The organism is Bifidobacterium longum subsp. infantis ATCC 15697 = JCM 1222 = DSM 20088 (assembly GCF_000269965.1).
GTDB classification, from domain to species: Bacteria; Actinomycetota; Actinomycetes; order Actinomycetales; family Bifidobacteriaceae; genus Bifidobacterium; species Bifidobacterium infantis.
Map to the genome: position 1 here is coordinate 1,095,106 of NC_017219.1, position 449,388 is coordinate 1,544,493.

Annotated in this window: 457 protein-coding genes, 31 tRNA genes, 2 other RNA genes and 13 pseudogenes (2 of these 503 cut by a window edge); 332 read left to right on the plus strand and 171 right to left on the minus strand. The window is 61.7% G+C overall.

The features are described from left to right. The 8 genes from BLIJ_RS04700 to BLIJ_RS04735 form a co-directional block, all read left to right on the plus strand. Positions 1-384, plus strand: partial view of a DUF3710 domain-containing protein gene (locus BLIJ_RS04700; RefSeq protein ID WP_012577293.1) — the end only. The gene continues 462 nt to the left of window position 1, outside the view; the window shows 384 of its 846 coding nt (coding positions 463-846); the start codon falls outside the window, past its left edge; it ends in the stop codon at positions 382-384. A 15-nt stretch (positions 385-399) separates the two neighbouring features. Next, on the plus strand, positions 400-1,179 hold the full coding sequence (locus BLIJ_RS04705) for a DUF3159 domain-containing protein (RefSeq protein ID WP_012577294.1): 780 nt from the start codon (positions 400-402) through the stop codon (positions 1,177-1,179). Next, positions 1,169-2,437, plus strand: coding sequence for a class I SAM-dependent RNA methyltransferase (locus BLIJ_RS04710; protein ID WP_012577295.1), 1,269 nt, complete (start codon positions 1,169-1,171; stop codon positions 2,435-2,437). The genes BLIJ_RS04705 and BLIJ_RS04710 overlap by 11 nt, the downstream gene beginning before the upstream one ends. Before the next feature lie 11 nt (positions 2,438-2,448). Then, a complete protein-coding gene (locus BLIJ_RS04715) occupies positions 2,449-3,144 on the plus strand; it encodes a type 1 periplasmic-binding domain-containing protein (RefSeq protein ID WP_012577296.1) in 696 nt (231 codons plus the stop codon). 90 nt (positions 3,145-3,234) lie between these two features. After that, entirely contained in the window at positions 3,235-5,784 is a 2,550-nt protein-coding gene (locus BLIJ_RS04720) for an HAD-IC family P-type ATPase (protein ID WP_012577297.1), read from the plus strand. A gap of 120 nt (positions 5,785-5,904) precedes the next feature. Continuing rightward, on the plus strand, positions 5,905-8,604 hold the full coding sequence (gene acnA, locus BLIJ_RS04725; RefSeq protein WP_012577298.1) for an aconitate hydratase AcnA: 2,700 nt from the start codon (positions 5,905-5,907) through the stop codon (positions 8,602-8,604). A 145-nt stretch (positions 8,605-8,749) separates the two neighbouring features. After that, complete coding sequence (locus BLIJ_RS04730; protein WP_012577299.1) at positions 8,750-9,112, plus strand: type II toxin-antitoxin system RelB/DinJ family antitoxin; 363 nt, start codon at positions 8,750-8,752, stop codon at positions 9,110-9,112. Continuing rightward, entirely contained in the window at positions 9,112-9,603 is a 492-nt protein-coding gene (locus BLIJ_RS04735; RefSeq protein ID WP_014484735.1) for a PIN domain-containing protein, read from the plus strand. The genes BLIJ_RS04730 and BLIJ_RS04735 overlap by 1 nt, the downstream gene beginning before the upstream one ends. 59 nt (positions 9,604-9,662) lie before the next feature. Here the strand turns inward: BLIJ_RS04735 and BLIJ_RS04740 are convergent, their stop codons facing one another. The 3 genes and pseudogenes from BLIJ_RS04740 to BLIJ_RS13505 form a co-directional block, all read right to left on the minus strand. After that, complete coding sequence (locus BLIJ_RS04740) at positions 9,663-11,768, minus strand: GmrSD restriction endonuclease domain-containing protein (RefSeq protein WP_012577301.1); 2,106 nt, start codon at positions 11,766-11,768, stop codon at positions 9,663-9,665. Between the two features lie 88 nt (positions 11,769-11,856). Then, positions 11,857-12,498 (minus strand): GNAT family N-acetyltransferase, encoded by a 642-nt coding sequence (locus BLIJ_RS04745; RefSeq protein ID WP_013140893.1) that lies wholly within the window; start codon positions 12,496-12,498, stop codon positions 11,857-11,859. A gap of 40 nt (positions 12,499-12,538) precedes the next feature. Further along, positions 12,539-12,679, minus strand: a pseudogene (locus BLIJ_RS13505) (LuxR C-terminal-related transcriptional regulator); the annotation flags it as partial. On the opposite strand from BLIJ_RS13505, the gene BLIJ_RS14235 reads away from it, so the two are divergent. From BLIJ_RS14235 to BLIJ_RS04760, 3 genes are all read left to right on the plus strand, one after another. Continuing rightward, positions 12,633-12,851 carry a hypothetical protein gene (locus BLIJ_RS14235; RefSeq protein WP_014484736.1) on the plus strand — a complete coding sequence of 73 codons (219 nt, stop codon included), beginning with the start codon at positions 12,633-12,635 and terminating at the stop codon, positions 12,849-12,851. The pseudogene BLIJ_RS13505 and the gene BLIJ_RS14235 sit on opposite strands and share 47 nt — an antisense overlap. Continuing rightward, positions 12,848-13,750, plus strand: a complete 903-nt coding sequence (locus BLIJ_RS04755) for a Bax inhibitor-1/YccA family protein (RefSeq protein WP_014484737.1) — start codon at positions 12,848-12,850, stop codon at positions 13,748-13,750. The genes BLIJ_RS14235 and BLIJ_RS04755 overlap by 4 nt, the downstream gene beginning before the upstream one ends. Before the next feature lie 139 nt (positions 13,751-13,889). Continuing rightward, positions 13,890-14,906 carry a DMT family transporter gene (locus tag BLIJ_RS04760; protein ID WP_012577304.1) on the plus strand — a complete coding sequence of 339 codons (1,017 nt, stop codon included), beginning with the start codon at positions 13,890-13,892 and terminating at the stop codon, positions 14,904-14,906. A gap of 32 nt (positions 14,907-14,938) precedes the next feature. Here BLIJ_RS04760 and BLIJ_RS04765 read toward each other — a convergent pair whose 3' ends face one another. Further along, positions 14,939-15,670, minus strand: coding sequence for a GTP pyrophosphokinase (locus BLIJ_RS04765; RefSeq protein WP_012577305.1), 732 nt, complete (start codon positions 15,668-15,670; stop codon positions 14,939-14,941). Between the two features lie 140 nt (positions 15,671-15,810). On the opposite strand from BLIJ_RS04765, the gene miaB reads away from it, so the two are divergent. Together miaB and miaA are read left to right on the plus strand one after the other, a co-directional pair. Next, complete coding sequence (gene miaB / locus BLIJ_RS04770) at positions 15,811-17,265, plus strand: tRNA (N6-isopentenyl adenosine(37)-C2)-methylthiotransferase MiaB (protein ID WP_012577306.1); 1,455 nt, start codon at positions 15,811-15,813, stop codon at positions 17,263-17,265. 10 nt (positions 17,266-17,275) lie between these two features. After that, on the plus strand, positions 17,276-18,262 hold the full coding sequence (miaA, locus tag BLIJ_RS04775) for a tRNA (adenosine(37)-N6)-dimethylallyltransferase MiaA (RefSeq protein ID WP_012577307.1): 987 nt from the start codon (positions 17,276-17,278) through the stop codon (positions 18,260-18,262). Between the two features lie 33 nt (positions 18,263-18,295). Here miaA and BLIJ_RS04780 read toward each other — a convergent pair whose 3' ends face one another. Beyond that, a complete protein-coding gene (locus tag BLIJ_RS04780) occupies positions 18,296-19,045 on the minus strand; it encodes a Fic/DOC family protein (RefSeq protein ID WP_014484740.1) in 750 nt (249 codons plus the stop codon). Positions 19,046-19,257: 212 nt separating this feature from the next. Here BLIJ_RS04780 and BLIJ_RS04785 point away from each other — a divergent pair, with 212 nt between their 5' ends. From BLIJ_RS04785 to BLIJ_RS04815, 7 genes are all read left to right on the plus strand, one after another. Beyond that, a complete protein-coding gene (locus BLIJ_RS04785; RefSeq protein ID WP_014484741.1) occupies positions 19,258-22,167 on the plus strand; it encodes an FtsK/SpoIIIE family DNA translocase in 2,910 nt (969 codons plus the stop codon). A 164-nt stretch (positions 22,168-22,331) separates the two neighbouring features. Beyond that, positions 22,332-22,982: a CDP-diacylglycerol--glycerol-3-phosphate 3-phosphatidyltransferase gene (gene pgsA, locus BLIJ_RS04790; RefSeq protein ID WP_012577310.1), complete on the plus strand. Its 651-nt coding sequence runs from the start codon at positions 22,332-22,334 to the stop codon at positions 22,980-22,982. Positions 22,983-22,993: 11 nt separating this feature from the next. Next, positions 22,994-23,527 (plus strand): CinA family protein, encoded by a 534-nt coding sequence (locus BLIJ_RS04795; protein ID WP_012577311.1) that lies wholly within the window; start codon positions 22,994-22,996, stop codon positions 23,525-23,527. Between the two features lie 58 nt (positions 23,528-23,585). Next, positions 23,586-24,101 carry a helix-turn-helix domain-containing protein gene (locus BLIJ_RS04800; protein ID WP_077323764.1) on the plus strand — a complete coding sequence of 172 codons (516 nt, stop codon included), beginning with the start codon at positions 23,586-23,588 and terminating at the stop codon, positions 24,099-24,101. A 110-nt stretch (positions 24,102-24,211) separates the two neighbouring features. Then, entirely contained in the window at positions 24,212-24,445 is a 234-nt protein-coding gene (locus tag BLIJ_RS04805) for a DUF3046 domain-containing protein (RefSeq protein WP_007052642.1), read from the plus strand. Between the two features lie 300 nt (positions 24,446-24,745). Next, positions 24,746-25,939, plus strand: coding sequence for a recombinase RecA (gene recA, locus BLIJ_RS04810; protein ID WP_041981820.1), 1,194 nt, complete (start codon positions 24,746-24,748; stop codon positions 25,937-25,939). Between the two features lie 2 nt (positions 25,940-25,941). Further along, entirely contained in the window at positions 25,942-26,535 is a 594-nt protein-coding gene (locus BLIJ_RS04815; RefSeq protein ID WP_012577315.1) for a regulatory protein RecX, read from the plus strand. Positions 26,536-26,545: 10 nt separating this feature from the next. On the opposite strand, the gene rnpB is transcribed toward BLIJ_RS04815, so the two are convergent. Further along, positions 26,546-26,920: RNase P RNA component class A (gene rnpB, locus BLIJ_RS13100), an RNA gene on the minus strand. 473 nt (positions 26,921-27,393) lie between these two features. Here rnpB and hpf point away from each other — a divergent pair. Next, positions 27,394-28,056: a ribosome hibernation-promoting factor, HPF/YfiA family gene (gene hpf, locus BLIJ_RS04820; protein WP_012577316.1), complete on the plus strand. Its 663-nt coding sequence runs from the start codon at positions 27,394-27,396 to the stop codon at positions 28,054-28,056. Positions 28,057-28,217: 161 nt separating this feature from the next. Continuing rightward, positions 28,218-31,112, plus strand: a complete 2,895-nt coding sequence (secA, locus tag BLIJ_RS04825; RefSeq protein WP_012577317.1) for a preprotein translocase subunit SecA — start codon at positions 28,218-28,220, stop codon at positions 31,110-31,112. Between the two features lie 126 nt (positions 31,113-31,238). On the opposite strand, the gene BLIJ_RS04830 is transcribed toward secA, so the two are convergent. Continuing rightward, the gene (locus tag BLIJ_RS04830; RefSeq protein ID WP_012577318.1) at positions 31,239-31,871 is read right to left on the minus strand and encodes a GDSL-type esterase/lipase family protein; all 633 of its coding nucleotides are present in this window, start codon (positions 31,869-31,871) and stop codon (positions 31,239-31,241) included. Between the two features lie 223 nt (positions 31,872-32,094). On the opposite strand from BLIJ_RS04830, the gene trpD reads away from it, so the two are divergent. Next, positions 32,095-33,141 (plus strand): anthranilate phosphoribosyltransferase, encoded by a 1,047-nt coding sequence (gene trpD / locus BLIJ_RS04835; RefSeq protein ID WP_012577319.1) that lies wholly within the window; start codon positions 32,095-32,097, stop codon positions 33,139-33,141. On the opposite strand, the gene BLIJ_RS04840 is transcribed toward trpD, so the two are convergent. Next, a complete protein-coding gene (locus BLIJ_RS04840; RefSeq protein WP_012577320.1) occupies positions 33,138-33,794 on the minus strand; it encodes a hypothetical protein in 657 nt (218 codons plus the stop codon). The two genes, trpD and BLIJ_RS04840, sit on opposite strands and share 4 nt — an antisense overlap. A 60-nt stretch (positions 33,795-33,854) precedes the next feature. Between BLIJ_RS04840 and BLIJ_RS04845 the strand changes: the two genes are divergently transcribed. Further along, positions 33,855-34,556: a lysophospholipid acyltransferase family protein gene (locus BLIJ_RS04845; protein WP_012577321.1), complete on the plus strand. Its 702-nt coding sequence runs from the start codon at positions 33,855-33,857 to the stop codon at positions 34,554-34,556. Positions 34,557-34,599: 43 nt separating this feature from the next. On the opposite strand, the gene BLIJ_RS04850 is transcribed toward BLIJ_RS04845, so the two are convergent. Together BLIJ_RS04850 and BLIJ_RS04855 are read right to left on the minus strand one after the other, a co-directional pair. Further along, entirely contained in the window at positions 34,600-36,870 is a 2,271-nt protein-coding gene (locus BLIJ_RS04850; protein ID WP_012577322.1) for a protein kinase domain-containing protein, read from the minus strand. Positions 36,871-37,013: 143 nt separating this feature from the next. Beyond that, positions 37,014-38,096, minus strand: a complete 1,083-nt coding sequence (locus tag BLIJ_RS04855; RefSeq protein ID WP_012577323.1) for a polyprenyl synthetase family protein — start codon at positions 38,094-38,096, stop codon at positions 37,014-37,016. 206 nt (positions 38,097-38,302) lie between these two features. Here BLIJ_RS04855 and BLIJ_RS04860 point away from each other — a divergent pair, with 206 nt between their 5' ends. From BLIJ_RS04860 to BLIJ_RS04885, 6 genes are all read left to right on the plus strand, one after another. Further along, positions 38,303-38,965 carry a DUF4192 family protein gene (locus BLIJ_RS04860; RefSeq protein ID WP_007052659.1) on the plus strand — a complete coding sequence of 221 codons (663 nt, stop codon included), beginning with the start codon at positions 38,303-38,305 and terminating at the stop codon, positions 38,963-38,965. A gap of 202 nt (positions 38,966-39,167) precedes the next feature. Further along, complete coding sequence (locus tag BLIJ_RS04865; RefSeq protein ID WP_012577324.1) at positions 39,168-40,562, plus strand: RNA polymerase sigma factor; 1,395 nt, start codon at positions 39,168-39,170, stop codon at positions 40,560-40,562. A 57-nt stretch (positions 40,563-40,619) separates the two neighbouring features. Then, a complete protein-coding gene (locus BLIJ_RS04870) occupies positions 40,620-42,938 on the plus strand; it encodes a DNA gyrase/topoisomerase IV subunit B (RefSeq protein WP_012577325.1) in 2,319 nt (772 codons plus the stop codon). Between the two features lie 166 nt (positions 42,939-43,104). Next, positions 43,105-44,331 carry an MFS transporter gene (locus tag BLIJ_RS04875; RefSeq protein ID WP_012577326.1) on the plus strand — a complete coding sequence of 409 codons (1,227 nt, stop codon included), beginning with the start codon at positions 43,105-43,107 and terminating at the stop codon, positions 44,329-44,331. 43 nt (positions 44,332-44,374) lie between these two features. Beyond that, positions 44,375-45,367 (plus strand): ribokinase, encoded by a 993-nt coding sequence (locus tag BLIJ_RS04880; RefSeq protein ID WP_014484746.1) that lies wholly within the window; start codon positions 44,375-44,377, stop codon positions 45,365-45,367. Between the two features lie 15 nt (positions 45,368-45,382). Further along, entirely contained in the window at positions 45,383-50,116 is a 4,734-nt protein-coding gene (locus tag BLIJ_RS04885; protein ID WP_012577328.1) for a DEAD/DEAH box helicase, read from the plus strand. Positions 50,117-50,126: 10 nt separating this feature from the next. Here BLIJ_RS04885 and BLIJ_RS04890 read toward each other — a convergent pair whose 3' ends face one another. Together BLIJ_RS04890 and BLIJ_RS04895 are read right to left on the minus strand one after the other, a co-directional pair. After that, the gene (locus BLIJ_RS04890) at positions 50,127-50,915 is read right to left on the minus strand and encodes a response regulator transcription factor (RefSeq protein WP_012577329.1); all 789 of its coding nucleotides are present in this window, start codon (positions 50,913-50,915) and stop codon (positions 50,127-50,129) included. A gap of 145 nt (positions 50,916-51,060) precedes the next feature. After that, entirely contained in the window at positions 51,061-53,790 is a 2,730-nt protein-coding gene (locus BLIJ_RS04895; RefSeq protein WP_012577330.1) for a DNA gyrase/topoisomerase IV subunit A, read from the minus strand. Between the two features lie 250 nt (positions 53,791-54,040). Here BLIJ_RS04895 and BLIJ_RS04900 point away from each other — a divergent pair, with 250 nt between their 5' ends. After that, a complete protein-coding gene (locus BLIJ_RS04900; RefSeq protein ID WP_041981812.1) occupies positions 54,041-55,309 on the plus strand; it encodes an alkaline phosphatase family protein in 1,269 nt (422 codons plus the stop codon). Positions 55,310-55,318: 9 nt separating this feature from the next. Here the strand turns inward: BLIJ_RS04900 and sepH are convergent, their stop codons facing one another. Further along, positions 55,319-56,410, minus strand: a complete 1,092-nt coding sequence (gene sepH / locus BLIJ_RS04905; protein ID WP_012577332.1) for a septation protein SepH — start codon at positions 56,408-56,410, stop codon at positions 55,319-55,321. A gap of 158 nt (positions 56,411-56,568) precedes the next feature. Between sepH and BLIJ_RS04910 the strand changes: the two genes are divergently transcribed. The 3 genes from BLIJ_RS04910 (at position 56,569) to BLIJ_RS04920 (ending at position 59,796) form a co-directional block, all read left to right on the plus strand. Next, the gene (locus tag BLIJ_RS04910) at positions 56,569-56,862 is read left to right on the plus strand and encodes a DUF4193 domain-containing protein (protein WP_012577333.1); all 294 of its coding nucleotides are present in this window, start codon (positions 56,569-56,571) and stop codon (positions 56,860-56,862) included. Then, positions 56,862-57,338, plus strand: coding sequence for a dUTP diphosphatase (dut, locus tag BLIJ_RS04915; protein ID WP_012577334.1), 477 nt, complete (start codon positions 56,862-56,864; stop codon positions 57,336-57,338). Before BLIJ_RS04910 ends, dut begins: the two co-directional genes overlap by 1 nt. Before the next feature lie 133 nt (positions 57,339-57,471). Continuing rightward, on the plus strand, positions 57,472-59,796 hold the full coding sequence (locus BLIJ_RS04920) for a RelA/SpoT family protein (protein WP_012577335.1): 2,325 nt from the start codon (positions 57,472-57,474) through the stop codon (positions 59,794-59,796). 92 nt (positions 59,797-59,888) lie between these two features. Here BLIJ_RS04920 and BLIJ_RS04925 read toward each other — a convergent pair whose 3' ends face one another. Beyond that, the gene (locus tag BLIJ_RS04925; RefSeq protein WP_012577336.1) at positions 59,889-60,428 is read right to left on the minus strand and encodes a peptidylprolyl isomerase; all 540 of its coding nucleotides are present in this window, start codon (positions 60,426-60,428) and stop codon (positions 59,889-59,891) included. A 115-nt stretch (positions 60,429-60,543) separates the two neighbouring features. Then, positions 60,544-60,948, minus strand: coding sequence for a hypothetical protein (locus tag BLIJ_RS04930; protein WP_012577337.1), 405 nt, complete (start codon positions 60,946-60,948; stop codon positions 60,544-60,546). Between the two features lie 335 nt (positions 60,949-61,283). On the opposite strand from BLIJ_RS04930, the gene BLIJ_RS04935 reads away from it, so the two are divergent. Continuing rightward, the gene (locus BLIJ_RS04935; RefSeq protein ID WP_012577338.1) at positions 61,284-62,597 is read left to right on the plus strand and encodes a HipA domain-containing protein; all 1,314 of its coding nucleotides are present in this window, start codon (positions 61,284-61,286) and stop codon (positions 62,595-62,597) included. A 60-nt stretch (positions 62,598-62,657) separates the two neighbouring features. Beyond that, on the plus strand, positions 62,658-63,500 hold the full coding sequence (locus BLIJ_RS04940; RefSeq protein WP_012577339.1) for a Fic family protein: 843 nt from the start codon (positions 62,658-62,660) through the stop codon (positions 63,498-63,500). Positions 63,501-63,847: 347 nt separating this feature from the next. On the opposite strand, the gene BLIJ_RS14565 is transcribed toward BLIJ_RS04940, so the two are convergent. Beyond that, entirely contained in the window at positions 63,848-64,000 is a 153-nt protein-coding gene (locus BLIJ_RS14565; protein ID WP_154535899.1) for a hypothetical protein, read from the minus strand. 1,289 nt (positions 64,001-65,289) lie between these two features. Here BLIJ_RS14565 and BLIJ_RS14850 point away from each other — a divergent pair. Together BLIJ_RS14850 and BLIJ_RS04960 are read left to right on the plus strand one after the other, a co-directional pair. Beyond that, entirely contained in the window at positions 65,290-65,937 is a 648-nt protein-coding gene (locus BLIJ_RS14850) for an IS3 family transposase (RefSeq protein ID WP_012577340.1), read from the plus strand. Positions 65,938-66,119: 182 nt separating this feature from the next. Next, positions 66,120-67,427, plus strand: a complete 1,308-nt coding sequence (locus BLIJ_RS04960; RefSeq protein ID WP_012577341.1) for an MFS transporter — start codon at positions 66,120-66,122, stop codon at positions 67,425-67,427. Between the two features lie 712 nt (positions 67,428-68,139). Here BLIJ_RS04960 and BLIJ_RS04965 read toward each other — a convergent pair. Beyond that, positions 68,140-68,364: a hypothetical protein gene (locus BLIJ_RS04965; RefSeq protein ID WP_014484749.1), complete on the minus strand. Its 225-nt coding sequence runs from the start codon at positions 68,362-68,364 to the stop codon at positions 68,140-68,142. A 503-nt stretch (positions 68,365-68,867) separates the two neighbouring features. Between BLIJ_RS04965 and BLIJ_RS04975 the strand changes: the two genes are divergently transcribed. Further along, positions 68,868-70,055 carry an IS256 family transposase gene (locus tag BLIJ_RS04975; RefSeq protein ID WP_012577342.1) on the plus strand — a complete coding sequence of 396 codons (1,188 nt, stop codon included), beginning with the start codon at positions 68,868-68,870 and terminating at the stop codon, positions 70,053-70,055. Between the two features lie 265 nt (positions 70,056-70,320). Then, positions 70,321-70,467, plus strand: coding sequence for a hypothetical protein (locus BLIJ_RS14570; protein ID WP_014484750.1), 147 nt, complete (start codon positions 70,321-70,323; stop codon positions 70,465-70,467). Between the two features lie 28 nt (positions 70,468-70,495). Here BLIJ_RS14570 and BLIJ_RS04980 read toward each other — a convergent pair whose 3' ends face one another. Together BLIJ_RS04980 and BLIJ_RS13515 are read right to left on the minus strand one after the other, a co-directional pair. Further along, complete coding sequence (locus tag BLIJ_RS04980) at positions 70,496-71,332, minus strand: hypothetical protein (RefSeq protein ID WP_231837863.1); 837 nt, start codon at positions 71,330-71,332, stop codon at positions 70,496-70,498. A gap of 151 nt (positions 71,333-71,483) precedes the next feature. Continuing rightward, positions 71,484-71,711, minus strand: coding sequence for a hypothetical protein (locus tag BLIJ_RS13515; RefSeq protein WP_014484752.1), 228 nt, complete (start codon positions 71,709-71,711; stop codon positions 71,484-71,486). Between the two features lie 117 nt (positions 71,712-71,828). On the opposite strand from BLIJ_RS13515, the gene BLIJ_RS04985 reads away from it, so the two are divergent. Beyond that, positions 71,829-72,020 carry an antitoxin VbhA family protein gene (locus BLIJ_RS04985; protein ID WP_004222561.1) on the plus strand — a complete coding sequence of 64 codons (192 nt, stop codon included), beginning with the start codon at positions 71,829-71,831 and terminating at the stop codon, positions 72,018-72,020. A gap of 2 nt (positions 72,021-72,022) precedes the next feature. Next, positions 72,023-72,790 carry a Fic/DOC family protein gene (locus BLIJ_RS04990; protein ID WP_012577344.1) on the plus strand — a complete coding sequence of 256 codons (768 nt, stop codon included), beginning with the start codon at positions 72,023-72,025 and terminating at the stop codon, positions 72,788-72,790. 147 nt (positions 72,791-72,937) lie between these two features. On the opposite strand, the gene BLIJ_RS04995 is transcribed toward BLIJ_RS04990, so the two are convergent. Together BLIJ_RS04995 and BLIJ_RS14245 are read right to left on the minus strand one after the other, a co-directional pair. After that, positions 72,938-74,281 (minus strand): tyrosine-type recombinase/integrase, encoded by a 1,344-nt coding sequence (locus BLIJ_RS04995; protein ID WP_012577345.1) that lies wholly within the window; start codon positions 74,279-74,281, stop codon positions 72,938-72,940. Between the two features lie 595 nt (positions 74,282-74,876). Further along, positions 74,877-75,395, minus strand: a complete 519-nt coding sequence (locus BLIJ_RS14245) for a hypothetical protein (protein ID WP_012577346.1) — start codon at positions 75,393-75,395, stop codon at positions 74,877-74,879. 827 nt (positions 75,396-76,222) lie between these two features. Here BLIJ_RS14245 and BLIJ_RS05000 point away from each other — a divergent pair. From BLIJ_RS05000 to BLIJ_RS05005, 3 genes are all read left to right on the plus strand, one after another. Continuing rightward, a complete protein-coding gene (locus BLIJ_RS05000; RefSeq protein ID WP_231837864.1) occupies positions 76,223-77,149 on the plus strand; it encodes an Abi family protein in 927 nt (308 codons plus the stop codon). Between the two features lie 1,215 nt (positions 77,150-78,364). Then, positions 78,365-78,436: transfer RNA gene (locus BLIJ_RS14250), tRNA-Asn, on the plus strand. Positions 78,437-78,516: 80 nt separating this feature from the next. Then, a complete protein-coding gene (locus BLIJ_RS05005) occupies positions 78,517-78,765 on the plus strand; it encodes a hypothetical protein (RefSeq protein ID WP_007056056.1) in 249 nt (82 codons plus the stop codon). A 112-nt stretch (positions 78,766-78,877) separates the two neighbouring features. On the opposite strand, the gene BLIJ_RS05010 is transcribed toward BLIJ_RS05005, so the two are convergent. Beyond that, on the minus strand, positions 78,878-80,071 hold the full coding sequence (locus tag BLIJ_RS05010; RefSeq protein ID WP_231837865.1) for an MFS transporter: 1,194 nt from the start codon (positions 80,069-80,071) through the stop codon (positions 78,878-78,880). Between the two features lie 237 nt (positions 80,072-80,308). Further along, positions 80,309-80,746 (minus strand): transposase, encoded by a 438-nt coding sequence (locus tag BLIJ_RS14975; RefSeq protein ID WP_014484755.1) that lies wholly within the window; start codon positions 80,744-80,746, stop codon positions 80,309-80,311. Between BLIJ_RS14975 and BLIJ_RS15370 the strand changes: the two genes are divergently transcribed. Next, complete coding sequence (locus BLIJ_RS15370; RefSeq protein WP_012577350.1) at positions 80,659-81,039, plus strand: DUF961 family protein; 381 nt, start codon at positions 80,659-80,661, stop codon at positions 81,037-81,039. The genes BLIJ_RS14975 and BLIJ_RS15370 overlap by 88 nt on opposite strands. A gap of 1,276 nt (positions 81,040-82,315) precedes the next feature. After that, on the plus strand, positions 82,316-82,558 hold the full coding sequence (locus BLIJ_RS05025; protein WP_012577353.1) for a hypothetical protein: 243 nt from the start codon (positions 82,316-82,318) through the stop codon (positions 82,556-82,558). A 38-nt stretch (positions 82,559-82,596) separates the two neighbouring features. On the opposite strand, the gene BLIJ_RS05030 is transcribed toward BLIJ_RS05025, so the two are convergent. From BLIJ_RS05030 to BLIJ_RS05040, 3 genes are all read right to left on the minus strand, one after another. Further along, a complete protein-coding gene (locus BLIJ_RS05030) occupies positions 82,597-83,865 on the minus strand; it encodes an IS30 family transposase (RefSeq protein WP_014484759.1) in 1,269 nt (422 codons plus the stop codon). A 584-nt stretch (positions 83,866-84,449) separates the two neighbouring features. After that, entirely contained in the window at positions 84,450-85,100 is a 651-nt protein-coding gene (locus BLIJ_RS05035; RefSeq protein ID WP_012577355.1) for an ATP-binding cassette domain-containing protein, read from the minus strand. 2 nt (positions 85,101-85,102) lie between these two features. Beyond that, entirely contained in the window at positions 85,103-87,058 is a 1,956-nt protein-coding gene (locus BLIJ_RS05040) for a hypothetical protein (protein ID WP_012577356.1), read from the minus strand. Between the two features lie 560 nt (positions 87,059-87,618). Here BLIJ_RS05040 and BLIJ_RS13550 point away from each other — a divergent pair. The 8 genes from BLIJ_RS13550 to BLIJ_RS05080 all read left to right on the plus strand — a co-directional run bounded on the left by BLIJ_RS13550 (position 87,619) and on the right by BLIJ_RS05080 (position 94,503). Beyond that, a complete protein-coding gene (locus tag BLIJ_RS13550) occupies positions 87,619-87,870 on the plus strand; it encodes a hypothetical protein (protein ID WP_231837866.1) in 252 nt (83 codons plus the stop codon). 466 nt (positions 87,871-88,336) lie between these two features. After that, the gene (locus tag BLIJ_RS05050) at positions 88,337-89,473 is read left to right on the plus strand and encodes an IS256-like element ISBlo17 family transposase (protein WP_012577358.1); all 1,137 of its coding nucleotides are present in this window, start codon (positions 88,337-88,339) and stop codon (positions 89,471-89,473) included. A 31-nt stretch (positions 89,474-89,504) separates the two neighbouring features. Further along, complete coding sequence (locus BLIJ_RS05055) at positions 89,505-90,149, plus strand: lantibiotic protection ABC transporter ATP-binding protein (RefSeq protein ID WP_012577359.1); 645 nt, start codon at positions 89,505-89,507, stop codon at positions 90,147-90,149. A gap of 1 nt (position 90,150) precedes the next feature. Beyond that, complete coding sequence (locus BLIJ_RS05060) at positions 90,151-90,894, plus strand: lantibiotic immunity ABC transporter MutE/EpiE family permease subunit (RefSeq protein ID WP_012577360.1); 744 nt, start codon at positions 90,151-90,153, stop codon at positions 90,892-90,894. Continuing rightward, positions 90,894-91,637 carry a lantibiotic immunity ABC transporter MutG family permease subunit gene (locus BLIJ_RS05065; RefSeq protein ID WP_012577361.1) on the plus strand — a complete coding sequence of 248 codons (744 nt, stop codon included), beginning with the start codon at positions 90,894-90,896 and terminating at the stop codon, positions 91,635-91,637. Before BLIJ_RS05060 ends, BLIJ_RS05065 begins: the two co-directional genes overlap by 1 nt. After that, on the plus strand, positions 91,630-92,436 hold the full coding sequence (locus tag BLIJ_RS05070; RefSeq protein ID WP_012577362.1) for a NisI/SpaI family lantibiotic immunity lipoprotein: 807 nt from the start codon (positions 91,630-91,632) through the stop codon (positions 92,434-92,436). The genes BLIJ_RS05065 and BLIJ_RS05070 overlap by 8 nt, the downstream gene beginning before the upstream one ends. Continuing rightward, complete coding sequence (locus tag BLIJ_RS05075) at positions 92,417-93,154, plus strand: response regulator transcription factor (protein WP_014484764.1); 738 nt, start codon at positions 92,417-92,419, stop codon at positions 93,152-93,154. The genes BLIJ_RS05070 and BLIJ_RS05075 overlap by 20 nt, the downstream gene beginning before the upstream one ends. Positions 93,155-93,213: 59 nt before the next feature. Then, positions 93,214-94,503 (plus strand): HAMP domain-containing sensor histidine kinase, encoded by a 1,290-nt coding sequence (locus BLIJ_RS05080; protein WP_158309819.1) that lies wholly within the window; start codon positions 93,214-93,216, stop codon positions 94,501-94,503. Between the two features lie 115 nt (positions 94,504-94,618). Here the strand turns inward: BLIJ_RS05080 and BLIJ_RS05085 are convergent, their stop codons facing one another. Both BLIJ_RS05085 and BLIJ_RS05090 read right to left on the minus strand, forming a co-directional pair. After that, complete coding sequence (locus tag BLIJ_RS05085) at positions 94,619-95,590, minus strand: hypothetical protein (protein WP_012577365.1); 972 nt, start codon at positions 95,588-95,590, stop codon at positions 94,619-94,621. Positions 95,591-95,750: 160 nt separating this feature from the next. Further along, positions 95,751-96,686 carry a DMT family transporter gene (locus tag BLIJ_RS05090; protein ID WP_012577366.1) on the minus strand — a complete coding sequence of 312 codons (936 nt, stop codon included), beginning with the start codon at positions 96,684-96,686 and terminating at the stop codon, positions 95,751-95,753. Positions 96,687-96,939: 253 nt separating this feature from the next. Between BLIJ_RS05090 and BLIJ_RS05095 the strand changes: the two genes are divergently transcribed. After that, positions 96,940-97,344: a pyridoxamine 5'-phosphate oxidase family protein gene (locus BLIJ_RS05095; protein WP_012577367.1), complete on the plus strand. Its 405-nt coding sequence runs from the start codon at positions 96,940-96,942 to the stop codon at positions 97,342-97,344. Between the two features lie 27 nt (positions 97,345-97,371). Here BLIJ_RS05095 and BLIJ_RS05100 read toward each other — a convergent pair whose 3' ends face one another. Further along, positions 97,372-98,673, minus strand: coding sequence for a THUMP-like domain-containing protein (locus BLIJ_RS05100; RefSeq protein WP_012577368.1), 1,302 nt, complete (start codon positions 98,671-98,673; stop codon positions 97,372-97,374). Between the two features lie 68 nt (positions 98,674-98,741). Between BLIJ_RS05100 and BLIJ_RS05105 the strand changes: the two genes are divergently transcribed. From BLIJ_RS05105 to tsaD, 11 genes are all read left to right on the plus strand, one after another. Further along, entirely contained in the window at positions 98,742-99,587 is an 846-nt protein-coding gene (locus BLIJ_RS05105) for a histidine phosphatase family protein (protein ID WP_012577369.1), read from the plus strand. Positions 99,588-99,701: 114 nt separating this feature from the next. Then, positions 99,702-100,652 carry a magnesium transporter CorA family protein gene (locus BLIJ_RS05110; RefSeq protein WP_007052681.1) on the plus strand — a complete coding sequence of 317 codons (951 nt, stop codon included), beginning with the start codon at positions 99,702-99,704 and terminating at the stop codon, positions 100,650-100,652. 14 nt (positions 100,653-100,666) lie between these two features. Then, on the plus strand, positions 100,667-101,593 hold the full coding sequence (locus BLIJ_RS05115; RefSeq protein WP_012577370.1) for a glutamate ABC transporter substrate-binding protein: 927 nt from the start codon (positions 100,667-100,669) through the stop codon (positions 101,591-101,593). A 42-nt stretch (positions 101,594-101,635) separates the two neighbouring features. Next, on the plus strand, positions 101,636-104,599 hold the full coding sequence (gene leuS, locus BLIJ_RS05120) for a leucine--tRNA ligase (protein ID WP_012577371.1): 2,964 nt from the start codon (positions 101,636-101,638) through the stop codon (positions 104,597-104,599). A 161-nt stretch (positions 104,600-104,760) separates the two neighbouring features. Further along, a complete protein-coding gene (locus BLIJ_RS15375; RefSeq protein ID WP_012577372.1) occupies positions 104,761-105,540 on the plus strand; it encodes a ComEA family DNA-binding protein in 780 nt (259 codons plus the stop codon). Further along, complete coding sequence (locus BLIJ_RS05130) at positions 105,537-107,291, plus strand: ComEC/Rec2 family competence protein (RefSeq protein ID WP_012577373.1); 1,755 nt, start codon at positions 105,537-105,539, stop codon at positions 107,289-107,291. The genes BLIJ_RS15375 and BLIJ_RS05130 overlap by 4 nt, the downstream gene beginning before the upstream one ends. 120 nt (positions 107,292-107,411) lie before the next feature. After that, complete coding sequence (holA, locus tag BLIJ_RS05135) at positions 107,412-108,383, plus strand: DNA polymerase III subunit delta (RefSeq protein ID WP_012577374.1); 972 nt, start codon at positions 107,412-107,414, stop codon at positions 108,381-108,383. Positions 108,384-108,403: 20 nt separating this feature from the next. Further along, positions 108,404-108,970, plus strand: coding sequence for a tRNA (adenosine(37)-N6)-threonylcarbamoyltransferase complex ATPase subunit type 1 TsaE (gene tsaE, locus BLIJ_RS14260; protein WP_012577375.1), 567 nt, complete (start codon positions 108,404-108,406; stop codon positions 108,968-108,970). Between the two features lie 61 nt (positions 108,971-109,031). After that, positions 109,032-109,850, plus strand: coding sequence for a tRNA (adenosine(37)-N6)-threonylcarbamoyltransferase complex dimerization subunit type 1 TsaB (gene tsaB, locus BLIJ_RS14265; protein ID WP_012577376.1), 819 nt, complete (start codon positions 109,032-109,034; stop codon positions 109,848-109,850). A 16-nt stretch (positions 109,851-109,866) separates the two neighbouring features. Further along, a complete protein-coding gene (gene rimI / locus BLIJ_RS05150; protein ID WP_012577377.1) occupies positions 109,867-110,421 on the plus strand; it encodes a ribosomal protein S18-alanine N-acetyltransferase in 555 nt (184 codons plus the stop codon). Next, complete coding sequence (gene tsaD, locus BLIJ_RS05155) at positions 110,418-111,461, plus strand: tRNA (adenosine(37)-N6)-threonylcarbamoyltransferase complex transferase subunit TsaD (RefSeq protein ID WP_012577378.1); 1,044 nt, start codon at positions 110,418-110,420, stop codon at positions 111,459-111,461. The genes rimI and tsaD overlap by 4 nt, the downstream gene beginning before the upstream one ends. 190 nt (positions 111,462-111,651) lie before the next feature. On the opposite strand, the gene BLIJ_RS05160 is transcribed toward tsaD, so the two are convergent. Beyond that, positions 111,652-111,727 (minus strand) — tRNA-Asn (locus BLIJ_RS05160). A 171-nt stretch (positions 111,728-111,898) separates the two neighbouring features. On the opposite strand from BLIJ_RS05160, the pseudogene BLIJ_RS13565 reads away from it, so the two are divergent. Together BLIJ_RS13565 and BLIJ_RS05170 are read left to right on the plus strand one after the other, a co-directional pair. Further along, positions 111,899-112,317: pseudogene (locus tag BLIJ_RS13565) on the plus strand (tyrosine-type recombinase/integrase); the annotation flags it as partial. A gap of 29 nt (positions 112,318-112,346) precedes the next feature. Continuing rightward, positions 112,347-113,414: a hypothetical protein gene (locus BLIJ_RS05170; protein WP_012577380.1), complete on the plus strand. Its 1,068-nt coding sequence runs from the start codon at positions 112,347-112,349 to the stop codon at positions 113,412-113,414. A 222-nt stretch (positions 113,415-113,636) separates the two neighbouring features. On the opposite strand, the gene BLIJ_RS05175 is transcribed toward BLIJ_RS05170, so the two are convergent. Both BLIJ_RS05175 and BLIJ_RS05180 read right to left on the minus strand, forming a co-directional pair. Next, on the minus strand, positions 113,637-114,038 hold the full coding sequence (locus BLIJ_RS05175; RefSeq protein ID WP_126386299.1) for a hypothetical protein: 402 nt from the start codon (positions 114,036-114,038) through the stop codon (positions 113,637-113,639). Continuing rightward, on the minus strand, positions 114,031-115,050 hold the full coding sequence (locus tag BLIJ_RS05180) for an amidase domain-containing protein (protein WP_231837879.1): 1,020 nt from the start codon (positions 115,048-115,050) through the stop codon (positions 114,031-114,033). Before BLIJ_RS05180 ends, BLIJ_RS05175 begins: the two co-directional genes overlap by 8 nt. A 297-nt stretch (positions 115,051-115,347) precedes the next feature. Between BLIJ_RS05180 and BLIJ_RS05185 the strand changes: the two are divergent. The 7 genes and pseudogenes from BLIJ_RS05185 to BLIJ_RS13570 all read left to right on the plus strand — a co-directional run. Then, positions 115,348-116,175 (plus strand): annotated as a pseudogene (locus BLIJ_RS05185) (IS30 family transposase); the annotation flags it as partial. Between the two features lie 54 nt (positions 116,176-116,229). Further along, entirely contained in the window at positions 116,230-117,495 is a 1,266-nt protein-coding gene (locus BLIJ_RS05190; RefSeq protein ID WP_012577384.1) for an IS110 family transposase, read from the plus strand. 109 nt (positions 117,496-117,604) lie between these two features. Further along, a complete protein-coding gene (locus BLIJ_RS15290) occupies positions 117,605-117,988 on the plus strand; it encodes an SdpI family protein (RefSeq protein ID WP_014484775.1) in 384 nt (127 codons plus the stop codon). Between the two features lie 22 nt (positions 117,989-118,010). Continuing rightward, positions 118,011-118,730 (plus strand): hypothetical protein, encoded by a 720-nt coding sequence (locus tag BLIJ_RS05200; RefSeq protein WP_012577386.1) that lies wholly within the window; start codon positions 118,011-118,013, stop codon positions 118,728-118,730. 303 nt (positions 118,731-119,033) lie between these two features. Further along, positions 119,034-119,843 (plus strand): hypothetical protein, encoded by an 810-nt coding sequence (locus tag BLIJ_RS14270; RefSeq protein ID WP_126386305.1) that lies wholly within the window; start codon positions 119,034-119,036, stop codon positions 119,841-119,843. A gap of 9 nt (positions 119,844-119,852) precedes the next feature. After that, complete coding sequence (locus BLIJ_RS05205; protein ID WP_012577388.1) at positions 119,853-120,989, plus strand: methyltransferase; 1,137 nt, start codon at positions 119,853-119,855, stop codon at positions 120,987-120,989. 94 nt (positions 120,990-121,083) lie between these two features. Beyond that, positions 121,084-122,883, plus strand: a complete 1,800-nt coding sequence (locus tag BLIJ_RS13570) for an ABC transporter ATP-binding protein (protein ID WP_012577389.1) — start codon at positions 121,084-121,086, stop codon at positions 122,881-122,883. An 86-nt stretch (positions 122,884-122,969) separates the two neighbouring features. Here BLIJ_RS13570 and BLIJ_RS05210 read toward each other — a convergent pair whose 3' ends face one another. After that, positions 122,970-123,575 (minus strand): type IV secretory system conjugative DNA transfer family protein, encoded by a 606-nt coding sequence (locus tag BLIJ_RS05210; protein WP_113738608.1) that lies wholly within the window; start codon positions 123,573-123,575, stop codon positions 122,970-122,972. Between the two features lie 17 nt (positions 123,576-123,592). On the opposite strand from BLIJ_RS05210, the pseudogene BLIJ_RS05215 reads away from it, so the two are divergent. Then, a pseudogene (locus tag BLIJ_RS05215) lies at positions 123,593-123,799 on the plus strand (tyrosine-type recombinase/integrase); the annotation flags it as partial. 60 nt (positions 123,800-123,859) lie between these two features. Here the strand turns inward: BLIJ_RS05215 and BLIJ_RS05220 are convergent. The 4 genes and pseudogenes from BLIJ_RS05220 to BLIJ_RS05230 all read right to left on the minus strand — a co-directional run. Beyond that, complete coding sequence (locus BLIJ_RS05220) at positions 123,860-124,168, minus strand: hypothetical protein (RefSeq protein WP_012577390.1); 309 nt, start codon at positions 124,166-124,168, stop codon at positions 123,860-123,862. Positions 124,169-124,306: 138 nt separating this feature from the next. After that, positions 124,307-124,633, minus strand: a complete 327-nt coding sequence (locus tag BLIJ_RS05225) for a hypothetical protein (protein WP_014484779.1) — start codon at positions 124,631-124,633, stop codon at positions 124,307-124,309. Positions 124,634-124,836: 203 nt separating this feature from the next. Further along, complete coding sequence (locus BLIJ_RS15155) at positions 124,837-124,965, minus strand: hypothetical protein (protein WP_256755817.1); 129 nt, start codon at positions 124,963-124,965, stop codon at positions 124,837-124,839. A gap of 86 nt (positions 124,966-125,051) precedes the next feature. Then, positions 125,052-125,390: pseudogene (locus BLIJ_RS05230) on the minus strand (Fic family protein); the annotation flags it as partial. Between the two features lie 171 nt (positions 125,391-125,561). On the opposite strand from BLIJ_RS05230, the gene BLIJ_RS05235 reads away from it, so the two are divergent. Next, positions 125,562-125,846, plus strand: a complete 285-nt coding sequence (locus BLIJ_RS05235; protein WP_012577394.1) for a hypothetical protein — start codon at positions 125,562-125,564, stop codon at positions 125,844-125,846. Positions 125,847-126,091: 245 nt separating this feature from the next. On the opposite strand, the gene BLIJ_RS05240 is transcribed toward BLIJ_RS05235, so the two are convergent. Both BLIJ_RS05240 and BLIJ_RS05245 read right to left on the minus strand, forming a co-directional pair. Then, complete coding sequence (locus tag BLIJ_RS05240; protein WP_012577395.1) at positions 126,092-126,631, minus strand: hypothetical protein; 540 nt, start codon at positions 126,629-126,631, stop codon at positions 126,092-126,094. Positions 126,632-126,705: 74 nt separating this feature from the next. Beyond that, positions 126,706-127,821: an IS30 family transposase gene (locus tag BLIJ_RS05245; protein WP_012577396.1), complete on the minus strand. Its 1,116-nt coding sequence runs from the start codon at positions 127,819-127,821 to the stop codon at positions 126,706-126,708. Positions 127,822-127,959: 138 nt separating this feature from the next. Between BLIJ_RS05245 and BLIJ_RS14680 the strand changes: the two are divergent. The 8 genes and pseudogenes from BLIJ_RS14680 (at position 127,960) to BLIJ_RS05285 (ending at position 134,898) form a co-directional block, all read left to right on the plus strand. Next, positions 127,960-128,965: pseudogene (locus tag BLIJ_RS14680) on the plus strand (relaxase). A gap of 157 nt (positions 128,966-129,122) precedes the next feature. After that, positions 129,123-130,217, plus strand: coding sequence for an ABC transporter ATP-binding protein (locus BLIJ_RS05255; RefSeq protein ID WP_003829512.1), 1,095 nt, complete (start codon positions 129,123-129,125; stop codon positions 130,215-130,217). Further along, a complete protein-coding gene (locus tag BLIJ_RS05260; RefSeq protein WP_003829514.1) occupies positions 130,214-131,053 on the plus strand; it encodes an ABC transporter permease in 840 nt (279 codons plus the stop codon). The genes BLIJ_RS05255 and BLIJ_RS05260 overlap by 4 nt, the downstream gene beginning before the upstream one ends. Beyond that, positions 131,050-131,901 carry an ABC-2 family transporter permease gene (locus tag BLIJ_RS05265; protein ID WP_012577397.1) on the plus strand — a complete coding sequence of 284 codons (852 nt, stop codon included), beginning with the start codon at positions 131,050-131,052 and terminating at the stop codon, positions 131,899-131,901. The genes BLIJ_RS05260 and BLIJ_RS05265 overlap by 4 nt, the downstream gene beginning before the upstream one ends. A 66-nt stretch (positions 131,902-131,967) precedes the next feature. Continuing rightward, a complete protein-coding gene (locus tag BLIJ_RS05270; RefSeq protein WP_012577398.1) occupies positions 131,968-132,456 on the plus strand; it encodes a hypothetical protein in 489 nt (162 codons plus the stop codon). A 2-nt stretch (positions 132,457-132,458) separates the two neighbouring features. Then, positions 132,459-132,809: a hypothetical protein gene (locus BLIJ_RS05275; protein ID WP_012577399.1), complete on the plus strand. Its 351-nt coding sequence runs from the start codon at positions 132,459-132,461 to the stop codon at positions 132,807-132,809. Positions 132,810-132,932: 123 nt separating this feature from the next. Further along, on the plus strand, positions 132,933-134,222 hold the full coding sequence (locus BLIJ_RS05280; protein WP_014484785.1) for a sensor histidine kinase: 1,290 nt from the start codon (positions 132,933-132,935) through the stop codon (positions 134,220-134,222). Continuing rightward, positions 134,215-134,898: a response regulator transcription factor gene (locus BLIJ_RS05285; protein WP_012577401.1), complete on the plus strand. Its 684-nt coding sequence runs from the start codon at positions 134,215-134,217 to the stop codon at positions 134,896-134,898. The genes BLIJ_RS05280 and BLIJ_RS05285 overlap by 8 nt, the downstream gene beginning before the upstream one ends. Before the next feature lie 205 nt (positions 134,899-135,103). Here BLIJ_RS05285 and BLIJ_RS05290 read toward each other — a convergent pair. Together BLIJ_RS05290 and BLIJ_RS05295 are read right to left on the minus strand one after the other, a co-directional pair. Next, a tRNA-Asn gene (locus tag BLIJ_RS05290) sits at positions 135,104-135,176 on the minus strand. 43 nt (positions 135,177-135,219) lie between these two features. Continuing rightward, a tRNA-Asn gene (locus BLIJ_RS05295) sits at positions 135,220-135,292 on the minus strand. A gap of 311 nt (positions 135,293-135,603) precedes the next feature. On the opposite strand from BLIJ_RS05295, the gene BLIJ_RS05300 reads away from it, so the two are divergent. Then, positions 135,604-136,293, plus strand: coding sequence for a M23 family metallopeptidase (locus BLIJ_RS05300; protein WP_012577402.1), 690 nt, complete (start codon positions 135,604-135,606; stop codon positions 136,291-136,293). A gap of 77 nt (positions 136,294-136,370) precedes the next feature. Here BLIJ_RS05300 and BLIJ_RS05305 read toward each other — a convergent pair whose 3' ends face one another. Together BLIJ_RS05305 and BLIJ_RS05310 are read right to left on the minus strand one after the other, a co-directional pair. Continuing rightward, on the minus strand, positions 136,371-138,002 hold the full coding sequence (locus tag BLIJ_RS05305) for a substrate-binding domain-containing protein (RefSeq protein WP_012577403.1): 1,632 nt from the start codon (positions 138,000-138,002) through the stop codon (positions 136,371-136,373). 248 nt (positions 138,003-138,250) lie between these two features. Beyond that, positions 138,251-139,471: an NADP-dependent isocitrate dehydrogenase gene (locus tag BLIJ_RS05310; RefSeq protein WP_012577404.1), complete on the minus strand. Its 1,221-nt coding sequence runs from the start codon at positions 139,469-139,471 to the stop codon at positions 138,251-138,253. A gap of 127 nt (positions 139,472-139,598) precedes the next feature. Here BLIJ_RS05310 and BLIJ_RS05315 point away from each other — a divergent pair, with 127 nt between their 5' ends. The 10 genes from BLIJ_RS05315 (at position 139,599) to rlmN (ending at position 150,138) form a co-directional block, all read left to right on the plus strand. Further along, positions 139,599-140,723 (plus strand): GuaB3 family IMP dehydrogenase-related protein, encoded by a 1,125-nt coding sequence (locus tag BLIJ_RS05315; RefSeq protein ID WP_012577405.1) that lies wholly within the window; start codon positions 139,599-139,601, stop codon positions 140,721-140,723. Between the two features lie 313 nt (positions 140,724-141,036). Then, positions 141,037-141,375 carry a hypothetical protein gene (locus tag BLIJ_RS05320; RefSeq protein ID WP_007056038.1) on the plus strand — a complete coding sequence of 113 codons (339 nt, stop codon included), beginning with the start codon at positions 141,037-141,039 and terminating at the stop codon, positions 141,373-141,375. 90 nt (positions 141,376-141,465) lie between these two features. After that, positions 141,466-143,562 (plus strand): AMP-dependent synthetase/ligase, encoded by a 2,097-nt coding sequence (locus BLIJ_RS05325; protein WP_012577407.1) that lies wholly within the window; start codon positions 141,466-141,468, stop codon positions 143,560-143,562. 5 nt (positions 143,563-143,567) lie between these two features. Next, positions 143,568-144,056: a peptide deformylase gene (gene def / locus BLIJ_RS05330; protein WP_007052751.1), complete on the plus strand. Its 489-nt coding sequence runs from the start codon at positions 143,568-143,570 to the stop codon at positions 144,054-144,056. 350 nt (positions 144,057-144,406) lie between these two features. Then, positions 144,407-145,252, plus strand: a complete 846-nt coding sequence (gene rpsB, locus BLIJ_RS05335; RefSeq protein ID WP_012577408.1) for a 30S ribosomal protein S2 — start codon at positions 144,407-144,409, stop codon at positions 145,250-145,252. A gap of 78 nt (positions 145,253-145,330) precedes the next feature. After that, positions 145,331-146,182 (plus strand): translation elongation factor Ts, encoded by an 852-nt coding sequence (gene tsf / locus BLIJ_RS05340; RefSeq protein ID WP_012577409.1) that lies wholly within the window; start codon positions 145,331-145,333, stop codon positions 146,180-146,182. Between the two features lie 202 nt (positions 146,183-146,384). Then, entirely contained in the window at positions 146,385-147,125 is a 741-nt protein-coding gene (gene pyrH / locus BLIJ_RS05345; protein WP_012577410.1) for a UMP kinase, read from the plus strand. 70 nt (positions 147,126-147,195) lie between these two features. Further along, the gene (gene frr, locus BLIJ_RS05350; RefSeq protein WP_012577411.1) at positions 147,196-147,747 is read left to right on the plus strand and encodes a ribosome recycling factor; all 552 of its coding nucleotides are present in this window, start codon (positions 147,196-147,198) and stop codon (positions 147,745-147,747) included. Positions 147,748-147,769: 22 nt separating this feature from the next. Then, positions 147,770-148,756 carry a phosphatidate cytidylyltransferase gene (locus tag BLIJ_RS05355; protein ID WP_012577412.1) on the plus strand — a complete coding sequence of 329 codons (987 nt, stop codon included), beginning with the start codon at positions 147,770-147,772 and terminating at the stop codon, positions 148,754-148,756. 212 nt (positions 148,757-148,968) lie between these two features. Next, positions 148,969-150,138 (plus strand): dual-specificity RNA methyltransferase RlmN, encoded by a 1,170-nt coding sequence (gene rlmN, locus BLIJ_RS05360; protein WP_012577413.1) that lies wholly within the window; start codon positions 148,969-148,971, stop codon positions 150,136-150,138. A gap of 33 nt (positions 150,139-150,171) precedes the next feature. Here the strand turns inward: rlmN and BLIJ_RS05365 are convergent. Then, positions 150,172-150,666: pseudogene (locus BLIJ_RS05365) on the minus strand (DJ-1/PfpI family protein); the annotation flags it as partial. A gap of 87 nt (positions 150,667-150,753) precedes the next feature. Between BLIJ_RS05365 and hisF the strand changes: the two are divergent. From hisF to trpE, 3 genes are all read left to right on the plus strand, one after another. After that, positions 150,754-151,524, plus strand: coding sequence for an imidazole glycerol phosphate synthase subunit HisF (gene hisF, locus BLIJ_RS05370; protein ID WP_007052761.1), 771 nt, complete (start codon positions 150,754-150,756; stop codon positions 151,522-151,524). Positions 151,525-151,658: 134 nt separating this feature from the next. Then, positions 151,659-152,069 carry a phosphoribosyl-AMP cyclohydrolase gene (hisI, locus tag BLIJ_RS05375; protein ID WP_012577415.1) on the plus strand — a complete coding sequence of 137 codons (411 nt, stop codon included), beginning with the start codon at positions 151,659-151,661 and terminating at the stop codon, positions 152,067-152,069. A gap of 66 nt (positions 152,070-152,135) precedes the next feature. Beyond that, on the plus strand, positions 152,136-153,692 hold the full coding sequence (gene trpE, locus BLIJ_RS05380) for an anthranilate synthase component I (protein WP_012577416.1): 1,557 nt from the start codon (positions 152,136-152,138) through the stop codon (positions 153,690-153,692). Positions 153,693-153,756: 64 nt separating this feature from the next. Here trpE and pcp read toward each other — a convergent pair whose 3' ends face one another. From pcp to BLIJ_RS05395, 3 genes are read right to left on the minus strand one after another with little or no spacing between them, the layout of a single operon-like run. Beyond that, positions 153,757-154,404, minus strand: a complete 648-nt coding sequence (gene pcp / locus BLIJ_RS05385; RefSeq protein WP_012577417.1) for a pyroglutamyl-peptidase I — start codon at positions 154,402-154,404, stop codon at positions 153,757-153,759. Positions 154,405-154,451: 47 nt separating this feature from the next. Then, complete coding sequence (locus tag BLIJ_RS05390) at positions 154,452-155,405, minus strand: DUF979 domain-containing protein (protein WP_012577418.1); 954 nt, start codon at positions 155,403-155,405, stop codon at positions 154,452-154,454. A 1-nt stretch (position 155,406) separates the two neighbouring features. Continuing rightward, complete coding sequence (locus BLIJ_RS05395) at positions 155,407-156,135, minus strand: DUF969 domain-containing protein (protein ID WP_012577419.1); 729 nt, start codon at positions 156,133-156,135, stop codon at positions 155,407-155,409. Positions 156,136-156,368: 233 nt separating this feature from the next. Here BLIJ_RS05395 and BLIJ_RS05400 point away from each other — a divergent pair, with 233 nt between their 5' ends. The 4 genes and pseudogenes from BLIJ_RS05400 (at position 156,369) to BLIJ_RS05415 (ending at position 160,400) form a co-directional block, all read left to right on the plus strand. Further along, positions 156,369-157,970 (plus strand): ABC-F family ATP-binding cassette domain-containing protein, encoded by a 1,602-nt coding sequence (locus tag BLIJ_RS05400; RefSeq protein WP_012577420.1) that lies wholly within the window; start codon positions 156,369-156,371, stop codon positions 157,968-157,970. 135 nt (positions 157,971-158,105) lie between these two features. Beyond that, a complete protein-coding gene (locus tag BLIJ_RS05405; protein ID WP_012577421.1) occupies positions 158,106-158,813 on the plus strand; it encodes an SDR family NAD(P)-dependent oxidoreductase in 708 nt (235 codons plus the stop codon). A gap of 124 nt (positions 158,814-158,937) precedes the next feature. Beyond that, entirely contained in the window at positions 158,938-159,789 is an 852-nt protein-coding gene (locus BLIJ_RS05410; protein WP_012577422.1) for a putative endonuclease domain-containing protein, read from the plus strand. A 241-nt stretch (positions 159,790-160,030) separates the two neighbouring features. Next, positions 160,031-160,400: pseudogene (locus BLIJ_RS05415) on the plus strand (metallopeptidase family protein). A 53-nt stretch (positions 160,401-160,453) separates the two neighbouring features. On the opposite strand, the pseudogene BLIJ_RS05420 reads toward BLIJ_RS05415, so the two are convergent. Continuing rightward, positions 160,454-160,872 (minus strand): annotated as a pseudogene (locus BLIJ_RS05420) (hypothetical protein); the annotation flags it as partial. 469 nt (positions 160,873-161,341) lie between these two features. Beyond that, positions 161,342-161,602: pseudogene (locus BLIJ_RS05430) on the minus strand (MptD family putative ECF transporter S component); the annotation flags it as partial. Between BLIJ_RS05430 and BLIJ_RS05435 the strand changes: the two are divergent. From BLIJ_RS05435 to BLIJ_RS05525, 18 genes are all read left to right on the plus strand, one after another. Beyond that, positions 161,568-161,963, plus strand: coding sequence for a hypothetical protein (locus BLIJ_RS05435; RefSeq protein WP_014484794.1), 396 nt, complete (start codon positions 161,568-161,570; stop codon positions 161,961-161,963). The pseudogene BLIJ_RS05430 and the gene BLIJ_RS05435 overlap by 35 nt on opposite strands. Next, complete coding sequence (locus tag BLIJ_RS05440) at positions 161,964-162,209, plus strand: permuted SH3 domain-containing protein (RefSeq protein WP_012577426.1); 246 nt, start codon at positions 161,964-161,966, stop codon at positions 162,207-162,209. Positions 162,210-162,426: 217 nt separating this feature from the next. Continuing rightward, a complete protein-coding gene (locus BLIJ_RS05450; RefSeq protein WP_014484796.1) occupies positions 162,427-163,080 on the plus strand; it encodes an ABC transporter ATP-binding protein in 654 nt (217 codons plus the stop codon). A 155-nt stretch (positions 163,081-163,235) separates the two neighbouring features. Further along, complete coding sequence (locus BLIJ_RS05455) at positions 163,236-164,861, plus strand: DUF3375 domain-containing protein (RefSeq protein ID WP_012577428.1); 1,626 nt, start codon at positions 163,236-163,238, stop codon at positions 164,859-164,861. After that, entirely contained in the window at positions 164,858-165,520 is a 663-nt protein-coding gene (locus BLIJ_RS05460) for a DUF4194 domain-containing protein (protein ID WP_012577429.1), read from the plus strand. The genes BLIJ_RS05455 and BLIJ_RS05460 overlap by 4 nt, the downstream gene beginning before the upstream one ends. Continuing rightward, positions 165,517-169,071: an ATP-binding protein gene (locus BLIJ_RS05465; RefSeq protein ID WP_012577430.1), complete on the plus strand. Its 3,555-nt coding sequence runs from the start codon at positions 165,517-165,519 to the stop codon at positions 169,069-169,071. Before BLIJ_RS05460 ends, BLIJ_RS05465 begins: the two co-directional genes overlap by 4 nt. Positions 169,072-169,266: 195 nt before the next feature. Then, on the plus strand, positions 169,267-172,302 hold the full coding sequence (gene uvrA, locus BLIJ_RS05470) for an excinuclease ABC subunit UvrA (protein ID WP_014484797.1): 3,036 nt from the start codon (positions 169,267-169,269) through the stop codon (positions 172,300-172,302). 150 nt (positions 172,303-172,452) lie between these two features. Further along, positions 172,453-174,819 (plus strand): excinuclease ABC subunit UvrC, encoded by a 2,367-nt coding sequence (gene uvrC, locus BLIJ_RS05475; protein ID WP_012577432.1) that lies wholly within the window; start codon positions 172,453-172,455, stop codon positions 174,817-174,819. 108 nt (positions 174,820-174,927) lie between these two features. Then, complete coding sequence (locus BLIJ_RS05480) at positions 174,928-175,899, plus strand: shikimate dehydrogenase family protein (protein ID WP_012577433.1); 972 nt, start codon at positions 174,928-174,930, stop codon at positions 175,897-175,899. Next, positions 175,899-176,885 (plus strand): RNase adapter RapZ, encoded by a 987-nt coding sequence (rapZ, locus tag BLIJ_RS05485; protein ID WP_012577434.1) that lies wholly within the window; start codon positions 175,899-175,901, stop codon positions 176,883-176,885. The genes BLIJ_RS05480 and rapZ overlap by 1 nt, the downstream gene beginning before the upstream one ends. Before the next feature lie 198 nt (positions 176,886-177,083). After that, positions 177,084-178,034 carry a DNA-binding protein WhiA gene (gene whiA / locus BLIJ_RS05490; RefSeq protein WP_012577435.1) on the plus strand — a complete coding sequence of 317 codons (951 nt, stop codon included), beginning with the start codon at positions 177,084-177,086 and terminating at the stop codon, positions 178,032-178,034. A 168-nt stretch (positions 178,035-178,202) separates the two neighbouring features. Then, positions 178,203-179,408, plus strand: a complete 1,206-nt coding sequence (locus BLIJ_RS05495) for a phosphoglycerate kinase (protein WP_012577436.1) — start codon at positions 178,203-178,205, stop codon at positions 179,406-179,408. 57 nt (positions 179,409-179,465) lie between these two features. After that, positions 179,466-180,269: a triose-phosphate isomerase gene (gene tpiA, locus BLIJ_RS05500; RefSeq protein ID WP_012577437.1), complete on the plus strand. Its 804-nt coding sequence runs from the start codon at positions 179,466-179,468 to the stop codon at positions 180,267-180,269. A gap of 63 nt (positions 180,270-180,332) precedes the next feature. Beyond that, positions 180,333-180,581 carry a preprotein translocase subunit SecG gene (secG, locus tag BLIJ_RS05505; RefSeq protein WP_003829342.1) on the plus strand — a complete coding sequence of 83 codons (249 nt, stop codon included), beginning with the start codon at positions 180,333-180,335 and terminating at the stop codon, positions 180,579-180,581. Between the two features lie 101 nt (positions 180,582-180,682). Next, positions 180,683-181,633 carry an L-lactate dehydrogenase gene (locus tag BLIJ_RS05510; RefSeq protein ID WP_014484799.1) on the plus strand — a complete coding sequence of 317 codons (951 nt, stop codon included), beginning with the start codon at positions 180,683-180,685 and terminating at the stop codon, positions 181,631-181,633. Beyond that, positions 181,630-182,481 (plus strand): HAD family hydrolase, encoded by an 852-nt coding sequence (locus tag BLIJ_RS05515; RefSeq protein ID WP_012577439.1) that lies wholly within the window; start codon positions 181,630-181,632, stop codon positions 182,479-182,481. The genes BLIJ_RS05510 and BLIJ_RS05515 overlap by 4 nt, the downstream gene beginning before the upstream one ends. A gap of 110 nt (positions 182,482-182,591) precedes the next feature. After that, positions 182,592-184,106 (plus strand): aminotransferase class I/II-fold pyridoxal phosphate-dependent enzyme, encoded by a 1,515-nt coding sequence (locus tag BLIJ_RS05520; protein ID WP_161786183.1) that lies wholly within the window; start codon positions 182,592-182,594, stop codon positions 184,104-184,106. A 3-nt stretch (positions 184,107-184,109) separates the two neighbouring features. Next, entirely contained in the window at positions 184,110-185,468 is a 1,359-nt protein-coding gene (locus BLIJ_RS05525) for an MATE family efflux transporter (protein WP_012577441.1), read from the plus strand. Here the strand turns inward: BLIJ_RS05525 and brnQ are convergent. From brnQ to tkt, 3 genes are all read right to left on the minus strand, one after another. Next, positions 185,465-186,823, minus strand: a complete 1,359-nt coding sequence (gene brnQ / locus BLIJ_RS05530; protein ID WP_012577442.1) for a branched-chain amino acid transport system II carrier protein — start codon at positions 186,821-186,823, stop codon at positions 185,465-185,467. The two genes, BLIJ_RS05525 and brnQ, sit on opposite strands and share 4 nt — an antisense overlap. A 184-nt stretch (positions 186,824-187,007) precedes the next feature. Beyond that, on the minus strand, positions 187,008-188,111 hold the full coding sequence (gene tal / locus BLIJ_RS05535; protein WP_012577443.1) for a transaldolase: 1,104 nt from the start codon (positions 188,109-188,111) through the stop codon (positions 187,008-187,010). Positions 188,112-188,302: 191 nt separating this feature from the next. Then, positions 188,303-190,411 (minus strand): transketolase, encoded by a 2,109-nt coding sequence (gene tkt, locus BLIJ_RS05540; RefSeq protein ID WP_012577444.1) that lies wholly within the window; start codon positions 190,409-190,411, stop codon positions 188,303-188,305. A 374-nt stretch (positions 190,412-190,785) separates the two neighbouring features. On the opposite strand from tkt, the gene hrcA reads away from it, so the two are divergent. Both hrcA and dnaJ read left to right on the plus strand, forming a co-directional pair. Beyond that, on the plus strand, positions 190,786-191,904 hold the full coding sequence (gene hrcA / locus BLIJ_RS05545; RefSeq protein ID WP_012577445.1) for a heat-inducible transcriptional repressor HrcA: 1,119 nt from the start codon (positions 190,786-190,788) through the stop codon (positions 191,902-191,904). Between the two features lie 55 nt (positions 191,905-191,959). Further along, entirely contained in the window at positions 191,960-193,105 is a 1,146-nt protein-coding gene (gene dnaJ, locus BLIJ_RS05550; protein WP_012577446.1) for a molecular chaperone DnaJ, read from the plus strand. Positions 193,106-193,337: 232 nt separating this feature from the next. Here dnaJ and BLIJ_RS05555 read toward each other — a convergent pair whose 3' ends face one another. The 47 genes from BLIJ_RS05555 to BLIJ_RS05770 all read right to left on the minus strand — a co-directional run bounded on the left by BLIJ_RS05555 (position 193,338) and on the right by BLIJ_RS05770 (position 228,912). Beyond that, entirely contained in the window at positions 193,338-193,598 is a 261-nt protein-coding gene (locus tag BLIJ_RS05555) for a phage holin (protein ID WP_012577447.1), read from the minus strand. 69 nt (positions 193,599-193,667) lie between these two features. Next, positions 193,668-194,795, minus strand: a complete 1,128-nt coding sequence (locus tag BLIJ_RS05560; protein ID WP_014484802.1) for a GH25 family lysozyme — start codon at positions 194,793-194,795, stop codon at positions 193,668-193,670. Between the two features lie 116 nt (positions 194,796-194,911). Then, positions 194,912-195,292 (minus strand): hypothetical protein, encoded by a 381-nt coding sequence (locus BLIJ_RS05565; protein WP_012577449.1) that lies wholly within the window; start codon positions 195,290-195,292, stop codon positions 194,912-194,914. Further along, on the minus strand, positions 195,292-195,585 hold the full coding sequence (locus BLIJ_RS05570; RefSeq protein ID WP_012577450.1) for a hypothetical protein: 294 nt from the start codon (positions 195,583-195,585) through the stop codon (positions 195,292-195,294). Before BLIJ_RS05570 ends, BLIJ_RS05565 begins: the two co-directional genes overlap by 1 nt. 31 nt (positions 195,586-195,616) lie before the next feature. Continuing rightward, positions 195,617-200,068, minus strand: a complete 4,452-nt coding sequence (locus tag BLIJ_RS05575; RefSeq protein WP_231837868.1) for a hypothetical protein — start codon at positions 200,066-200,068, stop codon at positions 195,617-195,619. Between the two features lie 36 nt (positions 200,069-200,104). Further along, positions 200,105-201,325, minus strand: a complete 1,221-nt coding sequence (locus BLIJ_RS05580) for a hypothetical protein (RefSeq protein ID WP_012577452.1) — start codon at positions 201,323-201,325, stop codon at positions 200,105-200,107. After that, positions 201,322-202,221 (minus strand): hypothetical protein, encoded by a 900-nt coding sequence (locus tag BLIJ_RS05585; protein ID WP_012577453.1) that lies wholly within the window; start codon positions 202,219-202,221, stop codon positions 201,322-201,324. The genes BLIJ_RS05580 and BLIJ_RS05585 overlap by 4 nt, the downstream gene beginning before the upstream one ends. A gap of 13 nt (positions 202,222-202,234) precedes the next feature. Continuing rightward, positions 202,235-203,134, minus strand: a complete 900-nt coding sequence (locus tag BLIJ_RS05590) for a hypothetical protein (RefSeq protein ID WP_012577454.1) — start codon at positions 203,132-203,134, stop codon at positions 202,235-202,237. Next, positions 203,131-206,484, minus strand: coding sequence for a phage tail tape measure protein (locus tag BLIJ_RS05595; RefSeq protein WP_012577455.1), 3,354 nt, complete (start codon positions 206,482-206,484; stop codon positions 203,131-203,133). The genes BLIJ_RS05590 and BLIJ_RS05595 overlap by 4 nt, the downstream gene beginning before the upstream one ends. A 16-nt stretch (positions 206,485-206,500) precedes the next feature. Beyond that, positions 206,501-206,797, minus strand: coding sequence for a hypothetical protein (locus BLIJ_RS05600; protein ID WP_012577456.1), 297 nt, complete (start codon positions 206,795-206,797; stop codon positions 206,501-206,503). 71 nt (positions 206,798-206,868) lie between these two features. After that, complete coding sequence (locus BLIJ_RS05605; protein ID WP_012577457.1) at positions 206,869-207,363, minus strand: hypothetical protein; 495 nt, start codon at positions 207,361-207,363, stop codon at positions 206,869-206,871. Between the two features lie 101 nt (positions 207,364-207,464). Then, positions 207,465-207,707, minus strand: coding sequence for a hypothetical protein (locus BLIJ_RS05610; protein WP_012577458.1), 243 nt, complete (start codon positions 207,705-207,707; stop codon positions 207,465-207,467). A gap of 11 nt (positions 207,708-207,718) precedes the next feature. Then, positions 207,719-208,255 carry a phage tail tube protein gene (locus tag BLIJ_RS05615; RefSeq protein WP_012577459.1) on the minus strand — a complete coding sequence of 179 codons (537 nt, stop codon included), beginning with the start codon at positions 208,253-208,255 and terminating at the stop codon, positions 207,719-207,721. A 72-nt stretch (positions 208,256-208,327) separates the two neighbouring features. Continuing rightward, complete coding sequence (locus BLIJ_RS05620) at positions 208,328-208,744, minus strand: hypothetical protein (RefSeq protein ID WP_014484803.1); 417 nt, start codon at positions 208,742-208,744, stop codon at positions 208,328-208,330. After that, a complete protein-coding gene (locus tag BLIJ_RS05625; RefSeq protein ID WP_012577461.1) occupies positions 208,741-209,130 on the minus strand; it encodes a hypothetical protein in 390 nt (129 codons plus the stop codon). The genes BLIJ_RS05620 and BLIJ_RS05625 overlap by 4 nt, the downstream gene beginning before the upstream one ends. 1 nt (position 209,131) lies before the next feature. Beyond that, positions 209,132-209,557, minus strand: a complete 426-nt coding sequence (locus tag BLIJ_RS05630; protein WP_220709996.1) for a DUF6093 family protein — start codon at positions 209,555-209,557, stop codon at positions 209,132-209,134. Beyond that, positions 209,523-209,942 carry a Gp19/Gp15/Gp42 family protein gene (locus BLIJ_RS05635; RefSeq protein WP_012577463.1) on the minus strand — a complete coding sequence of 140 codons (420 nt, stop codon included), beginning with the start codon at positions 209,940-209,942 and terminating at the stop codon, positions 209,523-209,525. Before BLIJ_RS05635 ends, BLIJ_RS05630 begins: the two co-directional genes overlap by 35 nt. Before the next feature lie 145 nt (positions 209,943-210,087). Beyond that, complete coding sequence (locus BLIJ_RS05640; protein WP_012577464.1) at positions 210,088-210,975, minus strand: phage major capsid protein; 888 nt, start codon at positions 210,973-210,975, stop codon at positions 210,088-210,090. Between the two features lie 28 nt (positions 210,976-211,003). Further along, on the minus strand, positions 211,004-211,672 hold the full coding sequence (locus tag BLIJ_RS05645) for a hypothetical protein (protein WP_012577465.1): 669 nt from the start codon (positions 211,670-211,672) through the stop codon (positions 211,004-211,006). A gap of 72 nt (positions 211,673-211,744) precedes the next feature. After that, entirely contained in the window at positions 211,745-212,764 is a 1,020-nt protein-coding gene (locus BLIJ_RS05650) for a hypothetical protein (RefSeq protein WP_231837869.1), read from the minus strand. After that, positions 212,685-214,118: a phage portal protein gene (locus BLIJ_RS05655; protein WP_012577467.1), complete on the minus strand. Its 1,434-nt coding sequence runs from the start codon at positions 214,116-214,118 to the stop codon at positions 212,685-212,687. The genes BLIJ_RS05650 and BLIJ_RS05655 overlap by 80 nt, the downstream gene beginning before the upstream one ends. Positions 214,119-214,135: 17 nt before the next feature. Further along, positions 214,136-215,755, minus strand: coding sequence for a terminase large subunit domain-containing protein (locus tag BLIJ_RS05660; protein WP_012577468.1), 1,620 nt, complete (start codon positions 215,753-215,755; stop codon positions 214,136-214,138). Positions 215,756-215,767: 12 nt separating this feature from the next. Continuing rightward, a complete protein-coding gene (locus BLIJ_RS05665; RefSeq protein ID WP_012577469.1) occupies positions 215,768-216,304 on the minus strand; it encodes a hypothetical protein in 537 nt (178 codons plus the stop codon). 368 nt (positions 216,305-216,672) lie between these two features. Further along, a complete protein-coding gene (locus BLIJ_RS15420) occupies positions 216,673-217,017 on the minus strand; it encodes a DUF8602 domain-containing protein (RefSeq protein WP_491893055.1) in 345 nt (114 codons plus the stop codon). 30 nt (positions 217,018-217,047) lie between these two features. Next, a tRNA-Ser gene (locus BLIJ_RS14280) sits at positions 217,048-217,148 on the minus strand. Between the two features lie 126 nt (positions 217,149-217,274). After that, a complete protein-coding gene (locus BLIJ_RS05675; RefSeq protein WP_012577471.1) occupies positions 217,275-218,051 on the minus strand; it encodes a hypothetical protein in 777 nt (258 codons plus the stop codon). Positions 218,052-218,075: 24 nt separating this feature from the next. Beyond that, positions 218,076-218,588, minus strand: a complete 513-nt coding sequence (locus BLIJ_RS05680) for a hypothetical protein (RefSeq protein ID WP_012577472.1) — start codon at positions 218,586-218,588, stop codon at positions 218,076-218,078. After that, positions 218,585-218,851 (minus strand): hypothetical protein, encoded by a 267-nt coding sequence (locus BLIJ_RS05685; RefSeq protein ID WP_014484805.1) that lies wholly within the window; start codon positions 218,849-218,851, stop codon positions 218,585-218,587. The genes BLIJ_RS05680 and BLIJ_RS05685 overlap by 4 nt, the downstream gene beginning before the upstream one ends. Beyond that, positions 218,838-219,023, minus strand: coding sequence for a hypothetical protein (locus BLIJ_RS05690; RefSeq protein WP_012577474.1), 186 nt, complete (start codon positions 219,021-219,023; stop codon positions 218,838-218,840). Before BLIJ_RS05690 ends, BLIJ_RS05685 begins: the two co-directional genes overlap by 14 nt. A 171-nt stretch (positions 219,024-219,194) precedes the next feature. Then, on the minus strand, positions 219,195-219,389 hold the full coding sequence (locus BLIJ_RS05695; protein ID WP_014484806.1) for a hypothetical protein: 195 nt from the start codon (positions 219,387-219,389) through the stop codon (positions 219,195-219,197). Next, on the minus strand, positions 219,386-219,760 hold the full coding sequence (locus BLIJ_RS05700; protein WP_012577475.1) for a hypothetical protein: 375 nt from the start codon (positions 219,758-219,760) through the stop codon (positions 219,386-219,388). The genes BLIJ_RS05695 and BLIJ_RS05700 overlap by 4 nt, the downstream gene beginning before the upstream one ends. A 194-nt stretch (positions 219,761-219,954) precedes the next feature. Further along, positions 219,955-222,237: a bifunctional DNA primase/polymerase gene (locus BLIJ_RS05705; protein WP_012577476.1), complete on the minus strand. Its 2,283-nt coding sequence runs from the start codon at positions 222,235-222,237 to the stop codon at positions 219,955-219,957. A 101-nt stretch (positions 222,238-222,338) separates the two neighbouring features. Then, positions 222,339-222,515, minus strand: a complete 177-nt coding sequence (locus BLIJ_RS14770; RefSeq protein WP_012577477.1) for a hypothetical protein — start codon at positions 222,513-222,515, stop codon at positions 222,339-222,341. Then, positions 222,515-223,444 carry a hypothetical protein gene (locus BLIJ_RS05710; protein ID WP_014484807.1) on the minus strand — a complete coding sequence of 310 codons (930 nt, stop codon included), beginning with the start codon at positions 223,442-223,444 and terminating at the stop codon, positions 222,515-222,517. Before BLIJ_RS05710 ends, BLIJ_RS14770 begins: the two co-directional genes overlap by 1 nt. A 14-nt stretch (positions 223,445-223,458) precedes the next feature. Continuing rightward, a complete protein-coding gene (locus tag BLIJ_RS05715) occupies positions 223,459-224,469 on the minus strand; it encodes a hypothetical protein (RefSeq protein ID WP_014484808.1) in 1,011 nt (336 codons plus the stop codon). Then, positions 224,456-224,854 carry a hypothetical protein gene (locus BLIJ_RS05720; protein ID WP_012577480.1) on the minus strand — a complete coding sequence of 133 codons (399 nt, stop codon included), beginning with the start codon at positions 224,852-224,854 and terminating at the stop codon, positions 224,456-224,458. Before BLIJ_RS05720 ends, BLIJ_RS05715 begins: the two co-directional genes overlap by 14 nt. Next, positions 224,851-225,234, minus strand: coding sequence for a hypothetical protein (locus BLIJ_RS05725; protein WP_012577481.1), 384 nt, complete (start codon positions 225,232-225,234; stop codon positions 224,851-224,853). The genes BLIJ_RS05720 and BLIJ_RS05725 overlap by 4 nt, the downstream gene beginning before the upstream one ends. Beyond that, complete coding sequence (locus BLIJ_RS13590; RefSeq protein WP_014484809.1) at positions 225,215-225,382, minus strand: hypothetical protein; 168 nt, start codon at positions 225,380-225,382, stop codon at positions 225,215-225,217. Before BLIJ_RS13590 ends, BLIJ_RS05725 begins: the two co-directional genes overlap by 20 nt. Before the next feature lie 13 nt (positions 225,383-225,395). Next, the gene (locus tag BLIJ_RS05730) at positions 225,396-225,725 is read right to left on the minus strand and encodes a hypothetical protein (RefSeq protein ID WP_012577482.1); all 330 of its coding nucleotides are present in this window, start codon (positions 225,723-225,725) and stop codon (positions 225,396-225,398) included. Then, positions 225,722-226,195: a RusA family crossover junction endodeoxyribonuclease gene (locus BLIJ_RS05735; RefSeq protein ID WP_041981867.1), complete on the minus strand. Its 474-nt coding sequence runs from the start codon at positions 226,193-226,195 to the stop codon at positions 225,722-225,724. Before BLIJ_RS05735 ends, BLIJ_RS05730 begins: the two co-directional genes overlap by 4 nt. Continuing rightward, a complete protein-coding gene (locus BLIJ_RS05740) occupies positions 226,179-226,409 on the minus strand; it encodes a hypothetical protein (RefSeq protein ID WP_014484811.1) in 231 nt (76 codons plus the stop codon). The genes BLIJ_RS05735 and BLIJ_RS05740 overlap by 17 nt, the downstream gene beginning before the upstream one ends. A 29-nt stretch (positions 226,410-226,438) precedes the next feature. Beyond that, a complete protein-coding gene (locus BLIJ_RS05745; RefSeq protein WP_012577485.1) occupies positions 226,439-226,780 on the minus strand; it encodes a hypothetical protein in 342 nt (113 codons plus the stop codon). Positions 226,781-226,891: 111 nt separating this feature from the next. Further along, positions 226,892-227,125: a helix-turn-helix transcriptional regulator gene (locus tag BLIJ_RS05750; RefSeq protein WP_012577486.1), complete on the minus strand. Its 234-nt coding sequence runs from the start codon at positions 227,123-227,125 to the stop codon at positions 226,892-226,894. Between the two features lie 109 nt (positions 227,126-227,234). Next, positions 227,235-227,429: a hypothetical protein gene (locus BLIJ_RS14985; protein ID WP_014484812.1), complete on the minus strand. Its 195-nt coding sequence runs from the start codon at positions 227,427-227,429 to the stop codon at positions 227,235-227,237. Positions 227,430-227,512: 83 nt separating this feature from the next. Beyond that, positions 227,513-228,322 (minus strand): phage antirepressor Ant, encoded by an 810-nt coding sequence (locus BLIJ_RS05760; RefSeq protein WP_012577488.1) that lies wholly within the window; start codon positions 228,320-228,322, stop codon positions 227,513-227,515. After that, a complete protein-coding gene (locus BLIJ_RS05765; RefSeq protein WP_012577489.1) occupies positions 228,319-228,621 on the minus strand; it encodes a hypothetical protein in 303 nt (100 codons plus the stop codon). The genes BLIJ_RS05760 and BLIJ_RS05765 overlap by 4 nt, the downstream gene beginning before the upstream one ends. A gap of 12 nt (positions 228,622-228,633) precedes the next feature. Next, the gene (locus BLIJ_RS05770; RefSeq protein ID WP_012577490.1) at positions 228,634-228,912 is read right to left on the minus strand and encodes a hypothetical protein; all 279 of its coding nucleotides are present in this window, start codon (positions 228,910-228,912) and stop codon (positions 228,634-228,636) included. Positions 228,913-229,025: 113 nt separating this feature from the next. Between BLIJ_RS05770 and BLIJ_RS05775 the strand changes: the two genes are divergently transcribed. From BLIJ_RS05775 to BLIJ_RS05800, 6 genes are read left to right on the plus strand one after another with little or no spacing between them, the layout of a single operon-like run. Then, complete coding sequence (locus BLIJ_RS05775) at positions 229,026-229,421, plus strand: hypothetical protein (RefSeq protein ID WP_012577491.1); 396 nt, start codon at positions 229,026-229,028, stop codon at positions 229,419-229,421. Further along, positions 229,418-229,741 (plus strand): ImmA/IrrE family metallo-endopeptidase, encoded by a 324-nt coding sequence (locus tag BLIJ_RS05780; RefSeq protein WP_012577492.1) that lies wholly within the window; start codon positions 229,418-229,420, stop codon positions 229,739-229,741. The genes BLIJ_RS05775 and BLIJ_RS05780 overlap by 4 nt, the downstream gene beginning before the upstream one ends. Next, positions 229,738-230,802 carry a DNA cytosine methyltransferase gene (locus BLIJ_RS05785; protein WP_012577493.1) on the plus strand — a complete coding sequence of 355 codons (1,065 nt, stop codon included), beginning with the start codon at positions 229,738-229,740 and terminating at the stop codon, positions 230,800-230,802. Before BLIJ_RS05780 ends, BLIJ_RS05785 begins: the two co-directional genes overlap by 4 nt. Further along, complete coding sequence (locus tag BLIJ_RS05790) at positions 230,795-232,849, plus strand: BbrUII/HgiDII family restriction enzyme (RefSeq protein ID WP_012577494.1); 2,055 nt, start codon at positions 230,795-230,797, stop codon at positions 232,847-232,849. The genes BLIJ_RS05785 and BLIJ_RS05790 overlap by 8 nt, the downstream gene beginning before the upstream one ends. 25 nt (positions 232,850-232,874) lie before the next feature. Next, complete coding sequence (locus BLIJ_RS05795; protein WP_230320845.1) at positions 232,875-233,312, plus strand: ImmA/IrrE family metallo-endopeptidase; 438 nt, start codon at positions 232,875-232,877, stop codon at positions 233,310-233,312. Positions 233,313-233,334: 22 nt separating this feature from the next. Continuing rightward, positions 233,335-233,802 carry a hypothetical protein gene (locus BLIJ_RS05800; RefSeq protein ID WP_014484816.1) on the plus strand — a complete coding sequence of 156 codons (468 nt, stop codon included), beginning with the start codon at positions 233,335-233,337 and terminating at the stop codon, positions 233,800-233,802. Between the two features lie 118 nt (positions 233,803-233,920). Here BLIJ_RS05800 and BLIJ_RS13130 read toward each other — a convergent pair whose 3' ends face one another. After that, on the minus strand, positions 233,921-234,457 hold the full coding sequence (locus BLIJ_RS13130) for a DUF2335 domain-containing protein (RefSeq protein ID WP_032685228.1): 537 nt from the start codon (positions 234,455-234,457) through the stop codon (positions 233,921-233,923). Between the two features lie 77 nt (positions 234,458-234,534). Between BLIJ_RS13130 and BLIJ_RS05810 the strand changes: the two genes are divergently transcribed. Next, on the plus strand, positions 234,535-235,710 hold the full coding sequence (locus tag BLIJ_RS05810; RefSeq protein ID WP_012577497.1) for a tyrosine-type recombinase/integrase: 1,176 nt from the start codon (positions 234,535-234,537) through the stop codon (positions 235,708-235,710). 123 nt (positions 235,711-235,833) lie between these two features. Here the strand turns inward: BLIJ_RS05810 and BLIJ_RS05815 are convergent, their stop codons facing one another. Beyond that, positions 235,834-236,625: a fructosamine kinase family protein gene (locus tag BLIJ_RS05815; RefSeq protein WP_012577498.1), complete on the minus strand. Its 792-nt coding sequence runs from the start codon at positions 236,623-236,625 to the stop codon at positions 235,834-235,836. A 144-nt stretch (positions 236,626-236,769) separates the two neighbouring features. Between BLIJ_RS05815 and BLIJ_RS05820 the strand changes: the two genes are divergently transcribed. Beyond that, a complete protein-coding gene (locus tag BLIJ_RS05820) occupies positions 236,770-237,654 on the plus strand; it encodes an undecaprenyl-diphosphate phosphatase (protein WP_012577499.1) in 885 nt (294 codons plus the stop codon). Between the two features lie 216 nt (positions 237,655-237,870). Here the strand turns inward: BLIJ_RS05820 and BLIJ_RS05825 are convergent, their stop codons facing one another. Next, a complete protein-coding gene (locus tag BLIJ_RS05825; protein ID WP_012577500.1) occupies positions 237,871-238,728 on the minus strand; it encodes a PAC2 family protein in 858 nt (285 codons plus the stop codon). A 135-nt stretch (positions 238,729-238,863) separates the two neighbouring features. Between BLIJ_RS05825 and BLIJ_RS05830 the strand changes: the two genes are divergently transcribed. The 18 genes from BLIJ_RS05830 to BLIJ_RS13595 all read left to right on the plus strand — a co-directional run bounded on the left by BLIJ_RS05830 (position 238,864) and on the right by BLIJ_RS13595 (position 252,171). Further along, positions 238,864-238,936 (plus strand) — tRNA-Gly (locus tag BLIJ_RS05830). A gap of 27 nt (positions 238,937-238,963) precedes the next feature. Further along, positions 238,964-239,034, plus strand: a tRNA-Cys gene (locus BLIJ_RS05835). A 41-nt stretch (positions 239,035-239,075) separates the two neighbouring features. Then, positions 239,076-239,147 (plus strand) — tRNA-Val (locus tag BLIJ_RS05840). 48 nt (positions 239,148-239,195) lie between these two features. After that, positions 239,196-239,268: transfer RNA gene (locus tag BLIJ_RS05845), tRNA-Val, on the plus strand. A 31-nt stretch (positions 239,269-239,299) separates the two neighbouring features. Further along, positions 239,300-239,375, plus strand: a tRNA-Gly gene (locus tag BLIJ_RS05850). A gap of 148 nt (positions 239,376-239,523) precedes the next feature. Then, positions 239,524-241,557 (plus strand): threonine--tRNA ligase, encoded by a 2,034-nt coding sequence (gene thrS / locus BLIJ_RS05855; protein ID WP_012577501.1) that lies wholly within the window; start codon positions 239,524-239,526, stop codon positions 241,555-241,557. Between the two features lie 11 nt (positions 241,558-241,568). Further along, on the plus strand, positions 241,569-242,153 hold the full coding sequence (locus BLIJ_RS05860; RefSeq protein WP_014483743.1) for an HIT family protein: 585 nt from the start codon (positions 241,569-241,571) through the stop codon (positions 242,151-242,153). Between the two features lie 139 nt (positions 242,154-242,292). Further along, positions 242,293-243,048 carry a YebC/PmpR family DNA-binding transcriptional regulator gene (locus BLIJ_RS05865; protein WP_003829358.1) on the plus strand — a complete coding sequence of 252 codons (756 nt, stop codon included), beginning with the start codon at positions 242,293-242,295 and terminating at the stop codon, positions 243,046-243,048. Between the two features lie 5 nt (positions 243,049-243,053). Further along, complete coding sequence (ruvC, locus tag BLIJ_RS05870) at positions 243,054-243,638, plus strand: crossover junction endodeoxyribonuclease RuvC (RefSeq protein ID WP_012577503.1); 585 nt, start codon at positions 243,054-243,056, stop codon at positions 243,636-243,638. 57 nt (positions 243,639-243,695) lie between these two features. Continuing rightward, on the plus strand, positions 243,696-244,322 hold the full coding sequence (ruvA, locus tag BLIJ_RS05875; protein ID WP_012577504.1) for a Holliday junction branch migration protein RuvA: 627 nt from the start codon (positions 243,696-243,698) through the stop codon (positions 244,320-244,322). Further along, entirely contained in the window at positions 244,322-245,386 is a 1,065-nt protein-coding gene (gene ruvB / locus BLIJ_RS05880) for a Holliday junction branch migration DNA helicase RuvB (protein WP_012577505.1), read from the plus strand. Before ruvA ends, ruvB begins: the two co-directional genes overlap by 1 nt. Before the next feature lie 77 nt (positions 245,387-245,463). Beyond that, entirely contained in the window at positions 245,464-245,895 is a 432-nt protein-coding gene (locus BLIJ_RS05885) for a preprotein translocase subunit YajC (protein ID WP_041981886.1), read from the plus strand. A gap of 51 nt (positions 245,896-245,946) precedes the next feature. Continuing rightward, positions 245,947-246,528: an adenine phosphoribosyltransferase gene (locus BLIJ_RS05890; RefSeq protein WP_012577507.1), complete on the plus strand. Its 582-nt coding sequence runs from the start codon at positions 245,947-245,949 to the stop codon at positions 246,526-246,528. Between the two features lie 96 nt (positions 246,529-246,624). Further along, the gene (gene sucC / locus BLIJ_RS05895; protein WP_012577508.1) at positions 246,625-247,827 is read left to right on the plus strand and encodes an ADP-forming succinate--CoA ligase subunit beta; all 1,203 of its coding nucleotides are present in this window, start codon (positions 246,625-246,627) and stop codon (positions 247,825-247,827) included. Then, positions 247,827-248,738, plus strand: a complete 912-nt coding sequence (sucD, locus tag BLIJ_RS05900; RefSeq protein WP_012577509.1) for a succinate--CoA ligase subunit alpha — start codon at positions 247,827-247,829, stop codon at positions 248,736-248,738. The genes sucC and sucD overlap by 1 nt, the downstream gene beginning before the upstream one ends. A gap of 115 nt (positions 248,739-248,853) precedes the next feature. Continuing rightward, positions 248,854-250,137 carry a cell division protein PerM gene (locus BLIJ_RS05905; protein WP_434799782.1) on the plus strand — a complete coding sequence of 428 codons (1,284 nt, stop codon included), beginning with the start codon at positions 248,854-248,856 and terminating at the stop codon, positions 250,135-250,137. Continuing rightward, complete coding sequence (purH, locus tag BLIJ_RS05910; RefSeq protein WP_041981873.1) at positions 250,085-251,722, plus strand: bifunctional phosphoribosylaminoimidazolecarboxamide formyltransferase/IMP cyclohydrolase; 1,638 nt, start codon at positions 250,085-250,087, stop codon at positions 251,720-251,722. The genes BLIJ_RS05905 and purH overlap by 53 nt, the downstream gene beginning before the upstream one ends. A 146-nt stretch (positions 251,723-251,868) precedes the next feature. Then, positions 251,869-252,171 carry a DUF3017 domain-containing protein gene (locus BLIJ_RS13595; RefSeq protein WP_077323737.1) on the plus strand — a complete coding sequence of 101 codons (303 nt, stop codon included), beginning with the start codon at positions 251,869-251,871 and terminating at the stop codon, positions 252,169-252,171. Here the strand turns inward: BLIJ_RS13595 and BLIJ_RS05915 are convergent. Next, on the minus strand, positions 252,070-253,038 hold the full coding sequence (locus BLIJ_RS05915) for an MIP/aquaporin family protein (protein WP_012577512.1): 969 nt from the start codon (positions 253,036-253,038) through the stop codon (positions 252,070-252,072). The genes BLIJ_RS13595 and BLIJ_RS05915 overlap by 102 nt on opposite strands. 195 nt (positions 253,039-253,233) lie before the next feature. Between BLIJ_RS05915 and BLIJ_RS05920 the strand changes: the two genes are divergently transcribed. The 3 genes from BLIJ_RS05920 to BLIJ_RS05930 all read left to right on the plus strand — a co-directional run bounded on the left by BLIJ_RS05920 (position 253,234) and on the right by BLIJ_RS05930 (position 256,268). After that, positions 253,234-254,004: a pseudouridine synthase gene (locus BLIJ_RS05920; RefSeq protein WP_012577513.1), complete on the plus strand. Its 771-nt coding sequence runs from the start codon at positions 253,234-253,236 to the stop codon at positions 254,002-254,004. Then, positions 254,001-256,130: a bifunctional cytidylate kinase/GTPase Der gene (gene der, locus BLIJ_RS05925; RefSeq protein ID WP_012577514.1), complete on the plus strand. Its 2,130-nt coding sequence runs from the start codon at positions 254,001-254,003 to the stop codon at positions 256,128-256,130. The genes BLIJ_RS05920 and der overlap by 4 nt, the downstream gene beginning before the upstream one ends. A gap of 64 nt (positions 256,131-256,194) precedes the next feature. Beyond that, positions 256,195-256,268, plus strand: a tRNA-Pro gene (locus BLIJ_RS05930). 243 nt (positions 256,269-256,511) lie between these two features. On the opposite strand, the gene BLIJ_RS05935 is transcribed toward BLIJ_RS05930, so the two are convergent. Continuing rightward, positions 256,512-257,672, minus strand: a complete 1,161-nt coding sequence (locus tag BLIJ_RS05935; protein ID WP_077323734.1) for an IS256-like element ISBlo16 family transposase — start codon at positions 257,670-257,672, stop codon at positions 256,512-256,514. Positions 257,673-257,850: 178 nt separating this feature from the next. Here BLIJ_RS05935 and BLIJ_RS05940 point away from each other — a divergent pair, with 178 nt between their 5' ends. The 6 genes from BLIJ_RS05940 to BLIJ_RS05965 all read left to right on the plus strand — a co-directional run bounded on the left by BLIJ_RS05940 (position 257,851) and on the right by BLIJ_RS05965 (position 265,677). Continuing rightward, positions 257,851-259,380: a UTP--glucose-1-phosphate uridylyltransferase gene (locus BLIJ_RS05940; protein ID WP_012577516.1), complete on the plus strand. Its 1,530-nt coding sequence runs from the start codon at positions 257,851-257,853 to the stop codon at positions 259,378-259,380. A gap of 139 nt (positions 259,381-259,519) precedes the next feature. Continuing rightward, the gene (locus BLIJ_RS05945) at positions 259,520-261,433 is read left to right on the plus strand and encodes a helix-turn-helix transcriptional regulator (protein WP_007054276.1); all 1,914 of its coding nucleotides are present in this window, start codon (positions 259,520-259,522) and stop codon (positions 261,431-261,433) included. 10 nt (positions 261,434-261,443) lie between these two features. Next, positions 261,444-261,761, plus strand: a complete 318-nt coding sequence (locus tag BLIJ_RS05950; RefSeq protein WP_012577517.1) for a hypothetical protein — start codon at positions 261,444-261,446, stop codon at positions 261,759-261,761. A gap of 12 nt (positions 261,762-261,773) precedes the next feature. Next, entirely contained in the window at positions 261,774-264,365 is a 2,592-nt protein-coding gene (locus tag BLIJ_RS05955) for a DEAD/DEAH box helicase (protein ID WP_012577518.1), read from the plus strand. Between the two features lie 113 nt (positions 264,366-264,478). Further along, positions 264,479-264,826 carry an RNA polymerase-binding protein RbpA gene (locus BLIJ_RS05960; RefSeq protein WP_007052872.1) on the plus strand — a complete coding sequence of 116 codons (348 nt, stop codon included), beginning with the start codon at positions 264,479-264,481 and terminating at the stop codon, positions 264,824-264,826. Between the two features lie 131 nt (positions 264,827-264,957). Continuing rightward, positions 264,958-265,677, plus strand: a complete 720-nt coding sequence (locus BLIJ_RS05965; protein WP_012577519.1) for an HAD hydrolase-like protein — start codon at positions 264,958-264,960, stop codon at positions 265,675-265,677. Between the two features lie 240 nt (positions 265,678-265,917). Here the strand turns inward: BLIJ_RS05965 and BLIJ_RS05970 are convergent, their stop codons facing one another. Both BLIJ_RS05970 and BLIJ_RS05975 read right to left on the minus strand, forming a co-directional pair. Continuing rightward, complete coding sequence (locus tag BLIJ_RS05970; RefSeq protein ID WP_014484819.1) at positions 265,918-266,112, minus strand: helix-turn-helix domain-containing protein; 195 nt, start codon at positions 266,110-266,112, stop codon at positions 265,918-265,920. A 102-nt stretch (positions 266,113-266,214) separates the two neighbouring features. Then, complete coding sequence (locus BLIJ_RS05975) at positions 266,215-266,463, minus strand: hypothetical protein (protein WP_012577521.1); 249 nt, start codon at positions 266,461-266,463, stop codon at positions 266,215-266,217. Between the two features lie 73 nt (positions 266,464-266,536). Here BLIJ_RS05975 and BLIJ_RS05980 point away from each other — a divergent pair, with 73 nt between their 5' ends. After that, a complete protein-coding gene (locus BLIJ_RS05980; protein WP_012577522.1) occupies positions 266,537-267,931 on the plus strand; it encodes an SNF2-related protein in 1,395 nt (464 codons plus the stop codon). Here BLIJ_RS05980 and BLIJ_RS05985 read toward each other — a convergent pair. Continuing rightward, positions 267,921-268,274, minus strand: coding sequence for a hypothetical protein (locus BLIJ_RS05985; protein ID WP_014484821.1), 354 nt, complete (start codon positions 268,272-268,274; stop codon positions 267,921-267,923). The two genes, BLIJ_RS05980 and BLIJ_RS05985, sit on opposite strands and share 11 nt — an antisense overlap. A gap of 101 nt (positions 268,275-268,375) precedes the next feature. Between BLIJ_RS05985 and BLIJ_RS05990 the strand changes: the two genes are divergently transcribed. Then, on the plus strand, positions 268,376-269,818 hold the full coding sequence (locus tag BLIJ_RS05990) for an RNA-guided endonuclease InsQ/TnpB family protein (RefSeq protein ID WP_014484822.1): 1,443 nt from the start codon (positions 268,376-268,378) through the stop codon (positions 269,816-269,818). Between the two features lie 101 nt (positions 269,819-269,919). Here the strand turns inward: BLIJ_RS05990 and BLIJ_RS05995 are convergent, their stop codons facing one another. Both BLIJ_RS05995 and BLIJ_RS06000 read right to left on the minus strand, forming a co-directional pair. Next, on the minus strand, positions 269,920-270,498 hold the full coding sequence (locus tag BLIJ_RS05995; RefSeq protein WP_012577525.1) for a hypothetical protein: 579 nt from the start codon (positions 270,496-270,498) through the stop codon (positions 269,920-269,922). Between the two features lie 32 nt (positions 270,499-270,530). Continuing rightward, positions 270,531-271,562, minus strand: a complete 1,032-nt coding sequence (locus BLIJ_RS06000; RefSeq protein ID WP_014484824.1) for a hypothetical protein — start codon at positions 271,560-271,562, stop codon at positions 270,531-270,533. A gap of 110 nt (positions 271,563-271,672) precedes the next feature. Between BLIJ_RS06000 and BLIJ_RS06005 the strand changes: the two genes are divergently transcribed. Both BLIJ_RS06005 and BLIJ_RS06010 read left to right on the plus strand, forming a co-directional pair. Next, the gene (locus BLIJ_RS06005) at positions 271,673-272,659 is read left to right on the plus strand and encodes a hypothetical protein (protein WP_014484825.1); all 987 of its coding nucleotides are present in this window, start codon (positions 271,673-271,675) and stop codon (positions 272,657-272,659) included. Positions 272,660-272,695: 36 nt separating this feature from the next. Further along, a complete protein-coding gene (locus BLIJ_RS06010) occupies positions 272,696-272,977 on the plus strand; it encodes a hypothetical protein (RefSeq protein ID WP_012577528.1) in 282 nt (93 codons plus the stop codon). A 90-nt stretch (positions 272,978-273,067) separates the two neighbouring features. Here the strand turns inward: BLIJ_RS06010 and BLIJ_RS06015 are convergent, their stop codons facing one another. Next, on the minus strand, positions 273,068-275,479 hold the full coding sequence (locus BLIJ_RS06015; protein ID WP_012577529.1) for a fimbrial protein: 2,412 nt from the start codon (positions 275,477-275,479) through the stop codon (positions 273,068-273,070). A gap of 95 nt (positions 275,480-275,574) precedes the next feature. On the opposite strand from BLIJ_RS06015, the gene BLIJ_RS06020 reads away from it, so the two are divergent. Both BLIJ_RS06020 and BLIJ_RS06025 read left to right on the plus strand, forming a co-directional pair. Continuing rightward, the gene (locus BLIJ_RS06020) at positions 275,575-275,994 is read left to right on the plus strand and encodes a hypothetical protein (RefSeq protein ID WP_012577530.1); all 420 of its coding nucleotides are present in this window, start codon (positions 275,575-275,577) and stop codon (positions 275,992-275,994) included. Next, positions 275,982-276,272, plus strand: a complete 291-nt coding sequence (locus BLIJ_RS06025) for a VRR-NUC domain-containing protein (RefSeq protein ID WP_012577531.1) — start codon at positions 275,982-275,984, stop codon at positions 276,270-276,272. Before BLIJ_RS06020 ends, BLIJ_RS06025 begins: the two co-directional genes overlap by 13 nt. An 83-nt stretch (positions 276,273-276,355) precedes the next feature. Here BLIJ_RS06025 and BLIJ_RS06030 read toward each other — a convergent pair whose 3' ends face one another. From BLIJ_RS06030 to BLIJ_RS06045, 3 genes are all read right to left on the minus strand, one after another. After that, positions 276,356-276,814, minus strand: a complete 459-nt coding sequence (locus BLIJ_RS06030; RefSeq protein WP_012577532.1) for a hypothetical protein — start codon at positions 276,812-276,814, stop codon at positions 276,356-276,358. 19 nt (positions 276,815-276,833) lie between these two features. Next, positions 276,834-277,046, minus strand: coding sequence for a hypothetical protein (locus BLIJ_RS06035; protein WP_012577533.1), 213 nt, complete (start codon positions 277,044-277,046; stop codon positions 276,834-276,836). An 876-nt stretch (positions 277,047-277,922) separates the two neighbouring features. Further along, entirely contained in the window at positions 277,923-278,750 is an 828-nt protein-coding gene (locus tag BLIJ_RS06045) for a hypothetical protein (protein WP_012577534.1), read from the minus strand. Positions 278,751-279,150: 400 nt separating this feature from the next. Here BLIJ_RS06045 and BLIJ_RS06050 point away from each other — a divergent pair, with 400 nt between their 5' ends. The 3 genes from BLIJ_RS06050 to BLIJ_RS06060 are packed head-to-tail and all read left to right on the plus strand — an operon-like array spanning position 279,151 to position 280,735. Further along, complete coding sequence (locus BLIJ_RS06050; RefSeq protein ID WP_014484827.1) at positions 279,151-279,471, plus strand: hypothetical protein; 321 nt, start codon at positions 279,151-279,153, stop codon at positions 279,469-279,471. Beyond that, on the plus strand, positions 279,468-280,247 hold the full coding sequence (locus BLIJ_RS06055; protein WP_014484828.1) for a nucleotidyltransferase domain-containing protein: 780 nt from the start codon (positions 279,468-279,470) through the stop codon (positions 280,245-280,247). Before BLIJ_RS06050 ends, BLIJ_RS06055 begins: the two co-directional genes overlap by 4 nt. After that, positions 280,244-280,735 (plus strand): Fic family protein, encoded by a 492-nt coding sequence (locus tag BLIJ_RS06060; protein WP_256756154.1) that lies wholly within the window; start codon positions 280,244-280,246, stop codon positions 280,733-280,735. Before BLIJ_RS06055 ends, BLIJ_RS06060 begins: the two co-directional genes overlap by 4 nt. Here the strand turns inward: BLIJ_RS06060 and BLIJ_RS06065 are convergent. From BLIJ_RS06065 to BLIJ_RS06075, 3 genes are all read right to left on the minus strand, one after another. After that, positions 280,719-282,599, minus strand: coding sequence for a hypothetical protein (locus tag BLIJ_RS06065; RefSeq protein ID WP_012577538.1), 1,881 nt, complete (start codon positions 282,597-282,599; stop codon positions 280,719-280,721). The two genes, BLIJ_RS06060 and BLIJ_RS06065, sit on opposite strands and share 17 nt — an antisense overlap. A gap of 53 nt (positions 282,600-282,652) precedes the next feature. After that, a complete protein-coding gene (locus BLIJ_RS06070; protein WP_012577539.1) occupies positions 282,653-283,966 on the minus strand; it encodes a hypothetical protein in 1,314 nt (437 codons plus the stop codon). Positions 283,967-284,079: 113 nt separating this feature from the next. After that, entirely contained in the window at positions 284,080-285,537 is a 1,458-nt protein-coding gene (locus BLIJ_RS06075) for an RNA-guided endonuclease InsQ/TnpB family protein (RefSeq protein WP_012577540.1), read from the minus strand. A 231-nt stretch (positions 285,538-285,768) separates the two neighbouring features. Here BLIJ_RS06075 and BLIJ_RS06080 point away from each other — a divergent pair, with 231 nt between their 5' ends. Further along, on the plus strand, positions 285,769-286,731 hold the full coding sequence (locus BLIJ_RS06080; protein WP_014484829.1) for an adenine-specific methyltransferase EcoRI family protein: 963 nt from the start codon (positions 285,769-285,771) through the stop codon (positions 286,729-286,731). A 380-nt stretch (positions 286,732-287,111) separates the two neighbouring features. On the opposite strand, the gene BLIJ_RS06085 is transcribed toward BLIJ_RS06080, so the two are convergent. The 4 genes from BLIJ_RS06085 to BLIJ_RS06100 all read right to left on the minus strand — a co-directional run bounded on the left by BLIJ_RS06085 (position 287,112) and on the right by BLIJ_RS06100 (position 290,199). Then, on the minus strand, positions 287,112-287,795 hold the full coding sequence (locus BLIJ_RS06085; RefSeq protein ID WP_231837870.1) for a hypothetical protein: 684 nt from the start codon (positions 287,793-287,795) through the stop codon (positions 287,112-287,114). A 344-nt stretch (positions 287,796-288,139) separates the two neighbouring features. Continuing rightward, positions 288,140-289,078 (minus strand): hypothetical protein, encoded by a 939-nt coding sequence (locus BLIJ_RS06090; RefSeq protein WP_080746264.1) that lies wholly within the window; start codon positions 289,076-289,078, stop codon positions 288,140-288,142. Positions 289,079-289,087: 9 nt separating this feature from the next. Then, complete coding sequence (locus BLIJ_RS06095; protein ID WP_012577543.1) at positions 289,088-289,429, minus strand: hypothetical protein; 342 nt, start codon at positions 289,427-289,429, stop codon at positions 289,088-289,090. Continuing rightward, positions 289,426-290,199 (minus strand): N-formylglutamate amidohydrolase, encoded by a 774-nt coding sequence (locus tag BLIJ_RS06100; protein ID WP_014484833.1) that lies wholly within the window; start codon positions 290,197-290,199, stop codon positions 289,426-289,428. The genes BLIJ_RS06095 and BLIJ_RS06100 overlap by 4 nt, the downstream gene beginning before the upstream one ends. A gap of 49 nt (positions 290,200-290,248) precedes the next feature. Between BLIJ_RS06100 and BLIJ_RS06105 the strand changes: the two genes are divergently transcribed. From BLIJ_RS06105 to BLIJ_RS06120, 4 genes are read left to right on the plus strand one after another with little or no spacing between them, the layout of a single operon-like run. Next, on the plus strand, positions 290,249-290,545 hold the full coding sequence (locus BLIJ_RS06105) for a hypothetical protein (protein ID WP_014484834.1): 297 nt from the start codon (positions 290,249-290,251) through the stop codon (positions 290,543-290,545). A gap of 2 nt (positions 290,546-290,547) precedes the next feature. Next, positions 290,548-291,477: an HNH endonuclease family protein gene (locus BLIJ_RS06110; protein WP_012577545.1), complete on the plus strand. Its 930-nt coding sequence runs from the start codon at positions 290,548-290,550 to the stop codon at positions 291,475-291,477. A gap of 16 nt (positions 291,478-291,493) precedes the next feature. Continuing rightward, positions 291,494-292,363: a hypothetical protein gene (locus tag BLIJ_RS06115; RefSeq protein WP_012577546.1), complete on the plus strand. Its 870-nt coding sequence runs from the start codon at positions 291,494-291,496 to the stop codon at positions 292,361-292,363. 20 nt (positions 292,364-292,383) lie between these two features. Further along, positions 292,384-292,563, plus strand: coding sequence for a hypothetical protein (locus tag BLIJ_RS06120; RefSeq protein WP_012577547.1), 180 nt, complete (start codon positions 292,384-292,386; stop codon positions 292,561-292,563). Positions 292,564-292,838: 275 nt separating this feature from the next. Here the strand turns inward: BLIJ_RS06120 and BLIJ_RS06125 are convergent, their stop codons facing one another. Both BLIJ_RS06125 and BLIJ_RS06130 read right to left on the minus strand, forming a co-directional pair. Further along, on the minus strand, positions 292,839-293,558 hold the full coding sequence (locus tag BLIJ_RS06125) for a CHAP domain-containing protein (RefSeq protein WP_012577548.1): 720 nt from the start codon (positions 293,556-293,558) through the stop codon (positions 292,839-292,841). Positions 293,559-293,596: 38 nt separating this feature from the next. Next, positions 293,597-294,610 (minus strand): hypothetical protein, encoded by a 1,014-nt coding sequence (locus BLIJ_RS06130; protein WP_012577549.1) that lies wholly within the window; start codon positions 294,608-294,610, stop codon positions 293,597-293,599. Positions 294,611-294,664: 54 nt separating this feature from the next. Here BLIJ_RS06130 and BLIJ_RS06135 point away from each other — a divergent pair, with 54 nt between their 5' ends. The 8 genes from BLIJ_RS06135 (at position 294,665) to BLIJ_RS06170 (ending at position 301,459) form a co-directional block, all read left to right on the plus strand. After that, positions 294,665-295,027: a hypothetical protein gene (locus tag BLIJ_RS06135; protein WP_014484836.1), complete on the plus strand. Its 363-nt coding sequence runs from the start codon at positions 294,665-294,667 to the stop codon at positions 295,025-295,027. Positions 295,028-295,031: 4 nt separating this feature from the next. Next, positions 295,032-295,427 carry a hypothetical protein gene (locus BLIJ_RS06140; RefSeq protein ID WP_012577551.1) on the plus strand — a complete coding sequence of 132 codons (396 nt, stop codon included), beginning with the start codon at positions 295,032-295,034 and terminating at the stop codon, positions 295,425-295,427. 19 nt (positions 295,428-295,446) lie between these two features. After that, a complete protein-coding gene (locus tag BLIJ_RS06145; RefSeq protein WP_012577552.1) occupies positions 295,447-298,389 on the plus strand; it encodes a hypothetical protein in 2,943 nt (980 codons plus the stop codon). Continuing rightward, on the plus strand, positions 298,386-299,147 hold the full coding sequence (locus BLIJ_RS06150; RefSeq protein WP_012577553.1) for a hypothetical protein: 762 nt from the start codon (positions 298,386-298,388) through the stop codon (positions 299,145-299,147). The genes BLIJ_RS06145 and BLIJ_RS06150 overlap by 4 nt, the downstream gene beginning before the upstream one ends. Beyond that, positions 299,144-299,845, plus strand: coding sequence for an HNH endonuclease (locus BLIJ_RS06155; protein ID WP_012577554.1), 702 nt, complete (start codon positions 299,144-299,146; stop codon positions 299,843-299,845). Before BLIJ_RS06150 ends, BLIJ_RS06155 begins: the two co-directional genes overlap by 4 nt. Beyond that, on the plus strand, positions 299,842-300,228 hold the full coding sequence (locus BLIJ_RS06160; RefSeq protein ID WP_012577555.1) for a hypothetical protein: 387 nt from the start codon (positions 299,842-299,844) through the stop codon (positions 300,226-300,228). Before BLIJ_RS06155 ends, BLIJ_RS06160 begins: the two co-directional genes overlap by 4 nt. A 76-nt stretch (positions 300,229-300,304) precedes the next feature. Continuing rightward, positions 300,305-300,973 (plus strand): ssDNA-binding protein, encoded by a 669-nt coding sequence (locus tag BLIJ_RS06165; protein ID WP_012577556.1) that lies wholly within the window; start codon positions 300,305-300,307, stop codon positions 300,971-300,973. A gap of 27 nt (positions 300,974-301,000) precedes the next feature. Continuing rightward, entirely contained in the window at positions 301,001-301,459 is a 459-nt protein-coding gene (locus tag BLIJ_RS06170) for a hypothetical protein (protein ID WP_012577557.1), read from the plus strand. A gap of 50 nt (positions 301,460-301,509) precedes the next feature. Here BLIJ_RS06170 and BLIJ_RS06175 read toward each other — a convergent pair whose 3' ends face one another. Next, positions 301,510-302,061 carry a helix-turn-helix domain-containing protein gene (locus BLIJ_RS06175; RefSeq protein ID WP_012577558.1) on the minus strand — a complete coding sequence of 184 codons (552 nt, stop codon included), beginning with the start codon at positions 302,059-302,061 and terminating at the stop codon, positions 301,510-301,512. Positions 302,062-302,481: 420 nt separating this feature from the next. Between BLIJ_RS06175 and BLIJ_RS06180 the strand changes: the two genes are divergently transcribed. Together BLIJ_RS06180 and BLIJ_RS06185 are read left to right on the plus strand one after the other, a co-directional pair. After that, positions 302,482-303,708 carry a DNA methyltransferase gene (locus tag BLIJ_RS06180; RefSeq protein ID WP_014484838.1) on the plus strand — a complete coding sequence of 409 codons (1,227 nt, stop codon included), beginning with the start codon at positions 302,482-302,484 and terminating at the stop codon, positions 303,706-303,708. Positions 303,709-303,765: 57 nt separating this feature from the next. Next, positions 303,766-304,290, plus strand: a complete 525-nt coding sequence (locus BLIJ_RS06185) for a hypothetical protein (protein WP_012577560.1) — start codon at positions 303,766-303,768, stop codon at positions 304,288-304,290. On the opposite strand, the gene BLIJ_RS06190 is transcribed toward BLIJ_RS06185, so the two are convergent. Together BLIJ_RS06190 and BLIJ_RS06195 are read right to left on the minus strand one after the other, a co-directional pair. Beyond that, positions 304,263-305,528: a hypothetical protein gene (locus BLIJ_RS06190; RefSeq protein WP_231837871.1), complete on the minus strand. Its 1,266-nt coding sequence runs from the start codon at positions 305,526-305,528 to the stop codon at positions 304,263-304,265. The two genes, BLIJ_RS06185 and BLIJ_RS06190, sit on opposite strands and share 28 nt — an antisense overlap. After that, positions 305,420-305,971 carry a hypothetical protein gene (locus BLIJ_RS06195; RefSeq protein WP_231837872.1) on the minus strand — a complete coding sequence of 184 codons (552 nt, stop codon included), beginning with the start codon at positions 305,969-305,971 and terminating at the stop codon, positions 305,420-305,422. Before BLIJ_RS06195 ends, BLIJ_RS06190 begins: the two co-directional genes overlap by 109 nt. A gap of 251 nt (positions 305,972-306,222) precedes the next feature. Between BLIJ_RS06195 and BLIJ_RS06200 the strand changes: the two genes are divergently transcribed. The 4 genes from BLIJ_RS06200 (at position 306,223) to BLIJ_RS06215 (ending at position 311,311) form a co-directional block, all read left to right on the plus strand. Further along, entirely contained in the window at positions 306,223-306,648 is a 426-nt protein-coding gene (locus BLIJ_RS06200) for a hypothetical protein (RefSeq protein ID WP_014484840.1), read from the plus strand. Between the two features lie 26 nt (positions 306,649-306,674). Further along, the gene (locus BLIJ_RS06205; protein WP_014484841.1) at positions 306,675-307,730 is read left to right on the plus strand and encodes an LAGLIDADG family homing endonuclease; all 1,056 of its coding nucleotides are present in this window, start codon (positions 306,675-306,677) and stop codon (positions 307,728-307,730) included. A 24-nt stretch (positions 307,731-307,754) separates the two neighbouring features. Then, on the plus strand, positions 307,755-310,397 hold the full coding sequence (locus BLIJ_RS06210; RefSeq protein WP_012577565.1) for a DNA cytosine methyltransferase: 2,643 nt from the start codon (positions 307,755-307,757) through the stop codon (positions 310,395-310,397). 101 nt (positions 310,398-310,498) lie between these two features. After that, positions 310,499-311,311, plus strand: a complete 813-nt coding sequence (locus tag BLIJ_RS06215) for a hypothetical protein (RefSeq protein ID WP_231837873.1) — start codon at positions 310,499-310,501, stop codon at positions 311,309-311,311. Positions 311,312-311,462: 151 nt separating this feature from the next. On the opposite strand, the gene BLIJ_RS06220 is transcribed toward BLIJ_RS06215, so the two are convergent. Beyond that, complete coding sequence (locus BLIJ_RS06220) at positions 311,463-312,158, minus strand: hypothetical protein (RefSeq protein WP_012577567.1); 696 nt, start codon at positions 312,156-312,158, stop codon at positions 311,463-311,465. Positions 312,159-312,216: 58 nt separating this feature from the next. On the opposite strand from BLIJ_RS06220, the gene BLIJ_RS06225 reads away from it, so the two are divergent. From BLIJ_RS06225 to BLIJ_RS06255, 8 genes and pseudogenes are all read left to right on the plus strand, one after another. Then, positions 312,217-312,591 (plus strand): hypothetical protein, encoded by a 375-nt coding sequence (locus BLIJ_RS06225; protein ID WP_012577568.1) that lies wholly within the window; start codon positions 312,217-312,219, stop codon positions 312,589-312,591. A gap of 44 nt (positions 312,592-312,635) precedes the next feature. Continuing rightward, positions 312,636-312,803, plus strand: a complete 168-nt coding sequence (locus BLIJ_RS14580) for a hypothetical protein (protein WP_014484843.1) — start codon at positions 312,636-312,638, stop codon at positions 312,801-312,803. A gap of 209 nt (positions 312,804-313,012) precedes the next feature. Beyond that, positions 313,013-313,441: pseudogene (locus BLIJ_RS06230) on the plus strand (IS607 family transposase); the annotation flags it as partial. Next, positions 313,428-314,750, plus strand: coding sequence for an IS607 family element RNA-guided endonuclease TnpB (tnpB, locus tag BLIJ_RS06235; RefSeq protein WP_012577570.1), 1,323 nt, complete (start codon positions 313,428-313,430; stop codon positions 314,748-314,750). The pseudogene BLIJ_RS06230 and the gene tnpB, both read left to right, overlap by 14 nt. A 154-nt stretch (positions 314,751-314,904) precedes the next feature. Further along, positions 314,905-317,850, plus strand: a complete 2,946-nt coding sequence (locus BLIJ_RS06240) for a VPLPA-CTERM sorting domain-containing protein (RefSeq protein WP_012577571.1) — start codon at positions 314,905-314,907, stop codon at positions 317,848-317,850. A 115-nt stretch (positions 317,851-317,965) separates the two neighbouring features. Continuing rightward, positions 317,966-318,292: pseudogene (locus tag BLIJ_RS06245) on the plus strand (tyrosine-type recombinase/integrase); the annotation flags it as partial. A 97-nt stretch (positions 318,293-318,389) separates the two neighbouring features. Next, positions 318,390-319,421: a DNA-processing protein DprA gene (locus BLIJ_RS06250; protein ID WP_014484847.1), complete on the plus strand. Its 1,032-nt coding sequence runs from the start codon at positions 318,390-318,392 to the stop codon at positions 319,419-319,421. Beyond that, positions 319,411-320,214, plus strand: coding sequence for a hypothetical protein (locus BLIJ_RS06255; protein WP_041981877.1), 804 nt, complete (start codon positions 319,411-319,413; stop codon positions 320,212-320,214). Before BLIJ_RS06250 ends, BLIJ_RS06255 begins: the two co-directional genes overlap by 11 nt. A gap of 45 nt (positions 320,215-320,259) precedes the next feature. On the opposite strand, the gene BLIJ_RS06260 is transcribed toward BLIJ_RS06255, so the two are convergent. Further along, positions 320,260-320,562: a hypothetical protein gene (locus BLIJ_RS06260; protein WP_049792181.1), complete on the minus strand. Its 303-nt coding sequence runs from the start codon at positions 320,560-320,562 to the stop codon at positions 320,260-320,262. Between the two features lie 157 nt (positions 320,563-320,719). On the opposite strand from BLIJ_RS06260, the gene BLIJ_RS06265 reads away from it, so the two are divergent. Both BLIJ_RS06265 and BLIJ_RS06270 read left to right on the plus strand, forming a co-directional pair. After that, positions 320,720-321,712 carry a hypothetical protein gene (locus tag BLIJ_RS06265; RefSeq protein ID WP_012577575.1) on the plus strand — a complete coding sequence of 331 codons (993 nt, stop codon included), beginning with the start codon at positions 320,720-320,722 and terminating at the stop codon, positions 321,710-321,712. Positions 321,713-321,825: 113 nt separating this feature from the next. Next, the gene (locus BLIJ_RS06270; RefSeq protein WP_012577576.1) at positions 321,826-322,797 is read left to right on the plus strand and encodes a hypothetical protein; all 972 of its coding nucleotides are present in this window, start codon (positions 321,826-321,828) and stop codon (positions 322,795-322,797) included. 412 nt (positions 322,798-323,209) lie between these two features. On the opposite strand, the gene BLIJ_RS06280 is transcribed toward BLIJ_RS06270, so the two are convergent. The 5 genes from BLIJ_RS06280 to BLIJ_RS06300 are packed head-to-tail and all read right to left on the minus strand — an operon-like array spanning position 323,210 to position 325,771. Next, positions 323,210-323,938: a hypothetical protein gene (locus tag BLIJ_RS06280; protein WP_231837805.1), complete on the minus strand. Its 729-nt coding sequence runs from the start codon at positions 323,936-323,938 to the stop codon at positions 323,210-323,212. Then, complete coding sequence (locus tag BLIJ_RS06285; protein WP_012577578.1) at positions 323,917-324,318, minus strand: hypothetical protein; 402 nt, start codon at positions 324,316-324,318, stop codon at positions 323,917-323,919. The genes BLIJ_RS06280 and BLIJ_RS06285 overlap by 22 nt, the downstream gene beginning before the upstream one ends. Then, entirely contained in the window at positions 324,315-324,638 is a 324-nt protein-coding gene (locus BLIJ_RS06290) for a hypothetical protein (RefSeq protein WP_012577579.1), read from the minus strand. The genes BLIJ_RS06285 and BLIJ_RS06290 overlap by 4 nt, the downstream gene beginning before the upstream one ends. Beyond that, positions 324,623-325,180: an oligoribonuclease gene (locus BLIJ_RS06295; protein ID WP_012577580.1), complete on the minus strand. Its 558-nt coding sequence runs from the start codon at positions 325,178-325,180 to the stop codon at positions 324,623-324,625. Before BLIJ_RS06295 ends, BLIJ_RS06290 begins: the two co-directional genes overlap by 16 nt. Positions 325,181-325,195: 15 nt before the next feature. Beyond that, positions 325,196-325,771: a helix-turn-helix domain-containing protein gene (locus tag BLIJ_RS06300; protein ID WP_012577581.1), complete on the minus strand. Its 576-nt coding sequence runs from the start codon at positions 325,769-325,771 to the stop codon at positions 325,196-325,198. A gap of 755 nt (positions 325,772-326,526) precedes the next feature. On the opposite strand from BLIJ_RS06300, the gene BLIJ_RS06305 reads away from it, so the two are divergent. Continuing rightward, the gene (locus BLIJ_RS06305) at positions 326,527-327,882 is read left to right on the plus strand and encodes an ATP-dependent DNA helicase (protein WP_014484852.1); all 1,356 of its coding nucleotides are present in this window, start codon (positions 326,527-326,529) and stop codon (positions 327,880-327,882) included. 24 nt (positions 327,883-327,906) lie between these two features. Next, positions 327,907-328,068, plus strand: a complete 162-nt coding sequence (locus BLIJ_RS14585) for a hypothetical protein (protein ID WP_014484853.1) — start codon at positions 327,907-327,909, stop codon at positions 328,066-328,068. A 4-nt stretch (positions 328,069-328,072) separates the two neighbouring features. On the opposite strand, the gene BLIJ_RS06310 is transcribed toward BLIJ_RS14585, so the two are convergent. After that, positions 328,073-328,468 (minus strand): Spy0128 family protein, encoded by a 396-nt coding sequence (locus BLIJ_RS06310; protein WP_012577583.1) that lies wholly within the window; start codon positions 328,466-328,468, stop codon positions 328,073-328,075. Positions 328,469-328,718: 250 nt separating this feature from the next. Between BLIJ_RS06310 and BLIJ_RS06315 the strand changes: the two genes are divergently transcribed. Beyond that, entirely contained in the window at positions 328,719-329,921 is a 1,203-nt protein-coding gene (locus BLIJ_RS06315; protein WP_012577884.1) for an IS110 family RNA-guided transposase, read from the plus strand. 283 nt (positions 329,922-330,204) lie between these two features. After that, positions 330,205-334,353, plus strand: coding sequence for a hypothetical protein (locus BLIJ_RS06320; RefSeq protein WP_012577585.1), 4,149 nt, complete (start codon positions 330,205-330,207; stop codon positions 334,351-334,353). Here BLIJ_RS06320 and BLIJ_RS06325 read toward each other — a convergent pair. Then, the gene (locus BLIJ_RS06325; protein WP_012577586.1) at positions 334,350-334,610 is read right to left on the minus strand and encodes a hypothetical protein; all 261 of its coding nucleotides are present in this window, start codon (positions 334,608-334,610) and stop codon (positions 334,350-334,352) included. The genes BLIJ_RS06320 and BLIJ_RS06325 overlap by 4 nt on opposite strands. 15 nt (positions 334,611-334,625) lie before the next feature. Then, positions 334,626-335,942 carry a hypothetical protein gene (locus BLIJ_RS06330; protein WP_012577587.1) on the minus strand — a complete coding sequence of 439 codons (1,317 nt, stop codon included), beginning with the start codon at positions 335,940-335,942 and terminating at the stop codon, positions 334,626-334,628. A gap of 32 nt (positions 335,943-335,974) precedes the next feature. Between BLIJ_RS06330 and BLIJ_RS06335 the strand changes: the two genes are divergently transcribed. Next, positions 335,975-336,898, plus strand: coding sequence for a hypothetical protein (locus tag BLIJ_RS06335; protein WP_014484855.1), 924 nt, complete (start codon positions 335,975-335,977; stop codon positions 336,896-336,898). Here the strand turns inward: BLIJ_RS06335 and BLIJ_RS06340 are convergent. After that, complete coding sequence (locus BLIJ_RS06340; RefSeq protein ID WP_012577589.1) at positions 336,895-338,166, minus strand: phage tail tip lysozyme; 1,272 nt, start codon at positions 338,164-338,166, stop codon at positions 336,895-336,897. The genes BLIJ_RS06335 and BLIJ_RS06340 overlap by 4 nt on opposite strands. Before the next feature lie 71 nt (positions 338,167-338,237). Here BLIJ_RS06340 and BLIJ_RS06345 point away from each other — a divergent pair, with 71 nt between their 5' ends. After that, entirely contained in the window at positions 338,238-338,513 is a 276-nt protein-coding gene (locus tag BLIJ_RS06345; RefSeq protein ID WP_012577590.1) for a hypothetical protein, read from the plus strand. Positions 338,514-338,533: 20 nt separating this feature from the next. Continuing rightward, the gene (locus BLIJ_RS06350) at positions 338,534-339,196 is read left to right on the plus strand and encodes a DUF2637 domain-containing protein (protein WP_012577591.1); all 663 of its coding nucleotides are present in this window, start codon (positions 338,534-338,536) and stop codon (positions 339,194-339,196) included. A 78-nt stretch (positions 339,197-339,274) separates the two neighbouring features. On the opposite strand, the gene BLIJ_RS06355 is transcribed toward BLIJ_RS06350, so the two are convergent. Then, positions 339,275-340,351: a beta clamp domain-containing protein gene (locus BLIJ_RS06355; RefSeq protein ID WP_231837806.1), complete on the minus strand. Its 1,077-nt coding sequence runs from the start codon at positions 340,349-340,351 to the stop codon at positions 339,275-339,277. Between the two features lie 43 nt (positions 340,352-340,394). Next, complete coding sequence (locus tag BLIJ_RS06360; protein ID WP_012577593.1) at positions 340,395-342,764, minus strand: hypothetical protein; 2,370 nt, start codon at positions 342,762-342,764, stop codon at positions 340,395-340,397. 123 nt (positions 342,765-342,887) lie between these two features. Between BLIJ_RS06360 and BLIJ_RS06365 the strand changes: the two genes are divergently transcribed. After that, positions 342,888-343,763, plus strand: coding sequence for a hypothetical protein (locus BLIJ_RS06365; protein WP_014484857.1), 876 nt, complete (start codon positions 342,888-342,890; stop codon positions 343,761-343,763). Here BLIJ_RS06365 and BLIJ_RS06370 read toward each other — a convergent pair. Both BLIJ_RS06370 and BLIJ_RS06375 read right to left on the minus strand, forming a co-directional pair. Beyond that, entirely contained in the window at positions 343,760-344,194 is a 435-nt protein-coding gene (locus BLIJ_RS06370) for a hypothetical protein (protein ID WP_041981901.1), read from the minus strand. The genes BLIJ_RS06365 and BLIJ_RS06370 overlap by 4 nt on opposite strands. Next, positions 344,167-344,958, minus strand: coding sequence for a nucleotide-binding protein (locus tag BLIJ_RS06375; RefSeq protein WP_012577596.1), 792 nt, complete (start codon positions 344,956-344,958; stop codon positions 344,167-344,169). The genes BLIJ_RS06370 and BLIJ_RS06375 overlap by 28 nt, the downstream gene beginning before the upstream one ends. Positions 344,959-345,329: 371 nt before the next feature. Here BLIJ_RS06375 and BLIJ_RS06380 point away from each other — a divergent pair, with 371 nt between their 5' ends. From BLIJ_RS06380 to BLIJ_RS06395, 4 genes are all read left to right on the plus strand, one after another. Beyond that, positions 345,330-345,920: a hypothetical protein gene (locus BLIJ_RS06380; RefSeq protein ID WP_012577597.1), complete on the plus strand. Its 591-nt coding sequence runs from the start codon at positions 345,330-345,332 to the stop codon at positions 345,918-345,920. A gap of 74 nt (positions 345,921-345,994) precedes the next feature. Then, the gene (locus BLIJ_RS06385; protein WP_126386315.1) at positions 345,995-346,237 is read left to right on the plus strand and encodes a hypothetical protein; all 243 of its coding nucleotides are present in this window, start codon (positions 345,995-345,997) and stop codon (positions 346,235-346,237) included. 99 nt (positions 346,238-346,336) lie between these two features. After that, on the plus strand, positions 346,337-347,983 hold the full coding sequence (locus tag BLIJ_RS06390; protein WP_231837807.1) for a RecB family exonuclease: 1,647 nt from the start codon (positions 346,337-346,339) through the stop codon (positions 347,981-347,983). A gap of 44 nt (positions 347,984-348,027) precedes the next feature. Next, the gene (locus tag BLIJ_RS06395; RefSeq protein ID WP_012577599.1) at positions 348,028-348,321 is read left to right on the plus strand and encodes a hypothetical protein; all 294 of its coding nucleotides are present in this window, start codon (positions 348,028-348,030) and stop codon (positions 348,319-348,321) included. Between the two features lie 94 nt (positions 348,322-348,415). Here the strand turns inward: BLIJ_RS06395 and BLIJ_RS06400 are convergent, their stop codons facing one another. Next, positions 348,416-349,690, minus strand: a complete 1,275-nt coding sequence (locus BLIJ_RS06400; protein WP_012577600.1) for a hypothetical protein — start codon at positions 349,688-349,690, stop codon at positions 348,416-348,418. 62 nt (positions 349,691-349,752) lie between these two features. Between BLIJ_RS06400 and BLIJ_RS06405 the strand changes: the two genes are divergently transcribed. Both BLIJ_RS06405 and BLIJ_RS06410 read left to right on the plus strand, forming a co-directional pair. Further along, complete coding sequence (locus BLIJ_RS06405) at positions 349,753-353,049, plus strand: FtsK/SpoIIIE domain-containing protein (protein ID WP_012577601.1); 3,297 nt, start codon at positions 349,753-349,755, stop codon at positions 353,047-353,049. Positions 353,050-353,423: 374 nt separating this feature from the next. After that, positions 353,424-356,345, plus strand: a complete 2,922-nt coding sequence (locus BLIJ_RS06410) for a CAP domain-containing protein (RefSeq protein ID WP_012577602.1) — start codon at positions 353,424-353,426, stop codon at positions 356,343-356,345. Between the two features lie 281 nt (positions 356,346-356,626). Here the strand turns inward: BLIJ_RS06410 and BLIJ_RS06415 are convergent, their stop codons facing one another. The 5 genes from BLIJ_RS06415 to BLIJ_RS06430 form a co-directional block, all read right to left on the minus strand. Next, positions 356,627-356,866, minus strand: coding sequence for a hypothetical protein (locus BLIJ_RS06415; RefSeq protein ID WP_231837808.1), 240 nt, complete (start codon positions 356,864-356,866; stop codon positions 356,627-356,629). Between the two features lie 91 nt (positions 356,867-356,957). Further along, a complete protein-coding gene (locus BLIJ_RS06420) occupies positions 356,958-363,542 on the minus strand; it encodes a Spy0128 family protein (protein WP_012577604.1) in 6,585 nt (2,194 codons plus the stop codon). A 102-nt stretch (positions 363,543-363,644) separates the two neighbouring features. Continuing rightward, complete coding sequence (locus tag BLIJ_RS15160; protein WP_256756183.1) at positions 363,645-363,767, minus strand: hypothetical protein; 123 nt, start codon at positions 363,765-363,767, stop codon at positions 363,645-363,647. 46 nt (positions 363,768-363,813) lie between these two features. Further along, positions 363,814-364,497: a hypothetical protein gene (locus tag BLIJ_RS06425; RefSeq protein WP_012577605.1), complete on the minus strand. Its 684-nt coding sequence runs from the start codon at positions 364,495-364,497 to the stop codon at positions 363,814-363,816. After that, the gene (locus tag BLIJ_RS06430) at positions 364,494-367,007 is read right to left on the minus strand and encodes a bifunctional DNA primase/polymerase (protein WP_012577606.1); all 2,514 of its coding nucleotides are present in this window, start codon (positions 367,005-367,007) and stop codon (positions 364,494-364,496) included. Before BLIJ_RS06430 ends, BLIJ_RS06425 begins: the two co-directional genes overlap by 4 nt. Positions 367,008-367,630: 623 nt before the next feature. Between BLIJ_RS06430 and ssrA the strand changes: the two genes are divergently transcribed. The 81 genes from ssrA (at position 367,631) to BLIJ_RS06830 (ending at position 402,203) form a co-directional block, all read left to right on the plus strand. Next, positions 367,631-368,006, plus strand: a transfer-messenger RNA (tmRNA) gene (ssrA, locus tag BLIJ_RS13135). Between the two features lie 102 nt (positions 368,007-368,108). After that, positions 368,109-368,190, plus strand: a tRNA-Tyr gene (locus BLIJ_RS06440). Positions 368,191-368,512: 322 nt separating this feature from the next. Further along, positions 368,513-368,583: transfer RNA gene (locus tag BLIJ_RS06445), tRNA-Trp, on the plus strand. Positions 368,584-368,751: 168 nt separating this feature from the next. Beyond that, positions 368,752-368,824 (plus strand) — tRNA-Thr (locus BLIJ_RS06450). A 179-nt stretch (positions 368,825-369,003) separates the two neighbouring features. Continuing rightward, positions 369,004-369,076, plus strand: a tRNA-Arg gene (locus BLIJ_RS06455). 4 nt (positions 369,077-369,080) lie between these two features. Beyond that, positions 369,081-369,152, plus strand: a tRNA-Ala gene (locus tag BLIJ_RS06460). A 157-nt stretch (positions 369,153-369,309) separates the two neighbouring features. Then, positions 369,310-369,381: transfer RNA gene (locus BLIJ_RS06465), tRNA-Gly, on the plus strand. A gap of 142 nt (positions 369,382-369,523) precedes the next feature. After that, positions 369,524-369,599, plus strand: a tRNA-Lys gene (locus BLIJ_RS06470). Positions 369,600-369,763: 164 nt separating this feature from the next. Then, positions 369,764-369,835, plus strand: a tRNA-Phe gene (locus BLIJ_RS06475). Positions 369,836-370,163: 328 nt separating this feature from the next. Further along, positions 370,164-370,239 (plus strand) — tRNA-Arg (locus BLIJ_RS06480). Positions 370,240-370,290: 51 nt separating this feature from the next. Then, a tRNA-Trp gene (locus tag BLIJ_RS06485) sits at positions 370,291-370,365 on the plus strand. A gap of 124 nt (positions 370,366-370,489) precedes the next feature. Next, a tRNA-Leu gene (locus BLIJ_RS06490) sits at positions 370,490-370,571 on the plus strand. A gap of 252 nt (positions 370,572-370,823) precedes the next feature. Beyond that, positions 370,824-370,901: transfer RNA gene (locus tag BLIJ_RS06495), tRNA-Arg, on the plus strand. Between the two features lie 46 nt (positions 370,902-370,947). Then, positions 370,948-371,032: transfer RNA gene (locus BLIJ_RS06500), tRNA-Ser, on the plus strand. Positions 371,033-371,109: 77 nt separating this feature from the next. Further along, positions 371,110-371,195, plus strand: a tRNA-Ser gene (locus tag BLIJ_RS14290). A 122-nt stretch (positions 371,196-371,317) separates the two neighbouring features. After that, positions 371,318-371,388 (plus strand) — tRNA-Gln (locus tag BLIJ_RS06505). A 109-nt stretch (positions 371,389-371,497) separates the two neighbouring features. Then, a tRNA-Arg gene (locus BLIJ_RS06510) sits at positions 371,498-371,570 on the plus strand. A gap of 96 nt (positions 371,571-371,666) precedes the next feature. Continuing rightward, positions 371,667-371,739: transfer RNA gene (locus tag BLIJ_RS06515), tRNA-Arg, on the plus strand. 258 nt (positions 371,740-371,997) lie between these two features. Further along, a tRNA-Gly gene (locus BLIJ_RS06520) sits at positions 371,998-372,069 on the plus strand. Positions 372,070-372,488: 419 nt separating this feature from the next. After that, a tRNA-Leu gene (locus BLIJ_RS06525) sits at positions 372,489-372,565 on the plus strand. A 467-nt stretch (positions 372,566-373,032) separates the two neighbouring features. Then, positions 373,033-373,100 (plus strand) — tRNA-OTHER (locus BLIJ_RS14295). Between the two features lie 195 nt (positions 373,101-373,295). Continuing rightward, entirely contained in the window at positions 373,296-373,508 is a 213-nt protein-coding gene (gene secE / locus BLIJ_RS06530) for a preprotein translocase subunit SecE (RefSeq protein WP_012577608.1), read from the plus strand. Further along, on the plus strand, positions 373,505-373,714 hold the full coding sequence (locus BLIJ_RS06535; protein WP_041981905.1) for a hypothetical protein: 210 nt from the start codon (positions 373,505-373,507) through the stop codon (positions 373,712-373,714). The genes secE and BLIJ_RS06535 overlap by 4 nt, the downstream gene beginning before the upstream one ends. After that, complete coding sequence (secG, locus tag BLIJ_RS06540; protein ID WP_012577609.1) at positions 373,690-373,932, plus strand: preprotein translocase subunit SecG; 243 nt, start codon at positions 373,690-373,692, stop codon at positions 373,930-373,932. Before BLIJ_RS06535 ends, secG (BLIJ_RS06540) begins: the two co-directional genes overlap by 25 nt. 70 nt (positions 373,933-374,002) lie before the next feature. Beyond that, a complete protein-coding gene (locus BLIJ_RS06545; protein ID WP_014484863.1) occupies positions 374,003-374,185 on the plus strand; it encodes a hypothetical protein in 183 nt (60 codons plus the stop codon). A gap of 368 nt (positions 374,186-374,553) precedes the next feature. Beyond that, positions 374,554-374,745 (plus strand): hypothetical protein, encoded by a 192-nt coding sequence (locus BLIJ_RS06550; protein WP_014484865.1) that lies wholly within the window; start codon positions 374,554-374,556, stop codon positions 374,743-374,745. After that, positions 374,742-375,200, plus strand: coding sequence for a hypothetical protein (locus tag BLIJ_RS06555; RefSeq protein WP_014484866.1), 459 nt, complete (start codon positions 374,742-374,744; stop codon positions 375,198-375,200). The genes BLIJ_RS06550 and BLIJ_RS06555 overlap by 4 nt, the downstream gene beginning before the upstream one ends. Beyond that, positions 375,197-375,382, plus strand: a complete 186-nt coding sequence (locus tag BLIJ_RS06560; RefSeq protein WP_014484867.1) for a hypothetical protein — start codon at positions 375,197-375,199, stop codon at positions 375,380-375,382. The genes BLIJ_RS06555 and BLIJ_RS06560 overlap by 4 nt, the downstream gene beginning before the upstream one ends. A 14-nt stretch (positions 375,383-375,396) precedes the next feature. Next, a complete protein-coding gene (locus tag BLIJ_RS06565) occupies positions 375,397-375,681 on the plus strand; it encodes a WhiB family transcriptional regulator (protein ID WP_012577612.1) in 285 nt (94 codons plus the stop codon). A gap of 149 nt (positions 375,682-375,830) precedes the next feature. Beyond that, the gene (locus tag BLIJ_RS06570; protein WP_012577613.1) at positions 375,831-376,124 is read left to right on the plus strand and encodes a hypothetical protein; all 294 of its coding nucleotides are present in this window, start codon (positions 375,831-375,833) and stop codon (positions 376,122-376,124) included. Then, on the plus strand, positions 376,124-376,450 hold the full coding sequence (locus BLIJ_RS06575) for a hypothetical protein (protein ID WP_012577614.1): 327 nt from the start codon (positions 376,124-376,126) through the stop codon (positions 376,448-376,450). Before BLIJ_RS06570 ends, BLIJ_RS06575 begins: the two co-directional genes overlap by 1 nt. Positions 376,451-376,678: 228 nt before the next feature. Next, complete coding sequence (locus tag BLIJ_RS06580; RefSeq protein WP_014484868.1) at positions 376,679-377,041, plus strand: hypothetical protein; 363 nt, start codon at positions 376,679-376,681, stop codon at positions 377,039-377,041. Then, a complete protein-coding gene (locus tag BLIJ_RS06585) occupies positions 377,041-377,571 on the plus strand; it encodes a hypothetical protein (protein WP_012577616.1) in 531 nt (176 codons plus the stop codon). Before BLIJ_RS06580 ends, BLIJ_RS06585 begins: the two co-directional genes overlap by 1 nt. A 3-nt stretch (positions 377,572-377,574) precedes the next feature. Continuing rightward, on the plus strand, positions 377,575-377,841 hold the full coding sequence (locus BLIJ_RS06590; protein ID WP_012577617.1) for a hypothetical protein: 267 nt from the start codon (positions 377,575-377,577) through the stop codon (positions 377,839-377,841). After that, on the plus strand, positions 377,838-378,128 hold the full coding sequence (locus BLIJ_RS06595; RefSeq protein WP_012577618.1) for a hypothetical protein: 291 nt from the start codon (positions 377,838-377,840) through the stop codon (positions 378,126-378,128). Before BLIJ_RS06590 ends, BLIJ_RS06595 begins: the two co-directional genes overlap by 4 nt. A gap of 330 nt (positions 378,129-378,458) precedes the next feature. Further along, on the plus strand, positions 378,459-378,725 hold the full coding sequence (locus BLIJ_RS06600) for a hypothetical protein (protein WP_014484869.1): 267 nt from the start codon (positions 378,459-378,461) through the stop codon (positions 378,723-378,725). After that, positions 378,722-379,138 (plus strand): hypothetical protein, encoded by a 417-nt coding sequence (locus BLIJ_RS06605; protein ID WP_231837809.1) that lies wholly within the window; start codon positions 378,722-378,724, stop codon positions 379,136-379,138. The genes BLIJ_RS06600 and BLIJ_RS06605 overlap by 4 nt, the downstream gene beginning before the upstream one ends. 136 nt (positions 379,139-379,274) lie before the next feature. Next, a complete protein-coding gene (locus BLIJ_RS06610; protein WP_014484871.1) occupies positions 379,275-379,499 on the plus strand; it encodes a hypothetical protein in 225 nt (74 codons plus the stop codon). Then, positions 379,496-379,873 (plus strand): hypothetical protein, encoded by a 378-nt coding sequence (locus tag BLIJ_RS06615; RefSeq protein ID WP_014484872.1) that lies wholly within the window; start codon positions 379,496-379,498, stop codon positions 379,871-379,873. The genes BLIJ_RS06610 and BLIJ_RS06615 overlap by 4 nt, the downstream gene beginning before the upstream one ends. 9 nt (positions 379,874-379,882) lie before the next feature. Continuing rightward, positions 379,883-380,449, plus strand: a complete 567-nt coding sequence (locus tag BLIJ_RS06620; RefSeq protein WP_012577621.1) for a hypothetical protein — start codon at positions 379,883-379,885, stop codon at positions 380,447-380,449. 406 nt (positions 380,450-380,855) lie between these two features. Next, positions 380,856-381,200 (plus strand): hypothetical protein, encoded by a 345-nt coding sequence (locus BLIJ_RS06625; RefSeq protein WP_014484873.1) that lies wholly within the window; start codon positions 380,856-380,858, stop codon positions 381,198-381,200. After that, positions 381,197-382,252, plus strand: a complete 1,056-nt coding sequence (locus BLIJ_RS06630; RefSeq protein WP_012577623.1) for a sortase domain-containing protein — start codon at positions 381,197-381,199, stop codon at positions 382,250-382,252. The genes BLIJ_RS06625 and BLIJ_RS06630 overlap by 4 nt, the downstream gene beginning before the upstream one ends. A gap of 9 nt (positions 382,253-382,261) precedes the next feature. Then, positions 382,262-382,549 carry a hypothetical protein gene (locus tag BLIJ_RS06635; RefSeq protein ID WP_041981908.1) on the plus strand — a complete coding sequence of 96 codons (288 nt, stop codon included), beginning with the start codon at positions 382,262-382,264 and terminating at the stop codon, positions 382,547-382,549. Between the two features lie 64 nt (positions 382,550-382,613). Continuing rightward, positions 382,614-382,787, plus strand: a complete 174-nt coding sequence (locus BLIJ_RS14590) for a hypothetical protein (protein ID WP_155392797.1) — start codon at positions 382,614-382,616, stop codon at positions 382,785-382,787. Positions 382,788-382,801: 14 nt separating this feature from the next. Then, on the plus strand, positions 382,802-383,341 hold the full coding sequence (locus BLIJ_RS06645; protein ID WP_012577624.1) for a hypothetical protein: 540 nt from the start codon (positions 382,802-382,804) through the stop codon (positions 383,339-383,341). Further along, the gene (locus BLIJ_RS06650) at positions 383,323-383,640 is read left to right on the plus strand and encodes a hypothetical protein (protein ID WP_014484876.1); all 318 of its coding nucleotides are present in this window, start codon (positions 383,323-383,325) and stop codon (positions 383,638-383,640) included. The genes BLIJ_RS06645 and BLIJ_RS06650 overlap by 19 nt, the downstream gene beginning before the upstream one ends. A 74-nt stretch (positions 383,641-383,714) precedes the next feature. Beyond that, positions 383,715-384,077, plus strand: a complete 363-nt coding sequence (locus BLIJ_RS06655) for a hypothetical protein (RefSeq protein WP_012577626.1) — start codon at positions 383,715-383,717, stop codon at positions 384,075-384,077. Continuing rightward, positions 384,065-384,319 (plus strand): hypothetical protein, encoded by a 255-nt coding sequence (locus BLIJ_RS06660; RefSeq protein ID WP_012577627.1) that lies wholly within the window; start codon positions 384,065-384,067, stop codon positions 384,317-384,319. The genes BLIJ_RS06655 and BLIJ_RS06660 overlap by 13 nt, the downstream gene beginning before the upstream one ends. 269 nt (positions 384,320-384,588) lie before the next feature. Next, entirely contained in the window at positions 384,589-385,095 is a 507-nt protein-coding gene (locus BLIJ_RS06665) for a hypothetical protein (protein ID WP_012577628.1), read from the plus strand. Positions 385,096-385,137: 42 nt separating this feature from the next. Next, positions 385,138-385,362 (plus strand): hypothetical protein, encoded by a 225-nt coding sequence (locus tag BLIJ_RS06670; RefSeq protein WP_012577629.1) that lies wholly within the window; start codon positions 385,138-385,140, stop codon positions 385,360-385,362. After that, on the plus strand, positions 385,359-385,955 hold the full coding sequence (locus BLIJ_RS06675; protein WP_012577630.1) for a hypothetical protein: 597 nt from the start codon (positions 385,359-385,361) through the stop codon (positions 385,953-385,955). Before BLIJ_RS06670 ends, BLIJ_RS06675 begins: the two co-directional genes overlap by 4 nt. Further along, positions 385,952-386,689 (plus strand): metallophosphoesterase family protein, encoded by a 738-nt coding sequence (locus tag BLIJ_RS06680; protein WP_012577631.1) that lies wholly within the window; start codon positions 385,952-385,954, stop codon positions 386,687-386,689. The genes BLIJ_RS06675 and BLIJ_RS06680 overlap by 4 nt, the downstream gene beginning before the upstream one ends. A gap of 99 nt (positions 386,690-386,788) precedes the next feature. Then, a complete protein-coding gene (locus tag BLIJ_RS06685; RefSeq protein ID WP_014484878.1) occupies positions 386,789-387,118 on the plus strand; it encodes a hypothetical protein in 330 nt (109 codons plus the stop codon). Next, a complete protein-coding gene (locus BLIJ_RS06690; protein ID WP_012577633.1) occupies positions 387,108-387,626 on the plus strand; it encodes a hypothetical protein in 519 nt (172 codons plus the stop codon). Before BLIJ_RS06685 ends, BLIJ_RS06690 begins: the two co-directional genes overlap by 11 nt. Next, complete coding sequence (locus tag BLIJ_RS06695; protein ID WP_041981910.1) at positions 387,611-388,036, plus strand: hypothetical protein; 426 nt, start codon at positions 387,611-387,613, stop codon at positions 388,034-388,036. Before BLIJ_RS06690 ends, BLIJ_RS06695 begins: the two co-directional genes overlap by 16 nt. 18 nt (positions 388,037-388,054) lie before the next feature. Continuing rightward, entirely contained in the window at positions 388,055-388,591 is a 537-nt protein-coding gene (locus BLIJ_RS06700) for a hypothetical protein (RefSeq protein WP_012577635.1), read from the plus strand. A gap of 114 nt (positions 388,592-388,705) precedes the next feature. Further along, a complete protein-coding gene (locus tag BLIJ_RS06705) occupies positions 388,706-389,101 on the plus strand; it encodes a hypothetical protein (RefSeq protein WP_014484879.1) in 396 nt (131 codons plus the stop codon). 64 nt (positions 389,102-389,165) lie between these two features. Beyond that, positions 389,166-389,288, plus strand: coding sequence for a hypothetical protein (locus tag BLIJ_RS15165; RefSeq protein ID WP_256756202.1), 123 nt, complete (start codon positions 389,166-389,168; stop codon positions 389,286-389,288). Next, the gene (locus tag BLIJ_RS06710; RefSeq protein ID WP_012577637.1) at positions 389,285-389,584 is read left to right on the plus strand and encodes a hypothetical protein; all 300 of its coding nucleotides are present in this window, start codon (positions 389,285-389,287) and stop codon (positions 389,582-389,584) included. Before BLIJ_RS15165 ends, BLIJ_RS06710 begins: the two co-directional genes overlap by 4 nt. Further along, complete coding sequence (locus BLIJ_RS06715) at positions 389,581-390,003, plus strand: hypothetical protein (RefSeq protein ID WP_012577638.1); 423 nt, start codon at positions 389,581-389,583, stop codon at positions 390,001-390,003. Before BLIJ_RS06710 ends, BLIJ_RS06715 begins: the two co-directional genes overlap by 4 nt. A gap of 512 nt (positions 390,004-390,515) precedes the next feature. After that, positions 390,516-390,716: a hypothetical protein gene (locus BLIJ_RS06725; RefSeq protein WP_014484881.1), complete on the plus strand. Its 201-nt coding sequence runs from the start codon at positions 390,516-390,518 to the stop codon at positions 390,714-390,716. A 272-nt stretch (positions 390,717-390,988) separates the two neighbouring features. Continuing rightward, positions 390,989-391,852 carry a hypothetical protein gene (locus BLIJ_RS06730; RefSeq protein WP_012577641.1) on the plus strand — a complete coding sequence of 288 codons (864 nt, stop codon included), beginning with the start codon at positions 390,989-390,991 and terminating at the stop codon, positions 391,850-391,852. After that, on the plus strand, positions 391,822-392,025 hold the full coding sequence (locus tag BLIJ_RS14990) for a hypothetical protein (RefSeq protein ID WP_041981912.1): 204 nt from the start codon (positions 391,822-391,824) through the stop codon (positions 392,023-392,025). The genes BLIJ_RS06730 and BLIJ_RS14990 overlap by 31 nt, the downstream gene beginning before the upstream one ends. A 2-nt stretch (positions 392,026-392,027) precedes the next feature. Then, the gene (locus BLIJ_RS13605) at positions 392,028-392,165 is read left to right on the plus strand and encodes a hypothetical protein (protein ID WP_231837810.1); all 138 of its coding nucleotides are present in this window, start codon (positions 392,028-392,030) and stop codon (positions 392,163-392,165) included. Positions 392,166-392,176: 11 nt separating this feature from the next. After that, on the plus strand, positions 392,177-392,992 hold the full coding sequence (locus BLIJ_RS06740) for a hypothetical protein (protein ID WP_012577643.1): 816 nt from the start codon (positions 392,177-392,179) through the stop codon (positions 392,990-392,992). Continuing rightward, a complete protein-coding gene (locus tag BLIJ_RS06745; RefSeq protein WP_012577644.1) occupies positions 392,989-393,540 on the plus strand; it encodes a 5' nucleotidase, NT5C type in 552 nt (183 codons plus the stop codon). The genes BLIJ_RS06740 and BLIJ_RS06745 overlap by 4 nt, the downstream gene beginning before the upstream one ends. Beyond that, positions 393,537-393,779 carry a hypothetical protein gene (locus tag BLIJ_RS06750; protein ID WP_012577645.1) on the plus strand — a complete coding sequence of 81 codons (243 nt, stop codon included), beginning with the start codon at positions 393,537-393,539 and terminating at the stop codon, positions 393,777-393,779. The genes BLIJ_RS06745 and BLIJ_RS06750 overlap by 4 nt, the downstream gene beginning before the upstream one ends. Positions 393,780-393,899: 120 nt before the next feature. Then, the gene (locus tag BLIJ_RS06755) at positions 393,900-395,171 is read left to right on the plus strand and encodes a peptidoglycan bridge formation glycyltransferase FemA/FemB family protein (protein ID WP_012577646.1); all 1,272 of its coding nucleotides are present in this window, start codon (positions 393,900-393,902) and stop codon (positions 395,169-395,171) included. Further along, positions 395,168-395,440, plus strand: a complete 273-nt coding sequence (locus BLIJ_RS06760; protein WP_012577647.1) for a hypothetical protein — start codon at positions 395,168-395,170, stop codon at positions 395,438-395,440. Before BLIJ_RS06755 ends, BLIJ_RS06760 begins: the two co-directional genes overlap by 4 nt. A 196-nt stretch (positions 395,441-395,636) precedes the next feature. Next, positions 395,637-395,864, plus strand: coding sequence for a hypothetical protein (locus BLIJ_RS14995; protein ID WP_231837811.1), 228 nt, complete (start codon positions 395,637-395,639; stop codon positions 395,862-395,864). Between the two features lie 132 nt (positions 395,865-395,996). After that, the gene (locus tag BLIJ_RS14775; protein WP_012577648.1) at positions 395,997-396,173 is read left to right on the plus strand and encodes a hypothetical protein; all 177 of its coding nucleotides are present in this window, start codon (positions 395,997-395,999) and stop codon (positions 396,171-396,173) included. A gap of 1 nt (position 396,174) precedes the next feature. Beyond that, on the plus strand, positions 396,175-396,432 hold the full coding sequence (locus tag BLIJ_RS06770) for a hypothetical protein (protein WP_012577649.1): 258 nt from the start codon (positions 396,175-396,177) through the stop codon (positions 396,430-396,432). Positions 396,433-396,560: 128 nt separating this feature from the next. Continuing rightward, a complete protein-coding gene (gene tnpA, locus BLIJ_RS06775; RefSeq protein WP_012577650.1) occupies positions 396,561-396,959 on the plus strand; it encodes an IS200/IS605 family transposase in 399 nt (132 codons plus the stop codon). Then, positions 396,956-398,101: an RNA-guided endonuclease InsQ/TnpB family protein gene (locus BLIJ_RS06780; RefSeq protein ID WP_012577651.1), complete on the plus strand. Its 1,146-nt coding sequence runs from the start codon at positions 396,956-396,958 to the stop codon at positions 398,099-398,101. Before tnpA ends, BLIJ_RS06780 begins: the two co-directional genes overlap by 4 nt. 264 nt (positions 398,102-398,365) lie before the next feature. After that, positions 398,366-398,596: a hypothetical protein gene (locus BLIJ_RS14305; protein ID WP_126386321.1), complete on the plus strand. Its 231-nt coding sequence runs from the start codon at positions 398,366-398,368 to the stop codon at positions 398,594-398,596. Next, on the plus strand, positions 398,551-398,868 hold the full coding sequence (locus tag BLIJ_RS06790; RefSeq protein WP_014484884.1) for a hypothetical protein: 318 nt from the start codon (positions 398,551-398,553) through the stop codon (positions 398,866-398,868). Before BLIJ_RS14305 ends, BLIJ_RS06790 begins: the two co-directional genes overlap by 46 nt. Continuing rightward, positions 398,855-399,715: a hypothetical protein gene (locus BLIJ_RS06795; RefSeq protein WP_014484885.1), complete on the plus strand. Its 861-nt coding sequence runs from the start codon at positions 398,855-398,857 to the stop codon at positions 399,713-399,715. The genes BLIJ_RS06790 and BLIJ_RS06795 overlap by 14 nt, the downstream gene beginning before the upstream one ends. Positions 399,716-400,193: 478 nt before the next feature. Then, on the plus strand, positions 400,194-400,409 hold the full coding sequence (locus tag BLIJ_RS06810) for a hypothetical protein (protein ID WP_014484888.1): 216 nt from the start codon (positions 400,194-400,196) through the stop codon (positions 400,407-400,409). Beyond that, complete coding sequence (locus tag BLIJ_RS06815) at positions 400,406-401,086, plus strand: hypothetical protein (protein ID WP_012577656.1); 681 nt, start codon at positions 400,406-400,408, stop codon at positions 401,084-401,086. The genes BLIJ_RS06810 and BLIJ_RS06815 overlap by 4 nt, the downstream gene beginning before the upstream one ends. Before the next feature lie 449 nt (positions 401,087-401,535). Then, positions 401,536-401,979: a hypothetical protein gene (locus BLIJ_RS06825; protein ID WP_012577657.1), complete on the plus strand. Its 444-nt coding sequence runs from the start codon at positions 401,536-401,538 to the stop codon at positions 401,977-401,979. Then, entirely contained in the window at positions 401,976-402,203 is a 228-nt protein-coding gene (locus BLIJ_RS06830) for a hypothetical protein (RefSeq protein ID WP_014484890.1), read from the plus strand. Before BLIJ_RS06825 ends, BLIJ_RS06830 begins: the two co-directional genes overlap by 4 nt. Before the next feature lie 87 nt (positions 402,204-402,290). On the opposite strand, the gene BLIJ_RS06835 is transcribed toward BLIJ_RS06830, so the two are convergent. Then, complete coding sequence (locus BLIJ_RS06835; protein WP_012577658.1) at positions 402,291-403,520, minus strand: RNA-guided endonuclease InsQ/TnpB family protein; 1,230 nt, start codon at positions 403,518-403,520, stop codon at positions 402,291-402,293. 89 nt (positions 403,521-403,609) lie between these two features. Between BLIJ_RS06835 and BLIJ_RS06840 the strand changes: the two genes are divergently transcribed. The 23 genes from BLIJ_RS06840 (at position 403,610) to BLIJ_RS06945 (ending at position 417,726) form a co-directional block, all read left to right on the plus strand. Next, the gene (locus tag BLIJ_RS06840; protein WP_012577659.1) at positions 403,610-404,935 is read left to right on the plus strand and encodes a hypothetical protein; all 1,326 of its coding nucleotides are present in this window, start codon (positions 403,610-403,612) and stop codon (positions 404,933-404,935) included. After that, entirely contained in the window at positions 404,935-405,189 is a 255-nt protein-coding gene (locus BLIJ_RS06845) for a Lar family restriction alleviation protein (protein ID WP_012577660.1), read from the plus strand. Before BLIJ_RS06840 ends, BLIJ_RS06845 begins: the two co-directional genes overlap by 1 nt. Beyond that, positions 405,189-405,521, plus strand: coding sequence for a hypothetical protein (locus BLIJ_RS06850; RefSeq protein ID WP_012577661.1), 333 nt, complete (start codon positions 405,189-405,191; stop codon positions 405,519-405,521). Before BLIJ_RS06845 ends, BLIJ_RS06850 begins: the two co-directional genes overlap by 1 nt. After that, entirely contained in the window at positions 405,518-406,942 is a 1,425-nt protein-coding gene (locus BLIJ_RS06855) for a hypothetical protein (RefSeq protein ID WP_014484891.1), read from the plus strand. Before BLIJ_RS06850 ends, BLIJ_RS06855 begins: the two co-directional genes overlap by 4 nt. Next, complete coding sequence (locus BLIJ_RS06860) at positions 406,939-407,988, plus strand: ATP-grasp domain-containing protein (RefSeq protein WP_012577663.1); 1,050 nt, start codon at positions 406,939-406,941, stop codon at positions 407,986-407,988. The genes BLIJ_RS06855 and BLIJ_RS06860 overlap by 4 nt, the downstream gene beginning before the upstream one ends. After that, entirely contained in the window at positions 407,988-408,296 is a 309-nt protein-coding gene (locus tag BLIJ_RS06865) for a hypothetical protein (protein WP_012577664.1), read from the plus strand. Before BLIJ_RS06860 ends, BLIJ_RS06865 begins: the two co-directional genes overlap by 1 nt. Before the next feature lie 14 nt (positions 408,297-408,310). Next, a complete protein-coding gene (locus BLIJ_RS06870; RefSeq protein WP_012577665.1) occupies positions 408,311-408,514 on the plus strand; it encodes a hypothetical protein in 204 nt (67 codons plus the stop codon). A gap of 106 nt (positions 408,515-408,620) precedes the next feature. Then, complete coding sequence (locus BLIJ_RS06875; protein ID WP_014484892.1) at positions 408,621-409,244, plus strand: DUF3841 domain-containing protein; 624 nt, start codon at positions 408,621-408,623, stop codon at positions 409,242-409,244. After that, positions 409,237-412,035, plus strand: a complete 2,799-nt coding sequence (locus BLIJ_RS06880; RefSeq protein ID WP_012577667.1) for a class I SAM-dependent DNA methyltransferase — start codon at positions 409,237-409,239, stop codon at positions 412,033-412,035. Before BLIJ_RS06875 ends, BLIJ_RS06880 begins: the two co-directional genes overlap by 8 nt. 26 nt (positions 412,036-412,061) lie before the next feature. Further along, positions 412,062-412,454: a hypothetical protein gene (locus tag BLIJ_RS06885; protein ID WP_012577668.1), complete on the plus strand. Its 393-nt coding sequence runs from the start codon at positions 412,062-412,064 to the stop codon at positions 412,452-412,454. Beyond that, positions 412,430-412,918, plus strand: coding sequence for a hypothetical protein (locus BLIJ_RS06890; protein ID WP_014484893.1), 489 nt, complete (start codon positions 412,430-412,432; stop codon positions 412,916-412,918). The genes BLIJ_RS06885 and BLIJ_RS06890 overlap by 25 nt, the downstream gene beginning before the upstream one ends. A gap of 43 nt (positions 412,919-412,961) precedes the next feature. Next, positions 412,962-413,345 carry a hypothetical protein gene (locus BLIJ_RS06895; RefSeq protein ID WP_012577670.1) on the plus strand — a complete coding sequence of 128 codons (384 nt, stop codon included), beginning with the start codon at positions 412,962-412,964 and terminating at the stop codon, positions 413,343-413,345. A gap of 34 nt (positions 413,346-413,379) precedes the next feature. After that, positions 413,380-413,727 carry a hypothetical protein gene (locus BLIJ_RS06900; protein WP_012577671.1) on the plus strand — a complete coding sequence of 116 codons (348 nt, stop codon included), beginning with the start codon at positions 413,380-413,382 and terminating at the stop codon, positions 413,725-413,727. 4 nt (positions 413,728-413,731) lie between these two features. After that, positions 413,732-414,271: a hypothetical protein gene (locus BLIJ_RS06905; RefSeq protein WP_012577672.1), complete on the plus strand. Its 540-nt coding sequence runs from the start codon at positions 413,732-413,734 to the stop codon at positions 414,269-414,271. Between the two features lie 314 nt (positions 414,272-414,585). After that, positions 414,586-414,951, plus strand: coding sequence for a hypothetical protein (locus tag BLIJ_RS15000; RefSeq protein WP_012577673.1), 366 nt, complete (start codon positions 414,586-414,588; stop codon positions 414,949-414,951). 57 nt (positions 414,952-415,008) lie between these two features. Then, complete coding sequence (locus BLIJ_RS06915; RefSeq protein WP_013582586.1) at positions 415,009-415,212, plus strand: hypothetical protein; 204 nt, start codon at positions 415,009-415,011, stop codon at positions 415,210-415,212. A gap of 17 nt (positions 415,213-415,229) precedes the next feature. Continuing rightward, on the plus strand, positions 415,230-415,352 hold the full coding sequence (locus tag BLIJ_RS15170; protein ID WP_256756174.1) for a hypothetical protein: 123 nt from the start codon (positions 415,230-415,232) through the stop codon (positions 415,350-415,352). Positions 415,353-415,355: 3 nt separating this feature from the next. Continuing rightward, entirely contained in the window at positions 415,356-415,667 is a 312-nt protein-coding gene (locus BLIJ_RS06920) for a hypothetical protein (RefSeq protein WP_012577675.1), read from the plus strand. Between the two features lie 6 nt (positions 415,668-415,673). Further along, entirely contained in the window at positions 415,674-416,147 is a 474-nt protein-coding gene (locus tag BLIJ_RS06925; RefSeq protein ID WP_012577676.1) for a hypothetical protein, read from the plus strand. Then, positions 416,137-416,778, plus strand: coding sequence for a hypothetical protein (locus tag BLIJ_RS06930; protein ID WP_012577677.1), 642 nt, complete (start codon positions 416,137-416,139; stop codon positions 416,776-416,778). The genes BLIJ_RS06925 and BLIJ_RS06930 overlap by 11 nt, the downstream gene beginning before the upstream one ends. Continuing rightward, positions 416,778-416,975 carry a hypothetical protein gene (locus BLIJ_RS06935; RefSeq protein ID WP_012577678.1) on the plus strand — a complete coding sequence of 66 codons (198 nt, stop codon included), beginning with the start codon at positions 416,778-416,780 and terminating at the stop codon, positions 416,973-416,975. Before BLIJ_RS06930 ends, BLIJ_RS06935 begins: the two co-directional genes overlap by 1 nt. Beyond that, positions 416,975-417,442 carry a hypothetical protein gene (locus BLIJ_RS06940; RefSeq protein WP_012577679.1) on the plus strand — a complete coding sequence of 156 codons (468 nt, stop codon included), beginning with the start codon at positions 416,975-416,977 and terminating at the stop codon, positions 417,440-417,442. Before BLIJ_RS06935 ends, BLIJ_RS06940 begins: the two co-directional genes overlap by 1 nt. After that, a complete protein-coding gene (locus tag BLIJ_RS06945) occupies positions 417,439-417,726 on the plus strand; it encodes a hypothetical protein (RefSeq protein WP_012577680.1) in 288 nt (95 codons plus the stop codon). The genes BLIJ_RS06940 and BLIJ_RS06945 overlap by 4 nt, the downstream gene beginning before the upstream one ends. Positions 417,727-417,740: 14 nt before the next feature. Here the strand turns inward: BLIJ_RS06945 and BLIJ_RS06950 are convergent, their stop codons facing one another. Both BLIJ_RS06950 and BLIJ_RS06955 read right to left on the minus strand, forming a co-directional pair. Beyond that, positions 417,741-418,049 (minus strand): helix-turn-helix domain-containing protein, encoded by a 309-nt coding sequence (locus tag BLIJ_RS06950; protein ID WP_012577681.1) that lies wholly within the window; start codon positions 418,047-418,049, stop codon positions 417,741-417,743. Positions 418,050-418,060: 11 nt separating this feature from the next. After that, positions 418,061-418,393 carry a type II toxin-antitoxin system RelE/ParE family toxin gene (locus BLIJ_RS06955; RefSeq protein WP_014484894.1) on the minus strand — a complete coding sequence of 111 codons (333 nt, stop codon included), beginning with the start codon at positions 418,391-418,393 and terminating at the stop codon, positions 418,061-418,063. 63 nt (positions 418,394-418,456) lie between these two features. Here BLIJ_RS06955 and BLIJ_RS06960 point away from each other — a divergent pair, with 63 nt between their 5' ends. The 9 genes from BLIJ_RS06960 (at position 418,457) to BLIJ_RS07000 (ending at position 422,784) form a co-directional block, all read left to right on the plus strand. Further along, the gene (locus BLIJ_RS06960; protein WP_041981920.1) at positions 418,457-418,645 is read left to right on the plus strand and encodes a hypothetical protein; all 189 of its coding nucleotides are present in this window, start codon (positions 418,457-418,459) and stop codon (positions 418,643-418,645) included. Further along, on the plus strand, positions 418,596-419,027 hold the full coding sequence (locus BLIJ_RS06965) for a hypothetical protein (protein WP_012577683.1): 432 nt from the start codon (positions 418,596-418,598) through the stop codon (positions 419,025-419,027). Before BLIJ_RS06960 ends, BLIJ_RS06965 begins: the two co-directional genes overlap by 50 nt. Beyond that, positions 419,024-419,308 (plus strand): hypothetical protein, encoded by a 285-nt coding sequence (locus BLIJ_RS06970; RefSeq protein WP_012577684.1) that lies wholly within the window; start codon positions 419,024-419,026, stop codon positions 419,306-419,308. The genes BLIJ_RS06965 and BLIJ_RS06970 overlap by 4 nt, the downstream gene beginning before the upstream one ends. Beyond that, positions 419,305-419,844 carry a hypothetical protein gene (locus BLIJ_RS06975; protein WP_014484895.1) on the plus strand — a complete coding sequence of 180 codons (540 nt, stop codon included), beginning with the start codon at positions 419,305-419,307 and terminating at the stop codon, positions 419,842-419,844. The genes BLIJ_RS06970 and BLIJ_RS06975 overlap by 4 nt, the downstream gene beginning before the upstream one ends. Next, complete coding sequence (locus BLIJ_RS06980) at positions 419,841-420,203, plus strand: hypothetical protein (RefSeq protein ID WP_012577686.1); 363 nt, start codon at positions 419,841-419,843, stop codon at positions 420,201-420,203. Before BLIJ_RS06975 ends, BLIJ_RS06980 begins: the two co-directional genes overlap by 4 nt. A 47-nt stretch (positions 420,204-420,250) precedes the next feature. Next, positions 420,251-420,832: a hypothetical protein gene (locus BLIJ_RS06985; protein ID WP_012577687.1), complete on the plus strand. Its 582-nt coding sequence runs from the start codon at positions 420,251-420,253 to the stop codon at positions 420,830-420,832. Between the two features lie 180 nt (positions 420,833-421,012). Next, positions 421,013-421,258, plus strand: a complete 246-nt coding sequence (locus BLIJ_RS06990; protein ID WP_231837812.1) for a hypothetical protein — start codon at positions 421,013-421,015, stop codon at positions 421,256-421,258. Next, complete coding sequence (locus BLIJ_RS06995; protein WP_012577689.1) at positions 421,255-422,373, plus strand: DNA-methyltransferase; 1,119 nt, start codon at positions 421,255-421,257, stop codon at positions 422,371-422,373. The genes BLIJ_RS06990 and BLIJ_RS06995 overlap by 4 nt, the downstream gene beginning before the upstream one ends. A gap of 63 nt (positions 422,374-422,436) precedes the next feature. After that, positions 422,437-422,784, plus strand: coding sequence for a hypothetical protein (locus BLIJ_RS07000; RefSeq protein ID WP_014484898.1), 348 nt, complete (start codon positions 422,437-422,439; stop codon positions 422,782-422,784). A gap of 217 nt (positions 422,785-423,001) precedes the next feature. On the opposite strand, the gene BLIJ_RS07005 is transcribed toward BLIJ_RS07000, so the two are convergent. Beyond that, positions 423,002-424,207: a site-specific integrase gene (locus BLIJ_RS07005; RefSeq protein WP_014484899.1), complete on the minus strand. Its 1,206-nt coding sequence runs from the start codon at positions 424,205-424,207 to the stop codon at positions 423,002-423,004. Positions 424,208-424,886: 679 nt separating this feature from the next. Between BLIJ_RS07005 and BLIJ_RS14315 the strand changes: the two are divergent. Next, positions 424,887-425,666, plus strand: a pseudogene (locus BLIJ_RS14315) (tyrosine-type recombinase/integrase); the annotation flags it as partial. Here BLIJ_RS14315 and BLIJ_RS15005 read toward each other — a convergent pair. Next, positions 425,568-426,746 carry a DNA methyltransferase gene (locus BLIJ_RS15005; protein WP_014484901.1) on the minus strand — a complete coding sequence of 393 codons (1,179 nt, stop codon included), beginning with the start codon at positions 426,744-426,746 and terminating at the stop codon, positions 425,568-425,570. The pseudogene BLIJ_RS14315 and the gene BLIJ_RS15005 overlap by 99 nt on opposite strands. A 119-nt stretch (positions 426,747-426,865) precedes the next feature. On the opposite strand from BLIJ_RS15005, the gene BLIJ_RS07025 reads away from it, so the two are divergent. Continuing rightward, positions 426,866-428,326, plus strand: coding sequence for an RNA-guided endonuclease InsQ/TnpB family protein (locus BLIJ_RS07025; protein WP_012577693.1), 1,461 nt, complete (start codon positions 426,866-426,868; stop codon positions 428,324-428,326). 58 nt (positions 428,327-428,384) lie between these two features. Here the strand turns inward: BLIJ_RS07025 and BLIJ_RS07030 are convergent, their stop codons facing one another. The 6 genes from BLIJ_RS07030 to BLIJ_RS07055 all read right to left on the minus strand — a co-directional run bounded on the left by BLIJ_RS07030 (position 428,385) and on the right by BLIJ_RS07055 (position 432,017). Then, the gene (locus BLIJ_RS07030; protein WP_012577694.1) at positions 428,385-428,693 is read right to left on the minus strand and encodes a hypothetical protein; all 309 of its coding nucleotides are present in this window, start codon (positions 428,691-428,693) and stop codon (positions 428,385-428,387) included. Then, the gene (locus tag BLIJ_RS07035; RefSeq protein WP_012577695.1) at positions 428,690-428,896 is read right to left on the minus strand and encodes a hypothetical protein; all 207 of its coding nucleotides are present in this window, start codon (positions 428,894-428,896) and stop codon (positions 428,690-428,692) included. The genes BLIJ_RS07030 and BLIJ_RS07035 overlap by 4 nt, the downstream gene beginning before the upstream one ends. 37 nt (positions 428,897-428,933) lie before the next feature. Further along, the gene (locus BLIJ_RS07040; protein WP_231837813.1) at positions 428,934-430,277 is read right to left on the minus strand and encodes a type II toxin-antitoxin system HipA family toxin; all 1,344 of its coding nucleotides are present in this window, start codon (positions 430,275-430,277) and stop codon (positions 428,934-428,936) included. Then, positions 430,274-430,576, minus strand: coding sequence for a hypothetical protein (locus BLIJ_RS07045; RefSeq protein WP_012577697.1), 303 nt, complete (start codon positions 430,574-430,576; stop codon positions 430,274-430,276). Before BLIJ_RS07045 ends, BLIJ_RS07040 begins: the two co-directional genes overlap by 4 nt. Positions 430,577-430,667: 91 nt before the next feature. Next, entirely contained in the window at positions 430,668-430,790 is a 123-nt protein-coding gene (locus BLIJ_RS15175; RefSeq protein WP_012577698.1) for a hypothetical protein, read from the minus strand. A gap of 153 nt (positions 430,791-430,943) precedes the next feature. Beyond that, positions 430,944-432,017 (minus strand): IS30 family transposase, encoded by a 1,074-nt coding sequence (locus BLIJ_RS07055; protein WP_012577699.1) that lies wholly within the window; start codon positions 432,015-432,017, stop codon positions 430,944-430,946. A gap of 204 nt (positions 432,018-432,221) precedes the next feature. On the opposite strand from BLIJ_RS07055, the gene BLIJ_RS07060 reads away from it, so the two are divergent. The 3 genes from BLIJ_RS07060 (at position 432,222) to BLIJ_RS07070 (ending at position 434,635) form a co-directional block, all read left to right on the plus strand. Further along, positions 432,222-432,755, plus strand: a complete 534-nt coding sequence (locus BLIJ_RS07060) for a hypothetical protein (protein ID WP_041981939.1) — start codon at positions 432,222-432,224, stop codon at positions 432,753-432,755. Between the two features lie 18 nt (positions 432,756-432,773). Then, positions 432,774-433,442, plus strand: a complete 669-nt coding sequence (locus BLIJ_RS07065) for an ABC transporter ATP-binding protein (protein WP_041981941.1) — start codon at positions 432,774-432,776, stop codon at positions 433,440-433,442. A 71-nt stretch (positions 433,443-433,513) separates the two neighbouring features. Beyond that, complete coding sequence (locus tag BLIJ_RS07070; protein WP_014484903.1) at positions 433,514-434,635, plus strand: ABC transporter permease; 1,122 nt, start codon at positions 433,514-433,516, stop codon at positions 434,633-434,635. Positions 434,636-434,791: 156 nt separating this feature from the next. Here BLIJ_RS07070 and BLIJ_RS07075 read toward each other — a convergent pair whose 3' ends face one another. The 13 genes from BLIJ_RS07075 to BLIJ_RS07135 form a co-directional block, all read right to left on the minus strand. Next, a complete protein-coding gene (locus BLIJ_RS07075) occupies positions 434,792-435,256 on the minus strand; it encodes a hypothetical protein (RefSeq protein ID WP_014484904.1) in 465 nt (154 codons plus the stop codon). Positions 435,257-435,387: 131 nt separating this feature from the next. After that, on the minus strand, positions 435,388-436,020 hold the full coding sequence (locus BLIJ_RS07080; RefSeq protein WP_007052293.1) for a MerR family transcriptional regulator: 633 nt from the start codon (positions 436,018-436,020) through the stop codon (positions 435,388-435,390). Positions 436,021-436,121: 101 nt separating this feature from the next. Then, positions 436,122-436,565, minus strand: coding sequence for an FHA domain-containing protein (locus BLIJ_RS07085; RefSeq protein ID WP_007052292.1), 444 nt, complete (start codon positions 436,563-436,565; stop codon positions 436,122-436,124). Between the two features lie 6 nt (positions 436,566-436,571). Then, entirely contained in the window at positions 436,572-437,393 is an 822-nt protein-coding gene (locus BLIJ_RS07090) for a DUF881 domain-containing protein (RefSeq protein ID WP_012577703.1), read from the minus strand. A 15-nt stretch (positions 437,394-437,408) separates the two neighbouring features. Beyond that, complete coding sequence (locus BLIJ_RS07095) at positions 437,409-437,741, minus strand: small basic family protein (RefSeq protein WP_007052290.1); 333 nt, start codon at positions 437,739-437,741, stop codon at positions 437,409-437,411. Then, the gene (locus tag BLIJ_RS07100) at positions 437,741-438,718 is read right to left on the minus strand and encodes a DUF881 domain-containing protein (RefSeq protein ID WP_014484905.1); all 978 of its coding nucleotides are present in this window, start codon (positions 438,716-438,718) and stop codon (positions 437,741-437,743) included. Before BLIJ_RS07100 ends, BLIJ_RS07095 begins: the two co-directional genes overlap by 1 nt. After that, positions 438,708-439,325: a CDP-alcohol phosphatidyltransferase family protein gene (locus BLIJ_RS07105; RefSeq protein ID WP_007054263.1), complete on the minus strand. Its 618-nt coding sequence runs from the start codon at positions 439,323-439,325 to the stop codon at positions 438,708-438,710. The genes BLIJ_RS07100 and BLIJ_RS07105 overlap by 11 nt, the downstream gene beginning before the upstream one ends. A 13-nt stretch (positions 439,326-439,338) precedes the next feature. Beyond that, entirely contained in the window at positions 439,339-440,190 is an 852-nt protein-coding gene (gene hisG / locus BLIJ_RS07110) for an ATP phosphoribosyltransferase (RefSeq protein ID WP_012577706.1), read from the minus strand. A gap of 11 nt (positions 440,191-440,201) precedes the next feature. After that, positions 440,202-440,465, minus strand: coding sequence for a phosphoribosyl-ATP diphosphatase (locus BLIJ_RS07115; RefSeq protein WP_007054261.1), 264 nt, complete (start codon positions 440,463-440,465; stop codon positions 440,202-440,204). Positions 440,466-440,527: 62 nt separating this feature from the next. After that, on the minus strand, positions 440,528-441,196 hold the full coding sequence (gene rpe / locus BLIJ_RS07120) for a ribulose-phosphate 3-epimerase (protein ID WP_012577707.1): 669 nt from the start codon (positions 441,194-441,196) through the stop codon (positions 440,528-440,530). Positions 441,197-441,271: 75 nt separating this feature from the next. Then, entirely contained in the window at positions 441,272-442,219 is a 948-nt protein-coding gene (lgt, locus tag BLIJ_RS07125) for a prolipoprotein diacylglyceryl transferase (RefSeq protein ID WP_012577708.1), read from the minus strand. Between the two features lie 110 nt (positions 442,220-442,329). Next, positions 442,330-443,199, minus strand: coding sequence for a tryptophan synthase subunit alpha (gene trpA / locus BLIJ_RS07130; protein WP_012577709.1), 870 nt, complete (start codon positions 443,197-443,199; stop codon positions 442,330-442,332). Between the two features lie 23 nt (positions 443,200-443,222). Next, positions 443,223-445,310 (minus strand): bifunctional indole-3-glycerol phosphate synthase/tryptophan synthase subunit beta, encoded by a 2,088-nt coding sequence (locus BLIJ_RS07135; RefSeq protein WP_012577710.1) that lies wholly within the window; start codon positions 445,308-445,310, stop codon positions 443,223-443,225. 200 nt (positions 445,311-445,510) lie between these two features. Between BLIJ_RS07135 and BLIJ_RS07140 the strand changes: the two genes are divergently transcribed. Then, a complete protein-coding gene (locus BLIJ_RS07140) occupies positions 445,511-446,203 on the plus strand; it encodes an SOS response-associated peptidase (RefSeq protein ID WP_012577711.1) in 693 nt (230 codons plus the stop codon). A 129-nt stretch (positions 446,204-446,332) separates the two neighbouring features. Here the strand turns inward: BLIJ_RS07140 and BLIJ_RS07145 are convergent, their stop codons facing one another. Next, positions 446,333-447,187, minus strand: a complete 855-nt coding sequence (locus BLIJ_RS07145; RefSeq protein WP_012577712.1) for a deoxyribonuclease IV — start codon at positions 447,185-447,187, stop codon at positions 446,333-446,335. A 123-nt stretch (positions 447,188-447,310) separates the two neighbouring features. Between BLIJ_RS07145 and BLIJ_RS07150 the strand changes: the two genes are divergently transcribed. Together BLIJ_RS07150 and BLIJ_RS07155 are read left to right on the plus strand one after the other, a co-directional pair. Then, positions 447,311-448,711, plus strand: coding sequence for an amino acid permease (locus BLIJ_RS07150; RefSeq protein ID WP_012577713.1), 1,401 nt, complete (start codon positions 447,311-447,313; stop codon positions 448,709-448,711). 422 nt (positions 448,712-449,133) lie between these two features. Next, on the plus strand, positions 449,134-449,388 hold the beginning of the coding sequence (locus BLIJ_RS07155) for an MFS transporter (protein ID WP_014484906.1). It continues 294 nt past the right edge of the window; only the first 255 of its 549 coding nucleotides appear in the window; it begins with the start codon at positions 449,134-449,136; the stop codon falls past the right edge of the window.

A 449,388-nucleotide genomic window follows, 5' to 3' on the forward strand; every position in this document is an offset into this window, starting at 1 on the left:
CTGCCGGTCAATGTCAAGGGCGGCAAGACCGTGAACACGCGCATCGTTGGTGTGGACGGCCCGCGCTGGATGCTGCGTGGCATCTTCTCCGGCAAGGCTGCTATCGATCCGGACAGCCCGGAGACCGAGGCGCTGAACAAGTTCTTCGCCGGCATCGTCGTCGAGCGTGGCGAGGAGCCTTTGGCGCCGCGCGATCTGATCCCGATGCATCCGCCGGTCGCCCCCGTCGAGCGCAAGGCCGCGGCCGAAGCCGGCGAGCAGAACGGCAAGGAACACTTCAAGGACATTCCGGACAACAAGCCGAAGGGTCCGCTGAGCCAGGACCAGCAGACCGAAGTGAAGACCACGCTGTCTCGCGGCCCGATGTTCTCCGAAGTTCGCTGATCTATAGGAAGAGACTTGGCAAACAACAAACGCACCGGTTTGTCCGCGCTGGCCGACGCCGGCAATGACGGCGGGGACTTCTCCGTCATTGATGCCATCGGCGGCCCTCGCGGCGTCATCGAATCCATGCTGCCTGGCGTGGTGTTCGTCGTACTGTTCGTGGCCACGAGCAATCTGAATCTCACCATTGCGGTTTCGGCCGTGTTGGCGGTATTGCAGGTTATTGTGCGACTGATTCAGCGCCAGTCGGTAATGGGCGCGGTCTCTGGTCTGGTGGCGGTAGGCATCTGCCTGATTTGGGCATGGCAGACTCATGAGGCCCGCAATTACTACATCTTCGGATTCATTACCAATGCCGGCTATGCCGCGTTGCTTGCCGTGTCGCTGATTGCGCGCGTGCCCGGACTGGGTTTGGTCGTCGAATTCATCCGTAGCCTGCCCACCGAGCATTTCAAGGCATGGTTCCATGACTGGATGGACGACAAGGCCCTGAAACGCGCCTATATGATTGTCACCGGCCTGTGGGTCGGTCTGTTCCTGCTGCGGCTGGTGGTGCAGGTGCCGCTGTATCTGACCAACCATGTGGCTGCACTCGGCGTGACCCGCCTGCTCATGGGCATTCCGTTCTGGGCATTGGCGATTTGGGTGAGTTACCTCATTATTGCCACGCCGATGCACCGGCATAAGGTCGCGGCTAAGAAGATACAGACTGAAGTCGCTGTTGATGCCGAATCCGAGGCAAACAATGCCGAACTCGAACCGAGCGCAACCGGAAAGGACGATGATGCAAGCTGAAGTTCGTATCGAACGATACGCCGACCAAGGCCGCTGCGTGGCCCATATCGACGGTCGTGTGGTGTTCGTCCGCTTCGCCTTGCCCGACGAACTCGTACGAGTCGAGCTTGACGAGCCCCACGACCGGGACGACCGGTTCTGGACCGGCGAAGTCGTCGAGGTTCTCGAGCCGTCTGAAGACCGAGTCACCCCGGCATGGCCACTTGCCGGTCCCTTGGCGATGGGCGGGGGAGTGGGCGGCGCGGATCTCGTGCACGTCTCTTTGCCCGGCCAGCTCAAGTGGAAGGCCATCACCGTCTCCGAACAGATGAGCCGACTCGGCCATATCGACGTGGCCGTTCCCATCGAGCGCATGCCCGGCGACAAGGAAGCCGGCGGCCTCAATTGGCGTACCCGCATCGAAATGATTGCCGACGACAACGGCATGCCATCCATGCGCCGGCGCGGCACACACAACCGCGTGGCCATCGACACCATGCCGCTTGCCACGCGCACGCTGCTGGACGTCGCCAAGCGCGAACACGTGTGGGAGGGCGGCTTTGAACCCGGCTCCCAGATTCGTCTTTCCGTGCCCGAACCGCGCGGCGAGATCGTCGATACCGCGGCAGCAGACGACAATTACGCCGTACTTGTGGACGGCGAACTGCGCGCCGGCTCCCAGCTGCTCACCGAACAGGTGACTATCAACGGCACGACCTTCGACTATCAGGTTGACGTCAACGGTTTCTGGCAAGTGCATCGCCAAGCGCCGATCGCCCTCGGTACGCACGTGATCAACCTGGTCAACGGGCAGCTGCAGTCAGCGGCGGACGCCGTAATCTGGGATCTGTATTCCGGTTCCGGCCTGTTCACCCTGCCGCTGGCCACAATGACCGGTGAACGCACCCGCATGCTCAGCGTTGAAGGCGCGCGTGTGGCCGTCAAGAACGCTCAGCGCAACCTGCGCGCCATGAACCTGAACGATGTGGACGCCCGCGCGGGTGACGTTTCGCGCACGCTGGACCATGTGCCGGCGCATCTGGCCAAACCGAATGTCGTAGTGCTTGATCCGCCGCGTGCCGGTGCTCGTGCCAAGGTCTGCCGCCAGATTGCCGCGGCCGGCGCATCCAGCGTGGTCTACATCGCCTGCGATCCCACCAGCCTCGCACGCGACACCGCGATACTCATCGGCGAAGGCTACGAACTCAAAGACATCCGTGCCTTTGACATCTACCCGATGACCCACCACGTCGAGACGGTGGCACTGTTTACCCGCTGACAGGTGAGCATATGACACGACGAATTCTCGGATTGCTGGCCTGCATGGCGGCTGTGTTGTCCCTAGCTGCCTGCACGCCGGCCGGTAGGGCGGTCGGCGATACCCAAGACAGCATGCCGGAAGTCGCCCACGATTCCACACATCCCACGGATGTCACAGTCGGCTTTGTGGGCTCGACTGATACCGCCGCAGACAAGTCCGCCATCAATGCGCTGTCTGATGACAAACTCAATGTCTACTATGCCTCGCTCGAAACATCCGCGAGCTCGGCAAACGCAACTGATGGCGTATCCGGTGAAACCGAATCTTCTGACGCCGGCAATACCAACGAAGACGGTGCCGATAGTACGGATGCTCATACTGGCGTCGACAAGAATGCGGCCACCGCACAGCAGGGTGTTGCCGATTTCGTGGCTCGCGCGGTCAAAATCGTGATTATCAGCGGCATCGACGTTACCGACGCCAACCGGGAGAGCTGGAACCAGACGTTGACCAATGCGCGTGAAGCCGGTATTCCAGTCGCTTTCATTGATCCAAAGCATGCGCCCGAAGATGGACTGCTGTACGCCGTCATCCTTCACCTCAACACCGGCAGTGCCGATTCTGGCGACACTGCCGATACCAAGCCAATGGCTATTACTGACGCCGTGCTCACCATCACGCGCGACGAACCCCACGAACGCGAGATCAAAGTCACCGTCTCCTGAGCCGAATCAGCCCCTTGAAGCTGAGAAAGCACCCTGAATCATCCCTGAGCCTTAGTGGATTGCGAAACAAGACGCGGTAAGCTGGGGAATATGAGTGCAACAACAGCCGTGGAAATGCCTGAGATCGGAGCGACCGGTCTTACCCCCAAAGAAGTGGCGCAACGAATCGAAAGCGGCCAGTCGAACGCGGTGAAAACCTCCACGTCCCGCTCGGTGCGGGACATCGTACGGGCCAACGTGTTCACGTTGTTCAACGGCATCATCTGCGCCGCCATGGCGCTGGTGCTCGTCACCGGTTCCTGGAGGGACGCGGTGTTCGGTTTCGTCATCATCATCAACACGGGCATCGGCATCGTCACCGAACTCAGGGCCAAGCGCACGTTGGATAAGCTTTCCATCCTTGTGGCCTCCGAATTCCTCGTGCATCGTGATGGCAAGGATGTCGAGGTATCTCATAACGAAATCGTGCTTGACGACTTGTTATGGATTCGTGCCGGCGAACAGGTGCCGGCCGACGGGCAGATCATCCAGACCTGGGGACTGGAACTCGACGAATCCATGCTCACCGGCGAATCTCGTACCGTGCGCCACCAGGCGGGGGAGCAGGTGTATTCCGGTGCCACCGCGGTCTCCGGCATGGCATTGGTCAAGGTCAATGCGGTCGGCAGCCATTCCTACGCCGCCACGCTCACCGCGCAGGCCAAGGTGTACAAGAAGACCGTGTCCGACCTGAACAAGGGCATCAACACGATTCTGAAATTCATGACGTTCCTGGTGGTACCGCTGTGCATTCTGCTGATTCTTTCGCAGATTCATACGGTCGGCGGTTGGGGCACGGCACTCTCCACCGGCGAATGGCGGCAAGCCGTGGTTTCCGCGGTCGCCGGCGTAGTAGGCATGATTCCCGAAGGCTTGGTGCTGCTGACTTCGCTGAACTTCGCGGTGGCCGCCATGCGTCTCGCCCGTCACAATACGCTGGTGCAGGAGCTTGAATCCGTGGAGACACTGGCTCGCGTGGACGCGCTGAACCTCGACAAGACGGGCACGATCACCGATGGCGGTATCGCCTTCAACCGGCTCGTGATGCTCGATTCCGCCAATGCGGCTGCGGAACAGGCAGCCACGCAGGCCCTCTACGACTGCTGCAACGAGGAACAACCCAACGGCACCGGGCAGGCCGTGCTCGCCGGGCTCAAGGCCCAAGGCCATGGCCCCGGACAGGTCGCATCCCGTGTGCCGTTCTCCTCATCGCGTAAATGGAGCGCGGTGCGCCGCCCGGACGCCGGATCGTCGGCGGCCACGGGCCGTGAGGGGAACGAGACATGGTACATGGGGGCGCCCGAAGTCATCGTCGCCGCGCTCGACGGCGATTACTCCGATGTGCTGCGGCAGGTCAACGACTACGCCGACGACGGGAACCGCGTATTGCTGATCGCCCGATACGACGGTCCCGACGATCCGCTTCACACCGGCCGTTCCCCGCAGACGGCCTCGTCCGCCAAGCCCGGTGAATCCGACGGGCCTCGGCTGGAGGCGCAGGCCAGGCCGGTGGCGCTTGTGCTGTGCTCGGAAAGGATCCGCCCGGATGCCGCGCGGACGCTGGCCTGGTTCCGCGAACAGGGAGTGCGTTGCCGTGTGATCTCCGGCGACAATCCGGTGACGGTCGGCGCCATCGCCCGCAAGGTCAGGCTCACCGGCGACCGCGAGCCTGTGGCGATGGACGCCCGCACGTTGCCCGAGGACGTGGACGAGTTGGCTCGCGTGCTTGAGAACGTCGATGTGCTGGGACGTGTGCTGCCCGCCCAGAAGCGGGCCATCGTGCAGGCGTTGCACACGCAGAACCACGTGGTGGCCATGACCGGCGACGGCGTCAACGACGCGCTCGCCATCAAGGAGGCTGACCTCGGCATCGCCATGGGCAACGCGGCACCCGCCACCAAGGCTGTGGCCCAGGTGGTGCTGGTGGATTCGAAGTTCTCGCACCTGCCGGACGTCGTGGCGCGGGGCCGTCAGGTCATGGCCAATATGGAGCGCGTGGCCAGCCTGTTCCTCGTCAAGACCGTATACTCCGCCCTGATTTCGCTCGGCGTAGTGCTGACGCAAATCCCATACCCATACCTGCCGCGCCATATCACGTATATCGGCGCCCTCACCATCGGCATGCCTGCGTTCATTCTGGCGCTCGCGCCGAACACGCGCCGCTATATTCCGGGATTCCTCAAGCGCGTGGTCACGTTCGCGCTGCCGGGCGGCATCGCCACTGCGCTGTCGGTGCTGCTGGCCGCTTGGGTGCTGCCGCCGGTCATGGGCTGGAACGTGACCGGCGATGCCGCGGACCTGTCCGCCCTGCGCGCCACCAGCGCCATCATCCTGTTCGCGATGGGCGTGTTCGTGCTGGCCCGCGTGGCCAGACCACTCAACGGTTGGCGTGGCGTGCTGGTGGCGGTGTTCGCGGCGGCGGGCGTGATCGGCGCGTTCGTCCCGTTCGTGGCGAACTTCTTCGCTCTGATTCTGCCGACCGGCGCCACGATGGTGGCCACGCTGATCGCGTTGGCCGGTTCCGCGCTGATCTTCGCGCTGTGCCTGTGGCTGGCGCCGCTCGTGCGCGGACTGACGGGCAAGCTCTCGCGTCGGCATTGAGACGGCGGCGCGATTGTCTCATACTTCAAGCCGACACGCCAGAGCCTCGGTAACGTGCCCGTACCATGTGTAGCGGATAATCAGCGGCATCATAAGCCGATTCATGATTTCGGAGGAAGCATGTCCTTACGCGACGACCAGCTGGCTACCCTCAAGGCAGCCGGCAAGGACTTCGATTACTACAACATCGCCAATCTCGACGGCATCGATCATCTGCCATACTCGCTGAAGGTACTGGTCGAGAATCTGGTGCGCAACATCGACGGTGCCAACATCACCGACGAGCACGTCAAGACCCTGCTCGACTGGGATCCGAACGCCGAACCCAGCCACGAAATCCAGTTCACGCCGTCCCGCGTGATCATGCAGGACTTCACCGGCGTGCCCTGCATCGTGGACCTCGCCACCATGCGTGACGCGGTCAAGGACCTCGGCGGCGACCCGGAGGTCATCAACCCGCAGGTCCAGTCCGATATGGTCATCGACCACTCCGTGCAGATCGACAAGTACGGCATCGCCGACGCGGTCCAGCAAAACATGGACATCGAGTACCAGCGCAACGGCGAACGCTACCAGTTCCTGCGCTGGGGTCAGCAGGCATTCAAGAACTTCCGCGTGGTGCCGCCGGGAACCGGCATTATCCACCAGGTCAACATCGAATACTTGGCCAAGGTGGTCATGAGCAAGGCCGAGGCCAACGGCAACACGCTCGCCTACCTCGACTCCTGCGTGGGCACCGACTCGCACACCACCACCGAAAATGGTCTGGGCGTGCTCGGCTGGGGCGTCGGCGGCATTGAAGCCGAGGCCGCCATGCTCGGCCAGCCGATCTCCATGCTCGTGCCGTGCGTGGTCGGCTTCAAGCTCACCGGCTCCATCCCGGAGGGCGTTACCGCCACCGATGTGGTCCTGACCATCACCGACATGCTCCGCAAGCACGGCGTGGTCGGTAAGTTCGTGGAATTCTACGGCGAAGGCATCGCCTCCGTGCCGCTGGCCAACCGCGCCACCATCGGCAACATGGGCCCCGAGTTCGGCTCCACCTGCGGCATCTTCCCGATTGACAATGTCACGCTCGACTACCTGCGCCTGACCGGCCGCTCCGAAGAGCAGGTCGCCCTGGTCGAAGCCTACGCCAAGGCCAACAAGCTGTGGGGCGACGCTTCCGACCCGGATTACGTGGAACCGCAGTACTCCGAATACGAGGAACTCGACCTCGGTACCGTGGTGCCGTCCATCGCTGGCCCGAAGCGCCCGCAGGACCGCATTCTGCTGTCCGAAGCCAAGAGCATGTTCGAGAAGACCGCCCCCGCCTACGAGACCGAGAAGACCGTCAAGGATCCGGTGGCCGTGTCCACCGACTTCCGTGGCGATTTCGACATCGAAAACGGCGACGTGGCCATCGCCTCGATCACCTCATGCACCAACACCTCCAACCCGTCCGTGATGATCGCCGCCGGCCTGATCGCCCGCAACGCACATGCCAAGGGCCTTAAGCCCAAGCCCTGGGTCAAGACCTCGCTGGCTCCCGGCTCGCAGGTCGTGGCCGACTACCTGAAGGCCGCGGGGCTGCAGGACGACCTCGATGCACTCGGCTACCAGCTCGTCGGCTTCGGCTGCGCCACCTGCATCGGCAACTCCGGCCCGCTGCTGCCCGAGATTTCCGAGGCGATCAACGCCAACGACCTGACCGTCACCGCCGTGCTTTCCGGCAACCGCAACTTCGAAGGCCGCATCAGCCCGGACGTCAAGATGAACTACCTGGCCTCCCCGCCGCTGGTCATCGCCTACGCGCTCGCCGGCACGATGGACTTCGACTTCGAGACCCAGCCGCTCGGCACCGACGCGGACGGCAACGACGTGTACTTGAAGGACATCTGGCCCACCAACTCCGAGGTGGCCGCCGTGGTCGACGGCAGCGTGAGCCGCGAGATGTTCCTCAAGGACTACGCCTCCGTGTTCGACGGCGACCACCGCTGGAAGGGCCTCGACGTGCCGGAAGGCGAGCTGTTCGCGTGGAACGACAAGTCCACCTATGTGCGCAAGCAGACCTTCTTCGACGGCATGAAGGCCACGCCGGACCCGGTCGCCGATATCCACGGCGCCCGTGTGCTGGCCCTCCTGGGCGACTCGGTCACCACCGACCACATCTCCCCGGCAGGCGCGTTCAAGGCCTCCAGCCCGGCCGGCAAGTACCTGACCGAGCGCGGCGTGGAGCCGAAGAACTTCAACTCTTACGGTTCTCGCCGAGGCAACCACGAGATCATGGTGCGCGGCACGTTCGGCAACATCCGTCTGCGCAACCAGCTGCTCGCCTCCGTGGGCGAGGAGGTGACGCCTGGCGGCTTCACCTACGACTTCCTCGCCAAGAAGCCGACCACGATCTTCGAAGCCTCCCGCGACTACATCGACAACAAGGTGCCGCTCGTGGTGCTCGCCGGCAAGGAATACGGCACCGGCTCCTCGCGCGACTGGGCCGCCAAGGGCACGGTGATGCTCGGCGTCAAGGCCGTGATCACCGAAAGCTTCGAGCGCATCCACCGCTCCAACCTGATCGGCATGGGCGTGCTGCCGCTGCAGTTCCCGGCAGGCGAATCCTATGAGTCCCTGGGCCTCAACGGCACCGAGACCTACGATATCGCCGGCGTCGAGAAGCTCAACGAGGGCGTGACCCCCAAGACGGTCCACGTCACCGCCACCCACGAGGACGGCTCCAAGACCGAGTTCGACGCGGTGGTCCGCATCGACACGCCCGGTGAGGCCGACTACTACCGTAACGGCGGCATCCTCCAGTACGTGCTGCGCAACCTCATGAAGTAACCACCTTCTTGGCTCCCCTCTCTTGAGGGGAGCTGTCAGCGAAGCTGACTGAGGGGAGCAAGGCCGGTATCCGCCAACGGATACCGGCCTTTTCCATGCATGCCAAAATGCTATACTGTATAGCATCTTCGAGATGGAGGTTGCCATGACCATGGTCCAAATGAACGTTCGCATTGATGCGAAACTGAAGAACGAGGTCGAAGAAGTCCTCAAGGGCAAAGGCGTATCGGTGAGTGACGTAATCCGGTCGCTGTGGTTATACATCGCCGACCGCAAGGAAGTGCCGGCATTGGAAACGACCGCCGAAGAGCAAGCCCGCGAGGAGGAAAAGCAGCGCAAGCTGAAACTGATTCGAGAAGGCACCGGATACGTGCACAAGGAACTGGTCAAGGCCGGACTGATCTCAGAAGACACCGACCTCATGGAAGGCCTTACCTACAAGCAGTTCCGCGACAAAATGTACGACGAGCAACTTGATACGTATTACAACATGAAGAGGGCCGATTGATGACCGACGTTTCCATGCAGCGTATTTTGCTTGATACCAATGTACTGTTGGACTATTTGCTCCATCGCGATGATCACGCCAAGATGGCGGAAGCGGTTATGGAACTTGGCGCGAAGAACAACGTTACGTTGTTGTGCGCGTCATTGTCGCTGAAGGATATCGCATACCTATTATCATCGGCGATTCGTAGGGAATTCAAACCGAATGAATCGGAAGTGGAGAATTTCACTCGCAACTTTCTGTCGTCACGGGTGCCATGGCGTTGTATCGAGCAGGTGAAGGAGATGTGTGACATTGTCGCTGTCGATGAGTCGACATGTGATAAGGCTTTTTCCCTGCAAAAACGGCATCGGGATTTTGAAGATGATCTGATCATCGTTGCCGCGCAACAATCCGGTGCCAACTGTGTGGTCACATCGGATGCCGAATTAATCAGTCATTTTCCCGAATATTGCAAAACACCGGCTGAAATCGTGGCGGCGCTGGAATAAATGAGCGTGTGGCTCCCCTCATGGAGGGGAGCCACCAATGATGTGCCGGCTACCGTAGCCTACTGCGCCTGTAGACGGAACTGCTTCCAGATGTCGCTGAGCTTCTGACCGTTGCGCGTGCGCTTCCACACGTCCAGACCTCCGCCGCGACGTCCTCCGGCGGCGGCACGGGCCGCGGCGGTCGGAGTTGGATATTCGGAGCCGTCATCCAGACGGAGACGACCGTTTTCGGTGACCGTGGCAAACCAGCGCTCGCCCTTGCGCGGCCGCTCCCACACCAGACGCTCGCCCGGCACCAGCAGACCAGCGTCAATCACCTGCCGGATCGTGACGCGCCGCGAACTATGAGACGGCCGTGGAGAGGTCTTCGACAACTCATCGACATTCTGCTTGGTCAGATCACGGGCGTCCTTGTCATACCGGATGCCCCAGTATTCCACGATGAGTCGGACCGACTCTTCCTGCCGCGCCTCCAGCAGGGCAGGTGTGCAGTCAGCGAAATCCTTCAACTGATTGGTCAGCGGGAAACGACGTGAATCCGCGCGCAACAGCATGCGGTCGCGACGTGCCGGATATTCACTCAACCTGTCCAACTGATCCTCAGGGCCCTGCACCAGCGCCATATTGCCGAGTCGGTACATCCAGAAATCATGTTGATCCTGCGACCAGTCCGCAAACGATTTCGACCGTTCGATATCTAACGGCATAATCGGCAGCGCACTGAACCGGCGTGGTCGATCCAACTGCATGCCGGCCTTCTGCTCGTTGGCGCGAATCAGCAGCAGACGGACCAAATCGCCGTCACCCTGCATCTCGCCATGCAAACGGACCAATGCGCCTTCACGGTCGCCGTCCGAGACATGCAACCCGTTCACGCGCTGGACCAAATAGCCCTTGTCAAGATCACGGATGGCGGCGTTCGCATAACCGCGCCGCTCCAACGCTCCAGTGCGATTCAGCGTACGGATGCCCGTCACCTGTTCCAATGCGGTCAGAATTTCCAACAGCCGACGCTCGTCATGGGCACCCAACGATTCCAGCGTGGCCGTGGTTCTGTCGGTACGCGAGGCACGAACCACGAACGGCGACAAATCGGCGTCGCCCAGCCCGCGATACGAATTGACCAACGCCCACATGGCCACGGGCTTCCACTCGTGGCTGCGGTAATCGTCCAATCCCTCAAGCCGGCTACGCACCTCGGCGGGCAGTATGGTGTCGCTGGGGCGCGCGATGATCCGCCATGCCATCGCATAGGGTGCCAGTACTTGGTTGATGAACGTGGGCACTGTGCCTTTGTCGATGTACGGTTGCAGCACGTCGGCCAGGAAATCCTCGATGAGCTTGTCGGTGGCCGGCTTGTGCGTGAGCACGAGATGCAGATAGGCGAAGAATTCCTCACAGTCATGCGGATCGTCGCCGATCGGGTCAATGATGTCATCCCAACGGGCTGCGTACACGTCAAGTTCGGCGGTCGACAGGCTGGCCGTGGCGCGCGCCTTGAACACGTCGGACGGGGTGAGCGGCAGGCCGCGCATGTTCATCACGTCGAAGATGCGATGCGCGCCGTCGAGATCGTCGGTGGTCACGATGACGAGCGTCACCTCGTTGACCAGATACTGCGCGAATTGCTGGCGTTCGGATGCCGACCAATTGGAGATCTCGTCGTACGTCTTGCGGATGTTGGCGACGATGTTGCGTTGCGCAGCGGTCGCCAGATCGTCGTCGTTCATGTCGAACACGGATTCGAGGTTGTCCTCCTGCACGTGTTCGCGGAAGAACGCCGCGTCGCGCTCGCGCAACGTGAGGCGAGGCTCGGTGACGATGCCGCGCAGCTTGTCGCCGGGCTCCACCAGCAGCGCGTCGAGTTGGCGCATGAGGTCCGGGTCTCGCTCCAGATCGCGCAGCACGGCGATGATGATCGACAGGGATACCAGCCGCTGCTGCCCGTCGATCACGTCATAACGGTTGTCGCCCTCGCGCACCAGAATCAGCGAGCCGAGGAAGTACGGGGTACCGGGTGACTTGCAGGCGTCGTCCAAGTCGCTTACCAGTTGCAGGATGTTCTCGGCCTTCCATATGTAGGCCCGCTGGAATGAGGGGATTGTGAACCGGAAATCCGGGGTGAACACTTTCCCGAGTGGTAGTTCCTTCGCGCTGATTGCCATGTCAATCCCTTCGTCGCCGGCCTTTGGACGGTATGCCGACGTGCCGACTGTGCTCAAGCCTACCAGTGTTCGCCCGGCGGCGGGCGCATCACGCCGGCTCGGGCACCGACCCCTCGTACAAGTAGAACGAAGACGGGTTTTCTCCCGGCACGGATGCGGGCAGTGACTGCTCGCACACCTGCGTCAGGCCGCGATGTACATAGAATCCGACATCGCACGTGGTATCCGTGAATAGGAAGTACTGACGTATGCCGGCTGCGCGGAATGCGCTCATCATCGTCTCGAACATGCGCCGGCCCAGACCGTGACCGCGCGCCGCCGGATCAAGTACGAACAGCACCACTTCAGCCGAATACTCATGGCCAATGTTCGCCGCCTGCTTACGCAGTTGCCTATCGACATGAAGAGTCCCGAGAATCTCGCTCGCAGCTGCCATGCCGTCGTGGGCAAACGCCAGTTGCAATAGCTTGCGCAACGAATGACGCCGGTGCATGTTCAGCGGGCTGCGATGGTCGAGCTCGTCGATACGCCCCACAATCAATGCGACGGGTTTATCTTCCAGCTCCGCGACAAAGGCCGTGGTCACACGTGCCAGACAGTTCTCCCAATCGGCCTCGGCTGCCAGCAAGCCGGTCCGCTCATCATATTCGGCGTACCAAGTGCGGCGCACCAGGTCGATCAGCGCCGGATAATCGTCTTTACGTAACGTTCGAATAATCGCTTCACTCATGTTCTCCATTATGACTGATATGGCTCGATAACCGGACGTGTTACAGTCGCGCCGGCAAATCGGCCCGCTCCACCAGCCTCGCCATCTGTACGCGGCCCATATTGAGCTTGTCCGCCGCGGAGGAGAGATGCGCCTTGGCCGTACGCTCCGAGATAAACATACGGGAGGCGATTCCGGCGTTGGGCTATGTGCTGCAAGACGATTCGCCGATTACGGTGCATGCCACGCGGATGGTGGAAACGCCCGTTACGCTTTGCGATGAGCAGAACGAGCCGATCGATCCTATTCATGGAATGTTCAGCTTTGTTCCTCTAAGATTGGTACTGGAACAAACGCTAAAGGAGCGATTATGACATTCGGTCAGCAGCCCCAGAACAACGGGCAATACAACCCGCAATACAACACGCCTGATTACAACGCCGCCCAACAGTCTGGATATGGCCAGCAATACGCACAGTCCGGTTACGGCCAGAACTACTATGCCCAGCCGCAGGGTGCCCCCACCTACCAGTACGCGCCGCAGGATGCGGCCGGTGCCGGCGCGGGTGCCGCCACCATCAACACGACGATGATCTACAACTACGAGGAGGCCCGCCGCGTCTCCGTAGCCAAGGTGTACGGCGAGATGACCATTGGCATCCTCGTCACCGCCGTGGTCGCCGTGCTCGGCCAGATCACCGGAGCCTACTACAGCTTCCTCATGGCCACCGGCATGGTGGGCCTCATCGGCCTGTGCGTGGTGCAGATTGCCCTGGCCGTGGTGCTCGGCATGCGCGTCACCAAGATGAAGTCGGCCACTGCGCGCGTCATGTTATATATGTACGCCGCATTGATGGGCTTCACCTTGAGCTCGATCTTCATGGTCTACGACCTCGGCTCGATCGGCGTGGCGCTCGGTGTCACCGCCGCGTTCTTCTTCGCTCTGACCATGTTCGGCATGACTACCAAGTTCGACATGCTCAAGGCCGGCCCGATCCTGATGATCGGCCTGATCGTGCTCATCATCTCGCAGATCGTGCTCGCCTTCGTGCAGGTCGACGGCATGACCAAGATCGTCTGCGCCATCGGCCTGATCCTGTTCGCCGGCATGGCCATCTACGACGCGCAGTCCACGCGCGCGCTGCTGACCGAGTACGAGGCCCAGGGCCCGGAAATGGTCAAGAAGATCTCCATCCTGTGTGCCCTGAACCTGTACCTCGACTTCGTGAACATGTTCCTGTACATCCTGCAGCTGCTCGGCAACAGGGACTAGCCTCGCCAGCCGATTGGTGGGCGGCATGTAGCCTGCTCGTCAAACGTCACAGCCCGACCACATTGTGGCCGGGCTTTTTCATGTCTGTCACATTCGCACGTTAGGCTGTCTCCCCGTGAAAAGACGAGAACTCGTAGGCATGCTGAGCCTGTTGTTGACCGCGCTGATCTGGGGTTTTGCGTTCGTGGCGCAGGTCCAGGGCATGGATTTGATGTCGCCGATGTTCTTCAACGCCACGCGCTTCACGCTGGGAGCACTGTCTTTGGTGCCGATTCTGCTGTGGCAGCGTGGCCGGGGGAGCGCGGATAAGGGCGATACAGCCGGGGTCGATGTCGTTGGGACCGAGGCATCCAGGGCCGTCTCCACAGATGCCGCATCGAACGGTGCATCCGACGTCGTTACCATCACCGGTGCCAAGCTGAATGCGAACAAGCCCGATTCGGCCGTGGCGCGATTGCTCGCCAACCCGGTGGTCATTTCCGTGATCTGCGGCATCGTGCTGTTCACCGCCAGCACCCTGCAGCAGTATGGCATTCTGTACGGCAAATCGGCCGGCCGTGCGGGATTCCTGACCGCCATGTACATCGTGATGGTGCCGTTGCTGGCCTACGTGTTCCTGCGCCGGCGCATCGGCATGCTGGTGTTCGTGGCCGTGGCGCTGTCCATCGCCGGCTTCTATCTGCTGTGCATCACCGATGGTTTCGGTTCGATCGGCCTGGCGGATATCCTGCTCGTGTTCACGGCCGTGCTGTTCGCCGTGCATATTCTGGTGATCGATACTTTGGGCGGCACCATGGACGCCATCAAGCTTTCATTCGGCCAGTTCTGCACCACCGCCGTGCTGAGCTGGGCGGGTTCGCTGATCGAAGGCTCGGTCGACTGGGCCGGCGCTGCCCATTCCTGGATTCCGATTCTGTACGCCGGCATCGGCTCGGTGGGCATCGCGTACACCTTGCAGGTGGTCGGCCAGCAATGGGTGCCACCGACGCGAGCCAGCCTGCTGATGAGCCTCGAATCGTTCTTCTCGGCGGTAGGCGGTGCGTTGCTTCTCGGTGAAGTGATGACCCCGCGCGGCAACCTCGGCTGCGCCCTCATCTTCCTCGGCACCCTGCTGGCCCAAGCGCCGGCCAGGCTGCCGAAGTGGCTGCAACGGTGAATGAATCGGCCGCAGGCCGATTCCATAGCACCTCAGTCCGAGGTCTTAGGCGCTTCACCCACTTGCGGCGCGCCGTTGATGTCGCGGTGGATGTTCTGCATTTGCACTTCGACGTTCTGCAGCGAACGGGCGCAGTCGAGCAGTGTCTGTGAATGCTCGCTGAGCTTGTTGTCCGGCAAATCGGTCTTGTAGCGCAGCGCATGCTCCAGCGACGCCCAATAATCCATGGCGATGGTACGGAACTGCACCTCCACCGGCGTGTAATGCGCGCCCGAGGAGAGAAACACGGGCACCGCGTAGATTACGTGCAATGAACGATACCCGTTCTGTTTCGGGTTCTTGATGTAGTCCTTGACGCGCAGCACCTGAATATCGGACTGCGACGACAGATAGTTGGACACGGAATACACGTCGTCGCGGTAATTACAGATCACGCGGATGCCGGCCACATCGAACAGATTGTCCTTAATCGAATTGACACTGATTGGCAGATCCTTGCGCTCCAGCTTGCCAATGATCGAACTCACCGACTTCAAACGGCGTTCCATATGATGTATAGGGTCATGGCTGAACCGCACCTGGAACTCGTCGTCGAGAATCTCCAGCTTGGTGCTGATCTCGTACATCGCGCCTTCATACACCTGCATGAGGTCAACGAATTTAACGACCTGTTCGGGAGTAAAGGTGCCTCCCGGAAGGTCCAACGCTTTGAGACGGGCTTGCAGATCGGAGGTTTTGAGTCGGCTATGTCGGTCAAGTATCACGTCCACCAATATACTCGGTGGATTCCAGCCAATCTGGATGTTAGCGGGGAATCTTTCCAAGAACCCATAATTTGACATCGTGACAACCAATGGCATACGTGACCGGAGCATGACGAACCCCGCCGATAGAATCGGTCGTTATGAATGAAGACATGATGACCGAGGCGGAGCGTGCCTCGATTGCAGCCGATGGAACCGATAGCTTGCTGGGGGAGCGTGGAAAGGGCGTATTCCATATCCACACGCTCGGCTGCCAGATGAACGTGCACGATTCCGAGCGCATCGCCGGCGTGCTGGAGGCCAATGGCTACGTGCCTGCAACCGAGGACCAGATCAATGACAATGACCTCGATCTGCTGGTGCTCAATACCTGTGCGGTACGCGAGAACGCAGCCGAACGCATGTATGGCACCATTGGCCGATTCAATCGCGTCAAACTGGTTCGGCCGAACCTGCAGATCGCCGTTGGCGGCTGCATGGCCCAGCTTGACCGCAAGAAGATCGCGGATACTGCGCCATGGGTTTCCGCGGTGTTCGGTACCAAGAACATCGAAGATCTGCCCAAGCTATTGGATCAGAATCGTGCGACCGGCAAGGCGCAGGTCCAGGTCACTGAACAATTGCGGCAGTTCCCGAGCCAGCTTCCCGCCGCCCGCGCCTCCCGCATCAGCTCGTGGGTGGCGATTTCCGTGGGCTGCAATAACACCTGCACGTTCTGCATCGTGCCCACCACGCGAGGCAAGGAAAAGGACCGCCGCCCCGGTGACATTCTTGATGAGATCCGCCAATGCGTGGCCGGCGGCGCCAAGGAGGTCACGCTTCTCGGCCAGAACGTGAACTCGTTTGGTTATGGCATCGGCGATCGATACGCTTTCAGCAAGCTGTTGCGTGCCTGCGGAACCATCGACGGTCTCGAACGTGTGCGCTTCACTTCGCCGCACCCGGCCGCCTTCACCGATGATGTGATTGCAGCCATGGCCGAAACGCCGAATATCATGCATCAACTGCACTTCCCGCTGCAGTCCGGTTCCGACCGCATCCTGCGCGCGATGCGCCGCTCCTACAGGTCCGCCAAGTTCCTCGATATCTTGGGCCGCATCCGCGAGGCCATGCCCGACGCACAGATTTCCACCGATATCATCGTCGGATTCCCCGGCGAAACCGAGGAGGACTTCCAGCAGACCATGGACGTGGTGCGCCAGGCGCGCTTCTCCTCGGCGTTCACGTTCATCTACTCGCCACGCCCCGGCACGCCGGCCGCCGCAATGGAACAGATTCCGCGCGACGTGGTGCAGGACCGGTTCGACCGACTGGTGGCGTTGCAGGAGCAGATCACCGAAGAGAACCTCGCCACATTCGAGGGCCGCGACGTCGAAGTGATGATCACCGGCAAACTCGGCAAGAAGGACACCGACACCCACCGTGTCACCGGCCGCGAGAAAACTGGCGTGCTGGTGCACATCGGCGTGCCTGAAGGCGAACCGGTACCTGAAATCGGCGATTTCGTCACGGTCACCGTCACACACGCTGGCCGCCATAATCTGCTTGCCGACCCCGATGTGGCCGCTGGACAGACCTATTCCGTGCGGCACTGAGGGGGCGTATATGACGCAACGAGTCGTCTCCATCGTCGGTCCCACCGCGTCAGGCAAGACGGGGTTGGGCATCGCCATCGCCCGGCGTCTGGCCGAAGCGGGGGAGCGGGCCGAAATCGTGAACGCGGACGCCTACCAGATGTACCGTGGCATGGATATCGGCACCGCCAAACCCACCGCCGAAGAACAGGCGGTCGTGTCGCACCATCTCATCGACATCATCGACCCCGAAGACACGATGAGCGTGGCCCGATTCCAGCAGCTTGCGCGCGAGACCATCGCCGACCTGCAATCACGTGGCATCCGGCCGATTCTCGTCGGCGGCTCCGGCTTGTACGCCAGAGCGGCCATCGATGACATCACCTTCCCCGGCACCGATCCCGACGTGCGCACACGTCTTGAGGAACGCGAGAAAACCGAGGGTGCCGGTGCTTTGTTCGACGAGCTGCGGGCCAAAGACCCCGAGGCCGCCGCGCGCATGGACCCGCGCAATCCACGCCGCACCATCCGTGCGCTGGAAGTCATCGAGCTTACCGGCAAACCGTATTCGGCCAGTCTGCCGCGCTACCGGTACGTGATTCCGTCCGTGCAGATCGGACTCGACCTGGATCGCCCGGATTTGGACCATCGCATCGATTTGCGCACCAAGCAGATGTATGACGATGGGTTCATCGAAGAAGTCGAACGGCTGCGCCCGCATCTGGGTGCCACCGCCGTACGCGCGCTCGGCTATCAGCAGATCATCGACCTGCTGGACGGCATCTGGGATGTGAACGACGCCTTCGCGGACATCGCACAGAAAACCAAGCGACTCGCCCGCAAACAGATGGGATGGTTCGGCCGTGACCCGCGCATCCACTGGCTGCAGGCCCTGAACCCGAAACTGGTCGACAACGCGATGGCCATTATCGCGCACGCCGACGCCGGCGACTACGACTCGATCGACGCCCGAGCCGACGAATACACCCAGCATCATCTGGGGGATATCACGGCGTAGGAATCAGCCAAAGGCCGATGCAATCACCCGCAATCAGTGTGCAGGCCCCTGATTCCAGCCGGCGATCAAGAACACGCGCGTCGGATTCGCCGGGCGTAGTATCGCGTCGAACATCGTCTCCAGTGCAGACGTGTCGCCCCGATATGCCGAGTGCTTGGCGGAGCGATACTCTTCGCGCGTCACTGAGCCCCAGTCGAGATCCCAGCCGGCGTCATGTGCCAAGCGTGAACCGAATATACGCAGCACCATCGCATTGCCGCCACGGAACGGATGCAGATAACCGAGCTCATCATAAATAGAAGCAAACGCGTGAACGAACACGTCGCGATCCAACGCATGCAGGTTGCGCTTGTCCGCCAACTCCATCGCGATGTTGTGCGCGCCGGTCTCAATGAGCCCAGCCGGGAAGAACGCCTCAGGATTCGCGGCCCGAGCCCGGTCGTTCGTCACCTCGCGTGTGGTGTTTGAGGTACGCAACTTGCCCGCATCCTCAAACACGCCTTCGAACAGCCCCTTATGAATGGCGGTCAACTCATCCAAGTCGCCAGACGGATTCCATCGACGTTCCGCCAACAATACGGTACGTGCGAACACCGCATCCGCGCGATCCGTGGCATGATCATCCAGACTGCCGGCAGCCAGACGATCCTTTCCGGCAGGGTCGGCGGCGGCGCGCAGACGCATGGCGGTCTGCTCGTCCGCCACGTCGATGAGATGGGTCACGGGCTCCAAGCCACGTTCGTAGGCAACCGCGGCGCGCATCGTTGCCTCGCCCGGCGTCATCGCTTCCAGTGCGCAGTTCTTGAGTGCAAATGCGACTGCGCTCGCACGCTCTGCGGGTGTCATGCAACCCATGATAAGGCATATTCGCGCTCCAGCGGGGAATCGACTCGGACGAACCGCGGCGAATCGGCTGTCGGGATTCGTCAATCGACCATATCGTCACGGTGTCGTCACCAACCATGCACCCCCGTACTAGTAGAATCAGACCCGATATGGCACGAACAGCATCCTCCAACAGCACCAAACCCCGTAAATCCAAAGACAATGGGTCTACCCATGATGGCGAAACCAAGGTCCAGCCCGAGCTTGACCTCGAACCTGAGCCGTTGTGGAAGAAGATCCTGCTCGCGATTCCGCGCGCGTTCGGCTCCGGCGTACGCGCCGTCACCGGCGTCGGCGAATACGACCCAGCCTACCGTCGTGACGGTTTGTGCTTCCTGCTGCTCGTGCTCGCCGTACTGTTCTGCGCGTCCGAATGGTTCCGTGTCAGCGGTCCATTCGGCCAGCTGCTTCACGCCATCGCGGCCGGTGTGCTTGGTCTGATGAGCGTCGTGCTGCCGGTGTTGCTCGCCGCCGTGGCCTTCCGACTCATGCGCAATTCCGGTAAAGGGTCCAATAACCCGCGTGTGGTCACCGGTTGGGTGCTGCTCATGTGGTCGATCTGTTCGATCATCGACGTGGCGATCGCCGCCGACCACACCGGATTCGACATCACGATTCTGCAATCCGCCGGCGGCCTGTTCGGCTTCTTCCTCGGCTCACCGCTCGCCTGGGGCCTTTCCAACGTGTTCGCCATCATCATTTTCGTGGTCGTCGGCCTGTTCTCCTTGCTGATGATTACCGGCACCCACGTCACCGATTTGCCGGAGGATGCGCGCAAAATCGCCGCTAAGATCCAGCGCAAACCGTATGTGCCGATGGGCCAGGAGACGGATGGGAGCGCCAGCCAGTTCCCCAACGAGGTCCGTGTGGGAGATACCACACTCGCCTTTGCCGACGGTGTTCCCTCGCATGACGGCGACGACGACGGCAACGACAACGATCAGGCCGGCGATGCACGGCCCAGCCTGTTCGCACGACTGTTCGGCCGCAAATCCAAGACCGAAGACGACAAAACCCTTGACAAGTATGCTGCCGACGATCCGTTCGACCGTGCCGCCAGCCAGCATGGTGCCACCGACGAAACCCCGGTGGTCGATCCGATGACCGGCGAGATTACCGGTGCGCGAACCATTGCATCGTCTTCGTACGACGGTCGTCCGCACCTATCCAGCCCTGCGCCTGCTGCCGATGCGGATGATGGCGACGCTTCCCGAACCCGCGTCATCACCAGTGGCCAGCCCGTCGCCATGCCCGGTGGGGGAGCGGTAGACGATCCGTGGGCACCCAGTGCCGCCCAGGCCGGTACTGTCGCGCTCGCGGGGGCAGCCGGGGCGATGGGAGCAGTCGGAGCCGCCGGTGCCGCGGCCGCGGCAGCCGCGACCGGAGCCTACGCAGGCGCCGATGCGGATGGCAGCGGAGTCGGCCAGGGCGTGCCCAATACGGACGGACAGCCGAATGCCGATGCCGGCAGCGACATCGACGACGATGCCAATAGGCCGTATCAGTTGCCCGACCTGAACCTGCTGACCAAAGGTCAGCCCCATGCGATGCGTACCCCGGCCAACGATCGCGTGATTCGGGCATTGACTTCCACCTTCGAACAGTTCAACGTGGACGCCAAAGTCGTCGGCTTCCTGCGTGGCCCTTCGGTCACCCAATATGAGGTCGAGCTTGGCCCCGGCGTCAAGGTGGAGAAAGTCACCAACCTGCAGCGCAACATCGCCTACGCGGTGGCCAGTTCGGATGTGCGCATCCTTTCACCGATTCCAGGCAAGTCCGCCATCGGCATCGAAATCCCGAACGAGGATCGCGAAATCGTGCACTTGGGCGACGTATTGCGCTCCGACAAGGCCGTGGGCGACCCGAACCCGATGCTCTCCGGCATCGGCAAGGACGTCGAAGGCCACTTCGTGACCGCCGACCTGACCAAGATGCCGCACCTGCTGGTGGCAGGTGCCACCGGTTCCGGTAAGTCGAGTTTTATCAACTCGATGCTCACTTCGATCATCATGCGTGCCACGCCCGAACAGGTGCGTCTGATCATGGTGGACCCCAAGCGCGTGGAACTGTCCGCCTACGCAGGCATCCCGCACCTGCTGACCCCGATCATCACCGATCCGAAGAAAGCCGCACAGGCCCTCGAATGGGTGGTCAAGGAGATGGATGCACGCTACTCCGACCTCGAATTCTTCGGATTCCGCCACGTCAAGGACTTCAACGAGGCCGTGCGCGCCGGCAAGGTACATGCGCCCGCCGGCTCCCAGCGCAAGGTGGCCCCCTATCCGTACATCCTCGTGGTGGTCGACGAGATGGCCGACCTTATGATGGTGGCCAAGAACGATGTGGAAAGCTCCATCCAGCGCATCACCCAGCTGGCACGAGCCGCCGGTGTGCATCTGGTGCTCGCCACCCAGCGTCCGTCGGTGGACGTGGTCACCGGTCTGATCAAGGCCAACATTCCATCCCGACTGGCGTTCGCCACCTCGTCCGCCACCGATTCGCGAGTTATTCTCGACACGGTCGGTGCCGAGACCCTGATTGGCCAGGGCGATGCGTTGTTCCTGCCGATGGGTTCCGCCAAGCCGATTCGTGTGCAGGGCTCGTGGGTGTCCGAATCCGAGATTCGCAAGGCCGTGGAGTTCGTGCGCACCCAGCGCAAGCCGAAGTATCGTGAGGACATCGAGCAGATGGCCAAGGAAGCCGAAAAGAAAGACAGCATGGAGCCGGACGAGCAGATCGGCGACGACATGGACGTGCTGCTGCAGGCCGCCGAACTCGTGGTCACCAGCCAATTCGGCTCCACCTCGATGCTGCAGCGCAAGCTCAGGGTCGGCTTCGCCAAGGCCGGCCGACTCATGGACCTGCTCGAATCGCGTGGCGTGGTCGGGCCGTCCGAAGGCTCGAAGGCCCGCGAAGTGCTCGTCCAGCCGCAGGACCTGCCGCAGGTGCTCGCCTTCATCCGAGGCGAAACCAGCTCGCTTGAAGCCACCGCCCCGCAACAGCCCGAACTCGGCGAGTAATTCACCCATCGACCTTCCTCTGATGAGGGAGGTGTCCCCGAAGGGGCGGAGGGAGAGAAGCGCCGCCACGCGGCCATCAGCACGCAACCTGATTCCCGAATAATAGCAGTCAATATCCAGCCACCACTCACTCAAGGTAGGAGTATGGGGGTAACGTGAACACTATGGATGAGAACACAATGGACAAGCAGTCATCGCCCAAATCATCGCTGTTCGACGGATGGAACGCGCCGCCGAACCTGGTCACCTACTCGCGCATCGTACTCGTGGTGATTTTCCTGACACTCGACATTCTCGCCGGCGCCTGGGGTGAGAGCAACCTGACCATGCGCTGGGTCGCCGCGGTACTGTTCATCATCGCCGCGTCCACCGATAAGATCGACGGTTGGATGGCCCGCAAATACAATCAGGTCACCGAAATGGGCAAGCTCATGGATCCGATCGCGGACAAGCTGCTCACTTGCGGCGCAATGATTGTATGCTCCGCGTTCGGCGAGCTCGGCTGGTGGGTGACCATCCTGTTCCTGATTCGCGAAATCGGTATCACCGTTATGCGCTTCTTCGTCATGGAGCGTCCGGGCGGCAAGGTCATCGCCGCCGCATGGCCCGGCAAGCTCAAGACCGTATTCCAGTGCGTGGGTCTGTCCATGCTGCTGCTGCCGTTCTGGTCATTGGGTAACGGACAGGCCACGCCGTTCTGGATGACCGCTTACTACTTCCTGACCTACGCCATCATCTACGTGGCATTGGTCCTGTGCCTCTACTCGGGTGCCGTGTACCTGTACAACACGTTCGTCGCCCCGAAGCGGAAGTGACGGATATTCCAATGCAGGAATTGTGCGACAGTCTCGCGGCCGGCATCCTCAAGATCTGCGAGGCGAACAATACGAAAATCTCCTGCGCTGAATCCCTGACCGGTGGCCTGCTCGCCGATGCGTTCGTGCGTATTCCCGGTGCCTCCAACGTGTTGCTGGGCTCCGCTGTCACCTACGACATCAATGCCAAGGCCTCGATCCTGCACGTGGACAAGGCCCTATTGGATCGAGAAGGTGCCGTACGCCCCGAAGTCGCCCGGCAGATGGCCATCGGTACCGCTCGTCTATACAGCCAGCCGGAATACGGCGACCGAATCATCGGCCTTTCCACCACCGGCGTGGCCGGCCCCGGTCCGGACGGTGACAAGCCGGCTGGACTGGTGTATGTGGGCCTGCGTATCCCCGCAAGCCTCACCGCGGACCATGTCGAAGTGCTCAAAGCCGTCGAACTCCATCTTGACGGCATGCGCGAAGAGGTTCGTCGCCTCACCGTATTCCACGTTCTGCAAAACTTGAGTCTATTCACAGCAAGTTTTAAGGAATAAAACCGCGGGACCGTCGTGTTGTACATAGTGGAAACACTGAACCGACCTTGGAAGGGCGATGGCGATGGAAACGATGACCCGAGTGAACGAACAGATGGATGTGGCCGCCAAGAAGCCGATGGCTGTGCAGCCGGGTGTCGCCCGTATGCGTGAACTGACTCCGGCCCAGCGCCGTGCGGTGATGTTCGCCCAGCAGCAGGTGCTCAAGGCGCAGGCCGCCAAGAAGGCCAAGGATCAGCGTCAAGCCGTTCGTGAACGTATGTGGGATGAGGATTCGCCGTCGTACAAGCCGACTGCCGCCGCCGAGCCCGTGGTGGTTGAGGAGGAGCCTCGCGAGGTTTCGCTGCGTGGTGCTATCGGTCATGTGCTGCGCGAACTGCGCACGCGCGATCGCCGTACGTTGCGTGAGGTCTCCGAGAAGGCGGGCGTTTCGCTGGGCTACCTTTCCGAAGTCGAACGTGGGCAGAAGGAAGCCAGCTCCGAACTGCTGAGCTCCATCGCCGATGCGCTCGGAGTCTCCACTTCGCGCATGCTGCGCATGGTGGCTGATTATCTCGACTCGGTCGAGGGCTGATCGGTTGGCGGTGTGAAGCCGCGTACAGTAGTCTATGTCTAGCTGTGAACCCGTATCGCTTGTGGCGATGCGGGTTTTGCTGTCCTGCGGGTGGTGGCACACTGGCGTGTATGCGTGAACGGGAATTCTGGGAATTACTTGAAGAGGTGTTCGGTCGGACCTACGGTCGTTCGCTGTCGCGTGATCAACGGATGCCCAAACTGGCGAATATGACTGTGGTCGAGGCGTTGGACGCGGGGGAGGAGCCACGCGTGGTCTGGAATGTGCTCTGCGACCAGATGGAGGTTCCGGACTCCAAGCGTTGGGGCCACGATCATAACGCGCCGCCCATGCCCGCCGTCTGACACTGCGGGATTACGGAGTCGCTGAATCGTGAAATTGGCGATTTCGGCGTGTTGCACGCCAAATTCGAACAGATGTTCGTGTGTGTGGTTATAGTTATCCACAGTGACAAGAAGCCGCATACGTGTGCACAGGGTGCTTGCCATCCGCCATAAGCCTTATCGCAGTAGGGCTTAAGGAGGCCAGGCGGCCGAGCTTGGGCAAGCTGGAACCACAATGGTTGGTCTGGATTGCCTCGCATGGCATGTCCGTCATACGGTGGAGGCATCCGATTCGCACACGACTTCGACAAGGAGAAGATCATGGCACTTGAGACCAAGCCGGCCAAGGACCCGGCAGCCGAGGACAAGCACGAGCTCGATCCCAAGCGCAAGGCGGCGCTGGACACCGCGCTGGCGCAGGTCGAGAAGAGCTTTGGCAAAGGTTCCGCAATGCGACTGGGCGACCAGCCCGAGCAGAACGTCGAGGTGATTCCCACCGGTTCGTTGGCCCTCGATATGGCGCTCGGCATCGGCGGCCTGCCCAAGGGCCGCATCGTGGAGATCTACGGCCCCGAATCATCCGGTAAGACCACGCTCGCATTGCATGTGGTGGCCAATGCCCAGAAGAAGGGCGGCGTGGCGGCCTACATCGATGCCGAACACGCACTCGACCCGGCCTACGCCCGCAAGCTCGGCGTGGACACCGACTCGCTCATCGTCTCCCAGCCGGATAACGGCGAGCAGGCCCTCGAAATCGCCGACATGCTGATTCGCTCCGGTGCACTTGACGTCATTGTCATCGACTCGGTCGCCGCCCTAGTGCCGAAGGCCGAAATCGAAGGCGAAATGGGAGACAGCCATGTTGGTTTGCAGGCCCGACTCATGAGTCAGGCGCTGCGCAAGATGACCGGCGCGTTGGCTCAGGCCGGCACCACCGCCATCTTCATCAACCAGCTGCGTGAGAAGATCGGCGTGTTCTTCGGCAACCCTGAAACCACCACCGGTGGTAAAGCTCTGAAGTTCTACGCCTCCGTGCGTCTCGACATCCGCCGCATCCAGACCTTGAAGAACGGCGACGAAGCGGTGGGCAACCGCACGCGCGTCAAGGTGGTCAAGAACAAGATGGCCCCGCCTTTCAAGTCCGCCGAATTCGACATGCTCTACGGTGAAGGCATTTCCCGTGAGGGCTCGGTGATCGACATGGCCCAGCAGGTTGGCGTGGTCAAGAAGTCCGGTTCGTGGTTCACCTATGAGGGTGATCAGCTCGGTCAGGGACGAGAGAAGGTCCGTCAGTTCCTTAAGGACAACCCGGCCATCACCGAGGAGATTGAGAACAAGGTCAAGGCCGAGTTCGGTCTGATCGGTTCCGCCGATCAGTTCGCGGAAGATGGCGAAGCCGCAGCAGCGGCCGCCGTCAGCGAGGCCGCTGCGGCCGACGTGGCCAAGGACAGCAAGGCCGCAGCGGCGTCTGCTGCCAAAACGACCCGTGCCAAGGCCGGCACGGCGAAGGCCTGAACATGATTAGTGCCGAAGCGTTCTTGCGGCGCAATCCTGTTGCGTCGCAAGACATGCCCATTGCCGAGCAGCGTGTTCAGTCGAAACCGTCGGGACGTTTTTCTCGACGGGGGAGAGGCGCTGCCGTTGTCGAAGATCCCAATGATTTGGACGCTTGCCGCGAGGCTGCCTTGCGTTTGCTGGACGCGGCCCCGCGTGCATCCGGCGCGTTACGCGAACGATTGCTTGCCAAAGGGTACGGCGAGGCGATCGTGGACGAGGTCATCGAACGGCTGATTCGCGTGCAACTGATTGACGACCGCGCTTATGCCGAATCGGCCGTACGCTATTGTGCCGGTCGCATGATGGGCCGTCGTGGTGCGGTCCTGGAACTTGCTCGCAAAGGCGTGGACCGCAAACTGGCTGAACAGGTGTGTGGCGAAGCTGAGCAAAATGGCATCTTTGAAGATGCCGCATGGGAATTGGGCCGCCAGATAGCCCGCAAAACCCATGGCCTCGATCATCAGGTCCGTCAGCGTCGGTTTTGGTCCGCAGGCGGCCGCAAAGGACACAGCCCCGAAACCCTCCGCCGAGTCGCCGCCGAATTGTTGGCGTAGCCAAGAAAAAAAAATGAGACCTCTCATACCCCGGGTTCTGTCGTGCCGTGCGCGAACGCGCAGCACGGATGGCCATCCATCTCGACCTGACGTTACCGCCAGGCTCTAGCAGCCTACCCGATGACACGGGCGAGCAGCCCTTACCGCCATCTGCTTGGCCTTGCTCCCGATGAGGCTTGCCATGCGACCTACTGTTACCAGAGGCCCGGTGGTCTCTTACACCGCCGTTTCACCCTTACCCGTCGAGGACGGGCGGTCTGTTCTCTGTTGCGCTATCTCTCAGGTCACCCTGGGCGGACGTTATCCGCCATCGTGCTCTATGGAGCCCGGAAGTTCCTCAGCCGATCCCAATGAAGATCACGGCCGCGGCCATCAAGAGGTCTCAAGCTTGCAATTATACATAAGGTGCGGAAAAGGCGGCATCCCGCCCTGCGGTGAGGCCATGACGTTGCCCGGTTATCCTGTTTTCTCCATAGTTGGGCGATTCGTGAACGACGCGCCGAATATCGGATGGGGCGTGTCGGGCGTGTCGTATGGAGACGAATCAAATCTGTAAGAGCTTGGTATGTGCGAGAAAGAGCAAGAAAACGCTGCCTATCCATTGCAGTATTTACCATGACGAACAAACAAGCCAGCCTGATAAACCGGTATCAAATCTTCTTATAGGAGACTGCTGCCAAAAGCCCAGTATATACATCGTTTCATTGCAGAGAAAAGCCCGGAGACAAACATATATTCTCTGGGCGAGTTTCCGGCCGTTCACCCATTGTTCGTCTACAATGAAACATACCCGGTCGGTGATGATGCCGTTCGGAACACATATAGCGGGTTACACCGCTTGAGTTAGAGGAGGTCAACATGGAAATCGTCGTTACCGGACGCCACACGCAGGTCAAGCAAAGGTTCCGTGATGTGGTCGAGACCAAGATGAATCGTGTGACCGCTATCGCCCCGGATGCTCAGCGCGCGCAGATTGTGCTGACCCATGAGGGCAACCCGCGTCAGGCCGATACCGCCAAGCGCGTGGAAATCACCGTTATCGCCGGACGTACCGTGGTGCGTGCGGAGGCTTCCAGCACCGATGAATTCAGCGCGCTGGACATGGCGCTGGATAAGTTGACGCTGCGTCTGCGTCGTACTCGTGACCGTCGCAAGGATCACCGTCGTGGTTACGCGAACCCGGTCCCGGTGGATCTGGGTGTTATCGCCCCGGAGACCGAGCCGGAGGAGTCGGAGGAAGAGCCGAACAACAGCCCGCAGGCTGCGGTCGCCTCCGATCTTGGCCCTGGCGAATCCGTGGAGGTCCAGGTTGGGGATACGCCGATTGTCATCCGTCGCAAGCTGCACATCGCCGAGCCTATGAGCATCGACGAGGCGCTGTACGAGATGGAACTGATCGGACACGACTTCTTCCTGTTCGTGAACAAGGAGACCGGACGCCCGTCCGTCGTCTACCACCGTCACGGTTGGAGCTACGGCGTGTTCGAAATCGATACTCCGGAGAATGTCAAGAAGGCCTGAAGGTAAGGCCTGCTGACACGATCAGCTGATACCGCATGGACCGCTTCCAATATGGAGGCGGTCCATTTTTTCGTAAGAAGGTCGAAAAAATCGACTGCTGACGGTGCGAGGCGCTATTCTGGTACGCGGACACCACCACTTATCAGTCAAGGGAGAACCCAGTGGTCGATATTGTTGACAAAGCCCTGCGAATGGGTGAAGGCCACCAGCTCAAGAAGCTGGAGAACGTGGCCAAGGCCGTGAACGCTCTGGAGGATGAGATCTCCGCCCTCTCTGACGAGGATCTGAAGGCCCAAACCCCGAAGTTCAAGCAGGAGATCGAAAACGGCAAGAGCCTGGACGAGATCATGCCCGAGGCGTTCGCCACCGTGCGCGAGGTTTCCAAGCGCACCCTTGGCCAGCGTCACTTCGACGTGCAGCTCATGGGCGGTGCCGCCCTACACTGGGGCAACATCGCCGAAATGAAGACCGGTGAAGGCAAGACCCTGGTCGCCACCCTGCCCACCTATCTGAACGCCCTCGAAGGCAAGGGCGTGCACGTGGTCACCGTCAACGACTACCTTGCCAGCTACCAGAGCGAGCTGATGGGCCGTATCTACCGTTTCCTCGGCATGAACGTCGGCTGCATCATCACCGAGCAGAAGCCGCCGGAGCGCCGCAAGCAGTACAACGCCGACATCACCTATGGCACCAACAACGAGTTCGGCTTCGACTACCTGCGTGACAACATGGCCTGGGAGAAGGCCGACCTCGTGCAACGCGGCCACCACTACGCCATCGTCGATGAGGTCGATTCCATCCTCATCGACGAGGCCCGTACCCCGCTTATCATCTCCGGCCCGGCCGAAGGCGACGTGACCCGCTGGTACCGTCAGTTCGCCAAGCTGGTGCTGAAGCTCACCCGCGACGAGGACTACGACGTCGACGAGAAGAAGAAGGTCGTCGGCATCCTGGACCCGGGCATCACCAAGGTCGAGGACTTCCTCGGCATCGACAACCTGTATGAGCCGGCCAACACCGCCCTGATCGGCTACCTCAACAACGCCATCAAGGCCAAGGAACTGTTCCTGCGTGACAAGGACTACGTCGTCACCCAAGGCGAGGTGCTCATCGTCGACGAGCACACCGGCCGTATCCTGCCGGGCCGCCGCTACAACGAGGGCCTGCACCAGGCCATCGAAGCCAAGGAAGGCGTGGAGGTCAAGGCCGAGAACCAGACCTTCGCCACCATCACCCTGCAGAACTACTTCCGTATGTACGACAAGCTCGCGGGCATGACCGGTACGGCCGAAACCGAGGCCGCCGAGTTCATGAACACCTACAAGCTGGGCGTGCTGCCGATCAAGACCAACAAGCCGATGATCCGCAAGGACCAGGACGACCTCATCTACCGCACCAAGAAGGAGAAGCTGGCCGCCATCGTCAAGGACGTGGCCAAGCGTCACGCCGAGGGCCAGCCGGTGCTGCTCGGCACCGCCTCCGTGGAAAGCTCCGAAGTGGTCTCCGCCCTGCTCGACGTGGCGAAGATCCCGCACCAGGTCCTGAACGCCAAGCAGCACGAGAAGGAAGCCGCCGTGGTCGCCGTCGCCGGCCGCAAGGGCGCCGTCACCGTGGCCACCAACATGGCCGGCCGTGGTACCGACATCATGCTCGGCGGCAACGTCGAGTTCCTTGCCGACGCCAAACTGAAGTCCGAGGGCTACTCTCCGGAGGACACCCCGGAGGAGTATGAGAAGCGTTGGCCGGGCACCCTGAACGAGATCAAGGCCCAGGTCAAGGACGAGCATGAGGAGGTCAAGGAACTGGGCGGCCTGTATGTGCTCGGCACCGAACGCCACGAGTCCCGTCGAATCGACAACCAGTTGCGCGGTCGTTCCGGCCGCCAGGGCGACCCGGGTGAATCCCGCTTCTACCTGTCGCTGGAAGATGACCTGATGCGTCTGTTCAACACCCAGCTGGTGGCCCAGGTCATGGCCAGGGGCATGGAGGAAGGCCAACCGATCGAGGCCAAGTCCGTCACCAAGGGCGTGCGCACCGCGCAGAAGGCCGTCGAATCCCGTAACTATGAGATTCGCAAGAACGTGTTGAAGTATGACGACGTGATGAACAAGCAGCGCACGGTCATCTACTCCGAGCGCCAGGCCGTGCTCAAGGGCGAAGACATCCACAAGGACATCCTGCGTTTCATTTCCGACACCGTCGAGTCCTACATCAAGGGTGCCAACAAGGGATCCGAGAAACCGAAGGACTGGGATTGGGAGGGCCTGTTCAAGGCGCTCAACACCGTGATTCCCACCAAGGTCGACGAAGACGAGGTCAGGAAGATCGTCGGCGGCCTCAAGGGTGCGAAGGCCGTCGAGGCCGTGCGCGACCTGATCGTCGAGGACGCCAGGCAGCAGTACGGCGAAATGGAGGAGACCATCGGCGAGACCGGCTTGCGCGATCTCGAACGTCGCGTGGTGCTCGCCGTGCTCGACCGCAAGTGGCGCGAGCACCTTTACGAGATGGATTACCTCAAGGACGGCATCGGCCTGCGTGGCATGGGCCAGCGCGACCCGCTGGTCGAATACCAGCGCGAAGGCTACCAGATGTACAACTCCATGATCGAGGCCATCAAGGAGGAGACCGTCCAGCTGCTGTTCCACATCGACATCAAGCAGGTCGCCACCACCGACGATGCCGTTGACGAGGTCGAGGAGACCGCCGAAAGCGCCGACACCATCGCCGTGGCCTCCGGCCCCGACGAGAACGGCGAATCCGTGGTCGAGGCCGCCGAGGGCGAAGTCGAAGAAGAGGACGAGGATACGGACGCCAAGCAGGCGATTGCCGAATCCGCAGCCGCCTCCGAGGCCGGCGAGTCCACGCTGCCTGTTGCCGGCCCGGCTCCGGTCAGCCACGCCGAAGGCAAGGTTCCGGTTTCCAAGCGTCCGAAGAGCGAAGAGCTCAAGACGCCATGGGCCGACGGCCGCACCTTCCCTGGCACCGGCAAGAACGCCCCGTGCCCGTGCGGTTCCGGCCGCAAGTACAAGATGTGCCACGGCCAGAACGAAGCGTGACGGTGACGATGAATCGGCATTGACCATCCGATGGTTCGACGACCGAACGGATATACGCCGGGGCCGGCGCCCAATGATATGGGTGCCGGCCCCGGCGTTATTCACGATCGGTATGATGGTCCTGCATTATCTGGCGGCGTCCGCCAACAGTATCCCGGCGATTGCATCGGCGAGTCTCGCGTGGCCTTCCGGATTCATGTGCAGTTTATCGAGATCGCTGGGTTCGGCGACCGTCGCGGCGTCGAGGAACAGCCACCCATTACGTTCGGCGGCCTTGCGGTACCAGCGAGACAGTTCGTGCGAGCGTTCGACGGCGCTCTGCGCGAAACTGGCATAGGGAACTCCGGGTTTGATGTGGATGGGGGAGACGAGAAGGATTCTCGGCGCCGGCCCGCAACCCGCATAGTCGTAATCGCGAATCGTGCGTGCGACCATTTCGGCGCCTGCCGCGACGATGCGCGATGATGCATTGAACATCTCTTTGAGGTCATTGGTACCCAGCATCACAATCGCGTAATCGAGCGGACAGTGCGATTGCAATACGATCGGAAGTGCCTCCATACCGGAACGATGCGGCTCCAAAGGGTTGTCGAACACGGAGGTGCGACCGCTCATACCCTCTTCGATGACATGCCATCCATCCCCCAACAGCGAGGCCAGACGCCCCGGCCATCGCACGTCGAGAGGGTGCCTGGTTCCGGGATCCGCGGGATCGGTGCCGAAGGTGTTGGAGTCGCCGAAACATAATACGTTCTTCATAGATGAATCCTTCTTGAAGACGGGCAGCAACGCACACATCATACATCGATCGGCGCCAAGCGTTCCCGACGTTTGCCGTAGCCCGCCCGGGCGCACACGGTGCGAGGTGCCGGCCGATGGATGTTCGTGATACGGACGGGAACACATGAGGGAGCGCCGAGCCGTTACAATTGGCGGCACAATGACAATGACACGGGCGCCCGGAAGCGTCGAGGAGGGCATCATGGCCGATATCACATGGAAGTCGATTCTCACCAAGCTGGTCGGGGGAGACCATCTCACAGCCGGGGAATCGGAGTGGTTTGTGGACGATCTGATGCAGGGCAACGCGGACCCCGCCGCCGTCGGTGCTGCGCTCGCCATGCAGGAGCAGCTGGGTCTGACCGCCGAGGAGGTTCGCGGTGCCGCCAAAGCCATGGTTCGCCATGCCGTGCCGCTGCACGTGTCCGGTGAGAGCACCGACATCGTGGGCACCGGCGGAGACGGATTCGCCACCGTGAACCTGTCCACCATGGGTTCCGTGGCCGCTGCAGCCGCCGGCGTGACAATCGTCAAGCACGGCAACCGCGCGGCGTCTTCGAAGTGCGGTGCCGCCGACGTGCTCGAGGACCTCGGACTGCCGTTGGATCTGAAGCCCGAGGCGGTCGCGGAAGTCGGCGACGAGGTGGGTATCACCTTCGCATTCGCCCGCACCTTCCACCCGGCCATGCGTTTCGTGGGCCCGATCCGCTCCGCGTTGGGCATCCCGTGCGTGTTCAACGTTTTGGGGCCGCTGACCAATCCGGCCAATCCCGCACATGTGGCCGTCGGATGCGCCGACCGGTCGATGAGTCCGATCATGGCCGCCGTGTATGCCAGCCGCGGCCAGTCAGGTCTGGTCTACACCTCGCATGAGGGTATGGATGAGCTCGCTCCCACCGGCCCGGTGAGCGTATGGGAGATTCGTGACGGCAGGGTCGACGAATCCGAGTTCGACCCCACCGTGGATCTGGGTTTGGAAGCCATCACCGTCGGGCAACTCAAAGGTGGGACGCCGGATACGAACGCCAACGCATTCAGGGAATTCCTGGCCGCCAAGGACGTTCCTTCCCGCACCACCGCGCTGCTGAACGCTGCCTCCGCCATCGTGGCTGACGGCAATCTGGTCGGCAACGGCACACTGGCCGAGCGCTTCGCCGAGGCCTACAAACTGGCCGAGGATGCTGTCGACTCCGGCAAGGCTGAAGCCCTGTTCAACAAGTGGATCGAAACCGCCCAGTCCAAGCGTTAGACCCGTGCGCCGTCGTCGTAGTATCCGCCCCGGTTCCCTGGGTGGTCTTTGCGGTTGAGGATTCCCGCCACCAGACCACCCAAGCCGAGAAGGACGCCCAATCCGAAGAGGATGTTGAGCAACGGGCCCAATAGCGGAATCGAATTCAAACCGGGAACGAGCACCATCACCATCTCGCCCACGAGACCGACGACGAGCAGCGTCACCAGCAGCATCGTGGACGTCCTGACCGGCCCGAGGTCGGGGTTCGGGGGAGTGAAGCCGCCATCGTCATGCGCGTCCATGCCGTTGTCGACGTCCAGCCAGCTGGAACCGGTGAAATCGCGCGGGCCAGAACGTCTGCCACCGCGGCCGGGACGGACGTCATCGGTGAACGATCCGATGTCCAGATCGTTCACGGAAAGCAGGGCCTCCTTCTCGCGTTTTTTGGCCTGCTTCTCGAACTTTCTGGCCTGGCGCGAGGAAGCCACGTCGTGCAGGTCGGCCTGATGTTCGGCTTCGAATGCGGCCCACGCCGAATCCAGATCGTTCGTGCCATGCGACCCGTCGTCGCCGTCTCCGGGCGTCCGGGGCGAAATGCCGTAATCCTGTCCGTTGCCCGGCGTGGGGGTTGGCCGCTTTCCGTCGGCATTGCTATTCTGGTTCTCAGTCATAACTGTCACTCTAATCAGGCGACCGGCCAATGGCTAGTTCGTCTGCGGGAGGAATGCCAAGTGCTCTACTGGTTCTTCGTCAAAGGTCTCGGCCCTATTGCTCGTCATCGTTTGAGCCCTGCTGTCAGCGGACTGAATAACGTGCCTCGAGAGGGTGGCGCGATTATCGCAGCCAACCATCTGGCGGTGATTGATGATGCTTTGATTCCGATTACCTGCCCGCGCATGGTGCACTTCATGGGCAAAGCCGAATACTTCGAGGGCAAGGGATTGAAGGGCAAGTTCAAGAAGTGGTGGTTCACGTCCGTGGGCGTGTTCCCGGTTGATCGTTCCGGTGGCAGCAAGTCGCTTGGCGCACTCGAGCACGCACGCGAGATTATCGAGGATGGGCACCTGTTCGGTATCCACATTGAAGGCACGCGCAGCCCGGACGGTCGACTGTACAAGGGACACACCGGTGCCGCACGACTTGCGCTCGAGACCGGTTGCCCGATTGTGCCGACCGCCATCATCGGCTCGGACAAGCTGCAGCCGATTGGCACGTCGATTCCCAAGAAGGGCAAGACCAAGGTGCTGTATGGTAAGCCGATTGAGGTTGCGAAGAAGCCGGTCGATGAGATTACACATGATGATTTGCGCTCGCTGACCGATCGTGTTTCCGCCGCAATCCAGAAAATGAGCGGTCAGGAATTCGTGAACGAATACGCCCAGAAGGTCAAGGCCGAGCTCAAGGCCCAGCAGGCCGCCGAAGAAGCCGAATAATGTGTGTTGGCTCCCCTCAGCGAGGGGAGCCAGTCGATTACTCTCACACGATGGTGAGGGTGATGACGGTGGGGTTGCCGTTGGCGTCGCGCAAGCGAGTCTTGCCGCCGTTGGAGAGGTCCGTATCGCCGCTTTTCACGGTACGTACCGTGCCGAACAGGCCACCGAGCACCTTGTCGGCTTTCACCTTGAACCCGAGACTCTCAAGCGTCTTGGTCACGGCGCTTTCCTGTTTGCCGACAAGGCCGGACGGTATCGTCGCCATCTCCGGACCCTTGGAAATCACCACGTCCACGCTATCTCCCCACTTCAGCTGGGCTCCGGCTTCCTGAGACGCGGAAATGACTTGACCAGCCTCGACCTTGTCATCGTACTGTTCGGTGACATTGGCCGTGAGCTTCAACTCGCCGAGCGCGGCTTGCATCTCATACTGGGTCTTACCGACGATGTCAGGCATGGTCACCGGCATCGGTCCCTTGCTCAAAGTAATCGTCACCTCATCGTTGTGCTTGGCCGTGGTACCGGGATCAGGGGAAATCGTCAACGCCACACCCTGCGGCGTGTCCATCGAATACTCATCCTTCGACTCGTCATGCTTGACATTATCGAAGCCAGCTTTCTTGAGCGCGTTCAACGGATTCTTGCCATTGGCCGAATTCGCGTCGAGAATATCCTTCGGGATGGTGGCCATCCGTACGCCCTTGGACACCACCACCGTAAGCTCCTGATTGGCTCGCTTGCTTATGTGGCTGTTCACAACGGCCTTGGTCTTGTTCACGGAAGAAGAGATGATCTTGCCTTCCGCCACGTCGTCGCTGTATTCCTCGTGCGTCTTGTAGGGGATGCCGAAAGCCTTCAACGTGCTTTCATACGTGGCCCAATCCGCGCCGGTCAGCGAACATTCGGTGCCTGCATTCGCATCGCAGGTCACGTCATCCGGCTTGGGCACACTCCAATAGCTGCCCGGTCCGGCAAACCACCACCAGCCGGCGGTTCCGCCGATTGCAGCCAGTACCAGCACGATCACCAGTACGATGAAGCGGTTTTTGCTGCGCTGCTTCTTTGGCCCGGTGCCATTGGAAGCGACGTCCGGCTCATCGGAAAGGGCAGGCGCTCGGGTGAAGGCATCGCCGGCCTGAGGCAGCACTTGTGTCTCGCTGCCGGACTGTGCCATGATTTGCGTCTTATGGGGAGCCGAAGCATCGGCTGGCGTCGACGAATCAAGTGCCGTGGTGGGGGCGACCGGAGGAGCCGGAGGATTGACGTCTGCGGCGCCACCGGTATCGGCGGTATTGCTTGCGACATCATCGGCCAAAAACGCCGGTACGGACGGCTCGAACGTTGCTGCACCGGCAGGTACGCCGGTCAGCGGGGCCTGCTCGGCGATATTGCCTACCAGCGCTGCAGCGGTGGCATCGGTATGATCACCTCCAATGGGTTCGGCATGCAAACGGTATTGCCACGCCTCCAGCGGCAATTTGGCGGCCAACTGGCTCAATTCCTCAGCTGCTGCCGCGCCATCGGTGGGGCGGACATCCACCTGACGCGCGGTCAGATGGGCGATGAACGCCGCCACGGACGGATCAATGCCCTGACAGACCGTGGCCACGGACGGCACGTCCTCATGAACATGCTTGAAGACAAGCGTCACCGGATTATCCGAATCGAACGGCACTTTGCCGGTCAGCATCTCCCATGCCATGATGCCCACGGAATACAGGTCGCCTTGCGCGGTGGCCTGATTGTTCTCGATCATTTCGGGAGCCAGATAAGCGGCGGTGCCCAATAGCATGCCGGTGGAGCTCAATGTGGCTTGGCTGGCGGCCTTGGCCAGACCGAAATCAGTGATCTGCACATGGCCGCGATCATTGATCAAAATGTTCTCGGGCTTGATGTCACGGTGGACCACGCCGGCGCGATGCGCGGAAGCCAGACCATCCAGCGTTTCCGCGACCACGCGCAGTGTCTCACGCACGGAGAATGTGCCTTGGGCGTTCATCTCATGCCGCAGATTGACGCCATGCACATATTCCATGACCAGAAAATCAAGTCCATTGAACTCGCCGGTGTCATACACCTGAACGATGTGCGGGTTGGCGATGGACGCGGCCGAATTGGCTTCGCGGCGGAACCGTTCGACGAACTGCTCCCGATGCGGGCCTTTGGCGAGTTGTGTGTGCATGACCTTAATCGCCACGGTGCGCCCCAGACGCTCATCGATGGCCTCATACACGGTGGCCATACCACCCTCGGCGATATTGCGCACGATGCGGTAGCGTCCCTCAATCATCTGTGCGGGCTCGTTCTCACTCATGTTGTATCGTACGGTTCCTTTAATCACGACTGAACATGTTCAGTGTACATGGCCCCGGTTACGCGGCCGGAGCATCAGCGCATAGCTTTCACGGGTTTTCACCGGTGTTTATGGTCTCATGGTCCGGCGGCTCGCATTGTGGACTATCGCAAGGATTCGGGGACGAATCGCGCACAAGCCTCGGTCAGACGGCGTTGCGCTTCGGAATTCAGCTCAAGACCGGCAATCGCCTTACGGGACTCACCCCATAGGGCAGCGATGCGCTCGCGGGATCGATCAAGAGCACCGGTCGACGTGAACAGTTCAATGGTGCGGGCCACCTGGTTGTCATTGCGACAATCTTCTTCGAAGATGGCAATCAGATCGGCCTTATCCGCCGTATCTGCCGCAGACAGAGCATCAGCCAACAGCACTGTGCGTTTGCCTTCTCGGATGTCTCCGCCAACTGGTTTTCCGGTATTGCGGCTTGATCCGACGACATCCAACAGGTCATCCGCCAGTTGGAACGCCAGTCCGAGCGGCCGGCCGACGGCCAACGCGCAATGCCTGGCCTGATCCGGGCTCTCTCCTGCGGCCAGCAGTGCAAGCAGCAGTGGAGCGATGGTGGTGTAACTGGCTGTCTTCCAGCGGAATACGTTCAATGAGGCGTTCGCCAGAGCTTCGGGATTAGACAGTGGGGTCATCTCGACGGCCAAGTCCAGTACCTGGCCGATTTCCACCTCACGCTGCATGGTAAGAAACGCCTCGTTCAGGGCATCGGTGTTGGGAAGACGGCTGGCGGACCGGCGTGTGATTTCAATGCAGGCAGTGGCCAGAATGTCGCCGAGCATCAGGCCCAAGCCACGGCCTATGGCACCGCTGTGTACGGCCTGTTCCAAGGCACGATGTGCGGAAGGCCTGCCCCGGCGCAGATCGGATTCGTCAATGATGTCGTCATGCACCAGTGCGGCCGTCTGAAACACTTCAATGGCGCAGGCCAGGTCGATCATGGCGTCACGCCGATCAGGCGTCACGTCGCCGGCAAGAATATCGAAGGCGTCCAATGCGAGCAGCGCACGCAGTCGTTTGCCGCCTTCGCTGGAGGAGGCGGCTTGGTCCACAACCTGTTCCATCACCGGTTTCAGGGCGTCGGTAACCTCGTCGGTGGCGGGGGCGGCAGTCAGTTCCCGCACCAACTGAATGATGCGTGGCTCGATGATTTCGCGGTTGTTAGCAGTTGTGCACATGCCTAATAACTTATCCACAGGGTTTGAAGAACACAAGAACGTTGGGAATCAAGGGTTTTGAAGCTAGAACCACAATGGTCGTTTTTTCCTGCGTCATACGGCGTTTTCAGCCATAGTGGGCACACACCCCCTCGGCGCATGAGCTATCTGGCTCGGCGCGCACCACAACACCAATAGATTGCACACCGTTAGTCAAGGAGGACATGATGAACAACAACACGCCGCACAAGCCGCGTAAGAGCCGACACGCCAAACGGCACGCCGCCGAGCAGACGGAGCCCTTTGGCTTTGACGAGTTGGAGACGAGATCACAGGAATTTCGCAATGATCGCCGACTTCGAGGCGCGCAACAGGCTAATGCCGACTGGGTGGCCGAACCATTGGACGAATGGCTGTCTTGTCTCGATGCCGGGAACACCGACCTAGGCCGAGAGACGATGGCCGCGTTTGCGGTGGGCATGCGCGAGACCTTATCGATTCGTGATGCGCTGATTCTCTCGTTGGTTATTGATGAAAGCCGTTGCCCCAAGTCATGGCTCATGGAATTCGCGGCGCGACCGCATCTGGCACGTACGAGAACACGAATGGGCGAGCTGCTGACCTGCGCATTCGAGGATGAAGGCATGATGCCGGATAAGGAGCGTTGCCATGCCGGCATCGGTATGTTGCTCGATATCGCGGAAGCCTCACCGGTGCCGTACTGCATACAGCCATTGGCCGTGATCGCTTACACCTTATGGTGGCTGGGCGATCCACGAGCAATGGTGTTCGCCTTGCGATGCCTGCTGCTCGATGAGGATTGTTCGCTGGCGGCGATGATATTCTCAGCCGCCGATCGAGGCGTGGCGCCGGCATGGTGCTCGGGCTGAGTGAACAGAAACGGCGGATCTCCGAGGTTTTACGCGCGATGCGCGGAAGGAAAGCGTGTGGTGATCGGCAACACGTCGGGCAACGATGTGGGAATAATCGTCCGTGGAGGGTGGTTTACTCACATAGTTGACGATTTGCCCTTGCTAGAAGTGGGCCCATGTGGTATATGCGCTTCACGGCGAGAGATCAGAAGGAGCAGTTTTGGCCACGAAGGAAACGACGGCAACCAAGCAGACAGCCGAGTCCAGCGAGGAGACCGAGAAGAAGGCCAGCTCTACGACCACCGCACGCAAGACTTCCGTCAAGAAGTCCAAGTCCGCAGAGCCCTCGGAAAAGACCACGCGCAAGTCCGCCGCGAAGAAAACCGCGAAGAAGGCCAAGGACGATGAACTCGTCAAAGACGAGGACACTCAGGTCGATGACGGGCTTGATGACGATGCCGAGGTCAACGACGACGATTTGGACGTCGACGATCTCGACGAGGATCTGGACGACGTTGACGAAGACGATGCCGACGACGACGATGTGGAAGAGGATGAGGACGAGGACGAGGAAGAAGCCAAGTCCACGGCACCCGAGCAGCCCAAGGAAAAGGGTGCCTACGTGGTCTCCGACACGGATGATGAGGAAGAAAACATCATCCCTTCGGGCAATCCGAAGCGTCGTGTGATTGCGGCCGGCGCAACCGCCGACCCGGTCAAGGACTACCTGAAGCAGATCGGCCGCGTGAGCCTGCTGAACGCCGAGCAGGAAGTCGACCTGTCCGAGCGCATCGAGGCCGGCCTGTACGCCCAGCACCTGCTCGACACCGAAAGCGAAGGCATGGAGTTCAAGCGCAAGCGTGAACTCAAGTGGGCCGCCGCCGACGGCAAGAAGGCTAAGGACCATCTGCTGGAAGCCAACCTACGACTTGTGGTCTCGCTCGCCAAGCGCTACACGGGTCGCGGCATGCTCTTCCTTGATTTGATCCAGGAAGGCAACCTTGGTCTGATTCGTGCCGTCGAGAAGTTCGACTGGAAGAAGGGCTTCAAGTTCTCCACCTACGCCACGTGGTGGATTCGTCAGGCCATCACCCGTGCCATGGCCGATCAAGCCCGCACCATTCGCGTGCCTGTGCACATGGTTGAAGTGATCAACAAGCTGTCCCGTGTACAGCGCCAGATGCTGCAGGATCTGGGGCGTGAACCTACGCCGGACGAGCTGGCCCGCGAGCTGGATATGCCGGTTGAGAAGGTGCAGGAAGTGCAGAAGTACGGGCGCGAGCCGATTTCCCTGCACACCCCGCTTGGCGAGGATGGCGATTCCGAGTTCGGTGACCTCATTGAGGATACCGACGCCATCGCTCCGTCCGACGCCGTGGCCTTCTCCCTGCTGCAGGAACAGTTCAAGCAGGTGCTGGAAACCCTGTCTCCGCGTGAGGCCGGCGTCATCAAGATGCGCTATGGCCTGGAAGACGGCCAGCCGAAGACGCTGGACGACATCGGCCGTGTGTATGGCGTGACCCGTGAACGAATCCGTCAGATCGAGTCCAAGACCATGTCCAAGCTGCGCCACCCGTCCCGTTCACAGACCCTGCGCGACTTCCTGGATCAATGATCATCTGGCTCCCCTCTGTGAGGGGAGCCAAGCATTTGAAGAGAAAAATAGGACTGTATGCCCAAAGAAGAATACGGCGCCAAGGACCTAGCTGTTCTTGAGGGCTTGGATGCGGTACGCAAGCGTCCGGGCATGTACATCGGCACCACCGACTCGCAGGGGCTTATGCACTGCTTGTGGGAGATCATCGACAACTCCGTGGATGAGGCCTTGGCCGGCTTCTGCAACGATATCGTAGTCACCTTGCACACCGACGGTTCCGTGGAAGTTGCGGACAATGGCCGAGGCATTCCGGTGGATAAGGAACCGAAAACCGGCCTGTCCGGCGTGGAGGTCGTACTGACCAAACTGCACGCCGGTGCCAAGTTCGGCAATTCGTCTTATAACGCCGTCGGTGGCCTGCACGGCGTGGGCTCCTCCGTGGTCAATGCCCTGAGCTCCCGACTGGACGTCGAAGTGGATCGTGACGGCAAGACGCACCACATGACCTTCCACCAAGGTCACCCTGGCGTATACACGGATGCCGACCCGGCCAATCCGTCTCCCGATTCCCCGTTCAAGCGCACTCGCAAGAACCGACCCACCGAGCTGGAAATCATCGGCAAGGTATCTCCCAAAACCACTGGTACCCGTATTCGCTACTGGTATGATCCGGAGATCTTCAACAAAACCGCCGAGTTCTCATACGAACAGCTCATCGACCGCGTGCGTCAGACCAGCTTCCTGGTGCCCGGCCTCAAAATCACCATCATCGACGAAAACGTACCCGAAACGGCGGCGACTGACACCGTCGAGGCCGCTGATACCGCCACAGTCGAACCCGTGCAAGAGCAGGTGCCGGCTTTGGACGTCTCGTCCAACGATGCCGAACTCTTCGGCGACTCCACCGAAACCCAAGTCGACAGTACCGGGAGCCTGACCGAGGAGAATTTCTCACTGACGGCCAGCGACCAGGTCGTCGACGGCGCGTTCGGCGAACAGCCCGCGCACCCGCGCGTCGTGGAATTCCTGCACACCGGCGGCGTCAAGGACTTCGTCGACTTCCTGTCCAAAGGCGAGCCGATCTCCGACATCTGGCGCATCCAAGGCGAGGGCACCTATAAGGAGGAGACCCAGGCCGTGGGTGAGGGCGGCGAACTGCACGCCCAGGAAATCGAACGCACCTGCGGCTTGGACATCGCCCTGCGATGGGTCAACGGCTATGACACCACAATCATGAGCTTCGTGAACATCGTGGAGACGCCCGGCGGCGGTACTCACGTGGACGGTTTCATGAACGCCATCACCAAGCAGATTCGCAAGGCGGTGGAAGACAACGCCCGCAAGCTCAAGGTGAACATGAAGGACTCCGCCATGAAGGTGGAGCGCGACGATATCCAAGCCGGACTCGTGGCCGTGGTCACCGCACGCGTGGCCGAACCTCAGTTCCAAGGCCAGACCAAGGATGTACTCGGCACCGCGCAGGTCAAGCCGATCGTCACCCGGCTCACCGACAAGCAATTCGGTGAGATGATCACCGGCTCCAAGCGCGGGTACAAGGAACAATCCGGCCGCGTGCTGGAGAAAATCGTCGGCGAAATGCACGCACGCATCCAGTCGCGCAAGGCCAAGGAGGTCACGCGCCGCAAGAACGCGCTCGAATCCGCCTCGATGCCGGCCAAACTCTCCGACTGCCAGCCGGGCAATGACGACGTGGCCGAACTGTTCATCGTCGAGGGTGATTCCGCACTCGGTACCGCCAAAGCCGCACGCAACGCCGGTTTCCAGGCACTGCTGCCGATTCGAGGCAAGATCCTGAACGTGCAGAAGGCGTCGATCACGCAGATGCTCTCCAACAAGGAGTGCGCAGCCATCATCCAGGTGGTGGGCGCCGGCTCCGGCCAGAGCTTTGACATCGAACAGTCGCGCTACCACAAGATCATCATGATGACCGATGCCGATGTGGATGGTGCTCATATCCGTATCCTGTTGCTGACGCTGTTCTACCGATACATGCGTCCGCTCATCGAACACGGCTACGTGTATGCCGCAGTGCCGCCGCTGCACCGCATCGCGTTGACCGGCTCGCACAAGGGCGAATACATCTACACGTATTCCGATGACGAGCTGGCCGGCAAACTGGCCGACCTCGACAAGAAGCACATCGGATACAACGACGACATCCAGCGATACAAGGGTCTGGGCGAGATGGACGCCGACCAGCTGGCGGACACCACCATGGACCCGCGCACGCGCATGCTGCGCCGCATCCGTATGGAGGACGCCGCCCAGGCATCCGAGATTTTCAGCCTGCTGATGGGCGACGACGTGCCGCCGCGCAAGCAGTTCATCGTCGACAACGCCGACGATTTCGATCGCTCCAAGATCGATACCTGATCGAAGACGTCGCTGATAATGACATCGTGCTTACCGAGAATTTCCGTAATTGGCGTTTGAGGTGAGCACGTTGTCATATGTTTTATTCGTGTTGCCCATGAGTTATTCGATAGACTGATGACATCGTTATCACAACCGATGCCGTACTGTGAATGGGAGATGGAACATGGCCATTCTGTTGCTTGCCGTCATCTATGTGGCGTTTATCAGTCTGGGGTTGCCGGATTCGCTACTCGGGTCCGCGTGGCCCACCATGAGCCAGAATCTGAACGTGCCGGTGGCGTGGGCTGGCGGCATCTCCGCAGTGATTTCCATGTTCACGATTGTTTCGGCGCTGCTTTCGGACCGAATGACATTGAAATTCGGGGCCGGTAAGGTCACCGCCGTTTCGGTGGCGTTGACTGCGGCGGCCTTGGCCGGTTTCTCCATTGCCCCGAATTACTGGGTGCTGTTGGCCATCGCCATACCGTACGGCCTTGGCGCGGGCGGCGTGGATGCGGCGCTCAATAACTACGTAGCCATTCACTACGAAAGCCGGCATATGAGCTGGCTGCACTGCATGTGGGGCGTCGGCGCATCGGTCGGCCCCTATATCATGGGCTATGCGCTCTCTCAAGGCCAAGGCTGGCCGTGGGGCTATCGGTACATCGCGATTCTGCAGGTGATGCTGACCGTCATTCTGGTGCTGAGCCTGCCGCTGTGGAAGAAACGTGGCACGACTGGGGGTGGCGAATCGACCGATGGCGCCGCATCATCTGACGGCAATGCCGAGGGATGTGGTAATGCTGAAGGGGCGTCTGTTGCTGAACGCAAACCGCTCGGCGTGGCCGGCGTGCTCGCCATTCGCGGTGCCAAGGAAATCCTCGTGATGTTCTTCTGCTACTGCGCCATCGAATCCACGGCGGGCCTGTGGGCCTCCAGCTACATGGTGATGCACAGCGGCATCGACAAGATCACCGCCGCCAGCTGGGCCGGTCTATTCTACGTAGGCATCACCGTGGGGCGTGCGCTTTCCGGCTTTCTGAGCATGCGATTCAAGGACCCGGTCATGATTCGCCTCGGCCAAGTGCTGGTGCTCGCCGGCATCCTCACCATGTTCGTGCCATTGCCTCACCACCTTGGCGTGGTCGTTGGGCTGGTGGTCATCGGCTTCGGGTGCGCGCCGATTTATCCGTGCGTCATCCACTCGACGCCGGCCTACTTCGGCGAAGACAAATCGCAGGCCGTCGTCGGCGTGCAGATGGCCTGTGCCTATGTGGGCTCACTGCTCATGCCGCCACTGTTCGGCATCATCGCGCAATATGTGACAATCAGTCTCTACCCGTGGTATTTGCTGGTGCTCTTGGTGCTGATGGTGGCCATGCACGAGCGTCTTCGTAAGTTGCGCGGCTGATCATGCGCGCATTTGGGCCCGCCGCCTACTATGCTTGGAGCCCATGGTGATAAGTGAAGAAGAACATAAACAGATGCCCGAGCCCGTACGGGAACGATTGGAAGCGCTGAAGGATGCGCCGGGCTCGGTAATCGTGGTCGGCTCGATGAACGCCGATTACACCGTGACCACCAAACGACTGCCCAAGCCAGGCGAAACCGTCAATGGTGGTGCCATGAAAGTGCTGCCGGGCGGCAAAGGCGCGAATCAGGCGTCTGCCGCTGCTCGCCTCGGTGTCAATGTCCAGTTGCTGGGCGCGGTGGGCGAGGACTCCAACGCGGACTTCCTATTAGGCAAGCTGGATGAGGCCGGCGTCGACACCGCCGATATCCTGCACGTTGAAGGCCCCAGCGGCACCACGGTAATCACCGTGAGCGCTGAGGGCGAGAACACCATCGTCTATTCGCCGGGTTCCAATGCCAAGGCAAGTGCCAGCTATGTGCAATCACATCGCACGACCATCGCCGAATGCGCGGTATTGGGACTGTGTTTGGAGAGCCCGATTTCCACCGTTATCGCCGCCGCGCAGACCGCGCATGACGCTGGCGTGACCGTGCTGCTCAACGACTCGCCATTTATGGACGAGCTTCCTCACGAACTGGTGGAAGCCACGGATATTCTTCTGGTCAACCAGCATGAAGCGGCTCAACTGCTGGGTCTACCGGACGGCGATGTGGAATCACTCGACTGGTATGAGGTCGCCGAACGATTCACCGATTACGGATTCGACCGGGCGATAGTGACGCTTGGTGCGTCGGGGGCGGTGGTGATCGAGAACGGACGTTGGCATCGCGTATCCGCCGCGCAAGTCAATGCGGTGGACACCACCGGTTGCGGCGACTCGTTCATGGGAACTGTGCTGGCTGGCTTGGCCGCTGGCCATACGCTGCTGCAATCCGCGCAAATCGGCTCCTATGTCTCCGCCTATGCGGCCACCAAGCTTGGTGCCCAAAGCGCCTACGGCACCGCCGAAGAAGTCATCGCCTACTTCAGCTGACCTATAATCGTACATATGTACGAAACCCTGAGCCTGTTTTCCGAACCCACCAAGGTGTGGTTCGAGCATGCCTTCGGTCAGCCGACCGAGGCACAGGCTCAGGCATGGCCGGCAATCCATTCCGGTCGTAATGTCTTGGTCATCGCACCTACCGGCTCCGGCAAAACATTGGCCGCGTTTCTCTCGGCCATTGACCGGCTGATGACCGTGCCACGTACGCGGCGTGCCGGTGTGCGTGTGCTGTATATCTCGCCGTTAAAGGCGCTCGCGGTCGATGTGGCCAAGAACCTAGAACAGCCTTTGGAGGGCATTGCCGCACAATGCGAGGCGCAAGGGCTGCCCGTGCCGAAGATCGCGGTCGCCACTCGTTCAGGCGACACCACCGCACAGGAGCGGCGGCGCATAGCCTCCCATCCACCGGATATCCTCGTTACCACGCCAGAATCGTTGTACTTGTTGCTCACTTCGAAAGCAGGGCGGATTCTCGGCACTGTCGATACGGTGATCGTCGATGAGATTCATGCAGTAGCGGGCACCAAGCGCGGCGCACATTTGGCGGTAAGCCTTGAACGGCTGGAGAACCTTGTCGCAGAATCGCGCAAGCGAGATGCGATCGTTGCAGATGCTGATGAGGGCGGTGATGCCGCCGTTGATGCTGGCCGCGGCGATCGTCATATGCAGCGCATTGGTCTATCCGCTACGGTGAATCCGCCTGAAGAGGCGGCGCGATTCCTGGGCGGCGGGCAACCGGTTACCATCGTGAATCCCGGTGGGCGGCCTGCAATGGATCTGCGCATGATTGAGCCGTTGGAAAACATGCGTGATTTGCAGTCCGTGAATGCCAAGCAGCGTGTCGGTGGCGTGGAGGCTGAACGGTCCGCTCCGCATATCAGCGGTGTCACGCCGGCCATGCAGCGACTTGCCGAACGCAGGGGCATTGTGCCGGTGGATGATAGAGATGTTTCTTCCACTTCTGGGGACGATTCTGATGCGAGTGATGCGTTCGATTCCTCCGCGTTGGTTGGAGCGGCGGGCGACCGTACCTCCGGTTCCATTTGGCCCGTGGTGGAACGCAGCATTTTGGATGAGATTCTCGCGCACCGCACTACATTGGTCTTCGTCAATTCGCGTGGTGTGGCCGAAAAGCTCACCGCGCGCCTCAATGATCTCTATGCGCAGACCCGGCATGGCACCAATCCCGACACTGTGCGTGATCCGGGCTCTCCGGAAGGCCGCGAAGGGTTCTCCACACATTACGATGCTGTGGTCGGCTCCACCACCATGCTTGTCGGCTCACATGAGGGCGACGATGTCATCGCCATGGCTCATCATGGGTCGGTCTCCAAAGATCGCCGCAAAATGATTGAGGAACGGCTTAAGCGTGGTGAATTGCGCTGCGTGGTGGCCACCTCCAGTTTGGAGCTTGGCATTGATATGGGTTCGGTCGACTTGGTGATTCAAGTCGATACGCCATTGTCGGTCTCCTCCGGATTGCAGCGTGTAGGCCGTGCCGATCATCAGGTCGGTGGCGTCTCTCACGCATTGTTCTACCCGCTCACCCGTCAGCAGATTGTCACTGGGGCCGCAAGTCTGGAAGCCATGATTGCCGGCGATATAGAACCATTGGCCGTGCCGCGCAATCCGCTCGATATTCTTGCCCAGCAGACCGTGGCCGCTGCCGCGATGCACGATTTGAACGCTGATGACTGGTATGCCACGGTGCGCCGTGCTGCGCCGTTTGCCGAACTGCCACGTGACATGTTCGATGCGGCAATCGGCATGATGTCCGGCGAATACAACAGCGAGGAATTCTCGGCCTTCCGGCCGCGACTGGTATGGAATCAGGATAATGGCCTGATTTCCGCCCGTCCCGGTTCGCAGAAAGTGGCCATTACCTCTGGCGGTACGATTCCCGATCGAGGGCTGTACACCGTGGTCCTGCCTGAGGCGGACGCCGGCAAAGGCCAGCGTCGCGTCGGCGAGTTGGATGAGGAGATGGTCTACGAATCGCGCGTGGGCGATGTCATTACGCTCGGCACCTCCACATGGCAGATTCAGGAGATCACCCGTGATCGTGTGGTCGTGACTCCGGCTCCGGGCCGCACCGCCCGTCTGCCGTTCTGGCACGGTGAAGGCGCTGGCCGTGACTACGGTTTCAGCCGTACCATAGCCCGCTTCACCCGAGAAATCGCCGCCGGATTAGACGTGAAGCGGACTGAGGGGAGGTCTGCCGCAGAAGGTCCAGCTGTCCCAACCTTCATCCCAACAATTCTCACTCGCCTCCACCGAGATGGCCTAGACCCCAATGCCATCACCAACCTGGCCCGCCTGCTCTCCGAGCAACAAGCCATCACCGGCACAGTTCCCAGCGACCAAACCCTCATCGTGGAACGGACCCGCGATGAAGACGGCGGATGGCGCATCGTGCTGTTATGCCCCTTTGGCCGCCGCGTTCACGAACCGTGGTCCATGGCCATCAGCCGCAGACTGCGCCAACGCTACGGTTTCGATGGGCAGGTATATGCCGCCGATGACGGTATCGTCATTCAGCTACCGGACGGTGACGGACATATTCCTGTTCAAGACCTGGTCCTTTTCGACCCAGAAGACCTCAAAGCAGATGTAGAACGTCAAGTGGGCGAGTCCGTGCTATTCGCCGCACGATTCCGCGAATGCGCCACCCGATCACTGTTCATGCCGCGATCCGACCCGGGCCGTCGCGTGCCCCTATGGCAGCAGCGACTGCGCGCCGCACAGCTCCTGCAATCCGCACGCATGGCCAAGAACTTCCCGCTGCTGCTGGAAACCGCGCGCGAATGTCTGCAAGACGTATACGACATGCCTGCCCTGAACGAGGTGATGACCGGATTGCAATCCGGCATCATTACCGTGAAGGACGTGGAGACCGAATCGCCATCGCCTTTCGCCGAGAACATTCTCTTTGGCTTCGTCGGCGTGGTGATGTACCAGTATGACCAACCTCAGGCCGAGCGCAGCGCGCGACTGTTGTCTCTCGATCCGCACGTGCTCGAACGCTTGCTCGGCACCACCGACATGGCACAAGTGCTGAATCCGGACGTGATTCGCGAAGTCGAACAGGAACTGGGGGAGCGCACTTTCTGGAATGAACTTGCCGACGATGATGTGACTGGTCGCGTGACCCGTTACGCCAAAACCCATGGTCCTTTCACCGCCGATCAGCTCATAACCGACCTACACCTCGATGCTACGGATGCCGTGCACACTCTGGATGTGCTGGCTGCCAAAGGCGAGTTGCTGCAAGGCCACTTTGTAGATGATGACGAGCAAGGCCAACAGTGGCTCCATAAGGACGTATTCCGTCGCATTCGGTCTCGCTCATTGGCCAAGGCGCGTAAAGCAGTCCAGCCAGTAGAACCAGAGGCGTTCCAGATGTTTCTTATCGACCGACAAGGTATCGGGCCGGTCGGCGGCGAACGATATGAAGGTGCTGACGGGCTCATGCGCGTTATCGAGCAGCTGGAGGGCATATCACTGCCCACTGCACTCTGGGAGTCGGCGGTATTCCCCGCACGAGTACGAGACTACCAACCTGCATTGCTGGATGAGTTGCTGACCAGCGGCGATGTGGTCTGGGTCGGCTCAAAAACCGGGGGAACCAGTGCGATGGACCCCGGTGAGGTTGCTTTCTATCCGGCGGATTCAATATTGCTCAGCGATGTGGAACATGGTACGACATCGAACGCCTCAGACGCCACCATGCCGGAAGCGATTCTGGCCGCACTGGACTCAGGGGGAGCGTTCCATGCCCGTCAACTGATGGATGCCGCCAAACGTGTGTGGAATGAGGCCGCGGAGCCGGACATCAATCCAAACACCGGCGAAATCATTCCGCAAGAGTGGAGCGAACAGCAGTTCAAGGATGCCTTGTGGAGCTTGGTCTGGCAAGGTAAGGTCACCAATTCCAGCTTCGCGCCGGTGCGTGCATTAACCGCAGGCGCAGCAAGCCCGCGTAAATCCACTACATCACGTCGTCGTGGGCGTGTCGCTCCGATTCGCCGAGCCACGACGGATATGACGTTAGGAGGTTTGTGGTCTGCCGTGATCGGGCAAGCTGAAGGCGAAGACACTGACCAGACCGAACGGGCACTCGCACTGGTCGAGACGTTGCTGGACAGGTATGGCGTCATCGCGCAGCCGGTGATTGACAAGGATAATATTCCGGGTGGCTACTCAGCGTTGTATCCGGTATTGAAGCGCATGGAGGAGCATGGTCGACTGGTACGAGGCATGTTCGTCCGTGGTTTCGGTGCGGCCCAATTTGCCGAGCACGACACCGTGGATGCGTTGCGTCATCCGTCAGAGCATCGCGGCCAGTCCGTGGTGGCATTGAGTGTGCTCGACCCCGCAAATCTCAGTGGCTCCGCCATCGCGTGGCCGGACGCGCCTGCCGGTGCGGGTAAACCGGCACGCCGTATCGGAGCCATGGTCGTGCTCAATGCGCAAGGCACGCTACTATACGCGGCTGCCAAAGCCAAGCACCTGACGGCGTTCGATCAATCGGTCGACCATGAACCCGCTGCCAACGATTCCGACGAACAGATGCGCAAGGCCGCCACAGAACTGGCCTACGCCCTCAAACGCAATGGCACCGGTTCCGTGACGTTCAGCGACATCAATGGCGAACCCCTCAACGCGCGTCACCCCTTCGCCCGCATCCTCCACCAGTCCGGCTTCACCCCCGTTCCCCGAGGCATGCGGCTGTACTGATTGAGCCCAACTATCGAATGCGGTAGTTGGAGCCGCGTTGGGTCATGATGAGGCCGGCGCGGGTGAGCTTCTTATCCAGTGTGTAGAGGGCGTTCTTGAGGAGCCCTTGTTGCTCGAAGAATGGGCCACCGACGAGCTTGACCAATTCGCTGGTGTTGACGAACTGACCATCAGCCTTGACCAGTGCTTCAAGCAAACTGTATTCCAGACGGGACAGTGAGATTGCGCTGCGCGTGGATGCGTAGTAGGCCTTGTGATTCGTGGTGTCCAACGTGAGATTGCCACGAATGATCATGGCGGGGGAGTCGGTGGCAAGCGAGCCGACGTATGAGAGCAGTTCGCCATCGGAGAATGGTTTGCTCAGCGCGGCATCCGGGCGTCGTACGTTAGCTTGTGCGCTAGCGGCGGCATTGTCCGAGCGTTGTTCGGCTTCGGCATCTGAGTTGTTTGCGCGTGAATCCGCGCTGAAGGAGCTGTAGGGCGTCTCTTCGATAGGGGCGTACTCGTCAGGCAGCGCTCGCCAGCGGCTGCCTTCGCCAATGGTTTTGCTGAGTGGCGTCGAAGTCAGCAGCAGAATCTTGACGGAGGCACGGGCATTGCGTAGGGATTCGATGAGCTGCTTGGTGGAACTGCCGAGCAGGGATTCATCAAGAATCACTGCGTCAAATGACTCCTTGGCGACAGCGGCGAGCGCGATACTACCGGTGCTTGCCAAAGACACTTCATGACGACCGGCAAGTAGGGCACCACGAATGGCGCGGGCCAACGGTTCATTGGATACGGCAACCAGTAGTCTCATCGCCACCTCCTTGATGCTTAGTGTAGGTCGGGTTTAGGGTCTCTTCTCTATTGTTTGGCTCACTGTCGTTCGTTCCTCGCCTACAAACACCCCACTGGGGGTGTTTGCTTTACGGCTCGGCCCATCAGAGGGAGCTTAATTGAGGTTACGCAATGAAGGCGATGGGGGAGGCGAGGTCCACTCCGGAACCGTCTCGGCGCATATCGGGCTTGGGAAGCTCGACCGGGGAGCCTGCGGATGTGGAAGCGTGCAACGGGTAGAGGCCCACCCAGGCAAGAATCAGCGTGTTCTGGCCCTTGAGGAAGCGCTGGGAACGCACGCCGCCGGTAGCACGACCCTTGGTGGGGTACATTTCCAGCGGAGTGACCTTCGCCGCGCCGTTTTCGGTGCCGGGCAGTGCATCGGAATCGCCGGCCACGGTGAGCACCACTGCACCGGATCCGGAAGTCAAGCCGTTCTCGCCCTCTTCATAGGTCCATGCCACCTTGCCGGCGGGAACCACGTTGAAGGCCGCCACACGGGCACCCTCGGCCAGCTTGATGCCGGCCATACCGCCCGCGGTACGACCCTGCGGGCGCACGTTCTTCGCCTCAAAGGTCAGTAGCGAGGAATCGGAGGAGATGAACACCAGACGGTCGTCATCCTCGGCCACGGCGGCGAATACCACTTCATCGCCATCTTTCAGATCAATGACGGGCCAGGAATCCATGGTGGTGGGTGCCTCACGATTCCAACGCTTGATGACACCGTTACGGGTACCGATAGCCAGCGACGGCAACGGCTTGGCCTCGGCGGCCCCGCCATCCTCGCTCTCATCCTTGGCACTGGCCTTGCCGGACGTCGGCTGCTCCATGGCAATCGCCGTAATCACACGCTCACCGCGAATCGGATCGGTGGATTCGGTCATGCCGATCAGTTCGTCGGCCTGAACTCCGCCCTTCAGCGACAATGTGGCGGCAGCGGGCAAGGCAGGCAAATCAACCACATGCGCGAGCACCAGGCGGCCGGCCGACGTGACCAGCCCGTACGTGGCGCGCGTGGAAGTCTCGAAGATTGTGGTGATCTGATCGTCTCGCAGACGTTCATCGGATGCGGACCGTGCATTGAACACGTCCATCGCGCTTGGCGTGGTACGGGCAATCAAACCGGTGGCGCTCATCATCACCACGCACGGCTCGTCCTCGATCTTCAAGGCTCCGGTCAGCGCGGACTGTTCGCCGGTCTTCTTGGCTGCTGCTGCGGCTGCGGCCACATCGGCTTCGGCGGAGGAAATCGTGGTGGCGGCCTTCACTGCTTCGAGTGCGGACTTGGACACACCCGAAGCCCCGGCGCCCTGCGCCACGACCGGCGTCAGCGTGCCATCCGGGTCGGCGTCCAGCAGCACGGTGCGACGCGGCGAGCCCCACTTGGCGACCGCCTCGTCCATCTCGTCGGTGACCACCTGGTCGAGCGCTTCGGCGGAGGCCAGAATGCGGGTGAGCTCCTCGATGCGCTTCTTCAGGTCATCGCGTTCGGCCTCAAGTTCGATGCGGTTCATCTTGGTCAGTCGGCGCAGACGCAGGTCGAGGATGTACTGAGCCTGGACCTCGTCCAAATCGAAAACGACCATCAAACGGCTCTTCGCGGCATCCGCATCATCCGAGGTGCGGATTACCTGAATCACCTCGTCGATGTCCAGCATGGCCAGCAGCAGGCCCTCGACCAGGTGCAGGCGTTCCAGCGCCTTCTTCTTGCGATATTCACTGCGGCGGCGAATCACCACACGGCGGTGGTCCACCCACACCTGAAGCATCTCCTTCAGACCCATCGTGTGCGGGCGGCCCTCCACCAACGCCACGTTGTTCATGGCGAAGTTGTCTTGCAACGGTGTGTGCTTGAACAACTGCACCAGAACCGCATGCGGGTCGAAACCAGTCTTGATTTCGATGACGATACGCGTGCCGTTATGACGATCGGTCAGATCGAACGCGCCGGAAATCCCCTCCAGCTTGCGGTTCTTCACACCGTCGGAAATACGTTCGATTACCTTCTCTGGGCCCACCATGTACGGCAGCTCGGTGACCACGATGGCCTGCTTGCGGGCCGTGACATGCTCGATATGCGTGGCGGCGCGCGTGGTGAACGTACCACGGCCGGTGGCGTAGGCCTCACGGATGCCGTCGCGGCCGATGATCGTGCCGCCGGTGGGCCAGTCGGGGCCGGGCACGTAACGCATCAGTTGTTCCAGGGTGGCGTCCGAATGCGCCATGAGGAACTTGGCGGCGTTCACCACCTCGCCCAGATTGTGGGTGGCCAGGTTCGTGGCCATGCCCACGGCGATGCCCGAGCCGCCGTTGACCAGCAGATTTGGGATGGCGGCCGGCAGCACGGTCGGTTCCTTGAGCTTGTTGTCATAGTTCGGCGTGAAGTCGACGGTGTCCTCATCGATATCCGCGTTCATGCCGAGAGCCGCCGGGCCAAGCCTGGCCTCGGTGTAACGGGAGGCCGCGGGGCCGTCATCCAGCGAGCCGAAATTGCCGTGGCCGTCTACCAGCGGCAGACGCATCGCGAACGGCTGTGCCAAACGCACCATGGCCTCGTAGATCGCGGAATCACCGTGCGGGTGGAGCTTGCCCATCACCTCGCCCACCACGCGGGCGGACTTCATATACGGGTGGTCGGGAGTCAGGTTCATCTCGCCCATCTGGTAGACGATGCGGCGCTGCACCGGCTTCAAGCCATCGCGCGCATCGGGCAGTGCGCGTGCGTAAATCACCGAATACGCATACTCGAGGAAGGACTTGCTCATCTCCTCGTTCAGCGGCGTCTCGACGATATGCTCCTTGACCGTGCGCGGATCGTAGGTTTGCGCGGACGGTTTGCGGTGTGATGCCATGAAACTCCCTTTCGAACGCCCCCATATTAGCGGGAGGGCGCGAAACAGTGCGCAGAGAACGGTTCTCGATAACAACTGTGCGCTGGTTTCGATGCGCCAATCGCACATGTCTGCCGATAGAACGGCGTGATTCCAGTGTTTCAGTCGATGTGCGTTTGTTTGATTATGTGCGTTGGAGCGCACGGTTGTTATCGAGAACCGTTCTCTGCGCACTGAGCCAAGGGGAGGGGTGCTACTTGAATGGGCAACTATGAGTGTTGAGACGCCGGATATGGACGAGTTGCTGCGGCTGGTGCCCACTGTGGGCTATGGGGATGACGTCCCGGCCGATCGGCGTGGGGGAGCGCTGCACCTGTCCGCCGTGCTGCCCGCCTTGTCCGCCGCCATCGGACATCCGACTCCCACCAAGGTCCACGCCGATCCCAAGGCCTGCCAGCGCGCGTTGGGACTGCCCGACGCCGAATCGGCCATCGTGGTGCTCGTGGACGGCCTCGGCTTCTGGAACCTCGCCATGCGCCTCGGCCACGCGCCCTATCTGCGTTCGCTGATGAACGAAAGCGCCAATCAGCGTCCCGTCGCCACCTGCGCTCCAAGCACCACTGTGGCGGCCATGGCCGCATTCGGTACCGGAACCTGCCCGGGACTGACCGCAATGGCGGGCTATACGCAGCTCGAACCCGCCAGCCATAAGCTCATCCAACTCATCCAGTTCAAAGACGCGCTGGCAACCAGACCAGCCAATCCGCACATTCCTGTGCCGCCCATGGTCGATCCGTTCGACCTGCAGCGCGAGGAGACGGTGTTCGAGAAACTTGCGGCTCAAGAGGTGCGTGTCACGAGCTCGGGGTTGCCCAAGTTCTCCAGATCACCATTGACCGAAGCCGCATTGCGAGGCACCGACTATCAAGGCAACGTCACCCCACGTGATCGTGTGCTGGCCGCCTCACGCGCCTCACGCACCCCCGGCCTGACCTACCTGTACATCCGTGACGCCGACAAAGTCGGCCACAATTACGGGTGGGATTCCGAACACTGGGTGGCCGCATTCGAACATATCGACGCCCAGCTCGCGCTCCTGAAACGCAGCGCACCCAAAGGCACGCTGATCGTCATCGTGGCCGACCACGGCATGGTGCAAACCGACATGGACCAGCGGATTGACATCGCCGTTGAACCGCAGCTCACCCGAGGCGTGTCACTGGTCGGGGGAGAGCCGCGCTCGCTGATGCTGTATGCCGAGCCGGATGAACGACCTGAGGATATAGCTTGCCGGTGGCGCGATTACCTGCAAGACCGAGCCTTGGTGCGAACCAGGGATGAGGCCATCGCGGACGGATTGTTTGGACCGGTCTGCGAGCGAGTCCGGCCGATGCTTGGCGATGTGGTCGTGCAGGCAGCGGGAGCCGTGACCCTCGTCGATTCGCGTACGCAAGGAGACAAAGCCACTCACCTGCCGAGCGTGCATGGCTCCCAAACGGCATTGGAAATGGATATTCCCTGCCTGATCGATATGGCCTGATTCGGAAATTCAGTCTCCGAACAGAATCTCGTCCCAGCTTGGTACGGCCGAACGCCCTGATTTACGCTTGGCCGGTTTGGCTGGTGCCTCGTGTTTGGTGGCGGCGGATTCGGCCGCCCGCTCCTGCTCGGTGGCTACCAGCTGTGCATCGGGGCCACGCCGTATGGTCTTGTCCGAAATATTGTCAGAACCCTGCTCTGGTGCCGTGGCAGGCGATTGCTGCAATCCTGCGGCAGATGACGAAACAGAGCTGGCGGTCTGCGAAGAGACCGGGCTTGGGGCCGTAGCGTCATGAGCCTGGTTCGTGGCCGGTGAGATGGACGTGGATAGGTCCACCGGGGGCATGGAACCTGTGGAAGTGACGGAGGGCCGGATTGCGGCAGGCCGTGCGGCCGGAATCGAAGGCGTAGGTGCAGCCCAAGCAGACACGGCGCGCTCGATACGCGCGGAACGTACGGAGTCGCCGGGCAGTTCAGGAATCGTCGGCTTGAGTTTGGAATCCGTGGCTGATTCCGGATTCTGTTCGCCGAGCAGTTTTCGAGCGGCATTGTTCAGGCTCATTACGGAATTGTCGTGCATATTCCACGTCCATTCGGCATGGATCTCACGGCCCGCGGAAGTGAATATCGCCACGATGCGCCAAGGCTCAAGTCCGCGTCGGGTGGATTTCCAGGTCACTGATTCCATGCCGATTCCCGCAGAGGCCAGCGTGCGTTCCACCAGTTCGCTGATGGTGCGCACCCTGCTGTCTTTGGGTGCCGCCACGGCAAGGAACTGTTCGATGGCATACTGTTTCTCGGTCTCCACGGCCATGGAGAAACGACGTACCAGCGTTTCGCTCAGATGATATTTCTCCGCGACGCGGGCCGGATCGGCACCGGCGCGAATCAGCGACTGTATCTGGGAAATCGGCAAAGTGGACTGCTGATGCGGCTGGGGAGCCTGTCGCATCTCGCTTCTGACCTGCTTGGCCTCAAGAATCGCCCGTTCGAGCGTGTCGTCCACGCTCACAGCCATTTCCCCGCCGCCAATGGAGAATACGAGGTCCCCCGTCTTGCTCACGCGTACGAAACGGGCTTTTTCAAGCCGATCATCTGGCATATTCGCACCACTTTCCGTCGCAAAGACATTACTTCTTTTAAGTATGCCCCACGTGTCGAACTTTACGAGTATTTCAAATCGTGTATCCTATGGGCGAGTACGGCGCTGACCGTGCTATATATATCGACTTACGAACCAAAGACGACGAAAGGACCATGATGGCTCAGGATTATGATTCCCCCCGCAATAAGGATGAGGACGAGGAATCGCTGCAGGCGCTGGGGAAGTCCTCGCAGAACGCCTCGGGCGACATCGACGACGATGAGAACGCCATCGCCGAAGACTACGAACTGCCGGGCGCCGATTTGAGCAACGAGGATTCCTCGGTGACCGTCATCCCCATGCAGGGTGACGAGTTCGTCTGCTCGCAGTGCTTCCTGGTCAAGCATCGTAGCCAGCTCGCCTACACGGACGAGGATGGCCAGCCGGTGTGTGAGGAGTGCGCCGCCTGATGGCGTTCGACGAGACCTACAACGAGCCCGAATCCACCGAGGTCCTGGTCAAAAGCCTCGACCCCGAACACCCGGCCCTGCTCCGGTACGCGCATGCGGGCGATGCCGGCGCCGATCTCATCACCACCGTCGACGTGACCCTCAAGCCCTTCGAGCGGGCATTGGTGCCCACCGGCGTGGCCATCGCCCTGCCTGCGGGTTACGTGGCGTTGGTGCACCCGCGTTCCGGGCTGGCGGCCAAGCAGGGCGTCACCGTGCTCAACGCGCCTGGCACCGTTGATGCAGGCTACCGTGGCGAAATCAAGGTGCCGCTGATCAACCTCGATCCGAAGCACACCGCCGTCTTCCATCCGGGCGATCGCATCGCTCAATTGGTGATTCAGCGGTATGTTGAGGCTCGGTTCATCCCGGCCGAGACACTGCCCGGATCCGATCGCGCCGAACGCGGGTTCGGTTCGACGGGAGTGGCGTCCTGACCGGATTAGGCCGGTTGAATGACCAAGGTGATGACGGCAACAACGGTTGCGGAACCAATGATGGCGGACGGGTGCGTGCGCATGGCACTGGTTCGCGGTTACAATGAACTTCATGACGAGGGAGGTGACTGGCATGGCAGAGATTGATGGCGAGCAGTACGCCGCCCGTAAACTGGGTTGCGAGATCAGCGCTGATCCGCTCAATCCGCTGGAACCAATCAAGAAAGTGTGCAAGTCCCACCATCCCGGTGAGGATTTGTCCATCCTCGACCGCGCGTACCGGCGCGCCGTCATCCAGCATTGCACGCAACGGCGCAAGTCGGGCGAACCATACATCGTCCATCCGTTGGCCGTTTCCCAGATTCTCGCGGATCTGGGCATGGGGCCGATTGTGGTGGCGGCCGGTCTGCTGCATGACACGGTGGAGGACACCGACTACACGTTGGATCAATGCCGTGCCGAGTTCGGCGACACCGTGGCCGGTCTGGTCGATGGCGTCACCAAGCTCAGCCAGCTTGAAGTGGGCGACTCCGCCCAGGCCGAAACGATTCGCAAGCTGGTGGTGGCCATGAGCCGTGATGTGCGCACCCTGGTGGTCAAGCTGGCCGACCGTGTGCACAACGCCCGCACCTGGCGCTATGTGAAGACCACGTCGGCGCAGAGGAAGGCGCGCGAAACCCTCGACGTATACGCCCCTTTGGCCAATCGTCTCGGTATGAACGCCATCAAGACGGAGCTTGAGGAACTGAGCTTCAAAGTGCTCTATCCGAAGATCTATAACGAGATCGTTGTGCTGGTGGCCCGCCGGGCCGGTCAGCGCGACGTGTATCTGGCGCAGATTCTGGCGGAGATCAACGAGGATCTCGATGAGCAGAGCATCAAGGCATACGTCACCGGCCGCCCGAAGGACTACTTCTCGATTTATCAGAAGATGATCGTGCGCGGGCATGATTTCGCGAACATCTACGATCTGGTCGGCGTGCGCATCATCGTCGACACGATTCAGGATTGCTATGCGGCGCTCGGTGCCGTGCATGCGCGGTGGAACCCGGTTCCCGGCCGGTTCAAGGACTACATCGCCATGCCGAAGCTCAACATGTACCAGTCGCTGCATACCACGGTGGTGGGTCCGGGCGGCAAACCGGTGGAAATCCAGATTCGCACCTGGGACATGCACCGCCGCGCCGAGTTCGGCATCGCCGCGCATTGGAAATACAAGGAAAACGGTCAGGCCGGGCGTGCCTTGAGCTCGCCGGACAAGTCCGACCGCAGGCGTGACGAGAAGAACCAGGAGCTTTCCGAAGCCGACAATCTCAAATGGATTCAGCAGCTTGCCGATTGGACCAGCGAAACCCCCGACTCCAATGAGTTTCTGGGGTCGCTCAAGGAGGATCTCGGCTCGTCCGAAGTCTACGTGTTCACGCCGAAAGGCAAGATCGTATCCCTGCCCGCTCATGCCACGCCCGTCGACTTCGCGTATGCCGTGCACACCGAAGTGGGTCATCGCACGATGGGCGCACGTGTCAACGGACGTCTGGTGCCGCTTGACACCACGCTCGACAATGGGGACACCGTCGAGATTCTGACGTCCAAGTCCGATACGGCCGGGCCTTCGCGCGACTGGCTGAGTTTCGTCAAGAGTCCGAAGGCGCGCAATAAGATTCGTCAATGGTTCTCCAAGGAACGCCGCACTGAGGCCATCGAGGAGGGTCGCGACGAGCTGACTCGGGCGATGCGCAAACGCAACCTGCCGGTCAACACGCTGTTGACCCCGGAAGCGTTGGTGGGTGTGGCCGACGATCTCAACTTCCCGAACGCGGACGCCGTGTTCGCGGCCATCGGGGACGGTCAGGTCTCCACGCAGAACGTCATTTCGCATTTGGTCAAGGACGCGGGTGCCGACGAGGTCGATGAAGAGGTCGAGCAGGAGGTTCTGCCGCTCAAGCCCGTGGAGCGCAAGACTTCCAGCAGCTCCACCGGGGTATCCGTCAAGGGCGTGGGCGATGTGTGGATCAAACTCGCCCGTTGTTGCATGCCGGTGCCCGGTGATGACATCATCGGATTCATCACCCGCAACCAGGGTGTGTCCGTGCATCGCACCGATTGTCAGAATATGATCGACTTGAAGAGCAAGCAGCCCGAGCGTGTGGTCGAGGTCGAATGGACCAGCACCAAGGGTCTGTTCATGGTCAAGATTCAAGTCGAGGCATTGGATCGCCGCAACCTGCTGTCGGATGTGACGCGCGTGCTTTCCGATCATGGCGTGAATATCATCTCGGGTACGATCGCCACGGGTTCCGATCGAGTGGCCACCAGCCAGTTCAGCTTCGAGATGGCGGATCCGCAGCATCTCAACTCGCTGTTGGCTGCCGTGCGCAAGATTGACGGTGTGTTCGACGTATACCGCATCACCGGTGCCAAGGAATCCGCCGAACCCCGTCTGCGCAAGATGAAGTAGGGATGTGGGTGGCATACGGCGGGGCCCCGGTCCGAATCGTCGGATCGGGGCCCCGCCTTGTGGCACTTATGGCATGAAGGTATGGGCGGTTTTTACCGCTTCACTTCGATGGAGAGGATTCCTGCGGGCTCGGTCGGACGGTCGGACGAATCGGTGCCCAGTGCTTCGAGCTTGTCGACGACCTTCTTGGAGGCGTCGTCGGCGACTTCGCCGAAGATGGTGTGATGGCCGTTGAGCCAAGGGGTCGGTACGGTGGTGATGAAGAACTGCGAGCCGTTGGTCCCGTGGATTTTGCCGTCCATGCCACGGCGGAGCCCGGCATTGGCCATGGCCAACAGGTACGGCTTGTCGAATTGCAGGCCGGGGTCGATCTCATCGTCGAATTCGTAGCCGGGTCCGCCGGTGCCGGTGCCCAGCGGGCAGCCGCCCTGGATCATGAAATCCTTGATGATGCGGTGGAAGGTCAGACCGTTGTAGAAGGGTTCATGGGAAGGCTGGCCGGTGTACGGGTCGGCCCATTCCTTCTCGCCGGTGGCGAGGCCCAGGAAGTTGGCCACGGTGTTCGGTGCCTTGTCGTCGAACAGGTTGATGGTGATGTCGCCCTCGGAGGTGCGCATGATAATGGTAGTCATGGCTCCAAGTGTCTCATGGGCTTGAGACCGGACAGTGGGTGCATGAGCTATGCTCCTTGTGGGACCTGCCCTGTTGTGAGGACTACTCTCGGGAGAGACATGATGTTCGGAGCGGTTATTTCCAGTTGAATGTGTAGCTTTGGTCCGGCTGTTCCTCGCCATGGGTGGTGACGGTCGGGATGTTGCCGTGCCAGGTGACGGTGAAGTTGCCCGAGTCTAATGATTTGCCGTCGTTGTGCAGATCCGTTTTGATTTCCGTGACGTTCTCGGAACCGATAACACCGGGATCGGTGTCCCAAGAGACTTTGACCGTGATGCTGCTTGGGCCGAAGAATATGGGCGAGCCGAGTTCGCTGATGGTCACTTCGCAGGTGCCGTCAGCGGATTTCGCGTTTACGATGCGATGCGACATATCCGTTTGCATCCATATGAGAGTGCAGCCTCCAGCCCAGATCAGCGCGATTGCGAGAATGATATGCTCAACGATGTGTGCCGCTTTATGCGAGTATCCTTCGGTCATAAATGTCCCCACGCTCGTGTCATCATGCCATAGCCTTCAACCGGAGCCTTTTCATCGGTCGTTGAAAAGATGGTTGGCGATATCGCCCCGACCGCCGAAGCCGGACGGCACGTCACCCAAAGAGTTCTTAGCGAAGTCGAACAATCCCATGGTCATGCCTCTTTACCTTTGGGAAACCAATATGACTACCGTATCAGTTGTCGGCGTCATCGCCGAGGCTTGCGATTTGCGGAAGTGGCCCATATCCATGCATCGCGTCATGAAACGGGACGCCGTCTCGCGCGTAATTCGTGCCTGTAGAATCTTTAAAGACCAAGTTTGGAGGGAGCGGGATCATGCCACGCAAGCTGATCATGTGCGGGGACCATCCGGTCCTTGCGTTCGAATACGATCCCGAGTCCGGTCGCGCGTGCTCCTCTGGCGAGGTCCTTGACCATGATCGTCTGCCCCTGGAATTCACCACGCACGGCAAGAGCGCGCTGTATGCCAAGAGGATCGACGAATGGTGGAGGTCCCGCGCCATCCCCTCCACCCGCGACGGCATCCGCCGCGTGCTCGAATCGCTTGGCGCGGCATCGACCGACGAACTGCTCGACAGGACCTACGGGCTGAGCCTGTCGGACCAGTACTGGGTCAGACACGAGGACGACCCGGCCGAATGGAAGGACGTCAACTTCTTCGACAATTCCTTCGACGAGGCGCTGGGCGAGATCCTGCTCACCTCGTACTCGTCGTCCCATGACATCAGCCTCAACGTCCCCGACGTGTCCACTGGCGGCGATCTTCCCAAACGCTGGACGATCGACAGGGCCACCGGCAGGAGACTGCTCGTCAAGTCGGGGCGTACTGGCCAGGAGCCGATGAACGAGGTCATCGCCTCGAGGCTCTGCATGCGATTGGGCGTTCCGGCCGTCCGGTATTCCCTGGCACGCAACGGCAACCGTCTGGTCTGCCCGTGCGAGGACATGCTCACCAGCCATGAGGAGATGGTCTCCGCCTGGCAGGTGCTCCAATCCGCCAGAACCGTCAATGGACTCAACTCGCATGACCAGTGGATCCATGCCGCCGTCGGCTTCGGAGCTGACGAGCGCGCCGTGCGCGACGCCGCGGACGACTGGCTCGTGGTCGATTATCTCATGCGCAACACCGACCGGCACTATAACAACTTCGGTCTGATCCGCGACATCGAGACCCTTGAGATCCGTCCGGCGCCGATCTACGACACCGGCGCGAGTCTGTGGAGCGGCGAGCTCGATGTGGACGGCCGCGACTGGTTCGCCAAGCCGTTCTACACCGCGACCGGCAAGCCCTCGGCTTTGCGGCAGCTCAGACTGGTGGAGGATTGGAGCCGGTTCGACCTGGATGCTCTGTCGGACTGGCCCGACGAGGCGGCGCACGAGTTGTCGCGCATGCGCATGTTCGCGCCCGAACGCCTCGACGCCATCCGGGTACAGTTGGTAAAGCGTATCGGGATGCTCCGCAGAATCAGCGAAGGTGAGGTCCTTCGTGTTTCTGACCCGATTCGCAATAAAACGGATTTGATGGACAGATTCGGCGAGACGTTGCGGAAGAACCTTGGACAACGGGACGGGGATGCCAGAAGCGTCGGAACCGGACCGGATGCGTTGAGCCGTCATCTGAACCGCTAGCGCAACGAATCACTACTGGAATAATGGACTTTGCAACCGGAACACGAAAAGAGGAGCATGATGGCCAATCCCGAGCTGTCACGGCACATCCAGGCCCTTCCCGACGAGCTGAACGCCCTTGAAGGGGGACGGGAGATTTCCGAACACCTGCGGAGGGTCGACGCGCTGAAGGACCGGGCCCGCTCGCTGGAGCCGTTGGACGGTGTCGAGGACATGGCGTTGGCGGATTACGACCGCGACTGGCTGGTGCGCTACACCTACAACTCGAACGCCATTGAGGGATCCACGCTGACCCTGGAGGACACGTCGCTGGTGTTGGAGGGCGAGTTCGTCCCATCGGACTCGCCGGCCAGATACGTGTTCGCAGCGCGAGGGGTCGCTGACGGCATGGCCTACGTGCGCGAATATGCCAAGGAGGGGCGGAAGCTGAACGAGGAGCTGATCCGTCGTCTACACGAGGTGACCGCATTGGATCTCCAGCCGTTCGCCCGCGGCACGTTCCGTCCTTATGGCTATTTGGCGCGGATCACCGCCACCCGAGTCAAGACCGCGGACCCGCTGGAGATCCGCGACGACCTGCGATCCTTGATCGACGGGTTGGATGGCTGCGCAGCGCATCCGCTGCTCAGGGCCGCCGGTTTCCACGCGATGTTCGAGAACATCCATCCATTCATGGACGGCAACGGGCGGACCGGCCGCCAGCTGCTCAACTTCGTGCTGCTGCGGAACGGATACCGTCCCGTGGCCATCAAATACGATGCGGGTCGGTCATATGCGCGAGGCCTGGAGGCATGGCAGGTGGACGGCAAGCCGGATTCGTTCTGCTCCATTTTCCTAGACTGCGTGGAACAGGAGGAACAGACGCTCGTCGATCTGATCGAGCGGCTTCGCCATCTGAGATAGGTCGCAGGAACACTCGCATGCTTCTTTCGTGTGCGTCGGTAAGCCGCTGATATGCACAGAAGAATGAGATTATTCTTGGGTGCCTGTAGGTGCCTCGTGGAAAACGAGCGTAACCGGCAGGTTTCCCAAAAATCGAAAACCTTGGAATAAAGCAAAAAACAGTTGGCTACTATTATCATGCGAGGTGCGCATGATGATGGTAGTCATGGTTCCAAGTGTCTCATGGGCTTGAGACCGGGGAAGAGACGTGATTGCGGGAATGGCGCGGAGAGCCGTGGACTGGCTGCGGCCGATAGCCGGGAAGCCGAGCCGCAGCGTGAAGCGTCATGCGAGTTGGCTCGCGATGATCAACGCGCCGGCAACGACCATGAGCGCCGAGAAGACACGCAGAAGAGTCCTTTTGCGTTCTCTTCCCGGTTTTTGGATCCAATCACGACGTATATCAGGACTAATCCGACGGCCAGCGGCACCAAGGCCAGTAGAAGCAGTGGCTTTTCCATGGCGCCTCCTTTCTGAACGCTGTGATTCAGAGATATCTTTAGCTAATCATGGGATATGGGCGGCTTGGCGCCGATTGGTGATGGGGCTCGATCCTGATGTTCGTCGGTGCCGGAATATGGTGCATTCCGTCAAATAGAGGTGGGCACTTGGATACGGTGTCGCTTTATTGGATTTCTTTGTTTCTATGGTTTGATTATGCCACGAGTCCAACAAAACGTTACCGGCCCCCAGCGAGGTGGTGACGTTTTCTTGGACTTCCTGGCCGGGAAGGAGAACCCCCTTATGGCGAAGTACAGCAAGGAGCAGCGTGACAGGGCCGTGGATCTGTACGTCAGATACGAGCGCTGCGCCGCGGACGTGATCCGCGAGCTCGGCTATCCCAGCAGTGGGATGCTGCCGGTGTGGTACCGGGAACGCCTCGAGGAGGAACGCGCCGGAAGACAGTCCACTCGCGGGAAACGGTACCGGCGGTACACGGACGAGCAGAAACAGGCCGCGGTGGACCATTACCTCGGACACGGCAGGCGTCTGAGACGCGCTATGCGCGCGCTCGGCTATCCGAAAAGCCATGAGCTGCTCACCGCGTGGATCGACGAGCTGGTGCCCGGCCGACGCAGGCTGAGGCACGGCCCGGTTCCCGAGGAATTGAAGCGGAAGGCGGTGGTCGCGGTCGCGTCCGGACGGCTGAAATCACGTGAGGCGGCCGCCGAGCTGGGCGTGGAGGCGTCCGTCGTCGGGAAACTGGAAACGGCAGATGCTCGCCGGATCCAAGGAGACGCACGTGACGAAGACACCTGGAGAGAAGCCCCCGACGGCCGGGGAGGGGAAAACCGGCGTGGAGCCCTCTACGCCGGCGGTCCGCGGGACGCGGCCGGCCTGGCGGACGCGGTGGCGGCGCTGGAGAAGAGGCTGGCGGAGACGCGGGCCCGTCTGGACGAGCTGGACGCCGATGTCGAACGGCAACGACGGGAGAAGAGGGAACTGGACATCGAGATCGCGATCCGGAAGGGCGCGTTGGAGCTGTTGGGAAAAGAGCCGGGCGCAGACCCGGAAAACCTGACCAACCGAGAGAAGACACTCCTCGTCAAGACCGTTAGCGAGACGCTGGGCGTGACGGCCAGGAGCCTCTTGCCCGTGGTCGGCATCGCGCGCAGCACGTACCATTACCAGCTCAAGTCCATGAAACGTCCCGACAAGGACTCCGGTCTACTGGAGCTCGTGCGCGAGGCGCTCCGGGAACAGCAAGCGCAGGTACGGGTACAAGCGGATCCACCTGGAGCTGAAAGGCATGGGCGTCAGGGTATCGGCCAAACGGATCATGCGGCTGATGACCTCACATGGCCTGGTGCCCCTGTTCAAGAGCGCGAAGCGGTACAGCTCGTACAAGGGCGAGCTCACCAAGGCGCCGAAGAACCTGGTGAACCGCGATTTCCACGCCGAGCGGCCGAACATGCTGTGGGTCACGGACCTCACGGAATTCTCGATCCCCGCGGGCAAGGCCTACCTGTCGCCGGTCATCGACTGCTACGACGGGCTTCCCGTCGCGTGGACGATCGGCACGAGCCCGAACGCGGCGTTGGCCAACGGCATGCTGCTGGACGCGTGCTCCACGCTCAAGGACGGAGAGAAGCCGATCATCCACAGTGACCGCGGCTGCCACTACCGGTGGCCGGAATGGATCCGCATCTGCAAGGACAACAACCTGACGCGTTCGACGGGCGCGAAAGGCTGTTCTCCGGACAACGCGGCCGCGGAGGGGTTCTTCGGCCGTCCCAGGCAGGAGTTCTTCCACAAGCGCAGCTTCGCGGGCGTCTCGATGGACGGGTTCATCAACATGCTCAACGACTACATGGTCTGGTACCGGGACAGGCGGATCAAGACGGAGTTCGGCATGAGCATCATGGATCGTCGACGCGGGCTCGGTCTTGTGGCATGATTGGTGGTGATGGAATCAACGACGAGTCCAACAAAACGGCACCAGCCCCTGCTCATTATGGAGAAAAGGGTTACTTCGATATATATGATTATGCTTGGCATACTGAGCAAGTTTGTAAAGAACCAGTGCCGCCTAATCTTCTGTAGGATTCCAGTACTGGTAGGGTAAGGATAAATTATTAGATGAGTAATTCGTTAAAGCTCGTTTCTGCTCCTGTGCGCGAAAGCAGGTTGTGGGATATCCCAGGTTACGTGCCATGGTTCACGGCGGACAGCGCGACGGCCATCGGCGTGGCCCTGCGGTATCTGGCGGTCTCTCTGATCGGATACAAGCTCACCGGATCGACCACAGCAGCGGGTTGGTTGGGCTCGCTGGCCGCGATCGCACAGCAGGCGGCCGCCGTGTTCGGCGGGACATTCGCCGACCGTCACGATCGCAAGACACTGATCATCGTGAACGCGACAGCGGGCGTCATCTGTTGGGGGTCAGTCGCTGCGCTGCTCATGGCCGGCAAGCTGGTCTTCCCCGTGCTGCTTGCCATCGCGGTGTTCGAGTCTGCGGTCAACGGGTTTCTCGGCCCCGCCTCGGATGCGATGCTCAAATCCATCGTCGATATTCGCTCATATCCGAAAGCGCGCAGTCTCAACGAAGGCCGTGACGCGACCATCAACATGGCCGGCAGCCCAGTCGGCGGCCTGCTGTACGGCATCGCCCCGTGGTTGCCGTTCCTGTCGGCTGCGGTCATGTACCTGCTGGCAGGCGTGGCTGCGACACGTATCCGAGTCGGCGGAAATCCGCGGAACGGCAGCGATAGCGGCAACGGCGATAGCGACGATGACGGTGGGAAAGCGGGCGGCGCGTCATTTTTCCGTGATTTCGCCGAAGGATGGTCGTGGTCGCTGCACCGCAGGATGCTGGTGTTGACGATGGTGTCGTCCGCGCTGGCGAATTTCGGGGTCAATGGCTTCCAGTATGCGATTCAGCTGCATCTGATGCGCACCGGCGTGAACGCGACGCTCATCGGATTCGTGAATACGGGCGTATTCCTCGCGATGCTGGCGGGTGCGTTCATCGCCGGACGGATCAGCGATACCGCACCGGTCGGGCCGGTGACATGCTGCGGATTCGTGTTCATCTGCATCGCTTCGCTGCCGATGCTGCTGACCGACAACTACTGGGTGCTGCTTATCGCCAACGCCGTGATGTGCCTGCCGTTCCCGATCATCAACGCGTTGCAGCTCGGGTTCATTTTCGGTAAGACGCCCGACACGATGCAGGGGCGTATCACCGTGACGCTTACCGTACCGGCCCAGGCACTGTCCGCGTTCTGCTCAGCGACGGCCGGAAGTCTGCTGCCCGCTTTCGGATTCAGCGGGACTATGCTGGTGTTCTGGGCGGTGATGCTCGTCAGTATGCTGCTAATCGTCAGTTCGCGCAGCCTGCGCACCATTCCACGCGCCGACCAGTGGGATCGCACACCGCTGGAGTAGCCGCGGACGGCCACCAACCATGGGGACTATGCACCGCTGCGCGCTGCTCTCCGCACACGTCTTCCATTCCGCAAACCGGCTGCGCTGACAGGACGATGAGTGCGGTCAGTTTGCGGCAGTCAGTTTGGGAAGAACTCAAAATCTCGATTCAGCAGGCTCAAATCACGAGTTTTCAGATTGTGGTCTGGAAAACTCGGTGGAAGAGGCTGATCCCGGGAGAAATTGAGAAATCCGGATGTCCGTTTGCGCGACCGATTCTATGAAAACTTCCGGATGCGCGCGGGAGTTTAGCGCGAAACATGAATCCGGCGAAGTTCTCCCGGGAACGGCTTCAAGGTCGATTTTTGAGAATCGCGGAATTCCAACGTTTTTGTTGAGAGATTATGCATGAGAGTACCGGATTCTCGTAAACTCCCGCGTCCGGCACGGGAGTTCAGCGGCGAATTCCCGAAGTCAGCGTAAACTCCCGCAGAATCTGGGAGATTATGGCCCGACGAGGTCTACCAGAACGAACTCCCAGATTGACCGCCGTTCAGCCAGACGAAAACGACCCAGCACCGGCGGAATCGAACAAACAAGCGCCACAACCACCATCAAGCAGTCGGCAACGTCATTATGAGCTGATAGGAACCAACCTTCTTGTCCGTCATCCCAGTAAACGTTGCGTTAGTTGACATGTCAGGGTATTATTCTCGAACAGTGTGTAAACACACTATTCACGTATACCTCTGGCGTGTCCGGCGATGGGATGCCCGCGGCGGATATCGGACACGATCTTCCCGATCCAGCACTGTTCCCGGACCACGCAGTCCGCGACCATGCACGCCAGGGGAACCGGATCGCCGTACGCCTGCCACTGCTCGAGCCGTCCGGCGTAGGTGCTGCCGGCATCATGCCTGATGGCGATGGGCTCGTACCCCGCCTGCATGAGCATCATGTTGAGGATCTGGCGTCCGGTACGCCCGTTGTCGTCGGCGAACGGGTGGATGTTTTCGAGTGCCTCCGCGGAGGCGCGCTCCGACGGGGGGTACCATCATCGGAAAGTCCGCCGGAAACGGCGGACTTTTCCATATCCGCCTCCGCATCGTCCGAAACGCCCATTCTCCTCATCAGAGAATCATCAAGAAGTTGTTCCGTGCTTACTTTCAAGAATCTTGATGCATTAACCAGGTCGTATACAGACCAGCCTGTTTTCCCCGACATCTTTAGGGACATGGCCGAACGGCCAATTCCCATCGCTTCGGCCAAGCTGGACTGCGAATAACCATAAGCCGTCAATAGCATTTTGACATTGAAGGTGATTGTCGACTCCAGCTGCTTTTGATAACGCCCGGTTTGTTGCGCACTTTGGTTGAGGTCTGAATGAAGGGACATGGTCCGTCGCCGGGGTACGATTTCAGTCGCCAAACATAAAACCGCTATGGAAAGAGGCGACGAACCATGTCGAACCAGATTCTACAGGTCGACGAGAACATGCTCGAGACGAAGCTGGACCGTCTCGTGTCCCGGAAGGGCGAGGAGCTGTTGAACGCGATGCTGGACGCGGAGGCCGACGAGATCACCGGGGCCGCGAGATACGAGCGTGCGTCCGGTCGGAGGGCCTACCGTGCGGGCCACTACGAGCGGAACCTGACCGTGAAGGCCGGGACGATGACGCTCAGGGTGCCGAAGCTGAAGGGCGCGGTCTTCGAGTCGGCGGTCATCGAACGCTACCGGCGTCGCGAGCAGAGCGTCGAGGAGGCGCTGATCGACATGTACCTGGCCGGCGTCAGCACGCGTCAGGTCGACGACATCAGCCGCCTGCTGTGGGGCGAGCGGATGCCCTCCCAGACGCTCTCCGACAAGCTCAAGCGCGTGTACGAGGACATCGATCAATGGCGGAACCGTCCCCTGGCGGCCCATTCGTACCCGTACCTGTTCGTGGACGGCGTGTGGCACAAGCGCACGTGGGGCGGGTCGGTCGAGAACGTGAGCGTGCTGGTCGCCATCGGCGTGGACGACACCGGCCACCGTGAGGTCGTCGGCGTCGCGGAGGGCATGAAGGAGGACAAGGCCAGCTGGGAGCAGTTCGTCAGGAGCATGATCGAACGCGGTCTCAGGGGCGTGCGGCTCGTGGTCGGCGACCGGTGCGCCGGGCTCGTCTCCACCGTGAACTCGATGCTGCCGGACGCGCGCTACCAGCGGTGCATGGTCCACTTCATGCGCAACGTCCTGTCCAAGGTCAGCCACAAGCACGCGGCATGGGCCGCGTCCGCCCTGAAGGCCGTGTTCGCCATGGAAAGCCGGCAGGCCGCGTTGGAGAAGGCCGAACAGGTCGCCACCGAAATGGAGTCCAAGGGGCTGAAGGCCGCCGCCTCCTGCCTCAGGGAAGGCATCAGCGAGACCACGACCTACCTGCTCGACGACTATCCCGTCGAGCATCGGCGGCGGATCCGCACGAACAACATGATCGAACGGCTCAACCGCGAGATCCGCCGGCGCACCAGAGTGGTCGGCAGCTTCCCGGACGGCAGGAGCGCGCTCATGCTCGTCTGCGCCAGGATCCGCTACGTCACCGCCAACCAATGGAGCGCACGCCGCTACCTGGACATGTCCCGGCTCGACGGCATCATGCAATCAACCGACTGAAGTTGTCCTCCCGGCAACGGGCCGAACCGCTTTTGCGCAAGAATTCGGGCGTTATCCATTGCCGTTCTGGGACAGGCTGTAACGGATCGCCACCTAGGTCACGCTCTCATCGTCCGCGTCGGTCATGCCATTCGCTGTAGGAAATCCCTAACGATTGAATCCCACTGCGCGTCGGTCAGAATACTTTCGCCCGCGCGTCATATGAGCCATTAGGCCGATATACTCTGAGTATACCAATTCCATGAAGTAGCGAGGAGAACAGGTCATGCCGACTTTGGAATGGATGGGAAAGAACAAGGTGGTCGCCTACCACCGTCAGGTGCCGTACCGTGTTCTTGACCGCGTTCCTGAAAAAAGCGTCCTGGATTCACGTGGATCCGATTGCGGTATATTGTTTTTTGGTATTTACTGATTTCAGTATTTCCGTATTCCGGTATTGCTTATTTGTCTACATTTTTTTGGTAAACGTAGACTTCGTCATTAACTGGAATGTATCCCTTCAGGATTTTATCCTTACGAATTTCCTTCCCGATTATCTTGGACGAATAGGCCAGTAGATAATCAAGAGTCGCCTGATACGGTTCGAGTATGAAGATGCATCGGCTCAGCGACTCCAGGTAATGAAGCTGCTTTCTGCATTCCCTCTTATTGAACCAATGGCGCCATCTTATCGAGAACTTCTTTTGCTCACTCTGCGAAGAGTCATAGATAAGCGGAAATGGTAATGGTTTCAAACCTGGTTCAGCCATTCCGTTGCGAAAATACTTATGCCACTTGCGCGACAATGAGGGGAATCTGATTTTAATCCATGCTCTTTGTGCCCAGGTTGGGGATACGCGTGCTGCCGGAAGCGTTATAAAACATTCATCGTAGAATATGGAATTCTTATATATGGCTTCCCATATCGGCATACGTCCTTCAGCGTCTTTCATGGTCTGATTAACTCGGTCGGCCCATTTGCGGAATTTCTCATATACAGAAGAGGCCAACCCGAGGAAGAAACCAAACAGTGCGCTGAAGAAATTCTGGAAAACCGGATTCGAACCATCTGGAATCAAGAAAATGGCAATCAGGCAAATGGCACTCAGCCCGACGGCAATCGCGGCCGTCCTAATGCGGCGGATCCGTCGTCTATAGAAATCCGGATTCATATTCAGCAACTTGCCCAAGTCGTTAATCAAACATCCCGAAGCGGACTCAGGATACACCTTTATATCGCTGGCTGAATCCGCGGTTTGGTTTCCTCCATCGGTGTCATGTCTATCGAAACCGTCCATGCCGAATACTGTCTTGTATGAGATGGGATTCTCCTTACCGAGATAAATAAGCGAAACCATCATACATAACTTTCTGATTGACGCTCATTCCGTCCAAAACGATATAAGCAGTCTCAAAGCGCGATCACCATCGGTTCGCGGGTCTTCTCGTTCATCGGTTTCTCCTTGTCTCGGTTTTCCAGTGTTTCCATATCCCGGTTTTTCGGTATGTAGTTCTTTCGGTATTTCGGTTTTTAGGTAAAACGGTTTCCCGGTTTTCACCGGTTCCGGTATCCCGCTCCAGCAGGATCTTCCTGAGCCTTTCCACCTCGTCCCGGAGCTTGCCGATCTGATGCTCCTTCTGGGCGATGACGGTGCGGTGGCGTGCCTGACGTGTCATGCGTGGCATCTGGCGAAAGGATTGCGACTGGAATGAAGGACTTTAGGAGCGGAATCAGGCGCGGCTCCGTCTAAGGGCCGTCGGTTTTGCTAGAATCTAAAGAGAAAAGGAGGTGCAATGTTCGGAACGATATCTGAATCCGAGATGCGCCGCCGCACGGAGAACGTCGGACTGTCGGTGCAGTCCGTGCGGCTGGAAGGCGGCGACGTGACGAGGGCCTTCATACGCGATGCCGGAGAATATGCGCGGGGGAGCATCGGCAGCGCCGAGCTTCTTTCCCGCACCCGTCGCCGTTACGGATTGGAGTGACGATGGCGCGTGTCTTCGATCCCTACCTGATTCCGGGAACGAACGTGCTGCGGAACCTTGTGGGCGCCACGGACAAGGATGCGCTGGCGGCTGCGGAGAACGATCTCTGCTCCGCCCGCGCCGCCATTCTGAGAGAGAATCTCCCACCTGCGGAGGGGACGCTGGAACAGCTTCGCCGCATACACCGGTTCCTCTTCCAGGACGTGTACGACTGGGCGGGGGAGATACGAACCATCGACATGGGCAAGGGCGAGGGGCTTCCCTTCCAACCGTTGGAGCTGTTTAGCATAGGGGTGCACTACTCCGAGGGGGTGCTTCGCGGTGACGATCTTCTCAAAGGCCTCGGTCATGAAGAATTCGTGAAGCGTCTGAGCGTCAGCTACAACAACTTCAACATCCTTCACCCGTTCCGTGAGGGCAACGGACGGACGCAACGCATTTTCTGGGAGATCATCGCGCGCGAGGCCGGCTGGCATTTCGACTGGGGACTCATCGACAAAAGGACGAACGATCAAGCCTCGATCGCGGGGATGCAGCGAAACGATCTGCGTCCTCTCGAGGATATGTTCGGGAGAATCGTCAAGCCGGTGTCCGAACCGTTGACCATGTCGAATGACCTGGCCCATCTTGGTGAGTATGCGCAACCGGCGAACAAGGCATACGACATGTCTCCCGCACAGAGACAACATGTGTGCGAGCATTACTCCTATCAGCGTGCCATCGTTCCTCCAGGGCAGGAAAAGCCGAAACTCAGGCACAGGTCGAGATGATTTTCGGATAACGCCTCACGTATCTAAGTGTTGCGACGGCAGATGCCGCAACGCTTAGATGCGTGGGCCTGTTCCGTTTGATGCCGGTCTCCACCGGTTTTGGTTTTTCATTATTTCGGTTTTTCGGTTTTTCGGTTTTGGGTATGCTTATCCGGACTGGCTCCGCCCGTCTCCGTCGTCTTCGAGCTCTTCCAGTCTTCTTCGGAGTCCGGCGACGGTCTGTCGCAGCTGGTCGATTTCCTCTTCCTTCTGGGCTATCTGCGCCTTGATGCCGGCCGGATCCCCGGCGGGGAGATATTCGAGCGCCAGTCGTTCGGCGACGTCGCGCCTGTGTCTCGGCACCACGCGTTGGTAGCATCGGACGGCCACGTCGACGTCCACATGGCCGAGCTCGTCCATGGTCTCGCGCAGTGTGCCGCCCTGGATCATGAACATCGTCGCGTGTGTCGCGCGCAGGGAGTGGAACGTCACGTCCTCGCGGTTGATTCTTTTCCTCGCGGTGCGGAACTGCCGTTGGATCGTCGTCGGGTTCAGGACCCGTTCCGGGTGCCTGATCGCGTGGAAGAGCATCGTGTCGGGATCCCTGTCGGGACAGAACCTGTCGATATGTTCCCTGATGAGACGGCAGACCGGTGCGGGGATGGGTACGACTCGGTGGCTTTCCGGGGTCTTCGTCTCGTCGAGCCGGTATTCGCCCAGATCGTCCGGACCTTGCGTCACGGAATGCCGCACGTACAGCAGTCTGTGGTCGAGGTCGATGTCCCTGAGTTGCAGTCCGCAGACCTCTCCGATGCGCAGCCCGCCCACCAGCAGCGCGAGATGGATCGACAGGCGGTAGTATTCCGGGAAGCCCTCGACCAGCGTGTCGATCTCCTGCCTGGTCATCGGCGCCTGCTCGCGTCTTTTGGACGGTCTCTTCCTCGTGACGAGATTGCATGGATTCGAGAACAATAGCGGCGGACCTCCGTCCGGCTGCCGCTCGGTCGCGGCCCTCATCAGGCGCTTGAGCAGCCAGACCGCGTGCTCGAGCGCGGAGGGACGCACCTCGTCGCATGCCTTCGCGTACCATTCGTTGACGAATTCCTCGGTGATGTCGCACATGGGCGTCTCGCCGAACCAGGGGAGCAGTTTGTCCAACGCCGCCTTCTGGATCCGCTTGCTTCTGCCGCTCAGCTCCGACCCGTCCTTCTTCCGCAGGTTGGCGACGAAACGCGTCGCGTATGAGGAGAACAGGACCCTGCCGTGCATCGTCCTTGCAGACGGGTGCGTCCACCTGCGGATTCCCTTTTTATGGTCGATGACGAGCGCGTGCTCCTCGTCGAGCCAGCGGTACGCCTCGGTCTGGAATTCCAATCCGAATCGGCGGTAGATTCTTTGCCTGGGATTGACGGGACTCTGGTATCGGGCCTGCCAGGAGACGATCCTTCCGTCCGCGTCCTTGCAGGCGACGACGCATCCCCATTTCCGTCTTTTCCTGTCTCCATTGGACATCGGTTGTTTTGTCTTTCTCTACTTCTTGAAAAACCATTAGAAGAAAGAGTAATTGCCTACGCCGGTGATTTTGAATAAGGTGCTATCCTTCGACCGTGGGGATTCTATCTTTCGGGAAAATCGGGATTGTTCAGGGCTCTTGGAGTGGTTTTGACTGGAATTTCAACAATCTTCAGTGATCTGTTTCCTGATGTCACATCCCAAAGAAGAAGCATCATGCGCATGTCACCTTCGGAGGTGCGCATGATAACTGTAGTCATGGTCCCCAGTGTCTCATGGGCTTGAGACCGGGTGGGAATGCTGTGGCTCTTGCTTATCGTGCGTATGAGCCGCAAGCGCTATGCCAACACTTGCGGCTCACATTATAGATAAAACTGGTCTGGCTTTACCGGACAGATTTGGTTGTCTAATTATTGTTATTACTCTTTATGGGAGGATAGCCGTAATATACGGAATCGTAATGCGGTGAAGAAGTATTGTACTTTAACAATGTATATGATTCTGCCTCACCAACTTTTGTAATACTTTTTGCTAGACTGGCTGGTGTATTCATGGCTCCAGCGTCAACTTTACTGCTGTCACTAGCAATTGAATTTCAAATTTTTGAAGCGAAAGTAGAACAGTTGTTAAGATAGCCCCATTTATCGTTATTTTTAATATTAGAATTCACTGTATCTAAATCAATTTGCCTTAAGGGTAATTGAATGGAAACATTCTGAAGATTAATACCATTGGAATTAAGCTTCGAATCAAGATTGAGCCACAGACCCTTATATTCTCTACTGACATCTACGGATTCATCCCAAGTGCTTGCTGTTATAGATTTACCATCAGCAACGTTAATCCCAGCAATGTCTGCCGTAGAACCAGACAGGTTTGTGATCATAAGCCAAGAATGACCGAGATTCGTGAAACTAGATGACGAGCCGGATCCTGTAGTAGAATAAATCTGCAGTAAAGCTACAGCCTCTGCAGCGCACGTTTTGTAATTAGCGCCCCGAGAAGGAGATGAGATAATTCTCAGATCTTCGTTATCTGAGGTTTTCTCAAAATCTTCCAGAGAAGCATTAGACGGAAAGCTAGATAGGGTAGGACTCCTATAGGGAGTTTCCATAGATTCTGCTGCCGACGCATTTACTGTTACAGTTCCAGCCAATATTACAGATACTAGAGCAGTGACAATTTGTTTGAGTTTCTTTATTTATTTCTCCTTTTTATCAGGAATAAAATAGTTTCGACAGCACCAGCAGCGACAAGGAAGGGGGCTGCTCGTAAAAAATAAAGATATGAAGGAAAGCTAGACACGTATTCTGGATGCAGGTAGTCAAAAATAAAGCCGCTTACTGTGCGTAGGAGTCCGGCACACACTAGGAGACCTGCAAGAATGTGGCAAATTCGGCGCATATTGACTCGATTCTCGAACTGCGGAGGAATGAGTCCTATTGTAGTAGGGCTTGTCGGAGAGGCCAGGCCCAGTTCAAGGAGCGGAAGGCTTGCGTCGCTCCTGCGGCATCGACGAGAAAGTGTTCCAGCCTCCTGGTGAAGAGCCACGAGCACCCTGCTTGGGGACCCGACATCATCGATGTACGACATACGGCATCTACGACTTCGCCCGGTTCGTGCAGACGCTTGAAAGAGCGAGGGTCATACAGGCCTCGTGGAGGCACGCGTCTTCTCCTTTGTAGGCGTTTGGGTTTTTCTGGTGGTGGTCTTGATGGACCGGCGTGTGCCTCTGGAATGATGATATGGAGGTTTCATTATATCGTCCGCCGTCTGGCTGGGTTGCATTCGCGGGGGATTGGCGCTATTCTGTAACAGCGAAATAAGCTGGACTTCGTTCGGTTCGCTGAGGCCATTCCGTGGACGCGGGGTGGCCTCAGTGCTTTCATCGCTGGATTGGGGGAGGTCGGACCCATGTCGTTGCGCAAACCCTACAGGAGTGTGAACGAACAGCTGCGCATTCTGCGCTCCCGTGGCATGGCCGTCGATGCCGGTGCGGGTCATGTGCTCAGGCGCGAGGGCTATTATCCGATCGTCAATGGCTATAAGGATTTGTTCCTCGACCGAAAGGCATGCCTGACCGCTGGTGATGACCGGTACGGAACGGGCGCGCGTTTCGATGATCTGTACGCCCTGTTCCTGTTCGACCGTGAGTTGCGTGAACTGTTGTTTTCCTCCATCACACGGGCGGAGGCCGCGCTCAAGGCAGTGTGCGCGCATGAGTTCACCGGGCTGCACCCCGACGAGGTCAACCCGTATCTCAATCCCGACTATTATGATTCCAGGTGCCGTCCGAGCGCCATGGCATTGATCGACAAGGTCTTCAAGCGGATACTTGAGTTGGACGGCAACCCGCGCAACAGGGGCGACTATGGCGGCAAGGCGTATATCCGCCATTGCATGGAAGACCACAACGGCCAGGTCCCGTTGTGGGTGCTGGCCAACGATCTTTCCTTCGGCCAGACGGTATGGTTCTTCCAAGTCCAGTCCCCGGCCGTCCGATTGGCGGTCGCCGAAAGTTTCACCGGTTTGTATGCGGACACGCACGACAGGCCACGGCGCATCACCATCAAGCGGCTGGACAGCATCTTCAACAGACTGGTGTTCTACCGCAACCTGTGCGCGCATGACGAGCGCTGCTATTGTGCCCGGTACGATGGGCGCGCTAACGAGAACGTGTATCAGGCCATCGGGGATCTTGGTTATTTGCTTGACAAGGACGATTACTTGGAATTGTTCGGTCGCTTCTCCGCATTGGTCGCACGGGTGACCTCCACCATGCCATCGCGGAGCCAAGCGATCCTGTCTGCCATGGGTGTGCGCGAACGGGAACTGGCCGACAGGGCGGAAATCATACTGCGCAGCTGACCGTTCCTGCTATTGGGACGGTGGCGTCGCAGGCGGCTTTGGACCATGAGCCAGCTGATCTGGGCTGTCTGCAATGGGCCTGTGGGATTCGGGATGGATTTGGATGCCATTGGCGGCTGGGACGGTTGCACGGGCTGCGTATCGTTCTGTCTATTGTCCGCCATGGAGACATGCTGCCGGGTGAATGCTTCTGGGCACCACCCATGCGGAACATCATGAAACCACAGGGGGTATTGCACTTTTCCGTGCCGGTCGGCGAAGACGCTGAGCGCCGGCAGGGTGGTGGAACGTTCCCGGATTATTCTTGGGTGCCTGTAGGTGCCTCGTGGAAAACGAGCGTAACCGGCAGGTTTCCCAAAAATCGAAAACCTTGGAATAAAGCAAAAAACAGTTGGCTACTATTATCATGCGAGGTGCGCATGATGATGGTAGTCATGGTTCCAAGTGTCTCATGGGCTTGAGACCGGGGAAGAGACGTGATTGCGGGAATGGCGCGGAGAGCCGTGGACTGGCTGCGGCCGATAGCCGGGAAGCCGAGCCGCAGCGTGAAGCGTCATGCGAGTTGGCTCGCGATGATCAACGCGCCGGCAACGACCATGAGCGCCGAGAAGACACGCAGAAGAGTCCTTTTGCGTTCTCTTCCCGGTTTTTGGATCCAATCACGACGTATATCAGGACTAATCCGACGGCCAGCGGCACCAAGGCCAGTAGAAGCAGTGGCTTTTCCATGGCATCTCATCTCGAACGCTGTGGTTCAGATGTTTCGATGTTCGGTTTTTCTGCGCTTGCTGACAAGAGCCATGGAGCAGCATGCCGATACGCACAGATTCACTATGCAGGTCGCCGCCGGCAGTAGCCGTATGAACGGCTGACTGTAGAAATCGAGGACATCCGGATCCATGAATCCTGAGTACATTTCAAAAACCGGATATGATGCGAGAGCCGGCGCCGAACTCACGAGGAACAGTATCCAAATGACGGGTAATCTCAGGATGGATACTGTTCGGCCTTTCCGATGGACTTCTTTCGAGAACATGAAAAGAGCCCAAGAGGCCACTGCGATTAATGCACCCGCGCAATACAACAGACAGGGAACTCGCTACGCATGATTCCGTCCTCACTTCAGTCGCAGGTAATTTGGCTTATCGATCTTCTGGCAGGTTCGAGATTATACGGTGTTTTGAGATTACCATACCTGACATGGCAGTCGAATTGCCCGTTGTCTATTGGCAGAGCATCCGACTGTTAATCGGACGGTCGCTGGTTCAAGCCCAGCCGCAGGAGCCAGACAAAAACCCGGAACTTCGGTTCCGGGTTTTTGTTACCCGCCCCCCGAAACTCCTTTATCAAGGAATCATCCATAAGGGATGCCGCAGCAGACGGTCTCCAAGGCGTACTGCACCGTGCTCATCCCCATGGACGACGGCAACTGGCACGTCACCGTGTACTGTCCCGCTTCGCTGGACGGCCCACTGCTCGACAAGGATTCCAACGAATTCGACACGGACGACGTGAAACCCGGCGACAAGTCGTACACCGTTGCCAATCCATTCCACCTGGATCACGCACCCGGAACAGACGGTTTCATCTTCGGCCCTGACACCCTCCGACGATAGCGATGGACTAACCATTCAACCGCACGCGTAGGAGGAGCGCATTCCAACCATGAATGAATGACATATAGACGTCAAGGGCTTGCGGACATCGTGTCCGCAAGCCCTTGACGTCTCAATCCAACGAAATATCGACTTTTACCCGTTTGTCGGATTCAGGCTTTCGCGCAAGTCCGGCGATGAGGAGGGCCACCAGCAGGGGGATCGTCGTCAGTGTACCCCAGGAAATCGAGAACGTGTCGGCGATGTAGCCGCACAGCGGGGTGACGACCGCGGTGAAGGCCATCAATACGAGCGATCCCACGGAGAACGCGGTCGCGCGGATCGAATCGTCAATGCTCTCGTGCAAGCTGCTGGAGATCGTGTTCGCCACGTACATCTGCGCGCAGGAGAACACGAAGAACGCCAGGATCCTCACCGCCGGCATCGGCGTGGCCGCAAGCACCACCGCCGACACGATGAGCACGAGGATCGCAATGTCGCCGGAACGTGGATGCAGCCGCAGCATACCCAGACGACTGCCGACGATCTGCGCGATATTAGTGAACACTAGGCCGGCGAACTGCCACCAGACCCCGGTCTGGTGGCCCATCAGCAGCAACTGCCAGAACGTCAGCACCGACAACGTACCCAGATTGAACACCACCATATTCCATATCTCCGGCTTCCGCAGCAGCACGGCCGCGGCCGCCACGGTCTGCCTGACATGATCCAACACCGTCAGCGAGGTCCCGGACTCGCCCGGCTCGGCGGATCCATCGGATTCGACGGACGCCTCGGCCTGCCGTTCCGTCGTCCCGCTCCCATCCGTCGCTGCGGCCTTGGTGCGCGACCCGGCCCTCATCAGACCGAGAAGCGGGATGATCGCCAATACGTAGAACACCGTCGCGCCCAGCCAGATCAGCTGGGAGTCAAGCAGGAACAGCACGGCACCGACCGCACCGCCGCATATCGTGCACACACCGATCATCGCCGACAGTCTTGACACCAAGGTCTTCATACCCAGCGAGGGATCGTACTTGCGGGCGTATTCGATGTACAGCGAGGACGCCGCGCCGCTTTCGACCGCGGCCCCGATGCCGGCCAGCACGTTGGCCAGGCACAGCACGGCGAAGTTCGCGGACCAGAACAGCATCAATATGAATCCCGCGACGCGGCACAACACGCCGATGATCAGCGTCCGTTCCCGGGACCACCGGTCGAACAGCACGGACGTGGGCAGCTCGCTGGCCGATTCGCTGACGTCGAACACCACATTGACGATGGAGATCAGCAGCACCGACAGGCCCACATCATGATAGGCCACCATATAGTAGACCGAAAAACATCCGGCACCAAGATAAATAAGCGCATTATACAAACAGGCAAACCGAACCATCAATCATTCCCTTACATAAACAAAGAACCGGTATACGTCGATCTATGTATATTAAATCCCATAGCCTTAGCAAAATCCTCCAGACGATTGGAGTTTGTAAAATACGTCGAATCACAAGGTGCGATATTCGTCGCTATACATTTGAGAGCCTTCTGCTGTTTTCGTGGGTTAGAGGATGGGTGTTGGTAGGTGGATGGGTAGGCCGCTGCATCGGAGTTTGATCATGGCGATGAGATTGTCGACGTGGCGGAAGCCGTAGGCCATGTGGATGGTGACCTTGATCTTGTCGTTGAATGCCTCGGGCCTGGCGTTGGAGTGGCCGAGTCCGATGGCCCCGAGGATGTCGTCCTCGCGTCCGTGGGTCTTCCCGCATGGTTCGACGATCTCGGGGATGCGGCTGTGTGAGGCCCGGAAGATCCATCGTTCCAGCCCGGCCCCGGCTTGGTCGATGGGCCGTCGCCGTTCGCCGCCCCCGTCGTCGTACTCAGGGCACTTGCGCCCGCAGTGCGAACACCCGGGTGCCGCCTTCTGGCACCGCACCCGGACCACCGGCGCGGGAGCGGGACACAACGGCGAATCGTCCGCCGGCACGTCCTCGACGACCATTTGGGATTCAACGGCTCACCGACGAACCACCACCCACGAAAACAACACAAGAGCCTGATTTAAACTGTAGTCTGCATGGTGGAATTATTCCCGTGTCTGTACCGCCAGAAGTACCGTTAAGGGAATTTCCGTATAATGCAGTTGTGGAGCTTGTCAATCCCGGAGCCGATACGGTATCAAGAAAGACCTATACGGGTGCAGATGCGGATTGGTATGTAAAAGTAGAGGACATTGTATTGAAGAACGCAGGCAATCCATGGAACCATACACCGCAGGGACAACCGAAAAAATAAATTTGGTGGGTAAATTTTTTATTGTAGCAGATATATGGAACTGTTATAATATGGATATGAAGGAAGCAACGCATTTGAAGTTGCAGAAGGAGTGAATCTGAAATGTGTATGGAATGTTATGTTGACGAGAATAGAATAACACCACTTTTAAATCCATTAGATTGTTTAGAAAATCATACACAATACATTTGTGGGACTTGCGGGAGGTGTATCTGCATTGAGCATGATCCCAAACGTGGATTACAACGGTGGAATTTCCCTTTTAGATCGTTAGAGATAGCGAAATTATATTTGCGTACTGCTGATTATAGTACTAAAAAGTCATGTGGTATTTACGAACTGAAAAGTGAGAATGGCAGACTTTCATACAAAATCTTTGCGGACGGTGAGGACTTGCTGTTATATCTAAAGAAGAACAAAGGAAAAACTTGCAAAGATATGAAACCGGTTTTCATGATTGAAGAATACAGAGAATATGCAAATACGCAAATAAGAAAATTGACCTCTGATGAAATACAGAGATATATGTCAGAGCGATAACTTCCAGTTTTGCAATTTCATATCTATGCATACATAGCAGTTAGTCTTAGGATTGACTGCTTTTTTTGTACTCAGAAAGGAGTGATTGATTTATGCAAAAGATTTGGAACAAAAGACACCGTATCAGTGCCGGCGACGAACACCTTGTCTATCCTTTTTCCATAGGGACGTTTCTGTTTTTGTTCGTGGCGGTTCTTCTGCTACTGAATATAAAACAGCTCGTGCGTACTGATTGGGAACGTCTCAGCTTGTTAGAGAACGGCTTGACGCTTTCCACATACAACTTTATAACCATACTTGGTGTGCCGACACTCCCGATTATATGATGCATTTCAACGGATTCAGGTTCATGGGCCCATACGGGTGCTGACCAGGATGGGAGCAAAGACATGTCAATGACCATGTCTCCTGATTGCTGAATCAGTATCTCCGACGAAGCCTTCGCAATAGACGATGAGGAAATGGAAGATGAACCCGTTCAAGATGAAGACTGACGCAGAACCTCAGGAAGCTTCGTCTTCCGAGTAAGCTCTGTGCTCCTCATGCAGACACGTGATACCGGAGCCCCTGCCTTCGCCAAGAAATACGGTCCCACGGTCGTCAGCAAGGTGGGCCACTTGGTCGTCAATGTGGTGAAGAAAAGATTCTAGCTGCATATCTGTCCGAGTCGGACACGATTTACGGCGTGTGTCCTGCGAGGGGCTGGTGATGTTTTGTCGTGCTCATCGTTGATTCCATGGCCTCCATCACCGGTGAAAGCGCGATATTGGAAAAACACCGTGAGGCCATCGAGCGTGATGGTCCCAGGATGGTGACGCAGGCCGTCGGGAAGAATACGTTCTACGGCGGATCCGTGAAACCGGATCGTGATGATAAGCAGTCCTCCAGTCCGAACAGCTACTTCCAGACCGGATACAAGAGCCTGATGGATTTGGCGATAAGGCGGATTCTAGTGGTGGTTGCAACACCTGAGGTTTGAGCGGCCTTCCATGGTCACGTTGTCGGTTGTTGAGGTTATCACGCGGCGTCGAGCAGTTCGATGATCTTCTCGCTTGGTTTCATGAACCCGAGGGTTTTGCGTGGCCGGTCGTTGAGTTCCTCGGCGACCGCGTCGAGGTGGTCCTCCGGGTAGACGGATGGGTCGGTGCCTTTGGGGAAGTACTGGCGCAGGAGCCCGTTGGTGTTCTCGTTGGTGCCGCGCTGCCACGGGGAGTGCGGGTCGCAGAAGTGGACGGCCTCCAGCGAGGCGCCGATCCGTTTGTGCAGGGCGAGTTCCGCTCCCTGGTCCCAGGTCAGGCTGTTGCGCAGGAGTTTGGGCAGGTGCTGCATCTTGTCGATGATGGCCTGCCGGGCGTGTTCGGCGTCGTGCCCGTCGGGCAGGTGCGGCAGGATCGTGAACCTGGTGGTGCGCTCGACGAGCGTGCCGATGGCGCTTTTGTTGCGGCTGCCGGTGATGAGATCGCCCTCCCAGTGGCCCGGGACCGCCCGGTCCTCGATCTCCGGGGGCCGCTCCGAGATCATGACCATGGGTTCGCGGAAACGGGGTTTGCGGCCTTGGCCGCCTCGGGGTCTGCGGGCGGTTCGCCCCTGCCTCATGGCGCGTTTCGGCTCCTGCCTGAGTTCGCCCCTGGCCTGCAGGTAGATGGGCTGGCAGATCGTCTCGACGCTCGCGTGCATATCCCCATTATCCGGGAGGTCCGGCCTCGGCCGGTTGGCTATCTGCTCCGGGCTCCAATGCCTGCGCAACCCGGCGGCGATCTCGTCCCACAGTCGCGTGTCCTCGGCCGCCTTGCGCGGTTTGGGGCGTTTGAGCCGGTCCGCGGCCTTCTGCCGGGCGCGGCAGGGCTCGTAACCGCCGGACTCGGGATTCCCGTCGCGCTCGACCTCGCGGCCGACCGTGCCGGGGTCGCGGCCCAGCAGGCGGGCGATGGCGCGGATCGAATCGCCCAGACACAGACGGTCCGCGATCTGGATGCGCTCCTCCTGGCTCAGGTAGCGCGGATGGAGGGTCCTGGGTTTGTCCATGGTGGAACGATACCGGTCCACCAGGGGTTTCTCGTTCCTTCCCGTGGCGCGCGTCCTGCCGTTGCGCCACGCCTTGCCGGTGCGTTTCGAGACGCCGACCGCGTGCGCGGCCTGGGTGAAGTTCATGCCTTCCTCGTCCAGCAGGCGCACGTACTCGGCGCGTCTCGCCTCGCACATCAGCTTCCTCGTCGGATATTCGACGCCGTTGAACGCCCAACGGTGTTCCCCGCCACGGTCTTCGTTTCGGTGGCTTGTGGTCACCTGACCCTCCTTGCGGTAGGTCAGGTGTTGCAACGATCACTAGAACCCGCCGGGCCGGTAGTATTCGGGGGCAATGGCACGAGTCGATCTATCTTGTCCTTGGTGAGCGGCGTCTGGTTGCGCCGGGCGCTCGGCTTGCGCAGGGTGATGGGCGCCACGGGCAAGGCCGTGGGACGCATCTATTGAATCGGAGTCGCGGAGCAGTCCAGGCCGGCAAGGCAACGTGTGACCGCAAGGCGGCGGGGGCCTCTTATGCTGGGAACGCACCTCGATGATCCTCCGATCGGCGTTTGGAATGGGCCCATGCCGTTCTTCAGGAGGAGTCGAAGATGGATGGAAGCGCAGGCGACTAGCGGTGAATGTTTGTAGTTTTCAAAGGACAGGAGTGTTGGGAAAATCTACTGTAAGCAAAATCCGATACAGGGAATCTGATTATCTACATAAATACAGTATCTAAAGACTGTTTATTGCTTGGATGATAAGTGGTTCACCATGAATGTATCGTGATTGAATATGGGTCTTGATATGACGAGATGCAAAGGGAGATTGCACGCATGTAAGACCGTGTATCTCCCTTTGACAAACTATCTGAAGTTCTCTACATTTATAACTCTGGAAAAACAATCGAGCAAATTCATGTTGTGAGTGACCATGATTATAGTAATGCCATCTTCATTTAATTCTTTCAGAAGCTTCATCACTATCGATTCATTCTCTTTATCAAGTCCGGAAGTTGGCTCATCGGCTAATATGATCCGACTTCCTTGCAAAATCAACTTGATAATTGCAATTCGCTGTTGCTCTCCGCCGCTTAACTGGTATACTTTCTTGTCAAGCATATCAGTTAGCTCAAATTGCTTTAGATACTTATCGATTAGTTTGAGTTTTTCTTTCTTTTTTATTTTCTTATATTCAAGAGCCAATTTTAAATTCCATAACACGCTTTCATCTTCTATAAGTCCATAATTCTGAAACAGATAACCTATTGTGTATCTTCTCAAGATCATAGCATTTTTACTGTTTATGGACACATTTTGATGACCGTCAATAGTGATTGTTCCCGCAGATATATCAGTAATCAATCCTATTATATTTAGAAGTGTCGTTTTACCCGCACCGCTTTTCCCCACAAGCCCCACAAATTCGCCTTTTTCTATTTCCAAAGACAGATTTTCAAATAGAACCTGATTTTTTCCATATTGTTTCTTGATGTTCTTCAATGTAATCAATGACATAATTATGCTCCCTTTTCAATCTCATATAAAGTGTTTGAGATATAAGTTCTATAAAGCAATTCGCAAAATATGTAGTCAATAAATATGATCACGAAAATGAAAGCAAAATAATGATTTATAGCAGTCAATATGACTGATATAATGAGTCCAATTCCCCAAAGAATATAACGATTCTTTAGAGTTCTAGAATGAGAGAATCCCAAAATCTCTTTTGCCGCATATTTCTTTCGATTTACAAAGATGTCCACATAATTTGAAATATACAAAATAAATAGTAAAGACACTATAAATACAATCATGAACATGGTGAGTGTTTTAAGAACGAAAGTCACATTTTCGAGCTGCATTAAATAAGGTGTGAGCAATGTTCCAGCTGTAACTAATTGCTCTAAACCATATTCTGACAACAAGGAAGAAAAGTCTTCTCTTGATTCCATCTGGAAAAATAGACACCTTGTATTTAAGGAATCCAGATAGTAAAGTCCAGCAAAATCGCCTGTATCAACAATGATAATAGGATCGGCTATATCAGAAAAACCATTTTCTGTATTAGCTTTTATTGTGGAAGCATCGTCGATATAAACAATATTAAACTTGTCAATGGTTCTTTCTTCTCCTGGTATTCCATAGAATTGATTGTAATTCATCAATCGGAAATATTCTTGCTTGATATATTCTTTAATAGATTGTTCATCATTCTTGTATTTATGCGGAACCAATACGGTTGGTTCATTGAATTTATCTTCTTCCAATGGTTTTCCGTTGAGCTTAATATTTGAAAAATCATTCAGATAGTTCCTGTTTGCGATAGCAAGCTGTTGTTCATAATAGGGGCGTGATGTCTGCAAACCATCGTCTGTCTTAAAATCACACAGTAGTGAATGGTTATGATTGTACATCTCCGATGCTTGCTTGGAATAGTTTTCTAATATGTTTGTGTTTGCTAACGCATAGTCATACTTCGAGGAATTAAAACCATTGGCGGTATAATATCCATCCAGATACTTATAGTCTAAAACAGCTTGTTGGCTTTGTCTAAATGAGTTTCCTTGATTTAGTAATGAAATAATGGTAATAACGATTATTGCTGAAAAAGCTATCTTTATAACCTGAACTACAGCGTTTGTGCCGTTATTTAGAGTCTTATTTTTTATCATTGCTTCTAAAGAAACAAACTTAATTAGAATACTTGTCATTAAAACACAAAGTATATTTATAGCTAAAACTCCAATAAAGAATAGCACGCTTGTTATTAAATAAGAAGAAGCATACCTGTTTGTTAATGCGTAATAGGTATTTAACAACAACAGTAATACTAGGCATACTACAGAATAATATTTTATTATATTTGTAATTTGTTCCTTTAAAATATGTATAGTAGAAAAGCCCATGCTTTTTTTAATACCTATTTTTTTCAAACTATAGGAGGTATAAATACAGTATATGATTTGAATTACAATAAATAAAATTATGAAATTCACAAGATTTAGTTCCAATACCATACTGTACGGAATGGAGTCGCTTTCAAAGTTGTTTATCGCGACGGACAGTCGAGATGCTATCTCTTTGATTGCATCGGCTGGTAAATCTGTATAGAATACACCAACACTATCTAGAAAATCTTCCTTCTGCAATTCATGATATTGAAATAAGATAGAAGAAGATATAGGCTGTTTTTGTGTAAAAGAATTTAACGGAAAGCAATACAGATCATAAACAGATTTATCTGTGGAAGTGAGCGTATTGTTGATAAGCTCTAATTTATTATGAGAATACTCTTTTGTAAATAACGTATAAAACCTATCGAGAACTTCTGGCGATGTTTCCTCTAAGACGTACCCTTTTAGATTCTTGGCAGCAATGTTATTCTTTTCATAAATGTTGTAAATGGAAGTATTAAAAATATAGGCAAAGAGTATGACTTCAAGGAAAATAAAAATCTTTAAAAACTTTTTCATAGCATACGCCTCTTCTTTGAAGGGATCTATAAACTAGAGCGGGACAAATAGCCCCGCCCTAAATACTCGAACTACTTTGCTCAATATGGATAATAATCATAATAAGATGTTTCATCCGCCCACCAAACTCTCCTTGCGTCTTTGTAAGCGTAGTTTGATTTGAGGCCGCTGGTATGCGTATCTCCGCCAATTTTCACGGCCTACTTTACCATGTAGTTACGACCAATACCTGCTTTGCGTCCAATTTCGGAACATACAACGATAGTCGTGGCCTTAATGTCTCATGGGCTTGAGGCCGGGTGTCGGACGCACGATTCCCATGCGTATGCCTTGGTGTGGCCTGTCCGGTTGTGGGGATCTGAGAGAGGTGGTGTTCGGGGTGGCTCTTTCCAGTCGAACGTGTAGCTTTGGCCCGACTGTTCCTCGCCGTCGAGATGCTGCCATACCAAGTGATGGTGAAGTTGTCCGAGTTCAATGATTTGCCTTCGTCGTGCAGTTATGTCTTGATTTCTGTGACGTTCTCAGAGTCGATAACATTGGTATCGGTGCCCCAGGAGACTTTGACCGTGATGTTGCTTGGGCCGATGATCATGGTCGGCAAACTGCCGCCCGGATGGTGGTTGTGCACATCCATCGACAATGCGTTCGGGCTTGGTGCCGTGACCAGAGTGGATTACGGGGCATGGACGTCGTCGATTGGTCTGGTGGCGTTGTTCGACGTTGCATTCATCTGCCTTGGTCTGGCTTTGGGGCGCATTCGCCGTACGCGCCCGTCCCCATCTTCTCACGCCGCCACGCAGTCGGCCGGATGATCACGAACGTTTCGTTCCATTGACCGGTTCTCGATGGAACGAAACGTTCGTGATGACCCGGTGGACGGGCCCTTCCCTGATCCGTGGCCACGGTTTGCGTATATCGCAAGTTGAACGCTGCGGATGGATGGGTGCACGGTATCTTGAAATCTTCAAAAAGTCTTCAATTTTGCTGTTTATTCTCTACCCTGAAAACAAGGAAAGGGTATTGGCAAACATGGAAGCAATTCTACAGACGAATAACCTATGTAAGGATTTCAAGAAGCAAAGGGCTGTGAATAAGGGTTATAGGCCAAAATGTGTGTCCGTTTTGGCTTGTGTTCCTTTGTGGCGGTGGGCGTTCCTCCTGTTCGAGTTGTATGGGCGGGGAACTCGAGGTCGGCCAGAATGTGTGTCCGGAATGGCCGGTCAGGCCTTGCGGCACAACGGTTGAGTGACTTTCGAGTTGGCGTGGCAGATTGGGTGGATGAACACACCTTGTTGCGCCGTGTGCGGCGAGCCGATGAAGCGGAACGGAAGGACGAGCTCGGGACGGATCAGGTGGCGGTGCCGGAACGCCGGCTGTGGGAGCTCACGCACCCAGTCGCGCGACAACAGCGCCCGTGATCTGCGGTGCGGTCTGGATTGGCTGTTCTCGAAGCAGTCGCAGGCCGAGCACCGGCTGCCGGCACGCACGCTGCGCCGCAGGTGCGAGCTCATGTGGGGCCTGTGGCCGCCCGTGCCGCTGGTGGACGAGGTGCATCATGTGGTGCATGTGGACGGCATCCACCTGCACCGCGACGCGGTGGTCCTGATCGCGGTGGCCGGCGGGCACGTGATCGGCTGGCACGTCGCCAAAAGCGAGAAAGCGGCGGCATGGCAGTGCCTGATGGCGCGCATCGCGCCGCCCGACGTGCTCGTGTGCGACGGCGGGGGCGGCGTCCTCAAGGCCGCGAAGGCCATGTGGCCGGATACGAGGATCCAGCGGTGCCTGTTCCACGTGCAGGCCAACATCCTCGAGCTGACCGGCAGGCGGCCCCGTCTGGAGGCGGGCGGACGGCTGCGCCGGGTGGCCCTGTCCCTGCCCCGCGTCGGGGACGCGGGCGGCGCGGCCGAATGGCTGGTCTCCTACAACCAGTGGGAGCAGGACTTCCATTCGTTCCTCGACGAGAAGAGCGAATACGCCGACGGCGGCGTGAACGACATGCACCAAAGGCTCGTCAAGGCACGGCGCATGATCCGCAGACGCATCCGCGAGGGCCACCTGTTCACGTTCCTCGACGAGGGGCTCGCGTCCGTCGGCCCGGTGCCGTCCACCAACAACCTCGTCGAATCATGGAACGCGCGCCTGCGCGACATGCTGCGCCGCCACCGCGGACTGCGGCTGGTCAGACGGCTGAAGGCGATCTGCTGGTGGTGCCACCAGCACACGGCGCATCCCGAGACCGACGCGTGGCTCGCGGCCAACGCGATGACCGACGAACGACTCGAGCGCCTCTACCGGCAGGCATGGGAGAGAAGCCCGCAAGGCCAGTACGAGACGTTCGGCATCCCCGCAAGATACGGCACCGGCATCGACTGGAACGAGTTCCACACCAGGGTCGAATGGCAGTCGAACGACTAGACCACCAGACACACATTTTGGCCTATAACCCGTGAATAACGTATCTATAACCGTTCGGAGAGGTTCGATATACGGGCTGCTTGGCCCAAATGGCGCCGGTAAATCCACCACTCTGAAAATGATCACGGGCATGCTCCGTCCTACCAGTGGCAAGATTCTGTTTGATGGACATGAGTGGAGCAGAAGAGATCTGGAACAGATCGGAGCTTTGATTGAAACTCCTCCACTGTATGAGAATCTTTCCGCAACGGAGAATTTGGAAGTCCGTGTGAAGTTGCTGGATATTCCTAAAACCCGGATAGGTGAAGTTCTAAGAATAGTGGATCTGCAAGATACGGGACGGAAAAGAGCCGGACAATTCTCAATGGGTATGAAACAACGTTTGGGAATAGCCATCGCTCTGTTGAATAGTCCCGAATTGTTGATCCTGGATGAGCCGACAAACGGATTAGACCCTATCGGCATACAAGAACTACGTTCTCTTATCCGTTCCTTCTCATCTAAAGGGATCACTGTTATTCTATCCAGTCATATTCTATCGGAAGTTCAGCTTATTGCTGACGATATTGGTATCATCTCAAATGGTGTTTTGGGATATGAAGGACCAATGAATAAGGATCAGAACTTGGAAGAACTATTTGTCGAGGTTGTAAGGAAATCACAGGAAGAACGATAGTATGATCAATTATATAGCCTCTGAATACCTGAAACATAAAGGTACTTTCGTTAGGAAAATAGCATGGATAGCCCCTATGCTAACGGTATGTCTTAATGTGCTTGCTCCTATGTGGTATCAGCAGAATTCATATAACTGGTGGTATGTGTTCTTGTATCCCGGTTGCGTGACGCTATTATCAATCCTGATAATTCAAAGAGATGGCGGCAAATTACAGTTTAGGGCCATATTGTCGTTACCTGTCGACCTAGAGCGGGTATGGTATGCAAAGATAATCACCTGCATACTTTATGCGGCACTCGCCAATGCAATTCTGATGTTGTGCAATATTGCAGGTGGTTTCATTATTCAACGCATCTTCGGCATACCCATGACGATCAGACCGATGCAGGCATTGTTCGGAACGCTCTGCATCATTTTGGCAAGTGCATGGAATATACCGCTATGCTTATGGCTGACCAAGAAGGTGGGTGTATTCGCCACTCTCATATTGAATGTCGGAATGAGCCTGACGCTGGGGATATTGGGGGCGGACACAGGCCTTTGGTTCCTGTTCCCCTATAGTTGGGTTGATCGCCTTATGGTTCCCGCATTGGGAATATTGCCGAATGGGGCATCAGTACAAGGAAGTACCCTGTCGACTCCCTTACTGTTGGTCATCGCGGTACTGTGCCTGTCGGTGTTTCTACTATATGGCCTTGCGAAGTCAACGGCAAGATCCTTTATCAATCAGGAGGTTCTTTGATGTCGGGTATTATCAGATGTCTTCAAGCGGAATGGCTTAAAAGCAGGCATACGCCATTACTTCTGATCCATGTTCTCTTCCCTGTGATCGGGGCCTGTGTTTTTGCTGGATATTTCCGTATATCAGGTTGGGGATGGATGACGGCTGTGACGACTTTTTTAGAAGTTGTGGCAATTGTTTTTCCACTTGTTATCTCTCTCGTCGTAGGTATGACGGTCGAACTTGAAAATGAAGCAGGTCATTTTCAATCAATCCTTGGCGTGGTTCCTTCGCGCATGTCAGTATATATCGGAAAATTGGCATATCTTATCATTCTGGCAGCTTCCGCAACGGCGCTTTGTGTCTTCTTATTTGCTCTGCTTTATTCAAGCGTTCCATTCTCGTTCTATATACGACCACTTACCATGTTGATATTGTCTGCAATACCACTGTATCTTATTTCCATACTTGCTGGTTTCACTCTAGGTAAAAGTGTAGTTATGGGTATAGGTATTGCAGGAAGCCTATTATCGGCATTGCTGGCTACGGGACTTGGAGACTGTATCTGGAAGTTCATTCCGTGGGGCTGGGGAGTGCGGTTTATGGATTATTGTGTCTTGAGATATGTTAATGAGGAACAGTTTTATTCTGGATTATATGAACTCCAACTAGGATTCATGATCATGCTTGTCTCTTCAATGGTGCTATTCATCGTAAGCCTGATGTGGTTCCACAGATGGGAAGGAGCAAAGGGATATGAATAAGATGCTGCCGATGCTTTGTGCTGGTATCGCATGTCTATCTCTTACGGGCTGTTCGTTGCAAGAGGGGAACAGCGAATATCCCGGAGAGCAATGTTATTTGAACAAGGATAACGTGACGAAGTTCTCCTGTATGGGAAATGACTACACCATTCTAGAGGATACGGTCTCCAACAACGGTCTCGGGGCATGGGTCGGGTATGTCCGACAACTTGTTGCTGTGGACGAGACGGGAAAGGTAATACTTCAAGAGGATCTTAAGAATGGTACCTTGCAGACTCTGGCGAAGATATCGGATCTGGTGGATAAAGCCCCTGGTAAGTCCCATGTTCTTCCATTCGTAAATGTGTATGCAGCTTCTGATGCCGGCGACTATCTGATTGTGGATATAAATGGCGAGTATCACAAAGCTGTCATAGACGAAGATGTCAGAGACGTGGATAGGGTGTTTGATTTTAAGGACATGCGACAATCCACGAGTTGCGGATTCTCGGTCAATCCCCGAGATGCGACCCAGATTCTTTGTGATGGCGTAGTCTATCAAGTAACTTCTGATACTGTGTCAGATGGTGAACTAGGAAGTCGCATTGATCTTCTTGCTAAAAATGTCGTATTTGATGCAGAGACGAAGATTCCTTTGTCAGAGGAGGAATTGAGGGAGATTGACTGGTATGGGGAAACCTTCGGACGGCATCGGGAACAATGGGTGTACAAGGACGTTTATGAGATCAACCGTACAGAGAGGACTGAAGCCGTTGCGGTGCGGATAAATGGCGTCTTCTATGTTGCAAAGCGCCAATGACCGTTTTATTGCATGCGTGAATTATGGAATAGAAGAGGCAGGCAGGTGTATCATGGCGACAATCCTGATGATTGATGATGATCGACCCATCTTGGAACTTGTGAAGAACGGACTGGAAAAAGATGGACATTCAGTGACGATCCATACGTCCGCCGCCCATGTGCCCCTTGAAGGGCTGAACGGGTATGATCTGATTATATTGGACATCATGATGCCTGATATGGACGGATTCACCTACTGCGGCAAGATACGTTCGTTGGTGGACTGTCCCATTCTCTTTCTGACCGCTAAGACAATGGAGAGAGACATTACATCCGGTCTTGGACTAGGAGCGGATGACTATCTGACAAAACCATTTCGTATTGCGGAATTACGTGCGAGAGTACATGCGCATCTACGCCGTGAACAGAGAGAACGACATGTGTCGCTTACGTTTGATCGGATAAAGATTGATCTATCCGCAAAAGAACTGCTGGTGGATAATATACCTGTACCTTTGACGAAAAGCGAATATCTGATCTGCGAATATCTTGCCGGCAACAGAGGGCAAGTTTTTTCAAAGAAACAAATATACGAAGCCGTTTTTCCCTTCTATGGGTATGGCGATGGTTCTACAATTTCGACGCATATAAAAAACATAAGGTCGAAGTTCGAGGAGGCCGGTGTTCAACCAATCGTAACGGTCTGGGGGATAGGCTATAAATGGGAACAAAGATGAAGACGACGCTTACAAGAACTTTTTATAGATTTCTTGTATGTCTGCTTTGCGGACTGTGTATGTCCGTAGTCATCCCCTTTGCCTGCATGATGTTCGCCTCCAGCATGGGGCTTGTAACGTTTGCGGATAATGCCGAACGGCAAGCGAAAAATCTGGTGCCGATACTCACCGCAACGCCAGATGTATCAGACGTGTATCTGCCCATTGGGATTAAATACCTTCGGTTGGATAGAAACTATGGATCCATAGATACGAATATGAACGAAGAAGAGAAAGAGAAGGCTCTGGCGTTTGCCGAGACGGGTCTCATAGATGCAGGCGGTAGAACACAGTTCATCTTCATCACTCGAGATGATGGGTACATTGTTCTGCAGTACGTCATAGGTTCTCAGTATCTCAATGCACAGTGCAACAAGTACCTACCGTCTCCGGAGATACTGCTGATTGCTTTGATCATCGCTAACAGCTTAGGCTTATGCGTCTACTTGACGGTTCATTTCGCCAGAGAGCTGAGAAAAGAATTGACGCCTATATTAGAAGCCACTAAAGAGATTGAAAATCACAACTTAGATTTTGCTATCAGGCATTCTCGAATACTTGAATTTGAAAACGTGGTTTCATCTTTTGATAGTATGCGAAACAGTTTGAAAGAGTCATTGGAACAGCAGTGGCGAAGTGAACAAGCGCAGAGAGAGCAGATCGCATCCTTGGCCCATGATCTGAAGACTCCATTGACTGTTATGCAGGGGAACATCGACCTGTTGGATGAGACGACGCTTGACGAAGAACAAAAGCTCTATCTGTCGTATGCGATGAGAAGCTCTGAGCAGATGAGACGGTACATAAAGATGATGATTGATATATCCCGAACATCCTGCGGATATCAATTGCAGATGGAAGACATATGCTTCCCGGAGTTCTGGAGACATGTCATATCTCAAGCTGAAATCATCTGTAGAGATAAAGGTATTGTGATTCAGCAGACGCAGCACGCTCTTCCGAAACATATAACTGGGGATGGAGTATTGTTGGAGCGGGCATTGATGAATGTGGTTTCAAATGCCGTAGAGCACTCGCCCGTAGACTCTCCGCTATATATGGATGCGGATGGCCAGGGTGATCACTTGAATGTCTGCATTACGGACTGTGGCTGTGGTTTTTCGCAAGAGGCATTGAAGCACGCGAAAGAGCGTTTCTATATGGCAGACCAGAGCAGAGGCTCCGAACTGCATTATGGGATGGGCCTATATATCGTTGACGTCATCATAAAACAGCATAGAGGAGAACTGCTCCTCAGTAATTCCGCAGAAACCAAAGGCGCCAGGGTCACGATACGGCTACCACGATAAGGGAACGACTCATGCGTCGTTCCCTTATCATATCTCCAAGCGATATTCGGCATGGTGGTCCCGGATTCAACTTAGCCGTCGACTGACGTCGCGGCCGTTGGGCTTTCCGCATGCGCTATTTGCCCGTGCTGCCGGCTCCGGTGCTTTGGCCGGTGGCCGGCGATCCGCTGGTGCCGTTGGTGTCGGTACTGGTTGAAGTCGATCCCGATGGATCTTTTTGCGTCGAGCCGGTGCCGGTGCCGTTCGAACCGGTCTGGCTGCCGCCGGTGCCTTGGCTGGTCAGGTCCTCGGTGGTCGGATTCTTTGAGGTGCCGGTGCCGTTCGAACCGTTGGCGGTGCCGTCGGTTTTCGAATCCGAGGCGCCGGCGCCGGTCGAACCCGAGGTGCCGTTGGCGTCGAGGTCGGTGGAGGGGGCGTCGGTTTTCGAATCCTTGCTGGTTCCCTTCGAATCATCGCCGGTGCCCGTCTGGGGCAGAGTGTTGTTCTGATCGGGTGTGCCCGTTCGCGTGCCGGTGTCGTTGCGCGCGGGCGTGGTCGTGGTGGGGGATACGAGATTGTCCGTGCCGCGTCCCTGCGTGGCCAGCATCACGACGCCGGCCGTCACCGCCACGGCGAGCAGGCCGGACACCAAGGTGACGATCATGGCGGTGTGCTTCGAAGCGCGGAAGCGGGACTTGCGCAGCTCATCGACCGAGTACGTCCTGCCGTTCGCCCGGCTGAACACGATTTCACGCGGTCTGCGTGTGGAGGAAGCATCATCGGCGGTCACGCCCGTCGCCGTATCGGGCTCGTCCCGAACGTCGGTCCGGCTGCCGGCCGTTCGGGGGGTACCGCCATCGGCATCGCCGTTCTCGGCGTCCTTCGTGATCCCGTTGCCGGAGGACGAGGCCGATTGGAGTTTTTCGCCGGAGGCGGTGAGCACGTTCTGGTAGATCTTGGTGGCCACGGCGGAGACGACGTAACTGGCCGCCGCTCCGATCACCGAACCGCCGATGCCGATCTTCGATGCGAGCAGGAACGAGGTGACGGCGGCAAGGGTGCCCGCCACGATGGATGAGAGGGAGATTCCTTCAAAAAACTTCTTCACAATGCACGACCGTAGGGTGTCGGGCTGACAGGTTGCCTGAGACTCGATGGAAGCGGGGCGAGGCCTACACGAGACCTTCAAAATCGGCCTTCGTACAGGTCGGACACGCCCTGCGGCGCACACACGTGCGTTTCGCGTCGCCGCAGGGCGCGGGACATCGTCAATTACGATGCAGCGACTGCCCGGTCGGTCTGATCACCGACATCAGTACGGCGGCGAAAATCAAAGCGAAACCCACCAGTGAACTCCACATGATCCTCTCGCCCCAGAACAAAGCGGAAAACGTGATGGCGAACAGACTCTCCGTGCACATGATGATCGAGGCCTGCGAGGCGGGCACGTGGGCCAGACCGATGTTCTGCATGATCTGGGCGCTCATCGTGGCGCCGAGGAACAGGTAGAGCACGCTGGCCACCACCGAGGGCGCCAGCCAACCGGCGTTCGGCGCGGGTTCGGTGAACGCCGCTCCTGCGATGAACAATACGCCGGCGACGCCGAACTGCACGAAGGTGACGGCGATCGGGTCGAACCGTTTGGTATAGATGCCCAGGAAAGTCAGGTTGAACGAGAAGATGACCGCGGTGGCGATGGTCAGCCAGTCGCCGGCGCCCAGCGACAACGAACCGCCCGGCTTCAACGAGACGAAGCCGACGCCGACCAGACAGATCACGCCGGCGACCAGGTTGATGGCCTTCGGCCGGGTCTTCGAGACGATCCATGTGGCGAACGGGGTGAGGACGCAATAGGCCGCCGTCAGAAACGCGCTGCGCCCGGGGTCGATGGTCCGCAACCCGACGGTCTGGGTGACCATCGTACCCCAATAGGTCAGGCCCGCCACCAGTGCCGGCACGATGATCTTCGGCGTCAGATACGGCACGATATGCCTATGGAACAACGCCAGCATGCACAGACAGGCACCGGTCATGCGCAGCCCCATCAGCCATTGGGGTGAAATCGCCTCCATGGCGATTTTGGCGAGCAGATAGCTGCCTCCCCACAACGCGGCGCAGCACAGCAGCATGAGTCTGGCGAGATTCGGGGGAAAGCTGCGTGACCAGCGGCTGCGCAACTTGTTGCAACGATCGACCAAACCCATGGTGCACCTCTGGACGGTTGGAAAAAACTTGTGGCTCTCTTGGCTCACAGATTACGGGGACTACCGGCCAAAACCGACCGGTCGGCGGGTATCGGGCGCGTATCGTCCCGTATTGCCGCCGGCGGGCGGAAGCGAGATGAAAACCATGTGAAGGTGAGGATACTCACAGTGAGCGCCCGGGCCGGTCGCGTGCGAAACCGGTATTCTGGAAAGGAACAGACATGGTTCCGCAACAATCTTGAAAGGATTCGACATGGCAGTCATCACACCGCAGATCAAGGAATTCATCGAGAACAACCTCGGCTGGATCACCACCGTCTCCAAGGACGGCGAACTGGACCTCGGCCCGAAGATGTCTCTGTTCGTTCTGGACGACACGCACATCGCCTACCATGAGCGCACCGCCGGCCAGCACTACGAGAACCTCAAGAACGGCTCTCCGTTGGTCATCGCCTTCGCCAACCTCGAGAAGAAGCAGGGCTACCGCTTCCGCGGCAACGTGGTGCTGCACGTTGACGACGACATCTACAACGAGCAGGTCAAGGTCGCCGAGGAAAAGGGCACCAAGAAGCCGGCCGTGATTCCGGTTCTCGAAGTCACCGAGATCCAGAACCTTGCCTCCGGCCCGACCGCCGGCAAGACCATCGCCAAGGACTGATTAGCTGACGTATTGGTGGCTTCCTCGTCAGAGGGAGCCACTTTTTCGCTTTTTAGTGCGCAGTACTAGGTGACGGCCTTGGGCGTCGGTGGTGGCGAAGAGGTAGGTGCTGCCGCCGTCCTTGAGTTTGAGTTTTTTGCGTAGCTGGGCCACGGTTAGGGGGAAATTGCGTACGGAGATGTTGGCGTGCGTGAGACCGGCCAATAGCTGCTTCAGTTCTCTCTTGTTCATGGTGGCGATGGATTCGATGACGAATGCTCTGCCTGGAAAATCGGAAATAGGTTCGGCCGCCACGAACAGGTGGCTATTCGGGCTGATGTGATGCACGGCGAAGCGCTGTTCGAGAACATCAAAGCACCCGGCCTTCATGATTGAGGCGTTGGGTTCGTAAAGGCACTTCCAATGCGAGGAATCGAAGCCGTTCGCGCTTTCCTCAGCCGGGAGATCCTCGGTATTACAGGTATTGCATGCAACTAAGGCAGAATCGCTGATAGGGGTTTGATTGTCGCTGTTATCGCCGGCCTTGTACGACAGCACCTGCCCGTCATTGACGCATACCACGAGCGGCGAGGCGCAACGGCCGCGCCCCAACACCAGCAACAATTCCTTGCATTCATTACCGGTGGAGACGATATGCACCTCGTGCACCGCGCCGGCGAAATCCGTAATGGTCTTATGCCAGTCGAGCATGGGGGAGAGCTTGACCATGACCGTCGGTGCCTTGGCCAGCAGCGTATCCTTCAGGGTCAGCACATCCGGCGTGCAATCGGCAATCGCGTAGGTACGCGAGCCATGATCGTCACGGCGGGCCGGATCGAGGAAGATCATGGAGGCTCGGCCAAGCGTATCAAGCACTGCTGTTGAATCATCATTGATGATTTCGGCGTGGCCAAGGCCGAGTATTGGGAAATTATGGCGAGCGATATCACATAAAGTGGATTGTTGTTCCACATATATGGCACGATTGAACACTCGGGACATGTAAGAAAAGTCGACGCCGAAACCGCCGGTCAGATCGACTAGGGATGTCGGGGAATCGTCGGCGTCGTCGACTGCTTCCCCGTCCAACAATCGCTGTGCTAACCGGGCTTTGTATTGAGCCGTGAACTGGCTGGAACATTGTTCCATTGGGACTTGCGGCGGGAAAATCAGCCCATCATGGGACGCCCAGTCAGGTAGCTTGAGTGAAGCACGCTGCCAGCCGGCAATCTGCTCCAGCGCGAACGGCACATCCACGTCGCCATCATGTTTGGCGTGCAAGGCCACATCACGCACATCTTCACGGCGGTGTTTGGCGATGAACGCCCAGGTCGACTCAGAAATCTCCATGCCGCCATTCTAGGGGTTGTGCTGAGATGAGTATGGCAAATCGCAAGAGAACGAGGTGGCGAAAACCGATGATCGATGAAGTGATGATGCTGCGTCATGGCCGTACGCGATACAATCTCGAACACCGTCTGCAGGGCCAGATCGATGTGCCGCTCGACATCGTGGGCCAATGGCAGGTCGATCAGACCGGATTCGCGCTCGCTTCACGGTATTACTGGGCCAAGGTGAACCGACTTGCCGAGCATCCCGAAGCCATCGCCCAGCCCGGTCCTGACGCCGCTGAACGCACTGATACGCGACAGTTCGAGGAGGCTCCCGCCGCCGGCCGGCGCATGGTGGTGATGACCTCCGACCTGTTCCGTGCCCAACAGACCGCACACGCCTTCGCCGATATTTTGGGATTGCCGGTCACCTGTGACCAACGACTGCGTGAACGCAGCTTCGGCGAGTGGGAAGGCATGACCCGCGCCGAAATCAAAGCCGTTGCAGCCGACGACTACGCCTCTTGGAAACAGCACACTGGGGGCGAAACCAAGCATGGTGTGGAAAGCCGTGCCGCCGTGGGCCAGCGAGGTGCCGATGCCGTGCGCGCACTGGTCATCGACTCCGCCTATTCAGACAGCATGCCCACCACGCTGATGCTCGTCACCCATGGCTCATGGATTACCGCCACCATCTCCAACCTGCTCGAACTCGACCCGGACGGCATGAACGCACTCGGCGGCATGCGCAACGCCTGTTGGTGCCGGCTCAAAGTGCGCCACAGCGTCAACGGCATCCCCGCCGAACAGCCCCTGTGGGAGTTGGAGGAATACAACAAGGCTCCCGCCATCGCCGACAGCGCCGACTGGGAGAACGGGCCGACCGATCTGCGCGGACCGCACATGCCAAGTTGGCAGCCAATCGTCTGGTGACGGTCGCTATGCGAAACCCCGCTCGCAAATTCGAACGGTGGGTCTAGACTGATTGCGGTTTGGAACCGTACAGCGATAGAACAGTAGGAAAGCGCGGAAGGCGGGTGAGGCGACATGCTGAGAATCTTCAGCTCAATCAATGGCCAGGTGGAGCAGATCGAGAAACCGGAAAACGGCTCCTGGTTATGTTTGAGCGAACCCACTGATGTGGAGCTCGCCACCGTCGCCTCGCAGACCGGCATCGACCTGGCCGACCTGCGCGCGCCCCTGGATGACGAGGAACGTTCACGTGTGGACGTCGAAGATGATTACACGATGATCATCGTCGACATCCCCACCGTGGAAGAGCGTGGCGGACGCGACTGGTACGAGACCATCCCGCTGTCGATCATCGTCACCGAAAACCTCATCATCACCGTCTGCATGCAGGACACGCCCGTGCTCCACCCATTCATGGAAGGCACGATCCGAGGCTTCAACACCTTCATGCGTTCGCGCTTCATCCTGCAGATCCTGTACCGCAACGCCACGATGTACCTGCGTTACCTGCGCATCATCGACCGCGAAAGCGACAAGCTCGAACTGAAGCTGCGCCACTCCATGCAGAACCGCGAAATCGTGATGCTCATGGAGCTGAGCAAGACCTTGGTGTACTTCACCACATCGCTGAAATCGAACGAAATCGTGATGGAGAAACTCACCACCCTGCAACGCATCAAGCAATACCCGGACGACGAGGACCTGCTCGACGACGTCATCACCGAAAACAAGCAGGCCATCGAGATGGCCAACATCTACAGCGGCGTTCTTGCGAACATGACCGACGCCTTCGCCTCGATCGTGTCCAACAACCTGAACAACGTGATGCGCATCTTCACCATCATCTCCATCACCCTGTCCATCCCGACGCTGATTTTCTCGATGTACGGCATGAACTTCGACGGCGGCATGATGGGCATGCCGTTCACCGACAAGCCTTGGGGCTTCCTGCTCATCATCGTGATCTCCATGGTGCTTTCCGGTGTGGTTGCCTGGTTCCTCACACGTTCGCGCATGTTCAAGTAAGGCGTTTGACGGTTATGCACCATTGGTCATCGTTCGCCAACCGTAGCATGCTCCGCGCTCGCCGCCCGATGCGGCGCGGATTTCGCTCTCGGCTGATGGCAGGATTCGCCGCGGCCTTTGGCATGATATTGCCATTATCTGGTCTGGCCGGTTGCGGCCAAATTCAAGTCACCACCGTCTCCGGAGCGCCGGAGGGACCCACCATCGCCATTGGGGTCGCAGCCGACGAACCATCGGTGGGAGCATGGCATGACGGCACATACCAGGGCTTCGACATCACCATCGCCAAATACGTGGCCGCCAAACTCGGCTATGCGAACAAGCAGATCGTCTTCAAGCAGGTTCGCCCCGAAAACCGGCGCTCCATGCTGGACAATGGACAGGTCGACATGGTCGTCGCCTCTTGGCCTATCACCGATGGGTCCAGCGCGATCGTTGATTTTGCCGGACCATACCTCACGACCAGCGTCGGTTTGCTGGTCAGGTCGGATGAGCGTGGCCGATTCACCAATGACGCAGGTTCGGTGGGCGATGTAGGCGACGGCACGGTGTGCGCAGTGAAAGGTGACGAGACAGTCGGCATCTTCCGCGGCAACCACCCGCAGGCTCGGATTCAGGAGCGTAGCAGTTATGCGCAGTGCGTCACGGCCGTGCAAGTAGGGTCGGCGGATGCCATAGCCTCCGATATGGCGGTGCTTTCCGGTCTTCAAGCGGCCAACGGGCCCCAGTATATGGACGTGATTGCGGACAAGGGCGAGGTCAGTTATGGCATCGCCGTGAGTCAAGGCATCAGCCAATTGGCGCAGAAAATCGCGGAAGCATTGGAAGACATGGTTGAGGATGGCAGCTGGACGGCCGCCAAGGATACGTTCACAAGCCAAACAAAGCTCACGGTTTCGCTGAACGGTGACCCCAAAGCCATCGTCTCGGATGCTGAATAACGATTGACGACGTGTCCAGTTGCGAGGCTACCTTGCTGATTTATGAGTGACAACGAGAAGAGCACGCAAACCGAAGAGCCCAACTTCCGCTACAACGCCGCACTGGCGCAGGACATCGAAAACAAGTGGCAGAAGATCTGGGATGAGCAAGGCACCTTCTGGGCGGCCAACGTCAACGGCGATTTGAAGGACGGCAAGGGCCGCAACGCCGAGGGGCGCACCGCCTACTTCGCCATGGACATGTTCCCGTACCCCTCCGGCAAGGGTCTGCATGTGGGCCACCCGCTGGGTTATCTGGCCTCCGATGTGACGAGCCGCTACCACCGCATGAAGGGCGAGAACGTCCTGCACGCCATGGGCTATGACGCCTTCGGCCTGCCCGCGGAACAGTACGCGGTCCAGACCGGTCAGCATCCTCGCGTGACCACCGAGGCGAACATCGCCAACATGAGCCGCCAGCTGCACCGCATGGGCCTTGGCTTCGACAACCGCCGCACGTTCGCCACCATCGACCCCGGCTACATGCGTTGGACCCAGTGGATCTTCTCGCGCATCTACGATTCCTGGTACGACGAGGAGGCCACCAACCCGTCCGGCTCCAAGGGATCCGCGCGCCCCATCGCCGAGCTCGTCGCCAAATTCGAGTCCGGCGAGAAGGCCATTCCCGGGCATGAGTCCGACGGCGTGGCGTGGACCGATCTGACGAACGCCCAACAGCAGGATATCTTGAACGACTTCCGCCTGGCGTACATCTCCAAGTCCCCGGTCAATTGGTGCCCGGGCCTGGGCACCGTGCTGGCCAACGAAGAGGTCACCGCCGAAGGCAAGTCCGAACGCGGCAACTTCCCGGTCTTCCAGCGCGAGCTCCGTCAGTGGTCCATGCGCATCACCAAGTACGGCCACCGTCTGATCGCCGACCTCGACGGCATCGATTGGCCTGAGAAGGTCAAGCTCATGCAGCGCAACTGGATCGGTGAATCCCATGGTGCCTCCGTGCACTTCACCGTGGCCACTGCCGACGGTGACAAGGACATGGAAATCTACACCACCCGTCCCGACACGCTGTTCGGCACCACGTTCGCCGTTGTTTCCCCGGAACATCACCTGCTGGAGAACGTGCCCGCCGAATGGCCGGCCGATGTACCCGAAGACTGGAAGGGCGGCTATGTCAACCCGGTCGAGGCGGTGAAGGCCTACAGGCTCGCCGCCGAAGCCAAGACCGCCAAGGACCGCGTGGACGAGGGCGGTGAGAAGACAGGTCTGTTCACCGGCCTGTACGCCACCAACCCGATCACCGGCGCGAAGCTCCCGCTGTTCACCGCCGACTACGTGCTGATGGACTACGGCACCGGTGCCATTATGGCCGTGCCTGGTGGCGACCAGCGCGATTACGACTTTGCCGTGAAGTTCGGTCTGCCGGTCATCTACACCGTCAAGCCTCTGCCGGATTCCGGCGACGACTTGGCCAACTACGAGGGCAAGGCGCCGTTCGTTTCCCATGACGGCATCGTGATCAACTCCCACGTCGAATCCACGTACGCCAAGGGCGATGCGCTGTCGCTCGACGGCCTGCGCGTAGATGATGCCATCGCCAAGGTCAACGCCTGGCTGGAGGACGCCGGCGTCGGCAAGGGCACCGTGAGCTACCGTCTGCGCGACTGGCTGTTCTCCCGCCAGCGCTACTGGGGCGAACCCTTCCCGATCGTGTACGGCGAAGACGGCACCCCGCACCTGCTGCCGGATTCCGCCCTGCCGATCAGCCTGCCCGACGTGCCCGACTACGAGCCGCGCACCTTCGACCCGATGGACGCCGAATCCAATCCCGAGGCGCCGCTGAGCCGCAACGAGGACTGGGTCAAGGTCGAGCTCGACTTGGGCGACGGCAAGAAGACCTACTACCGCGACACCAACACCATGCCGAACTGGGCCGGATCCTGCTGGTACTACATGCGGTACATCGACCCGACCGACACCAAGCACATGGTGGAGAAGGACGAGTTCGACTACTGGATGGGCCCGAACCACAACAAGTACTCGGGTGATGAAGGCGGTGTGGACCTGTACATCGGCGGCGTCGAACACGCTGTGCTCCACCTGCTCTACTCCCGTTTCTGGCACAAGGTGCTCTTCGACCTCGGCTACGTGGATTCGGCCGAACCGTTCCACAAGCTGTTCAACCAGGGCATGATTCAGGCCTACGCCTACACCGACGACCGCGGCCAGTACGTGCCGGCGGACGAGGTCGTGGAAGGGCCGGCCGACGCCTCCGGCGAGCCGACGTTCACCTGGAACGGCGAACACGCCAACCGTGAGTTCGGCAAGATGGGCAAGTCCCTCAAGAACATCGTGACCCCGGACTACATGTACGAGAACTACGGTGCCGACACCTTCCGCCTGTACGAAATGAGCATGGGCCCGCTGGACGAGTCTCGCCCGTGGAACACCCGCAACGTGGTCGGTGGCATGCGCTTCCTGCAGCGTCTGTGGCGCAACGTGGTGGACGAGACCACCGGCCAGGCCCATGTGACCGAGGACGCGCCCGATGAGAAGACCCTGAAACTGCTCAACAACACGATTGCCGAAGTGACCGCGGAGATGGAGGGCATGCGTCCGAACACCGCCATCGCCAAGCTCATCGTGCTCAACAACCACCTGACCGGTCTGAAGGCCGTGCCGCGTGCCGCAGTGGAGCCGTTGGTCCTGATGCTCGCCCCGATCGCCCCGCACATCTGCGAGGAGATGTGGAGCAAGCTGGGCCACCCCGAGTCCCTGTCCGCCGAGCCGTGGCCGGTGGCCGACGAGCGTTACGTGGGCCACGATACCGTGACCGCCGTGGTGCAGATCAAGGGCAAGGTGCGTGCCAAGCTCGAAGTGCCGGTCGACATCGATCCGGCCGATCTCAAGAAGCAGGCGCTGGCCGCCGTCGCCGACCGTCTCGGCGGCAAAGAGCCGCGCAAGGTGATCGTCAAGGCCCCGAAGATCGTCTCCATCGTTCCCACGGAGTGACTTGTTGCGGGTTAGGCTCCCCTCTTTGAGGGGAGCCGCTCGCGTGGCGAGACTGAGGGGAGCGTCAACCGCCCCACCTCAATTGTGGATAACTTCATAAGCTAGAACCACATACCCCGTTTCAGCTGGACAAACGCCCATGAATCCATCAGCGTGGATGCATGGGCGTTTCTCATAACCATCGCGCAGACCATGCCGCCAACCGTTTGCGCGCATTCAGCAGGCAGAGCGAAGCCATGCCCCAACCGCGAGTGGAACGGCCCACGACGCCTCCGCCGCCTCCCGGCCATGCACGGATTCGTCCGGCCGGCCACCCACCCCAAAGGGCGCAGAGCGGCCTGCGGCAGGCGACCCGTGACAAACGTGCGTTATCGGATCTGATTGGCGTACGTTCCGCCGATGCCGTCGGAGAATCAGCCAGACTCACCCGGGATCAGCCGCGATTGTCGTTCACCATTGGGCATGCCTTGGCCGTGATATTGCTGCTGATCGTCGCCCTTGGCATCAGCTTGGCATTGCTGGTCCAGCAGTCGATGAATATGGCCATGCTGTCTCAACCGACCGCCATGCAGACCACGGGCGGCTCCGCTGGAGATCAGACGATGCCATCGCAGAACACCACGGACGAGAAACGCACGGATCCGCAGCAGTCGGAGCATTCCGATGCCACAGCGAACCCCGAATCGGATACCACGCAATCTCCGCACATGCAGACGGACGGCAGCGATGCCGGCGCTTCCACGCATGGTCTCATCAACCTCAACACGGCCACCGCTGAGGAATTGCAATCCATCAAAGGTATTGGGCCGGTTACCGCTCAACGGATCATTGATCATCGCACGGCGATTGGCGGGTATGCATCAGTCGATCAGCTGCTGGATGTCAAAGGCATCGGCTCCAAGACGTTGGAGACCATGCGAGGGCAGGTGACGGTCGGATGAGCAGGGATCGGATACTGCGCGAGCAGGGGAGCCGCGATTGGAGGATGCTGCCGATCGCCATAGTGATGTGGGCGGCGAGTCTGGGAGCGCACGCATTATTCGCATGGAGGATGTCTGATGGACTCGGCACCGGTCAGGCAAAGGCCGATGCCGGAGCTGGCATTGACGCCACCATAATCGGCATGGAATGGCCTGTCACACGAATATTACCTATAACAGTGGCGTCATGTGCTGCCGTGGCGGCGACGATCGTGGTGTCTTTCCGCCTGCGGATCAGGTGGACGGGAACATTGACCGTATGCGTCGCGGTGGCGTGCATCGGCAGTATGACGGCAATCGCGTCGGACACCATTGCCTGGCATGATCCTGCCTCCGCACAAGCTCGCCAATCCAGTTCATACCACGAAGTCATGGCCACGGTGACGACGCCCGTGATCGCTTCGGACCAACGCACATACGATTGTCAGACGGACATACGGCTGAGCGGCATCACTGTGGATGGCGCGGACGTACGTTCCACGGTCGCCGTGCGCGTATACGCCGATGAATCGTATTGTGGGCAGTTGCGTCGAGGCGCGGTCTATCTGTTGACGGGCGTATTGCAGCAAGCGCGATATGGACGCATACCGCTATGGCTGCTCTTGGAAGGAAAACAGCCGGTAGCGCAGGTGCGGGCTCCGCCGTGGCATCTCGCCGCGATTGCGCAGGTGCAGGAGGCGTTTTTCACCGTGACCGGACAATTGTCCGATCAGGGGCGTGTGTTGGTGCCGGGACTGACGATGGGTGTGCTTGGCCAGGATTATATCGGCGGCGATGCCGGTCCGATGCCGGTCAACAGCACGTATGCGCAAACGTTGGAAAATCAGTTCCGCCGGTCCGGCATCATGCACCTCATGGCCGTATCCGGCGGCCACTTCGTACTGGTGGCAGGACTGGTGCGTCGGTTATGCATGTGGATGCTGCTTGATCGGCGGCTGACGGCGTTGCTGGTCTCTGGAGTATATGCGCTGCTGGCATTGGCGATGTTCCCCAGTGATTCGGTCACCCGCGCGTTCATCATGGGATTGATAGGTGCGTTGGCGTATGCGATGGGACGGCGTACGCAAGCGTTGAGCGCCCTGTGCTGGACGATAATCGGTGTATTGGCGGTGAACCCGGATATGTCGGCCAGCTACGGATTCGCCTTGTCTTCGGCCGCCGTACTGGGTATCGTGCTGTTTGCGGGGCGGCTGGCCGGTGTCTTTGAGCGAGCGATGCCGCACAGCATCGCCGAAATGATGGCGATGACCGTGGCCGCGCAATTGTTCACCCTGCCGATTCAGGTGTTGATGGAACCGGAATTGCCGTTGCTGTCCGTGCCGGCGAACCTGCTGGTGTCACCGTTCGTGGGATTGGCCACGATGGTGGGATTGATGGCACTGGCCTGCGCATGGTGCACGCCATGGCTGGCCGGCGTATTCGCGTGGATATCGTCATGGGGCACGCTGGTGATGGAACGGGTGGCGTTGTGGCTGGGCGGCAGCACGATGGCCGTCATCCCATGGAAAGACGGCGTTACGGGTGCCGTGCTGATTGTGACGGCGGAAATCGGTATCGGCATGCTACTGGTGTTCGTCAGCCGTTGCCTCCAGCATGTCCGTCGTTATGAGGCCGGAATGTCTGGCGTGCGCTTCGGTTCCGCTTGGCGCGTCCGCCTCAGTCTCTGGTGTGAGGAGACGAGACGCCTCTTTACGTGGCGGCAAGCCGAATAGCCAATGCGGTATTCGGTGCAGCAACCATCGCAATCCCAGCCGAATACCACTATCTTGACGGCAGCGGCAAAATCGTGATGCCGGCAGGTCATTGTCCAACCTGTGTGGCGAGATGGGGGCATGGCGAAAACAGCAGCGAATGCACCGGTAACCGTGGTGCCCGGAGGCGACTCGTATTTGAACGACGCGCGCACCAAGGCACTGTGCGCGCAGGCGTTGAAGGCGCGGCCCGACGCCGACCTCATCGAACTCGACGCCACATCGGCCGACCAGTATGCCTTCGATGAAGCCGTCAGCCCATCGTTGCTTTCCGACGTTGCCGTGGTCAAACTCGTCAACCTGCAGAATGCCGACGACAAGCTCGCCGAAGCTCTGGTGGCGTACACCAAGCAGGCCGCCAAGGATCCGAACGGCTCCAGCGTGGTGATCTGCCAGCACGAGGGCGGCGTCAAAGGGCGCAAAATCATCGACCAACTGGTGAAAGCCGGCGCTCGCAAAGAGGACGTGCCGGATTTGAAGAAACCGGATGCACAGCTCAATTTCGTGCTCGGAGAATTCGAGAAACGTGGTCGTAGAGCCGAACCGATGGCCGCACAGCAGCTGGTATCCGTACTCGGCGGCAAAACCGGCGAACTCGCCGCCATGTGCGAGCAACTGTGTTTCGACTTTGACGATAATCCGATGGGCCTCGACCGTGTCAACCAGTATTTGACCGCCAATCCGCAGGTCACCGGTTTTGCCGTGGCAGACAAGGCCGTGGAAGGCAAAACCGCAGAAGCCATCGTCATGATGCGTGCAGCTGTGGAACAAGGGACCGATCCCATCGCGCTGATCGGCGCGTTGGCCATGAAGCTCCGTACCATTGCCAAAGCCTCGGCGGTACGGGCCGGCACGATTTCCCAGGCCGAAGCGAAAACCAATCCGTGGGTGCTGAAGAATGCGATGCGCCAACTTGGCGGCTGGACTTCGGCAGGACTCGCGCATTGCATCCGTATGCTCGCCTGGGCGGATGAGCAAAGCAAAACAAACGGTGGCGACCCGGTATATGCGCTGGAACGCTGCATTGAAGACATCAGTCATAAAGGTCGGTAAAAGTCGATAAAGGAGTATTTATGAGCGAACACACTATTGCGGCTCCCACCAGCGAGGCCATGCAGGAGCTCGGCCGTCGTGTGGCCGGAATGGTACACGGCGGCGATGTATTGCTGCTCTCAGGCCCTCTTGGTGCCGGCAAAACCACATTCGCCCAGGGCTTCGGGGCGGGGCTGGGCATTACCGAACCCATCGTGTCTCCTACATTCACCATTGCCCGCGAACTCGACGGGCATTTCGCCGACGGCACTCCGTCTCATCTGGTGCATGTGGATGCCTACCGTCTGGGCGGCTCAGCCTATGCGCCGGGGCAGGACGCCATCGGGCGTTTGTTGGACGAGCTGGAATCGCTGGGATTGGACGAAGAACTTGAAGACCCCGGCGAGAACACGGTGGTGCTTATGGAGTGGGGCGAACAAATGGCCACCGCCTTGGCGCCAGAACGACTTGAAATCCATATCGATCGACCTCTCGATTCCTCCGATGCCGCATCCGCTGGATCAGACGGCGAACTCACCAGCAACGGCACTCGTACCGTCGCATTCGTCCCAGTCGGCAAGCGATGGGCCGCGTTCGATCTGCAGTAAGCCATGCGCCTATAGACTCCTCGATGTACACTCTCTAGAGGCTTTACGACTAGGAGGATTCATGGGTTGCACGTTGGTGATTGACACCTCATTCGGCTCGACGGTCGGCATTGTGGGGCGCGAGCCCATTGTAGAGACCGATTCGCGCACCCATGTGGAGAAGCTGCAGGTCAATATCGCGCGTGCGGTCGAAGAAGCCGGGTTCCCAGCATCTGACATTGCAACAGTCATTGTGGGTACCGGTCCAGCCCCCTTTACTGGTCTGCGTGCCGGTATCGTTACGGCCAAGGCACTGGCTTTCGCAACGGGAGCGACGCTTATCGGCCATAATGTTCTTGAGTCTCAGGTGCAATGGAATCTCATTCGCCGTGGCAAAGCCGGCACTCTCGACGATACTCATAAATGCCATGTGCTCACTCTTGCCGTAAACGACGCACGCCGCAAGCAACTCTATTTTGCGTTGTACTCGGACCCGCTCGTTGGCGATCCCAATGGCGAAACCGTGGCGACGGCTCTGATTGACATGGACATCGATTACCCTGCATCCATCGCGCAGCGCGTGAATGATGCCGTTCATACGTACCGCGACGGACTTATGCCAGAAGACAGCAATGTGGATGTGGTCGTGGATGTTGTGGGTCATGGGGCCCGCAAATATGCGGATGCGCTGGGTGCAATCGAGCAGCTTGGCGACATCACCGATGAATCCGTATTGGACCAAGGGGAGCAAGGTCTCGCTATCTTTGCCACTGATGCGGAACTGGTTGCCAACCGTAATCCCGATACGCCGGTCGAACCGTTGTACCTGCGCCGTCCGGACGCCGAAGTGCCGAATCCGCTGAAGCACGTGCTCGGCCATGCCGGTGCCGATAAGGCGTGAAGTGGGTTGTGGTCCGATGATTGTTGACATCACTGCCGTAAGTCGTGATCTTGCGGTTTGCTCCATCGCACAGTTGGAAGGCGAACTGTTCGGCCTCGGCGCATGGAATGCGAACATGGTGCGAGAGGAACTGGACGCACCGGCCCGCACGTATCTGCTGGATGTGCTGGGAGAGGTGGAACAGGCGGTTGTCCGCGGCTACGCCGGCTTCTGGTATGACGGCGAGGACGCCGAGCTCATGACCATCGGCGTGGGCAAGGCATACCAGCGGCAAGGCATCGCCGCTGCGTTGCTTCAGGCACTGGTCGACGAGGCGAAGCGTCAGGGCGCCTCGCGCATGCTGCTCGAAGTGCGTGTGGATAACGACCCTGCGTTGGCCCTGTATCAGCGGTTCGGATTCGAACGCATGGGATTGCGCAAACGCTACTACCAGCCCGAAGGCATCGACGCATACACCATGAGCTTGGACCTGAAACCTAGGGTCGTGGGCTTTGCCGCCCCGCAGACGGCATCGGCGGACACTGAAGACATCACCAGCAAGCAAACGGAGAAGAACGGAGAAGCACGATGAGCGAACCGGTTGTACTGGGCATTGAATCCACCTGCGACGAAACCGCAGCCGCCATCGTACGCGGCCGCGAACTGCTCTCCAACGTCGTGGCCTCATCCATGGAGGAACACGCGCGATACGGCGGCGTGATCCCCGAAATCGCCTCCCGTGCGCACGCTGAGGCCTTCGTGCCATGCGTGTCCAAGGCGCTCGCCGACGCGAACATGACGTTGGCGGATGTGGACGCCATCGCCGTGTCCGCCGGTCCCGGACTGGCCGGTTGCCTGGCCGTGGGCGTGTCCGGCGCCAAGGCGCTGGCCTGGGCTGCGAACAAGCCGATTTACGGCATCAACCATGTGATCGGGCACATCGCCGTCACTCAGCTGCAGTTCGGCCCGTTCCCCAAGGACACGCTGGCTCTGATTGTCTCCGGCGGCCACACCTCGCTGCTGCATGTGGAGGACATGCCGCGCAAGATCGATGTGGTGGGCACCACGCTGGATGACGCGGCGGGGGAGTGCTTCGACAAAGTCGCCCGTCTGCTCGGCTTCCCGTATCCGGGCGGCCCGCGCATCGACCGCCACGGACAAAACGGCGACCCGCACGCCATCAAGGTGCCGATGGGTCTGACCCAAGGCAAGGCCGGTGCCGCGCACCCGTATGATTTCAGTTTCTCCGGTGTCAAGACCGCCGTGGCCCGTTGGGTGGGAAGCGAGCAGGCCGCCGGCCATGAGATTCCGGTGGACGACGTGTGCGCATCCCTGGCCGACTCCGTGGCCACCGTGCTAGCCCGTAAGTCCATGCGCGGCTGCCGGCAGTACGATTCCAACACGCTGATCGTGGGCGGCGGCTTCTCCGCCAACTCGCAGCTGCGCGCCAAACTGCTCGAATTCGGCGAGAGCTACGGCGTCGACGTCCGTATCCCGCAAATCAAGCTCTGCACCGACAACGGTGCCATGGTCGCCATGCTCGGCGTGAACCTGGTCGAAGCCGGCGTGGCCCCCAGCGCCCCCGACTTCCCGATCGACTCCGCCATGCCCCTGACCAAGGTCTCGATGTAAGATTTGCACGGTATTCCCAAACTGATACTGGGAATACCGTGCCTCTCATCGGTGAATTGACAGTGACCTGTCTGCCTGATGTGAGTAGTGGTGAGGTCTTCGCCATGGATTTCCCGGTTGATGATGGGGTGTCGTGTCTGGTCACCAATGCGATGAAAATAAAAAAGCCTCGGAGAACCGAGGCTTTCGATGGCTCCTGCGACTGGGCTTGAACCAGTGACCGTCCGATTAACAGTCGGATGCTCTGCCAACTGAGCTACGCAGGAATATTCAATTTTCATCCCGTCCGGAGTTACCCGTTCAGGTGAGCTCCTGCGACTGGGCTTGAACCAGTGACCGTCCGATATACGGTTCTGGCTTGCAGCCGTAGGGCTTCTTGCAACAGGTGTAGAGAATACACCTGCTTTGCTTGTCCTTCAAATCGGCGTGTCTCGACAATTCTTCTCGATGCACCCGGTTTTCCGAAGAGCTTCAGCCGTACGGAAGAGACCTTGAGAACCCGATGGTATCAAATCGTCCGTTTCTCCAAAATCGTGAACAAGAGCATCACGGACGTGACCGAAGACGACCTCATATTTTATCTTGCCGGCATGGGAACCGAAGGCAGACGCGGAGTGCGCAGCTGCGTCAAGGTCTTCTACCAATGGGGCATGAAACGAGGACTCGCTCGCTGCAACCCGACGGACGAAGTGCCCACCGTCCCCGTCACCCTTCCTTCCGGCCGCATCTGCCCGGAGGAGAACATCGAACAAGGGCTCGCATCACCCAGGGACGCTGCGGCGTCGATTACGTGGCGAGGAGGATCAAGACGGCAACCGGATACCCGTCGCACAGCCTGCGCATGCCATTGCAGACCCTGAAACCGCTGGGACGCCACCGGAACCGTTGGTAGACAGGAAACCCAAACATCGGCTGCTGCCCATCACACCCATCATCGACGATGAGCCGCCTCGTGATGCGCGGAACAATGACACTCCCGTCTCCGAGTCTGACAAGCAGACGGGATCAACGATAGACACACCGATGGGGATCGGAGAACATGCCGAGGATGATGCGTCCTTGGCGGAATTATCTGCCGACGAAGCGGATGAGGTAGCCGTTCATTGGCATATCCCTTTTATCCGCATCGCCGGCATCATGCTCATTCTGGCCATCGTAACGGGATCAGCCGCAGGCCTTGTCATGGCGAAGAAGAACTATGACCATCAGGAGGCGCTCACGTCATGCAATCAAGCAATCAAACAAACCGGCATAGTGCGGATTGCATGGAACAAAGCGTTGAAACAGGCGGAACCATATGCGAAGCTCCAGGATAAAGACGTGCAGGATCCCAAGTCTTTGGGACTGCTCAGCAAAATCATGCAATATCAGCCATCGGCCTCAACGGAGAATCGCGATCCGAGTCTGACGGCCGACCGTCTCGATCGCAATCGTGCAGAAATAGGGAGAGAGAATAACCAGCTCAGAACCCAGATCAGGAACCTGCATGACACAGTTGGCACGATCAAGGCGTCACAGGAACAACAACGGATCGACAACGCACAGAACGTACTGAGACAAACCATTGAAGACGCCGATAGGCTCTACAAAGAATCTGAGAACAAGGTCAGAGACGGCAACACCCGCGTACGGCTCAACGAGCAGATCGCCCATGCACGACTCATGATGCACGACCGTCAGAATCTTGATGCCTATAACGGAACCATTCAAGATCTCAACGAGGTCATGCAAATCGTTCGGGATTCCATGACGACTGTAGAGGATGAAGATGAAGATGTATCCGATACAGACTGTTCGGATGATTCCACACAGCCGGGCTCGGATCCTCAATCATCGAACCGACGACCCGCACCATCATCGGAAGGTTTATCCCAGCCAGTTACGCAAGGCAATCCCACCTGGGATGTGCCCGGGCAATCGGCAATCCCTTCATTCCCCGACCGGCTAGGATAATGTCACCTGCAGGAATGATCAGGAGATGGTGCGGCGGTATTCGTCGAGCTTTCGGGCCGGTCAATCTCGACGACGCCGAACGTATCAGGGAGTATGCGGTTGAACTCGACCAATCTGCCGTTGGCAGTCACGGCCGGGCTGACAGACCTGACCAGATTAAAGCGATTCTAAAGAACAAGAAGATAGGTGCTATCCCACGGAATATATGGGATAGCACCTATCTCATATATTGCGGTGATTGTATTTATTAAGAACGCTGTTCGCGTATTCAAGATGAGATTCAGCCTGTTGCTTCATGAGCTTATCGCTCGCTATGATATCGTTCTTCTCCTTTAGTAATTCCCACGGAAAAAAACTGTATTTATGAGACGGTTCGGTATATTCCGGAAGTTCAGGTCTTTCAAATTCAGTCAATCCGAATTCTCGTGAATTTGCCTTTTCGGTCTCCGCTGAGACCAAAGTCGCTAAATTCCAGACAACTTGATCTGCTTCCCACTGAGAATATGCAGCAGATACCTGGAACATCAGTATGCCTGTCATGCAGACATATATCAAGGCAATGACTGATATAGCCTGAACCCATCTGTTACTCTTCATGCCATTCAGGCTCATTTTCTCAGTCATAACGATATTGAAGCCCATACCAGGTCATATTATTTTTTCCTTGTTCATGGGCATGCTGCAGCGACTCCGTCAACGTGATTTGATGACGATTCTCTGTCTTCTGATCTATGACCGGATTGGCTTTGCCGTCCTTTACGACAACACCCACGACGAACATAGCGTGATCGATTTCATTATTTGAGGTCCAATCTACATACAATATGCTGCCTTGCCATGCTTTCCAAACATTATCCAAACTGTCATAACTATGCGAATAATGCTTCATGTACGAATAATTGCTATCCGCATTCATCCAAGCACGTGTCGTCAGCTTGTCCGGCAATACAGTAGAGTAATTCCACAGTCTGGTCAGAGTCATTCCACCTTCATGAAGAGCCTGCGAGACAAAGTTTGCACAGTTAGAGCCAAAAGACGGATACGCGGAATTCATTTTATGCTCATATCCAGGACTCGTCCATTTATTGGCATAATTCATAGCCTTAATATAATTTACTCCGACGGAGTTGTCCCCGAAGGCATATGTCTGAGCCTTGTTGAGTGCTTCACTTTCCAATGCGCCATTTTCATCCAAAGAAGCAGGTGTTTTGTCTTCGGTCGGCAATTTATCCGATGCGTCGGCATATTCCGGTGGATCTTGTTCATCAATCACTTTGTCGCTAATAATTGAATACCCTCGCTGCCTTCCCACATGGGCAAACTCCATGATATGCGTAGAAGTCCAACTCTGGTCAAGATGGTCCGTGCGCTTACCATTAACATAAATAACAGTATCCGAGTCTGCGTCCAGACTCACGTTCACGGTCATATCTGTATCAATCAGATACTCTCCGTCATCTGATGATTGAATGCTTCTAATTGTCGGTACGACTTCAACATTCTTGCTGATAAGACCCTCTTTGGCTTGTTCCTCAGCGGTAAGTGGGATATTCAGTTTGGACCTCGTACGCGGCGAATGATATTCGGCTAATAGTTCTTGTGAATACTGATGAAGCGTCTGCTGGATCTCTTGCATCTCCACATTGTCGCTTCCATACGCATATGCATTCGCAGGAAGCAACAAAGTCGGCACTAAAAGAGCAGTCAGCAGAGGAATAATCTTTTTTCTTGCATTTAACACATAATAGCATCGAATTCAGGAGACCTGAGTTCTAAATAGAAGCGCAACACCTGTCTATGGTTGGAAGTGTTCAAGTCCACAACCGAAGAGAAAGTGCTGCGCTCGATATGAAAGCTTATTCCCACCTGTCGGCAGAGGAACGGATCCGAATCGACGAATTGCGCAACAGGGACGGGCTCGGCGTGCGTCAGATCGCGCAGGCCCCTGCGCATGTCCTACTCCCCGTTGCTCGCATGGGTGATGGACGCGCTCAGGAAGGGGTGGACGCCGGAAAGGATCGAGGGGCGACTGAAGGTCGAATGGCCCGACGACCCGCGCATGCGGATAAGCCACGAGTGCCTCTACCGGTGGATCTACGCGAAACCGCAGAGGGCGCTGGACCTCAGGCAGTACCTGCCTCGCGGCAAGCGGCACCGCACGCGTTCGAAGGGCAGGAGGTCGAAGGGGCCGCGCATTCCGATGCGCGTGCCGATCACGGACCGGCCGAAGAAGGTGGACTCGCGCCATGAGTTCGGCCACTTCGAATCCGACACCGTGGTCGGCGCGTCCCCGTCCAAGCGGTGCATCGACACGCAGGTCGAACGCAAGAGCCGCCGCCTGTTCGCCCGCCTCATCCCCGACAAGGGCGCGCTGGCGACCGCGCGCGCCGAATACGACATCTACAAGGACATCCCCGCGCCCGCGCGCATCGACCGGACATGGGACAACGGCACGGAATCCTCCTGCCACGTGCTCGTGGACGAGGCCCTCGGCATGCTCACCTACTATGCGGACCCCTACTCCTCATACCAGCGCGGCACGAACGAGAACCGCAACGGGCGCATCCGCCGCTACCTGCCCAAGAGAACCAGCTTCGACGACCTCACGGACGAGGATCTGCAGGCCATCGTCGATGAGATCAACGACACCCCCATGAAGGTCCTGGACTGGGAAACGCCCAACGAGGTTTGGTACCGCGAGCTCGGCAAGGTAATGTCGAAGACAAGCCACCCAAAGACGGGTGTTGCACTTATAAATTGAATCCGGGGGGCCGGAACGCCCCGGGAAGTCAACGGCGACGACAGGGAGACGACGATGGAGCAGCCGACCACGATCATCGCCGGGGTGGACACGCACACCGGCATCCACACCCTCGCCCTGCTCGACATGAACGGCAGGGTCCTTTCCACGAACACCTTCGGAGCCGACCCGGACGGGTACGGGCATCTGATCGCCATGCTCGGCGACCCGGCCCGCTGCGCCGGGATCGGCGTGGAGGGCACGAACTCGTTCGGCGCGGCGCTGGCCCGGCGGCTCCAGGCCGCCGGTTTCCCCGTGTACGAGGTGCTCAGGCCGAAACGCGGCGTGCGCCGCAAGGACGGCAAATCCGATCCCATCGACGCGATCGCCGCCGCGCGCAGCGTGCTGGCCGGCGACGGAACGAGCCTGCCGAAAAGCTCGGACGGGTGGGTCGAGGCGCTGCGCCACCTGAACGCGGAACGATCCCAGCCGGTCACGGCGATGACCACGCCGGCCAACTCCACCGGCGGTCTGCCGGCCGCCGCGCCCGAACCGATCAGGGAGAAATACAGGGGACTGCGCACCGAGACGCGCATGAACCGTCTGGCCTCATGCCGCCCGTCCGGCGGCCTCGTCGCCCACAGCGTGCTCACCGCGCTCAAAGGCGCCGCCAAGGCATGGAGGGCGCTCAAGGAGCAGGCGGACCCGCTCGAGGAACGCATGCGGAGCATCCTCGACACCAACGCGCGTCCCCTGCTCGACATCTACCGCGCCGGCACCATCACCGCGGCCACGATCGCCATCGTCGCCGGGGACAACCCCGAACTCATCCGCGACGAGGCCGCGTTCGCCAAACTCTGCGGCGCGTGTCCCATCCCCGCATCCAGCGGCAAGACCAACCGTCACCGGCTCAACCGGGGCGGCAACCGGCAGGGCAACATGGCACTGCACCGCATCGCCATCGTCAGGCTCGGATACCACCAGCCGACCCGCGACTACGTGGCGAAGAAAACACGAGAGGGGAAAAGCAAGCTCGAGTTCATCCGCTGTCTCAAACGCCATATCGCCCGCGAGGCGTACAAGGCCCTCATCGCCATCCGCAACGGCGGCGCGGGACGGCAGACGCCGCAGGAACGCGGCGCGCTCCTACGACGCCTGCGCACGAGCCACGGGATCACGCAACAGCAGATCGGCGAGGCGCTGGCCGTGCCCTCCAGCAGGATCAGTGAAATCGAACGCGGGACCCGCGACCTGCCCGAACTCGAGCAACGCGCCACCCAATGGATCCACTCCATCACCACCCCGACGACACGACACTCCCAACCGCTTGACGATGAATAGGAGCATCAAAAAACACAGAAACGTATTAAAAACTCATTATTTTGATTTAAAATCAAATTACTTTTCCTTGCAAATAGCAATTAAAAAAAAATAAATGAAAAGAGTGAGAATGTTAATTATATTAGCATTGATACTTTTAATATCAAGTTATTACTTATATACGCTATATAATGAATCAAGAAAAGGAAATTTAGAATTAAATTATCAAGTAGGGATAAAAACTCGATGGACAATGTCGTCTGAAGAGGTATGGAATTATGTACACAAAAAATATTCATTTGTTTTTCTAATTAGCGGCATAATCGTTGCATTGATGGCTGCGATAGTCATAATCGGCGCATTTTTGTCAAAAAGCATAAACAATCTCAATAATATCTATTGGCTAGCAATGTTATTTATTACAGTATTGTTATTGCTATTTGTTATAGCAATAGGATTCTGCGCAAACAACGATGCAAAAAGTTATTTTCTTATGAAGGAAGAGAAGCAATGAGTAAGGTAAATGAAGAGAAGCAATGAGTAAGGTAAATGAAGAGATGACCGAAAATATTAACAATTTATGGTCTGAGTTGATTGAAAACCATGATAAAAAACAGGCTTTCATGAATCATCCTAACGAATTTTTAAAATCGGAAAAAATAAGCATATATCTAAAGACTGTCAATGGTAGACATTTCGAACTTGGAGAGTTCATCGGAGAATCACCGGCAAACGCCCGAATGGCAATATTAGAGTCGATTATCTCAATGATAACCAACACGGTTCCGACTTCCGAAGGTGAAGAACCTGAGAGGACGCCTTACTGGGGCGTTAACTTCAATGCAATTACAAATTTTAATGTGTGGTTTAACGCAAATGCTGTAGCGAATGCAAACGCAATGAGCAATGCGAATGTGGGCACAAACGCAAACGCGGGAATGAACGCAAATGCAAATACTGCCAAGAACGTAAATGTCAGTGGCGAAGGAAATCCGCAAATACAAAGTGAACACAAAAGGGACATCAATCTGACATATTCCGATAAGTATCTAAAATCCGAATTACACAAGTATTTTCAAAATCATAATTTAACTACACATCGCGAAAAAGTATTACTAGTATACCTTATTGAAAATTCCGGGAACAGAAAGAACATCGAATACTCGTTTCATGGACAGAGGATAAAAATAGATATTGAAATGGAGGGCAATATAGCTTTAATAGAAAATGGCGAGTTAATCAAGGAAAGGAAGTAAGTTCAATGAGCTGGAATTCGATAATTGAAGATCATTATATGGAAATGCTTTCGAATATCAGAGAGACAGCTATCGCTACAACCGACCAGTGTAATATTAAATATGAACATTGTCTGATGATGTCTGGCCCTTCGCGAAAAGAAAAACTGTCATATCTTTTAATGAAGCGCTTCATTGATTCATTAAGGGCAAAATCAAAGTTAAATACTGTTGTATTTACAGGGAGGCGAGTCAACCCTTTTAGGCGAGGATTTGCTTAGCATCATATCCTACTGTTCAAGCATTGGTCTAGGAACACGTTTGGTGACAAACGGCTCGTGGGCGATTAACAACTGTGCTACAGAGGATATGATCCTCTATTTATTGGAGTCCGGTCTCAATGAACTCAACATATCTACCGATGATTTTCATGCTAAAGAGGTTTCCTTAGATTGCGTTAGGAGGATCTGGAAATGCGCAAAAGGACGAGGATTTAGTGCGGTTATTTTGGGTGTATGTAGTGGTCCCGAGAGCAGAGTAACACCTCAGTTTTTAGAGACATTTTTAGGGGAAAAAATTCCTTATATATACGACGCAATGGGAAACAAACAAATCCCTGAGCCAAATCAGGACGGAACAGTATACGCAATTTCAAATACTGGCATAGCACCTTTGGGGAGAGGGCACCATTTAAAAGATGGCTGGTTTCGAAAAACTAGAAGAGTGGAGCATCCATTTATCGGAAGATGTCCAAACATATATAAACCCTTGACACTAATGGCAGATGGAACAATCGGCGCATGTTGTGGCATCAATTGTGAACGGACGTCGATTCTTTCCATTAAAAATATATACAACAACGAAAGCTATTTTTCCGACGGAAAACCTTCATATGAACAGCAAATAATTATCTGTGCACTTGATGTCTTAGGCCCAGCATATTTATACACTATTGCAACGGGAGATGCATGTGAACATATCAGAGGAATAAATATATCGTCGTGCCAGATATGTGAGTTTCTGTTCCGAGATAATTCTCTGACCAATAAATTATTCCGGTCAATAGATCAAATTGAATTTGACGTAATAAGTCAACTAGTATCTATTGATATATCTACCCCAATTCTTAACTAGGGGTTTTGGATGAATACTAGACTATTTTTTAATAGCGAATCTATTGATATTGACGATGGATATTTCTTACGCTTGGCATTATCTAATAGTGGATATCTAGATTTGTTGTCGGCTGTCCCTCCCGCGGCTGATGTAATTGGTACAATCAGCTCTATTTACGAGGAGTTACAAGAGCCTTTAAAGTACATTTGCGATCTGCTTCTTTTTGGAAAAACCGTTTGTATGGAAAAATTGCCTGAAGCTCTTGTTGAGTCTATATTAAAAATTAGAGAATCTGGGCTCATCGCATTGAGGGGAAATGCCGTTTCGTTAAATAATCTTTATTTACAGTTGGTCGATGGATTATTATATTTTTCGGAATTGCCTCATGGAAGACAAACTCTATATTATGGCACGGATTCTTACGCATTGGCCTGTCGTTTGGGGACCGCCCCTTCTAGGAATAATGTTCTCGACTACTGTGCCGGTCCAGGAATTCAAGGATTGCTATCTGCATCGCATGGCGCACACGTAACCGCTGTGGAGGTTAATCCTCTTGCATCGGAGCTCTCCTTATGCAATGCTAGATTGAATAAGCTAGATAACCTCTTTAATGTAATAAACAAATCGGTTATTGAATCCGAAACGGATTTGAAAAATTTAAGATTTGATTTTATCTGCGCGAATCCGCCACTTCTTCCAATTCCATTTAATCTTAATTATCCGTTTGTTGGAGATGGCGGCACAGATGGATTAAGCATTTTTCGACAAATAATGAATTATGGTATTCCTCATTTGTCGAGAAATGGCAAGATTGTAACTCTTGGACTTTCAGGTGGTAGCGAGGTTGGGCCAGATATTTACTGTCTAGCCGAGCAACTTCAGATGAAGTATCAGATGAAGTTTATTCTTATCATCCTATCTCGGGTTGAGATTACCCCCAGATCCCTATGGATTCAATATATGGCGGATACGATCAATATGTATTCTCTGGGTGAGAATACGGTCTCATGCAATGAAGTCTTTGAATCTTATCAGAATGAGGATATTAGCTTTGTCTACTCATACACACTCTCCGCTATCAATAATAAATGTTATGGCAGAGATTTTACAGTGATTGAATGTGACGACAAAAGTCAGCCGTTAACTCAATGGTGGATATCATAACATAGTTTTATTTCTTGAATGAGATAACACGAACGTCATATATCTCAGATATTTTCGTGGAATACCGAGTTTACTCTTTGCAAGGTTGATATATATGATTGCATCACCTATAGTATGTGACAAGAAACAGGGATCGCTGCTTGAGTCCTTACAAATATCGGTATGTAAACTTTTTAATATCGGTAAACTAAGGATGTTGATTATTATCAGTCTATCACTGGTGCGTGGTCTAATTCCAGGTATTCAGGTATTTCTGATTGGTCTTTTGATTGATGCCGCGGCTAATTCCTATTCATTTCAATATGTACTTAACTCCTCTTTCTATCTTGGTGGAACAATTATATCTGCTTATCTTTTTGATAATTTAATTATATATTTAAGTGATTCGATAACAATTGATCTTTCGAAGGATGTAGATTTTGATATAGTTGATAAACTATGCAATTTAGAGGTACAACAGTTCGAAACAGAAGAAACATATGATCTAATTCAACGAGCTGATAATTCAACGGGATTACATATTTTTGGCCTATTTGATTCTATACGATCCACTATTCAATCCGGAATAACTATATTCAGTATCACTCTAGTAATCTGGTCATGGAATCCGTTTGTTGCAATCATGTTAATAGTTGCACCGGTACCGTCCGCAATTGCTACTCTCAAAATACAGACAATGGCGTACACTATAGATTATAATAGGGCATCCGATCGACGAGTTGTATCATACTATAGATCACTATTAATGTCCGATAGCGCACGCAAGGAAATAATACTATTCAAATATGCGGATATTCTTCGTGAAAGGTACTCTGTTTTACAAAAGGAATTTCAGTTTCAAGATTTAAAAATTGCGAAATATAATTTCACAATAGCCGGATCGCTTGGATTTATTTCCATTATTGCAATTATTGTTGCAATTGTTTTGGGCGCTCGTTCTACTCTTGAATCCGGAAACGTTGGAGCGCTTGCTGGATACATAAGTGCTTCTACTTCTATAGGCCCTCTTATGCTCGCCGCGCTTGTTGGCTTCATGGGGCTACATCAACATCTTTTATATATATCAAATTGGGTTGCATTTTTGAAGTTAAATCCTAAGACCCCGAAATCAGGAGATATTCCCTATAAAGGTTCGGACCCCGCTTCAATTGAATTCCGCAATGTTTCTTTTACTTATCCAGGTACATCATATAAGGTGTTGAATAACATTTCTTTCAAACTTGAGGCAGGTAAAACAACTGCTTTGGTTGGTCTTAATGGCGCAGGGAAAACCACCATCATCAAACTTCTACTTAGGTTTTATGAACCTACTTCTGGAGCCATTTTTCTCGACGGAAGAGACATTTCCGAGTATTCTCGTGATACACTTTATCAGCATTTTTCTGCGCTCTTCCAAGACTTTGTCAAATATGATAGGTCATTAGCGGATAATGTCCTTTTTACCTCTTCAAGTGACGACCGTGATGTGGATAGAATTCTAAAAACCTTATCCATGGTAGGTTTAAAATATTTAGCTAATCTACTTCCCTATGGACTAGATACTATGCTTGGAAGGCGGTTTGAAAATGGGCAACAGTTGTCCATCGGACAATGGCAACGGCTTGCCATGGCGCGCGCATTATATAAGTCACCCTCACTTCTAATTCTTGATGAACCAACTGCGTCGGTTGATGCAATATCCGAGAATTCAATTTTTGATGCAATGTCTCAATTGAGTCGGAACATGACTACAGTAATTGTCGCTCACAGGTTCACAACCATTGCACATTCGGATAAAATCATTGTTATTAAGGATGGCACTGTTCATGCGATTGGAAGCCACACAGAGTTACTTGAACAATCGGAATTTTACCGAAAAATATTTTATGCACAGGTTCACTACCACGATTACTGAACGGTTTGTTTTCATTCCTTTTAGAAATGATTCCGAAGAGTCCTTCATATAGTTAATATCGGATATATTATATGAATACGTTGTTTTTATGTATTATTGACATATTTTCCTGATTCGAATGGCGGTATGCTTCTGAGTAGATAGATGCACTGGTCAGTGGGGATGCGTCCGAGTTCGTCGGGGGGGAGGAGTTTGCGGGCGTTCTTGCCTGTGCTGCGTGTCCAGCTGCCGTTGAGGCCTTTGGTCTCGCTGGTTTCGATGACGTCGATGGTTTGGTCGCCGAGTCGGTCGCTGATGTATTCGGTGGCGCTGGGTTCGTTGCCGCCGAGGAAGAGCTGGCTGTCGCAGTTGCCCGCGATGGTCTCCCAATCGTCCTTGTAGAGGCTTTTGCCTTGGCTGACGGTCTGGAGGATGATGCCGCAGCTGATGCGCCGGCTTCGTATGGTTGCGATGAGCCTTACGAAGTTGGGGATTTTGCCGATGTTGGCGAATTCGTCGAGCATGCAGTGCCCGTCGTGGTCGAGCACGCCGTCGGGTTTGGTGTCGGCTTTGCGTACGAGTGTTTCGAAGAGGCATTGGCAGAAGACGCTGGCGATGAAGGAGAATGTGGCGCTGGTGTCGGGCAGTTCGAGGTAGACGATCCGTTTGCCTTGGTCGAGGGTTTCGAGCCGGATGTCGTCGCCGTCGAGGATGACTTGGTTGAGGGTGGGGCTGCAACATCGTGCTCGTCAGCCGTATGCTCGGACACGTCAACATCGCCACCACCATGCGTTACATCGGACTCGTGCAGGACGAGATGCGCAACGCCGTGGAATCCACCACCCGCACGGACATGAGATTGACCATGCCCACGAACCAAATCGTCGGCACAAACGGCGTCGCCACGTACTCACTCAGCACCGCAAGAATAGGATAGACAAAAAAGGTATGCGCCGACATGCGCAAAGAAGCATGTCGGCGCATACCGGCACCGATATCAGAGGCGTCTGCCCTCGCCGGCGGAAGGCATCAGGCCGGACAACATGCCCATCGGATCATCAGTCATGGATGCGGAATCATAGGTTGGATCGATTTTCGTGTTCGCACTATCCACCAGCATGAGGATCCGGTCACGGATACGAGGCTCCACATCCGAATACGCCTCCTCGATGTTGGAGAGGACCAGACCGGCCATTCTCCTGGCCTGGCCGACGACCCGCTCGGGATCGAGGTTGTTTTCCGATGCCAGCTTCTCCCAATGACGGGGCGTCACATCCCTGGCACCGGTGACGCCGCCGATGCGCATAGGCAGCTTTCCCGTCAAGAGGAAGGGAAAGGCTTATGGGCATATCCACACCCTTGGCGTATTCGAGGGGAACATTCCCCTCGGAATCCTCCAGAAACACACCAACAGGAGAATCACCCATCCAGGCGTGCAGCTCCCTCACCGGGCACTCCCGAGACTGGAAAGCGGCAACGCGGCTATGTCTATTCCCAACACATCAGCTGCGGGGAACACCGCTTCAATCGGGGCTTCGCCCCGCTGGAGCAAATCATCGGCGAACCGAGGATCGATGCCGGCCCGGGAGGCGAGATCTCCGGCGCTCCAGGAACGGTTCGCCGCCTCTTCCCGGAAAGCGGCCGCGATATCCGATTCGGTGCGGGCGAAAAGAGTCCGGCGTCCACGCGGCGTTTGGAAACGGCTGAGGTAACGCGCGTACTCCAGTTGCGCCTTTGTCGGCTCAGGCGGTTTATAGTCCAGATTCGACATTGCAGGCCTCCTTAACACTTGATTACTCTAGCCTTTACAGATAAATCCAGTGATTATCTCGCCCTTCTCGTACAGGCTCGTATATTCGTCGCCCATGCGGTCGGCGAAGTCCCTTACCCTCATATCGATATCCCATTCGATGGGAGGACATCCGAACGCGAGTTCCACGTATCGGGGTCCCACCGACATGCCCTGATCGGTTTTCAGATCCTTCCAGAGCGGTCCACGGATTCCTTGCCGCCATCGTAGCGTCGGCCTGCGGCGTCGAACGGTTCGCCCACCCATGCCTGCAAGTCGGAGAGCACGTCGGCGGCGTTCTCCCGTTCGCACACGTCACCTCAGTAAACCGGAACCTCCATCGAGGCCATCGAGGGGACCACCGGGCACGATGCCCATCCCGTTCTCGGCATCATTCGTCGCCGCCGACCTTCACGCCGTATTCACGCAAGCGGCCGGCGTCGCGCACGAGGCCTTCGCCGATGATGCGGTTGTATTCGCGGATGTACTGCCAATCGACTGGATAGTCGATGTTCTCGAGCAGGAATCCCCACGCGCGCTTGATGTTGTTCACCGTGACTATATCGTCCACGCTCATACCCTCGGGCGCGCGCCCGTCGAAGATCTCCTGCGTGTCGGGGAAGGTGACGCCATCAACCTCGATCTTGGCGGTGCGCCAGATCGAATCGACCAGCAGCCGCTTCGCCAGTTCCACGGCCGTGCGCCTATCCGTCGTCGTATCGTTCCTCACCGGTTCCATCAAAGCTCCTTATCCGCTTCCGATAATTCTATCGAAGTGGCCGTGCCGGCAAAGGACGCCTGAGAGCGGGGGCATGGAGCTCGTGTTCGTGAGGTTGGACGACCATACGCCGCTGATCATTCATGCGAACAATCTGACCAAGGGATTCCGCGACGAGATAAGGAGGAACCGATGACTGGTCGCAGGTACATAGCCGAGAACGGCACCGAAATCACCGACGAGCTGGTCGACAGGTGGGCCGAGGAGGCCGAGAACGGTTTCCCCGGCGCCGAGGTCACCCCGTTCGAGGGGCGCGCGTGGGAGGCCGACACCGAGCCTCTGCGCCCGCGCACCATCCGTCTGAGCGATACCATGGGGCATCTCATCGAGGCGGATGCCAAGCGCAACCACATGAGCGTAAGCGCATGGACCAGAGCCGCGATGACCGAACGGCTCTCGCACCTCGTAGACGCCTGACGCATCAGACACAGCTAATACAGGCGCTGACAACGCACCGACGCATAAGAGAACTGGCGTGTGAGGTCTCATCAAGACTGCACACGCCAGTTCTCCAACGATGTATGAGGTTTGAGGTTATTTGTGGTCCTTGTCATGTGGATGCCACCATTTACACCACACCAACAAGTAGGCGACGAGTCCCCCTAGGAAAGGCAGGAAATTAACTAACTTCATGATTTACCTTCGCATGAATAAAAACCTGTTCAGCAGTGACTTGAAACCCACGCCCAGAAGAACGCAAAACCAAGACCCACCAACACAGCGATGGCAGGATTCACCCCGACAAGGCTCAATGCGGCTTGCCATGCTGCGTCATGACCAAATCCTATGGCGGTGACAAGATACGGGCATACATCATGCGGCGTAATCCTCAACTGTGCCCTGTTCATAAGTTCCTGACGTTGTTCCGCAGGAATTTTCTCAAGCTCATTTGCTGCATTGGCGACTACCGCAGCTAGGGATTCAGTGCGAACAGCACCATTGAAATCCTTGACCGTAACGACTCCTGTGTCGTAGTTGATTGTTGCGGTCAACGTACCTTTACCATCCACTTCGACGGTCGAGGTATTTTCGCCGTGAAGCTCTCCTCCGAATGCCGCAGGTATGGACTCTTTTGGCATTCCGCTGATTGCGATCTCTGCCGCATTTGCTGATGTCATCGGCACGAGTCCCAAAACTAGTGCTAAGGAGAACGAGACTACTAGGGCAAGTATTCCACGTGCCGATTTCATAAGACGAGCCATTGATGCCTCCGATGCTTCATTGCCTTGGTAGGCGGTATACCCACTATTTGGTAGGCAAGTAGAAAATCGCTTGTCTAGTAAAAGAGTATATCATCAACAGAGCTCGTCTTTGGGTGGCTTGTCCTCGACATTACCTTGCCGGGCTCGCGGTACCAAACCTCGTTGGGCGTTTCCCAGCCCAGGACCTTCATGGGGGTGTCGTTGATCTCATCGACGATGGCCTGCAGATCCTCGTCCGTCAGGCCGTCGAAGCCGGTCCTCTCGGACAGGTAGCGGCGGATGCGCCCGTTGCGGTTCTCGTTGCCGCCCCTCCGGTATGAGGAGTACGGGTCCGCGAAATAGGCGAGCATGCCCAACGCCTCGTCCACGAGCAGGTGGCAGGAGGATTCGGTGCCGTTGTCCCAGGTGCGGTCGATCCTCGCCGGCGCGGGGATGCGGCTGTAGATGTCGTATTCGGCACGCGCGGTCGCCGGCGCGCTCTTGTCCTCGATGAAGCGGGCGAACAGGCGGCGGCTCTTGCGTTCGACCTGCGTGTCGCCGCACCGCTTCGACGGTGCCGAGCCGACGGCCGTGTCGGACTCATAATGGCCGAACTCGCGGCGCGGGCCCACGCGTTCGGGACGTTCGGCGATCGGCACGCGCATCGGGATGCGCGGCCCCTTCGACCTCCTGCCCTTGGCGCGCGTGCGATGCCGCTTGCCCCGAGGCAGGTACTGCCTGAGGTCCAATGCCCTGCGCGGCTTGGCGTAGATCCACCGGTGGAGGCATTCGCGGCCGATCCTCATATGCGGGTCGGCCGGCCATTCGACCTTCAGCCGTCCCTCGATGAGTTCGGGCGTCCATCCCTTGCGCAGCGCGTCCATGACCCACGCGAGCAGCGGTGAATGCGCCATGCGCAGGGGCTTGCGCGGCTGGCGGGCGCGCCGCTCGGCCTTGCGCTGCGCGGTCATCGCCGAGTAGAACGGCCTCGACGTCCACGCGCCCGCCTTCAGCCGTTTCGGCCGGTAGGGGCGATGGGACTCGTTCTCGCTGGACGTGAACCACAGGCCGCGTCCCGGCTCGCGGATGACGGTGGACTTGTCGCGGCCGATCCTCAGGACGATCTGGCGGACACCGAGCCCGTCACGGTTCCTCAACTCGTCGATCCGGACGCGTTCCTCGGCCGACAGGTGGGAATACACTTTCCTCATGAGCAACACCTTCTTGAGTTAGGACTTGAACACTTCCAACCATAGACAGGCGTTGCACTTCTATCTAGAACCCGGGACGCATATCTCTCATAGACGCCATGCGCCGCCGTGCCGGGCGTGCGGGCGGAGAATCATCGTATGATACCGAATATCGTCAGGGGTTCGGACCCGGCCGGCCTGGTGCGCTACCTGTTCGGCAAGGGACGGCGCAATGAACACACCGACCAGCATCTCGTGTGCGCGAGCGGCGACATGTTTCCCTCGTTTGACATGGATGGCAAGCCGGCGGCGTCGTATGCGGAGATAGGCCGCAGGTTCGACCGACGCTACCGCGTCAGGGGACGCAAGGGCGATCCGTTCCCGCCCGACATGCGAGGCAAGGACAATCCCGAACGAGAGCATGGCAGGAAGCGCGTGTGGCACTGCTCGCTTGCCATCAAGGCCGGCCAGGGCATACTGACCGATCAGGAATGGGAGTCGGTCATCCGCGATTATCTGATGCGCATGAACATCATCGACGGCGACGGCGATCAGGGCGTCACGTGGCTCGCGGTTCGTCACGGACTGTCCGCCAACGGCAATGACCACGTGCGCCAAGGCGTCGCGCAGCGAGGACGAGTTCATACGCCGCGTGCGCAGGGAAGGCTTCTCCATCGACCCCAGGCTGCGCAGGGGAACCGCCAAAGACTCGTTCACCGACCCCGGCCAGGTGGTCGGCTACCGGATCACGTGGCGCAGCGCGGACGGGTGGACGGAACGGTTCAACGCCTTCGAGCTCGGCGACGACATGCGATTGAAACGACTGCGCGACGGCTGGGCGGACGATGTCAGAAGCCGCAGCCTCGCCGTCCAGGAATGGCGCGCCGCGATGGAGAACCGCCCGCCCTTCCTCGATGACGGGCGAGAAAGACACCCGGAGAATCTGTCCACGCACGACATGGAACGCCTCGTATCCGAAGCGTTCGCCATCGCCGCCAACCTCAACAGCGCGGCGGACGACGACGAATACCGGGCAGCGATGCGCGAGGGCCTGCACACGTTCGACATGCTGCGCGAACGATACGGGCTTACGCAGGACGGCCTGTGGATAACGGCCACGGACATGGACGAAAGCCCTATACCAGCGCACGTAGGAAAAATTTGACAGCAGCCTCGAATCCCTACCTCCGTCGCATGTCGGTGCAAACTCAGAAGGAATGTCCTCCCGAGAGTACACATCCGCTCTCATTCATTGAGGTATCGCGCGTAACGAGTTTTCATTGTAAATGCCACGGTATGGTGACGGATTTTGGAGGACGATAATGACAATACAATATACAGCGCAGCCGGCTGATCCGGCGTCGAGTGCGGTGCTGACGCGCGGGCTGGTGAAGCGGTATGGGGATTTTCTCGCGGTGAACGGGTTGAATCTGAACGTGCCGGCGCATGGCGTGTATGGTTTGCTGGGGCCGAATGGCGCGGGCAAGTCCACGACGATGAAGCTGTTGCTTGGGTTGGCCTCGGCCACGAGCGGCGATATGTGGATGTTGGGGGAGAAGGTGGGTGGCCGGCACAGGTTGCAGGCGGGCCGGGTCGGTTCGATGATCGAGGGGCCGAGCTTCTACCCGGGGTTGAGCGGTCTGGATAATTGCCGTATGGTGGCCGATTACCTGAATCTGCCGGGTTCGGCCGCGCCCGCGATTTTGCGGCAGGTCGGTCTGGCCGGCCATGAGGGCAAGAAGGCGAGGGACTACTCGCTGGGGATGAAGCAGCGGCTGGGCATCGCGATGGCGTTGATCTCGCAGCCGGAGCTCCTGTTGCTGGACGAGCCGACGAACGGGCTGGACGCGGAGGCCGTGGTCGAGGTGCGCGAGATGATCATGGGTCTGAGCCGCGAACGGGGCATCACGGTGATCATCAGCTCGCATATCCTTTCCGAGATCGAGAAGATGGCGCCGGTCGTGGGCGTCATCGCGGCCGGCCGCCTGTTGTATCAGGGTTCGCTCGACAGTCTGCGCGAGGAGGGGCACATCGATTTGCGTGTCTCCGACCCGAAGCTCGCGGCGGCGATGCTGGGCTCGGACCGGATCGACTACCGGTGGCTGCCGGGCAGGGATGGCGGCGTGCTGCGCCTGCCGGAACTGCCGGACCAGCGAATCGGCACCCTGATCACGCAGCTCGTCGGCCAGGGCGTCGCGGTCTATCGCGTCGCCTCCGAGCGCAAGACGCTGGAGCAGGCGTTCCTCGAACTGATCGAAAGCCCGCAGAGCCGCGAGCCCACGCCTCATCAGGCGCAAAATGCCATGGATTCCGACGCCGCACGCGCATCCGCGCACGCATCCCCGCGTCGTCCGTTGCCGATCCGGCAGGCTGCGGGTCGGGCGGCGTTCGCGGCGGCGGACGGAGGCGCACGATGAGCGGCGCGGCAGTGTTCGCGGCGACGGGCCGCCGTCCGCCGCGCCCCCGCGCGAAGACCGGCAGCCCGTTCACGCTGGCGCGTCTGGAGTTGTTGAAGGTGCGGGGCTCGTCGTTCTGGTGGATGCTGCTGGGCATGATGCTGCTGGTTTCGGCGTGGGCGGGCATGGCGTTCATGAAACGCGCCGGCAGTCCCGTCCCGGCGTTGAGGTCGGCCGCGTTGGCCGATGGCGAGGTCTATCAGGTCGTGAGCCTGCTGGCCCCGATTCTGGCGGCCCTGTTGACCAGCCGCATCGCCGTGCTGGAGACCTCGGAGCGCATGAACCTCACATGGCTGTCGTTCGGCCAGTCGGACGCGGCCCGGTTCGTGGGCAAGCTCATCGTCGCCGGCACCGGCGTGGGGCTTTGCTTCCTGATCCCGTTGCTGTGGGTGCCGATCGCGGCGAAGGCCCTTGGCTTCACGGTGGCCGGCTCGTTCGCCGCGCTGGTGTGGGTGCCGGCCCTGACCGGCTTCCTGTCCGCGACGGCCACGAGCGCGGTCCAGCTGATGTTCTCGATGATGATCGACAAGCAGGCCATCGGCCTGGGTCTGGGCGTCATCGCCGGCGTGCTGGGCTCCGGCCTGGGTGCGATGAACAGACCCGCGCTTGGCTGGCTGTTCCCGGCCGGCCTGAGTTCGGCCGCGAGCCCGTTCGTCAGATCCGTGGATGCGGGCGGCAACGCCACGATGCTGCTCGCCGCGCGCCCGTGGATGGCCGTGGCCTCCGCGGCCATGGCGTTCCTCGGCTGGACGCTGGTCAGCATGGTCGTGGTCAAGGTGAAGGAGTCAAGACGATGACACACGCAAACGCAGTGAACCCGGCAACCAATCCGGCCGCCAATCCAGCTGCCGGCCCGAGCCATGCCGCGATGCCCCGCGCGCATGCGGCGGGACGCCGCAGGCCGTCCGTGTGGGCGGCGTTCCGCTGGGAGACGCGCAAGGCCGGCAACCTGTGGTACTGGATCGTGACCGTCTTGTTCGACGCGATCGGCATGTTCAACGGGTGGAGCCAGTACACCGGCTACCAGGCGGAGTTCGCCAGGCAGGGCGTGACCTGGGCCGCGATCTGGGGTCAGGCGATCCTCCTGCCGAGCATGGTGTTCATGCCGGTGCTTGTGGCCGCGTTCGCCGCGCAGGTCGAAGCCAACGAGCATCGAGGCCGCAACTGGCAGCGGCTGAACGCCGCCGGCACCGTGAACGCGGCGATCGCCGGCAAGATGCTGCACGGGCTCGCGGCTTCGGCGCTGACCGTCTTCGTGTTCGAGGCAGAGTTCATCCTCGTCGGACGCTTCGCCGCCGGATTCGACCTCGCGCAGCTCGGCCCGTTCCTGCTGCGCGGTATCCCGCTGACCCTGTCGGTATGGGCGATCATGACGCTCACGCAGGCCGTGAGCGCGAAGGCCGAATCGTTCGCGGGCACGATGAGCGTGATGATGGTCCTGACCATCGGCGGCTGCGCGCTGAGCCTGGCCGCCCCGGCCATCGCCGGGCCGTATCCGCTCGCCCTGATCACCAGCGCCTCCGCCGCCCGCGACCTCGCGAACATCGCCAGCCCGGCATCCATGCTCGCCTCCACGACCGCCGCCGCCATCTGGACCGCCATCAGCGCCCTGATCTTCCACCGGCTCGCCAAACAAGCCGTCTGAGCAACCGTCCACGGGCTCCCCTCACCTGCGGGAGCCCGCCACCCAACACCATGGAAAGGCTTCATCATGCACACCACCAGCCAACACAACGAACGACACGACGAACAACACAACGCGCCACACAACAGCGAACAGTCCATACGCCTGCCGCGCCGCGTCATCGCCGTGCTGATCGCCGCCCTCGCCGCGATCATCCTCACCGGCTGCTCGACCGGCATCGGCGTGGCCGGAGACAGGAACCTCCAAGGCATACGCACCCAAGACGGCGACTCCTACACGGGCGGCTACAAGGCCGACTACAGCAAGTTCACCGGCGAGGAGGCCGTATTCGGCGGCACCGGCAAGAAGGCCAGCATCCACCTGAACGGCACCATCACAGGCACACCCGGCACCGGCAGAATCCTCGTGACCAACGGCAGCGACACGAAACGACCCGTGCCCGCCACGAACGGCAAAATCGACCAGACCTACAACGTCACAGGCACCAGCTTCTACATCTACGTCACCGGCGACCAATTCACCGGCACCGTGAACCTCACATCCAAGGAGCAATGACCATGGCAAACACATCCCAATACCCAAACCAGCAACCGGCATATACGCCGGCACCGCCGGACGGCGGGCGGACATGGGGCGGCTGCGCCAGCCTCGCATTGGCCGTCCTTCCCCTTCTGTGCACGCTCGTGCCCCAGCTGCTCGGCATCCACCTCTACACGACGGGCTGGGTCAGGAACATCCTCGTCATCATCGACTTCGTATGCCTCATCGCTTCGCTCGTCATCGCGATCGTCACCTATCCCGAACAGGCGGGAGGACACAGAATCGTCAGTACAATCGCGATACTCCTATCCGCAGGCCTGACTGCCGCCGGCGGCATGCTCATCTTCCTCATGTTCATCAACCAGTAGGAATCCGACTGACAACGGAAAACTTCTTTGGAAGTTCATCTAACCGCATACACGCCATACGGCACAGGCCACATGCGATACGCTTCAACACGGATGGGGCAGCACCCAGGGAAGGAGAATCGCATGACCGCAAAAACCGGAAACGACAAGCGCCACGCGGTTACCGGCCTGATCGGCCACGTGGCCGCGTTCTGGCGGTCCAGCCCGGTCGCGCGCATGGTCGCGCCGATACTGTGCCTATGCTACGACGTGATGATGCTCACCAGAATCGTATTCACCCATGGCGGGGGCGATTCGGCAGCCATGAAACTGTTGGAGCATCAATGGGGAATCCCCGTACTCGCCATCCTATGTGCCTTATCTGTTGTGGCGCTGTTGTTCCGTATCAGAATGCCGTTCGCTATTTTGTGTGCCATATGCGGATTGTATCTATGCGCTTGCTTGCTTCAAGCGGAGCCATATCTGATGTTGCCTCTCTTGTTTGCCGTCTACACGTCTACAGCCTTGGCCGCGACCGCTGAACGTGCCATTGCGGGAATGGTTTTGTCGGGATTGTCAATCGTTTGCGGCCTCTGGATTGCGACCTTCCCCGCCTTGCAGACTGATATACTTCTGCCCGAGTCCCTCCTTGCGTCGATGACCGCTATTTTAGCTCTTTGGTCGCGCAACATCAGTCAGCGGCGGAAGGGAGCGGCCTTGGTGGAAGCTCAACAGCAACGAAGCCTGGAATTGGAACAGGAACGCGATGAAGAACGTCGGCGGGCGGACGTCGCAGCCGAACTGCATGACAGCGTGGGCCATAATCTCACCGCTATCATTGCACTTACTGAAGGCTTGGAGGGATTGACACAGGAGCCGGTGGAAGGCGCTATAAAGAGTATCAATAACTTAGCTCGGCAAAGTCTAGGTGATACACGCGAGGCGGTACGGAAACTTTCATCTCCGGTGACGTTACGGAAAACAAAAACAGGAACGGTGGAACTGTGCAGCTGGAATGATATAAACCCGATTCTTCAACATGCTCGTGATATTGGAATCGCCGCCATTCTGACCGAGACAGGAAGGCGTCCAGACGATCTAGCCCAAGCTGATTTATGCTTCCGAGTGAGTCGTGAGGCTGTCACAAACACAATGCGCCATGGGAAAAATATAACGCGAATTGTGGTTTCATGGGATCATCTGGATAATGGGGAACTCCATATAACAGTGCGTGATGATGGTAAGCCAACGCTGAACAAAGATAACCGCGCTAAGGGGACCGGTTTCGGGCTTGCTGGCCTAGTGACTGAAGTTACGCGGGTCGGCGGGCACCTTCACTATGGCTCATCATCAGGGCAGGGGTGGACTGTTTCAGCCATTATTCCACAGCAAAAATGTCCATATATTCCTGTGCAGGAGGGAAACGATGATTAACGTAATGATCGTGGACGATCAGCAGCCGACCAGAATGGGTTTTTCGCTCATGGTCATGAAAGATCCTGCGCTTCGCATGACGTTGCAGGCGGGGAATGGACAGGATGCCCTTGATATTCTTGCGGCACTGCAATTACATGGGCAGAGCCTCCCTGACGTCATTCTTATGGATGTTCGCATGCCTGTTATGGATGGGCTCGATGCCACGGCAAGAATCAAACAGTTATATCCTTCAATACGTATCCTGATTTTAACCACATACGATCAGGATAGCTATGCGTTTGGGGGATTGAGCGCCGGAGCTTCGGGATTCTTGCTTAAGGACGTTAAGACTAAGGACCTGTGTCGGGCCATTCACTCGGTGTACGATGGAGACGCCATACTCACACCACGGATTACAAAGGAAGTGATTCGCCGAGGAGTTCCCAACGTCAGCATCAATGCTGACACTCTGGCCATCAGAAGTAAATTCGATTCATTGGGACCTCGCGAATTCGAAGTCTCAGCACTGGTCAGCGAAGGAATGACTAACGCTGAAATTGCTCAGCGTCTCGGAATGCAACTGGAGGCAGTCAAAAAGGCGGTTAGTAGGTCTCTTGCCAAGCTCGATGTCAAAGAACGTGTTGGTATCGCGGTGCTCTGGTATAAGGCCGGAATGCCGAATCTGCAGAAGTGACAGATTCCGTAGAATAATGTAGGGTTTCTGAATCGTGAAGGGCTCGTAGCGGGCGAACCCGTGACGGTCCATGACTGTCCTCGTTTGAATGGCGATCGGCGCGCATCGTGGTACCGCCGACCGGTATCTTCTCACGTGAATGAAGCAGCTTCAGGGAATGAGTAACAGAAAAGCCACCGGCGACACGCCAATGGCTTCAGGTGAGCTCCTGCGACTGGGCTTGAACCAGTGACCGTCCGATTAACAGTCGGATGCTCTGCCAACTGAGCTACGCAGGAATATTCAATTTTCATCCCGTCCGGAGTTACCCGTTCAGGTGAGCTCCTGCGACTGGGCTTGAACCAGTGACCGTCCGATTAACAGTCGGATGCTCTGCCAACTGAGCTACGCAGGAATGTCTGCTGTGTTTGAGATTTCTCTCGCGCACAAGTCACACATCTTACATGCTTGCCACGAAAAAGCAAATTACATGCGTGTAGGGCATGTCGCGCCGAATTCCGCAGAATCGGACTCATCGAATACCCACTCATACAACATGATGACGATGCGGCGATACTGTCACGCGAAATTTCATTGTGGATAACTTCGGAAGCTGGAACCACATAGGTCGTTCTGGCTGGACATCCTGTTTCGGACCCCTCAAGGTGGGTATCACCGGCAAAGAAGCCGGAATCACATCACACTCACACTATGGGGAGGAATCTCATGAATGCACCACTGTTGTTTGATTGGCGTCGCGACGAAGCCCGACGTGCCAGCAGGCGGCGTCAGCAGGCGCGTCAGCGGGCTCAAGAACGGCAACGGCGTATGGATGCCATAATCGCGTTGGCCGCCGTTATCGGCCTGCTGCTTGCCTTGGGAGTAGGACTGGCATCCACGCCTCAGCATGTTGCGCATGCGGATACTGCGGTGACCGGAGATGCAGCATACACGGTGGAGGATTTCACCGATATGTCTGATTTGGCGTGGCGCAATGGCAATCAGTGCGAATCCCGGTTCGACTGGCCGGTCGACGATCCACAGGTCGAACAACAGTTCGAGCGGCCGATCAACCCGTGGGCACCAGGTCATCGTGGCGTGGATCTTGTTGCGGAGCAAGGTACCGTAATTCTGTCACCACAGGCAGGGACCGTGAGTTTTGCTGGCAAAGTAGCTGGCAAAGATGTGGTGAGTGTACGGCATCGTGGAGGTGTCACGTCAACATTCGAACCGGCTGTTACCGAGCTCTCGGTGGGGGATACGATCTCCCGCAGACAGCCCGTAGGCATCGTTGAGGGCAACTCGGACCATTGCGAAGACCGTTGCCTGCATTGGGGCCTCAAGCGAGGAACAGCCGACTATCTTGACCCACAGCAATATGCGGGGAGTCGAAAAATCGTACTGAAGCCGTCATGATTCAGCAATGTTTGTCGGCCGGAACAGGGCCGTACGGAAGAGGCATCGCAGGCGGCTAGCGGCGTGACGAGTATGAATCACAGACCGGCATCGGCCAAGGAGATATATCCGGGGGCGATCAGCGCGGACTTGAGATTGCTGGCGCTGACAGCCAGCAACGGTTCGTTGATGGTCGGGATCTTCTTCACGCCGCCTACCTCGGAGTTCCTGATTGAAGGCATGGAATTCAGCGCTTCGTTCTTGTTGAGCCTGGCGCAGGCCTGAGCGATATCCGTGGCGATGGTCTGTCTGTCTTCCATGCCGGTCATCCATTGCTTGCCATTGACGATGGATGGGATGTTCGAGACGTACGCGCCGTATCCGGTCACCAGAGGCCATTGCGAGTCACGGTCCTTGTCGGAAGCGGAGGTGTCCTTATCCGCATCGTCATCGGAACTGGATGAGTCGTTTGCGTTGTCGTTTTCAGGGGATTTGATCGGGTCCGGCACGGCGTCGCGGCTGAGATCCTTCTTGCCGGTGATATTGCCGACAATGCCCGAGATGGTGATCTGCGGATTGATATCGGCGGCAGAGCCGGTGTATCCCAGATCGTTCAATTCCTTGACGACCTCGGAGGCGATATAGTCGTTCATCGTGATGATGCCGTCAATACGGGTGAGTGTGGACTGCCCGTCGGTTTTTGCCAGACGCTTGTCAAGCACTTTCGCAGTGGAGCCTTCCTTGGCGGCATCGTAGGCCACGGCTTGCCAATCGTTTTCCGTGGATTTGCCGTCCAAGGTGCCTGAAGGGCTTTCCACGACGCCCTTCTGATAGTAGGAGCCCAGTACCTGCCAGATACCACGGAACGCCTCTTGGGCGAACGTGGAATCGTTGGCGTTGCCTTTTTCGTCCACGGCGGTGTATGGCAGCAGCACCTCAATGTATTTGGGGTTGTCTTTACTGGCCTTATCCAACTTGAGTTTGGACACCATCTTTTCCGCCTGTAGCTTGCCGATGGTCTGGGCGTCGGAGAACTTGACGAAGGCGTCCGGCTTATATCCCTCGATGCTGTTGCCGAGCAATACCACATGCATGCCGGATTCCTTGGCCAGCTTGAGCGATGAGACCAGCCGGTCCACGGCCTGCGCCTGCTCGTCCGATGCAGTGCCGTCGCTCTCAGTGTTGGACGAGTCATCTTTGGAAGAGCTGTCTTCGGAAGAATCACCGTCAGAAGTAGCTCCCTCATCCGTGGCATCGTTGGTGCTCAGGTTCTGGCTGACGTAATCGCCGTATTGGCGAGTGGAAGCGTCGGCCTCGACTACTGGAGCCACGAGCAATGTCATGTTGTCGGGCGCGATGGCAATGCCGGAATCGCCCGTGGTGTTATTCGAAAGATGATCGACCACAAAGTCTTGGATGGCGCGGCTTTGCTTGTCCAACGAGTCGGACGTCGTATGATCGATATCGCCTTTCTTGAAACCGGCGTCGACCAGAGCCTTGGTCAGGTCAGGCACCAGCTTCGCCCACTTGTTCAGTGGCGTCTGCTGGTTCAGCGTAATGCCGTCCGAAGGCGTGAACACGGCCACGCCGCCGGAAGAATTGGACGTCACCGTGGTTTGACCATCTACAACGGTCTTATTGTCTGAGGTGCACGCGGTCAGTGACAGCACCATCGCGCAGGATGTGATAATGGCGGCGAGCAGGGTGGTTGAGCGGCGTGCGAACACCATAAGCGGCGAAACCTCCTCAAGCGTGCGTGAAAACAAACTGAATCACGATTCTAGTAGGCCGTATACGAAAAAGTCCCGGACCAGTGGACAAATCGCCACATATCCGGGAACAATTAGGGGTATTGCGTGCGTGCATCGAACAACTGTCATGATTATCGTGCTGAGGAACATTCCGGATGAAGCACGACAATCATGACAGTTGGCGACATGACATGACCCATGTAGGTCCGTACGGTGTGTTCGATGATTTACTCGGCCAGAGCCTTGGCCAGGTTCTCGTCCAGCGCGTTCATGAAGCCGTCGGTGTCGAGCCACGGCTCGTCCGGGCCGATGAGCATGGCCAGATCCTTGGTCATCTGACCGCCTTCAACGGTGTCGACGATGACCTTCTCCAGCGTCTTGGCGAAGTGACGGACTTCGGGCGTGCCGTCCAGATCGGCGCGGTGCTTAAGGCCGCCGGTCCACGCGAAGATGGAGGCGATCGGGTTGGTGGAGGTCTTCTCGCCCTTCTGCCAGCGGCGGTAGTGACGGGTCACGGTGCCGTGCGCCGCTTCGGACTCGACGGTCTGGCCGTCCGGGGTCATGAGCACGGAGGTCATGAGGCCCAGCGAACCAAAGCCCTGGGCCACGGAGTCGGACTGCACATCGCCATCGTAGTTCTTGCAGGCCCAGATGTAACCGCCGTGCCACTTCAGGGAGCTGGCCACCATGTCGTCGATCAGGCGGTGCTCGTAAGTCAGGCCGGCCTCGGCGTACTTGTCCTTGTATTCGGTCTCGAACACCTCGGCAAAGATGTCCTTGAACTGGCCGTCGTAGGCCTTCAAAATCGTGTTCTTGGTGGACAAGTACACCGGGTAATGACGCATCAGGCCGTAGTTGAAGCAGGCGCGAGCGAAACCGCGGATCGAATCGTTGACGTTGTACTGCACTTGGGCCACGCCGCCGTCTTCGCCGTAGTTGTAGACCACGTGCTGAATCGGCTCGGAGCCATCGTCCGGAGTGAAGGTGACGGTCAGCTGGCCGGCTCCCGGAACCTTGAAATCGGTGGCCTTGTACTGGTCGCCGAATGCGTGACGGGCCACGACGATCGGCTTGGTCCAGCCGGGCACCAGACGAGGCACGTTGCTCATCACAATCGGCTCGCGGAAGATCGTGCCGCCCAGGATGTTGCGGATGGTGCCGTTGGGGGACTTCCACATCTTCTTGAGACCGAATTCCTTGACTCGGGCCTCATCGGGGGTGATGGTGGCGCACTTGACGCCGACATGGTGCTTCTGGATGGCGTGGGCGGCGTCGATGGTCACCTGGTCATCGGTCTCGTCGCGGTGCTCGATGCCCAGATCGTAGTAGTCGAGGTTCACGTCGAGGTACGGCAGGATCAGACGATCCTTGATGTCTTTCCAGATCACGCGGGTCATTTCGTCGCCGTCGAGTTCGACGACAGTGCCTTCGACCTTGATTTTGGCCATGCTTCCTCCTGATAGATGGTGTGAAGATGATTTAGTCATAGCGCATGTTTGTAACGACTTGAAGCAATCGTCCGGTCCGTGGGAAACGGCCTTGTTGGCGTCCCACCCGGGCAATAGGCTTACAACCATGTCTCAGGAAATTGAAATCGGTTTGGGCAAAAAGGGCCGTCTCGGCTACGCACTCGACGATGTGGCGATCGTCCCCTCCCGTCGCACCCGCGACCCCGAGGACGTCTCCACCTCTTGGCAGATCGACGCCTATGAGTTCGATGTGCCGGTGATCGGCGCCCCCATGGATTCGGTGACCAGCCCGGCCACCGCCATCGCCATGGGCAAGATGGGCGCGCTCGGCGTGCTCGATTTGGAAGGTCTGTGGACCCGTTACGAGGACCCGACCCCGCTGTTGGACGAAATCGCCGGGCTGCCGGCCGATCAGGCCACCGAACGTATCCAGCAGATCTATGCCGAGCCGGTCAAGCCGGAGCTCATCACGCAACGTCTGCACGAGATTCGCGCCGCCGGCGTCACCGTGGCCGGCGCGCTCTCCCCGCAGCGCACCCAGCAGTTCTACTCCACCGTGGTGGACGCGGGCGTGGACCTGTTCGTGATCCGCGGCACTGTGGTCTCCGCCGAGCACGTCTCTTCCGGCCAGGAACCGCTGAACCTCAAGAAGTTCATCTACGACCTTGACGTGCCCGTCATCGTCGGCGGCGCATCCAACTACACCGCCGCCCTGCACCTGATGCGCACCGGCGCGGCCGGCGTGCTCGTCGGCTTCGGCGGCGGCGCGGTCTCCGCCACTCGCCAGACCATCGGCGTGCAGGCCCCGATGGCCACCGCCATCGCCGACGTGGCCGAGGCCCGCCGCGACTACATGGACGAATCCGGCGGCCGCTACGTGCAGGTCATCGCCGACGGCGGCATGGGCGACTCCGGCAGCTTCGTCAAGGCCCTGGCCCTCGGCGCCGACGCGGTCATGCTCGGCGCGCCGCTGGCCCGCGCCACCGAGGCCCCCGGCAAGGGCACCCACTGGGGTTCCGAAGCCCGCCACCAGACGCTGCCGCGCGGCTCCCGCACCACGGTCGGCACGGTCGGCCCGCTCGAACAGGTGCTGTTCGGACCGAGCCACCAGGCGGACGGCAAGACCAACTTCATCGGCGCCCTCAAGCGCGCGATGGCCTCCACCGGCTACGTCGACGTGAAGAACTTCCAGCGTTGCGGCATGGTGGTCAACCCGTATTCCGCACGATAATCCCGATTACCCCCTGAAGATGGGGGTTTGCCCTCCATGCAGGAGGCTTAACTTGCCCGAAGGCGCGCTCAAGTCGTTTGACTTGGCGCGCCTTTCGTGATGTTGTAGTACAGACGCTCGCCGATGATGGTGAGTTGCAAGGGGGCTTGAAGGGGTCATCATGGAGTATTCGGGATTTTTCCACGGCACATATCAGTACGGGCCGTTGCCGAGTTATGACGGATTCATCGTTGTGGAGCTGTCGGATCGCCCGGTGCGGTATCACATCCAACCCACATTCATAGGCGGGCTGAATGCGAAGGAATGTCATTCCATGGCCATGGCTGCATGCCGCATCGCCTGCACATCGGCGGACGCGATACGTGGCAAACTCAGCGTCGCACATCTCAACAGAGCCATGACAAAACCATGCCTGGACCGGCTGCAAACCATGCAATACCTGCTCGGCACCCACATGGTCACTCATCCGGAGCTCAAAGCGAAATTCTGCTATCTGCCCACTGTCCCCACATTGATCGACGGCATGATCACCGGCAAGGACACGCTGGAAATGGCGGTATTCATGACCATCGGCCAGGAAAATCTGCGAGTCAACCTCAAACTGAAGTACATCGGTTCCCGATGGATGTGCATCTATGCCGATCTGGGCTGACCAGACGGCCCCGCCCGCACACCGATTCCTACGCTGGTAGCGGAAGACGGTTCTGCCGTGTCATAGGCTGGTTCGCCTATAGTAGTGATCATGCGTGAACATGTAGAAGAACCCAGATATGTCACCACCGATGACGACACCGTCTACTCGCTGCTGGCCAAACGAGCAGCTCGCACGCCGGATGACGTCATCGCGGAATGGCAGGATGACAACACCCACCAATGGCGCAGCGCCACAGCTACTGAAATGCTGTCCCGCGTACGCGAGGTGGCCAAGGGCCTGTTGGGACTTGGCGTCAAAGCCGGCACCATGGTGCTGATTTACTCGCCTACCTGCTATGAGTGGGGTGTGGCTGATTTCGCTTGCGCGGCAATCGGCGCTGTGGTTGTGCCCGTCTATGAGACCGATTCCGCCCGTCAGACCGCGGGCATCGTCGAGGAAGTCGATCCCGCCATCGCCTTTGCCGGCGACTTCCAGCGCGCACAGACGCTTGAGCAGATTCGTGTCAATCATCCGGGCATGAAATACGTGTTCAATTTCAAGGCCGATGGCCTTGACGCTGTCGCTGACTTCGGGCATGGCGTATCCGATGAGACGTTGGATGCGGCTATCGCTCGTATCAAAGCCGATGATCTGCTTACCGTGGTCTACACCTCCGGTTCCACCGGCAAGCCCAAGGGCGCGATGCTCTCCAACCGCAATTACACGCACATCGTGCTTAACGGCTACGAGATTCTGCGTGGCATGCTGTACGACGACAACCGTCTGCTGCTGTTCCTGCCACTGGCGCACTGCTTCGCCCGCTACATCCAGTACGTGTGCATCGGTGGCTGCGGCGTGGTCGGATACATTCCCGACGCCAAGCGACTGCTCGCCGATATCCGCAGCTTCAGGCCCACATACCTGCTCGGCGTGCCGCGTGTGTTCGAGAAGGTGTATAACGCGGCCTCGCAGAAGGCTGGTGCCGGCATCCAGGGGCATATCTTCGCCCAGTCGGTCAAGCACTTCGTCAAGTGGAGCAAGGATGAGCAGGCCGGCCGCGGCCATTCGTTCATCGAGCGCATGCGCCATTCGTTCTACATGGCCACGGTGGGCAAATCCATTCGTTCCGCTCTCGGACCGAACCTCAAATGGCTGGCCTGCGGTGGTGCGCCGCTCAACGTGGATTTGGCCCACTTCTTCAACGGCATGGATGACATCACCTTCATCCAGGGTTATGGCATGACCGAAACCGCCGCTCCGATGCTCGTCAATTGGGAGGATGACAACGAGGTCGGTTCGGTCGGCAAGCCTGGGCCTGGCATGGGCGTGCGTCTTGGCGAAGACGATGAAATTGAGCTGACCGGCCCGAACGTGTTCCTTGGCTACTACAAGCAGCCCGAACTCACCGCACAGACGATGACTGCCGACGGCTGGATCAAAACCGGCGATCTGGGTCGTATCGACGACCGCGGCTTCACCTTCATCACCGGACGCAAGAAGGATATCATCATCACCGCCGGCGGCAAGAACATCAGCCCCGCCCCGATGGAGGATGTCATCGACACCTGCCCGATCGTGGCTCATGCAGTAGTAGTCGGCGACGGCAAGCCGTTCGTATCCGCACTTATCGAGCTCGACCCCGAAATGCTGCATTCCTGGCTGGAAGGTCAGGGCCTCAATGCCGACATGACACTCGCCGAGGCCAGCGGCAACGACGCGGTGCGCGCCTTTATCCAGCAGTACATCGACCAGGCCAACGCCAATGTCTCCCGCGCTGAGTCCGTGCGCAAATTCGCGGTGCTGGATGAGGAATTCAGTCAGGATCACGGCACGCTCACCCCGAGCATGAAAGTGGTGCGTCCCAAGGTGTTGCAGCGCTACGCCACCGTCATCGAAGAGGATCTGTACGCGCCCAAGCCATCCAACAAGCCGTTGCCCGCCACTGCCAAGATCATCGACAGCACGCTGGAGACCGTCAAGAAATCCTCCGAATCGGTCAAGCAGGCGTCCGAACAGGTCAAACAGGCCTCGGAACAGATGAAAACCAGCGTGTCTGATTCGATTGCTAGCGTGTCGGAGAAGATCAAGAAGTCGAAGGCCGAACCCGAAGAGGGCGAGACCGGCGATTCCGCCGACAATGCCGACAATGCCGCTGACACCGGCAGCAAGCTGGACCAGCCGGCTGACGAGAAGAACGAGGAGTAACGATAGTGGCCATCCGTGAGATTAGGGTCGTGCCCGACCCAGTCCTGCGCACCCCCTGCGATGAGATCAAGGAGATCACCCCGGCCGTGCGCCGCCTGGTTGACGACCTGTTGGAAACCGTGGACGATCCGGGCCGAGCGGGCCTGTCCGCCAACCAGATCGGCGTGAGCCTGAGGGCCTTCTCCTACAACATCGACGGCAAGGTCGGCTACGTTCTGAACCCCGTACTCGAGGAGAAGTCCGGCGAGCAGTACGGCGATGAAGGTTGTCTGTCTGTGCCCGGCTTATGGTACAAGACCCGTCGTGCCGACTACGCGCGCGTGCGTGGCATCGACCTGGACGGCAACGAGGTCGTGCTCGAGGGCTCCGGGCTGATGGGCCGTATGCTTCAGCACGAATGCGACCACCTCGACGGCCACGTGTATTTGGATCGCCTGGAAAAGGAAGAACGCCGCGAAGCCCTGCGCTACATGCGCAATCGTCAGGCGAAGTAGTCCATAATCGGCTCCCGCTGGCGGGAGCCGTCGAACATAGTGAGACTGAGGGTGGGTCTGCAGGTACCGCCCGCAACTCCCCTCAGTCGCCTACGGCGACAGCTCCCCTCAGAGAGGGGAGCCTTTTTAGTACCGGCTCCGTGCTATTCTCGAAACTTGTGTGCCACCCGGCAACGGACGCAGTCGCTGGCGTACAGAGCCACCCAATATTGTCAACCGGCACACAACAAATTCGCGTCATGCTCGCGACGGCTTGTGTCGGTCGGCTGCACAACTCGTGAAACCGGGGGAGCAGCTGCACGCAGGTGCGCATGACCAGGCAAGAACCGACAATGAAAGGTAGTAATACCATGGCTCAGATCACTATGAGCGATATGCTGAAGGCTGGCCTGCACTTCGGCCACCAGACCCGTCGTTGGAACCCGAAGATGAAGCAGTTCATCCTCACCCAGCGCAACGGCATCCACATCATCAACCTGTTCAAGTCGCTCGACATGATCGACAAGGCGTACGACTTCATCAAGACCACCGTGGCCCACAACGGCACCGTGCTCTTCGTCGGCACCAAGAAGCAGGCTCAGGAAGCTATCGCCAACCAGGCCACCCGCGTGAACATGCCTTACGTCTCCGAGCGTTGGCTCGGCGGCATGCTGACCAACTTCCAGACCGTCTCCAAGCGCGTCAACCGCCTCAAGGAACTTGAGGAAATGGACTTCACCGACGTGCACGGCTCCGGCCTGACCAAGAAGGAGCTCCTCCTGCTTGAGCGCGAGAAGGACAAGCTCAACAAGCAGCTGGGCGGTATCCGCAACATGAACCGCACCCCGTCCGCGATGTTCGTCGTTGACATCACCAAGGAAACCCTGGCTGTTGAGGAAGCTCACAAGCTGGGTATCCCGGTTGTCGCCATCGTCGACACCAACGCCGATCCGGACACCGTTGAGTACCCGATCCCGGCCAACGATGACGCCATCCGCGGCATCGAACTGCTGACCAGCCTGATGGCTGACGCCGTCGCCGAAGGTCTGCTGGAGCGCTCCGGCGCCAACAAGACCGAGGGCGAGGCCGCCGAGCAGCCGATGGCCGCTTGGGAGAAGGAACTCCTGACCAACGAGGCTCCTGCCGAGGCTTCCGCTGAAGCCGCCGCTCCGGCTGCCGCCGAGGGCGAAACCGCCGAGGCCCCCAAGGCCGAGTGATGCTCTACGATGGGAAGTGCCTGAATAAGCGCTTCCCATCGTTCATGGGTAAGCAAAATTTCTCAAGGAGAATAATCAATGGCAGCAATTACCGCCGCACTGATCAAGCAGGTTCGTGAAGACACCGGCGCCGGCATGCTCGACGTCAAGAAGGCTCTGACCGAAGCCGAAGGCGACGTCGCCCGCGCCAAGGAAATCATCCGCGCCAAGGGCATCGCCGCAGCCGGCAAGCGTGAAGGCCGCAAGGCCCAGGAAGGCACCATTGCCTCCAAGGTCGTCGAGACCGCCAATGGCGAGACCGGCTACGCCGTCGAACTGAATTCCGAAACCGACTTCGTGGCCAAGACCCCGAAGTTCGTCGAGTTCAGCGAGGAAGTTCTCGGCTACGCCGTGGACGCCGAAGCCAACTCCGCCGACGAACTGCTCGAAGCCAAGGCCGGGGACTCCACCGTCAAACTCGCCGTCGAAGAGGCCGCGGCCCTGTTCGGCGAGCACGTCAAGGTCGGTCAGTTCGCCAAGATCTCCGGCGAGCACGTCGAGGTCTACGCCCACAAGAAGTCCGCCGAGATGCCGCCGAGCATCGTGGCCATGATCGCCACCGACAAGGCCGGTGCCGCCGTGGCCCACGAAGCCGCCCTGCAGATCTCCGCCATGGGAGCCAAGTGGCTGACCCGCGAGGACGTTCCGGCCGATGTGGTCGAGTCCGAGCGTCGCGTGGCCACCGAGAAATCCCTGGCCGAGGGCAAGCCCGAGAAGATCGTTCCGAAGATCGTCGAAGGCCGTCTCAACGCGTTCTTCAAGGAAGTCGTGCTGCTCGAACAGCCGTTCGTCAAGGATCCGTCCAAGACCGTCGGCGACCTGTTCAAGGAAGTCGGTGGCGCCGCCACCGCGTTCGCCCGCGTCGAGGTCGGCAAGGGCGAAGAGGAGTGAGCCCGAGGCCCACTTCGCGCGATTAGCGTAGGATTCCGCGAAACGCCATCCGTCTGCACGTCAAACGGATGGCGTTTCGTCGTAAGGGCCCGCGGATCGTCGATGGCGTGTTCCGAGGGTGTCGTTGCCCAAGGGTGTCGTTGTAAACCGATACGCTGGTCTACGGATAATTTCACATGTTCGGTTCTGAGGAAGGCATGATATGACTGATAGCGACAAGCCGCGCAGGGTTCTGCTCAAACTGTCCGGTGAGGCGTTCGGTGGCGGTAAGGTCGGCATCGACACCCATGTGATCCGCCGCATCGCCGAGGAGATCGTCCCGGCCGTGCGGCAGGGCGTGCAGGTGGCCATCGTCGTCGGCGGCGGTAACTTCTTCCGCGGCGCCGAACTCCAGCAGGCCGGCATCGACCGCTCCCGCGGCGATTACATGGGCATGCTCGGCACGGTGATGAACTGCCTCGCTCTGCAGGACTTCCTGGAGCAGGAGGGGCAGGCCACCCGCGTGCAGACCGCCATCACAATGGGACAGGTCGCCGAGCCGTATATTCCGCTCAAGGCCATCCGCCACCTCGAAAAGGGCCGTGTGGTGATCTTCGGCGCGGGTGCCGGCATGCCGTATTTCTCCACCGATACGGTCTCCATCCAGCGCTCCCTCGAAATCCATTGCGACGAGGTGCTGATGGGCAAGAACGGCGTCGACGGCGTCTACACCGCCGATCCGAACAAGGACGCGAACGCCAAGCGTTTCGAAACCCTGAGCTACAATCGCGCCCTCGTGGACAATCTGGCGGTCATGGACGCCTCGGCGTTGTCCATGGCCCGCGACAACAAGAAGCGCATCCGCGTCTTCGGCCTCGAAGGGGCGGGCAACGTGACCCGCGCGCTGGTCGGGGACGAGATCGGCACGCTGGTCTCCACCGCCGAATCGCGCGTGGCCGAATAGCATATGGACGTCCCGGATCGGGCGTTCGCTGACGAACAACATCGACAATCATCACATATAAGGAGTGAACATGTCCCTCATTGATCAGGCCAGGGAACAGATGGCCAAGACCGTGGAAAACACCAAGGAGAACTTCTCCGGCATCCGAACCGGCCGCGCCAACCCGGCCCTGCTCAACGGCATCACCGTGGACTACTACGGCGCCCCGACCCCGATCAAGGCCGTGGCCTCCATCGGCGTGCCCGAGCCCCGCACCCTGTCCGTCACTCCGTTCGACGCCTCCCAGGCCGGCGCCGTCGAAAAGGCCCTGCGCAATTCCGACCTCGGCGTCAGCCCGAACCGTGACGGCAACGTCATCCGTCTGACCATGCCGGAACTCACCGAGGAACGCCGCAAGGAATACGTCAAGCTCGCCAAGGGCAAGGCCGAGGACGGCAAGGTGGCCGTGCGCAATATTCGCCGCAAGACCAAGGAAGCCCTCGACAAGGCCGTCAAGGACGGCGAGATGGGCGAGGACGAAGGCGATCGTCTGCTGAAGGATCTCGACAAGGTCACCAAGTCCGTCACCGATGAGATCGACGCCTTGCTGGAAAGCAAGCAGAAGGAGATCATGGAGGTCTGATTCGGACCTGGTACGGAGCATTATGGAACGCAACGAACAACTCCACGAGGAGGCCGAGGAGGCGCTCGACCAGATCAACAAGAAGACCGGCCGCAACATGCCGCAGGCCATCGCCACCGGTGCGGCGCTGGTCATCCTGATCGTCGGGTGTCTGCTGCTGAGCGTCGATCTGTTCGTGTTGCTGGTGGTCGTGTTCATGATCCTGGCGTTGTGGGAGCTCAGGGTGGACTTCGCCACCGTGGGCCTGCATATCCCGGTGATCATGCTGTGGCTGTGCTCGTCCTTCACCCTCATCGCCACGTATTATTCCCCGTACCATCTCATCACGATGTCCCTGAGCATCATCGTGTCGATCATCCTGGTCGCCATCGCGTCCAGCGCGAAGATCAACGTCGGCAACCGCCTCCCACTGGCGGTCGCCGGCAAACTCTCCAGCACGGACGCCAGCGCCCGCCTCGAGTCATCGTTCAACCACGAGGGCGGTGAGCAGCACCATTCCCGGCTCAGCCATGTGGCTGTGTCCGTGCTTACCGTGTTGTACATTCCGTTGTTGGCCAGCTGCATCATCATCTCACTGACTTTTAATGGGCATCCGATTGCACACGCCATCATGCTGGTGTTCCTTCCTGCCCTATCCGATACGGGCGGTTTGTTTGCCGGTGCCTGGCTTGGCAAACACAAGCTCAGCCCGCGTATCTCGCCGAAGAAGTCCGTTGAGGGCCTTATCGGCTCGATGCTCTTCGCTATGGCTGGCGCGTTCGCCGTATTCGCATGCACGTATGATGCCTCGAAATGGGCCACTCGTTGGTGGATGCCGATCGTGGCGGGTATTCTCATCGGTGCCGTGGGCACGTTCGGTGATTTGTGTGCTTCCATGCTCAAGCGCGATATCGGTATCAAAGACATGGGCCATCTGCTCAAGGGGCACGGCGGTGTGATGGATCGTGTGGATTCCATTTTGATGAGTGCACCATTCACCTGCGCCTTGCTGTGGGTCACCGGACTGTGATTCGCATGCCTCGTGCATGAAACAATGTGGCATCGTGTGTATATCGCACGGTGCCACATGTCATATATGGGGGAAATCATCGTTCAATATGCGTTCGCCATGGGCTAAGACATGGACCATCTGATTCGTATGCGGCACGCCGTATGGTGGATTCTGATATTTCTATTGCATGTTTGACCATTTTCTGATATTGAGAGCGAAGCGAACCCATCATGACCACACAGCATCCTGACACTCCGGAAACCGGCATTACTCCCGGCGGCACATCAGGTGCCTTCCGTGACGTGCTATCCAAGGACCATGCCCGCCGTGGTAAGCCGCCGCTGCACTTTGTGGATATGACGCCCGAGCAGCGCATCGAGAAAGCGGCCGAACTCGGATTGCCGAAGTTCCGAGTCAAGCAGCTCGCCAACCATTACTTTGGCCATTTCGATGTAAATGCCGCTGAATTCACTGATTTTCCGGCAGCCAAGCGCAGCGAGGCCGCCGCCGCGTTCTTCCCGCAGCTCATCACCGAGGTGACCCGCCAAGTGGCGGACGAAGGCACCACCATCAAGACCTTGTGGAAGCTGTTCGACGGCTCCCTCATCGAATCGGTGCTTATGCGATACCCGACCCGCACCACGCTGTGCATCTCCTCGCAGGTCGGCTGCGGCATGGGCTGCCCGTTCTGCGCCACCGGCAAGCTTGGCCTGACCCGTAACATGTCCACCGGTGAAATAATCGAACAGGTGCGTGTGGCCGCCAAAATGATGCGCGACGGCGAAGTGGCCGGGGGAGCGGGCCGACTGAGCAACATCGTGTTCATGGGCATGGGCGAGCCGATGGGCAACTACAACTCCGTGCTGTCCGCCGTACGACAGATTTCCGCCATGCCTCCCGAAGGCTTCGGCATTTCCGCGCGCAACATCACCGTATCCACGGTGGGCGTGGTCCCCGGCATCAAGAAGCTCACTGCCGAAGGCATTCCCGTGCGTCTGGCCGTTTCCCTGCATGCCCCCAGCGACGAACTGCGTGACGAGCTGGTGCCGATGAACAAGCGTTTCAACACCACGCAGGTGTTGGATGCCGCGCACGATTATTGGCTGGCCTCCAAGCGCCGCGTCAGTATCGAATACGCGCTGATGCGCGGCATCAACGACCAGGCCGAGCATGCGCAGTTGCTGGCCAAGAGGCTTAACCATTACGGCGACAACTGGGCCCACGTCAACCCGATTCCGCTCAACCCCATCGAGGGCTCGAAGTGGACCGCCTCCAAGCCGGAAGACGAACAGCGGTTCCTGGAGATCCTGCACCGCGCGGGCATCACCGCCACACTGCGTGACACCCGCGGCCAGGATATTGACGGTGCCTGCGGGCAGTTGGCCGCCAAGGAGCGGTAGTTTCGGTGACGGAATCGCCTGCGGCCGATTCCGTCACTTCAGCGCATCCTTGATTGCGCCCACGAAGTAGTCCAGATCGTCGGGCTTGCGGGACGTGATGAGCTTGAAGCCGTTGGCGTCGTCCACGTGCAGCTGCTCGTCGACGTAATGACCGCCCGCGTTCTCGATATCAGCGGCGATATAGCGGCAGGGCGCGGCGGTCTTGCCAGCCACCAGACCCGCGTTGACCAGCAGCCACGCGCCATGGCAGGGCGCGGCGATCGGTTTGCCTTCGTGCGTGAACTCCTGCGCCAGCGTGATCGCATCCTCATTGACGCGGATACGATCCACATTGCAGGTGCCGCCGGGCACCACCAGCAGGTCGTAGTCGGCAGCCTGCACATCGGACAGGCGCGCGTCCGGGGTCAGCGTTGCACCTTCGTAGCGGTCGTGCTGCACCGTCTCACACGGGTCCAAGGTAGTGGCGGCAAGCGTCACCTTGGCGCCGGCGGCCTTGAGATCGCGCAGCGGGCGCGTCAGCTCGGATTCTCATATTCCAGAAACTGGTGCGGCGCATGTAACGGGCGGTAGGTAGTCTGAAGGACAGTAATGCAAAGCCGAACAGGGGAGTGAAGCATGTCGTTGGCGGTACGAGTCATCCCGTGCCTGGACGTTGACGCCGGTCGAGTGGTGAAGGGTGTGCATTTCGAGAACCTCAAGGACGCGGGTGACCCGGTGGAGCTGGCGGCCGAATACTACCGTCAGGGAGCCGACGAGATCACCTTCCTGGATGTGACCGCATCCAGCTCCCACCGCAACACGATGATTGACGTGGTCTCCCGCACCGCCGAACAGGTGTTCATTCCGATGACCGTGGGCGGCGGCGTACGCACGCCCGAGGACGTCGACTCACTGCTGCGCTGCGGTGCAGACAAGGTCGGTGTCAACACGGCGGCCATCAACGACCCGTCGCTTATCAGCCGTGTGGCCGATCGTTTCGGCAACCAGGTGCTGGTGCTCTCCGTGGATGCCCGCCGCGAAAAGGGTGAGCAGCACACGCAGTCGGGTTTTGAGGTCACCACGATGGGCGGCCGCAAATCCACCGGTATTGATGCCATCTGGTGGGTCAAGCGCGCCGAGCAGCTTGGCGCCGGCGAGATTCTGCTTAACTCGATGGACGCCGACGGCACCAAGGAAGGCTTTGACCTCGAGATGATTCGCGCCGTGCGCAAGGAAGTCAAGATTCCGATCATCGCCTCCGGCGGTGCCGGCAAGGTCGAGGACTTCCCGCCCGCCATCGAAGCAGGTGCCGACGCGGTGCTGGCTGCATCCGTATTCCATTACGGCATCCTGACTATCGCCGATGTCAAGGCGGAACTCAAGAAGCACGGCTACACCGTTCGCTAAACGAATACACCTTGCTCCCGCTGGGCGAACAATCCAGTGGATTGTTCGTGGCAGTGCGCTATGCGCACGTCGCACATAATCCGGGAGCTGTCAGCGAAGCTGACTGGGGGGTGGCCCACAAAAAGAAGATAGGTATGACAGACACTACATACGACAATTCCACTGAACTCGATCCCCGTATTGCCGCGCGCCTGAAGCGTGACGTCAAGGGTCTGGTCGCCGCCGTCATCCAGCAGTACGACACACACGAGGTGCTGATGGTCGGCTACATGAACGACGAGGCATTACGCCGCACGCTGACCACCGGCCGCGTGACCTTCTGGTCCCGGTCCCGTCAGGAATACTGGCGCAAGGGTGATACCTCCGGCCATGTGCAATACGTCAAGGGCGTGTCCCTGGATTGCGACGGCGACGCACTGCTCGTCGAAGTCGACCAAGTCGGCGCCGCATGCCACACCGGCAAGCGCAGCTGCTTCCTCGAAGGCGGCCCCCTGCCCGTGGTCGAAGGCCATCGCCCGGCCGAGCAGCAGAACGGGCTTTCCTGACTGAGGGAAGCCGAGCGACCGCGTACCATGAAGCAAGACATCGAGTTTGTAGGTAAAGGAGCGAATATGAGCGAATGCAGCGTCAAACACCTGAAGTGGGGCGCCACCTGGCCCAGTCGCGAACAGTTCCACGAACTGGCCGACGCCGGCTACCGTGTGATTCCGATCGTGCGCCGTCTGCTCGCCGACTCGCTCACCCCGGTCGGCTTCTACGAGCGTCTCGCCGGCGGCCGATCCGGCACCTTCATCCTCGAATCGGCGGAATACGGCGGCACGTGGAGCCGTTACAGCTTCATCGGCGTCAACTCGATGGCCCAACTGCGCTCCAACAACGGTCAGGCCGACTGGCTGGGCAAGGTCCCGGTCGGCGTGCCCGTCACCGGTGACGTGGTCGAAGTCGCTCACGCCACGTTGAAGACTCTGAAGGCCCCGCATGTGGAAGGCCTGCCGAACCTGACCAGCGGTCTGATCGGCACGGTCGGCTGGGATGCCATCCGCCACTGGGAACCGACCCTGCGCGCCGAAGCTCCGGACGAGACCGGACAGCCTGAGACCGTGCTTGCCCTGGCCACCGATATCGCCGTGGTCGACCACGTATCCGGTTCGGTATGGCTCATCGCCAATGCGGTGAATGTGGATGATAAATCCACTCGCGCCGACGCCGCCTACAACGAGGCCGTCGCTCGACTCGACCAGATGCAGCGCGATGCCGCCACCCCGGCTCCGGACGAGTCCCGCGTCAACATTCTGGACGAAACGGTCACCCAACCCGAGCTGCGCTTCCGCACCGAGAAGAGCCACTACGAGCAGGCCGTCAAACGCGCCAAGCAGCACATCGTCGACGGCGACGTGTTCCAGGTGGTCATCTCCCAGCGCCTCGACATCGATTCGCCTGCTGACCCGTTCGACGTGTACCGTGTGTTGCGCACGCTGAACCCGAGCCCGTACATGTATTTCATGGCGTTGACCGACGCTCAGGGCCGCGACTTCAACGTGATCGGCTCCAGCCCGGAAACCCTCATCAAGGTGGACAACGGCCACGCGATGACCTTCCCGATTGCTGGATCCCGCCCTCGCGGCGCCACCCCTGAGGAAGACGAGAAATTCGCCAAGGAGCTGCTTGCCGATCCGAAGGAACGCAGCGAGCACATCATGCTCGTCGACCTGTCTCGCAACGACCTGAGTAAGGTGTGCGTGCCGCAGTCCGTGGAAGTCGTGCAGCTCATGGACATCAAGCGTTTCAGCCACATCATGCACATCTGCTCGACGGTCACCGGCAAGGTCGACCCCTCGCTGACTGCATTCGATGTGTTCAAGTCCGCGTTCCCGGCCGGCACGCTGTCTGGCGCTCCTAAGCCGCGCGCAGTCGAAATCATCGACGAGTTGGAACCGGCCGACCGCGGCATCTACGGCGGCACCGTCGGCTACTTCGATTTCTCCGGCAACATGGACATGGCCATCGCCATCCGCACCGCGTTCCTGCGTGACCATGAGGCGAGCGTGCAGGCCGGTGCCGGCATTGTGCTCGACTCCGTGCCCGCCACCGAATGGCAGGAGACGCGCAACAAGGCCGAGGCCAGCGTCGAATCCATCCAGATCGCCGCCCAGCTGCGCGAACTGTAACGTTCAACGCATAGCGATGCCCCCGCCGACAGAAGTTGTCAGTGGGGGCATCGCTGTCTGTATGTCAGTGGGTTGCGCCCAGGATGTCGGTGGCGTCGGTTTCGGTGCTCACAGCGGCTTCGATGGCGGCTTCGATACCGCGCGCCATGGTCGCGATCTCCATGGTCGGCGTGCCGTTCGGCTTGCCCACGCCCTGCGCGGTCGCATACGGCACATGAATGAAACCGCCCTTGACGCCGGGGAATTTGCGGTCAATCAGATACAACACGTTATACATGATGCTGTTGCACACATACGTGCCTGCCGTATACGACATGAATGCGGGAATCCCGTGGTCATTGATGTTCCTGACCATGGCCTTGACCGGCAACGTGGCGAAATACGCGGTGCCACCATCCTCCCGTAGCGGCATATCGAACGGCTGCTCGCCATCATTATCGGGAATACGCGCCTCGGCCAAATTAATGGCCACTTTCTCCACGGTCAGAGCCGACCGGCCACCAGCCTGACCAATGCACAGCACATAGTCAGGCTGCTCGCGCACCATGGCTTCCTCAACCACGGTCGCACTGCGCGTGAACACCGTCGGAATCTCCAGTTTCACCACTGTCGCACCGGCGATTTCATCCGGCAACAGCTTGACTGCCTCGAATGCGGGGTTAACCGGCTCGCCGCCGAACGGATCGAATCCGGTCACCAGAATCTTGCTCATCATTAGCTCCTTATTTCACGGATTGTTGTGGTATCTGGACAACGAGGTTATTGCGCGATCAGCATATAGACGATCTGCACCACAATCATCACCAATGCAGGCAGCACCTGCTTCTTAACCACGCCCATGCGGTCCTTCATATCGAGCATCGCGACGGGCACGATGTTGAAGTTGGCGGCCATCGGCGTGCACAGCGTGCCGCAGTAGCCACAGGTCAGCGCCAGAATGCCAATCACCGCCGGGTCCGCACCGTAGGCGAGCACGAATGGCGCGCCAATGCCCACGGTCATTACGGTAATTGCGGCGAAGGCATTGCCCATGATCATCGTGAACAGCATCATGCCCACACCGAATACGATGATGCCCAGCGTGACGTTGCCCTTCGGAATAATGCCGCCGACCAGCGTGGCGATCACGTCGCCGACACCTGCGGCTGTGAAAATCGCGCCGAGACTGGCCAGCAGCATCGGCAGCATGCAGAGCGCACCCATGGCAGACAACAGGCGTTCCGAATCGTTGAGGAATACGACCGGCTTGTTGTCATGCGAGAACGCGAACAGAATCACGGCGGCAATCATCACACCGATGCAGCAGCCGGTCAGGGCGCTGACGCTGGGAATCAGGGCGCCGATAATGGCGAACACGCCCAGGCACAGGGCGGGAATGAAGATGCGCATGCCGATGCGCTGGAAGTTCGCGGCCACTTCGGCGGTGCTGGGAGCGCTCGAATCGGACGCCGATCCCTTACGCACTTGGCGGAAGATGGCGGGAATGACCATGATGATAATGAGCACACCGTCCGCAATGGCCGGAATCCAACGGCCGAACGCGATGACGATACCGAGCGCCGTCCAGAACACGAAAGTGCCGTAGCGGGCCTTGTTGGTTTTATCGAGTAGGTTGCGTACGCCCGCATACACGGACATGAAACCCATGAAAATATAGAAGAGCTCGAGGATCTTGGTGCCAACGGTCACGCTGGGGTCCATGAAGAACGACATATCAGGCCTCCTTGCCGGTGGTGGTAGCGGTAGTGGCCTGAGCGGCGGCTTCGGCACCGTAGTACTTCTTACGCAGTCGTGTGTCCTTGATGATGTAATAGACGGCGGTGACCGCCACGGCAATCACCGCGACCGGGATCTCGATAATGGCCATGCGCAATAGTTCGACGTCATAACCCAGCGGCTTCAATGTGGACTGCACGAGCAGCGCACCGGCCGTACCTACGAACAGCACCTGGCCAAAGAACCATGCGACGTTCTCCATACCGGAAGCCATGCCCTTGAGCTCTTCCACATACTCGTCGTTCGGCTCGTGACCGGACGCTTCAATCGCGCCCACCGCCATCGGCATAATGACCGGACGCACGAACCCGGCCACGCCACCAAAACTCACGTTGAACGCGGCGAACACGAGACGCATCACACCATACAGGGCGATCACCATACCGGGCGTCGCATTCTTCACCCTGCCGATCAGCTGCGCGGCTGCGGTTTTCAGACCGTTGCGCTCCAATGTGCCGGTGACCAGCAACACGATGATGAAAATTGCCATGCTGCGGTTCGAGACGAACGACGTACCCAACGTGGTCAGGAAGCCGTCGACGCCAATGCCGCCGACCAGCGCAGTCACCAAAGCCGCCACGATAATGATCAGAATCGCATCAAGTCTGAGGGCGAAACCCACAATCACAATCACGATTCCCAATAACACGAGATAATTTGGTTCCATGCGGCAAATCCCTTCCACAGTACGTGCGCATTGCGCCGCAAGCGTATTCGAATACCAGATAGTGTACGACGCGAATCATGCTTCGGCGGCCTCTTCGCGCACATCGTGGGTATTGCATGGGCGTCGCGCGCCTCGCGCACGGCTGCGGCCGGGACGGTCGGCATGGTGTTCGCTATGATGTACAGTCGGACTTTGGTAAGAGACAGTATTCGTAACAGGCAAGTAGGTTATTCATGGCTATTGAGGTGCAGGGACTTGAAATTCAGATCGGCGCGCGCACGCTGCTTCACCCCACCAACTTCCATGTGGCCAAGGGAGACAAGATCGGTCTGGTGGGCCGCAACGGCGCCGGCAAGACAACGCTGACCCGCGTGATCACCGGCGACATGCTGCCCACCGCCGGCAAGGTGCGCGTCTCCGGCAAGTTCGGCTACCTGCCGCAAGACACGCACGCCTCCGATCCCACGCAGACCGCGCTCGACCGCATGATGAGCGCGCGTGACATCGCCACCATCATCAGCCGCATTCGCAAGGCCGAAAAGGATATGACCGACCCGGATCCGGACGTGATGAGCAAGGCCATGACCCGGTACGACAAGGCCATGCAGGACTTCGACAAGGCCGGCGGATACGCGGCCCAGTCCGAGGCGATTTCCATGGCCGCCTCGCTCGGCCTGCCGCAGGAGGTCATGGAGCAGCAGCTCGGCACGCTCTCCGGTGGCCAGCGCCGCCGCATCGAGCTGGCGCGCATCCTGTTCTCCAATGCCGACACCCTGATCCTCGACGAGCCGACCAACCACTTGGATGCCGATTCCATCGAATGGCTGCGCGGCTACTTGAAGAAGTACGAGGGCGGCTTCCTGGTCATCTCCCACTCCACCGAACTGCTGGACGAAGTGGTGAACAAGGTCTGGCATCTGGACGCGCAGCTCGGCCAGATCGACATGTATTCGCTCGGCTGGAAGGCCTACCTGCACCAGCGCGTGGTGGACGAGGAGCGCCGCCGCCGCGAACGCGAAGTGGCCGAGAAGAAGGCCGACCGTCTCATGAAGCAGGGCATCCGACTGCACGCCAAGGCCGCCAAGGCCGTGGCCGCGCAGAACATGATGCGCCGCGCCGAAAAGCTGCTGGAAAACACCTCCGAGGCGCAGAAGGCCGAGAAGGTGGCGGACATCCGTTTCCCCGAGCCCGCGCCCTGCGGCCGCACGCCGATCATGGCCAAGGACATCTCCAAGGCCTACGGTTCCAACATCGTGTTCGCCGGCGTGAACCTGGCCATCGACAAGGGCTCGCGTGTGGTGATCCTCGGCTACAACGGTGCCGGCAAGACCACCACGCTGCGCCTGCTGGCCCACATCGAGGAGCCGGACACCGGTTCCGTGGAATACGGTCACGGCTGCAAGATCGGCTACTTCGCGCAGGAGCACGACACCTTGGATCTGAACGCCACCGTGTTGGAGAACCTGCAGCATGTGGCGCCCGAGCTCGACAACACGCAGGCCCGTTCCATTCTTGGCTCGTTCCTGTTCTCCGGCGATGACGCGATGAAACCGGCCCATGTGCTTTCCGGCGGTGAGAAGACCCGTCTGGCCTTGGCCACGCTGGTCACCTCGCGAGCCAATGTGCTGCTGCTCGACGAGCCCACCAACAACCTCGATCCCGCCTCCCGTGAGGAGATTCTGAAGGCCATTGCCAAGTATGAGGGCGCCATTGTGCTCGTCACCCACGATGAGGGCGCCGTCGAGGCGCTCGACCCCGAGCGCGTGCTCCTCATGCCCGACGGCGACGAAGACCTCTGGAATGATTCGTACCTCGAACTCGTAGCTGAAGAATAGTCCTACCTTTTGGTTCCTCTCGCTGAGGGGAGCTGTCAGCAAAGAGCGGGTTAACCCTAGGTTCCCCTCGCTGAGGGGAGCTGGCCGCCGTAGGCGGCCTGAGGGGAGTCTCGCAAGCATGCAAAGGAAACAACCATGCCAACCACAACAGGTAAGAAAATCGCCATCGTCACCGGCAGCGCGCTGGGTTTGGGCTACGAGCTCGCCAGCCAACTCATCGCCAAGGGCTGGCTGGTGGCCGGCATCGACTTCAACGCCGAACGTCAGGCCGAGCTGAGCACGCAGTGGCCCGCCGAATCCTACCGCGCCTTCGTAGGCGACATCACTGACGAAGCGTTCGTCAAGGAATCCGTGGCGAGCATCGCTGCGCTTGGTCACATCGACCTGCTCATCAACAACGCCGGCCAGCCCTCGTTCAAGGTGCCCACCGCCTATGAGGCCGCCGATGTCGACACATGCCTCAAAGGTCTCAAAGGCATGATCCTGTGGACGGTGGAAACCCTCAAGACCTGTGGCGAGCGTGACGTGAAAATCGCCCAGATCATGAGCACCGCCGCCACGCGGGGCAACGCGAACGAAAGCGTGTACTGCGCCACCAAGTGGGGCGAGAAGGGCTACACCAAGAGCCTGCAGGCCGCATACAAGGGCACCAGCGTCAAGGTGGTCGCCGTCTATCCGGGCGGCATCGACACCGCCTTCTACCGTGATAGCCATGACTACGTCTCCGAAGCCAAGCAGCACACCTTCATGCAGCCCGGTCCGCTGGCCGAGGTCATCCTCTTCAACCTGATCAACGAGGCCAACCTCACCGTCACCGACATCGAGATCAACCGCAACAGCTGAGCTGGCAGGTTATACACATATCCACCGATTCGGCCGAGCTGGTTGCGCGCAGAAGTTGGTTATGCCATCGTGAGTTGTATCCGTGAATAACGCGGTTCACGGATACAACCATCAGGGGGATGGCATGGAGTCCTATGCATACAACACGTTCTTCACACTTGATGAGGCGCGAGACCTCGCCCAGAAAACACTGGAACAATGCCGTGCCAGATCGATGCGCACTTCACAGGAGCTTTGCTTCAGCCATGGCACCAGGCTACAGCTTGCTGGCATGACGGCCACGCTGAATTACAAGCCCAACTATGACCCCAACAAACTGCACGTTACGGTGTCCGGGGCTGAAAGATTGTCGAATCTTACCGAAACGCAATGCCATTATTGGGGTCATGGCATTGACCAGACGATGATTGATGATCTTATCGCCGTGGTTTCAGTGGAACAGGCGCTGTGTCAGATCGCACAGTTCGTCGATGTGGAAAGTATGGTCATTGCCTTGGATTGGGCCACCTGCCGTAATGAGCATCTGAAACAGACAACGAAAGACAAGATATCGTTGTTCCTCGCCGATATAGGTAGATTCCCAGGTATCAGATTATTTCGCAAAGCGCTCTCGTTGTGCAGAGAGAACACCGATTCGCCGCAGGAAAGCATCCTTCGCCTTGAATCGGTAAAACGTGGATTACCCGAATTGGAGGTGAATGCTCCGATATACCTCCCGTTGCAGAACAAAGAGGTGGTTGTGGACATGGTGTATCCGAATGATCATGTGATTCTGGAATACGACGGACGGTACCACTATGACCGAAACCGATGGGAAGGAGATATCGAGAAAAGGAACAACCTCTCCTTCGCGGGCTATAAGACTTTTCCCGCCACAAGAAGAACGTTCGCTACCACGCAGAATCTGGATGAATACTTCAGAATCGTTGGAAGTGCAATTGCGGAATACCGCAATACCGGGTCATTTTCACAATGAGATATGACCGGACGCATTCATTAGGTCGATTCTTCATTCATTAGGTCGGTGAGCTCTGACAGTCACCACTGGAATGGTGCCATTCCAACACCGACAATCGCAGCCTCATGACCTAATGAATGAAGAATCGACCTAATGAATGATTGGAAGCGTTCCGCGCAACGTTATGGCACCCGCAAGAAGCCGGAACCCGGAATATGTCTGTTATCGTGGGAGCCAAGCAACAGGTGAAGGATTGAGTATGCACATCAGTGACGATGAGTTTGGACGGGCCATTGAACAGGTGTTGGATGATTTGCCTGAACGGTTTGCGCGGGTGCTGGAGAATGTCGGCATCGTCGTTGCGGACGAACCCAATGAGCGCGAACTGGTCACAATGAGCAATCCGTGCGGTGAGCTGCTCGGACTGTATGAGGGCATACCCATCACAAAGCGAACTACGGGCTGCAGCGGCGTGATGCCGGGACGCCATCACCCTGTTCAAGGGACCGCATGAACGCGTATGCTCGACACAGGCCGAGCTGCGCCAACAGATCCGCAAAACCGTGTTGCACGAGATCGGCCATTATTCCGGCTTCGATGATGAGTATCTGCACTCGCACGGCTACTGAAGCGATGCTGTTTCACTAGCGGGGAGCCGTCATACTGCCGTATGTTGCCAGATTTACTGCAAGTGGTGCAACGCACGGATGATGGCGCAACGGTCCTCGACGGTTCCCTCGTTGGAGCACATGGCGGCGTACCAACACGGATTGCGCAAGGTCTCGGCGCCGGTGGCCTCATCCGTGGCGACGAGCGTGTGCAGATCGTTGGCGTACTGGAAATGCAGGTGGCTGAGCAGCCCGCCCTCGGCGAACGCCTTGCGCGAAGGCAGAGGGTTGATGGCCAGCAGCCAGCGGAACGGGCTGTCTTCGGCGGCCGGATCAGCGGTGCGGAACACGAAGGTGGGGGAGTCTTCGAGACCGTGCTCGATGACATGGTCGATGGTGTATTCGTAGGCGTCGAGGCTGGTGTCGTCCTCGGCGAACCATTCGATGGCGAGCGAGAGGCATTGTCCGTGGAGCCGGATTCGGCGGCCGGGCTTGAAGCCAGGGCCGCAATCCGGTGCCGATACGGTTCCAAGTCAAACGCCCGCAATCCCATGGCGGCCACGCAGCCGGGGGAGAGGGACAGGAATTCATCGGCCTCGTAATCCTGCACGATATGTCCGCCGTCGAATACCACGTACCGGTCGGCCACGCCGTTGAGCCATGCGAGTCGGTGATGAAACAGGGCAGCATCATCGTGACGCCCACGGCCAGCGCGGAGACCACATGCAGCCACGGCAGTCCCAGGGCATCGGGGTCGAGCATTCCCAGCGCGGTGAGTACGGCATAGGTCACGCCGAAGTTCAACGCGGTTCGCCATCGGGCGGCCGCCAGCAGGGGCAACAGGAACAGCACGACCATGACGATTTGCGTGGCGAGCCCTACATGGAAGAACAGCATGAGGTTCGCCACCAGCAGAAGGAAGAGTCTCGCGCGCGGATCGAGCGTCCGGCGGGCAGGATTCATCAGGCGATACCGGCCTTGATGAAATGCTTCTTCATCATGCGCTGGCCGAACCAGCCGCCGAGAACCGCGCACACCAGAATCGCGATCATCGAGATGAAGAACGTGCCGGTGTTGATGTAGGCGATGAACGAAAGCACGAAATGCCCGGAGATGAACAGGAACCGTCCGATGATCACGCCCATGACGGTGATGCCGCCGAATTTGCCGAGGCGTGCGGCCAGCAGCATGTACACGCAGCCGGAGATGAGGGCCGCGATGGCGATCCGGCAATGGCAGCGCTCGCGCGGCCTGACCGGCGACGCGGTCACCGGCACATTCGACCCGAATACGGTGGCCCTGGCCGCAGCCGCACCAATCCGCATCACGGCGGTGAACGCGAAACTCGGCCAATCGCAGGTCAGCCCGGCAAGCTATACGGGCGTCACCCTGCATGCGCAGGCCACGTTGACCGCCACAAAGGCGGCGACGTTCAAAGCCGGAGACAAGGCGCAGGTCGTGCTGCCGGACAACACCACCGTCGAAACGACGCTCGCCTCGGTCGGTCAGGGCGGGCAGAAGACCGGCGACACCGGGCAAGCCACACAGCCATCGGCGCGCATCGACTTCCCGGACCAGTCGTAGGTGGCGGCTTTCGGGCCGACGGCCGTGCAAGTCATCATCCCGAACGCCGATGCCTCGACCGGGGAGACACTGATCGTGCCGGTGACCGCACTGATCGCCAGCGCCGGCAGCGCGTATGCGGTCGAAGCGGTACGCGGCGGCAAGTTGGTGCGTGTGCCGGTGTCAATCGGGCTGGTGTCCGACGCGCAAGTGCAAATCACCAAGTCCGACGGCCTCAAGGCGGGAGACAAGGTGGTGGTCTCATGAATGACATCGAGTTTGCCCCCGCTGGCGGGGGCTCCCGCGCAGCAACTCAAAACATGGCGAAACCGACGACGTCTTCCGCTCCCGCTGGCGGGGCTCCCGCGCAGCGGGTGGGGGCGGTCGCCGAGGAACCGCCGTTGACCACCCTCAGTCAGTTTGCGCTGACAGCTCCCGCCAGCGGGAGCCAGAGCATGGGGCATTGCTGACGTTGGAGCATGTGATGAAGGCGTTTCCAGGCAAGGACGGGAGCGTGCTGGAGATATTGCATGATACATCGCTGGCCATCGATCGCGGCGAGCTCGTGGCCATCGTCGGGCCGTCCGGCTCGGGCAAAAGCACGCTGTTGTCGTTACTGGGCACGCTGGACATGCCGACCTCGGGAATAATGCGATACGACGGCGGGGATGTGAATGCGATGGGTGAGCGGCAGCGCAGCGTCCTGCGGGCCGCGCGCATCGGCTTCGTGTTCCAGCAGTTCCATCTGATCGCCACCGTAGCCGCCTTGGAGAACGCGATGACCGGCCTGCAATACACGACCATGCCGCGCGGCGAACGCCGGCAACGGGCCTCCGAGGCATTGGAACAGGTCGGATTGGGGAATCGCCTGCATCACCGGCCGGCCCAGTTGTCGGGCGGCGAACAGCAGCGTGTGGCCATCGCCCGCGCCCTGGCCAAACGGCCGGACATCATCTTCGCCGATGAGCCGACCGGCCGATCGCCCTCGACTGGACCTCCCTGCCGCTCGCCTGGGCCGCCGCCATCCTGGTCGGCATCCTCGCCGGCCTCTACCCGGCCTCCCGCGCCGCCCGTCTCACCGCGACCGAGGCCCTGCGCGGCGAATAGGGGCGACGGCTGGAGTGAACGATCACCATGAGTGCGCAGCCTCAATGTCACTTTTATTGCACATGATGACATGTGCAATAAAAGTGACATATTGGTGCTGGGCGGAGAGAGCACGCGTGGCGCGGGCGAGGTGTGGTTCGCGGCCATCGGCTAGTATGGTGCGGTCACGACAGAGGGAGGCATGCTGTGGCCGATGTGATGCGGGAGCTGGAACGGCTGCGACCGGTGTATGAGACGGGCGTCCTGCGGTTGCTGTTGCGCCAGAACGCGATGCTGTACGTGTCGCTGCTGCGTTCCACGTTCGACCCGCTCACCGGCGAGCTGCCGCGCGAGACCGTGGAGGAGCGGTTCGCGCAAAGTCTGAACGCTCTGGCCGACGCCGGCGAATATGCGCCGCGCGAGGACCAGACCTTCGCCGCGGCCGCCCATCAGATCCTCGCCGACCTGACCCGTGAAGGCGAAGGCGACTACGCCTGGCTCGCCAACTCGCATGATGCGGCCACACACCGATTCCTCTACCGTTTGACGGCCCGTGCCCACCGCGCCATCGAGGCGCTGAGCAGGCTCGAAGACGAATCACGCGCCCTGTCCGGCGCGCAGGCCAACAGCATCATCATGGAAATCGAGCACGCGCGCATGCAGCTGACCGCCGACCCCGGCGAGCGCATCAAACTCCTCAACCGTGAAATCAAGGAACGCAAGCACGAGATCAAACGCATCCAACAGGGCAAGCAGCATGCCACGCTGAGCGAAGCCCAGGTGGAGGACGTGATCGCCGTGATCCACAACACGCTGCGCGGCGTGCCCATCGACCTGCGCGAACTCGTGCTCGACGAGCGGGACAACGGCGACGCCTTGCGCCGGCGCATGCAGGCCGGCGACATCAGCGTGGACGAGAACCTGACCCGCTACCACGATGAATACCGCCGCTCGTTCAGCGAATCGGACAGCGGCCGCCGCTTCGAGGACGCCTTCCAGGTGATCATCACCGACGAGGGCCGCCAGCAAATCGACGAAGCCCTGCGCGCCATCGCCAAAACCCCGTATCTGGCCGGCGAATCCGGCCTGCTGCTTGGCCAGATACGCGACGAACTGGCCCGCATCTACGACGGCATCGAGGCCGTGCGTCGTCAGATGCGCGTCTCCGACGAGGCGATCAGCCGGCTCGTGCGCCAGCAAACCGACACTCGCTACCGTACGATGCTCACCCGCTTGAACCGACTGTACGCGCGCCTCAACGCAGATGCGAAAACCCATATGGGAGACGCCTCGCGCCCGTGCGACACGGCCACCGCGGACGCGCTGTTCGCGCCATTGCCGATGCGCCCGGCCAAATCCATGACCCGCGCCACCGCACCCGGCCTGAGCGACCTCGCCGCCGAAGCCCCGCAGGCGACTCCGGTGGCCGATCTGCGGGATATGGTCAACAGCGGCGGCCCCCGACTCCTGCGCATGGTCAGTCTCATCCGGCGCAACCCGGTGACCGTTGACAGGTCCGATGACAGGTCCGGCGCAACCCTCGTGGACATCGCCGCCAGCTTCAACCGGCTGCCCGAAAGCGAACGCCGCGAAAGCGAGATCGTCGGCTTCCTGGGCGGGCTGGGAGCCGCAAGCGGCAGCGCCATCGCTGACGAGCCGTCCACTGACGGCGTCGGCATCGACAGCGACATCGTCACTGAGCCGGCCCCGGCGCAGCGCGGCGATACCGCGACCTGGCATTGCGTATCGATCGACGGCGAGCCCCGGAACTGGATCACTAGACCGGTGCTGGCCGACATGGACGAGCTGAACATCATTGTGGAGGAAGGATGACCGTGGCCGAGGAACACGAGGAACATATGGACAACGCCAACCCGTACGCCCTGTTCGAAGGCGACACCGGCGACATGCCGGCCGAGGCACGCATGGCCGCCATCGCCCTCAAACGCGACCGCTATATCAGCGGGCCCACCTACGACACCGTGCTCGACAACCGCGACGCCGTCGTACGCTCCCTGAACAACGACCTGCTCGACTTGGTGATCAACGAACGCTACCGCATCATGTACGCCACGCCCGTGGCCGGCGACGACGTGACCCTGCGCTCGCTCAAAACCCGCGTCAGCCTCAAACGCGAGGAGGCCGCGCTGCTCGCCTTCCTGCGCATCCGCGTCCTCGAATACGAGAACGTGCACGCCGACCCCGCCGACTGGCTCGTCAGCTTTGAGGAGATCCGCGCCGCGCTCGCCACCGGCGCCGGCTATCTGGCCGCCCGCAACGACGAGGAAGGCGTGGCAAAGCAGATCGGCGCCATCGTCTCCGCGATGATCACCTACGGGTATTTGGTGCGCCTGGACGACGAAGCCATGTACCAGATCACGCCGCTCGTGCCCGTGGTGCTCGACCGCGAACTGGCCGACACCTGGCTCGACGTCGTGGAACACGGCGACGGCGACACGGAAGATGACGATGACGAGAAGGAAGCCGAATGATGCAGGCGACAGACGTGCAGATGATCGCGGACCGGTGGATGCTGGAATCCCGCCGACTCATCAACTGGGGCTCCTATGAGGGCTACCACGAATTCCGCCCCTCCACGGACCACAAGCTGCCGGTGACCCTGCTCGCCGGCGCCAGCGAATCCGGCAAATCCACGCTGGTCGACGCGCAGATCTCCCTGCTGTACCCAACCGGCACGCCGTTCAACAAGGCCTCGAACTCCGGCCGCTCCGAACGCAGCGACTACACCTACCTGCGCGGCATGGTCGGCGTGGGCAGCACCGAAACCGGCGACGAGCCGCTCTACCTGCGCGGCCGCGACGAGAACGGCGCACCGCAACCCGTGTGGGGCGCCATCGTGGACACCTATCGCAACCAGACCACCGGCCAGGTGCTCTCCTGCGCCAAATTCCTCTACCTGATGCCCGGCGACGGCCGCGGTGACGTGCGCCGCCAGTACGTGGTCTGGGGCAAGCCCGTGGACCCCAGGCGCATGGACCAATACCGTGACGCCCCGTTCACGCCGGCCCAGCTCAAAGCCACCTACCCCGACTGCCTCACATTCCCCAGCGCCGAAGCGTTCCACACACACATCTGGAGCGCAATGGGCCTGAGCGAGGCCGCCTGCCGACTGCTGCACAAGATCCAGTCCGCCGACGCGCCCTCCCGGCTCGACGACATCTTCAAACAAGGCGTGCTCGGCGTGCCCGAAGCCCTGGGCCTGGCCCGCACCACGGTCGAGGACTACGAACGTTACGACGGGAACTTCCACGCCATGGACGAGAAAACCCGCCGCATGGACACGCTGCGCGGCATCCAACAGGCCTACGGCGAATACGCCGCCGCACGCGGCAAGGCCCGCGCCTTCGAACCGGTCAAGCCGGCCGTCGACGGCACGGTGCCGGCCGTGCTGCGCGACTGGGCATTGGCCCGCATGCGTGGCGAAGTCGCCGTCCAACTGCCCGCCGACCGCGCCGAACAACAGAACAGCGAGGCGGAAGCCAAGCTGCTGCGCCGCCGAACCGAAGACCTGCGCACCCGCCTCGACATGATCCGAGGCCAGATGCAGGGTCTGGACGGCGGCAACCTGACCCGACTCGAACTCGAACTCGACCAGGCCCGCCGCACCCTCGAAGACGTGCAAGCCAACCGAACACGAATCGAACAAACGTTCGCATCCATCGGCGAGACGCTGCCCGGCAACGAACAGGCCTGGAACGAGCGCCGCATCAACGCCGTGAACTTCAAACGCGAATACAACAAACGAGACGGCGAATGCGAGGAAGCCCTCACCGCCGCCATCAACGCGCGGGCCGGCGCACGCGGCGACCTCGAACGACTGCAACGCGACTTCGACCGGCAACGCTCCCAGCGCACCCGCATCTCCCAGCAGATGGACGAAACCCGCGCCATGCTCTGCCGCGCCACCGGACTCACCCCCGCCGAACTGCCGTACGTGGCCGAACTTATGGACGTGAACGAACACGAGGAAGACTGGCGTCTCGCCATGAACGTCGCCTACGCGCCCATCGCCCAGACCATCCTCGTCGACAAGCGCCACGAACAGGGCTTCGCCGCCAAAGTCAGCACCATCGACCCGCGCACCATGCCCCGACACACCTGGCAGTTCGTGGACACCGCACGCCACTACGACGACACCGGCGCGCACGCGAACATACTCACCGGAGAACAGGACGGCGACTGGCTGTCCGGCAAACTGCGCTACCGCGACGACTCGCCCTTCGCCGACTGGCTGCGCTCGCAGACCCAGGCCGAACGATTCGACGCCCTATGCGTCACCGCCATCGACGACACCGACCGCACCAACCGTCAGGTGCAGGCCGACGGTCAGATCAAATCCGGCGCACGCGGCCAGCACGGCACCAAAGACCGCGCCCAGGTCATCGGATTCGTCAACGAAACCTACCTCAACGCGCTCGCAGCGCAGGTCGACGCCGCCCGCAACGCGCTCAGCCAAGCCGACACCGACTACACGGCCGCCAAAACACAGTCCGATAACCTCCACCGCGAACTCGAACTGGCCAACCAGCTCGCCTACACGTCATGGGAACGCATCGACATCACCGGCGCGCAACGGACCATCACGGACACGCAGGACGCCATCGCATCCATCAAAAACGATCCCAAACTCGCCGAACTCGCCAAACAGCGCGACGAACTGAACGCCGAACTCGACCGTGTGGAACGCCAGCGCATCGAATCCGACCAGGCCGCGGCCCGCGCCGGCAGCGCCGTCGAAGCGGCGCTCATCTGGCTGCGCGACCATGCCGACACCGGCACGACGGACGCCGCCGGTGTCATCGCCGACAGCGGCGATGACGATAACGCCACCACCGGCCCACTGCCGGACGAAGTCACGGCGGTGCTCACCGAATCCTACGACAACCGATTCGCCGGATTGGCGGACGCCGCCATGCGCGCACACATGATCATCGGCGCGGGCGTGGCCGGAACGAGGGCGCCGGGGGAGAGTTTCCCCGAACGCACCATCGCCGGCATCGGCAAGGACATGACCTCCCGCATCGATCTGCTGAACGGCCAGGCCGACGCCGCGCGTACCGGCGTCGAATCGAAAATGAGCACCTACATCGCGCTCTACGCGGCCGACGACGACTCGCTGACCGCCAGCGTGGAGGACTACCGGTACTATCTCGACGAACTCGCCAGCCTCACCCAGCTGGCCGCGGTCGCCGCCACCGACGCCGAATACCGGCGCTGCCTCGAACAGCTGCTCAGGAGCTTCCTGACCATCAAACGCGCCATCGACACGGATGCCAGCGACATCCACGACCAGCTTGACCGCATCAACGCCATGCTCAAAGGCCAACAGTTCGGTCCCAAGCACGGCAGCCTGTCCCTGCACGCGGACGTGCGCCGTCCCGAGCGCGCCTTCTGGACGCAGCTCATCCGCGTCATCGGCACCCTGAACGATTGGAAATCCGCCGACGTCAACGATTCCGACGCCTCGCGCAAGGCCTTCGCGGCCTGTGCGCCGATGGTCGGGCTGCTGCGCGCCGAACTCGCGCAGGTCAAGGACGCGAACGGCGTGAAAAGCTACGGCGCCCGCAATCTCGACCCGCGCTGCCGCTCGTCCTTCTACGCCATCGTGCATCATGCCGACGGTCCGGACGAACGCATCACCTCCACCGGTGGTCGCTCGGGCGGCGCCTTGCAGGAGCTCACCTCATTCGTATACGGCGCGGCGCTCATCTACCTGCTCGGCGGCGGCCTGACCAGCGAACCCTCGTACACCACGCTGTTCCTCGACGAGGCGCTCATCAAGGCCGACGGCCGTTACACGCAGCGCGCCCTCGCGGTGCTGCCGCGCCTCGGATTCCAGGTCATCGTCTCCGCCCCGGAAAGCAAGACCGGCGAAATCCTCGAGGTCTCCACCAAGGCCTACGTGACCTACAAGGACCCCGACACCGGCCTCACCTCCCTGCGCGAGGCCGTGCTGCACCAGAATGACATGGATGATGAATCATCGTCGGATATATTGAAGGATGACGGGGTTGCCGAATGAGCAATCCCGGCGTCGCCGGTATTAAGACGATTCGGTCCACTGATGGTCCGGAATTTTGCATACTATGGTTCGGTTTTCCGGCCTGACACGCCATCGAACAAGCGTTCGAATTTGGTCGTGTGTTCGGGTATCCTTGGGACAGATTTGGCGCGCGCATAAACGTGCGCGCGGGAACGGTGAGATGGAAGGTAGGGTGTGGCTGTGGCGGCAACGCGGACTGGCGCAAGGCGCGCAACAAGCGCAACGGGCGCGAAAAGCAGCAAGGGCAAGAATGGTGAGGTCATCGTCGAAAAGGTGATGACCAGCGACTCCTTCCTGAGCCGGGAGATCAAAAAGGCGCCGCTGATCGAACACGATGGTTCGCTGGTAGCTGATATCTCGCACATCCCGAACGATCTCAAGATCACGATTCAGGGTGCGCGCGAACACAACCTCAAGAATGTCGATCTGGCGATTCCACGCAACCGTATGGTCGTGTTCACCGGCCTGTCCGGTTCCGGCAAATCCTCGCTCGCGTTTGACACCCTGTTCGCCGAAGGCCAGCGACGCTACGTCGAATCCCTGTCCGCCTACGCCCGCCAGTTCCTGGGTCAGATGGACAAGCCCGACGTTGACTTCATCGAGGGCCTGAGCCCGGCCGTCTCCATCGACCAGAAGACCACCAACCGCAACCCGCGTTCTACCGTCGGCACCATCACCGAAATCTACGATTACCTGCGACTGCTCTTCGCCCGCACCGGCATCCCGCACTGCCCCGAATGCGGCGAGCCCGTCGCCTCCCAGACCCCGCAGCAGATCGTCGACACACTGCTCGGCTATCCGGAGCGCACGCGATTCCAGATTCTCGCGCCCGTGGTCAAGGGCCGCAAGGGCGAGTTCGTGGACATGATCGAGCTGCTGCGCTCCGACGGCTACGCCCGCGCGCTCATCGACGGCGAGATGACGCAGCTGTCCGACGACATCAAACTCACCAAGCAGAAGAAGCACACCATCGAGGTCGTGGTCGACCGACTCGTGGTCAAGGACGGTATCCGCCAACGTTTGACTGATTCGGTGGAAACCGCCCTCAAGCTCGCCAACGGCAGCATCGTCATCGACTTCGTGGACGAGGAGGAAGGCAGCCCGGCCCGCCGCCAGCCGTTCTCCGAACACCGCAGCTGCCCGAACGGGCACACGCTCGAACTCGACGAGGTCGAGCCGCGCACCTTCTCCTTCAACGCCCCCTACGGCGCCTGCCCCGCCTGCACCGGTCTCGGCTTCAAACTGGAAATCGACCCGGACCTCATCATCTCCGACCCGGACAAGTCACTGGCCGACGGCGTCATCGAACCGTGGAGCGGCACCAAGATGACCGCCCAGTACTACGGCCACATCCTCGAAGGTCTGGCCAAGGAAATGGGCTTCTCCATGAAGACTCCCTGGAAGGACCTGCCGGACGACGTCAAGCACGACATCCTCTACGGCCACGACTTCAAGGTCAACGTCTCCTACCGCAATCGCTGGGGACGCCTGCGCGAATACTCCACCGGCTTCGAAGGCGTGATCCGCACGCTCATGCGCCGCCACGACGAAACCGATTCGCAGTCCATGCGCGAATACTACGAGTCGTACATGCGCGAAGTGCCCTGCCAGGTCTGCCACGGACGCCGTCTGAAGCCCGAAGTGCTCGCTGTCACTGTGGACGGCAAATCCATCTTCGACGTGTGTGACATGCCCGTCGTACGCGAACTCGCCTGGATCAACGGCCTGAAACTCGAAGGCTCGGCACAGCTGATCGCCGGCGAAGTGCTCAAGGAGATCAAGGCCCGACTCGGCTTCCTGAACGACGTCGGCCTCGACTACCTGACCCTCTCGCGCGCGGCCGCCACCCTGTCCGGCGGCGAGGCGCAGCGCATCCGACTCGCCACGCAGATCGGCTCCGGTCTGGTCGGCGTCATGTACGTGCTCGACGAGCCGTCCATCGGCCTGCACCAGCGTGACAACGAACGCCTCATCGAAACCCTGCACCACCTGCGCGATCTCGGCAACACGCTGATTGTCGTCGAACACGACGAGGACACGATACGCCGTGCCGACTGGGTGGTCGACATCGGCCCCGGAGCCGGCGAACACGGCGGCGAAGTCATCTACTCCGGCCCCGCCAAGCACCTCATAGAAGCCAAGCGCTCCATCACCGGCGACTACATCGCCCACCGGCGAGAGATTGCCGTGCCCGCCAAGCGCCGCAAGATCCACAAGACCCAGGTGCTCAAAGTCGTGGGTGTCCGCGAGAACAACCTCAAGAACATCGACGTGAGCTTCCCGCTCGGCGTGCTCACCGTGGTCACCGGCGTCTCCGGCTCCGGCAAATCCTCGCTGGTCAACACGATCCTCTACCCGGTGCTCGCCGACAAGCTCAACGGTGCACGCATCGTACCCGGCCGCCACAGGCGCGTGGAAGGCGTGGACCAGGTGCGCAAGGTGATCCACGTCGACCAGAACCCGATCGGCCGCACGCCGCGATCCAACCCCGCCACCTACACCGGTGTGTGGGACAAGATCCGCACCCTGTTCGCCAAGACTCCCGAAGCCCAGGTGCGCGGCTACGGCCCCGGCCGCTTCAGTTTCAACGTCAAAGGCGGCCGATGTGAGGCCTGCCACGGTGATGGCACGCTGAAGATCGAAATGAACTTCCTGCCCGACGTCTACGTGGACTGCGAGGTCTGCCACGGCAAACGATACAACCGCGAGACTCTCGAAGTCACGTACAACGGCAAGACCGTGGCCGACATCCTCAACATGCCCATCGAGGAGGCCGCCGACTTCTTCAAGGCGTACACCGGCATCTCCCGATACCTGAAGACCCTCGTGGACGTCGGCCTCGGCTACATCCGACTCGGCCAGCCCGCACCCACCCTGTCCGGCGGCGAATCGCAGCGCGTCAAGCTTGCCACCGAGCTGCAGCGCCGATCCGACGGCAAAACCGTGTACATCCTCGACGAGCCGACCACCGGCCTGCACTTCGAAGACGTGAACAAGCTGCTCAAGGTGCTGCAGTCCCTGGTGGACAAGGGCAATACGGTCATCGTCATCGAACATAATCTGGATGTGATCAAGGAGGCCGACTGGCTGATCGATCTCGGTCCGGAGGGCGGCGACGGAGGCGGCACCATCGTCACGCAGGGCACGCCCGAACAGGTTGCCGAATGCGAATCCTCATGGACCGGCAAGTTCCTGAAGCCCATGCTTTAGCCTTCCATTGCAGCTGACCTCGGGTGGGTGGGGGTGGTATGTTGCTGGACATGCTCCGGGCCGCTCAGGCCAAGTCTTTACGGTCCAGCAACACACACCCCAACCCACCCAATCCCTGATGATTGGTTTTGCTTAATAGCGAGGAGGATTATGACGAACGATATTGAGCGGCATAGTCCGGATGAGTGGCGGAAGACTGCGGCGGCGTTAATGCCGGAAAGCGTAGCTGTGGGTGCCGGGGAAACGACGGCGAAGGTGAATGCGAATGGGGCACCTTTGCTGGGGGATTCTCGCGACCTGTTCCGACCCAAGACCTCGGATATTCCCACCAAACCCGGTGTGTACAAATGGCGCGACGGGGAAGGGCGCGTCATTTATGTGGGCAAGGCGAAGAACCTGCGCAACAGGCTCACCAATTATTTCCAGCCGCTGTATCTGCTGCATCCGCGCACGCAGACCATGGTGCTGACCGCACGCAGTCTGGAGTGGACGGTCGTCGCCACCGAACTGGAATCACTGACGTTGGAATACACGTGGATCAAGGAATTCGACCCACGGTTCAACGTGCAGTTCCGCGACGACAAGACCTATCCGTATCTCGCGGTCAGCACGGGGGAGCGAATTCCGCGCGTGTGGGTCACTCGGTCGCGCAAACGTCGGGATACCCGGTATTTCGGCCCCTATGCCAAAGTATGGGAATTACGGCACAGCCTTGACCGGCTGTTGCGCACGTTCCCGGTCCGCACCTGCACCACCAGCGTATTCCACAAGGCGCAACTGACCGGACGGCCATGCCTGTTCGCCTCCATCGGCAAATGCTCCGCACCCTGCGTGAACCGTATCGAAGCGGACGAACACCGGCGGCTGTGCGAACAGCTGGTCGGCGTGATGACCGGACGACTCGGACGGCCCTACATCGCCCAGTTGACCCGCGACATGAAAGAGGCCAGCGCCGAACTCGAATTCGAGAAAGCCGCCCGACTGCGCGACCAGATCCAAATGCTGGAAACCGTGGTGCAACAGAACGCCGTCGTCTTCGACCAGGATGTGGACGCGGACGTGTTCGGCTTCGCCAGCGACGAGCTCGAAGCCTCAGTGCACGCCTTTTATGTGCGCGCCGGCTCGATTCGCGGCGAACGCAATTGGAGCGTCGAACGAGTTGAGGACATCGATGACGCCGACTTGATGGCCGACCTTCTGGCGCAGGTGTATTCGGACGCCGCCGGGGACAATCACCCCCAGTCGGCCGCGACCATCTCCACCAATCGCGAGGCCATCGGCTCCACGCAAACCATCACGGCCGCGGACGCTGTGGCACGCGCCCAGGCCACCCGAGAACGCAACACCCGTCAGGAGACCACCGGACGCGCGGACCTGCTGGCACCCATCGCACCGGTACCGCGCGAAATCATCGTGCCCGTCGAACCGGCCCGCCGTGAGGAACTCGAAGGCTGGCTGACCAATCTGCGCGGGGGAGCGGTGACCATCCGTGTGGCCTCGCGAGGCGACAAGAAGCAGCTCATGGGCCGCGCCAATGAGAACGCCAGCCAAGCACTGCAGCGCAGCAAGATGAGCCGCATCTCCGACATGGGCGCACGCACCCAGGCCATGAACGATGTGGCCAAGGCATTGGGACTCGCGGAAGCCCCGCTGCGCATCGAATGCTACGACATTTCGAACACTGTGGGCGGTGCCTTCCAGGTGTCCTCCATGGTGGTGTTCGAAGACGCGATCGCCAAGAAATCCGAATACCGACGCTTCGCCATCCGAGGCAAGGACGGCAAAGGCGCGGTGGGTGATCTGTCCGCACTTTACGAGACGCTCACCCGCCGCTTCAAGCACGGCAACATCGCCGGCGACTCCGGCGAAAGCATCGACGCGGAACAGCGCGCGGCCTCGGCCGCCGGCAAGATGACCACTGCCGTGGCGGCGGAGACAATCGCTGCGAACGGTAACGACAATGGTGAGAACGGTTCCGACATCAGTGGCAAGGGGCACGCGGTGCCGGACGGAGTGCAGAACGATACACGGGAAACTTCGCCCGACATCGTCCAGCAGAACACAAACCGGCATCACTTTGCCTACAAGCCGAACCTGGTGGTGGTCGACGGCGGCAAGCCGCAGGTCATGGCCGCCGCCAAGGCGCTCGAGGACTGTGGCGTGAACGACGTGGCCGTCTGCGGACTGGCCAAACGCTTGGAAGAGGTGTGGGTGCCGGACGACGACTATCCGATCATCCTCAAACGCCAGTCCGAAGGCATGTATCTGCTGCAGCGTGTACGCGACGAATCCCACCGCTTCGCCATCACCTACCACCGCCAACAGCGGCGCAAAGGCGCCCTGCGCAGCGCGCTCGACGAGATTCCAGGCATCGGCAAAAGCTACCAGAAGCGGCTGCTCAACCACTTCGGCTCGGTCAAAGCCATGCGCGAAGCCAGTGTCGAGGACTTCGAGAAGGTCAAAGGCATCGGCCACGCCAAAGCCGAAGCGCTGTACAACGCGCTGCACGAGCAGTGAGCCGGCCCGGTCCAGCAGCCCAGAGTGAATTTTCGGTTGCGGGGCCTGTGGTTGACATATTCGAAGCAAAGTGTCGGCTAGCATGGGAACAGACATCAAGGAGGGGATATGGCCAATCATCGTTGCGCTGTACTCGGCAAACCCGTCGCGCACTCATTGTCACCCGTGCTCCACAACGCGGCCTACCGTTCGCTGAAACTCGACGATTGGCTGTACGACAAGCACGAAGTGGGAGAGGATGACCTCGACGCTTTCCTCAAAGGCCTCGACTCGACGTGGGCTGGCCTGAGCCTGACCATGCCGTTGAAAAAGGCCATCCAACCGTACGGTGTTCCGGAAAATCTGTGGGCCAAGGAACTGAAGGTGGCGAATACCGCGGTATTCGACTGGAGCGTGGCTACCGATGATCCCGCTTGGCCGAACGGCAAGCCAGACATCAAGCTATACAACACCGATGTCATCGGCATCCAACTCGCCTTCGACCATGCCAATCGCGAACTCGGCGAACACCACACCGCATCGAGAAGCGGCGCCGCGCTGATCATCGGCAATGGCAACACCGCCACTTCGGCGTTAGCCGCATGCTGCATGATGCCCGAAATCGGCCATATCATCGTCGCCGCCCGCCACCCCGGAAAAAACACCGGGCTTAAACCAGTGGCCGAGAAGTTCGTCAACGTGCATAACCCGTATAGCGAAATCGAATTAGGCGACGATCAGGCCCTGCTCGAGGCAGCCCGCAACGCCACCTATGTCATCAACACGATTCCCGGACATGCGGCCGACAACGTCGCGGATGCCCTCACCAATGCCGGAACCGAGCCATTCTCCGGACTGCTGCTGGACGTGGTCTACGATCCACGCCCCACCAAGCTCATGGAAGCCTGGCGCGCTCATGGCGGTCACGCCATCGGCGGTGAAGAAATGCTGCTGTACCAAGCTCTCGTACAGGTATTGCTGATGACCGGTATCTGGGATGACGACCCGCCCAGCGATGCCGACCAGCGTCTGCAGGACACCACCACCGAAGACGACCAGCTGGAGATCGCGATGCGCAAAGCTCTTGAGGAGGCGTTGTAATGAGTCAACAGACAACAATCCGCGATACCGGCGAGGCGGCCGCCACGAATGCGCCGGCGAATTCCGCGACATCCACATCGACTCCGGACAACCAGCCGACCCCGCTTGATGCCTTCGAAGTGCTGCTCATCACCGGTATGTCCGGCGCAGGCCGCTCTCATGCCGCTGACTGCGTGGAAGACATGGGATGGTATGTGGTCGACAACCTGCCTCCCAAACTGCTTATCCCGCTTGTCGACATGATGACCACCTCCGGTTCCGGATCGGGGTCGGGCGTCCACAAGCTTGCCGCCGTCATCGACGTGCGCTCCAGCTATTTCGACGAGCTGGCCGCCGTGCTCGGCCATCTGGATGATCTCGGCGTCAAAACCCATATTCTGTTCCTCGACGCCAGCAACGAAGTGCTCATCAAGCGCTATGAATCCGTGCGCCGCCCGCACCCGCTGCAGCACGGCAACCGACTGATCGACGGCATCCTTGAGGAACGTCACCTGCTGGAAGACCTCAAGGAGCGAGCCGACTGGGTCATCGACACCAGCTCCCTGAGCATCCACCAGCTGTCCACCAAACTCTACGAGACGATGCTCGGTTCAGGCCCCACCACCGTGGCGGTACACATCTTCAGCTTCGGCTTCAAATACGGCATGCCCATCGACGCCGATTTCGTGGCCGACGTGCGTTTTCTGCCCAACCCGTTCTGGGTGCCCAACCTGCGCGAGCTTACCGGGCACGACAAGCCGGTCGCCGACTACGTGCTTTCCAGCAAGGGTGCCAAGGAATTTCTCGACGCTTATGAGAAAGCTATCGAGATTGCGTTGGAAGGATACGCCCAGGAAGACAAGCACTACGTAACCATCGCCGTCGGCTGCACCGGTGGCCAGCACCGGTCGGTGGCGATGAGCGAGGAGCTGGCTCGCCGCTTACGCGCACATGGGCTCAACGTAACCGTTTCCGCGAGAGAACAGCACAAGCGTCACTCATCGTAAGCAGGCGTCGAGCGGTCATCGGGCAAGCGTTCGGTGACCACACTGCGAGAAAGCAAAGCCCATAATACGTATCAAACGGGTTCGCTTGTCCACCAGATTAGGTATCACAGAAAGCCGATGGCTTCCGACCGTGTGACAGCAAATAACGGCACGAAGCGCCTGAAGCATTGAGAAGAACGGGACTGTAGGAGGTAGATCTTGGCTCTTCTGGACGATGTCAAAAGCGAGTTGGCGGCCTTTGAAGGCGATTCGCCAGCCGCGATCAAGGCCCAAGCTGCGGCCATGATCCGTTTTGGCGGCGGTCTTCGACCGGTACAGAATACATACGTTATCCAAGCCGTATTCACCTCGCTTGACGTTGCAGAATGGCTGAAGAACACGTTGAGGAACACGTTCGGGCACGAAGCCGAGATCAACCACCTCACCCGTCAGACCCCGAACGGCCCTGTCGAGACCTACGTGGTGCTCGTCACCCGCAACGTAGTGGCCTTGGCTTTGCAGACCGGACTGGTCGACCGCCGCAAGCAGCAGGTCCGTGGACTGCCGTCTGAAGTGGTCAACGGATCCATCGCCCAAATCAAAGCGGCATGGCGCGGCGCCTTCATGGCCCGTGGCTTCCTATCCGATCCCGGTAAAGCCAGCTTCCTGGAAATCGCTTGCCCTACGGAAGAGGCCGCCATGGCCCTGTGTGGCGTGGCCCGTCGTCTCGGCATCCAGGCCAAGCATCGCACGCTGCGCAGCTCCGAGCGCGTGACCCTCAAGGATCCCGACGCCATCGAACGCATGCTCAAGCTCATGGGCGCCACCCGTTCGGCCCGCGAATGGACCGGCAAGCGCTCCGATGGAGAGGCCCGCGGCAAGGCCAATCGTCTGGCCAACTTCGATGACGCCAATATGCGCCGTTCCGCCAAGGCCGCCGCCGAAGCCAGCGAAAAAGTGCAACATGCTTTCGAAGTGCTCGGCGATAACATTCCGGACAACCTCCGTCAGGCCGGCCAGCTGCGCATCGATCACGTGGACAAGAGCCTCGAGGAGCTCGGCAAGATCGCCGAACCGCAGATCACCAAGGATGCGATTGCCGGACGAATTCGCCGACTGCTTCAGCTTGCCGAGAAGACGGAGAAGGCTCGAGCAGCCGAAGGCAAGTAACCCGACAATCCGATTTGTCGTGCCTATTCGGCAGAACGCGACAACGACAGAACAAAACACCGCATTCAGTCAGTAGACGAATGCGGTGTTTTGTTCCGGAATGCCTGTAATATGCAAAGTGGCAAAATTGGCCACTTTGACGTGCGATTCGTCAAGGAAAGGATATTCATGAAGACACTCAAGGACCTTGGAGATCTCAAGGGCAAGCGCGTTCTGGTTCGCGCTGATTTTAATGTTCCGCTGGACGGCACCACCATCACCGATGACGGTCGAATCAAGGCTGCTCTGCCGACCATCAAGACCCTGCGCGAAGAAGGCGCCAAGGTCATCCTCATGGCCCACCTTGGCCGCCCGAAGGGCAAGGTCGTTCCTGAGCTGAGCCTGGCCCCGGTTGCCGCCCGCCTCGGCGAGCTGCTCGGCACCAACGTGCCGCTGGCCAAGGACACCTACGGCGAGGACGCTCAGGCCAAGGTCGCCGCCATGAACGATGGCGACGTTGTGCTGCTTGAGAACGTTCGTTTCAACCCGGAGGAGACCTCCAAGGACGCCGACGAACGCGCCGCTTACGCCAAGAAGATCGCCGCCCTCGGCGAGGCCTTCGTTTCCGATGGCTTCGGCGTGGTCCACCGCGCCCAGGGCTCCAACTACGACGTTGCCGCCGATCTGCCGGCCGCCGCAGGCCTGCTGGTCGAGAAGGAAGTCAAGGCCCTGTCCAAGGCCACCGAGAACCCGGAGCGTCCGTTCACCGTGGTGCTCGGCGGTTCCAAGGTCTCCGACAAGCTCGGCGTCATCGAGAACCTGCTCGACAAGGCCAACCGTCTGGTCATCGGCGGCGGCATGGTGTTCACCTTCCTCAAGGCCAAGGGCTACGAGGTCGGCACCTCCCTGCTTGAAGAGGACCAGCTTGAGAAGGTCAAGGGCTACATCGAGACCGCCGAGAAGAACGGCGTTGAGCTCGTGCTGCCGACCGACGTCGTCGTGAACGCCGGCTTCCCGGCCGGTGACACCCCGGTTGCTCCTGAAGTCGTTGCCGCCGACGCCATCCCGGCCGACAAGATGGGTCTGGACATCGGCCCGGAGTCCCAGAAGCTCTTCCACGACAAGATCGTCGACTCCAAGACCGTCGTGTGGAACGGCCCGATGGGCGTGTTCGAGGTTCCTGAGTTCGCCGCCGGCACCAAGGCCGTGGCCCAGGGTCTGGTCGACGCCACCGCAGCCGGTGCGTTCACCATCGTCGGTGGCGGCGACTCCGCCTCCGCCGTGCGCAACCTCGGCTTCCCGGAGGACGGCTTCTCCCACATCTCCACCGGTGGTGGCGCTTCCCTCGAGTTCCTCGAAGGCAAGGAGCTCCCTGGCCTGAAGGTGCTTGAGTAATCCATTTTCTAGCTCCCCTCCTTGAGGGGAGCTACGTATTTTCTAGAAGGGAAACATATGGCGTCCAAACGCATTCCGTTGGTGGCCGGCAACTGGAAGATGAATTTCGACCATCTTGAAGCCACTTACTTCGTGCAGAAGCTGGTATGGCTGTTGCGTGACGCTCACTTCGACTTCAAACGCTGCGAAGTCGCGCTTTTCCCCTCGTTCACGTCATTGCGCAGCGTACAGGTGCTGGTCGAAGCCGACAAGCTCCATGTCGCCTACGGCGCACAATCCGTTTCCGTGACCACCCAAGGTGCCTTCACCGGCGATGTGTCCGCGGACATGATCGCCCATCTCGGCTGCTCATACGTCATCGTCGGCCACTCCGAACGCCGCAAATACCATCCTGAAGATGACGCCAATATCGTCGATCAGGTACGTGCCGTGTTCGCCGCCGGCATGCAGCCGATTTTGTGCGTCGGCGAAAGCTTCGAGGAACGACGTCAAGGCATTGAACTCGATTTCGCCGTGGGCCAGGTACGAGACGTCACCCGCGATCTCAACGAAGAACAAGCCGCCGAACTCATCGTGGCCTACGAACCTGTCTGGGCCATTGGCACCGGCATGGTGGCCACTCCGCAATCCGCCCAGGATGCCGCAAACGCCATCCGCAACGATTTGAAGACCACCTTTGGCACGAAGGTATCCGATAGCGTACATATCCTGTACGGCGGATCGGTCACCTCGAAAAATGCGGCGGAACTCATTTCCCAGCCCGACGTTGACGGCTTCCTGATCGGAGGGGCGGCCTTGGACGTTGAGGAACTCGCCAAAATCGCTCGATTGGCACTTAAATCCATGAAATCACGGAACTAATACCACGGTTTTCCCGTGTGTGCGCTATGCTGGTCAACAGTCCAATCAATCCGGAGGTACCCTGTGACCGCTCTTAAGATCACGCTGCAAGTCATCGTCGTGCTGCTCAGCTTCGTGCTGACCCTGCTCATCCTTATGCACAAGGGCAAGGGCGGCGGTTTGTCCGACATGTTCGGCGGCGGTCTGACCCAGAACGCCGGTACTTCCGGTGTCGCCGAAAAGAACCTGAACCGTTGGACCGTTATCATCGCTCTGGTGTGGGTGGCCTTGATCATCGGCCTCGACATGATGACCAAGTTCAACCTCGGCTGATCGGCTTGCACGCCATATAGACTTGTCGCTCGCGACCCATGACCGTTACCGTCGGTCATGGGTCGTATGCGTTCTATCGAGTATTACGAAAGGACATCACCATGGTCACTATGAACCGCAACAAAGTCGTTATCGTCGGCACCGGCCAGGTCGGTGCCACCGCCGCCTTCGGCATCGTCACGCACGGCCTGTGCAATGAGCTTGTGCTCATCGACCGTTCCGCCGCCAAGGCCCTGGGGGAGGCCCGCGACCTCGATGATGGCAGCGAATTCCAGGACCGCCACGTCAAGGTGCGCGCCGGCGACTACGCCGACTGCAAGGACGCGGACATCGTCGTCATCACCGTGGGCCGCAAGCCGCCGGCCAACTCCAACCGCATGGCCGAACTCGGCTTCACCGTGGGTCTTGTGGGCGAAGTGGTCGACAACGTCATGGCCTCCGGCTTTGACGGCGTGATCGTCATGGTCTCCAACCCGGTCGACGTGATGGCTTGGTATGCCTGGAAACGTTCCGGTCTGCCTCGCACCCAGGTGCTCGGTACCGGCACTGCGCTCGACACCTCGCGTCTCAAGACCATCATCGGCGAAGAGACCGGCCTTGACCCGCGCAACGTGGGTGGCTTCGTGATGGGCGAGCACGGCGACTCCCAGTTCACCGCATGGTCCACCGTCTCGCTCGGCGGCAAGCCATTCGCCCGCTTCCTGGCCGACAACCAAGACCGTTTCGCCTCCGTGTCCACCACCGAAATCGAAGAGAAGACCCGCACCCGTGGCGATGAGATCGTCGCGGCCAAGGGCGGCACCAACTTCGGCATCGCCTCCACCGTGGCCGGCATCGTGCAGACCATCCTGTGGGACGAACGCCGTATCGTGCCCGTCTCCACCCTGCTGGACGGCGAATACGGCGAACATGACGTGTTTCTCGGCGTCCCCACTGAACTGCGGGCCAATGGTGCCAACGAGATCGTCGAACTCGATCTGAGCGAGGACGAGCGGGCCAAACTGCACCATTCCGCCGAACTCGTGCGTGACCACTGCAAGGGGCTGCTGTGATTCTCGACGCCATCACACCGAAACAACCCCGACTGCTGGTCGCCGACCTCGACGGCACGTTGCTGCACGACGCCGAGGTATTCGAGGACCGGTTCATCACCCAGCGCAGCATCGACACCATCAACCGCGCGCACGATGCCGGACTGAAATTCGCCATCGCCACCGCGCGGCCGGTGAGTACCGGCCTCCAGTTCGCCGAAAAACTGCCGGTGGACGCCGTAATCTATCTGAACGGCGCCCTCATCGATTTCGACCCGGCCCACTCCGACTTCGACCTGCTCACCTCAGGTGCCACGCCGGCCGATGAGAACCATTTGATCAAGATTGGCTTCTCCTCACGGCGTGCCTGCGAAGTCTGTCTGTTCCTGCTCGATCGCATGCCCGGCCTGAAGCTCGGCATCGTGATGAACGACGTGCGCTACACCAACTTCGATGTGCGCGTGTATTGGAAAACTCAGGCCTTCCAATACACGAACTTCCACGACGTGCCCGAAGGCGTGGCGGACAAGATCACCATCTTCCCCGAGCCTGAACAGTGGAACGAGCTGCGTGCGCTGATTCCGCCGGACTTCGACATCTCCATCAGCGAAGGCGTGATGTGGATGCTCATGAACCCGCAGGCCAACAAGGAGCACGCGCTGCGTCTGCTATGCGAACGGATGGATGTGCCGCTCGAACAGACCGCCGCCTTCGGCGACGACCTCATCGATATCAACATGATGAGCGAATCCGGCCGGGGTGTGGCCGTGGCCAACGCGAACCCCAAGGTGTTGTCCATCGCCGACGAGATCTGCCCGTCCAACAACGAGGACGGCGTCGCCCAATGGATTGAAGCGCAGTTGGGCTGAACCGGTCGAGACTTGAGAACACGCCAAAATTGAACTTGTGTTGAACCGGGAGTATGCTTTGAACCGTTGTTCAAAAGATAAATTGAACTCCCGGTTGGAGGCATAAGGATATGAGCGTATCGGTGTTTGCGGAACGTCTGCGCAATGCGATGAACAGCAGGGGACTGAAGCAGGTCGATTTGGTGCACGCCGCCGAACATCGTGGCGTAAAGATGGGCAAGAGCCACATCAGCCAATACGTGGCCGGCAAGACCATGCCCCGCGAGGACGTGCTCGAATTCCTGGCCAGCGAACTGGACGTCGACGCGAACTGGCTGCGCGGCGAGGAATCATCCGCTCCCTCCAATGGCGACGCGGCACCGGAGGGAGCCGGGCCGCGGACGGACGATGGGACCGCGCCGGCGCGCCGGCGTACCTTCGGCAAATCGCACAAGCTTGACAACGTGCTCTACGACGTGCGCGGCCCGGTCGCCGACGAGGCGATGCGCATGGAGGCCAACGGCACCCACATCCTGAAATTGAACATCGGCAATCCGGCACCCTTCGGCTTCCGCACGCCGGACGAAGTCGTCTACGACATGGCCCACCAGCTCACCGACACCGAAGGCTACTCGCCGTCCAAGGGCCTGTTCTCCGCGCGCAAGGCCATCATGCAGTACGCGCAGCTGAAGAACATCCCGAACGTCACCATCGACGACATCTACACCGGCAACGGCGTCAGCGAGCTCATCAACCTGTCCATGTCCGCGCTGCTCGACACCGGCGACGAAGTGCTCGTGCCCTCCCCGGACTACCCGCTGTGGACCGCCTGCGTGAACCTGGCCGGCGGCACCGCCGTGCACTACCTGTGCGACGAACAGTCCGAATGGTATCCGGACATCGACGACATCCGCTCCAAGATCACCAGCAACACCAAGGCGATTGTCATCATCAACCCGAACAACCCCACCGGCGCACTTTACCCAAAGGAAGTGCTCCAGCAGATCGTCGACATCGCGCGCGAACGCCGGCTCATCATCTTCTCCGACGAGATCTACGACCGTCTCGTCATGGACGGCCTGCAGCACGTCTCCATCGCCTCGATGGCCCCGGACCTGTTCTGCGTGACCTTCTCCGGCCTGTCGAAATCGCACATGATCGCCGGCTACCGCATCGGCTGGATGATTTTGTCCGGCAACAAGCGCATCGCCAAGGATTACATCGAAGGCCTCAACATGCTCGCCAACATGCGCATGTGCTCGAACGTGCCCGCCCAGTCCGTGGTGCAGACCGCGCTCGGCGGACACCAGAGCGTCAAGGACTATCTCGTTCCCGGCGGCCGCGTGTATGACCAGCGCGATCTCGTCTACGACATGCTCAACGCCATCCCTGGCATCAGCGCCGTTAAGCCCAAGGCCGCGTTCTACATCTTCCCGAAGATCGACGTCAAGCGGTTCAACATTCACTCGGATGAGCAGTTCGCGCTCGATCTGCTGCATGAAAAGCACATCCTCATCAGCCATGGCGGTGCGTTCAACTGGCGGCATCCCGACCACTTCCGTGTGGTGTACCTGCCGCGCATAGGCATGCTGCACGAAACCATGGAGGAGCTCGCCGACTTCTTCAGCTACTACCGGCAGAACTGACCCATGGCGCATACAGACGCACTTGATTCAGGGCTGGGCGTCACGCCGGTGCCCCGTCTGGCCCTCACCATGTCGTTCCCCGCCATCGTGGCGCAGGCGGCGAACGCCTCGTACACGATCATCGACCGGATGTTCATAGGGCATATCCCCGAAGTCGGCAATGCGGCGATGACGGGAGTCGGCATCTGTTTCCCGATTCTGTTGGCCGTCACCGCCTTCGCCTCGCTGATCGGCGCCGGCGGCGCGCCGCGCGCCTCCATTGAACTCGGTCGCGGCAACTTCAAGAAGGCCGAGCGTATCCTCGGTACCAGCACGGCGTTCCTCGTCGTCATAGCCCTGACCCTCACCGCGGTGCTGCAGTCGGTGAAACGGCCGATTCTCTATGCCTTCGGCGCTAGCGACGCGACCATCGCCTATGCGACCGATTTCATCACCATCTACCTGATCGGCACCGTTTTCGTGCAGTTGACGCTCGGGCTGAACAGCTTCATCTCGGCGCAGGGCAAGACCACGGTGGCCATGGTCTCGGTGCTCATCGGCACCGGTGCGTCCATGGTTCTCGATCCCGTGTTCATTTTCGTTTTCGGATGGGGCGTCAGGGGAGCGGCCGCCGCGAATGTGATCGCACAACTGATTTCGACGGTATGGATCGTGCTGTTCCTTTCCTCGGGGCGCAGCGCCATTCGTCTGCGCCCGGCGAACATCCGAATCGACCGAATCATCATTCCCGTGTTGACGCTTGGTCTGGCGCCCTTCATCATGCAGATTACGGAATGTCTGATCAATGTGGTGTTCAATGTCGGTCTGCAGCGGTACGGCGGTGATGATTACGTCACCTCGATCACCATCATCACGTCGCTGATACAGGTCGTGGGCGTACTGACCGGCGGTTTTCAGCAGGGCATCCAGCCGATCATAGGGTTCAATTTCGGCGCCCGCAATATGCGGCGCGTCCGGCAGGCGATTCGCATGGCCTTCGTCACGCAGATCGCCTCCGCCACGGCGTTGGTGTCGGTGCTTGCCGCATTCCCGGGATTCTTCGCATCATGGTTCACCACGGAACAGACGGTCATCGACATCGTGACCCGCATGATGCCGATCTTCGTATGCGGCTGGGGCGTCTTCGGCATCCAGCTGGGCGCGCAATGCGCATTCGTCGGCATGGGGCAGGCCGGACAGTCGGTGTTCCTGGCCGTCTTCCGCAAGGTCATCCTGCTTGTACCGCTCGCATTGCTACTGCCGCATTGGCTCGGCGTCGATGGCATCTTCATCGCCGAACCCATCTCCGACGCCACCTCGGGCATGGTGGCCGGTCTGCTGTTCCTCATCACCTACCGCAGGATCCGACGGAATCTGGTCTAGATGTCGCGGCCGGCAGGCGTGACGCGCCGCTTGTCGACGATGCCGGCAATGACGCCGATGACGGCGGGTAGGATCCAGCCGAGCTGGTACTGCTGCAAGGGCAGTGCGGCCAGCGCGGCATCCAGCCAGGCGATGTCGCCGCCGAACACGACGGCCAAGCTGGAGACACAGGTGGCGAAGGAGGTGACGGCCACCAGCAGCACGGTCCAGAAATAGACGCGCGGGAACCGCGCGCCGAGCATGGTATGGGTGAGCGCGAGCAGCACCAGTACGATGGCGATCGGATACAATGCGGACAGTACCGGCACGGAGACCTTGATGATCGCGCTCAGTCCGGCGTTGGAGACGATGAAGCTGAACACGGTGAAGATGACCTGCCACGTGCGGTAGCTCGGCGTTCGTCCCGCGATGGAGCGGAATCTGGCGTGGAAATAGGTGGCGCAGGTGCAGATCAGTCCGGTGCACACGTTGAGGCAGGCTATGACGAACACGATACCGAGGAACGCGGTGCCGAAGGTGCCGAACAGGGACGAGGTGAGGTTGGTGAGCACGGTCGCGCCCGTGTCCTTTGCCGGGTCGATGGCGCTGATGGCGCCGGATACCGCTCCCACATAGCTCAGCGCTCCATAGATCACGATGAGCAGAACGCCGGTGCCAAGACCGGCGTATGCGGTCTCCTTCTGCACTTGGATCTCGTCATCGATGTGCTGGGCGCGGATGTTCGCGGAGATCACGATGCCGAAGTACAGCGCGGCGAGCAGATCCATGGTCTGGTAGCCGTCGAGGAAGCCTCGCGTCACCTGATTGGCGAAGTAGTCGCCCATCGGTTTGGCCGGCGTGCCGATGCCGTGTACCAGGCATGCGACGAACAGGATGGCGATCAGCACCAGCAGCAGCGGTCCCATGAAACGTCCAAGCACCTTGGAGAGTTTCTCGGGATGCTGGGCGAGCAGGAAGGCCAATGCGAAGAACACGCACGAGTAGATGAGTTGCGCGAGCCAGCCGTAGGAAGCCGGCACGAAAGGCGACACCATCATCTCGAATGACGTGGTGGCCGTGCGCGGAATCGCAAAGCAGGGGCCGATGGTAAGCATGATCGCCACACCAAGAAACAGGGCGAATCCGGGGGAGACCCGTCGGGCGAGCCCATCGAATCCCCCTGCGAAGGTGACCGCGAGGACGCCGAGAATCGGCAATCCGACCGCGGAGACGATGAAGCCGACGGCTGCCGGCATGGTCGCCGATCCGGCCTGCGCGCCAACGAATGGAGGGAAGATCAGGTTGCCCGCCCCGAAGAACATCGAAAAGAAGGTAAATGTCATCACCAACCGTTGGTGCGCGACAAGCTTGTTCATTGCGGAAAACACCTTTCTCCCGTGTGGCCGTAGCACTATGGCATCGGATTGTCCCCGGGTCTGCGCATGACGGGTCTCCCTTCCGGGGCACCCTCGCAGAGGATACGCATAAGCCCCGACCGGTTGGGGTCGGGGCTTATCGAACCGTCAATCCGGCACGTCAATCACGCGCCGGCGTCGCGGCTCAGGCGTTCACGCGGTCGATGCCGGACTGGACGTCGGCCAGCACGGAATCCCAAGACTTGATGAAGGCGGCGACACCGTCGGCCTCCAGCTTGTCGGTGACGTCCTTGAGGTTGATGCCCAGCTCAGCCAGCTTGTTGATGACGGCGTGGGACTCCTCGAAGGTGCCCTCGATGGACGGAGCGCCGTTGCCGTGGTCGGCAAGAGCGTTCAGGGTCTTCTCCGGCATGGTGTTGACGATGTGCTTGGCGACCAGCTCGTCAACGTACTTGCAGTCGGAGTAGGCGGCGTTCTTGGTGCCGGTGGAGGCCCACAGCGGACGCTGGACCTTGGCGCCCTTGGCGGCCAAGGCGGCCCAACGCGGATCCTCGGCGAACTTCTTCTCGAAGAGCTCGTAGGCCAGACGGGCGTTGGCCACGGCGGCCTTGCCCTCGAGGGCCTTGGCTTCGTCGGAGCCGTTGGCTTCCAGCAGCTTGTCGACGGCGCTGTCCACGCGGGAGACGAAGAAGGAGGCGACGGAGCCGATGTGCTTCAGGTCGTGGCCGTTGGCGTCAGCCTGGGCGATGCCCTCGATGAAGGCGTCGATGACCTGCTCGTAACGCTCGAGCGAGAAGATCAGGGTGACGTTCACGGAGATGCCCTTGGCCAGGGTGGCGGTGATCGCCGGCAGGCCCTCGAGGGTCGCCGGGATCTTGATCATGGCGTTCGGACGGTTGACCTTCTCCCAGAGTTCCACAGCCTGCTTGGCGGTGTTCTCGGTGTCGTGGGCCAGACGGGGATCGACCTCGATGGAGACACGGCCGTCGACGAAGTCGGTAGCCTCAGCGATCTCGCGGAAGATGTCGGTGGCGTTGCGCACATCGGTGGTGGTGAGCTCGCGGACAGCGGTCTCAACGTCAACCTTGCCGAGCTCCTTGAGCTGAGCGTCGTACGGGCCGACCTGGCTCAGGGCCTTCTGGAAGATGGACGGGTTGGTGGTGACGCCGACCACGTTCTTGTTGGCGATGAGGTCCTGCAGGGAGCCGGACTCGATGCGGGAGCGGGACAGGTCGTCCAGCCAGATGGAAACGCCGTTGTCGGACGTACGCTGAGTTGCTTCAGTCATGTTTATTCTCCTTATATTCCCTATTGGAACAAATCTGTAGGGCATACCCCTGCGATCTGCAGGGTCTGCGGCACGGCGGACGGACCCGGACCTTCGATGACCGGCCACGCCGGCGGTCTTGGCCCATCCGTCATACGATCGTCTCCCGCTGTGGAGACTGACGACTCAACTCGCCAGCGGGAGACGCATGATCACTTGGCGGCTTCGGCTTCGGCGATGGAGGCCTTGGCGGCTTCCACGACGTGCTCGGCGGTGATGCCAAGGTCGATCATGTTCTGAGCGCCATCGCCCTGCAGGCCGAACTGCTCGATGGAGACGGGCTTGCCGTAGGAGCCGAGGTACTTGTACCACGGCATGGCGACGCCGGCCTCGACGGAGACGCGGGCCTTGACGGCGGCCGGCAGCACGGCCTCCTTGTACTCGGCGTCCTGCTCCTCGAACCATTCGAGGGACGGCACGGACACGACGCGAGCCTTGACGCCCTCGCCGGCCAGGGTCTTGGCGGCGGCCACGGCCCACTGGACCTCGGAGCCGGAAGCCATGAGGATGACGTCCGGGGTGCCCTCGGTGTCCACGAGCACGTAGGCGCCCTTGCGAACGCCTTCCTTGGCCTTGGCGGCGGTCTCGGCGAGCACCGGGACGCCCTGACGGGTCAGGATCATGGCGCCGGGCAGCGTGTTCTTCTTCTCGAAGAAGTAGCGGTAGGCCTCGGCGGTCTCGAAGGCGTCGGCCGGGCGGATGACCTCAAGCTGAGGAATCGCGCGGAAGGAGGCCAGGTGCTCGACCGGCTGATGGGTCGGGCCGTCCTCGCCGACGGCGACGGAGTCGTGGGACCAGATGTACAGGTTCGGGATCTGCATGAGGGCGGCCAGACGGACGGCGGAACGCTCGTAGTCGGAGAACATGAAGAAGGTACCGCCGAACGGACGGGTGTGCGAACCGAGCAGGATGCCGTTGGTGATGCAGCCCATGGCGAACTCACGCACGCCGAAGTGAAGCTGGCGGCCGAACTCGTTGCAATTCGGCCACTGAACGGTGGCGCACTCGGCCGGGGCGAAGGTGGCGGCGCCCTTGAGGTCGGTCTTGTTGGAGCCGCCGAGGTCGGCGGAGCCGCCCCAGAGTTCCGGCATGACGGCGGCGATGGCGTTGAGCACGGAGCCGGAGGCGCCGCGGGTGGCGACGTTCTTGCCGACTTCGAAGGTGGCCTCAAGGTCGTCCAGGGCCTTATCGAAGCCTTCCGGCAGCTCGCCGGCCTTCAGGCGGTCGTACAGGGCGGCCTTGTCCGGGTTGGCCTTGCGCCAGGCGTCGAACTTCTCGTCCCAGGCCTTGTGGGCTTCCAGGCCGCGATCGGCGACCTTGCGGGCGTGGGCCAGGGCTTCTTCGTCGACGTGGAAGGACTCCTCCGGATCGTAGCCGAGGAGCTTCTTGAGGCCGGCGACGGCCTCGGCGCCCAGCTTGGAGCCGTGGGAGGACGGGTCGTTGGTCTTGCCCGGGGTCGGCCAGGCGATCAGGGAGTGGACCTTGATGAGCTTCGGCTGGTCCGGAGCGGCCTTCTCGGCCTTGGCGATGACGTCGGCCAGGCCTTCGATGTCCTCCTTGTAGGAGCCGTCGGGCTGGATGAAGCTGAACTCGTCGGTGTACCAGCCGTATGCCTGGAAGCGCTTGAGCACGTCCTCGGCCAGCACCAGGTTGGTGTCGCCTTCGATTTGGATGCGGTTGGCGTCGAAGATCACGGTCAGGTTGCCGAGCTTCTGGTTGGCGGCCAGGGAAGCGGCCTCGCCGGAGATGCCCTCCTCGATGTCGCCTTCGCCGCAGATGGCCCAGATCTTGTGGTAGAACGGGGAATCTTCCTTCGGGGTCTCCGGGTCAAGCAGACCGCGCTGGAAACGCTCGCCGTAGGCGAAGCCGATGGCGGAGGCGAGACCCTGACCCAGAGGACCGGTGGTCATTTCGATGCCCGGGGTCAGGCCGTACTCCGGGTGGCCCGGGGTGCGGGTGGCCGCGCTGCCACGGAAGCTCTTGAGGTCGTCCAGGGTCACGCCGTAACCGGAGAAGTACAGCTGGACGTACTGGGTGAGGGAGGCGTGGCCACCGGAAAGGATGAAGCGATCGCGGCCTTCCCAGTTGGGATCATTCGGATCGTGCTTGATGAAGTGCTGGTACAGCGTGTAGGCGACGGGCGCCAGGGAGACGGGGGAGCCGGGGTGGCCGGAGCCCGCCTTCTCAACCGCGTCAGCCGAAAGGACCTTCGCCATCTTGATGGCGCGCTCGTCGAGCTCGGTCTCCTTGAATTCGGTCATGGATTACTTTCCTTCCAATTGGTCGGGCCGCGTATCCGGCTTGTGCCGGGCGCTTGACGCCCTCACATTGCGATTACCATGCTACCGTCGGTTTGCGACGTTGTGGTGCAATTTTGGCGTGTTCTGGTAGTTTGTGTTCTGTTAACGTTCACAGTGAACATTGCTACGCTGCAAACGAACGCATTAGCACTCAAGCCTAAGGAGTGCTAATACAATGTTCTAGGATGAAGTGCGCCACCTGCACGTGGCGGAGCCAAGAAAGAGGCAATATTTCTGGGTTCCCGCGTGTCGCGGCGTGGCGAACCGACCGTCGGGGTACGCCCTGAGTGAACCGTGACTGATATGAATATGTGTATATATATGAGGAGGCGCGCATGACGCAATCAAGACGCATGCTGGTGCTGCGCGCCGTGGTGGAGGATTACATCCGTTCTCAGGAGCCCGTGGGCTCCACTTCGCTGACGCGCGACCATGATCTCGGCGTCAGTTCGGCCACCATCCGTAACGACATGGCCGCTCTGGAGGACGAAGGCTATCTGATTCAGCCGCACACTTCGGCCGGTCGTGTGCCCACCGAAAAGGGCTATCGATACTTTGTGGACCGACTTGCTACCGTGGTGCCGCTCAGCGAGGCGCAACGCCGCGGCATCAACAGCTTCCTGTCCGGATCGGTGAGCCTCAAGGACGCGCTGCAGCGTTCGGCACGACTCTTGTCCGAAATCACCGGTCAAGTGGCCGTAGTCACCTCGCCATCGCTGGCCAAGGCCACATTGCGGCATGTGGAGATGGTACCCGTTGCCATGACCACGTTGCTCGCGGTGGTGATTACCGACACCGGCCGCGTGGCCCAGCACGGCCTGACCATCGCATCCATGCCCGCCGTGGACGAGATCAACCGGCTCTCCAACACCGTCAACGAACAATGTGTCGGACTGTCCCTATCGAAATCCGCGGAGACCGTGCGATCCATCGCCGCCAGCGCCGGCTACGAGTCGGTGCGCGGCGTGGCCGACGCGCTGGCCGACGCCTTCGAATCGATGGCATTGGACGAACGTGCGAACGAACTGTACATGTCCGGCACCTCGCACCTGGCCCACTCCCGGTCCCTGACCGATCTGGCCCCGCTCTTCGACGCGCTGGAAGAACAGGTCGTGCTGATGAAGCTCATGAGCAACCTGAGCGAGGAGACGAATGCATCCGGCGTGGGCGTGGCCATCGGCTCCGAAATGCACACCCCCGGCCTGCTGCATGCTTCCGTGGTCAGCAGTGGCTATGGGCGCAGCGGTGAGGCGGGCGAACCGGCGGGGAACGATCCCGTAGGCGAACCCGAAACCGAATCCGAGACGGAGAGCCAGACGAACGACATGGAACCCATCGCCTTCGTTGGCTCCATAGGGCCGACCCACATGGACTATGCGGCCACTATGGCCGCCGTCAGGGCCGTAGCCAGATATTTGACCGCCTTCCTCTCCGAAGGCCGGACCCAAGACTGACCGCCGTCTGTGGCACAATGACCCGCAGACCAAACGAACACAAAGGATCAATCAAGTGGCAGATTATTACGAGACGCTGGGTGTGGAACGCGGCGCCAGTGACGACGAGATCAAGAAGGCATACCGCAAGCTCAGCCGTAAGTACCACCCCGACATCGCGGGCCCTGAATTCGAGGACAAGTTCAAGGAAGTGAACAACGCCTACGATGTGCTGTCCAATCCGGACAAGCGCCGCATGTATGATTCGGGCGTCGACCCGAACGATCCGAACGCCGGTGCCGGCGGCTTCTCCGGGGCGGGCTTCGGCGATATGAGCGACGTGTTCTCCACGTTCTTCGGTTCCGCGTTCGGTGGTGGCTCACAGGGCCCGGTGCCGCGTACCCAGCCCGGCCGCGACGCCCTGGCCTCCGCGTCCATCGACCTGAAGACCGCCGTGTTCGGCGGCACCGCGCATGTCAAGATCAATACGTTCTCCCTGTGTCAGGAGTGCGGTGGCTCCGGTGCCCAGGGCGGCGCGCAGCCGGTCACCTGCCCCGACTGCCACGGCCAGGGATTCATGCAGAAGGTCGTGCGCACCATGCTCGGCCAGATGATGACCTCCGCCCCCTGCGAACGTTGCGAGGGCCACGGTACCATCATCCAGAACCCGTGCCCCAGCTGCATGGGCCACGGCCGTGTGCGCACCACACGTACCGTGGGCGTCACCGTGCCCGCCGGCATCAACGACAACGCGCGTCTACGCTTGGCCAATCAGGGCGAAGTGGGTGAGGGCGGCGGCGCTGCCGGCGACCTGTACATCGACATTCGCATCAAAGCGGATAAGCAGTTCACTCGCGATGGCGACGACCTGCACTGCTGGATTCAGGTGCCGATGAGCTGGGCCGTGCTCGGCCACGATCTGTCCATTAACACGTTTGACGGTGAGAAGACCGTGTCCATCCCGGCCGGCTGTCAGCCTGAGGATACGGTGACGCTGAAGGGACTGGGCGTCACGAACATCCGCAACAAGGACGAGCGTGGCAACCTCATCGCCCACGTCAATGTGCTGATTCCCACCAAGCTCAACGAAACCGAGCGCGGCCTCATCGAACAGTTCGCCGCCTCGCACGATTCAGGCGCCACGCACGTCTCCCAGGCATCCCGTCCACAGGCTGGCCAAAAGAAAGGCTTCTTCAGCAAGTTAAAAGACGCACTGAGCTGAGAACGGGTTGGAAAATGGCCGCTTTGCCTTGCGGAAGTAGGGCTGAGCGGCTTTTTTCGTTTTAACCAGTTTTAACGGTTTTTAACCTGTTTTTACGGAAAATGTGGGCAAAATGTGGGCAGAAATCGAGCCCGCGAAGCCCTCTGCCACAACGCGAAATCGGCCCCGTCCGGCAGCAGTCAAGCTCTGTGCGAGCTGTCTGCGATGCCGGACGGGGCCGAACTATGTGTGGTTATGCGGCGCGGTCGAGGCGCTGTTTGATGGCGCTGACGCCGATGAGCGCGCCGGCGAGGATGCCGAGCGCGTTGAGCGTGGTCACTATCGCGTCCACGTGGGGCCAGCCCCATGCGGGGCCGACCGTGCCCACGAACAGGGCGAGTGCGGGCAGGACGATGAGGCCCAGCCATTTGAGGATGTCGTAGACGCGGCTGGGGATGAGCCAGTCGGGCACGATGTCGGTGGATGCCGGTGTATCGGTTGGATTGTCGGTCATGTTTGCTCCGATCGTAAAAATGATGGTGATGCCGTCACCCGCATAATCGGGTGGCGGCATCGGTTTGGGTTAGCGGCAGGTCACCGTGTCGCCCACGTAGTAGACGTTGATGTTGCCGCTGGGGACCGAACACTGGGAGACGCTGTAGCCGTGGGAGGTGGCGAACTCCCACACGGTGTCGCCCCACTGGAGGACCTTGGAGACCCCGGTGGACGATGCGGGGGCGGCAGTAGAGCCGCCGCCGTAGGTGACGACATCGCCCACGTAGTAGCGGTTGATGTCACCGCTTGGCGTGTGCCATGCGGACAGGGGCCATGCGTTGTAGGCTACGGCGAGTCCCCAGATGGTCTCGCTCCACTGCATGACGTGGCTGATGCCACCCGTGTTGGTGTCGGCCGGGGGAGTGTTCGGCTGTGCGGGCGCGGCCGGTGTGGCCGGGGGCGTGGAGCCGCCGGCGGGGTTGGCGTACAGGTCCCACTGCCATGCGTCGCCACGGAAGATGTTGAGGTCGATGGGACTCCACGTGTTGACGACACCGGTGCCGCTGTATTGGCGCATGGCCTCGCCGTATGCGCCGATCATCCACGGGTTGGCCTGATAGCCGGTCGGGCTCATGTTGGCGTACTGGGCGATCCACAAACCGTACCGGTCGCGGATGTCCTGCGGGATGGTGCCGGCGACCGGGCCGGTGTACAGCAATGGGCGCACACCACCCGACAACCGTTCGCACTCATTCATGAATCGGCGTACCCAATCCCAGTTGCCCCATGCGGGGTTGTCGTCCATCTCCCAGTCGAGCGCCACGATGCCGTGACGCCAATAGTTCGACGTGTTCCGGTAGAAGAATTGGGCTTCGGCCTCTGGGTTGCCTCCCATCGCGTAATGGTAGAGGCCGAATTTCTTGCCGGATTCCTGCGCTTGGGCGATCATGCGGTTGGCGTCCGTGTTGACGCCGGACACGAGACAGTTGTTGTACACCTGTCCCGTGCCCCATGTGGTGCCGACGACAACGAAGTCGGCCTGCGTGTTGGCGATGTCGATGCCGCACTGCCAGTTGGACACGTCGATGCCCTGCATGTCGGCCATCGCCGCCGGGGCGAACGCCATGGAGACCGCGGCGACGAGCGCGGTCAGCGTCATGCCCACGCGCCGGTGCAGGAGTCCGTGTTTAGACTTGTTTTTGTCGAGGATTCCCACATCCTCTCCTTCCCGCCCGGTTTCCCGGGCAAACGAAAAGGCCGCCCGGAATGGGTGGCCTATGGTTGAAAATCGCATGCGGCGATGTGATGCGAGGTGGGCGGCAAGCCGCCGCATCAGCCGGCATCCCGCGCCGCGACGGTCTCGGGCGCGATGTCGGCGCGCAGCTCGTCCGGCAGGCCCGGTTTCGGATGGCGCGCCATGAACGCGGGGTCGGTGATCTCACAGAACTCCTGCAGCCAGTGGAAAAGCGAACGGGTGTACGCCGTGAGCGCGAAGTACTTGCGCTGCTGTCTCTCCAGATGCTCGATCTGCTCCTCCTGGTCGTCCACCTGCTCACGCAATGGCTTGATGACCGAATCGGTCAGGATGTCGCACGCCTGCGCGGCGATCTGCGCCGTGTCCTTGCGACGCGAGGAGACGGCGCCGATGATGGCGCCCACTCCACCGCTGCCGACGAGAGCGGTGATCGCCGCCGTCCAGAACTCCGGAGGCATCACTCGCCCGCCTCGTCGGAACGCCATGTCTTGATCTTGGTGATGGCGGCGAGCTTCGTGGCAGTGACCGTGGCGGAGCACTTGGTGTCCATGTCAGAGATGGTCGCCTCTCCCGCCTGACGGTCCTTGAGCACGGCCGTCACGCCGCGCGTGTAGTCGCACCATACCTCCCCGTCCGCGCCGCCGTGGTCGAACGTGAGCCCGAGACGGAGCAGCTGGTATACGATGCTGCCTTTGGGTGGGCGCAGATCGAGCACGCCGGTCTCCGCAGTTGTTTCGTTGTCATTGGCCATGATGGCCTCCTTTCTGTTTGTTCTTTTGGATTCATTGGGCGATGCTCAGCTGGTCGAGTGACACCCAGTCCCAGACGCCGTAGATCTTCACCTGTTTTGTGTTGGCCGGTACGTACGTGTTCGTCCATTCGAGCTTGCCGTTCCGGTAGGCGGGCAGGAGGAAGTTCCGGTTTACGGGTGTCGTAGCCAGGTCGAGCAGGTCGGGGTCGGCGAAGAGGCTGTTGTCGCCATTGACCGTGGTCTTGACTCTGCCTCGGAAGCGCAGGCAGCCTCCCCGGTACCCGTACGACGCGTAACCCTCGCATCCATTGCCTGTCGTGATGGTCTGCCAGCCGGTCTGCCATATCTGGACCGATTCGTGGTTGTTGAAGACGGCCCCCGCCGTGTTCATGCGGAGCGCGAAATGGTTGTCTCCGTATGGTCCCGCCGTCAGCCGGTCGAGGTGGCTTCCATCGCTCAGCTTGAGCTTCGATTTGATGGCCAGGAGGTCGTGGCCGAGCTTGACCACATCCTCGACGGCGCCGTCCGCGGCGTGGGTCTTCACGTGGAAGGCGCCGTCGGTGCCGACCAGTGCGGACGGTCCTGTGAACACGCCGTTCGACCGCTTGCCCACCTGTACGCCGTCGGATGTGAGGCTGATGCAGTCCTCCAAGGCCCCCACGCGCGACCGTGCATCGGACGCGTCCGATTTGGCCGTGTTGGCCAAATCCCGCGCCGTCTGGTTTTCGGCCTTCGTCGCGAACCTGACATCCAGACTCGCGTTGTTCTGCGTGATCTTCGAACTGATCTCCTGCGTGACGCCGGATTTCGTCGCGTACGTCGACGACACCGTGCTTGTGATGCTGTTCGCGGTGGCGGTGATGTCCGATTTGGTGGCCAGTCCCGACCCGTCCGCGCCACGGTAATTCTGCATCACGCCCAAGGCCACCGACTTGCTGGTCTGGTCGACGTAGCTGCGCGTGCTGAGCGTGTCGTACGCGAGGTTCTGCGCGACGCCGTTCGTGGGTTCCGAGTCCAGTATCCTCTCGCCGCTGCAGTTTGGGCCGTCGTTCCATGACCGGTAGTCGCCCTGGAGCGCGTAGTGCCCGCTCCACCAGGCCCACGGCAGGTACGCCCAGATGTCGCAACTCCGATCGTCGAACGCGAGCACCTTGACCTTCACGTCATCCGCGTTGCGGATGCGGTTCACGCTCACGCCGAACGCGTGCGATGCGGACGGATGTTCTTGCCAGCCATCCTTGACGAAGATCTCGAACTCCGCGTTCTGGCGGGCAGCGCCGTTGAAGCCGTCGCCGGAGTAGACGTGCAGAAGGACGCTCGACGAGTCGCCGTTGCTGGTGAGATAGCCGAGCTTGACCCATTTCGCCTTGCCCGACGCGCCACCAAGCGTGAATGTGCGGGTCGCGCTCTTCCTCAACGCCTCGGTCGCATCGAGGGTCGTGTAGGTCTGGCCGACCGTCGATTTGATCGAGGAGGCCGACTGGTCGATCCTGGACTGCACCTCGGCTTTGCTCGGATAGTCCCCCTTGGTCTGGTAGGTCGCCGCGACAGTGGATTTGAAACCATCGAGGTTCTGTTCCAGACTGCTGACCCTGCTCGTGTCGGCCTTGCCGCCGATCTGCTGCGACAGGGTCGTGTTGATCCTGTCAACCTTCTGGGACACCTGGCTGATGGTGGTCGTGTTTCCCTGGGCGGTCTTGGCGACCTCCGTCACCTTGCCTGTGATTTCGTCGGCCTTCTGCGTCAGGGCGCTGGTGGTGGCATAGGAGGACATGCCGTTCTTGGACTGGTATCTCTCCGACACTTCGCCGCGGATCTGGTTCGCCGTCTGCATCAGTGAGGAATTCGTGGCGTAATCTCCTGCTGGCTGCAATCCGGTCACGTCCGTGCAGGTGACGTTCGCCACATACCACTGCGTCGAACCGCTATCCCACGGCCAGTTGTCGATCTGGAAGTACACGCAGCCGCGGGATTTCCCGGCCGGACAGGCGAAACGCCATGTGGCGGCCATCCACCCATCGCCCAATGGTGTCGTCGATTCCGCTTTGACAAACCCCTCATATGCGGGTCCGCTGGTCAGATGCGTGTACCAGATACCAGCATGTAGCGGCAAACCGCCTTTGATCTGCTTGCAGTAAGCGGTGATGACATACGTGCGCCCCGGTATGACGGGGAAACTGGTGTCAGGATTAAAATTGTCGCGTGCTGCGAGCAGGTTGACCCGGCTGCCGTTCGGCGCGGTGACATTATCCACCAGCGACGTGATCTGCGGCTTGTCAGGGTCGAAAAGCTGATTGCACCAGAGATTCGACCCCGAGGGTCGATTATCCAGATCAGACTTCGTCGCGTACGTGCTGCTAACTTCGGTTTTGAATCCGCTGAGGTTCTGTTCCAAGCTCGGTGTGCGGGACAGCGCATCATTGGCGGTGGTACTGACCTGCGAGATCGTGGCCTTATTGCTGTCGGCGGTGCTCTTGACCTGATTCACCGTCTGCACGGTGGCATCCAAGGTCCTCGCCGTCTCGCCGACCTTCGCGCTCAAGCCATTCGCCGTCTGCTCCAGCGTCGTGACCTTGCTCATCGCGCCAGTGGCGGTCTGAGAGACTTCGGTTACTTCGGCTTTAATGGAGTTCGCCGTCTGGGTCAATTCGGATTTAGTGGAATATGTTTTATGCTCAGATGTAACGTCCTTGACACTCACATGACGGAACTGGAGAACCTTAGCTCCTTCAGAACCAACATATGAAGACATGTATACACGAGTAACTACAGCATTACCGAGATCCTGATATGCCTCATAGGAATGCCATTCACCATCAACAAGATCTTTTAACTTAACGTTGATCGCGAACCAACCAACATCTGTTCCGATGGCGTTGATACTATCACCTTCGGCAACCGTGTCTTTTCCGGATACCAATCGGACATCAATGGCATACCTTATAGTCCTATGAGGTCCGATCTGGTGAAGGATTTCGGATGGGCCATAATCGACATGGTTCTCTTTACCCGGGAAAGTACGCTGAAATACTCCATCGACTATTTCGAGACAGAATTTATTTGGTCGATCAGGATTCGGAATTCCATTTTCGACAATCTCGTCACCAATACCTTTGGACTGATATGTATCAGCTACAGTGGTCTTAAACCCGTTCAGGTTCGCTTCGAGATTCGTCGCCTTATCGACGGCACCCTGGGCGGTTTTCGCGTTGGAATTGATGCTCGCGGCCAGCGAATCCGACGTGGCCTTCAGGCTCGTCTGCGTCGCATACGTGGCATCGTTATCAGACTTCGTGGCATAGTTCTTGCTCAGGTTCGCGGAAATACCGTCGGCGGTCTGCTGCGCCTTCGACGCGGCCGTGACAGCGCCATCCGCCATCTGCCTCACCGAGGATAGGGACGAGGATAATTCATTGCTCGTGGCCTTAAGCTCCGCCTTCGTGCTGTACTTGGCGTCCGAATCCTTGGCGGTCTGATAATCCTTGCTCAGAGTCGCGTTGATGCCGTCCGCAGTGGCCTGCGCCTTGGAAGCCGCAGTCACGGCACCATCCGCGGTCTGCAGCGACTTCGTGATGTTCGCCTGCAAGCCTTCGGCCGTGGTCTTAAGCTCCGTCTTGGCGGCATACTTTTTATTGGACTCGGCGGTGGACGTGTAATTCTTGCTCAAATTCGCGCTGATACCGTTCGCGGTCTGCTCGACCTGCGTCGCCTTGCTCATCGCATCCGACGCGGTCTTCGTGCTCTGCGATACCGTCGAGCTGAGGCCGGTCACGGTCTGCCGCAAAGAGGTCAGACTCTTAGTCGTGGCCTGACCATCCGAAGCGACGCCCTCGATACGAGTGGACAATGCATCCAGCTTCGTCGTGTGCCCGTTGACGGTCGTGGTCACGTCACCGATCTGCCCGGCCAGCTTATCGCCCTTGTCGCTCGCTGCCTGAGCCTTCGCATCCACATCGGCGATGCTCTTGTCCAATGCGGCCTTGTCCGCATCCACCCTCTGCGAGATTTTGTCCGCGGCGGCCTTGACTTGATTCGCCTTCGCGTCAACGGCGGAAATACTGGATTTGAGCGCCGTCGTCTGCGACTCCAGATCGGAGCGCACACCATCAGCTTTGGCGGCGGAATCCTGCGCCTGCTTGCGCACATCATCGATACCCGCCTGCGCGTCCCGGCGGATCTGCTCGCCCTTGGCGATCGCCTCGTCCGCCTTCGCAGCCGCGGCGATCGCCTTCTGCTGCGCGTCCTTGGCGGCCTTGTCGATGCCGCTCGTGTCCACCAACGGCAGTTGGACGCCGTTCTTGTCCACGCGGTTGACGCCGTCCGAGGCGTTCCCGCCGGCGAGGATGCCACTGCCGTCGCCGGTGTCGATCCACACGCCGCCGCTTCTGCGGGTGAGCAGACCGGTCGCGACCTCCAACGCGTTGAGGCCCGTGCCGAGCAGCAGATCGAGGTCGGACGGGTTGATCTCGCCATGTAATGCCATGAGATAACCTCCAAAAAAGAACATGGGATCCCTGCGTCAGGTGCAGGGGTCTTCGCAGATGTCGAACAGGAGCGTGACCTTGCCGGTCTGGTCGCCGCTCATCTTCATGAGCCGCTGACGGTAGATCCCGTCGGGCAGGTCGGGAAACCCGGTTATGGAGACCTCGAAGATCTCGCCGGGCCAGAATGTGCCGGGTGCGTGCAGGGGCATGCCGGAAGCGTCCACGTCGTTCGCGTCGATCGTGCCGGATAGTTGCATGAGAGGTTTGGAATTCGCGGCGAGCTTGGCCTGCGCGTGCGATTTCAGGACGTCCCAGCTCTTCGCGTCGGGATCGCTGTACACGCCTTCGCGCAACGGCCACGGGTCGGACCGCCGGCACAGGGTCAGGTCCTCGGCCAGACAGCAGATCGTGGCCTTATCGCTCCCGGCGCCGGTCGCGTAGAACCGCTGTGCCGGTGCCATGCGGTCCACCTTCAGATCTTCTAGGGTGCCGCCCAATGGATGGTAGTCCAATGAGTGCACGGTCTTCTGGCCGAGATACACGTCGCCGTCACTCCCGGCCTCGAACCGGTATCGCACGTGCTGCGAATCCGAAAGATACGGCCTGAACTGCATGTCTGGCCCGCTGGTCACGTTCGTGAGCTTCGTGAGTATCTGCTTGCAGGACTGGTTCTGTACGTCCCAGTCCTGGTAGTCCGTACGCTGGTGGCCGCCTTGCTCGCCGAGCCATGGCAGGTCGATGGGGAGCGTGCCGCCGGGCTTGGCGCTGGTGCATTGACGAATCACCTCGCAGGCGATCGCGCGCAGGGACAGTCCCTGCCATGCATACCCGCCGGGGGCCGTGTGCGCCGCGTTGGTGCCGAACCCGTCCTCGTGCGCGAGAATCCTGTCGCCCAGCACGGTCGGGATGCTGTCCAGCGGGATGCTCACATCCTGCTGACTGCTCGACCTGACGCCGAACACCCCACCGATGATCGGCGTGCCCAACGAGGCGTCGCCGTCCAGGACGCCGTGCCAGAAGAGCACGAGGCCGCGTTTGCCGCACATCAGCGCATCCGCCCGCGCGGTCGGCGTGGATCCCGGTATCTGCGACCAGGGCAACTGGAGCCCGGACACCTCGTCCGCGCCCACGCCCTTGTCCCTCGTCGTGGAAAAACTGGAGTTGCTGACGGTCATCGACCATGTGAAGCCGGGGATGTCGATCTGCTGGCCGAGCAGCCCGGTCATCGTGTCGCACAGGCAGGCGCGCCAGCTCATCTCGCCACCCCCTCGTCCTTGACGACGAGCACGCGGCCCACATACGTGTCGCCATTGTCCTTCACGCCGTAATGCGTCACATAGCCCGGGCCCTGTTCGTTGAACATGGCGACGCCGATGGTGTGCGGGCCCTTCGCAAGCTGGAGGGAGCACGTGCATTCATGCGTCACCCACGAATCCGTGTATTCGATTTTCCTCGTGGTGTACAGATTCCCGTCGACGACGAACCGCACCGCGGCCACGCCCTTCGCGCCGTTTTTGCTCGGCGCGGAGACGCACGCGTACATGGTCAGGAGCAGATTGCGGTCGGTCGGCATCTTGAACGTGTCGATCAGGAACGGCGCCGTGTACGCGGGATTGGATGACGCCTGCAGATCCTTGTTCTCCGCGATCCTGGCGAGGATGCCGAGGTTCGCGCCGTAGGGGATCGCGTAGTCCTGCGTGTCGACCATCGTTGCCGATTGGGTGGACGAGGCGGCTGCCGGCATGCGCATGCTCATCAGCCTCGTGCAGCCGGACGGGACGGACGGGGCTACCGGATTCGCGCTTGGCGTGCCCTGTGTGACGCCCACGGCCACCTGGTTGTCCTCGTCGCCCTGAGAGATGTCGTTCGCCTTGAGCCATATGGTGTCTATGCGAGGGTTCGACGGATCGCCGGCCGAGACGGCGACGGTCTGCCCGCCGTTCCAATACGCTTCCGTGTACCCGTCCGCATTGCCGCGTGAGCAGACGGCCACGCCCGCGGCCACGTTGTAGCGCAGGTCGGAGCGACCCGTCACGTCCAATCCGCACACGATGCCGACGTTCTCCCAGTGCGCCTTGATGATCCGGCGGTGGGTCGGCGGGTCCATTCCCCTGCCGGTCGAATCGGGGGCCACTCCCAAAGCTGTAGTCATAATCCCTCCTTGATCACATGTAGGTGTCACGGCATTCGACGGTCACGTACCCGTCGCCGACGGATTGCAGGTTCACGGCCACCGAGCCGCCCGGCGGCACGGTGGGGAAGCCGCGCTGGCGCAGGTTGCGGCTCACGTCCAGGCCGCCTATGCTCGCCGCGCGACTCCGTGAGTCCAGCACGAGCGGCACGCTGCCGACCGCCTGCGAATAGTCCAGGCTCATGTCACGGCCCGGGAAGGTCAATTGCACGCCGTCCGGCCACGGACCTTGTACCGTGAACACCGGGTAGGCTCGGCTGGAACCGTTGTTGACGAGCGTGCACACGTTCCGCGCATCCACGGCCGAACGCCCATACGACAGCGGATACGCGAGCCCCGCGTCCCCACTCCCATACGACAGGCCCAACCCCGCATCCCACGCCGGAACCAACTGAAAACGCCGCGCATCCCACGACAAACGCTCAGGACGAGGACACACGAAATGCAATGTCAGATCGTTCTCCAACAGGGGATTCCACCGCGAGTTGCGGCCCATCTGCGCCACGTAGCCCTCACAGTATGTGTCCTCGTCGCCGTCGACCATGCGCAGCCTGCAGGAGCGGTGCGCCGCGGTGTTGATGCGGCGCATCAGGGAGAGTAGGTCCGCACGGCTGTAGCCGACCGCCTCGTAGTGCACGGTCACGGTGCGGGCCGAATACAGGATATCCGTTTCGGGCACGTCATGCGCGCCGTCGCCCTGGCCGCGTTCGTGCAACTCCACCTTCGCGTCCGGCAGCGTATCCCAGCCCTCCACGCCGTTGGCGGTGATGTACAGGCCCCGGTCGGACGAATCCGCGGGATTGAACCGGCAGACGAGCTCGTCGCCGGCCCACAGCTCCCCGTAACGCGGGCTCAAAGTCCACAGGTCGTTCATCTTGAGAGCCTTCCCACGAGATGAGCGGCGTTGCGGTACATGATCGACGCCGCCGTATACATGTCATCCGCCGGACGCACGATCTTCTGCTGGAACACGGGCGCTATCGTCTGGTTGACGGTCTGGTTGTTCGTCACCGGCTGGCTCAGCATCATCGGCGAGGGCTTGTAGAACCTCTCGCGTGGAATCTGACGACGGTTCATGGCCGCGTACAAATCGGCACCGTAATAGCCGACCGATTTCACGTTGCTGACGAATTCGCCGCTTTTGACGCGCGCGTTCGACAGGGTGATATTGTCGTCCCCCGTGTAGGTGGCCTTGCCGGGCAGCAGCCCCTCGATGACACGGCCGCCACCGGCGTAGCCGCGCATCGAAACCCCGTAGCCGGTGAACAGGCCACCGGTCTTGCCTGCCGGGCGAACGCCAACGCTTGTATCCGGCACGTTCTTTGTCATGTGGGTCTCGATGAAGTTGCGGACGATGTTCGTGGTTATCGTGACCTCCCTCGGGGTTTCCAAGGGTTCGTTGTTCACATCGCGAATGGCCTGCAATGCCTGATCGTTCTTGCCATAGATGTAGCCGGTCTTGGGATCTACCTGCCAGCCGTTCGCTTCGACCATTTTGTCGAACAGGGGCGTGTTGTTGCCCTTGAGGACGCCGGTCTTGTCGTCGATTTTTGCGCCGCCGGCGATTGCCATGGCGACGTCGAACTGGCTCTTATCCAAGTCCAGGTAGCCGGTCTTGGGGTCGATCTTCGCGTTGGTGGCGTCGGCGATCTTCTGCATCAGGTCGGTGTCGTCACCGGTCAATCGCACGGTCTTGTCGTCGATTTTCTCGGCCTTGACCTTCACCTTGTCCAGCACGTCGCTGGCCTCGTCCGTGATCGTAATCCTCACGTCAACAGGGTTAGCGGCCTCGCTGTTCATGGACTCGATGCTCTGACGCAGCCTGTCGGCCTCGCTGCGGGCCAAACCGTAACGGTCTGCCTGAGCTGCGGCCGCGTCGGCGCTCATGCCGGCTGCCGTGGCGTTGGCGATGTATGCCTGGCGTGCGCGCTCGAGGATGTCGCCCGCCTGCTGGGTGGCTGCTGCAGCGTCGCCGTGGGCCTGGCCTTCCTCGAGGATCTTCTGCGCCGTGCTCTGCGCGGTCGAGGCGAGACCCTGCAGCGCGCTCTGGCTGCCATACGCCTGAGACTCGTATCCCGCCAAAGCATTACCGTTGTCATCGAGCACTCGACCGTTCTTCGCGATGTTCTCGTTGAGGTCGAGTATGCCCTGGTTGAACTTGGTTACGGCCTGATCCGCGGACAGCTGCACGCCGGGCACGCTGAGGAAGCCTTTAACGAGATCGTCGATGGCGTCCATCAAATCCTGAGTGCTGGTCGTAGCGCCTTGTGTTGCGTTTGAGTATTCTCCAGTGGCGTCAGCAGCGCCGTTGGTAGCATTCTCTACTTCAGCGAGTGCGTTGGCTTTTGACTTGGCTGCATCGGATGCCTTGTTATAGTTATCCTTTTCCTCGTTGAGCTGGCTGAGAATGATTCCCGCGAGTTCTTTTTGCTTGCCGCCTTTCGCGATCATTTCATCGGTGACACCGTTGATTCGGCGCATTGCTGCCGAGTTGCCCTGTGCGGCCAACGCCATGTCGGACATCTTGATTCCGACATCATCGAGTAAGCTGCCAAGGGTCTTGTATCCGTAATACGCCTGTTCGATATTGTCCGGAATGATCCAGGAGTTATCGATTTTTGCATTTGATAGATTATCGATGATTTGTTTGCTGGCGTCGCCGGTGCTTTCCAGCGCGGTTTTTAGCGAGTCGGCTCGCTGCTTGGCCTCTGCGGCCTTGTCGGCGAAGGAGAGGAGGGCCGCGCCGGCGACGCCGATGGCTATACCCCACGGTCCACCCAATAACGACACTATGCCGCTTCCCAGGTTTTTGAAACCTGCCATAACGCCTTGAGAACGACTGACGGCGGCGCCAAACGTGCTTAGCTGAGATTCTGCACTGCCGAAAGTCGAACCCCATGCCTGGAACGCTGACGCGATTCCGGAGCCGAGGCCTATAAGCCTTTGCCCTGGGTCGGCGATCAATCCGATGGTTTGCGCAAGCTGGCTGCTGCTCGCGTTCAACGGTGCCATAGCCCTGTGCAATGCGACCGAGCCGCCGGCAAGAGCCGTGAAAAGCACGATGCCCTGCTGCACCGGTGCGGGCAGCAGGCTGAAACCGTCCACCAGCGTGTCAAGCATCTGCACGAGGGAGCGCAATGGCCCTTGGCCGCCTTCGCCGAGGGAAATCATGAGGGATTTAAACGAACCACTGAGGTTCTCGATGTCGCCTTTGAGGTTGTTGTTCCTGGCGGCGGCCTGTTGGGCGGCGAAACCGGATTCGCTTACCGCGTCGGTCCAGTCGTCGATACCTTCCGCGCCCTGCTCGTAGAGCACGTTCGCGGCTCGAATGGCGTCGGTGCCGAAAATCGTGGCCAACGCCTGATTGCGCTGCTCCTGGGACAGTCCGCCCAACTTGTCCTTGAGCACGCCCGCCAAGCCGCTTAGGCCGATGAATTTGCCTTGTGCGTCGTAGGCGTTGATGCCGAGTTCCCGCATGAGGTTCGAGGCCTTCGTGCTCGGGTTGGCGAGACTGATGAGCATGGTCTTCAGCGAGGTGCCGGCGTCCGAGCCGATCATGCCGCTTTCGGCGAACGCGGCGAGCGTGCCGGCGGTCTCCTGCATGCTGATGCCGAACGAGTGGGACACCATGCCGGCCTGATTCAACGCCAGACCGAGGTCGTGCGCGGAACCGACGGCCTTGCCCGCACCGGCTGCCAGCGCGTCGGCCACCTGAGTAGATTCGGCACCCGTCAGGTTGAACTGCTTGAGGGTGGTGGCCATGAGTTCGGCTGCGTCGCCCACGGCCATGCCGTCAGACGCTGCGAGGTTCAACGCGCCGCTCAGACCGCCGGAGAGAATATCCGACGTGCTGAGACCGGCCTTGCCGAGTTCGTTGATGGCGTCGGCGGATTCGGTGGCCGAGTATACGGTGTCGGCACCGGCATCAATGGCGGCCTGACGCAGTTGGGCCATCTCATCGGCGCTGGCTCCGGTGTTGGCTTGCACGGTGCTCATGCTGGCGTCGAAGTCCGCCGCCATCTTGATGGCCGCTACGCCCAACGCGGTGGCTGCCACCCCTGCTGCGGCGACTCCGGTGGTGATGAGCTTGGTCTTGCCTCCGGCGGCTTCCATGGTGGTCGCGGCCTTCTGGCTCTCGCCACTGACTTTGGCCATGCCGGCCGTGAAATTAGACGTGTCCGCGAGCAGGCGGACTGTGATGTTGCGGTTCAACCCGCCTGCCATAGCGGCCTCCTGAGATTCATCTTGGTTTGATTCCCACCGTCAATGCGGACCGCTTCAGCTCGTTCTCGTTCGCATGGTCTTTCTTCCATTCGTCGAGCTTGAGGGACTGCATGAGCGAGATCTGGCAGACTCCGGCCTCGGCGGTGAAATGGAAGGGTGTCTGCTCGTCGTGGCAGACCGAGATGGGCATGCCGCATTGCGGGCACAACGAGTGTTCGTAGTCGTCGAGCGCGAGCATCCATTCGCGTTCGGTCTCATCCCATTCGGTTTCCGGCGTGTAGCCGGTGATGCGCCTATGCTCGTCCCTTTCCACCCGATACGATGGTTCCCAGCCGAGCCAGCGTTTGTAGCTGATGCCGAGCTTCTGGCAGATTCGCAGTTCCCTTACTGTCTGCGGATTATCCGCGAGGCTGATTCGAGTGCGTCTTTTGGGTCGATGAGCTTCGCATTCAGATCACGGATCGCGTACCAGATCGGGGAAATCTGGCCGTCGGACAGTTCGGTCATGACGTTCGCCAGCTCCTCCACCGGGGTTTCCGGCACGGTCTTCCGGGCCATGAGTTTGATGGCGTCGGCGCAGATGTCCTCGATGCGCTGCTTCGGCAGGCCGTTCTCGGTGACGATGTTCGCCTCGAGCACCTGACGCCACTGGGAAAGAGGCAGCGCCTCCAAGGTGATGCGGATGGTGTCGTCCTTCACCTCGTCGCGCAGCTTGTCGATCTGCTTGGCGATGCGTTTGACGGCGGCGTTGCCGCCTTCGGTCACATGCTGCGCCATGGCGCGCTCCAGGCCGGCCCCCAATGCGGCGACCTGTTCGGCCTTCTCCTGATCCAAGATCAGATCGACGTCCACGCGCTTGCGCTTCACTTCCAGAGCCATGATTATCCCTTTCTAAAAGTTTCAGATCGCCTTTCTGGGAATGAGAAGAGAGAATGTTCGTGCGGGGCCAGAAAGGTAAGAATCCCCGCATGGAAGATTTGTCAGCCGCCGGCAGGCGGTGCCGGTGCCGGCAGCGTCGCCTCGCCCTTGGCGCGTGCGTTCGCGCCGCTCGTGGTGTTGTCAACCACGGTGACGATCTGGCCGGACGCGGTGTCCACCACGGTGTCGTAATCCACCATGGGCTTCGCATTGGCGGCGGTGATCTTGTAGCGCCTCTGGAGGCCGGCTGCAAGGGCCTCTTTCACGGTGACGGTCTGCCCGCCATTACGGGCCGTTGCCGTCACCGTCAGAGGCGTCAGCCTCTTGCCGAGGCCGCGATCACCGCCGTCTCGGACTCCCAGCCGGGTGCCTTCGCGAACAGTGGTATCTTGCTGCGGATCATGGTGTTCGCGTCCGGGTTGATGACCTGCTTCTCACCGCAGATCACCGATACGACGGTGAGCTTCTGACCGGCGGCCAGCGGCGCGTCGGTGGCCATGCCGCGACGGCGCACGATATAGCCGGCATTGCCTTCGGCCATGAGGGTGACGGCCTCGTTCTGGTCCTTGTGCTCCGTGTTCGTGTTGTCGATGACCTCGATGCTGATGTCGCCGGCGGACTTGCGGCCCGGAGCGCCGAAATCCTGGATCGAGTTCTCGCGCTGGTCGCTTACGGTGTCCTGTGACGGTTCGAAGATCCAGCCGCCGAGCATGACGTAGTTCGAGATGTCGGTGCCGGCCTCGAGCTCGGCGATGGTCGGCGCCTTGATGTCCTTGATCGTCGGCACCCAGATGGTGGTGATGTTGCCCTCGGCGCTAGTGCCGGGAATCTCTGTACCCAGTTTCATGGCCATAATGTGCTCCTTAAAGCAAAAGGCCACCCCGTATGGGATGGCCTTGAAGACTTTTGGTGAATGATTGGTTGACTATGGTCGGCTCCACGTAAAGCGGAACCTCAAGACGCGCACCTGGTAGCGGCGCGCGGTGTCATCGGCGGTCAGGCCGGCCGCGTACGCGCCGGAATCCTCGTACAGGGTGAGCTGGCCGACCGTGTAGCCCGGCGGCCGGGTGGGGGAGCGGTTCGCCAGCGCGGGAATCAACATGTCGTCACACCAGATGTTCACGCTGTCGGCGGTGGTGCTGACGGCGCGAACCTCCAGGAGCGCGGAGTGTGCGGCGAACCGCATCGTCTCCGCCGCCACATGACGGTCGGTGGAGACGCGCGCGATGATCCACGGCGGCATCTCCGACTCCAACGGCTCCTCCTGCCGGTAGACCCTCACGCCGGACGGCATGGAGGGCAGCAGGTCGAGCACCGCATTGGTCAAGTCCATGACGCTCATAATCCGATGGCTCCTATCAGCATGTCGTCGGCGGCATCGGCCACGTATTCGGCGAGCGTGGGCAGCTCCGTCTCCGCAGCTTCGTAGAAGTCATGGGTTCCGCCGCCTTTCGCGGTGCCGAAGAACGCGATGTTGTCCAAGTCGCTGGCCCCGCCTTCGCGCGGGCTCACGTCCGCGTACACGGTGGTGCCGGTGCTACCCATCTCGTAGCCGATGCCGATACAGCTGATCGCGTAGTTCCATGAGGTCTGCAGGTCGGAGATGATGACTTCCTTGACGCTCTGCGCGCCCTTCTTCACCGCCTGCGCAACCTTGACCGAAGCCATGGCGTGGGCCGCGGCGACCCTGCGGCCGAAAGCGGTCAGCTCCGAAGCGTCGATTGTCACGTCACTCATTGCTGTTGCCCACCTCCTTCACGTTCCACCGGCATGCGGTCGCATGCGACTTCTCGGACTGCATGTTCAGCAACCGGAGCCTCCTGCCCTTGAGATTCGGGTCATTGGCTTCGGTTATCTCGCACACGTCACCAGGCAGCAGCCCAGTGGTGCCATAGGGGAAATGCACGTACATCGACCATACGGGGGTGACGGCACCCAACGCTTCGACGATGCCGCCCTCCGTGTTCTCGGCGGCCAAACCACCCGAAGTCTGCACCTTGCACTTGCCCTCATACACGACGTTTTCCGTCGGAGCCGGAACGCCGGTCACCGGATCGGTGACCGTGCCGCCTTTGTGGGCGACACGGCACCGGTCGAGCATGAGGCTTTCGGCCCGGCGTCTACCAGCCGCCAAAACATGAGCCAGGTCGGGCATCATCCCTCCAACCGGTTGGCGTGATGGTGAACGCGCCTGTCGAACCAGAATCAGAGGGGGCGAGCAGCGCCCACTCGTCATCCAGCAGACCGATGGTCGCCACCGCGTTCCTCGTGCCGAACGACTGCTGATAGTCGTCGATCATCGAACTCGAGGATGTGGCACCCTCGGGGTTGCGCGCATAGCGCGCAACGGCGATGGCCTCCACATAGTCCACGGTTTTCTGGTCGATACGCACGTCGGCTATGAGCTGGTCGAGGTTCGGATAGCGTTTGCGGATGACGATTTCCGCGCCCGCTATCCATGCCTCGATCTGCTTGACCTCAAGCTCGTCGGTGATAGGCCGCCCCAGTTGGGCGGCGACATCCTGCACCGATGTGACCATATCGCGGCCCTCCTGACTCGGTTACTTGGCGATGCCGGCGGCTTTGAGCGCGGTCACGATGGCCGTAGCGCCGGCGTCCGCCGCGAGGGTCACCTGGACGCCGGAAAGCGCCTTTGCGAATGTCGTAGACATGAGCGGCCTACCGTCAGGCGGTGATTTTAACGAAACGGGTCTTGTTCTTCACGATGAAGCCGCACTCGAACTCGGCCAGGAAGCCGAGCATGTTGCGCTGCCACAGGGACACCATCTCTTCGCCGACCTTGACGGTGGCGATGTCGGATGCCTTGATGGTGATGCCGCCCACAACGCCGAACAGGGCCTGACTCCAGTCGCCGGCCACGCCGAGGATTTCCGGGGCGGCGGAGCCGCCGGAAACTGCCGCCTTGTGGCCCCACGGGGACTTGTGGACGGGAGCGCCGAGCACGTTGCCGATGGTCGTGGAGGACACGTCGGGGGTGATGAGCGGGCGGCCGTTCGCGTCGGTGGCGCCGAGAATCTTGGCCTGGCCCTCCGGGCTCATGGCCCAGCCGTTCAGGTTGCCTCCATTGACGGAGATCTTCTCGTACACCTTCATAAAGTCCGCGTAGGCGCTCTTGCCGAGGGAGACGGCCTGCGCGTCGGCGAGCGTGTCCATGCCGTCGGTGGAGGGTGCCGCGATGGCGCCGGTGAGGAACGTCATGTCGACGGTCTTGGCGACGGATTCGGCTGCCTGCGCCTTGATCGCGTTCCACAGTGTCGCCTTGTCGCGGGCGAACTCGGTGGACACGGTGATGATTCGCGCCATCTTGTACGGCTTGAGGATTCGGGAGCCGACGGTCGGGTTGATGACCGGCTTCTCATCGGTCTCGCCGACCCACTTCGCTGGTGCGGCCTCGCCGAGGGTGTCAAAACTGATGCCGGAGCCCGGAAGGGAGACGCGGCGGGCGAGCTGCATGACCACGCTGGACTTGGTGGCGTCCTGCCAGATTTCATCGGACTGCTCCGGGGTCAGTTTGACGCCCGTGCTGGTGCGATTCAGGTCGATGCCTGCCATTTTGGGAACCTCCTTGGTTCGATATTGGTTAGATGCTGATTCCCAGCTTGCTGAGGATTCCGCCGAACTGGGCGGCGTTCACCTGATTGCGGTCGGCTGGTTTGAGTGCTTCGCCGGGCAGCAGCTCCGCCAACCCGTCCGGGTCGGTCTGCTGGCTGTCCGTCTCATGGTCGGGAGCGAGATACGGGTGCTCGGAGATGAGCTTGTCAATCGCCTTGGTGATGGTCTTGTCGTCCTCGCTGCCGTTGAGGTCGGCGAGGAGCTTGAGTGCCAGGGCGGGTTCCCGTAGTTTGCCGGACGCGAGTTTCTCGACCTTCAGCTGTTTGATGGTCTGCGCCTGTTCGGCGATGGTCTTGTCGCGTTCGGCCAACGCGGCCTCGGCCTTTTTCTGTGCGCGGATCGCGGTATTGCGTTCCGTTTTCATGCGGTCGATGGCTCGCTTGCCGGCGTCCCCCAGGTCTTCAGGTTCCGGCTCGGTGCCGGAATCGTCGGTTTCGGGGGATTGTACCGCTTCACTGTCTGGCCTTGCTTCCGGGTCCGTGTCGGTAGGGTCGGCCTTGGGTGCGTTGTCGGTGTTTTCACCGGTGCCCGTTGAGGTGTCGCCGGACAGCATGTCCAACGCCTGCTGTGATGCGGACTGGCTTTCGCCGTTAGCATCCCCTGCGGGGGCGGTGCCGGTTGTTGCTGCTTCTGCCATGATGGTTCCTCCAGTTGCTGGTAGGTGGTTATAAAAAAGACCGCAGCCATGGGCGTGCGGGCGAAATCTTGGTTATCGGAGTATCCAGCCGTAGTTTTTGAGCATGCGATACGCCTTGTCGGGGTCGTCGCCGGCTATCTGGTAGATGGTTTCGGGCATGAGACGGGGGCGGTCCAATCGCGTGTAGCGGCCTCCGCGTTTTGCTTCCCTCGCGTAGCCGGCGTTGCGCATCGCCCAGTTCGCCCAGCCGCGCTTCGTCGTGCCCTCGATCGTGTATTTGATCCGGCGGTCATAGACCTGCGCGGTTCGCACGTCGCCCTTGTGCCGGTAGGCGTTGACGAGCTGGCTCACGTCAGCGCCGTCCTTCCATGCGCGCGCGTTCGCCCTGCTGCCCAGCGTGTGGGCGAGCTCCTCGTCGGACAACGAGTCAAGGTAGCTGTTCGCGTCCGCATAGCAGCCTTTCGGCAGGTCGCCCGCATAGCAGGCGGTGCAATCGCAGTTCGGGTGGCGTTGGAACGCGACGCCGCCGGACGGTTTGCCCGCCAGCACCACGCATCTCCCGCAGCTCGGCGGGGTTAGGCAGCGCACGTAGCCCGCATAGGGGTTGCGGCTTCGCGCGGACACGGCGGCTACGGCCCTCTGCGTGTCGGCGATCATGGTGCGAGAACGCATCACGAGCATGTATTCGATGCCATGCAACGCGACCGAAATCGAGGCCCCCCGTTCGATGAGCTGCTTGCCGCGCACGACGGCACCCCACATGGTGTCCCTCGTGTCCATGCCGTCGCCGTTCACTCCGACGAATCGTTCGGGTTCGACCACGTAGGCAGCCGGCTGCAGGTAGCCGTCGAACGATTCCATGATCGCCGGGGTCGCCTCCAAGGTTTCCCGAGCGGTCTCCAGCTGCGCATTGTCCAGCAGCCGGAACAGGGCCGGCCCCATGCGGTAGAACGCATCATCGAAATCGGGTCTCGCATGGCGTCGCCACAGGGAGACGACCTCGCGAATGGTCCTATTGCTGCGGCTTCGCAGATGCCGCGCCTGCGTCACCGCCTGACGTGGCATCACCTGACCCGCCATCGTTTCCGGCATCGGGCACCTCCGGTTTCAGATACGCGGCCAACGACTCCTCTTCCTCCCGGCGGAGCAGGCTCGTGGCGCGTTTGATCTTGTCGGGGCTCCAACCCAATTCCTCCCACGCCATCTCGCGCGGCAGCAGCGGACGGCCGGCGGGGTCCTGCACCGAGTAGAGCTTCATCACCGCGTCGGCACGCTGGGCGACGGTCGGGGTGCCGGGGTCATGCCACAGAGCCTCGCACTGGTCGAACCGTTTTGCGGTCTCCACTCCCATCATCATCGCGATGGCGATGCGAGCGGTCTCCTTGGCCTGCGCGCCGAGCGCGCGCTGGTCGCGTTCGATGCTTTTGACGAGCTTCGCCTCGCGGGAACGTATCGCGTCGGCGCTGGCCGCGTCGTCGGCGGCCAGGCCGAAGTAGTTCGGCGGCAGGCCGGACGAACCGGCACACAGGCGCGCGTACATGTCCACCATCGCTGTGAAGTTCGTCATCTGGGCGCTGGAGAATTCGAATGTTTTCGCGTTCGCGTTATGCAACGCCCACACGCGGCCGAAATACGCCTCCCAGGCGGGCAGCCGGGTGCCGTTCTCGTCCACGAAATCGCCCTTGGTGGCACCGAGCACGCCGCGCTGGGGCACCGCGTGTGTCTCCTGCGCCAATTGGGCGTTGGTCAGGTCACGTGCGCACGAGTCGGTCAGGTCGATGACGTCGCTGATGCAGGAGACGCCCTGCAGGCGTGGCCACGGCATGTAGGCCGGTTCGCGGGTGCGCCAGTTTCGGAAAGCGGGAACGACCGGCACGATGCCGATGTCGTTCGCGACTTCATTCTCCACTCGCCACGCCGCGTCCATGTAAATGGTGCGTTTGCGCGTCCATACGATGCGGCGCACGGTCATGTCGTATTCGTCGCGGATGCGCTGGTAGGCGATATACACGTCGCCGGTCACCGGGCTGCGCAGGGTGATGATGTCCTCCGGGCTGACGCTGCGAATCTCCACGCCCCCGTCGTCGTCCTTGGACACGACCTTGAAGCTGCGGCCGAACAGTTCGAAATCAAGATAGGAGCTCTGGTCCTCGACCATGCCGAACCGCTGCCACAACTGCCATGCGGCCTCGGCCAGCCTCTCATCGTCGCCTACGCGAAAGCCTTTCATGTCGAGACGGTCGACGCGGCTGTCCGCCACGACGCGCGGCCAGTTCACTATCACCGTGAACCTTTTCAGTTCCGGGGGAATCGCCAGCCCGAGCTGCTTGAGATGCTGAGCGCCGTCATAATAACGGTTCAGCGTATCGTAACGGGATTGGCTGGTCTCAAGGATCAAGTCCATGCTCTGGGCGGTCCCGTAAAGCCGGCCGGAAAGAAAAGCCATCAGTCATCCCTCCTTTTTCACCATCGGAACACGACGATCCTGTTCGAATCGTTACCCCAGTTGAGCGCCCTCATGTCGGACGCCGCCTCGTGCGCGAGGATGTCGGCCATCGCTATATCGATTTTCTGATTCTCGCTCGGCTTGCCGAGCACGTACTTGTCGCCGGGCTTGGCGATCTTGCGCGCCGCCATCATGTGCAGTTTCGCCACCGGGTCGCCGCTGTGGGTGGTGGTGCCGTCGGTGGTGTCGGTCATGAAACGGGTGAGCGCATCATACATGCGGCCGGTACGGTTCGTTGGCCACTGCACCACCACATCCTCGCCGAAACGAACACTCCAATCATCGATAAGCGACTCCCACAAATGAGGGTCGCAGTAGAATCGCCTGACCTTGAAATGATTGAACAGGTCGGAAACGGCGGCGTCGACCTCGCTGCGTGGGATCCGTCCCTCCCATTCGACCGGGTTCCAGTAGGTCGGGCGCCTGTCCACGCCATAGGTCGGCGTGAACCGGTATCCATCCACGGTCTCGGCGCGAATCGCCGACCAGTCGCCGGACTGGGAACCGTCGAAGCCGAGGCATATCTCGGTATCGTCGGCCGGGTACGGGCGTTCGTCGATGCCGTCATCGTAGAGGGCTTCGGGCATGTAGGAGCCGAGGCCCTGCACGAGTTCGCAGCCGAAGAAGCGACGGGCCTGCGCGGGGTCGCGTGGCAGCAGTTCCTCGCATGTCGCCTCGATCGCGTCCAGGTTCACCCACGGCGAGCCCTTGTACACGAACTCGAGGATCCTGCGCCGGTCGGCCCTGTCGGTGAAGTCCAGGTTGGGGTCGTGCCGGGGGAAGAACCTCATGATGTCCTTCGCCGTCGACTCGTAGGTAGACTGGCCGAAGCTCGCGTCCATCGGGTCCCACGGGTTCGTGAGCTCCAGCATGCGCCCGTCCATGCCGGTGACGCCACGCAGCACCGTGTCCGCAACCTCGAACATGCCGGAGCGCTTCGTGTACACGCCCGACTCGTCGCACAGAGCAAAGTTCACGGGATTGCCCAGCTTCGAGCGGGCGGAGGCGGTCACTGGGTCGATGCGCCCGCCGTTGGGCAGGCGGATGAAGCCCTCGCGCACCTTCATCAGGTCGTCCAGATGGCCGTTGCGCACCATGGTCTGCAAAGGCCGGTACACGTTCGCGGTCTGCTCCTCACTGTTGGCGAGCAGCTGCACCAACGCGGTGCGCCGGGGCATGCCCATCGGCTCTCCCGGCCGGTACTCGTAGGAGAAGCCGCACCCACACCCCCAGTCCTCGCAGCGGAACTCCTCGCCGCCTTCGGCCCAGCCGCAGAACACGCAGGGGCCCACGGCCTCGAAGCAGGCCACGGCAGCGCCGAACGGCGACTTACCAAGCTTCTGGCCGCCGACAATCTGGCCGCGACGCCATTGGAACGCGCCGCCCTGCAACGGGCGCGACGCATTGAACCGCGTACCGGCCTTGACGGTGTAGAAGTCCACCGCGTTCGCCAACTGCCAGCCCACGAGGCTGAACGGCTTGTTGAGGTCATAGCCGGAGGGCACCACGCAGTGGGCGCGAGTCCATGCGGCCATCAGGAAGCCCAGCGAGGCTGGAGGCTGCCTATGTTCCGCCATACGACACCTCGCTTATTCCTGCATCGACTGCCATTCGTCGCGCGGATCAGGGAAATCGACTATCTTCGCGCTTCTCCTGCGCGCCTGCGGCTTCTCGTCGGCCACGATGTGCCAACCGTTCAGCCGCAGCCCCTGAGGGGTGAGCCCGATGGAATCCGCGTAGCGGCACAGGGTCGTACGGTCGGCGGCCTTCGCGTCCGACGACTCGCACAGCACGTACTGACGCACGTACAGGGCCACCATGTGCTGCAGGTACTTGTACTGCGGGCGGCTCCACGCATACCCCTGCGGGTAGCGCCACAATTCGTTCCACACGTCACGCTCGCGCTCGTTCCACTGCGCCGAGGCCGCGTCGTCGGGCTCGCGATGGAAGCCGTCATCGTCCTTGAACGTGAACCAGACGACGTACCGCGGCAGCGGGAACTTCGGGTGAGGTCGCCTGTAGCCGTTCGCGGGCAGAGCGAACAGGCCGGCGGCGCGCTGCTGGAACGCCTCTGACGAGGGGTCGGGCATCCTGCCCGCCTTCGCGCGGGCACCACCGCTGGGCATGGCCAATCACCTCTTCCTTCGACGTGTAGGCAGCGGCGTCACGCCCATATTTCTCACTACGTCCCGCTCGTTCGGCTCCTGTTGGAGCGTAAACAGACGGTCGCGGGCCGCCCTCATCTGTCCTGTTCCGCGTAGTATCTACGATTCGCCGCCTCCCAAACCTCTTGGCTGCGGTTCGGGGAGGGTCGGTCCTTGTCTCGGGCCAATCTCTGTCTGAAATGTTTGAAACGCAAAAACTTGCGAGTCCCCTCACCGGCGGTCTACGACCCCCTGCCTCGGGGTGCCTCCCCAGGGGGTGGAAGTGTTTCGTCGTCGTGTTTTCGCCGGGGTATGAGGTTTGTTTTTGTTGTTGGCGTCGTTGTCGTGCGTCAGCGATTCCAGTGTTCGCGCATGCGGTTACTGTTGATTGCTCCGGCTTTTCGGTTGCAGCTCATGTGTTCTGGCCCGTTGTAGCCGTTGCGTTTGTCGTTGTGTCCTAAGTCCCATTGCTGGTCGCGTGTGATTGGCTGCTTGCATCGTGGGCAGATTGGAACGATGCCTTGGTTGATGAGTGCTTGCCATCGTGCGCGTCCGGTTTGGTGTGCTTTGCCGTAGCCTCGTTGTGCTGCTGTGCCTCGCTCGTGCTCGTGCTGGTGTGAGTGGGTGGGGCAGTATCGTGTGCCGACTGGTATGAGTTGCGGGCAGTTGTGATAGCTGCATCTGCGCAGGGACATTGGTGTTCCTTCGTGTGAGCGGGGAGTTGTTGGTGGCTTGGGCGAGATTCGAATTCGCGAGAGAGTGTCAGTGTTTACTCCCTGTCGTGCTATCCCAGCATGACCGGTTAGTCCTCTACCGTACGCAAGCCGTGGCGGGCCGACTGGCACCGGCGCTTTGGACGCTGCCGGCGGAGTACTCTCAGCCCATGAGATATGACTGGATATGCGAAGAGCCCAACCGTTTGGTTGGGCTCTTCGACACTAATCCACTGACATTATGCGGTCACAGTCAGCTCTTTGTCAAGTTCGCCACTGATGACGAGCCGGTAGACGCTGCTGTATGAAATGCCTTGGGGCGTGACATCAAGCTTGCCTCGGGATTTCCACACGGTGAGCGTATGCCTTTTGATGGCGATTCCCGTGTCCGCGAACACCTTGGCTATCTCCGCCGCCGAGCCACGCCGACTGTCATCCCAGCAGAGCTTTTCCAAACGTCTCAGTTTGACGGTCTGCACACGCTGCTCGGTACCGCATATGGGGCATGTGACCCATTGGTCGTTTGCACCTGCGGCGAGCATGGTCCCGCATAGTTCGCAGGTGCCGATTTCACGGCGTTGTTCGGGCGGGTCCAGAACAAGGTCGATTTTCCGGGCGATGCCGTTGATGGTCGCCATGTAGAATCCTGCGTCCGCGAACGTGGCAAGGCGTGCATGGGCTGCGCATGCGATGAGCGTGGCCTCGAGGTCCTCCATGCGTGGATCCCTGTGCCAGTCCAAGGCATCGATGACATCCAAACAACGCCACAGTTCGCGCGCCGTCGCATCGAGCATGTCCAGCAGGTCGAGCACGTCAAGCCTGATAGGCGTCGGGGGAGTGGCCGTCTGGATGCGCACGGGCGAATGCCCGCCCGGATGCAATGTCGCGTCGAGGCTGTCATGCAATGGCGTGACATCATGCGCCAATCGCAGGAGCGTGCCGGCGAAACGCATCTCGCATGCTGCGCACAGTGAATACCCCTCTTCGGTTATCGTCTTGCAGTTCTGGCAGTTCATGCTAAGCCCCTTCCGGCTGGTCGGCTAGAATAATGCTTGCTTCTCATCGCCCTGGCCGACCACGGTTGGGGCTTTCTCATATTTGAGCCGCGAATACGGCATGTCCCAGATGCGTTTGAATTCATCGAGCTCCCTTTTCGTGAGGTTGCGTCCGCCCCACGGCTTGCCCGGCGGACGGTCTCTTTTCGGCGGCTTGAACGGCTTGACGCTCACTCTTGCCAAGCGGCACATGTGACCAGCGAGGTATTGGCCGTCAGGCCTGATGCCCGCACTCCCGCTCACGCTGCGCAGCAACGGATAGCCGACTGATGGCAGCCAGACAACCCGCGTCAACGGCCGGCCGAGGATTATCGCCACCGTCAGGTCATCACCCTCCACAAGTCCGCAGTCCCACGACTCCCACACGCTCTCCCTGTCCTGAATCACATACAGGCCACACCCCTCGCAGACCGTGACCACGAGCGGGCTGGATTTCGGGATGAACGCGCGAAGCCATGCTGGTTTGCGTTCACGGGCCCTCCGCTTGCCGTCGCTCATCGCATGACGCCTCCTGATTGCTGGTCGATAAGCTCGAAGCTCATGGCTTCGATGTGCTCGCCGGTGCAAGCTTCGACGCATAGACGTTTGACGTCACCGGTGGTTTCGACTTTCTGGATGATGGTCTGTTCCGGCGTCGGGTTCATGGTAGCAGCGGCGGTGAGGCTGATGACGGCCAGCACCATCCCGCCGATGATGACGCTGACGATGACGAAAGCGAGCCTGATGGTGGACTCCACGCTCCATTTCTCATGCCTGCGCATTTTTGAGATCCTCCTTGTTGAGTTGTGTTTCGATTTCGATGCACAGGTCGATTGCCTGCTGCCATCCGGTTTGGTAGCCGATGACGAACGCCTCGGCCGGACTGTCGTTGCCCAGACCCGATGAGGCCAGCGCGTTGAGCGCCTGTTGGGTGAGGTCAATCGGTTCGCCCATGAGTCGCCTTCCTGTGCTTGCGTTCCTGCCTCCACACATCGTGCAGGCAGAAGAACATTTCGATCGTGCTGATTGATTCCCAGAATCCGCTTCGCGGGTCGCAGCACCACCATTGCCCGCAGATCGGGCAACGGTAGTAGCATCCTGGCCCGTGCGGGTCACATCGTTGGCTCATGCTTCCTCCGCGTCGCTCATGAGATGCAGGGCCCATCTGCCCAAGGCGTCCAATACTGGTTTCCGCACGGATTCGTCATGCAGCATGCGGGGATGGCATCTGTACAGGGCTGACTGCCCTTCGGCTTCGACGCTGCCGAGGGTGGCTGTGGTGCCGTCTTCCTGGTCAAGCATGATTCTGATTTTCTTCATGATTCCTCGCTTTCCGTGTAGCAGTTCGTGTCAAGCCAGTCTGCGATGAGGCGGAAGTCCTTGGCCCATTGGATGCGGGTCTTCCGTTCCAGCTCGTCCTTGGGTGCCGGTTTCGGCTCTTCGAAGTTGAGCAGTCCGTATTCGGGTTTTTTCAGGTAGTGGCAACGAGCGTGCTTGCCGTTGGCGGCCGAGGCGACCCGCTTGTAGTTGATGAGCTGGAGGATATGCAGCATCTCCAATGCTTTGGTCGGATCGAAGTTCGGCGTCTCGGGGTCTGCGTCGAACCGCTTCCTCAATTCGGGCACGGTGCCTTCTCCGTTGCACAGCTCCCATGCGGTCGCTTCGATCTGCTTTCTGAATGTGAGTGCCATTTTGGTCTCCTTGGGTTTTGAGGGAATATCTAGTGTTGTTGAGGGGTGTTTTTGGGCTTTTCCGAGGGGCGAGCCTTAGCTTTTCCCACACCCGACCACACACGTAGTGTGGTCGGGGAGTGTGGGGAAGAGCTAGTCTCGGTGGCTCAGTTTTTTTGGGAAGAGCTGGGAAACGTTCGGGAAAAACGGAAAATCTAGATGTCGAGGTGGTTCCCATCGTCCAATTCGCTCACCTCCTCCCTGCTCATACGGTCCACGAAAGAATCCGACTTTGGGTCGTCTATCTGCCGGTAGGGGCGTGCCGACCGGTAGCATGCGCGGTTGTGTCTGCTGGCGCGGTTCGTCACATACCCCTCCTCCAGCAGCAGTCTGATGGCTTTCGACATAATCGCGGTCTTGGCGCCGGAGCCATCCGATTTCAAGGCGTCGAACAGTTCCGATTGGCTTGGTTCCTCTATGGCGTTCTCGACGAGCTGACTGATTTTCTCCATGAGTCCGGTGGGTCGGAAGTCGTCGCGTTTCGTCTGACGGTCCTCGCTGGGCATCATGTTGGGTCGTGCGATGGTGACGTGCATGAGTTTCGGGTTCGTGCTGTTGATTTCGATGCGTGCTGCTTCGCGCAGGTGCGAGCCGTTCGAATCCCAACTGACGGCGCAGTGCTCCTCGATTTCACTGATGCGGTCCTTGCCGCTTTTGATGACGATGGTGCCGCGTACGCCTTTGCCGACTGGCTTGGTCATGTTCGCCGAGTAGCTGATGCCGTCGATCAATGCGAGTTTCTGCATGCTGCCTCCGGCGTACCGGCCGCGGTTGTCCTTTGACTTGACGACGTGGTCTATCAATACGACGGCGGGTCCGCAGGCCAATATGAGTCGGGGCATGGTGTTGTACCAGGCGGCGATGTCGTCACCGGAATTCGAGTCGAGTCCTGCATAGGCGAGGCAGCTGGTGACGCCGTCGATGACGGTGAGCGTGGCGGTGTCGGCGTAGCCGAGGGTCTCGCGCCAGCCGTCGAGGCTGGTGGGGCTGCTAGGCTTGGCGCTGGGGCGCACGTAGTGGAAGTGAGCCACTATCTGCTCGCCGGTCACGCCGAGCAGCAGGAGGCGTTTGACCACGTTTCTGGCGCTGTCCTCATAATCGATGTAGATGACATCATGGCTACTCTTGAGTTCCTGTGCGGCGGCTATCTGGGCGATCATGCTTTTGCCGCAGCCGGGTTCGCCGTGCAGGTCGTTGACCGCGCCACGGTAGAAGAGTCCTTGGCCGTCCTCGCGTTGGAACACGGTTGGCGTTGGCGGCAGTTCGACGCCGGACGCCAACTGGGTGAGGTCCTCGAACCGCCAACTGGAGGAGGTTTTATTTGCCTCGTAACTTTCCGTTGAACCGTTTTGAACCTGAGATGCGGTGGTTGAACCGGTTTGAACCGGCGTCGTTCCAACGTTTTGAACCTGCTGTGGGTGACTTTCCCCCATTTGATTCGCAATCGTGTTTTGGGTGAGTTCGTTGAACTCGCCGGGCAGCATGCGTTCGATTTTCGACTGTTCGCACGGGTCCGCGTGCGACTGTATGCCGTTGACCTTCTCCATCGCGCCGGAGAGTATCGCCGCCCATTCGCGTGCCGCCTCACGCTCCTTGCCCGGACGGTCGGGTGCTATCTCGGCGATGAACCGTGGTTTGAGCTGGTTGATGGCGTCGAGCGCGCCGCGATGGCCTTCCTGCGCGAAGTTCACCAATGCCCATACGGCCTGCAACGTGGTGTCGTGGCGACTGCCTTTGCTGGCCGGGTTTGACAGCGTTTTGTTCAAAAATGTGTTGATGGCTTTGCACATACGGGTGTCGTATGTGCCGGTTTCGTGTGAAATCAGGGTATTGAAGGCTGGTTTCGGCGTCGTATGCTCCGGTTTGCGCAGGTAGTCCACCCACTTCCACGGCAGGGTAGCCAGATCGCTGATATGGGGGATCTGGCTGGTGGTCGAGCCGCTGGGAGTGTACCAGCAGTACATCTCGCCGGAAGGGTGAATCGACGGCCAGACCACGCTGTACCTGTGGCCGGGCTGCAGGATGTCGACGCCCTCGATTGCACCGCCCTTCCACGCGAGCCCTTCGGGCACCTTGTAGAACAGGTGGCGTGCCGGCGAGTCGATGCCGTGCGCCGTGCTGCTCCACGTGGCCGGCAATGCGCCCAGTTCCTGCGAGAGCTCGCTGATGCCTTTCGCCCCGTCCGCCTTGACCCGATGGCCCTGCTCCGCGTCGATGTCCAACACGAGCACGCCTTCTGGTATGACGATGCCCGTGTTCGCGTTCGGGGTCGCCTGAGACCAGACCTGTACTTGTTCGTCGGTGACGGGTTTGCGGCTGCGTCCCGTGAAACCGCTGGGCGGCGGGGTCTTGTGGCCTTCCGGCAGGGGGATGACCTGCATCCATCCAGCCGCACGGTACAGGGGTGCGGCTGCCGCGTATCCGTAGATGTCGGTCATCCTTGAAACTCCTTTGACGTGATGTGAATATGTGTGGTGCCGTGCACGCCTTTGCATGCGTGCCGGCCGCTTGGATACGGCTACGGCGGTCGGGACTGGACTCAGTCCTTGTCGGAATCCTTGCTCTTGTGCCAGCCCAGGAGCACGAGTCTCACGCTCATGAGCTGGAGGCTTTCCGAGTCGACGTCACGGAAACCGACCTGATCGGAGGCAAGGGAATCCATGTCCTTCACCAGTTCGATCCACTGGTTCTGCAGGTGTTTCAGCAGCTCGTCCACTAGAACTCACCTGTTTCCGGCATCTGTTCGGAACCCCCGTGGTATTGGGGTTGCGCCTGGTCGGTGACGGCCGTCACCGCTTCGACCGGCACGCCCAACAAGGCGGCGATCTCCTGCGGCGGCTTGCCCAACGCCTTCAACTGGTTGACCTTCATCGGATCCACCTGCTGCTGGCCGAGCTGCACAGGCTGAACAGATTGCTGCTGGCCCTGCTGTGCGGGCGGGTTCCACGGGTCGGTTGGGGCCGGCTGATACCCCTGATTCGGGGCCTGTGCCGCCTGCTGTGCGGCGTACTGCTGCTGCGGGTAACTTTGCTGGGGCTGCTGCTGGAAGGGCTGCTGTGCGGGCTGCTGGGGCTGGCCCATGGCGAGATCGGCCGGCGACTGGTGTTCGATCACGTATTCGAACAGTTTCGGCGGCTGTGGCAGATTGCCCTTCGGCCCGTAGCCGGTGAACGTGGCCGTGAACCGGTCGCCCGGTTTGACCTCACCGGCCTTCTTCAAACCGGCGTTGTGCAATGCCTGCAGCCATGCGCGGCGCTGCACGCCCCACCCCTTGATATAGACGGTGCGGCGTCCGTCATCATCCTCCACGTTCGGGTCGATGATGCCGGTGTCGATGGTGACCAATACCTGCAGGCGAGGCGAGCCGTCGTTCCAGAACGCCGGCTGCTTGGTCTGGAAGTCACGCACCTGGTTCGCGGTCACGTTCTCGATGATGCCGGTCACCCTCGTGCCCGGCATGCTGTCCTTCGTGAACGCGGACTTGCCGGACTGCGAGTCGATCTGGTTGAGCATCTGCTCCGCGCTCATCTTCGGAGCCATCGGAGCCGGCTGATAGCCGCCATACTGCTGCTGGCTGTAAGCCTGCTGTTGCGGATATCCCTGCTGGGGATAGCCGTACTGTTGCTGTGGTTGTTGACCGAACATTGTGTTTCCTTTCGTTATTCGGTGAACTGGTATTCGGATTCGATTAGGGGGATGAGTTGGAGCCATTTGTCGGGCACGTCCGGCCACGGCTTCTCGTCGAACTCGGGAAGCGCGCTCATATCCGGCCACACGCGCCCCTTGCATGAGAAGCACTTGTCGGGGCCCGCCGCGGGCAGTTGCTTTATCCAGCTGTCGCGCACGCCCACGCCGTCCGCCTGTTCGATGATGTCCATGAGGTTGACGAGCAGTTGGGCTCGGGCCAACGCCCATTTGCCGGGCTCCGGGCCGAACCTCGTCTCCCAGGGCAACGCATCACCCAGACTGGTCTTGTTGCGGGGCAGGAAATAGATGCAATTACGCTCCACCAGTTCGCCCTCGTTCTGCAGTCCCATGCCGTAGAGCGAGGCCTGCACACGATACTGCTGGCTGGGGCCGTGCGCCTTGACCTTCGTGACCGTGGTGTTGCCGACGATCTTCCAGTCGATGGTGCTATGGGTCTTGCGATCCCAGAGGTCGATCGAACCGGTGACGTCGTAGCCGCCGTGCAGGCCCTGCAATCGGCCTACGGTGACGCGATATTCGCTGCGCCAGCGCTCCCCGAGTCCGGTCACGCTGTCCTCACTCGTGTAGAGGAACTGGTGCGCAGGCTCCCTGTTCAGCTCGCGGAACATCTGCTCGAAGTGCGCGTGCACGCACGTGCCGATGAACGGCAGCCAACCCGGCGAACGACGCTCCGGCCAACCCGCCAGTTTCGCCGCGAGACAGTGCACGCAGTCCGTGCCCAGTTCGGACGGGCCTATCTCACGCTGCAGCTCACGCGGAGCGTTCTGGATATCCGCTTCGATGAGCTGGCGGATCTCCGGCCACAATCGTGGTTCCTCCATCGTGTCCGTCTTGGTTTTCGGCGTTGCCGGCGGCTTGCCCATATCGGGCGCCGACTGCGTCATGGGCGGCACGTCGACGGGTATCGCGTCACCCTGCTGTTGGGCTTGCGCGACGGCCAATACCGCCTCATTCATGCTCACGGTTCTTCACCTCCTTCAAAAACTCGTTGATCTGTTCCTTGATGTCCGTGAGTGCGGTCCGGCTGAGCCGTGTAATAGCCACCGCCTCGTCCGAATTGTCGAAGCGCAGCGTGTAGGTGCGGTCGCCGTCCTTCGCGATGGCTGCCGGCATGCTGCCGAAGGCCATCGAATGCACGGGGAAGCCGGTCTTGCCTTGCGTCTCCAGTTCGCGTATGGCCTTGTGGATGCGTCTGGCGACGGTGAGGCCCAGCTCGTCGAGCTGCTCGGAACGGATGACGTACAGGTCGTCGGTCAGCTCGTTGCCGTCCTCGTCACGCAGGTCGTAGTCGGCGATAACGCTTTCCACGATCTGGGCGATGCCCAGGCTGGACAGTTCCGCGCTCATGAGACCACCACCATAGGCTTGCCGCTCATCGCGTAATCGGCCACCGCGTCCGCCGACAGCAGCTTCTCCAACTGGCTGAGCGGCCGCGGCCGCAACTGGTAGGCTCCGGGATACTTGGTGGCCGGGTAGGCTTTTTCGAACGTGCCGGCGTTGATGCGGCGCGCGCCCGGCTTGACCTGCACCTTCAGGTTGCCGGCCTGGTAGGTGCCGACAGGATGCGAGTCGAGGATACGGGCCTTCAGCTCGTCGACCTCCTCCTGACGGGACGCGATCTCGGCCTGCAGTTCGACGATGCGAGCCGCCTGCGCGGCGAACAATCCTTGGCGCAATTCCCCGTCCGGGTTCACGGCCTCTGTGTTTTCAATGGTTGATGGAGTCATTTGATGTGCCTTTCACGATGATTTGGGCGTAGGTGGGATACCACGCCGTCTGATGCTTGGTCTGGTTCGCGTGCCGGTTGCAGCAGGTGACCGCCTCGTCCAGTCCGGTGGGCTTGCCGAGTGGCCCGCATGTCCTGCAACGCGGCATCCAAAGACGCCGGTCAGGCATCATGCCTGTCCTCGGAGGCGAGGCGTAGTCCGGCGATGATGTCCGTCGAAGCGTCCGGGTTGCGCAGCAGCTTCGACACGGCCGCGCCTTCCTTGACGGTCAGTTGGGCGACGGCGATGGCCGTCGCGATGGCCGTATGCTGCTCGTTGGTGAGCATGATCTTGTCGGACAGCAACAGCTTGGTGGCCTTGTCGATGAACGTGCTGGCCGCGTTCGTGATGCCGTTCGCCGGCGGCACCAAAGCCGCCAGTTCGAAACTCAGATCCTCGTCCGCTATCAGCACCTGCTGCACCAGACGGGGTTCGTTGATCGGCTTGCTCATGATTGTTCTCCTTGCTTGTTCGGCTCCCGTTCGGGGAGCGGTTTGATACGGATATAGAGGTGCGGCTCGTATTCGTGCCCGCAACAGGTGTAGGGGTCGCCGCTCTTGCGCCTCCGGTAACGGCCTTTCGCCCCGTACACCCACATGTCGGGCATCCTCTTGCACGCATGGGATTCGACGACCTGCGCGTCGTCCACGTAGGCGACGCCGTTCAGCGAGTCCAAAACCAGCTTCAGCAGGTTGTCGAGATCCGGGCGGCCGCGATGGCTCATCCAGAATTCGGCCTCCAACCTGACCGGGCACTGGTATGGTTTCGCCTGCGGGTATTTGAGCCGGAATTCGGCGAACAGGCGTTCCTCCGCCCTGACGGTGCGTTTCGGGGTCATCGCGTGCCCGTTGTAGACGCGGGGACGCCCCTTCGGCACCGGGTCGCCCGGCAGACAAAGAGTGAACTCACTCGGCTGTTCCATCGCCACCCCACTTCAACAGGATTCCCACGAACACGAGCGGCAATACGACCGCCAATGCGAGCGAGCCGGTTATCATCCACTGCGGCGTACCCACCGGACTGGGGATGCGACTATGCGTGCCGGCGAAACCGACCAGCCAACCCTCGAAGAACGTGACCGCCAGCAGAAGCGCGGACTTCTGCCCATCCGACAACCGTGGCTTCGGACGACGCATACGCTTCCTTCTGCGCAATGCCTCGATGCTCATTTCACGGCCCTCGACTTCTCCATGGTCACGATGCCGGCCAGATCAACCACGTCGGACTCGACCTGCAACACCTTGCGCATGATCTTCAGGTCACCCTGCATGTAGGCGTCATAGCCGATCTGATGCGCCACGTCGAACAGGTCGCCCAGCATGTCCGCATACCGCTGCCACTTGTCCGCCTCGGACTGAGGTTCCGGCTGGCGCGTCTCCCCGTCCAAATCCTTCTCCAATTCGACCTCCGTATCATTCAGGAGCTGCTCCATGAGCTCCTCCAACGACATGTCCTCCGGAACCTCGACGCCGATGGCGTGGATACCGCTAACCTTGTGTTCTGACATCACTGATTTCCTTTCTGAATTTGGTTGGTGATGTTGGTGCCGGCATGAACCTTGGACAGTGCAACGCCGGCGCCGTTATTTCTTCTCCCCGGCTTTCGAATCCGGGGAAACCTATTTGCCGTAGACCAGCTCCTTGCGGGTGATCGCGCACTTGTTGTTCCTGTAATCGATGACCTCGCGTGGATCCCACACCAGACGACGGCCGATCCTTTTCGGGGCCGGCGGGTATTTCCCGCCCCACTGGTCATGACACGACCAGATGTAAAGAGTGCTCTTCGAAAGATTCAGGAACTCCGCCACCTTGGCGATGGGCCAGCCGTCCTGTGCTTCTATCTGCTTGGGCATGACTCACCACGCTTCTTGGCGAGCAGGCCGCGCCAGTCCATGGTCGACGCCCATTCGAATACCCGCAGGTAGTCCGTAAAAAAACGCGGAGAACATCGATGGAATCCAGCTAGGAGTGCAATACGCCCTTCGCTTCCTTCTGGTCATCGAACGTCCATTCGCTCCAATCGGGATAGAACGAACCGGTCACCCCGTCGAATGTGGAATACGTCAGGTCGAACCACAGGTCGAACATAGGAACCTTCGCCTTGTACACCGTCAGGAACAGGTCGGCCTCATCGTTCGGATCCCAGGTCAATTCCATGGGGAAGGAATGTCTGTAAGAGTCCGACACGATAGGGTAGGCAAGAGATAGACGAAGCTTTTTCTCAAGGAGAGCGCCGGCCATCACGCCACCCCCGGGAGTCGACCCTGGCTGCGCCCGTAGATGAACCGGTCGATGAACCAGTTCACACCCTTGGCGGTGAACCGCGCGCACTGGCGGTCAAGCTTCCCGTTCGCCTTGCGAGACATGACGGGTTTCAGATAGCCGGGCTTGACGGCCTTGACGGTCGGCGCTTTCGAACGCAGCTCGATATAGCCGGCACCGCGCAGTATCCCGTACACGGTGTCGCAGTTCATCCGCTTGTCGATGGCTTGGAAATGACGTGCGGCCTGTCTTACGCTCATCGTCCCGTCCGCCGAGACGAATGCCTCGCCCAACAGGGCGAGAGGCCTCATTTTCTCGTTGCTGGCACGGAGTTCGAGATTCTCCCGGCGGGCTTCGCCGAGCAGGCGGGATTGGATCTGGTTCGCCTTCGCCAGAATCAACGACTCATCATCCATGCTGTTGGTTTTGAATCGGATGGCGGCACCCTCGTTGAAGTACTTGTCCAATGCGTCGGCGGCTTCGCACTGGTAGGCTTCGATCTTCGAACGTAGTTCGGGCTTGACTTTGCCGGGGTTGATGTTGGCGAGCCACATGGTCATCGTGCGACGGTCAATCATCGCCATCTCACGGTTCTTGCCGTCCGCACCAACCATAGGCATAATGACTACGGTTGCCCACGGCTTCTCTTTCAGCTTGCGAAGTTGCGTCCAGTAGTCCACATCGAGGTTTTCGCACATGCGCCTCAGCGATGCCATCCATGAGCCATCCTTGGCCACGGCTTCGATGGTGTCACCGTGGAACGGGACCTTAATCAGGGAATCGCTCATTTGAGGTCACCGTCCTCCGCATCCACGGCCTCCACCTGTTCGATGCTTTCGACGTTGTTGAACGGGATGATCGTCGTCATGCTCTCGTCTGTCACAGCATCAGGGTCGTTGAGCCATGTGGCCTGATAGAACGCGAAGCTGACGCCGGGAAGAACATCCACATCAGCCGCGGACAATTGACGATGCCCCTTGACCCCGGTTTTGATCAGGGTTGCCACGCAGGGGAAGTCGTCGCTCCACCATGAGGGGAGGTCGAAGGTTTCGATTTCCTTGTTGTCGGTTAGAATGGCGTTGTTCATTTGAACCTTCTTTCATTTGATCTCGGCATCCGTGGCAGCGGATGCCTTTTCTTTTGCCTGGGTGGATTCGATGGCCTCGGCGAGAACCTGAGCCGGATTCGCGTTAAGAGCGATGGCGGTTTTGATGAACTCGCTTAGGGACATGTCGTCCGACTTGAGGTGTTTGCCTACGGTCATCCGGTTGAGGCCGACCTTGGAGGCGATATGCGTCTTCGGCACCTCATCGAGCAAGGCTTTTACTCGGAGGCTCTTCACGGCCGAAGCAGCTGCGTTGTTGGCTGATGCAATCATGGTTTGTATATTGGCACCTGCCAACAAATAAAGTCAAACGCTTCGGCGTGTTGTCATGTGACAACAGTTCTTGTGCGGCGTTTCTAGCTGCTGTCAGGTGATAACATTTGCACATGGCAACAAAGATTGAATGGAACAGTTTCGACTATGCGGCAAGAGACGTGCTGGACGAGCTGCTGGACAAGCTAGGGGTCTCCTACCGCGAAATGGAAAACATGACGCAAGGTGAGGTGACCTACAGCCGTATCAGGGATATAAAGATGGGCAACAAGGCCCCTGTGCGCTTGTCTGAATTTCTTATAATCTGCGATGTTTGTGGCGCAGACCCCGTGCAGACCGTCCGGGGCATCATCGCGGAGGCGAAGCGTATCGAAGAAGAGCAAGAGCGCGAGCGTCGCGTGGAGGAGACGAAACGTATCCTCAAGGACGACCCGATGGCGTTGGCCGCCGATATCGATGGGGAGAAGAGCAAGTACGTCGAATACGGCGACGGGGATGACCCGGCATGAGACACCTACCGTTGAACATGCACGATTCCTACGGCGGCATGCGCATGGCCATCTACGCTGCCGGACTCGACGTAGAGGTGCGCAGCTCTCCCAGCCTACCGGGCAACATGATGGGCTGTTACTGCGAGGCCACACGCACCATCCTCATCGACCGGCGTCTCCCATACGTGGCCAAACGGTGCGTCCTTGTGCATGAGCTCGTCCACTGGTTGCACGGCGACGAACAATGCGGAATCAACGAAACCCGCACCCGCATGGGGACGAACCCGCGTAAATGGGTGATTGATCTCTTTGATTCTGTTTATAGTGGGGATTCATGAGGACAAGAACTGTGATATCGGCCATTGACCTGTTTTGCGGCACGGGAGGATTGTCGCTCGGTCTGAAACAGGGCGGCGTGCGTGTCGTTGCGGGGATAGACAACGCGGCTTCCTGCGCCTACCCATATGAGGAGAACATCAAGGCCAAATTCGTGCGGAAAAGCGTTCGTGAGGTCACGGGCGATGAATTGAAGCGACTGTGGGGCCGTTCCAGTGTCCGTCTGCTTGCCGGATGTGCGCCATGTCAGCCATTCTCGTCGCAACGGCGTGGAGTGGACACGTCGCAGGAACAGTCATGGCCGTTGCTTCTGGAGTTCGGGCGTCTTGTCAGGGAAACGACCCCAGACTACGTCACCATGGAAAACGTGCCCAGACTCCAGAAATCCGAGGTCTTCGAGGAATTCGTGTCGATCCTTCGGGAAACGGGATATCAGGTCGCCCATTCCGTGCTATTCGGCCCCGACTACGGTCTGCCTCAACGGCGCAGAAGGCTTGTGCTGCTCGCCGGACGGGGAACAGACGTCCCTATCCCATCCCCGACAGTCGACAAGGACTCATACAGAACCGTCTCCGATGCGATTCAGGATCTCCCGCCATTGTCCGCCGGAGAGCATGATCCGGACGACCGGCTGCATTTCGCCCGTAATCTCACTCCATTGAACCTCCGGCGGATACAAGCCTCCGAGCCGGGAGGCACATGGAAGGACTGGCCGGAAGAGCTTCTGCTGGAATGCCAGAAAAAAACGACCGGGTCCACGTTCAAATCGTTTTATGGACGTATGGAATGGGACAAACCCTCACCGACCATCACTACGCAGTCCTACAATCCCGGCACCGGGCGATTCACCCACCCCGAGCAGGACAGGACGCTGACTCTCCGCGAGGCGTCACGCCTGCAGGGATTCCCGGACTCGTTCATGTTCACGAAGCCGGGAGAGCCCATCACGTTCACCAACGTCGGGCGGCTTATCGGCAACGCGGTGCCTCCCGTGTTCGGCAAGGCAATCGCACGCCAGATCGTCGCAGTGGAAAAGGAAAAGAGGAATCAGGATAATGAATGATAAATACACGCTGACCGTCGACATCGCCACGGTGGATTCCCTGGGCAGGAACCTGTATTCGAACGCGGCAGCAGTGCTGTCGGAGTTCGTCGCCAACGCATGGGATGCAGACGCCACCCGCGTTGAGATCCAGTTCGATCCGAATAATTCCATCTCGATCTTGGACAACGGGTGCGGCATGACCGACGGGGAACTCAACTCACGGTTCCTGACAGTGGGATACCGGAAAAGAGTCGTGGAAGGCATGGCTTCGCCCAGATTCAAGCGTCCCTACATGGGACGGAAGGGCATTGGCAAACTGTCCGCGTTCTCCCTCGCGGACAAGATGGTCGTTTCCTCGAGAAAACAGGATGGCCCGTCTCACGGGTTCACCATCGACGCGAAGGAAATGGAGAAGAGTATCCGCAACACCGATCCCGCAGGAAGGGAGTACCACCCGGAACCGCTGGCCGACGCCGCCGCGGAATTCGGCGACCGTGCCAACGGGACGAAAATTGTTCTTTCCGATCTGAGGGTGAAACGGGTATCCATTACCGAACGGGCCCTGCGCCGGAGGCTGGCGAGGCGTTTCGACGTCCTCGGCCTTGCGAACCTGCCCGAGGATCAGGGAAGATTCGTCATAGAAATCAACGGTGAGCCGGTCACGTACGAGGATCGCGGCGATCTCCAGAAACTGCAGTACATATGGTATCTGGGGGATTACGAACTGCCGGACGGAGTGCAGGTGTCCGCCGAAGCCGAAAACCGCATCAAAGACACAAGTATCCCGGGGCATGATGACTGGCGTATCTCCGGATGGATAGGAAGCGTTGCCAAGCCCGCCGACAGGGTGTTCGAAGCCGACGACGAGAGCATGAAGAACATCATAGTTCTCGCGAGAAAGAGGCCGATCCAAGAGGGACTATTGGATCACCTCGATTTTGACAAGCATTTCGCAAGCTATGTCACCGGTCAGATCCAAGCCGACTTCCTGGACCAGGATGATCAGGAGGACATTGCCACGTCGGACAGGCAGAGACTAGTCGAGGACGATGAGCGGGTCCGCGCGTTCAATGCGAAGATGAAGGACATATTCAACGCGGCATCGGACAAGTGGTCGGAATTGAGGAGCGATACAACCACCAAAGCCCTTTATGAGAGCGTTCCTGAGGTCAGGGAATGGATTACCTCGCTTCCGTCGGATCGCAGGAGACCCGCACAGAAGATGATTTCGCGAATATCCAGCATTGACGGCCTGAATGACGACGACCGCAATTCCCTGTATCAGTCGTCAATCGCCGCCTTCTACAAACTGCAGCAGAACGATGAGATAGACAAGCTCAAAGACGTTGACACGATGAGTGAGGCGCAGCTATTCACCATACTGTCCTCGTATGCCAGATTTGAGGAACTGGAGTATGGCCAAATAATCAGGACGAGGCTTTCCGTCATCGGCAAGCTGGAATATCTGTTGGACCACAATGAACTCGAAAACAGGACTAGGGATTTCATCGCGGAAAACCCATGGCTTTTGGATCCGTCATGGGAGCGTGCGACGGAAGACCTCGTCAAGGAACAGTCCTTCAAAAGGATAGCGAAGGAACAATTCAATCTGGATTTCAGCGACGACGCCGCCGACGACCGGCTCGACATCAAATACCTGGACGGAGGCGGACGACAAGTCATCGTCGAGTTCAAACGATACGGAAGGAAGGTGAAGATAAGCGAACTGACGCTGCAAATTGAGAAATATGCTCGGGCAATGACGCGGCTGTTGCAGCAAGCTGACGCGCGGGCTGGTTCTGGCTCGCATGCGTACACGAACGATTCAGGAATTGACGCAAGAGTCAATGTGATAATCATTGTCAAGCACGTGTACAGCGACATAAAAGACGAAATAATGCCTGTAAAGGCCGCGAACGATCGCGTTCGCATCTTCAATGCGCGATTCCTGTACTTCTCAGACATGGTCGAGAAGAGCAAGGAGAGATATCAGGAATTCACGGAGAATCCCGCCCAGAATGATCTTGCCGCCAAGGCGATACACGCCTTGGACAAGATAAGCTGAGAGATCCCGTTTTTGGACATGTTCCTTGAGAGGAAGCGAGAAAGATGATGAGCGCCCGACTGCTGATAAGCTCTTCGTTGAGCTACGGGCAGATGCGTATGGCGTTGTACGGATTCGCGCCCGGTCTGACCGTGGCCAGCGCCCTCCTGCCCCGCAGGCTGGACGGGCTCTATCGCAGGGAGCGGACACGATCCTGATCGACCGGCGCATCACCTACACGCGCAAACGCTGCACGCTGGTGCACGAGCTCGTCCACTGGGCGCATGACGACGACACGTCGAAAGGGTGCGAGGGCAGTCGGATCGAACGGCGTTGCCGGCGGCGGACCGCCCTGCTGCTCATCGACCCGGCAGAGTACGCGCTGGCGGAACGCATGTACGGCGGCAACCCCACCAAATGGCCAGCGAGCTCAACGTCACCGTCCAAGTCATCGAAGACTACAGACAAATCCTCAGCGAGATAATCCACTAAGAAAGAAGAAAACCATGAAAAAGACAATCGCACTGCTGGCAGCGGCACTGTTGCTCGCCGGACTGACCGCCTGCGGGGAAAACACCACATCCGACGCGCCGGCCAAAACGGACGGCACGTCAAAGACCGAGACCAAGAAGGAGGAGCCCAAGCCCCAGCCGGCCGACCTGACCGGCACGTGGAAGCAAACCAACTCCAACGACCCGAACTCGTACATGGAGGCCACCATCAGCGGCGACACCATCGAGGTCAACTGGATTGGCACCGACGCCAAGAGCCTCTACTGGAAGGGCACCTATCAGGCCCCGACCGAGGCCGGCGACTGGAAGTGGACCAGCCAGGGCGACACCGAGACCATGGCTCAATCCCTGCTCGCCTCGCAGGACGCCACCAAGGACTTCACCTACAGCGAGGCCGACGGCGTGAGCTGGGAGACCACCGCGCTCGGCACCACCATCACCGTCAAAACCACCAAACAATAAAAAATGCCCTGTCGGCGTTGCAGCGTCAACAGGGCGGTTGAAACATCGACCAGCTTGCTTATTGGAAAGGAGGACGCTTCACCCCTTATCCTACACGGGGCGAAGCATACCCGAAATGCTATTTGCGTTTACGTTTTACGGCGTCAATAAGCTGAGGACCAGCGGAAAAGACGCCAACTATGCTTCCAATGAACGTACCGACATTGTTTCCAAAGGCCGCGCAAACTATAGCGGCTCCAAAGGCCATCCAAGGCAGGAACGAAAAGGCAACGGAAGTAATGAGCATACTGAGGTTTTCGGCCTTATGGTCAGCGGCCTCCATTGCTGTTGCTGCTTTTCTGTCCGATATCTCGACGTCCAACGATTTTTCGGCCATGGCCAGTATGCGATCAGCGGCACCGGGAAGTACCCTCTCATAACCTGCGTATTCTTCGACGGAAGGCAGTGGGCCAGAGCGTGCCGCAATCGCTATCGCGTTGAGGTCGATTCCTTGTCCATCGCTCTGCGCAGGCTGTCGCCCACCATTTCCCAGGCTTTCGTCTGGAGCTGTACTGCTGTCGCCGGCGTGAACGACCTCCGCTCCACCTTGCGAGTCACTACTATTTGCGCGCCCCTCGTCATGCCCTTCAGGATTGGATTGTTGCTCATTATCCATCGACCATACCTTTCCTTTAATTCGCATACTATCCGACCAACCCTGAGATTCCAAGTGGACAGCATGGAGGTGGACTGATGGCGAACGTCACCAGATACAAAACCTCAAAGGGCGAAAACCGCTACCGCGTCCGCTACCGGAAACCCGACGGTACGCAAACCGACAAGAGGGGTTTCCGCCGCAAGATCGACGCGGAGAACTGGGCGGCCGAGCACGTCACCATCGCCAAGGCCACCAACAGCTATGTTGACCCGGAGGACGGCAAACGACGTGTTGGAGACCTCTACGAGCAATGGCTGAAGGAGAAATGGCCGTTTTGGAAGGAAACCACACGGGTCAACGCCACGGAAGCATGGCGACTCTACTGCGAGGAGCGTTGGGCCGATCGTCGGATCGGCACCATCACCCGCGCCGAGGTCCAGGCGTGGATCAGCGACATCATCGCGAGCGCCGGCGCTCCATCCGTGAGACGCCCGTACCAGACCATGCTCGGCATCTGCCGCATGGCCGTCCGGGACAAGCTCATACTCGACAACCCCTGTGAAAACGTTGAACTCCCCAAGCTGCCGAGGCGCAAGAGCCGTCGCGTGTACCTGACCATATCCCGGCTGCTCGCATTCGCCGACGAATGCTCCAGGGGAAAGCATCTGGGAGCGGAGCGGCGGGCGCTCGTGCTGACACTGGGCTTCTGCGGATTGCGCTGGGGCGAGGCGGCAGCGTTGAAGGCCCGTGACCTGGACTTCGGTCGGGGAGTGCTGCATGTGGGCGGCAACCTCGTGTACGTCGGGGCAAGATGGGTCGAGGGCACTCCGAAGAACAGCGAGGAACGCGACGTGCCCATGCCTCTCATCGTCATGGAGGCGTTGAAACCGATGTGCGGGGAACGCGAACCGGACGAAAGGGTGTTTCGTGATCTGCGGGGCGGCCCGATTATGAAGCAGAGCGCGGCAAAGACGACCGGCTGGTGGTATCACGCGCTGGTGCGCCTGGGCTGGCCGAAGGAGGAATGGCCCACACCGCATGACCTGCGCCATACCGCGGCATCGCTGGCCGTGCACGCCGGGGCGAACGTCAAGGCGCTGCAGCGGATGCTCGGCCACAAGAACGCGAGCATGACGTTGGATGTGTATGCGGATCTGTTCGACAGCGACCTGATGGACGTGGCCCGTCTGCTCGACGCCGCAGTGCAGGTGGAGACGGGCATGGAAAAATGTGGGCAAAATGTGGGCAAAAGCGTTTTGGAGCCCGTATGAAACCCTCAGAAACGTTGGAATAACGCCATTCCCGTGAATGGTGGTTCTTCTGCAAGTTAAAAGACGCACTGAGCTGAGAGTGGATGCGTTCTTGGCTCCCCTCAGAGAGGGGAGCCAAGTCTGTCACTTCAGCAGGGAACGACACATGGAGCGGTATTCGTTGACGTAGCCGCCGCCGAAGAAGACGCAATGGCCGGCGATGGGGTAGAGCTGCCAGAGCGTGATACGCTCCTGCCATCCGGCCTTCAGCGGATGTACGGACTGGTAGCCCTCGGTGATTTCGCTCAGATAGCTCATGCCGAACAGGTGCAGCATAGACAGATCCTCCTCGCGATGACCGCCATGTGCCGCCGGATCGATGAGCACGGCCTCGGACTGCCCGGAATCGGCGGTCCACATCACATTGCCGCTCCACAGATCGCCGTGGATGCGCGCCGGCTTGTCGGCTGCGGCGCGGCCCATCAGGTCCGGCAGCGCTTCAATCACGCGCTCAGTCAACTCAACATCGCGCTTATCCAGCTCGCCACGCCTCACACCAAGGTTGACCATCGGGCGCAGCCGTCCATCAGCGAAATAGCTGATCGGGTCGGTCCACTCGCCGGTATCCATTTTCACTGGGTCCTGCAATGGTCCGAAGTAGCATGTGCCGTTATATCCGTCAGGCGCAGACCCGAAATATTCGGCACCAGTATCATGCATATGGGCCAGAGCCGCACCAAAAGCTCGTGCCGCCTGAGGCGTGGGGGACGCGCTACCCACACGTTCGATATCCAGATAATCCTTGCCCCAGCCGTATACCTGCACCACGCGCGGGCCGCCCTGCGCATGAGCCGCTCCCAACCATTCGAGCCCTCGGCCCTCGCATTCGAAGAATCCTTCCGGTGCGAATGCCCTGCTTTTGCGATACGTGGCCATAATGCTCCCTTCGTCGCTTACGTACTATATCCACTTTCATTGTAGAAGCCGTGGATGTTACCGATTCTTAGCGTTGTTCTACACCCCCTTGGGTAGGGTGTTCATCGTCATAGCACATCAAATACTCAGAAATCACGAGGGGTTATGAATTTCTTCCAAGCGATCATTCTCGGCATCGTTCAGGCGCTGACCGAATATCTCCCGGTATCCTCCAGCGCGCATATCCGTATTTTCGGCGATCTGATGCTGGGCTCTGATCCCGGTGCGGCGTTTACCGCCATCATCCAGATCGGCACCGAACTGGCGGTGATCCTCTACTTCCGCCATGACATCATCAACATCCTCACCCATTGGTTCGGCTGCCTGTTCGGCAGGAACGGCAAGGATTGGAAAGCCCGTATGGGGCGCGGCGACGAATACGCCACACTCGGCTGGAACATCATCGTCGGTTCCATTCCGATCGTCATCCTCGGCTTCACGCTGCAGGACGTCATCGAAACCTCGTTGCGCAACCTGTGGATCACGGTGACCGTGCTGCTGGTGTTCGGCGTGCTGCTGTGGGTGGTGGACGCCAAGGCCCGGCAGAACAAGACCATGGACGATATGACGTACCGTGATGCGTTCCTCTTCGGTCTGGGCCAGTCCATGGCACTGATTCCGGGCGTGTCCCGCTCCGGCGGCACCATCACCGTTGGACGTGCACTGGGATACACCCGCGAAGCCGCCGTGCGCCTGAGCTTCCTGATGGCCATTCCCGCGGTGTTCGGCTCGGGGCTGCTGGAAACCGTCAAGGCCGTGAAGAACTACAAAACCGATGCGATGTTCCCCGGCTGGGGGCCGACCCTCGTGGCCATGGTCATCAGCTTCGTACTCGGCTATATCGTGATCATCGGCTTCCTGAAGTTCGTATCGACCTTCTCCTACAAGGCCTTCGCCATCTACCGCATCGGTTTGGCTGTGGTCGTCGCCTTGCTGCTGATTGTGGGCGTGCTGCCGGCCATCGATCCCTCCGTGGCGGCTGCGGCATAAGACAGATCAATAGAAGCAACTCAATATAATGGTGCTCCCGCCGGCGGGAGCCGTCAGCGAAGCTGACTGATGATGGTCACTGGAATATGCCAGCAGAACCACCCTCAGTCTCGCTACGCGAGCCAGCTCCCGACATTTTGTGCGACGTGCACATGCTCCCGCTGGATGAACAGCCCTGTGGGCTGTTCATCCAGCGGGAGCATCACCATATATGGGCTAATTACCCATCTGGCGCAGAAATGCTTCCGCTTCTTTGACCAGTTGTTCGGCCTGGGGCGCTCCCAAAGAAGCCTCCGCCTCGGCTTTCTGCTGCAAGTCGTAGTCGTGCTCCAAATGCTCCACATAATCATGAAGCTGGTCATTACAACGAACCAGTATCGATGCCTGAGCCTTCCACTGTTCGGCTTTCTGCTTCAGATCTGCCGTATCGAAGGTGAAGCCGATATGCTTGCCCAACGCATCCAGCAATCGCATAGTGCCGGCAGAACATTCGTCGCTGCCCAAATATTGGGGGATGGACACCCACATTGAGGAATGAGCAAAGCCTTGCTGCGCGGCGGCCACATCCAGAACAGTAGGAATGCCCACCGGGCCGTTATACGACCGGTCTCCTTCGCACTGACAGTCTCCGTCGCTGACGGCGATGGGCAACGGCCGAGTATGCGGGCAATCGGAGAACATCGAACCTAACGTAATGATTCGATTGACATCCAGCTCATCGGCGATGGCCAGACTCTGGCTACAGTATTCCTTCCACCGATAGTTCGGTTCAGGGGCGATCTGCGCATAGATATGCTTTCCTGCGTCCAACATGATGTCGTAGAACGTGGTCTGCGGCCAGATAAGATTGGTGCGTCCCGAAACATGGCACAGCATAGGACGGGCAACCTGGTAGTCATAGAAATCATCACAACGGATATGACGAATCTCGCGGGACTCATATCGCTTGACCAGATGGCGCACCACGTTCGTCGCCGCCTGACAGGCATCATTCCATCCCTCGAATGCGGCGATCAATACTGCGCCGGTGTCCTTCGCTGCTTCACTCATACCTCTAGAGTAACTGGAGTTCATTGCCTGAAGCGCACGCTTTAGCCATAAGCGAGAGTATGCAATTACAGGCGACACGCCGCAGCTGGACGAACTACACGCATGTGTGTATAGTAAACACTCGTGCTTCGGCGGGGAGACCTCGCCAAGGAAACACACGCGGACATAGCTTAGTTGGTAAAGCGCAACCTTGCCAAGGTTGAGACCGCGGGTTCGAGTCCCGTTGTCCGCTCTAGGTCCGTGAGTTGACAGACCTTACGGTGGGTTAGCCAAGCGGTTAGGCAGCGGCCTGCAAAGCCGTATAGACGAGTTCGACTCTCGTACCCACCTCTCAGACCAGCGAAGCAATTCAATGGGATGAAGTATGACCCGGGCGGTTGGCGCAGTGGTAGCGCACTTCCCTGACACGGAAGGGGTCACAAGTTCGAATCTTGTATCGCCCACGAAAGTCGAAGCAATTCGACTGGATATAACTGAAGAACCGAGTATTCGGGCGATTGGCGCAGCGGCTAGCGCACTTCGTTCACACCGAAGGGGTCGTAGGTTCGATTCCTACATCGCCCACTGGATTCCGCTTCTCACGGCGGATTCCTTTGCGGACATAGCTTAGTTGGTAAAGCGCAACCTTGCCAAGGTTGAGACCGCGGGTTCGAGTCCCGTTGTCCGCTCCACAACGAAACCTCGCTTCGGCGAGGTTTTTTCGTATTGGTTCAGATGCTGGTGGTATTTGTCGTACGCCCAACCTATCGTGTCCTACGTTGATTAACCAGTCCAGGCCTGCACATTAGTACCGCGGGCCCCGATAGCAAAGGACAGATCATGGCGCAAGCTACCATCTCCATAACCGTCAACGGCGAAGCGAAGGAGGTGGAAGCAACCACCACCGGCGTAGAACTGTTCGCGGAAGACAAGAACATCATCGCGGTCAAGATCAACGGCGAAAACCGTGACCTGTACACGCCGCTTGCCGACGGCGACACCGTAGAGCCCATCACGCTCGATTCCGAAGACGGCCTCGCGATCATGCGTCACTCAGCCACCCACGTCATGGCCCAGGCCGTGCAGGAGGTCTATCCGAACGCCAAGCTCGGCGTCGGCCCGGTGATCAAGGACGGCTTCTACTACGATTTCCAGGTTGACAAGCCCTTCACCCCGGAAGACCTCAAGGACATCGAGAAGCGCATACAGCGCATCATCAAGTCCTCCCAGTCCTTCCGCCGCCGGTCCGTGACCGAGGAAGAGGCCCTGAAGGAAGAGGCCGACCAGCCCTTCAAGATCGAGCTGATCGAAGACAAGGAAGCACACCTCGACCCGGCCGCCGCCACCGAGATTTCCGAGAAGGAACTCAGCTTCTACGACAACGTCGACCGTGACGGCAATGTGGTCTGGAAGGACCTGTGCCGCGGCCCGCACCTACCGAACACCCGCTACATCAAGGCTTTCAAGATTGAGCGTTCAGCCGCTGCCTACTGGCGTGGCAGCGAGAAGAACCCGACCATGCAGCGCATCTACGGCACCGCATGGGCCACCAAGGACGATCTCAAGGCATACCAGACCCGTCTGGAGGAGGCCGCCAAGCGCGACCACCGCAAGCTCGGTGCCGAGATGGATCTGTTCTCCTTCCCGGACGAGATCGGCCCCGGCCTGGCCGTGTTCCACCCGAAGGGTGCCGCCGTGATCAACGCGATGGAGGACTACTCGCGCGAGATGCACCGCAAGCACCACTACAGCTTCGTGCAGACCCCGCACATCACCAAGGGCGGCCTGTACGAGACCTCCGGTCACCTGCACTGGTACAAGGATGGCATGTACCCGGCCATGCACCTCGACGAGGAGTACGACGCGGACGGCAACGTGACCAAGCCCGGCTTCGACTACTACCTCAAGCCGATGAACTGCCCGATGCACAACCTGATCTTCAAGTCGCGCCAGCGCTCCTACCGTGAGCTGCCGCTGCGCCTCTTCGAGTTCGGTACCGTGTACCGCTACGAGAAGTCCGGCGAGGTCCATGGCCTGACCCGTGTGCGTGGCTTGACTCAGGACGATTCCCACATCTACTGCACCCGCGAGCAGATGAAGGACGAGCTGACCAGCCTGCTGACCTTCGTGCTGAATCTGCTCAAGGACTTCGGTCTGTCCGACTTCTACTTGGAGCTCTCCACCAAGGATCCGGACAAGTACGTCGGCTCCGACGAGATCTGGGAGGAGGCCACCCGTACCCTGCGTGAGGTCGCCGAGGCATCCCACCTCGACCTCGTGGCCGATCCGGGCGGGGCCGCCTTCTACGGCCCGAAGATCTCCGTGCAGGCCCGTGACGCCATCGGCCGTACTTGGCAGGTCTCGACCATCCAGCTCGACTTCAACCTGCCCGAGCGTTTCCAGCTTGAGTACATCGCGAAGGACGGCACCCATCAGCGTCCGGTGATGATTCACCGCGCCCTGTTCGGCTCCATCGAACGCTTCTTCGCCGTGCTGCTCGAGCACTACGCTGGCGCCTTCCCGGCGTGGCTGGCCCCCGTGCAGGTGCTCGGCGTGCCGGTTGCCGACGAGTTCGCCCCGCATCTGGCCGGTTTCGTCAAGTCCCTCGAGGATGAGATGGTCCGTTGCGAGATCGACTACTCCGATGACCGCTTCGGCAAGAAGATTCGCAACGCCTCCAAGTCCAAGGTGCCGTTCATCCTCATCGTCGGTGAGGAAGACATGAACAACAACGCGGTGAGCTTCCGCTTCCGCGACGGCAGCCAGCTCAACGGCGTACCGGTGGACAAGGCTCGCGAGCAGATCCTCGCCGTGATCGCCAAGCGCGTCCAGGTGAACTCCGCCGACGACTTCAACGCCGCTGTAGCTGAGTAAAGGAATACATGATGGCTGACGTGCGTGTCGATGATCCGGCGGACTTCCCGCCTCAGGAAGACACGGTCGAACGACTGTGGACCCCGCAGCGCATGACCTATGTGCTGCGCAACAGCGAGGATCGTCCGACCAAACCCAAGTCGAAGGAATGTCCGTTCTGCGCCGGACCGAAGAAGTCCGACGAAGACGGCCTCATCGCCTGGCGCGGCACGCACGTGTTCGCCATCATGAACCTCTACCCGTATAACGTCGGGCATCTCATGATTTGCCCGTACCGTCACGTCGGATTCATCACCGAACTTGACGACGCCGAATTGTTCGAGTTCGAGAAGGCCACCACCCTCGCCATGAAGGTGATGGAGACCGTCTCCCATCCGGACGGATACAATATCGGCATCAATCAGGGCGAGGTAGCGGGCGCGGGGGTCGCGGCCCATCTGCATCAGCATGTGGTGCCGCGCTGGAACGGTGACGCGAACTTCATGCCCATCGTCGCCCAAACGCGCACCATGCCGATTCTGCTGTCCGATCAGCGGGATGCGTATGCCAAAGCGTTTGCACAGCTGGCTTCCGACTACCATCTGCCGCTCGTCTGATACCGGCACGATACCCTCATGCATCTGGTCGAACCAGCGCATGATTCAAAAAGACAATCGAAAACATCACGGGTATGTCTGATTAACGGCCTACAATCGTTTCGTTTGACATCATCCGTTTATTACTGCTAGGAGCATTATGTCAGGTCATTCCAAGTGGGCGACCACCAAGCACAAGAAGGCCGCCATCGACGCCAAGCGCGGCAAGCTCTTCGCCAAGCTCATCAAGAACATCGAAATCGCCGCCCGCCTCGGCGGTGGCGACCCAGACGGCAACCCGTCCCTGTACGACGCCATCTACAAGGCCAAGAAGGCTTCCATGCCGGCCGACAACATCGCCCGTGCCGTCAAGCGTGGTGCCGGTGACGAAGACGGTGCCGCCAACTACGAGGACATCGTCTACGAGGGCTACGCTCCCGCTGGCGTGGGCCTCATCATCGAGTGCCTGACCGACAACCGCAACCGTGCGGCCGCCGAAGTGCGTTCCACCCTGACCAAGGGCAACGGCTCCCTGGCCACCTCCGGCTCCGTGTCCTTCAACTTTGAGCGCAAGGGCCAGATCGTGGTTCCGTCCGAAGGCGTGGACTTCGACAAGCTGTTCGAGACCGCAGCCGAGGCTGGCGCCGAGGATGTCACCGATGACGATGAGGTCTACACCGTCATCACCGGCCCGTCCGATCTGTTCACCGTGCGCAAGGCTCTGCAGGACGCCGGTTTCGACTACGATTCCGCCGACCAGGTCATGCAGCCGAAGAACGAGGTCGAGCTGAGCCTCGAAGACGCCCGCAAGGTGTCCAAGCTCATCGACAACCTCGATGATCTCGACGATGTGCAGAACATCTACTCCAACTGGACCGCCTCCGACGAGGTGATGGCCCAGCTCGACGAGGAGTAATCCTCGTGATCATCCTCGGCGTCGACCCCGGGCTCACGCGCTGCGGGGTCGGCGTGATCGAAGCCGGCGAGCACCGCCGGCTTTCGTTTATTCACGTGGACGTGGTGCGGTCCTCGCCGGACATCACCCAGGATCTGCGTCTTTTGGCCATCTATAACGGCCTGTCCGAGAAGATGGATCGCTTTGCACCCGATGCCGTGTCCATCGAACGTGTGTTCGCCCAGTCGAATCGCAACACTGTGCTCGGTACCGCGCAGGCGGCCGGCCTTGCCATGCTCGCCGCCGCGCAACGCGGCATCCCCGTGGCGCTTCATACCCCGACCGAGGCGAAACTGGCCATCACCGGCAACGGGCAGGCGCAGAAGGTGCAGGTGGAACGCATGGTGACGCGTGTCCTGAACCTTACCAAGATGCCGACGCCCGCCGACGCCGCCGACGCGCTGGCCTTGGCCATATGCCATGCCCTGCGTCCGGCGGGGGCGCTGCAGGGCGGCGAGCGTGAGCAGCATCTGACCGCCGCGCAACGCCAGTGGGCCGAGGCCGCGCAAAACTCCACGCGCCGACGCAAGAACAGCGATCGAGGTATGTAGTATACTTTCGAACAGATGTTCGAATCCTGAATACCGAAACGTTCAAGGAGTACCTGTATGATTGGCATGCTGACCGGGCGGGTGGAATCGGTTGAAACCGACACCGCATTGATCGACGTCGGGGGAGTGGGCTATGAGACGCGCATGCCCGCCACCGACTTGGGCCGCCTGCACGCCGGCCAGGACGCCTGCGTCTTCACGTATCTGAACCTCTCGCAGGATTCTGTCACACTGTACGGGTTCCTCGACCGGGACTCCAAGAGAGTGTTCCTGCAGCTCATCAAGGTCTCCGGCATAGGACCGAAGGTGGCGCAGTCGCTGCTGGGCACGATGACCCCAAGCCAGCTGGCCCGCGCCATCGCCGACAATGACGCCGCCGCACTGGCCAAGGCGCCGGGATTGGGCAGGAAGGGCGCGCAGAAGATCATCCTGGAGCTCAAGGGATCCGTCGATCTGAACCAGTCCGATGACGCGTCGGCCGGCAACGCTCCATACCAGCCGACCGTCGACGCCGGCGTGGAGCAGGTCGTGGAGGGGCTGGTCTCTCTTGGCTGGCGTCAGCAGGACGCTCAGCGGGCCGTCAACGAAGCCTGCGCAGAGAACGATGTTCCCATGCCGCTGGCCTCCGACGATGCGCCGCGTGTGCTGCGGCTCGCCTTGGCCCGTATGGATAGGGGGCGCTGATGAACGAGACGACGGATTACGGCGCCTCCAACACCGGTGCCAACGAGGAGTCGTTACGCATGGTCTCCTCGCAGCCGATCGGCAACGAGCCGGCCAGCGATGAGGAATTGCGCCCGCATGTCCTCGGGGGATTCATCGGCCAGCCCCGGCTCAAAGCCCAGCTGCAGCTGTTCCTCGACGCCGCGCGCAAGCGGGACGTGCCGCCCGATCATATCCTGCTCGCCGGCCCACCCGGTTTGGGCAAGACCACGTTGGCCATGATCGTGGCCAACGAGCTCGAAGTGCCGATTCGCGTCACTTCCGGGCCTGCGGTCCAACACGCCGGCGATCTCGCCTCGATTCTCAGTTCGCTTGATACCGGTGAGGTGTTGTTCATCGACGAGATCCACCGCCTGCCGCGCGCCGCCGAGGAGTTGCTGTACATCGCGATGGAGGATTTCCGCGTCGACGTGATGGTCGGCAAGGGTCCGGGCGCCAGCTCCATTCCGTTGACCCTGCCGCGGTTCACCGTCATCGGCGCCACCACGCGCGAGGGCATGTTGCCGAGTCCGTTGCGCGCACGCTTCGGTTTCACCGCACATCTTGACTTCTACCCGCACGACGAGCTGCAGAAGCTCATCGAACGTTCGGCCAATGTGCTGGGCGTGAATCTTGGCGACGGCTCGGCTCGGGAACTCGCGTTGCGTTCGCGCGGCACGCCGCGCATCGCCAATCGTCTGCTGCGCCGTGTGCGCGATTGGGCGATCGTGCATGACCTGATCGAGGTGCGGTCGGATGACGTCAAGGAGGCCTTGGCCTTATACCAGATCGATTCGGAGGGTCTTGACCGCCTGGACATCGCCGTACTCGACGCCATCGTGCGTAATTTCAATGGTGGGCCCGTGGGACTGAACAACCTTGCGGCCATGGTGGGCGAGGAGTCGGAGACCGTGGAAACCGTATGCGAGCCGTATCTCGTGCGTGAGGGTTTCCTGATCCGCACCCCGAAAGGCCGCGTGGCCACTGAGAAGGCCTGGCGACACCTGGGGATTACGCCAAGGGATGATGTCAGCAAGCCCTTCTAGACTTTTCCTGTTTGCACACTTGGCGACATTTCGTCAATGCCGTTCATCTGAAGGAGTTTTCCGTGGAACAGTCCATTATGCTTATCGTGATCATCGTCGTTTTCGGCGGCATGATGTGGTGGCAGTCCAAGAAGGCCAAGCAGCAGCAGCAGGAGAAACAGGACTTCCGTCGCAACCTGCAGCCCGGCACCGAGGTCATCACCATCGGTCAGGTGATCGGCAAGGTCGTCGAGGTCGATGAGCAGTACGAGGAGATCGTCATCGACTCCGAGGGATCCAAGCTGCGTTTCGGTTTCAACGCCATCGCCCGCGAATACATCCGCCCGGCCTACGTGTCCGATGCCGAGGTCGACGAGAACGGCGATCCGCTTCCCGACCAGGATGCCGGGACCCCGACCGCCGACGAGTCCGGGCAGACCCCGATCGAGGCGTCCATCACGTCCGGAGAGAACGATGCGGCCGAGGACATCGACTCCCCGGCCGCCGCAGACGGGACCGCCACGAAGTAGGCCGTACGATTTGGCGGCGTCGCAGCACATCAGTACAGGAGGGTGAATATTATGGCACAGTCGGACATCACCATCGACGCATTGGACAAGGTGGGACGGCAGGACGCCGAATATCTGGTGTCGTTGGTGCGTTCCATACCCGGGTTCCCCAAGGAAGGCATCATCTTCCGTGATTTCATTCCGGTGTTCGCCGATCCCAAGGGCCTGAGAATCCTGCTCGAGGCGCTTGAGGCGGCCCTGCCGGTGCCCGCGAGCGAATTCGATTCCATCGCCGGCCTCGAGTCGCGCGGATTCCTGTTCGGCCCGGCTCTGGCCGCCCGCATGGGCAAGGGGTTCATCGCCGTACGCAAGGCCGGCAAGCTGCCGCCCGAGACCATCGGCGAATCCTATGATCTCGAATACGGCTCGGCGCGCGTCGAAATCGAGACGGATGCCGTGCAGGCGGGGGAGCGGGTACTTATCGTCGATGACCTCATCGCCACGGGCGGCACCGCCAAGGCCGCCACCGATCTTATCGACAAGGTGGGAGGCACCGTGGCGGGTTATGGTTTCGTGATGCGGCTCGAAGGCCTCGACGGCATCGACAAGCTTGGCGGCAAGCCCGTCAGCTCGCTGATGGCGATGCCGGCCTGAGCGTTCGTCTCACCCAACATACATTCGGTTTTTAAGGTCCGTCATGTACTGTGTACAGTTACATGACGGACCAATTACATAGTCAGGGAAGGATCGATGGATCTTTACGAATATCAGGCGCGTCAGCTGCTCGAGGAACAGGACATTCCCACCCCGAGCGCCATCTTCGCCCAGAACTCCCATGAAGTCGCGGAAGCGGCGGACGCAATCGGCTATCCATGCGTGATCAAGGCGCAGGTCAAGATCGGCCATCGCGGTCAGGCTGGCGGCGTCAAGATCGCCCACAACCGCGACGAGGCCATTGTCGAATCCGAGTCCATTCTTCCGATGACCATACACGGCCACAAGGTCTCCGGCGTGCTCGTGGCCGAAGCCAAGAACATCCTGCATGAGTACTATGTGTCCATCTCCGTGGATCGCACCTCGCGCGACTTCGATGTGCTGGCCACCGCCAACGGCGGCACCGAGGTGGAGGAGATCGCCAAGGAGCATCCGGAATCCGTCAAACGCCTGCACATCGACGCGCTCGGCGATTTCGATCTGGCCGCGGCCACCGAGATGGCCCGCAGCATCGGCTTCTACCATGCCGACGTCGATCAGGCCGCGCAGATTCTGCTGAAGATGTGGCGCGTCTTCAAAGACAACGACGCCACACTCGTGGAGATCAACCCTCTGGCCAAGATCGGCGACCCGGACGACGAGTCCACCAAGCAGCTGAGCGCCTTGGACGCCAAGATTTCCCTGGACGACAACGCCGCCTTCCGGCATGGTGGCTGGGAGCGATTCGTGGATTCCGTCGTCCCCGACCCCTTCGAGCAGCGCGCCCGTGAGCACGGACTGCATTACGTGCATCTGCACGGCGAGGTCGGCGTGATCGGCAACGGTGCTGGACTCGTCATGAGTTCCCTGGACGCCGTCTCCGGCGCCGGCGAGGAGCAGGGCAGCGATGTCAAACCCGCCAACTTCCTGGACATCGGCGGCGGCGCCTCCGCCGCGGTCATGGCCGAGAGCCTGCAGATCGTCCTGTCCGACCCGCAGGTCGAATCCGTATTCATCAACATATACGGCGGCATTACTTCCTGCGTGGAGGTCGCCAACGGCATTCTCGACGCCGTCGCCAAGCTCGGCGGTTCCAAACCCATCGTCGTGCGCTTCGACGGCAACGCGGCGGCCGAGGGTCTGCATATCCTCGCCTCCGCGAACAAACCGAATATCCATGTGTCCGAAACCATGGAAGACGCGGCGGCCAAGGCCGCGCAGCTCGCCGGTGAGGCGATTCAGTCCAAGGAGGTTCTCTGATGCTGTTCATCGAAGACGGCGCTCCGGTCATCGTCCAGGGCATGACCGGCCATCAGGGCATGACCCATACGGCGCGCATGCTCAATGCCGGCACCAATATCGTCGGCGGCGTGAATCCGCGCAAGGCCGGGATGCACGTCACCTTCCCCGGTGCCCAAGGTGGCGCCGACGCCGATATCCCCGTGTTCGCCACCTGCGCCGACGCCCGTGAAGCCACCGGCGCCAAGGCCAGCGTGGTGTTCGTGCCGCCGAAGTTCGCCAAGTCCGCCGTGGTCGAAGCAGTCGAAGCCGGCATCGAACTCATCGTGGTTATCACCGAAGGCATTCCAGTAGCCGATTCCTCGTATTTCGTCGAACTCGCGCTCACCAGGGGCGTGCGCATCATCGGACCGAATTGCCCCGGCCTCATCACCCTCGGTAACCCAGGCGTCAACCTGGGCATCATCCCCGACGGCATCGTCGGCCGCGGCCCGCTCGGACTGGTCTCCAAATCCGGCACCCTCACCTACCAGCTCATGGGCGAATTGTCCGATATCGGCTTCACCGGATGTCTCGGCGCCGGCGGCGATCCGATCGTCGGCACGACGCTGCTGGAAGCCCTGCAGGCATTCGAAGCCGACCCCGACACCAAGGCTGTCATGATGATCGGCGAAATCGGCGGCTTCGCCGAACAGGACGCCGCCGCATGGGCCAAGGAGCACATGACCAAGCCGGTCGTCGCCTACATCGCCGGTTTCACCGCCCCCGAAGGCAAGCAGATGGGCCACGCCGGCGCCATCGTCTCCGGTGGCAAGGGCACCGCCCAGGACAAGAAGAACGCACTCGAAGCGGCGGGTATCCCCGTGGGCAAGACCCCGGGCCAGGCCGCCGAAATCATGCGCGACATACTCGCCAAGGCCGACATCGACTGATCGGTTCCGACCAATCGTGATGAAAGCCGTGATTCGCCAATGGGTGCGGGGAGCCATAGTCGCTCTCGCATCCATGGCCATCTATGCCATTGCATTAGGCTGCTATACAGCGCTGATGTTATTGGTCGTCTCCATGGAAGAGGGCGCCGACAATCTCACCGTCGGCACAACCTCGCTGACACAGGCCGTTGTGCTTCTGAGTGAGGGATCGGGCTTTAGAACCGATTCGTTCACCCTCACCATCACGCCATTGATGTTGACTATACTGCTGATATGGCTGATCAATGCACTCACCATGCGAATCAAAGCATACGGGCCGCATGCGTATGTTGCCGGATTGGTTGTTTGGCTCGGGTTGAACGAGGTATTCCGGCAATCCGTACACCTAGGTCTTGTCGATGACCAGTGGCTTGTGTTGCTGAAAGCAGCCATCGTATTCTCGATCGGTTTCCTATGCGCAGCCGTACCGGAATCAGCCAAGATGCGAGCATTCAGGGACTGGACTCGCAAGCAGGTGCCGGCGGACATACGCCACTGCCTGAAAATCGGCGTCGCCTTGGCCGTCGCGATACTGGGCATATACCTGGCAATTGGATTGATTACCGTCATCGTATGGGCGGTACGCAACCATGCCGCTGTCGTATCGTTGTTCGGATTGTCCGGGATGGAAACCGGTTCACGAATTCTCACCACCGTCGCCATGCTGATCTGGCTACCCAACGTCATGCTCTGGGCTGTTTCCTGGCTCTTCGGCGGCGGATTCGCCATCGGTGATTTGGCCAGTTTCACGTTATGGCTCGGCCAATCCAAAGAGCTTCCTGCAATACCGGTATTCGGTATTCTTCCCGAACCGGTCAGCAGCGAACTATGGCGTACCGTTGCCTTGAACGCGCCTCTCGCCATCGCTGCGCTCGTGGGCCTGCTGGCTGTATTCCTGCCGCAAGGATTCGCCTGCAGACCGTTGAATATACGGAATGCGTCCACCCGCGGCCCAGTACTGGTTTCGCTGATCTACTCCGCTGGGTCATTCTGCCTGAGCGCGATGCTGATCTCACTGGCATCCACATTGCTGTTCGCTCTGTCCAATGGATCGCTTGGCGATCATCGTCTCGCTCACATTGGCGTCGACGTCATGGCCTCCACCAGAGTCGTCGGTCATTCGACCGCATTGGGATTTACCGCGGCATGGCTACTCGCGCTGATTGGCACAGCGCTCGTTTTTTCGATAGGCTGGTTGGTTGGGAGGATCAATGATTCCCGCACCACCGCCGCGACCCCGAAGACCGTCATCGTCCGTCAGGCGCGGTCCCTGGCGTCACAACCACAAGAATCCAAGGAGGAACAGGATGACAAACACGAACCGACCGATCCGTCGGGCACTGGTCTCGGTCTTTCATAAGGAAGGCATCGAAGTACTCGCGGAAGCGTTCGTGAAGGCCGGCACCGAAGTCGTTTCCACCGGTTCGACCGCCAGGAAGCTCGCCGAGCTGGGCGTCAAGGTAACCGAGGTGTCCGATGTCACCGGATTCCCCGAATGCCTCGACGGCCGCGTCAAGACGCTGCATCCGTACATTCACGCCGGCATTCTAGCTGATATGACCAACCCCGAACACGCCAAGCAGCTTGACGGCTTCGGCATCAAGCCGTTTGATCTGGTGGTCGTCAACCTGTACCCATTCGCCGACACCGTTCGCTCCGGTGCCAACGAAGCCGACACCATCGAGAAGATCGATATCGGCGGCCCCTCCATGGTGCGTGGCGCGGCCAAGAACCACGCCACCGTGGCCATCGTCACCGATCCGGCCGATTACGCCTTGGTCGCCGAGCGTGTGGCCGACGGCACCGGCTTCTCCCTCGACGAGCGCAAGTGGCTTGCCGCCAAGGCATTCGCCCACACCGCCGCCTATGACGCCACCATCAACGAATGGACCGCCAAGCACTGGCCGAAGCCGGCTTCACTGGACACCGCCGAAGTGGACAAGGACGATCAGGACACTGAAATCGATTCCGCCAAGTTCCCGGCACGATTCACCCGCACCTGGGACCGCGCCCACACCCTGCGCTACGGCGAGAACTCCCACCAGCAGGCCGCCCTCTACATTGACCCGCTCAACCAGACCGGTTTCGCCCACGCCGAGCAGCTCGGCGGCAAGCCGATGAGCTACAACAACTACGTGGACGCGGACGCCGCCTGGCGCACCGTATGGGATATGGCTCCCGCCATTGCCGTGGCCGTAGTCAAGCACAACAATCCGTGCGGTCTGGCCATTGGCGCGACCGTGGCCGAGGCCCACAAGAAGGCTCACGCCTGCGACCCGATGAGCGCCTACGGCGGTGTGATCGCCTGCAACTCCAAGGTCACTCTTGAGATGGCCGAAAGCGTGCGCCCGATTTTCACCGAAGTCATCGTCGCCCCCGACTATGAGCCGGCCGCGCTCGAACTGCTGCAGACCAAGAAGAAGAACCTGCGCATCCTCAAGGTGGCCGAGCCGCCGAAGGGCCACGAGGCCATCCGCCAGATCGATGGCGGCCTGCTTGTGCAGGACACTGATCTGATCAACGCCGTCGGCGACGATCCGGACGCCTGGAAGCTCGTGGCCGGCGAGGCCGCCGACGCCGACACGCTGAAGGACCTCGTGTTCGCATGGCGTGCAATCCGCTGCGTGAAGTCCAACGCCATCCTGCTGGCCCACGACCAGGCCACGGTTGGCATCGGCATGGGCCAAGTCAACCGCGTGGACTCCTGCCATCTGGCCGTCGAGCGCGCCAACACACTGGCCGATGGTGCCGATCGCGCCACCGGTGCGGTCGCGGCATCCGATGCGTTCTTCCCGTTCGCCGATGGTGCCCAGGTGCTTATCGACGCGGGCGTCAAGGCAATCGTGCAGCCTGGCGGCTCCATCCGCGATGAGGAGGTCATCGAAGCGGCCAATAAGGCCGGCGTGACCATGTACCTCACCGGCACCCGCCACTTCTTCCACTGATCGGGACTCTCTGAGGAGAGCAGCTCAGCCAAAACGCACAAAGGTGGGATTCCGCCTGGACCCGTTGACGGGTCCAGGCGGAATCCCACCTTTGCTATTCGCCTGCTATTGTGGTCACGTAACCGTTCGACAGAAGGAATCGCAACATGCACAACCATCCCTATGTATCCGAAGCACATGAGGGCAAGCCATGGTTTGAATGGTGCGTACTCGGCGTCATCGCCGTCGTCACACTGCTGGTTGCTTTTGGATATACGATGGCCGCCACGGTCATACTTGCCGTGACGGCCATCATCACCGGGCTTGTTCGCCTGATTCTTCAGGACAAAAGCCCATGGAAAGTGCGCTCAGTGGCGTTCGACTCCTTCATCGGCATCGCCTTGGGAATCGGCCTGCTGATTACCTACTTCAGCTTCTTTGGACTCTTCGGCAACATCTTTTTCCGCTGAATCGCCATCAGACGAGGCGGCCTGATCGAAGAATTCGCCATCGTCGAGTGTGTCCGCGTTCGCATCGGCATCCGTCTGTGGAAGATCGGCGGCAGCCGGCACTTTGGGAGTGGTCATCATCTGAGCGATGATCATGACCAACGCCACCACAGAGGCGGCCAAGACCGGGCTAATCCAGAATACCCACAGCTGCTGCAGCGGATTTTGCGTAAGGCCCTCATTCATCGCGGCCAGTGCGATACCGGTGGAACGGGCGGGATTGAGACCGGCACCGGTAACCGGGTAGCTGATGGCGGCGGCCAGACCATAGGCAAGACCCAAGGCAATGATATGACGGTCCGAGGACTCGCCGTGATCACCCAGAGAAGACATGGCGGTGGCAACGACAATCAGAGAGGCAACGACCTCGACGACAATCGCCAACGTAATCGAGAACGTAATGCCATACTGGGTCAGCAGCGAGTAAGACACGGAGCCGTTTTCGAAACCGTTAACGGCCGGAGTCAGCCACACTTTGGCAGCTACCTGCTCGGATGTGGGCAGCAGCTTGACCACGGCGAAGCCGGCGGCGATGGCACCGATGACCTGAGCGATCACATAGAGGATGCCATCCAGGATTTTCGTCTTGGAAACCAGCACGGAGGCTACGGTGATGGCCGGATTCAGCTGACCACCGGACACGCGGGAGAAGATGGCGGTGACTGCGGCATATGCCAAGCCGGTAGCCAACGCGAAGAACACGATATTGATGCCATATACGGCCGAACCCCATGTGGAGAAGGCGTAAATCGCAAAGCACAGCAGGAAGCTGCCGGCCGATTCGGCGCACACGCGCAGAGCCAGCGGCTGTTGCTTGGTTTCTTCCATGATTGTTCATTCCTTTTCATCTGTTGGAAGACGGGCGAACCCGCACAAACGGTTGCCAGTCTAGCAGCAGTCCTACGTTGCGGTATGATATATGGGTTGGAATTGGCTGGGATTCCAGTCCGCCAACTCTAAAGTATGTATACAAATCGACAGTCTCTGCGATGACAGAATCTGTCCGGCCACGTTGGGAGAACGATGCCAAACGCATATTCCCGCGCTGCGAAAGCGCAAGACGATTCCAATTCCATTCGACTCCAGAAGCTGCTTGCCCAAGCGGGATTCGGTTCCCGCCGCAAGTGCGAGGACATGATCACCGAAGGCCGTGTCGAGGTCGACGGTGAACTGGTCACCGAGCTCGGAACTCGCGTTGACCCTCATAAGCAGCAGGTGCGCGTAGACGGTTCACGCGTACGCGTCAATCCGAACCACGTCACTCTGGCACTGAACAAGCCCCGCAAGGTGCTCTCCGCCATGGACGATCCGAAGGGACGCTACACGTTGCGTGACATCGTGGGCGACAAGTACGAGCGCATCTTCCACATGGGCCGTCTCGACTACGATTCCGAGGGTCTTATCCTCATGACGAACGATGGCGAACTCTCGCAGCACGTCATGCACCCCAAGTACGAGGTCGAAAAGACCTACGTCGCCACGCTGGAGGGCAAGATCTCCGGTACCGTGTGCCGCCGACTCGTGACCACCGGCGTGCAGCTCGATGACGGTTGGATCAAACTCGACCACTGCGCCATCATCGACGCCTCCCGTGATTACACGATGGTCAAGGTCGTGCTGCACTCCGGCAAGAACCGCATCGTGCGCCGCATCTTCGGTTCGATCGGTTTCCCGGTCAAGCGTCTGGTGCGCACTCAGATCGGCCCGATCAAACTCGGTGATCTGAAGCCCGGTTCCTACCGCGTGCTGTCCCAGACGGAAGTCCGTTCGCTGTCCAAGGAGGTTGGCCTGTGATTCGCGTTGCCATCGACGGCCCCGCCGGCGTGGGCAAGTCGTCCACGTCCAAGGCGCTGGCCAAGTATTTCGGATACGCCTACCTTGACACGGGCGCGATGTATCGTGCCTGCGCTTGGTGGTGCTTGAAGCAGGGCATCGATCTGGACGCCGAAACCGTGGATGAGCGTGTCATCACCGAAGCGGTGGGCGAGTTCTTCACCGGCGACCATTTCGATATCTCCGTGGACCCGGACAACCCCTGCGTATTCGCCGACGACGAGGACATCTCCGAGGCCATTCGTTCCTCCGAAGTCTCCAGCCATGTCTCCAAGGTGTCGAACGTCATCCCGGTGCGCAACGTGCTCATCGCCGCCCAGCGCGCCTACATCGCCCGCGAGGCGTCGGCCGACTCCTTCTCCGGGGGTTTGGGCATCGTGGCCGAGGGCCGCGATATCACCACTGTGGTGTCCCCGGACGCCGAGGTGCGCGTGCTGCTGACCGCCCGTGAGGAGGTCCGTCAGGCCCGTCGCACCGGCCAAGCCGTCAAGGGCGTGGGTGCTGAGGATGTGGCCGCGCGCGACAAGGCCGATTCCAAGGTCACCAGCTTCCTGACCGCCGCCGATGGCGTTACCACCATCGACAATTCCGATCTGGACTTCGCCCACACGCTCGATCTGCTCATCGGTCTGGTCGAGGACGCCATCGAGAACCAGGAATACGAGCAGTATGCCGCCAATCTCGAAGGCTATGAGTTGGACGAGGGCGATGAGGATCTGATTTCCGGCCGTGGTTTCACGGAAGGTGCGCGCAAGGCCGGCCCCAAGCCGGTGGGCGTGCTGGCTATTGTAGGCCGTCCGAACGTGGGCAAATCATCCTTGGTCAACCGTATCCTCGGCCGCCGTGCCGCCGTTGTGGAAGACACGCCGGGCGTTACGCGAGACCGTGTGAGCTATGACGCGGAATGGGCTGGCACCGACTTCAAGCTGGTGGACACGGGCGGCTGGGAAGCCGACGTGGAAGGCATTGAATCCGCCATCGCCTCACAGGCACAGGTTGCCGTGACCTTGGCCGATGCTGTGGTATTCGTTGTCGATGGTCAAGTGGGCATGACCACCACCGATGAGCGCATCGTCAAGATGCTGCGTGCCGCCGGCAAGCCGATCGTGCTGGCCGTCAACAAGATCGACGACCAGGCCAGCGAATACCTTGCCGCCGAATTCTGGAAGCTCGGCCTCGGCGAACCATACTCGATTTCCGCCATGCACGGCAGGGGAGTGGGCGACCTGCTGGACGTTGCGCTCGACAAGCTCAAGCAGGCCGAGAAGACTTCCGGCTACCTCACGCCTTCCGGCCTGCGCCGCGTGGCTCTGGTGGGCCGTCCGAACGTGGGCAAGTCGTCTCTGCTCAATCAGCTGGCGCGCGAAGAACGTGCCGTTGTCAACGATTTGGCCGGCACTACGCGCGACCCCGTCGACGAAATCGTCAACATCGATGGCGAGGACTGGTTGTTCATCGACACCGCCGGCATCAAGCGACGCCAGCACAAGCTCACAGGCGCGGAATATTATTCCTCTCTGCGCACGCAGGCCGCCATCGAGCGCTGTGAATTGGCGCTGATCCTGTTTGATGCATCGCAGCCGGTATCCGATCAGGATTTGAAGGTCATGTCCACCGCCGTGGATGCGGGCCGTGCAATCGTGCTCGTATTCAACAAGTGGGATGCGATGGACGAGTTCGACAAGCAGCGTCTCGAACGCCTGTGGAACACCGAATTCGACCGTGTGATGTGGGCCGAGCGTGTGAACCTGTCCGCCAAGACCGGCTGGCACACCAACCGTCTGACGCGAGCCATGGATAAGGCCTTGGAATCCTGGGATCAGCGTATTCCTACAGGCAAGCTCAACGCCTTCCTCGGCAAAATTCAGGCCGCCCACCCGCACCCGTTGCGTGGTGGCAAGCAGCCGCGAATCCTCTTCGCCACGCAGGCATCCACGCGCCCGCCGCGTTTCGTGATCTTCGCCACCGGCTTCCTCGAGCACGGCTACCGCCGCTACATCGAGCGTTCGCTGCGCGAGGAATTCGGCTTCGAAGGCACGCCAATCCAGATCTCCGTGAACATCCGCGAAAAGAAGAAGCGGAAGTGACACGCGCGTAATTTGCCAGATTTCATATATCTGGTAGATTATCTATTCGGTGCTTTTGCACCATCGGGCCGTAGCGCAGTTTGGTAGCGCACTTGACTGGGGGTCAAGGGGTCGCGGGTTCAAATCCCGCCGGCCCGACCGATTAGCCCCGGAATTCCGCCACTTTTGAGTGGTTGTCTTCCGGGGCTTTTCCATTTTCAAACAACATGAGACAACATGACGACGGACTTACCTTTGTAAGCCATTCGTAATGGATTAAACATGGACTTCATCTTGGCGTGTTATTGGAATTATCACCGACAATTCACCGCCTCCGCACCCCCGTCGTATGCGTTTGCGGCCTATAGGAACTTTTGTGGTGCTTTAGACTGGTTTTCGTTGTCAGTCGGTGGTGTTGGGGTATCGCGTGGTGGTGTGGAATTCGTTCCAGTCGATACCGGTCCCGTATGCGGGCGCGACGCTGTCGTCCGGTTCGGGCGTCGTTGCCTTTTCGCCCTTCCGCAGGGCGTCGGGGATGAATGACTCCGGTCGTGGGTGCGCGGTCTTCATGTAGCATACCCATTCGCACGCGCGGCGCATGTGCTCCTCGGGCAGCCCGCGATGGTTGCGCAATACGTCCTTGACGACCGAGTTGACGCCGCCCTCCAGCCGGTTCGTGGTGCGCGCCACCGGACCGCCCTTCAGCAGTTCCGGCTCGAGATAGGCGAACAGCCTGCCCTCGCGGAACAGCCTCTCCAGCCGCCGGTAGCAGCGCCGCAGCTCCTCGTGCGTCCACCACCACCGGTGCCTCGACGCCTTGGGGTTGGACGGGTCGTCGCGCGCGTAGGTGCGTTCGGCGATGAAGTCCTTCCACCGTTCGTGCCATGCGTTGAGGGCCTCGCCCCACCTGACGGCCTGCCCGGCCGTCTCGACCGAGGTGAGCCTGTCGGACAGCCTCTTCAGCTCGCGGCCGGCCTGGAGCCTGGGCCTGGACGTCAGGTCCGTCCTCGTGTTGCGCTGCACGTGCACCAGGCAGCGCTGGATCCTCGTTCCCGGCCACGCCTGCGTGCACGCCGCCTCCGCGCCGCGCAGCCCGTCGGTGATGAGCACGTCCGGCGCGGGAAGCCGGGAGAACAGGGCCAGGTATGCGGCCTTGGACTCGTGCGCGCACCACTGCCAGTCCAGCACCTCGCCGGTTTGCCCGTCGATGGCGATGATCAGGCACCAGCCGTGGCCCATGTACGTGCCGTCCGCCATGACCGTGTGGCGCCTGGCGTCCGGCGGGGCGATGCGCGGGCGGATGCGCCAGCACCATGCGATTCGTTTGCGCAGGGCGCGGGCGTCGCCCGCGGAGTCCGCCGCCCTTTGGGATGACGGCCCCAGCAGCCAGGAAAGGAACTCCTCCAGCGTCCGCTCCCGCCTGCGCCGCCGCTGCGGCATCGTCGAGCTCAACCGGCAGGCCGGGCATTTCCACCGCTGGACGCCCTTGCCGGTCCGCCCGTTCTTCTTCATCGCACGCCCGCACACGGGGCATCTCTTCGCTTTGCTGGATGGTGTTCTCACGCCATCCAGCCCACCACCGGGGGCGCATCATTTTCCACGCGACAAAAATGACAGGCCGACACGCCTGCTCCCACAAGGCCGGGCCACGGTTATAAGCACCACAAAAGTTCCTATAGGCCGCGTTTGCCCCAAACAGGGGCTAGACTGGTTCCTATTGATTTGACGAAAGGGACCCGAATTGACCGAAATAAACGATAAGGCCCAACTGGATATCGCCGCCGCTGACGACACCGACGCCGTCACCTCGGACACCACCGAAGAAACCGTAAACACCCCTGAAGTGGATGAGACTTTCGAGCTTTCGGCCGCCAAGATGCGCGAGCATGGCATGAGCGAAACCGCCATCAACCAGTTCCGCCATTTGTATGACGTATGGCGCCATGAAGAAGCCTCCAGCTGGATTCGTGAGGACGACATCGAGCCGCTTGGCCACGTGCCCAGCTTCCACGACGTCTATGAGACCATCAACCACGACAAGGCCGTGGACGCCTTCGCCAAGACCGCATTCCTCAAGCTCAATGGCGGTCTGGGCACCTCCATGGGATTGGACAAGGCCAAGTCGCTGTTGCCGGTGCGTAGGCACAAGGCCAAGCAGATGCGCTTCATCGACATCATCCTCGGCCAGGTGCTCACCGCCCGGACCCGTCTGAACGTGGAACTGCCGCTGACCTTCATGAATTCCTTCCGCACTTCGGCGGACACGATGAAGGCGCTCAAGCAGCATCGAAAGTTCAGCCAGCATGACGTGCCGATGGAAATCATCCAGCATCAGGAACCCAAGCTCGTGGCCGCCACCGGCGAACCTGTGAGCTACCCTGTGAACCCGGAGCTGGAATGGTGCCCGCCCGGCCACGGCGACCTGTTCTCCACCATCTGGGAGTCTGGTCTGCTTGACGTATTGGAGGAGCACGGCTTCAAGTATCTGTTCATCTCCAATTCCGACAATCTCGGTGCGCGCCCCTCGCGTACGTTGGCCCAGCACTTCGAAAACACAGGTGCCCCGTTTATGGCTGAAGTGGCCATCCGCACCAAGGCCGATCGCAAGGGCGGCCATATTGTGCGCGACAAGGCCACTGGTCGCCTAATACTGCGTGAAATGAGCCAGGTCCATCCGGACGATAAGGAAGCGGCCCAAGACATCACCAAGCATCCTTACTTCAACACCAACTCGATCTGGATTCGTATCGACGCTTTGAAAGACAAGCTCGCTGAATGCGATGGTGTGTTGCCGTTGCCGGTGATTCGTAACAAAAAGACAGTGAATCCCACGGACCCGAACTCCGAACAGGTGATTCAGCTGGAAACCGCCATGGGTGCCGCAATCGGTCTGTTCAACGGTTCCATCTGCGTCCAAGTGGATCGTATGCGCTTCCTTCCGGTGAAAACCACCAATGATTTGTTCATTATGCGTTCCGATCGCTTCCATCTGACGGACACGTATGAGATGGAAGACGGCAACTACATCTTCCCGAACGTCGAACTTGATCCGCGATACTACAAGAACATCCACGATTTCGACGAACGGTTCCCCTACGCCGTGCCATCTTTGGCCGCAGCCAACTCGGTTTCCATTCAGGGCGACTGGACATTCGGACGTGACGTCATGATGTTCGCCGACGCCAAACTGGAAGATAAGGGCGAGCCAAGCTATGTGCCGAACGGCGAATACGTTGGCCCGCAAGGCATCGAACCGGACGATTGGGTGTGATTTACAACACGGTAGAACGATAAAAAAGATATTATTTTTGTGAAATGGCGCTCAACTGCGGAAAAAGCCTCTAAGATAGAGTGAGTGTGGGGAAACTCATACGCACTTATAACGAAACAATAACTATACGTGAGGACTAATGGCAGAGGGCACAAGCGGACGTCGGCGTTTTTCCGACAAATGGGGCAAGCACGAGCTGGACGTACTGGCTGTGTTGTCATCCGCGTTCCCGCAATGGCTCACATCCCGCCAAATTGCGCAGCGCGTCAAAGCTTACGCCGACTCGTATGGAGAGCTGGCAGATCAGGCCGCCAAGGCCGCGTTCGCCAAGCAGTTCCAGCGTGATCGCGCCAAGCTCGCCGCTATGGGCATCGCCATCGAATCACGGCAGCCTGAGTATTCGTCCAAGTCGGAAGGCCAGGACTTCGCGTCCTACCGTCTGCAGTTGGGCGACGAACCGCGCATCCGTCTGATGTTCGAGCCGGAAGATATGCCGGTGCTTGCCGCCGCCAACTATCTGGCTCGTTCGATGTCGATTTCCTCCGAACCGGATCATTCCCAGCTCACCCAACAGGCGTCGCGCACCACGCCGCGTGTGCCGCAGACCCCTATTCCCGGGCTCGGTTTGGATTCGATTGCGCCTGGCTTGGGCACGCAGCCCATTCCGGACTCGCTGGTCAAGGTTATCGATTCGCGTCGCTTTGCCGCCACCGTTGATGTGGACGGCGAACACCTGAACGTGGCCTACACCGATTCCGACGATTTGGCCATGTTTGTGCTGGAGCATCCGGGTGCCACGATTGTCAGCCCGCAGGAGGCTGTGGACGCCTATCATCGCCGCCTGCACGCCGCCAGCCGATTCACTCTGGCCGACGAATCCGCCAGCCCTGTAAGCGCCTCGGTGGTTTCCCCATCGATTAGTCGCGATGTTCGTGAGCCGGGTGATCCCGAGTCGATCAAGGCCCAGAACAAGAAGAACGGATCCGCTTTCCAAACGGGCAGCGAGGTGGATCGTCGCCTGCGTCTGATGCTGTTCCTCTCCGCTCACTTGGGTGAGGAATTCTCGATGAGCGAGCTGGCCGAACGGTTCATTGGCAAGCCGAAGAACGAGGACGAGCTCAAGAAGTACGTCAACATCATCCACAAGGACATCAACACCCTTACCACCGTCTCCGATGACGGCGAGATGGCGGGCAGCCAGTTCTTCGATATCGACTGGCCGCTGCTGGATGCCGAGGGTATTGTTTCCGCCACCAATTCGTTGGGCCTTGAACGTCTTGCCGGCATTTCGCCGCAATACCTCAGCATGCTCACCGCCTCGGTCAGTTACTTGGCGCATTCGCCGTTACTGCCGGACAAGCAGCGTGGGCAGGCCGAATCCCTGTATGAGCGTTTGCACCGCCATGTCAGCCCGGGCCAGACCCCGTGGCTGAGCCTGACCGGCTATGAGCTGGAGCCCCGAAGCTTCTCCATCGTCAAGCGTGCGATCAACACCGATTCGTTGTTGGACATGGAGTATTCCGATGGTACCGGTAGTACCCGTCGCAAGCTGGTGGCCCCCGCCAAGATCTTCATCGACGAAGGCGTGTATTATGCCGCCGTCTACACGGATGTCGGTTCCGCCGCCCCCAAGGACAAGAAGGCCTACGTCTCCAAAGACAAGACCATCGACAAGGCCAACGGCAAGCCGCGCATCTGGCAGGTGCTGCGATTGGCCCGTATCGAAAAGGCGGAATTGGTCAAGCCCACCAAGCAGATCAACATCCCGAACATGCCGGTGAGCGAACTGCGCAAGTGGAGTTTCGACAACGGTACCGACGCGGTGTTCATCACCGATCAGCGCGATCTGGCATTCATCAAGACATTGCCGGGCGCTACCGTCGAACAATGCGGTGCCGGTGAAAAGGTGCATCTGACCGTTTCCTCCGATTCCTGGTTCGTGGCCTTCTGCATTGCCCACGCGCGTCATATCACAGCGGTCGCCCCGGAAACGTTGCGCACCATGATCGTGGCACGTGCCGAACGCGAACTGAGCATCAGCGAGAACAAGTAAGGAGCCTTTCATGCCTTGGTGGATATGGCTGATTCTGGCCCTGTTCATGCTGGCCATGATTGTTGCCGGACTGATCTATACAGCCCTTCATGGAATACGTGCCTTGAAAGACATGTCTGACATCGGTGGCCAACTCGGTGAACGTGTGGCCGCGATGGGGGAGTCTGGCATTTCTGCCGACACCAGCGAGCCGCCTCTGTTTACTCAGCCGCTCAGCGTGGCACAGAATCGTTATGCCGAGGCCCATGCGGACGTGATTCGTCGCAAGGCCGCCAAGCGCGAGCGCCACACCCAAGCATGGGCCCGCTGGAAGCGATTCAACAACTAACGGAAAGCAGCAATGGCACGTCACCAACACCATAAGGGCAATGCCGATTCCCAGACGCTGAGCCCTTCGCAGCGGTACGCATCATTCCAAAAAGTCCAACGCCATCGGGCATCCGCAGCAGCGCGATTCGCCGAATCCCTGCCCTTCGAACTGGACGGCTTCCAGACCGAAGCTAATGATGCGCTCGAAGCCGGCAGTAATGTACTGGTCGCGGCCCCAACCGGCGCCGGCAAAACCGTAGTGGCGGATTTTGCCATTTACCTCGCCCAGGAACGCAACGTCAAAGCCTTCTACACCACACCGATCAAGGCGCTGAGCAATCAGAAATACCATGATCTGGTCGACGTGTACGGCCCGGACAAGGTGGGCCTGCTCACCGGCGATACCTCGATCAACTCCGAGGCTGACATCGTGGTCATGACCACCGAAGTGCTGCGTAACATGCTTTACGAGCGTTCAACCACGCTGAACGCACTGCGCTATGTGATCCTTGACGAAGTGCACTATCTGGCCGACCGATTCCGCGGGCCCGTGTGGGAGGAAGTCATCATCCACCTGCCCAAGACGGTCAAGATCGTCGGCCTGTCCGCCACCGTGTCCAACGTGGAGGATTTCTCCAACTGGATCGCCTCGGTGCGCGGCGACACCAAGCTGGTGATCAGCGAACACCGCCCCGTGCCGCTGGAACAGCACGTCATCGTGCAGGCGGACGAACACACCGAGCCCGAGGTGCTGGATCTCTATCGCCGCGACGGCAACGGCGAGCAGACCACCAAGCTCAACGCCGAACTCATCAACCGGCTCGACCAGCTGGACCGCAAGGCCGCACGCCGGCGCGGCGAGGAACGCCCCGATAAGCGCAAGAGCTTCGGCAGAGGACGTGGTGGCAAAGGCGTCAAGAACCGTGCCCCGAAAGCGGAACGCCACACCCCGCGCCGCTGGGCCGTGGTGGATGAGCTTAACTTCCTGGGAATGTTGCCCGGAATCTACTTCATCTTCTCTCGCAACGGTTGTGACCAGGCCGTGGAACAGTGCATCAACGCCGGACTGAAGCTCACCACCGATGAGGAAGTGACCAGGATTCGCCGCATCGTGGATGAGATGGTGGAGGGGCAACTCACTCAGGAAGACCTGAAAGCCCTGCAGTTCTCCAAGTTCCGCTTCGCGTTGGAAGAAGGCTTCGCTTCGCACCACGCCGGCATGATCGCTCTGTTCCGCCAGATAGTCGAACGATTGTTCGAAGAAGGTCTGGTCAAGATGGTGTTCGCCACGGAAACGCTGGCCTTGGGCATCAATATGCCGGCCCGTTGCGTGGTGGTCGAGAAACTCGAGAAGTTCGACGGCACTAGTCATGTGGGCCTGACTCCCGGAGAATTCACGCAGCTCACCGGTCGTGCCGGTCGGCGCGGCATCGACACCATCGGCCACGCCATCGTGGTCGACCATCACGGTTTTGTGCCCGCCACGGCCGCCGCGTTGTCATCCAAGCGTGTCTACCCGTTGCACTCCAGCTTCCGGCCCACGTTCAACATGGCCGTGAACCTGCTCAACTCCAGCGACTACGAGACCGCGCGCGTTACCCTGGACCAGTCGTTTGCCCAGTGGGAGGCCAACGAATCGGCCTGGCAGTTGGAATCGCAGATCAACACACTGAAGAACGCGCTGGCCGGATACGAACAGGCGTTCGCATGCGAACACGGCGACTTCAAACAGTTCATGACCCTGCGTATGGAGCTGAGCGATATCGAGAAGGAAGGCCGCCGCAAACTGAAGCACGAAGTGTTCCTGACCGATCAGGAGCGTTCACGCGCCTTCCAGAACCTCGACCAGCGCATCCGCGATTTGCGCAAGGCGGAACACGAGCATCCATGCCGTAATTGCCCGGACCTCCAGCAGCACCTCAAGTGGGGCCACCGCTGGGCCCGCGAGACCCGCGAACTGCAGCGCGTCACCGATCGCTACGACTCCCGTACCGGGTCCGTGGCACGTCAGTTCGATCGCATCTGCGATATTCTCACCGGGCTTGGTTACCTCGAACGTCATGAAGATGCGGCCGGCCACATCGACATGACGTTGACCGAGAAAGGCTCGCTGCTGCGCCGCATCTATAGTGAACATGACCTGGAACTGTGCGAGGCGCTGCTCGCCGGCACGTTCGACAAGCTCGACGCCAACGGACTGGCCGCTGTGCTCTCTTCACTGGTATACGAGGCCAGACGAGGGGGAGACAGTGAACCGAGGCACTACCCGGGCGGCATCTCCGGGCCCATCGCCATCGCTTCGTCCAAGCTCAAGGGCATCTGTGAAGACATCGATATCCTGTGCGAGGATCACGGTCTGGACGAGATGCAGCGGCCGGACTCCGGCATACTCGACATCATGTATGAATGGGCGGATGGCGGTTCGCTGGGATCGTGCCTGTACGGCACCGACATGACCGGCGGCGACTTCGTACGCACTGCCAAACGACTGGCTGACGTGCTGCAGCAGATCGCTGTCGCCCAGCCGCTGCCGTTCGACGGGGGAGAGCGGCTGGCAGGCCTCGCCCACGAAGCGGCCGACCAGATCAATCGTGGCGTGGTGGCCTACTCCGGCGTGGACTGACGGGGCTGTTTGACGGGAGTTTGTCAGCCGACGTCGGAAGCTTGGAATAGCGGCCAAGTCCGAACGGTTGCGTAAATTAGTAGGGTTAAAGATCTTTCAAGGAGGATGCCGATATGGCAGAACGTAGCCTCAGGGGCATGAGCATCGGAGCGAAATCGCTGGAGTCCGACGACAACGTCGATTTCGCCGCACGAAACGATGTGGCGTATGTATGCCCGAAGGGCCACCGCACCATCCTGCCGTTTGCCGAGGGTGCCGAAATCCCGGACGAGTGGGAGTGCCGTTGTGGTTCCGTGGCCCACCGTGAGGGCGACGCCGACCGTGAGGGCGACGAAATCAGCAAACCCACCCGCACCCACTGGGACATGCTGCTGGAACGCCGTAGCGAAGAGGAACTGGCCACCCTGCTCGAAAAGCGCCTGCAAATGCACCGTGACGGTTGGATTCCCGACTATGAGTGATCTCCTACTGAACAACACGTGAACTTTATGCCCAGTCATCCCGACTGGGCATAATCATTGTTGGAACAAGTCGCATATTGTTTGACGACCATTCAAAGCAGTCGACATGAACAAGGGGGAGTGGAATCTCAATGGCACAGCATCCGATGAAAGTGGTCCTGTTGGATCTCGACGGCACGCTTACCAAGTCCGACGGCGGCATTATCGGCTCCGTCATCAAGACCTTCGAAGAACTTGGACGTCCGGTTCCGGACGCCGCCGAACTGCGCCGCTTCATTGGACCGGCGATCATCGAATCTCTGCGTCGCAATCATGTGCCTGCGGAAGATTTGGATCGGGCCGTGGATATCTACCGCAGCTACTACGGAGACCGTGCCGTGTTCGACGATCCGAACGAGCCCGGCAACAAGGTGCCCGGACGACTGGTGAACGTCGTATTCCCAGGCATCCGTGAACAGCTGCTCAAACTGCATGCCGACGGTTATTACCTGGCACTGGCCAGCTGCAAGCCCGAATACCAGTGCATTCCTATCTGCGACCATTTCCACCTGACCGAACTGTTGGACGGCATCTATGGTGCCTCCAAAGACAATTCCCGCCTGGACAAAGATCAGGTGATTCGATACTGCTTCGACAAAATCGCGTTTGATGCCGCAGCGGGGGACAAGGCCGTGATGATCGGCGACCGCTACACCGACATCGACGGCGCCCACGCCTGCAATCTGGACGCCATTGGCTGCCGCTGGGGCTACGCTCCGGCTGGTGAGATGGAAGAACACGGTGCCTACGAAATCATTGAGCAACCTGAGCAGCTCGAAGACGCCGTGAACCGATACTTCGAGATGCACTGACTGATTGCTCCCACCGGCGGGAGCTTCTAACGACGCTGACTGAGGGTGCTTACTACATGAGTAGAAGCACCCTCAGTGGCGCTAGGTGAAGCAACCCCTGCCAATCGAAGCGTTTCTTCAATAACCAATCTGACATAACGTACATTAAGCCAGCCGGCACCACGGAATGGCGGAATCACGCGCATCTGGAGAACATCATACACGGCATGTGTGCCTAAGTGTGCCTATCCCGTGTCGGGCTCACAGCAAGGCCACCCAGTCCTCCAGATCCGTCCTGCGGATGCGGGCCGTCGTGGACCCCTTCTCGAAATGCCTCAGATCGCCGTGCACGACCGCGGCGCGCACCACCTTCTCCGGGATGCCGCACAGGGCCGCCGCCTCGGGGACGGTCAGCGCGAGACGATGCTCGACGGGGACGAACGGCTTGTCGGCCATGTCAGGCTCCTTACGACGGGAAACACGATGGACACCCATGGATATGCGTTTCCCGCAAAGGACGTCTGGGACCCGCGTCCGGAGGCGGACGGACGCCATGCGTCACATGACGGCCGACATGGACGCCTTCTCCCTCAGCTGCGCGTACGCGTCATGCAGGATGAGATTGCCCGGCACGGTCGCCAGCAGGAACGCGAGCACCGCGGCCACGACCGAACGGACCAGGCCCTTCACCAGCCTGACCGCCACCCTGAACGCGATCCAGGAGACGAGCAGGCCCACGGCCAGCGTGACCGCGCCCCTCGCCCCGACGGGCAGCATGCCATACCAGGCCACGACGGAATCAAACATGACGGAACCCCTTTCCGGACATCCTTCACCGAACCCGTCATATGCGTCCCGGCTCTGACGCATACGCGCGTGCATGGAAACCCCATTGCACGACTACCAGAAACAGGCCATCCGGTTCGCCCTGAAGGCGTTCGCCTCCCCGTCCCGCGGCTGCGGCCTGTTCCTCGAACCCGGGCTCGGCAAGACGCTGACCAGCATCGCCGTCATGGACATCATGCACGCGGCCGACCCGCACGCCCGGTTCCTCGTCATAGCGCCCGCATTGGTGGCCCGCAACTCGTGGCCCGACGAGCTCGAACGCTGGAAGGGCATGCACTCCCTGACATGGGCGGCCGCCGTCGGCACGCCGCGGCAACGGTCGAAGGCGCTGGACGCCGACGCGGACGTGACCGTCATCGGGCAGGACAACCTCAAATGGCTGGACGGGAAGGTGGGGGACTGGCCGTGGAAGGGCATCGTCGTCGACGAGCTGTCCGGCTACAAGACGCCGAGAAGCAACCGGGGACTCATCCTGCGCCGGCACGCGAGACAGGCGAAATGGACGCTCGGCCTGACCGGCACGCCCGCCACCAAAAACCTATTGGACCTGTGGGGCGAGATCGCGGTCATCGACCGGTCCGAAACGTTGGAACGGTCCATGACCCGCTACCGGGACCGCTGGTTCACGCCCGGACGCTACATCGACATGGGCGGCCGCCGGCAGCCCATCGACTACACGCCCCGCGACGGCGCCCAACAGGAGATCCTGGACCTCATCGAACCGTTCTGCCTGAGCATGAAGGCGTCCGACAGGCTGCCCGGGCTCCCGTCCATGATCGAGACCGACCATTGGCTCGACATGCCGAAACCGACCCGGGACACGTACGACCGGCTGCGTCGGCAGATGGTCGCCGACCTGGATGACGGGACGACCGTGACCGCCGCCAACGCGGGCGTGCTCACCGCGAAGCTCGCCCAACTGACGTGCGGATGCCTGTACCCGGACGCGGACGATCCGGAAGGGACGATCCGGCACGTGGACGACGTGAAGCTCGACGCGCTCGCGGACATCATAGGCGCGGCGGACGGGCCGGTGCTCGTGTTCTACCAGTTCACCGACGAACTGGAACGCATGCGCGCACGCTTCCCCGGCATGCGCGAGGTGCACGAGCAAGGCGTGCTGGAGGAATGGCGCAACGGCCGCGTCCCGCTCCTGGCCGCCCACCCGCAGGCCGCGAAATACGGGCTGAACATCCAGGACGGGGGGCATGAGATCGTGTGGACCAGCCTGCCCTGGTCGTTCGACGACTACCGTCAGGCATGCGACCGATTGCACCGGCAAGGGCAGAAAAGGACGGTACGCGTCCACCGGTTATTGGAGTCGAACACCGTGGACCGTCGCAAGCTCGACGTATTGACCGGCCGCATGATGCTGCACGAGGCGGTCATGGACGCAGTGGAAGGAGAGACGACGGGCATCAATATTTGATATGCGAATCAAGCAGGGAGACCAGTCCGGGCGGGATCGCGGCGAACATGTCCGGAACACACACGGAATCGACCATCGCGCGAAGCGATGGTATATCCATGCAGGTCACACCACCCGGCCATACGGCAGTAGTCATGTCGGGGGTCCCATGCCCGCCCGGCGGGGTCACGCACACCACCCAATACGATACGACGCCGTATCGGGCCAGCAGACCCTGCCACCGTTCCCGCTGCTCCCACATGTTCGGGCTCATCGATGTCCACGCGCGGCCCTCGGAGTCAAGCACGAACGCGCGTCTCGCCCGGCTGACGCGCGCCAGATGCCACTCATCCACATTCACCATTCTTTTGGGTGGGGTTGCCCGGTATTTCAATGCCGGGAGGAACCACCCTCTTCTTTGTTCCATTCTTGTCTCATTACGCGCATAGTGATGTAATCGTAATCATGTCCCAGAAGGTCGTGATAGAAAGCGTGCAGATACGGGGAGCCGCCCCGTATCTCGGCATGTGCGTGGCCTCGGACGGACGGCAAATCCCCCTGTATTCAACCAATCCCGACATAGTGATGCGTTGGCTGTGCGACGGGTGGCGTTGCCGATACAACCAGTTGCGTTCCCGTAGAACCAAATGGGATAAAAACCTTGGCATGAGCATTCCGTTGGGCGGGAAGCCGGACATGCGCTCCGACCGTCAGGTAAGACTGGAGTGCTCATGGTTCGCAGCCATCCCCGCAATGGTGCTGCAATCCCCGAACAGGATAGAGAACACGGACTGGTGGAGCGCGAACAAACGCCGCAAAACATTGAAGAAGAAGCATCGGAACCCGGGCATGACGCCCCGGTTCAAAAAACGGCGTGACGACCTGTATTTCGTCTGCTGGCACAACAAGGGCGCGAACGCGAACTACCGTCAGTTGAACCGGCGTCACGGCGAGGTCGTCATCACCGGACAGAACCCCGGCGCATATCGTCTGGACGGCCAACGGTGCCGGTACAGCATCCACATCCGCGTCCGCGTCAGCCAACCCATCCGCGACTATACGAGCGTCGACGTGAACTGGACGAGACGAACACTCGTGTTCGTCAACGACCCGCTGCCGATAGGCCGTGAGCGCACGGGTGCGATGGTCGGATTGGACAGGGGTTGCGTCCACACGCTCGCCACGTCCGACAATCGTTTCATCGACCTCCCCAAAGACCGGTTGAACCATATCGACAAGGAGATACGCCGCCGTCAGAAGGCTCAGGCGCGACGAATCGCCATGTCCGGCGAAACCGTCAAACAATACCGGCGTCATGCGAGCCGCACCTACGAGCGTACCGGTCGGGAAATCAGCCGACTGTACGCGAAGGCACACCGCATCATAGACGACTGGCAGCACAAGACCACCAGCATGCTAGTCCGCGAATACGACCTCATCGTATTGGAAGACCTCAACCTGCAAGGCATGAGCCGCAAAGCCAAGGCGAAACCAGACCCGGACAGGCCGGGCGCGTTTCTACCCAACGGACAGTCGGCGAAACGTGAACTCAACCGCAGCCTACGCGCCGCAAGCCTCGCCGGAATCGTCGGCAAACTCGAATACAAGACCCGGCTGACCGGACGAAACCGTCTCATATTCGTCAACCCCGCGTACACGTCGCAGACATGCAGCAAGTGCGGGCATTGCGCCAAGGAGAACCGCGAAAGCCAAGCGGACTTCGAATGCAGGCAATGCCACGCGCGCATGAACGCTGACCTGAACGCGGCCAACAACATCCTCAAACGGGGATTGAACCATCTCCTCGGCTTGGACGAAGCCGGGCACGCCGAAACGGAGCCAGACGCCCAACCCGCCTATCGCGGGAAGGACGCTTCCGCCATGACGTGCGAAACCTCAACACGATAACAACACGTGTTGGAATCCCGGTGTTTCAACACCGGGAGGACGTCAAGTAGCTCGTATCCGAACCGCCCATGATACCGTTTCCCCTCCGTCATGGATCTCCGTCAACGTCGTTTCGGCATGGGATATGTCCTGTCGAACCAGTCGCCTGCCTGTTCGGCCATGGCGTCCGGATCATACCCGTCGCCCCACGTCCCGGCGTCGTTGCGCGCCGATTCGACGAACATGCCGCGCGCGTAGTCGCGGGCCTGGGAGCGGGTCATGGTCTCGCCCTCCAGCGTGTACGTGCGGCGGCGCGGATGACGCACGAAGTCGGCGTACAGGCGCGCGTTCGGCCCGGGGAACATGCCGGCGACGCTCGAGATCGACCCCTCGACCGGATCATCGCCCAACAGGCGGCGGATCTGGCCCGCATGGCTGGTGTTCATGCCGAACTCGTCGTGCCAACGGCCCGGCTTCAGGCCGTGGGGCAGGGTGGGCGCGTCCACGTGCCGGTCGCGCATGGCGTCCATGCCCTCCGCCCGGTCGGCGCGTTCCGCCTCGCCCATGCGCCCGTCGCAATAGGAGGCGGGCGGCGTCACGTCCATGCCCCGGACGCGCCCGTGCCCCCCGTCATACGTGCCCGCATACCCTTGCGGAAGCCCCTTCGCCCTATGGCTTCTCCCGTGCCTGTCCATGACCATGTCGGCCTCCCCTTCCGTGTATCCCGCACGGCCTATGCGGGAACGTTCGCGAGAATGTCGGACACGGCGCGCAGATACTCGCCGTACGTGCCCCCACGGCCCGGGATCCGGTCCCATGCGGCGCGCAGCATGTCCGGATCATGCACGCCCCCGGCCCGCGACCAGCGGCCAAGCCGCATGCCCGCCCGGATCATGCCCATGCCCATGCCCAGCGAGTGGAGGATCTCCACGGCCCCCAGCATCGGCCGGCCGGCCGCCAGGGCCTGGCTCGCCCGCGGATCGTCCAATATGAGGTCGAGGCGGCCAGCCACCCCGTCCAGGACGCCGCCCGCCGCCTCGAGGCGCGCGGACCTGACGTCCACGCCCAATACGGCCAGCTCCGTGTCGGTCAGACGGTTCAGCATGGCGGGCGTGATCCCATGCCGTTCGAGCCATTCCGCGGTCACCTCGAACGGTTCGCCGCCCGCATGGTCCATAAGCGCCGGATCATGATCCTCGTCCACATCCTCCAACGGGGCGAAACGACGCCGCTTCGCCCCGAACAGCGCCTCCCATTCCGGCAGGCCGCCGCATGCGAGCAGGTTCGACGAGCCCGGACGCGAGTTGCGCCCGTCATGGTAAGGCAGGAACACCATGCTGCTCACGCCGCGCTCCATCTGACCATGGACATGCGCGTCCACCGCCTCGTCCCACAGGCGTTCCCTGACGGCGCGCGGGGGACGCCCCGACGCATGATCGTTGCGGTATTCGGCGAGCCGTCGCTCATAGGCGGCGCCGGCGCGCAGCAGTTTGACGCTCACGCCCAGCTCCCTGTGGAGGATCGCCTCCTTGCTGCACCGTTTGCAGATCATGGTCAGGAGCGTGGGCGTGACCGTCTGCCCCTTCGCCATGCATTTCATGGCCTGGTCCTCTATCCATTCGCGCACCAGGTCGGAGGCGCGCGCGTCGTCGCGCAGCAGTCCGGCGACGCGGCCCGCGGGCGAGTTCGACCTGGTCGGGTCGGCGTATCGGCTGATGATCCTCTCCCATTGGGCGGGAGTGCATGCAAGGTTATCGTCTGACATGCGGGCGCGTATGCGTCCCGGGACGCATACCATGCGTTTCGCCACCACCCCGCATCCCGGTCGGCGCAAGGCGACACGCCGTACGCGGACGACCCGCATAGCCGGACCTCATGTTCGACGCTTTCGACGAATCATGGTGGTCGGCCGGATCGGCCCTCAACTGGTGGGACAGCCGCGTGGCCGACCCGCCCGCATGGCTCCCCGACCGGGAGAAGGCGCTCGCATGGCTGGAACGGCATGCCCCCGTCACCGGGGCGGCGCTCGCGCTCATCCGCTCGCACAGGACCTGCGAGACAAGCCAACTCCACGAGCTCGACCCGAGACTGCCCGCCGACCCGCGGTCCACGCTGTGGATGATGCTCGCCGGCATGCGCCTCATCGACCTGGGGTTCCCCATCAACGTGAACGGGCGCGGCGGATGGGGACCGAAAAGCGCGGGCTTCATGGCCGTCCGCCTGCCCGTCCACCACGCGATCGACCCGGAGCTGCGCCGGCTGGGCCTCACGCCCGTCGAAATCGCGGACATCGGGCCGGGGCCGTTGCGCGGGCAACGCCAGTACGACCGGCACAACCTGATCTGCACGGGGCTCGCCGTCCGCGCCCGGCGCGACGGGTGGCTGACCGCGGGGGAGGCGTGGTGCCGGTTCGACCGGATCTGCGACGATCCGCTCATGGGGCGGGGAGGCCCCGATCTGGCGCTCATCGGCGAGGGCCTGCTCGCATGCGTGGAACTGACCGCGTCCACCGGACAGTCATTGGAAGCGAAGTTCCGCCGGTGGGACAGGATCCTCGACCATCCGGCCTGCCGGAACACGCATGTCCTGTGGCTGTCGGCCGGCCGCGGCGACGGGAACACGGGGATCCTGGAACGGTTGGACGGCTTGTGCGCGGCACGCTCCCGCCAGCATGCGGGCGATGCGGCGTCCGTCATGGCCGGCGGTTTCATGACGGACGGGTGGACGCCCTCACCCGGCATCCCCGTCCCCCTGGGCGGGTGGATGGGACATGACATGGACAGGCTCGGCCGCGTGTTCGGCCTGCCGAACGCCGCCTCATGGCGGCTGCCGGAGCGCATGCGCGGGCATTGGCATGGCTGAGCGACAGGCGGGTGGCCGGAACGCATATACGGGGGTATGACCGGAATGGATTGGGATCGCGCGGCGGAGAGCATCAGCCGTGAGGGCGGGACGCGCATGATGGACGCGTACGCCATGCTGGAGCATGATGCGGAAGTGTTCGCCCGCGCCGCCAGATGCCTGGAAACACTGCCCGGAACGGACCGGATTCTAATGGAGGACGCGTTCCGTCTCATGGGACGGTTCGGCGGCGGCCTGACGCCCGCCCAGGCGTCGATCCTGTGCCGTGCGGGCATGCTCGCCACCAGGCGGGCCGCGGCCCTCGACCCGGCCGCCTAGGCCGGTTTTCCCCATGCACGCGGGAAGGCCGGATGCGGGGAGAACACACGCCCCCCGCATCCGGCCTTCCCGCGTGCATGGGCATCCGGATCACATGGTCGCGTCCGTGTCCCCGTCCGGATCATGCGGCTTATGCCGGGACGCGAACCATGCGCCGACGGCCGCCAGGACGGCGGCGACGGCGATCATGATCACGCCCGTCACGCCCGCGCCGGTGGCGGCGAGCCCCGCATCGTATTCGACGTGTACCTTGTAGACGACGGACGTCAGCCCGTCGGCGCTGGTCACGGTGAGTGTCGTGTCCGCGCCGTCCACATGCTTGGTGACGCTCATGCCCGTCTGCTTGTCCCACGACGGGGTGACCACGTAGCGTTCCGGGTTGGCGACGCCCACCGTGTATTCGAGCCTGTCCGGCGAGAACCCGGCGACGTCGCGCCCGTCGACGCTCAGCCCGGTCAGGCCCGCCCTGTGGGTCGCCCCGGTCAGGTAGGTGACCGTGACGGTGCGCGTCCGGTAGGTGACGCCGTCGGGGGCGAGCACCCCGATCCGGTATTTCCACGTCATGCCGTGGTCGCGGCCCGGCGTGATCTTCACGATCTGGCCCAGGTATGACTCGTAGGCGAACGAGCCGCCCTCCGGGATCAGGTATTCGTCGCCCTTCTCCGCGTGGTACGTGCCGTCCTTCGTCCATCCGACGCTTTTCAGCGTGGCCGTGTCCGGGCCGGGAGCCTCCCGGGTGCCGCCCGTGTCCTTCGGATCGGAGGGTTTGAACGCCTCGTCCGCGGTGGGGGTCCTGTGGTCGCGGACGAGCGTGACCGTGTACGTACGGTTCCCGCCGTCCGGGCCGGTCACCGTCCAATGCTGGACGGTGCTGTGCGCGGTCAGGGTCGTGTCGGACGCCTTCACCGTCTGTCCGGCCTTCGCCCTGGGGCTGACCGTGACCTTGTCGTCCTCGCCCGCGGTGATCGTGTATTCGAGGATGTCGGGATCCCACCCTTGGATGGGCTTGCCGTTGACGAGCAGTCCGTCGAGGGCGGCGTCCGGCGCGTCGACGGTTCTGGACGGCTGTTCGAACGGCTGCCGGATCGTGAATTCGCGGGTCACGATGGTGCCGTCCGTCCTGGTCGCCCTGATCGTGCCGGTGAACACGCGCATCCCGTTATCGCCGAGCCCGGTGGGTTTCAACGTGACCGTCGCGTCGTCGCCGCTGGTCACGGCGGGCGTGTACTGGTCGCCGGCCGCGGCGTGGGGGAGCGTGGGCAGGGTCACGTCCAACGGGGTGTCCGCGGCGGTCGCGTCCTCCAGGTCGACGCCGGGGATGGGGGTCGTGTTCCCGTCGGCGGTCCGATGCTCCACGCCGATGCTGAGTTTCGCGTTCCAGGCGCGGCTGGCGGTCAGGTTCACCGTGAGCGTCTGCCCGTTGTCGAGCGTGCGCGTGGCCGTCCCGCTCATGGTCCATACGGGGCCGGCCGCGCCCGACGGGTCGAGCGTGGCCTTGCCCCAGGCGACGGGGAGCGTCGATCCGTCGGACAGTTCCACCTTGTCGGTGACGGGCATGTTGTCCCTGTCGAGCCGGTGGCCGGTGTCGGTGACGGTCCATTCGGAGCCGTTCTTCGAACCGGTGAAACGGGTCCCGTCCTTCAATGTGATCTCCGTGCCCTGGACGATGCGTATGGGGATGCGGAACGATTCGCCGCCGTGGGACGCGGTCAGGACCCGGGTCGTTTCGGTGACGCCGGCCAGCGTGTTCCTGATGTCGGGTGCGGCGGCCGTGGTCGACACTTCGATCCGGTTGGACGTGCTGCCGCCCGTGATCTTCTCGTCCGTGCCGGGCGCCTGGTCCAACGGGGCGGCGGGCGTCCATGTCCTCGACGCGTCGTCGTAGGTGAGGGTCCGGCCGTGGAACGTCCAGTTGACGATGCGCAGGCCCGCGACCGCCTGGTCGAGGCCGTCGGCGGCATTGGCGAGCGTCTGGTCGCCGGCCGTGCCGGCGTCCAGTTTCCTCGCGTCGCCGATCGCCTTGTCGAGCGCGTCGAGGCTCGCCTGGTCGTACGCGGCCGTCGCGTCCTTGTCGGCGCGGATCGTTTCGGCCTTCTTCAATGATTCCTTGAACCGGTCGGCGGCGGACACGGCGCGGAACGTGTAGGTGCGGGACTGGTTCGGATCGGGCGCGTCGAGGGTGACGGTCAGCGGATCGTCCTTGGAGATGGATTGGGTCCATCCGTCGGGCAGTCCGGCAAGGGTGACCGCGGTCGTGCCGGCGGGCACGTCGCCCCCCTTCCCGTTGGCCGGATCGAATCCCGTGACGACGCCGGTGCCGCCTTTCGCGTCCCTCCACCGGGCCGTCACGCCGGCCAGGCCGGCGATGGGCGTGCGCTGTCCGGTGCGGGTCGCCGCCCCGCCCGCCGTCGGCTGGTCCGCCATGGCGGGCGCGGCCGTCCCGCCGGCCAGGGTGGCGGCGGCGAGCGTCGCGGCCAGGGTCCTGCTGATTCGTTTGTCCATGGTTCTCCTTTTCCGAATCGTCGTGCGGGCCTGGAACCGGCCCCGCACGCGTCGGCATGCGTCTATGCGCGACTGCGCAACGCATACGATGGGGCATGGATGATTGGCATGACAGGGTCCTGGCCCTGCTGGACGGGTCGGGGGACGCGCGTCGGGCCGCGTTCGACCCGAATCCTGTGGTGCGCGCGCACGCGGCGGGCATGCCGCTGCCCGACCGTGTCGTGGAGCGTCTGGCGGACGATCCGGCGGCCTGCGTGCGCGCCCGCGTGGCCGCCCGGCCCGGCCTGGACGCGGCGCTGATGTCCACGCTCGCCCATGACCAGGATGCGCGCGTGCGCCGCGTGCTCGCGACCCGGACCGATCTGGACGCGGAGACGCTGCGCGTGCTCGGCACGGATCTGGACGCGCGCGTGCTGGAGGCGGCCGGCTTCCCGGAACGGGCGCGCCTGATCCGCATGCTCCCCGTCGAGCCGGACGGGCCGGACGCGCGGAGGGGGTTCGGATGGCGGCGGTGAGGGAGAACACGGTGGAACGCCGGTTCAACATGCTGGCGAGACGGCATGGGGGACTGTCCCTGAAATGGGTGTCGCCCGGACGATTGGGCGTGCCCGACCGTCTCCTGTTCATGCCCGGCGGCAGGCTGTATCTCGTGGAACTGAAACGGCCGGGAGGAAAGCCCAGGGCTAGCCAGAACGCCATGTTCGCGAAACTCGAAACACGCGGCTTCCACGTGTGGGTCGTGGACGATCCGGACGCGTTCTTCGACATGATCATGGGGGATGGGGTCGGATAGTCCGGGGCGCGTCTTCACGGCCGCAATGCATGCGCGACGGCCCCGCCTCCCTTCCGGAATGCGGGGCCGTCGCGGTTTCCATATCAGGCGAGATCGTCGGCAAGCGTCCGGTCGGTGAACCCCCAGTCCGCCACGTTCTCCAACGAGGGATCGTCGATGACGCCGGTCAGGTCCCGGTCGGTGGCGAAATCCATGCGATGATTCACCCACGTGTTCTCCCTGATGGTCATGATGTCCAGATCGTCGTCGTCGGATTCGCTTTCCATGATCGCGTACACATGCCACCCGGCGGGCACATGCTCGCGGGGGAGGCGTTCGCAGTCCATCGCGTACCCGTTGACATGGCTGCCGTCCGCGAGCGTGAAGTCGATTTGGCGGGCCAGGTCCGGCCGGTCGAAGATCGCGGCCAGATCATGCGGGTCCGGCGTGTTCCGGGGCGCGGCCACATCCCCCGATACGCCGGCGGCGTTCTTCGGCTCGTACCGGCCGCCGTCGGGCGTTCCCTTCGGCCTGTGGCTCCTGTTGTTCCTGTCCATGACCATGATGGTTTTCCTTTCCTTTTCAGCGCAGGCCGCTCAGGACCGGATTGCCGGCCAGTATGGCATGCATGTCGGAATCGTCCGGATACCGGTCGCGCAGCACCTTGAGGCTCGCCAACGGCAGGCTCGGATTGCCGGCCAGGTTCAGGTCGGTCTGACGGTCGCCGCGTCCGGCGAACGAGCCCAGCAGCTCCGACGGCGTCCTCGGATTGTAGGCGAGCCGCCTGTCCAACATCCGGATTGTTCAAGGATGCAAGGCTTGAGGCGAGCGCGAAGTCGAGCTTCGGGCTCATGGCCGCGCCGAACGCGGCCTCGTACCGGTCGTAGGACACGTGGCTCTTCCAGTCGGCGAGCGTCGCCATGTCCATGCGCGGATGGCTCCACACGCGTTCTCGGATCCACGGGTCCGTGGTCCTCTCGTCGATGGCGTGCAGCGCGTCGGGACCGCAATGCGGATGGCGGAGCACCTTGCCCGCGAACACGCTGCTGTCGCGCGGATGGATGTTGACGGCGAGGGCGAGCGTCGAATCGTCCGCCGCCGGGTTCGCGGCCACGCGGCCGGCCTGCTGCATGTGCGGGTCGGCCCACAGGCTTTCCTTGACGAGTTCGGGAGCCGCGTGCGGGTTGGAGCCGACCGCGTCGACGGCCGCGTGCCTGACGCCCGGGGTCTGGTCGCGCATCCAGCCCACGCAGCGGGCGCGGAACGCGTCCGACATGACGGGGCGCATGCAGGCGCCGAACACCGTGTCCGCGCGTGCCGAATTCGACTTCTGCCGGAATACGAGCCTGTCCACGTCATCCTCCGTGAGGTTCGGATTCGACGCGAGGTACGCGTCCACCTCGGGCCGATGGGCGGCCATCAGGCCGGTGAGGTCCGGGCCGGAGGCGGTGCGAATGTACTCGATGTCATCCCTGGTGAGGGGTTCGTGCGCGCCGATGATGCGGGCGGACGGGTCCGCGTCCATGGGCGGCATCACATCATCCGGCCCGGCCGAACCGTTTTTCGTCTCGTATTGGCCGCCGTCGGGCGTGCCCTTCGGCTTGTGGCTCCTGTTGTTCCTGTCCATCACCATGATGGCCTCCCGTCGGTCGGTTGCGTTTCGCCATGTTCCTATGCGTCCCCGAGCAGCAGGCCCGGCCAGTCCACGTCCGGCGGCGTGGTGAACGCGAGCATGTCGAGATCATGGTGCTTCGGTTCGGATTCCCCGTTGGCGAGCATGAAGCAGAAGATGCTGGGACTGGCGGGCAGGAGCCCGGCGAGCACGCCGACGCCCCACATGGCGGTCGCCGTCTCCGCCGTGTTGTCCGGGTCGCCCTTGTACCGGGGCCGGGAGTCCGGGTAGCGGACCTGGCAGACGACCCCGCAGTCCGCGCCCGGCGATGCCTTCCACACGTTCCTGCATGCGCGCATGGCGCGCGTCTGCATGGTCTTGCGCTCCCGGGCCGTCAGGCGCATGTTGCTGGTCAGCCATGAGTCCTCGCCGAACGTGGCATGGGCCAGGGTCGCTTTCGAACCGGGCATGAGGGCGAGCAGCCGGGACAACGGGTCCGTGTCCGGCCCCAATGGGATCACCCAGATGAACAGTTCCGCGCGTCCGCCCGGCAGGGGGCGGGGGTCCCTGAGATAGCAGGTCATCACGCGATGGTACGGGTCGTCGTCCGGCCACAGCCCCTCGTCGGTGCCAGCGTCGATCAGGGGCTTCAGGGTCTCGGCCGCCAGTACGGGGCTTTCGCGTCGCCCGCCCACGGTGACGAGCATCATGTACCGGTTGACCCGGGGCGCGCCCGCGGCCTTCATCTCCCGCCACACCTGCCGTCCGTAGGCGCGCAGGCGTCCCCGCCGCCGTTTCCGCTCGGTCACGTCCTCGTCGCCGGTGGTCGTCATCCACAGGGAGGCGGACACCGTGAACGGGACCGTGTATGGTTTCAAACCGTTCATGCGGCGCGGCTATGCCGGCCCCGGGCCGTGTATGCATTCCGGCCGGCCTGTATGCATCCGTATGCATCCGGGGATGCATACATTTTTTCTTCCCGTTTCGGCTTGGTTCCAACGTTCCGGGGATGGTCCGGGGGCGTGTATGCATTGTATGCATCATTCCCTTATAGAGGATTCGAGAAAAGGGAAGGAAACCCCTTATATTGATGCATACAATGCATACAAGAGAAAGGAATTCTATTTTTTCCTTTATATATAAGGGTTTTCGGGCTTTTTCCGGGCTTTTTCTGTATGCATCCCCGGATGCATACAGATGCATACACGCATACAAACAGGGTCGGAAGAACTTCACAATATCGTAAACCCTGATGGAACCCGTCCGCGGGGACGCATGCCCTCCTGCATGAACGATCGCATCGCATTCTCCACCGAACACTTCACCGTCCACCGTCTCGACGACCCGGAACGCCCCTACCGGATCGACAACGGGGCGGGCTCCACGCGCCTCGGCGAACCGGCCTGCGTGACCATCCGCATGGACTACGGCAAGGCCCGCATCACATGGACCGGCATCGGCGCCAAGGACACCGGCGACGCCCGCCTGTTCGCCGGCCTCGTCCGCGAGGCGTGCGACGTGGCCGACCGCATCAACCACAGCCGCGAAGGCCGGCAGGCCGCCCGGCTCGGCGACGACTACCTCGAATCGTTGGGAATCGAACGTTGAACCGTTTCGAACAGGCGCTCACCCCCTACATGGACCGTCGCGTGCTCGCCGCATGGGTGGGCGGCAGCCACGCGCACGGGCTCGCCCGTCCGGACAGTGACATCGACCTCCATCTGGTGCTCGCCCCCGAACCAGACGACATCCTCCTCGGCCGAACCGACCGTACCAAAGGCCTGCATGGGCCAGACATCACGATCACCACGCCCATCCCGCTGCTCACGGGACTGGCCAAAGGCGCGCCCAACACGCTCGAAGCGTTGAGCCTGCCCAACGACTGCCTGCTTCTGGACGCGGGCCTCCTGCACATGCTCGCCCCATTGGCGGGCCGGCTCACCAGCCGGAACACCATCGACATGGCCCTGGGCAACGTGAAAGGCAACCTCCACCTGCTCGCCCGCGACGGCCTCGACGAACGGAAACGCCGCAAGCTGCAGGGCGAAACCATGCGCCTGCTCGCCTCCATCGGACACGTGACGGCCGGCCGGGACACGGACACGCCCTGGCCGTGCCGTCTCGACGCCGACCTCGACGTTCTGAGGGAAATCCGCGAACATGGCATGGATGACGCGGAGCTCGCCGCCCAACTGCCCGACATGTTGGCATACGCGTCCTCCCGCCGTCTCCACGCACCCGACCGGAAGACGATCCGCGAGACGGAACGACTGGTCGCCGGACTGATGAAAGGCCTGGTCGACGGCACGACGGCCACGTTCCCCATGGAAAGCGTGCCCGCCATGCTCGAAATCCGTTCACGGATGCGTCCTCATACGTCCTGAACACTGATTGGGATACGACCCGGTTCGATCTCGACTGGTTCAAAGGCATCAACGCGGCCATGACACGCACCGCGGCCATGCTGCCGGGCGTGTTGCGCGACAGAGGAAACGTGATCGTCGGCACGAAATACGGCACGTACACGCCGACCGTCCCCGACCCGATCATCCTGGATTCGTGGATGGAGTCGGGCGCATCCGATAAGGGCGATCCCCTGGACGCGGCATCCCACCTGTTCGCCCGGCTCGCGAAGGCGCAACCGTTCGGCGACGGCAACAAGCGTGGCGCGCTGCTCGCCGCCAACGGGCTGCTTGTCAGGGCCGGTTCGCCGCTCATGCTCACGGTGCCCGTGAAGGAACCGGAACGCACGGGGTTCAACGATCTGCCCGGCGCCCGGTACATGCATGATGATGATCGGATCATCGTTTGGCTGGCCGATTGGAACAGGGCGGACCCGGAGATCGGGACCTGGATCAGCCCCGGCGCATGATGCGCGCCAGTTCGGCCGCGTCCATGAGCGGGCCGGACGGTTCCGGACCGGTCGGGCGTGCCGGGACGCCGGATGGCATCGCGTCATCATCCGTTCCACCATCCGATTCGGGATCGGCGCCCCCGCCGCCGTACTCGTCGAGGCTTTCATCCCATCTGTCCTTGATGGCGCCAAGGAACGGGAACAGGCGGTAGGTGTCCGCATCCCTGAACCTGATGCGGTCCATAATCACGGTGTTGAAATGCGGGTCGTCGGCCGTGGTCTGGTCGAACGAATCCAGGTACGCGGACCGGTCGATGCCATCGGGCAGCCCGAGATGGTCGCACATCCACTTGCCCAGCGCCTTCGCGTCGTCCGTCCCGTCCGGCAGGACGGGGAAATACGTCTTGAACACGAACGGTGATTGGCCTTCGAACTCCGCGGAGCCGACGCCCTTGGACACGCCCTCGTCGAACACGTTCTGCGGACATTCCGGCACGCTTTCCGCGATGTTGAACACGAGGCCCCGCTGGTTCTTCGACGCGCGGGCCCCCATGAGCGCCTTGTTGCCGATCGCGCTTCTCAGGCTCGGCGGCATGCCGGTCGCCGCGGACGCTACCTGGTTCAGGAGAATGACCCGGTACCCGTAGGCTCGGCCCACCAGCACCAGGTCGGTGACGGTCCTGAGGATCAGTTCCTTGACCTGCGCGTCATGCTTCTCCTCCCAGACGGGCGGCAACGCGGTCTTCGGCAGGCTGCCCGCCGACTTGTGCCCGACCGTCAGCTGGGTGAACTCGTCGCAGACGACGAGCCGCAACGGCATCCGCCTCTTCTCCTCGTCGGTCAGCTGGTACCAGTTCTGGTAGCCGCGCCGGCGGAAGAACTCAGCGCGCGGCCCGCCCTTGTCGATGTCGGCCATGCACGTCTTCAATACGCCGAGCGTCTGGAGCAGGCTGTCGCAGCCCCAGCCGTTCTCGTGGATCCAGGGGCGCGCCCAATAATAGTCGGCGGCCTTGGTGAAATGGTCGCAGACGAACAGCTCCACCTGTCCGGTGGCCAGCTGGTCGGCGATGATGTCGTTGCCGAACACGCTTTTGCCCGCGCCCGGAAGGCCTCCCAGATAGATGCTGGGGGAGGCCTTCCAGTCGAGGATCGCGGGCTCCGCCGTTTTGCCGGGTCTGGCGAGCCTGACGCCGAAACGTGTGCGGTCCCTGTCCGCGCCCAGATGGTCGAACGGGAGTTGCACGAGTCTGGGGAACGTCCTGGGCAGGCCGGGATGGATGTCGATGGTCCCGTTCTTCGGATCGGCCTCGAACCACCATCCGAGGCGTCCGATCTGCTCGCAGGCGGCATCCACCTTCGCATCGTATTTGTCCGCCTGGTAGACGATTCCGTCGTCGAGGATGGCATGCCATCCGCCGTCCTCGACGGGCGTCATGCGCAGATCCCAGTCGTGCAGGCCCATGGCGGCGGCCAGCTGCCCGCGTGCGGTGGCCTGCGCGTCCGTCAAACGTTCGAGCAGCGCCTTGCCCTCGTACGGGTGGAACACGGTGAGCCGGTATCCGGGGTATTTCGTCTCGTACACGGCCTGCACCTCGGCGCCCTTGCTGGGCTTCGAATGTTCGGCGCTCAGGTTGATTTCGAGGCTGGAGTCGTCGCGCATGTCGACGCTGGACGACTGCCGGTCGACAAGGACGGCGACATGCCGGTCCCGGTCGATGAACTCGAGGCGGGCGGCCTTGGCCTCCGGATGCCCGGCCTGCCATTTCGCTATCTGCCGGTCGAGTAGAGCCCGGTGGCTGCCGTTGTTCGCCGGATCGAAGTCGACGCTGCCCCCCGCCCGGGTCTTCACATGGACGGGGTACTCGTATTCGAATCTGATCATGCGGGCCGGCTATGCCGGGCCCGGACGCATTCGGGAAGGCATGCGTTCACCCGTCAGTTCTCGATGGGCTTCCATTCGCCGCCGTTCGACTCCTCGAACCGTCGGCGGGCCCGTCGCTCCCAGGCGGGCGAGCCGGGCTTCTCCCGGCAGATCCAGCTCATCACGCTCGACGGTTTGACGCCGTTCGCCGTGATGATCGTATGGTCCACCGGATACGTGCTACCGTCGCTCATGTGCCCGATTCCCGGCCGGTCATGCTCCATGCGGAACGTGTGGGTCTTCGCGTCCGCCGTCACGTATTCGATGCCCGGATCCCAGCGTGCCAGGGCGAGCGCCCCGGTGACGCCCCGGTGTTTGGCGGCCAGGCGCAGCATGGCGGCCTGGCCGACGTCGGGGCCGAGTCCGGCGAACGGCTTCACGATTCTCTCGTCCGGGTCGAACACGTCAGGATCCGCGGCCATGAACGCCCGGTACTCGTGTTCGTCATCGCACAACGCGTCGCGCAGCTGCCGGTAGCGTCGGGTCGGTTTCCTCCCGTCCAACAGTTGTTGCTCCAGTTTCCTGAACTCCTTGGATTTCCGGTATTCGCGCCCCGCCTGCGGGTTCCAGCCGTCCTCCTGGAGTTCGCGCAGCGTGTCGGCGAACGCCATCTTGTCATCGAACGCGCTGCCGTTGATCAGTCCACGGTCGACGTTCTTCTTGTACAGGTCGCGCATCTCATCGTTCAACGGATTCAGATGTCCTTCCGTTGCCGCAGCATATCGGGCCTGTTTGGTCTGGGTGCCTTTCCATGCGGCTTCGTAGCGGCGTTCGGCGGCCTCCCCGTCGTAGTCGCTTACCCAATTCTCTGGTTGTGGTCCCTTCCACGTGTCCGCCTGTTCGTCTGGCCGTACGGGCTCCAATCCGAGATTGCGGAGCTCCCGGTTCGGGTCCAATGCGGTTTCGATGATGTGTTGCCGGGTTTCCTGTTCCAATCGCGCGCGATCATAGGATTTCACCGGTATGCCGTCATAGGCGGCCTGTATGTGGTTGATGACATAGTCAGCGTGCGAGCCGTCCGGCATCCGTGGATCGTATCGCAGGTTCGCCACGATCAACGGCATGTCATCCTCTTCGTCCGGCATGGCCTGCCGGCCGACCAGCAGGTTCAGGCGGGTCGCCGCATAACCCGCGTATGCGGCGACGTCCGGATCCATCATGATCGCGTTCATCGCGTCGTCCATCGCATCGTCCAGCCGACGTCCGCCGGCCGACGGCGGGACGATGTCGTCGCCGGCCGCCTGCGGGCCGATCGTGTCGAACGTGCCCGCCACCCCCTGGGGCAGGCCCTTCGGCCTGTGGCTCCTGTTGTTCCTGTCTACCGTCATGGTCGTCTCCGTTCTACGAATACCGGATCTTGTTCCGGCTGCCTGCTATACGGGGCGGGGTCGCATGTTCCGGCCTGCATCCTCCTGGACGCAGGTTGACATCCTCCCCACGGCTAAAGCCGGGGGATTCCCTTCACAGCCCGGACTCCAACGGAACTTCCGGCCTGAGTTGAGGGGGTTGACGCTTCATCGGGCCGCCAATGCGGATCCTCCACGTCCAAGGCGGTATCCCCGCCCGTTTTGGCTAAAGCGCGGCTGAGAATGTTTTCAGCCGCGTTGACGTCCGCGTTCGCCCTATACCCGCACTTGACGCAATGGAAGACCGCTTGGCTCTCGCGGTTCCCCTTGGCGACATGCCCGCACTCATGGCAGGCTTGGCTGGTATAGGCGGCGGGGACGATGGCAAGACGGCCGCCATTGGCGCCCATCTTGTCCTGAAGCCGCTTCGATATGCGACCCCAACAGTTGATTAAAATCGACCGGTCGAGCCCGGCCTTGGCCTTCGCGCCGTTATGGAGGTATCGGCCCGGATTCGCCGGATCCGGCCTCGGCTTCGGCCGCTTCGTCATGGCTTGGACGTCTAGGTCCTCCATGGCGATGAGAATGTTGGCCTTGGCGAGCCTTGTCGTGGTCTTCTCGATCCAGTCGTTGCGGCGACGAATAATACGGCTGTTCAGGGCGTTGAACTCGGACAAGGTCTTCCGACGGCGCTTCGACTCGAACTTGGCGATCCTGCCGCCTCTGGCCTCGTTGGTCCGGTCCTGGCGGGTCATCCGGCGCTGGAGGTATTTCAACCGCTTCAGCTCGGCCTTCGACGGCTTCGGCATGTCCCTGAAGGTCCTGTCGGACAAAGCCAGAGTGTGCACGCAGCCACGGTCGATGCCGACCATGCCGTTGCCCATTCTTGGCAATGGCGATGGCATATTGACGAACACGAGGCTACGATGGGTCCAGTCGACATGGACGCTGGTGTAGGGCCGTATCGGCTGGCTCACGCGCACATGGATGACGATGCGCCAATAGAGCTTTTCACCGGGCTTGCGCCATCTTGTAGGATTCATGCCGGCGATGACGACCACACCGGACTTCCGGCCGGTCCGATGAAAAAGCGCGTTGCCTGTCTTGGAGGCGTTGCGCCAGCAGACGAAACCAAGGCCGCGATGCCGCGACTTGAAACCGGGAACACGGCCTCCAATGGTCTTCCTGCGTTTGAGTCCGGCGAACCATTCGGTATTCTCGATTCTGTCCGTGCTGGACAGTATGGGCGCCGGAATGCCCGCCATCCACGAGCATCGAAGACGGGCCTCTTTATCCGAAAGCAAATCAGCCACGTTGGGGCCACCCAAAGGCTCCTTGACCCAGTCGATGATCCCGCCGGCCTCGTCCTTGACGGGCACGTTGTGCGGGCGCTGCTCGCGCCTTTGGTTGAATCGGGTGCGCCATCCGTCGCACAGCCATACCATGACGCGCTCGGGATTACGGGTCCAACAGGGATTGCCGCAGTGGTCCACTCCCAGGAAGACGCTCGCGCCAACGTGCTTGACGCCGTCGATGCGGACCTTCTGGCTCATCGTGGACCACCTCCTTGCATCACGGTCCTATGCGTCCCGGCCTTGAACCCCAGCGCTGAAGCGCGGGGCATGAATTTTTTCGGTCATGGCGTGCACGGCTGGTTCACGTCGAAACCGTATTCGTCCCCGCATGACATGCCGCCGAACGGCATCCGGGGGGGGTGAGACGGCAACGGTCCTGCCGTCTGACAGCCGACCGGAAAACCGTGCCCCTGACGCATACGACGGGGCATGGGGTCATCAAAACACCACCGGTGGCTGACCGGCGCGAAGGCGGCGAAGGCCGACGAATTCTACACGACGTACGAGGCGATCGACAGGGAGCTGAGACACTACAAGACGGATCTGAAAGACCGTCACGTGATCTGCGACTGCAACGACCGGCCCGACAGGAGCATGTTCGTCTCATGGACGCTCGACCACATGAACGAATACGGAATCGCGTCCCTCACCTGCACGAGCTTCCAACCCGACCATGGCACCCTGTTCGACGACGGGACGCCCGCCATGCAATGGCATGTCGACAACGACGGCCGCGGGGGGGGGTATTCGATCGCGGACCTGGCCGCCCGCCCATTGGACGGCGACGGCTCCTTCGACTCGCCCGAATGCGAACACCTGCTCGACCGGCCCGGCGCGATCGTCGTCACCAACCCGCCGTTCAGCCACGCCATCCGGTTCATGCGCATGCTCCGCCGGCATCCCGCGACCGACTACCTGATCGTCGCCAACCTGAACCTCACCACCGCCAACGACGTATTCCCCATGATCAAGGAGGGACGCTGCCTCGTCGGCCTGAGCATCCACTCGGGCAGCATGTTCTTCCGACTGCCCGACGACCGACCGAAGACGGGAAGCATGATCCGGCCCGACGGCACGGTCGGCGTCAACAGCATCCGATGGCTCACCAGCCTCGCCGCCGCACGCGCCGACAAGACCTGGCCTCCCACGGGACACACGTACCGGGGACATGAGGACGAGTATCCGGAATATGATGCCTACGACGCGATCAACGTGGACTCCATGCGCATGATGCCCGACGATCACGACGGGCCGATGGGCGTCCCGTTGAACTTCCTCGAACATTGGGCGCCCGGCAACGGGTTCATGCTGCTCGACAACCTCGACGACCCGACGATCGACGGACGTCGCCTGTACAAGCGACTGCTCGTCAGACGGACGCGGGACGCATGATCCACGCCGCCCGCGCATGCAGGCGGAACCCCGTGGGATAAACCGCCGTCCACGAACAGCGTGATACGAATCTTGTTGAAGGACGAACGGGACGCCGGCCGGTTCCTCACGGAATGCCGTCAACGGGGACTGGACGCGCGCCCTGAGGAACGACGCCCCGTCGGCACGGTCAAACGCGTCGGGCCTGAACCCGCCGCCGGCTCGACGCGCATCCGGGCCGGCGGCATATCGGCGTCGCCGCCAACCGGAAGGCCACGAACGCGGCCGATGGAAGATCCGCAGCGGACAACGCCGCGGATTCGAAAACCACGAATACGAGGCCCGGACCATCCGCGAGAACGACGAATGGCATGTGTACGCGCGCCAATGACGTCCCTGTTCTAGAACCCCGTGTCAGCGAACACGGAAGCCAATCCCATCGAATCCACGCGATCCCACACCATATCCGGGATCGTGACCGTCCGGCCGTCCGGCGCGACCACATGATCCGACCGATAGCGTCCCGCACGCGCGCAATCCATCAACGCGCACGCCACATCCGGCCCCGTCACACCCGGCATGAACGCGGGCGACGCCCACACGCCCCACAACCCCGACAACGGGCCCACCGGCACAAGCCGAAGCGAATCGGCCTGCACGCGCGCCGGATCATGCTCCAGCAGGGCCAGCGTCCAGGCGCGCGCATCCAACCGGGCCATGCGCGCGCACCAGGCCAACGCCAGCGCGGACCAGCCCGCCCGGCGTACGCCCGCACGCTTCGCCAGCATGGACGCGAACATCATGCCCGACCCGTAGGCGGACACGTCGAACCCCAGCAGTCCCGCATGCCCGCGCGCCCACAGCCAATCATCCCGACCGGGCGGCGACGGCATGCCCACGTCGGGCAGACGCGAGGAGGGCGGCGCCCAGTCCAGCCAGGATGATTCCAGCAGGCCGGGCAGCAGCCGCGCGTCCATGCCATGGATCCGGTTCGCCGCGTCCGCGATCCGAAGCAACGGCAGGTCGTCCGGTCCGGCCGTCATGTCGTCGAAACTGACGGTGATCATGCACGCCTTCCCTTCCATCGTCCCTTGCGGATCGGGTATGCGTCCCGCATGAAGGGGATATCCCGGCGTCCGGGCATGGAAACCATGCCGAAACCCGGTTTTTTGCAAGGAAAAACGATCCCTCCCCTTGATGTGATGCTGTTTGGTGGTGTGGTTTTTGCCGTGGTGTGGTGTCCGTCATGTGTGTTCTTGGTGTCGGTGTCCTGTCTTTTTTCTTCTCTGATGGCTGATGGGATGGTGTCGTATCGTGTTTTCCTCTCCTGTTTTTTCTTCTTTTGCTCTTCTTTTCTTTTCCTTTTCTTTGTTTCCTTTTTTCGTTTTCGTCCGCGGCATGCGCCGGACGGCGCGCATGGCGCCCCCTGTCAGCGGGCGCGCCTGGATTCGCGGATGATGCTGGACACGCCCTGGAACAGTCCGGTGAGGAACCGGATCCAGGCCTGGCGCATGCGCGGGTCGGCGGCCGGGCGTCGTGGCCTGTCCGCGTCGTCGGATCGCCTGGGCGGTTCCGGTTCCGTGTCGGGTCGGGGTTCATGCGGGTGCGTGTCTTCGCGTGCGGGCGGCCTGTCGGCGGGGCGTGGGGGGGGGAGCGGCGGATCGTCGTGGACGACATGCCATCGTTCGTCGGCCGCCTGTTCGATGCAGGCTCCGTCGGGGAGATGCGCGATGTTCGATTCGGTCCGGTAGGAGCGGCGTGCGTGGGTCGTGTCGTCCACGCATTCGACGTGGGTTTCGTTCCCTGTGCGGCTGACGCGTGTGGGCGTGTATGAGCGTCGGATGTCGAGGTGGGCGGCGCAGTCTTCGGCGATCAGGTCCGTGTCCACGGGGTGCGGCCAGACGGGGCGTGTGTCCGGCATGGCGTCGGCGGGCGGGTTCGTGCCGGTCGTCTCCCAGGGGTCGGGTCGGGGGATGATGACGCACGCGCGGTCCTTGAACAGGGGTGTGGCGTGGCTGCGGATCCAATCGTGGTCGTGCATGTGCACGGCGAGCATGCGGCGCGTGTCCTCGTCCGCGTGGGTGAGGATGACGAGCCGTTGGAGGCGTATGTCGTCGCGTCCGTAGCGCATGTCGATGGCCTGCTGGGGAATGGTGTGTTCGCCGAACCGCCATGCGATGTCGCCGGGGGCTGGGGCGGGCATGGTCCGGGCGAGGCGTTCGAGTTCCATGAGTTCGATGCGGTCTGGCGGTTCGGGCGGACGGACGTCGGGATCGGGTCCGGCGCCCGTCCCTGGCTCGAATGTTCCGGCCACGCCTTGGGGCAGGCCCTTCGGCCTGTGGCTCCGGTTGTTCCTGTCTGTGCTCATGCGGTGCGCCTATGCGTATGGGCTGGGGATGGGATGGTTGGGGATGCGTGTCGCCACCCGGGTCCAGGGCGCGTCGCGTTCGAGCGGCGTGGCGGCCACGCCTTGGATGGGGCGCAGGCCGGTCCGGTCGCGTATCCACAATGTGTTCGGCCGGTCGGCGTCATGGTAGATGCCGTAGCCCATGGTGGCGGGCGCGTCCAGGGGGTCGCCGAACCCGGTGATGAGACGGGTGTCGTCGCCGTGGATCAGGTAGTGGCGGCCCTGCCTGTTGCGGACGATCATGCTCGCATGATCGGGTTCGAACAGGACGTTTTGGACGCGTCGGCTCCGGTATTGCATGCGTGGCTTCATGCGCGTCCCCTTGTGGCGCGTGCGATCGCGTCGGCGATGTCATGGCGTGCCACGGGGTCGGCGGCCGTGTCCCATCGGGTTTCGACCATGATGCTGGCGAGACGTATGTCGTGTATCCCGTCGGGGGTGATGGCGCCCCGGTGTGCGGTGTTGACGCCGACGGTGAGGCCGCGGCCCATGAGGAGCGCGGCGGCGCGTGCCCCGATCGCCCGAGATGCGGGATCGTTGTTGTGGCCGATGATGGTCTGGGTGCGCGGCTGGTCGGCGTGCAGTTCGAATGGGTGCGGTTCCCCGGGGTAGGTGTGGACGTCGATGATCGTGCATCGTCCGTACGTGTCGAGCATGGTCCGGCATATGGTGTCGAGCATGCGGTGCCATGGCGTGTACAGGAGGCGGAACCGTTGTCCGCGTTCCCTCATGCCGGGTGCCTGTCCGGGCTTGTAGAGGGGATGCCCGTCGATGTCGCGTGTGGGGATGGCGCCCATGCCGGCCTTGTTCATCTCCTCCCGGTCGTCGGGGTATCGTTCCGGGTCGCACCACATGCGGGTCGTGTGGTCGAGCATGATGGTCGCGTGGAGTCGGGCGGCGATCATGAGGCCGAGCGTGTCCGCATGCCGGTCTCGTACCTGTTCGCATGTCTGGTCGAACGCTTCCGCGTCCGCCAGGCGGGTGCGGTCGAACCCGTCGGGGACGAGCCGGCCCGCGTGCGGCGTGTGGACGAGCATGGGCGTCGTGCCCTGCCGGATTTCGAAGAGTGGCTTGTCGTTCATGATGGTTCCGGCTATGCGTCCCGGACGGCATGGCGCATAGGGGCCGTGTATGAGCATTCTCGACATCGGCACGGCCGGCTGGCGCGCGTTCTGGAGTTCCGTGACCGCGCCGGGCGCGTTCGGCGTGTACTTCATCGTCCTCATGGTCGCGCTCCTCGTGGGCTTCGCGTTCAACCGCACCCAGTCCGCGTTCTCCATGGGCCTGCGCGTCCTCGCATTGCTCCTGTCCGCGATCATGATCATGGGCGTGCTCGGCGTGCTCGGCCTGAACATGACCGGATTGACGCCCATGATCAACTGGCTGCTCGAACAGGTGCAGGCCCCCGTCTACATCCCGGAGGCGTGACCATGCGGCGTGGCGATGGGGGAGGCCCGTTCCGGCGGTTGCTGTCCATGATCGCGACCATGGTCATGGTGGGCGTGCTCGTCGTCGTGCTCGTCTCCTCGGGAGGCTGGCGGACCGTGTCCGAGACGTTCGGCATCGGGAACCCGGACGCGTCCACGGCCGCATTGACCGAACCGAGGAAGGGGGATGCGGGACGCAACCCGGACGCCAAAAGCCTGTCGGGCCTGCTCTCCCTGTTCGGCGTCCATACGGGCGGGGAGGCGGACGCGGGGGCGAAGGACACGGGGAAAACCCCGGACACGGCCCCGACGGGGGATGCGGCCGCATGGCGGACCCAGTTGGACGCGGCCGGCCGGATAGGCACGGCGAACGCCAGGCCGGGCGGCTACGACCGTGAGACGCGGTTCGGCGGCTGGGCGCCGTCCGGCTGCGGGAAGGCGACCACGAGGGACACGATCCTCGCCCGCGACCTGACCGGCGTGAAAAAGGACTCCTCATGCCGGGTCGTGTCGGGCACGCTGCACGACCCGTACACGGGCGGGACCATCGGGTTCAGACGGGGCGTGAAGACGAGCGCCGACGTGCAGATCGACCACGTGGTGTCCCTGTACGACGCTTGGGCGTCCGGCGCCCGCGACTGGGACCAGGCGAAACGCGTCGAATACGCGAACGATCCGGACGTGCTCCTCGCCTCGGACGGGCCGGCGAACATGGCGAAGGGGAGCGGCATCGACGTGAACGGACGATCCGAATACCTGACGCAGCATACGGGCGCACCCGACATCTGGATGCCGGACAACAAGGCGTACCGGTGCGACTACATGGCGAAAAGGGTGTCGATCAAGGCCAAGTACGGGCTGACGATGACCGCTCGAGAGAAACAGCAGACCATCACCTACCTCGCGCAATGCGTGGCGGGCAAAAACCAGTAGCAAAGGAGATTCGACCATGGTCATGGACAGGAACAACAGGAGCCACAAGCCGAAGGGCACACCCGACGGCGGCAGATTCGAGACGGGGGACACGGGCGGCGCGTCGGGTGACGTGGCCGCGCCCGGCATGGATCCGGCCACGTGCCTGACCGTCCGGGGGTTTGACGATGCGAACCGGCGCATGGACGGATGGTACGGGCGGCTGGCGGGCCTGGAGAAGTCGGGCGATGACCACGATATCCGGAGGATACGCGGATGGTCGGCCGCGTTCGACCGATGGCAGAGAATCCACGGGGACGAGGTGGGCGCGTTCGTCGCCCGGCGCGGCGATCTGATCTCGTCGGACAGGGAGGCGGCCGCGTTCATGCTCGCCCGCCGCGACGTGCTTCGCAAGACGTACCCCGAATTCGGCGAGCTCGACCGGCGGGTCGACGGGGAGATCCGCAGGCTCGAACGGGAGCCGAAACCGTCGAGGGAGTACGTGGACGCGATCGACGCGTTCGAATCCTACAGCAGGACCCATGCGGACGAGATCGCCGCATACGAGGAGAAGCGCGGCAAGGAGCTGTCAAGCGCCAGGGAGGCGGCCGCCTACATGCTCGCCAAGGCCGGGCTTCTCAACGAGTCGATCAGGCGGGGCAACATGCTCGCCTTGGCGGACGAGCATGACTGGGGGGCGTTGGGCGACCGGATCGCGGAGGGGGATGGCGCGCAACAGTATTCCCATGCGCTCGCCGGCCGTTACGGGCTCGATCCGGAACAGGAGCGGATCCTCATGGAGGACACGGACGCGCATCTCGGCGAGGAAAGAGACCCGGGACAGGCGGCTCGGGAGATGGACCGGCGCTACCGTCTCGCCGCCCGGCTGCTCGGCAACATCGACTGACGGGAAAGGGGATTGGGGGAATGGCTCAGCTGATCATCGGCGGCGAATGCACGACCCTGCGGGAGACGGACCCGGACACGCTCGCGCTCATGGCCGTGCATGCGGCCAGGAAACGCGGCGTGAGGGCCGCGCTCGCGGACGACCGGGGACGCAAGGTCCTCATCGTCCTGCCCGCCGGCCCGTTGGGACCCGCCATCTAGAAGACTTCGGGGATGCGGGTCAGCATATGCTCCCGCATCCACTGCTAGACGGTTCTCGGTCATCTGGCTCGCAGCAACGGACCAGCCGGTCGCCGAACCCGCGTCTGAGCGCCGGATCCAGGCCGATCACGCCGATTCCCGCAGTGAACGTGCCGGCGACATGCTGGGGCAGCCCCTTGGACTGTCTGTCCTGACATCCATTCTAACCGTTGCCGACGGCATGCGTCCCCGCGGGGGCCGCCATGCTTCCGCGCCGGATCGGCGACGGAACGCATCTAATAGTGGATGTACTGGTATTCGTGCGTCTGTTTCGCCTCGATGGCGCGTCGGAACGGGCCGACCTGCCCGTTCACGTTCGCTTCGCTGATCTCGATGGAACCGTCGCCGTTGACCTTCTCCACGATGGCGACGTGCCCCCATGCGTTGTTGACCTGCGCGGGAGTGAACACGATCACATCCCCCTGCCGGGGGGTGTCGTCCACCCAATAGCCGAGCGCCTTGGCGGAATCGGCCCACATGCCGCCATCGCCCAGCCGGCTGCCGACCGGCAATCCCAGTTGCGTGCGCCGCACGTACGCCCACCATGTGCATTGCCCGTACGCGTATGTGTTGCCCGTGTCGCCGGTCGCATGGTCCGGATCGAATCCGGCCGGCGTCCGGTCCTCGTCGCGCCCGTTGATCAGGTCGCGGACCACTGGATTGTCCGCGTGGATGATGGTGAGCCTGCCCTTCGGCCGGTCGCCCATATCCCATGTGCCGTCCGCCGTCAGGTCCGTGCGCGTCCGGTCGCGGTCCGCGGCGGGGAACGGGTCGGGACGGCCCTTCACGCCGATCGAGGCGCGGACCGTCGTGTCCGCCGTCGCGGGCGCGGGGTTCGCGAGCCATGCGCCCATGCCCGATGCCGCGAGTGCGAACAGGAGGAGCAGGGCGATATGCCGCTGCCTGGCGCGCCCGCGCCGCAGTCTGGTCCGGTCCCGTCTCGTGTCCGCCGTCATGTCCGTCCTCCCATGCCGGATCCGGGTATGCGTTCCGTTCACCGCGAGCCGTCCCCCGATCCGGAGACGTCCGATCCGCCGGAGGCTTCCGAAGGCGCGCCCGTGTCCCCCGATCCGGAGGCGGGGCGGGCGCCGGGCGCCCGGTTCCCATGCTCCCTGAGGGTCGCGCCCGTGCCGGGAGCCCCCCAGGCGAGGATGCGCGGCGTGCCGTCCGGGTCGGCGACCAGCAGGTCGTACGAGTATTGGGATTGGGCGGCCGAACCGTCGCCCGCGTCCGCGTGCGCGACGGTGACGGTGACCCTGAGCGCCGCCCGGTCCGATTTGCGTTCGTTGCGGTCCACGTTCCCCTTGTCCAGGTAGGCGCCCCCGTCGATGGTGGCCGCCGTCACCGACCCGAGCCCTTGCGCCCGATACCAGGCGTTCGGGTCGGGATCGTTGACGAGCACGGTCAGCATGTCCGAATCGGAGCCCATGAACGCGTCCGCCCATTTGCGCACGGTCGTGTCCAGCATGTCGGACGCGGTCAATTGTCCGAGCGTGTCCTTCCACATGCCCGTATCGCCCTTGTCGTCCGCGCCCGCCAGGTCGAGGCGTTCCACGCTCGGCCAGCCGGACAGGCGCCCGTCGGGCGTGATCGTGGTCCTGACCCGCCACCAGCCGTTCGCGGAGTCCACGATCAGCGTGTTCACGCTCAATGTCATGTCCCTGGACCCGTCCGACACGGTGGCGTGGGATTGTCCGTTCCAGCTGACGATCCGCGCGTCCGCGCCCAACGCGCCCTTGGCGAGCCATTGCTCCGTCAGCGCCCATGATTCGACGCGTCCCGCGGGATCGAGGTCCGTGGCGGGGGCGGGTTTCGACGCGGCGGGCGGGTTTGACATGAGGTAGGCGACGATCAGGAGCAGCATGATCGCGATCCACCGCTGCCATTTGAGCAGCCGCAGGCCGGTGAGGCGGAACGCGCGCCTCGAGAACTGGCGGTCCGGGTCGCCGTCGCGTTTCGGGTCGGGGGCGCGCCAGCCCGCGTCCTCGTCGATTCTTTTCCTTCGCATGATGCGGCCCCCTATGCCGCATAGGGGGCCGCATCATGACGTCGGAAGGAAAGGATGGAAGCCATGCGAAGCGTGGAAGTCGCCGCCGCACCCCAGATCGTGCAGCCCATCAGGGACGGCGTGTCGAAGCTGTGCGGTTTCGTGACGGGCAACGCGGCGCTCGCGACCCTGCTCGTCCTGGTCGGCGCGGGCGTGATCATCACCTGCGTCGTGCTGCTCGTCCTGCGTAAATGGTGGCCGTCCACGCAGATCGGGCAGGCGTTGCAGGGGGGAGGCACGATCGGATGGTGCTGCGCGGGCATCACGTTCGGCCTGTGCGGCATCCTGCCCTCCCAGATCCTCCCGTTCGTCGCCGGGCTGGTCGCCATGCTGTTCCAGATCGTGTTGAACATCATCGCCCAGGTGTTCGGACTGTAGGATCATGCTGTTCGATCTGACGTCGGTCAGCGGCCAGCGCGTCTCGCAGGTCGACGAACTGCATCTGGGCGGACGCCAATGGGTGTCCAGCACGAACCTGTTCATCGCCGCGACGGGCGCGGTGGCGGGCGCGGTGCTCGCCACGCTCGTACGCGTCCTGCCGGCCGCCGCCGGCCAATGGTGGCCGTACCTGCTGATCCCCGCGGGCATGACGGCCGCGCTCGTCCTGTTCGTCCGCCGGCGCAGCGTGGCAGGGGAGCGCAACATGCGGCGCATCGACCGGATCATGGCGCGCCGGCACGGCATGGATGGACGGTTCGTCCGTCCGGGAAGCCTCGAACCGTACGATCCGGGCGGCTATGAGCTCATCGAATTCCACGACCACGTGATCGACCGCTGACAACGAAGGAGGATCCCGCATGGGATTCATGTCGGACATGATCGTCCTCGCCACGCAGGACGCGGGCGGCGGGGGCGTCACGCCGGGCGCGCCCGCCAATGTGGGCATGCTCAACACGGACGTGGTCTGCAGGGCGCTCGACTGCCTGCCCGTCGAGCGGTGGGCGACGGCCACCCTGTCGGGCACCAGCCGTGAGGATTTCGCGTCGAGGATCGTGAACATGCTCAACTTCACGGACACCATCGGCAATTCGCTCGGCCACATGATGAACGCGTTGGGCAACGGCATGTGGGCGTTGGCCGCGAACCTGGCCGACGGTGGCGTCCTGGGCGGTTCGGACAGGGCGATCGCCGTGGCCGGCCCGGCCGCGAACACGATGGCGGCCGGCATCTACCGGGCGCTGTTCGATCCGGCGACCATCGGATTCTTCCTCGCCATCCCCATCCTCGTCGCCATCGTGGCCGGGATCGTCGCCGTCTACATGCGGCAGGGGACGGGCGTGCTCGCCAGACGGCTCGTCTGCCTGTTCCTCGCGTTCGGCCTGTTCTACATGATGGGCGCGACGAGCGCCGCCCATCCGACGGACGCGTACCCGGGCACCCCGTACTGGCTGGTGTCCACGGCGAAAAGCGTGGTCGACGAGGCGGGCGGCGGCATCACGAAGGCGTTCAACAACGCGTTGGAGGGGACGGGCGGACTGGTCGCCGACCCGTCCGACCAGTCGAACATGGCGTCCTGCCGACGGTACACGTCCGTATTGAACCAGGCGGCCCGCAAGAACCGGAACGCCATGTCGGACGGCGTGAACCTCATGTGGGAGGAGACCGGATTACGCGCGTGGATGCGCGGCTCCTACGGGACGGGCGAGAACGCGAGCAACGTGTTCTGCCGGATCCTGGAATACCGTGCGGGCGCGGACGCGCAGGCGATGAGCGACATCACGACCGCGGGCATGGGCGGCGTGAACGCCACCCAGCAGAACGCGATCGCGTTCTGGCCGACCATGATGAGCACGGCGAAGGACCTGCGCGCCCAGTACACGCTGAAACTGCCCGCGGATTCCACCACCCAGATGCTCGACCGGTGGGTCATGCTGTGGAACGTGTGCAAGGTGGATGCGGACGGCTCGTTCAAGGATCGCGCGGGCTTCAAGTTCGTCGGCGCGATCGAGAAGAAACCCCTGGCGGGCTCCGCGGCGGGCGTCGTCAGCCGGAAAGCGGGCGGGCCGCTCGCATCCTCCTGCGAGGCGGCTTTGACCGGCGTCGACCCGGACGGGAACGACACGTATTATGTGACGCGCGGCGACGGGGACAAGGCGAAGCCCGTCGTTGACGATTCGGACAAGACGAACAGGCGCAGCGAGATCGCGAACCTCGCGCTCCTGTTCGACGTGAACACGGCGACCAGCGGCTGGCAGCAGCTCGTGTTTACGAACGGCGGCGGGAACATGCAGCAGAACACGGCCGCCTACCGGCTCATCGACCAGCAGCACGGGAAAAGCTCCCTGGGCACCCTGTCGGAGGGGTTCCTGAACGGCGTGGCCGGCGAGGTGAACCTGATCGTCTGGGGATTGGGGTGCGGCAGCCTGCAGACGCTGAGCATGCTCGTCGCCTGCCTGGCCGCGATCGGCCTGTTCCTCGCATTGCTCCTGCTCGCCGTCAGTCCGGACGCGGGCCGTCGGGCGGTCGGCAACGCGCTCGTCCAGATGCTCGCATGGGTGGCGGGCCCCACGGTCGTCGCCCTGTTCGGCAGCCTCGGCATCCTGTTCACCAACATCGGCATGACCCTCCTGGGCATGGTCGACGCGGACGGGAACACGCAGGGCGGGGTCCTGCGCCTGCTCGTCGCGGCGATCTTCCTGCCGGTCCTGTACGTGAAGGCCGTGAAGCTCCTGTGCGTGAAGGTGTGGAGGATCGGCAACCCGTTCAGCCTGCCCGGCCTCGCCCAGCTCGCCGGGTTCGGCAACGCGATGAAACGGGGCCTGACCATGGCCGCGGGCGCCGCGATCGCGGCGGGCGTGTGCGTGGCGACCGGCGGCTCGGCCGCCATGGCGCTCGGCTCCGCGGGCATGGCCATGAAGGACGGTGGGCGCGGCGGGCTCGCCGGAACCGTGATGAACGGGGTGAAGGCGGGCGCGTCCCCGGCCATGCACGGCATGACGGGCGGCGGCCGGTCGGCCGGCGGGCACGGGCCCAGCCAGGCGGACAAGGCGGCCATCGCCGCGGAGGCGAAGGAGACGCGGGAGAGGGCCGAATATCTCGCGGACCGTCCCACCCCGGACGAGAACCGGCTCGCGACCACCCGATACGAGAACAAGGTGCGCGCCGAATTGGCGAAATCCCTGCAGGGCGACGAGCTCGAAAGCCAGGTCAGGAAGGTGATGCGCTCCGACACGGCGGCCGAGGACATCGGCCAGCTCGCCGAGGACATCCACGAGCAGGCGAAGGCCCCGCAGCCCCCGTCCCGGCCCGCGTTCGCCCAGGTGTCCCCGCAGTCGCGCATGCGCGCCGCGAACGGCCCCGCGAACCGGGCGGGCGAGCGGCCGGCCGGGCGGCCGGGGGCTCGCCCCGACGCGCCCGTCCGGCCGCCCGCCCCGTCGAAGAACAGCCCCCTGGTCGACTTCGGGAAAGGCAACAAGCTGACCGTGAACAACGGGTTGGACGAGCGGACGCTGATGCGCGTCGGCGAACGCCTCTTGGACGACATGCAGCGGCGCGGCCGGACGCGCCGCCACGCGGCCGGACGCGCCGCCACGCCGGCCCGTCCGATCCGCATACCCGCGCCGAACAGCGGGGCGACGCGCGCGCTCCTGGAACAGGAACGGGCGCGCGGCATGGAGGAGCGGCGGTTCAGCCGCGCCGAACAGCGGGGCGACATATCAGACGAGAGCAACGATCCGAACTACCGGCGGTTCCTCGCCGAACAGCGGGCGAACACGGCACGGCATAGGAGGGGCGCATGAGCGAACACAACCCGTATCTCCTGTCCGACCCGCGACTGCTCGAAGCCAACCGGACCGACGTCGCCTACCAGCTGGGGCATGGCACGCCGCCCGGCTGGCTGCTCGCCCCCGGCACGGGCCCGCTGCCCATACCCGAACCCATGGCCGTCAGACCGGATTCGCCGCGCACCATGGAACTGCTCGCCCTCCCGTTCGCATGGCTGCCCGACGAGATCTGGGCCCGCTACCCGCATGAGACGGACCCTGGGTACGCGACCCGCATCACCGTCGCCCTGGACGCAATGGGCCTGCTCGCCGACACGGGGGACGGCGTCTGGTACGCGTCCGTGGAGGACACGCCATCGGACGCGGACACGGCGGCCCGCACGCTCGCAGCCCTCGACGGGGACGCGGACGACGCGGGGACGATGCTGATCATGGAGCGGATGCGCGCGCGCATGCTGAAAGCCTGGCCCGGCGGGTATCCGGCCGGCGAGCAGATCGGGTTCGCCCGGCAGACGGCCGGCCTGGCGCTGACGGCCAATCTGGCGTTGACGGGCATGCGCGCCCTCGACATGGACGCGCACGGCGACCGGGAGGGGGCGACGGGCGTGATCCGCGCGGCCATGCGCGTCTGGCCCGGCCTGTTCCCCGACCGGCCCGACCGGGACGCGCTCGCCGCATGGGTGTCGGACCTGCACGGGGACGCGGTCGCGGCGATGCGGCTCCTCCATCGCATGGGGTTCGCGTCCGACACGGACATGGAGGCGTTGCGATGAGCCGCGAATCGGAGGACAGGGAACGCGACAGGTTCGCGTCGGACACGGACCGGTGGTCGCCATGGGCGGCCCTGATCGGCGTGGGCGGCCTGGCAGGCGCGTACTGGACGCTCCTGGCGCGTCGCATGCGCGCCGCATTGTCGGAGGATTCGCCCGAATACGCGGCGGACACGACCGTGGACCCGTGGCATGCGGGGGAGCATGCGGCCGGCCTGATACGCGCGTTTCGTGACGTCCGGATCATGGCGGGCGCGCGCCTCGTCCCGATCCTGTGCCTGTCCGGCCTCCTGATCGTGCTCCTGATCCTCATGAACCTGCGCATGCCGAAGCCCGACAACCCGTTCGACCGGGATCCGGTCCGCCTGTTCCCGGACGCGGACCGGACGTGGATCCGCATGGCGGCGGGCGGCCGGTGCGAGCATCGGGGCCTGTTCGGCCTGCTGCGATGCCGGGGGCCGATCGAGCATATGGACCATCATTACCCGTGGTCGAGGGGCGGGGCCACGGACCGGCACAATCTGGTCGGCCTGTGCGCCCGCCACAACCTGCGCAAATCAAACGGGATACCGACCCTCCTGTGCACGTGGCTGCTGTACCGGGCGCGCCTGAAATATTTCCCCGCCCGCCTGCGCGGCTACGCGTGGCCGGACGGGCGGGCGCATAGCGTGCGGGACGACGACCGGAAGGAGCTGGAATGAGCGTTGACAGGAACAACAGGGCGCACAGGCCGGGCGGCCTGCCGCAGGGGTATGCGGGCACGTTCGCGCCCATGCGGGCCGGCGGCGCGGGGGACGTGGTCCCGCCCATGCCGGCCCGCCGACGGGCGCAAACGCGCGGCGTGGAGGACGACGCGCGCGCCTGGGGTTTGAAGGAGCGGATCGAATCGCTGGCGGACCTGGGCGACGGGGAGCAGGCGCGCCGGCTCGCCCACGAGGCGGGCGCCCTGTGCGCGGGCGACTCCATCCCGTTCGCGGACGGCGCGTACGCGGCCCTGTTCGACGGGCGGGAGCTGACGACGGTGCGCATCGACGGGCCGGACATCCAGGACGTGGGGTTCAGGCCGGAAAGCATCCGCGCGTGAGCCGGGGACGCATACCGGGGCGTGACGGCGCGCCGACGCCGCCGACATGGACCAATCGTGAAAGGAGCCATGGGACATGGCAGACCAGAACCAGCAGGCGGAACGCCTGAACTTCGTGACCGTGCCGGGAATCGCTAACTTCCCGCACCTGTTCGAACCCGATTCGAAGAACGGCAAGTACACGCTGACCGTGCTGTTCGACAAGAAGGATCCCGCGGTCTCGCAGATGATGCGCGACCTGCAGGCCAAATGCGCGGAGGCGATCCGGCGCGGCATCGACGGCGAACCCGGCAGGGACGGCAAGTCGTACGCGCCGTTCTCCGGCCACTCCATGGACGACAAGGAGTGGGTGGGGCGCCTGCGCCTGCCCGTGGAGGACGGGGACACGGCCAAGTTCGACCGCGGCGACAACGTGGGCAAGCTGAAGAAGGACGTGTACGAGGAGTATGAGGGCCGTTGGGTGCTCAAGACCGGCACGAAGACCGATCTCGCCGCGGCCGGCTGGGTCGTGGATTCGAACCGTCGCCGTCTGACCGCCGCCGACCTGTATTCGGGCGCCATCGTGCGCGTCAACGTGTGGCTGTACGCGTACAAGCAGGACAATTCGGGCGTGGGAGCCATGCTCAACGCGGTCGTGAAGACGGGCGACGGGGAGCGTATCGGCGGGGAGACCGATCCGCTGGCCGCGTTCGGCCTGCCGGACGCGCAGGATGCGTCGAACCCGTTCGCGGGCATGGGCGTCTGACCGGAGGGGAGGCGCATCATAGCGGATATGGTTCTCACCCCGTATGAGACGTTCGACGAATCGTCGGGCGTGCACGTCCTGTGGGATTCGAGCCGTGACATGCCGTCGGGCATGACGGCCCGCGAGTTCGACCGGCGTGCGGGGCGTCTGCTCGCCCTGCTGCCGCGCGCGGCGGCCGGCCCGGCCGGCATGCGCCTGCGTGCGGGTTCGGATCATGCGGGGCCGGACGCGCACCCGTACGATGCGACCGTATTGCATGTGTGGGAGTTGTGGCGTATGGAGGCTTCGGGGCTTTCGGCGCGCATCCCGGGCCTGTCGGACGCGTTCGTGTCCGCGGACGGTCTCGCGAACCTGGTCGTGGAGGAGGAGTCGGACCTGTCCGATGCCGCGGCCGCCGCGACGGGCGCGGGCTGGCCGCTGCTGCGCGTGTGGATGCGCGGCGAGACGGATCCTCTCCCGTACCGTTTCCTGCTCGTCCGCCCCTAGACGGGGGTGGATCCCGGGCCCGCTTGGCGACGTGCCGTGCGGGCCCTTTTTCATGCCCGGCGGACCGGATCGGATGTTCCCGCCTGTCGGACCGTCGGTCCGTTTTCCGGTATGCGAATGGCCATGGCGTCGTACAGGTCGTCGATGGTGACGCCGAGCGCGCGGGCCAGGGCGCGGGCGGTGCGCAGCGTCATGTTGCCGGGGTCCGCGCGCCCAGGGCGCGGCCGGGCGTATTCGCTGATCCTGGAGGCCGCGATCCCCGTCCTGCGGGCGAGTTCGGCCCGGGTGAGCCCGGCGGCGTCCCCGAGCGCGCCGAGGCCGGCCGGCCATGTCCGGCACATGCCGGCGACCGCCGGCCACGGATCGTCGCGGGGGACGGCCGCGGAATCCCCGTGCGGCCGGTTGCGGCCGGTGTCCGGATCGGTTTCGAACATGGCGGCCCGGGCGGACCCGTCCCCGTCCGGGGCGGCGACGGCGACCCTGCGCAACGGGATGGCGGGGTTCTCCACGACCGCGAGGAACGGCGTCTCGCGCATCACGCGCACTTCCAATCCCAGTCCGGCGAGCATGTCGAGCGTCGCCCTCACGTTCCCGTCTTCCATGCGATCCTGCGATCCGTTTCGCCGGGCTCCCCGGGGGTTCGCGATGCCGTGGAGCCGCATGCGCGGGACCGTGTATGCATTCCGGTTCGCGTGTATGCATTTGTATGCATCCGGGGATGCATACAAAAAAGGCTTGGAAAAAGCCCGAAAACCCTTATATATAAAGGAAAAAATAAAATTCCTTTCTCTTGTATGCATTGTATGCATCAATATATGGGGTTTCCTTCCTTTCTTTCGAATCCTCTATAAGGGAATGATGCATACAATGCATACACGCCCCGGACCACCCCCGGAACGTTGGAACCAAGCCGAAACGGGAAGAAAAGATGTATGCATCCCCGGATGCATACGGATGCATACAGGCCGGCCGGAATGCATACAGGCCCGATGCCCGCCCCGGCGGACGCATACACGGGGCCCATGAGACCATTCATCGACCATGACGGCCTGACCCTGTACAACACGGATGCCCGCCGCCTGCCCGACCTCCTCGACGCGCCCGCGGACGCGATCGTCACCGACCCGCCCTACGAGCTCGGCCTGGGCACCGCGGGCGAGGTGAAACGCTGGGACTCCACCGGCATCGCCTTCGACCCGGAATTCTGGACGGCCATGCTCGGCACGGTCCGCCCCGGCGCGTTCGCCCTCGTGTTCGGCTCGCCCCGCACCTGGCACCGGCTCGCCTGCGCCATGGAGGACGCGGGCTGGCTGATCCGCGACCAGATCAGCTGGCTGTACGCGTCAGGCATGCCGAAAGGCGAATGGGGCGACCATGCGGTCGACCGGGCGCTCGGCGTGAGGGACGACCGGACCGGCGTCATACGGGACTCCGCGTCCCTGGAACGCAACGTCGCCTACACGGAACGCTACGAGGCGAAGACCCGCGAGGCGCGGCCCTGGCGCGGGTTCAATCCGGCGCTCAAACCCGCATGGGAGCCGATCCTCGTCGCCCAGCGCCCCCGCGAGTCCATGCTCGGCCGCAACCTCATGGACCACGGGACGGGCGCCCTGAACGTGGCCGCCTGCGCCCTGGACGCGGACATGGGGGAGCTGGGGCGCCGCTACCGGCTCAACGCGACCGCCGGGGGGCGTCCGGACGCGCCGCGCGGCGGCGACACGTTCCGTGATTCGGGCACGCCCAGGCCCATGGGGCCGCGCATACCGGGCCGCCACCCGTCGAACGTCCTCATGGACAAGGCCATGGCCCGGCTCCTGCCCGCCGACGCGCCGCGCTTCTACTACTGTCCGAAAGCGCAGGACAGGCCCATACGCGCCCTGGAACGCCTCGTCCGCCCCCGGACACGGGACAAGGCGTGGAAGGCGTGCTGCGCGCGCCTGGGACTCGAATCCGGGGCGGACGCGTACCCCGCGTGCCTGCTCGACGCGGAGGCGCTCGCCCTGACCGTGCCGGTGGGCGAAAGACGGCTCGCCCATCCGACCGTCAAACCCCTGGACCTGACCCGATGGCTCGCCCGCCTCGCATGCCCGCCCCACGGCCTCGTCCTCGACCCGTTCGCCGGCTCCGGCACCACGCTGGACGCATGCCGGCGGGAAGGCCTGCGGTGCGCGGCCACGGAGCTCGACCCCACGTACCTGCCGCTCACGGCCGACCGGCTCGAACGCCCCGCAAGCCTCCCGCTCTTCTAGCGGACGGGGGAACGCATACCCGGGGGCACACAACACCGTGGAAACGGAGGAACGGCAATGGAAGACTACATGAACCTGGCCCACGAGTGGGTCGCACGCCTCGAAGGCGGCGCGGGCACGTGGATGAACGACCAGACCGCCGACCGGCTCGCCGCCGGCCTGAACGATCCCAGGGGACGCGACATGATGGCGCTCTCCCTCCTCGACCCGACGCTCGACGCACGCACGCTCGCCGCACGCGCCGCGGATCCCGCGCGCCTGCCCGACGGCATGGGGGAGGCGATGGACGCGCTGCGCCGCCGTCCCATCCCCGTCACGCCCAGGCCCGGCCGGCTGACGGCCGCGCGCGACACGCTTTCGACGCTCGCGGGGACGAGGCCCGGATGCGCGGCCGGCGCCATGGACCTCGCGCTCCTCGTGTTCTGGCTGGCCGGCGACAAAAAGGGCCTGGACGCGATGCTCGCCCGGCCCATGCCCGACACCGTCGTCAACGTGATAGTCCGGTTCGCCCGCGACCATGACATGTGGCCCGCGGGCGCGGCCGTGCCCCGCGTCTACCGGGCGCCCGAGCTCAAGGCCTGATACTCCGCCTCCCATGCGGCCGCGTCCGACGCGTCCACGCCGAGCGCATCCTCGATCAGGCGCACGTCCAGGCCGCGCCGGCGCGCCTCCGTCCATGCGGCGTGCGCGTCCGCGCCGCCCGAGGCGAACGCGTCATGCGCGTCCATCCGGTTGACCACGTCGTCGAATTCGCCGGGCGTCCGGTCGAGCTCCGCACGTCCGGCGGCCAGCATGCGTTCGAAGTCCTCGCGCGCGTTGAACGGTTTCCCGTCCGCGTCCAGGCGGGGCGGGCGTCCATGGTATTCGGGGCGCGCGTTCGACCCGTCGGAATAGTACATGCCGCGCCCGTACTGGACGCCCCTGGCTATCTTCTCGTGGATGAAGTCGCCCATGTTCTCGTCCCAGATCCGGTCGCGCTGCCTTTTGTCGGGCAGTCGTCCGCCGTGTTCGCGCGCGTACGCGCCGATCCGGTCCATGTACCGTTTGCCGACGCGCATCCGGTGGGCGCTCAGATTGTAGGGCGGCCGGGCGAGGATCGCCTCCATGCGCACGGGGCGGGTGAGCGCGTAGCCGACGAGCCTGGCGGAGTAGCATCGGGTCGGGTCGCCGATCACGTTGCGGCGCAGCGCGTCGCACCGGTTCTCCGCGATTCTGCGCGCCATGTCGAAGCGTTCCGCCTCGTTCGGATACCAGGAGGCGAGGGCGCGCATGATCCGCCCGTAGTGCGGGCGTCCGTCCGCGTCCTCCCGGTAGACCGCGTCGTCGATCATGCGCGCCTCGTCGGCCGGGTCGAGCACCGGCTCGTCCCGGTAGTCGAACGGGTTGCCGTCCCTGTCGACGCCCGGCCTGACGGCTTTGAGCCGGTCTTGCAGCCACAGGCTGGTCGGATCGTGTTCGACCCGCCAGTTCACAAGCCTGACGGCCCTCTTGTGCCCGTAGCGTTTCGGGTCGAGGTCCTCGGCGGCGGGCGGCATGACGTCTCCGCCCGACGTGCCGGACGCCGGCTCGTAGGTGCCCGCGTACCCTTGGGGGAGGCCCTTCGCCCGGTGGCCCCTGCCGTTCCTGTCCATGACCATGCGGTCCGCTATGCGCCCGTCGGGCTGTGCCGGGCGCTTGGCGGGGCTCCACGGGGTTTCGGACGGCCTGTCCGTCAGACGGGAATGGTCGTCGGGTCGATGCCGAGGTCGACGGCCGTGAGCACCATGTCTTCGAACCCGTCCGCGGCCATGTCCGGGGCGGCGCCCATGCCGGGCGACCATTCGAGACGTCCCATGTCCAGCAGGGATTCGAACCGGCGCCGCCCGTTGAACCCGTAGGGGCGTCCGCCGGTCGAGTTCGACCCGTCGGACAACGGGGTGGGCGTCACGTGGCGCACGCCGCGACGCCGCTTGTCGTCCAGGCGTCGCATCGCGACCGCGTCCCACGCCTTGTCCGGATCGTCGCCGGGATGCGCGTCCATCCACTCCAGCCACGGGATGCCGTTCTCCAGCAGGCTTTTCGGCATCAGCCCCCGGGCGGAGAGCCAGTGCTGCGGCGAACAGTCGAGACGCCGGTTGTACGCCTCCCGCATGTCCGGCGTATGACCGTAGCGCAGGGCCGTGCGCTCCAGCCCGTCCTCCAGGCAGGCGGCGGCCATGCGCCCGCCCGCCATGCGCCCGTACAGGCGCGTGAACCAGTGTTCGAGGGATTCCAGTTGGGTCATGCGCCGTTGCATGCGTCCCCGAGGCGCATGGTTTCAAGAAGATTCGACGCCGGGAAGCCGGCCCGGCCGGGGCATGCCGCCCGCCGTCGACCATGCGACCGCGTGCACGATATCGTATTCCGTCCCGTTCATGCGGCGCGTCGCCCACGGGCCGGAAGCGGGGGGAGGGTCTGCCGTGTGTGACATGCCCATCGGCCGGCAGGCGCGCCACGTCGCCCTCCCCTGGACGGCGGGCCGCGGAACCGGAGGCCATGCGTCGGGGACGCATGCGCGCGGGCATGCACGAGAACATCATCGGTTGGGAGAACCTGCCCGCAAGCCTCCTCGCCCGCATCCGGGACGGGATCGTGGCCCAACGGGACGGCGACGAATGGACGCGCTTCCGCCCCGCATTGGCCGGCAGGACCGATGCGGGCGAACCCTACATCGTGGACTCGGACTGCGTCGACCATTGGGTCGGCGACGGCTCCGCGTTCCCCGACCCGGACACGCCATTGCCCGAGGCCGTGCGGCGCGACCCCATGCCGGGCGACCTCATCCGCCTCCACAAGACCGACGACCCGGCCATCGCCGACATCGGCCGCTATGAGGGCCGGTCGGCGATGGCCGGGTGGATGACCGACAACGGGCCCTACTACGCGCGCGAATGGACGCTCGACAGGGTCGTCGAACAATAAGGGTCGCGTTTCGCATACGACGGCGTATGCGAAACGAAACGGACAAACCATTCTCATGGTTCGCGGACGATATGCCGGTATTGACGGGAAAGGGCTTCATGCCCATCGAATCGGTGGGCATCGGCGATCTGGTCCTCACCGGGTCGGATGGTTGGAAGCCGGTTCTTGAGACCATGACCGAAAAACGGGATGATGCCATTATCCTGCACGGGCAGGGTTCTAATGGGATAATCTGCGCGCCGGAAAGCATGTTTATGGCGGGACACCGTTTCCAGGGCCCCTGGGACAACGCAAACCGCACCTACCCCACCCTGTTCGAAAAGGACGGCTGGCGGTCTGCTTCGAACATGGATGCTCACATGTGGCTTAACGTCGGCCGGATCCCGGAATTGCCCATCCCGTCATTGGAGAACGTCGTGTTCGACGAGGAGTTCTTCTATTTCGTGGGCCGTTTCCTCGGCGATGGTTGGGTGTGGGAATCACGGGATGGAAGCACCAACCAGCAGGTGGGCGTCTGCTGCGGGTTCAGGGATGTCGAATCCCTGATGCCCCACATGAAGGCGCTGGGCTGGAAGTTCAGCGAACAGGACCAGAGGACCGGCCACTACTGGCGTTGCTACGACAAAACGAAATTCCACTGGTTCGAGGACAATTTCGGCCGGGGAGCCATCAACAAGCATCTGCCCGGCTGGACGTTCGGCATGAAAAAGGAATGGCGGCAGGCCCTGTTACAGGGGTACTGGGAGTCGGACGGCAACCCGATCCGGAACGGCATGCACGCGACCTCGATCAGCCGAAAACTCATACTCGGAATCAAGACCCTGGAGGCTGGACTCGGGCGCGCATCCAGTATTTCCAGCCATGAACCCAACAGAGTGTGCCTCATCGAGGGACGCAGGGTCAACGAACGAACCAATTATCTGATCAACACGTATGACCGGATCCGCAAATCCATCATCTGCGACCGAGGCTATTGGGCTCACATGCGCAAACGCGAGGATATGAGGGAAACCATCACCATGCATGCGCTGACCCTCGAAGCCGACTCGTACATGGTGGACGGGATTCTCGTCAGGGCATGATGCGGGGAACGCATACAGTCATGTATGCAGAACAATTCTGAACACAACGGTCTCATCGGCAGCCTCTTCTCCGGATACGGGGGATTGGATCTCGGCGTCGACATGGCGTTGGGCGGCGGCATGCGCGTCGCCTACACGAGCGACATCGAACCCGGCCCCTGCGCCATCGAGTCATATCACGCGCACGGCGACGACTGCCCGAACCTGGGCGACATCACCGGAATCGACTTCGAGAAGTTGCCCGATACGGACGTGGTCGTCGGCGGGTCGCCCTGCCAGTCCCTGTCTCTTGCGGGTCTGCGCGCGGGCATGCATGAGGGCACCCGGTCGGGATTGTGGAGCTATCAGGCGGATATTCTGAAGGCTTCGAAGAGTCCCCTATTGCTATGGGAAAACGTCCAGGGTGCGTTGACCGCCACGGCCTCCAGCCGCGAGGATCTGGCGGAGGCGGACCGGCGTGCGAAGGCTTTGGGGAAGGCGGGCCTGTGCGCGTGCGTGACGCCCTCCGTCGACCCGCCGGACGGTTTCACGCCGCCCGACCCGGATGCGGAGGGGGCGAAGCCTTTGGCGACCGTCCTGCGCGATTATCTGGAAGCCGATCCGGAGAAGTGCGCGGCCGTCGTCTGCAAGGCGTGCGGCCGGCATGTGTTCGAAATCAACGGCGACACGGTGCTGGCGGATGGCGAGCGATTGGACGGCGTGCATACGGCGCCCACGATCCGCGCGTTGGGCCGTGTGCTGGGCGATCTGGCGAACCTGGGTTATGACGCGGTGTGGCGAGGTCTTGAGGCCGCCGACATCGGGGCCCCTCACCATAGGCTGCGCATCTTCGTGACCGCCTGGCCGCGCGACCCGTCCACGGCGCGCGAGCCGTCGAATGCCCGGCTGAGGCGTCTCGCCCAACTGCCGCCCATGAGGCCGAAGGGCCGCGCCTGGGCCGTATGGGATGCGGACAGGGACGTGTGGACGACAGGGGAGCCGGATTTGTTCGGCGATGTGGACGTGTATATGGACGCGTGGCCGAAATCGGGCGTCATGGCGGCGGGCCGCGTGTATATGGTGCCCGGATCGTGGCTTACGGTCCCCGTGCCAGCGGCCGGATCGGCTTTGGTGACGCCGAAGGCGACGGACGGCGCGAAGGGCGGGCCGAACCAGTCATACGGGAACGGGGATGCGCCGCTGCCCGCGCAGGCGGCCATGCTGCCGACCATCAAGGCGGGGGATGCGGGGCATACGGGGCCGAACCAGCGGTTCGGGGCCGGCAACCCGAGCCTGGCGGCCTCGGTCGCGGGAATCGGCGTCCTTCCGACCCCGGCGGATGGGTTCCTGTACACGCCGAAGCAGTCGGACGGGGTGTTCGCCGCCCCGGCCACGTCGGGCCGCCCGTTGGACAGGAGCACGTTCCTGTCCACGCAGGTGCGGCTCATGGACCTGCCGGGACGCATGGACCCGGAGAAGGTCAGGGAGCATGATTCGAGGCTGCCGACCCAGATCGACCAGGCATCGTTCGCCTTGAGGCCGTCTGACGCATACCCGTGGTCATGGACTGATGACGACCTGTGGCTGCTGACGCCGACGGTGATGGACGCGACCCGGAATACGGTGCGCGGCTGTTGGAGGCCGGGGGAGAACTGGCGTGGCGTCTCGTTGAACAACGCGATCATGGACGCGGGCGAGGTGATCGCGGCGGGAACGCGTACGATCCACCTGTCCGACGAGGTCACCTGCCTGCCGACGCCCACGTCGAACGAGTGGAACGGGGGCACGATGAGGCCCGCACGCCGGGCCGTCATGGGGCATGCGGTCACGTGCGCCGACTGGGCGAAGAAGAGCGACGACATCCGCCTGTTCCCCACGCCGAACTGCATGGATGCGATCATGCCCCGGTCTTCGACCGGCAATCTGAGGGAGGATGTGATGATGAGGAATGTGACCGTGCTGTCCACGCCGACGAGCAGAGGCGGGAAGGGCAGCAACCAGAGGAACAGTGAGGACTGCATGCCCGTGGCCGCCGACAACATGAGCATCACCGTCCCCGGCCCCTATCATGGCGGCCTGTGGGGGTTGGACGACGGCAGGGGCGTGCGCTTCGGCCGGTTCACCGCGGCGATCCGCCGTTGGGAGCGGGTGTCCGGCCGTCCCGCCCCCTGTCCCACGCAGGCGACCGGCGGCCTGCGCCGCTGGATCGGGGCGAACGCCGCCGACCCCACACTGTTCGAACCGTACTGGCTCGCCCGCCACGCCCCGTTCGACGCGCATCCGAAAGCCCGGCTGGACCAGCCGATACGCGACCGCATGCTCGCCCGCTGGCGTGAAACCGACCGGGGGATGAGCCTCATCGACCCCATGTTCTGGCCCGGCTGCAAGGACATGGACCCGGACATCCCGATCCCCGCGACCCGCCTGCCCGACAAAAGCGTGCTCGATTATTGGAAGACCCGGTCCGTGGGCTCCCGGTTCCCGTCGGCCTCCCACCTATCCCCGAGGTTCGTGGAATGGATGATGGGTCTGGAGGACGGCTGGGTCACGAATCCGGCGATCTGGCGGCATGTGGACGGCAATCACAGGAACCTCCAACTGCGCGCCCTGGGCAACGGGGTCGTGCCCCCGCAGGCCGCCATGGCGGTCGACTGGGCGCTCCGCGTACGCGAAAGGCTCGCCGTTTGACGCCCGTCAACGTCTGGGCGTGGACGCTCCTGGGCGTCGCCGTCCGCCCGGCCATACCCGCGTCCATGCGCCGGATCGGTCTGATCCGGTCCGGCGCATGGATGGGACGGCACGGTCTCGTCCACGTATCCGCGTGCGCGGCAATCCTCGCCTGGCTGCTGGGCGCGGACGTGTGGGGGATGCGGCTCGCCTGCCTGACGATCGGCGTCGCCGTCGGCGGCCGGCTCCCGTCCCCGCCGCATGCGTCCGGACGTCCGGATCGTGACGGGACGGGCGCGAGGAACCTGCCTGGCCGCGTATCATACGGGCCCATGGAAGACGACGAGATCGAAGTGAGGCCGTTCCTCAAAGACAACGGGCCGTTCGCGGGCATGCCCTCCCGTTTCCTCGGCAGGGGGTGGAAACGGGTTCCGGACGGGCGCGGACTGCCGGAACGGTCCACGGTCCTTCGTCGGATGGGCCTTGTGTTCGTGGTCGGCCGGGTCACCGGACTGTTCGCCTGCATCGGTTACGGCCGGCCCGCCGAACATCCGGCGATACGCATGATGGCGACCCGTATCCTGCCGTATCCGGATTGGACGTGCCGGACGAGGGGCGCGGATCCCGGCATGTTCGCTGACGCGTGCATGCTGCGCTACGGGGCCGACGTGCTGACCCGCCTGTCCCGTGACGCATGCGCCAACGCCCATCCGCGTCTGGCGTGCCTGGTCATGCGATGCCGTTGCGCCCCGATCCGCCGGGCGTTGGCGCATGCGGATCGTTTCAACCCGCTGATCGGGGCGAACGGCTGGGGCGAGGACATCGGGCTCGCCTGCGAACTGTATGACGCGACGCTGCGCGAATACGGGCCCGTCGGGGCGGTGCGGCGCCTGGCCGATCTGATAGGAGGGTTCCGCAGGACGGTGCGCGGCTGATCCCGGCCATCCTATCGAAGCGTGCCGGGCCCGTCGCCATCCAAGCCCGGCACCCGCATCCCGGCGGCGTCACGTCTTGAGAGGGGATCGGGATGCGGGGCGAAACGGTCCGGACGGCTGCATGCCCGCATCCCCTTGATCCCGTTTGTTTTCAGTCGTCGAGCGTGCGGATCGCGTTCTTCAGGGTCTCCCGGATCGCGTCCACCGTCTCCCTGGCCCGTCGTTCGCGTTCCCCCGCCCGTCGTTCGCGTTCCGCGGTCGCGGCCTGCGCGTCCTTGCGCCGCGTTTCGATGTCGGCGAGGGCCTTCGCGTGCTCCTTCTTCGACGCGTCGCGTTGCTCGGCGAGGTCGGCCATCGCCTTGTCATGCTCCCTCTTGTGTTCCTCGGCGAGCCCGTCGGCGGTCTGCTTCGCGGATTCGACGATGTCCCCGGCCTTCGCGTTCGCCTCGTCGAGGATGCCTTTTGCCTGCGCCCGCGCCTCCGCGATCGTGTCGCGCGCCGTGTTCCTCGCGTTGTCGACGAGATCCTGCGCGGCCTTGCCGGCCGCCTCGAACGGGCTTTCCGCCCGGTGGCGCAGTTCGTCGCGTTCCCGGCAGGCGGCCTCCAATTGGGCGGTCAGCCGCGTGTTCAGGTTCCTCAGGTTGTCGGCGATCGCGATCTGCCGGGCGAGGCTGCGCCGGTATCCGGCCGTCCTCTCCTCGTACTGGTCGACCAGACGGTCCACATCCTCCGTCCGGTATCCGCCGAACGCGACGGTCGCGATTTCGGGGCGCGTGTTCTCCTGCGGCGCGTACGACTGGGGTTCGTATGATTCGGTGAGCTGGGCTCCCGGCTCCTGGTCGGTCATGACGGTTTCCTTTCCTTGCGGGTGCGGGGACGGGCGTCCCCTGCTGCATGCCTCCCGTATGCGTTCCGGACGGACGCATACGGGAGGCATGACCCCGATCGCCATCCTGTTCTGGCCGGCCGCGGGAATCCTGCTGCGCCGGCTCGTCCCCGCCATGCTCCTGGACGCGGGCCGGGAACGGTGGGCGCGGGCGGCGGGCCCCGGCCCATGGCCCGCGCGTCTCGCCCTGTTCGCCGCCGTGCTCGCCCCGTTCGCCGCCGGCGGCGTGTGGGCGCCGCGCCTCATGCTCCTGGCCGTCGGCTACGCGGCCGGCTGGGATGCCATCCCCCGTCCGCATCACGCTCCTCGGATACTTCGGGCAGGTTTCGGGAAAGAAGGCCTTCATAATCGAAGCGTTCCTCTTCCATCAATTCGCCGAATTGGTCGGAGGTGAAGCATGGACTGAATACGTCATTAGAAAGGAGGGAAATCAAGGATATGAGCATACCGGTTCTTGACAAAACCCTAGAGTCAGAAAGCATTACGGAAGACCAGCTCATGCGGATGATGGAAAATGCTATGCGCAATAGTCTGGAACATGGAATCGATCCGCGTGACGACGATTTGATTCCCGCCGAGGAATCCTTCAAGGGACTGTTTTTCTGACATTTGGATATGGCACAGGGGCTTACCGTCGTTTTTGACTGTAATATATACGTAACTGCAGCGCAGGCAATAGGCTATTCAGGTTCCTTGGCTGATCTTGAACACATTGCACCTACACTCCCGTTTTATCGGCGTAAACGTGCTGAATCCCTGTTGTGGGCGCTAAAAGGCGGGGCGGGACCTGTCAAATTCCACGTCGGATGGAGCAATCACATACGGTGTGTTACGCGCGTGTCAGCTCGTCTGACCAGAAGGACGATTTGACACGTCAGGCCGACCGGTTGAAGGCGTTCGCCCTTGGCATGGGCGTCGAGAAGCCCGAGGTGGTCACGGAGACGGGTTCCGGCATGAACGACAAACGACGCAAGCTCAACCGGCTGTTATCCGACCCGACCGTCGGCACGCTGATCGTGGAGCATCGCGACCGGCTCGCCCGTATGAACATGGGACTGGTGGAGAGCGCGTTGAAGGCGCAGGGACGCCGAATCATCGTGGTGGATGACACGGAGCCGGACGACGATCTGGTGCGCGACATGACCGAGGTGCTGACCTCGTTCTGCGCGAGACTGTACGGGCGTCGTGCCGCCAAGCACCGTGCGGAGAAGGCGTTGGAGGCGATGCGCGATGAGCGCGTATGAGGCCGTTAGGATTCGGCTCGACCCAACCCCACGGCAGACACGGCTGTTGGAGTCCCATGCGGGTGGTGCGCGTTTCGCGTACAATCTGATGCTCGCGCACGTCCGGCGCCAAATCTCCTTGGGTGAGAAACCGGACTGGACGTTGTACGCGATGCGCCGCTGGTGGAACGAGTGGAAGGACGAAATCGCCCCGTGGTGGCGAGAGAACAGCAAGGAGGCGTACGGCAGCGCGTTTGAATGGCTGTCCCAAGCGTTGAGGAACTGGTCGGACAGCAGGAAGGGCAGGCGCGCGGGCCGTAGGGTGGGCTGGCCGAAATACAAGTCGAAACGCTCCAGTGTCCCGCGTTTCGCATACACGACCGGCAGCTTCGGCCTTATCGAGGACGACCCGAAGGCGTTGAAACTGCCACGCATCGGACGCGTGCACTGCATGGAGAACGCCACCGAACGCGTCCACGGCAGACGAATCGTGCGCATGACCGTCAGTCGCCATGCGGGCTTCTGGTATGCGGCCCTCACCGTCGAACGTCCCACCGAAAGCGTTCCAGCGAAAAACAGAAAACAGAAGAACCGTAATCGTCAGGTCGGCGTGGATTTGGGCGTCAGGACCCTCGCCACCCTCTCGGATGGCACCACGTTCCCCAATCCACGCAACTACGTCCGCACGCAGCGGAAACTCCGCCACGCCCAACAGTCGTTGAGCCGCCGCGATAGGGGCATGAGCCATGGATGCGGGTCGAAACGGTACAACAGGGCGTTGGAGCGTGTGCGCCGAATCCACGCTCGCATAGCCGCCCAACGAGCCGACAACATCGGCAAGCTCACCACGTGGCTTGCCGACAATTATTCCGACATCAGCATCGAGGACCTCAACGTGCAGGGCATGAGCCATAACAGGAGGCTTGCCAAGCACGTACTGGACGCGGACTTCCGCGAGTTCCGCCGCCAACTGGAATACAAGACCGCACGCGCCGGCACGAGGCTCCATGTCATCGACCGGTGGTATCCAAGCTCGAAGACCTGTTCGAACTGCGGGACGGTGAAAGCCAAACTGTCCCTGTCCGAACGCGTCTACCATTGCGGCAAGTGCGGACTTGTCATCGACCGTGATGTGAACGCGGCCATCAACATCCAAGTCGCCGGGAGTGCCCCGGAGACGTTAAACGCGCGTGGAGGAAGCGTAAGACAGACCCGCCTTGAGTGCGGGACAATGCGGCATCCGGCGAAACGCGAACCAAGCGGCGGCGACAGTCGCGTGAGACTTGGAGCTGGTCTCGGCAACGAGGCCATGCAGATGACTTCGCTCTAGCGACAAGCTAAAACAAAGTCATCTACAACGGAACCCGTTCCGGCCTGACATGGCGTCCGGGCCGTTCCCGTCCCATGCCTCCCCCGGCCCGCATAGACGCGCGTGCGGGGATAGACGTACGCCGTCCCCCATCCGACAGAAAGGAAACATCCTTATGGGTTCGACTCATAGCGACAGACACTGGGCGCGCACGCTCGCCGCGGCGGGCGCCGCCCTGGCGACCCTGGCGGCGGGCCTGCTCGTCGCGGGCACGGCCGACGCGGCCACCATGCGCGACCCGTTCGAACGCTCCATCCAGAACGGCAACCCCGGTTTGTGGACGAACGTGGGCACGATCACGTTCAGCAACGGGAAGAAGTACGAGAACATGGCGCAGTCGCTGGGCGTCGTCGACAGGGTCAACGGCAAGAACACGTACTGCATCGAGGCCGACACGCTCTACACGGGCACGACGGGCGACTGGGGCGATTGGACCGACGAGAGGACCAAGCCGGACGCGCAGCGGCTCGCCTGGCTGACCGACAGGCACAACGGGGACCGGGATGATCTCACGCAGGCCGCGATCGCGGGCCTCATCCACCAGAAGCTCGACCCGATGGGCAACGAATACCTGAACGGCCTCCGGCAGCTCGGCTGGGCGGACGGGCCCAGCTGGGACGCGTACACGGCGAAGATGAACAGCCTGTGGACGGAGGCGGTCAACGGCACGCCCACCGACCTCGACATGCAATACCGGTACACGACCGGCAAACGCAAAGGCCTAGTCACCCCAAGCATCACGAACGTGAACGGTGTTGAAATTGCGGGCATCCAATACACGGCGATCCTGAACGGTCCGGCCGTGTTCGACCAGACCGGCACGAACACGATCAGCGGCACCACCACGAACAGCGCCATTCATCTCCCGTGGACCGCCACCGGCAACGGCAAGGTAACGGTGTCTGTACTGCATAAGATTCCTAAGGCGGCCAGACTGTCCTCCCCGAACCAGGATCTGATGGGACTGTCCGATCCGGAGACCGTGTCGAAGAACATCACGTTCCAGGTGCAGGCGAACTTCAAGCCGACCATCGAATCCAACCAGACCGATCATCGCATCGAATACGGGCACGCGCCCGAGGACGACCTGACCTGGCATGCGGACCCGACGGGCGGCGACTGGATCGCCGGCGCCACCGTCAAGGCCACCGGCACCCTCTACCATTTCGCGAAGAAACCCGTCGAGGGCCGGACGACCGTCAGGGACGGGGTGAAGGCCGCGACCGCGACCGCCGCCGGCGACAGGGACGGAGCCACCAGCCATGTGGACGCCTCCTCCATCACCATGGACCCCGGTTTCGTGAAGGCCCACCCGGGAGCCTCCCCGTCGAGCCTGCCCGCCACCGGCTGGTACACGTGGGTGTGGGAGATCACGCCCGACATGCAGGACGCCAACATGAGGCAGTACCTGCCCGCCGACTACGACTGGTCCGACAACGTGCTGGAAGCGGAGACCACGCTGCACGCGCGCAGCATGCAGCCGACCATCACGTCCAGCGTGTCCGCCGCCTACAAGCATGATCAGAGCAAGGTGACCGGCGCCGACGGGATCGAACGGCCCGCCGTCCAGATCGGCTCCGCGGCCGCGTCCGACAAGACCGACGTCGTCTACCTGGAAAAGGGCGGCGTCATCCGCGACCAGGTCACGCTGGGCGTGGCCGACATCAACGGGGACGGCAAGACCGACACCGCCGACTGGCTGCACACCAAGGACGGCCAGGGCGAAGGCTGGGAAACGGAAGCCAACCAGATCACGATCCGCGTGAACGGCGCGCTCTACGGGGGCATGACCCGCGAACAGGCCGAACAGGCGCAGAAGGACGCGGCCGCGGGCAAGACCGTCGAACTGCCCAAGCAGGCCGTGAAGCTCGCCACCACCACGTTCACGACGAACAGGGCGGGCGACTACCTCCTGTCCAGCAAGAAGGGCGAGAAGCCGGCCGGCGTGTGGAAGGCCGAGAACGGGATCGACCTGACGAACCTGCCGTCCGGCTACGCCACGTTCGTGTACGACATCACGAACAGGGATCAGGACACGAAGGCCCAGACCGGCATCGAACCGTCCAGGGACTACCCGTTCGCCAAGGACGTGCACGAGGCCCCGTTCAGCAAGGACGAGACCATCATGGGGCGCCTCACCCCGAAGCTCGACTCCACGGTCAGCTCCAAGGAGATCAAGGCGGGCGAGACCACCGTCGACAGGCTCGTCGTCGCCAAGACCAACGAAAAGGACGTGTGGCCCACCTACCCGCAGTCGAACGTCACCGAAGGCGAAACCCCGAAGGGCACCCCGCTGAGCCTCGACTTCCACGGCGTCCTCTACAAGGTGAGCGACGATCCGGCGGCCGCGATCGAGCAGACCGACACCGTGCCCGACAACGCGGTGAAGGTCCACGAGACCGACATCAAGGACGTCACCGGGTTCGGCACCTACTCGACGGACTCGTTCACCCTGACCGAGGCGGGCACCTACGCATGGCATTGGACCATGACCCCGAGCCTGGCCGGCGACCAGAACCATAATCCGCTCGCCGCTTTGGCCTGGCGTCAGCTCACCCACGGCAAGGTGCAGCATGCGTTCGGACTCGCATCCGAGATCGTGCGCGTCCGGAAGCCCGACACGCCCAGGTGCGAGGTGTCCACCAGAAGCCAGGGCGAGGTCACGATGGAGAACGGCAGGGCCGACCTGCACGACGAGCTCCTGCTCAGGAACTGCGAGCAGGCGGCCAAGGCCGAATTCGAACTGTGGAAGCAGACCAACGGCGACCAGTCGGGAGACGTGCTCATCACCGTCACCGGCAAGGTCGACGCGAAGGACGGCATCCACTCGCCGACCGTGACCGTCCGCGAGACCGGCACCTACTACTGGCGTGAGAAGGTGTACGACCAGACGGGCAGGCTCGTCTCCTATGGTGACGCGCGCAAGCCGAACGAGACCGTGACCGTCAAGGAGAAGCCTCTCGCCTCCACCGGCCTGGGCGTCCTGCCCGCCGCCCTTGCCGGCATGCTGCTCGCCGGCCTGGGCGCCGCGTTCGCGCTGCGCAACCGCAGGCGCGCCTGACACGCGTGACGGCAAGGGGTGCCGCATCCCCCGGCCCATGACGGGCCGCAGGGGATGCGGCACCCGGTTCGCTTCCTGTTTCCTTTTCGGATGGGGTTGGATCCGGGCGAACAACATCGGCATGCGTGACTTCGTGTTCACATCCGCCCGCGGCAACCCCGTCTGCTCCAGCACCGAACGATACCAATGGTGCAAGGCGCTGAAGGCGGCGGGCCTGCCGCAGGTGAAGATCCATTCCGCGCGGCATTGGATGGCGACGATGGCCGCCCGCGCGAACATGCCGGACGACGCGCGCATAGCCGTCATGGGCCACACCAGCATGCAGATGACCATGCGATACACCCACAGGGACGCCGCATCGTTGGGGCGGCTGATGGCCGCCGCGATACCCGACCTGCACGACGGGATCGAGATCATCGACGCGACGCCGGCACGCGGATAGAAGACAGCCGTGTTCGCGGACGGATGCCTCATGACGCGGGATGTAACGTTCCGATATTAGAATGGGGAGACCGGTGAGATGCATGGGAGCGTGGCAGATGTCTGACGATGAGGGTTTGATGCGGGAGAACGCCGCACTGGTGGCGTTGCTTAACACGATCGACCGGAAGCGCGATTCGTGGTCGTCCATAGCCGAGACCGTCGAGCGCAACGGAAGCGCCCTGAAGGTGCTCATGCACGAGATCGACCCGCGTAACAACCCGTTATATGACGACGAGGATCCGGATGATTTCGAGAACGGGGAGCCGACCCTGTTCGATGACCGGGACATACCTGTTTCGCGGGCAAGGGCTGCGGAACTTGAGTCCGCCTTCGACGCGGCGCTGGACGAAGTGGACTCGTGGGAGCGTCGTGGTCTCGACTTCGTTTCCGTCCTCGATGACCGGTATCCGAACAGGCTCCGCCAGGTCGTGGACATGCCACCGTTCCTTTTCGCGGAAGGCCGCATGGTACAGGACGAGCTTGGCGTCAGTGTGGTCGGTTCCCGGAAGGCCGACGCCGAATCGCTGAAATTCGCGCAGGACACGGCTTCCATGCTGGTGTCATGTGGGTTCGCCGTCATCGCCGGACTCGCCTCTGGCATAGACACTGCGGCTCATGTCAGGGCTTTGGAGGAAGGCGGGCGCACGGTCGCGTTCATCGGCACCGGGATCACCAAACGGTATCCCAGGGAGAACGGAACGCTGCAGGACCGCATCGGACGCGACGGGCTTGTGCTTTCGCAGTTCTGGCCGGACCAGGGGCCGACCAAGTACACGTTCCCGATGCGGAACGCGTCGATGAGCGGATACGGTGTGGCCACCGTCGTCGTGCAGGCGTCCGAGCATTCCGGGACCAGGATCCAGGCCCGTCAGGCCCAGCAGCATGGTCGTCCCGTGATACTCAGGGACACCGTCGCCGACGGGACTGAATGGGGAAGGAAGCTGGCGTCCAGGCCGGGCGTGTGTGTGGCGTCCACTGTCGACGACGTAAAGGCGAGATTGCATGACCTTCTGGGAATGGGACGTGCGCTCGAGGAATCCGTGGACATGCTGTTGTCGGCAGGCGCATCGAGGTCGAATGATCAGTAGATACGGATTAGCGCTTGACCGCGCCATAGACAGCATGGCCGGCAGCTACCTGAAAACCGTGAGGTACAAGTCGGTCCACGGATACCTGTGCCCCGAATGCGGAGGGTTCAAAGGCGCCGGTTATTGGATGTGCCGCGGCTGCTCACTCATCCACGGCAGTGCATCCGCCCTTGGTGCCGGGCACCTCCTCGCCGACCGGCTCGCATTCGGCGTCTACGCCCCGGAACCAAGAAGCCAGTCGTTGAAGATGATGTACGGGTACAAGGACGAGCATCCGGCGTCACCCGACTACCGCACGCTCGTCAGGGCGATTCTGGCATTGGGCATAGTCGGACACGGGGATTGCCTGAACGCGGTCGCCGGAGGATCGCCAGTTGCCTGGGCGATGGTACCATCGACCAGGCAATCACCGCGATACGGGAAACCGCACCCGTTCCATGAGATAGCCACATCAGTCATGGGAGGTCTGCCCGAGGTGGAAATCACCGCGTCGGAAGGTGAGAAAAGACGCTTCGACCCGGAGAGGTTCCACATCGAATCCGCACCCGACTTGAATGGGAACGTCCTGCTCCTCGACGACTCATGGGTGACCGGGGCGAACGCCCAATCGGTCGCCGCATGCCTGAAAACCGCCGGAGCCGAGCAAGTATCGATATACTGCGTCGCCAGGATAGTCAACTACAACTATCTGGAATCGCTGTCACCGGACGCGGTCGCACTGTTCCAGAAAAACGTGCATTACGCCGGCGGATTCTGCCCATGGAACAGAACCAGCGAAGCAACGGACGGATGATACGCCACACACGCCCTGGCGCTCGCGGGAGAGGCCGTGGCGTTTTCACATGCGTATCGTGTCGTGCAGCATGTCCTGATAATCCCTGACGACCTGCAGCGTCACGTCCAGCTCGCACGCGATGCGATACGCATCACCCTCGCACAACGCTTCGGCGCTCGCGTACTCGACCGGGGCGATGAGACGCAGCGCGGTCTGCCTGCGCGCCCGGCGTTCGGCCTTGACGCCATACGGGGTTCCTGCGCCAGTACTTCCCCTTGTCGGCCGGTGCGGGGCGTCCGCCCCCGCCTTAATAGAACATTTGTTCGAATATTGGTTCGGTTTTGTTCCGGGAGGCCGACCTGCCAACCGTTGGTTTCCCGGGGGACGCATACCGTGGGGTGATTGAAGCCGGGGCAAGCGCCAGGATTGGATGAATCCCCGGGATGTGAGGAAACCGACCGGAACAAGCCACGCATGATGCTATCATCGTGCGCGTAGCGGAAACATGAAAGAGGAGCATAACATGAGCGGATTGGATCCCGTGCCCCGGCCCCCGGTGGAACCGTCGGGGGCCGGCCGCGCCGTCCCGGAGCCGAAGCGTCCGAAGTGGCTGGTCCCAGTGATCGCGGGTGGTGCTGCCGTCGTTGTCTTGGCGGCGGGCGGTATCGGTGGATACCTGTGGTGGAGCCATCGTCAGCTGACCGAGGCGTCCGGGGAATGCTCTGTCGCGTACGACAAGGCGGTGAAGGCGCAGGGGAAGCTGACGGAATACCTGAAGTCGGATGCGGTGAAGGCCGCGATCGCGGTCAAGGGTTCGGAGGTCAGGGACGCGGAGACGGTCGCCGTATTGGCCTCGACCGTGAAGACCGCCTCGAATACGAAGACCGATATCCCCGGATGCCCGTCCGGGAACCTGAAGGGCATCCGGGCGGCGGCCGCGCAGCTCGACAAGACCGCGGACGTGTACGCGAAGACCGTGAGCGAGGTCAGGGGCAAGGCGGATGCGGTGAACGCCTCGAAGACCGACAAGACCGTCGCCGACGCGACCAAGGTCCTGGACGACTCCAAGGGCAGGGTGGAGGACGACAAGGTTCGCACCGCATTGGAGAACGCCATCAAATCGAGGGACGGGAAGGCGATCTCGGATGCGGTGAAGGCGGTCAACGACTCCATCAAAGCCAAGTCGGATGCGGACGCGAAAGCCGAGGCCGAAAAGGAGGGGCAGGCGGCGGAGAACACGGCCCAGGCGCCGGACAATGGCTCCTCCTACACGGGCGATACGACCGGAGGCCACACCGGATACGCGCAATCCCAGGGCGGAGGCTACACTCCCGCGCCGCAGCCCACAGGTAACGGAGGCGGGTACACTCCCGCACCGCGGCCGACCCCGCAGCCGACACCGCAACCCTCACAAGGCAACAACGGGGGAGGTTCCGGCGGAGATGACGGCTATGAGGACATTTGCTGGGCGGGTGACACCAGTGGCAAGCCCTTCGTCCAGGTGCCCTGCAACTGACTCTTTTCTTTCCGCTTGAGGGGTGTGGCGCATCCTGATATGGGATGTGCCACACCCCTTCACTTTTTTATGACCTATCATCGTGCGCGAAGCGGAAACATGAAGGAAGCATTATGAACGGATCGAATCCCGTGCCCCTGCCCCCGGCGGAACCGTCGGGGGCCGCCCGCGCCGCCTCGAAACCGAAATGGATGGTTCCCGCGATCGCCGTGGGATGCGCCGTCGTCCTGCTGTCGGCCGGCGGCGGATACCTGTATTGGAGCCACGGCCGTCTGGCGGAGGCGTCGGCGGAATGCGAGGCCGCGTACTCCAAGGCGGTGAAGGGGCGGCGGGAGCTGGCCGGGTACCTGAAGTCGGACGCCTTGAAGACCGCGATCACGGTCCGGGATTCGGAGGTCGAGGACGCGAAGACGGTCGCCGTATTGGCGTCGACCGTGAAGGCCGTTTCGACTATGAAGACCGATATCCCCGGATGCCCGGCGGATGGGTTGAAGGGCATCCGGGCGGCGGCCGCGCGGCTCGACAGGGCCGCGGCCGCGTATGCGAAGACCGTGAACGAGGTCAGGGGCAAGGCGGATGCGGTCAGCGCCTCGAAGACCGACAAGACCGTCGCCGACGCGACCAAGGTCCTGGACGACTCCAAGGGCAGGGTGGAGGACGACAAGGTTCGCACCGCATTGGAGAACGCCATCAAATCGAGGGACGGGAAGGCGATCTCGGATGCGGTGAAGGCGGTCAACGACTCCATCAAAGCCAAGTCGGATGCGGACGCGAAAGCCGAGGCCGAAAAGGAGGGGCAGGCGGCGGACAACGGCTCCTCCTACACGGGCGATACGACCGGAGGCCACATCGGATACACGGGCGGCGGCTACACGCAATCCCAGGGCGGCGGCTACACGTACACTCCACAGCAGCCCGCCGGCAACGGAGGCGGGTACACTCCCGCACCGCAGCCGGCGCCACAACCGACCCCGCAGCCCCCACAAGGCAACAACGTGGGAGGTTCCGGCGGAGATGACGGATGGGATACTTGCTTTACTGGTGATACCAGCGGCAAGCCCGGTATCCAGGTTCCCTGCAGCTGATTTCCTGTTTCCTTTTCGGATGGGGCGGTGTATCCCGTTATGGGATGCGCCGCCCCTTTCACTTTTCCATGGCCCGGCCATGCCCACCCTCGTCTTTCAGTAGGAGCCGGATGTGGCGGATAGGACGTCCGCGTCCCCTGGACGGTCGTTCTTCCAGATCATCCACAGGACGAGCCCGACCAGGGGATGGAGAAGCCGAGGACGGCCCAGCCGAAAAGGCCTGTGTCGGAGGAGTTCCTCCCGTAGGATGCCGTCGGCTGCGGGTATGCGGGTTGTGTGGGCGTCGCGTAGTTCGGCGGAGCCCATCCGGATTGCCGGGCATATCCGGGCTGCGACCGCGCGTAGGCGGGCCACGTCGGCTGGACCGGCTGGCATGCCGTCGGCGCGACCCTTATGCAACGGTCCGACGGGATCATGCGTCATGTCGTTCCATGAGGGAGGCGAGCAGGTTCAGGCCGATGCCCATGCCCGTCAGCGTCGCGCCCGTGCGCTCCATGCCGGGATGCCCGAGCATGAACATGCCGATCGGCAGGAGCGTGCCGCCCGCGAAGGACAGGGCCGGGAACACGGGGGAGGGGGCGCATTCCACGTCCGTATAGTCGCGGACGGCTTTCTCCAATTCGAGCATCCGCCCGTGCGCGTCACGCCATGCGTCGGGATCGGCGGGCGGGTACAGGCGTGCCGCGAGCTCGCATCTGACCCTCAGACGGGTCATCTGGCCGGCCGTCGCGGACGTGCATGGGCGGGCGAGCGCGTCCTCCATGACCTTGAGCGCGTCCCGGGCGAGGATGAGCGCGGCGTGCTCACGCCAATCCACGTCGACGGATGTTGCGACGGGCATCCCATGTCGTCCGCCATGCCAGGGGCGGAACGCCTTGGAGGGGATGCGTGCCCCGACGCCTTCCGCATGCCTGTGGACGAGGAATCCGGGATGGCATGCGGTCAGCGTGTCGCCGCATGGGGCCGTCCACATGTGGGGGCCCGTGTTTCGCCATCCGGCGAGACGCAGCCGGAACGCCATGCCGCGGATTGGGTCGGTGCCGCGCCAATGCCAGGCGCCCGGGTCGATGAGTTCGAGTTCGGTCATGCCGCCCATGATGGTGGTCCCCCGCGACGCGGTCAGCGGAACTGGTCCGTCCACACCGTGTACGCCTGCCATGCGATCAGGCCCGTCAGGGCGAGGGTCGCCGTCCAGAACACGCTTCCGGCCGGATCGCGCATGGCGATCATGATGAGCCGGAACACGAGGGCGGGCGTGAGCATGAGCGTCAGCGCGACCGTATGGAAACGTCCCATGTCGTCCTGTTCGAACGCGAAGCCGGCGTACCATTCCAGGACGAACGACGGCAGTGTGCAGAAGGCGAGGATGCCGGCCGCCCACTGCCATGCGTCGGGTATGGGCCGGATGCCCGTCTGGTCGAGGTAGAGGGGGATGGGGGCGGCCAGGAGCCCAAGATGCCATAGCCAGTAGGCTCCCGGGTGTGAGAAGCCGCGATGGTTTTCGTATTCGTTTCCCGTCATGCGTGCGGGTATGCGTCCGCCTGTCCCTTCCCCTGCTTGTCTCTGGGATGGCGTTTCAGGCCGCGTCGCATGCCCCGGATCAGGAGGATGAGGATGATGGCGTAGATGACGACGGTCTGGTCGGCGACCGTGCCGCCCTCGAACATGACCTTCCATACGACGGTCAGGGACGGGGTGAGGGGGAGCAGGAGGAGGGCGGCGAGCAGGCGCGTCCATACGATGCGGCCGCGGACGGACATGGTCCATGCGCCGATCCGGCGGGGGAGGCGTTTCAGCCACGCCCACAGGCGGGCGGGCGTGTGTTTCAGCCGATCGAGCATATGAGCCCCCGGTATGCGTGCGCGTAGCGGAGCGTGTCGGCCAGGCAGTGCATGACCCGATGGTCGGTGGACGGTTCCATGCCGGGCAGGGCCGCGGGGTTCCACATGCGGACCGCCTCGCAGACGGCGCTGATGTCCAGGGACCGGTGGGAGCAGCCGTCGAGGACGCCGGGCATCCAGCTGTCGAGCATGTCCCGGTCGAAGCGGACGGTGCTGCCGGCGGGCAGGAGGCGGACCCCCTGGCCGAGGTGTCGGACCACGTAGTCGCGTGCGGACAGGGCGGCGGCGAACATGTTGGGGGCGCTCGGGTGCGCGCATTCGGCGAGCAGCCCGTTGGGCCCGTGCATGCTCTGGATGAATTCGGACGGTTTGCCTTCCCAGTGGACGGTCGTGTGGAACCCGTCGTCCACCGGCTTCAGGTCGGGGCCGGTGGCGATCATGCCGATCTCGAGGATGGGATCCTTGCGCGGGTCGAGGCCCGTGGTCTCCGTGTCCACCCACAGGAGGCGGACCGGCTTGTCATCATTGTCGTGTGTGCTCATGCCCCCGGGTATGCGTCACGCATTCCACGGGTCCGGGTTCCACGGGAGGATGCGCGCCGGAGGCTCGGGCATGGGCGTCGCGGAATCGGGCTCGGGGAGGGGGTCGGCCGGGCCGGCGGGGAACAGGTTCATGTCGAGCACGTCCATGGTGACGCCGAGCGTGGCCGCCATGGCGCGCATCCTCCCGTAGCTCATGGAGGCCGGGTCCAATGCGCCGCGCTCGTACTGTCCGATCCTCGATCCGGTGGTGCCGAGCGCCCGGCCCAGCCCCTCCTGGGTGAGGCCGGCCCCCAGCCGCAATGGTCGGAGGCCGATGAGGAGCGAGGCGACGAGGCGCGCCGCCGCCCGCGGGTCGTCGGGAAGGGACCGGGAGGCGTGTCCTGCAGGCGCGCCGCCGTTCCTGGCATGCGTACGGGCCGTCCATCCGGGGCCGGCCTCGACGTATGGGCAGTCGGGCGGGTTCGACGGGTTGTCGGCCCGGAGGCGGGGCATGGCGTCCCCGTATTCGGGGTAGGCCCGCGGCCCGTCCACGTGCAGCCCGTATCCCCTGAGCAGGGAGGCGAGCCCTTCCAGCCTGTCCTTGTCTTCCATCGCGGGACTCCTTTCCCTCCGGAGCATACGGGCCGGGGGCGACGCCGACAGTACACAGACGGACTGTTTTGCGCGAAAACAGTTCGTCTGTGTACTGTCGGCATGCGGGGGCTTCCTGTCGGACAGTCCGTCTGTGTACTGTTTTCACGCGAAACAGTCCGTGTATGTACTGTCGGCGACTCTCCTCCGTGGAGGCCACGGCCGCATGGACAGTCCGTCTGTGTACTGAAATCGTCGAAAACAGTCCGTCTGTGTACTGTCGGCCGCCCCTCGTCATGCCCGCCGGGGTCATGGATCCCCCCGTATCAGGGTCGGAAGGGTCCGAAAAACAGTCCGTCAATGTACTGTTTTCGCGCGAAACAGTCCGTGTATGTACTGAAATATCCGAAAACAGTCCGTCAGTGTACTGTTTTCGCGCCGATGTATGCATGTATGCATCTGTATGCATCCGGGAATGCATACAAAAAAAGCCCGGAAAAAGCCCGGAAACCCTTATAAATAAAGGAAAAAGAAAAACCTTCTATCTATTGTATGCATTGTATGCATCCTTTTATAGGGTTTCTTTTCCTTTCCTTCAATCCTCTATAAGGGAATGATGCATACAATGCATACACGGCTCCGGACCATCCCCGGAACGTTGGAACCAAGCCGATCCGAGAACTATGATCGTATGCATCCCGTCACGCATACAGATGCATACAGCCCGGCCGGAATGCATACACGGCCCGGAGCCCGACGGACGCATACCCCGGCGCATGACCGAAGACCTCATATTCGACGCGAAGGCGCTCGCCATGCTGTCCGAACCCCAGGGCGTCTCGTTCCTGACCGGCAAGGCGGGCACGGGCAAAAGCACCCTCGTCAACCATTGGCGAAGCACGCTCGCGCCGCGCAACACGCTCACCCTCGCGCCCACCGGCATCGCCGCCCTCAACGTGAACGGGACCACCATCCACCGGTTCATCCACGCCAAGCCCGGCGTCACCCCCGCCGAGGCGGCCCGCAAGGGACGCGAGAACGCCCGCGACCCCCTCTACCGGATGCTGGGCGCGATCGTGATCGACGAGGTCAGCATGGTGCGCGCCGACCTCATGGACTGCCTCGACCGGTTCCTCCAAGGCGCACGCGGCGACGGGCGGCCGTTCGGCGGCCTCAGGACCATACTGGTCGGCGACCTCGCCCAACTGCCGCCCGTCGTCGACGAACGCCGGGAAGACGCCGCGTTCCGGCCCGGCGGCCAATGGGACGGCCCCTGGTTCTTCCAATCCCACGCGATCGCCCGCCTGCTCGACAAGGGACTGCTCGCCGGCGTCGCGCTCGCCCGGGTGCACCGACAGTCCGACCCCGTGTTCGTCAACGCGTTGAACGCGTTGCGCGACGGGACGCCCGGACCGGCCGCGCTCGCCGCGATCAACCAACGGACGGGAGCCCCCTGGACGCCCGGGGGGAGCGTCGTCCTGTGCGCGGCCAACCGGCGGGCCGACGCCATCAACAAGGCGATGCTCGACCGTCTGCCCGCCCCGCCCATGCGCTTCGCCGCCCGGACGGGCGGCGAATGGAACCGGACCCTGGAGCCCGCGCCCCGCCTGCTCGACGTGAAGCCCGGCATGCGCGTCATGATGCTGTCCAACGATCCGACGGGTTTGTGGGCGAACGGCACCATGGGCGTCCTCGAGCACGTGGACCCGACGGGTCCGGTCGCGACCGTCCGCATGGACGACGGGACGGTCGCCGACGTGGGCGTCCACGCGTGGGAGATCGTCGTGCCGCGCATCGTCCGCGACCCCGACGAGCCCGACAAGCCCGGGCGTCTGGAGAACGTGACGGTCGGCTCCTACCGTCAGCTGCCGTTCAGGCCCGGCTGGGCGGTCACCATCCACAAGAGCCAGGGCAAGACGTTCGACCGGGTGCGGCTCGAGCTCGGCCCACGCCCCCTGTTCGCCGCCGGGCAGGCGTACGTCGCGTTGAGCCGGTGCACGTCCCTGGCCGGCCTGAGCCTCGACCGGCCGCTCACGGCACGCGACGTGAAGGCCGATCCGGCGGTCAAAGGCTTCATGGGCCGGCTCGCCCGTCCCAGGCCGCCCATGCCCGTGCAGGACAGCCTGTTCTGACCGGGATCGAAAACCCTGTCGGAAGTGGACACACTGCTCGAATACGCGACGGATCGCGAACTGGACATCCTCAAGGAGCGTCCATGGAAGGCATCCCACATGGTCGACGAGGCTCGCCGCCTATTGGGACGCCCGTGCGGCGCGGATCCGACGGATCCGGATCGGATCCGCGCCCTGTCCGGATGATGGTCTAACGCCGGCGCGTCCCGTGCCTGCGCCTGTTGCGGATCATGGCTCCCGCGGCAAGCAGGCCTGCGGCGAGCATCGCGTACGCCGCCGGCATGGGATCGTCCGGGCGGCCTCCGGTGAACGGGAGCGTCGTCAACGGGGTGACCGTGTTGCGGAACACGGGGGCCGTGGCCGTCCCGTCGTAGGTGACGGTGGCGGCCAGCCGCCCGTCGTCGGCGTCGGCGATGGTGACGCGCGCCCGGTGGACGGTCGTGTCCGCCTTGCAGGTGGGGCCGCACGTGTCCTTCTCCACGATCAGGTAGTCGCGGGACACGGATTGCCTCCCGTCGAGATCCTTGGCCGTGAACCGGATCGGTTGGAACGTGATGCTCCCGTCCGCTCCCTCGCCCATTACCATGTTTGGTAGGCCCCGATGGTCGGGGCCGGGTCGCCGGTTCCGGTATGACTTTCCTGCCCTGTCGTCGATGATCCGGGGGGTGTTGTCGCCGGGAACGGGGACGCCCGATGACCGCTGATAGGAACCAGGCCGGCTACACGGACGCTTCAGGGGCGCATGGCGCAGGTCTCGTCGTAATGTGGGTGCGGCGCGGGCGTCCGGACTCCTCCGAGCCCGCGGCGACCGGAAAACCTTCATGACGGGAGGAACGATGATGACCCCGGACGACATCGACGTGTGGGTCGGCCTGGACGTGGGCAAGAGCGCGCACCACGCGCACGCCCTCGACCATGACGGGAACACCCTGTACGACAAGCCGTTGAAACAGGACGAGAAGGCCATCCGCACGATGCTGGGCAAGCTCTCCAAGCATGGCCGTGTGCTGCTGGTCGTGGACCAGCCCAACACCATCGGCTCCCTGCCCCTGACGGTGGCGCGGAACATGGGGATCGCGGTTGCCTACCTTCCCGGCACGGCCATGCGCAGGACCGCGCAGCTGCTGCCCGGGGACGCGAAGACCGACCGCAGGGACGCGCATGTGATCGCGTGGGCCGCGCTCAAGCTGCCCGAGACGCTCAGGGACGCGGGCCCGGATGACGAGACCCTCGCCGCCCTGAAGCTGCTCGCCGGCCACGACGAGGACCTCGCCCACGAATCCACCCGCCACGTCAACCGCCTGCGGAGCCTGCTGCTGCAGACCCACCCCGCGTTCGAACGCGCGCTCAAGGGCGAGAGAATCACGCGCGACGCGACGCTCGCGCTGCTCGAACGATACGGCGGGCCCATGGGCGTGAAACGGGCCGGGATCGAGGACGTGAAGGACTGGGCCAAGTCCAACGGGCTTCGCGCCGGCCGCATCATCGACGACATGTTCAAGGCGATCGGCGAGCAGACCGTCACCGTGCCCGGCACCCTCATGGCCGAGACCATCATCCCCTCCATCGCCCGCGACATCAAGACGATCAGGGACCGGCGGCGCGAGGTCGGCCGCCAGGTCGAGAAGCTCCTGGAGGACCACCCTCTTCTCACGGTCCCGGCGTCGATGCCCGGGATAGGCGTCAGGACCGCAAGCAACATCCTGCTCGGCATCGGCGGCGACATCGCCAACTTCAAATCGTCCGCCCATCTGGCCGCCTACGCGGGCATATCGCCCGTCACCGGCCAATCCGGCACCAGCATCAAAGGCGAACGGCCCTCCAGGCGGGGCAACAAACGCCTCAAGAACGCGCTGTGGCAGACCGCGTTCGTCGCATCCACCAAACACCCGCCCTCCGTGGCCTATTACAAGCGCAAACGCGAACAGGGCAAACACCACAACGCCGCCATCATCTGCCTCGCGCGTCGGCGCTGCGACGTGATCTACAGCATGCTCAAAAACGGAACCCTCTACCAGGAACCAGCCCTCGTAGCCTGAACCGGGCCACACGGGAAAGGACGCCGGACGCCACCGGCAGGGCGAAGCGCGCCCACGACAGCCAACCGGAATCCCGACACGTCAACTCCCCAAGGAGTTGACAAAAACATAGGAACACCCCCTGATCGGATGAAACCTGGCGGGTCCTAGTGAACGTTGCAACCGCCACTGGAACCCGCCCCAACCTCAAAAGCATCGGGGGGGCCTCCCGCGCCATCACTGTTCGCAAGGGGCCGCTATGCGGGAATCCGGAAAGGCCATGGGCCGCGCATAGGCGCGCCGCATGACGAGGAAACGCATTGTCAGGGAGACGGGCACGTTCGCCCGGCATATGGGCGGCGGGTTCGTGCGCACGGTCAACGGCGCCGCATGGCTGTACATGAGGATGCCCGACCAGCCGTCCGTCACGGACGCGTCCGGCATGGAGGAACGTTTGAAGGCCGCCCGCCCCATGCTGTCGATACTCGGCGGGCTCGCCGACCGGACGCCGCGCGTCCCGTTCGCCGGCCGCAAGGCCATGAAGGGCTTGTACCGGCGCGTCCACATCCTCGCGGTCAGCGGCTCACGCCCCTTCGAACCCAGCCCCACGCTCGACCCGGACAACCGGCTGCGCCTCGCCGCCGAACAGGAGAGGCTCGCCGTGCGCGACCGGTTCACCCTGTTCGGCGTCCGCCTGAACACGGGCGGCGGGCAGAGCGGCGTGAAAGGGTTCCTGAAAGGCGTCGCCGACGAGGACGGGTGGACGCCCGACGACGCGTTCGAACACGACCTTCAGGACATGCGCGCCCTCATGGAGGACGCGGGCTGCCGCATCCCGTCCGACACGTCGATGCGCCGCGCCATGGCGTTCTGGCCCACCGACCGCAAGCCCGAGGGACTGCCCGTCATGGTCGAGCACGACCACATGCACACGTTCCCCGACTACCGGTCCGCGTTCGTCGCGGCCCGCATGCGCGAGAAGGTCGACGACTGCCGCAAATGGTCGGCGAGAATCCCCGGCTCCTACCCTTTGACCGTGGTCACGCTCGGCGTGCTCCCCTTCAAAGGCGAGAACAACACCGCCCCCGGCTCCGACTGGGCGGCCGGCCTCCTGGACGCGAGCCGGTGCGGGGCCGTCGCGATCAGCGTGAAGGGCCTGGTCGAACCGGGGGAGATGACCCGCGAACAATTGGACAAGGACGCGGACAAGGTGCTCGACAAGGCGTACGAGCAGGCGGCGGGCGGCCGCAAGGCGAACCTGGGCGTGGCGCGCGAACTGGAGGCGGCGAACGGCGAATACCAGGCGGACGGCAAGCCGTGGCCCACGCTCGTCCAGGCGCACGCGCACGCCGCACTGCCCATGATCGTGGAACAGTCGAACCGCGTCCCCTATCCGGGGCACGTCGGGTTGAACCCGGACCGGCAGGAGGCCGCGTTCGAGGACATGCAGATCGGTTCCGACGACATGATCGAATACGATCCGTCGCCCCTGTACTGGCCGGCCCCGATCCTCGCGTTCAGCGGGCTCGCGGGCTGCTCCATGACGGGCGACGATTCGGGGCGCGGCCTGGACTCCGACCTGCCGGGCGCGTTCGTGGGCGTCACGGAGGCGGACGGGCAGCCGGTCTACGATTCGCCGTTCGCCGCGTCCAGACGCAGCGGGAAAGCGATTTCCATAATCGTGGGCAGCACAGGGTCTGGCAAAGCGGTTTCCCTCGGCACGCCTCTCCCCGTGCCCCCGCAGAAAAGGTTCCCCGAGGGCGGCCTCGTGCCGTTGCGCGACCTCGAGGACGGCGACATGCTCTATGCGCGCGACGGGAAGACCTACCCGATTCTCGGCATGAGCCCCATCGGGGACGACGACATGTACGAGATCGTCCTGTCCGACGGGCAGAGGATCAAGGCCAGCGGCGACCACCAATGGTGCGCGTGGACATGGCGCGACCGCAACTTCGCCCGCACCGGCAAACACCGGAAGAGCCTCGAACGCCGCGAACGGGTCCGGAAGGCGCAGGAACGGCTGCGCGCCATGGCCGCCGGACACGGCATGGACGAATGGTGGGACTGCGAACGCATCTGGCGCGAGGTCCGGACCCTCGTCGCGCCGTTCGCGGGCAAGGGCGGGGAGACGTGGGTGAGGAACGCGCTCCGCTTCGCCGACGTGCCCTCCCGCATGCAGCCCGGCAGGACGCGCAACAGGCCCAGGGGACGCTTCTACGAGCCCGCCCCGCTGCTCGGGCACATCCGCGACAGGTGGGAGCACACCGTCGGCAACGGTTTCGGGGCCGAAGCCAGGGCGCTGCGGCTCGCCAGGCTCGACGGGCTCATCGCCGACCCTCCCGCCGAACCGATCGACACGGCATGGCTCCTGGAACGGTTCGGGGACCTCGGCGTATCGAAAAGCGCATTCGAGTCCGCCCTGAGATCCTACGACGGGCCGCGGGCGGAGCCTGCGGAAACGGCCCGTCGCATGCGCGTCGCATGGCCCGCGCCGCTCGCCCTCGCCCGCCTCGCCGACCGCATCGGCTGGCGGTACCGGGACGAACCCGGTGCCGGACACGGCGAACAGACCGTCACCACCCGCGAGATGCTCGACGAGGGGCTGCTCGCCGACGGCGGGCAGGCGAACTGGGCGATCCGCGCCACGGCCCCCGTCCAGGGCGTCCGCACGGACCTGCCCATCGACCCGTGGACGCTCGGCGCATGGCTGGCCGACGGGTCGAAGACCGGCGGCGGCTTCGCCTCCGACCCGTCGAACGGCGACCTCGACCACCTGGAGAACCGTCTGCGAACCGCCGGATACGAGGTCACCCGGAGTACGTACGACCCGCAGAAGACCTACGCGAAACGCCTTGTCCGACAGCTCCGGGCGAACGGGTTCTACGGGAACAAGCACATCCCCGAACCCTACTTCCACGCCGACGTCGAACAGAGGCTCGAACTCGTGCGAGGCCTGCTCGACCAGGACGGCGCCATCGACCAGAACGGGAGCGTCGAGTTCACCCAGTCCATCGACCACAAGCCGATCGTCGACGGGCTGACCCGTCTCCTGCGCTCCCTGGGCGTCGTCGTCCACGAGGCCACCCGCACGAAGGCCGGATACACGGCGGACGGGGAACGCCACGAGACCCGCGACCGCCTGCGCCTCACGTTCACCACAAGCCTGCCCGTGTTCTCCCTGCCCCGCAAACGCATGCTTCTCCCCACTGAATTGCGCGAGACCTCGAAATGGCTGTACGTGAAAGGCATCCGGCCGATCGCCGACTGCCCGCACCGTTGCCTGAGCGTCGCCAGCCCCGACCGCACGTACCTGATCGGCGGCTACGTGCCCACGCATAACACCCGGCTCGGCCTGCATGTCGCCGCCCAATGGGGGCGCCTGCCCGACCCCGAGCATCCGGGCATGCAGATCCCCGTCGTCTTCTGGGATCCGAAACCGAAATCATCCGACTTCGAACCGTTCGTCAGGAAACGCGGCGGCGTGGTCGTCAAGCTCGACCGGCCGGAGGCGCGCGGCATCCTCGACCCGCTGCGCTGCATCCCCAGGCATATGACGGACACGATCGTGCAGACGTCGGTCGCGATGCTCAGCCAGATCACGGGCGGCGCGAACCCGGACCGCGCCTGGGAGATGGGCGTGTCCAGCATCGTCGGCTACGGTTTGCGCCACGGCGCCGACTGTCTGGGCGAATGCGTGCGCCTCGCCTGGGAGGAGTATGCCCATAGGGGACGGGAGGCGAAGGACATCGACCCGCTCGTCGAAAGGATCCGGCCCGTGTTGGACCGTGCCGTCAAGAACGACCCGTTGATGCCGCTCATCTACGGGACGGAGCCGGGCGGACGCCGCCTGTCCCTCTCCCAGGGCATGACCCTGATCAGCGCGGGCGCGTTGAACGTGATCACCGACAAGGAGATCCAGGGCGCGCCCACCGACGTGCAGCGCTGGGTGTGCCGCATGGCCGCGCTGGGCGCCTCCTGCCTGGTGATCGGCCGCAACGGGGCCGTCGTCATCGACGAGGCGTGGAGCCTGCTGCAGGACCGGTTCGGCCGGAGCGTCGTCGACCGTATGGGACGCCTGTCCCGCGACCAGCATTACATGGTGATGATGCTCTCCCAGAAGGCCGACGAGTTCGTGGACGCGGGGATCGAGGATTTCGTCGGCAAGGTGTATGTGCTGGCCGTGGGCGCCCGCAACGAGGGTTCGGGCCGCGACAGTCAGGCGCAGGCCGCCTGCCGGCTCGCGAACCAGCCGTTGGACGGGCGTATGCATGCGCGCATGATGCATGACAAGTATGTGGATCCGGATTCCCGCGCCCCGGACTGGGAGAGCCTGTACCCGTTGAGGGATCCGGAGACGGGCGGGCTGCTGCGCGGGTCGGTCGCCTACCTGCAGGTGGGGGATGCGGCGAGCGCGATACCCGTGGTGGTGCGCGTCGACGGTTCCCTGGATTAGGAGCGTCGCAGGGTGGGCGCGTAGGCGCGGCGTGTCCACCATACGCCGTGCCCCTGCGCGTCCATGCTGCCGTTGGCGAACGCCGTGTCGCCGTCGAGCCACCAGTTGACGCGTGTCCCGTCCCCGGGTTCGACGTGCAGGTTGGGTGTGTGGATGCCCTGCCCGTCGGGGTCGAACCCGTGGTCGCGCAGGCCGTCGATGATGCGGGCCAGGGTCTGCGCCTGGCCGATGGTGAGTCGTTCGTATGCGTCGTTCATGGGGTCGGGTATGCGTCACATGCTGGCGTCCGCGTTGCCGGGCGCCGGCATGGGCGTGGGTGTCGGCTGCGGGGCCGGCGTGGGCGTGGGCGTCGGCGTCGGCTGCGGGGCCGGCGTGGGCGTGACGGCCTGGGGCGTGTCCTGCGCCTGGGATCGCTCCTGTTCGGCCTCCCGTCGCGCCTCCGCCTCCTGTTCGGCCTTCCGTTTCGCCTCCGCCTCCGCCTTCTCCTCCTGTTCGGTCTTCTGCTGCTCCTGTCCGGCCTGCTTGTCGAGCCGTCCGAATTCCCGTTCCTTCGCGGCCAGGCCGTCCGCGTCCCCGGGCGCGGTCTCGGCGAGCGTTTCGAGCGCGGCGAGCGTCTGCCCTCCGGCCTTCGGATGGTTTTTCCTGCTTGCCGCGATCCGGCCGGTCAGGTCCCTCCATGCGGCGTCCAGCGCGTTCCGGTTCGCCTCGGCGAGCGTGCGGGCGCGGGTCTTGAGCGTGCGGGCCCGGGCCTTGAGCGTGTCCGTGTCCGCCTTGCAGGACGTGTCGGGCCCGTCGCCGGGTTTCACGCCGAGCGTCTTCGCCTGCCGGGCGAGCCCGTCCCATGTTCCGGCCTGCGCGGTGAGCGTCGCGCACGCCTCGTCGTGGGCCTTCCGCTGCCGGTCGGAGGCGATGAGCGTGCGCGTCGCGACGACGCCGCCCGCCAGGAGGGCGAGGGCGAGGATGGCGGCCGTGCCGGCGATGAGGATGCGGCGCGACGGGATGGGCCGGCGTGCGGAGGCCGGGACGGGCTCCCGCATGCCGTCGTCCGGCCCGGCCGCGAGAGTGTCGGTGCCCCAGTCGAAATCCGCGGGGATGCGCACGCTGGTGCCGGGCACGCTGACGAGCCGCGGCACGGGGTCGACGGCGTCTGGTCCAGCCGTCGTCGGATCGGCGTCTTCGGATCGCGGCCCGTCCCCGCCGGCCATGCCCCACCAGTCGTCGTCCGCGTCCATGTCGGGGGTCTCACCCGTCCCCGTGCGCGCCGGGATCCCGGCCGGCGGGCCCGGCATGGTCTCCTCGGCGTCCATGCCCCACCAGTCGTCGTCCGCCCCGTCGTCCGGCATGGGATCGGGCGCGTCTTCGGATCGCCCGTCCCTCCCGTCCATATCCCGTCGGCCGTCGTCCACGCCGACCGTGGTCGCGTCCGCCGGATCGGGGTCCGGTGTCGCGTCCGCCGCATCCGATCCGCTCCCGGAATCCCACCAGCCGTCGTCGGCGTCGGGTTTCCGCGTCGCGTCCCCGTCGGCCGGCTTCGCGACGGGTTCGGCGAGACCGGCCCCGGGATCGGCGGCGAAAGGATTGAACGGCATGCGCGACGCCTATGCGCGCATAGCCTGCGCGCATGAGACCACGATCGCGCACCCTCATAGCCGTCGCCACGCTCGCCGGCATCATCCTGACCGCCGGATGCGCGCGGCAGAAGACCGACACGGGGAAGACCGGGACGAAACCACAGGCCATGACGGCCACGCCCGACGCGAAGACCGTCGAACACGCCGCGGCGTTCGAGAGACGCCTGCGCGAATGGGGCGCCGACAGCACCATCCGCGCCGACACGCTCGCGCGAAAGGACGCGGGAAGCGTGCTCGCCTCACTGCACGGCACGCCGCCCGCGGACGATCCGACCACGGGCGAAAACCTGCCCGCCCGCCAGGCGGACGCGGGCCCGCACGCCGCCAACCCCGCATGCCGCGCCTACCGGCGGCTCGACCAGGTCGGCGACACGGGCGAACGCGCCTGGTGCGCGGACGGGCTCGACGCGGCCGCATGGCTCGCCCGCATCGCCTGGGGGTACGGGAGCCGGTGGACGGACGGGCCGCACTCGGCCGCGGACGGGACGGGCGTACGCGTGACCGGCACCGTCCGATTCATGTACCTGGCCGGCAACCAGAACCCGAACACGTTGCACGTGGACGACTGGTGGGGGATCACACCCACCTGGATCGACTATCCGGTGGACGACAGGCTCACGGTCCGGGACGGGCGGATCACGGGGATCCGCCACCGGCAGGCCGACCCCTGGTGGATCGACCCGTGGCTCGGCGTATGGGACACGGACATCGGCGACCGGATGAACGGCCGGGGAAGGGTCGGCATCCCCGTGAAGGGCGAACCCGACTGGGGGACGCTGACCGGCGACGGGCTGACCGTCATCCCGCCCGAAACCCGGTTCATGGCCGACGAAAACGTGGACATGAGCCTGTGGGGGAGCATCCCCGTGCGGGTCGGCGACGGCCAGTCCTGCCAGAACCCGGGCTACTGCTAGAGCTTCCAGCTGTCCTTCCAGAAGAACCCGTTGCCGGAGGCCGCCGCGTATTCGCCTTTCGTCAGCCAACGCGCGTTGTAGCTGGTCCACAGGCCCGCGCCCCCGTCGTTGAAGTTGCCTTCGCTGATCATGATCTTCCAGCCGGACGGATCCTTGTCCACCTTCTCCACGAACGCGACGTGGTTGTTGCCGCCGCCCCAGAAGCAGACGCCCGCGCCCGGTCTGGGCTCGTCGGAACGCGTCCACCCCTTCGTGCCCGCCGCCCAGTCGGACAGTTGTCCGCCGTTCATCGTGTGCGGGTTGATGACGTCCCCGTCGTGCACCAGCCATGAGCGGGCCAGCCAATACCAGTAGCACTGGTAGTTGCCCGCGGCCTGCCAGTCGAGGGGAGGGGCACCCATGTCCCCGGCCTGGCAGATCTTCAGCTTCGTGGCGCACATCCACCCGAAGTCATGCGTGTTCGTGGGCGCGCCGCCCACGTCCCCGTATTTCGCGTTCCCGTCGGACGAATCATCCGCATCCGCGTCGCATGACGCGTCCGTGTCCGCCGTGTCCGACGGGGACGCGGCGTCCTTCTTCCCGTCCGGCTTCGATTCGGCCGGGAAGTCGATGTCGGCGAGCTCCTTCGAATCGTAGTAGGCGCGCGCGTACTGCTCGCGTTCCTTCTCATGCCGGTCCGCCCAGTAGGGGCGCCCGTAGCCGGCCATCCAGGCGACGGCCGCGTCCTCGGGATTGTCGGCCTGCAGCCACCACGTGCGCAGGTCGTCGTCGATGGGCTCGTGCCCCTCGGCCTTGACCGCGTCGAGGAAATGGTTGTTGAAATCGGTCTGCGCGGTGGCGACGAGCATGCGGATCTGCACGTCCGCGTCGGAATCCTCGCCCGACACGTGGTTCGCGTCCATCCAGTTGCGGATCTTGCTTCGCGGCGTCCACTGGTTCAGCCCATAGCCGCGCAGCATGGGATCGGGTTCGCCGATCTGCTCCTGCGCGGGGTTCATGCCCGATTCGAACTGGATGACGCCGAGCACGCCCGCCGTGCTCGCCTTCGAATACCCGGCCTTGGCGAACGCCCTGGCGAGGGACGCGGCCACGTCGTTGGGCGTGACCGTCGTGTCCGTGTCGTCCGTACAGTCGGCCGTGTCCGCCATGGTGGCCGCGGCCATGGTGGTCATGCCCGCGGGCGCGGCCACGACCACCATGGCGAACGCGAGCAGCAGGACGAGCACCGGCGGGCTGGCGGCGAGCAGGAGGGGCAGGAGACGTTTCATACATGCCCGGCTATGCGGCCGGGACGCATACAAGGCCGGACGGTTGACCATCGAGAAAGGGGACCACACCCATGGACGAGACGATCGAGGACATGCGCCGCCTGGCCGGCGGCATTGAGGCCTGGCTTGAGGACAACGAGTACGATCGACGCCGAGCAAGGGCGCGTCATGCCCTGAACCTGTTCAAAGAGGCGGGCGTGGAGCCGGCCCGCGTCGCCCAGGCGGCGGACCCGTCGCATGCGGCCGCCCTGGCGCTCGGCCTGTACGACACGTGCGTGAAGACCCATGACCTCGAGCACGCGCGTCTCCTGAACCGGGTGGCGGCGGAACTCACGGAGGCCGTGTGAACGGGGGGCGCGAGGCGCGCATGTGGCCGGGCGTGACGGTCGCGGTCGTGCTCGCCCTGCTCGCGTTCATCATCAGCTTCGACGCGTTGCGCGCCGTCGGGCTCGCATGCGGGATCAACGCGGCGCTGGCGTGGATGTTCCCGATCATCATCGACGGGTCGACGCTCGCGTTCACGTGGGCGGCGTGGGCGTTCAAGACGCGGCGCATGGGCACCCTGTACCCGTGGCTCATGCTCGTCCTGTTCAGCGTGATCAGCCTGATCGGCAACGCGCTGCACGCGCATCCCGTCATGGTGAACGGGATGCTGCTGCCCGACTGGGTGCCGCCGGTCATCATGACCGTGCCGCCGGTCGCCCTGCTCGCGACCACGCACATGATCGTGCTCGCCGCGGGCCGCACGTTCGACCGGCAGGCCATGGCCGAGACCGCGGCGTCGGACCCGGCCGGGCCTTCGGCGGCTCCGACGCCGGAACCCACGCCCGGAATCGCGCCCGAACCGGACGCGTCCACGCCGGACGACCCCGCGCCCGCCATCGAGACGGATCACGATACGGAACCGGGACCGGACACGCCCGGGCCGGCCGACGGGGAGCCGTTGGGGCAACGCTGGGCGCAGGCCCTCGGCGACGCCGGGGACAGTCTCGCCGACAGGATGCTCGCCGCGCACGACGCGCGCCCCTGACGATCCGGACCGAACAAAAAAAGGGGTGTCGCGCCCGGACGGACGCGACACCCCTTTTCCCGCATGTCGGGGACGATCCTAACAGACGGGCATCACCAATTGCTCCACCGCGGAATCGTCCTGTTCGAACAGGACGGGCTTCATCTCACGGGTCTTCACCACCGACACCCTGTCCGCATCCATGCCCGCAAGCACGGTCAGCAGGTAATCCGCGTTCAGTTTCACGTTCACATCCCCCGTGATGTCCGCCTCCAGGAGACGCACGCCCTGCGAATCCGCATCCTGCCCGTCGCCCGCATACCGGACACGAAGCATCCCGTCCCGCTCATCCAGGATCAGCGGGATAATGCCCATGCGCGAGTCGAAGCAGACGCTTTTCAGCATGCGCGCCGCATCCATCAGGGCGCGCCTGTCCACGACCGCCACGCCCGCCGGCTCCTCCGGTTTGTCGAACAGGCGGTCCACCATCGGATACTGTCCGGCGGTCAGCACGATCGCGTCCGTGAACCCGCCCGTATCCACGACCATCATCCGGTCCGTGAACCCGATCGCGTTCACCCCCTTCGCGTTGCGTTTCACCCAATCCGCGTCCGCCAGCCATTCGCCGTCCGGCATGCCGCCGACCGGGATGGACCGGCGGCCGGCCATGTACCGGTTCGTGGCCGTCGCCGTCAGCAGGCCGCCGGCCGCGACGAATCTGACGGACGCGAGGACCGGCTGGTCCCTCGTGCCGCCCGCCTCCGGGGCGACGCTGCCGCACAACGCGGCGTACGCGTCCGCGTCCACGGGCACCATCCGCTCCGGGGCGGCCGGTTCGGCCGGACGATCCTTCTCCTCGCCGACACGCATGCGCAGCGACGCCTCGCCGCCACGCAACGTCAGATACCCGCCATTCGTCTCCACGCCGATCTCGCCCGACGGCATCGCGTTCGCCAACGCGTTCAGCCACAGGCCCGACACGACCGCGGAACCCGCCTCCAGGACGGTCGCGTCCACACGGCCATGCGACCACTGGCTGTCGCCCGCCGCGCTGATCGCCAGGCCGTCATCCGCGGCATCCAACGCGACATACGGGTTGTCGCGCTCCAGCACGCGCGCCGCATGCGCGACCATGTTCGCGAACTCCCTCGCATCGACCAATACCCTCACCATCATGTCCTTTCCACACGAAAACAACGGTTTGCGACCCGGGTATGCGTCACACGGGCGCGCCCGCGTCGAAATGGGGGACGGACAGGATCATGGGAGGCAGGCCCGCCATGTCCGGGGGAGGGCCGACCGTGCGCACCAGCACCGTGTGCAACGGCAGGCCGCGCACCGTCGCCGGATCCGACCCGACCGCCACGGCGGACGGGCCCGCCGTCAGATCCGCGCGCAACACGAACGTGCCGACCGTCATCAGGCCGGTCACCGAGGCGAGCAGCCCGCCCTCCAACTGGACCGCGTTCTGCGTGCCCGCCACCAGCTGCACGCCGTACGCGCGCCCCTTCTCACGCAGCCAGGCGAGGATGTCCGCGTTGCCGCCCCCCGTGTCGCCGTCCGCGCCCAACACGTCCGTCAGCTCGTCGACCAGGACGCGCACCGCGCGCCCACGCGCCTGCCAGCCCGCGCAGGAGGCGACGATCTCGTCCTTCAGGCCGCGGAACAGGAGCGCGCCGATCAGACGCCGCGCCCCGTCCGGCAGATCCGCATGCCGGCCGTCCACGCCGGCCCGGACCGCGGCGCCCAGGTTGACCATGATGCGCACGTCGCCCGCATGCGCGGACCGGCGGATCACGGACGCCCAGGACAGGACGCGCCGTCCCGGCGCGAACACGCGGCCCGCGGACGCGAGCACGTCCATCTTGTTCATGGGCGCGCGCAGCAGGCCGGCGAGCTCCCCGTCGCGGATCTTCGGCGTCCCCTTGTCCGACACGCCGCCATGCAATCGCTCCACCGCGTCCCGAACCCCACGCGTGTCGCACGCGAACACGCTCGCACGGCCCAGCATGCGCGCGTCCATCACCCCGTTACGGCCCAAAAGGCGCGCCGCATATTCGACCCAGCCCGACGGGACGGGAACGTTGCACGCGTTGCACCGCGCCCCCAGATCCGCCGCCGCCAGACCCTCCAGGGCGACGAACGTCGCGTCACGCAACTGGATGCGCGACTGGGGGCCGATCTGCTGGACGCCCAACGCGGCCTGCATGAGATCCGCGAACCGGCCCGCACGCTCCACGTTCGACCCGGCGCCCAGCAGGTCGATCATCGGCGTTGCCGGATCGTTCACGTCGATGACGAGCAGGCCCGGGATGAGACGCTTCAGCACGGGCTGCGCGTCCACGCCCTTCGATTCGAAGTCGACGAGCACGTCGCCCGTCCGATGCCGGCCGCCCATCCACCCGGCCACCCCATGCATCATGTTGCTTTTCCCGCCGCCGGGCTCGCCCATCAGCATCACGCCGCCGTACAACGCGTCCACGCTCATGCGCACCGTGCGCCGTTCCGCATCCACGCCCAGGACGGGACCGTCGCACCCGTCCAACTGGTCGGGCATGACCGTCAGCGCGCTCACCGACGCGTTGCGCCGGCCCGACGGGGCCGCCAGGGCGGCCAGCGCGCCGCACGGCAACGGCAGCGTGGACCGTTGGAACGCGTACGCGTGGACGCGGCGCTTCCGGCCCGGCCCGTCCGCGTTCTGATCGTCGCCCGCCATCCGGGTCTTCAGGTCGGCGGCGCGCGCCCACCGTCTGCGCGCACGCCACCAGTAATGACGGGGCCTCTGGGACAGGTCGTTCACGGGATCACGGCGCAGACGCCAGCGGACCGTCGCCCCCGCCGTCATGGCGAGCATGAGCAGAGGCACGGCCATGAGCCAGCCGGCCGTCATGGACGGGAGCATGACGGCCGGCACGGACACGACCGTCAGGAGGAGCATGCACAGAAGGAACCCCAGGCCGGGACGGCTCACATGCGCGGACAGGCCCGGCACCAGCCCCAGGTTCAACGCGTTCGCCGCCCGCTTCGCCTGATCCATCGCCGTACGCGGATCCGCGCCGCCCGCCATCACACGGCACGCGCCCAACCCCTCGCCCCTGAGCTTCGACGTGTCCGCCTGCATGTTGTACTCGTCGCCCAGCCAGTCCGACAGGCGGCCCGACTCGACCCAGCCGAGCCGGCGCACGTTCACCACGATCACCGTGTCCTCGCCCGCATCCAGGCGGGGACGTTCCAGGCTCGGCTCCCCGTCGCGCGCCGTACGCGCCAGGGACGCGCTGATCGGCACGAACGCGTGCGCCCACACACGAGGACGGTCCAGCACGTCCGGCCGCCCGCACGCGCGGATCGACGCGTTCGCCGCACGCGCTACCAGTTCGCCCGCCTTCTGCCCATACCGGTCGGACACCTCCACCCACCGGCGTTCCCCGGCCGCCACCAGACGGCACCCGTCGTCATGCCTCCACCAGTCCAGCCATCCGGGACGCGACGACAAGCCGATCGCGTCGGCCATGGCCTTCGCGTCACGCTGGAACCCCGCATCATCATCCGTCTCATCCGCGCGCGGCGCGGGAACCAGTTCGAACCACATGCCCCGCCCTATGCCCCGGAACGCATACGCGCGCGTGAAAGGAGGCCGGCATGCGCATGCGCGGCACCGGGCCGCGACGCGCATGCCGGACGCATGATGGGCGAATGGAAACCGAAACACAGGATGGCCGACGATCCGGACGCCAGGGAGGAGCTCGACCGGCATGTGCGCGGCATCGACTGGACCGACAGGGCCGTCGAATTCGGATCCCGGGAACGGATGCTGGTCGCCGCATGGATGCAGCAGACCGATCTCGTGGCAGGCGAGATGCGACGCCTCTACCCGGTCGAGGAGCAGCGGGACACCATGACCCGCTGGGTCATGGTCCGCGTGTTCGAGAAGATCACCGGCACGCCGGTCGAATCGAAAAGCACGCAATGGAACTGGAACGGCCTGTGGGATCCGACCGAACCCACGTCGTTCTGCGGATGGGTGCGGCGCATCAGCCTGCCGCTCGCCCAATGGAACGCGAAACGCGTGCTCCGTTCCGGGACGGCCAGCGCGAGCATGTTCGAGACCGAGGACGGGCATAATCCCGTATACGACGACGCGTCGAGCACGAGCGTGGCCGGCGGCACCGTGACAGCCGCCCCGTTCGAACGCAACCCCGCGTTACGCGTCCCCAGGCCCGTCGGCCGGATCAGGGAGCAGATGATGCGCGCCGTGACCGACGGCACATGCGAGGACGCGATCCGGATCGCACACGAGACGGGACTGTGGCATCACACGCTCGACACGCTCGACACGGACACCGCGTGCACGCTCATGCTCGCCCCCATCCCGCAGGACATGGCGCCCCTCCTCGAACACGACCCGCACCCATGGTCCGGCATGCATGACGCCGTCCGCCTCTACTGGCCGACACAGACCAGCCGCCGACGCGTCTGGCAGCCCGACCTGAAACGCGCCGTCCAACGGGTCGCCGCCGCCAACAACGTCACCGAATTCGACGTGATCACCGAGCTCGGCACCATGGCCGCCCGCCTGATCAGCGACTAGGAGCGTACATGCGCGAACGGGTCGGGACCGGACAGGCGGAACGCGTGCCCGCCATGCGCGTCACGCATGTCCAGGCTGATGGCGAGCAGCCATGCGGCAAGCCTCGCGCCGCCCGTCCGCTCGTCCAACAGCCAGGCGAGCGTCAGGGATCCGGCGCGCGCCCCATCCACCCCGCACCATTCGGCCGCGATCCGCGCATGCCGTTTGCATGTCGCCGTCCGATTGTCGAACGCGGCCTGTTCGACACGCCAGATGTGCAGGCGCAGCAGCGGCCTCGATCCCAACGCGTCGCGCAGCAGGTCGGACAGGGCGTGCGTGAAATCCCCGCGCTCCGCCTTCGCGCGCACCGCGACCAACGCCTCCGCGCGGACCAGTCCCGCGTCACGTGCCGCCTGGACGCCGCTCATCGCATCCGGGACCATGGCAGCCATGACCGTCCCCCCTCCGCCGGGTTCCATGCATCCGGATCCACGCCCATCCAAATGCAGGCGCCGCGCAGCCAATCCGGTTCCATCCCATGCGCCCACCCGCACGCATGCGAGTCGATGAGACGACGGCTCGCCTCATCCCACTCGTCCACGCCCCCGTATTCGGCGAGCCCGTCGAGCAATGCCCGCCAACGGCGTGCCGGCCACGGCTTCACGCCGGGAGACGCGACCGCCACCGCGCGGATCCGGTCCGGACGGCGGATCGCGTCCAATGCGGCAAGCCCGTCGTCCGTCTGCGAGCCGGACTGGCCTATCCTGAACAGGATGCGCGCGCCCCCGGCCTCGACCATGGGACGCATGACGCCGCCCGCGAACGAAACGGGATCGTCCCACAGGCGCCCGTCGACACGGTCCGCGTCCACGACGACCATGTCGCACATGGCCCGCAGTCCGATGATCGACTCCAGGTAGTCGTGGGTCATGTCCCTGGAATGCGGGTCGGCGGGTCCGGCGAGCAGTGCGAACATGCCGCCCGTATCCCTGGGCCTGACGAGCGCGGACTGCAATCCGTCGACGAACGCGTATTCCAACGCCTTCGAATCGGGGATGTTCAGCCAGGCGCGTTGGGACTGCTGTCCGGGGTTGCCGTCGACGAGCGCGGTGCGCAGCCGGGCGGAGCCGAGCGCGTGGGCGAGCATGCGGGCGGCGGTGCTTTTGCCGATGCCGCCGGATCCGCCGGTCACGAACGTGATAGCCGCCTGAGTCATGGCGGGCGGCTATGCGCCCCCAATATCCGGTTTTTTGCAAGGAAAAATGATTCCTCCCCTTGATGTGATGCTGTTTGGTGGTGTGGTGTCTGCCGTGGTGTGGTGTCTGTTGCGTGTGTTCTTGGTGTCGGTGTCCTGTCTTTTTTTCTTTTCTGATGGCTGATGGGATGGTGTCGTATCGTGTTTTCCTCTCCTGTTTTTCTTCTTTTGCTCTTTTTTCTTTTTCCTCTTTTTTCGTCGTTTTCGTCCGCGGCTTGCGCCGGACGTCCGGAGGCCGCGCCGCCGTCTGTTCGACGGGGCGTGGCATGATGCGTCGCACGCGCATAGGGGCGGCGTGACGATACCCGTCTCTGGATTGAAGGAGCAATAGCATGTCGATGTTCGATGGTGATCGGGGTTGGAACGGTTTCGACCCGCAGCCCGTCCCGCAGCCGGAACCCGTGCCGGCCGCGCCGGAACCCGTGCCGGATGTTCCGGCCGTGCCGGAACCGCAGTCCGACGCGGGGCCGGCGGAGCCGAAGGCCGTGGAGGCGAGGCCGCGTCCGAAACGGTCGCGCCCCGCGTTCGCGTGGACCGCGGATCGGGTGCGTCAGGCGCGCGAGGCGCTGGCCTTGCTGGACGACGGGAGGACGCGCCGCGTGGTCGCGTCCGCCGTGGACGTGGACGCGGACGATGCGGACCGTCTCGCCCTGGCCGTATTGAAGGGTGGCCTGTCGGCGCCGGTCGGCCTGCTTGTCGCATGGCATGACGAGACGGATCCGCTGCGACGCGCAATCCTGGTCGGCCAGGCGTTGGAGAAGGACGTGGCGGGCGTCAGGCGGGCCGCCAGGATCATGCTCGCGTTGGATCCGGATCTGGCGGGTTCGGTCAAGCCGACGGGCTCGTCGCCCACCGACTTGCAGTACGCTTTGGCGTCGGCCGCGCCGGGCCTGGATGTGGATGCGGTCAGGGGGTTGGTCTGATGGTGATGCCGGGCATGCTGTCCGCGTCCCGGACGGCGCGTCTTTTGGACGTGCCGGAATCGTTCCTGGGGGCCTTGTCCGAGCATCATGCGCTGCCCATGCCCCTGTCGGACGGCTCGTATGACGCGCGCATGGTGAGGGTGGCGATGGAGCGTCTGCCGTGGCTGCGCCGTCTGGGCGTCCCGTTGTGCGACAGGGAGCTCGCACGGATCGATCCGCGGCTGACCGTTCCCCCGTTCAGGGGGTTCGAGTGGGCGTCGCGCCGGTACTGCCGGCTGTGGGAGTGTTTGGATCATGCGTGGGGGCTCGCCTTCTGAAACGCGTCCGCCCGCCGGCCCCGTTTTTTTCTGGGGGTGGCGGGCCTTTTCCGTTTCCATGGGGGACGCATAAGCGCGCGTATGAGTGATGGACCGTTGATGACGTTCGACCCGGCGGCGGGCGTGGCCCGTGCTTCCCTTCCGCGGCCCGGCCGCGCCTCGTTCAGCATGCTGGACAAGTGGATGTCGTGTCCGGCGCGCTGGGCGGCGGAGAAGCTGATGCCGAAACCGCGGTTGTGGGGCAGTCCGCTCGTCCTGGGCGGCATCGTGCACGCCGCGTTGGAGCTGGCGTGCGCCACGCCGGACGTCGTCGCACCGGATTGGCGGGCCCTGTGCGCCAAAGGCGTCGGCGTGGAGTACGGGCGGTGGAGGATGCGGGGTTGGGGTGACGAGCCGATCCCGTCCGGCGTGGCGATGCCGGACGGTTCGCCCGCCATGCAGGATGATTGGGTGGCTGCGGCCGCGTTGAAGCTGTCGGGTTTTGTTTTGACGGACGCGTTGGGCCGCGTGTTGGAGCCGGCCGCGTTGGAGCAGGATTTGGAGGCGGATGTCGACGGCATCCCGTTGCGTGGCGCCGTGGACTATCGCGACGTGGACGGCACGGTGGTGGATTGGAAGACGGGCGGCACGCCGAAGTACCGTGACGCTCGCCGGCGGCATGCGGACCAGCTGCGCCTGTACCGGCTGATGCTGGATGCGGACGGCGTGTGCGAGGTGCGTGCGGCGCGTGACGTGTATGTGGAGCATCATGCGTGGGCGGCGGCGGACCTGTCGGATGCGGCGTGCACGGACACCGTGTCCCGTTTCCATCATGCGTGGGACGGGATCGTGCGTGCGACGGGCGCGGACGGGTCGGGCGTCCTGCCGTTGAGGCCGTCGGGCCTGTGCGCCTGGTGTCCGGTGGCGCGCGCCTGCCCGCTGGCCCGGATCGTACCGTCGGGCCAGCGGGACGCCTTGTCGAGCGTCGGCCCGGACGATCCGCGCGTCGGGTTCGCGGGGACGCATACCGGCGGTTGGAATCATGTGGGGAAGGAGCCTGTGATGTTGGATCTGTTCGGATTGGACGCCCCCGTCGCGGAGGCGAAAACCGGGGAGGTGAAACCCGCGGCCGTGGCGCGTCCGCGCGCCGGCCTGCCCGAACCGGCGCCGGATCCGTGGGAGACGCCGCAGGGGCGTGAGACGATGGACCGGTGGATGGGTTCGGGTCCGGGTGAGGATCCGTGGAACCCGACGCCGGAACCGAAGCCGGAGCCGGCCGCCACGCCGAAGCCGGAACCGGAGGCGGCGGAGCCGGCTCCGGCGGAGACCGGGGTGACGCTGACGGAACGCAAACCGTACGACCCGTCCTGGTCGAACGGCCGGGCGAACGTCGCCGGATACGGGTTCACCCAATTGACGCTCACGTTCGCCCGCGCCGGCCTGCTCGCCGACGGGCATGCGGAACGCATCCGCCCGATCGCGCTGGAACTGCTGCGCGTCCAATGGGCGGCAGCGCGCAAGGCGTATGGGCCGATCGTGCCCGACGTGCCCGGACTGGCCGACGGCCGGCCGGAACGCTCCGCCCTGTTCGCGTGGCTGGACTCCACGCTCGCCCGCGACGTGGAACGCGTGATCCGCCTCATCCTCGATTCCGACGGGGACGGGGAGGGGACGCTGGACGCCCGGTTGGAACGCATCCGCGCGGCCGGCCGCCGCGCGGCCCTCATGCTCGCCGAATCCACGCGCATGCTGCGCGGGGACGCATAGCGGGCTTCGGAACATTACAGACCTTGAACGGAAAGGAAGACAACATGGTCCGATTGAACGGTAAGGGCGGCGTCGAATACGCGGTGCGCCGCGACACGGACGGCGCCTGGCTGTACGACGCCGACCTTGACGGCACGGACGGCGCATGGGAGCCGGACGCGCAGAACGCCACATGGTGCGCGTCCAAGGAGGACGCGTTGCACGTGGCCGACCTGAACGGCCTGACCGGCGTGGACTACGCGCTCGCGGACGGCTGTTCCCTGTGGGAGCGCGACTGGGTCAACGAGGAGGAGATCGGCGAGGACTGGGAGCCGGCCGAACCCCGACCCGTCGCATGACGGACCGTTCCGGCGCAGGAAGGGGGCCGTCCGGTCCCGCAACCCCATCGGGGCGAGCGGGGATCGGACGGCCCCCTCTTTTCTTCCATGATCGTCACGCGTCCGCGTCCCGTACGGCCCGGTACTCGTCGACCTCACGGTCGGGGATCTGGTAGACCGCGTGGATGAACGCGCGCATCTCGGTGAGCCGTTTCGGCTTCACGTCCTCCATGAGCCCCGTCTGCCTGCTGCGACGGCGGCGCGTGTACTGGGTGTGCGCGCGCCGCGCGTCCATGGCGTCCATGGCGAGGAAACGGACGGCCGCGTCACGGCTCATGCACTTCCTGTAGGCGAGCATGCGCGCCGCGTTGCCCTGACCGCCTTTGCGCCGGCTGTACGCGTCGAGCAGCAGGGCGCCCTCCCTGTCCGTCCTCTTCTGGCCGATCAGCCCGATCTCGAAGTTCACGTCGTCCCACCGGTCGTCCGGGTTCGCGTTGCCGTGGCACAGGTTCCAGAACGCCCTGGCCTGGATGTCCGGATCGTCCATGCGGGCGAACACGTGGGCCATGCGGTCGCACTCCTGCTTCGAGGGGACGCCGTCGGTCGGCTGGTAGAGCATCCTGAGGTAGGCGCGGGACGCGGCGCCCTTCGGTTCGGGCATGATCCCGCTCTTGCGCTTCCCGTCCCGGTCGGTCCATTCGCCGTGCACCGGTTTGCCGTCCTTGTCCCTTTTGATCTTCGTGTAGTTGATGAACTTGAACGCGCTCGCCTTGTCGTCCGGGTAGCCAGCGCGGATCACGTTCGCGCTCGCGTTCGCGTCCTCGTAATGCAGTTCGCGCAGGATCCGGTCCGCCGTGTCCCGGTCGGCGCGCCGGGCGAGGCTCGACGCGATCGTGGATGCGGGCAGATACCTGCGGTTCGGGCTCGAGTCGATGGCCTGCCGGCGTGAATACGCGTTCGCATGACGGTTCATGTTGCGGATGAGGCGACGCCGGTCGGCAGCCGGGTATTCGCCCAGGTCCGTCTGGAAGGCGGCGCGCACCGCGGCCTGCGTTTTCGGATCGTGGCGCATCACCGTCGAGTCGAGTCCGGGCACGGACGGATCCTCACGGAACAGGATGTTCCCGTCCCCGTCGTACAGGATCGCGCCGTCCGGCCCGTATTCGACATGGTCGGCCATGTCGAGCAGGCCCCGCGTCTCCGACGCGCTTTTCACCTGTGTATGGTCGGTCAGCGCGCGCATGCGCATGCTTTCGCTCGCCATGGCGATCAGCGGGTCGGGCGGGGCCACGTCGCCGCCCGCATCCCCGCCCGTCCTGTCGAACGTGCCCGCATACCCCTGCGGCAGTCCGCTCGGCCTGTGGCTCCGCCCGTTCCTGTCCACGCCCATGATGGCTCCTTTCCGTGGTCGCTTGCGGGGACGCCTATGCGCGGGCCGGCATAGGCGCGCGCATGGCATACCGTCGGAACGGCCGGTCGCGGCCGAAAACGAAACGGGACGAACCGTCCAGCCCGCACGCGTTCGTCCGTGTCCTCACGCTCGCCGTCGCGCTCATGCTGACCGCGTTCCGCCTGCCGGGCATGACCGTCTGGTGTCTGGGCTGGCTGGCGGCCCGTCTGACGGCCCGGCGTCCCGTCCTGTCCGGCAAGGGTTTGAACGGCCGGCCGGCGCCCGGGGACGAGAGGGAGCGGCGCATGGAGGCGTCATGGCGTCGCGCCTCCCGGTGGCTCGACGGCGGGCTGTCTCCCCTGTATGCGGATGCGATGCCCGCCATGGCGATCGCATGCCTCGACTACGGGTGGATATCGTCTGCGTCCGGCGCGTGGCGTCCGATCATGGCGGGCGTGGACATGCTGGCCTGCTGGCTGGCCGTCATGGGCGTCGGCCAGCAGCGGCGTGACATGACCTGCACCGTGCGCGGCCTGGATTCGAACATGCGGCGCATGCGCGTCAGATGGGCGAGGAAACGACTGCCGTGGATACTCACGGGACTGGGCGCGGGACTCGTCCTCGGCGTCCTCCAATCCGCTTGGACGGGCGTCTGGTGGCCCATCCCCATGCTCATGTGCCTGGGCGCCGCCGCCCCCATGTGGCCCGCATGGAGGGCGAACCGGAAACGCTTCCATACGGATTACGAGAGCCGTCTCATGGTCGGCCGGTGGATCGCGGGCCTGAACAAGCCGCCGTTCGACGCGCTGCCCGGGGGCGCGCACGACACGCGTGTCGGCGCGGACGGGTCGCGCGTCTTCTCATTGGACGTGTCGAACGCCGTCCAATGGGCGAACGATTCGACCGTGAAGACGTTCACGCCCGTCACCCAGGCGGACGGCATGCTCGCGGGCTTCGCCTACATGGGTCGCGACAGGACACGGGTCACGGTCGCCGTCTGCCCCGCGGACGCGCCCGACCCGGCGGACCTGCTCGCCGACCGGACGATGCTCGAAGCGCGTCTCACGGTCGACGAGACGCGCATGGGCGCCATGTACGGCGCGTTCCCCGGACGCGTCACGGACGTGAGGACCGTCGCCACGAGGGACGGCAGGCCCGCGGTCCGTTCGTTCCGCATCGACGGGTCGAACGCCGACTGGGACATGATCTCCCGCGACTGGCTGAAAGGGGCCGCGCCCGGCGCGTTCGGCGACTGGATGAACACGGAGAACATACTGGTGACCGCGGATCCTGGCGGCGGGCACGGCTGGGCGAGCGTGGACGCGGACTGGGACTCCTATGAATGGGACGTGGAGACGATGCGGACGCTCATGTCCGACACGCTGACCCGCCGCCATGACGATCCGGGCCGCTACATGCGGCTGATCGGCGAGGACAAACGGTTGAAATCGATCATGTCGGGCGGCCTGGAACCCGTGAAACTGCCCGCCCCCGAAACGATCTTCCACGACAACACGGAAACCATCGCCGATCCGGCCGGCTGGCGGATCATGTCGTATGCGATGGCGATAGGCCGCGCGTACACGGCCGCCGACTACATGCGTTCGAACCTGCGCGGCGCGTTCTCGGAAAGCCCGATCGCGGACTTCCTGCCCTGGCTGGAAGGAGACCGGCCCCGCGCCCGTCTCCTCCAGTTCGTGCACGCGCCCAACACGGACGACAACCGGGGGCTGCCGGACACGCTGCGCGCTTTGACCGGCGATTCGAGGGCGCGCAGCCTCCTGGCGCGCGTCATCGTGTCGCACGCGTGCGCGCAGGTGTTGAAAACGCCTCCGACGGTGGGCGCCGCCACACAGTTGGGCGTCGGCCGGAACACGGTGTGGCGGATCCCGATCCGTCTGGAGGGCGGTCTGACCGCGTCGGATCTGCGCCGCGTGCAGGAGCGGCTGAAAAGCGTGATGGGCGCGGACGAGACGCTTTGGGAATGGCGGGACCAGGGGCATGCGATCGTGTGGGCGGGCGGTCGGATGAGCATGGACGCGCGCGACTGGCGTCGCCGATCGGATCTGGATCGGATGATCCGGCTCCGGTTGGACGAGGCGTGGGCCGCGTCCAGGGCGGTCGGCGCGGACGGGCGGCCCGTGACCACGTTGGATGTGCGGGACGGGGGAGGCCGGCTCGTCCGCGTCTCGTTCACGCTGCCGGCCGGGCTTGGCGTGGAGGGGGCGCTGACCCGTCTGGACGCGTTCCGTGCGACGAGCGGGTTCATGTACGCGCGCCGTGTGAACGGGGATGCGCCGTTGACGCTGCTCCTGTCCCGTTCGGATCCGCTGCCGGAACGGGTCATGGCGGACTGGCGGCTCATGGGCGCGGAACCGGATTCGACGGGCCTGCCGTTCGCGGTCGGCGACGACGGGAGCACGGTCCTGTTCGACCCGCATGACACGGCGCATCTGCTGATCACCGGGCAGACGATGAGCGGCAAGACGAGCGCGGCCGTCACCCTGGTGAACGCCGCCCTGTTGCACGGCTGGCAGGCGTTCGTCGGCGACCCGGTGAAGTCGGGCAACGATTTCGCGCCCGTGAAAGGCAAACTGTCCGGGTTCGCGACCGGGTTGGCGGAGTGCGCGGCCATGCTCGACTGGATCGACCGTGAGGGGCGGCGTCGTCTCGCATTGCAGAAGGAGCATGGGGTGGAGAACATCGACATGCTGCCGGATGACGCGCGCCCCCGCAGGATCATCGTGTTCCTGGACGAGTTCGTGAGCCTCCTGGAACTGTCGAAGGGCATGAAAAGGAATCCGACGGGCGACCCGGATGTGGACAACATGATCATGATGGACGCGTGGCGCGACCGGCTGAAACGCCGGATCGGGGCGAGCGTGAGCCATATCCTCACCCAGCATCGCTCCCAGGGGATCACGATGATCCTGGGGTCGCAGATGATGAACGCGGAGAGCATGGACGCTTTGCCGGACGCGGGCCTGGCGAAGAACCAGATGGGCCGCCTGTTCGTCGGCGCGGGCGACGTGAGGGGGAACGTGAGCGCGCGGAACGAGAGGGAGGGGAACCGGCTGATCCGTCAGGCCATGGATTCGGGCGGCATGCCGAAAGGCCGCGGCCTGTACGAGCGTATGGGTCGGGGTTTGCAGATGGTGCAATGCTGGTGGTGCGGACCGATCCCGGACGTGGCCGCTCACATGCGGGGCGTGCCGGACGTGACGCCGGTCGACTGGTCGGATCTGCTGCCGGCCAAACCGAAGCAGGTGGGCGTCGTCGACCAATCGTCGGACGCGGACGGGGATACGACGGTGAACGTCGCCGCGGACCCGGATGACGATGATTGGGTGCTCGACTAGGGAAGGCGTACGGGCGGCAGGAGCGGCCTGTACGCCGCATTCGCATGCCCGTCCGGATCGTATGCGCATCCGGGGATCATGCCGGTGGCATTCGAGGATGCGCGCCGGCGTGACGCGCATCCTGAGCGCGCATCCGGGCAGTTGGCCGGGCGTGGGCATGCCCGTCGGTTCCGTGTCGATGATGGTCCGCGTACGCCCATGAGAACGGGTCGGGGATCGCCCGGTCCGCGATGTCATGGCGGATGCGCCCGGGACGCATACGGGGCATGCCGGCGGGTCCGTGCGTCGAATGATGAGACGGGACCGTCGATATGGTCCACTTCCTCCTATGATGGAGGGTTGGATAAGGAAGTCCCGGAAGAAAGGATTCGAACATGTCACGCAAACTCACATCAGTCGCGGTGGCCGCGACGGCCACGCTCGCCACGCTCGCCGCCCCCGCGGTCGCCATGGCCGACGAGACCACGACCACGGATCAGGCCAGTCAGGCGATCACGCAGGCGCAGGACAGCGTCGCGCAGGCCCAACAAAGCACGGCGGACGCCAATCAGGCGATCGCGCAGGCCGCGCCTACCGGCGTGACCGAAGCGCAGGCGAAGGCCGACGCCGCCGCGGCCGCGTTGGACACCGCCAAGCGGAACCTCGACGACGCCGCCGCCCAGCAGCAGACGGCCGCGAACGGCCAGCAGCAGGCCCAGAAAAATTATGACGACGCCAACAAGGCCCAGCAGCAGGCCGCCGAGGACGCGACGAACACGGCCGACAAGATCGCGGCCGCGCAGCAGGCCGCCAAGGACGCGTCCAACGCGATCAATGATGCGAACAAGGCCATGCAGCAGGCCTCCGGCAACCAGTCCAAGGCCGAAACCGACAAGCAGGCCGCACAGACCGCGAAGGATGAAGCCACGGCCGAATCCGCCTCCCATCAGCAGGCTGCCGACAAGGCCCAGACCGATATCGATGCGGCCGACAGGCAGGCCACGGACGCGCAGAAGAAGGCCGATGCGGCGGATACCGCCATCAGTGATGCGCAGAAGAAGGCCGACCGGGCCGATGGGGACGCGAAGCAGGCCGCGAGTGACAAGGCCGCCGCCGAGAAGGAGCTGACGGAAGCCAGGAGGCAGCAGGCCTCGGCGACCGGCGACAAGACGAAGGCCGACGAGGCGGTGAACGCCGCGCAGGCCAGGCTGGATGCGGCCGGGCAGGCCGAGGCCAAGGCGCTTGAAGCCAAGCGGAAGGCCGACGCCAAGGTCGATCAATTGTCCAAGGATGATGGAGGTCTTTCCGACCTGGCCGCGAAGCTCGAAGCGGCGAAGAAGGCCGCAGCCGATGCCGCGGCCGCCCAGCAGAAGGCGGAACAGGCGCGGAAGGACGCGGACAAGACGGCGTCCGACTCCTCTTCCAACGCCACGGCGAAGCGGCAGGCCGCCGAACAGGCGAAGGCCGAGGCCGACCGGCTGAAGCAGGTCGCGGCGGACGCGCAATCGAAGCTCTCGCAGGGTGCGGTCGCCTACTTCGGCGACCGGAACGCGTCGGACGCGGTCAAGGTCCTCACCGACAAGGACACGACCCTCTTCCTGTCCAGCATCCAGAACGGGGCGAAGGGCGATGCGACCAGCCTCGACAACATGATCGCCGCGCTCTCGTATATCAAGGAGGCGAACCAGCTTCGCGCCAAGGAGGGATTGGCCCCGTTGAAGGTGTCGGACACGCTCATGGCGATGAGCATGGCGAACGTCGACTGGTCCGACGACAACATCGGCCATTCCGGCCAGTTCAACGTCGGCGAGAACATGGCCTGGGGGTTCAAGGACCCGTTCGACGGCTGGTACACGGCCGAGAAGGCCAGTTACGAGAAGGACATGACCGACGGCGTGCTGGACGGCAAGGACAAGGACGGGAACGTGGTGGGCGGGACCGGCCATTATCTGAACATCGTCAACAAGGGGTATACGGTCACCGGCTTCGCGATCAGCCAGAACGGGACGACCGGCTTCGGGACCACGCACGGGCAGACGTTCCAATACGCGGCCCCCGACCAGTCGGGGCGTGTCATGGACGTGGACGCGTATCTGGCGGATCTGACCGCATGGCGTGATTCGCTGACCAACGCGGACGCGAACTGGCAGACCGCATTGTCCAAGAGCAAGCAGGCCGCACAGGACGCTTCCGATGCGGCCGAGGCGCTGGCCGCCGCACAGCAGGCCGCGCGGAAGGCCGCCGAGGAAGCCCAGCAGGCCGCACAGAAGGCCAAGGATCTGCAGGCCGCCGCCGACGAGGCGCAGAAAGCGTATGACGAGGCCGTGAAGGCGAACGCGGACAAGGCCAAGGCGTTGGAGGAAGCCAGGAAGGATCAGACGGCGAAGAACGAAGCGTACTCCGCCGCCCAGCAGTCCACCAAGGAAGCCCGGTCCGGAGCCGCCGCCGCCACCGCCGCCCAGACCGCAGCCCAGACGGCAGTGGACAAGGCGAACACGGCGGTCGCCGCCGCGCAGGCGAAGATCGATGCCGCCGACAAGCTGGCCCAAACCGCCGCCAAGAACAAGACGGATGCGGAAGCCGCGATCAGGCAGGCCAACACGGACAAGACGAAGGCCGAAGCCGACCTGGCCGACGCCAAGGCAGCCAAGGCCGAGGCCGAGAAGGCCAAGCAGGCCGCGCTCGAAGCCAAGACCGTTTCCGACGCGAAGGTTGAAGCCGCCGGCAAGCAGGTCAAGGCCGCCGACGAGGCCATCGCCAACGCCAAGGCCGCATACGCGAAGGCGAAGGACGATCTCGACACGGCCACCGGCAAGCTCGACGATGCCCGGAACACCATCAAGCGTTTGCAGAACGCCGAGGAGAACCTCAAGAAGGCGAACGCGAAGCTGACGGAAGCGCAGGCGAAGCTGGACGAGGCGAACAAGGCCAAGGATGCGGCCGACAAGGCGTACGAGAAGGCCAAGGCCGACTATGATGCCAAGCTCGCCGACAAGCAGGCGTCCGACAAGGAGCTCGCCAATGCGAAGCAGGCCGAAGCCGAAGCCAAGAAGAAGGCCGAGGAGGAAGCCAGGAAGCAGCAGGAGGCCCAGAAGCAGGCCGACCAGGCCAAGCAGGACGCCGAAGCCAAGAAGCAGAAGGCCGAACAGGCCAGGAAGCAGGCCGCAGGCGTGACGAACAATGGTCTGGCCTCCACCGGATCGGACACCGCCGCAATCGCCACATTGGCGGCGATCATGACCCTCACGGGCGCCGGCTGCGTGCTCGTGAAGGTGCGTGCCGCCAAGCATGCGGACGGATGGCATGTGAACGACTGACGGATTCCAATCCGTCGGGAACATCAAGGACCCGTCTCATCCGCGAAGCAACATCACGGATGAGACGGGTCCTTGATCCGTATGGGACGGCTATCGACGTCCGTTCCCTTGACCTCCAACATGCCGGCCGGATATGTCATGCCGCCGGCAGGCCGCGAACCCGATGATCAGCACGCCGGACATGACGATCAGCGAGATGATGATCGCCTGTTTCGTGTCGCCGGGCAAAGGGGGTTGGTCGGGCATGCTCGCACACGGCGAGGAACCACCCATACCGGTTGTCACTCGAACTCCGGCTTGTATCCGTCGTCCACCGGCGTATAGCCAGCGCCGAACACTTCCTCGCCGGTGAGCCGCGTACCATCGTCGTCGTGTAGCCTCTCCACGGCCTTTCGGTACAGGGTGAAGTCCTCCTCGGTCCGAGCGACCGAAGTGGAACATCCGCAATCGCAATCCCCTGTCATGCCACGTTTAGGCTGATTGTCTTCCACGTTTTTCCCGTTCTCTTGAATGCCACTCACAAACAGGGTATCCGACATTTAAGAAAACAGTGGAAAGGCCGGACGGGGAATCAGCTCCCCTGCCCGGCCTTTCCACTAGCTCACGGTCGTGTCAGCGTCCGTGTCGCGGCGTCACGGCATGACGCCTACGGACGGAGTACGCGACCGTCAATCCCACTCCCAAGAGCGTGAACGCGGACAACGCCACGATGGGCGCGGATACGCCGGTCTTGGCGAGTTGGCGAATCGTCTTCACGATGGCCGGTGTCGCCGGTGGAATGTAGGAGTTGTTGAACTCGGGTCGGGTTCCGGTGACGGTGACCATGCCGGGGATCGCGGACGGCTTGTCCCCGACGGCATCCCCCTTGGTCTTGTCGGCCTTGTCGGTCGGCGTGGCGGGCATGGAGCCGGAATCCTTCTCCGAATCGTCCGTCGGGTCGTATTCGACTTTGGCGGTCAGGTTGCCTTGCAGGTCGTCGCCCACGGTGACGATCACGTGGTGTTCCGTCCTGTCGTAGGTGACGTTCTTCTCGCCGGTGTTCCTTTCCCGAATCACGTACCGGTGTTCGCCGCAATCATCCACTCCATCATTGTCTCGACCGTAGGTGAGCGGTTTGAACCGGATGTCGCCGTCCTTGTCGTTCCGTTCGGTGTCGATGACATTGCCCTTGTCGTCCACGAGTTCGAACTCGAATTCGTCGGCCTTCAGCCCGCGTCCGGTCAGGTTCTTCCTGGCCGCGAGTCCGATCATGACGTTCCCCGGCTGGTACGTGTTCTGGAAGAGGATGCTCTTTTCGCTGGCTTTGCCGTTGGAGTAGGCGACGCTGGCGGCGAGCTTGTGGCTCTTCGTGTCCTCGGTGACGGTGACGGTGACGGTGTGGACGGTCCTGTCGTAGGTGACGCCGCCCAGATTGCCGTCCTGTTCGGTCACGGTGTACGTGTACACGCCGGCCCGGTCGAACGTGAGCTTGTCGAATTCGAGGGTTCCTTCCCCTTCGCGGACGTCCGTCGCCTTGTCGGATTGCGCGTCGCGTGGAACGCGGGCGAACCGTTTGGTCTGGAGGAGGTTGCCGTCGGAATCCTTCAATTCGGCGGCGAACTCGCCATCGTTCAGATCACGTCCGGTCAGACGCTTGTCCGCCTTCACGGTCACGTCAACGGGTGTCGGCGTGTACGTGTTGCCGAATCGGATGTCATTGGCCTGACGGTCGGCGGTTGCCGCGAGCATGCCGCCTTGGTCGGTGACGGTGACGGTCACATCGTATCCCTGAGTGGAGTAGCCGATGGTCTTGTCCGTTCCGGCGACTTCCTTCACGTGATACGTGTACGCGCCGGGCATGGTGTAGACCATTTGTCCGAATGTGAATCCGCTTCCCTTGTTGGTGACGGTTACTGTTCCGTTTTGGCTTCCGGCTGGCATTGGCATGTCGTTCATGCTGATGGCGTTGCCGTCCGAATCATGTGCGGATACCGCGTTCAACTGGAACTGGAATTCACCGTCTTGTGGAACGCGGCTGGTTGCCGTATCCGTGTTGACGATGTTTTTCACGCCGCTGATAGAGTATCCGATGTTCTTCGGACTGTAATGGTTGGTGAACGTGATGTTCTTGCCGTTAGCGCCGGTGATCGGGGTGATGGTCTTGGATACGACGGCCAGCTTGCCCGTATGGTCAACATCCTTGACCACGTAGGTGATGGTCGCAATCGTCCCGTCCGTGGTGACGCCCGGAACGGTCGTATCCTGTTCCGACATGGTGAACACGTAGGTGCCGACGAGCGGGAACGACAGTTGGTCGAATCGGATGTTGCCCTGCTGGTCGTTCCGTTTCGTCTGGTCGGCGTTCGACACGTTGGCGGGCGCGGACTGTTGTTGGAGCGTGAATGCGAAGTCTTCGCCCTTGAGCGTGTACTTGTTGCCCTTGGAGGAGGCCATCGTCTTCACTGCGGTCGGATTGTCCGTGGCGGGTTGCGCATGGTACGTGTTGGTGAATTCCGGAATGTTGGTTCCGTTATCATACTTCACGTCGGCCAACAGTTGGCCTTCGCCATTGTCGGTGACGGTGACCCTCACGTGGTGTTTCGCGGCATCATACGTGACGCCGCCCCTGTCGCCGGGGGTTTCCCCGATGGTGTAGTCGTACGTTCCCGGCCGCGTGTAGGAGATGGCGTCGAACAGGACGTCGCCCCGCTGGTCGTTGGTCTTCGCCGTGCCGACCTGGCCGCCTGTCTTGTCCTCGACGCAGGTGAACTCGTATTGTCCGGCCTGCAGTCGGATGCCCGTATGGTCGGGGTCGTTGAGGGTCTTGTGCGCGCGGAATTGCACGCTGACCGGTTGCGCCTTGTACGTGTTCGTGAACTGGATGGCGTCGGATTGGACGCCGTCGCACGTCGTGTTGGCGGTGATGCGACGGGTGAACGTGGTCAAATCGTCCGTGACGGTGACGGTCAGGATCCAAGTGCGGCTGTCGTAGGTGACTCCCGCATTGTCTCCCTTGCGTTCCTTGACCTGATACCGGTAGACGCCGTCCGTGGGGAACGCGTTGGAGTTGATTTGGACGGTCTGCGTCCTGTTGTCGGCGAACGTGATGGTGGAGGGCACCGCGTTCGCGGGCGCGCCGTCCAACGCGGTGATGTCCGCGACGTACCTGTCCCTGTCGGTCCAAGCGCCGTTCGGACGCCCGTCCAGCACCTTGACCGCTTTGAACGTGGCGGGCGTGGCGGGCATGAGCGTGCCGCTCATGCCGTGGTCCTCGTTCGGGTCCTCGTACACGGCGGACGTCATCTCGTCCAACGCGGGGAACGGTTTCAGCGTGATGACGCCGGCGACCATGTTGCCGTGCGAATCGTTCTCCCGGTCGCTGTCGGAGTCGGTCGCCTCGCTGGCGTCCTTCGCGTTCTTGACGGTGACGTTCTGCCTGTGCCAGGCGGTGCCGGTTTTCGGCGTGAACCTGAGCTTGAACCCGGAACCTGCCGGAATGGAACCGATTTCGTAGTGGCCGTTCCTGTCGGTGACGGTGGTGCAGGGTTTGCCGTCCACACTGGTGACTGTCCTGCCGTTGCCATCCACGAGGGTGACGGTCACGTCCGCGAGAAGCCTGTCCGAATCCTGTCGGATGCCGTCATGATTGGTGTCGAACCATGCGACGCCGTTGACCTTGCGTTCCACGACCTGCGTGACCGCGTCCACCTTGTTGTCGCCGTCCGCCCACCGGTTCACGTACGAGTCCGCCGCCTTGTTGCCTGTAGGCTTGATGCTCAGGCTGAAATCGTAGCGGGCGTTGGCGGGCAGGCTTGGCGAGGTGAACGCCCATGCCACCGGCTTGCTGTAGCCGTCGGGGATGGTCACCTTGCCTGTGGTCGCATTCACCGTGGCTTCAGTCCATTGTTGGACCTGTTCGCGGGTTATCTTCGTCGCGTCCACGTTGCGCCACTTCTGGTCGGTCGTGAAGTAGGCTTTGACGCCGTTCATGCTTGCGCCCGCACCCGCCTTGACGGTGAGTCCGGCCATCACGTAGTCGCCGTGATAGTTGGACTGGTTCAAGCCCTTGCAGGGCATGACGTCCACCGCATACGGGTCGGTTTTCTCGTCCTTGGAGAAGTTGCCCAGCATGTTCCTGAATCCCAACGGGCGGTTGATGTCGTTCAGCAGCGGGTCGGCGCGGGTCGCCAACGCGGTCGCGCGCGTGCGGGACACGCGAACCGTCATGTCGGCTATCTGCGCTTTTGGAGCCAATGGGGGAGCCATGTTGCGTTTCGACTGGATGGTCGCATGGTTCGTGAACGAATCGTTGTTCCTCACGTCATGGTCGGGGTCGGACGCGTCCCCGATGGTGGTGGAATAGTGGATGACGGTCTGCGTGCCGGAGTCGGCGCGCGCCCCGTTCACCCTGATGGTCATGGTGGTGGTGCCGTCCTTGTTTGCGACGATCGTCGGCGTGACGGGGGTGCCGCCGGTGACCGTGCCCTTGTCGGGCGTATGCTGCGAGTACTGGCCGCCGACCGTCATGGAACCGTCCACGTAGGTCAGGCTCTTGGGCAGCGTGTCGGTGATGATGTAGTCGGTCGTGTATTGTCCGCCGTCCGTGGTCGTGGACGTGTCGGCGGTGGCGGTGAGCTTCCAGTCCACCGCACGCTGTTCCTTGTCCAAATCGTAGACGGTTTTAACGTTGCCTGCCTCGTTGGTCTGCTCGACCTGTTTGGCGATGTGCGGTGTTTCGCCGGCTATGTACAGGCTGTCGCCTTTCAGGGTGTCGGCGGTGTCGCCGCCCTGATAGGCGCCGTTGTCGTCGAACGTGGCGGGACGGTACGTGTCGCCGCTGTAGGTCAGGTCGGGTTTCACGCTGTTCGCGTATTCGGGCAGTCGGGTGGTGAGATTGTCGGACCATCGCTGCCATTGCGTGTCCGGCGCGTCCGCGTTCAGGTTCGCGGTCCGGGCGAGGCTGTTGCGCGTCCAGTAGGCGGTTTCGGCGACGATGGGTGTGACCGTGCCGATTCTCGCGGTGTCGAGGATGCGGGCGGGCAGGGAGACGATCGGCGTGAACGTTCGGTTGAAGCTCGTGCCGGTCGGGTCCACCGTGTTGTGGTCTTCGAACAGCATGCCGACTATCGTGCCATGGGTTTTCGCCTCGTTGAGGGTCGGATAGTAGTCGAGGCCGCTGATTTTCGTGTCGCGCTGCTCCCTGTAGTCCTTCCAGTTGGTGCCGTCTTTTTTGACGGCGTACCAGTAGGGGATTGCGTTCGACCGTTTGGCTGCCCTCATGCCCCACGTGAAAACGTTCATGGGGATGGTCGGCTGCGTGTCGGGATGGTCGTCCACCGGTTCGATGCTGTTCGGGTCGAGTTTGACCAGGCCCATGCCCATCACTTCGGCGTCGCCTTCGGACTGGATGGTGATGTTGTGGCCTATTTGGAGGCGTAGTTTCGACCCCTGTATGAGACTGTCGGACCCGTTGCCGTAGTCGGGTTGCGTCCAGTCGCAGCTCGTGCCCGCATCGTTCCATGAACGGTCGTTGTTCCAGCACGTGTATCGGACGCGCGTACTGTACGTGCCCGGCATGCGGACGGTCATGGCCGAACCCGCATGGTCGTCACCGGTGGAGGCCTGGTTCGAATTGTCTTCCGCCGTGGCGAGACGGTCTCCGCTGACGCCGGTGGCCGTCAATCCCATGTCGTCCATGGTGATGTTGGCCGTCTGGTCCACGTTCCCGTAATATTGCGCCACGGTCCGGCCGTCACGGCTGGTGGGTGTGATGAACTGCAATACGTCCGTGTGGATGGCTCCGACCTGCATGGTGGAGCAGTCCGACGTCATGTAATCCGTGCTGCATTTATTATGTGTGCCGTTCAGTTTATTGTGGATGGGGAAGACGGACGTGTCGTACCCGTCGAACGAGACGGTCACGTCCGTGCCCTGCCCGCCGGTCTTGGTCGTGATTGTCGTGTTGCCACGCGCCACCCTGTCATATCCGTCCGCACGGTCGGCGACGCCCGGAGCCTGATACCGTAGGTCGCCCATCCATGCGAACGTCCGCCCATACTTCGAATCTTCGTTGTCGATATGCCCGTAATCGTAGAGCAACGGCTGCCAACGGCGTTCCATCGGATGCTTCGTCCCGGTCTTCGTATCATCCGAATACTGGTTGGACAAGCGAAGCCTATAGGTGATCCTGCCGGACGGAGCCTCCAACCCCTTCAAACCCTTCGTCCGGTCGGGCCAACGCATCTCCGTGACCAATGCGATGCCCAAACCCAAGCCGGTCACCTTGCCCTCGTCCTTGTTGGGCGCGTTCGCCGCACCCGAGGAGAAGTCGAACACGCCCCTGTCCACGTTGCCGTAGTTGACCATGCGCACGTTCAGGTTGAGTTTCGCGCTGACGGTCACATCCTTCGGCGTGTCCTCGGCCCGTTTGTGCGTGCCCGTGTTCGTCGGGTTCGAGGCGTCCCATGCGGGCCACGCCTTGACGGTCGGATGGAACCGGTAGCCGTGGGGCGCGCCCTTGACGGCGACCGACAGGCCGATGGAACCGGTGCCGGGGTTCACGGTCGGCGACTGGCTGGTCGGCTCCAACAGACGGTAGCAGGTGTACACCTGCGTGACGGTCCCGTTGATGGTTTCCGTGGTGAGTTTCGGCTCGTAGCCGGGCGTATGGTCCACCCAGCCCATCTTCTCCGCGTCGAACGTGACCTTATCGGCCGGATACGGCAGCTCGAACCGGAAGCCGACGCGCGTGCGCCGATAATAGTCCATGGTCGAGTCGGGGGTGAGCGTGTACTCGTAGTCGTAGGTCACCGTATCGTAGGAGCGGACGATGTCGTTGTTCTCGTCCTTGTCGTCGCCGCGTTCGTTGTCCTTGTCGAACGGCGCGGTGCCGGTGATGCGGTCGGTGAGCCTGAGCCTGCTCACGGCGGCGCTGTCCGTGTCGAGCATGTCGTGGACGGTCACGTCCGGCGCGGCCTGACCCGCGTCCGTCTGCGGAGCGGATTGCGCGGGCGCACCGGTGCCGGATTGTTTGTCCGCCCCGGTTCCGGCCTCGTCGCCGCCTGTGGTCGTCTTCACGTCGGGTTCGGCTTGGATTCGCGTGGACGTGCCTATGGTCGTATCGTCCGCATACGCGGCGGAAACGGCCGACGCACCTGAGCCGAACAGCGTCACGGACGCGAGTATGAGCGCGACGATCTTTCTCAGACCGGTTTTCATCGTCTTTCGGTTCCTTTCGGGGATGTGCCGTGAATGAATACGGCTGTTCCAATAGTGTGTGGAGGATGGGTCCCAAGTACGGTTTGCAGGAGAGTTCCCGGCTCACGTCGTCCGACCGTCTCCGGTCGGGTGACGGTCGGACGGCGGGGATGGGGCCAGTGTCAGGGCGGCCAGCATGCTCGCGGCCGCGCAGGCCATTGCCGTCACGATCTTGTCGTTCCTCATGGTTCCCTCTCCGGCAGATCCCCACGCGGGATCCGACGGAGGGGGCCTATGCGGGCGTGCACATGCCGCGCAGACGCCCGCAGGCGAGCGCGTCGTCCATGCCGCGTCGCATCCCATCGAGGATCCGGCATGCGGCCGGATCGCCGTGGCGGGCGATACTCGTCCATTGGACGACGGTGAGCATGCCGCCCATGCCCGTCGCGATGAGCGCGTCGTACGCGTGGGTGTCGATCAGCTCGTCCAGGCGGCGTCCCGCCAGGACGGGCATGTCCGGGTGCAGCCGGTCGTGGACGATCATGCGCGCCACGTCGCCCATGCCGCCGCGCATGTACCGGTCGAGACGCAGGGGTCCGGCCTCGTGGAACCATCGTTCCGCGGGACGGCGGACGGCCCGCGTGTCCGCCATGATCAGCCGGTCCGGATAGCATGCGGCGAGCGCGGCCGCGACGGCGGGCGCGGGATGCGGGTCCATGCCGTCGATGATCCGGTCGGCCAGCCGGTCCGCGTCCGGGGTGAGCATCCACCCGTATCCGTCCGCCCACTCGTGCAACTGCCTGTATTCGTCGCTCGGATGTTCGGGCATGTGGTCGATGAACGCGGTGTGCCGTTCGCCGCGCCCGTCGATGAGCGCCCCGCAGCTGTTGTCGTCCCTGCCTGCCGTCCGGTCGCCGCGTCCCGTGGCGCGCGTCGAGACCAGGAGCCGCCATTCGTCCGTGCTCATGCCCATCATCGGTCTCCTTCCACCGAGCTTCTCACGCTTTTCACGATCTGGAGCGTCTCGCGTTCGGGCAGCCCGCTGATCCGCCCGCGTTCCATGATGTCCCGGGCGATCCGCTCCCCGTCCTCGGGATGGTTCTTCCAACGCCCGTACCCCCACCGGTAGAGCGTGTCGTTGCGCCGTCCCTCGGGGATGGGGCTCATGTCCGGCTCCCCCTCCGGGCTTCCCGGCATGCCGGGGGAGGGCAGGTCGAACGCGGCCGCCGTCCGCGCGGGGGCGGGGGCGTGACGGGGTTTGTCGGTCGCGTCGACGCGTTCCGCCCAGCGCAGGAACGCGTCGGACAGGTCGGGGATCCGATCCTCGGGCCGGTCTATCGGCGTGTAGCGTCGCCCGTCGGGCAGGACGGACCCGCCCATGACCACGTAGCCGTCGCGGCCGATCTTGAAGTCGATCTGGCCTCCGTTGTGCGTCCTGGATTTCAGGCGCGCCCCGTCAGGGATGTGATAGAGGAGGTGCACGCCGCCGGACGGGGTGCGCACCGCGAACGTGCGCGGCAGGGGCGGCGTCCCGTACGGGCCGACGTCCGTCTGGATCTGCTCCCAGCCGGACATCTGATCCTGCTTGTGGCAGTCGAGGTCCACCCACATGTAGTCGTCGGCGACGGTCGTCCCGTAGATCGGCTTCGACGGGTCGATCCGGTGCGACATGTCCACCCGCGGATCCTGGCATGCGTCCTTCCAGGAATGGTGGGGCACGTCGCTGGACGGGCTCTTGTCCGCATGGCAGGGGAAGATCCGCGGATCCGCCTCCCGGATCATGTCCGCCCACGCGTCCGGGTCCGTGACCTTGAGATCCCGGTCGGGGACGGGCCGTATCACGGGTTCGTCGGCGGGCATGCCGGACACGGCGGCCGCGCACGCCTTCCATACGGCGTGCAGGCCGTCGCCCTCGGGGGCGGGCCGGTATGCGGTGTGCGGACGCCCGTCCTCGCTGCCGATGCGCGTGCTGGTGCGCACCAGGCCGATGTTCTTCCAGTTGACGCGCATGCCGGGGTCGGGGATCACGACGCCCGTGTCGAGCACGCTGCGGATGGCGGCGACCTCCATGTCGGACAGGCTTTCCAAGTCAATGAACGCGACGGACCGGCATTGCCGGTCGCCGATCGTCAGCCATGTGATCGCGCCGATCAGCATGAACGGCCAGAACCCGTGTTTGCGGCGGAACGGGAGATAATGGCGGGCGCGCGTCGTCGGCGAGGCGATGGTGCTGAACGCGAAGCGGCGTTGTTCGGCTTCGGAGCTGGACACGGGCAGATGGTAGTTCGTGGTGATCAGGTGCACGCTTTGCGGCATGCCGTCCACGCTGTTCTCGCCCTGGCGGCGCGCGGAGAAGGGGAGAAGCCCGGTCAGGAGGGTCTTCAGGTTCGGCAGGCTCTTCTCAAACCTGCCGTGGGTCGGATCGTAGTCGTCGGACAGGGCGAGCAGGTGGCTCATCAGGTCGCCCATCTTGTTCTCGGCGCTCATGGCGGTCGGCTGGGCGAGCAGGTCGAGGCTCATGGTCGTGGCCTGGTCGCCGAGATGCTCCATGAGGTCCTTGGCGAGCGTGCTTTTGCCGGTGCCGCCCGGCCCCTGGTACACGTACGCGCATTCCGGATGGCTGCGGAGGAACGGGGCGGCGAGCGAACGTTGCAGGTTGAGGGTGCTGTCCGTGTCATGGCCGGTCCACTGGTCGAGGATCCATCCGGCCTCGTTCGCGAGCGTCGTGGCCTGTTCGCACGTGCATCCGGTCTCCACCGTGTAGGTCATGGGCTCGTCGACCCGGTTCGGCGTCATCTCCCGGAGCGTGGCCTTCCTGAAATCCGGTTCCCGGCATTCGAGGTCTTTCGCGCCGGTCCAGGAGCGGGTGGCGCCGGATCGGGTCTCGGTGCGCGTCCACGCGCCGGACACGGGGTCGTGTTCGAAGCGGATCTCCCCGTCCGTGCACACGAAGCTGCATCCGCGGCGTATGGTCTGTCCGGCGAGGAGGAGCGAGTCCTTGACCCATCCGTCGTCTCCGTCCAATTGGTCGGCCTTGGCCTTGGAGCCGCCGTAGGCGATGCGCACGGGTCCGATGGGCGCCCATCGGCTGGGCGCGCGTTCGACGGTGTGGTCGGGCAGGACGCGCCGGTAGAGGATGCCCTTGCCGGGAGCCTGCGGGTCGGGCAGGACGCGCAGGTCGGGGTCGGGGCACACGATCTCGCTGATCATGCGGATCGCCCACATGGGCATGAGGCCGCTCGGATCGGTCCATGTCCATGTGCTCGCCCCGTCCCTCTGCACGAGGCTCCGCAGCGTGGGGATGCCGGCCACGCCGGTCGCGGGGTCGCCGGCCATGGGGTGGATGGTGTTGCATACGCCGGTCACGCCCGTCGGGTTCCGGAGCAGCACGTGCTGGTCGGCGACGCGGGCGAGGAACGCCCCGTCCGCGTGCCCGGGGGTGGCCGGGCACGTGATGCCGGGACGGCCGTACTGGTTTTCGATCATGCGCACATGTATGCGTCACGTGAGGGGCGGGGCCGGACGGGCATGGCCCGGGGCTTTGCAATATCGTATAGTTTTCCGACCCTTTTTGTATGCATGTATGCATCTGTATGCATCCGGGGATGCATACAAAAAAAGCCCGGAAAAAGGCCCGAAAACCCTTATATATAAAGGAAAAAATAAAATTCCTTTCTCTTGTATGCATTGTATGCATCAATATAAGGGGTTTCCTTCCCTTTTCTCGAATCCTCTATAAGGGAATGATGCATACAATGCATACACGCCCCCGGACCACCCCCGGAACGTTGGAACCAAGCCGAAACGGGAAGAAAAAATGTATGCATCCCCGGATGCATACGGATGCATACAGGCCGGCCGGAATGCATACACGGCCCGCATAGGGGATCGCCGCGACCGGGGACGCATACCGTCGCATGCCACCGCACGGACGGTCGGCGACGAGACTTGAAAACCGAAGAGCGACATCAGGAACATTCTTGTCCAAGGCGACTCATACCCGCATGGGCGTGAGGACAAGACCTTGGATCAAACGCCACCCCTGCAAGGTGGCGGCAGTAAAGACATGGGTCGGATGGCTGATGTTCACGCCATTCGACCCATGTCACGGGGCTGACAGGCTTTCGATGGCCTGCCGGAGACCATTTGCTACGTGCCGGAGGCCGGCAGGGACAACCGTCATCGACCTTGCCGCAAGAACGAACGCCAACACCGTTTCTTCTTCCCGTTTCACCCTCGCAGCGTGAAACCCGGCTTTGACTCCATTGCCGATTAACGGGTCAAAGCCGGAGAACTTCGAATCGGACTGGTCGGACAGTCGGACGATGGATTCGCCCGGCCAGCATACGAACATCGTCTACAAGCCGTGCGGGTTCGCCGAACGCACCCGTCCACGGATGAGCGTCAAGCGTCGGATACGCACGTGACGGCAAGCAATGGTTGACGGCAGGCCAGACCCGGGTTCGATTCTCGGCAGCTCCACGACCCTGATCCATCTCCCATGAGCTTGTGCAGACTCACGGTCTGCGGGTACAGATGAACGGGGCACGGTACGCATCGCACCGTGACGGGCAAAAGCGATGCACCGGTGGCGTGGCCCAGCGGCGACGGCAGCAGACTGTAACTCTGCGACAGAGAAACACCGGAGGTTCGAGTCCTCCCGCCACCACTATCCGCCTGGTCGCAAACAGGCGGATCAACGACAGGCGGTTTGATTCGCTGTCAGGCCAGTCCCATTGGATCGACAGAGAACGGTAGAAGCCGGGATGACACCTGGTCATGAGACGACGGGATTCCGGTCGGTTTCGTAGCCCGGTCCAGCAGAACGGCCCGAATCAATCGGGTAGGCCGGCGGAGCGAAGCCGCCCGAAGCCACTCGGCCGGCGGAACGCGTTCCGTCGGCCTGCCGTCCGGGGACGCATACCATGCCATGCCGCCGCGGACACGGCCGGCATGGCATGGTTGAAAACCGAAGAGCGGAAACAATGAACGCGCCATCGGGACAGCGGCAGCCCGACGGTCTCCAAAACCGTAGACGGAGGTTCGACTCCTCCATGGCGCGCGAAGCGGCGGACCCGTCCCGGCGGGATCCGGACGGGTCCGCGCAGGCCCGTGCCGCGAAAACGGCGCGCCCCTCGGACCGGACGATGGCATGCCCCTCCTCCCGGTCCGGTCCCATGTGGCGGGTGCGTGGGGGTCGTCGCCGGACGGCCGGGGGTTTCCGGCATTCGCCCCGGTAGCTCAGCAGGCAGAGCGTCCGCCTCGTAAGCGGAAGGTCGCCGGATCGTGTCCGGCCCGGGGCTCGAAGCGGCTCATGGCGTGAACGCCGCCCGCACGCGACGCCGTACACTCTCCGCGCGCGGGAACGATGGCATGCGAGACGGGTTCTTTCTTCTGCCTCGTCCGGGACCATGCCAGCGCCATGATCCGTTTCCCATCCCCGCCCGTGCGGGGACGCATGCCGTCGCATGGGCGGATGCACGCCCTTGTAGCTCAGGGGATAGAGCACCGGATTCCGGATCCGGGTGTCGCCCGTTCGAATCGGGTCAGGGGCACTTCGGGGCCGTCGCCCAGTGGCAGGGCGTCCCGTCCGCAACGGGAAGGTCGCGGGTTCGAACCCCGCCGGCTCCACGACATGCGGCATGCCGCCGCGTGTAAGCGCAGACATTCCGAGGAACGACGTCACGTCAAGACGGCGCGCCCCCGCGATGGAATACGCAGACAGCGGCCTCCCGCCGGCCGCGCGCGAGACGGCGGGGCCGGCCGGCCCGTCCACGGGCCGGCCCGTGCGGATGTGGTGCAGCGGCAGCACGCCTGCTTCCCAAGCAGGAGACCGCGGGTTCGAACCCCGTCATCCGCTCTATCCGGAAAACCAGGACAATGGATCCGATCCAACAATGGGACTCGTAACCGCCCTTTCCATGTGGACGCTTCCGGAGAAAACATGGACGAACAGCCTCGGCATGGGCACGCAGCGTCAAGGAATAAGGAAACATGCCATCGCCCCTCTAGTTCAGCGGTCAGAATACCGGACTTTTAATCCGTTTGTGGTCGTGGGTTCGAATCCCACGGGGGGCACGATGCTTGGTACATCGCCATGCATAAGCGCATCAATCTATTATCAGATAGGCTGCGGCAGCTTCTTCTTCCGGCCGCGCGCGAAACAGGGGAAGGAAAACACACAGTGCGACGGACCGGGGAAGGGCCTATAACCCAGATCCCATAACAGTCCGTCGTACGGCGCCTTTGTGGCTTAAATGGTAGAGCAACGGTCTGAAGCACCGTGGATGCTGGTTCGATTCCAGACGGAGGCACGAAGCAATCCATCCGATCAATGGACTGCTTTCAGGGAGTGATCGAACAATCGCATCGGAAACGAGACGATAAGATGAGCCGGGCCCGGCAGGGTGGTTTGCGACCGAACCGGCGGCACGTCCAGAGGGGATCTGACATGATCTCGTTTGTCCTCGACGTTGCTGGTAAAACCCAATCCAGTCTCCCGATTCCCCTCCATCTGTCATTCAGGACGGATGGGGAGGACGCTCTTTTTGCAGCTATGGTCTGCGGAGCGACATCAATGAGGACCATGCCGAACACGGCCCGGCACAGGCGTACGTCGTTAAAGGAACGAAATGTGCCATCGCCCTCGTAGCTCAATCGGATTCAGAGCGTTGGTCTACGGAACCAGAGGTTGCGGGTTCGAACCCCGCCGAGGGCACTCGGAACAGGAAGCTACTCCGCTACCTATCTTCGGCTTCCTGCTCCTCATGCGTCGGTAGCTTAACGGCAGAGTACCGGTCTCCAAAACCGGTGGGTGTGAGGTCGAGACTCACCCGACGTGCCAGGACGGTATTGTTTGGCTCCTTACTCACTCACGGATTCGTCAAGCCGAATGATACCGTCCCACCCGGTTCCGATCGTCGTTTGAAGGATTTCCTATTCTCTTCGGCTGTTCGACCGGAACCATCGCCCCGTTGGCGGAACTGGTAGACGCATCCGGCTCAAACCCGGATTCCTGACGGAGTGGGGGTTCGAATCCCTCATGGGGCACTATCCGGTGGATGCCTTTCATGCTCGCTTCGAAAGATTTTCATCGGATATTCTTCCGACCGTCAAGCCTGGTTTCTTTCTTCCTTCATTGACGGGCGCGACGGATTCCAGCCGCCCCGGAGTCGGACGGCGGAAGAAAAAACGACTCCACATCATCGTGGATGGCCGGTTTGAAAACAGATAACCAATGCGAAATTACTCCTTTGGAAAAGGGTTGTCGATTTTTTTGAACCACCCGGCCATCCATCATCCGCTTCCGTAGCTCAGTGGAATCAGAGCAGACGGCTTCTAATCGTCCGGTCGTGGGTTCGAATCCCACCGGGAGCACCAGATCCACAGAATACGTCAACCAGTTTGTTCCTTCGCGTGGATCAGTGGAGTAGTGGCAGAGCGGTCGAATGCGACTGTCCCGAAAGCAGCAGGGGCGCAAGCCCCCGGAGGTTCAAATCCTCCCTACTCCGCGAACCCCGCATGAAAATCGTTCCCATGAGGGGATCGAGGTTTGGCCGGTGTGCCCCGTACTGAAAACACCGGCATGGGATGGTGGGCCGTGCGGCAAAGGCGCAGTCCTGCTAAGACTGTTGGGGCGGAAGTCCCCGGCGAGTTCGACTCTCGCACCATCCGCTAGCCGATCAACAATGTGTTAGGCCACGGGATAGGGCCTGGAATCCAGTCAGCAAAAACAGGTTTTGGATCGGCATGGCGGAACGCAGTCGGGCATACGCGTCCGATGCGTTCGCGCACATTCCTCCTTGGTGTAACGGCAGCACACGGGTCTTTGGAACCTTTGGTCCTGGTTCGAATCCAGGAGGAGGAGCTTAGCGGCAGCACGTCGAATTGATTTTCCCTCTACACTCGATTCGATGTTTGTTGTACCGGACATACAGGAGGTCAGGCGTCAACCCAGGCCGCGAAAACGACGCCACGCCCTTGTAGCTCAGTGGATAGAGCGTCCGTCTCCGGAGCGGAAGGCCACGAGTCCGATTCTCGTTGAGGGCACGCACGAAACTCCGCCAACCATAATGCGTGGAGTCCTCTTCTTCTCTTCTCTCTCAAACCGTCGCGCCTCGTACGGTTCGTGCATCACGAGGCAACGCCCTTGTAGCTCAACGGATAGAGCGCCGGTTTCCTAAACCGGGCGCAGCCGGTCCGACTCCGGCCAAGGGCACGAGTGCGGCATTTGATGGTTTGACACTCTCAAAAAATCGAAACCATTGGAGTCCCGACCGGCCTCCGTTGTAACGAATCCTCGGTCAGGCGAACCGCATGGGCATGCGATCATGACGCGCGGCCATGCGGGGCATTGGTGTAAATGGACAGCACGCCATCCCCTGTGGGTGGAGGTCCGGGTTCGAGGCCCGAGATGTCCGCTAAGGAATCCACTGAAAAAAAAATCAAGGTGAAGCGTGTCCGTGGATTCCTTTTCGCGGTGTTGGCGCAATGGTCAGCGCCCCGGTCTTCCAAACCGGTGATGCGGGTTCGATTCCCGTACACCGCCCGATACGATTCCATGCCCGTTGGGAGTTCCCGGCGGGATGTCATGACCATGCGGGTCGTGTCCGATGGTCCGCGTCTCCGTTTGTTCGACGGACACGCAGACCATCATTAGCGCCCATCAGCCTATGAGTGGCCGATGCGAACAGTCCCCCGTCGGAGGGATTGGCGTGAATCCGATAAAGCCTATCCGCCGAGTGCGGACAAGGTTTCCTGAGACGTGGGCGACCGTGTCTCTTGTCAGCCGAACCACAGGATGTGGGAACGATTTCGGTGGAGCATGGGCGCCACGGCCCGTGATCCCCGTCATGCCCCATGCCGCAGTACGCGCGTCCACCGCAGGCATGGGTGCAGGGATCCGGCACAAGCGGCCGGATCGATCGTGGACCGCGCGGGCATATCCCTGCGGGTTGCTCGCGCAACGCTTTCGTAGCCCAACCGGTAGAGGCGACAGTCTAAGGAACTGTCCGGTCCGGGTTCGAATCCCGGCGAAAGCACCAGCGGAAACACGGGCGTCAACGCCACCCATGCAGGTCTTGAAATCTTGCCTGTTTCGGGAACGATGTATTATGAGACCTTCGCATAACTGGGGCCGATGACCAATACAGCGCCCGTTTCCGCACCCAACTTGCGAATATGATGTCAACGCCGCCACCCGCCCGCTGCCATATTGTGACGGAGTGGAACGATGGGCGCAGACGAAGGGTTTGCACCTCAACGACCCTGCAGAATCGTCACCCCAGCATCCTATCCGCAGCCACACGTTAGCTCCGCCACCGTGAACCGAGTAGCGGTGGATGCCGTTGCAGCGGCGTGAGAGTCCTGCGGTCCTGCAAGACGCGGCAGGATGGCATCCCATAATTCCAAACGCTTAAGGGGATTGCCACCGTCATCCGCCAACGGCGGAAAGCAAGGGTCGTCCCGGTGCGCCGGGATATGAGTCGTCGGCTGGAATGCCGATGGCGGTGGCTTCGTCATCCAACAGGTAGGATGCGCCGCTCGGCGTAATGCGGGTTCGAATCCCGTCGAGGCACGATGGGCCCAGTGTCCGCATGTGATTCAGCTGGGTTCCCGAACGGGAGATAGTTTGCGATCGGTGGCATGAGTCGATCGCAGGACAAGCACTCCTTTGCTCGCATGGCCCATCCGCCGTTCCTCATGCCAGAACGGTTCCGCCCCTCCCGCGTCGCGGGAGGGGCTTTTCCGTTTTCCGGACGCATAGGAGCAGGCATGGAAAGAAAATCGTTGGCATACGACCCGTTTCAGCCGATAGGCCGATTCTGCCGGCAGATCGTGGACGAACTGCGCAAGACCGTGACTCCGGCCGCCCGTGAATGGCTGGCCTGGAGTATCGCCGCATTCGTGTTCGTCATCCCGCTCATGGCATTGGCCGCGGGCATGGATCTCGGTATCGGCAGACTCACTCTCATGGTGTTCGGATGACGGTCGCACATCCCGTGAACCTTGCCATGCTGATATGGATGGGCATCGCCCTGCTCGCATTTCTTCTCATGAGCGTATGGACGGACGATCCGGAGCGTCGCAGCACCTACCTCCGTTGGGCTGTCGCGTATCTGACGGCCCTGATCGTCTTCATCGCCATCTTCTATTCCGAAGGGACCCTATGGCCGTTCTCATCGTCGTTCTGAAAACCATCGTCGCCGTCCTGAGCGTCCTGCTATCCCTGCTGATCCTCCTGCACAAGGGCAAGGGCGGGGGATTGTCCGACATGTTCGGCGGCGGCCTGACCGCCAACGCGGGCACATCCGGGGCCGCGGAGAGGAACCTGAACCGTTGGACGGTCGGCATCGCGACCCTCTGGGTTTTGCTGATCGTCTCGATCAGCCTCGTCGCAAAAACCATCTGACGAAACAGGAAAGGAGGAAGGCTTGTTTCCTCCCCGCCCTGAAGGGCGGAGTCTCCACAGGCCAAACAAGATGAAAAACAACTGGTTCTGCCCCAACTGCGGGCAACCGATGGAAGCGCAACGCCACGTGGACAATCCCACCGGCAGCATCACATGGACAATCGGCTGCCTCAACCCGGAACACTTCCACACGCGCGGATACGTGAACGCCGCCATCGCCGAAATCCAACTCGAGAAACTCCTCCACCAGTGAAATACATTAGCATCTTCAGCGGAATAGAAGCCGCCACCGTTTTGCCGTGAGGGTGCCCCCGCCTTTAGGCGTGGGGAGGACGTCAAGGTGGGGGAGGGCATGGGCCCGCCCTGTCCGCATAGCGGCATGCGTATCCGGAAAAAACGAAAAGGAGCGATCATCATGATTTCCGTCATATGCCTGTTCGCGGGGTTCGCCGCGGGCTTCTTCACCGCATCCATGTGCATGGCCTCCCGTCGGGGCGATCGCATGCGGCCGGACGGGCGCTGACCAAATTGGCGGCGCAAGCCCCGCCTTTTAAGGCTGGGGTCAACCGGGGGACGCATACGCGGGGCATGGAAACGTACGATACGGGACGGGGGACGGCCTTGGAAAGCGAATTCGAACACATGGCGGATCTGGTGCTCGTCATCCTGTGCGTGGCGGGCGGCATGCTCATGTGGCAGACCCATGGCTGGCTCATGGCCGTCAGCTCGATCATGTTCGCCGCGGGCGGCACGCTGCTGGCCGTCCACTGGTGCGCGGTCTCCATGCGCCGCATGGGGGAGGACGGCCGATGATGCGCCCGTCACGACTGTCCGCCTCCTACGCGAGCCTCCTGCCCGCGTTGAACCGTCTCGGCTACCGGGCGGACGTGAGGGAGGCGTTCGTCTGCGGGTCGCGTTGCGTGGTCGTCGTGTCGGGCGCGCCCGCCACGCGCGTCCTCAACGACGGCTCATGGGAGCGCGACGACGGTCTGAGCGGCCCCGATCCGGCCGGCCTGCTCGCCCTGTACCGCGACGAGCGCGCCCATATGGCCGTGAGGAACCTTGTACGCCATGATTTGAAGGGCGTGGCCCGCGACATCCTCGTCGCCGACGGCATACCCGTCGGCGTGATCCTGGACGTCGAGGAACAAGGCGGCGGGCTCGCCGTCTCGTTCCGGCGTGTCGAAGGCGTGCCCGAGGACACGGTGATACACGATTGGACGGCGCGCGCCAAGGCCGTGCCCGCATTGTTGGAGGAGATCGCGTGAACGATGAGCAGTTGGAACGCCTGGCCGAGGCGCACAGGGAGGGCATGAGCGCCACCGAACTGGCGACGAGGACAGGCCTGCCATGGCGGACGGTCGCCGACGCGATTTGCGTGACGCGCGACCGTACGGTCGGGCCCATACCCCATGTCGTGTTCCTGCAACCCCCATGCGCGCGCCGATGATCGGGATACCGCCCATGGCCGGATCCGACTGGATGCGGCGCGCCGCATGCACGCGCATGGAGCCCGACATCTTCTACCCGGTCGGAGACGGGGCGTACGCGCGTGAGATGACCGAGATCGCGAAACAGGCGTGCCTGTCCTGCCCGGTGCGGGCCGAATGCCTCCGCCAGGCGTTGGAGACGGGCGAACAGTACGGGATCTGGGGCGGCATGACCCCGGAGGAACGGCGTGACCTGGCGCGCCGGGACATGCGGCGCCGTCGTTTCGCCGCCGCCAGGATGCGGGGCGTCGCGCGTTGACCGCGGCCGTCGCCGGCCTCGTCCCGCTCGTCGACGCCGTCCGCCACCCGGTCCCGTTGAAGATATCCATGCGGCCCATGCTGGGCGCATCATGTGACGCATACCTTTCGCCGACCGGGAATCGTCGTTTCGAACAAGGAGGGGTCCGTATGGGTCTGCATGTTCCGGAGGGATATCATTTCCTCGGCGAATGGGGGCGCGCGTGGCGCGATCCGAAGACCGGGTGCTGGACGGTCGCGGGCATGCGCGAGGGTTCGGAGGGCCGTGTCGTGCTGTCGGACGGGGAGGCGAGGGCGTTCGCCCGCCTGGTATGCCGGGACGGGCCTGCGGCGTTCGCCACGCCGGCCGAAAACGAGACGGCCGTGAACGCCGTTGAGGGCGCGGGCGGCGAACAGGCGCGCATCCACGCCGCCGAAGCCCTGCACCGGTTGGGGCGCGTCTGATGGACGCGTACTGGCTGGGCGTGCTCACCCCGTTCGCGATCATACTGGCGGTTCTCCTGCTGTGGCTGGCCGGCAGCCTGTTCGCCGCGATCGTCGGCTGGGCGTGGAAGCAGGCGCATTACGGGCTGCTGAAGAAGGGTTGGATCGCCGAGGACTACGACGAGGATTCAGGGGAATGGACCACCCGCCCCGGCGCGGAACGCCTGGCGGCCGCCCTGACCCGGTACGGCGAATACCGGATGTTTCCATGCTTCGGCTGGATGATCCTCATCGTCCGCGACCACAAGCCGAACGACAAGGAACATGGCAGACGGCCTGACGGTTAGCGCGTTCCCTGGCATGGTCGCCGATCTGGCTCGCCGACCATGCCCGCATGTTCGGCGAGCCAGATCGGCGACACGACGGTCCTGCACCGGTATTTCGACGACCGGGCCAAGGCCGAGTAATGGGCGATCCGGTTCGTCGACCGGCTGAAACGCCGCGAACATCCCAAGGAAAGGAACAAGGCATGAGCGAATTCAAAATCATACTCACCGACACGGAGCGCATAATGGGTGGATTACCACCTCGACACCGGCACCAGACGCGATGGTCCGGTCACGGCGCCCGAAATGGTCGGAACCGTCGAAGTGGCCTACGTGTGGCTTGACAAAGACCTTGAGGACCGGGAATCGACCGTCACCATCCCCACACCCTGCAACTGTCCGGTCTGCGGCGCCCCGCCGGACGTGCTGGAGGATGCGCTGGCCGAATTCGAAGACGGGGACAGGGTCGCATACCGGGTCGTCTGCCCGGAATGCATGGCCGCAACCGGCATCACCGGATATCTGCCGGAAAGCGAGAGCGCGCACGCGCGGCTGATCCGCGAGGCGTTCGACAAGTGGAACCGGCACGAACTGCATTGGAGGTTCAGCTGATGGAGCTTGTCGAATACGCTCAGGCGGTGGACCATTCGCGGATGCCATTGCTGTTGAGGGTCCTGAATGCTCTCGGTTGGTATGCCTTCCTCGCGGACATTCCGCTCATGGTGTATGCCTATTGCCTGGTGATGGCACGGAACGGCTTTCCTAATCTCACGATGGACGAGGGCAGGCTCGTCGGCGCATCGGTGCTGCTGCCGTTCGTCGCCCTCGCGCTCATGTCCCCGGCCGAGAACTGGAACCCCCGAGGCCCGAAGCCGAAGACCATGGACGAGTATGTGGGCGACGTGTGGAATCTCGATGGTCTCGCGATCGCCGAACCCGGATATATGGACCCGTTGTCCGGTTTCCCCCGAATCAAAGGATCCTACCGGGTTTCATGGAAGCGGAACGGGCGGCGCGTCGAAGGCACGCTGGGCATCGACGGGGCAAACGTCGAACTGCGCGATAACCAAGGGATGATTGTTTCCCCGGTGAATCCAGGGACACCGGTATGGAAGCCGGGCGCGAAACATTCGAAAGGGTAGCCGATGGAATTCACCGACAGCGACGAACTACGCCGCGATATTCTCGCCAACCCGTATCTGCCCGAGCATCTGCGCGAACGGGCGAAGAACGATACAAGCGAACACTGCCGTGCCGAGGATGCCGACAATCTGCTGGAAGTCGACCGGCTCGCGGGCCATGGGCTCGTCCGCTTCCACATCGAATCCGGCAACGCATCCATGCACGTGGACGTGCCGGATGATGCCGCCCGAAGCATCGCCCGGTGGATCCTCGACCATACGGACGAGTGAAGGAGCACATCACGAAGAATATCTTTTTCCTGGATTCCGTCATCGGACTCATCGAACGGGACAAAGCCCATGCCATACGGTTTGCACGGACCGGGGCGGCTCTGATGCTGATTGCAGTGGGAACGCTGGTATTCGGCGCTTGTGTTCTCCTGACAGGAATCCCTCTTGTCGTTCTGGTTGCCGCGTTCGCGATCTGCTCGTTTATCGGAAGCCAACTGTTCGGCGGCGCGATTCTGGTGATGGAGGAAGACCAACGGAAACGACCAACACAACGGGACGAACGGTAATGAAAACTCAAGTGCGCACGTCCGACGCAAATCCGTTCCGTCCAGGGAGCTCTCCACGTTCATCCTGCACCGGGATACGGGCGCCACGGATCCGGATCGGCCGTTCAAACACGAATGCTCGTGCGGCCGCTGGGTCACCGCTTTGGACTGGCATCTGCACGGGTGCTGGACGGGTTCCGAATGCCAGTACGACGAGCCTCCAAGCGTCCTCCACGAATATGAGAGGTTTCTCGCATACGACCTGTTGTGCGAGGCATTGGGGCAGGTCGGAGTGCTGGCGCCCATCCGATACGAACACCCATCCCGTATGGGAAGAGGGAGGAGGAACCCATGCGTGGTTTCATGCGATTCATCGGATTGGGCCGTCTGCTGACGGTCGGCGCGATCGCGTTCGCCGTCACCCTGGCCGCGGCGCTGGCGGCGTTCCTTTGCGACCGGCTGGGCGTCGGTATCCCGTGGCTTCCGTTCGGCCTGCATGCGGTATCCGTGCTGGGCGGACTGACCGCCGCGGTCACGCTGACGGCCGCCGACATCAGGAACGACATACGGCGCATCGGCAGGAACATCGAAGCCTCGGAACGATCGGAACGCAAATGAGCGTATTGGATATGACCGGCATTCCCGACGACGGTTCGCTCGAGGATCAATTGAAGTGGCGCCGGTATGCGAACCGGGTGGACGAACTGTTCAAGCCGGACAAACGCAAGCGCGAGAGGCTGGTGAAGGCGCTGGAAGGATACTCGAGGGCGGCGCGTGAGGCACGCCGGCTCGCCTACGAATTGTGGGCTTCGGAGACGGAATGGTTCGAAGGATGCAAGAGGCAGGCGGCCGACGAACAGGACATCGATCTCGAATACGATCCGGAACCCGACACGGATCCGGATCTGGCCGCGTTCTGGCAACGGTTGGAGGAGTTCGCGGACTGTGACAGCACTTTGATGGAATCGGCGGAATCGGCCGATGGGCTGATCGGGCTGCTCGCAGGCGGAGAACGCCGGCCCCGCCAATAGTCGAACAAATGTTCTAACATGTGGGTCGTGGACGACCGGCATCTGACCCCAAGAGACAAAACCGAACTCGGCATCCAGGCCCGGCTCATCGCCCGGGCGCCTTGACTGGGACAGCACGGAGCCATGGACGCCGCGCATGGCCTATCTGTGGCAGCGGATCGCCATGGAACGCGCCCGCCTCAAGAGACGCCCCATACGCGGCCATGCCGGACACGTCGGCGTCGCCCGGTGGACGCCCGCGGAACGCAGGCCCGCCGAACCCGCGAGGATCAGCCCATGGCCGGACGAGCCGCCCGACCTCGACTGGGGCGACGACGATGCCGAACCCCGACCGGCGCGGGACGCATACCCCGCACCATGAACGACGAGACCATCAGATCATATCTGACCGCCCGCGACGTGCCGGCCGGCACGGACCCGCTGCCCGGATGCGTGGCATGGGCGGACGCGGACCCGCATAACACGCGCACCGTCGGCCTGTCCGTGCACACGATGACCGACCCGCCGGTCCCGTTCAACGCGTTCGACGGCCTGTTCGCCGCCGACGACCCGGACGGGGAGCACGGGTTCGAACCCCGTTACGAGCCGACCGCCCGCCCCATGGCGGGCGTCCCCGTGTTCGCCACGCCGGCCGCCACCGCCATGGACGAGAGGAACACGGAGGTGGCGGTGGATACTTGTGGACAACAACAAGGTCGGTCTCGCCGGCCCCCATGGGATCCTGCTAACGAGTAAGGAATCTTAATGCGTAAAACAATGACCTATGAGCAGTTGGAATTGAACGGCTGTTACGCGATGCTATGCGAGGCCTTACGCGCATGGCATCGGATGCAAAAGGACCATCTTCGGGAGACCGCCGCGAAGGTCCTGAAGGACGTATACGGGTACGAGTTCCACTTGAACGGCGGCGGCTGCCCATGGCGCCTCCCCTCCGTCGACCATGAGTGGGCGGCGAACGGGATGCGGGCGCTCGGCCTGCCGGCGGACAGGTTCGAAGACAACGCCATCGTCCTCGCCCGACTGCTTGACGGACAGGCGGGGGACTATGAGCTCGCTTCGGGGCGCATGCCGGAAACACCGGAGACCGCGTATGGTTCCGATGTCGACAGGTTCGGCGTGGTGGAGCAATTCCATAATGCGTTCCGCCGTATCACCATCAACTGGGACAGTGCCTTGGACCGCAAGACCATGGACGCGAACCTGGAACGGCTGCTGCCATTGGCCGCGCATACGGTGCGGATCGAACGCGAGGGCGGCATCCCGGACCTGCGCCCCATGCTCGAGCTGTGCCGGAAGACGCACAAGCAGTAAAACGCCGCAATCACATCCGGAGCCGCCCTCCTGACGGTCCTCCTGATGGTCTCGAACCTTTTGCCCAACTGGATCAAAGCCTGCCGCTCGGCCTGTCCGACTCCGACATGGGCATGGCATCCCTGGGAAACGGGGCATGGATCACCCCGGCGGGCATGACCGTGACGGCCGCCGGAGCCGCATACGCGGCCATACGCCGCCATGTCGCACGCAAGGCCATTCGGACGGCATGGGCGGGAGGCACGGCGTCTACCGCCCGCCCCCATGCCTCCCCGCGCCGGACGGTAGACGACCGGAGAAGAACACCCCCGGCCAAACCCCACGCACCGGAACGCATACCCCCGTCGGACGGCGCATAGGATCCGCGTCGAAAACACGACCCGCAGAAACGGGAGAGGAGACGCGCATGGGCGCAGACGATCCGATCAGGGACAAATACACGCACGCCATAAACTGGGACTACGCCAGCCACGACCCGCAGATCCTACGATTGCGCGAACAGCTGGCACGCGAATACGACGCGGCGAACGGGATCATGATCCCCCTCGACCCCAAGGACACGATGTCCGCGTTCCGCAAGATCGCCAGACTCGTCCTCGACGGGCTCGCCGCCAAGAACCTCGTCGCCCGGCCCGACCTCGTCTACAAGGCCATGTTCCCCTTCCCCGACACGCCCGGATACGCGGACCTCGTCATCCTCGACGCGGTCACACGAACCCTCGGACGCCATGAGGACGGGGAAGAGCGTTGACCGGCCGGCACACGCGCCCACGCCCCCGCACGGGACGGCGCATCCTCCAGCTCCTGTCCGGGCTGAGCCTCACGCTCGCCATCCTGTGCGCGTACCACGTCGGCTGGATATGGTGGGGCGACTCGCTCGACAGCATCCACACGCAGCAGACCCTCGCCGCCCGCCACGGCGTCAAGGACGTGGACGCGGGCGACACGACCCGGATCGCGAAACCCAGGGACGGCGACCCGCCCAAGGAGACCGAACCCGCATACGGAACCGTCCTCGGATGGATGTGGATACCCCGGTTCGGCAACGACTGGAAACGCGCCATCCAGGAAGGCACCGACACGAACGTGCTCGCCAACCAGGGGATAGGCCACTACGAGCACACGCCCATGCCCGGCGGGAAAGGCAACAGCGCGTACGCGGGACACCGCACGCCCGGCGACCTGGGACCCGCCGACACGCTGCAGCCCGGCGACCCGATCGTCATCCAGACCGCCGGACACTGGTACATATACCGGGTGCAATCCTCATGGATGACCACGCCCGACGACATCGGCGTGCTCGAACCGGACGGGGACGCGCGCACCATCACGCTCACCACCTGCAAATGGTCGCTCGACGAGGCCGACAGCCTGTCCGCGCGCCTCATCGTGCGCGGACGCCTCGAATCCTGGTCGGACGTCAAGGACGGGATCCCCGCCGAACTCGCCGGGACGGCCGCACGGCCCGCCGCGACGGCACGCACGACCGTCAGCCGCGTCATACGGCATATGAGTGCCGCCATGCCCGTCAGCCGCATCCTCGCCGTCATGGCGGGCGGCGTCTGGCTCCTGCTCGCGGGCCTCGCATGGCTCATATGGCATGGGGGCAGGCCCCGGCGCGAACCGACATGGAATCCGCTGACCCTCGCCTGGCGCCTCCAGACGGGACCCATCCCATTGCGGACCATCCTCTTCATCCTGTTCTGGACCATGATCCTGTTCGCCGAATGGGCGTGGCTCAGCCCCTGGCTCGACGCGACGATCCCCCTGTTCTCCACCAGCCCGTCCATGACGGGCGCATAGGTGGCGCGCATGGACGACAGGACGAGGACCATGAGGCCGGTGCGGGTGAGCGGCGGCACGCGACGCCGGCGGCGCATGCGGCGCGCCGACCCGGACGTGCGCGTCCTGAGACGATGCAGGACCCTCATGCTCGCGATCACGCCCATGTGGTGGATCATGTGGGGCGTGTTCCTCGCGTCCGCGCCCATACCCCGGCCCATGGGGATCGGGATCGGGCTCATCGTCCTGACGGCGGGCCTGCTCGCCCCCGCCCCCATCATCCGATACACGCGGGAAGCGGGAAAGAGGCGCGGATGACCGGTGGGAGCGCCGTATCACGGTCTGTCTGCTGGCAGGAATGTTCGCCGCCGCCGGAATATCCATGCTCATGATAGAACCCGTCCCGAGCGCCTACGCCGGGATGAGGCCGTCCGACGCGAGCGCCGCCGTCACTCGGTCCGCGTTGTCCGGGTCCGGTGCCGCATACAACGGCAAGCCGTTCAGTCGTACGTTCACCGCAGAACAGGCGAAGCAACTGCAATTCATCCACTATTAGAAAGGACTTCCCCGATGGGGGACAGGAAACTTGAGACGGTCGCCAGAGAGGTGTTCCTGAGCATTCCACCCGCCGTCAGGACGGGCGTGTTCATCGACGTTTTCACGCCATGCGACTGGCATCACGCCGCCCGCTGCATGGTCGATTACGCGGGGATTCTAGACGACCCGCGCGAACCGTTCGCCCCCGCCTGCGACATGCCGGTCATCTGCACGACCGCCGTCACGGAAAAGACCGTCGTCTCGGACGTGCGCCCGCTGGCCTATCTGCCCGACGAGGCGTCCGTCTACATGCTGGTAGTGGACATGGAGATGGACTGCGTCGAAGTGGACGTCGAAAGGAACGGAATCGTGTACGTGGAAAACCGTCCCGACGCCATCGGTCAGGCGTACGCCGACCTCGCCGACGACCTGAACGACGCCGTAAGCGAATCGGAGAAGTTCGCCCTGTACGATTCGTTGAACGCGGTCTACCAGTTCGCATACCGGCTTTCCGAACTGACCCAGCGGCATCTCGTCTTGGAAAGGAGCCGGACTTGGAAACTCGCGGAGTGAGAGTCAGGTTCTCCTCCCCCGCGCATGAGAACCGGTACTGGTGGACGATACTCGAATGCGACGGACGGTACGTGGTGTGTGTACGCGAACGTCTCGCCTTGCCGGACGGCTTGCTCGCGTACACGGTGGCCGATCGGCGGAACGGAACACGCGGCCACGTTAAGGACGAACGTTCGGGCGTCAAGGGCGCGTGCCGTCCATCCGACGCGGCATGGCTGCTGGAACAGGCGAAAGCGCAGGGGATTACCGACACCGAGCCGCTTTGTGTAGCGGAAATACAAGGAGAAGCATTCAACTAACGCACGGGCGTAACGCCCACGAAGCATCAGAACAACGCCGCGTCGGGCATCCTGACCGGCTGGCACGAGGGGATGTGGGTTTGAGATTCACCGACGACGAGAACCGCATCCTCGAACTGCATGTGACCGACTGGTGCGACGTGGACATCACCGAACGGGCGCTCGACGACATGGGCGAACCCGGACTGTTCGGCAGGCATGTGGCTGACGTGCGCGAAGTGCTGCGCAGGGCGTTGGACTTCGCGAAATACCCCGACCCGAGCCTAGGCTCGACGATAAGGACATCCTACCGGCTTACCGACAAAGACCACACCAGTTCCGGCTGGTACCAAACCGGCGGCGACATGCTCATGAGCACACCCGAACTGGTCTTGGCCGTCAAGGATGGTGTCGGGTTGGTGAGCAAAGGACAAGGAAAAAACGAATGGAATCTCTAGGAAAAAACCGACTCATACACAGGAAAATCACATCCATTACGCTCGCGCTCCTACTGGGCGCGGGCGGCATCGCCGCACTCCCCCCGACCGCGTTGGCCGCCGCCCCGTCGAACGGAACCGTGTCCTCGACGCGTTCGTTCCCGAAGCAATCCGTGGTGCGCGCCGACCCCTTCCAAGAGTCTGTGAGCACCGACGTGCAGTCCGACGCGGATTGGGGTGGCATCGAAACCGTTGCAAGCTAGTTTGTCCTGGTTTGCAGGACGGTCCTGCGGCCGTCCGCTCCGAGTCTTGCGCGGTTTTCGCCGCCGCTTGGTTCGCGCTTCGTCGGGGTCCGCCCGCCATCCTGACGGGTGGCGGGCCTTACTGCAGCATTAGTCCCAGCATCGCCCGTATGGCCGGAATTCCAACGATTTCCGGCCATACGGGCGCGTATGCGTCACGGACGGGGACGCATACGCGGTTTTGGAACACAGGCCCGCGCATCGTGCGCGGGACGGAAAGGAACCAACCCATGACAGGCATCGAACCATACGACTGGTCGGAGATGACGCCCGACATGCTGCTCGCCCACATGGCCGGACTGGCCATCCTCCAGAAGAAGATCACGAAGGCGCTGGACGGGGCGAAACGCCAGTATCTTCGCACGCATGACGCGGACAGTCCGAGGGAGAACGCGGTGTTCGCCGGCCTCGACGCGGCCACCGTGCTCGTGAAAAGGGACGGGGAAGGCTCCTACAAGGTGGACGATCCGCTCGCCTACGCGGACTTCCTCAGCCACTACGGACTGGACTGCGAGGGACAGCCGGCCGTCATCACCGTCAACTACCCGACCCCGAACGCCATGGGCGAACGTTTCCTCGAACGTCTCATCCGCGAACACGGGGGAGAGATACCGGACGGCGTGAAATACCAGCCGGGCCGGTCCGGCGGCGTGACCGTCACCCTCGGCAAGGGAATCGCCGAACATGCGTTCGACTCGGCGGAACTGTCGCGCCTCGCCATCGAAGCCGCCGTCTGAACAGGCGCATAGCAACCCGGCAAACGAAAGGAAAACCATTCCATGCCACGCAGGAACCTTGAGAAAAACCAGCCCCGCCCGTTGAAGGCCGACGCCATGTTCAGCCGCAAATGCTCTCGCACCCGCTACGCGACCCCCGTGGACGCCCGGATCGCGCTCGGCCGCCTGCCGGAAGGCAAGACGATCCGCAAATGCCCGGAATGCGGCGGCTACCACATCGTCGAACCGGGCGTCATCCTCCGCCGTCGCGGCAAGGAGACCAGGTGAGCGCGGTCAACGAGCTCGAACGGCGCCTGGCCGCCGACCGCCCGCACGCCGGCCCCGACGAACGGACCGAAACATTCCACGAGGTGAAACCGGACCGTCCGCCCTCGGTCCGGCCCACGGGCGGACCGAGGGCCGCGAAAACGAAGACGCGGCCGCGCGACCCGTGGAGCCCCGTGCCCCGGCCGACCCGCACGGAATGGCGTCGCGCCCTGACGCCCATGATCCTGCAACTGCTGGGCGTGCTCCTGCTCGCCGTCGTCTCGTTCATGGCCGGCCAGAACGCGCTGGGCGTCATCCTCCTGCTCGCCCTGGCCGCATTGGCCGGCTGGCGCGCCGCCACCTGGGACTGGATGCCCGCGGACACCGTGATGCGCGGCGTGGACGCGACCCGGCCGGTCCGCGTCCTACGCGTCATCGACCCCGACGATCCGGAGACGCCCGTCCGGGTCGTACACGCGAACCGCCGGTACGCGATCTGGTGGCTGGACGCGGACGCCATGGTCAGGACCGGCGTGCTCCTGACCCGTCCCGGCCTCGTGTCCGTCGCCACGTCGGACAGCACGGCGGTCCTGCCGGAAGGGGGCGGGGCGTGAGCCGCACCCTGTTCGCCGGCGACCTGCATGCGAAAGGCGACCTGCTGCCTTTCATCTCGAACATGGCAGACCGGGAGCATGCCGACCGGATCGTGCTGCTCGGCGACATATGCGACGACTGGCATGTGTCGAACACGGGCATGATACGGTTCATGGAACGGTTCGCCTCATGGTACCGGGCCGAATCCGGGCGACGGGAGATCGTCCCGCTGCTCGGCAACCATGACGTCCCGTATTTCATGCAACGCGGATCCGCCTCGTTCGCGCGCGTACGCGCCCAGGCGCCGGGCTTCAAACCAGGCGCGCAGCGCCGCGTCCACGAGCTCATGAAGGACATCCCGACGCGGATCGCATGGACGGACGGCACGATCGTCGCCACGCACGCGGGACTCACCCGCCGGTGGGGCGTCCGCCGGTTCGGACACGCCTGGACGGGCATGACCGCCAGGCATATCGCCGACGGGCTGAACCGCCTGTCGGAACATCCCGGAAGCCTGGCCGCCCTGTACATGGACGACGACGGACCGTTGTGGGCGCGTCCCGGCCACGGGGACTACGACGACCACCTGACCCAGGTGTCCGGGCATACGCCCGTCCCGTCGGCCGGTAACGTGGAGGGCGTGTGGCTGTGCGACACGTTCAGCACCATGCCGGACGGCACGCCGATCGGCGACCGGAGCATGCTGCTGGCGGACGGGACCGGTCTGCATGAGGTTCCACCGTACGGCCGGTGAGACGCTTCGCCGCATGCACGCGCCCATTGTCAAGATCGTCCCCTTCCCCTCGCACCACGGACGCGTCCCATGCCCGTCCGGGGACGCATGCCACGGGGCATGAACGACAACGATCAGCTATTCAGGGCCATCATCACCGGTCATCTCGGAACACGGCTCATGGACGCCTGGCGGGATTCCACGGACACGTTCGAACGTCTGCCGGACGGCACGTGGGCTCCCGCCCCGTACGACGAAAACATGGCGGACGGGAGCACGCCCGTCGCATGGGAGGACGTCGCCGACCCCATGGACCCGAAGCCGGACCGTACCGGGTGCGCGCTCGTCACGCTCAAGGACGCGGAGGACCATCATCACGTGCTGCTCGTCAAAGGCGTCACCGTATGCGAGCTGCTGCGAGACTGGACGGGATACGAATATGTCGATTGAGACCATCCGCCCCGAAGGGCCGTCCGGTGAATGGACGGTCACGGACCGTCTCGACTACGGCGGGACCATGCTGCGCGTCGCCGAACGCGACGGCCACCAGTTCGTATGCAACGGGACCATCCCCGTATCCGAAGCCGGCCCGCCGTTCGTCGGCACGCTCGCGGCCGAACTGGAACGTCATCCGTTCGACGTCCTCGACCGGGCCGCCGGCCGGCCGATCATCGAAGCCTACCGCGCCCGCCTCATAGCCCGCCATCTGTTCGACCCGTTGGATCCGGACTGGACCCATGACGGACACCCCCACCTGTATCTCATCGACAGGACCATGGGCGTCGACGGGCTCGCCCGACTGCCGGAGGACCGTCTCGCCCGCATGGACGGGCATACGCTGACCGTCGAATGCTTCGACACGGACCGTCCCGTCCTCGAGTTCGTGGCCGACGGACGGCCGGTCGAATATGTTGTGCGCCGCACGCCTTGGACGGGACGGCCATGGACGACGTCCTGACATTGGGCCATACGGGCCGTTACCGGATCGACTGGATACGCCGGGACGACGGGAGCATTCGCTACCGGGTCACGGGATTCCGGCTTGACGGCGACCCGGAGGAGCCGCCCCGCGTAGACGCGCGGCCCACGCGGGGCGGCGGCGTCCGGCTCACGGTCCGGCGGGATCCGACGCCGGGCGGAACGGTCACGCCGGAATGCCTCAGACGGACCGCCGCATGGCTGACGGACGTCGCCGGCGAACTCGACCGGATGCGCACGCTTCTCGAACTTGACCTGGACAGGAGAACCGGTCGGTCGAGGCCGGATCCGGCCAAGGACGCGCGGGAGGCCTCGAAGAGGGGTCCGGATGGGGAAAACACCGCCGAACCCGCCCGACAAACATTGAGGCAATACGTACACTGCGAATAACCTTGGAGGACTTGGAAAATGCGTTGCCGAATCTGTGACGGATTGCCGCCGGAACACCGGCCTTACGTCGTCTGGCACACCGGCTGTGACGGTTGCGAGGAACACGACCGGGATTATTACGACGAAGGTGTCGTCGTATGCGCCGACTGCATCGAAGCGTTGCGATACGCCGGTATCGGGCTTGATGGGGACGCGTGCGTAATCGACCTGCAATGCTCGTTGGACATGTGGGCGCAGGATACGCTCTGGTACGCCTTCTGGACGCCGGAGCGTGTGACCGTATGCGAAGCTGACTGCGCCCGCCGTTATCTGGACCGTTCCGGGAACAAGGATGTGGACCCCGCATGGGATTGGCTGCCAAAAGGCACATGGTCCGATGTGGACGAGTTCAAGGCCGATTTGGGTTCCGCCCTATGCCGTCGTTTCCTGACCGACGACATGGACGGGCTTGCCGCCGCGTATCTGAAACAAGGCGATGGCTGGGTGTCCACCAGCACGCAAGACGTACGGAAGCTTGCCGAACGGCTGGGCGGGGACGCATATCGGCGGATATGAGCGAAGAACCATTCTGACGGCATGTTTCGCCCATCGAACTGGCTGGACGCAAATACCGCGCCGTCACAGACAAAGCCGCACTCAACTGAACGAGACCGGCAGGAAGGAATACCCTTGGAAAACAGTGAGCTGAAAAACAGGAAAACGGAAGCCGTGGACGCAATCATCGCATGGTTGGACGAGCAGATAGACAGGACGGAAAAAGACATGTCCGCCGGTGAGGACGATTCTTCCTGGCTTGCCGACAGTGAATACCTGCAAGCCTATCGAAACGCCCGCTCGCACATGACCATCCTACGTGACACAGACGAATACACGGTGCAACATCTGGCCGAATGGTGTAGGGGCCGCAGGAAGGAGGCGGAGAAGAGTCTGCAACGGCTGTTGGAATCAAACACGCCATACGGGGATGATGCGATAACCTGCGCCGATTCGAGAAGGTTCGCCTACCAAGTAATAATCGACCATTGCGAAGAATTCGCCAAGACCGACCTCAAAAAGGTTGCTTAATGCCTTCGACCATGAAAAACATCATCCAGTGCGCGGTCAATAACGCTCTGAATTGGACAACCAGTTGACAAACGCACTGGACGCTTCGGATTCCGATGCACCGTCCGAGTACCAAGAAGGACTCACGGACGCCTTCGACCGAGCCGAAGCAGCCTTCCGCCGCATCTTCGACGTCAAGGAGAAATGATGTTCACGAGACAGGAAACGGACTTGAGAAGACTACTGGCGATGCTACTGATTTTCGCATGCCTGCTGTGCGCCGGATGTGAGGGGGCGGAAGGAGCGACACGGGAGACGAAGTCCGACACATCGGTCTCCCAGTCGGGCGAGACTATCACCGATTGCAAGGACTACGATTACAGTCGGCTTCGCGAATGCAGAATCAACCTGCATGACGGGCGACAGGTCACATGTCTGATATTAAGCGGAGATATCAGAAGCGGCATGTCCTGTGACTGGGCGAACGCCAAGGAGACCGAATGACCCGACATGTCAGACTCAAGACCCCATGCCCGTTATGCCAAGGCCGTCTGGACGCCGTCGTCCGGCGTATGCCGCTACTGGGCTGGCATATGGTCGGATTGACGTGCGGGCACGGGTGCGACATCCGCTGGTTCAACCGGGACATCGATTTCAGCCGCTCATGGTATCCGACCGCCGAAGACTGTGCGGAATACCCAGACGACTTCCTCCGTGGCTGCGTCGAATATGTGAACATGCTGCTCTCAACCGAATGTCCGAAATGCGGGGAGCGCCCGAAAATCGGGATGGGACCCCGCATGTGTGAACGTTTCCCGTCCGTATCATGCCGGTGCGCGAGCGAATGGGGAGGCGACCTGTGCGAGGCAGCACGCGAATGGGCTTACGCCACGGGCGTGTACTGGAAATGTCTGAAACGTTGAGAGAAGTCCCTTCGGACTTCCGCCAAACCCGCCCGATTGGAATACCCGGAAGGCGTGTTCACCACGGAAATCCGGCAGAACGACGAAGGCGGTTTCCTGCTCTACGTCGCATACGTTCCCGCAGACGGGGAGCCGGAGGAGAACCCGCGCAACGAGGCCGTGGTGAAGGCAATTTGTATGCATGTATGCATCTGTATGCATCTCGGGATGCATACAAAAAAAGCCCGGAAAAAGCCCGAAAACCCTTATATATAAAGGAAAAAATAAAATTCCTTTCTCTTGTATGCATTGTATGCATCAATATATGGGGTTTCTTTCCTTTTTCTCGAATCCTCTATAAGGGAATGATGCATACAATGCATACACGCCCCCGGACCACCCCCGGAACGTTGGAACCAAGCCGAAACGGAAAGAAAAGATGTATGCATCCCCGGATGCATACGGATGCATACGGCCCGGCCGGAATGCATACACGGTCCGGACCGCACGCACGGGGACGCATACCCGGGGGCATGGAATACGAGATCCACGCGACCCGGGACGGCGCCTACGGGCCCGTCGACTACACGACCCCACTGCCCGGCGGGCTCACGTTCGCCGACATGCTCGCCGCCACGCGCGCCGCGGCGGACACGACGGGACGGCCCGCCACGCTCGTCGACGACGAAGGCGAACCGGTCCTGACCATCGAATCGGACATCATGGTCCTCTGACCGCGCCCCATGCCCCGTCCGACCACTCGAACCGGCGGGGAACGGGCCATGGACACGGTTTGAATATGACAAGGTCACAGGCATGAAAGACGGAGCCTACGACGAAAACGAGCGCATGACGCCGGTCCCCCCGAAGAACACAGCTCCAGGAGAACGCTCGCCATGGCACGAGACATAGCCAACGTGAACAGGTATGAGGCAAGCATCTACGACGACGAAAACGAGATGATCATCACCATCCCGCCCGAACAATACAGCATAGGAGTCGCGGCATGAGCAGCAGAAAACTCGTCAGCGTACAGGAAATCACCAACATCGAACCCATCGAGGGAGCCGATCGCATCGAAGTCGCCCGCGTATTGGGCTGGCGTGTGGTCGTCGGCAAGGACATGGGATTGAAACCGGGGGACAGGGTCGCCTATTTCGAGACCGACAGTCTCCTGCCAGCCTATGACCCGCGTTACAAGTCGTTCCAGGCTCGCGGTCAGAAGACCATGATGGTCGGAGCCAAGGAAATCACCGGCCATGTGCTGCGCACCATGAAACTGCGCGGAGTCTACTCGCAGGGCCTCATCATGCGTTTGGATGAACTCGGATTCCGGTATACGCCGGCAGTCGGCACGGACATCACCGATAAGACGAATGTGCTCAAATACGAGGAGCCCCTACCGATGGGCGGTGCTCAGATCGGCCGGTTCGACGCCCCCTGCTCCAAGTCGGATGCGCCACGTTTGCAGACGCTCACCGACTACTGGGATGAAATCAAGACATTGAAGGCTACGCCGACCGTGAAAGTCGATGGCACCAGCACCACGCTCAGCATGGACGAACGCGGACATGTCCACGTGTATTCGCGCAACTGGGAGCTCGACCCCATGTCCGCGAACATGCGGCTCGCCAAACGATTCCAGTTGGACAAGATGCTCTGGCCGGGCATGGCCGTCCAATTCGAACTGTGCGGGCCCGGCATCCAATCCAACCGGTTGAAACTGCCGGCCCAACGCCCGTTCATCTTCGCCGTATGGAAAAACCATCGCAAGATCGACCGCGACCAATGGCCGACGGGAATGCCGAATCTTGCCGTACCTCAACTCGATGAACACGAGTGGGCATTGACGGGAGCGTGGACGACATGATCGCCAAGGTCGACGGGTTGCGCGGCAACGTCACCAAAGACCGTCTGGACGAGGGCATCGTCTGGCATCTGCACGAAGACCAGCGACTGTCCGAGGGATTGGCGAACGAGCTGGGAGCCAACCGGTGCTTCAAGATCATCAACAACAAGTACCTGACGAAGAACGGACTATGAGCATGCCATACCCATCTTTCCCGCTCGTCTCCGCCCCCGCCTCATATCTGCCCGTGCCGGTCGATCTGGTCAGTCGGCTCGCCGCATTCACTTTGACTCACCCGAACGAGCCGGATGGCATCACGACTCGAAAATCCTGAAAGGAGCGATAATGGCCGAAACTGACCGCATCGCCCGATTGGAGACCGCATTCACCGGACGCAACGCATGGAACACCGGATGGCAATGGGCCGATAGTTATGGTGATCTGATCTACAATCACCCGGACGGTTCCAAACGTGAACTGGGTTCCTGTTATGACCGGGACAAGCTGATCGCGTTCTCGAATACGCTCGACGGCTCACATGGAAACCTGCTGAAGCACATGCGCGACAAGAACCCGCTCAGGTCGAACGACCCGATGGCGGATATCATGATCGGCATCCTGCGCCAGACCAGCCCGGAACTGCTGCGCCGACTGTCCGATGACCCGCAGGGATTCCGAGACCTGTGGTCATTTGTCTGGCAGCGGGCGAAGGAGCCTCCCGAACCGGCATATCTGCTGCTCGACGGGAAAGACGTGAACGAGTGCAGGAAGGCGGCGCTGAAAACCATCAACCGGTACCGTTCGTTCTACCGGAGCCTCGACGCCGAACTGGATAGGCTCACCGATGGCGGATACGGATGCATGATCATGTATGAGACCGCCATCCAGGCCGAAATCAGGTTGAAAAGGTACTCATGGGACGAGCGGGGACGCTGGTGCATGAATCCGATGATGACACTCTCCGGCAATCTGGAGATTCTGCTGGAACCTGATTCGACCGACTGGCGTCACAAGACACCGCACGTGCATGGGACCATCAGCACCGGTTTCGCCTACCGTCCGAACGACGGCCACCAGTGGGATGAGCCAAAACATCATGCGACGCCTGAACGTCTGGCCGGCGCGATCATCCGACAGTTGAAGGGCAAGGGCTTGCTGTGAAAACCGTTTGCATCGATATCGACAACACGATCGCCGACTACACGAACGGTCTGCGCGACTACATCCGCGAATGCGGACATGGCGAGGACGAATGCCCGTGCCCGGAGCCGACGGCCTACGATTTCACGCTGGCCGGCGGATGGCCGTTCAGCGGGGATCCAAAGGCGTTCACGTGGTGGCATACGCGCGCCGTCGCCGACGGCTTGTACTCCAGAGAAGAACCGTATGCGGGAGCCGCCGAAGCCCTGGACCAGCTGCACGATGCGGGCTGGAACGTCATCATGGCGACCGGCCGCGCGGACGACTGGCGGGGCGAAAGCCAACGCTGGCTTCATAGGAACGGCTTCCGCTTCGACGGCTACTATAACGGCGACAAGACGATCCTCACGCCGGACGTGCTCATCGACGACCAGCCTGCCACGTTGGAAGCGATGGCCGCGAAGGGCATCACCGTGCTCCACCCGGATCATGCGTATTGCAAGACCGCGCCGGGCCGCACGTTCCGCCGTTGGGCCGCCGTGCCCCTGATCCTGGGAGGCGCGCGATGAAGCCGGAAATCGAAGTCGAACGCCGCGCCGGCATGATCACGGGCGCCTCATGCGGGCATACGAGCCTCACCTGGCTGCCGTCCGCCGGCCGACACGGCGTCCGCACGTGGGTGCTGTCCACCGCCGACGGCGGCACGATCCGCCGAATCCGGTTGAGTCCCGGCGAAATCGGCTGTCTGGCGAGCATTCTCCAAACGATCGCGAATGAGGGAGGCCGCGATGACGAACCCGTTGGATGAGAGCGCCGTGCCCCTGATCCTGGACGAACCCAAACACGGGAAGGGCAGGGGGATATCGATGACGATCCGCTTCACATACGCTCTTCATGTCGGAACCGGTCTCATAACGGAAGGACTGAATTGATTTACGACGTTACACCCATCACCTTCAACCAACTGGATCTGCTGTCGGCCGGACACCCGCAGGGCGGGTTCCAGCAGACCGGGCACATGGCGCATCTCGCCGCCACGGACGTGGCAGCCACGGATCTGATCGGCGTGACCCGCAACGGCGTTCTATCGGCCGGCTGCCTGATCGCGTGGACGCGGGGCCGGCTTGGCCTGGAAGGCAGCATCTGGCTCGGACCGTTGTGCGCGCTCGATGATCCGAAACTCCTCGAACACATGACCCGGGGTATCCGTCTCGCCGCACGCCGCCGTCATGCCGTGTCCGTCACATGCTGGCCGAACATCGAATACCAAAGGCATGACGCTGTCGGGAACCCGATCGGTGTCCCCGACACGACGATCCTCGACGCCTACCGGTCATGCAGCTGGAGGCATCAGGGATTCGACACCGGATACGGGAAAGTCATCAACCGTTGGAATTGGATCAGAACCTTCGACGGCATCAAGGATGAGCGGACGCTGCTCGCCTCATACAAGCCGCGCACCCGGTGGAGCGTGAACCGGGCGAGAACATCAGGCGTGCGAGTACGCGAACTCGGTGCGGATGAGCTTGGCACGTTCGTGAACATCGAACGGAAGACCGCAGGACGACGCGGCTTCACGGCCCGCGACGAAGACTACTATCGCCGGTTCAAGGAGACATTCGGAAGCCGAGCCCATTTCCTGCTCGCCGAAATCCATGCCGACGAGCTTCTGACCGGCCTGACCGCCGAACATGACAGGCTCGCCGATCGGCTGGATTCGCTGAGAACCAAATACGAAGCGCATGCCACGAACCGGCTCAAACGCCAGATTGACGATACAACCCACAACCTGACCGCCCTGGAACGCCGCCTCGACGAGGCGCGCGCCTTGACCGCACATGGCAGCGTGATCCCAGCCGCCTGCGCCCTGTTCGTGGAACACCGGCGTGAAACCGTGTACCTGACAGCCGGCGCTCTCCCCGAATACCGGGCATACCAGGCTCCCGCCCTGTTGGTCCACGAAGGAATGCTCCGCCTGTGCGTCAACAGTACCCAACCGCGACGCTTCAACATGTACGGCATCACCGGCGTATTCAACGACCCGGATGACGAAGGCCGTGGGGTATTGGAATTCAAACAGGGATTCAACGGGCATGCCGAGGAACTGGCTGGAGCGTTCATCCTGCCGACCAGCACGATCCGATACAAGCTCAGCGAAGCCGCGCACACAATCAAACCGTTGAGGGAAGCCGGCCGATGACGAATCCTCTTGACGAAAGCGCGAAAGCCGCAACCCGATGGGTGGAGACCACGCCGGACGCCGTATTGCACTCCTGCGGACTGGTGAACGCCTACCAGTTGGGCTGGATGGACGGGGCCGGCCGGTGCGCGGACAAACAGGCGGTCAAACGGGTCCGCCGCGCATTGGAACGATACCCGTGGCTGACCAAGGGCCAGCGGGAAGGCATCGCGACCATCGCGGTCAGGGCCGCATACGGCATGGAATGGGAGGAGGATGACGATGGGTGAAAAAACCAGAACCTCGGCGGCCGTGTTCGCGCTGAAACCCGAATGGGCGGACCCATACCCTCCGGCGCGAAGACGGTCGAGATCCGTCGCGGCCACATGAACCGGATGATCGGCCGGACGCTCGTCTACCGGACAGGCACCGGGCTGATCGTCGCTGAAACCCGGGTGAAGGGCATGCACGCCACCCCCGCCGGACGTGATCTGGCGCGCATACGGGGAGGCGTCCCGCATCCCGGAACCCGTGTTCGACGGATACGCGCAGGGTGCGGACCGGCTGGAATCTCCCATCCGCTATGAGAGGCCGAAGACCCTTTCCGAGGTCGGGCTGAAACGCGCGCCCCAATCCTGGTGCTATCTGCCGGAACCCGTGGAACCGGCCGTGCCACGGCCGTCCACGGATCACGCGCAGGAGGCCGACCGCTGACGACGGCCGCCGACCAGTGGGAGCCCCGCCGTTTCGCGACCGGGGATAACGGCGACCGGGCGCGCGCCATATCCGGGAGGTTCACGGAACTGATCGCCGGGATCAATGAAACCACGATGGAAGGAGTGAACTATGGCGAAACGCGATGACGACGCGCGCATGGTGAGCCGGCGCGAACTGAAGAACGCGGTCGCCGAATACCTTTACGGGAGCGGACTGCCCGTCGACGTGGACCATATGGGCGACTTCCTGTTCGATGACAGGATGGTCGAAACCCCGGAATACGAAATCCGGTTGAAAGGGGAATGACATGGCTTCAAAGGGGAACGAATCGAGGCAGATTGGCCGCCGCGAACTGAAGAAGGCGTTGGCCGGATACCTGGACGGCAGAAACGGGCGCATCGACATCAACGCGATGGGCGACTACCTGTTCGACCGGATGAATCCGGTCCCGATCGTCGGATACTGCCGCCGCTGCGGCGACGAATGCTTCAACCTGGTTGACGGACTGTGCCCGCTCTGCACGGACGAACTCGAATACGAACGGTCGGGAGGATACCAATGGTGATCCGATTCAACTTGTCGCGCTGAGGATTCTCCCGCCTCTTAGCGGAGCGTAGGCGGGAGAATCCTCAGCGTCTCTTCTTGTGCTATCACCTCGATTCAGTCGTGCATTACTGAATCGAGGTGATAGCAGTGAAATTGGAATCAAATCATCATTCGGTGTTCCTCATGCACTACCACCTCGTGCTCGTCGTGAAATACCGGCGAAAAGTATTCGACGACGAAATCTCCGCCCGTGCGCGGGAAATCTTCGAGTACATCGCGCCCAAGTACGGGATAACCGTCGAGGAATGGAACCACGACCAAGATCATGTGCATATCCTGTTCCGCGCCCAGCCCAAGACGGAACTGTCGAAGTTCATCAACGCATACAAGAGCGCATCCAGCCGCCTGCTCAAACAGGAGTATCCGCGCATCCGTCAGAAACCCTGGAAGGAATATTTCTGGAGCCGCAGCTTCTGCCTGCTCACCACAAGAGGCGCGCCCATCGAGGTGATACGCCGGTACATCGAGAGTCAGGGACGCAAATGAACACGACGACAATCACACGACGTAGGGCGATCAGGTTCGCCTACCCCACCAAGGGGCAGGCGAACCTGATCGACCGCACCATCGGCTGCGCGCGCCTCGTGTACAACCTCATGTTGGAAACACGCATCGCCTCCTACCAGTCCCGGTTCGGCATGCCCGACGCGCAAGGCAAGGAACCGCCGCCGACGCCAAGACTGTACAAGGACGACTATCCCTTCCTCATAGACGTGGACAGTATGGCCCTGTGCAACGCGCAAATGCACTTGGACAAGGCATACCGCAGCTTCTTCGCCAACCCCAAGTCAGTCTTCCCGAAATACAAGAGCAAGCACCGCTCCCGCCAGACCTACACGACCAACTGCATCAGGAACAACATCCGATTCGAGAACGGAGGCACCCGACTCAGACTACCCAAGGTCGGACCCATCAAGGTTCGCCAGCACAAGCGCATACCCGACGACTGGAAACTCAAAAGCGTCACCGTCGAGCACTGCCCATCCGGCAGGTACGAGGCCACTGTCCTGTTCGAGTACGAGACCCAAGCACCCGAACCCGTACATCCCAGCACCTTCGTCGGATTGGACTATTCGTCGCATGACCTGTACGTGACCAGCGACGGGGAGCACGCGGGATACCCGCGCTTTTACCGGCAATGGCAGGAACGGCTCGCTTTCGAGCAGCGCAAATGGTCTCGCATGGTCAAAGGCTCAGCCAACTGGTCCAAGCAGAAACGCAAGGTCGCCAAGGTGCATGAGCGTATCCGTGACATGCGCATGGACTTCCTGCGCAAGGCCGCGAACCGCATATCCGAATCCTATGATTGCGTATGCGTCGAGGATTTGGACCTGCACGCCATAGCGCAGACACTGCGCCTAGGCAAAAGCACCATGGACAACGGGTTCGGCATGCTGCGCGCCATGCTTGACCGCAAACTCGTGGAGCAGGGCAAACCCGGCTTGGTCAAGGTTGGCAAATGGTATCCGTCCAGCCAACTGTGCTCCGACTGCGGGCATCGGTATGCGGGCGCCAAGGATTTGAGCGTGCGCGAATGGGCGTGCCCGGAGTGTGGTGCATGGCACGACAGGGACGTGAACGCCGCCAAGAACATCAGAGACGAGGGACGACGCCTTTCCCTGCAATAGTAGGATGACAGTCGTGAACCGTGGGGCGCACGGGGATAGCCTGCTGATACTGGCACCGCTGGGTGTCTTGAACGGGAAGCTCCCACCTCAAACGTCCGTCAGGACGTTAGGTGGAGGGAGCACGTCACATACGCGCTCCACGTCGAAACCGGCCTCGTCCATGTGTGGCCGTCGAAGGGCGCCAGGAACCATGACATCGGCTTCGAGTCGGACTGCTCGCGGTACGGCTGGCGGCCGCTCCCCTCATGGGAGGCGCGTCCCTTCATGGGAAGCCTGACCGGCGAGACCAGGATGGCGTTCATGGTCGGCGCATGGGCCGGAATGCACCCGGAATGCGTGCACTGCACGGTCCGCCAATTGGAGCAGGCGCAGGCCGAGGTGCCGGCCGGTTCCCGACGTCGCGCCGGGCGACGCATACCGTCGGACGCACGCAAGGGAACGGAGGCCCGATGGCAAGAATCGAAGAAACATTCGATGACCGTGACCGGTACATGATCGAATGCGACGACCCCGACTGCGAACAACGGTTCGACGACGGCCAATGGTATGCGTACGAGGACGATCTGCTGGCCGACGCGAAGGACGACGGCTGGCAGATCCTGTACGCCGACGAGCATCCCGAATTGGAACGCGACATGCACTACTGCCCGGCGCACCGGCTGCCCGAATGCGTGACATGCACGAACATCATGATCGATTCGACCGGCTGGAAGGACGGGCAATGCCCCGAATGCATCAAGGAGGAGATTCCGAATGAACGGTCATGATTTCACGCGCGAACAGAACATGGAGGCGAGGATGACGCTGGCGGTCGCCCGCCGCGGGCTCGCCGCCGCCATCCACGACGCGGAGAACGGGATAGGCCATCTGTCCTGCGACGATCCGAAGATTATGGAACAGGTTCGCGCTCATTGGCGACGCCTGTGCGACACGTACATGAACGCGGACGCGATCATCGCGGACCTGGAATCCTGCGCACGTCATCTCACGGATGGCGACAATTGGGAGCCGAACCCGATCGCCGACGGCATGAAACCCATGGAGATGGCCGAAGGGTGCGCCTGCTTCGTCGCGGAGACCCCGGACCGGGTCCTCATCATCCCGTCGGAGCCGACGCCGGGCGAGAACACGGCGAAACGTCTCGCGAACACGCTGAACGCCCTGACGGGGGATGTTCTCCTGGATGCGACCGGCATCCGCCTGCTCGGCACCCAATTCCTGTTCGCCTACCATAACCGGCTCGACAGGCCCGTCGATCATGGCGTGAACCTGACCGGCATGCGGTTCCCCGACCGGCTCGGCCTGCTCGACCAGGCGGAACGGTATCCGGGGTTCCTCCCGTTGCGCCCGGTCGTCGCCAACGGGACCGGCGCATTGGAACGGGCGGGACGCGAACTGTGGGCGATCACCGCGCATACGCTCGACCGGCTGCCGCACAGACGGTTCTTCGTGGATCTGACCATGTTCGCGGACCGGCCGAAGATACTCGAACGGTTCGCCGTCCGCTACGGAAAATACCTGAAAGGCAACCGGACCGCCCTGAACGTGACCATCATCGACCCGACCGGCCTCGTCGCCCGCCATATCGCCACCATAAAACCGGAATGGGATTAAGCAATGGGGCATGTTCGAATCATGTGGGTTGGAGCGAATCTTCTCGCACTCATTCCCCTGGCACTGCTGCTCAGGTCAAAGGATCTGAGACTGGGAGGATTGTATGCGGCCATCGCGTTCACGATCATGTTCTCGGAGCTGGTCTCATGGCTGTTATTCCTCGGCCTATCCGTTTTGGAAGGAATTCTCTGATGGACTTATATCCCATGCGCGAAACGGTCCCAAGAATCAAGGGAACCGCCTGCCTGACAGTCGGGTTCCTTGATTCTCCCGTTCGCGATGCTCGCCGCCATGGAGCTTGCGGCCGACTCACCCAAAACGGACGGCTGGACGTGACGGCGTCGATTCCCGCGCTCACGCCAGAGGAAGAACAACCGCCGTTGGATGGATGCGAAGGCGACTGGAAAGTCAAATGGGATACGGGACAGGGAAAGCTCTCCGTACGAGGCAGGAAGGCCATGCTGGAAGGGGAATCATTATGAACCGGCTGATCCTCTGCCTTCTCGTGACCCTGATAATCGCATGCAGGATCGGACTGCTCCTGATGTCCATCTGGTACGGCTGGAAGGCCGTCACCCTGGGCCTCATTCCCGGGAGCCTAGGGCCGTTCATCCTATACGGGGCGGTATCCATTGCAACCGGCTGGGCCGGATTATCGAAAGTTGATCTGCATGTGAAAAGGACGAACGAATGATCGACCCGAAGAAAAACGGAAACAGGACGCTGCGCGTCCGCTACGATAGCGGCGCCATATTCGTCGGTCCGGCGATCATCACCGACGAGGGGGATACGCTCGTCCTGCTGGGCGGAGCCTCATCCCTGCTCGTCCGACGCGCGGACGGAAGCCTGCCATTGCACGTGGCTGCGGTGGAAACGCCGCCGGAGGATGATGGTCCGTGCCTGGATGCGGCTTTGGCCGTGTTCGACGAAACCATCGAGGACGGCGGCGGCCGCCGGACGGCCATGTCCTGCGCGATACGCGCCTACGATGAGCGGAATCCCGGACACCCGACATTGTTCGTCGATCTTTGCAACGACAGGTCGTTCGAAAGAATGGTGAGAAAGACCGGGGGAAGAGCATTCAGGCTGGATTCGCAGGACGAAGGCCGTGAAATAGATCCCCTGTCCTTCGCGGATCATGACTTTTCCCGTGAGGCGGCGCGTTCCGGCAATCCTCTAATCAGGATTGATCCGGTCAAGGGCGGGCCCATCGCCGTCTACCTCCCTGATGGTTCAATCAGGGTCGGGGACGAAATGGATTTCCTGCTCAGGGATGAAGCCGACGCGCGAACCAGCACGAATAAACCGAATCCAGGGAAGCCAGCTCGAAATCCGGAAGGAGCAGAGGTCTCCCCGGATCTCCGACGGTGAAGCCATGATCCCGATAATATCCGCGCATTACGGGTTTGCAGCTGCCGGCAGCCCAGCGGCATTCCCTCGGAGCCGCCGAATCCAGCAGATACAGGAGCCCGCCGCCGATGTTCCTTCCCCGACGGGATTCGGATACGGCCAAGGCCTCCACGAAAAGAATCACGTTCGCATCGAACCTGCGGGCGGTGGTACGGATGGCGGCGCACACGCTGCCATCCGGGTCGATGGCCTTGATGCCGTGAAGCGGACGGGAATGTCCGATACCAATGTCGGGCAGCAGCCGGGAGACAAGTCTTTCGTAATCAACGCGATCGGCCTCTCCCATGGGCCAGAACGAGTATCCGGACAATTCCGGGTTCCGTGTGGGATCGTCTCTTCTCATGGCTTAGACAGTAGGACGCATACCCAGAATCATGCATCGAATGATGGAACAGGAAAAGGAAAAAGCAATGAGCGGAACAAGGCATGAAACACAACCCGTCGCCACCATCATTTACGACAACGGTTCGGAGCTGACCGGCACGGCCGTCACGACATCGGACGGGAGCGTGGGCATACGTATCCCGAACGAGTTCTTCAAGACCGGGCTCCTGCCCGATGGTTCCATGCCGGAGGGCGTGAAATCGGTGAGCATCCGTCCGAAACACCCGAAGGGCGTGCTCCCGCTGACCGACGACATGGCGTACATGGCGGTGACCGCCATGCTGCGCGATGCGGTGGGCCTGCCGTTGAACGAGGCCGCCGACCGGTACGAATCCTGGCTGAACCGGGTGAGGCGGGACGCGATCGAGAAGTGGGTGGATTCCCTGTCCATGCGCGAATTCACGCGCCTGCACCGCAAGTATCTCGACCGTGACGGGGCCGGCCATCCGAAGGAAGAGGGGGACGCATGACGCTGATCGAGCATGAGGCGCGCGTCGGACTGCCGCGCATGTGGGAGCATCCGAAACGCACCCGCACCCGACGTGGAGGCGTCGTGACGAGCATGGTCGGCGGGTATACGGCGATACTGCTGGTCCGTCAGCCGAACGGCGTGGAGAACAGCATCCGGAGGCAATGCGCGAGCCTGAACGAGGCCGAAACATGGCTGGACAAACAGATAGGAGAAGACGATTGACATCCTCCCCCGCATGAATGCGGGGGATTCCCGAATCTCACGGTTCGGGTTTCTGTTCGCCACGACAAGACAAGAAGGGAGGGGACGCTAATGCGAGACCTTGGTTCCGGTTCTGCCGTCCTTGCAGACGCTGACCGCAAGCCCTGCGGCGAGGATGTTTTCGGCTGCGTTCAAATCCCTGTCATGGGTTGTTCCGCAGTCCGGGCACGTCCATGCCCTGACCGTGAGGCCGGGCATGCCCTTCGGCCCGGTCTTCGCCCCGCAGTGGGAGCAGATTTGCGTGCTCGGATAATACCTGTCGATGGTTATGAGCTTTCGCCCGTACCATTCGGCCTTGTATTCGAGCATTCGACGGAACTCCGACCATCCGGCGTCCATGATGCTCCCGTTCAGCCCGTTTTTCGCGGACTGGCCGTTGGGGAGCCAATGGTTCGGATTGTCCGGGTCGGGTTTCGGCGCGCATCTTCTGGCCATGTTCCTCACGTTGAGGTCTTCGAGTACCACCGTTTGGTTCTCGCGGATTATCCTCGTGCTCAACTTGTGGAGGAAGTCACGGCGCATGTCCGTGATTCTGGCGTAGGTGCGGGCCACCTTGAGGGCGGCTTTCCGACGATTGTTGCCGCCTTTGGTTTTGCGGGACAACGCCCGTTGCTCCCGTTCCAACCGTTCGGCGAGTTTCCTGTAGTGGCGTGGGTTCGCTATGGTCTCCCCGTCGCTGGTGACGGCGTAGCTGTCCACTCCCAAGTCGATTCCGACGGCGTCCCCTCGGGCGGGGAGAGGACGGATGGCCTCCTCCACGAGGATGCTGACGTGCCATCGTCCGGCGGCGTCCAAGCTTACGGTCACGGTGCTCGGCTCCGTCTTGCGGGGCAGTGTTCTGGACCATCGTATCGGCAATGGTCCGCGCATCTTGGCGAGTGTGAGTTCGTTGCGCTTGGCGTCCCATGTGAACGCGCTTCGAGTGTATTCGGCGCTTCCGCCGTGGGATTTTGCCTTGAATCTCGGATAGTCGCCGGTCTGCTTGAAGAAGTTGGAGAACGCCGTCTGCAAGTGCCTCAACGCCTGTTGCAACGGCACGCAGGACACTTCGTTCATGTACGAGTATTCAGCCGTTTGCTTCCATTGGGTGAGCATGGCGCTGGTCTGGACGTAGGTGATGCTCCTGCGCTCCGCCGTCCATGCGGTGGAGCGGGCTTCCAACGCGAGGTTGTAGACCTTTCGGCAGCAGCCGACCGTGCGCCTGAGCAGTTGCTCCTGCTCGGGCGTCGGGTAGAAGCGGAACCTGTACGCCCGCTTGCACGCCAGCCTTCTGACCATGTTTCACATTATATCATATCAATCTGTGAAAGGAGGACGGTTTGCTTCCTCCCCGCCCTAAAGGACGAGGTCTCCGCAAACCAAAAACGATGAGCGACCATGGGAAACCGGATAAGCCGGGACTGTGGCGGGATACGAACGAGAAAACGGTCGTGGCCTGCATGGAATCCGGCAATCTCAGGATGCGCGACCCGGATACCGGCATGGTCCTGTCCGGGGAGCGGCTGGAACGGGCCGCGCCGTTCCGTCGAACCGAGTGGGCGGGAATAGACCTGACCCGGGCCAGGTTCTCCGCCATGCCCGACGCGGCGGGATGCTGGTGCGACGCGAACGGCAGCCTCTGGCTCATCACGGGCGGCGACGGGATCGACGGGCTGAAGGAACCAGGCCGCGAATGGGAATGCGCGCCGTGTTCCGGCATCACCGTGAGGATGCTCCACGAATGGGGCCCGTGGGCGCGCTGCGACTTCAATCCGAAGGATGATGAAGCCGTTCGTTTTGACTGGTGCAAACCGTGGATCGCCGATCATGGCCGGGATGCGGATATGTCCGAATCCGCATCGTCTCTGCTGGCTCATATCGAGGAGATTCGGAAGAGTCTGCCGGAGGAGCCCGGTCTGTGGAGGTTCGAGCATGCCGGGTCCGGCGTCGTCTTCGGGGACGGCGGCGGGAAGAGCCTGTTCCTGTTCGATTCGGGCGGAGGTTTCCTGGACGGGGGTTTGGGTCCATGCACACGGCTCCGACCCGGCATTCCGGTCGGTTCCGCGCCGATCCCGAACCTGCCGGGCGTATGGATGGACAAGGGCGGGAACCTGTTGGCAGTGTTTGGGGAACGTCGGGTGAGGATTTGGGACAACCATGACTGGATGGTGGAAGAGCTTGACGACGATTCCGGGGAACTGTCCGCGCACGGCCCGTACACCCGGTATTCGCTCCAAACCGTCGAACAGGTCCCATGGAAGCCGACCGCCGACGGTACGGCTCCGATCCGTGAGGGGACCCGTACCGTGCATCTCCCGGCCGTCCGATCGTTCGGCCGGCTGGAACGGGACAAGTGGCTGGCCGTCAAGAACCTCGAAGAGTCGGCCGAACTCGTGGAGGCGTGCAAACAGTATTTGAAGGCCTGCGATCCGACCGATCCGAGCCATATCGGCGACCAGTTCGACGATCATGCGGACTGTCTCGCCTGCTACGGGGTGAACGTGGGCGGCGAGCTTGGCGACGACCGGGACAAGGCGAAGGCCGGCTGGCATGACCATGTGCGCGACCAGCGTCGCCAAACCATGCTCGGCGAGCTCGCCGACGTGTTGCAGACGGTCGGCAACCTGATCACGGCGTTCGGCATCACGGATGAGGAGGTCGGACGGGCGATGTGCGACTGTCTGGAACGCAACAGGCGGAAAGGACGGCTCTGATGGAGACCACGAGAATCTGGGATTCCCGCAACAGCAGGCATGCGACGATTGAACACGAGACGTTGAGACCATGCCCGTTCTGCGGCGGCACGCCACGAATCGACGATGATGTGGACGATACGACGGAACGGTACACGGTGCGCTGCAACTGCGGCGGGAGCATGCCGGGCCGGTACGTTCCGTTCGACCCATCGTTCCAGGCCCGTGTCACCTGTCTGTATTCGGCGGTCGAACGCTGGAACAGGAGGGGCTGATGGACTACACGGACAGCGGCCTCAGGGCCGGTTTCCGACGTGGATTGCGTGTCGCATGGGATGCGATGCGGTTCCGCCCGCTCCGGCATGAGCCGTGGCCGGCGCCGCCCATGCCCTCCCTGCGCGACCATCTGGAAGCGTACGGCGGCACCAGTATTGGCCCGGCCGATTTCGACCGGTGCGAGACGGACTGGCAGCGGATGCTCGACGAACGGCAACACGCGTTCGACCGTTACCTGCTGGGCATGCGCTGCGCGCGGTATGCGGTGTTCGGCATGTGGATTATCGCGTTCGCGATTGTCGGCCTGCTGGTCTGGACGGTGGTCTCTTGACCGGTTTTCTCGACCGCATCCTGAACGGTGATGGACCGCGACCGTTGGACGTGGACACGGCGGCCGCCATGCTCAGGACCACGCCCGGCCTGCTGCGCGAGTTCGAACGCTCCTACCATGCGAACGTACTCGACCGGAAGAATGCGCCCACGGGACCATTGGGTCCGGACGCGAGGAGTGTCATCGAATCGCGTTCCGGCCATGATCTGTCGGATGCCGTGTTGGCGTTGGATGCGCGGATCGTGCGTGAACTGCTGGCGGATACAAGCATCATCCGGTATGACGGGGAGCGTCTTACGGCGGCCCCCTCATTGGCTCCCGTCCCGGAATCGTATGTGACGGAAGTGGACGTGGACGTATTGGAGCCGGGGGAGCGCCCCCAGTTGGCGGGCGAGCTAATCCACCGTCAGATCGATGCGGTGAACTATCCGCTCCTGCTCGACATGTGGCGGCGCGCCACGGATCTGAAACGTTCCGCGAGGCAACGGCGTGAGGCGTACGGCATGTTCCGCACCGGTCTCGACCTGTTGGATCTGGATCCGGTCATGTACCGGATGCTCGACCTGAACCCGGCGGGCATGGGCCATTGGCTGCCCGCATTGGCGAAGGCGAACGAAGGCAAGACGTTCTTCCGTATCCCGAAGACTACCATCGCCAAGGTGCCCATGACCCTGCTGCAATTGTCGCGCGTCGAATACGAATCCCTGACCGCCGCCACCTTGGATGTCGTGGACCGTTGGGCGCAGGCCGCATTCGGCCTGAACCCGGACGGGGAGTATTTCATCAAGACTGGCACGTTCAGCAGCAAATACGACTACCGGAACGCGCATGTCACCGGCCCGCACGAGGTCGCGCAGATCGGCGAATACCTGCTGTACATCCAGTCGCAGGCGGTCGGAATGGCCGGCCCGTTGAACGAGCCCGCCATGTACGGGGTGTCCACGACGAACGAGATGGTGGTCCGCGAATACATCCCCGACCGGCTTGGCCTGCCGACCATCTACATGGGATTGCCGCTGCGATGCGAATACCGGTGTTTCATCGACTGCGACACGAAGGAACCGCTGGGCATCCACCCGTACTGGGATCCCAAGGTGATGAACCATCGTTTCCGCGACTGGCCGGATTCCGACAACCCGCACATGCGGCACGACGCGGTCGCCTACGCGATGCGCGAACCATCGTTGATGCGCGAATACGAGGCCACGAAGAGCCTGGTCGCCGCGCATGTCAAGGAACTGCTTCCCGGTCTGGATCTGGCGGGCCAATGGTCGCTGGATGTCATGCGCGACGGCGACGAATACTGGCTCATCGACATGGCGCCCGCCGAACGCTCCGCCTATTACGGGCAGACGGTGCCGAAAGGGAAGCGCCGGCCGATGGTGGAGAACTGGATACCCGAACTGGAAGGAAAACGTTGACCGGCTGGCTCATCGACATCAACCCCCGGGAATGCCCGCCCGACGTGATGGACGCGCCGGAAGCGTACCGCGCCGCATGGGAACGGCATGTAGGCGAGGCCGTGCCGGGCGACGGCGATCCGGAGGATTGGCGCGAACAGGCGGCGCGCCTGGAAGCCGCCGTCCGTGTTCTCCCCGACCCCCATGTGCGGGTGGCGGGCCGGCCGTACGAGGGGCCGGATCCGATGACGCTCGCCCACTACGGCACGGTCATGCTCCGACCGTATATGGATCAGCTTTCCCTGCCGCCGTCGAATGCGGACAGGTATGACCTCATGCCCGCGCTGCGCCCGCATCTGGGGCGCGACGCGCGATCGGTCGCCTGTGACGGGGACATGATCGACACGGCGGTGCATGGCATGCTCGACCGGCATCCCGGTTCGGGCGTGGTCGTCAAGTTCATGCTCAGGGACAAACGGCTGCCGCTCGCGTTCATCGACCCGGACGGCACGTTCATGCAATCGGATGAATACGGCGGGAGGCCGGAGCGCATCCCGTTCGCCGCCTGGCGTTGGGCGGGCTATGACCTCGCCCTGTTCGAGGGCGAGCCGGACGCGGTGCTCGTCCAGCAAAAGACGCGCATGCGATACGAATACCGGATACACGTGATCGGCGGCCAGCCGGCGTGCGGGGCGGGCTGCGTCGAACGGTTCACGCCCGCCGACAACACGGGCGAACGGTACGATCCGCGCATGGAGGAGACCCGCAACAATGGGCGCATCGAATCGCATCCCGACATCGCACGGTTGTATGAGGCGTTCGCGCACGAGGTCGCGCACGCGATACGCGATGAGGTGTCCGGCCCGTACGTCATCGACCTGTATCTGGATGATGCCGGGCGGCCCCACGTGATTGAACTGAACGGACAGTCGAACAGCGGGCTGTACGCGCTCGACATGGACGCATTGCTGACGGCGGTCGGGGATAATCCGGCTCAGTTCATGCCCGACCCGAAACGGACGGCGACGCCCGGCTGCCTGGGAGTCAGGGAGGAGAAGACGATCTGATGGTATCCGAGGTGCAACGCATTCAGAACCGCAGCGGACTTGGCTCTACGCAGATGGCCCGGCTGTTGGGCGTCAGCATCAGGATGCTCGTTAGGTGGAAGACGGGCGACGGTGCCTCGAAGACCGCCGAACGCCGGCTCCGTCTGCTCGAACACGTCGTCGACTCATACGGCGACCAGCCACCCGAGCGTATCCGGTACCTGCTGTTCGCGCCGAAAAACGGTGTCTGCGACTACGACCGGATACGGCTGAAGGACAGACGGAAGGCCATCAACGGGCCGGTCGGATCGGCCTGCGATTATCCATAAGGAGGAAAAACGGCATGACGGGGCAGAACGCGAATGATGATTACACGTACCGCAGCCAAGTGAACGCGGCCATCGACCAGCTGCGGCTCGCGCTCGAAACCAAGGATACGGGGGAGCGGATCCGCCTGCTGAACGGCGCGTTGCAGAACACGGGCAACGCGATCGGGCAGCTCGCCCTGTTCGAATCGGATGGTTCGCGCCGTCCGGAACGGCGGTAGGATCATGGATGTCAACCGCTTCGAAACGAAGGGTCCCGGACGTGAGGGGCACTGGGGATTCTGATTCCCCGAAGCTTGACGGAAACGGAGCCTGATTCTGATCGATTTGTATTCGTTCCAGCGGTGGCCGGATGTCAGAGCCGCTTTCGACCGGTTCGGCTCGTACACGCCCTCATGGTCGGCCGCACGCCGGCAGGCCATCGCCGATGACGGGGATGAGGACTGGTGGAACGCGATTTCGCCCGCCTACCGGTGGATGATGGGCGAAATGGAACACAAGGGCATGCCGCGACCGGACCCGGACGCGGCCCCATTGTGGGCGTGGGCCCGCTGGGTCGATTCGAAAGGCAGGGCGCATACGCGTCCCGACCGACGGTATCCCGGCTTCCGCAACCAGTACGACGGATTGGAGCTCCTGCACCTGCGGGTCGATGAGAGCCGCGTGCTCTGCACGGATTTCGACCAGTACCATTGCGTCATCAGCCGGTGGCCGTGCGCCCCGTTGGACGCCGGCACATGGCCGCCCGCCGAGTACGACCGGTGGCTGGACGAGCATTGGGACGATCCGGCCGAAAAGAAACGGCTCCAGTACAGGGAGAACGCGATCGTGGATCCTGCGCATCTGCCGGACCGGTGGATCCAGGCCTGCCTATGGACGATCACGCCGCATGATGTGGTCGATATCCGACCGGCATGCGGGAAACCGGATACCATTGGGGATCATGGATGATCTGAAGAGCAGGGCGGCCAAGTTCGCCGAAACATGGGCGGGACGAGGCGACGAGAAATCCGACACCCAACAGTACTGGCGTGACCTGTTGGACAAGGTGCTGCTCATCCCGGACACGAGCGACAGGCAGGTGCTCTGGTTCGAACGGCGCACCGCATTGGACGGGTTCATCGACGCGCTCATGATCCAGGCCCGCGTGCTCGTCGAACAGAAGAGCCTCGGCGTGGATTTGGACAGGCCGGAGCCACGCCAGGGGAGCATGGTCACGCCGGTCCAACAGGCGAAACGGTATTCCGACAGCCTGCCGCCATCGGAACGCCCGACCGTGCTCATCACCTGCAATTTCGGAACATTCCGCCTCTACGATCTGGAAGCCGACCCGTTGGCCCGCACCCCGCAATCGGAGTTCACGCTTGCCGACCTGCCGAACCATATCAGCGAGATCGGCCGCCTGTTCACGCACGAGAACTCCCGCGTCGTACAACAGGAGCGGCTGTCGGTCAAGGCCGGCCGACGGGTCGCCAGACTGCATGACTCTTTGGCGAAATGCTTCGAACATCCGGACGATCCGGCGGAGCATGATGCGCTGGCGATGCTGACCGTACGCCTCGTGTTCTGCCTGTACGCGGAGGACGCGAACCTGTTTCGGCCGGACGCGCTCCGCGACTATGTGGCGGCATCCACGCCCGAACGTCTGGGCGAAGACCTCTATGACCTGTTCGAGGTGCTGGACACGCCGATCGGGAAGCGGCGCCGTTACCTGCCGGAATCGTTGAAGGCGTTCCCCTACGTGGACGGCGGCCTGTTCGCCGACCGGATCGACGTGCCCCCGTTGACCGGGGAGCTGCGTGACGCCCTGCTGGACATCAGCGAGGGCTTCGACTGGAGCGGCATCAGCCCCGTCATCTTCGGCTCCCTCATGGAGGAGACGCTCAGCCATGACGAACGGCGCAAGGGCGGCATGCACTACACGTCCGTCAGGAACATCCACCGTCTCATCGACCCGTTGTTCCTCGACGGGCTGAAATCGGAGCTCGAACAGGCCGAAGCGAAACCGGTCGCCGGCGGGGCCCGCACCAACGCGCTCAACAAGTTGCATGACAAAATCGCCGGCCTCCGGTTCCTCGACCCCGCCTGCGGGTCCGGCAACTTCCTGACCGAAACCTATCTGGAACTGCGTCGCATCGAGAACCGGATCCTCGCCGATTTGGACAAGGACGGGCAGCTCGCCCTCGATCTGGGCGACGACCTGAACCCGGTCAGGGTCAGCATCAGCCACTTCCACGGCATTGAAATCAACGGGTTCGCCTGCGCGGTCGCCCGCACCGCGTTATGGATCGCGGAACAGCAAGCATTGGATGATACCGAATCGACCATCAGTGGCCTGCCCCGGCTCCCGTTCACCGATACGGCCCATATTCAACAAGGCAACGCCCTGCGCCTCGACTGGAACGAACTATTACCCGGCGACCACTGCGACTATGTGATGGGCAACCCGCCGTTCATCGGACACGTCACCAAGACCGCCGGTCAGACCGATGATCTGAAGACCGTGTGGGGCCGCCAGTATGACGGATATCTCGACTACGCGACCGGATGGTACCGGAAGGCCGCCTCCTACCTGTCTAAACCGGATGCGGCGTTCGCATTCGTCACCACCAATTCGATCACCCAGGGGCAGCCCGTGGGACCCCTGTTCAAACCGTTGCATGCGGACGGCTGGCATATCCGTTTCGCGCACCGCACGTTCGCATGGGACGCCCAGTCCACGGACAACGCGCACGTCCATGTCATCATCATCGGCCTGGGCAGGAAAGCGAAGCCCGCGCCCGTACTGTTCGAATACGCGGACATCAATGGGGAGCCGACCGCCCGCACCGTGGACAACATCAACGGGTATCTCATAGACGGCCCCGACCTGTACGTAGGCAAACGAAGCCAGAAGACGGGACCGGTCTCGCCTCTTCTCGATGTCACCGATTCCGGTTCCATGCCCCTGGACGGAGGCAACCTGCTGCTCGCCGACCGGGAGGAATATGCCAAGGCCATGGCCGATCCCATCGCCGCACGCTTCGTCCGGCCGTTTCGCATGGGACGCGAGCTCATCAACGGCACGGACCGCTGGTGCCTATGGCTCAGGGACGCGGAGCCGGGGGAACTGAGGAAATCCTCGTTCCTGAAGAAGCGTGTCGACGCATGCGCCGAATACCGTCGCAATGCTCCAATGAAGGGCGATGCCTACAGGCATCGTGCGACACCTTGGCTGTTCCGTGACGACCATCAGCCGTCCATGAACTATCTTGCGATCCCGAAGGTGTTCAGCGAGGATCGGGAATACATGACCTGCGACTGGTACACGCCGGACATCATCGCCGGCGACATGGTGTACACCAGTCCCGACCGGGATGGCCTCGCATTCGCCGTCATCGAATCACGCATGTTCATGACATGGCAGCAGACGATTGGAGGGCGACTGGAATCACGCTGCCGTTTCAGCAACACGGTGATTTGGAACAACCTGCCCCTGCCCGCCCTCGACGACGACACCCGCATGGCCCTGATCGAGGCCGGCAGGAACGTGCTGGCGACGCGAGCCAACCATCCCGGCCAGTCCCTGGCAGACCTGTACGATCCCGACTACATGCCGACCGACCTACGCGCCGCCCACCGGGAATTGGACAAGGTTGCGGACGTGGCGTTCGGCGCGGATAGACGGCTGGGGGACGATGACGACGCGCGCCTCAAGATCCTGTTCGATTCGTACGCGCGCATGACGGCGGAGCGGGGCTGATTCCGTTGCGCCCATAGTCGGACCGCATGGACGAACTGCATGAATGCTTCGAGGAGCGGCCCCGGCTCGAGGCCTGCCGTCCGGATCCGGACGATCCCGTCCACGACCCCGTCTGGTCCGACATCGCAAGGGATGATCGGGGCGTGTACGCGACCGTAATCGCCCCACGTCCCGTCACCCTGCTGGACGGACAGGGGTATGACGGGGCCGGCCTGGACGGGTTCCGCCCGCCCGTCACCCTGCGGCCCGGCGAACGGTTCCGCATCCCCGTCACCATCGGCGCACGCGGGCGCGGGCGGCACCCGTACATACGGTTCCGCTACCGGTATGCGGACGGTCGACGCCCCGCCAGCGTCATCTGGCGCGTCCCCGATCAGGGACGCATACCCGGGGCATGGAACGATTCGACGATTTCATAGCCACCCTGGACGGAACCCAGCTGCTCGCCCTGTTCGAGCACGGGGACGGCGTCATGGCGGATCTGGCCGCGCATGCGAGACTCCGTCCAGGCCAGATTTCCCTGCTCATCGGCTTCATGGAGGAGACGAGCCCGTCATGGTCGGCGGATGTCGCCTACCAGCTGATCGCCAGCCAGGATTGCACGCCCGCCCAGTTGGAACGGCTGATCGGCTGGTGCGATGACCCCGGTACCTGGGAGATCGCGTGCGGGAAGCATCCGGGCGGCGAGCGCGCGCTCGTCCGGGCCGCCGACCCGTATACGGCGCTCCGATACGCGCATCGTATCGGCCCGGATATCATGGCCGGATTCGCGCGCGACATCGACCCGACGGCGCGCGGTGCGCGCTACGAGGCGGGACGGCTGCGCCGCCGGCACGACTTCACCGGCGAAGCCGATTCGATCCTCACGGCGAAGGGCCTGTGATGGGGACGCATGCGTGAGGGGACAGACGGAAAGGAAGACGAAAATGCTCAACCAAGAAGCCAAAACACTCGAACACACGCCGACCACCGGCATGGAGGTCCACGAGGGCGACATCTTCGTCAGCTCTTGGGGCTACAGCATGACCCTCGTTGACTTCTACCAAGTGACCAAGGTCAGCAAGACGGGCAAGAGCGTCAGCGTCCGCAGACTCGCCAGCAAGGTCGTGTCCGGGAACATCGACTCCCCGCAAGGCGGGTACGTGATCCCGATCAAGGACCGTTTCGAGGGGGAGGAGCTGAGGAACAAGCGCCTCAAGGCCGATTACGGCGCGAACCCCCGCCCCATGTTCAAGGTGAACGACTGCGCCAGCGCTCGTCTGGCTGACGGAATCAACCCGAACGGGTACTACATGAACACTTGGGACTGATTCACACAAACACAATTCTTAAAAAGGAGCCGACATGACCATCAACCTGCACGACATCACCGGACAGGAATCGGGAATCATCCTCGTGGAAATGGATGAACGCGGACGACGCATGAACATGGTCGCCAACTGGGGCGACAAGGACGGACTGCCGTATCTCGTCGAACCGATGCTCGAACCGTTCTCGTTCGTCTTCCTCCAGTCGGAGGACGTCCACGTCGAAACCGAACGTATCCACAGCGGGACACTCAACGACGAAATCGCCCACGACGGCCTCGAAGACTGGAACCCGTTGGATGACGACTTGGAATCGGACGAACCCTGCGACGTCTACCCATTGTCGAACGGCTGGATTGTCGTCGCGCCGAAGGAATGGAACTGACAAAATGAAAACACGCGACATTCTCAGCACCGTCACCCGCATACTGCCGGACTGGCATGTGTACAAGGACCACCAATCCGGATGCATCACCGCATTCGACCCTCAAGCGGGATACGAGGTCACCGTCAACCTTCCCGACAGCGACACCATCCGCATCGTCCGCACGCGGTACGAGCTTGTCGAGGATAACACCGTCCTCGATACAGCCGACATGGGCGAGGAACGGGCATTGGACGAGCTGGCCCGACTGCTGGCTTCGCCCATGCCGCGCACCGACCGGCTCATGTGGCTGAAAGACCAGTTCGACAAAGGCGCCGAATGGTGCCGGAGCACGCTCCACGACGAACAGGAGGCGAAGGACACCGAGGATATGGCCGAACACTACATGCGCGTATGCGAATCCTGCAACAAATACCCCGAACTCGACCCCGCGACCGTGTTCGAAGGGTGGCTGCTGGGCGAGGAGCTTGGCAACCCGTATGAAACGCGCCGTCAGGCCGCATCGCACATGCTGGCCGACGTGCGCCGACTGGACAAGGATTGAACCATGTTGAACATCGAGAAGACGCTGCAATCTGTCCGCGACCTATTGGACCGGTTGGACAAGGAAGGCGTGGAGTTCGCTCTGGTTGAATCGAAATACTGCAACTGCGTAGCGGGCATCCAAGACCCTAAGGATGACGTGCGTGTGTTCTTAGATTGCACGATTGGTACGGACGGTCGCTTCAGCTGGCAGGATTACGACGGTCACGAAGGACTCTGCGACTTCGACGAATTCCGTGTACTGATAATCAATCTCACGGCGGACAGGAGAAGCGCGAACAGTGGGCAGACCTGTGTGACAACGTGGACACGCCCATGCCGGATTCTCTGGCCGCCGTTGTGTCCGGCTGGGAAGGCAAGGCGGACCGTCTGCGAGCATTGCTGGAACCCGACGACCCGCCCCTGTTGGATGAGCGGGACTTTGAAATCCTGAGAAGCCTTCTGCCGCATCGCTTGGTCGGACCGGGGAAGAAATCAATATGTGTTCGCACCAGCCGGGGTCCTATCCTCCTCCGGAGTGCGGTCGAACCGGAGGAGGAAGCAAAACGGCTACGGGAGCTGGGCGTATTGGAACGCCGATACATCATCGACCACCCAGCGCACGGCCAAGTGTTCTACGACTTCCTGACCGACAAAGGCTGGAAGGCGTTGGACTTCGCGTGGTACGTCGGACTTGTGTAGTGAACTACCGCGACGCTCGCCGTCGCGGTAGTTCACCGGATTGGGAAAGGATGAATCATGTTGAATCTCACAGAACTCATGGACATTGGTTGCGCCCATACCGTGACCGATTCGGACGGTTGGATGTACCCGTGCGGCAAACCCATTGTGGCAATCCGCCGATGGCCGGAGGGCGACGGGGAAAGCTTCGGCGGTGTCTGCCAGCGGCACGCCAAACAGGCCGGTGCCGAACTCGTGCCGTTAGAAAACGTTCCGCAGTAAGGCAGAAAGGAAAAAGGATGGCGATGAACGTCAAGCAGAAGGACAAGGAGCAGGTCGAATATCTACGCGAACTGGTGCACGATATCAATGAGTCATTGGAACGCTACGGCAGCGACATCCCGGAAAACAAGAAGGACTAATCAATGGCAAACATCACCAAGCCCGCCGTCGAACGGCATTCCTGTGATATCGCCGGCTGTGCGAGCATGGCCGAAAATCCAATGTACTGGGGAGTGAGCTTCCCCGTCATCGCACAGGACAATTACGACGACGGCTCCTATTTCGGCGGCACGCGCACCCGGATCATCAACCGGACGCTCGACCTGTGCGAACACCACGCCGGCACCCTGCTCGCATTGCACGGACAGCACACCAGCAACTACGGGGAAGTATGGACGGATGATGGGCCCGAACTACAAGCCCATGACGCCCGCCGCGAACAGGCGGAAGGATGACGGCCCATGACCGAGGTCGACAAGGCTGTGAAACAGCTGAACGATTCAGGTATTCCCGCCATGCGCTCCTCGGATCCGGACTATCTCGTCTTTGAGATCGGCGAGAGCGTGTTCCGTGCATTATTGTCCGCCGATCCGACGCATGCGGCAAGCCAGCTGATTCGTGCGGCCGGGGCTTGCGGGGGAATCATCGCCGGCTATCGGAAGACGGTCGCCGGTCTCGGCCGGATCGAGTCCCTGCCCGCGGATGATGTGTTCTGGGACGAGCTGTTCTCGAACGGGGAACCGGTCGAAATCGGGACCGTCATATTCCAGGTCCAGGTCCAGGCCGGCGGGGACGAACATCCCGTCGGCCTGGACCTGCTGGTCGTGTCGGACGGCACGTGGCGGCCGGACGGTTTCGACCCCGACAAGGAAGGCGCCGCCGGCGACGTGCGCGACTATCTGACCCAATGGATTAAGGAGAATCATGAATGTTGAACGCATCACCGTCGAGACCAACGACGAGACCGGGAACAATCCGGTTGAATACGATTGGGAGTTCGGCCCGGACGGCGTGTTCCGCATGACCGGTGACGGGGATATGCCCGCCGCCTTCGAGGAGTCCGCCGCCATCGTGGAGGCGTTCAACCATGTCAACATGAGCATCGTGAACGGGGAGCGGACACCGCTGAAGGACGGCGATCACGCACTGCTCGCCCTTCTTGCCGCCGTCCTCGCCACCCTCGTCCCGTTCGTGGAGGGGAAGGACGGCGACCAGGTGGGATTCATGATGGGCGATACATCGAACGGCTTCAACGTCAATATCACGTCGGCGGAGTTCCTGGCCTGCTGCCGGTCCATGTGGATCGGCGCCGACGTGCATCGCGGCATGGGCCGATACCTGAACTTCCGTTGGGACAGGGATCGCGGGGAATGGGTCGAGGCGGGCACCGGGCTCGCGTTCCCCGGGGCGGACAGTCAGGTGGCTTTCATGCTGGAGACCGGCATGAACAACGGCGACGGCATCCGCTTCGACCCCATGGAAGGCAAGGAGGAAACCGTCCGGCTGTTCCGGCTCCTGTTGGAGACGGCGAAAAGCGCGGGCATCCCGGTCCGGTGGGGGGCGTGATGGCCGGAAGAAAATACATCATCGGCGTGTATATCACGGACGGCGAGGACGCCGATACGATGGCGACGCTCGACATCAGTAGCAGACCATGGCATGCGGCCATCAACGCCCGCGACTTCAAGCCGGGAGCCCGGCATGCGCTGTCCTTCGGCCTGCGGCTCCTGGCCGACAGGCTCGACGAATACAAGGAGGAGTGATGACCGATTACTCGCAATGGCTGGAAACGGTGTCCGAGGCGGTGCGGCCGGCGAAAGGACGCCATCATCCTCGCCGTGCTGTCCGTGTTCTGCTTCGCCGGCATGGTCATCGCATTCGTGGGCGGCATCGCCTTCATAGGCCGTCCGAAGAATTCGTGAAGGCCAACGTCCGGATCACGGCCGTGATGGCCCTGGGATGCGTCGCGTCCGTCATCGCGTTGCTGTTCGCGACGGCATCCGGACCCAATGGCGTGGAACCGTTCGCAACGCATACCGAGAACATGTACGGTATCGAACATCTGCGCTGCGATGGAGCGGATTGCCCGGCATACGACCTGCCCGCGGACAACACCCCCGCAGGCTGGCTGAAGGACGGCCGGCTCGAACAGGGCCGCTTCATCGTGGATGGTCACAGGGTCGGGTTGGCCGGCCCTGACGGGGAACTATTGAAGCCGGTGAAACGGTGAGCGGGTTCTGGATCGGCTATCTCGCCGGCCTCGCCACACTGCCTGCCGTCGCGGTGCTCGTGTTCCTTGGGCTCGTGGTGTCCGCACTGTTTCCGGCGTCGTACGGATGGGAGTGCTATTGCTGCGGTGAGACCATCATCACGGAACGGGACAGCCATCCGGTGCCGGGTCTCACCGCATGGGCGAGATTCCAGGCGCACCGGCTGACCAAACGGCATCGCATCAACCACCGGGCATGGATGAAGGCTGGCAAACCGTACGCAGACTGGAAGCCGGTGGCTTGATGGAACGTTTCGGTTCAGACCAGTTGCAGGGTGCGGCCGTCAGGCATGACCGCATTGACCTGCAGCTTGCCTCCAATCGCGTCGAGGTATCTGCGCAAAGTGCGGATTTCGGTTTTGTCGACGTCGCCGGATTCGAGGCTGCTGACCCGCTTCTGGCTGACGCCCATGCGTTCGGCGAGCTGCTTCTGAGTCACGTCCTGCCGCTTGCGGGCCTCCTTCAGCTCGTACAGGCGAACCTCTTCGAGAAGGCGATTCTTCGCCGCATCGATTTCCTCGCGGCTGATTCCGCTGTCGGCCGCGAACTGTTCCGGAGTGTAGCTCATGTCGATTCCTTTCATTTGTTGTTCTGTTTAAGCCACGCCTCATACCGGTCTTCCGCTTCCGGTATGGCCGTTTTGTACCATTTCGACCATTTGTTTTGCTTGTCTCCGCCGACGAGCATTATCGCCTGCCGGTTCGGGTCGAACACGAACAGTATTCGTATTTCGCTTTTGCCTGCGGAGCCGGGTCGGAGTTCCTTCATCGATTTGATTTTGGAGCCTTCGATTTTGCCTACCAGTGGTCGTCTGAGGTTGGGTCCTTGTTCTTTCAGGACTTCGACGGCGGCGAGGATCTGCAGTTTGGATTCTCGGTCGAGGCCGGTCAGCCAGTCTTTGATGGGTTCCATCTCTATCTTCCACATAATCACAAATATACCATATAAGGTATACAAAGTAAAGCGAGGAAAGATATGCGGTTCAAGCCAAGGAACATGCTGCCGTCCGGTCTGGAGCAGTCCGAGTTCAGTGAACCGTATGATCCCCTTCTCATCCGCAAGGCGTTGGAGCCGGAACGTCTGACGGCCGGATGCGGCGCAGTGGTGTTTTCGGATGCCGGTCTGGCCGATTGCGGTACGCCGATGGAAGAGCGAGGAGGTTGATCGTCCGCTCGACGACGCGACCGATTCCACGTGCGACCTGTACTCCCCGGTATGCAAGCTGCACGCCAGACGTGACGTGATACCGATGACGGAGATCCTGAAGGCGTTGCGAGGCCAGGTCGGCCATCATCGTGCGTCCGACGGCGATGATCTGGAATCCCGCCTGCACGAGGCGATGTTCGACTGGATGCTTGACGTGGGCGTCTGGACGCCCGGGGATGTGATCCCCGTTGAGGTGACAGGCTGGGAGGAGACGCCGGACACGGTCAGGATACTCGCGCTTTCCGTCGACGGGATGTCATGCGAGGCCGTGTACAAGGGCCGGCTGGACGGTTTTCTTCGCGAACGCATATCAGGGATGGGAAAGGAGCCGGAATCATGAGCAAGATCAGTGAATCATTGCCGTATGATCTGAATATTATCGCCGCCCAATGCGACCCGTTGACCCTGCGGCTCGGCACGGCCGGCGTATCCCGCAACGGGAACCATGAACTTTGCGGCAGGCCCGTGGTCGCTATCCGTCGTTGGATGCGCTCGGACGGCCCCGACTGCGAGGATATGCCCGAAACCGGATGGTACGGTCCCGTATGCAAAACCCACGCCAGCCGCGATATGGTGCCGCTGTCCGTCGTATTGGACGTGATGATGGGAGCCGGGCGATGATGAGCGCATACGACTGGTTCATCGCCCGATGCAAGGCGGTCGTCAACCATCCCAGGCCGCCCGAACCTCCGATGCGCCTCCGCCTGCACGAGGCGGGTCATGCGGTAGTCGGCCATCGGTTCGGATACACGCAACAAGGCATCATGCTGCGGGAGGATGATACCGGCCAGACCAGCCAGCAGTACGCCACCGGTCCGGACGATGATATGTCCGTCCGATTGCAGACGGAGATGATCATCTCCATGACCGGTTTCGCCGTGACCATGGAATATCCGGAATACCGGACCGACGCGCTCCGCATCGGCGGCGACGTGCAGGCGGAGCTGGTGGACGCGGCGATCATCCACCGGATCGACCCGTCGATGGGCTCCACCGAGGAGATCATCGACTCATTGTGGGTCAGGGCGCGCCTCGTCGCAAGGAACAACAGCCCCCTGATCCGGACGGTCGCCGGCAGGCTGAATCGTTACGGCTCCTACACGGGCGAGGAAATCCAGCGGATTCTCGACGAAAGTATGAAGGAGCTTGACCGGTGAACGCATTGGAATGGCCCGCCGACCTGACCGACTTCCGGCTCCCCGTCAAATGGGATGGGCAGCCGGTTGATTGGCATGGCTGGCATCCACCCATCGAAGTCCGCGACCTGTTCCTCTGCTCGAACAATGGACTGTTGCGCGACCCGCAACCCTGTTCCGGCTGCGGACACCCGTTCCAACCCTGGTGGGCGCAGGGATTGACGGCCGACGGGCGCACCTCCATCACCATCGAACGCTGCGGGTTCTGCAACACGACCATCGCACTCGAGACCGGGCCGGATGGAACAAGCGAATGGACGTTGGATGATAGCGACTACGGACCGGAAGGCAGTTCCGACAATCAGGAAGGAAACCGATGATGTTCGGATTATTCGGGAAAGAAGGAAAGGCGACAGAAGGAGGAATCATGAGTCTGGAAACCGTGCGTTGTCTCGCGTGGACGGCGATCATCCTGTTCATCATGGCATTGGTGTTCGCGTTCAACCATGGGCCGATACTCGCCTGGCTGGCCGCGAACCATACGCCGCTGTTCGCCGGAATCATCCAGTCGCCGTTGTGGGCTGTCGCATTCTGGCTCATCATCCTGATGCTCCTGTGCGTGATCGGCATCATGGACGACGACGAGACGCCATTCGCGATCGGCATGCACGCGCTCGGCATCATGCTGTGCATCGGCTACTGGGCCGGCGGCTTCATGCTGGCATCCCGCCAGCCGGCCGACGCGAACTGCTACGGGCTGCTGGGCGGCGGCATCCTTTTCGGCCTGATATGGATCATGGCCCAACGGCAAGAGGCAGACAAGGAGATGTTTCCGAGACTGCGCGACCAGATAGCCGACTTCGCGGTCGACCATATCGCGTCGGAGGAATATCGGCGGACCGGCGGAAAGAAGGATTCCGACCGTGATCAGATCCGAACTATCGTGATAGGCGAGCCCCGGACCATAGAAGGTTCGGGGCTTTTGCGTTTGCCGGCCCGCAAACCATGAACGACACGCCCGCCTGAAAAGGGCGTACAGGGGGGACGTCCGGGCTGAATCGGCATTAAAAAACGGGTTCGGAATTGCATATGGGACAGGAATTGCATGGGCCCTCCGGATTTGCATGGGGTCGGGTGACGCATACCGGTTCCCATGGCTGTTTCGAGACGTGATATGGGGGAGAGGCTGTTGGAAAGGCTTCTCCTGTCGGGAGGCTACGGGCCAAGCAGCATGCCGGTCAGGGTGGTCGGCTGGGATGATGCGAGCCTGAACGGCCGGCCGGTGACGGTCGTCTATTACGAGACCCGGGATGGGGGAGGCAACGTGCGTACCTATCCGGGCGACAGCCGTCGGCTCGCCTACGTGGATGCGCGTCCCCGCGCGCTCATGCCCGGCGCGCGCCTGCATGGCGGGAACGCATACGTGGAGCCATGAGTCTTACGCAATGGGATGACGGCCGCATCCGTCTGATGCCGGGGGATTGCCGCGACCTCATCGCCATGCTGCCGGACAACAGCGTGGATTCCGTCATTACCGACCCGCCGTACGAGATCGGTTTCATGAACCTGGGCTTCGATTCGACGGGCGTCGCGTTCGACGTGGATCTGTGGCGGGATATCCTGCGCGTCCTGAAGCCGGGAGGGCACGTGGCCGCGTTCGCCGCCAGCCGCACATATCATCGGCTCGCCTGCGCGATCGAGGACGCGGGCTTCGAAATCCGCGACCAGATCGACTGGGTGTACGCAAGCGGCATGCCACACGGTTCGGATGCGAGGCTGCTCGTGGACAGGGAGCCTGGCGCGACACGAACCGGGCAGGCGGAGCAATGGGCCGGCTGGTACAGCCAGCTGAAGCCCGCGCATGAGCCCATCTGCCTCGCCAGAAAACCGTTGGACGGCAATCTCGCCCACAATCTGCTCGAACACGGGACCGGCGCGCTGCACATCGACTCATGCCGCGTCCCGTTCCGCAACCCGGCGGATGAGACCGAGGCGAAGAACAAGAACCGGCATGGACGGTTCGGTTCCGGACCGCGGGACAACCATGTATACGGCGCGGATAATGCGAACCGCACCGACTATAAGGCGGACGCCCGGTTCGCGCCGAACATGCTGTTCGACCGGACCATGGCCGGAGAGCTTGACCGGCAGTCCGGGGTGACGGTCAGCCGGAAAGGCAAACCACGCGCGAGCGCGAGACCGGACGCCGGCTGGGGCATGACCCGGACGGGCGCGGAATACGATGATGCCGGCGGCGCGTCCCGCTTCTACCCGGTGTTCAGGTATTGTCCGAAGGCGGGACCGGGGGAGAGGCCGACCGTGGACGGCATCCTCCATCCGACGGTGAAACCGTTGGAACTGATGCGCTGGCTGGTGCGTCTGGTCACGCCGCCGGACGGGCTCGTGTTGGAGCCGTTCGCCGGCAGCGGCGCCACGTTGGAGGCGTGCCGGATCGAGGACGTGCGTTGCGTGGCGGCGGAGATGGATTCGGATTACGTGCGGCTCATAGCCCGCCGGATGGCGAGGCCGACGAACCCGGTGCTGTTCTGACATCGCCGGGGACGCATGCATGCCGGCGTCGATGATATCGGGACGATACGAGGAGTGTGCATCATGTTTAAAACTCGCTATTATTACGCTTTTTATTGGACTTACGGTATCGGCACGACATGGAATGACGGGTCATGGCCGGGCAATCTCTACGTGTTTGACTCGATGGCGGAACGTGACGCTTGGGTTGCCGACGACGTTTTTGACGGTAATTGGCATCGCGAGGCCATTACGGCAAAGGAAGCGCGTCATATCATGGCAGACACTGTTATCTCTTTTGACAATGATATGGCCGGACGGTACGACGGTAGCCGGTCGGCCATCGAACGGTACGCGCCTACCGTCGAACTGGTCAAAGCATGGCGGCGTATTGACATGCAAAACAATCCGGCCGCGTATTACGCGGAATGATTGCCGTAATCGACCACTGGGGGCGCGGCTACATGGTGCGAGCCCATCGTTAAATCAATCGTTTCGGGGCATGGCATGGGAGTCATGCCCCACTTTGTAAGGGAGCTAAACAATGATTACCGCTAAGGATATTGCGGATATGGTGGAACGTGTCGATGCGAAGGGCGCGGCCGTGTCCACGGGCGACGGGCTCGTCGATCTCGCGGTGATCGACTGACTATCCTTCGATGAGGCGTTCCACGCCGTCGATGGCGCCGGCGAGCATGTCGGCGTCCACGTGCGTGTAGATGGCGTTCGTGGTGCCGATGTCGGCGTGGCCGATGATGGCACGGCGGGCGAGGTCGGAGACGCCGATGCGCGCCATGGCGGTGGCCGCCGTGTGGCGTGCGGAGTGGACGCGCACGCGGGGCAGTCCCACCCGTTCCAACGCTTTTCGCCATGCGTTCTGGAGTGTTTCCTTGCGGATGGGGTTGCCTCGGCCGGAGCGGAACAATGGGGTGTCCGGGTCGATGTCGGGATGGTCGGCCGTATAGGCGGCGAGGTCGGCGGCGAGGTCGGCGGGCAGGGGGATGAGCCGGCGTCCGGATCTGGTCTTGGGTCTGGTGAGCCATGTGCGGCCGTCGAGCCGGCGGGCCTCGAAGCCGGCGGGCATGTCCGTGATGCCGTCGAATTCCTTGAGCTGCCATTCGACGAGCAGGCAGGGCAGTCCGTCGGAGCGGACGATCTCGTTGCGCGTGACGCCCAGGGCTTCGCCTTCGCGCAGTGCGGTGATGAACAGGAGCCGCCAGATGATGCTCCATCGCGGGTCGGTTTCGGCGTGGATGAGCATGGCGGCCTGTCCGGGGGTGAGGGTGGCGATTGGGGCGGGCGGCACCCGGTTCTTCTCGACCGCGTCCACGGGGTTGCTGCGGATGATGCCTTCGGCGACGGCGGCCTTGCATGCCTCGGACAGGACGGTGTGGGTCAGGGCGGCCGTGGCGGGGGATTTGCCCTGGATGCCTTTCGCGGGGTTTCCTTCGAGGCAGTGGCGTTCGACGAGGCGTATGTGGGCGGGTTTGAGCCTGTCCATGCGTACGGCGCCGATGACGGGGGTAATGTCGTGTTCGATGCGGAACCGGTATGACCGGGTCGTGTTGGGTGCGCGTCTGGGGGTCACGATCTCGTCGATCCAGCGTCGCATCCATTCGTTCACGGTGGGCGGTTCGTCCACCAGGGTGATGTCCTCCTCGATGCGGCGGGCTTTGGCGCGGGCGTTGTTCAGGGCTTCGGTCCGGGTGTGGCCGGTGGCGCTGGTGCGTCGTCTGGAGCCGTCGGCCGGGTTGGGGGAGAGTTCGACGAACGCCCGGTATCTGCCGTTGCCGAGTTTCGTGATCGCGCCGGCTCCCTTGTCTCGTCTTGTCGTGTGTCCGCCTGTGTCTGCCATGTCGTCGCCTTCCGGGTTCGTCGTGTGATGACAACCCCCGGTATGCGTATCGGCCCGGTCCGGTCGGCGTGGCGCGTGTGCCGAGCGTGTGCCTATCGTGTGCCTATTCCAGCCGAAAATAGCCGGATATAGCCGTAAACGGGAGTGCCGTCCTTCCATGACGCGCGCACGAAGAACGGCGTTGTCCCGCCGTTTTCCGCTGATTTTGGCCACTTCCCGGTTTCTTCCGAAAACCTAATCTGACATAACGTACATTATCGGATGATGGATATAGGGGATGGATGGCAAAATCCTTGGAATCATTGGGAAACGGCTTTATTCCAACGGTTCCCGGCTTCCACCATCCGAACTGCCATCGCACCAGATGCGGCCATATTCGGCTATTTTCGGCTGAAATAGGCACACGATTGGCACCTATCCCGGTCGGAAACGCATACCGGGGCCCGAAGGAACGGGAACACCGAAGGACCCATGGAAAGGTGACATGACGACGACCGCAGACAGACGCGAGAAAGGCTCGGGCGGAATCACCAGACTCGCCAACGGGAAATACAGGGCCTTCGTCGAAACGACCCCCGACCCCGGCGACGGGTCGAGACGACGCGTGAGCGCCACGGGCCGGACCAAAAGCGAGGCGCTGCGCAAGGCCAGGGACAAGGCCCTGCGACCGGACATGGGCATGACCCCCGGCGGGAACGCCACCGTCGCCGAATGGATGGACCACTGGGTGGACGAGGTCATCGAACCCCGACGCGCCCCGAACACCACGAAAAGCTACCGCACCCGCATCCGCATGGACATCACGCCCGTCATCGGCGCCGTCCCGCTCGACCGGCTGCGCCCCAGCCACGTCCGCATGGTCGAGAACCGCATCCTGCGCGGCGACGGACGCACCGGGACCGACCCCCGTTCGGCCGCGACCGCACGCCTGACCCACAGCATCCTCAAAACCGCCCTGGGCGACGCCATGGCCGAAGGGCTCATCGACCGGAACCCCGCCGCCCTCACCGAAGTCCCGGAAACCGAACCCGTCGAAATCGCCATCCTCACCACCGGACAGGCGGCACGGCTCATCGCTCTGGAACCCGACACGAAATGGCGGCTCATCTGGCGGCTCCTGTTCATCACCGGCATGAGACTCGGCGAAACGCTCGGCATCACCCGACAGGAACTCATCCGATCGGACGGACTGCCCTGCCTGCTCGTCGAATGGCAGCTCAAGGAATTCGAGAAGGACACCGTCATCCCCGCCGGATACCGGGCCAGACACCTCGGAGGCCGCATGTGGCTCACCCGCCCCAAGACCCGCAAAGGCCAACGGCTCATCCCCCTGCCCGCCGACCTTGCCGCCGACCTCGAATCATACATGGACTCGGCCGGCATCCCCGACGACCAGCCGGTCTTCCGATCCGGACGCGGCAACCCGATCTGCAAGGACACGCTGCACCACGCATGGCGCCGGGCCCTGGACCGGGCCGGTCTGCCGCACGTAATCCGAATCCATCTCCGCCGCCACGCAACGCACGTCCTCGATCCGGCACGCCTCCAACGTGGCGCCGCTGCCGGCGAACGGCTCCAACACGAGCCCGTCCGGCGGCGTGACCAGACGCACCAGCCAGCGCATCAGTTCCAACGGTTTCACCGTCGGATGGAGGATCCCGTCCACGGTCAGCCTCTCCCCCGGTCCCGCCTTCGGACAATACCGGAACACGGGATAGAAGCGGGATGCGCCGCCGGCATCATCGTATTCCGCACCCGTATGGGTCATGCTCCAGCCGTCACCGGGTTTCGTGCTTGCGCGTGGTTTGCCTTTTCGACTGACGGTGACGCCGGACTGTCGGTCGAGTTCCTTGGCCGTGGATTGGTCGAACAGCATGTTCGGCGTGAAACGGGCTTCGGCCGTGTAGTCGGTGCGATCCGCTTTGTCCGCGCCGTAGATGTGGTTGTCGCGCGGGCCGGAGTTGAAGTCGGCATGCCGGTTCTTGTTCTTCGACTCCTTCTCATCTGCCGTGTTGCGGAATGGGATGCGGCATGCGTCGATATGCAGTGCGCCCGTCCCGTGTCCGAGCAGATTGTGGTCGAGTGTCCCGTCCAACGGCTTGCGTGCGAGGCAGATGGGTTCGTGCGCGGGCTTCAGCTGGCTGTACCAGCCGGACCATTGTTCGCCCTGTTCGGTGGCGAGCGCATCCCATTCGGATTTCGTCTTGCCGCCGTTCGCGGTGCTGGAACCTCCGAAGCCGTTGGTGTCCGAATATCCTGCGCCAGCATGACCTTTACCGGCCACATGGGTGCGTTCCGCACCCAATTCCCTGTCCACGAGCAGTCTCGCATCCGAACCGTGTGGCATGCCGCTTGCGTACACCCAGTCGATCTGGTCGCGGATTTCGAAGCCCGCGTCCTCGATCGCGCAGGCGAGCCGATGATATGTGCGGCTGGCGGCAAACGCGGCCACGTGCCCTCCCGGCTTCAGGACGCGCAGAATGTCCTTCCACAGGATTACGTCGAATGCGATGCCCGTCGAATCGAAGCCCAGGTTCATGAAACCGATCTCGTACGGCGGGTCGGTGACCGGTTTGGCGGCGCAAGCCCCGTCTTTTAAGGCTGGGGTGAGCCGCCACTTCTTTGATTAATCACTGTTTCCGTGGCAAGGTTTATAGCATGAGCCAGAAGGTACGAATCATCAAAGTCAGGCATGCGGGCGCATCCGTGTACCTTGGCGACGATTCATGCCGCAACCATTGCTGGACGCGCAATCCCGAACGTATCATGGACTGGCTGTGCGATGGTTGGCGCACCCGTTTCAACCAGCATCGGGAGCATCGGACAATCCGCCGCTACATGGAGGACGTGGAATCCCGTGAGCGCATGTGGGTGGACGTTCCCTTGGGTGGGGCGACCGTCGGGGAGCCGTTCAAGGACAGCGAGGCTCGAATCCGGTGTTCTTGGCTCGCATGCATTCCCTCCGCCGTTCTCGCCAGTCCCATGCGCGTGGAGAATTCGGAATGGTATGCCGCGTTGAAGCGCAAGAAGATTAATGGCGGTCGTGTTCCGGGGTTCAAATCCCGCAAACGCGCCCCCCAGTATTTCGTATGTTGGCGCAACCAGAACAAGACCGGCAACGCCGTCTACCATCAGGTGTCACGCAAGCGTGGCGTGGTCGTAATCACCGGAAGCGTGAAAAAGGAATTCCGCAAGCCGGGCGAAACGGGATGCCGTTGGATGCTCTCCATCCACGTGCGCGTCAGCCAACCCGTCAGGGATTACACGAGCGTGGCGGTGAATTGGACGGAACGCACTCTGGCGTTCACCAACGAACCGTCGCCCATCCGACGGAATGCCGCCGGCAAGCAGACCGGTATCGACCGTGGCTGCGTCCACACATTGGCCTTGTCGAATGGAACCATGCTGGACATGCCGCAACCGTCCGAACGGGAGAAGCGAGAGTATCTGCGCCTGCAACGCAAGCTCGCCCGACAAGACATGACCAACAGCCGACGTGGCGGGAAAACCGCGAAATTCCAGTCGAAACGACGCAAACTCACATTGAAGCGCATGAGTTCGATACGCCGCCGCATCAACAACCGCAAGGACGATTGGGTCGCGAAGACCACGACCCGACTGGTCGAAGACTACGACCTCATCGCCTTGGAAGCGTTGAACACCCGGCAGATGACCCGCAAGCCGAAACCGAAACAGGACCCCGACCATAAGGGACGCTACCTGCGCAACGGTTCGGCGGCCAAAGCGGGATTGAACCGCAGTATCCTCGGCAACCGTTGGACGGACATCCAGGACAAACTCGAATACAAGACCCGTCTCGCCGGGACCCGGCTCATACTGGTCAACCCGGCGTACACGTCCCAGACCTGCAACCGTTGCGGCCATGTCGCAAAGGAGAACCGTGAGAGCCAAGCGGTCTTCCACTGCGTCACCTGCGGCAACAAGGACAATGCGGACATCAACGCGGCCAAGAACATCCTCGACCGCGCGATACACACAACCGGCATGGACGATGCCGAGGGCGTGGAGGGACACGCTTCCCGTGAAACCTGTGTTTCACGGGAAGGTTCCGTTGAAACGCCAACCCCTGCCACGCGTACGGGAAGACCCCTCCAATGAGTGAGGAACGTGTCTCACATGCGACAGGAATCCCCCGGCTTCAGCCGAGGGGAGGAAGTCAAGTGATATCCACGCTCAACCCCGATTCGACCGAACCGGACACGAACGGGATGCTAGCCGCCAGCATAGCGGCCAACGGTCTCAACCATTTCGCATCACCGCCGGACGCGATACGCTCCCCATCCACGATGGATTCGGCGATATGTCCGAACGTCTCCACGATGGCCGTGGAATCGTCGGCGCCGGAGGGAATGTCCCCTTCGCCGGTCATGTGGGACACGCCGTCCGGGTCGAACTCCCAATCGTATTCGACTGGATTGTTGCAGGTCTCGTCATTGGTCTCCACGATGATGCGTTCAACATTCATGATTGCTCCTCCACCCATTGGGCCAGATAGTCGCGCACGTCGCCGGCAGTGCCTTTCACGTCGGAATCGAAACCGTCCGGCCGCCACGTGCCGTCCGACATGACCAGCAGGTCCAGGCCGGCGGAGTGTTCGTCCCCGCGCTCGAACAGGGCGAGCAGCTGGGGGCCGTCCAGGGTGGCTATGGAATCGTCGAATCGTTCCATGCCCCGGGTATGCGTCCCCCTAATCAGGGAAACGGGGTCAGCGGCTGCGCCAGTATCCACTGACCTCATATCCGCTTCGGATATGAGGGCTCACCCAGACGCCGCCCCCGCTGAAGGATGCCGTATTCGCCTTTGGCTTCGACATCCTTCTGTGCAGTGGCTGGATGTTCTCGTTTGCCTTCGAAACCGCCTTACGCATGGATTCCCTCAGCGAATCGGGCAAACCGGCCGATGCCTCATCCAGATGGTCGAGAACGGCTCCCGCCATGGTCCGGGCGATATGCGCCACACGTTCCCCGTCCAAACCGGCCTCCTCCGCGAAGGCCTCCCAGTCGAATGGGGTGAGCAGTTCCGCGAATTCGACTCCGTTGATCGGCATCGCCATCTCCTGATCCACATGAGGCCATATTCTGGTGACTGTCATGTCGTACATTGGCGCGAAACGGAACCCGTTTTCGGCAAGAACAATCGAATAGTTCTTGCCGTGGGAGTCCGAATCACCCGACGAGACGTTGAAGGCGAGCCGGCGAACCCATTCATATCCGGTTTCATCGCTTGGGTCGAAATGGTGCAGGAAACGGACGCAGCTTGCGGCGCCGATTTCATACTTGGATTCGGGGTCCATGCCCATGGCCTGCGCTAGATCCTCGCAATGGATTCGTCTCACGTTGTTTCCATCCACGATGCGATCGAAACGTCGGGTGATGAAAGCCTCCGCCCCATTCGCGGTGAGAATGCCATGCTCGGATACCGGCAATCCGCAAAGAGTCCCGAGCGTCAGGGCGGCATCCTCCACCCTGTGGCTGCCGGGACAATCCCTCATTTCAGGTTTGATGATATGGGTGGAGGGGATGGATGCGTTGGGCCAGAGCCAGACACCAGCACGTCGGGCGAGCGTGAACTTGGGCTGGCCTCCGGCGATGGAGAAACGGCATTTCGGCGTATCCCGCTCATAGAACTCATCCTCATCATCCCGTGCGAACCAGTTGTATCCGTTCGCACGCACGTATCCTATCTGATTGCCGATTTCCTCCTCGTCGAGGGGTTTCGCCTCGATGGGATGGTGCGGGAGTTCGGGCTTGTCCGAGAATACGAGTCCGCCTACCGTATCCGCATCCGCAAGAAGTTTGAACGTGTCCGTCGAATCCAGATGGAGTCGCGACGCCATCCTACGACGGGCGTTCTCATCGTCGGGAAGCAGGTTTTCGAGAAAGGCCGACGCCGCTTTTCCGGAGGATTTCCCGGTTCGGGGCAGACTGAGGCTTATCGGCGCGCCTTCCTTGGAATCATAGTGGAATGAAACATGTCCGCCGGAGGTTCGCATGAATTCCCCCACATGGTCCCCGTCGGTCCAGACATGCAGTCGTTCTCCTCGCATCATGCCTCCAGATATTCGGGCGGAACCCTATCGGGTTTGACGCCGAGTGTGGCGAACACGCGCAGGGCCGCTTCCAGCGGTACGATCCCGCATTCCGCCATATCGGTCACGATGCTTTCGGAGACGCCGCTTCTGTCCGCGATTTCTGACGGGGTTCGGCCGATTTCCGTGATTCGTGCGGAAATAATCTCGCCCGCCTTTTCCAATGAGGGCATGTCGCGAATGCCGTCATGCGATGGTTCTTCGCTGATGGAGATCTCATCGGTTTTCGACGGCAGGGCGTCGAATTCGCTGTAATCCATTTCTCTTCCGCTCCTTTCCGGGAAAAGCATGCGTCCCGAAAACCAGAGGATTGCGAATCAGGCTGCTCGAACCATCATAACGTCGAATGCCTTATTCCGGCACGCGCCAGATGACGGCGACGATGCGCGTCCCGTCCGCATACCGGTAGACGAACCGCATGTACGGGTGTTCATGCCGTCCGTGCGCGCCCACGGTGACGGGGATGCGGAACACGTCACCCGGGTTCAGGGTGACGGGCGGGCGCAGCCCGTCGAGGCGTGCGCCCGAATATCCCTGTCCCTCCGATATATTGACATCCTCCCCTTTCTTACGAAAGGGGATTCCCGTCGTCCGTCGGACTCTCTGCCCCGACCACCCGATGTCTATTTAGAGGTGCAACACCCCCTGTTGGTCCTGCAATTCCAGCAGTTCGTCGGCGAATGCCTCGGCGGGCGTCCGGTAGTCCGGCACGCGCATGGGACGGTTGTCGGCCTCGTCGACAATCTCCCGCAGTTCCCCGGCCATGTCCATCCGGATCTCGCTGCGTTCGGGCGGATACCGGCGGATCATGCCGTTCCCGTTCTCGTTGCTTCCCCGCCGCCGGCTGGAGTACGGGTCGGCGAAGCACGTGTCCATGCCCGGCCCGTCGCGCAGGCGCGTGTGGCGGGCGAACCCGGTGCCGTTGTCGTGCGTGACGCCGCCGCGCGCGCCGGCCGGCAGCGGCGAGAACATCGCCAGCCGCGCCCCGACGCTTTCCCCGGCGGTCCTGCCGGGCACGATCCCGGCCATGAGGAACCTGGTCTTCCTCTCGACCTCGGTGTGCGGGTTGCATCCGGCGCCGATCACGCCGTCGGCCTCCCAATGGCCGAAACCGCTGCGGTCTCCGGCCTCCGGCGGGCGTCCGGAGATGGGAGCCCGTCCGGGAATCGGGAAACGCGACGTCCTCCCGCCGCCACGCCCGCGCCGCCTCCTGCTGCCGCGTGGAAGGCGGCGCGCCCGGCGCTCACGGTGATGGCGGTCGACGTAGATCCAACGGCAGACGCTCTCCGGGCGCACGCACATGGTGGGGTCGTCGGGGAACAGGACGCGCGGCCTGCCGCCGACGGGCGGCGGCGACCAGCCGCGACGCAGCCATTCGGCCACCCGCGCCCACAGGCGTTCGCATGACAGGCGGTGGCGCCTGCGCGATCTGGCGCGCCTGCGGCCGGCCCTGCGCCGCGCGGGGCCGGCGATGTAGCATCCGCCCGTCCACGGGCCCGTCTTCAGCCGTTTCGGCCGGCACGGCCGGCAGGACCCGTTCTCGTCGGACGGGAACCACGTGTCGCGTTCGATCTCCCTGCCGACCGTCGAGGCGTTGCGGCCGAGCATCAGACCGATCCTGCGGATGCTGGTGCCGTTGCCGATCTCGATCCGGATGACCTGGCGTTCCTCTTCCGACAGGCGCGAACATGCTTCTCCCATAGGTGCAACATCCCTTCGGACTGGTTATCTGGACAATCTCCAATCTAACGGGTGTTGCACTTTCAATTAGACAACGGGTGATGCCGCTGCGTTGTTGTGTTGTAGTAATATCGGATGATGTAAACACCGTCCAGTGGTTCCGACAATCGTAATCGTTCGTATTGGCTGAACGCATTTTATTAAGGTACAGCAAAGGAGCATACCATGAAGCGTTCCAGATCTTTAGCGGCGCTCACTCGGACCAAGCGTAGACTGATCGTCACCGTTGCGACTGCTGCCGTGCTCCTTATATCGAGCTGTGCGGCAGTCGCAATGGTGCAATTTTACCAAGCGGATTACCAAGCTTTGGAGCAACGTGGGGCAACGCGCAAGACCCTTGATTCTTTTCGTGCCCTCAGTACTGCGGATGGGCTTTTCGATATGCCCGAGTTAGACACTCGAAACACTGAGGAATCACGAATCAACGCCACCTACATGGTGTCTCAGATGGTGGGCGAGAATCATGACAAGGTATCTACTCAACGCACTCTGGATTCCCTATACGCTTATGCCAAGGATGAACGGAATCCGCTTGCCATGAGACTAAAGGCCTATTCTGACTGGCACCGAGCAAAGTTCCTGCATATCCCGTCCGGTGATCAAGAAACTCTTCGGTTGCAAGAACTCGACTCAAATGATCGCGATAGATGGTTCACGGACTGGCGTGTGCAGCCTGACACTCACCTATTACGCCTATAGATCGGGGGCAGCGCCATTATGATGCGGGGCATCGAAAGCAGCGTTCTCGTCTTCGACCACGTGTCGAAACGTTATGCAAGGGACAAAAACCGCCGGTTCGTTCTCGGACCGATATCCTTTTCGCTGGAGTGTGGGGAAGTTCTTAGAATTCAAGGCGATTCCGGTTCCGGAAAGACAACGGTTCTCAGAATCGCGGGTCTTCTTACGGTGCCGGATCGCGGCGGCGTACATGTGTGCGGAGAAAAGGCGACCACTGAGAAATCCCGCAATCGGCTTCGCGCCGCCTGCATCGGAATCGTTTTTCAGGATGCGAACTTGTTTGGTCATCTGACGGTGTTACAGAACCTTCTTGTTGCGGATCAAGGGAAAGGGAACAGCGCAGAATGCCTTGAGTTGCTTTCCCGGTTTGGAATTCGGCGGCTGGCGAATGTGAAGGCGGGCAGGATTTCCGGCGGCGAACTTCAACGTGCCGGAATATGCCGTGCGCTGATTAACAGGCCTCGGCTGCTTTTGCTGGATGAGCCCACGGCATCGCTCGATGACGCGGCCGCCGATGAGGTGGCATCGGCCATTCGCATGCTGAGGGAAAGGGGTGTGGCGATTTTGCTGGCCAGCCACGATCCTCGTCTGGATGGGTTGGAGTCCCAATCGCTGCGTCTTGAGGCCGGGAAGGTGGTTGTGAGCTGATGAGAAAGGTTCTACGACTCGCGTGGTTTGAGCGAACGCATACGTTCAGAACATCGCGGGCGTTGGTTGTCATGCTGGCGATCGTTGTCGCCGTATGCTATTGCCTTCAGGGTTTTGTGGTCAGTGCGGTTCGGTCCCATGCAAGCAATGTCGAGAAGCACTCCAACGTATCCGTCATCGAGCTCAGCACGATTCGTCCGGACGCACGCGTCTTGGACGGGGAATCACTTTCCGAAGTATCCGGACTGGGGCATGTCGTTTCCGTGGTTCCATGGATGCAGCACGATCTGGATTTGGCCGACGAAGGCGACTGGCCATCTCCAACGGTCAGCCCCGGATCGCTGTGGGCCACCACGTATTTCGAACCGAGGCTTCCGAAAATGATCAAGGGAGACAGGCCCGTCTCCCTGCAGGACGACGAGATTCTCCTACCCGATTCCGTTCCCGGAGGCAGCCTCAGGCATCTGTACGGCAAGACCGTCATGTTCGGGTACACGCATATCAACGGTAAATATCAAGGATCGTATAGAACCATTCCACTCAAGGTGGTGGGAATCTACGACAACTCCGTACCCGACAAGGATGGCGAGAATCCGTCCTATGTCTCCGAAAACACAATGGATGCCCTGTTCGACGGGAATGTCCAGGAATCATACACATTCGCATACGTTCAAGTCGATTCGGGCGATAATGTCCCCTTGGTCCAGAAGAAACTCGCCGCCATGGGATTCGGGGTGGCCGGTGCCGCGGGGCAGCAGGATGTCACGGGCATTCTTGCCGCACTTATGAGCATAGGCAGGTTCATGTTCCCCATTGTGCTTGTGTGCTCCCTGGTGTTCGGCTTATTTCTGAGCGTGATATGGATGAAGCAGCGCAAACGTTCGTTGGCGCTGCTCCGATGCCTTGGATACACGGCCGGGCAACTGAGCGCCCTTGCACTCGTCCAAGTCGTCCAACTTGTCGTCGCAGCGGGCATCGCGGGCATCATCTTGGGGGCGGGTTTCAGTTTGCTGCTGGCGCATTCCGTTGATTCCGGCGATCTGTTGAATCTCACGAATCTGGATTCGGTGGTTTTCGATCCGGTACTGGCGCTTGAAATGCTCGCCATCACCGTCGCTGGTGCAGTCATCGGGGCCCTTCCCCTGAGCGTAAGGATTGCACACACCCAGCCGGATGAGCTGATGCGCGGGTAGTTCAGTACTCGGCTTTTATGGCGGTGATGGTGAGCTTGTCTGATTAATTCCAATACTATGAGGCATAGTTAAATGACGATACCGATATATGTCATGGTCTCCCTTCACCCAACCCGGACGACGGTTGCATGTCCCTCCCCCGCATCAGCCATCCAATCAGTCTTCGCCCGGTTTGTCCATGTCTCCCTCATTCCCGCTCCTCGCTCTATCGGGCACGATTCCGGCATCGTCATCATCCCGGCGGTCGGCGACGCCCAGACGGCCGTCCATCGCGGATTCCGAAGCGTTGCGCGCCTGCAGATACATGGCGACAAGTTCCAACAGCACCAGCGCGAATACGATGATTGCACCGGGCAATTGCGCACGATCATAGAACGCGAGTATATCCGCATCCATCAAATCCGCTGTAAACGTCAACACGGGAAACGGAATCAGCGCCGCCGCAAACGACATGAAATGCGTTTTCACCATCGACCAGTCGACCGGATCGACCGGCGGTCGCCGGCGTTTCGGCGTGAACAGATGGCCTCGGCTGACCGTTATAGTGATGATGGACACAGCAAAGATGACGGCGACCATCCACAGAACGCCCGGCAACAATCCGACAACAATCCCGTTCACCCGGTCCTCCAATCAGTCATAATAATCACCGCAACATATAAAAAACATAAGATGGCAGGCAACAAAAGCAACACATACAACAAAGCGACCTGCCGACCAAAGCCGGCAAGTCGCCAACAACCATACATGTATCAGGCGGTTGCGCGTTGCAAGCGCTGTGCCTCGAGCTTCTTGCGCATCCTCATGGCGGTCAGTTCATCAATCGGACGGCCCGTGGCAATCGTCAGCGGCTTGGCCTCAAGATCAACATATTCTTCCTGTTCCAAGGCCGTCTCAATCTGGTGCCACAACGAACCCACCGACACGGCGAACACTGCCTTACCGCTTTGCAACAGTTCGAGCATCTGTTCGCTGGTTGTGCATTCATGTACGTTTTGACCATCGCACATAATGGTCACATTGGCCAGCTGATCGGTGCTGCGTTGAGTCAAGAATCCGATGGCCGCCGTCACGTTCTGCAGATTCACACCGGCATCAAGCAACTTCTTGGATACAGCGAGAATCACCACATCCTTAAACGAGTATAGTCGTCGTGAACCGGAGCCATGAGACGGCGTGATGGACGGCTCAACAATCTGCTTGCGTGCCCAATAATCGAGCTGTCGGTACGTGATGCCGGCCACCTTGGAGGCCACAGTGCCACGGTAGCCGCGCTTGATCTCCTCAGTATCGACGTTGGAGAACAACTCCCCCTGAATCGCGTCAGCGTTCAGATTCTGACGGTCCTCAAGCGAAACATGAAGATGCAGCCCGGTCTGTCCCATGGCACCCCCCCTAACTCATGCGTGTCTCGCATATGACTCACACTGGTGTAATCACATGATTGCAATTTCTGCAATCAGTCTAACCCCATGCTAGGTGTGGACTATTGGGAAATAATGGCAGATTTCGTGAAGAACACGAGGCGGAATTTACCGATCATGATTTCGTCGCCGTTCTTCAACGTCGCCTGATCAACACGCTGACGGTTCACGTAGGTGCCGTTCAGACTTCCTGCGTCAACCACAAAGAACTGACCGTTGACCCTGCGGAACACGGCATGCTGACGGGATACGGTGGAGTCGTCGAGCAGAATATCAGCTCGCGGATCACGACCGACGGTGATTTCATCCTCGTCAAGCAAGTAACGAGAACCTGAGACCGCTCCCCTGGCGGAAATCAGCAATGCCGTTCCCTCGGACAATCTGGTGATGGTGTCCAGATCCTCTTGAGTCAGCGGTCGATCGCCGGTGGTGGTAATGGGCAGTACATTAATCGCGGGCAGGCCGATAATGGTGGTTTCGCCTGCGCTAGGAATCGGGTTGGTCATAATCTCCTATTCTACCGTCTTTGCATACTGGTTTTGCGTAGCTTCGCGTACTTCGTCGATAATGATGCTGTCAGAAGGCTGTACGTTGACGTTGGACCCGTATTTCACCTGGAGCTGAGCGCCCACACCGCCGGCGATATCGACTGCGTTGGACAGTTCCTGCGGATTGCCAATGGCCTTCACTGTGTATGTGGGCTTGATGGTGGTGCCATCCACAATCAAACCTTCCTCGGCGTCCTGAATGTAGGTGGAGGTGATGACGCGCACGTTATTGATGGCGATTACCTCGGCACCGGCATTGCGAAGTTCCTCGATAAGGTTGAACATGATTGAGGCGTCCACTTTAGTCGTCGAGCCTCGTCCGATTCGGATGGTCACGCCTTGACCCTTTGCCGGGAGTCTGCCGGAAATCAAGCCGCTGGTCTCCTCGTTTTGCTTGGCGATCTTACGCGCCTGCTCCTGCTCGTTAGCCGCCGATTTCAGCGAGTTGAGCTGGCTGTTCAACTGGGTTTTACGCTGCTCGAGATTGGAGATTTGCGTATTCGACTCGTTCAGCAGCCTTACCAGTTCACTCTCGTCCATCGTTTCGTACGTGGATTTCGTGTTATTGATCTGGCTCATGTAGGCGAAACCCAACAACGCGCACATCAGAGCGATGAGAATCGAGGATAGTAACCGTGATTTGTTGCTGGCACGGTTGAGATCCTTCCGGGGCTTCTTACGCACCGTGGGAAACGACCCGGTTTCCATCCGGTCGTTGACCTTGTCTTGTACATGCTGGTCGCGCATTTTCTCCAGCATGTTGTCTGATTGTGCTTTACGTGCCATACGTCAGTACCCTTGTCAGCCTCGGAAGATGAAGCGTCTGATCGCGGACACGTTGGAGAAGATGCGGATGCCGAGTACGACGATGACGGCTGTCTGCAGCTGCGAACCGACGCCGAGCTGGTTGCCGAGGAACACGAGCAGTGTTGCCGTCACCACGTTGGCGAGGAAGGAGATCACAAACACACGGTCGGAGAAGCTGCGCTCGAAATAGGCTCGCGCGGCACCCAGCAGGGCGTCAAGAGCAGCGACCACCATAATCGGCAGATAAGGCTGCACGATGATCGGAATATCCGGCTTGACGAACACGCCGATGACGACGCCGATGATCAGTCCCAGAACGGCTGCCATTATTCATTCCTTTCCGCGTACTTCACTTCGCCAGTGACTGCTGCCTCAAGTGTAATCGAATTGGATTTGCTCACCTGCGGGTAGATACCGGCTTCCTTGAAGGAATCGTAAAGACTTGCAAGTTTCTTCTTCCCCATCGCTTCGGCCAAGGCGCTCTTATCGCCTATGGCTTCAATGGTATAGGGGCTTTGTATCGCGGTCATGCCGATGAGAATATGCCCGCCGGCCTTGCGTATCGAGGTTTGCGCGCCGAGCCTATTACCGTTGATGGCAATGGCTTCGGCTCCGTTTTGGAACATCAGGGAGACCAGTTGCTGCAGATCCAGATCGGTGATGACTCGGATGTTCGTGGAGGTGCCGACTCTGTTCGATGAGCTCTGATCCGACTGGCTTGCCGCGATTGGATCGGCCAGCGTCATGGTGATTCCTTCGCCTTCGACCACCGTGGCACCATTGACCATTTCGTCTTGGATAAGCGTATCGCTTTTCACGCTGCCGGAGATTTTCTTGGACTGTTCGTCAACTTGGGAGCGCAAATTATTGACGTCCTTGGTGAGTTCGTCTATTTGCGAGTTGCGATTCTCCAATTGCGTGGCCAAAGTCTGCCGTACCTGCTTACGCGGATCGGATTGCAACTGTTGCACGAATAGGCTGCAGGCAAAGCCAACGCCGACGCAGATGATGAATACGACGATGCGATTAAACCAGATGGAGAAGGTCGAACGATGCTCATGGACCAGTCGTGAGTCGGAGAACATCGGATCCATCGGACGATTGACAAGATCATCGATGAGCTGAAGCGAATCGTCGTTGGTTTTACGGCGGCGTGGGGTGCGGATGGCGGCGGCGTCATCCGGGGAAAGCGCATGATGTGATTCCGCGCCTCGGACTGAGTGGGAGAACACGGCGCGGCGTCGTACCGGCTCAGTCTCCTTAGGTACGGGGAATGAGACCGGGGCCGTGGCCTCAAGCGCCATACTTCTCCCCCAGTTCCTTGCGTAGCAATCCGACGCCCTGCTTGGTATAGATATATCCGGCGAGCCAATACATGGCGATGCCCCAGATGCCGGCGGCCAGCGCGGCGATGTAGAGCAAGTGGAAGAACGTACTGGTGCCCAAATCGGCGAAAATCAGACCGACGATGGAAATCATCAGCAGCGCGGTACCGGCCTTGCCCACGAAATGCACGGGCAGCGGGCCATAACCGTACTGGGCAAGCCATAGCACCTGAATCGCCATCCACAGATCCCTCAGTCCCACGATAATCAGCATCCACCATGGGATGATGCCGGCGACGCTGAGAGCCAGAATCGAGCAGAAAATGAGCAGTCGGTCGGCGATCGGATCAAGAATCTGACCGATCTTGCTCACTTGGTTGAATCTGCGCGCGATGATGCCGTCAAGTCCGTCTGAAGCCGAGGAAATGGCGATCAGGGCTAACGCCGCAATCATCTCGTGCTTGGAGATCAGCACGCTGATGAAAGGAATCGAGATGATTCGCAGCGCGCTGATCAAATTGGGCACAGTGAAATAGATGTCACGTGCTTCCGGACTGTATCTGGCGTTGACTTTCTGGTTGGTCATATCGACTAACAGTCTACATGCGGGAGGCTTGCAGAGCGGTAACGATGATGCCGCGTGCGCCGACTTCGTACAAATCATCCATCAGCTGGTTGACCTTGGCCTTGGGGACCATGACTCGCACGGCGTTCCACTGTTTGTCGTGCAGCGGGGAGATCGTCGGGCTTTCAAAGCCAGGGGTCACGGCCACGGCGGCGGCGACCTTGCTGATCGGAATGTCATAGTCCATCAGCACATACTGATGCGCAGTGAGCACGCCTTGCAAACGGCGGGTCAGCACGGCCAGACGTGGGTCCTGCTCGTTCAGACGCGGCGAACGAATCAGGCAAGCTTCGGAGTGCATGAGCGGTTCGGCAAACACGCGCAGGCCGGCGTTGCGCAGGGTGGTACCGGTGGAGACCACGTCGGCGATGAGGTCGGCCACGCCCAGCTGCACGGAGGATTCGACCGCACCGTCCAGATGGATGGTCTCGGCCTGGATGCCGTGCTCGACCAGATAGTCGTGTACGAGCTTATCGAATGTGGTGGCCACGCGCTTGCCCTGAACATCCTCCAGGGTGGTGATCGGGGATTCGTTCGGTGCGGCGAAACGGAAGGTCGAGGCACCAAAGCCGAGCGGCATGTGCTCGAGCGCGGCGGTACCGGAGTTCTTGAGTAGATCCTGGCCGGTGATGCCGACGTCGATGGCGCCGCGGCCCACGTATACGGCGATATCGAGCGGACGCAGGTAGAACAACTCGATGCCATTGTCGGGATCTTGCACGACCAGCTGGCGAGGGTTGATGCGCAGACGGTAGCCGGCCTCGGCCAGCATGTTCCACGCGGGCTCGGATAGCATGCCCTTGTTGGGCACTGCGATTCTCAGCATTTGCGTTCCTCTCACAGGTGCTTGTAGACGTCCTCAAGCGTCAGGCCGTGCTTGATCATCATGACCTGGACGTGGTAGAGCAGCTGGCTCATTTCCTCGGCGGTGCGGTCCGCACCCTCGTATTCGGCGGCCATCCAGGTCTCGCCGGCCTCTTCGATGATCTTCTTGCCGATGAAGTGGGTGCCCTTGTCGAGCTCGTCGACGGTCAGGGAGCCTTCGGGGCGGGTCTGGGCCTTCTCGGACAGTTCGGCGAACAGGGATTCAAACGTCTTCATGTGATTCAGATTCTTCTCTTGTGGTTATGGATGAAAGGTGGATTGCGGTTCAGGCTTGGAGCTCAGGCCTTGAACGCGGCCTCGGCCTTGGCGCGGATGTCGTCAATGGCTTGGGCGGGATCCTCGGCGCCGTACACGGCGGAACCGGCGACCAGCACGTCCGCGCCGGCCTCGGCCACGATGTGCGCGGTCTTGGGGCTCACGCCGCCATCGACCTGGATGCGGGTCTTCAAGCCACGGCGGGTGATCTCATCGCGCAGGCGGCGGACCTTGGCCATCTGGTTGTCGAGGAACTTCTGGCCGCCGAAGCCGGGCTCAACGGTCATGATGAGGACCATGTCGAACTCGTCGAGGATATCGAAGATCGGCTCGACCGGTTCGGCCGGACGCACGGCGAAGCAGGCCTTGCAGCCCATCTCGCGCAGCTGGCGGGCCAGACGCACGGGCGCGTGAGTGGCACCCATGTGGAAGGAGACGGAGGCGGCGCCGAGCTTGGCGTATTCGGGGGCCCAACGGTCTGGGTCCTCGATCATGAGGTGCACGTCGACCGGCAGATCGGTGACCTGGCAGATGCGGCCGACGATCGGCTCGCCCAGGGTCAGGTTCGGCACGAAATGATGGTCCATGACATCGACGTGGACCAGGTCGGCGTTGGCGATGGCCTTGAGATCACGTTCGAGGTTGCAGAAGTCAGCGGACAGGATGCTGGGTGCGATTGCGATATTGCTCATGGTTTCCTACCTTATCTGTGCAATGGGACTTGGGGTCCCGTGTTTCGCGCTGTTTCGGCGCTGTTTATCGTGGTGTCACTTAGTGCGCTTGGCTTGCTTTTTCTGGCGAAGCCGTTCCTCTTCGATGCTCTGGCGTTCGAGCTCGTCGGCGGTGACCGCCGCAAGCCCGCGCGCCTGCGCCTTGGGGTCCGGCCCGTACTGGTAGAGCACGACGAACAGGATGCAGCCGAGCACGAAGACGATGATCGCGGTCCACATGTTGGTCCTCAGGCCCAGAATCACCGTGGAGTAGTTGATGCGCACGTTTTCGATCCAGGTGCGGCCCAAGCCGTACCACATCAGGTACATGGCGAACTGCTGGCCGGCCTTGAGCCGGTCGGCGAGCTTGTGGCCGAGGTAGATGATGAGCGCGGCGCCGATGAGGTTCCAGATCATCTCGTACAGGAACGTGGGGTGGAACAGCGTGGTCCTGTAGTCCGGGCATTGCGCGCCGGAATAGCAGATTTCGGATTTGCCGATGGCGTCCGCGTCGTTGAGCTTCAGGCCCCACGGCAACGTGGTGGGCCAGCCGTAGAGTTCCTGGTTGAACCAGTTGCCGAGTCGGCCGATGGCCTGGGCCACGGGCAGCGCGGGGGCGATGGCATCGGCGAAGATCGCGAACGGATAGTGCTTGTGGCGGCACCACAGGAACGCCACCAAGGTGCCGACGGAGATGCCGCCGAAGATGGCCATGCCGCCTTCCCACACCTTGAGGATGTTGACCAAGTTACCGGTGGGCGGGAAGTAGTCAGCCGGCGTGGTGATGCAGTGGTAGAGGCGCGCGCCCACCAGTGCGCAGGGCACGGTGACGAGCGTGGTGTCGAGAATCTGGTCGAAGGTGCCGCCGTACCGCTTCCAACGTGTGGTGAGGATCCATACGGCCACGCAGATGCCGATCAGGATGCAGATCGCATACATGTGGATAGTGAATGGGCCGATCTCGAACTTGGAGAAGGTCGGCGAGGGAATATAAGCCAGATTCATCGTGCCTCTACTTGCTGGTGCTCATGGTGTGTCCGCGCGCGGGTTGTGCTTGATGCTCTGTGACTACCCTACCGTGTCACGGCACAATCCGCGTGAGGCGCACCGGGTGTTTACCGGGCGTTGTGGATGCCTTCGGCCAGTTCCTCGCTCTTGGCGGCGAGCAGCTTCAAGCCTTCCTTCGGGTCGCGTGCGGTCTTGTCGTCGTCCGCGAGCATGGTGTGCACGAGCGCGGAACCGACGATGACGCCATCTGCGTAGGCGCCGACCCGGGCGCCCTGTTCCGCGGTGGATACGCCGATGCCCACGCACACGTTCTCAGCGCCCGCGCGACGGGTGCGCACCACAAGCTCTTCGGGTGAGGCGTCGATGGTGGCGCGTTCCCCGGTGACGCCCATGCGGGCGGCCGCGTACACGAAGCCACGCGCGTTGCGGGCCACGGTTTCGAGGCGCTCGGTGGACGAGTCCGGGGAGACCAGGAAGATGCGGTCGAGTCCGTGACGGTCGGAGGCTTCAATCCACTCCCCCGCCTCGTCCGGGATAAGGTCCGGGGTGATGAGGCCGGCGCCGCCGGCGTTCTCGAAGTCACGGGCGAAACGCTCGACGCCGTAGTGGTATACGAGGTTCCAGTAGCTCATGATGAGCGGCACGCCGCCGGCGTTGGCCACGGTTTCGACGGCCTCGAACACGCGCTTGATGGTCTCGCCGTTGTTCAGGGCGATGGAGGCGGCAGCCTGGATGACCGGGCCGTCCATGACCGGGTCGGAGTACGGCAGGCCGATCTCCACGGCATCGACGCCGTGCTCGACCATCGTTTTGAAGGCGTCAAGCGAGACGTCTGGGTTGGGGAAGCCATAGGGCAGGTAGCCGATGAAGGCGGGCTTGTTCTCGGCCTTGAACTTGGTGAACATAGCGCCCGACTTGCTGGGCTTGTGGCTGATGCCCAGCGGCTGGCCGGACGGCGTATTCGCTTCGTTGGTCATAATCAACAATCTCCTCTTCTTGTTCAGGCAACGGTGTTGCCGTTGACACCGGTCACATCAAGCGCGGCGGCCTGATCGTCGGTCAGGTAGCCAAACCACTTGCCGGCGGTGGCCATGTCCTTGTCGCCTCGGCCGGAGATGTTCACGATCATCACGGCCTTGTCATAGCCCTTGGCCTTCAGATCCGCGGCGGCCTTGTACGCGCCGGCCACGGCGTGCGAGCTTTCGATGGCGGGGATGATGCCCTCGCTCTGGCTCAGGTCGCGGAAGGCGTTCATGGCCTCCTCATCGGTGGCCCAGCTGTAGTTCACGCGGCCGATGTCCTTGAGCCATGCGTGCTCTGGCCCCACGGAAGCGTAGTCAAGGCCTGCAGAGATCGAGTAGGTGTCGAGCGTCTGGCCTTCGTCGGTTTCCAGCAGATAGCTCTTGGCACCCTGGAACATGCCGAGCTGGCCGGTGCCGGGGGCGAAGCGGATGGCGTGCTTGCCGGATTCGGGGCCGTTGCCGCCGGCTTCGTAGCCGTAGAGGTTCACGCGCTCATCGTCCAGGAAGGCGTTCATCACGCCGATGGCGTTGGAGCCGCCGCCCACGCAGGCGCAGATCGCGTCCGGATGGTCGATGCCGTACCAGTCCTGGAGCTGCTGCTTGGCTTCCTCGCCGATGATCTTCTGGAAGTCGCGCACCATAGCCGGGAACGGGTGCGGGCCTGCGACGGTGCCGAGCAGGTAGTGCGTGTCCTTGACGTTGGTAACCCAGTCACGCAGGGCCTCGTTGATGGCGTCCTTCAGAATCTTGTCGCCGAGGGTCACCTCGACCACTTCGGCGCCGAGCATACGCATGCGGGCCACGTTCAGGGCCTGGCGGCGGGCGTCGATCTGGCCCATGTAGATGCGGCACTTGAGGCCAAGCATGGCGCACACGGTGGCGGTGGCCACGCCGTGCTGGCCGGCGCCGGTCTCCGCGATCATGCGGGTCTTGCCCATGCGCTTGACGAGCAGGGCCTGTCCGAGCGCGTTGTTGATCTTGTGCGCGCCGGTGTGGTTCAAGTCCTCGCGCTTGAGGAAGATACGGGCGTCGAGATCGGTCTTCTCCTTGACGAGTGCGGCGAAGCGCGGGGCTTCGGTCAGCGGGCTCGGGCGGCCCACGTAACGCTGCTGGAGCGTCATGAATTCCTTGTGGAATTCGGGGTCGGCCTTGGCTTGCGTGTACACGCGCTCCAGCTCGTCGAGGGCGGTGATGAGGGCCTCGGGCACATAGCGGCCGCCGAACTGTCCCCAAAACGGTCCCTGATGTTCGCTGAGCGGGGTTGTTTCGGATGCTTTCACTTGTGCTCCTGCCTTTACTAGTCGTTCCACTGCAAGTTCATGATCATCAGCGGTGGCCACGCCTTCACCGACCAGTACCGCGTCCGCTCCCGCGCGGGCGTAGTCTTCGACCTCGACCGCCCCGAATACGCCGGATTCCGCCACCTTGATGACGTCATCGGGCAGATCGGCCGCGAGTTCGTTGTATTTGTTCACGTCCACCTTGAGGTTCTTCAGGTTGCGCGCGTTGATGCCTATCACCTTGGCACCGGCCTTGCGGGCGCGTTCGATTTCCTCGCGGGTGTGCGTTTCGACCAGCACGGTCAGGCTCAACTCGTGCGCCAGATCCAGCAGGTGCTTGAGCTGGGCGTCGTCCAATGCGGCGACGATGAGCAGCACCAGGTCGGCGCCGTGGGCGCGGGCTTCGAAGATCTGGTAGTCGGTGACGATGAAGTCCTTGCGCAGCACCGGAATGTGCACGGCGGCGCGGACCTTGTCGAAATCGTCAAGGCTGCCGAGGAATTTGCGGCCTTCGGTGAGCACGGAGATGGCGCTTGCGCCGCCCTTCTCGTATTCGCGGGCCAGTACGGCCGGGTCCGGGATGTCGGAGAGGTGGCCCTTGGACGGAGACGCGCGCTTGATCTCGGCGATCACGGGGATGCCGTCGGCGCGCTTAAGCCATCGTGTCGCGTCAATCGGAGCCGGGGCCGCCAGCGCGGCCTTCTTCACGTCCTCAAGCGATACGGTGAGCTCACGGGTGCGCTGATCCTCCAGCGCTCCCGCCACCAGTTCGTCCAAAACCGACATGGTCCTCCCTTTGTTGGTGTTCGGTCATGCGCCACTCTAGGTCACGCCCCGTCCCGATTGCCGAACCCGTCCTACATTCTGGGCTATTCCTCGTTGGTTCGTATCGCTACGGAACCAGAGCGGCCAACAAAAAGGAAAATCGCCATGAATATCGGTCATACGGCCTGGGATTGATTCCATTGATGGCATAGACTGGGCGCATGTGCAGGAGATTCGCGCTTGATTTGGATTGGGATGCCGTGGCCTCACAGTTCGCGGTAGACGAGGATGACGTGCGCGTTGACACTCTGCCACAGCCTTCCTACAACATCGCACCCACGCAGAACATTGGCGTGGTGGCACAGGGCAAGGATGGCCGCCGTCATCTGACCGGTGCCTATTGGTCGCTGGTGCCGCGATGGAGCGCCAGCAAAGTGCTGAGCTACCCCACATATAATGCGCGTGTGGAGTCTGCGCATGTCAAGCCGGCGTTCGCCGAATCCACAAAATCCATGCGAGCCATCATCCCCGCTTCCGGCTACTACGAATGGAAAGGTCGCAGGCCGTTCTATTTTCACGCACCACATGATGAACTATTGTCTTTGGCCGGCCTGTACTCATGGTGGAGGCCGTCTCCCGCATCGCCATGGCAGCTGACCGCAACCATCATCACCTGCCCTGCCGCGGACGAGTTCGTCAAGGTGCATGATCGCATGCCCCTGCTGGCGCCTCGGAATATGGTTGCCTCATGGCTGGACCGCTCCGTTGACGGAGCCGCACTGTTAGATTCCATGCGGGAAGCGGGTACCCTGCTTTCCCGGCGTCTGCAATTTCACGAAGTCGCGCCACTGAACAGCGACGGCAAACGTCTTATTCAGCCATTGGATTCCACCGAACCCATGCGTCTGTTTTGAGCTCTTGCAGCTGGAACCGGCTATGCAGCTGTATATGAAGACGGATCAATCAATGCCCCGCTGATAGCTAACCTCGTATGGCCCTCAGTCAAAAACAGGTCTCTTCTGCTCGACATTGGTCGACTACGACTACTTTTGCACCAATCCGCGCAGCAACTCGATCTCGTCGCGATGCGTGGCGGGCGTCTGCTCCTTGGTTTCGAGGATCATCGGGAGCTTGGCCATGATCGGGTCGTTGACCAGTCGCGTGAAAAACGGGATGCCGAGCTGGCCCTGCCCGATGTTGGCGTGACGATCCTTATGCGAGTCGAGGCCAAACTGCGAATCGTTCACGTGAATCGCCTTGACCTTGGCCAAGCCGATCGCCTCATCCAACTGGCGCATCACACCGTCGTAGTCGTTCACCAAATCGTAGCCGGCATCCAGCACATGGCAGGTGTCGAACGTGACGCCGACGTTCGCCTTGTTCTTCACGCCGTTCATGATCGTGGCGAGCTCCTCAAAGTTGCGCCCGCATTCCGTGCCTTTGCCGGCCATGGTCTCCAGAAGCACCATGACGCCGGTCGTACGCTCGAACACCTGATTCAGTCCCTCGCTGATCAGCTGGCAGCCGGTCTTGGTGCCTTGGCCCACATGTGCGCCGGGATGAATATTGATATACACCTCCTGGCCGGCCTCGCGGATGGCGGTCAGCAGCTCGATGTCCTCGGCCAACGCCTCGATCGCGAATGCGCGCTTGGCCTCATCCTTGCCTGCCAGATTGTAGACGTACGGCGCGTGGACGACCAACGGCCCATAGTCCTCAGCCTTCAGACGTGCGCCGAACGTTGCCGCGTCGGCCGGGTCGAGCGCCTTCGAACGCTTGCCGTACGGGGAGCGCGGGAAGAACGCGAACGCGGTTCCGCCCTCCTCATGGGAGCGTTCCAGCAGTGCATTCCATCCGCCGGCCGTCGACAGATGCGATCCGATATACAGTTCCGTCATTCCAAACTCCTCATGTTCCGCTCGCTGTTCGTGTTACCGCTATCATATGGTAGGCGGTATCGCGCGCCGCCCGCACAACCGACACGAGACACAACTGTTCACCCGACCAAAGGAGACCCGAGCATGGCGGCAGCCGGCACACCCAAGGACGATACCGGCCTTGAACGAAAGATGGAGTCGCGCCACCTGACGATGATCTCCCTGGGCGGCGTGATCGGCACCGGTCTGTTCGTCAGCTCCGGCTACACGATTCATCAGGCGGGGCCGTTGGGCGCGATCCTCGCTTACGCGGCCGGCTCTCTGCTCGTATACTGTGTGATGGTGTCGCTGGGCGAGCTGTCCGTGGCCATGCCGTACGCCGGCAGTTTCCACATGTATGCGAAGCGGTTCATCGGCCCCGGCACCGCGTTCACCATCGCCATCCTGTATTGGCTGAACTGGGCGGTGGCGCTCGCCTCCGGATTTACGGCCGCGGGGTTGTTGATGCAGCGATGGTTCCCGCATTCGCCGTCCTGGGTGTGGTCGGCCGTGTTCATTGTGGTGGTGTTCGCGCTCAATATCATGTCCGTGCGGCTGTACGGCGAGGCGGAATTCTGGTTTGCGTCGATCAAGGTGTTCGCCATCGTCGCGTTCATTGTGATCGGCCTGCTGGCGATCTTCGGCGCCATACCGATTGCCGGCCATGATTCCGCGCCATTGTTCACCAACTTCGTGGCCGGCGGCTGGTTCCCGAGCGGCATCGCGCCGATTTTCTCGACTTTGCTGACCGTGGTGTTCGCGTTCTCCGGCACCGAAGTGGTGGGCGTGGCGGCCGGCGAAACCAAGGATCCCTCGCGTGCGATCCCCAAGGCCGTGCACACCACGGTGCTGCGCCTGGTAATTTTCTTCATCGGCTCGATTCTGGTGATGGCGGCCTTGATCCCCTGGCATCAGGCCGGCGTGGATACGAGCCCGTTCGTGCTGGTGTTCCAGTCAATCGGTATGCCGTTCGCCGGCGACATCATGAACTTCGTGGTGCTCACGGCTGTGCTTTCCGCCGCGAACTCCGGCCTGTACGTGTGTTCGCGCATGGTGTGGTCGCTGGCCAAGGAGCGGCTGATTCCCGAACGTTTTGCTAAGACGAATTTCCGTGGTGTGCCGGTGTGGGCCGTGCTGTTCAGCATGGCGGGCTCGCTGCTGGCGTTGCTGTCTTCCGTGATCGCCGCTTCGACCGTGTATCTGGTGTTGGTCGCCGTATCCGGCTTGGCGACGCTGGTGGTGTGGTTCTCCGTGTGCGTGTGCCATATCCGGTTTAGGCGTGAATGGACGCGGGATGGTCATAGTGCCGACGAACTCGGCTATCGCGCTCCCGGCTTTCCGGTGTTGCCGTGGCTGGCCATCGTGATGTGCATCGGCGCGCTGCTGCTCGTGGTGCTCGATGAGACGCAACGTTCGACCCTGTATTGCATGATTCCGTTCGTCGTCTGCTGCTACGCGGCCTATTACGCCCTCGAACGCCAACGCAAACGCGAAAAGAATACCTAACTCGGTTTCGAGGGGCTGATTCGGCGTTCGCCGGAGGTCTACTTGCGTTTCAAGGGGCTGATGCCCAAGTAGGCAAGGCTCCGAAATGGCGTCATGTCGTTGCCACAAAGCCGTTTATACTCGCGGTTTGGCGTTTGAGCAGCCCCTCGAAAGCCAAGTAGATGTCCCCACCGGACGAAATCAGCCCCTCGAAGCCGAGAAACCATTGATGGCCGATTATGTTGAGTCCAGTGACGTGCCTGGTCCCGTGCTCGAACTGGTACAACAATTGGAGTTTGGTTTTTGCAAAGGGGCATTGTTATGTACAAGGTGTTGGTGTCGTTCGCAGACAGCTAATGCGCGTTGACTCGTCGCGCTAAGCCGTGGTCGCCGTTTGGGCCCTGACCAAGCGCGTCTTCCTATCCGCGATCATACTCGGTGCAATGGTGAACATCGCCTGCGTGGCCAGTATCACCGGCGCGCAGATCATGTTGGCCGCCCGTGGCACCAGCGCGGTCATGATCGGACTGCTCGGCACGGCAATGGGCGTGAGCACGTTGGTCGGCTCGCTGTTGGCCAATAAACTGGTTGATATGGTTCCCACTGGGAGACTGATTGCGGGCGCACTTGCGTTATTCGCGGTCAGCCAGATGCCACTGCTATTCCTGCACAGCTACGCGGCCATTCTGATCTGCCAG

Coding starts and splice junctions, on each gene's coding strand:
- BLIJ_RS04710 (WP_012577295.1), top strand. CDS start 1,169: ATGCAAGCTGAAGTTCGTATCGAACGATACGCCGACCAAGGCCGCTGC.
- BLIJ_RS04715 (WP_012577296.1), top strand. CDS start 2,449: ATGACACGACGAATTCTCGGATTGCTGGCCTGCATGGCGGCTGTGTTG.
- BLIJ_RS04720 (WP_012577297.1), top strand. CDS start 3,235: ATGAGTGCAACAACAGCCGTGGAAATGCCTGAGATCGGAGCGACCGGT.
- acnA (WP_012577298.1), top strand. CDS start 5,905: ATGTCCTTACGCGACGACCAGCTGGCTACCCTCAAGGCAGCCGGCAAG.
- BLIJ_RS04730 (WP_012577299.1), top strand. CDS start 8,750: ATGACCATGGTCCAAATGAACGTTCGCATTGATGCGAAACTGAAGAAC.
- BLIJ_RS04735 (WP_014484735.1), top strand. CDS start 9,112: ATGACCGACGTTTCCATGCAGCGTATTTTGCTTGATACCAATGTACTG.
- BLIJ_RS04740 (WP_012577301.1), bottom strand. CDS start 11,768: ATGGCAATCAGCGCGAAGGAACTACCACTCGGGAAAGTGTTCACCCCG.
- BLIJ_RS04745 (WP_013140893.1), bottom strand. CDS start 12,498: ATGAGTGAAGCGATTATTCGAACGTTACGTAAAGACGATTATCCGGCG.
- BLIJ_RS04755 (WP_014484737.1), top strand. CDS start 12,848: ATGACATTCGGTCAGCAGCCCCAGAACAACGGGCAATACAACCCGCAA.
- BLIJ_RS04760 (WP_012577304.1), top strand. CDS start 13,890: ATGCTGAGCCTGTTGTTGACCGCGCTGATCTGGGGTTTTGCGTTCGTG.
- miaB (WP_012577306.1), top strand. CDS start 15,811: ATGAATGAAGACATGATGACCGAGGCGGAGCGTGCCTCGATTGCAGCC.
- miaA (WP_012577307.1), top strand. CDS start 17,276: ATGACGCAACGAGTCGTCTCCATCGTCGGTCCCACCGCGTCAGGCAAG.
- BLIJ_RS04780 (WP_014484740.1), bottom strand. CDS start 19,045: ATGACGCCGGGCGAGGCAACGATGCGCGCCGCGGTTGCCTACGAACGT.
- BLIJ_RS04785 (WP_014484741.1), top strand. CDS start 19,258: ATGGCACGAACAGCATCCTCCAACAGCACCAAACCCCGTAAATCCAAA.
- pgsA (WP_012577310.1), top strand. CDS start 22,332: ATGGATGAGAACACAATGGACAAGCAGTCATCGCCCAAATCATCGCTG.
- BLIJ_RS04795 (WP_012577311.1), top strand. CDS start 22,994: ATGCAGGAATTGTGCGACAGTCTCGCGGCCGGCATCCTCAAGATCTGC.
- BLIJ_RS04800 (WP_077323764.1), top strand. CDS start 23,586: ATGGCGATGGAAACGATGACCCGAGTGAACGAACAGATGGATGTGGCC.
- BLIJ_RS04805 (WP_007052642.1), top strand. CDS start 24,212: ATGCGTGAACGGGAATTCTGGGAATTACTTGAAGAGGTGTTCGGTCGG.
- recA (WP_041981820.1), top strand. CDS start 24,746: ATGGCACTTGAGACCAAGCCGGCCAAGGACCCGGCAGCCGAGGACAAG.
- BLIJ_RS04815 (WP_012577315.1), top strand. CDS start 25,942: ATGATTAGTGCCGAAGCGTTCTTGCGGCGCAATCCTGTTGCGTCGCAA.
- hpf (WP_012577316.1), top strand. CDS start 27,394: ATGGAAATCGTCGTTACCGGACGCCACACGCAGGTCAAGCAAAGGTTC.
- BLIJ_RS04830 (WP_012577318.1), bottom strand. CDS start 31,871: ATGAAGAACGTATTATGTTTCGGCGACTCCAACACCTTCGGCACCGAT.
- trpD (WP_012577319.1), top strand. CDS start 32,095: ATGGCCGATATCACATGGAAGTCGATTCTCACCAAGCTGGTCGGGGGA.
- BLIJ_RS04840 (WP_012577320.1), bottom strand. CDS start 33,794: ATGACTGAGAACCAGAATAGCAATGCCGACGGAAAGCGGCCAACCCCC.
- BLIJ_RS04850 (WP_012577322.1), bottom strand. CDS start 36,870: ATGAGTGAGAACGAGCCCGCACAGATGATTGAGGGACGCTACCGCATC.
- BLIJ_RS04855 (WP_012577323.1), bottom strand. CDS start 38,096: ATGTGCACAACTGCTAACAACCGCGAAATCATCGAGCCACGCATCATT.
- BLIJ_RS04860 (WP_007052659.1), top strand. CDS start 38,303: ATGAACAACAACACGCCGCACAAGCCGCGTAAGAGCCGACACGCCAAA.
- BLIJ_RS04870 (WP_012577325.1), top strand. CDS start 40,620: ATGCCCAAAGAAGAATACGGCGCCAAGGACCTAGCTGTTCTTGAGGGC.
- BLIJ_RS04875 (WP_012577326.1), top strand. CDS start 43,105: ATGGCCATTCTGTTGCTTGCCGTCATCTATGTGGCGTTTATCAGTCTG.
- BLIJ_RS04880 (WP_014484746.1), top strand. CDS start 44,375: ATGGTGATAAGTGAAGAAGAACATAAACAGATGCCCGAGCCCGTACGG.
- BLIJ_RS04885 (WP_012577328.1), top strand. CDS start 45,383: ATGTACGAAACCCTGAGCCTGTTTTCCGAACCCACCAAGGTGTGGTTC.
- BLIJ_RS04890 (WP_012577329.1), bottom strand. CDS start 50,915: ATGAGACTACTGGTTGCCGTATCCAATGAACCGTTGGCCCGCGCCATT.
- BLIJ_RS04895 (WP_012577330.1), bottom strand. CDS start 53,790: ATGGCATCACACCGCAAACCGTCCGCGCAAACCTACGATCCGCGCACG.
- BLIJ_RS04900 (WP_041981812.1), top strand. CDS start 54,041: ATGAGTGTTGAGACGCCGGATATGGACGAGTTGCTGCGGCTGGTGCCC.
- sepH (WP_012577332.1), bottom strand. CDS start 56,410: ATGCCAGATGATCGGCTTGAAAAAGCCCGTTTCGTACGCGTGAGCAAG.
- BLIJ_RS04910 (WP_012577333.1), top strand. CDS start 56,569: ATGGCTCAGGATTATGATTCCCCCCGCAATAAGGATGAGGACGAGGAA.
- dut (WP_012577334.1), top strand. CDS start 56,862: ATGGCGTTCGACGAGACCTACAACGAGCCCGAATCCACCGAGGTCCTG.
- BLIJ_RS04920 (WP_012577335.1), top strand. CDS start 57,472: ATGGCAGAGATTGATGGCGAGCAGTACGCCGCCCGTAAACTGGGTTGC.
- BLIJ_RS04925 (WP_012577336.1), bottom strand. CDS start 60,428: ATGACTACCATTATCATGCGCACCTCCGAGGGCGACATCACCATCAAC.
- BLIJ_RS04930 (WP_012577337.1), bottom strand. CDS start 60,948: ATGACCGAAGGATACTCGCATAAAGCGGCACACATCGTTGAGCATATC.
- BLIJ_RS04935 (WP_012577338.1), top strand. CDS start 61,284: ATGCCACGCAAGCTGATCATGTGCGGGGACCATCCGGTCCTTGCGTTC.
- BLIJ_RS04940 (WP_012577339.1), top strand. CDS start 62,658: ATGGCCAATCCCGAGCTGTCACGGCACATCCAGGCCCTTCCCGACGAG.
- BLIJ_RS14565 (WP_154535899.1), bottom strand. CDS start 64,000: ATGGAAAAGCCACTGCTTCTACTGGCCTTGGTGCCGCTGGCCGTCGGA.
- BLIJ_RS14850 (WP_012577340.1), top strand. CDS start 65,290: ATGGGCGTCAGGGTATCGGCCAAACGGATCATGCGGCTGATGACCTCA.
- BLIJ_RS04960 (WP_012577341.1), top strand. CDS start 66,120: ATGAGTAATTCGTTAAAGCTCGTTTCTGCTCCTGTGCGCGAAAGCAGG.
- BLIJ_RS04965 (WP_014484749.1), bottom strand. CDS start 68,364: ATGATGCTCATGCAGGCGGGGTACGAGCCCATCGCCATCAGGCATGAT.
- BLIJ_RS04975 (WP_012577342.1), top strand. CDS start 68,868: ATGTCGAACCAGATTCTACAGGTCGACGAGAACATGCTCGAGACGAAG.
- BLIJ_RS14570 (WP_014484750.1), top strand. CDS start 70,321: ATGCCGACTTTGGAATGGATGGGAAAGAACAAGGTGGTCGCCTACCAC.
- BLIJ_RS04980 (WP_231837863.1), bottom strand. CDS start 71,332: ATGGACGGTTTCGATAGACATGACACCGATGGAGGAAACCAAACCGCG.
- BLIJ_RS13515 (WP_014484752.1), bottom strand. CDS start 71,711: ATGACACGTCAGGCACGCCACCGCACCGTCATCGCCCAGAAGGAGCAT.
- BLIJ_RS04985 (WP_004222561.1), top strand. CDS start 71,829: ATGTTCGGAACGATATCTGAATCCGAGATGCGCCGCCGCACGGAGAAC.
- BLIJ_RS04990 (WP_012577344.1), top strand. CDS start 72,023: ATGGCGCGTGTCTTCGATCCCTACCTGATTCCGGGAACGAACGTGCTG.
- BLIJ_RS04995 (WP_012577345.1), bottom strand. CDS start 74,281: ATGTCCAATGGAGACAGGAAAAGACGGAAATGGGGATGCGTCGTCGCC.
- BLIJ_RS14245 (WP_012577346.1), bottom strand. CDS start 75,395: ATGGAAACTCCCTATAGGAGTCCTACCCTATCTAGCTTTCCGTCTAAT.
- BLIJ_RS05005 (WP_007056056.1), top strand. CDS start 78,517: ATGCCGCAGCAGACGGTCTCCAAGGCGTACTGCACCGTGCTCATCCCC.
- BLIJ_RS05010 (WP_231837865.1), bottom strand. CDS start 80,071: ATGGTGGCCTATCATGATGTGGGCCTGTCGGTGCTGCTGATCTCCATC.
- BLIJ_RS14975 (WP_014484755.1), bottom strand. CDS start 80,746: ATGGTCGTCGAGGACGTGCCGGCGGACGATTCGCCGTTGTGTCCCGCT.
- BLIJ_RS05025 (WP_012577353.1), top strand. CDS start 82,316: ATGGCCTCCATCACCGGTGAAAGCGCGATATTGGAAAAACACCGTGAG.
- BLIJ_RS05035 (WP_012577355.1), bottom strand. CDS start 85,100: ATGTCATTGATTACATTGAAGAACATCAAGAAACAATATGGAAAAAAT.
- BLIJ_RS05040 (WP_012577356.1), bottom strand. CDS start 87,058: ATGAAAAAGTTTTTAAAGATTTTTATTTTCCTTGAAGTCATACTCTTT.
- BLIJ_RS05050 (WP_012577358.1), top strand. CDS start 88,337: ATGAACACACCTTGTTGCGCCGTGTGCGGCGAGCCGATGAAGCGGAAC.
- BLIJ_RS05060 (WP_012577360.1), top strand. CDS start 90,151: ATGATCAATTATATAGCCTCTGAATACCTGAAACATAAAGGTACTTTC.
- BLIJ_RS05065 (WP_012577361.1), top strand. CDS start 90,894: ATGTCGGGTATTATCAGATGTCTTCAAGCGGAATGGCTTAAAAGCAGG.
- BLIJ_RS05070 (WP_012577362.1), top strand. CDS start 91,630: ATGAATAAGATGCTGCCGATGCTTTGTGCTGGTATCGCATGTCTATCT.
- BLIJ_RS05075 (WP_014484764.1), top strand. CDS start 92,417: ATGTTGCAAAGCGCCAATGACCGTTTTATTGCATGCGTGAATTATGGA.
- BLIJ_RS05080 (WP_158309819.1), top strand. CDS start 93,214: ATGTCCGTAGTCATCCCCTTTGCCTGCATGATGTTCGCCTCCAGCATG.
- BLIJ_RS05090 (WP_012577366.1), bottom strand. CDS start 96,686: ATGGGTTTGGTCGATCGTTGCAACAAGTTGCGCAGCCGCTGGTCACGC.
- BLIJ_RS05095 (WP_012577367.1), top strand. CDS start 96,940: ATGGCAGTCATCACACCGCAGATCAAGGAATTCATCGAGAACAACCTC.
- BLIJ_RS05100 (WP_012577368.1), bottom strand. CDS start 98,673: ATGGAGATTTCTGAGTCGACCTGGGCGTTCATCGCCAAACACCGCCGT.
- BLIJ_RS05105 (WP_012577369.1), top strand. CDS start 98,742: ATGATCGATGAAGTGATGATGCTGCGTCATGGCCGTACGCGATACAAT.
- BLIJ_RS05110 (WP_007052681.1), top strand. CDS start 99,702: ATGCTGAGAATCTTCAGCTCAATCAATGGCCAGGTGGAGCAGATCGAG.
- BLIJ_RS05115 (WP_012577370.1), top strand. CDS start 100,667: ATGCACCATTGGTCATCGTTCGCCAACCGTAGCATGCTCCGCGCTCGC.
- leuS (WP_012577371.1), top strand. CDS start 101,636: ATGAGTGACAACGAGAAGAGCACGCAAACCGAAGAGCCCAACTTCCGC.
- BLIJ_RS15375 (WP_012577372.1), top strand. CDS start 104,761: ATGGGCGTTTCTCATAACCATCGCGCAGACCATGCCGCCAACCGTTTG.
- BLIJ_RS05130 (WP_012577373.1), top strand. CDS start 105,537: ATGAGCAGGGATCGGATACTGCGCGAGCAGGGGAGCCGCGATTGGAGG.
- holA (WP_012577374.1), top strand. CDS start 107,412: ATGGCGAAAACAGCAGCGAATGCACCGGTAACCGTGGTGCCCGGAGGC.
- tsaE (WP_012577375.1), top strand. CDS start 108,404: ATGAGCGAACACACTATTGCGGCTCCCACCAGCGAGGCCATGCAGGAG.
- tsaB (WP_012577376.1), top strand. CDS start 109,032: ATGGGTTGCACGTTGGTGATTGACACCTCATTCGGCTCGACGGTCGGC.
- rimI (WP_012577377.1), top strand. CDS start 109,867: ATGATTGTTGACATCACTGCCGTAAGTCGTGATCTTGCGGTTTGCTCC.
- tsaD (WP_012577378.1), top strand. CDS start 110,418: ATGAGCGAACCGGTTGTACTGGGCATTGAATCCACCTGCGACGAAACC.
- BLIJ_RS05175 (WP_126386299.1), bottom strand. CDS start 114,038: ATGACTGAGAAAATGAGCCTGAATGGCATGAAGAGTAACAGATGGGTT.
- BLIJ_RS05180 (WP_231837879.1), bottom strand. CDS start 115,050: ATGCAAGAGATCCAGCAGACGCTTCATCAGTATTCACAAGAACTATTA.
- BLIJ_RS05190 (WP_012577384.1), top strand. CDS start 116,230: ATGGAGCAGCCGACCACGATCATCGCCGGGGTGGACACGCACACCGGC.
- BLIJ_RS15290 (WP_014484775.1), top strand. CDS start 117,605: ATGTTAATTATATTAGCATTGATACTTTTAATATCAAGTTATTACTTA.
- BLIJ_RS05200 (WP_012577386.1), top strand. CDS start 118,011: ATGAGTAAGGTAAATGAAGAGATGACCGAAAATATTAACAATTTATGG.
- BLIJ_RS05205 (WP_012577388.1), top strand. CDS start 119,853: ATGAATACTAGACTATTTTTTAATAGCGAATCTATTGATATTGACGAT.
- BLIJ_RS13570 (WP_012577389.1), top strand. CDS start 121,084: ATGATTGCATCACCTATAGTATGTGACAAGAAACAGGGATCGCTGCTT.
- BLIJ_RS05220 (WP_012577390.1), bottom strand. CDS start 124,168: ATGCGCATCGGCGGCGTCACCGGTGCCAGGGATGTGACGCCCCGTCAT.
- BLIJ_RS05225 (WP_014484779.1), bottom strand. CDS start 124,633: ATGTCGAATCTGGACTATAAACCGCCTGAGCCGACAAAGGCGCAACTG.
- BLIJ_RS05235 (WP_012577394.1), top strand. CDS start 125,562: ATGACTGGTCGCAGGTACATAGCCGAGAACGGCACCGAAATCACCGAC.
- BLIJ_RS05240 (WP_012577395.1), bottom strand. CDS start 126,631: ATGGCTCGTCTTATGAAATCGGCACGTGGAATACTTGCCCTAGTAGTC.
- BLIJ_RS05245 (WP_012577396.1), bottom strand. CDS start 127,821: ATGAGGAAAGTGTATTCCCACCTGTCGGCCGAGGAACGCGTCCGGATC.
- BLIJ_RS05255 (WP_003829512.1), top strand. CDS start 129,123: ATGACAATACAATATACAGCGCAGCCGGCTGATCCGGCGTCGAGTGCG.
- BLIJ_RS05260 (WP_003829514.1), top strand. CDS start 130,214: ATGAGCGGCGCGGCAGTGTTCGCGGCGACGGGCCGCCGTCCGCCGCGC.
- BLIJ_RS05265 (WP_012577397.1), top strand. CDS start 131,050: ATGACACACGCAAACGCAGTGAACCCGGCAACCAATCCGGCCGCCAAT.
- BLIJ_RS05270 (WP_012577398.1), top strand. CDS start 131,968: ATGCACACCACCAGCCAACACAACGAACGACACGACGAACAACACAAC.
- BLIJ_RS05275 (WP_012577399.1), top strand. CDS start 132,459: ATGGCAAACACATCCCAATACCCAAACCAGCAACCGGCATATACGCCG.
- BLIJ_RS05280 (WP_014484785.1), top strand. CDS start 132,933: ATGACCGCAAAAACCGGAAACGACAAGCGCCACGCGGTTACCGGCCTG.
- BLIJ_RS05285 (WP_012577401.1), top strand. CDS start 134,215: ATGATTAACGTAATGATCGTGGACGATCAGCAGCCGACCAGAATGGGT.
- BLIJ_RS05300 (WP_012577402.1), top strand. CDS start 135,604: ATGAATGCACCACTGTTGTTTGATTGGCGTCGCGACGAAGCCCGACGT.
- BLIJ_RS05305 (WP_012577403.1), bottom strand. CDS start 138,002: ATGGTGTTCGCACGCCGCTCAACCACCCTGCTCGCCGCCATTATCACA.
- BLIJ_RS05310 (WP_012577404.1), bottom strand. CDS start 139,471: ATGGCCAAAATCAAGGTCGAAGGCACTGTCGTCGAACTCGACGGCGAC.
- BLIJ_RS05315 (WP_012577405.1), top strand. CDS start 139,599: ATGTCTCAGGAAATTGAAATCGGTTTGGGCAAAAAGGGCCGTCTCGGC.
- BLIJ_RS05320 (WP_007056038.1), top strand. CDS start 141,037: ATGGCCATGGCTGCATGCCGCATCGCCTGCACATCGGCGGACGCGATA.
- BLIJ_RS05325 (WP_012577407.1), top strand. CDS start 141,466: ATGCGTGAACATGTAGAAGAACCCAGATATGTCACCACCGATGACGAC.
- rpsB (WP_012577408.1), top strand. CDS start 144,407: ATGGCTCAGATCACTATGAGCGATATGCTGAAGGCTGGCCTGCACTTC.
- tsf (WP_012577409.1), top strand. CDS start 145,331: ATGGCAGCAATTACCGCCGCACTGATCAAGCAGGTTCGTGAAGACACC.
- pyrH (WP_012577410.1), top strand. CDS start 146,385: ATGACTGATAGCGACAAGCCGCGCAGGGTTCTGCTCAAACTGTCCGGT.
- frr (WP_012577411.1), top strand. CDS start 147,196: ATGTCCCTCATTGATCAGGCCAGGGAACAGATGGCCAAGACCGTGGAA.
- BLIJ_RS05355 (WP_012577412.1), top strand. CDS start 147,770: ATGGAACGCAACGAACAACTCCACGAGGAGGCCGAGGAGGCGCTCGAC.
- rlmN (WP_012577413.1), top strand. CDS start 148,969: ATGACCACACAGCATCCTGACACTCCGGAAACCGGCATTACTCCCGGC.
- hisF (WP_007052761.1), top strand. CDS start 150,754: ATGTCGTTGGCGGTACGAGTCATCCCGTGCCTGGACGTTGACGCCGGT.
- hisI (WP_012577415.1), top strand. CDS start 151,659: ATGACAGACACTACATACGACAATTCCACTGAACTCGATCCCCGTATT.
- trpE (WP_012577416.1), top strand. CDS start 152,136: ATGAGCGAATGCAGCGTCAAACACCTGAAGTGGGGCGCCACCTGGCCC.
- pcp (WP_012577417.1), bottom strand. CDS start 154,404: ATGAGCAAGATTCTGGTGACCGGATTCGATCCGTTCGGCGGCGAGCCG.
- BLIJ_RS05390 (WP_012577418.1), bottom strand. CDS start 155,405: ATGTCGTTCTTCATGGACCCCAGCGTGACCGTTGGCACCAAGATCCTC.
- BLIJ_RS05395 (WP_012577419.1), bottom strand. CDS start 156,135: ATGGAACCAAATTATCTCGTGTTATTGGGAATCGTGATTGTGATTGTG.
- BLIJ_RS05400 (WP_012577420.1), top strand. CDS start 156,369: ATGGCTATTGAGGTGCAGGGACTTGAAATTCAGATCGGCGCGCGCACG.
- BLIJ_RS05405 (WP_012577421.1), top strand. CDS start 158,106: ATGCCAACCACAACAGGTAAGAAAATCGCCATCGTCACCGGCAGCGCG.
- BLIJ_RS05410 (WP_012577422.1), top strand. CDS start 158,938: ATGGAGTCCTATGCATACAACACGTTCTTCACACTTGATGAGGCGCGA.
- BLIJ_RS05435 (WP_014484794.1), top strand. CDS start 161,568: ATGTACACGCAGCCGGAGATGAGGGCCGCGATGGCGATCCGGCAATGG.
- BLIJ_RS05450 (WP_014484796.1), top strand. CDS start 162,427: ATGAAGGCGTTTCCAGGCAAGGACGGGAGCGTGCTGGAGATATTGCAT.
- BLIJ_RS05460 (WP_012577429.1), top strand. CDS start 164,858: ATGACCGTGGCCGAGGAACACGAGGAACATATGGACAACGCCAACCCG.
- BLIJ_RS05465 (WP_012577430.1), top strand. CDS start 165,517: ATGATGCAGGCGACAGACGTGCAGATGATCGCGGACCGGTGGATGCTG.
- uvrC (WP_012577432.1), top strand. CDS start 172,453: ATGACGAACGATATTGAGCGGCATAGTCCGGATGAGTGGCGGAAGACT.
- BLIJ_RS05480 (WP_012577433.1), top strand. CDS start 174,928: ATGGCCAATCATCGTTGCGCTGTACTCGGCAAACCCGTCGCGCACTCA.
- rapZ (WP_012577434.1), top strand. CDS start 175,899: ATGAGTCAACAGACAACAATCCGCGATACCGGCGAGGCGGCCGCCACG.
- BLIJ_RS05495 (WP_012577436.1), top strand. CDS start 178,203: ATGAAGACACTCAAGGACCTTGGAGATCTCAAGGGCAAGCGCGTTCTG.
- tpiA (WP_012577437.1), top strand. CDS start 179,466: ATGGCGTCCAAACGCATTCCGTTGGTGGCCGGCAACTGGAAGATGAAT.
- BLIJ_RS05510 (WP_014484799.1), top strand. CDS start 180,683: ATGGTCACTATGAACCGCAACAAAGTCGTTATCGTCGGCACCGGCCAG.
- BLIJ_RS05520 (WP_161786183.1), top strand. CDS start 182,592: ATGAGCGTATCGGTGTTTGCGGAACGTCTGCGCAATGCGATGAACAGC.
- BLIJ_RS05525 (WP_012577441.1), top strand. CDS start 184,110: ATGGCGCATACAGACGCACTTGATTCAGGGCTGGGCGTCACGCCGGTG.
- brnQ (WP_012577442.1), bottom strand. CDS start 186,823: ATGAACAAGCTTGTCGCGCACCAACGGTTGGTGATGACATTTACCTTC.
- tal (WP_012577443.1), bottom strand. CDS start 188,111: ATGACTGAAGCAACTCAGCGTACGTCCGACAACGGCGTTTCCATCTGG.
- tkt (WP_012577444.1), bottom strand. CDS start 190,411: ATGACCGAATTCAAGGAGACCGAGCTCGACGAGCGCGCCATCAAGATG.
- hrcA (WP_012577445.1), top strand. CDS start 190,786: ATGACGCAATCAAGACGCATGCTGGTGCTGCGCGCCGTGGTGGAGGAT.
- BLIJ_RS05555 (WP_012577447.1), bottom strand. CDS start 193,598: ATGACCGACAATCCAACCGATACACCGGCATCCACCGACATCGTGCCC.
- BLIJ_RS05565 (WP_012577449.1), bottom strand. CDS start 195,292: ATGCCTCCGGAGTTCTGGACGGCGGCGATCACCGCTCTCGTCGGCAGC.
- BLIJ_RS05570 (WP_012577450.1), bottom strand. CDS start 195,585: ATGGCCAATGACAACGAAACAACTGCGGAGACCGGCGTGCTCGATCTG.
- BLIJ_RS05575 (WP_231837868.1), bottom strand. CDS start 200,068: ATGGCATTACATGGCGAGATCAACCCGTCCGACCTCGATCTGCTGCTC.
- BLIJ_RS05580 (WP_012577452.1), bottom strand. CDS start 201,325: ATGAGCTGGCGCGCCTGCCTGTGCGACACGATGACCGGGCTGCTCGGC.
- BLIJ_RS05585 (WP_012577453.1), bottom strand. CDS start 202,221: ATGACTACAGCTTTGGGAGTGGCCCCCGATTCGACCGGCAGGGGAATG.
- BLIJ_RS05590 (WP_012577454.1), bottom strand. CDS start 203,134: ATGAACGACCTGTGGACTTTGAGCCCGCGTTACGGGGAGCTGTGGGCC.
- BLIJ_RS05595 (WP_012577455.1), bottom strand. CDS start 206,484: ATGGCAGGCGGGTTGAACCGCAACATCACAGTCCGCCTGCTCGCGGAC.
- BLIJ_RS05605 (WP_012577457.1), bottom strand. CDS start 207,363: ATGGCTCTGGAAGTGAAGCGCAAGCGCGTGGACGTCGATCTGATCTTG.
- BLIJ_RS05615 (WP_012577459.1), bottom strand. CDS start 208,255: ATGGCCATGAAACTGGGTACAGAGATTCCCGGCACTAGCGCCGAGGGC.
- BLIJ_RS05620 (WP_014484803.1), bottom strand. CDS start 208,744: ATGAGCGTCATGGACTTGACCAATGCGGTGCTCGACCTGCTGCCCTCC.
- BLIJ_RS05630 (WP_220709996.1), bottom strand. CDS start 209,557: ATGCCCGACCTGGCTCATGTTTTGGCGGCTGGTAGACGCCGGGCCGAA.
- BLIJ_RS05635 (WP_012577463.1), bottom strand. CDS start 209,942: ATGGTCACATCGGTGCAGGATGTCGCCGCCCAACTGGGGCGGCCTATC.
- BLIJ_RS05640 (WP_012577464.1), bottom strand. CDS start 210,975: ATGGCAGGCATCGACCTGAATCGCACCAGCACGGGCGTCAAACTGACC.
- BLIJ_RS05645 (WP_012577465.1), bottom strand. CDS start 211,672: ATGGCAGAAGCAGCAACAACCGGCACCGCCCCCGCAGGGGATGCTAAC.
- BLIJ_RS05650 (WP_231837869.1), bottom strand. CDS start 212,764: ATGCCGGAAACGATGGCGGGTCAGGTGATGCCACGTCAGGCGGTGACG.
- BLIJ_RS05655 (WP_012577467.1), bottom strand. CDS start 214,118: ATGGCTTTTCTTTCCGGCCGGCTTTACGGGACCGCCCAGAGCATGGAC.
- BLIJ_RS05660 (WP_012577468.1), bottom strand. CDS start 215,755: ATGGCGGAACATAGGCAGCCTCCAGCCTCGCTGGGCTTCCTGATGGCC.
- BLIJ_RS05665 (WP_012577469.1), bottom strand. CDS start 216,304: ATGCCCAGCGGTGGTGCCCGCGCGAAGGCGGGCAGGATGCCCGACCCC.
- BLIJ_RS15420 (WP_491893055.1), bottom strand. CDS start 217,017: ATGTCCCTGCGCAGATGCAGCTATCACAACTGCCCGCAACTCATACCA.
- BLIJ_RS05675 (WP_012577471.1), bottom strand. CDS start 218,051: ATGAACTGCCAGAACTGCAAGACGATAACCGAAGAGGGGTATTCACTG.
- BLIJ_RS05680 (WP_012577472.1), bottom strand. CDS start 218,588: ATGAGCGACGGCAAGCGGAGGGCCCGTGAACGCAAACCAGCATGGCTT.
- BLIJ_RS05685 (WP_014484805.1), bottom strand. CDS start 218,851: ATGCGCAGGCATGAGAAATGGAGCGTGGAGTCCACCATCAGGCTCGCT.
- BLIJ_RS05690 (WP_012577474.1), bottom strand. CDS start 219,023: ATGGGCGAACCGATTGACCTCACCCAACAGGCGCTCAACGCGCTGGCC.
- BLIJ_RS05695 (WP_014484806.1), bottom strand. CDS start 219,389: ATGAAGAAAATCAGAATCATGCTTGACCAGGAAGACGGCACCACAGCC.
- BLIJ_RS05700 (WP_012577475.1), bottom strand. CDS start 219,760: ATGGCACTCACATTCAGAAAGCAGATCGAAGCGACCGCATGGGAGCTG.
- BLIJ_RS05705 (WP_012577476.1), bottom strand. CDS start 222,237: ATGACCGACATCTACGGATACGCGGCAGCCGCACCCCTGTACCGTGCG.
- BLIJ_RS05710 (WP_014484807.1), bottom strand. CDS start 223,444: ATGTTCGGTCAACAACCACAGCAACAGTACGGCTATCCCCAGCAGGGA.
- BLIJ_RS05720 (WP_012577480.1), bottom strand. CDS start 224,854: ATGAGCGCGGAACTGTCCAGCCTGGGCATCGCCCAGATCGTGGAAAGC.
- BLIJ_RS05725 (WP_012577481.1), bottom strand. CDS start 225,234: ATGACTCCATCAACCATTGAAAACACAGAGGCCGTGAACCCGGACGGG.
- BLIJ_RS13590 (WP_014484809.1), bottom strand. CDS start 225,382: ATGCCGCGTTGCAGGACATGCGGGCCACTCGGCAAGCCCACCGGACTG.
- BLIJ_RS05730 (WP_012577482.1), bottom strand. CDS start 225,725: ATGAGCAAGCCGATCAACGAACCCCGTCTGGTGCAGCAGGTGCTGATA.
- BLIJ_RS05735 (WP_041981867.1), bottom strand. CDS start 226,195: ATGGAACAGCCGAGTGAGTTCACTCTTTGTCTGCCGGGCGACCCGGTG.
- BLIJ_RS05740 (WP_014484811.1), bottom strand. CDS start 226,409: ATGCGTCGTCCGAAGCCACGGTTGTCGGATGGGCAGAAGTCCGCGCTT.
- BLIJ_RS05745 (WP_012577485.1), bottom strand. CDS start 226,780: ATGTCAGAACACAAGGTTAGCGGTATCCACGCCATCGGCGTCGAGGTT.
- BLIJ_RS05750 (WP_012577486.1), bottom strand. CDS start 227,125: ATGCCCAAGCAGATAGAAGCACAGGACGGCTGGCCCATCGCCAAGGTG.
- BLIJ_RS14985 (WP_014484812.1), bottom strand. CDS start 227,429: ATGGAATTGACCTGGGATCCGAACGATGAGGCCGACCTGTTCCTGACG.
- BLIJ_RS05760 (WP_012577488.1), bottom strand. CDS start 228,322: ATGAGCGATTCCCTGATTAAGGTCCCGTTCCACGGTGACACCATCGAA.
- BLIJ_RS05765 (WP_012577489.1), bottom strand. CDS start 228,621: ATGAACAACGCCATTCTAACCGACAACAAGGAAATCGAAACCTTCGAC.
- BLIJ_RS05770 (WP_012577490.1), bottom strand. CDS start 228,912: ATGATTGCATCAGCCAACAACGCAGCTGCTTCGGCCGTGAAGAGCCTC.
- BLIJ_RS05775 (WP_012577491.1), top strand. CDS start 229,026: ATGGCAACAAAGATTGAATGGAACAGTTTCGACTATGCGGCAAGAGAC.
- BLIJ_RS05780 (WP_012577492.1), top strand. CDS start 229,418: ATGAGACACCTACCGTTGAACATGCACGATTCCTACGGCGGCATGCGC.
- BLIJ_RS05785 (WP_012577493.1), top strand. CDS start 229,738: ATGAGGACAAGAACTGTGATATCGGCCATTGACCTGTTTTGCGGCACG.
- BLIJ_RS05790 (WP_012577494.1), top strand. CDS start 230,795: ATGAATGATAAATACACGCTGACCGTCGACATCGCCACGGTGGATTCC.
- BLIJ_RS05800 (WP_014484816.1), top strand. CDS start 233,335: ATGAAAAAGACAATCGCACTGCTGGCAGCGGCACTGTTGCTCGCCGGA.
- BLIJ_RS13130 (WP_032685228.1), bottom strand. CDS start 234,457: ATGGATAATGAGCAACAATCCAATCCTGAAGGGCATGACGAGGGGCGC.
- BLIJ_RS05810 (WP_012577497.1), top strand. CDS start 234,535: ATGGCGAACGTCACCAGATACAAAACCTCAAAGGGCGAAAACCGCTAC.
- BLIJ_RS05815 (WP_012577498.1), bottom strand. CDS start 236,625: ATGGCCACGTATCGCAAAAGCAGGGCATTCGCACCGGAAGGATTCTTC.
- BLIJ_RS05820 (WP_012577499.1), top strand. CDS start 236,770: ATGAATTTCTTCCAAGCGATCATTCTCGGCATCGTTCAGGCGCTGACC.
- BLIJ_RS05825 (WP_012577500.1), bottom strand. CDS start 238,728: ATGAACTCCAGTTACTCTAGAGGTATGAGTGAAGCAGCGAAGGACACC.
- thrS (WP_012577501.1), top strand. CDS start 239,524: ATGGCGCAAGCTACCATCTCCATAACCGTCAACGGCGAAGCGAAGGAG.
- BLIJ_RS05860 (WP_014483743.1), top strand. CDS start 241,569: ATGGCTGACGTGCGTGTCGATGATCCGGCGGACTTCCCGCCTCAGGAA.
- BLIJ_RS05865 (WP_003829358.1), top strand. CDS start 242,293: ATGTCAGGTCATTCCAAGTGGGCGACCACCAAGCACAAGAAGGCCGCC.
- ruvA (WP_012577504.1), top strand. CDS start 243,696: ATGATTGGCATGCTGACCGGGCGGGTGGAATCGGTTGAAACCGACACC.
- ruvB (WP_012577505.1), top strand. CDS start 244,322: ATGAACGAGACGACGGATTACGGCGCCTCCAACACCGGTGCCAACGAG.
- BLIJ_RS05885 (WP_041981886.1), top strand. CDS start 245,464: ATGCTTATCGTGATCATCGTCGTTTTCGGCGGCATGATGTGGTGGCAG.
- BLIJ_RS05890 (WP_012577507.1), top strand. CDS start 245,947: ATGGCACAGTCGGACATCACCATCGACGCATTGGACAAGGTGGGACGG.
- sucC (WP_012577508.1), top strand. CDS start 246,625: ATGGATCTTTACGAATATCAGGCGCGTCAGCTGCTCGAGGAACAGGAC.
- sucD (WP_012577509.1), top strand. CDS start 247,827: ATGCTGTTCATCGAAGACGGCGCTCCGGTCATCGTCCAGGGCATGACC.
- BLIJ_RS05905 (WP_434799782.1), top strand. CDS start 248,854: ATGTTATTGGTCGTCTCCATGGAAGAGGGCGCCGACAATCTCACCGTC.
- purH (WP_041981873.1), top strand. CDS start 250,085: ATGACAAACACGAACCGACCGATCCGTCGGGCACTGGTCTCGGTCTTT.
- BLIJ_RS13595 (WP_077323737.1), top strand. CDS start 251,869: ATGCACAACCATCCCTATGTATCCGAAGCACATGAGGGCAAGCCATGG.
- BLIJ_RS05915 (WP_012577512.1), bottom strand. CDS start 253,038: ATGGAAGAAACCAAGCAACAGCCGCTGGCTCTGCGCGTGTGCGCCGAA.
- BLIJ_RS05920 (WP_012577513.1), top strand. CDS start 253,234: ATGCCAAACGCATATTCCCGCGCTGCGAAAGCGCAAGACGATTCCAAT.
- BLIJ_RS05945 (WP_007054276.1), top strand. CDS start 259,520: ATGGCAGAGGGCACAAGCGGACGTCGGCGTTTTTCCGACAAATGGGGC.
- BLIJ_RS05950 (WP_012577517.1), top strand. CDS start 261,444: ATGCCTTGGTGGATATGGCTGATTCTGGCCCTGTTCATGCTGGCCATG.
- BLIJ_RS05955 (WP_012577518.1), top strand. CDS start 261,774: ATGGCACGTCACCAACACCATAAGGGCAATGCCGATTCCCAGACGCTG.
- BLIJ_RS05960 (WP_007052872.1), top strand. CDS start 264,479: ATGGCAGAACGTAGCCTCAGGGGCATGAGCATCGGAGCGAAATCGCTG.
- BLIJ_RS05965 (WP_012577519.1), top strand. CDS start 264,958: ATGGCACAGCATCCGATGAAAGTGGTCCTGTTGGATCTCGACGGCACG.
- BLIJ_RS05970 (WP_014484819.1), bottom strand. CDS start 266,112: ATGGCCGACAAGCCGTTCGTCCCCGTCGAGCATCGTCTCGCGCTGACC.
- BLIJ_RS05975 (WP_012577521.1), bottom strand. CDS start 266,463: ATGTTTGATTCCGTCGTGGCCTGGTATGGCATGCTGCCCGTCGGGGCG.
- BLIJ_RS05980 (WP_012577522.1), top strand. CDS start 266,537: ATGGAAACCCCATTGCACGACTACCAGAAACAGGCCATCCGGTTCGCC.
- BLIJ_RS05985 (WP_014484821.1), bottom strand. CDS start 268,274: ATGGTGAATGTGGATGAGTGGCATCTGGCGCGCGTCAGCCGGGCGAGA.
- BLIJ_RS05990 (WP_014484822.1), top strand. CDS start 268,376: ATGTCCCAGAAGGTCGTGATAGAAAGCGTGCAGATACGGGGAGCCGCC.
- BLIJ_RS05995 (WP_012577525.1), bottom strand. CDS start 270,498: ATGGTCATGGACAGGCACGGGAGAAGCCATAGGGCGAAGGGGCTTCCG.
- BLIJ_RS06000 (WP_014484824.1), bottom strand. CDS start 271,562: ATGTCAGACGATAACCTTGCATGCACTCCCGCCCAATGGGAGAGGATC.
- BLIJ_RS06005 (WP_014484825.1), top strand. CDS start 271,673: ATGTTCGACGCTTTCGACGAATCATGGTGGTCGGCCGGATCGGCCCTC.
- BLIJ_RS06010 (WP_012577528.1), top strand. CDS start 272,696: ATGACCGGAATGGATTGGGATCGCGCGGCGGAGAGCATCAGCCGTGAG.
- BLIJ_RS06015 (WP_012577529.1), bottom strand. CDS start 275,479: ATGGACAAACGAATCAGCAGGACCCTGGCCGCGACGCTCGCCGCCGCC.
- BLIJ_RS06020 (WP_012577530.1), top strand. CDS start 275,575: ATGGATGATTGGCATGACAGGGTCCTGGCCCTGCTGGACGGGTCGGGG.
- BLIJ_RS06025 (WP_012577531.1), top strand. CDS start 275,982: ATGGCGGCGGTGAGGGAGAACACGGTGGAACGCCGGTTCAACATGCTG.
- BLIJ_RS06030 (WP_012577532.1), bottom strand. CDS start 276,814: ATGGTCATGGACAGGAACAACAGGAGCCACAGGCCGAAGGGAACGCCC.
- BLIJ_RS06035 (WP_012577533.1), bottom strand. CDS start 277,046: ATGTTGGACAGGCGGCTCGCCTACAATCCGAGGACGCCGTCGGAGCTG.
- BLIJ_RS06045 (WP_012577534.1), bottom strand. CDS start 278,750: ATGAACGGTTTGAAACCATACACGGTCCCGTTCACGGTGTCCGCCTCC.
- BLIJ_RS06050 (WP_014484827.1), top strand. CDS start 279,151: ATGAACGATCGCATCGCATTCTCCACCGAACACTTCACCGTCCACCGT.
- BLIJ_RS06065 (WP_012577538.1), bottom strand. CDS start 282,599: ATGATCAGATTCGAATACGAGTACCCCGTCCATGTGAAGACCCGGGCG.
- BLIJ_RS06070 (WP_012577539.1), bottom strand. CDS start 283,966: ATGACGGTAGACAGGAACAACAGGAGCCACAGGCCGAAGGGCCTGCCC.
- BLIJ_RS06075 (WP_012577540.1), bottom strand. CDS start 285,537: ATGAGCCAGAAGGTCCGCATCGACGGCGTCAAGCACGTTGGCGCGAGC.
- BLIJ_RS06080 (WP_014484829.1), top strand. CDS start 285,769: ATGGGGTCATCAAAACACCACCGGTGGCTGACCGGCGCGAAGGCGGCG.
- BLIJ_RS06085 (WP_231837870.1), bottom strand. CDS start 287,795: ATGGAAGGGAAGGCGTGCATGATCACCGTCAGTTTCGACGACATGACG.
- BLIJ_RS06090 (WP_080746264.1), bottom strand. CDS start 289,078: ATGAGCACAGACAGGAACAACCGGAGCCACAGGCCGAAGGGCCTGCCC.
- BLIJ_RS06095 (WP_012577543.1), bottom strand. CDS start 289,429: ATGAAGCCACGCATGCAATACCGGAGCCGACGCGTCCAAAACGTCCTG.
- BLIJ_RS06100 (WP_014484833.1), bottom strand. CDS start 290,199: ATGAACGACAAGCCACTCTTCGAAATCCGGCAGGGCACGACGCCCATG.
- BLIJ_RS06105 (WP_014484834.1), top strand. CDS start 290,249: ATGAGCATTCTCGACATCGGCACGGCCGGCTGGCGCGCGTTCTGGAGT.
- BLIJ_RS06110 (WP_012577545.1), top strand. CDS start 290,548: ATGCGGCGTGGCGATGGGGGAGGCCCGTTCCGGCGGTTGCTGTCCATG.
- BLIJ_RS06115 (WP_012577546.1), top strand. CDS start 291,494: ATGGTCATGGACAGGAACAACAGGAGCCACAAGCCGAAGGGCACACCC.
- BLIJ_RS06120 (WP_012577547.1), top strand. CDS start 292,384: ATGGCTCAGCTGATCATCGGCGGCGAATGCACGACCCTGCGGGAGACG.
- BLIJ_RS06125 (WP_012577548.1), bottom strand. CDS start 293,558: ATGACGGCGGACACGAGACGGGACCGGACCAGACTGCGGCGCGGGCGC.
- BLIJ_RS06130 (WP_012577549.1), bottom strand. CDS start 294,610: ATGCGAAGGAAAAGAATCGACGAGGACGCGGGCTGGCGCGCCCCCGAC.
- BLIJ_RS06135 (WP_014484836.1), top strand. CDS start 294,665: ATGGAAGCCATGCGAAGCGTGGAAGTCGCCGCCGCACCCCAGATCGTG.
- BLIJ_RS06140 (WP_012577551.1), top strand. CDS start 295,032: ATGCTGTTCGATCTGACGTCGGTCAGCGGCCAGCGCGTCTCGCAGGTC.
- BLIJ_RS06145 (WP_012577552.1), top strand. CDS start 295,447: ATGGGATTCATGTCGGACATGATCGTCCTCGCCACGCAGGACGCGGGC.
- BLIJ_RS06150 (WP_012577553.1), top strand. CDS start 298,386: ATGAGCGAACACAACCCGTATCTCCTGTCCGACCCGCGACTGCTCGAA.
- BLIJ_RS06155 (WP_012577554.1), top strand. CDS start 299,144: ATGAGCCGCGAATCGGAGGACAGGGAACGCGACAGGTTCGCGTCGGAC.
- BLIJ_RS06160 (WP_012577555.1), top strand. CDS start 299,842: ATGAGCGTTGACAGGAACAACAGGGCGCACAGGCCGGGCGGCCTGCCG.
- BLIJ_RS06165 (WP_012577556.1), top strand. CDS start 300,305: ATGGCAGACCAGAACCAGCAGGCGGAACGCCTGAACTTCGTGACCGTG.
- BLIJ_RS06170 (WP_012577557.1), top strand. CDS start 301,001: ATGGTTCTCACCCCGTATGAGACGTTCGACGAATCGTCGGGCGTGCAC.
- BLIJ_RS06175 (WP_012577558.1), bottom strand. CDS start 302,061: ATGGAAGACGGGAACGTGAGGGCGACGCTCGACATGCTCGCCGGACTG.
- BLIJ_RS06180 (WP_014484838.1), top strand. CDS start 302,482: ATGAGACCATTCATCGACCATGACGGCCTGACCCTGTACAACACGGAT.
- BLIJ_RS06185 (WP_012577560.1), top strand. CDS start 303,766: ATGGAAGACTACATGAACCTGGCCCACGAGTGGGTCGCACGCCTCGAA.
- BLIJ_RS06190 (WP_231837871.1), bottom strand. CDS start 305,528: ATGGTCGCCCGGCATGGGCGCCGCCCCGGACATGGCCGCGGACGGGTT.
- BLIJ_RS06195 (WP_231837872.1), bottom strand. CDS start 305,971: ATGACCCAACTGGAATCCCTCGAACACTGGTTCACGCGCCTGTACGGG.
- BLIJ_RS06200 (WP_014484840.1), top strand. CDS start 306,223: ATGCGTCGGGGACGCATGCGCGCGGGCATGCACGAGAACATCATCGGT.
- BLIJ_RS06205 (WP_014484841.1), top strand. CDS start 306,675: ATGCGAAACGAAACGGACAAACCATTCTCATGGTTCGCGGACGATATG.
- BLIJ_RS06210 (WP_012577565.1), top strand. CDS start 307,755: ATGCAGAACAATTCTGAACACAACGGTCTCATCGGCAGCCTCTTCTCC.
- BLIJ_RS06215 (WP_231837873.1), top strand. CDS start 310,499: ATGGGACGGCACGGTCTCGTCCACGTATCCGCGTGCGCGGCAATCCTC.
- BLIJ_RS06220 (WP_012577567.1), bottom strand. CDS start 312,158: ATGACCGACCAGGAGCCGGGAGCCCAGCTCACCGAATCATACGAACCC.
- BLIJ_RS06225 (WP_012577568.1), top strand. CDS start 312,217: ATGCGTTCCGGACGGACGCATACGGGAGGCATGACCCCGATCGCCATC.
- BLIJ_RS14580 (WP_014484843.1), top strand. CDS start 312,636: ATGAGCATACCGGTTCTTGACAAAACCCTAGAGTCAGAAAGCATTACG.
- tnpB (WP_012577570.1), top strand. CDS start 313,428: ATGAGCGCGTATGAGGCCGTTAGGATTCGGCTCGACCCAACCCCACGG.
- BLIJ_RS06240 (WP_012577571.1), top strand. CDS start 314,905: ATGGGTTCGACTCATAGCGACAGACACTGGGCGCGCACGCTCGCCGCG.
- BLIJ_RS06250 (WP_014484847.1), top strand. CDS start 318,390: ATGTCTGACGATGAGGGTTTGATGCGGGAGAACGCCGCACTGGTGGCG.
- BLIJ_RS06255 (WP_041981877.1), top strand. CDS start 319,411: ATGATCAGTAGATACGGATTAGCGCTTGACCGCGCCATAGACAGCATG.
- BLIJ_RS06265 (WP_012577575.1), top strand. CDS start 320,720: ATGAGCGGATTGGATCCCGTGCCCCGGCCCCCGGTGGAACCGTCGGGG.
- BLIJ_RS06270 (WP_012577576.1), top strand. CDS start 321,826: ATGAACGGATCGAATCCCGTGCCCCTGCCCCCGGCGGAACCGTCGGGG.
- BLIJ_RS06285 (WP_012577578.1), bottom strand. CDS start 324,318: ATGACGGGAAACGAATACGAAAACCATCGCGGCTTCTCACACCCGGGA.
- BLIJ_RS06290 (WP_012577579.1), bottom strand. CDS start 324,638: ATGCTCGATCGGCTGAAACACACGCCCGCCCGCCTGTGGGCGTGGCTG.
- BLIJ_RS06295 (WP_012577580.1), bottom strand. CDS start 325,180: ATGAGCACACACGACAATGATGACAAGCCGGTCCGCCTCCTGTGGGTG.
- BLIJ_RS06300 (WP_012577581.1), bottom strand. CDS start 325,771: ATGGAAGACAAGGACAGGCTGGAAGGGCTCGCCTCCCTGCTCAGGGGA.
- BLIJ_RS06305 (WP_014484852.1), top strand. CDS start 326,527: ATGACCGAAGACCTCATATTCGACGCGAAGGCGCTCGCCATGCTGTCC.
- BLIJ_RS06310 (WP_012577583.1), bottom strand. CDS start 328,468: ATGGTAATGGGCGAGGGAGCGGACGGGAGCATCACGTTCCAACCGATC.
- BLIJ_RS06315 (WP_012577884.1), top strand. CDS start 328,719: ATGATGACCCCGGACGACATCGACGTGTGGGTCGGCCTGGACGTGGGC.
- BLIJ_RS06320 (WP_012577585.1), top strand. CDS start 330,205: ATGACGAGGAAACGCATTGTCAGGGAGACGGGCACGTTCGCCCGGCAT.
- BLIJ_RS06325 (WP_012577586.1), bottom strand. CDS start 334,610: ATGAACGACGCATACGAACGACTCACCATCGGCCAGGCGCAGACCCTG.
- BLIJ_RS06330 (WP_012577587.1), bottom strand. CDS start 335,942: ATGCCGTTCAATCCTTTCGCCGCCGATCCCGGGGCCGGTCTCGCCGAA.
- BLIJ_RS06335 (WP_014484855.1), top strand. CDS start 335,975: ATGAGACCACGATCGCGCACCCTCATAGCCGTCGCCACGCTCGCCGGC.
- BLIJ_RS06340 (WP_012577589.1), bottom strand. CDS start 338,166: ATGAAACGTCTCCTGCCCCTCCTGCTCGCCGCCAGCCCGCCGGTGCTC.
- BLIJ_RS06345 (WP_012577590.1), top strand. CDS start 338,238: ATGGACGAGACGATCGAGGACATGCGCCGCCTGGCCGGCGGCATTGAG.
- BLIJ_RS06350 (WP_012577591.1), top strand. CDS start 338,534: ATGTGGCCGGGCGTGACGGTCGCGGTCGTGCTCGCCCTGCTCGCGTTC.
- BLIJ_RS06355 (WP_231837806.1), bottom strand. CDS start 340,351: ATGATGGTGAGGGTATTGGTCGATGCGAGGGAGTTCGCGAACATGGTC.
- BLIJ_RS06360 (WP_012577593.1), bottom strand. CDS start 342,764: ATGTGGTTCGAACTGGTTCCCGCGCCGCGCGCGGATGAGACGGATGAT.
- BLIJ_RS06365 (WP_014484857.1), top strand. CDS start 342,888: ATGGCCGACGATCCGGACGCCAGGGAGGAGCTCGACCGGCATGTGCGC.
- BLIJ_RS06370 (WP_041981901.1), bottom strand. CDS start 344,194: ATGGCTGCCATGGTCCCGGATGCGATGAGCGGCGTCCAGGCGGCACGT.
- BLIJ_RS06375 (WP_012577596.1), bottom strand. CDS start 344,958: ATGACTCAGGCGGCTATCACGTTCGTGACCGGCGGATCCGGCGGCATC.
- BLIJ_RS06380 (WP_012577597.1), top strand. CDS start 345,330: ATGTCGATGTTCGATGGTGATCGGGGTTGGAACGGTTTCGACCCGCAG.
- BLIJ_RS06390 (WP_231837807.1), top strand. CDS start 346,337: ATGACGTTCGACCCGGCGGCGGGCGTGGCCCGTGCTTCCCTTCCGCGG.
- BLIJ_RS06395 (WP_012577599.1), top strand. CDS start 348,028: ATGGTCCGATTGAACGGTAAGGGCGGCGTCGAATACGCGGTGCGCCGC.
- BLIJ_RS06400 (WP_012577600.1), bottom strand. CDS start 349,690: ATGGGCGTGGACAGGAACGGGCGGAGCCACAGGCCGAGCGGACTGCCG.
- BLIJ_RS06405 (WP_012577601.1), top strand. CDS start 349,753: ATGGCATACCGTCGGAACGGCCGGTCGCGGCCGAAAACGAAACGGGAC.
- BLIJ_RS06410 (WP_012577602.1), top strand. CDS start 353,424: ATGTCACGCAAACTCACATCAGTCGCGGTGGCCGCGACGGCCACGCTC.
- BLIJ_RS06420 (WP_012577604.1), bottom strand. CDS start 363,542: ATGAAAACCGGTCTGAGAAAGATCGTCGCGCTCATACTCGCGTCCGTG.
- BLIJ_RS15160 (WP_256756183.1), bottom strand. CDS start 363,767: ATGAGGAACGACAAGATCGTGACGGCAATGGCCTGCGCGGCCGCGAGC.
- BLIJ_RS06425 (WP_012577605.1), bottom strand. CDS start 364,497: ATGATGGGCATGAGCACGGACGAATGGCGGCTCCTGGTCTCGACGCGC.
- BLIJ_RS06430 (WP_012577606.1), bottom strand. CDS start 367,007: ATGATCGAAAACCAGTACGGCCGTCCCGGCATCACGTGCCCGGCCACC.
- secE (WP_012577608.1), top strand. CDS start 373,296: ATGGAAAGAAAATCGTTGGCATACGACCCGTTTCAGCCGATAGGCCGA.
- BLIJ_RS06535 (WP_041981905.1), top strand. CDS start 373,505: ATGACGGTCGCACATCCCGTGAACCTTGCCATGCTGATATGGATGGGC.
- secG (WP_012577609.1), top strand. CDS start 373,690: ATGGCCGTTCTCATCGTCGTTCTGAAAACCATCGTCGCCGTCCTGAGC.
- BLIJ_RS06545 (WP_014484863.1), top strand. CDS start 374,003: ATGAAAAACAACTGGTTCTGCCCCAACTGCGGGCAACCGATGGAAGCG.
- BLIJ_RS06555 (WP_014484866.1), top strand. CDS start 374,742: ATGATGCGCCCGTCACGACTGTCCGCCTCCTACGCGAGCCTCCTGCCC.
- BLIJ_RS06565 (WP_012577612.1), top strand. CDS start 375,397: ATGGCCGGATCCGACTGGATGCGGCGCGCCGCATGCACGCGCATGGAG.
- BLIJ_RS06570 (WP_012577613.1), top strand. CDS start 375,831: ATGGGTCTGCATGTTCCGGAGGGATATCATTTCCTCGGCGAATGGGGG.
- BLIJ_RS06575 (WP_012577614.1), top strand. CDS start 376,124: ATGGACGCGTACTGGCTGGGCGTGCTCACCCCGTTCGCGATCATACTG.
- BLIJ_RS06585 (WP_012577616.1), top strand. CDS start 377,041: ATGGAGCTTGTCGAATACGCTCAGGCGGTGGACCATTCGCGGATGCCA.
- BLIJ_RS06590 (WP_012577617.1), top strand. CDS start 377,575: ATGGAATTCACCGACAGCGACGAACTACGCCGCGATATTCTCGCCAAC.
- BLIJ_RS06600 (WP_014484869.1), top strand. CDS start 378,459: ATGCGTGGTTTCATGCGATTCATCGGATTGGGCCGTCTGCTGACGGTC.
- BLIJ_RS06605 (WP_231837809.1), top strand. CDS start 378,722: ATGAGCGTATTGGATATGACCGGCATTCCCGACGACGGTTCGCTCGAG.
- BLIJ_RS06610 (WP_014484871.1), top strand. CDS start 379,275: ATGGCCTATCTGTGGCAGCGGATCGCCATGGAACGCGCCCGCCTCAAG.
- BLIJ_RS06615 (WP_014484872.1), top strand. CDS start 379,496: ATGAACGACGAGACCATCAGATCATATCTGACCGCCCGCGACGTGCCG.
- BLIJ_RS06620 (WP_012577621.1), top strand. CDS start 379,883: ATGCGTAAAACAATGACCTATGAGCAGTTGGAATTGAACGGCTGTTAC.
- BLIJ_RS06625 (WP_014484873.1), top strand. CDS start 380,856: ATGGGCGCAGACGATCCGATCAGGGACAAATACACGCACGCCATAAAC.
- BLIJ_RS06635 (WP_041981908.1), top strand. CDS start 382,262: ATGGACGACAGGACGAGGACCATGAGGCCGGTGCGGGTGAGCGGCGGC.
- BLIJ_RS14590 (WP_155392797.1), top strand. CDS start 382,614: ATGCTCATGATAGAACCCGTCCCGAGCGCCTACGCCGGGATGAGGCCG.
- BLIJ_RS06645 (WP_012577624.1), top strand. CDS start 382,802: ATGGGGGACAGGAAACTTGAGACGGTCGCCAGAGAGGTGTTCCTGAGC.
- BLIJ_RS06660 (WP_012577627.1), top strand. CDS start 384,065: ATGGAATCTCTAGGAAAAAACCGACTCATACACAGGAAAATCACATCC.
- BLIJ_RS06665 (WP_012577628.1), top strand. CDS start 384,589: ATGACAGGCATCGAACCATACGACTGGTCGGAGATGACGCCCGACATG.
- BLIJ_RS06670 (WP_012577629.1), top strand. CDS start 385,138: ATGCCACGCAGGAACCTTGAGAAAAACCAGCCCCGCCCGTTGAAGGCC.
- BLIJ_RS06685 (WP_014484878.1), top strand. CDS start 386,789: ATGAACGACAACGATCAGCTATTCAGGGCCATCATCACCGGTCATCTC.
- BLIJ_RS06690 (WP_012577633.1), top strand. CDS start 387,108: ATGTCGATTGAGACCATCCGCCCCGAAGGGCCGTCCGGTGAATGGACG.
- BLIJ_RS06695 (WP_041981910.1), top strand. CDS start 387,611: ATGGACGACGTCCTGACATTGGGCCATACGGGCCGTTACCGGATCGAC.
- BLIJ_RS06700 (WP_012577635.1), top strand. CDS start 388,055: ATGCGTTGCCGAATCTGTGACGGATTGCCGCCGGAACACCGGCCTTAC.
- BLIJ_RS06710 (WP_012577637.1), top strand. CDS start 389,285: ATGATGTTCACGAGACAGGAAACGGACTTGAGAAGACTACTGGCGATG.
- BLIJ_RS06715 (WP_012577638.1), top strand. CDS start 389,581: ATGACCCGACATGTCAGACTCAAGACCCCATGCCCGTTATGCCAAGGC.
- BLIJ_RS06725 (WP_014484881.1), top strand. CDS start 390,516: ATGGAATACGAGATCCACGCGACCCGGGACGGCGCCTACGGGCCCGTC.
- BLIJ_RS06730 (WP_012577641.1), top strand. CDS start 390,989: ATGAGCAGCAGAAAACTCGTCAGCGTACAGGAAATCACCAACATCGAA.
- BLIJ_RS13605 (WP_231837810.1), top strand. CDS start 392,028: ATGCCATACCCATCTTTCCCGCTCGTCTCCGCCCCCGCCTCATATCTG.
- BLIJ_RS06740 (WP_012577643.1), top strand. CDS start 392,177: ATGGCCGAAACTGACCGCATCGCCCGATTGGAGACCGCATTCACCGGA.
- BLIJ_RS06750 (WP_012577645.1), top strand. CDS start 393,537: ATGAAGCCGGAAATCGAAGTCGAACGCCGCGCCGGCATGATCACGGGC.
- BLIJ_RS06760 (WP_012577647.1), top strand. CDS start 395,168: ATGACGAATCCTCTTGACGAAAGCGCGAAAGCCGCAACCCGATGGGTG.
- BLIJ_RS14775 (WP_012577648.1), top strand. CDS start 395,997: ATGGCGAAACGCGATGACGACGCGCGCATGGTGAGCCGGCGCGAACTG.
- BLIJ_RS06770 (WP_012577649.1), top strand. CDS start 396,175: ATGGCTTCAAAGGGGAACGAATCGAGGCAGATTGGCCGCCGCGAACTG.
- BLIJ_RS06780 (WP_012577651.1), top strand. CDS start 396,956: ATGAACACGACGACAATCACACGACGTAGGGCGATCAGGTTCGCCTAC.
- BLIJ_RS14305 (WP_126386321.1), top strand. CDS start 398,366: ATGGGAAGCCTGACCGGCGAGACCAGGATGGCGTTCATGGTCGGCGCA.
- BLIJ_RS06790 (WP_014484884.1), top strand. CDS start 398,551: ATGGCAAGAATCGAAGAAACATTCGATGACCGTGACCGGTACATGATC.
- BLIJ_RS06795 (WP_014484885.1), top strand. CDS start 398,855: ATGAACGGTCATGATTTCACGCGCGAACAGAACATGGAGGCGAGGATG.
- BLIJ_RS06810 (WP_014484888.1), top strand. CDS start 400,194: ATGAACCGGCTGATCCTCTGCCTTCTCGTGACCCTGATAATCGCATGC.
- BLIJ_RS06815 (WP_012577656.1), top strand. CDS start 400,406: ATGATCGACCCGAAGAAAAACGGAAACAGGACGCTGCGCGTCCGCTAC.
- BLIJ_RS06825 (WP_012577657.1), top strand. CDS start 401,536: ATGAGCGGAACAAGGCATGAAACACAACCCGTCGCCACCATCATTTAC.
- BLIJ_RS06830 (WP_014484890.1), top strand. CDS start 401,976: ATGACGCTGATCGAGCATGAGGCGCGCGTCGGACTGCCGCGCATGTGG.
- BLIJ_RS06835 (WP_012577658.1), bottom strand. CDS start 403,520: ATGGTCAGAAGGCTGGCGTGCAAGCGGGCGTACAGGTTCCGCTTCTAC.
- BLIJ_RS06840 (WP_012577659.1), top strand. CDS start 403,610: ATGAGCGACCATGGGAAACCGGATAAGCCGGGACTGTGGCGGGATACG.
- BLIJ_RS06845 (WP_012577660.1), top strand. CDS start 404,935: ATGGAGACCACGAGAATCTGGGATTCCCGCAACAGCAGGCATGCGACG.
- BLIJ_RS06850 (WP_012577661.1), top strand. CDS start 405,189: ATGGACTACACGGACAGCGGCCTCAGGGCCGGTTTCCGACGTGGATTG.
- BLIJ_RS06865 (WP_012577664.1), top strand. CDS start 407,988: ATGGTATCCGAGGTGCAACGCATTCAGAACCGCAGCGGACTTGGCTCT.
- BLIJ_RS06870 (WP_012577665.1), top strand. CDS start 408,311: ATGACGGGGCAGAACGCGAATGATGATTACACGTACCGCAGCCAAGTG.
- BLIJ_RS06880 (WP_012577667.1), top strand. CDS start 409,237: ATGGATGATCTGAAGAGCAGGGCGGCCAAGTTCGCCGAAACATGGGCG.
- BLIJ_RS06885 (WP_012577668.1), top strand. CDS start 412,062: ATGGACGAACTGCATGAATGCTTCGAGGAGCGGCCCCGGCTCGAGGCC.
- BLIJ_RS06890 (WP_014484893.1), top strand. CDS start 412,430: ATGGAACGATTCGACGATTTCATAGCCACCCTGGACGGAACCCAGCTG.
- BLIJ_RS06895 (WP_012577670.1), top strand. CDS start 412,962: ATGCTCAACCAAGAAGCCAAAACACTCGAACACACGCCGACCACCGGC.
- BLIJ_RS06900 (WP_012577671.1), top strand. CDS start 413,380: ATGACCATCAACCTGCACGACATCACCGGACAGGAATCGGGAATCATC.
- BLIJ_RS06905 (WP_012577672.1), top strand. CDS start 413,732: ATGAAAACACGCGACATTCTCAGCACCGTCACCCGCATACTGCCGGAC.
- BLIJ_RS15000 (WP_012577673.1), top strand. CDS start 414,586: ATGCCGGATTCTCTGGCCGCCGTTGTGTCCGGCTGGGAAGGCAAGGCG.
- BLIJ_RS06915 (WP_013582586.1), top strand. CDS start 415,009: ATGTTGAATCTCACAGAACTCATGGACATTGGTTGCGCCCATACCGTG.
- BLIJ_RS15170 (WP_256756174.1), top strand. CDS start 415,230: ATGGCGATGAACGTCAAGCAGAAGGACAAGGAGCAGGTCGAATATCTA.
- BLIJ_RS06920 (WP_012577675.1), top strand. CDS start 415,356: ATGGCAAACATCACCAAGCCCGCCGTCGAACGGCATTCCTGTGATATC.
- BLIJ_RS06925 (WP_012577676.1), top strand. CDS start 415,674: ATGACCGAGGTCGACAAGGCTGTGAAACAGCTGAACGATTCAGGTATT.
- BLIJ_RS06930 (WP_012577677.1), top strand. CDS start 416,137: ATGAATGTTGAACGCATCACCGTCGAGACCAACGACGAGACCGGGAAC.
- BLIJ_RS06935 (WP_012577678.1), top strand. CDS start 416,778: ATGGCCGGAAGAAAATACATCATCGGCGTGTATATCACGGACGGCGAG.
- BLIJ_RS06940 (WP_012577679.1), top strand. CDS start 416,975: ATGACCGATTACTCGCAATGGCTGGAAACGGTGTCCGAGGCGGTGCGG.
- BLIJ_RS06950 (WP_012577681.1), bottom strand. CDS start 418,049: ATGAGCTACACTCCGGAACAGTTCGCGGCCGACAGCGGAATCAGCCGC.
- BLIJ_RS06955 (WP_014484894.1), bottom strand. CDS start 418,393: ATGGAACCCATCAAAGACTGGCTGACCGGCCTCGACCGAGAATCCAAA.
- BLIJ_RS06960 (WP_041981920.1), top strand. CDS start 418,457: ATGCGGTTCAAGCCAAGGAACATGCTGCCGTCCGGTCTGGAGCAGTCC.
- BLIJ_RS06965 (WP_012577683.1), top strand. CDS start 418,596: ATGCCGGTCTGGCCGATTGCGGTACGCCGATGGAAGAGCGAGGAGGTT.
- BLIJ_RS06970 (WP_012577684.1), top strand. CDS start 419,024: ATGAGCAAGATCAGTGAATCATTGCCGTATGATCTGAATATTATCGCC.
- BLIJ_RS06975 (WP_014484895.1), top strand. CDS start 419,305: ATGATGAGCGCATACGACTGGTTCATCGCCCGATGCAAGGCGGTCGTC.
- BLIJ_RS06985 (WP_012577687.1), top strand. CDS start 420,251: ATGAGTCTGGAAACCGTGCGTTGTCTCGCGTGGACGGCGATCATCCTG.
- BLIJ_RS06995 (WP_012577689.1), top strand. CDS start 421,255: ATGAGTCTTACGCAATGGGATGACGGCCGCATCCGTCTGATGCCGGGG.
- BLIJ_RS07000 (WP_014484898.1), top strand. CDS start 422,437: ATGTTTAAAACTCGCTATTATTACGCTTTTTATTGGACTTACGGTATC.
- BLIJ_RS07005 (WP_014484899.1), bottom strand. CDS start 424,207: ATGGCAGACACAGGCGGACACACGACAAGACGAGACAAGGGAGCCGGC.
- BLIJ_RS15005 (WP_014484901.1), bottom strand. CDS start 426,746: ATGAACCTGGGCTTCGATTCGACGGGCATCGCATTCGACGTAATCCTG.
- BLIJ_RS07025 (WP_012577693.1), top strand. CDS start 426,866: ATGAGCCAGAAGGTACGAATCATCAAAGTCAGGCATGCGGGCGCATCC.
- BLIJ_RS07030 (WP_012577694.1), bottom strand. CDS start 428,693: ATGAATGTTGAACGCATCATCGTGGAGACCAATGACGAGACCTGCAAC.
- BLIJ_RS07035 (WP_012577695.1), bottom strand. CDS start 428,896: ATGGAACGATTCGACGATTCCATAGCCACCCTGGACGGCCCCCAGCTG.
- BLIJ_RS07040 (WP_231837813.1), bottom strand. CDS start 430,277: ATGATGCGAGGAGAACGACTGCATGTCTGGACCGACGGGGACCATGTG.
- BLIJ_RS07045 (WP_012577697.1), bottom strand. CDS start 430,576: ATGGATTACAGCGAATTCGACGCCCTGCCGTCGAAAACCGATGAGATC.
- BLIJ_RS07055 (WP_012577699.1), bottom strand. CDS start 432,017: ATGGGAGAAGCATGTTCGCGCCTGTCGGAAGAGGAACGCCAGGTCATC.
- BLIJ_RS07060 (WP_041981939.1), top strand. CDS start 432,222: ATGAAGCGTTCCAGATCTTTAGCGGCGCTCACTCGGACCAAGCGTAGA.
- BLIJ_RS07065 (WP_041981941.1), top strand. CDS start 432,774: ATGATGCGGGGCATCGAAAGCAGCGTTCTCGTCTTCGACCACGTGTCG.
- BLIJ_RS07070 (WP_014484903.1), top strand. CDS start 433,514: ATGCTGGCGATCGTTGTCGCCGTATGCTATTGCCTTCAGGGTTTTGTG.
- BLIJ_RS07080 (WP_007052293.1), bottom strand. CDS start 436,020: ATGGGACAGACCGGGCTGCATCTTCATGTTTCGCTTGAGGACCGTCAG.
- BLIJ_RS07085 (WP_007052292.1), bottom strand. CDS start 436,565: ATGACCAACCCGATTCCTAGCGCAGGCGAAACCACCATTATCGGCCTG.
- BLIJ_RS07090 (WP_012577703.1), bottom strand. CDS start 437,393: ATGGCACGTAAAGCACAATCAGACAACATGCTGGAGAAAATGCGCGAC.
- BLIJ_RS07095 (WP_007052290.1), bottom strand. CDS start 437,741: ATGGCAGCCGTTCTGGGACTGATCATCGGCGTCGTCATCGGCGTGTTC.
- BLIJ_RS07100 (WP_014484905.1), bottom strand. CDS start 438,718: ATGGCGCTTGAGGCCACGGCCCCGGTCTCATTCCCCGTACCTAAGGAG.
- BLIJ_RS07105 (WP_007054263.1), bottom strand. CDS start 439,325: ATGACCAACCAGAAAGTCAACGCCAGATACAGTCCGGAAGCACGTGAC.
- hisG (WP_012577706.1), bottom strand. CDS start 440,190: ATGCTGAGAATCGCAGTGCCCAACAAGGGCATGCTATCCGAGCCCGCG.
- BLIJ_RS07115 (WP_007054261.1), bottom strand. CDS start 440,465: ATGAAGACGTTTGAATCCCTGTTCGCCGAACTGTCCGAGAAGGCCCAG.
- rpe (WP_012577707.1), bottom strand. CDS start 441,196: ATGAGCAATATCGCAATCGCACCCAGCATCCTGTCCGCTGACTTCTGC.
- lgt (WP_012577708.1), bottom strand. CDS start 442,219: ATGAATCTGGCTTATATTCCCTCGCCGACCTTCTCCAAGTTCGAGATC.
- trpA (WP_012577709.1), bottom strand. CDS start 443,199: ATGACCAACGAAGCGAATACGCCGTCCGGCCAGCCGCTGGGCATCAGC.
- BLIJ_RS07135 (WP_012577710.1), bottom strand. CDS start 445,310: ATGTCGGTTTTGGACGAACTGGTGGCGGGAGCGCTGGAGGATCAGCGC.
- BLIJ_RS07140 (WP_012577711.1), top strand. CDS start 445,511: ATGTGCAGGAGATTCGCGCTTGATTTGGATTGGGATGCCGTGGCCTCA.
- BLIJ_RS07145 (WP_012577712.1), bottom strand. CDS start 447,187: ATGACGGAACTGTATATCGGATCGCATCTGTCGACGGCCGGCGGATGG.
- BLIJ_RS07150 (WP_012577713.1), top strand. CDS start 447,311: ATGGCGGCAGCCGGCACACCCAAGGACGATACCGGCCTTGAACGAAAG.